This is a genomic window from Clostridioides sp. ZZV14-6154, assembly GCF_020657785.1.
Classification (GTDB): domain Bacteria; phylum Bacillota; class Clostridia; order Peptostreptococcales; family Peptostreptococcaceae; genus Clostridioides.
On sequence record NZ_JAGWCY010000001.1, the window covers coordinates 173,014 to 634,386 of the forward strand.

General features: G+C 27.4%; 484 protein-coding genes, 6 pseudogenes, 10 riboswitches and 5 other annotated features. Of the genes and pseudogenes, 187 read left to right on the top strand and 303 right to left on the bottom strand.

Annotation, left to right across the window (positions count from 1 at the left end; genetic code table 11):
* Positions 1-183 precede the first annotated feature (183 nt).
* Positions 184-1,296 carry a tyrosine-type recombinase/integrase gene (locus KGF45_RS00730; protein WP_227827922.1) on the bottom strand — a complete coding sequence of 371 codons (1,113 nt, stop codon included), beginning with the start codon at positions 1,294-1,296 and terminating at the stop codon, positions 184-186.
* Positions 1,297-1,557: 261 nt separating this feature from the next.
* Between KGF45_RS00730 and KGF45_RS00735 the strand changes: the two genes are divergently transcribed.
* Positions 1,558-1,935 (top strand): BlaI/MecI/CopY family transcriptional regulator, encoded by a 378-nt coding sequence (locus tag KGF45_RS00735; protein WP_227827923.1) that lies wholly within the window; start codon positions 1,558-1,560, stop codon positions 1,933-1,935.
* Between the two features lie 577 nt (positions 1,936-2,512).
* On the opposite strand, the gene KGF45_RS00740 is transcribed toward KGF45_RS00735, so the two are convergent.
* On the bottom strand, positions 2,513-2,776 hold the full coding sequence (locus KGF45_RS00740) for a hypothetical protein (protein ID WP_227827924.1): 264 nt from the start codon (positions 2,774-2,776) through the stop codon (positions 2,513-2,515).
* 321 nt (positions 2,777-3,097) lie between these two features.
* On the opposite strand from KGF45_RS00740, the gene KGF45_RS00745 reads away from it, so the two are divergent.
* From KGF45_RS00745 to KGF45_RS00760, 4 genes are all read left to right on the top strand, one after another.
* Entirely contained in the window at positions 3,098-3,670 is a 573-nt protein-coding gene (locus tag KGF45_RS00745; RefSeq protein WP_227840537.1) for a hypothetical protein, read from the top strand.
* 101 nt (positions 3,671-3,771) lie between these two features.
* Positions 3,772-4,770 carry a DUF4003 domain-containing protein gene (locus KGF45_RS00750; RefSeq protein ID WP_227827926.1) on the top strand — a complete coding sequence of 333 codons (999 nt, stop codon included), beginning with the start codon at positions 3,772-3,774 and terminating at the stop codon, positions 4,768-4,770.
* Positions 4,771-5,121: 351 nt separating this feature from the next.
* Positions 5,122-5,760 carry a lactate utilization protein gene (locus KGF45_RS00755; protein WP_227827927.1) on the top strand — a complete coding sequence of 213 codons (639 nt, stop codon included), beginning with the start codon at positions 5,122-5,124 and terminating at the stop codon, positions 5,758-5,760.
* Positions 5,761-5,786: 26 nt separating this feature from the next.
* Positions 5,787-6,686, top strand: coding sequence for a YegS/Rv2252/BmrU family lipid kinase (locus KGF45_RS00760; RefSeq protein ID WP_227827928.1), 900 nt, complete (start codon positions 5,787-5,789; stop codon positions 6,684-6,686).
* A 107-nt stretch (positions 6,687-6,793) separates the two neighbouring features.
* On the opposite strand, the gene KGF45_RS00765 is transcribed toward KGF45_RS00760, so the two are convergent.
* The gene (locus KGF45_RS00765; RefSeq protein ID WP_227827929.1) at positions 6,794-8,458 is read right to left on the bottom strand and encodes a glutamine--tRNA ligase/YqeY domain fusion protein; all 1,665 of its coding nucleotides are present in this window, start codon (positions 8,456-8,458) and stop codon (positions 6,794-6,796) included.
* Positions 8,459-8,752: 294 nt separating this feature from the next.
* Between KGF45_RS00765 and KGF45_RS00770 the strand changes: the two genes are divergently transcribed.
* The 7 genes from KGF45_RS00770 to KGF45_RS00800 all read left to right on the top strand — a co-directional run bounded on the left by KGF45_RS00770 (position 8,753) and on the right by KGF45_RS00800 (position 16,724).
* Positions 8,753-9,466: a DUF2140 domain-containing protein gene (locus KGF45_RS00770; protein WP_227841604.1), complete on the top strand. Its 714-nt coding sequence runs from the start codon at positions 8,753-8,755 to the stop codon at positions 9,464-9,466.
* A gap of 168 nt (positions 9,467-9,634) precedes the next feature.
* Entirely contained in the window at positions 9,635-10,198 is a 564-nt protein-coding gene (locus KGF45_RS00775) for a hypothetical protein (RefSeq protein ID WP_227827931.1), read from the top strand.
* Between the two features lie 305 nt (positions 10,199-10,503).
* Positions 10,504-12,204: a hypothetical protein gene (locus KGF45_RS00780; RefSeq protein ID WP_227841605.1), complete on the top strand. Its 1,701-nt coding sequence runs from the start codon at positions 10,504-10,506 to the stop codon at positions 12,202-12,204.
* Positions 12,205-12,372: 168 nt separating this feature from the next.
* Positions 12,373-12,990, top strand: coding sequence for a hypothetical protein (locus tag KGF45_RS00785; RefSeq protein WP_227827933.1), 618 nt, complete (start codon positions 12,373-12,375; stop codon positions 12,988-12,990).
* 110 nt (positions 12,991-13,100) lie between these two features.
* A riboswitch (Lysine riboswitch) is annotated at positions 13,101-13,269 on the top strand.
* 81 nt (positions 13,270-13,350) lie between these two features.
* Entirely contained in the window at positions 13,351-14,544 is a 1,194-nt protein-coding gene (locus KGF45_RS00790) for an aspartate kinase (protein ID WP_227840541.1), read from the top strand.
* 17 nt (positions 14,545-14,561) lie between these two features.
* The gene (gene lysA / locus KGF45_RS00795) at positions 14,562-15,854 is read left to right on the top strand and encodes a diaminopimelate decarboxylase (protein ID WP_227827935.1); all 1,293 of its coding nucleotides are present in this window, start codon (positions 14,562-14,564) and stop codon (positions 15,852-15,854) included.
* Between the two features lie 204 nt (positions 15,855-16,058).
* Positions 16,059-16,724, top strand: coding sequence for a hypothetical protein (locus tag KGF45_RS00800; protein WP_227840542.1), 666 nt, complete (start codon positions 16,059-16,061; stop codon positions 16,722-16,724).
* Between the two features lie 148 nt (positions 16,725-16,872).
* Here KGF45_RS00800 and KGF45_RS00805 read toward each other — a convergent pair whose 3' ends face one another.
* Positions 16,873-17,913: an AI-2E family transporter gene (locus tag KGF45_RS00805; RefSeq protein WP_227841606.1), complete on the bottom strand. Its 1,041-nt coding sequence runs from the start codon at positions 17,911-17,913 to the stop codon at positions 16,873-16,875.
* 236 nt (positions 17,914-18,149) lie between these two features.
* Between KGF45_RS00805 and KGF45_RS00810 the strand changes: the two genes are divergently transcribed.
* The 3 genes from KGF45_RS00810 (at position 18,150) to KGF45_RS00820 (ending at position 20,741) form a co-directional block, all read left to right on the top strand.
* Complete coding sequence (locus KGF45_RS00810) at positions 18,150-18,866, top strand: pseudouridine synthase (RefSeq protein WP_227841607.1); 717 nt, start codon at positions 18,150-18,152, stop codon at positions 18,864-18,866.
* A gap of 42 nt (positions 18,867-18,908) precedes the next feature.
* Positions 18,909-19,490 carry a class I SAM-dependent methyltransferase gene (locus tag KGF45_RS00815; protein WP_227841608.1) on the top strand — a complete coding sequence of 194 codons (582 nt, stop codon included), beginning with the start codon at positions 18,909-18,911 and terminating at the stop codon, positions 19,488-19,490.
* 378 nt (positions 19,491-19,868) lie between these two features.
* Positions 19,869-20,741: a MurR/RpiR family transcriptional regulator gene (locus tag KGF45_RS00820; RefSeq protein ID WP_227435034.1), complete on the top strand. Its 873-nt coding sequence runs from the start codon at positions 19,869-19,871 to the stop codon at positions 20,739-20,741.
* 186 nt (positions 20,742-20,927) lie between these two features.
* Here the strand turns inward: KGF45_RS00820 and KGF45_RS00825 are convergent, their stop codons facing one another.
* Positions 20,928-21,128, bottom strand: a complete 201-nt coding sequence (locus KGF45_RS00825) for a cold-shock protein (RefSeq protein ID WP_021384215.1) — start codon at positions 21,126-21,128, stop codon at positions 20,928-20,930.
* 217 nt (positions 21,129-21,345) lie between these two features.
* Positions 21,346-21,522 (bottom strand): hypothetical protein, encoded by a 177-nt coding sequence (locus tag KGF45_RS00830; protein WP_227827940.1) that lies wholly within the window; start codon positions 21,520-21,522, stop codon positions 21,346-21,348.
* A 171-nt stretch (positions 21,523-21,693) separates the two neighbouring features.
* Between KGF45_RS00830 and KGF45_RS20350 the strand changes: the two genes are divergently transcribed.
* Together KGF45_RS20350 and KGF45_RS20355 are read left to right on the top strand one after the other, a co-directional pair.
* Positions 21,694-22,230 (top strand): hypothetical protein, encoded by a 537-nt coding sequence (locus KGF45_RS20350; RefSeq protein WP_413840398.1) that lies wholly within the window; start codon positions 21,694-21,696, stop codon positions 22,228-22,230.
* On the top strand, positions 22,167-22,610 hold the full coding sequence (locus tag KGF45_RS20355; protein ID WP_413840396.1) for a hypothetical protein: 444 nt from the start codon (positions 22,167-22,169) through the stop codon (positions 22,608-22,610). The genes KGF45_RS20350 and KGF45_RS20355 overlap by 64 nt, the downstream gene beginning before the upstream one ends.
* Positions 22,611-22,658: 48 nt before the next feature.
* On the opposite strand, the gene KGF45_RS00840 is transcribed toward KGF45_RS20355, so the two are convergent.
* Positions 22,659-22,874: a helix-turn-helix domain-containing protein gene (locus KGF45_RS00840; RefSeq protein WP_227827941.1), complete on the bottom strand. Its 216-nt coding sequence runs from the start codon at positions 22,872-22,874 to the stop codon at positions 22,659-22,661.
* A 10-nt stretch (positions 22,875-22,884) separates the two neighbouring features.
* The gene (locus KGF45_RS00845; protein WP_227841609.1) at positions 22,885-23,352 is read right to left on the bottom strand and encodes a DUF2975 domain-containing protein; all 468 of its coding nucleotides are present in this window, start codon (positions 23,350-23,352) and stop codon (positions 22,885-22,887) included.
* Positions 23,353-23,491: 139 nt separating this feature from the next.
* On the opposite strand from KGF45_RS00845, the gene KGF45_RS00850 reads away from it, so the two are divergent.
* A complete protein-coding gene (locus KGF45_RS00850) occupies positions 23,492-23,980 on the top strand; it encodes a DUF2975 domain-containing protein (RefSeq protein ID WP_227840546.1) in 489 nt (162 codons plus the stop codon).
* 363 nt (positions 23,981-24,343) lie between these two features.
* Here the strand turns inward: KGF45_RS00850 and KGF45_RS00855 are convergent, their stop codons facing one another.
* Positions 24,344-25,042, bottom strand: coding sequence for an alpha/beta hydrolase (locus KGF45_RS00855; RefSeq protein ID WP_227827944.1), 699 nt, complete (start codon positions 25,040-25,042; stop codon positions 24,344-24,346).
* 264 nt (positions 25,043-25,306) lie between these two features.
* On the opposite strand from KGF45_RS00855, the gene KGF45_RS00860 reads away from it, so the two are divergent.
* A complete protein-coding gene (locus KGF45_RS00860) occupies positions 25,307-25,864 on the top strand; it encodes a TetR/AcrR family transcriptional regulator (RefSeq protein WP_227827945.1) in 558 nt (185 codons plus the stop codon).
* 158 nt (positions 25,865-26,022) lie between these two features.
* Here the strand turns inward: KGF45_RS00860 and KGF45_RS00865 are convergent, their stop codons facing one another.
* Complete coding sequence (locus tag KGF45_RS00865; protein ID WP_227841610.1) at positions 26,023-26,502, bottom strand: GNAT family N-acetyltransferase; 480 nt, start codon at positions 26,500-26,502, stop codon at positions 26,023-26,025.
* Between the two features lie 300 nt (positions 26,503-26,802).
* Here KGF45_RS00865 and KGF45_RS00870 point away from each other — a divergent pair, with 300 nt between their 5' ends.
* The 10 genes from KGF45_RS00870 (at position 26,803) to KGF45_RS00915 (ending at position 35,932) form a co-directional block, all read left to right on the top strand.
* Positions 26,803-27,561 carry an N-acetyltransferase gene (locus KGF45_RS00870; RefSeq protein WP_227827947.1) on the top strand — a complete coding sequence of 253 codons (759 nt, stop codon included), beginning with the start codon at positions 26,803-26,805 and terminating at the stop codon, positions 27,559-27,561.
* A 213-nt stretch (positions 27,562-27,774) separates the two neighbouring features.
* Positions 27,775-28,209 (top strand): hypothetical protein, encoded by a 435-nt coding sequence (locus tag KGF45_RS00875; protein WP_227841611.1) that lies wholly within the window; start codon positions 27,775-27,777, stop codon positions 28,207-28,209.
* Positions 28,210-28,240: 31 nt separating this feature from the next.
* Entirely contained in the window at positions 28,241-28,435 is a 195-nt protein-coding gene (locus tag KGF45_RS00880) for a hypothetical protein (RefSeq protein ID WP_227841097.1), read from the top strand.
* Between the two features lie 164 nt (positions 28,436-28,599).
* Positions 28,600-29,100, top strand: coding sequence for a GNAT family N-acetyltransferase (locus tag KGF45_RS00885; protein WP_227841096.1), 501 nt, complete (start codon positions 28,600-28,602; stop codon positions 29,098-29,100).
* 80 nt (positions 29,101-29,180) lie between these two features.
* Positions 29,181-29,394: a binding site (T-box leader), on the top strand.
* Between the two features lie 262 nt (positions 29,395-29,656).
* Positions 29,657-30,691, top strand: a complete 1,035-nt coding sequence (argC, locus tag KGF45_RS00890; RefSeq protein ID WP_227841612.1) for an N-acetyl-gamma-glutamyl-phosphate reductase — start codon at positions 29,657-29,659, stop codon at positions 30,689-30,691.
* Between the two features lie 41 nt (positions 30,692-30,732).
* Complete coding sequence (gene argJ, locus KGF45_RS00895) at positions 30,733-31,950, top strand: bifunctional glutamate N-acetyltransferase/amino-acid acetyltransferase ArgJ (protein WP_227827952.1); 1,218 nt, start codon at positions 30,733-30,735, stop codon at positions 31,948-31,950.
* 13 nt (positions 31,951-31,963) lie between these two features.
* On the top strand, positions 31,964-32,824 hold the full coding sequence (argB, locus tag KGF45_RS00900; protein WP_227841613.1) for an acetylglutamate kinase: 861 nt from the start codon (positions 31,964-31,966) through the stop codon (positions 32,822-32,824).
* 52 nt (positions 32,825-32,876) lie between these two features.
* On the top strand, positions 32,877-34,070 hold the full coding sequence (locus KGF45_RS00905) for an acetylornithine/succinylornithine family transaminase (RefSeq protein ID WP_255612759.1): 1,194 nt from the start codon (positions 32,877-32,879) through the stop codon (positions 34,068-34,070).
* Between the two features lie 106 nt (positions 34,071-34,176).
* Positions 34,177-35,199 carry an ornithine carbamoyltransferase gene (argF, locus tag KGF45_RS00910; protein ID WP_227841614.1) on the top strand — a complete coding sequence of 341 codons (1,023 nt, stop codon included), beginning with the start codon at positions 34,177-34,179 and terminating at the stop codon, positions 35,197-35,199.
* Between the two features lie 124 nt (positions 35,200-35,323).
* Positions 35,324-35,932: a DUF4878 domain-containing protein gene (locus tag KGF45_RS00915; protein WP_227841615.1), complete on the top strand. Its 609-nt coding sequence runs from the start codon at positions 35,324-35,326 to the stop codon at positions 35,930-35,932.
* A 383-nt stretch (positions 35,933-36,315) separates the two neighbouring features.
* Here the strand turns inward: KGF45_RS00915 and KGF45_RS00920 are convergent, their stop codons facing one another.
* From KGF45_RS00920 to KGF45_RS00935, 4 genes are all read right to left on the bottom strand, one after another.
* The gene (locus KGF45_RS00920) at positions 36,316-37,533 is read right to left on the bottom strand and encodes a M20 family metallo-hydrolase (RefSeq protein ID WP_227827956.1); all 1,218 of its coding nucleotides are present in this window, start codon (positions 37,531-37,533) and stop codon (positions 36,316-36,318) included.
* Between the two features lie 218 nt (positions 37,534-37,751).
* Positions 37,752-38,390 (bottom strand): ABC-2 transporter permease, encoded by a 639-nt coding sequence (locus KGF45_RS00925; protein ID WP_227827957.1) that lies wholly within the window; start codon positions 38,388-38,390, stop codon positions 37,752-37,754.
* Positions 38,390-39,253: an ABC transporter ATP-binding protein gene (locus KGF45_RS00930; protein ID WP_227827958.1), complete on the bottom strand. Its 864-nt coding sequence runs from the start codon at positions 39,251-39,253 to the stop codon at positions 38,390-38,392. Before KGF45_RS00930 ends, KGF45_RS00925 begins: the two co-directional genes overlap by 1 nt.
* Entirely contained in the window at positions 39,250-39,624 is a 375-nt protein-coding gene (locus KGF45_RS00935) for a GntR family transcriptional regulator (RefSeq protein ID WP_227827959.1), read from the bottom strand. Before KGF45_RS00935 ends, KGF45_RS00930 begins: the two co-directional genes overlap by 4 nt.
* A gap of 422 nt (positions 39,625-40,046) precedes the next feature.
* On the opposite strand from KGF45_RS00935, the gene KGF45_RS00940 reads away from it, so the two are divergent.
* The 5 genes from KGF45_RS00940 to KGF45_RS00960 all read left to right on the top strand — a co-directional run bounded on the left by KGF45_RS00940 (position 40,047) and on the right by KGF45_RS00960 (position 45,269).
* Positions 40,047-40,391, top strand: coding sequence for a replication/maintenance protein RepL (locus KGF45_RS00940; protein ID WP_227827960.1), 345 nt, complete (start codon positions 40,047-40,049; stop codon positions 40,389-40,391).
* 16 nt (positions 40,392-40,407) lie between these two features.
* Positions 40,408-41,004 carry a hypothetical protein gene (locus KGF45_RS00945; RefSeq protein WP_227827961.1) on the top strand — a complete coding sequence of 199 codons (597 nt, stop codon included), beginning with the start codon at positions 40,408-40,410 and terminating at the stop codon, positions 41,002-41,004.
* A gap of 36 nt (positions 41,005-41,040) precedes the next feature.
* Entirely contained in the window at positions 41,041-43,635 is a 2,595-nt protein-coding gene (gene clpB / locus KGF45_RS00950) for an ATP-dependent chaperone ClpB (RefSeq protein WP_227827962.1), read from the top strand.
* 283 nt (positions 43,636-43,918) lie between these two features.
* The gene (locus KGF45_RS00955; protein ID WP_227841616.1) at positions 43,919-44,389 is read left to right on the top strand and encodes a methylated-DNA--[protein]-cysteine S-methyltransferase; all 471 of its coding nucleotides are present in this window, start codon (positions 43,919-43,921) and stop codon (positions 44,387-44,389) included.
* A gap of 739 nt (positions 44,390-45,128) precedes the next feature.
* The gene (locus tag KGF45_RS00960) at positions 45,129-45,269 is read left to right on the top strand and encodes a hypothetical protein (protein WP_227435245.1); all 141 of its coding nucleotides are present in this window, start codon (positions 45,129-45,131) and stop codon (positions 45,267-45,269) included.
* Here the strand turns inward: KGF45_RS00960 and KGF45_RS00965 are convergent.
* Entirely contained in the window at positions 45,266-45,637 is a 372-nt protein-coding gene (locus tag KGF45_RS00965; protein WP_227841617.1) for a helix-turn-helix domain-containing protein, read from the bottom strand. The genes KGF45_RS00960 and KGF45_RS00965 overlap by 4 nt on opposite strands.
* 651 nt (positions 45,638-46,288) lie before the next feature.
* On the opposite strand from KGF45_RS00965, the gene KGF45_RS00970 reads away from it, so the two are divergent.
* Entirely contained in the window at positions 46,289-46,546 is a 258-nt protein-coding gene (locus KGF45_RS00970; protein WP_227827965.1) for a hypothetical protein, read from the top strand.
* 272 nt (positions 46,547-46,818) lie between these two features.
* Here the strand turns inward: KGF45_RS00970 and KGF45_RS00975 are convergent, their stop codons facing one another.
* Positions 46,819-47,496 carry a VanZ family protein gene (locus KGF45_RS00975; protein WP_227841618.1) on the bottom strand — a complete coding sequence of 226 codons (678 nt, stop codon included), beginning with the start codon at positions 47,494-47,496 and terminating at the stop codon, positions 46,819-46,821.
* A 231-nt stretch (positions 47,497-47,727) separates the two neighbouring features.
* On the opposite strand from KGF45_RS00975, the gene KGF45_RS00980 reads away from it, so the two are divergent.
* From KGF45_RS00980 to KGF45_RS01005, 6 genes are all read left to right on the top strand, one after another.
* A complete protein-coding gene (locus KGF45_RS00980) occupies positions 47,728-48,027 on the top strand; it encodes a hypothetical protein (protein ID WP_227841619.1) in 300 nt (99 codons plus the stop codon).
* Between the two features lie 322 nt (positions 48,028-48,349).
* Positions 48,350-48,595, top strand: a complete 246-nt coding sequence (locus KGF45_RS00985; RefSeq protein WP_227827968.1) for a DUF5071 domain-containing protein — start codon at positions 48,350-48,352, stop codon at positions 48,593-48,595.
* Positions 48,596-48,840: 245 nt separating this feature from the next.
* Positions 48,841-49,494, top strand: a complete 654-nt coding sequence (locus tag KGF45_RS00990; RefSeq protein WP_227841620.1) for a TVP38/TMEM64 family protein — start codon at positions 48,841-48,843, stop codon at positions 49,492-49,494.
* A gap of 156 nt (positions 49,495-49,650) precedes the next feature.
* Complete coding sequence (gene ilvD / locus KGF45_RS00995; RefSeq protein ID WP_227841621.1) at positions 49,651-51,306, top strand: dihydroxy-acid dehydratase; 1,656 nt, start codon at positions 49,651-49,653, stop codon at positions 51,304-51,306.
* A 358-nt stretch (positions 51,307-51,664) separates the two neighbouring features.
* On the top strand, positions 51,665-52,603 hold the full coding sequence (locus tag KGF45_RS01000; protein WP_227827971.1) for a S8 family peptidase: 939 nt from the start codon (positions 51,665-51,667) through the stop codon (positions 52,601-52,603).
* 224 nt (positions 52,604-52,827) lie between these two features.
* Positions 52,828-53,256, top strand: coding sequence for a flavodoxin (locus KGF45_RS01005; protein ID WP_227827972.1), 429 nt, complete (start codon positions 52,828-52,830; stop codon positions 53,254-53,256).
* 213 nt (positions 53,257-53,469) lie between these two features.
* Here KGF45_RS01005 and KGF45_RS01010 read toward each other — a convergent pair whose 3' ends face one another.
* On the bottom strand, positions 53,470-54,264 hold the full coding sequence (locus KGF45_RS01010; RefSeq protein ID WP_227840964.1) for an HpcH/HpaI aldolase family protein: 795 nt from the start codon (positions 54,262-54,264) through the stop codon (positions 53,470-53,472).
* Between the two features lie 145 nt (positions 54,265-54,409).
* Between KGF45_RS01010 and KGF45_RS01015 the strand changes: the two genes are divergently transcribed.
* The 8 genes from KGF45_RS01015 (at position 54,410) to KGF45_RS01045 (ending at position 60,246) form a co-directional block, all read left to right on the top strand.
* Complete coding sequence (locus KGF45_RS01015; RefSeq protein WP_227841622.1) at positions 54,410-54,793, top strand: MerR family transcriptional regulator; 384 nt, start codon at positions 54,410-54,412, stop codon at positions 54,791-54,793.
* 314 nt (positions 54,794-55,107) lie between these two features.
* Complete coding sequence (locus KGF45_RS01020; RefSeq protein WP_227841623.1) at positions 55,108-55,470, top strand: metal-dependent transcriptional regulator; 363 nt, start codon at positions 55,108-55,110, stop codon at positions 55,468-55,470.
* 11 nt (positions 55,471-55,481) lie between these two features.
* The gene (locus tag KGF45_RS01025) at positions 55,482-57,146 is read left to right on the top strand and encodes a helix-turn-helix domain-containing protein (protein ID WP_227841624.1); all 1,665 of its coding nucleotides are present in this window, start codon (positions 55,482-55,484) and stop codon (positions 57,144-57,146) included.
* A 62-nt stretch (positions 57,147-57,208) separates the two neighbouring features.
* On the top strand, positions 57,209-57,961 hold the full coding sequence (locus KGF45_RS01030) for a sulfite exporter TauE/SafE family protein (protein WP_227827977.1): 753 nt from the start codon (positions 57,209-57,211) through the stop codon (positions 57,959-57,961).
* Between the two features lie 368 nt (positions 57,962-58,329).
* Positions 58,330-58,464 (top strand): hypothetical protein, encoded by a 135-nt coding sequence (locus KGF45_RS19990; RefSeq protein WP_255287792.1) that lies wholly within the window; start codon positions 58,330-58,332, stop codon positions 58,462-58,464.
* 267 nt (positions 58,465-58,731) lie between these two features.
* Positions 58,732-59,025, top strand: a complete 294-nt coding sequence (locus KGF45_RS01035; RefSeq protein WP_227827978.1) for an autorepressor SdpR family transcription factor — start codon at positions 58,732-58,734, stop codon at positions 59,023-59,025.
* A complete protein-coding gene (locus KGF45_RS01040; RefSeq protein WP_227827979.1) occupies positions 59,006-59,647 on the top strand; it encodes an SdpI family protein in 642 nt (213 codons plus the stop codon). Before KGF45_RS01035 ends, KGF45_RS01040 begins: the two co-directional genes overlap by 20 nt.
* A 266-nt stretch (positions 59,648-59,913) precedes the next feature.
* Complete coding sequence (locus tag KGF45_RS01045; protein WP_227827980.1) at positions 59,914-60,246, top strand: carboxymuconolactone decarboxylase family protein; 333 nt, start codon at positions 59,914-59,916, stop codon at positions 60,244-60,246.
* Between the two features lie 386 nt (positions 60,247-60,632).
* Here the strand turns inward: KGF45_RS01045 and KGF45_RS01050 are convergent, their stop codons facing one another.
* A complete protein-coding gene (locus KGF45_RS01050) occupies positions 60,633-61,172 on the bottom strand; it encodes a GyrI-like domain-containing protein (protein ID WP_227842007.1) in 540 nt (179 codons plus the stop codon).
* A gap of 34 nt (positions 61,173-61,206) precedes the next feature.
* Between KGF45_RS01050 and KGF45_RS01055 the strand changes: the two genes are divergently transcribed.
* Positions 61,207-61,365 carry a hypothetical protein gene (locus KGF45_RS01055; protein WP_227842014.1) on the top strand — a complete coding sequence of 53 codons (159 nt, stop codon included), beginning with the start codon at positions 61,207-61,209 and terminating at the stop codon, positions 61,363-61,365.
* Between the two features lie 44 nt (positions 61,366-61,409).
* Here KGF45_RS01055 and KGF45_RS01060 read toward each other — a convergent pair.
* A pseudogene (locus KGF45_RS01060) lies at positions 61,410-61,613 on the bottom strand (MerR family transcriptional regulator); the annotation flags it as partial.
* 570 nt (positions 61,614-62,183) lie between these two features.
* On the opposite strand from KGF45_RS01060, the gene KGF45_RS01065 reads away from it, so the two are divergent.
* The 4 genes from KGF45_RS01065 to KGF45_RS01080 all read left to right on the top strand — a co-directional run bounded on the left by KGF45_RS01065 (position 62,184) and on the right by KGF45_RS01080 (position 65,331).
* Positions 62,184-62,348 (top strand): hypothetical protein, encoded by a 165-nt coding sequence (locus tag KGF45_RS01065; protein ID WP_227435106.1) that lies wholly within the window; start codon positions 62,184-62,186, stop codon positions 62,346-62,348.
* Positions 62,349-62,639: 291 nt separating this feature from the next.
* Positions 62,640-64,022, top strand: a complete 1,383-nt coding sequence (locus tag KGF45_RS01070; RefSeq protein WP_227841625.1) for a PLP-dependent aminotransferase family protein — start codon at positions 62,640-62,642, stop codon at positions 64,020-64,022.
* Positions 64,023-64,310: 288 nt separating this feature from the next.
* Positions 64,311-65,012 (top strand): AzlC family ABC transporter permease, encoded by a 702-nt coding sequence (locus tag KGF45_RS01075; protein WP_227827983.1) that lies wholly within the window; start codon positions 64,311-64,313, stop codon positions 65,010-65,012.
* Complete coding sequence (locus KGF45_RS01080) at positions 65,005-65,331, top strand: AzlD domain-containing protein (protein ID WP_227435111.1); 327 nt, start codon at positions 65,005-65,007, stop codon at positions 65,329-65,331. The genes KGF45_RS01075 and KGF45_RS01080 overlap by 8 nt, the downstream gene beginning before the upstream one ends.
* Before the next feature lie 325 nt (positions 65,332-65,656).
* Here the strand turns inward: KGF45_RS01080 and KGF45_RS01085 are convergent, their stop codons facing one another.
* The 3 genes from KGF45_RS01085 to KGF45_RS01095 form a co-directional block, all read right to left on the bottom strand.
* Positions 65,657-66,502, bottom strand: a complete 846-nt coding sequence (locus KGF45_RS01085) for a hypothetical protein (protein ID WP_227841626.1) — start codon at positions 66,500-66,502, stop codon at positions 65,657-65,659.
* 279 nt (positions 66,503-66,781) lie between these two features.
* Positions 66,782-67,549, bottom strand: a complete 768-nt coding sequence (locus KGF45_RS01090; protein WP_227841627.1) for an ABC transporter ATP-binding protein — start codon at positions 67,547-67,549, stop codon at positions 66,782-66,784.
* Positions 67,550-67,559: 10 nt separating this feature from the next.
* Positions 67,560-69,893 (bottom strand): FtsX-like permease family protein, encoded by a 2,334-nt coding sequence (locus KGF45_RS01095; RefSeq protein ID WP_227841628.1) that lies wholly within the window; start codon positions 69,891-69,893, stop codon positions 67,560-67,562.
* 496 nt (positions 69,894-70,389) lie between these two features.
* A riboswitch (cyclic di-GMP riboswitch) is annotated at positions 70,390-70,483 on the top strand.
* Positions 70,484-70,568: 85 nt separating this feature from the next.
* Here KGF45_RS01095 and KGF45_RS01100 point away from each other — a divergent pair.
* A complete protein-coding gene (locus KGF45_RS01100) occupies positions 70,569-71,051 on the top strand; it encodes an SH3 domain-containing protein (RefSeq protein ID WP_227827988.1) in 483 nt (160 codons plus the stop codon).
* A 245-nt stretch (positions 71,052-71,296) separates the two neighbouring features.
* On the opposite strand, the gene KGF45_RS01105 is transcribed toward KGF45_RS01100, so the two are convergent.
* Positions 71,297-71,827, bottom strand: a complete 531-nt coding sequence (locus tag KGF45_RS01105; protein ID WP_227841629.1) for a PadR family transcriptional regulator — start codon at positions 71,825-71,827, stop codon at positions 71,297-71,299.
* Positions 71,828-72,202: 375 nt separating this feature from the next.
* Between KGF45_RS01105 and KGF45_RS01110 the strand changes: the two genes are divergently transcribed.
* From KGF45_RS01110 to miaB, 4 genes are all read left to right on the top strand, one after another.
* Positions 72,203-72,697, top strand: a complete 495-nt coding sequence (locus tag KGF45_RS01110) for an AAA family ATPase (RefSeq protein ID WP_227827990.1) — start codon at positions 72,203-72,205, stop codon at positions 72,695-72,697.
* A gap of 320 nt (positions 72,698-73,017) precedes the next feature.
* On the top strand, positions 73,018-73,416 hold the full coding sequence (locus tag KGF45_RS01115) for a hypothetical protein (RefSeq protein ID WP_227827991.1): 399 nt from the start codon (positions 73,018-73,020) through the stop codon (positions 73,414-73,416).
* Positions 73,417-73,698: 282 nt separating this feature from the next.
* Positions 73,699-73,963: a binding site (T-box leader), on the top strand.
* Between the two features lie 150 nt (positions 73,964-74,113).
* A complete protein-coding gene (locus KGF45_RS01120; RefSeq protein ID WP_227827992.1) occupies positions 74,114-74,665 on the top strand; it encodes a tryptophan transporter in 552 nt (183 codons plus the stop codon).
* Positions 74,666-75,017: 352 nt separating this feature from the next.
* Positions 75,018-76,454 (top strand): tRNA (N6-isopentenyl adenosine(37)-C2)-methylthiotransferase MiaB, encoded by a 1,437-nt coding sequence (gene miaB, locus KGF45_RS01125; RefSeq protein ID WP_227841630.1) that lies wholly within the window; start codon positions 75,018-75,020, stop codon positions 76,452-76,454.
* A 386-nt stretch (positions 76,455-76,840) separates the two neighbouring features.
* Here the strand turns inward: miaB and KGF45_RS01130 are convergent, their stop codons facing one another.
* The 5 genes from KGF45_RS01130 to KGF45_RS01150 form a co-directional block, all read right to left on the bottom strand.
* Entirely contained in the window at positions 76,841-77,179 is a 339-nt protein-coding gene (locus KGF45_RS01130) for a DUF3784 domain-containing protein (protein WP_227827994.1), read from the bottom strand.
* A gap of 300 nt (positions 77,180-77,479) precedes the next feature.
* Entirely contained in the window at positions 77,480-78,091 is a 612-nt protein-coding gene (locus KGF45_RS01135; RefSeq protein ID WP_227841444.1) for an NUDIX hydrolase, read from the bottom strand.
* A gap of 421 nt (positions 78,092-78,512) precedes the next feature.
* Positions 78,513-78,755: a hypothetical protein gene (locus KGF45_RS01140; RefSeq protein WP_227841631.1), complete on the bottom strand. Its 243-nt coding sequence runs from the start codon at positions 78,753-78,755 to the stop codon at positions 78,513-78,515.
* Positions 78,740-79,210, bottom strand: a complete 471-nt coding sequence (locus KGF45_RS01145; RefSeq protein ID WP_227841632.1) for an aspartate/glutamate racemase family protein — start codon at positions 79,208-79,210, stop codon at positions 78,740-78,742. Before KGF45_RS01145 ends, KGF45_RS01140 begins: the two co-directional genes overlap by 16 nt.
* Positions 79,211-79,488: 278 nt before the next feature.
* Positions 79,489-80,409, bottom strand: a complete 921-nt coding sequence (locus tag KGF45_RS01150) for a PhzF family isomerase (protein WP_227841633.1) — start codon at positions 80,407-80,409, stop codon at positions 79,489-79,491.
* A 184-nt stretch (positions 80,410-80,593) separates the two neighbouring features.
* Here KGF45_RS01150 and KGF45_RS01155 point away from each other — a divergent pair, with 184 nt between their 5' ends.
* Positions 80,594-80,950, top strand: coding sequence for a winged helix-turn-helix transcriptional regulator (locus KGF45_RS01155; RefSeq protein WP_227841634.1), 357 nt, complete (start codon positions 80,594-80,596; stop codon positions 80,948-80,950).
* Between the two features lie 90 nt (positions 80,951-81,040).
* On the opposite strand, the gene KGF45_RS01160 is transcribed toward KGF45_RS01155, so the two are convergent.
* On the bottom strand, positions 81,041-81,217 hold the full coding sequence (locus tag KGF45_RS01160) for a hypothetical protein (RefSeq protein WP_227841635.1): 177 nt from the start codon (positions 81,215-81,217) through the stop codon (positions 81,041-81,043).
* A 53-nt stretch (positions 81,218-81,270) separates the two neighbouring features.
* Positions 81,271-81,360, bottom strand: a riboswitch (cyclic di-GMP riboswitch).
* 470 nt (positions 81,361-81,830) lie between these two features.
* Positions 81,831-81,930: riboswitch (TPP riboswitch) on the top strand.
* A 130-nt stretch (positions 81,931-82,060) separates the two neighbouring features.
* Here KGF45_RS01160 and KGF45_RS01165 point away from each other — a divergent pair.
* From KGF45_RS01165 to KGF45_RS01255, 19 genes are all read left to right on the top strand, one after another.
* Entirely contained in the window at positions 82,061-82,351 is a 291-nt protein-coding gene (locus tag KGF45_RS01165) for an MTH1187 family thiamine-binding protein (protein ID WP_227828002.1), read from the top strand.
* Positions 82,326-83,096 carry an ABC transporter permease gene (locus KGF45_RS01170; protein WP_227828003.1) on the top strand — a complete coding sequence of 257 codons (771 nt, stop codon included), beginning with the start codon at positions 82,326-82,328 and terminating at the stop codon, positions 83,094-83,096. The genes KGF45_RS01165 and KGF45_RS01170 overlap by 26 nt, the downstream gene beginning before the upstream one ends.
* A 21-nt stretch (positions 83,097-83,117) precedes the next feature.
* On the top strand, positions 83,118-84,137 hold the full coding sequence (locus KGF45_RS01175; protein WP_227828004.1) for an ABC transporter substrate-binding protein: 1,020 nt from the start codon (positions 83,118-83,120) through the stop codon (positions 84,135-84,137).
* Positions 84,106-84,840, top strand: coding sequence for an ABC transporter ATP-binding protein (locus KGF45_RS01180; RefSeq protein ID WP_227828005.1), 735 nt, complete (start codon positions 84,106-84,108; stop codon positions 84,838-84,840). The genes KGF45_RS01175 and KGF45_RS01180 overlap by 32 nt, the downstream gene beginning before the upstream one ends.
* A 162-nt stretch (positions 84,841-85,002) precedes the next feature.
* Positions 85,003-87,846, top strand: coding sequence for a DNA mismatch repair protein MutS (gene mutS / locus KGF45_RS01185; RefSeq protein ID WP_227841636.1), 2,844 nt, complete (start codon positions 85,003-85,005; stop codon positions 87,844-87,846).
* 10 nt (positions 87,847-87,856) lie between these two features.
* Complete coding sequence (mutL, locus tag KGF45_RS01190; protein WP_227841637.1) at positions 87,857-89,842, top strand: DNA mismatch repair endonuclease MutL; 1,986 nt, start codon at positions 87,857-87,859, stop codon at positions 89,840-89,842.
* Positions 89,843-89,880: 38 nt separating this feature from the next.
* Positions 89,881-90,816, top strand: coding sequence for a tRNA (adenosine(37)-N6)-dimethylallyltransferase MiaA (gene miaA, locus KGF45_RS01195; RefSeq protein WP_227828008.1), 936 nt, complete (start codon positions 89,881-89,883; stop codon positions 90,814-90,816).
* 115 nt (positions 90,817-90,931) lie between these two features.
* The gene (gene hfq / locus KGF45_RS01200; RefSeq protein WP_038811911.1) at positions 90,932-91,195 is read left to right on the top strand and encodes an RNA chaperone Hfq; all 264 of its coding nucleotides are present in this window, start codon (positions 90,932-90,934) and stop codon (positions 91,193-91,195) included.
* A gap of 123 nt (positions 91,196-91,318) precedes the next feature.
* Positions 91,319-92,599 carry a methionine gamma-lyase family protein gene (locus KGF45_RS01205; protein ID WP_227841638.1) on the top strand — a complete coding sequence of 427 codons (1,281 nt, stop codon included), beginning with the start codon at positions 91,319-91,321 and terminating at the stop codon, positions 92,597-92,599.
* 69 nt (positions 92,600-92,668) lie between these two features.
* A complete protein-coding gene (locus KGF45_RS01210; RefSeq protein WP_227828010.1) occupies positions 92,669-94,015 on the top strand; it encodes a M20 family metallopeptidase in 1,347 nt (448 codons plus the stop codon).
* A gap of 138 nt (positions 94,016-94,153) precedes the next feature.
* Positions 94,154-95,236, top strand: coding sequence for an SIR2 family protein (locus KGF45_RS01215; protein ID WP_227828011.1), 1,083 nt, complete (start codon positions 94,154-94,156; stop codon positions 95,234-95,236).
* An 82-nt stretch (positions 95,237-95,318) separates the two neighbouring features.
* Entirely contained in the window at positions 95,319-95,951 is a 633-nt protein-coding gene (locus KGF45_RS01220; RefSeq protein WP_227828012.1) for a cyclase family protein, read from the top strand.
* Positions 95,952-96,016: 65 nt separating this feature from the next.
* Positions 96,017-96,556 carry a prolyl-tRNA synthetase associated domain-containing protein gene (locus tag KGF45_RS01225; protein WP_227828091.1) on the top strand — a complete coding sequence of 180 codons (540 nt, stop codon included), beginning with the start codon at positions 96,017-96,019 and terminating at the stop codon, positions 96,554-96,556.
* A 49-nt stretch (positions 96,557-96,605) separates the two neighbouring features.
* On the top strand, positions 96,606-97,292 hold the full coding sequence (locus KGF45_RS01230) for a DUF554 domain-containing protein (protein WP_227828013.1): 687 nt from the start codon (positions 96,606-96,608) through the stop codon (positions 97,290-97,292).
* Positions 97,293-97,474: 182 nt separating this feature from the next.
* Positions 97,475-98,350 (top strand): kinase, encoded by an 876-nt coding sequence (locus KGF45_RS01235; RefSeq protein ID WP_227828014.1) that lies wholly within the window; start codon positions 97,475-97,477, stop codon positions 98,348-98,350.
* Between the two features lie 447 nt (positions 98,351-98,797).
* Positions 98,798-100,096 (top strand): acyl-CoA thioesterase/bile acid-CoA:amino acid N-acyltransferase family protein, encoded by a 1,299-nt coding sequence (locus tag KGF45_RS01240; protein WP_227828015.1) that lies wholly within the window; start codon positions 98,798-98,800, stop codon positions 100,094-100,096.
* Between the two features lie 150 nt (positions 100,097-100,246).
* Entirely contained in the window at positions 100,247-101,638 is a 1,392-nt protein-coding gene (locus KGF45_RS01245) for a hypothetical protein (RefSeq protein ID WP_227828016.1), read from the top strand.
* A 177-nt stretch (positions 101,639-101,815) separates the two neighbouring features.
* Positions 101,816-102,403: a TetR/AcrR family transcriptional regulator gene (locus tag KGF45_RS01250; RefSeq protein WP_227828017.1), complete on the top strand. Its 588-nt coding sequence runs from the start codon at positions 101,816-101,818 to the stop codon at positions 102,401-102,403.
* 32 nt (positions 102,404-102,435) lie between these two features.
* Positions 102,436-103,227: a class I SAM-dependent methyltransferase gene (locus KGF45_RS01255; RefSeq protein WP_227828018.1), complete on the top strand. Its 792-nt coding sequence runs from the start codon at positions 102,436-102,438 to the stop codon at positions 103,225-103,227.
* 115 nt (positions 103,228-103,342) lie between these two features.
* Here the strand turns inward: KGF45_RS01255 and KGF45_RS01260 are convergent, their stop codons facing one another.
* The 5 genes from KGF45_RS01260 to KGF45_RS01280 form a co-directional block, all read right to left on the bottom strand.
* Positions 103,343-105,760, bottom strand: a complete 2,418-nt coding sequence (locus KGF45_RS01260) for an ABC transporter permease (protein WP_227828019.1) — start codon at positions 105,758-105,760, stop codon at positions 103,343-103,345.
* A 12-nt stretch (positions 105,761-105,772) separates the two neighbouring features.
* A complete protein-coding gene (locus tag KGF45_RS01265; protein WP_227828020.1) occupies positions 105,773-106,438 on the bottom strand; it encodes an ABC transporter ATP-binding protein in 666 nt (221 codons plus the stop codon).
* An 82-nt stretch (positions 106,439-106,520) separates the two neighbouring features.
* Positions 106,521-107,552: a sensor histidine kinase gene (locus KGF45_RS01270; protein ID WP_227828021.1), complete on the bottom strand. Its 1,032-nt coding sequence runs from the start codon at positions 107,550-107,552 to the stop codon at positions 106,521-106,523.
* On the bottom strand, positions 107,542-108,228 hold the full coding sequence (locus KGF45_RS01275) for a response regulator transcription factor (RefSeq protein ID WP_227828022.1): 687 nt from the start codon (positions 108,226-108,228) through the stop codon (positions 107,542-107,544). The genes KGF45_RS01270 and KGF45_RS01275 overlap by 11 nt, the downstream gene beginning before the upstream one ends.
* A gap of 165 nt (positions 108,229-108,393) precedes the next feature.
* A complete protein-coding gene (locus KGF45_RS01280) occupies positions 108,394-109,458 on the bottom strand; it encodes a 4Fe-4S dicluster domain-containing protein (RefSeq protein ID WP_227828023.1) in 1,065 nt (354 codons plus the stop codon).
* Positions 109,459-109,756: 298 nt separating this feature from the next.
* Between KGF45_RS01280 and KGF45_RS01285 the strand changes: the two genes are divergently transcribed.
* From KGF45_RS01285 to KGF45_RS01305, 5 genes are all read left to right on the top strand, one after another.
* Positions 109,757-110,401 (top strand): TetR/AcrR family transcriptional regulator, encoded by a 645-nt coding sequence (locus KGF45_RS01285; RefSeq protein ID WP_227828024.1) that lies wholly within the window; start codon positions 109,757-109,759, stop codon positions 110,399-110,401.
* 174 nt (positions 110,402-110,575) lie between these two features.
* Positions 110,576-111,247, top strand: a complete 672-nt coding sequence (locus KGF45_RS01290) for a response regulator transcription factor (protein ID WP_227828025.1) — start codon at positions 110,576-110,578, stop codon at positions 111,245-111,247.
* A 1-nt stretch (position 111,248) separates the two neighbouring features.
* Positions 111,249-112,157 (top strand): sensor histidine kinase, encoded by a 909-nt coding sequence (locus tag KGF45_RS01295; RefSeq protein WP_227828026.1) that lies wholly within the window; start codon positions 111,249-111,251, stop codon positions 112,155-112,157.
* Positions 112,158-112,240: 83 nt separating this feature from the next.
* A complete protein-coding gene (locus KGF45_RS01300) occupies positions 112,241-112,927 on the top strand; it encodes an ABC transporter ATP-binding protein (protein WP_227841639.1) in 687 nt (228 codons plus the stop codon).
* Positions 112,924-115,479, top strand: a complete 2,556-nt coding sequence (locus tag KGF45_RS01305) for an ABC transporter permease (RefSeq protein WP_227841640.1) — start codon at positions 112,924-112,926, stop codon at positions 115,477-115,479. Before KGF45_RS01300 ends, KGF45_RS01305 begins: the two co-directional genes overlap by 4 nt.
* Before the next feature lie 139 nt (positions 115,480-115,618).
* Here KGF45_RS01305 and KGF45_RS01310 read toward each other — a convergent pair whose 3' ends face one another.
* The gene (locus tag KGF45_RS01310) at positions 115,619-116,818 is read right to left on the bottom strand and encodes a coenzyme F420-0:L-glutamate ligase (protein ID WP_227841641.1); all 1,200 of its coding nucleotides are present in this window, start codon (positions 116,816-116,818) and stop codon (positions 115,619-115,621) included.
* 118 nt (positions 116,819-116,936) lie between these two features.
* On the opposite strand from KGF45_RS01310, the gene KGF45_RS01315 reads away from it, so the two are divergent.
* Together KGF45_RS01315 and KGF45_RS01320 are read left to right on the top strand one after the other, a co-directional pair.
* The gene (locus tag KGF45_RS01315; protein ID WP_227828030.1) at positions 116,937-117,824 is read left to right on the top strand and encodes a LysR family transcriptional regulator; all 888 of its coding nucleotides are present in this window, start codon (positions 116,937-116,939) and stop codon (positions 117,822-117,824) included.
* A 260-nt stretch (positions 117,825-118,084) separates the two neighbouring features.
* Complete coding sequence (locus tag KGF45_RS01320; RefSeq protein ID WP_227828031.1) at positions 118,085-118,639, top strand: GNAT family N-acetyltransferase; 555 nt, start codon at positions 118,085-118,087, stop codon at positions 118,637-118,639.
* A 168-nt stretch (positions 118,640-118,807) separates the two neighbouring features.
* Here the strand turns inward: KGF45_RS01320 and KGF45_RS01325 are convergent, their stop codons facing one another.
* Positions 118,808-119,668, bottom strand: coding sequence for a YitT family protein (locus KGF45_RS01325; RefSeq protein ID WP_227828032.1), 861 nt, complete (start codon positions 119,666-119,668; stop codon positions 118,808-118,810).
* A gap of 497 nt (positions 119,669-120,165) precedes the next feature.
* Between KGF45_RS01325 and KGF45_RS20360 the strand changes: the two genes are divergently transcribed.
* The 10 genes from KGF45_RS20360 (at position 120,166) to KGF45_RS01355 (ending at position 126,365) form a co-directional block, all read left to right on the top strand.
* Entirely contained in the window at positions 120,166-120,519 is a 354-nt protein-coding gene (locus tag KGF45_RS20360; protein WP_413840359.1) for a hypothetical protein, read from the top strand.
* Positions 120,520-120,564: 45 nt separating this feature from the next.
* Entirely contained in the window at positions 120,565-120,972 is a 408-nt protein-coding gene (locus tag KGF45_RS20365; RefSeq protein ID WP_413840357.1) for a sensor histidine kinase, read from the top strand.
* Between the two features lie 195 nt (positions 120,973-121,167).
* Positions 121,168-121,572 carry a hypothetical protein gene (locus tag KGF45_RS20370; RefSeq protein WP_413926573.1) on the top strand — a complete coding sequence of 135 codons (405 nt, stop codon included), beginning with the start codon at positions 121,168-121,170 and terminating at the stop codon, positions 121,570-121,572.
* Positions 121,569-122,549 carry an ABC transporter permease gene (locus KGF45_RS20375; protein WP_413926574.1) on the top strand — a complete coding sequence of 327 codons (981 nt, stop codon included), beginning with the start codon at positions 121,569-121,571 and terminating at the stop codon, positions 122,547-122,549. Before KGF45_RS20370 ends, KGF45_RS20375 begins: the two co-directional genes overlap by 4 nt.
* A complete protein-coding gene (locus KGF45_RS20380; RefSeq protein WP_413926575.1) occupies positions 122,537-122,983 on the top strand; it encodes a hypothetical protein in 447 nt (148 codons plus the stop codon). The genes KGF45_RS20375 and KGF45_RS20380 overlap by 13 nt, the downstream gene beginning before the upstream one ends.
* 7 nt (positions 122,984-122,990) lie before the next feature.
* Positions 122,991-123,317: an FtsX-like permease family protein gene (locus KGF45_RS20385; RefSeq protein ID WP_413840351.1), complete on the top strand. Its 327-nt coding sequence runs from the start codon at positions 122,991-122,993 to the stop codon at positions 123,315-123,317.
* 26 nt (positions 123,318-123,343) lie between these two features.
* Positions 123,344-124,030, top strand: a complete 687-nt coding sequence (locus KGF45_RS01340; protein WP_227828033.1) for an ABC transporter ATP-binding protein — start codon at positions 123,344-123,346, stop codon at positions 124,028-124,030.
* A 350-nt stretch (positions 124,031-124,380) separates the two neighbouring features.
* Positions 124,381-124,701: a Fe-S cluster assembly protein HesB gene (locus KGF45_RS01345; RefSeq protein ID WP_227435162.1), complete on the top strand. Its 321-nt coding sequence runs from the start codon at positions 124,381-124,383 to the stop codon at positions 124,699-124,701.
* A gap of 139 nt (positions 124,702-124,840) precedes the next feature.
* On the top strand, positions 124,841-125,485 hold the full coding sequence (gene trmB / locus KGF45_RS01350; RefSeq protein ID WP_227828034.1) for a tRNA (guanosine(46)-N7)-methyltransferase TrmB: 645 nt from the start codon (positions 124,841-124,843) through the stop codon (positions 125,483-125,485).
* Positions 125,486-125,633: 148 nt separating this feature from the next.
* Positions 125,634-126,365, top strand: coding sequence for a hypothetical protein (locus KGF45_RS01355; protein WP_227828035.1), 732 nt, complete (start codon positions 125,634-125,636; stop codon positions 126,363-126,365).
* 146 nt (positions 126,366-126,511) lie between these two features.
* On the opposite strand, the gene KGF45_RS01360 is transcribed toward KGF45_RS01355, so the two are convergent.
* A complete protein-coding gene (locus KGF45_RS01360) occupies positions 126,512-126,790 on the bottom strand; it encodes a hypothetical protein (protein WP_227828036.1) in 279 nt (92 codons plus the stop codon).
* A 270-nt stretch (positions 126,791-127,060) separates the two neighbouring features.
* Here KGF45_RS01360 and KGF45_RS01365 point away from each other — a divergent pair, with 270 nt between their 5' ends.
* The 10 genes from KGF45_RS01365 to lexA all read left to right on the top strand — a co-directional run bounded on the left by KGF45_RS01365 (position 127,061) and on the right by lexA (position 135,528).
* A complete protein-coding gene (locus KGF45_RS01365) occupies positions 127,061-127,507 on the top strand; it encodes a hypothetical protein (RefSeq protein ID WP_227841642.1) in 447 nt (148 codons plus the stop codon).
* Positions 127,508-127,775: 268 nt separating this feature from the next.
* Positions 127,776-128,228 carry an acetyl-CoA carboxylase biotin carboxyl carrier protein gene (gene accB, locus KGF45_RS01370; RefSeq protein WP_227828038.1) on the top strand — a complete coding sequence of 151 codons (453 nt, stop codon included), beginning with the start codon at positions 127,776-127,778 and terminating at the stop codon, positions 128,226-128,228.
* Between the two features lie 15 nt (positions 128,229-128,243).
* Positions 128,244-129,605 (top strand): acetyl-CoA carboxylase biotin carboxylase subunit, encoded by a 1,362-nt coding sequence (accC, locus tag KGF45_RS01375; protein WP_227828039.1) that lies wholly within the window; start codon positions 128,244-128,246, stop codon positions 129,603-129,605.
* Positions 129,606-129,619: 14 nt separating this feature from the next.
* Positions 129,620-130,474 carry an acetyl-CoA carboxylase, carboxyltransferase subunit beta gene (accD, locus tag KGF45_RS01380; RefSeq protein WP_227828040.1) on the top strand — a complete coding sequence of 285 codons (855 nt, stop codon included), beginning with the start codon at positions 129,620-129,622 and terminating at the stop codon, positions 130,472-130,474.
* A 20-nt stretch (positions 130,475-130,494) separates the two neighbouring features.
* Positions 130,495-131,439 carry an acetyl-CoA carboxylase carboxyltransferase subunit alpha gene (locus KGF45_RS01385; protein WP_227839433.1) on the top strand — a complete coding sequence of 315 codons (945 nt, stop codon included), beginning with the start codon at positions 130,495-130,497 and terminating at the stop codon, positions 131,437-131,439.
* Positions 131,440-131,627: 188 nt separating this feature from the next.
* Positions 131,628-131,888 (top strand): stage V sporulation protein S, encoded by a 261-nt coding sequence (locus KGF45_RS01390; protein WP_003424039.1) that lies wholly within the window; start codon positions 131,628-131,630, stop codon positions 131,886-131,888.
* Between the two features lie 153 nt (positions 131,889-132,041).
* Positions 132,042-132,413: an ACT domain-containing protein gene (locus KGF45_RS01395; RefSeq protein WP_227841643.1), complete on the top strand. Its 372-nt coding sequence runs from the start codon at positions 132,042-132,044 to the stop codon at positions 132,411-132,413.
* A gap of 29 nt (positions 132,414-132,442) precedes the next feature.
* Positions 132,443-133,288 carry a hypothetical protein gene (locus tag KGF45_RS01400; protein ID WP_227841644.1) on the top strand — a complete coding sequence of 282 codons (846 nt, stop codon included), beginning with the start codon at positions 132,443-132,445 and terminating at the stop codon, positions 133,286-133,288.
* A gap of 374 nt (positions 133,289-133,662) precedes the next feature.
* Positions 133,663-134,790, top strand: coding sequence for a tyrosine-type recombinase/integrase (locus KGF45_RS01405; protein ID WP_227828044.1), 1,128 nt, complete (start codon positions 133,663-133,665; stop codon positions 134,788-134,790).
* A 102-nt stretch (positions 134,791-134,892) separates the two neighbouring features.
* A complete protein-coding gene (lexA, locus tag KGF45_RS01410; protein WP_227828092.1) occupies positions 134,893-135,528 on the top strand; it encodes a transcriptional repressor LexA in 636 nt (211 codons plus the stop codon).
* Between the two features lie 146 nt (positions 135,529-135,674).
* Here the strand turns inward: lexA and KGF45_RS01415 are convergent, their stop codons facing one another.
* From KGF45_RS01415 to KGF45_RS01425, 3 genes are all read right to left on the bottom strand, one after another.
* Positions 135,675-136,838 carry a ComEC/Rec2 family competence protein gene (locus KGF45_RS01415; RefSeq protein WP_227828045.1) on the bottom strand — a complete coding sequence of 388 codons (1,164 nt, stop codon included), beginning with the start codon at positions 136,836-136,838 and terminating at the stop codon, positions 135,675-135,677.
* A 331-nt stretch (positions 136,839-137,169) separates the two neighbouring features.
* A complete protein-coding gene (locus tag KGF45_RS01420; RefSeq protein ID WP_227841645.1) occupies positions 137,170-137,808 on the bottom strand; it encodes an OmpA family protein in 639 nt (212 codons plus the stop codon).
* On the bottom strand, positions 137,801-139,159 hold the full coding sequence (locus KGF45_RS01425) for a hypothetical protein (RefSeq protein WP_227841646.1): 1,359 nt from the start codon (positions 139,157-139,159) through the stop codon (positions 137,801-137,803). The genes KGF45_RS01420 and KGF45_RS01425 overlap by 8 nt, the downstream gene beginning before the upstream one ends.
* Before the next feature lie 169 nt (positions 139,160-139,328).
* Between KGF45_RS01425 and KGF45_RS01430 the strand changes: the two genes are divergently transcribed.
* Positions 139,329-139,928 carry an ABC transporter ATP-binding protein gene (locus tag KGF45_RS01430; RefSeq protein WP_227482658.1) on the top strand — a complete coding sequence of 200 codons (600 nt, stop codon included), beginning with the start codon at positions 139,329-139,331 and terminating at the stop codon, positions 139,926-139,928.
* Between the two features lie 403 nt (positions 139,929-140,331).
* Positions 140,332-141,930, top strand: coding sequence for a peptide chain release factor 3 (locus KGF45_RS01440; protein WP_227841647.1), 1,599 nt, complete (start codon positions 140,332-140,334; stop codon positions 141,928-141,930).
* An 88-nt stretch (positions 141,931-142,018) separates the two neighbouring features.
* On the opposite strand, the gene KGF45_RS01445 is transcribed toward KGF45_RS01440, so the two are convergent.
* From KGF45_RS01445 to KGF45_RS01535, 20 genes are all read right to left on the bottom strand, one after another.
* Entirely contained in the window at positions 142,019-142,492 is a 474-nt protein-coding gene (locus KGF45_RS01445; RefSeq protein WP_227841648.1) for a cupin domain-containing protein, read from the bottom strand.
* 1 nt (position 142,493) lies between these two features.
* Entirely contained in the window at positions 142,494-143,585 is a 1,092-nt protein-coding gene (gene eutH, locus KGF45_RS01450; RefSeq protein ID WP_227841649.1) for an ethanolamine utilization protein EutH, read from the bottom strand.
* 10 nt (positions 143,586-143,595) lie between these two features.
* Positions 143,596-143,721 carry a hypothetical protein gene (locus KGF45_RS19995; protein ID WP_255287800.1) on the bottom strand — a complete coding sequence of 42 codons (126 nt, stop codon included), beginning with the start codon at positions 143,719-143,721 and terminating at the stop codon, positions 143,596-143,598.
* Positions 143,714-143,986, bottom strand: coding sequence for a EutN/CcmL family microcompartment protein (locus KGF45_RS01455; RefSeq protein WP_227828051.1), 273 nt, complete (start codon positions 143,984-143,986; stop codon positions 143,714-143,716). Before KGF45_RS01455 ends, KGF45_RS19995 begins: the two co-directional genes overlap by 8 nt.
* Positions 143,987-143,998: 12 nt before the next feature.
* A complete protein-coding gene (locus tag KGF45_RS01460; protein WP_227841650.1) occupies positions 143,999-144,724 on the bottom strand; it encodes a TIGR02536 family ethanolamine utilization protein in 726 nt (241 codons plus the stop codon).
* Positions 144,725-144,831: 107 nt separating this feature from the next.
* Complete coding sequence (gene eutD, locus KGF45_RS01465; RefSeq protein WP_227841651.1) at positions 144,832-145,461, bottom strand: ethanolamine utilization phosphate acetyltransferase EutD; 630 nt, start codon at positions 145,459-145,461, stop codon at positions 144,832-144,834.
* 12 nt (positions 145,462-145,473) lie between these two features.
* Positions 145,474-146,235 (bottom strand): cobalamin adenosyltransferase, encoded by a 762-nt coding sequence (locus tag KGF45_RS01470; protein WP_227828054.1) that lies wholly within the window; start codon positions 146,233-146,235, stop codon positions 145,474-145,476.
* A 126-nt stretch (positions 146,236-146,361) separates the two neighbouring features.
* Positions 146,362-146,649 carry an ethanolamine utilization microcompartment protein EutM gene (gene eutM, locus KGF45_RS01475; protein ID WP_003428692.1) on the bottom strand — a complete coding sequence of 96 codons (288 nt, stop codon included), beginning with the start codon at positions 146,647-146,649 and terminating at the stop codon, positions 146,362-146,364.
* Between the two features lie 79 nt (positions 146,650-146,728).
* A complete protein-coding gene (locus tag KGF45_RS01480; protein WP_227841652.1) occupies positions 146,729-148,198 on the bottom strand; it encodes an acetaldehyde dehydrogenase (acetylating) in 1,470 nt (489 codons plus the stop codon).
* Between the two features lie 2 nt (positions 148,199-148,200).
* Positions 148,201-148,908 (bottom strand): BMC domain-containing protein, encoded by a 708-nt coding sequence (locus KGF45_RS01485; RefSeq protein ID WP_227841653.1) that lies wholly within the window; start codon positions 148,906-148,908, stop codon positions 148,201-148,203.
* Between the two features lie 9 nt (positions 148,909-148,917).
* Positions 148,918-149,571: an ethanolamine utilization microcompartment protein EutL gene (eutL, locus tag KGF45_RS01490; protein WP_003423987.1), complete on the bottom strand. Its 654-nt coding sequence runs from the start codon at positions 149,569-149,571 to the stop codon at positions 148,918-148,920.
* Positions 149,572-149,590: 19 nt separating this feature from the next.
* A complete protein-coding gene (gene eutC / locus KGF45_RS01495) occupies positions 149,591-150,472 on the bottom strand; it encodes an ethanolamine ammonia-lyase subunit EutC (protein ID WP_227828057.1) in 882 nt (293 codons plus the stop codon).
* Between the two features lie 12 nt (positions 150,473-150,484).
* A complete protein-coding gene (locus tag KGF45_RS01500; RefSeq protein WP_227841654.1) occupies positions 150,485-151,849 on the bottom strand; it encodes an ethanolamine ammonia-lyase subunit EutB in 1,365 nt (454 codons plus the stop codon).
* A 17-nt stretch (positions 151,850-151,866) separates the two neighbouring features.
* A complete protein-coding gene (gene eutA, locus KGF45_RS01505) occupies positions 151,867-153,300 on the bottom strand; it encodes an ethanolamine ammonia-lyase reactivating factor EutA (protein WP_227841655.1) in 1,434 nt (477 codons plus the stop codon).
* A gap of 192 nt (positions 153,301-153,492) precedes the next feature.
* Positions 153,493-154,890 (bottom strand): histidine kinase N-terminal domain-containing protein, encoded by a 1,398-nt coding sequence (locus KGF45_RS01510; RefSeq protein WP_227828060.1) that lies wholly within the window; start codon positions 154,888-154,890, stop codon positions 153,493-153,495.
* On the bottom strand, positions 154,883-155,458 hold the full coding sequence (locus tag KGF45_RS01515; RefSeq protein ID WP_227828061.1) for a response regulator: 576 nt from the start codon (positions 155,456-155,458) through the stop codon (positions 154,883-154,885). Before KGF45_RS01515 ends, KGF45_RS01510 begins: the two co-directional genes overlap by 8 nt.
* Positions 155,459-155,603: 145 nt before the next feature.
* Entirely contained in the window at positions 155,604-156,053 is a 450-nt protein-coding gene (locus tag KGF45_RS01520; protein WP_227828062.1) for a EutP/PduV family microcompartment system protein, read from the bottom strand.
* 7 nt (positions 156,054-156,060) lie between these two features.
* Positions 156,061-156,411 carry a BMC domain-containing protein gene (locus tag KGF45_RS01525; protein ID WP_169466896.1) on the bottom strand — a complete coding sequence of 117 codons (351 nt, stop codon included), beginning with the start codon at positions 156,409-156,411 and terminating at the stop codon, positions 156,061-156,063.
* 241 nt (positions 156,412-156,652) lie between these two features.
* Positions 156,653-157,783, bottom strand: coding sequence for a 1-propanol dehydrogenase PduQ (locus tag KGF45_RS01530; RefSeq protein ID WP_227828063.1), 1,131 nt, complete (start codon positions 157,781-157,783; stop codon positions 156,653-156,655).
* Between the two features lie 218 nt (positions 157,784-158,001).
* On the bottom strand, positions 158,002-158,178 hold the full coding sequence (locus KGF45_RS01535; RefSeq protein ID WP_227828064.1) for a hypothetical protein: 177 nt from the start codon (positions 158,176-158,178) through the stop codon (positions 158,002-158,004).
* 352 nt (positions 158,179-158,530) lie between these two features.
* On the opposite strand from KGF45_RS01535, the gene KGF45_RS01540 reads away from it, so the two are divergent.
* From KGF45_RS01540 to KGF45_RS01560, 6 genes are all read left to right on the top strand, one after another.
* A complete protein-coding gene (locus KGF45_RS01540; protein ID WP_227828065.1) occupies positions 158,531-160,126 on the top strand; it encodes a recombinase family protein in 1,596 nt (531 codons plus the stop codon).
* 17 nt (positions 160,127-160,143) lie between these two features.
* Positions 160,144-160,335, top strand: a complete 192-nt coding sequence (locus tag KGF45_RS01545; protein WP_255287799.1) for a hypothetical protein — start codon at positions 160,144-160,146, stop codon at positions 160,333-160,335.
* On the top strand, positions 160,325-161,125 hold the full coding sequence (locus tag KGF45_RS01550; protein ID WP_227828066.1) for an ABC transporter permease: 801 nt from the start codon (positions 160,325-160,327) through the stop codon (positions 161,123-161,125). Before KGF45_RS01545 ends, KGF45_RS01550 begins: the two co-directional genes overlap by 11 nt.
* A 550-nt stretch (positions 161,126-161,675) precedes the next feature.
* On the top strand, positions 161,676-161,810 hold the full coding sequence (locus KGF45_RS20000) for a hypothetical protein (protein WP_021384696.1): 135 nt from the start codon (positions 161,676-161,678) through the stop codon (positions 161,808-161,810).
* Positions 161,811-162,032: 222 nt separating this feature from the next.
* Positions 162,033-162,476: a deoxycytidylate deaminase gene (locus KGF45_RS01555; RefSeq protein WP_227828067.1), complete on the top strand. Its 444-nt coding sequence runs from the start codon at positions 162,033-162,035 to the stop codon at positions 162,474-162,476.
* 124 nt (positions 162,477-162,600) lie between these two features.
* Positions 162,601-163,392 (top strand): N-acetylmuramoyl-L-alanine amidase, encoded by a 792-nt coding sequence (locus tag KGF45_RS01560; protein ID WP_227828068.1) that lies wholly within the window; start codon positions 162,601-162,603, stop codon positions 163,390-163,392.
* A gap of 176 nt (positions 163,393-163,568) precedes the next feature.
* On the opposite strand, the gene KGF45_RS01565 is transcribed toward KGF45_RS01560, so the two are convergent.
* From KGF45_RS01565 to KGF45_RS01575, 3 genes are all read right to left on the bottom strand, one after another.
* Positions 163,569-163,922, bottom strand: a complete 354-nt coding sequence (locus tag KGF45_RS01565) for a hypothetical protein (protein ID WP_227841656.1) — start codon at positions 163,920-163,922, stop codon at positions 163,569-163,571.
* A gap of 2 nt (positions 163,923-163,924) precedes the next feature.
* Complete coding sequence (locus KGF45_RS01570; protein WP_227828070.1) at positions 163,925-164,308, bottom strand: YtxH domain-containing protein; 384 nt, start codon at positions 164,306-164,308, stop codon at positions 163,925-163,927.
* Between the two features lie 380 nt (positions 164,309-164,688).
* Positions 164,689-165,072, bottom strand: a complete 384-nt coding sequence (locus KGF45_RS01575) for a PBECR2 nuclease fold domain-containing protein (protein WP_227828071.1) — start codon at positions 165,070-165,072, stop codon at positions 164,689-164,691.
* Between the two features lie 388 nt (positions 165,073-165,460).
* Between KGF45_RS01575 and KGF45_RS01580 the strand changes: the two genes are divergently transcribed.
* Complete coding sequence (locus KGF45_RS01580) at positions 165,461-165,949, top strand: prolyl-tRNA synthetase associated domain-containing protein (protein ID WP_255611304.1); 489 nt, start codon at positions 165,461-165,463, stop codon at positions 165,947-165,949.
* 229 nt (positions 165,950-166,178) lie between these two features.
* On the opposite strand, the gene KGF45_RS01585 is transcribed toward KGF45_RS01580, so the two are convergent.
* From KGF45_RS01585 to KGF45_RS01605, 5 genes are all read right to left on the bottom strand, one after another.
* Positions 166,179-168,725, bottom strand: coding sequence for an ABC transporter permease (locus KGF45_RS01585; RefSeq protein ID WP_227841657.1), 2,547 nt, complete (start codon positions 168,723-168,725; stop codon positions 166,179-166,181).
* Between the two features lie 7 nt (positions 168,726-168,732).
* The gene (locus KGF45_RS01590) at positions 168,733-169,410 is read right to left on the bottom strand and encodes an ABC transporter ATP-binding protein (RefSeq protein ID WP_227841658.1); all 678 of its coding nucleotides are present in this window, start codon (positions 169,408-169,410) and stop codon (positions 168,733-168,735) included.
* 82 nt (positions 169,411-169,492) lie between these two features.
* Positions 169,493-170,482, bottom strand: coding sequence for a sensor histidine kinase (locus tag KGF45_RS01595; protein WP_227841659.1), 990 nt, complete (start codon positions 170,480-170,482; stop codon positions 169,493-169,495).
* Positions 170,469-171,155 carry a response regulator transcription factor gene (locus KGF45_RS01600; protein ID WP_227841660.1) on the bottom strand — a complete coding sequence of 229 codons (687 nt, stop codon included), beginning with the start codon at positions 171,153-171,155 and terminating at the stop codon, positions 170,469-170,471. The genes KGF45_RS01595 and KGF45_RS01600 overlap by 14 nt, the downstream gene beginning before the upstream one ends.
* Positions 171,156-171,329: 174 nt before the next feature.
* Entirely contained in the window at positions 171,330-172,064 is a 735-nt protein-coding gene (locus tag KGF45_RS01605; RefSeq protein WP_227841168.1) for a class I SAM-dependent methyltransferase, read from the bottom strand.
* A gap of 377 nt (positions 172,065-172,441) precedes the next feature.
* Here KGF45_RS01605 and KGF45_RS01610 point away from each other — a divergent pair, with 377 nt between their 5' ends.
* On the top strand, positions 172,442-173,020 hold the full coding sequence (locus tag KGF45_RS01610) for an ABC transporter substrate-binding protein (protein ID WP_227841661.1): 579 nt from the start codon (positions 172,442-172,444) through the stop codon (positions 173,018-173,020).
* Positions 173,021-173,154: 134 nt separating this feature from the next.
* On the opposite strand, the gene KGF45_RS01615 is transcribed toward KGF45_RS01610, so the two are convergent.
* From KGF45_RS01615 to KGF45_RS01640, 6 genes are all read right to left on the bottom strand, one after another.
* Positions 173,155-174,396 (bottom strand): ABC transporter permease subunit, encoded by a 1,242-nt coding sequence (locus tag KGF45_RS01615; protein ID WP_227841662.1) that lies wholly within the window; start codon positions 174,394-174,396, stop codon positions 173,155-173,157.
* A 20-nt stretch (positions 174,397-174,416) separates the two neighbouring features.
* Complete coding sequence (locus tag KGF45_RS01620; protein WP_227828078.1) at positions 174,417-175,283, bottom strand: ABC transporter ATP-binding protein; 867 nt, start codon at positions 175,281-175,283, stop codon at positions 174,417-174,419.
* Between the two features lie 37 nt (positions 175,284-175,320).
* Positions 175,321-176,082 (bottom strand): hypothetical protein, encoded by a 762-nt coding sequence (locus tag KGF45_RS01625; protein ID WP_227828079.1) that lies wholly within the window; start codon positions 176,080-176,082, stop codon positions 175,321-175,323.
* Positions 176,079-176,594: an RNA polymerase sigma factor gene (locus KGF45_RS01630; protein WP_227828080.1), complete on the bottom strand. Its 516-nt coding sequence runs from the start codon at positions 176,592-176,594 to the stop codon at positions 176,079-176,081. The genes KGF45_RS01625 and KGF45_RS01630 overlap by 4 nt, the downstream gene beginning before the upstream one ends.
* A 222-nt stretch (positions 176,595-176,816) precedes the next feature.
* On the bottom strand, positions 176,817-177,485 hold the full coding sequence (locus KGF45_RS01635; protein ID WP_227828081.1) for a VanZ family protein: 669 nt from the start codon (positions 177,483-177,485) through the stop codon (positions 176,817-176,819).
* A 544-nt stretch (positions 177,486-178,029) separates the two neighbouring features.
* A complete protein-coding gene (locus KGF45_RS01640; RefSeq protein ID WP_227828082.1) occupies positions 178,030-178,311 on the bottom strand; it encodes a hypothetical protein in 282 nt (93 codons plus the stop codon).
* A 362-nt stretch (positions 178,312-178,673) separates the two neighbouring features.
* Between KGF45_RS01640 and KGF45_RS01645 the strand changes: the two genes are divergently transcribed.
* The 3 genes from KGF45_RS01645 to KGF45_RS01655 all read left to right on the top strand — a co-directional run bounded on the left by KGF45_RS01645 (position 178,674) and on the right by KGF45_RS01655 (position 181,762).
* Positions 178,674-179,528, top strand: a complete 855-nt coding sequence (locus KGF45_RS01645; protein ID WP_227841663.1) for an AraC family transcriptional regulator — start codon at positions 178,674-178,676, stop codon at positions 179,526-179,528.
* A 196-nt stretch (positions 179,529-179,724) separates the two neighbouring features.
* Entirely contained in the window at positions 179,725-181,236 is a 1,512-nt protein-coding gene (locus KGF45_RS01650) for a recombinase family protein (protein WP_227828084.1), read from the top strand.
* A 46-nt stretch (positions 181,237-181,282) separates the two neighbouring features.
* A complete protein-coding gene (locus tag KGF45_RS01655) occupies positions 181,283-181,762 on the top strand; it encodes an ABC transporter substrate-binding protein (RefSeq protein ID WP_227828085.1) in 480 nt (159 codons plus the stop codon).
* A gap of 130 nt (positions 181,763-181,892) precedes the next feature.
* Here KGF45_RS01655 and KGF45_RS01660 read toward each other — a convergent pair whose 3' ends face one another.
* A complete protein-coding gene (locus KGF45_RS01660; RefSeq protein ID WP_227828086.1) occupies positions 181,893-182,240 on the bottom strand; it encodes a cupin domain-containing protein in 348 nt (115 codons plus the stop codon).
* 919 nt (positions 182,241-183,159) lie between these two features.
* Here KGF45_RS01660 and KGF45_RS20390 point away from each other — a divergent pair.
* Positions 183,160-183,279 carry a pyridoxamine 5'-phosphate oxidase family protein gene (locus KGF45_RS20390; RefSeq protein WP_413926576.1) on the top strand — a complete coding sequence of 40 codons (120 nt, stop codon included), beginning with the start codon at positions 183,160-183,162 and terminating at the stop codon, positions 183,277-183,279.
* 60 nt (positions 183,280-183,339) lie between these two features.
* Here the strand turns inward: KGF45_RS20390 and KGF45_RS01665 are convergent, their stop codons facing one another.
* The 32 genes and pseudogenes from KGF45_RS01665 to KGF45_RS01815 all read right to left on the bottom strand — a co-directional run bounded on the left by KGF45_RS01665 (position 183,340) and on the right by KGF45_RS01815 (position 222,299).
* Positions 183,340-184,077: a YdcF family protein gene (locus KGF45_RS01665; RefSeq protein WP_227841664.1), complete on the bottom strand. Its 738-nt coding sequence runs from the start codon at positions 184,075-184,077 to the stop codon at positions 183,340-183,342.
* Between the two features lie 16 nt (positions 184,078-184,093).
* A complete protein-coding gene (locus KGF45_RS01670) occupies positions 184,094-187,549 on the bottom strand; it encodes a PAS domain-containing protein (RefSeq protein WP_227829925.1) in 3,456 nt (1,151 codons plus the stop codon).
* Between the two features lie 33 nt (positions 187,550-187,582).
* A complete protein-coding gene (locus tag KGF45_RS20395; RefSeq protein WP_413840484.1) occupies positions 187,583-188,935 on the bottom strand; it encodes a putative bifunctional diguanylate cyclase/phosphodiesterase in 1,353 nt (450 codons plus the stop codon).
* A 54-nt stretch (positions 188,936-188,989) separates the two neighbouring features.
* A pseudogene (locus KGF45_RS20400) lies at positions 188,990-189,667 on the bottom strand (cache domain-containing protein); the annotation flags it as partial.
* A 372-nt stretch (positions 189,668-190,039) separates the two neighbouring features.
* Entirely contained in the window at positions 190,040-190,879 is an 840-nt protein-coding gene (locus KGF45_RS01680; protein WP_227841665.1) for a prephenate dehydrogenase, read from the bottom strand.
* Between the two features lie 15 nt (positions 190,880-190,894).
* Positions 190,895-191,428, bottom strand: coding sequence for a shikimate kinase (locus KGF45_RS01685; RefSeq protein WP_227829928.1), 534 nt, complete (start codon positions 191,426-191,428; stop codon positions 190,895-190,897).
* A gap of 11 nt (positions 191,429-191,439) precedes the next feature.
* The gene (aroE, locus tag KGF45_RS01690) at positions 191,440-192,249 is read right to left on the bottom strand and encodes a shikimate dehydrogenase (RefSeq protein WP_227829929.1); all 810 of its coding nucleotides are present in this window, start codon (positions 192,247-192,249) and stop codon (positions 191,440-191,442) included.
* Between the two features lie 46 nt (positions 192,250-192,295).
* Positions 192,296-193,492, bottom strand: a complete 1,197-nt coding sequence (pheA, locus tag KGF45_RS01695) for a prephenate dehydratase (protein WP_227841666.1) — start codon at positions 193,490-193,492, stop codon at positions 192,296-192,298.
* A 2-nt stretch (positions 193,493-193,494) separates the two neighbouring features.
* The gene (gene aroC, locus KGF45_RS01700; RefSeq protein WP_227829931.1) at positions 193,495-194,574 is read right to left on the bottom strand and encodes a chorismate synthase; all 1,080 of its coding nucleotides are present in this window, start codon (positions 194,572-194,574) and stop codon (positions 193,495-193,497) included.
* The gene (gene aroA, locus KGF45_RS01705) at positions 194,552-195,865 is read right to left on the bottom strand and encodes a 3-phosphoshikimate 1-carboxyvinyltransferase (protein WP_227829932.1); all 1,314 of its coding nucleotides are present in this window, start codon (positions 195,863-195,865) and stop codon (positions 194,552-194,554) included. Before aroA ends, aroC begins: the two co-directional genes overlap by 23 nt.
* Complete coding sequence (gene aroB / locus KGF45_RS01710; RefSeq protein WP_227829933.1) at positions 195,865-196,929, bottom strand: 3-dehydroquinate synthase; 1,065 nt, start codon at positions 196,927-196,929, stop codon at positions 195,865-195,867. The genes aroA and aroB overlap by 1 nt, the downstream gene beginning before the upstream one ends.
* A 21-nt stretch (positions 196,930-196,950) precedes the next feature.
* Complete coding sequence (gene aroF, locus KGF45_RS01715) at positions 196,951-197,964, bottom strand: 3-deoxy-7-phosphoheptulonate synthase (RefSeq protein WP_227829934.1); 1,014 nt, start codon at positions 197,962-197,964, stop codon at positions 196,951-196,953.
* Positions 197,965-198,432: 468 nt separating this feature from the next.
* Positions 198,433-199,389 carry a CorA family divalent cation transporter gene (locus KGF45_RS01720; RefSeq protein WP_227829935.1) on the bottom strand — a complete coding sequence of 319 codons (957 nt, stop codon included), beginning with the start codon at positions 199,387-199,389 and terminating at the stop codon, positions 198,433-198,435.
* 313 nt (positions 199,390-199,702) lie between these two features.
* Entirely contained in the window at positions 199,703-200,401 is a 699-nt protein-coding gene (locus KGF45_RS01725) for a response regulator (RefSeq protein ID WP_227829936.1), read from the bottom strand.
* Positions 200,402-200,435: 34 nt separating this feature from the next.
* Entirely contained in the window at positions 200,436-203,138 is a 2,703-nt protein-coding gene (locus KGF45_RS01730; protein ID WP_227829937.1) for a sensor histidine kinase, read from the bottom strand.
* A gap of 297 nt (positions 203,139-203,435) precedes the next feature.
* Positions 203,436-205,253 carry an ATP-dependent zinc metalloprotease FtsH gene (ftsH, locus tag KGF45_RS01735; RefSeq protein WP_227829938.1) on the bottom strand — a complete coding sequence of 606 codons (1,818 nt, stop codon included), beginning with the start codon at positions 205,251-205,253 and terminating at the stop codon, positions 203,436-203,438.
* Positions 205,254-205,283: 30 nt separating this feature from the next.
* Positions 205,284-205,727, bottom strand: a complete 444-nt coding sequence (locus tag KGF45_RS01740) for a MarR family winged helix-turn-helix transcriptional regulator (protein ID WP_227829939.1) — start codon at positions 205,725-205,727, stop codon at positions 205,284-205,286.
* A gap of 296 nt (positions 205,728-206,023) precedes the next feature.
* Complete coding sequence (locus KGF45_RS01745; RefSeq protein WP_227829940.1) at positions 206,024-206,656, bottom strand: TetR/AcrR family transcriptional regulator; 633 nt, start codon at positions 206,654-206,656, stop codon at positions 206,024-206,026.
* Positions 206,657-206,809: 153 nt separating this feature from the next.
* Positions 206,810-207,700 carry a homoserine O-succinyltransferase gene (locus tag KGF45_RS01750; RefSeq protein WP_227829941.1) on the bottom strand — a complete coding sequence of 297 codons (891 nt, stop codon included), beginning with the start codon at positions 207,698-207,700 and terminating at the stop codon, positions 206,810-206,812.
* Positions 207,701-207,729: 29 nt separating this feature from the next.
* Positions 207,730-208,995 (bottom strand): O-acetylhomoserine aminocarboxypropyltransferase/cysteine synthase family protein, encoded by a 1,266-nt coding sequence (locus KGF45_RS01755; RefSeq protein WP_227841667.1) that lies wholly within the window; start codon positions 208,993-208,995, stop codon positions 207,730-207,732.
* Between the two features lie 109 nt (positions 208,996-209,104).
* Positions 209,105-209,207, bottom strand: a riboswitch (SAM riboswitch).
* Positions 209,208-209,260: 53 nt separating this feature from the next.
* The gene (locus KGF45_RS01760) at positions 209,261-211,918 is read right to left on the bottom strand and encodes a cation-translocating P-type ATPase (RefSeq protein ID WP_227841668.1); all 2,658 of its coding nucleotides are present in this window, start codon (positions 211,916-211,918) and stop codon (positions 209,261-209,263) included.
* 129 nt (positions 211,919-212,047) lie between these two features.
* Positions 212,048-212,791: a peroxide stress protein YaaA gene (yaaA, locus tag KGF45_RS01765; protein WP_227829944.1), complete on the bottom strand. Its 744-nt coding sequence runs from the start codon at positions 212,789-212,791 to the stop codon at positions 212,048-212,050.
* A 9-nt stretch (positions 212,792-212,800) separates the two neighbouring features.
* Positions 212,801-213,265, bottom strand: coding sequence for a thioredoxin-dependent thiol peroxidase (bcp, locus tag KGF45_RS01770; RefSeq protein WP_227829945.1), 465 nt, complete (start codon positions 213,263-213,265; stop codon positions 212,801-212,803).
* A gap of 267 nt (positions 213,266-213,532) precedes the next feature.
* Positions 213,533-215,230, bottom strand: a complete 1,698-nt coding sequence (gene ade / locus KGF45_RS01775; RefSeq protein ID WP_227841669.1) for an adenine deaminase — start codon at positions 215,228-215,230, stop codon at positions 213,533-213,535.
* A gap of 317 nt (positions 215,231-215,547) precedes the next feature.
* Entirely contained in the window at positions 215,548-216,702 is a 1,155-nt protein-coding gene (locus tag KGF45_RS01780; protein WP_227841670.1) for a putative manganese transporter, read from the bottom strand.
* A 260-nt stretch (positions 216,703-216,962) separates the two neighbouring features.
* Positions 216,963-217,802, bottom strand: a complete 840-nt coding sequence (locus tag KGF45_RS01785; protein WP_227841671.1) for a 4-hydroxy-3-methylbut-2-enyl diphosphate reductase — start codon at positions 217,800-217,802, stop codon at positions 216,963-216,965.
* 12 nt (positions 217,803-217,814) lie between these two features.
* Positions 217,815-218,411: a lysophospholipid acyltransferase family protein gene (locus tag KGF45_RS01790; protein ID WP_227841672.1), complete on the bottom strand. Its 597-nt coding sequence runs from the start codon at positions 218,409-218,411 to the stop codon at positions 217,815-217,817.
* Positions 218,412-218,462: 51 nt separating this feature from the next.
* A complete protein-coding gene (cmk, locus tag KGF45_RS01795; protein ID WP_227841673.1) occupies positions 218,463-219,113 on the bottom strand; it encodes a (d)CMP kinase in 651 nt (216 codons plus the stop codon).
* A gap of 53 nt (positions 219,114-219,166) precedes the next feature.
* Positions 219,167-220,420 (bottom strand): NAD(P)/FAD-dependent oxidoreductase, encoded by a 1,254-nt coding sequence (locus KGF45_RS01800; protein WP_227829951.1) that lies wholly within the window; start codon positions 220,418-220,420, stop codon positions 219,167-219,169.
* A 24-nt stretch (positions 220,421-220,444) separates the two neighbouring features.
* Complete coding sequence (locus KGF45_RS01805; protein WP_227829952.1) at positions 220,445-221,086, bottom strand: histidine phosphatase family protein; 642 nt, start codon at positions 221,084-221,086, stop codon at positions 220,445-220,447.
* Between the two features lie 210 nt (positions 221,087-221,296).
* Complete coding sequence (locus tag KGF45_RS01810; RefSeq protein ID WP_227829953.1) at positions 221,297-221,716, bottom strand: DUF1653 domain-containing protein; 420 nt, start codon at positions 221,714-221,716, stop codon at positions 221,297-221,299.
* 241 nt (positions 221,717-221,957) lie between these two features.
* Positions 221,958-222,299: a LytTR family transcriptional regulator DNA-binding domain-containing protein gene (locus tag KGF45_RS01815; RefSeq protein WP_227829954.1), complete on the bottom strand. Its 342-nt coding sequence runs from the start codon at positions 222,297-222,299 to the stop codon at positions 221,958-221,960.
* A gap of 508 nt (positions 222,300-222,807) precedes the next feature.
* On the opposite strand from KGF45_RS01815, the gene KGF45_RS01820 reads away from it, so the two are divergent.
* Entirely contained in the window at positions 222,808-222,963 is a 156-nt protein-coding gene (locus KGF45_RS01820; RefSeq protein WP_304521581.1) for an LUD domain-containing protein, read from the top strand.
* A gap of 747 nt (positions 222,964-223,710) precedes the next feature.
* Here the strand turns inward: KGF45_RS01820 and KGF45_RS01825 are convergent.
* Both KGF45_RS01825 and KGF45_RS01830 read right to left on the bottom strand, forming a co-directional pair.
* Complete coding sequence (locus KGF45_RS01825; RefSeq protein ID WP_227840377.1) at positions 223,711-224,379, bottom strand: histidine kinase; 669 nt, start codon at positions 224,377-224,379, stop codon at positions 223,711-223,713.
* Positions 224,380-224,907: 528 nt separating this feature from the next.
* Positions 224,908-225,285 carry a BlaI/MecI/CopY family transcriptional regulator gene (locus KGF45_RS01830; RefSeq protein ID WP_227829955.1) on the bottom strand — a complete coding sequence of 126 codons (378 nt, stop codon included), beginning with the start codon at positions 225,283-225,285 and terminating at the stop codon, positions 224,908-224,910.
* 343 nt (positions 225,286-225,628) lie between these two features.
* Between KGF45_RS01830 and KGF45_RS20405 the strand changes: the two genes are divergently transcribed.
* Positions 225,629-225,958 carry an HXXEE domain-containing protein gene (locus KGF45_RS20405; RefSeq protein WP_227840389.1) on the top strand — a complete coding sequence of 110 codons (330 nt, stop codon included), beginning with the start codon at positions 225,629-225,631 and terminating at the stop codon, positions 225,956-225,958.
* Between the two features lie 191 nt (positions 225,959-226,149).
* Here KGF45_RS20405 and KGF45_RS20410 read toward each other — a convergent pair whose 3' ends face one another.
* The 3 genes from KGF45_RS20410 to KGF45_RS20415 are packed head-to-tail and all read right to left on the bottom strand — an operon-like array spanning position 226,150 to position 227,339.
* The gene (locus KGF45_RS20410; RefSeq protein WP_413926577.1) at positions 226,150-226,302 is read right to left on the bottom strand and encodes a hypothetical protein; all 153 of its coding nucleotides are present in this window, start codon (positions 226,300-226,302) and stop codon (positions 226,150-226,152) included.
* Positions 226,275-227,108 carry an MFS transporter gene (locus KGF45_RS01840; protein ID WP_413926578.1) on the bottom strand — a complete coding sequence of 278 codons (834 nt, stop codon included), beginning with the start codon at positions 227,106-227,108 and terminating at the stop codon, positions 226,275-226,277. The genes KGF45_RS20410 and KGF45_RS01840 overlap by 28 nt, the downstream gene beginning before the upstream one ends.
* A gap of 33 nt (positions 227,109-227,141) precedes the next feature.
* Positions 227,142-227,339, bottom strand: a complete 198-nt coding sequence (locus KGF45_RS20415; RefSeq protein WP_413840309.1) for a multidrug transporter — start codon at positions 227,337-227,339, stop codon at positions 227,142-227,144.
* Positions 227,340-227,582: 243 nt separating this feature from the next.
* On the opposite strand from KGF45_RS20415, the gene KGF45_RS01845 reads away from it, so the two are divergent.
* Positions 227,583-228,056: a DUF2798 domain-containing protein gene (locus KGF45_RS01845; protein ID WP_227829956.1), complete on the top strand. Its 474-nt coding sequence runs from the start codon at positions 227,583-227,585 to the stop codon at positions 228,054-228,056.
* 535 nt (positions 228,057-228,591) lie between these two features.
* Here KGF45_RS01845 and KGF45_RS01850 read toward each other — a convergent pair.
* A complete protein-coding gene (locus KGF45_RS01850) occupies positions 228,592-229,803 on the bottom strand; it encodes a diaminopimelate decarboxylase family protein (RefSeq protein ID WP_227829957.1) in 1,212 nt (403 codons plus the stop codon).
* A gap of 488 nt (positions 229,804-230,291) precedes the next feature.
* On the opposite strand from KGF45_RS01850, the gene KGF45_RS01855 reads away from it, so the two are divergent.
* Complete coding sequence (locus KGF45_RS01855; RefSeq protein WP_227841675.1) at positions 230,292-230,894, top strand: flavodoxin family protein; 603 nt, start codon at positions 230,292-230,294, stop codon at positions 230,892-230,894.
* Positions 230,895-231,035: 141 nt separating this feature from the next.
* Here KGF45_RS01855 and KGF45_RS01860 read toward each other — a convergent pair whose 3' ends face one another.
* From KGF45_RS01860 to KGF45_RS01870, 3 genes are all read right to left on the bottom strand, one after another.
* A complete protein-coding gene (locus KGF45_RS01860; RefSeq protein WP_227841676.1) occupies positions 231,036-232,784 on the bottom strand; it encodes a cell wall-binding repeat-containing protein in 1,749 nt (582 codons plus the stop codon).
* Between the two features lie 249 nt (positions 232,785-233,033).
* Positions 233,034-233,495 carry a methyltransferase family protein gene (locus KGF45_RS01865; RefSeq protein WP_227828541.1) on the bottom strand — a complete coding sequence of 154 codons (462 nt, stop codon included), beginning with the start codon at positions 233,493-233,495 and terminating at the stop codon, positions 233,034-233,036.
* A gap of 88 nt (positions 233,496-233,583) precedes the next feature.
* Positions 233,584-234,474, bottom strand: a complete 891-nt coding sequence (locus KGF45_RS01870; protein ID WP_227828540.1) for an MBL fold metallo-hydrolase — start codon at positions 234,472-234,474, stop codon at positions 233,584-233,586.
* A gap of 147 nt (positions 234,475-234,621) precedes the next feature.
* Here KGF45_RS01870 and KGF45_RS01875 point away from each other — a divergent pair, with 147 nt between their 5' ends.
* Positions 234,622-235,482, top strand: coding sequence for a YitT family protein (locus KGF45_RS01875; protein WP_227828539.1), 861 nt, complete (start codon positions 234,622-234,624; stop codon positions 235,480-235,482).
* A gap of 303 nt (positions 235,483-235,785) precedes the next feature.
* On the opposite strand, the gene KGF45_RS01880 is transcribed toward KGF45_RS01875, so the two are convergent.
* Complete coding sequence (locus tag KGF45_RS01880) at positions 235,786-236,130, bottom strand: SdpI family protein (protein WP_227841677.1); 345 nt, start codon at positions 236,128-236,130, stop codon at positions 235,786-235,788.
* Positions 236,131-236,458: 328 nt separating this feature from the next.
* On the opposite strand from KGF45_RS01880, the gene KGF45_RS01885 reads away from it, so the two are divergent.
* From KGF45_RS01885 to KGF45_RS01895, 3 genes are all read left to right on the top strand, one after another.
* On the top strand, positions 236,459-237,025 hold the full coding sequence (locus KGF45_RS01885) for a TerD family protein (RefSeq protein ID WP_227828538.1): 567 nt from the start codon (positions 236,459-236,461) through the stop codon (positions 237,023-237,025).
* Between the two features lie 41 nt (positions 237,026-237,066).
* Entirely contained in the window at positions 237,067-237,648 is a 582-nt protein-coding gene (locus KGF45_RS01890) for a TerD family protein (RefSeq protein ID WP_227840383.1), read from the top strand.
* Between the two features lie 794 nt (positions 237,649-238,442).
* Positions 238,443-238,760, top strand: a complete 318-nt coding sequence (locus KGF45_RS01895; RefSeq protein ID WP_227840384.1) for a hypothetical protein — start codon at positions 238,443-238,445, stop codon at positions 238,758-238,760.
* Between the two features lie 191 nt (positions 238,761-238,951).
* On the opposite strand, the gene KGF45_RS20420 is transcribed toward KGF45_RS01895, so the two are convergent.
* From KGF45_RS20420 to KGF45_RS01925, 7 genes and pseudogenes are all read right to left on the bottom strand, one after another.
* Entirely contained in the window at positions 238,952-239,185 is a 234-nt protein-coding gene (locus tag KGF45_RS20420) for a cell wall-binding repeat-containing protein (RefSeq protein ID WP_227841678.1), read from the bottom strand.
* 224 nt (positions 239,186-239,409) lie between these two features.
* Positions 239,410-239,976 carry a hypothetical protein gene (locus tag KGF45_RS01905; RefSeq protein ID WP_227828531.1) on the bottom strand — a complete coding sequence of 189 codons (567 nt, stop codon included), beginning with the start codon at positions 239,974-239,976 and terminating at the stop codon, positions 239,410-239,412.
* 441 nt (positions 239,977-240,417) lie between these two features.
* Positions 240,418-240,636: a hypothetical protein gene (locus KGF45_RS01910; protein WP_227840385.1), complete on the bottom strand. Its 219-nt coding sequence runs from the start codon at positions 240,634-240,636 to the stop codon at positions 240,418-240,420.
* An 18-nt stretch (positions 240,637-240,654) separates the two neighbouring features.
* Positions 240,655-241,410 carry a DUF1835 domain-containing protein gene (locus tag KGF45_RS01915; RefSeq protein ID WP_227841679.1) on the bottom strand — a complete coding sequence of 252 codons (756 nt, stop codon included), beginning with the start codon at positions 241,408-241,410 and terminating at the stop codon, positions 240,655-240,657.
* Between the two features lie 382 nt (positions 241,411-241,792).
* Positions 241,793-241,918 (bottom strand): annotated as a pseudogene (locus tag KGF45_RS20010) (ORF6C domain-containing protein); the annotation flags it as partial.
* 49 nt (positions 241,919-241,967) lie between these two features.
* Entirely contained in the window at positions 241,968-242,165 is a 198-nt protein-coding gene (locus KGF45_RS20015; protein ID WP_413894761.1) for an ORF6C domain-containing protein, read from the bottom strand.
* Between the two features lie 170 nt (positions 242,166-242,335).
* Positions 242,336-242,494: an ORF6N domain-containing protein gene (locus KGF45_RS01925; RefSeq protein WP_227841680.1), complete on the bottom strand. Its 159-nt coding sequence runs from the start codon at positions 242,492-242,494 to the stop codon at positions 242,336-242,338.
* An 892-nt stretch (positions 242,495-243,386) separates the two neighbouring features.
* On the opposite strand from KGF45_RS01925, the gene KGF45_RS20425 reads away from it, so the two are divergent.
* Together KGF45_RS20425 and KGF45_RS20430 are read left to right on the top strand one after the other, a co-directional pair.
* Positions 243,387-243,548, top strand: a complete 162-nt coding sequence (locus KGF45_RS20425; RefSeq protein WP_227840391.1) for an agmatine deiminase family protein — start codon at positions 243,387-243,389, stop codon at positions 243,546-243,548.
* A gap of 202 nt (positions 243,549-243,750) precedes the next feature.
* Entirely contained in the window at positions 243,751-243,915 is a 165-nt protein-coding gene (locus KGF45_RS20430; protein WP_227842009.1) for an agmatine deiminase family protein, read from the top strand.
* 529 nt (positions 243,916-244,444) lie between these two features.
* On the opposite strand, the gene KGF45_RS01940 is transcribed toward KGF45_RS20430, so the two are convergent.
* Positions 244,445-245,032: a LysE family transporter gene (locus tag KGF45_RS01940; protein ID WP_227828529.1), complete on the bottom strand. Its 588-nt coding sequence runs from the start codon at positions 245,030-245,032 to the stop codon at positions 244,445-244,447.
* A 107-nt stretch (positions 245,033-245,139) separates the two neighbouring features.
* Between KGF45_RS01940 and KGF45_RS01945 the strand changes: the two genes are divergently transcribed.
* A complete protein-coding gene (locus tag KGF45_RS01945; protein ID WP_227828528.1) occupies positions 245,140-246,027 on the top strand; it encodes a LysR family transcriptional regulator in 888 nt (295 codons plus the stop codon).
* Positions 246,028-246,152: 125 nt separating this feature from the next.
* On the opposite strand, the gene KGF45_RS01950 is transcribed toward KGF45_RS01945, so the two are convergent.
* Entirely contained in the window at positions 246,153-247,058 is a 906-nt protein-coding gene (locus KGF45_RS01950; protein WP_227841681.1) for a LysR family transcriptional regulator, read from the bottom strand.
* A gap of 127 nt (positions 247,059-247,185) precedes the next feature.
* On the opposite strand from KGF45_RS01950, the gene KGF45_RS01955 reads away from it, so the two are divergent.
* Both KGF45_RS01955 and KGF45_RS01960 read left to right on the top strand, forming a co-directional pair.
* Positions 247,186-248,817, top strand: coding sequence for an FAD-dependent oxidoreductase (locus tag KGF45_RS01955; protein WP_227841682.1), 1,632 nt, complete (start codon positions 247,186-247,188; stop codon positions 248,815-248,817).
* A 2-nt stretch (positions 248,818-248,819) separates the two neighbouring features.
* Entirely contained in the window at positions 248,820-249,767 is a 948-nt protein-coding gene (locus tag KGF45_RS01960; RefSeq protein WP_227841683.1) for a 4Fe-4S dicluster domain-containing protein, read from the top strand.
* A gap of 422 nt (positions 249,768-250,189) precedes the next feature.
* Here the strand turns inward: KGF45_RS01960 and KGF45_RS01965 are convergent, their stop codons facing one another.
* The 3 genes from KGF45_RS01965 to KGF45_RS01975 all read right to left on the bottom strand — a co-directional run bounded on the left by KGF45_RS01965 (position 250,190) and on the right by KGF45_RS01975 (position 251,591).
* A complete protein-coding gene (locus tag KGF45_RS01965) occupies positions 250,190-250,453 on the bottom strand; it encodes a DUF1883 domain-containing protein (RefSeq protein ID WP_227828524.1) in 264 nt (87 codons plus the stop codon).
* A 105-nt stretch (positions 250,454-250,558) separates the two neighbouring features.
* Positions 250,559-250,804: a hypothetical protein gene (locus KGF45_RS01970; RefSeq protein ID WP_227828523.1), complete on the bottom strand. Its 246-nt coding sequence runs from the start codon at positions 250,802-250,804 to the stop codon at positions 250,559-250,561.
* Positions 250,805-251,222: 418 nt separating this feature from the next.
* Complete coding sequence (locus KGF45_RS01975) at positions 251,223-251,591, bottom strand: C-GCAxxG-C-C family (seleno)protein (protein WP_227840564.1); 369 nt, start codon at positions 251,589-251,591, stop codon at positions 251,223-251,225.
* A gap of 499 nt (positions 251,592-252,090) precedes the next feature.
* Here KGF45_RS01975 and KGF45_RS01980 point away from each other — a divergent pair, with 499 nt between their 5' ends.
* The 5 genes from KGF45_RS01980 (at position 252,091) to KGF45_RS02000 (ending at position 255,846) form a co-directional block, all read left to right on the top strand.
* A complete protein-coding gene (locus KGF45_RS01980; protein ID WP_227841684.1) occupies positions 252,091-253,047 on the top strand; it encodes an L-threonine 3-dehydrogenase in 957 nt (318 codons plus the stop codon).
* A gap of 287 nt (positions 253,048-253,334) precedes the next feature.
* Positions 253,335-253,685, top strand: a complete 351-nt coding sequence (locus KGF45_RS01985) for a hypothetical protein (protein WP_227828520.1) — start codon at positions 253,335-253,337, stop codon at positions 253,683-253,685.
* 39 nt (positions 253,686-253,724) lie between these two features.
* Positions 253,725-254,696 carry a 3'-5' exonuclease gene (locus KGF45_RS01990; protein WP_227828519.1) on the top strand — a complete coding sequence of 324 codons (972 nt, stop codon included), beginning with the start codon at positions 253,725-253,727 and terminating at the stop codon, positions 254,694-254,696.
* Positions 254,697-254,803: 107 nt separating this feature from the next.
* The gene (locus tag KGF45_RS01995; RefSeq protein WP_227828518.1) at positions 254,804-255,463 is read left to right on the top strand and encodes a DUF421 domain-containing protein; all 660 of its coding nucleotides are present in this window, start codon (positions 254,804-254,806) and stop codon (positions 255,461-255,463) included.
* Positions 255,464-255,465: 2 nt separating this feature from the next.
* Positions 255,466-255,846 (top strand): DUF4363 family protein, encoded by a 381-nt coding sequence (locus KGF45_RS02000; RefSeq protein ID WP_227828517.1) that lies wholly within the window; start codon positions 255,466-255,468, stop codon positions 255,844-255,846.
* Between the two features lie 129 nt (positions 255,847-255,975).
* Here KGF45_RS02000 and KGF45_RS02005 read toward each other — a convergent pair whose 3' ends face one another.
* From KGF45_RS02005 to KGF45_RS02120, 24 genes are all read right to left on the bottom strand, one after another.
* A complete protein-coding gene (locus tag KGF45_RS02005; RefSeq protein ID WP_227828516.1) occupies positions 255,976-257,139 on the bottom strand; it encodes a MerR family transcriptional regulator in 1,164 nt (387 codons plus the stop codon).
* Positions 257,140-257,365: 226 nt separating this feature from the next.
* Positions 257,366-258,418: a BtrH N-terminal domain-containing protein gene (locus tag KGF45_RS02010; protein WP_227840566.1), complete on the bottom strand. Its 1,053-nt coding sequence runs from the start codon at positions 258,416-258,418 to the stop codon at positions 257,366-257,368.
* Between the two features lie 402 nt (positions 258,419-258,820).
* Positions 258,821-260,020 carry an argininosuccinate synthase gene (locus KGF45_RS02015; RefSeq protein WP_227841685.1) on the bottom strand — a complete coding sequence of 400 codons (1,200 nt, stop codon included), beginning with the start codon at positions 260,018-260,020 and terminating at the stop codon, positions 258,821-258,823.
* Between the two features lie 256 nt (positions 260,021-260,276).
* Positions 260,277-260,484 (bottom strand) — a binding site (T-box leader).
* 105 nt (positions 260,485-260,589) lie between these two features.
* On the bottom strand, positions 260,590-261,330 hold the full coding sequence (gene truA / locus KGF45_RS02020) for a tRNA pseudouridine(38-40) synthase TruA (protein ID WP_227841686.1): 741 nt from the start codon (positions 261,328-261,330) through the stop codon (positions 260,590-260,592).
* A gap of 21 nt (positions 261,331-261,351) precedes the next feature.
* Positions 261,352-262,785: a cell wall metabolism sensor histidine kinase WalK gene (walK, locus tag KGF45_RS02025; RefSeq protein ID WP_227828512.1), complete on the bottom strand. Its 1,434-nt coding sequence runs from the start codon at positions 262,783-262,785 to the stop codon at positions 261,352-261,354.
* A gap of 2 nt (positions 262,786-262,787) precedes the next feature.
* Complete coding sequence (gene walR / locus KGF45_RS02030) at positions 262,788-263,486, bottom strand: cell wall metabolism DNA-binding response regulator WalR (protein ID WP_021384573.1); 699 nt, start codon at positions 263,484-263,486, stop codon at positions 262,788-262,790.
* A 28-nt stretch (positions 263,487-263,514) separates the two neighbouring features.
* Positions 263,515-264,894 carry a hypothetical protein gene (locus tag KGF45_RS02035; protein ID WP_227841687.1) on the bottom strand — a complete coding sequence of 460 codons (1,380 nt, stop codon included), beginning with the start codon at positions 264,892-264,894 and terminating at the stop codon, positions 263,515-263,517.
* Between the two features lie 141 nt (positions 264,895-265,035).
* A complete protein-coding gene (locus tag KGF45_RS02040) occupies positions 265,036-266,184 on the bottom strand; it encodes a THUMP domain-containing class I SAM-dependent RNA methyltransferase (RefSeq protein WP_227828510.1) in 1,149 nt (382 codons plus the stop codon).
* Positions 266,185-266,245: 61 nt separating this feature from the next.
* Positions 266,246-267,049 (bottom strand): ATP-dependent sacrificial sulfur transferase LarE, encoded by an 804-nt coding sequence (gene larE, locus KGF45_RS02045; RefSeq protein ID WP_227841688.1) that lies wholly within the window; start codon positions 267,047-267,049, stop codon positions 266,246-266,248.
* 385 nt (positions 267,050-267,434) lie between these two features.
* On the bottom strand, positions 267,435-268,136 hold the full coding sequence (locus KGF45_RS02050; protein WP_227828508.1) for a DUF4253 domain-containing protein: 702 nt from the start codon (positions 268,134-268,136) through the stop codon (positions 267,435-267,437).
* Between the two features lie 673 nt (positions 268,137-268,809).
* Positions 268,810-269,172 carry an arsenate reductase family protein gene (locus KGF45_RS02055; RefSeq protein WP_227841689.1) on the bottom strand — a complete coding sequence of 121 codons (363 nt, stop codon included), beginning with the start codon at positions 269,170-269,172 and terminating at the stop codon, positions 268,810-268,812.
* Positions 269,173-269,405: 233 nt separating this feature from the next.
* Positions 269,406-269,783 carry a VOC family protein gene (locus KGF45_RS02060; protein WP_227841690.1) on the bottom strand — a complete coding sequence of 126 codons (378 nt, stop codon included), beginning with the start codon at positions 269,781-269,783 and terminating at the stop codon, positions 269,406-269,408.
* A 137-nt stretch (positions 269,784-269,920) separates the two neighbouring features.
* Positions 269,921-270,592, bottom strand: a complete 672-nt coding sequence (locus tag KGF45_RS02065; protein ID WP_227828505.1) for an amino acid ABC transporter ATP-binding protein — start codon at positions 270,590-270,592, stop codon at positions 269,921-269,923.
* A gap of 32 nt (positions 270,593-270,624) precedes the next feature.
* Positions 270,625-271,236, bottom strand: a complete 612-nt coding sequence (locus KGF45_RS02070) for an amino acid ABC transporter permease (protein WP_227435933.1) — start codon at positions 271,234-271,236, stop codon at positions 270,625-270,627.
* A 37-nt stretch (positions 271,237-271,273) separates the two neighbouring features.
* On the bottom strand, positions 271,274-272,077 hold the full coding sequence (locus KGF45_RS02075; protein WP_227841691.1) for an amino acid ABC transporter substrate-binding protein: 804 nt from the start codon (positions 272,075-272,077) through the stop codon (positions 271,274-271,276).
* A gap of 125 nt (positions 272,078-272,202) precedes the next feature.
* Positions 272,203-272,462, bottom strand: a binding site (T-box leader).
* 85 nt (positions 272,463-272,547) lie between these two features.
* Positions 272,548-273,855 (bottom strand): hypothetical protein, encoded by a 1,308-nt coding sequence (locus tag KGF45_RS02080; RefSeq protein WP_227841692.1) that lies wholly within the window; start codon positions 273,853-273,855, stop codon positions 272,548-272,550.
* Positions 273,856-274,593: 738 nt separating this feature from the next.
* Complete coding sequence (locus KGF45_RS02085; RefSeq protein WP_227841693.1) at positions 274,594-275,034, bottom strand: SufBD protein; 441 nt, start codon at positions 275,032-275,034, stop codon at positions 274,594-274,596.
* A gap of 344 nt (positions 275,035-275,378) precedes the next feature.
* Positions 275,379-275,756 (bottom strand): C-GCAxxG-C-C family (seleno)protein, encoded by a 378-nt coding sequence (locus KGF45_RS02090; protein WP_227828500.1) that lies wholly within the window; start codon positions 275,754-275,756, stop codon positions 275,379-275,381.
* An 86-nt stretch (positions 275,757-275,842) separates the two neighbouring features.
* On the bottom strand, positions 275,843-276,337 hold the full coding sequence (locus KGF45_RS02095) for a methylated-DNA--[protein]-cysteine S-methyltransferase (RefSeq protein ID WP_227841694.1): 495 nt from the start codon (positions 276,335-276,337) through the stop codon (positions 275,843-275,845).
* Positions 276,338-276,482: 145 nt separating this feature from the next.
* Complete coding sequence (locus tag KGF45_RS02100; RefSeq protein WP_227841695.1) at positions 276,483-280,739, bottom strand: 2-hydroxyacyl-CoA dehydratase; 4,257 nt, start codon at positions 280,737-280,739, stop codon at positions 276,483-276,485.
* A gap of 388 nt (positions 280,740-281,127) precedes the next feature.
* The gene (locus KGF45_RS02105; protein ID WP_227828497.1) at positions 281,128-282,297 is read right to left on the bottom strand and encodes a hypothetical protein; all 1,170 of its coding nucleotides are present in this window, start codon (positions 282,295-282,297) and stop codon (positions 281,128-281,130) included.
* Between the two features lie 380 nt (positions 282,298-282,677).
* Positions 282,678-283,694, bottom strand: coding sequence for a type I glyceraldehyde-3-phosphate dehydrogenase (gene gap, locus KGF45_RS02110; RefSeq protein ID WP_227828496.1), 1,017 nt, complete (start codon positions 283,692-283,694; stop codon positions 282,678-282,680).
* 466 nt (positions 283,695-284,160) lie between these two features.
* Positions 284,161-284,769, bottom strand: a complete 609-nt coding sequence (locus KGF45_RS02115) for an NUDIX hydrolase (RefSeq protein ID WP_227828495.1) — start codon at positions 284,767-284,769, stop codon at positions 284,161-284,163.
* Between the two features lie 82 nt (positions 284,770-284,851).
* Positions 284,852-285,553 (bottom strand): B3/4 domain-containing protein, encoded by a 702-nt coding sequence (locus tag KGF45_RS02120; protein WP_227828494.1) that lies wholly within the window; start codon positions 285,551-285,553, stop codon positions 284,852-284,854.
* 239 nt (positions 285,554-285,792) lie between these two features.
* Here KGF45_RS02120 and KGF45_RS02125 point away from each other — a divergent pair, with 239 nt between their 5' ends.
* Complete coding sequence (locus KGF45_RS02125) at positions 285,793-286,056, top strand: DUF1294 domain-containing protein (RefSeq protein WP_227828493.1); 264 nt, start codon at positions 285,793-285,795, stop codon at positions 286,054-286,056.
* A gap of 110 nt (positions 286,057-286,166) precedes the next feature.
* On the opposite strand, the gene KGF45_RS02130 is transcribed toward KGF45_RS02125, so the two are convergent.
* From KGF45_RS02130 to KGF45_RS02155, 6 genes are all read right to left on the bottom strand, one after another.
* On the bottom strand, positions 286,167-286,586 hold the full coding sequence (locus tag KGF45_RS02130) for a YjdF family protein (protein WP_227828492.1): 420 nt from the start codon (positions 286,584-286,586) through the stop codon (positions 286,167-286,169).
* Between the two features lie 209 nt (positions 286,587-286,795).
* A complete protein-coding gene (locus KGF45_RS02135) occupies positions 286,796-287,578 on the bottom strand; it encodes a PhzF family phenazine biosynthesis protein (protein ID WP_227841696.1) in 783 nt (260 codons plus the stop codon).
* Between the two features lie 203 nt (positions 287,579-287,781).
* Complete coding sequence (locus tag KGF45_RS02140; protein WP_227841697.1) at positions 287,782-289,125, bottom strand: MATE family efflux transporter; 1,344 nt, start codon at positions 289,123-289,125, stop codon at positions 287,782-287,784.
* A gap of 106 nt (positions 289,126-289,231) precedes the next feature.
* Positions 289,232-289,687, bottom strand: a complete 456-nt coding sequence (locus KGF45_RS02145; protein ID WP_227840972.1) for a MarR family transcriptional regulator — start codon at positions 289,685-289,687, stop codon at positions 289,232-289,234.
* A 307-nt stretch (positions 289,688-289,994) separates the two neighbouring features.
* Entirely contained in the window at positions 289,995-290,378 is a 384-nt protein-coding gene (locus KGF45_RS02150; protein ID WP_227841698.1) for a BlaI/MecI/CopY family transcriptional regulator, read from the bottom strand.
* A 30-nt stretch (positions 290,379-290,408) separates the two neighbouring features.
* The gene (locus KGF45_RS02155; RefSeq protein ID WP_227841699.1) at positions 290,409-290,579 is read right to left on the bottom strand and encodes a hypothetical protein; all 171 of its coding nucleotides are present in this window, start codon (positions 290,577-290,579) and stop codon (positions 290,409-290,411) included.
* 340 nt (positions 290,580-290,919) lie between these two features.
* Positions 290,920-291,015, top strand: a riboswitch (cyclic di-GMP riboswitch).
* Between the two features lie 52 nt (positions 291,016-291,067).
* On the opposite strand from KGF45_RS02155, the gene KGF45_RS02160 reads away from it, so the two are divergent.
* Together KGF45_RS02160 and KGF45_RS02165 are read left to right on the top strand one after the other, a co-directional pair.
* Positions 291,068-291,244, top strand: coding sequence for a hypothetical protein (locus KGF45_RS02160; RefSeq protein ID WP_227435413.1), 177 nt, complete (start codon positions 291,068-291,070; stop codon positions 291,242-291,244).
* A gap of 227 nt (positions 291,245-291,471) precedes the next feature.
* Entirely contained in the window at positions 291,472-291,672 is a 201-nt protein-coding gene (locus KGF45_RS02165) for a cold-shock protein (RefSeq protein ID WP_131044449.1), read from the top strand.
* Positions 291,673-291,860: 188 nt separating this feature from the next.
* Here KGF45_RS02165 and KGF45_RS02170 read toward each other — a convergent pair whose 3' ends face one another.
* From KGF45_RS02170 to KGF45_RS02425, 52 genes and pseudogenes are all read right to left on the bottom strand, one after another.
* Positions 291,861-293,087: an RtcB family protein gene (locus tag KGF45_RS02170; protein ID WP_227841700.1), complete on the bottom strand. Its 1,227-nt coding sequence runs from the start codon at positions 293,085-293,087 to the stop codon at positions 291,861-291,863.
* 243 nt (positions 293,088-293,330) lie between these two features.
* A complete protein-coding gene (locus KGF45_RS02175) occupies positions 293,331-294,161 on the bottom strand; it encodes a class I SAM-dependent methyltransferase (RefSeq protein WP_227828485.1) in 831 nt (276 codons plus the stop codon).
* Positions 294,162-294,512: 351 nt separating this feature from the next.
* Entirely contained in the window at positions 294,513-295,415 is a 903-nt protein-coding gene (locus tag KGF45_RS02180; protein ID WP_227841355.1) for an SPL family radical SAM protein, read from the bottom strand.
* Between the two features lie 49 nt (positions 295,416-295,464).
* Positions 295,465-295,926, bottom strand: a complete 462-nt coding sequence (locus KGF45_RS02185) for a pyrimidine dimer DNA glycosylase/endonuclease V (protein ID WP_227841356.1) — start codon at positions 295,924-295,926, stop codon at positions 295,465-295,467.
* Between the two features lie 51 nt (positions 295,927-295,977).
* Positions 295,978-296,433, bottom strand: a complete 456-nt coding sequence (def, locus tag KGF45_RS02190; RefSeq protein WP_227841701.1) for a peptide deformylase — start codon at positions 296,431-296,433, stop codon at positions 295,978-295,980.
* A complete protein-coding gene (locus KGF45_RS02195) occupies positions 296,414-296,683 on the bottom strand; it encodes a helix-turn-helix transcriptional regulator (RefSeq protein WP_413926579.1) in 270 nt (89 codons plus the stop codon). Before KGF45_RS02195 ends, def begins: the two co-directional genes overlap by 20 nt.
* An 81-nt stretch (positions 296,684-296,764) precedes the next feature.
* Positions 296,765-297,481 carry an ABC transporter permease gene (locus KGF45_RS02200; RefSeq protein ID WP_227828480.1) on the bottom strand — a complete coding sequence of 239 codons (717 nt, stop codon included), beginning with the start codon at positions 297,479-297,481 and terminating at the stop codon, positions 296,765-296,767.
* On the bottom strand, positions 297,478-298,161 hold the full coding sequence (locus KGF45_RS02205; protein ID WP_227841702.1) for an ABC transporter permease: 684 nt from the start codon (positions 298,159-298,161) through the stop codon (positions 297,478-297,480). The genes KGF45_RS02200 and KGF45_RS02205 overlap by 4 nt, the downstream gene beginning before the upstream one ends.
* Positions 298,158-298,901 (bottom strand): annotated as a pseudogene (locus KGF45_RS02210) (ABC transporter ATP-binding protein); the annotation flags it as partial. The gene KGF45_RS02205 and the pseudogene KGF45_RS02210, both read right to left, overlap by 4 nt.
* A gap of 172 nt (positions 298,902-299,073) precedes the next feature.
* On the bottom strand, positions 299,074-299,820 hold the full coding sequence (locus KGF45_RS02215; RefSeq protein ID WP_227841703.1) for a site-specific DNA-methyltransferase: 747 nt from the start codon (positions 299,818-299,820) through the stop codon (positions 299,074-299,076).
* A gap of 75 nt (positions 299,821-299,895) precedes the next feature.
* Positions 299,896-300,705, bottom strand: a complete 810-nt coding sequence (locus KGF45_RS02220) for an N-acetylmuramoyl-L-alanine amidase (protein WP_227841704.1) — start codon at positions 300,703-300,705, stop codon at positions 299,896-299,898.
* Between the two features lies 1 nt (position 300,706).
* A complete protein-coding gene (locus KGF45_RS02225; RefSeq protein ID WP_227832679.1) occupies positions 300,707-301,108 on the bottom strand; it encodes a phage holin family protein in 402 nt (133 codons plus the stop codon).
* 185 nt (positions 301,109-301,293) lie between these two features.
* Positions 301,294-302,520 (bottom strand): InlB B-repeat-containing protein, encoded by a 1,227-nt coding sequence (locus KGF45_RS02230; protein WP_227841705.1) that lies wholly within the window; start codon positions 302,518-302,520, stop codon positions 301,294-301,296.
* Positions 302,521-302,531: 11 nt separating this feature from the next.
* Positions 302,532-302,669 carry an XkdX family protein gene (locus tag KGF45_RS02235; RefSeq protein WP_227841706.1) on the bottom strand — a complete coding sequence of 46 codons (138 nt, stop codon included), beginning with the start codon at positions 302,667-302,669 and terminating at the stop codon, positions 302,532-302,534.
* Positions 302,669-303,001, bottom strand: coding sequence for a hypothetical protein (locus KGF45_RS02240; protein ID WP_227841707.1), 333 nt, complete (start codon positions 302,999-303,001; stop codon positions 302,669-302,671). Before KGF45_RS02240 ends, KGF45_RS02235 begins: the two co-directional genes overlap by 1 nt.
* Before the next feature lie 19 nt (positions 303,002-303,020).
* Entirely contained in the window at positions 303,021-306,650 is a 3,630-nt protein-coding gene (locus KGF45_RS02245) for a PQQ-binding-like beta-propeller repeat protein (protein WP_227841708.1), read from the bottom strand.
* Complete coding sequence (locus KGF45_RS02250) at positions 306,626-306,847, bottom strand: hypothetical protein (protein ID WP_227841709.1); 222 nt, start codon at positions 306,845-306,847, stop codon at positions 306,626-306,628. The genes KGF45_RS02245 and KGF45_RS02250 overlap by 25 nt, the downstream gene beginning before the upstream one ends.
* 2 nt (positions 306,848-306,849) lie before the next feature.
* Positions 306,850-308,778, bottom strand: a complete 1,929-nt coding sequence (locus KGF45_RS02255) for a tail fiber domain-containing protein (RefSeq protein ID WP_227841710.1) — start codon at positions 308,776-308,778, stop codon at positions 306,850-306,852.
* 16 nt (positions 308,779-308,794) lie between these two features.
* Complete coding sequence (locus KGF45_RS02260; protein ID WP_227841711.1) at positions 308,795-310,441, bottom strand: phage tail protein; 1,647 nt, start codon at positions 310,439-310,441, stop codon at positions 308,795-308,797.
* Between the two features lie 37 nt (positions 310,442-310,478).
* Complete coding sequence (locus KGF45_RS02265; RefSeq protein ID WP_227841712.1) at positions 310,479-311,264, bottom strand: phage tail family protein; 786 nt, start codon at positions 311,262-311,264, stop codon at positions 310,479-310,481.
* 12 nt (positions 311,265-311,276) lie between these two features.
* The gene (locus KGF45_RS02270; protein WP_227841713.1) at positions 311,277-318,029 is read right to left on the bottom strand and encodes a phage tail tape measure protein; all 6,753 of its coding nucleotides are present in this window, start codon (positions 318,027-318,029) and stop codon (positions 311,277-311,279) included.
* Positions 318,030-318,218: 189 nt separating this feature from the next.
* Positions 318,219-318,587: a hypothetical protein gene (locus tag KGF45_RS02275; protein WP_227832651.1), complete on the bottom strand. Its 369-nt coding sequence runs from the start codon at positions 318,585-318,587 to the stop codon at positions 318,219-318,221.
* A complete protein-coding gene (locus tag KGF45_RS02280; RefSeq protein ID WP_227841714.1) occupies positions 318,584-319,147 on the bottom strand; it encodes a major tail protein in 564 nt (187 codons plus the stop codon). The genes KGF45_RS02275 and KGF45_RS02280 overlap by 4 nt, the downstream gene beginning before the upstream one ends.
* A gap of 52 nt (positions 319,148-319,199) precedes the next feature.
* Positions 319,200-319,823: a major tail protein gene (locus KGF45_RS02285; protein ID WP_227841715.1), complete on the bottom strand. Its 624-nt coding sequence runs from the start codon at positions 319,821-319,823 to the stop codon at positions 319,200-319,202.
* Between the two features lie 72 nt (positions 319,824-319,895).
* The gene (locus KGF45_RS02290; protein ID WP_227841716.1) at positions 319,896-320,225 is read right to left on the bottom strand and encodes a hypothetical protein; all 330 of its coding nucleotides are present in this window, start codon (positions 320,223-320,225) and stop codon (positions 319,896-319,898) included.
* A 12-nt stretch (positions 320,226-320,237) separates the two neighbouring features.
* Positions 320,238-320,621, bottom strand: a complete 384-nt coding sequence (locus KGF45_RS02295) for an HK97-gp10 family putative phage morphogenesis protein (RefSeq protein WP_227841717.1) — start codon at positions 320,619-320,621, stop codon at positions 320,238-320,240.
* Positions 320,622-320,634: 13 nt separating this feature from the next.
* Positions 320,635-320,970, bottom strand: coding sequence for a phage head closure protein (locus KGF45_RS02300; RefSeq protein ID WP_227841718.1), 336 nt, complete (start codon positions 320,968-320,970; stop codon positions 320,635-320,637).
* Complete coding sequence (locus tag KGF45_RS02305; RefSeq protein ID WP_227841719.1) at positions 320,957-321,247, bottom strand: head-tail connector protein; 291 nt, start codon at positions 321,245-321,247, stop codon at positions 320,957-320,959. The genes KGF45_RS02300 and KGF45_RS02305 overlap by 14 nt, the downstream gene beginning before the upstream one ends.
* 91 nt (positions 321,248-321,338) lie before the next feature.
* A complete protein-coding gene (locus KGF45_RS02310) occupies positions 321,339-322,496 on the bottom strand; it encodes a phage major capsid protein (protein WP_227841720.1) in 1,158 nt (385 codons plus the stop codon).
* 16 nt (positions 322,497-322,512) lie between these two features.
* Positions 322,513-323,289: a head maturation protease, ClpP-related gene (locus KGF45_RS02315; protein ID WP_227841721.1), complete on the bottom strand. Its 777-nt coding sequence runs from the start codon at positions 323,287-323,289 to the stop codon at positions 322,513-322,515.
* Positions 323,290-324,471 (bottom strand): phage portal protein, encoded by a 1,182-nt coding sequence (locus tag KGF45_RS02320; RefSeq protein WP_227841722.1) that lies wholly within the window; start codon positions 324,469-324,471, stop codon positions 323,290-323,292.
* A 33-nt stretch (positions 324,472-324,504) separates the two neighbouring features.
* Positions 324,505-326,220, bottom strand: coding sequence for a terminase TerL endonuclease subunit (locus KGF45_RS02325; RefSeq protein WP_227841723.1), 1,716 nt, complete (start codon positions 326,218-326,220; stop codon positions 324,505-324,507).
* Positions 326,220-326,699, bottom strand: coding sequence for a phage terminase small subunit P27 family (locus KGF45_RS02330; protein ID WP_227841724.1), 480 nt, complete (start codon positions 326,697-326,699; stop codon positions 326,220-326,222). Before KGF45_RS02330 ends, KGF45_RS02325 begins: the two co-directional genes overlap by 1 nt.
* A 201-nt stretch (positions 326,700-326,900) precedes the next feature.
* Entirely contained in the window at positions 326,901-327,344 is a 444-nt protein-coding gene (locus KGF45_RS02335) for an HNH endonuclease (RefSeq protein WP_227841725.1), read from the bottom strand.
* Positions 327,334-327,720, bottom strand: coding sequence for a hypothetical protein (locus KGF45_RS02340; RefSeq protein WP_227841726.1), 387 nt, complete (start codon positions 327,718-327,720; stop codon positions 327,334-327,336). The genes KGF45_RS02335 and KGF45_RS02340 overlap by 11 nt, the downstream gene beginning before the upstream one ends.
* A gap of 4 nt (positions 327,721-327,724) precedes the next feature.
* On the bottom strand, positions 327,725-327,937 hold the full coding sequence (locus KGF45_RS02345) for a hypothetical protein (RefSeq protein ID WP_227841727.1): 213 nt from the start codon (positions 327,935-327,937) through the stop codon (positions 327,725-327,727).
* A gap of 295 nt (positions 327,938-328,232) precedes the next feature.
* Positions 328,233-328,805 carry a hypothetical protein gene (locus tag KGF45_RS02350; RefSeq protein ID WP_227841728.1) on the bottom strand — a complete coding sequence of 191 codons (573 nt, stop codon included), beginning with the start codon at positions 328,803-328,805 and terminating at the stop codon, positions 328,233-328,235.
* A gap of 70 nt (positions 328,806-328,875) precedes the next feature.
* Positions 328,876-329,106 (bottom strand): hypothetical protein, encoded by a 231-nt coding sequence (locus KGF45_RS02355; RefSeq protein WP_107612365.1) that lies wholly within the window; start codon positions 329,104-329,106, stop codon positions 328,876-328,878.
* Positions 329,064-330,080 carry a ParB/RepB/Spo0J family partition protein gene (locus KGF45_RS02360; protein WP_227841729.1) on the bottom strand — a complete coding sequence of 339 codons (1,017 nt, stop codon included), beginning with the start codon at positions 330,078-330,080 and terminating at the stop codon, positions 329,064-329,066. Before KGF45_RS02360 ends, KGF45_RS02355 begins: the two co-directional genes overlap by 43 nt.
* A gap of 40 nt (positions 330,081-330,120) precedes the next feature.
* On the bottom strand, positions 330,121-330,870 hold the full coding sequence (locus KGF45_RS02365) for a ParA family protein (RefSeq protein WP_227841730.1): 750 nt from the start codon (positions 330,868-330,870) through the stop codon (positions 330,121-330,123).
* A 30-nt stretch (positions 330,871-330,900) separates the two neighbouring features.
* On the bottom strand, positions 330,901-331,329 hold the full coding sequence (locus KGF45_RS02370; protein WP_227841731.1) for a hypothetical protein: 429 nt from the start codon (positions 331,327-331,329) through the stop codon (positions 330,901-330,903).
* A 6-nt stretch (positions 331,330-331,335) separates the two neighbouring features.
* Positions 331,336-331,524 carry a hypothetical protein gene (locus tag KGF45_RS02375; protein ID WP_227841732.1) on the bottom strand — a complete coding sequence of 63 codons (189 nt, stop codon included), beginning with the start codon at positions 331,522-331,524 and terminating at the stop codon, positions 331,336-331,338.
* Positions 331,525-331,541: 17 nt separating this feature from the next.
* Positions 331,542-331,994 (bottom strand): hypothetical protein, encoded by a 453-nt coding sequence (locus tag KGF45_RS02380; RefSeq protein WP_227841733.1) that lies wholly within the window; start codon positions 331,992-331,994, stop codon positions 331,542-331,544.
* Positions 331,995-332,009: 15 nt separating this feature from the next.
* On the bottom strand, positions 332,010-332,597 hold the full coding sequence (locus KGF45_RS02385; RefSeq protein WP_227841734.1) for a Holliday junction resolvase RecU: 588 nt from the start codon (positions 332,595-332,597) through the stop codon (positions 332,010-332,012).
* Between the two features lie 47 nt (positions 332,598-332,644).
* Positions 332,645-332,941 (bottom strand): hypothetical protein, encoded by a 297-nt coding sequence (locus KGF45_RS02390; RefSeq protein ID WP_227841735.1) that lies wholly within the window; start codon positions 332,939-332,941, stop codon positions 332,645-332,647.
* Between the two features lie 33 nt (positions 332,942-332,974).
* Complete coding sequence (locus KGF45_RS02395; RefSeq protein WP_227841736.1) at positions 332,975-333,424, bottom strand: hypothetical protein; 450 nt, start codon at positions 333,422-333,424, stop codon at positions 332,975-332,977.
* A 39-nt stretch (positions 333,425-333,463) separates the two neighbouring features.
* Positions 333,464-333,895, bottom strand: coding sequence for a hypothetical protein (locus tag KGF45_RS02400; RefSeq protein ID WP_227841737.1), 432 nt, complete (start codon positions 333,893-333,895; stop codon positions 333,464-333,466).
* Positions 333,888-334,298, bottom strand: a complete 411-nt coding sequence (locus tag KGF45_RS02405) for a hypothetical protein (protein ID WP_227841738.1) — start codon at positions 334,296-334,298, stop codon at positions 333,888-333,890. The genes KGF45_RS02400 and KGF45_RS02405 overlap by 8 nt, the downstream gene beginning before the upstream one ends.
* A gap of 51 nt (positions 334,299-334,349) precedes the next feature.
* Positions 334,350-335,129, bottom strand: coding sequence for a hypothetical protein (locus KGF45_RS02410; protein WP_227841739.1), 780 nt, complete (start codon positions 335,127-335,129; stop codon positions 334,350-334,352).
* Between the two features lie 272 nt (positions 335,130-335,401).
* Complete coding sequence (locus KGF45_RS02415) at positions 335,402-335,602, bottom strand: hypothetical protein (RefSeq protein ID WP_227841740.1); 201 nt, start codon at positions 335,600-335,602, stop codon at positions 335,402-335,404.
* A gap of 52 nt (positions 335,603-335,654) precedes the next feature.
* Positions 335,655-335,924, bottom strand: a complete 270-nt coding sequence (locus KGF45_RS02420) for a hypothetical protein (RefSeq protein ID WP_227841741.1) — start codon at positions 335,922-335,924, stop codon at positions 335,655-335,657.
* 14 nt (positions 335,925-335,938) lie between these two features.
* On the bottom strand, positions 335,939-336,088 hold the full coding sequence (locus KGF45_RS02425) for a hypothetical protein (RefSeq protein ID WP_227841742.1): 150 nt from the start codon (positions 336,086-336,088) through the stop codon (positions 335,939-335,941).
* 122 nt (positions 336,089-336,210) lie between these two features.
* On the opposite strand from KGF45_RS02425, the gene KGF45_RS02430 reads away from it, so the two are divergent.
* A complete protein-coding gene (locus tag KGF45_RS02430; protein ID WP_227841743.1) occupies positions 336,211-336,774 on the top strand; it encodes a hypothetical protein in 564 nt (187 codons plus the stop codon).
* On the opposite strand, the gene KGF45_RS02435 is transcribed toward KGF45_RS02430, so the two are convergent.
* Positions 336,760-337,173, bottom strand: a complete 414-nt coding sequence (locus KGF45_RS02435) for a hypothetical protein (protein ID WP_227841744.1) — start codon at positions 337,171-337,173, stop codon at positions 336,760-336,762. The two genes, KGF45_RS02430 and KGF45_RS02435, sit on opposite strands and share 15 nt — an antisense overlap.
* A 24-nt stretch (positions 337,174-337,197) precedes the next feature.
* The gene (locus KGF45_RS02440) at positions 337,198-337,401 is read right to left on the bottom strand and encodes a hypothetical protein (RefSeq protein ID WP_227841745.1); all 204 of its coding nucleotides are present in this window, start codon (positions 337,399-337,401) and stop codon (positions 337,198-337,200) included.
* A gap of 130 nt (positions 337,402-337,531) precedes the next feature.
* On the opposite strand from KGF45_RS02440, the gene KGF45_RS02445 reads away from it, so the two are divergent.
* The 6 genes from KGF45_RS02445 to KGF45_RS02470 all read left to right on the top strand — a co-directional run bounded on the left by KGF45_RS02445 (position 337,532) and on the right by KGF45_RS02470 (position 341,662).
* Positions 337,532-338,029, top strand: a complete 498-nt coding sequence (locus KGF45_RS02445; RefSeq protein WP_227841746.1) for a helix-turn-helix domain-containing protein — start codon at positions 337,532-337,534, stop codon at positions 338,027-338,029.
* A 113-nt stretch (positions 338,030-338,142) separates the two neighbouring features.
* Positions 338,143-338,637: an ImmA/IrrE family metallo-endopeptidase gene (locus KGF45_RS02450; protein WP_227841747.1), complete on the top strand. Its 495-nt coding sequence runs from the start codon at positions 338,143-338,145 to the stop codon at positions 338,635-338,637.
* A 116-nt stretch (positions 338,638-338,753) separates the two neighbouring features.
* A complete protein-coding gene (locus tag KGF45_RS02455) occupies positions 338,754-339,443 on the top strand; it encodes a YbjQ family protein (RefSeq protein ID WP_227841748.1) in 690 nt (229 codons plus the stop codon).
* A 106-nt stretch (positions 339,444-339,549) separates the two neighbouring features.
* Complete coding sequence (locus KGF45_RS02460) at positions 339,550-339,732, top strand: type II toxin-antitoxin system HicA family toxin (protein WP_227841749.1); 183 nt, start codon at positions 339,550-339,552, stop codon at positions 339,730-339,732.
* A 65-nt stretch (positions 339,733-339,797) separates the two neighbouring features.
* Entirely contained in the window at positions 339,798-340,202 is a 405-nt protein-coding gene (locus KGF45_RS02465; RefSeq protein WP_227841750.1) for a type II toxin-antitoxin system HicB family antitoxin, read from the top strand.
* A 77-nt stretch (positions 340,203-340,279) separates the two neighbouring features.
* Positions 340,280-341,662 carry a recombinase family protein gene (locus KGF45_RS02470; protein ID WP_227841751.1) on the top strand — a complete coding sequence of 461 codons (1,383 nt, stop codon included), beginning with the start codon at positions 340,280-340,282 and terminating at the stop codon, positions 341,660-341,662.
* A 30-nt stretch (positions 341,663-341,692) separates the two neighbouring features.
* Here KGF45_RS02470 and KGF45_RS02475 read toward each other — a convergent pair.
* Positions 341,693-341,809, bottom strand: a pseudogene (locus KGF45_RS02475) (ABC transporter ATP-binding protein); the annotation flags it as partial.
* 113 nt (positions 341,810-341,922) lie between these two features.
* The gene (locus tag KGF45_RS02480; protein WP_227828477.1) at positions 341,923-342,513 is read right to left on the bottom strand and encodes a TetR/AcrR family transcriptional regulator; all 591 of its coding nucleotides are present in this window, start codon (positions 342,511-342,513) and stop codon (positions 341,923-341,925) included.
* Between the two features lie 276 nt (positions 342,514-342,789).
* Here KGF45_RS02480 and KGF45_RS02485 point away from each other — a divergent pair, with 276 nt between their 5' ends.
* On the top strand, positions 342,790-343,023 hold the full coding sequence (locus KGF45_RS02485; protein ID WP_227433254.1) for an ATPase: 234 nt from the start codon (positions 342,790-342,792) through the stop codon (positions 343,021-343,023).
* 229 nt (positions 343,024-343,252) lie between these two features.
* Here KGF45_RS02485 and KGF45_RS02490 read toward each other — a convergent pair whose 3' ends face one another.
* The 5 genes from KGF45_RS02490 to add form a co-directional block, all read right to left on the bottom strand.
* On the bottom strand, positions 343,253-345,640 hold the full coding sequence (locus KGF45_RS02490; protein ID WP_227841752.1) for a cell wall-binding repeat-containing protein: 2,388 nt from the start codon (positions 345,638-345,640) through the stop codon (positions 343,253-343,255).
* Between the two features lie 193 nt (positions 345,641-345,833).
* Entirely contained in the window at positions 345,834-346,589 is a 756-nt protein-coding gene (locus KGF45_RS02495) for an acyl-CoA dehydratase activase (RefSeq protein ID WP_227841753.1), read from the bottom strand.
* Between the two features lie 22 nt (positions 346,590-346,611).
* The gene (locus KGF45_RS02500) at positions 346,612-347,763 is read right to left on the bottom strand and encodes a double-cubane-cluster-containing anaerobic reductase (protein WP_227841754.1); all 1,152 of its coding nucleotides are present in this window, start codon (positions 347,761-347,763) and stop codon (positions 346,612-346,614) included.
* 197 nt (positions 347,764-347,960) lie between these two features.
* The gene (locus KGF45_RS02505) at positions 347,961-348,698 is read right to left on the bottom strand and encodes an EcsC family protein (RefSeq protein WP_227828473.1); all 738 of its coding nucleotides are present in this window, start codon (positions 348,696-348,698) and stop codon (positions 347,961-347,963) included.
* 74 nt (positions 348,699-348,772) lie between these two features.
* The gene (gene add / locus KGF45_RS02510; RefSeq protein WP_227828472.1) at positions 348,773-349,762 is read right to left on the bottom strand and encodes an adenosine deaminase; all 990 of its coding nucleotides are present in this window, start codon (positions 349,760-349,762) and stop codon (positions 348,773-348,775) included.
* 261 nt (positions 349,763-350,023) lie between these two features.
* Between add and KGF45_RS02515 the strand changes: the two genes are divergently transcribed.
* Complete coding sequence (locus tag KGF45_RS02515) at positions 350,024-351,277, top strand: sodium/glutamate symporter (RefSeq protein ID WP_227828471.1); 1,254 nt, start codon at positions 350,024-350,026, stop codon at positions 351,275-351,277.
* A 96-nt stretch (positions 351,278-351,373) separates the two neighbouring features.
* Complete coding sequence (locus tag KGF45_RS02520; RefSeq protein ID WP_003423664.1) at positions 351,374-351,598, top strand: FeoA family protein; 225 nt, start codon at positions 351,374-351,376, stop codon at positions 351,596-351,598.
* A gap of 261 nt (positions 351,599-351,859) precedes the next feature.
* Here the strand turns inward: KGF45_RS02520 and KGF45_RS02525 are convergent, their stop codons facing one another.
* The 8 genes from KGF45_RS02525 to KGF45_RS02560 form a co-directional block, all read right to left on the bottom strand.
* Positions 351,860-352,303 carry a FlxA-like family protein gene (locus KGF45_RS02525; protein WP_227828470.1) on the bottom strand — a complete coding sequence of 148 codons (444 nt, stop codon included), beginning with the start codon at positions 352,301-352,303 and terminating at the stop codon, positions 351,860-351,862.
* A gap of 71 nt (positions 352,304-352,374) precedes the next feature.
* Positions 352,375-353,760: a sensor histidine kinase gene (locus KGF45_RS02530; RefSeq protein WP_227841755.1), complete on the bottom strand. Its 1,386-nt coding sequence runs from the start codon at positions 353,758-353,760 to the stop codon at positions 352,375-352,377.
* Position 353,761: 1 nt separating this feature from the next.
* Positions 353,762-354,469 (bottom strand): LytR/AlgR family response regulator transcription factor, encoded by a 708-nt coding sequence (locus tag KGF45_RS02535; protein ID WP_227828468.1) that lies wholly within the window; start codon positions 354,467-354,469, stop codon positions 353,762-353,764.
* Positions 354,470-354,773: 304 nt separating this feature from the next.
* Entirely contained in the window at positions 354,774-356,081 is a 1,308-nt protein-coding gene (gene grdF, locus KGF45_RS02540; protein ID WP_227840760.1) for a sarcosine reductase complex component B subunit beta, read from the bottom strand.
* A gap of 85 nt (positions 356,082-356,166) precedes the next feature.
* Entirely contained in the window at positions 356,167-357,453 is a 1,287-nt protein-coding gene (gene grdG / locus KGF45_RS02545) for a sarcosine reductase complex component B subunit alpha (RefSeq protein WP_227841756.1), read from the bottom strand.
* Between the two features lie 279 nt (positions 357,454-357,732).
* Positions 357,733-359,058 carry a sigma-54-dependent transcriptional regulator gene (locus KGF45_RS02550; RefSeq protein ID WP_227828465.1) on the bottom strand — a complete coding sequence of 442 codons (1,326 nt, stop codon included), beginning with the start codon at positions 359,056-359,058 and terminating at the stop codon, positions 357,733-357,735.
* Positions 359,055-361,049, bottom strand: a complete 1,995-nt coding sequence (locus tag KGF45_RS02555) for an ATP-binding protein (RefSeq protein ID WP_227841757.1) — start codon at positions 361,047-361,049, stop codon at positions 359,055-359,057. The genes KGF45_RS02550 and KGF45_RS02555 overlap by 4 nt, the downstream gene beginning before the upstream one ends.
* 83 nt (positions 361,050-361,132) lie before the next feature.
* Positions 361,133-362,380, bottom strand: a complete 1,248-nt coding sequence (locus KGF45_RS02560) for a GntP family permease (RefSeq protein ID WP_227841758.1) — start codon at positions 362,378-362,380, stop codon at positions 361,133-361,135.
* A 232-nt stretch (positions 362,381-362,612) separates the two neighbouring features.
* On the opposite strand from KGF45_RS02560, the gene KGF45_RS02565 reads away from it, so the two are divergent.
* Positions 362,613-363,158, top strand: coding sequence for a helix-turn-helix domain-containing protein (locus tag KGF45_RS02565; RefSeq protein WP_227840755.1), 546 nt, complete (start codon positions 362,613-362,615; stop codon positions 363,156-363,158).
* A 12-nt stretch (positions 363,159-363,170) separates the two neighbouring features.
* Complete coding sequence (locus KGF45_RS02570; protein WP_227828461.1) at positions 363,171-363,857, top strand: YjjG family noncanonical pyrimidine nucleotidase; 687 nt, start codon at positions 363,171-363,173, stop codon at positions 363,855-363,857.
* Positions 363,858-363,981: 124 nt separating this feature from the next.
* Here the strand turns inward: KGF45_RS02570 and KGF45_RS02575 are convergent, their stop codons facing one another.
* From KGF45_RS02575 to KGF45_RS02590, 4 genes are all read right to left on the bottom strand, one after another.
* A complete protein-coding gene (locus KGF45_RS02575; RefSeq protein WP_227828460.1) occupies positions 363,982-364,602 on the bottom strand; it encodes a hypothetical protein in 621 nt (206 codons plus the stop codon).
* Positions 364,589-365,614 carry a uroporphyrinogen decarboxylase family protein gene (locus tag KGF45_RS02580; protein ID WP_227828459.1) on the bottom strand — a complete coding sequence of 342 codons (1,026 nt, stop codon included), beginning with the start codon at positions 365,612-365,614 and terminating at the stop codon, positions 364,589-364,591. The genes KGF45_RS02575 and KGF45_RS02580 overlap by 14 nt, the downstream gene beginning before the upstream one ends.
* 1 nt (position 365,615) lies before the next feature.
* The gene (locus KGF45_RS02585) at positions 365,616-366,254 is read right to left on the bottom strand and encodes a cobalamin-dependent protein (protein ID WP_227841759.1); all 639 of its coding nucleotides are present in this window, start codon (positions 366,252-366,254) and stop codon (positions 365,616-365,618) included.
* Between the two features lie 114 nt (positions 366,255-366,368).
* The gene (locus KGF45_RS02590) at positions 366,369-367,520 is read right to left on the bottom strand and encodes a GNAT family N-acetyltransferase (protein WP_227841760.1); all 1,152 of its coding nucleotides are present in this window, start codon (positions 367,518-367,520) and stop codon (positions 366,369-366,371) included.
* Positions 367,521-367,960: 440 nt separating this feature from the next.
* Here KGF45_RS02590 and KGF45_RS02595 point away from each other — a divergent pair, with 440 nt between their 5' ends.
* Complete coding sequence (locus KGF45_RS02595; protein WP_227840239.1) at positions 367,961-368,773, top strand: Mrp/NBP35 family ATP-binding protein; 813 nt, start codon at positions 367,961-367,963, stop codon at positions 368,771-368,773.
* 99 nt (positions 368,774-368,872) lie between these two features.
* Here KGF45_RS02595 and KGF45_RS02600 read toward each other — a convergent pair whose 3' ends face one another.
* The 7 genes from KGF45_RS02600 to KGF45_RS02630 all read right to left on the bottom strand — a co-directional run bounded on the left by KGF45_RS02600 (position 368,873) and on the right by KGF45_RS02630 (position 375,322).
* The gene (locus KGF45_RS02600; protein WP_227828455.1) at positions 368,873-369,064 is read right to left on the bottom strand and encodes a hypothetical protein; all 192 of its coding nucleotides are present in this window, start codon (positions 369,062-369,064) and stop codon (positions 368,873-368,875) included.
* 159 nt (positions 369,065-369,223) lie between these two features.
* Positions 369,224-370,435, bottom strand: a complete 1,212-nt coding sequence (locus KGF45_RS02605) for a nitrogenase component 1 (protein WP_227841761.1) — start codon at positions 370,433-370,435, stop codon at positions 369,224-369,226.
* Between the two features lies 1 nt (position 370,436).
* Complete coding sequence (locus KGF45_RS02610) at positions 370,437-371,714, bottom strand: nitrogenase component 1 (protein WP_227841762.1); 1,278 nt, start codon at positions 371,712-371,714, stop codon at positions 370,437-370,439.
* 107 nt (positions 371,715-371,821) lie between these two features.
* Entirely contained in the window at positions 371,822-372,616 is a 795-nt protein-coding gene (locus KGF45_RS02615) for an ABC transporter ATP-binding protein (protein ID WP_227828452.1), read from the bottom strand.
* Positions 372,616-373,596 carry an iron ABC transporter permease gene (locus KGF45_RS02620; RefSeq protein WP_227841763.1) on the bottom strand — a complete coding sequence of 327 codons (981 nt, stop codon included), beginning with the start codon at positions 373,594-373,596 and terminating at the stop codon, positions 372,616-372,618. The genes KGF45_RS02615 and KGF45_RS02620 overlap by 1 nt, the downstream gene beginning before the upstream one ends.
* Before the next feature lie 16 nt (positions 373,597-373,612).
* The gene (locus KGF45_RS02625; protein ID WP_227841764.1) at positions 373,613-374,509 is read right to left on the bottom strand and encodes an ABC transporter substrate-binding protein; all 897 of its coding nucleotides are present in this window, start codon (positions 374,507-374,509) and stop codon (positions 373,613-373,615) included.
* Between the two features lie 63 nt (positions 374,510-374,572).
* Positions 374,573-375,322, bottom strand: a complete 750-nt coding sequence (locus tag KGF45_RS02630) for a nitrogenase iron protein NifH (RefSeq protein WP_227828449.1) — start codon at positions 375,320-375,322, stop codon at positions 374,573-374,575.
* Positions 375,323-375,470: 148 nt separating this feature from the next.
* Between KGF45_RS02630 and KGF45_RS02635 the strand changes: the two genes are divergently transcribed.
* Together KGF45_RS02635 and KGF45_RS02640 are read left to right on the top strand one after the other, a co-directional pair.
* Positions 375,471-376,211 (top strand): helix-turn-helix transcriptional regulator, encoded by a 741-nt coding sequence (locus tag KGF45_RS02635; RefSeq protein WP_227841765.1) that lies wholly within the window; start codon positions 375,471-375,473, stop codon positions 376,209-376,211.
* A 313-nt stretch (positions 376,212-376,524) separates the two neighbouring features.
* The gene (locus tag KGF45_RS02640) at positions 376,525-378,144 is read left to right on the top strand and encodes a Na/Pi cotransporter family protein (RefSeq protein WP_227841766.1); all 1,620 of its coding nucleotides are present in this window, start codon (positions 376,525-376,527) and stop codon (positions 378,142-378,144) included.
* Between the two features lie 149 nt (positions 378,145-378,293).
* Here KGF45_RS02640 and KGF45_RS02645 read toward each other — a convergent pair whose 3' ends face one another.
* On the bottom strand, positions 378,294-381,200 hold the full coding sequence (locus tag KGF45_RS02645; RefSeq protein WP_227841767.1) for an EAL domain-containing protein: 2,907 nt from the start codon (positions 381,198-381,200) through the stop codon (positions 378,294-378,296).
* A 301-nt stretch (positions 381,201-381,501) separates the two neighbouring features.
* Positions 381,502-381,783 carry a hypothetical protein gene (locus KGF45_RS02650; protein WP_003420428.1) on the bottom strand — a complete coding sequence of 94 codons (282 nt, stop codon included), beginning with the start codon at positions 381,781-381,783 and terminating at the stop codon, positions 381,502-381,504.
* 312 nt (positions 381,784-382,095) lie between these two features.
* Here KGF45_RS02650 and KGF45_RS02655 point away from each other — a divergent pair, with 312 nt between their 5' ends.
* The 3 genes from KGF45_RS02655 to KGF45_RS02665 all read left to right on the top strand — a co-directional run bounded on the left by KGF45_RS02655 (position 382,096) and on the right by KGF45_RS02665 (position 383,806).
* The gene (locus KGF45_RS02655) at positions 382,096-382,905 is read left to right on the top strand and encodes a helix-turn-helix transcriptional regulator (RefSeq protein ID WP_227828445.1); all 810 of its coding nucleotides are present in this window, start codon (positions 382,096-382,098) and stop codon (positions 382,903-382,905) included.
* Positions 382,906-382,946: 41 nt separating this feature from the next.
* Positions 382,947-383,213, top strand: a complete 267-nt coding sequence (locus tag KGF45_RS02660; protein WP_227483233.1) for a DUF3795 domain-containing protein — start codon at positions 382,947-382,949, stop codon at positions 383,211-383,213.
* A gap of 392 nt (positions 383,214-383,605) precedes the next feature.
* Positions 383,606-383,806, top strand: coding sequence for a cold-shock protein (locus tag KGF45_RS02665; RefSeq protein ID WP_227828444.1), 201 nt, complete (start codon positions 383,606-383,608; stop codon positions 383,804-383,806).
* 246 nt (positions 383,807-384,052) lie between these two features.
* On the opposite strand, the gene KGF45_RS02670 is transcribed toward KGF45_RS02665, so the two are convergent.
* Both KGF45_RS02670 and KGF45_RS02675 read right to left on the bottom strand, forming a co-directional pair.
* Positions 384,053-384,742 carry a radical SAM protein gene (locus tag KGF45_RS02670; RefSeq protein ID WP_227828443.1) on the bottom strand — a complete coding sequence of 230 codons (690 nt, stop codon included), beginning with the start codon at positions 384,740-384,742 and terminating at the stop codon, positions 384,053-384,055.
* 19 nt (positions 384,743-384,761) lie between these two features.
* A complete protein-coding gene (locus tag KGF45_RS02675; protein ID WP_227841768.1) occupies positions 384,762-385,469 on the bottom strand; it encodes a B3/4 domain-containing protein in 708 nt (235 codons plus the stop codon).
* A gap of 63 nt (positions 385,470-385,532) precedes the next feature.
* A riboswitch (guanidine-I (ykkC/yxkD leader) is annotated at positions 385,533-385,627 on the bottom strand.
* Between the two features lie 298 nt (positions 385,628-385,925).
* Here KGF45_RS02675 and KGF45_RS02680 point away from each other — a divergent pair.
* Both KGF45_RS02680 and KGF45_RS02685 read left to right on the top strand, forming a co-directional pair.
* Positions 385,926-386,681 carry a lysophospholipid acyltransferase family protein gene (locus KGF45_RS02680; RefSeq protein ID WP_227828441.1) on the top strand — a complete coding sequence of 252 codons (756 nt, stop codon included), beginning with the start codon at positions 385,926-385,928 and terminating at the stop codon, positions 386,679-386,681.
* A 39-nt stretch (positions 386,682-386,720) separates the two neighbouring features.
* Positions 386,721-387,005: a transcriptional regulator gene (locus KGF45_RS02685; protein WP_227828440.1), complete on the top strand. Its 285-nt coding sequence runs from the start codon at positions 386,721-386,723 to the stop codon at positions 387,003-387,005.
* An 82-nt stretch (positions 387,006-387,087) separates the two neighbouring features.
* Here the strand turns inward: KGF45_RS02685 and KGF45_RS02690 are convergent, their stop codons facing one another.
* From KGF45_RS02690 to KGF45_RS02750, 13 genes are all read right to left on the bottom strand, one after another.
* Positions 387,088-388,632: a hydantoinase/oxoprolinase family protein gene (locus tag KGF45_RS02690; RefSeq protein ID WP_227840252.1), complete on the bottom strand. Its 1,545-nt coding sequence runs from the start codon at positions 388,630-388,632 to the stop codon at positions 387,088-387,090.
* Between the two features lie 20 nt (positions 388,633-388,652).
* Positions 388,653-389,732, bottom strand: a complete 1,080-nt coding sequence (locus tag KGF45_RS02695; protein WP_227828438.1) for a DUF917 domain-containing protein — start codon at positions 389,730-389,732, stop codon at positions 388,653-388,655.
* A 53-nt stretch (positions 389,733-389,785) separates the two neighbouring features.
* Entirely contained in the window at positions 389,786-391,075 is a 1,290-nt protein-coding gene (locus tag KGF45_RS02700; protein ID WP_227828437.1) for a cytosine permease, read from the bottom strand.
* Positions 391,076-391,237: 162 nt separating this feature from the next.
* Positions 391,238-391,449 (bottom strand) — a binding site (T-box leader).
* A 231-nt stretch (positions 391,450-391,680) separates the two neighbouring features.
* Entirely contained in the window at positions 391,681-391,911 is a 231-nt protein-coding gene (locus tag KGF45_RS02705) for a hypothetical protein (protein WP_413840993.1), read from the bottom strand.
* 194 nt (positions 391,912-392,105) lie between these two features.
* Complete coding sequence (locus tag KGF45_RS02710) at positions 392,106-392,540, bottom strand: MOSC domain-containing protein (protein WP_227828436.1); 435 nt, start codon at positions 392,538-392,540, stop codon at positions 392,106-392,108.
* 34 nt (positions 392,541-392,574) lie between these two features.
* Complete coding sequence (moaC, locus tag KGF45_RS02715; RefSeq protein WP_227828435.1) at positions 392,575-393,045, bottom strand: cyclic pyranopterin monophosphate synthase MoaC; 471 nt, start codon at positions 393,043-393,045, stop codon at positions 392,575-392,577.
* A 3-nt stretch (positions 393,046-393,048) separates the two neighbouring features.
* Positions 393,049-394,008, bottom strand: coding sequence for a GTP 3',8-cyclase MoaA (moaA, locus tag KGF45_RS02720; protein ID WP_227828434.1), 960 nt, complete (start codon positions 394,006-394,008; stop codon positions 393,049-393,051).
* A gap of 46 nt (positions 394,009-394,054) precedes the next feature.
* A complete protein-coding gene (locus tag KGF45_RS02725) occupies positions 394,055-394,558 on the bottom strand; it encodes a molybdenum cofactor biosynthesis protein B (protein WP_227828433.1) in 504 nt (167 codons plus the stop codon).
* A gap of 62 nt (positions 394,559-394,620) precedes the next feature.
* On the bottom strand, positions 394,621-395,436 hold the full coding sequence (gene yqeB / locus KGF45_RS02730) for a selenium-dependent molybdenum cofactor biosynthesis protein YqeB (RefSeq protein ID WP_227841769.1): 816 nt from the start codon (positions 395,434-395,436) through the stop codon (positions 394,621-394,623).
* Between the two features lie 188 nt (positions 395,437-395,624).
* Complete coding sequence (locus tag KGF45_RS02735; protein ID WP_227828431.1) at positions 395,625-395,963, bottom strand: heavy metal-binding domain-containing protein; 339 nt, start codon at positions 395,961-395,963, stop codon at positions 395,625-395,627.
* Positions 395,964-396,124: 161 nt separating this feature from the next.
* Positions 396,125-396,496, bottom strand: coding sequence for a CoA-binding protein (locus KGF45_RS02740; protein ID WP_227828430.1), 372 nt, complete (start codon positions 396,494-396,496; stop codon positions 396,125-396,127).
* A gap of 47 nt (positions 396,497-396,543) precedes the next feature.
* Positions 396,544-397,047: a molybdenum cofactor guanylyltransferase gene (locus KGF45_RS02745; RefSeq protein WP_255287807.1), complete on the bottom strand. Its 504-nt coding sequence runs from the start codon at positions 397,045-397,047 to the stop codon at positions 396,544-396,546.
* Between the two features lie 124 nt (positions 397,048-397,171).
* Positions 397,172-398,539 (bottom strand): GTP pyrophosphokinase family protein, encoded by a 1,368-nt coding sequence (locus KGF45_RS02750; protein WP_227828428.1) that lies wholly within the window; start codon positions 398,537-398,539, stop codon positions 397,172-397,174.
* Between the two features lie 277 nt (positions 398,540-398,816).
* Between KGF45_RS02750 and KGF45_RS02755 the strand changes: the two genes are divergently transcribed.
* Complete coding sequence (locus tag KGF45_RS02755) at positions 398,817-399,077, top strand: autorepressor SdpR family transcription factor (protein ID WP_227828427.1); 261 nt, start codon at positions 398,817-398,819, stop codon at positions 399,075-399,077.
* A gap of 9 nt (positions 399,078-399,086) precedes the next feature.
* Complete coding sequence (locus tag KGF45_RS02760) at positions 399,087-399,596, top strand: SdpI family protein (protein ID WP_227828425.1); 510 nt, start codon at positions 399,087-399,089, stop codon at positions 399,594-399,596.
* A gap of 184 nt (positions 399,597-399,780) precedes the next feature.
* Here KGF45_RS02760 and KGF45_RS02765 read toward each other — a convergent pair whose 3' ends face one another.
* The 8 genes from KGF45_RS02765 to recQ form a co-directional block, all read right to left on the bottom strand.
* Positions 399,781-401,175, bottom strand: coding sequence for a YfcC family protein (locus KGF45_RS02765; RefSeq protein WP_227828424.1), 1,395 nt, complete (start codon positions 401,173-401,175; stop codon positions 399,781-399,783).
* A 179-nt stretch (positions 401,176-401,354) separates the two neighbouring features.
* The gene (locus tag KGF45_RS02770; RefSeq protein ID WP_227828423.1) at positions 401,355-402,053 is read right to left on the bottom strand and encodes a thiamine phosphate synthase; all 699 of its coding nucleotides are present in this window, start codon (positions 402,051-402,053) and stop codon (positions 401,355-401,357) included.
* The gene (gene thiH, locus KGF45_RS02775; protein WP_227841770.1) at positions 402,054-403,157 is read right to left on the bottom strand and encodes a 2-iminoacetate synthase ThiH; all 1,104 of its coding nucleotides are present in this window, start codon (positions 403,155-403,157) and stop codon (positions 402,054-402,056) included.
* A gap of 16 nt (positions 403,158-403,173) precedes the next feature.
* Positions 403,174-403,944 (bottom strand): thiazole synthase, encoded by a 771-nt coding sequence (locus KGF45_RS02780; RefSeq protein ID WP_227828421.1) that lies wholly within the window; start codon positions 403,942-403,944, stop codon positions 403,174-403,176.
* 62 nt (positions 403,945-404,006) lie between these two features.
* Positions 404,007-404,810 carry a sulfur carrier protein ThiS adenylyltransferase ThiF gene (gene thiF, locus KGF45_RS02785; protein ID WP_227841771.1) on the bottom strand — a complete coding sequence of 268 codons (804 nt, stop codon included), beginning with the start codon at positions 404,808-404,810 and terminating at the stop codon, positions 404,007-404,009.
* Positions 404,803-404,997 (bottom strand): sulfur carrier protein ThiS, encoded by a 195-nt coding sequence (gene thiS, locus KGF45_RS02790; RefSeq protein ID WP_227828419.1) that lies wholly within the window; start codon positions 404,995-404,997, stop codon positions 404,803-404,805. Before thiS ends, thiF begins: the two co-directional genes overlap by 8 nt.
* Positions 404,998-405,045: 48 nt before the next feature.
* A complete protein-coding gene (gene thiC / locus KGF45_RS02795) occupies positions 405,046-406,347 on the bottom strand; it encodes a phosphomethylpyrimidine synthase ThiC (protein ID WP_227433195.1) in 1,302 nt (433 codons plus the stop codon).
* 142 nt (positions 406,348-406,489) lie between these two features.
* A riboswitch (TPP riboswitch) is annotated at positions 406,490-406,601 on the bottom strand.
* An 88-nt stretch (positions 406,602-406,689) separates the two neighbouring features.
* The gene (recQ, locus tag KGF45_RS02800) at positions 406,690-409,173 is read right to left on the bottom strand and encodes a DNA helicase RecQ (protein WP_227841772.1); all 2,484 of its coding nucleotides are present in this window, start codon (positions 409,171-409,173) and stop codon (positions 406,690-406,692) included.
* Between the two features lie 187 nt (positions 409,174-409,360).
* Positions 409,361-409,482: riboswitch (FMN riboswitch) on the top strand.
* A gap of 137 nt (positions 409,483-409,619) precedes the next feature.
* Here recQ and ribD point away from each other — a divergent pair.
* The 4 genes from ribD to ribE all read left to right on the top strand — a co-directional run bounded on the left by ribD (position 409,620) and on the right by ribE (position 413,213).
* Complete coding sequence (gene ribD / locus KGF45_RS02805) at positions 409,620-410,732, top strand: bifunctional diaminohydroxyphosphoribosylaminopyrimidine deaminase/5-amino-6-(5-phosphoribosylamino)uracil reductase RibD (RefSeq protein WP_227841773.1); 1,113 nt, start codon at positions 409,620-409,622, stop codon at positions 410,730-410,732.
* Between the two features lie 31 nt (positions 410,733-410,763).
* Positions 410,764-411,429, top strand: a complete 666-nt coding sequence (locus KGF45_RS02810) for a riboflavin synthase (protein WP_227841774.1) — start codon at positions 410,764-410,766, stop codon at positions 411,427-411,429.
* 22 nt (positions 411,430-411,451) lie between these two features.
* A complete protein-coding gene (locus KGF45_RS02815) occupies positions 411,452-412,645 on the top strand; it encodes a bifunctional 3,4-dihydroxy-2-butanone-4-phosphate synthase/GTP cyclohydrolase II (protein WP_227841775.1) in 1,194 nt (397 codons plus the stop codon).
* 106 nt (positions 412,646-412,751) lie between these two features.
* Positions 412,752-413,213, top strand: a complete 462-nt coding sequence (gene ribE / locus KGF45_RS02820; RefSeq protein WP_227483246.1) for a 6,7-dimethyl-8-ribityllumazine synthase — start codon at positions 412,752-412,754, stop codon at positions 413,211-413,213.
* 52 nt (positions 413,214-413,265) lie between these two features.
* On the opposite strand, the gene KGF45_RS02825 is transcribed toward ribE, so the two are convergent.
* Positions 413,266-413,706 carry a hypothetical protein gene (locus tag KGF45_RS02825; protein ID WP_227841776.1) on the bottom strand — a complete coding sequence of 147 codons (441 nt, stop codon included), beginning with the start codon at positions 413,704-413,706 and terminating at the stop codon, positions 413,266-413,268.
* 280 nt (positions 413,707-413,986) lie between these two features.
* On the opposite strand from KGF45_RS02825, the gene KGF45_RS02830 reads away from it, so the two are divergent.
* Positions 413,987-414,415, top strand: coding sequence for a hypothetical protein (locus tag KGF45_RS02830; protein WP_227828413.1), 429 nt, complete (start codon positions 413,987-413,989; stop codon positions 414,413-414,415).
* A 211-nt stretch (positions 414,416-414,626) separates the two neighbouring features.
* On the opposite strand, the gene KGF45_RS02835 is transcribed toward KGF45_RS02830, so the two are convergent.
* A complete protein-coding gene (locus KGF45_RS02835; protein ID WP_227828412.1) occupies positions 414,627-416,078 on the bottom strand; it encodes an alanine/glycine:cation symporter family protein in 1,452 nt (483 codons plus the stop codon).
* Positions 416,079-416,544: 466 nt separating this feature from the next.
* Between KGF45_RS02835 and KGF45_RS02840 the strand changes: the two genes are divergently transcribed.
* Positions 416,545-417,810, top strand: coding sequence for an ArsB/NhaD family transporter (locus KGF45_RS02840; protein ID WP_227433187.1), 1,266 nt, complete (start codon positions 416,545-416,547; stop codon positions 417,808-417,810).
* A 38-nt stretch (positions 417,811-417,848) separates the two neighbouring features.
* Positions 417,849-418,304 (top strand): hypothetical protein, encoded by a 456-nt coding sequence (locus KGF45_RS02845; protein ID WP_227841777.1) that lies wholly within the window; start codon positions 417,849-417,851, stop codon positions 418,302-418,304.
* A 136-nt stretch (positions 418,305-418,440) separates the two neighbouring features.
* Here the strand turns inward: KGF45_RS02845 and KGF45_RS02850 are convergent, their stop codons facing one another.
* The 12 genes from KGF45_RS02850 to KGF45_RS02905 form a co-directional block, all read right to left on the bottom strand.
* Positions 418,441-418,812 carry a NifB/NifX family molybdenum-iron cluster-binding protein gene (locus KGF45_RS02850; RefSeq protein WP_227841778.1) on the bottom strand — a complete coding sequence of 124 codons (372 nt, stop codon included), beginning with the start codon at positions 418,810-418,812 and terminating at the stop codon, positions 418,441-418,443.
* Positions 418,813-418,814: 2 nt separating this feature from the next.
* Positions 418,815-419,183, bottom strand: coding sequence for an ArsR/SmtB family transcription factor (locus tag KGF45_RS02855; protein ID WP_227828410.1), 369 nt, complete (start codon positions 419,181-419,183; stop codon positions 418,815-418,817).
* A 287-nt stretch (positions 419,184-419,470) separates the two neighbouring features.
* The gene (locus tag KGF45_RS02860) at positions 419,471-420,349 is read right to left on the bottom strand and encodes an NAD(P)/FAD-dependent oxidoreductase (protein WP_227433183.1); all 879 of its coding nucleotides are present in this window, start codon (positions 420,347-420,349) and stop codon (positions 419,471-419,473) included.
* Positions 420,350-420,365: 16 nt separating this feature from the next.
* Entirely contained in the window at positions 420,366-420,683 is a 318-nt protein-coding gene (trxA, locus tag KGF45_RS02865) for a thioredoxin (RefSeq protein ID WP_227840685.1), read from the bottom strand.
* Between the two features lie 151 nt (positions 420,684-420,834).
* A complete protein-coding gene (locus tag KGF45_RS02870; RefSeq protein WP_227841779.1) occupies positions 420,835-422,067 on the bottom strand; it encodes a sensor histidine kinase in 1,233 nt (410 codons plus the stop codon).
* The gene (locus KGF45_RS02875) at positions 422,057-422,728 is read right to left on the bottom strand and encodes a response regulator transcription factor (RefSeq protein ID WP_227841780.1); all 672 of its coding nucleotides are present in this window, start codon (positions 422,726-422,728) and stop codon (positions 422,057-422,059) included. The genes KGF45_RS02870 and KGF45_RS02875 overlap by 11 nt, the downstream gene beginning before the upstream one ends.
* 15 nt (positions 422,729-422,743) lie before the next feature.
* Positions 422,744-423,583, bottom strand: coding sequence for a hypothetical protein (locus KGF45_RS02880; RefSeq protein ID WP_227841781.1), 840 nt, complete (start codon positions 423,581-423,583; stop codon positions 422,744-422,746).
* 25 nt (positions 423,584-423,608) lie between these two features.
* A complete protein-coding gene (locus tag KGF45_RS02885) occupies positions 423,609-424,247 on the bottom strand; it encodes a DNA-binding protein (RefSeq protein ID WP_227828404.1) in 639 nt (212 codons plus the stop codon).
* Positions 424,248-424,260: 13 nt separating this feature from the next.
* On the bottom strand, positions 424,261-424,989 hold the full coding sequence (locus KGF45_RS02890; protein ID WP_227828403.1) for a DNA alkylation repair protein: 729 nt from the start codon (positions 424,987-424,989) through the stop codon (positions 424,261-424,263).
* Positions 424,990-425,151: 162 nt separating this feature from the next.
* A complete protein-coding gene (locus KGF45_RS02895; protein WP_227841782.1) occupies positions 425,152-425,841 on the bottom strand; it encodes a radical SAM protein in 690 nt (229 codons plus the stop codon).
* 8 nt (positions 425,842-425,849) lie between these two features.
* Positions 425,850-426,413, bottom strand: a complete 564-nt coding sequence (locus tag KGF45_RS02900; protein ID WP_227828401.1) for an ECF transporter S component — start codon at positions 426,411-426,413, stop codon at positions 425,850-425,852.
* 1 nt (position 426,414) lies between these two features.
* Positions 426,415-427,383 carry a nucleoside hydrolase gene (locus KGF45_RS02905; protein ID WP_227828400.1) on the bottom strand — a complete coding sequence of 323 codons (969 nt, stop codon included), beginning with the start codon at positions 427,381-427,383 and terminating at the stop codon, positions 426,415-426,417.
* Positions 427,384-427,484: 101 nt separating this feature from the next.
* Positions 427,485-427,528: riboswitch (PreQ1 riboswitch) on the bottom strand.
* Positions 427,529-427,921: 393 nt separating this feature from the next.
* Here KGF45_RS02905 and KGF45_RS02910 point away from each other — a divergent pair.
* From KGF45_RS02910 to KGF45_RS02925, 4 genes and pseudogenes are all read left to right on the top strand, one after another.
* Positions 427,922-428,104, top strand: a pseudogene (locus tag KGF45_RS02910) (DUF3796 domain-containing protein); the annotation flags it as partial.
* 66 nt (positions 428,105-428,170) lie between these two features.
* Positions 428,171-428,371 carry a helix-turn-helix transcriptional regulator gene (locus KGF45_RS02915; protein ID WP_227828555.1) on the top strand — a complete coding sequence of 67 codons (201 nt, stop codon included), beginning with the start codon at positions 428,171-428,173 and terminating at the stop codon, positions 428,369-428,371.
* Between the two features lie 73 nt (positions 428,372-428,444).
* Positions 428,445-428,612 (top strand): succinate dehydrogenase, encoded by a 168-nt coding sequence (locus KGF45_RS02920; RefSeq protein WP_227828399.1) that lies wholly within the window; start codon positions 428,445-428,447, stop codon positions 428,610-428,612.
* A gap of 254 nt (positions 428,613-428,866) precedes the next feature.
* A complete protein-coding gene (locus KGF45_RS02925) occupies positions 428,867-429,049 on the top strand; it encodes a hypothetical protein (protein ID WP_227828398.1) in 183 nt (60 codons plus the stop codon).
* Between the two features lie 82 nt (positions 429,050-429,131).
* Here the strand turns inward: KGF45_RS02925 and KGF45_RS02930 are convergent, their stop codons facing one another.
* Positions 429,132-429,959 carry an N-acetylmuramoyl-L-alanine amidase gene (locus KGF45_RS02930; protein WP_227828397.1) on the bottom strand — a complete coding sequence of 276 codons (828 nt, stop codon included), beginning with the start codon at positions 429,957-429,959 and terminating at the stop codon, positions 429,132-429,134.
* Between the two features lie 1,083 nt (positions 429,960-431,042).
* On the opposite strand from KGF45_RS02930, the gene KGF45_RS02935 reads away from it, so the two are divergent.
* The 7 genes from KGF45_RS02935 to pcp all read left to right on the top strand — a co-directional run bounded on the left by KGF45_RS02935 (position 431,043) and on the right by pcp (position 435,839).
* Positions 431,043-431,672 (top strand): TetR/AcrR family transcriptional regulator, encoded by a 630-nt coding sequence (locus tag KGF45_RS02935; RefSeq protein ID WP_227841783.1) that lies wholly within the window; start codon positions 431,043-431,045, stop codon positions 431,670-431,672.
* A complete protein-coding gene (locus KGF45_RS02940; protein WP_227841784.1) occupies positions 431,647-432,060 on the top strand; it encodes an FMN-binding protein in 414 nt (137 codons plus the stop codon). Before KGF45_RS02935 ends, KGF45_RS02940 begins: the two co-directional genes overlap by 26 nt.
* 3 nt (positions 432,061-432,063) lie before the next feature.
* Positions 432,064-432,540: a flavodoxin domain-containing protein gene (locus KGF45_RS02945; RefSeq protein WP_227841785.1), complete on the top strand. Its 477-nt coding sequence runs from the start codon at positions 432,064-432,066 to the stop codon at positions 432,538-432,540.
* 226 nt (positions 432,541-432,766) lie between these two features.
* Positions 432,767-433,366 carry a GNAT family N-acetyltransferase gene (locus tag KGF45_RS02950; protein ID WP_227829693.1) on the top strand — a complete coding sequence of 200 codons (600 nt, stop codon included), beginning with the start codon at positions 432,767-432,769 and terminating at the stop codon, positions 433,364-433,366.
* Positions 433,367-433,557: 191 nt separating this feature from the next.
* Positions 433,558-434,223, top strand: a complete 666-nt coding sequence (locus KGF45_RS02955) for a DUF969 domain-containing protein (protein ID WP_227829694.1) — start codon at positions 433,558-433,560, stop codon at positions 434,221-434,223.
* Between the two features lie 21 nt (positions 434,224-434,244).
* A complete protein-coding gene (locus tag KGF45_RS02960) occupies positions 434,245-435,177 on the top strand; it encodes a DUF979 domain-containing protein (RefSeq protein WP_227829695.1) in 933 nt (310 codons plus the stop codon).
* A 20-nt stretch (positions 435,178-435,197) separates the two neighbouring features.
* On the top strand, positions 435,198-435,839 hold the full coding sequence (gene pcp / locus KGF45_RS02965; protein WP_227841786.1) for a pyroglutamyl-peptidase I: 642 nt from the start codon (positions 435,198-435,200) through the stop codon (positions 435,837-435,839).
* Between the two features lie 134 nt (positions 435,840-435,973).
* Here the strand turns inward: pcp and KGF45_RS02970 are convergent, their stop codons facing one another.
* Positions 435,974-436,306: a winged helix-turn-helix transcriptional regulator gene (locus KGF45_RS02970; protein ID WP_227829697.1), complete on the bottom strand. Its 333-nt coding sequence runs from the start codon at positions 436,304-436,306 to the stop codon at positions 435,974-435,976.
* Between the two features lie 254 nt (positions 436,307-436,560).
* Here KGF45_RS02970 and KGF45_RS02975 point away from each other — a divergent pair, with 254 nt between their 5' ends.
* Together KGF45_RS02975 and KGF45_RS02980 are read left to right on the top strand one after the other, a co-directional pair.
* The gene (locus KGF45_RS02975; protein WP_227829698.1) at positions 436,561-437,109 is read left to right on the top strand and encodes a flavodoxin family protein; all 549 of its coding nucleotides are present in this window, start codon (positions 436,561-436,563) and stop codon (positions 437,107-437,109) included.
* Between the two features lie 21 nt (positions 437,110-437,130).
* The gene (locus tag KGF45_RS02980; protein ID WP_227829699.1) at positions 437,131-437,751 is read left to right on the top strand and encodes a flavodoxin family protein; all 621 of its coding nucleotides are present in this window, start codon (positions 437,131-437,133) and stop codon (positions 437,749-437,751) included.
* Positions 437,752-437,940: 189 nt separating this feature from the next.
* Here the strand turns inward: KGF45_RS02980 and KGF45_RS02985 are convergent, their stop codons facing one another.
* Entirely contained in the window at positions 437,941-438,192 is a 252-nt protein-coding gene (locus tag KGF45_RS02985; protein WP_227841787.1) for a hypothetical protein, read from the bottom strand.
* A gap of 471 nt (positions 438,193-438,663) precedes the next feature.
* Here KGF45_RS02985 and KGF45_RS02990 point away from each other — a divergent pair, with 471 nt between their 5' ends.
* Together KGF45_RS02990 and KGF45_RS02995 are read left to right on the top strand one after the other, a co-directional pair.
* On the top strand, positions 438,664-438,912 hold the full coding sequence (locus KGF45_RS02990; protein ID WP_227829701.1) for a hypothetical protein: 249 nt from the start codon (positions 438,664-438,666) through the stop codon (positions 438,910-438,912).
* A 744-nt stretch (positions 438,913-439,656) separates the two neighbouring features.
* A complete protein-coding gene (locus KGF45_RS02995; RefSeq protein ID WP_227433148.1) occupies positions 439,657-439,833 on the top strand; it encodes a hypothetical protein in 177 nt (58 codons plus the stop codon).
* A 484-nt stretch (positions 439,834-440,317) separates the two neighbouring features.
* Here KGF45_RS02995 and KGF45_RS03000 read toward each other — a convergent pair whose 3' ends face one another.
* A complete protein-coding gene (locus KGF45_RS03000) occupies positions 440,318-440,479 on the bottom strand; it encodes a hypothetical protein (protein ID WP_227829702.1) in 162 nt (53 codons plus the stop codon).
* Between the two features lie 139 nt (positions 440,480-440,618).
* Between KGF45_RS03000 and KGF45_RS03005 the strand changes: the two genes are divergently transcribed.
* The gene (locus tag KGF45_RS03005; RefSeq protein WP_227841788.1) at positions 440,619-440,957 is read left to right on the top strand and encodes a TIGR04076 family protein; all 339 of its coding nucleotides are present in this window, start codon (positions 440,619-440,621) and stop codon (positions 440,955-440,957) included.
* A 575-nt stretch (positions 440,958-441,532) separates the two neighbouring features.
* On the opposite strand, the gene KGF45_RS03010 is transcribed toward KGF45_RS03005, so the two are convergent.
* The 3 genes from KGF45_RS03010 to KGF45_RS03020 all read right to left on the bottom strand — a co-directional run bounded on the left by KGF45_RS03010 (position 441,533) and on the right by KGF45_RS03020 (position 444,986).
* Positions 441,533-441,916 carry a BlaI/MecI/CopY family transcriptional regulator gene (locus KGF45_RS03010; RefSeq protein WP_227841789.1) on the bottom strand — a complete coding sequence of 128 codons (384 nt, stop codon included), beginning with the start codon at positions 441,914-441,916 and terminating at the stop codon, positions 441,533-441,535.
* A gap of 30 nt (positions 441,917-441,946) precedes the next feature.
* Positions 441,947-442,336, bottom strand: a complete 390-nt coding sequence (locus KGF45_RS03015) for a BlaI/MecI/CopY family transcriptional regulator (protein ID WP_227841790.1) — start codon at positions 442,334-442,336, stop codon at positions 441,947-441,949.
* 646 nt (positions 442,337-442,982) lie between these two features.
* On the bottom strand, positions 442,983-444,986 hold the full coding sequence (locus tag KGF45_RS03020; protein WP_227841791.1) for an ATP-binding protein: 2,004 nt from the start codon (positions 444,984-444,986) through the stop codon (positions 442,983-442,985).
* 431 nt (positions 444,987-445,417) lie between these two features.
* On the opposite strand from KGF45_RS03020, the gene KGF45_RS03025 reads away from it, so the two are divergent.
* Positions 445,418-445,735, top strand: coding sequence for a hypothetical protein (locus KGF45_RS03025; protein ID WP_077745271.1), 318 nt, complete (start codon positions 445,418-445,420; stop codon positions 445,733-445,735).
* Positions 445,736-445,795: 60 nt separating this feature from the next.
* Here the strand turns inward: KGF45_RS03025 and KGF45_RS03030 are convergent, their stop codons facing one another.
* The 18 genes from KGF45_RS03030 to KGF45_RS03115 form a co-directional block, all read right to left on the bottom strand.
* Complete coding sequence (locus KGF45_RS03030; RefSeq protein WP_077745270.1) at positions 445,796-446,083, bottom strand: hypothetical protein; 288 nt, start codon at positions 446,081-446,083, stop codon at positions 445,796-445,798.
* Between the two features lie 16 nt (positions 446,084-446,099).
* Positions 446,100-446,930 carry an N-acetylmuramoyl-L-alanine amidase gene (locus KGF45_RS03035; protein WP_077745269.1) on the bottom strand — a complete coding sequence of 277 codons (831 nt, stop codon included), beginning with the start codon at positions 446,928-446,930 and terminating at the stop codon, positions 446,100-446,102.
* Entirely contained in the window at positions 446,930-447,187 is a 258-nt protein-coding gene (locus KGF45_RS03040) for a phage holin family protein (RefSeq protein ID WP_227841792.1), read from the bottom strand. The genes KGF45_RS03035 and KGF45_RS03040 overlap by 1 nt, the downstream gene beginning before the upstream one ends.
* 15 nt (positions 447,188-447,202) lie before the next feature.
* Positions 447,203-447,433: a hemolysin XhlA family protein gene (locus tag KGF45_RS03045; RefSeq protein WP_227841793.1), complete on the bottom strand. Its 231-nt coding sequence runs from the start codon at positions 447,431-447,433 to the stop codon at positions 447,203-447,205.
* A 117-nt stretch (positions 447,434-447,550) separates the two neighbouring features.
* The gene (locus KGF45_RS03050) at positions 447,551-449,209 is read right to left on the bottom strand and encodes a glycine-rich protein (RefSeq protein ID WP_227841794.1); all 1,659 of its coding nucleotides are present in this window, start codon (positions 449,207-449,209) and stop codon (positions 447,551-447,553) included.
* Positions 449,210-449,342: 133 nt separating this feature from the next.
* Positions 449,343-449,525 (bottom strand): hypothetical protein, encoded by a 183-nt coding sequence (locus KGF45_RS03055; RefSeq protein WP_227841795.1) that lies wholly within the window; start codon positions 449,523-449,525, stop codon positions 449,343-449,345.
* Entirely contained in the window at positions 449,525-449,821 is a 297-nt protein-coding gene (locus KGF45_RS03060) for a hypothetical protein (RefSeq protein WP_227841796.1), read from the bottom strand. The genes KGF45_RS03055 and KGF45_RS03060 overlap by 1 nt, the downstream gene beginning before the upstream one ends.
* A gap of 13 nt (positions 449,822-449,834) precedes the next feature.
* Complete coding sequence (locus KGF45_RS03065; RefSeq protein ID WP_227841797.1) at positions 449,835-451,523, bottom strand: glycine rich domain-containing protein; 1,689 nt, start codon at positions 451,521-451,523, stop codon at positions 449,835-449,837.
* A 13-nt stretch (positions 451,524-451,536) separates the two neighbouring features.
* Complete coding sequence (locus KGF45_RS03070; RefSeq protein ID WP_227841798.1) at positions 451,537-452,337, bottom strand: phage tail protein; 801 nt, start codon at positions 452,335-452,337, stop codon at positions 451,537-451,539.
* Positions 452,330-452,977, bottom strand: a complete 648-nt coding sequence (locus tag KGF45_RS03075) for a YmfQ family protein (protein WP_227823434.1) — start codon at positions 452,975-452,977, stop codon at positions 452,330-452,332. The genes KGF45_RS03070 and KGF45_RS03075 overlap by 8 nt, the downstream gene beginning before the upstream one ends.
* Complete coding sequence (locus KGF45_RS03080; protein WP_227841799.1) at positions 452,974-454,107, bottom strand: baseplate J/gp47 family protein; 1,134 nt, start codon at positions 454,105-454,107, stop codon at positions 452,974-452,976. The genes KGF45_RS03075 and KGF45_RS03080 overlap by 4 nt, the downstream gene beginning before the upstream one ends.
* Before the next feature lie 8 nt (positions 454,108-454,115).
* Positions 454,116-454,574 (bottom strand): DUF2634 domain-containing protein, encoded by a 459-nt coding sequence (locus KGF45_RS03085; RefSeq protein ID WP_227841800.1) that lies wholly within the window; start codon positions 454,572-454,574, stop codon positions 454,116-454,118.
* Complete coding sequence (locus KGF45_RS03090) at positions 454,552-454,914, bottom strand: hypothetical protein (RefSeq protein WP_227841801.1); 363 nt, start codon at positions 454,912-454,914, stop codon at positions 454,552-454,554. The genes KGF45_RS03085 and KGF45_RS03090 overlap by 23 nt, the downstream gene beginning before the upstream one ends.
* Entirely contained in the window at positions 454,907-455,869 is a 963-nt protein-coding gene (locus tag KGF45_RS03095) for an XkdQ (protein ID WP_227841802.1), read from the bottom strand. Before KGF45_RS03095 ends, KGF45_RS03090 begins: the two co-directional genes overlap by 8 nt.
* Positions 455,866-456,537: a LysM peptidoglycan-binding domain-containing protein gene (locus KGF45_RS03100; RefSeq protein ID WP_227841803.1), complete on the bottom strand. Its 672-nt coding sequence runs from the start codon at positions 456,535-456,537 to the stop codon at positions 455,866-455,868. The genes KGF45_RS03095 and KGF45_RS03100 overlap by 4 nt, the downstream gene beginning before the upstream one ends.
* Before the next feature lie 58 nt (positions 456,538-456,595).
* Positions 456,596-456,991 (bottom strand): hypothetical protein, encoded by a 396-nt coding sequence (locus KGF45_RS03105; RefSeq protein WP_227841804.1) that lies wholly within the window; start codon positions 456,989-456,991, stop codon positions 456,596-456,598.
* Positions 456,992-457,020: 29 nt separating this feature from the next.
* Positions 457,021-457,797, bottom strand: coding sequence for a hypothetical protein (locus tag KGF45_RS03110; protein ID WP_227841805.1), 777 nt, complete (start codon positions 457,795-457,797; stop codon positions 457,021-457,023).
* Between the two features lie 81 nt (positions 457,798-457,878).
* Complete coding sequence (locus KGF45_RS03115; protein WP_227841806.1) at positions 457,879-460,947, bottom strand: phage tail tape measure protein; 3,069 nt, start codon at positions 460,945-460,947, stop codon at positions 457,879-457,881.
* Positions 460,948-461,373: the final 426 nt, after the last annotated feature.

A 461,373-nucleotide genomic window follows, 5' to 3' on the forward strand; every position in this document is an offset into this window, starting at 1 on the left:
CCTCCTAATTTACGAAGTAGAAGCTGTGTTTATAATACTAAAACTATTTTGTAATAAATATATTTTAACTATTCTATTATAAAATTAAATTTGAATATTAATTTAGCTTTAATTTTATTAGTAGTAAAAATTAATTTTATAGATGATAAAGGCTAGAGTAATTATAATTAAAAAAATGTAATATTAATTGGCATTAAATAAATTTTCAGAAATTTTGTCAGATGCTTCTTTATCCATTTCTTTTAGAACATGGGAATAAACATTTAAGGTTGTATTTATATTTGAATGACCAACTCTTTCTGAGATAACTTTTATAGGTACCTTAGAATTTATAAGTAAAGTAACATGTGAATGTCTTAAATCATGAAATCTAATGTGGGGCAAGTCATTCTTTTCTAAAAATCTTTTGAATTTTTTACTCATAACATCTTCAGCAATAGGTTCACATTTTTTATTGAAAAATAACAAGTCACGACTATTTCTAATAGAAGACTTTAATAAATTTTTATTTTGTTTTATCTTATATTCTTTTAGTAAAAAGATTAATTCCTTTGGAGCAGATATTTTTCTAATAGAGCTTTCCGTTTTGGGTTCTTTAAGAATTACAGAGCCATTAATTCGAGCTGTTATCTTATTTACAGTTATTGTATTTTCTTCAAAATCAATATTATCCCAAGTTAAACCTAAAACTTCTGAAATTCTAAGACCTAAACCAACTGCTAAATTAATAGGTAATTCCATATATGTATTTTTTGATAAGTTCAACAATTTTATCATTTGCTCTTTGTCATAAATTTCATTTTTAAATTTTTTATATCTTGGAGTTTCTATATTATCCATAATATTTTCTTTTACTAATTTGAGTCTGTATGCTCTTTTTATTGCAAGTTTCAATATATTTATATGAATCTTAATTGATTGAGGATTCAATTTATGAGATAGTTTATCAATGTAGTTCTGTATATGAATTGGATGTAAATCCTGTATTTTATATTTACCAATAGAGGGATTAATATAATTCTTACAAATACTAACATAATTATTGTATGTAGCTAATGATATATTTTCACTGTACTTTTTTAAAAAATCTAATAGAAATTCTGAGACAGTGATTTCGTTTGGAATTAAAAAGCCATCTTTATATAGACTTTCCTTTACTTCATTTAACCTTTTGCTCGCATCTCTTTTTTTATCAAAAATACCCATGTTCTTTTGTTTTCTCTTTCCAGTATCTTCATCTGTAAATTCGAGATAAACTACATAATTCTTGTTTCGTTTTCTAATAAATGCATTCATATATAACCCACCAATCAAAATTTTATACATTTATTATAACATATGGATAAACTCAAAAATAGTTTTTGAAATAAATTTATAGTTATTTCAAAGATTGATATTTATTGATTATAAAATGGGTATATTATCTTAAATATTAGAATTTTAACTTAATAATCTGTTATACTTAATATATATAAAAATAAAATTTATTTTTTACTTTGGGATTTTATATGTTTGGGTAGTACTGAAAATATAAGTTTGAGAGGAGTGTAAAATCATATGACTATTACTAAGATACCACCAGCAGAATTAAAGGTCATGAAATTTATTTGGGGGTCAGATTTTACAGTAACATCAAAAGATGTCATTGAAGCTATGGAAAAACTATATGATTGGAAGCAAACTACAACACTAACACTTTTATCAAGATTAGTAAATAAGCAATTCTTAGATGCGAAAAAGATAGATAGACATACACATTATACAGTTATTATTAGAGAAGATGAATATTTACATTTTGAAACAAAAACTTTTCTAGATAATATGCATGGAAGTTCTATTGAAAGCTTTATGAAGGCATTGTTCAAAAAGGGGGTAAATGAGGAAGAATTAAATTCTGTTGAAAAATGGGTAAAAGATATTAAAAAAGATGAATAGTTTGTTGAGATTAACAACAAGAATAACTTTAAATATATATTTTTTGTATTAATTGTACGTTTAAATGTATGAACATTTAGGCACTTAATAGTATATAAAAACTAAAACTTTTTAGTTATTTTTAAAATAAATTTAATTATCATAAAATAAATAGTTTTTACAATAATTATTCAAATGAATTAAAAGTAGAGTAAACTGTAAAATACATAGATTTCTTTATTAAGTATTCTTAGTTTTCTAACACATTTTAATACTCTAAGTCTAATATAAAATTAAATTTATTAAGATTTGATTTTATATTAGACTTAGAGTTAATCAGAATTTAACTAAATATTGGTTATTAAATAGAAAAATAAAATTTTTTTATTATTTATACAAATGAATTGTTTTTTAGGTATATTAAAAGTTGTAATTTTATTTTTATATTGATTGTTTTAGGTATATTAAATGACGATGTATTAGATTATATTCTTGTTTAAATAAGTATTTATAAATATGAAATAAATATTATTAAAATAGATATTAATAGCTATTAAACAAATAAAAAGTTCCTAATTTTTAGGAACTTTTTATTTGTTTAATATAACGTATGAGTTTTTGCTTCAGCAATAGCTCTTGCTGCACTTTTAGGTTTTTCTATATTCTCTTTTTTGTAGAAATCAATTACTTCTTCTAAGTCTTTATTTTCAATATTGTCTTTTCTATTTTCAAGAATATAATTTATGATTGATTCGTTTATCAAGTTTGATAAATCTTTATTTTCATTATTAGTCATTTTGTATACTTCTTGTAATAAAACTTCATTAACTTCAATTGTAATTTGTTTTGTATTTTTTATCATATTAATCACCTCTTAAAAAAATTATAGCATTTCAAAAAAATAAAATCAATGTGTTTTAAAATTATAGAATTTAAATTCTTAAATTCTTAAAAATAGAAAAATTAAATAGAAGTAGTTTTGAGCTATCAAAAAGATTAATAAAAAATATATTTAATCATAAAAGCTTTGTACTATATGATTCTAAGATGGAGGATTTATAAGGGTTTAGGGTGAATTAAGTATAAGACAACTTCTTAAAGCAAATGAGTGTGGCATTTAAATCTAAATGTAGACATATAATATTAAATATGCTAATATATCAAAATAATAAGGGGGGAATTTATGAAGCTTAAAGAAGCATTGATTACATGTGTTGTATGTAGTGTATGTTTAACTCCATTATTGGTAAATGGAGAAACAAAAATAGATGCGGAGCATTGTAAAGAATCTATAGTAAATATAGATACTATAGTAACTTCAGGTCAAAACTTTAATTCTAAATATAATCAAGGTATGAAAGACTATAAAAACAGTGATGAGTATAAATTAAAAGTGCAAAAAGAGAGGCTAGAAAACCAGCTAGGAATCAAAATAAAGGATTTAATTCCTATAACATTTGAAGTGAGTTATTACACCAGTCTTAACCAAGAAAATGGATATGGAGCTATAACTGCTACAGGAGATGATTTAGAAGATGGTTTTGTGGCAAATAATCACTTGAGTTTTGGAACTAAGATTATTGTAGATGGTAAAGTAAAAACCGTTATGGATAGGGGGTCTAGTAAGTATTTTAGCAATTCTAATGCGATAGATGTATTTATACCCAAATGGAGTAACGAAAGTGAATCAGAGTATTATGACAGGGTTAATAATATGGGAAGGCACTATAAAAAAGGATACATCATTATGGAATAATAGAACTTCTTCAAGTAATATGTATTGATTGCAATATTTATTACATATATAATAGATATTAAGTTAATTAATACAACAATGTATATTACTGGGAGGGCAATATGGAACAAACTTTTATAAATGGAAAAATAAACTTATTAATAGAAAATTATAAAGCATTAAATGAGATTAAAGGTTCTTGGCAAATGGGATTAATTCAACATAGTTGTGCACTTGCGTTTACGCTTAAGAACAAGAGGATAAGCCCTAGAGTAGTAGAAGAACGAATAGAGCTTATTAAAAAAAATACTGGATTATTCTCTAACTTTAGAGGATATAACATATTTTATATGGCAACACTACTTTCATTTGAATCAAATCCAGAAAGTAGTTTTAAGATGATTTTAGAGATATATAAAAATCTTAAAAATGAAAAGTTTTGGGGAGATACATATCTACCACTTACAGCATCAATAGTCTATGAAAATAGAGATAAAATGGATTATATTACATGTATATCAAAAATGAAAACAGTGTACGAATATATGAAGAAAAAACATCCATTTTTAACATCTAGTGATGACTATTGTAATATAGCACTTATTGCAATTCATTCAAAAAATTTAGAAGAAGATTTAGAATATATAGAAAAATGTTATGAATTTCTAAATAAAAATGGTTTTTATAAAGGAAATGACTTACAAGCACTATCTCAAATTCTTTTATTTAGTGAAGATAGAACTATGGGTAAATGCAAAAAAACTATTGAACTTAAAAAAGCATTTAAAGAGAATGATTGTAAGTTAAATTATTATGGGTATCCAATAATAGGAGCAATTTCGTTATTAGATTATAAAGAAAATGAAATAATAGAAAATATAAAAAATGTTTCAAATAGACTTAAAGAAGAAAAAGGTTTTGGGAATTGGTCTTTAGGAAAAAGCAATAGAGTAATGATTAGTTCTGCTATTGTGGCTTCTATTTATGCGGATTCAATACAAAAAGAGAATAATATAGATTCTATAGCTAATAATATATTTTTAAATATTGTTGTTGCTATTCAAGTTGCTTGTGTAATGGCAGCTACAAGTGCAGCTATAGCATCTTCTTCATCAAATTAGTGACATTATTTATTAAAATTGGATATAATAAACTTAATAATACAATTTATATGTTTAAAAAAGAATATGATATTACACTTAAATCAATTGTGATATTTAATAAAATAAAGCATATAATTAATATATAGATTTCAGAAAATATATAATACTACATACAATATAGGGAAAGTAGAAAAATACATCTACTTTCCTTTTTAATTATAAATTATGAGTTAGTCTTATAAAGAAATTTATGGAAAACTTATTTAAAGTTTTATATTGTATTTTTTTTTAGATGTACTAAAATAAAGTTATAAAGAAAATAAAATTTATAATAAACTAATACATATTGAAAATAAGGGGGAAGTTAAGATGGATCAAAATCTAAATTGGCTTAAAGAAAAAAGAATAGAAAAAACGATAAAATCTCTAGAAAATAATAACATGAAAGGGTATCTAGTAAATAATAAAGAAGAGCTTCTTAAAAAAATTGAAGAAATAGTAGAAGTAGGTTCTCTAGTAGGTTGTGGAGGCTCTATGACTTTATTTGAAACAGGAGTTATTGACTTTATAAGAGAAAAGTATGATTTTCTTGATAGATATGCAAAAGATATTAAACCAGAAGAAATGAAAGAAATATACAGAAAATCATTTTGTGCAGATGCTTATTTTACAAGTACTAATGCAATAACAGAAAATGGAGAACTTTACAATCTAGATGGAAATGGAAATAGAGTAGCTGCTATGATATATGGACCAGATAAAGTAATAGTTGTAGCAGGTGTAAATAAAATAGTTAAAGATGTAGATGAAGCTATAAAAAGAACTAAAACAATAGCTGCTCCAGCAAATTGCAAGAGACTGAATACAAATACTGGTTGTAAGACTACTGGTGTCTGTATAGATTGTTCAAGTCCAGGAAGAATCTGCTGTAGCTATACACTTATAAAAAGACAATTAGCACCAGAAAGAATACATGTAATTTTCTTAAACGAAGACTTTGGATATTAAAAGAATAAAATAAGTAAGGAGAAATAATGAAAAAAGTAAAACTTATATACAATCCTAATTCAGGTGAAAAAAAAATATTATCAAATTTAGATACTATTATAGAATTATATCAAGAAGAAAATTATTTATTGATACCCTACAGATTGAATATTAAAGAACCTGTAAATAATGCATTTAAAGAAGTAGATAGTTCCTATGACCATATACTAATAGCAGGTGGTGATGGGACTATAGATTTAGTTGTAAATTCAATGAAAGAGTTAGATATAAAGATTCCAATTGGAATTTTACCTACAGGAACTGCAAATGATTTTTCAAATGCTCTTCAAATTCCATTTGATATAAAAGAAGCTATAAAAGAAATCATAAATTCAAAGCCAAAGAAAATAGACATAGGGAAGGTAAATAATAAATACTTTATAAATGTCGCAAGTGCAGGTATGTTTACTGATGTATCACAAAGAATAAGCACAGACTTAAAGAATTCGTTTGGAAGAATTTCTTATTATATAAAGGGAATAGAAGAAGCATTGTATATGAGGAAGTTTAAGATAAAAGTATATTCCAAAGAGATGAATTATGATGGAGATATGTATCTTATGCTGATTTTTAATGGAAAAACAGCAGGAAATATAAATTTAGCATATAAAGCTGAAATAGATGATGGATATTTAGACGTAATTATTTTTAAAGGAATGCCAATTCCAAAATCAATACCAGTTTTGATAAGTGTGCTTAGGGGTGATTACTTAGACCAATATAATGGAAATGAAATATTATATTTTAAAACTAAAAAAGTAGATATAGAATGTAAAGATTCTCTTATAACAGATATTGATGGGGAAAAAGGTCCAGATTTTCCTCTCAATATAGAATGTATAAAAGATGGAATAGAGGTTATGGGAATCTGTAGTGGAAAAAGTTAATTATTTAAAATAAATGATGAAGACTAAAATAAAAAATTACTTCTAACTAAATTTATTTATAGTAGAAGTAATTTATATTTTAAGTCTTCATTTTTTAGTTATAAAAATTATTTAGCAGGTTTAAAAGAACTTTTTAAAGGAACTATTCTATTAAACACAAGTTTTTCCTTAGTTGTATACTTATTATCTATACTAAAGAACCCATTTCTAACAAATTGGAATTTATCAAAAGGTTTAGCATCTTTTACTTGTGTAGGCTCAACAAAACCTTGTAATATTTCTAATGAATTAGGATTTATTTGTTCTAAGAAATGCTTTCCTTCATTTTCAGGTAAATCATCAAGAATCAATGGCTCAAATAATCTAAATTCACATGGTATAGCTGATTTAGCATCAACCCAATGTATTGTAGATTTTACTTTACGACCTGTAAATCCAGAACCACTTTTAGTCTCAGGGTCATAGGTACCATGTATTTCAACTACATTTCCATTTTCATCTTTAATTACATCAGTACATTTTACGAAATAAGCTCCTTTTAAACGAACTTCATTTCCTGGGAAAAATCTGAAATATTTTTTAATAGGTTCTTCCATAAAATCATCTTGTTCTATATATAATTCTCTAGAAAAAGGAACTAATCTTTTACCTTGAGATTCATCCTTAGCATTGTTTTCTATTTCAAGCATTTCAACCTTATCTTCTGGGTAGTTAGTTATAACTAATTTTAAAGGTCTTAAAACTCCCATAGCAAGTGGAGCCTTTGGTTGTAAGTTTTCTCTTAGGAAATAATCAAGCATTTGACTGTCTACTGTAGAGTTAACTTTTGATACTCCTATTTCACTACAAAAATTACGTAAAGCTTCAGCAGTATATCCCTTACGTCTAATCCCAGATATAGTAGGAACACGAGGGTCATCCCAACCATCAACAATACCTTCATCTACAAGTTGTTTTAATTTTCTTTTACTCATAACAGTATTGTTTATGTTAAGTCTAGCAAATTCTATTTGTCTAGGTACATTTTCCATTTCACATTCTCTGACAAACCAGTCATAAAGAGGTCTTTGGTCTTCAAACTCCAAAGTACATATAGAGTGAGTTATTCCTTCAATTGCATCTTCAATTGGATGGGCAAAAGCATACATAGGATATATACACCATTTATCTCCTGTATTATGATGTGTTGAATGAGCTATTCTGTATATAATTGGGTCTCTAAGGTTTATATTTGGAGAAGACATATCTATTTTAGCTCTTAATGTTTTTTCTCCATCTTTAAATTCACCATTTTTCATTCTTTCAAATAAATCTAGGTTTTCTTCAATAGTTCTATTTCTATAAGGGCTTTCTTTACCAGGTTCAGTAAGAGTACCACGATACTCTCTCATTTCTTCTTGTGTTAATTCACATACATAAGCTTTACCTTTTTTTATTAGGATTAAAGCTCTTTTGTACATTTCATCAAAATAGTTAGATGCAAAATTTAATTCATTCCAATCAAATCCTAACCACTTAACATCTTCTTTTATGGATTCTACATATTCAACATCTTCTTTTAATGGATTTGTATCATCAAATCTTAAATTAGCCTTTCCATTAAATTCTTTAGCTAGTCCAAAGTTAAGACATATACTTTTTGCATGACCAATATGTAAATATCCGTTTGGTTCAGGTGGAAAACGAGTTATTATATTGTCATGTTTTCCTGTTTCTAGGTCATTTATAATAATATTTTTTATAAAGTTAGATGAGTTCGTTTCATTTGACATATTTTTATACCTCCTATTTAATTTGCTTATAATACAGAACACTACACTGTATTGCATAATATTAATTTTAATCCAAGATTAGAAAAAAATAAAGGTGTAATTAAGAGTATTATGCAAAATATTAACTTTTATACTAAAAACATGTTTTTTTACAGTTTATTTACAAAAAAGCAGATTAGTTGAATTAATCTTTAAAAGACTGTATTATAATATGTATATTGTTAAGAATATTATGTGAAGTTAGTTATCTAAATTTATTTTAAATCTGTTGACAGATTTGTAAAGGAGACTATGATGGGAAAGGTTGCAAAGATTATATTAAGTTTAATTGTTATTATTTTAGTGTTAACAGGTATTGTTGTATACACACTAACACCAAAAGAGAGATATGATGTTAGTTCACAAAATAATAAAATCATAGACGAAGAGTATTTATCAAAAGGTTCATATATAAACGCTATGGAAATAGTAAAAAATCCACTTAGAATGGTTGGAAAAGTATCTGTTTCAGAAGAAGAGTTTAGAAACCTAATATATACATTAATGAATAAACACGGAATTAAAGAATTTGAAAATAATTTTGTTGAGATGAAGGATGGAAAAATAAAAGTGGCAGGTCCATATAAGGTCTTTGGTCTAATCAATAGCCAATATGAGCTTGAACTAAAACCCACTTTAAAAAATGAAGATTTGGTTGTAAGTCTTGAAAATGTAATGATTGGAAAATTTAAAATAAGTGATAAAATGCTAGAAAAAATACTAAGTAATTACAATAAAAAGGTTCCATTTGAGGTTAATGGAAATAAAATTACTTTAGAGAAAAGTTATCTTTATCCAGTAACACTTAAAAATATATCTATAAAAAAAGGAAATGTTGATTTGGATATGGAAGTAGAAATAGATTTAAAATCACAAATAAATGGGGCATTAGGTTATCTGAAGGATTCTGGAAAAGCTCAGGATATACTAAATCATTTGATTAATTTAAAGAAAACATCTGTTGGTTAAAAATATAGAAAATTTATATTTATATTTTTATTATATTTTATATAATATTAAAGCACTTTAAAATCAAAATTTGTAAAATAGCCTTTATTATGTTAGAATATTTTATGACATTAAGTTGTAAGTGTATAATATTATTTAATTACTAGATTACTAGATTGGGGGGAAATGATGAATAAAATTTATATTGTAACAACATATACAGGAACTGTATTATCTTATTTAATAAGAAATATAAGTAAAAAACTGTATACACATGTGTCAATATCATTAAATGAAAATTTAAAGCCAATGTATTCTTTTGGGAGATTAAATCCAAGAAATCCATTTATTGGAGGTTTTGTTGAAGAAAATATAAATCAAGGCTTATATGCTATAAGAAAAAACACTGTATGTAGAGTATATTCATTAGAAGTAGATAATTTACAATATGAAAATCTATTTAAAAATATAAAATTGATTAGTGATTATAGAGAAGATTACTATTATGATATAATGGCATTGATATATTTGTCTATGAATATTCACAGAAAAGTTGAATATAAATATGTATGTTCAAACTTTGTTGCTGATATGTTAGAAAAAAGTGAAATAGATATTTTGAATAAAGAAGCCTTTGAAGTAACACCAAATGATTTTTATAATTTAAATGGTTTAACTTTAGAGTATGAAGGTCTATTGTCAGAATATAATTCTAGACAGCATTCTTATGTATCCAAAATGGCAAACATATAAAAAATTTATTTTAAAATTTATCATATAAAAATATTGCTAAATAATTAGGCTGAAGATGGTAGTTTAACTTCGAGAGGATTAAGAATTCGTAAATCTTAGTTAGAACACTTTCTTCAGTTTTTGATTTTCTGTCGTTATTTGCACGATTATAATATTTTACTGATATATATATCGAATAGAAATAAATAAACAGTGGAATAAAAGTATAAAGATATCTTAATACATAATAAATATGATAAATATTTATTTTTTGTAAATATATGGATATAATAGTAATAATAATATTTTATAGAGAGGAGTATTAAATGAAACGATATCTTAAAACATATGGAGTTTCACTCATAATTGTAGTAATTTATGCATTTATTAAATTACCTGTACTTAGACTAGATTTCACATCTTTATTTTCATTAGGAATAATATTTTTTGTTGTAGCAGGAATATTAGATATGATGCTAGATAGAAATGAAAGAACATCTAAACTTGCTAAATATAATTTTTCAATAGCAATAGCTTTACTTGTGTATGTCGTAGTTGTACCTTTTATAGCTTCTACACCTGTACTTCATGCAAAAGCCTATAAAGACTTATTAGGAAAGGTGACTGAGAGTAAATTTAGTGATGATATGAGTCCTGTCAGCGTAAATGACATTCGTCTTGTAGATGAAGACATGGCCATGAAATTAGGTGATAAAAAACTTGGAGAAGTTCCAGCTATAGGTAGTGTATCAAAATTAGGAAAGTTTCATATACAAAATGTGGATGGAGAGTTGTACTGGGTAGCACCTCTTGTGCATAGAGATATAATTAAATGGGTGACATCTTTAAGTGGTACAAGTGGATATGTGAAGGTGTCAGCAAGTAATCCTCAAGATGTTCAACTAGTTCAAGAAATAGATGGAAAACCAATAAAAATAATATATCAACCAGAAGCTTATTTACATCAAGATTTACAAAGACATTTATACATACATGGTATTGTAAATGTTGGTATGACAGATTTTACGCTTGAAATAAATGATGAAGGAAGACCTTATTGGGTTGTAAGTTTATATGAACATAAAATTGGTTATGGAGGAGCAAATGCCACAGGCATAGCTACTGTTGATGCAGAAACTGGAAAAATAAATGTCTATAATGTTAAAAATACACCTAAATGGGTAGATAGAATACAACCACAAAAATTTGTAACAGACCAAATTCAAGACTGGGGTGTTTATGTCAATGGATTTTTAAATTCTGTTATATCAGAAAAAGGAGTACTAGTGCCAACAGAAGGGACATCGCTAGTCTATGGAAATGATAATAGGTCATATTGGTATACAGGTATAACATCTTCTGGTGGAGATGAATCTACAATTGGATTTATGCTTGTTGACTCTAGAACTAAAGAAGCTAGACTGTATAAGCAGCCAGGAGCAACTGAGACAGCTGCGATGAAATCAGCTGAAGGTAATGTTCAAGAAAAGAATTATGAAGCTACATTCCCTGTAATGTACAATATATTAGGTCAACCAACATATGTATCATCTTTAAAAGATAAAGCTGGTCTTGTAAAGAGAGTAGCCTTTGTATCTGTTGAAGATTATAATGTACTTGGTATAGGAGAAGATAAAAATGAAGCTTTAAGAAATTATAAAGATTCATTAGAATCTAAAGGCAATGACTTAAAACTTGATAATGATATGAAAGATGAAGTTATAGAAGGTGTAGTAACTAGAATAAGTCCTGATGTGCGAGGAGGAAATACTAATTATTATGTGACTTTAGATTCTAATAAGGAGATAATATTTAAAGCTACCTCAAAAGTATCTAGCGAATTACCATTGACTCAAGTTGGAGACAAAGTCAAAATATCATATTCAAAAGAAGAATCTAGTGTAATTGAAATGTCAGAATTTGATAACTTAAACATTGCAAATTTTGATGATAAAAAAGCAAAACAAGAAACAGGAACTAATGAAGATACAAATTCACAAGATTCTGAAAGTCAAAGCAATATGTAACTTAGTAAAAAAATTGTAGATATTGTTTAGTGCATTAATAGCTAGTTTTTATAGAAATAAATTCTATAAAAACTAGCTATTTTATTTTAATTCTTTGTAAATTTAATGTCATAAATTTAATATAATATTAGTACAACTTTGCAAATAATACTTCAAGGAGAATGTACTATGACGAATATGGAAAAAGAGATATTGCTTTTAATTAGCAGGGTTAGATGTGTTACAGAAGCTCAATTTAGAAAGATTTATGGAGACCAAAAAAGATACAATAAAAAAAATTTCAAAAAAACATTGAGAAAAATGTGTAGTGAGTATACACTAAAAAAATATCCATGTGATGTAGATTATCGTAACTATAAGGACCTCTCATATGTTTACTATTTGAATGGTAGTAAGCTTTTTAAGGGAGATGATTTAATAAAGGCTCTAGTAGGGTCAGAACTAGTTGTTAGAATTAATACTGCAGGTTGTGATGTAAAAAGATTTTACCGAAATGTTAGTGTAGATGATGTGAAATATGATTTATTTATTGAATATACAGATCAATTTGGCAATATAAAGCAGGTCTTAGTAGATGTTGATCTAAATAATGAAATAGATGTTTCTAAATATGAGAATCTCTCTAGAAAGATAGATAAATCTACAATTCCATTTTTTAGAGTACCAAATATTTTGGTGGTTACACCAGATAATTTATCTGAATTAAATGACTTAGAGAGAGAAGATAATGAGTATAGTATAAATTTTATAGATTTAGGATTAAATAAACTATTTAATTGTATATAAGATATTTTTAGAAAATAAATTTTTTGATTTGCCACATTTTGTAAAAAAAATGTTGCAATATTATATAGAATATGATAAAACTATATTAATAAATTAATTAATAATAATGAGCCTAGGGTAGAGGTAGCTATATTCAAGAGTAATCAATAGTAGCTGGTAAGTGTTGATGATTGATGAAAGGGTCTATAGCCGAAGAAAAGTTGTTGACAAACAAGTTTTCTGGACTTATGCAGAATATGCATAAGGCTGTCACTTTTAAAGTGGTGAGCTACAAGGTTACTTGGTCTATGAAGTTCACACGTCCAAAGTATACCTTTGGGCGTTTTTATTTATCAAAATTTAGCTTGAGGGGGAAAAGGCATGAGTATAATTGTCCAAAAATATGGAGGAAGTTCAGTTGCAGATACTGACAAAATAAAGTCAATTGCAGAAAATATAATAGAAAGAAGAAAAGAAAATCCACAAATGGTAATAGTTGTATCTGCTATGGGAAAATCAACAGATGAATATATAAACTTGGCAAAAGAATTGAGTAATGAACCTAGTAAAAGAGAGTTAGATGCTCTAATGTCTACTGGAGAAATGATTTCAGCCTCTTTATTATCAATAGCATTAAATGCACTTGGTTGTAAAGCTATAAGCTATAATGCTTATCAATTAAATATAAAAACAAGTGGACTTCATGGAAAATCTCAAATTGACGATATAAATGTAAATAGAATAAAGAATAGTTTAGATGAAGGGAATGTTGTAATAGTAACTGGATTTCAAGGAATCAATGAAGATGGTGATGTAACTACTCTTGGAAGAGGTGGTTCAGACACATCTGCTGTAGCTCTTGCAGTTAAACTAAATGGTAAATGTGAGATATATACAGATGTTGATGGAATTTATTTTACAGACCCAAGAAAATATTCAAAGGCAAGTAAACTTGATGAGATTGAATATGAAGAGATGCTTGAATTAGCAAGTTTAGGAGCACAAGTAATGCATTCAAGAAGTATAGAGCTTGCACAAAAATATGGTGTTGAAATTTATGTTGGACGTACATGTGGTACAGTAAAAGGAACATATATAAGAGGGGGAAAAGACATGAAATTAGAGGATAAAGTAATAACAGGATTAGCTACCAGTGATGATGATAGCTCTATAACAATAAAAGACTTTAAGGTAGAAAATATATCTAGTTTATTTGAAGATATAGCAACTATGGGAATAAGTGTAGATATGATAAGTCAAACTGCACCTATTTTAGATAAAATAAGTGTGTCATTTACAGTTCCAAAAGAAGAATTAGGAGAGTGCAAAAAGATAGTATCTAAATATACAAATGAAGAACATGTAGTAATTGATAATAACATCACTAAATTCTCTTTAGTAGGTCTTGGTATGAAAAACACTTCTGGAGTTGCTGCTAAAGTATTTAAGATATTTAATGAAAATGGTATAATGGTAAAACTTATAACTACATCAGAAATTCGTATAACTTGTGCCATAAATTCTGATGATAAACAAGTAGCTATTGAGAAAATAGCAGAAGTATTTAATATATAAAACTTAGGGAGGATATTATGAAACTTCATGGAACTATGACTGTAAAAGACAACGAATTATATATTGGAGGGGTAAGCTGTCTAGAGCTTAGTAAAAAATATCAAACTCCATTATATGTATTTGACGAAGACTTAGTAAGACAAAATTGTAGAGAATATATAAAATATTTTAAAGCTAAAGATGGAAAAAATAAAGTTGCTTATGCAGGTAAGGCATTTTTACCTCTCTATATGTGTAATCTTATAAATGAAGAAGACATGTGTTTGGATGTAGTTTCAGGAGGGGAACTATATACAGCTTATAAATCAAATTTTCCTATGGAAAAAGTTTTCTTTCATGGAAACAATAAAACTGAAGAAGAAATAAATATGGGATTAGATTTGGGAGTAGGTAAGTTTGTAGTAGATAATTTCTATGAGTTAGATTTAATTGAAAAATTATGTGAAGAGAAGGGGAAAACTCAAGAAATATATTTTAGAATAACACCTGGCATAGAAGCTCATACACACGATTATATAAAAACAGGTCAAATAGATTCTAAATTCGGTTTTGCTTTAGTAAATGGAGATTTGTTTAGAGCAATAGAAAAATTGAATGATTATACAAATATTAAATTGGTAGGTCTTCATGCTCATATAGGTTCACAAATATTTGATGTAGAACCATACATAGATACAGTAGATATAATGATGAACTTGGTAAAAGAAATAAAAGAAAAATTTAATATACAGTTGACAGAAATTGACTTAGGCGGGGGTGTAGGTGTTTATTATAGTAAAGGTGATAAACCTAAAACTATAAGAGAATTCTGCGAAACTATAATCACTAAAGCAGAAAATTCCTGTAAAGAACTTGGAATAGAAGTACCTACATTGGTAATAGAACCAGGAAGATCAATAGTTGCAAATGCAGGAAGTACATTGTATACAGTAGGTTCAATAAAAGATATAAAAGATGTTAGAGTTTATGTAAGTGTAGATGGAGGTATGACAGACAATGTAAGACCTTCACTATATCAAGCTAATTATGAATGCAGTATTGTAAATAAGATTAACCATGAAACTATGAATCATGTAACAATAGCAGGCAAATGTTGTGAAAGCGGAGATATATTAATTGGAGATATAGATATAATGGATATAAAAAGTGGAGATGTACTTATAACAACATCAACAGGTGCATATGGATATTCAATGTCTTCAAATTATAATAAAATACCAAGAGCAGCAGTAGTGTCAGTATTTGATGGAGATGCCAAGATAATTTGTAAAAGACAAAGTTATGAAGACTTATTATCTTTAGAAATATAGAATAAGAATTAAATATTAAATTTTAAAATAAGTAGATTACATGATATATCTATAGATTTAAACTAATTTTTAGTTTGTTATAGTTATTCAAGTTATATCTACTTATTTTCTGTTTTATTAACAATTTTCTTGTAATAAATATAAAATATTTTAAAAACTTCCCGATTATGATAAAATTTAAAGTATATGACAAGGAGGGATTTAATGAGAGGAAGAGTAATTTTATTGATATCGATATTATCTATATTTCTTGTAGGATGTTCATTTAATAAAAAAGATGAAATAAGTTCAACTGAACAAGGAAAAATATATTTAGAGAAACATGATTATAAAAAAGCTATGGAAGCATTATCCTCTGCATTAGAAGAAGATAGCGCTAATGAAAATGCAAGAGCTATGTATATGCAATCTATGAGAATGTTAAATGTAGATGAATTTGAAAAAGATACAAATTATGAGGATGCAATTAAAGAACTTAAGCTTATAGAGAAAATCAAAAACGGGTCCTCTGTTATTAAAAATGAAGCATCTAAAAAGAAAGAGGAATTGACTAAATTAGAAAAAGAACAGAATGAAGCAGAGGAAGAAAGAAAGAAAAAGGCAAAAGATACAGCTGGAGAAGATAGGTATAGAGTGGAATCAGAAGCAAAGAAATCTTCCTATAGTGAAAAGAGTAAAAATAATAAATCTAATTCCAAAAACAAAAATACAACTTCAAATAATAACAAAGATGTAACTAACAATGATTCTTCTCAAAATCAAGAAAAACCAAATACAAGCAATCCAACACCGACACCAACTCCACCTTCATCAGAAAATAGCGGAGGGTCAGATAGTGGTGGAAATTCTCAGAACTCAAATAATCAGTAAATGTAAAGTATTACATATAAACAATTAAAACTTTGTATCAGTAAATGAAATTAACTCTTAGCATATATTCTTTGCCAAGAGTTAATTTCATTTTTTTATAGTAATGTAATAGATAATAATTAATTTTTAAAATTATAAAAGACAGAAATTATTGCAATCTCTTGTCAATATATTTATCAATAGAAGTTTTTACAACAGCAGCTACAGGTACTGAAAGAAAAACACCTATAAAACCAAAAAGAGACTGTCCTATTAAAATCGCAGAAATTATCCATATAGCTCCTATTCCAACTTGATTGCCCATAACCTTTGGTTCTATGAAATTTCCATCTAGTTGTTGTAATATAAATATAAATACGATAACCCATATGGTTTTTTGTGGACTGTATAAAATTGTCATAGCTACTGGAGGTATAGCTCCAATAAATGGGCCTAGATAAGGTATTATATTTGCTAAAAATATTATTGAAGCTAAAAATAAAGCATTTTCTATTCGAATGATAAATTGAAATCCTATAAATGCAATTATACCAATAATAAGAGAGTCTAAAATTCTACCAATTAAATAATCATAAAAAATATCATGGGTAGTTCTAAAAAATTCTATAATGTCATCAGCTTTGTTTCTAGTAGTAGAAGAATATAGTAATCTTTTAAATCCTAATGCAATTTTTTCCTTATCATATATAATATATATAGATAATATAAAGCCCATTACCATACTAAATAGCATAGATGATATGCTAAGTGTATAGATTAAAAAGTTTTTAGGAATTCTACTAATAAAATTACTAGCTTCTTTTAATGCATTATCTAAGCTATGTTGTATATGAGGAATTAGAGCTTTTAAAAAATCTATGTTTGACATATTTTTTTCTATAAAATTATTTATATAATCAGTGTAAATAGGCATTTCATTTATCAATCTATTTAATGTATTGGCTATTGAAGGAATTAGCAATCTAATACCAAAAGCTAAAATAATACCTATCAATATATAAGATAAAAAAATGGATAAAAGCCTATGTGTTTTAAATTTTATTTCAAAAAGCATTACAAGAGGATTTAAAAGCAAAGCAAGTAAAATCGCTAGTAAAAATGGACTAAAAAAGCTTAATAATCCTTCAATGCTAGATATAAAATCTGCTGGAGTATTAATAAATTTAAAAAATAAAATTCCAATAAACACGACTATTAAATAATATTTTACAGTTTCTTTTGAAATAATAATCACTTCCTTAAAATAGTGTTTAATCAGCTATTACATATTAATAGTATGTGAAAAGAAATTACAATTATTTAGGAAAATTAAATAATTTTTTGGCTTGTTTTTAATTAAGGTCTAGTATAGTATAATAATGTAACAAAATTAACATTGATAAAAATATTAAATAACATATAATTTAAGATAAGAAAGGATTATGTATGAGAATTAATAAATATATAGCTTCTTGTGGAATTGCATCTAGAAGAAAAGCAGAAGAAATCATTCTTGAAGGAAGAATAAAGGTAAATGGAAATATAGTAAAAGAACTATCTTTTAATATTGATGAAGAAAAAGATATAGTAGAATTTGATAATAAAGCAGTAAAGCCAAGCGAAAATTATGTCTATATAGTATTGAATAAGCCAGAAGGTTATATAACTACTGTAAAAGATCAGTTTAATAGACCAAGTGTAATAGATATATTAAAAGATGTAAAGGAAAGAGTATATCCAATAGGAAGGTTAGATTATGAAACAAGTGGGCTTTTGATACTTACTAATGATGGAGATTTAACATATAAACTTACTCATCCAAAACATGAAATTAATAAAACTTATGTGGCAAGTGTAAAAGGAATTATAAATAAGGATGAAATAAGAAGTTTTGAAAAAGGACTAAAAATAGAAGATTACACAACGGCACCTGCTAAAATTAGAGTAATTAAGGAAAATAAAGAAAAGAATTATTCAGTATGCGAAATAACAATACATGAAGGAAGAAATAGACAAGTAAGAAAAATGTGTAAAGCTATAAATCATCCAGTTTTAAACCTAAGAAGAATTTCTGTAGGGAAAATAGTATTAAAAGATATAAAAATTGGCGAATATAGATATTTAACGGAAGACGAAATAAAATATTTAAAATCAATAAAATAGCATGAAAATGAAATGAAGTTAATAGCAGGGAGAAATGATATTATGGCATATGCAAAACATTTAACTAAAATTACAGATATAAATAAATTTTATTTAGAAAATATTATTAATAAAGGTGATATAGCAATAGATGCTACCATGGGAAATGGTTATGATACAAAGTATTTGGCTGAAAAGGTTGGAGAAGAAGGCTTTGTATATGCATTTGATATACAAGAAGAAGCTATAGAATCTACAAGAAAAAAATTAGAAAAAGAAGGATATATAGATAGAGTAAAATTAATACTTGATGGTCATGAAAATATAAATAAATATGTAAAAGAAGAAGTTTCATGTGTTTTATTTAATTTAGGATATCTTCCAAGAGCAAAACATCTAATTATAACTAAACCAGATACAACTTTAAAAGCTATAAAGTCTAGCTTAGAAATATTAAAAGAAAATGGAATAATAAGTATTGCTATATATACAGGACATGATGGAGGTCAAGAAGAAAAAGATAGTATATATAATTTTGTAAATAATTTAAATCAAGATGAATTTAATGTTTTAGAATCTAAATTTTTAAATCAAGTCAATAACCCACCACAATTGATTTTAATTGAAAAGAAAAAATCACAATAAACACTAAAAAAAACTTGACAAGATTCTATTAAGAGTTAATATATATATTGTAACCTTTTAAAAATACTTTAAATAATAAGCATATGATAATTTGCTTTCGAAGTAAGAGATATTCTTAAATATGCAGAATAAAATATTTAACTTTTAAATGAGTAAAAATTGAAAATTTTAAAAGAAATATTGAACAAATCTTAAAAAATGCAAGGAAAAATGGTATAATAAATTTAATCGAAAATACTATGTGAAGTATAAGGTACAGAAAAGTTAGAATTTTATGAGTTTAAGAATCTGAGATAAAAACTAAAATAATAAAATTTTTAGAAAAAATAGTAGTAGTCATAAAAAGAAAATAGTTTAGATAACTAAAAGGAGAAAAAAATGGAAGAAACAAATGAAATGAAAGATAGTAAACATTTGATATCAAATATACAATCTCAATATACGAGGTTAAGTAAGGGTCAAAAACTTATAGCACAATATATTTTAAATAATTATGATAAGGTTGCATTCATGACTGCATGCAAATTAGGTGAAACTGTAGGAGTAAGTGAATCTACTGTTGTAAGATTTGCAAATGCTCTGGGCTATAGTGGGTATCCAAAATTACAAGCTGCACTTCAAGAACTCATAAAAAATAAATTAACTACAGTACAAAGAGTTGAAATGGCACATGATTATTCCGATGATTTTGCAATATTGAACAAAGTTTTAAAGAGTGATATAGATAATATAAGATCAACATTAGAAGAAATTGATGAAAAAGCATTTAAAGAAGCTTCGAATAAACTTTTAAAGGCAAGAAAAATATATATACTTGGTATGAGAAGCTCTTTTGTAGTAGCTCAATACCTAGGTTTTTACTTAGATATAATACTTGATAATGTCCATATAATTAGAATGGATATGGGAGATGCTTTTGAACAGATTGTAAGAATAAACGAAGAAGATGTTATAGTTGCAATTAGTTTCCCACGTTATTCAAAAAAATCTTATCAAATTGTCAATTATGCTAAGGAAAAAGGAGCACATGTAATTTCATTAACAGATAGTTTATTTGCACCAGTGGCAGCACTTGCAGACAATACTCTTTTGGTTAAGAGTAATATGGCTTCATTTGTAGATTCACTAGTTCCAGCACTTAGTATTTCAAATGCTCTTGCTATATCTGTTGGAATGAAAGAAAAAGAAGATATTAAACAGCACTTCGATGACTTAGAGCAAATCTGGAAGAGATATTCTGTATATGAGTAAAGCTTGTATATTAATAAGTAGGATTAATTATTAAAAGTCTCAAATCTAGCAGTGTTTGAGTAAAAATTCTATAAAAAAACTGACTGACATTTAACTGGCAGTCAGTTTTTTTATTTAAATAAGATTTTGCTTAAATTATCAATAAAAAAAGACCCTCAAAAGAGTCTTTCCCGAAAAATCTATATATTATAATATAGTTATATTTTCTGCTTGAGGACCTCTAGCGCCTTTAACTATATCAAAGCTTACTTGTTGACCTTCTTCTAATGATTTAAATCCTGAAGTTTGTATAGCTGAGAAATGAGCAAATACATCATCTCCACCTTCTATTGATATAAATCCAAATCCTTTTTCATTATTAAACCATTTCACTATTCCATTATTCATTTAAAAATACTCCTATTAACCTATATCAAGATATACTTGATTTAATTGTGTATTACTACAAATACTATTGTATCATAGATTAATAGAAATGTCTATTCAATTATATTTTTTAGTTAACATTTTTGGTTATTATTAATCTTAAAAATATATTTAAGAGCTTTGTATTAATATAAAAGTAGATAAAACTAAAAAGGGTTTTCTAGAAAATAAAGCCTATCTAATTATACTTACTTACCAATACCATAACTTGATGCAAGCAGGATTCTACCACATTTTCTCCATACTCTAGTATAAAATCATCTAACTGTGTATCTATAAAATCACAATAATCATATGAACTGCCAATATAAGCAGTTAACATATGTGTACATCTACCCATTTTATCTCTAAACATATATTATTATCCCCCTAAAAAACTTTCATAAAAACAAAAAGAAAATATCTTTTTGGCAACTGGCTGAATAATTTAGGAGTCCCCCTTAAATTTACTTACTTTCATTATAAAGAATACTTATAATAGTATATACATTTTGTAAATAATGAATATGCTAAAAGAGCTGGAATAATGTTTGATGAAAGTTTAAACCCTGATATACATTCACTAAGAATGACAATACTTTATGGATTAAAAGGAATAAGTGCTTATGGGCATCAGGCTAGAGAGCTTGTATATTATAATAATCAAGTAGATGAATTTTATTTTAGAGCACTATCAGCAATTACAGATGATGATATTTCTTTAGAGAACTTAATAACATTAACTCTTAAGACAGGTGATATGAGTGTTGCTGTAATGCAAAAATTAGATGAACCTAATACTACCATTTATAAAAACCCAGAACCTCATAAGGTAAATGTAAAGATAAAAAAAGGACCTTTTATAATAGTTTCAGGACATGATTTAAAAGATTTAGAAATGTTACTTAAACAAACAGAAGGAAAAGGGATAAATATATATACTCATGGAGAAATGATTCCTTGTCATGGATATCCAGAATTAAATAAATATACTCATTTAGTAGGTAACTTTGGAGGAGCATGGCAAGACCAGGAAGAAATTACTATACCGAGTTTGCTAAACAAGTTCCTAAAGATTGTATAATTTTAACACTTGCATGCGGAAAATATAGATTTAATAAGTTAAACTTTGGAGAAGTAGCTGGGTTTCCTAGGTTGCTAGATGTTGGTCAATGTAATGATGCTTATTCAGCAGTAAGAATAGCTTTAGCTTTAGCTAATGCATTTGATACAGATGTGAATAGTCTTCCTCTTTCAATAATATTATCATGGTATGAGCAAAAATCTGTAGCAGATTTATTAGCATCATTATCACTAGATATAAAAAATATTTATTTAGGGCCAAGTTTACTAGCATTTATAAGTCCAAATGTACTACAATATTTAGTTGATACATTTAATTTAATACCTATTAGTACACCTGAAAAAGATTTGGCAACATGTCTAAATGTTCCAGCAAAATAGTAAAGACTATAGGTGATAATCAAAAAGAGTGTTTTAGACACTCTTTTCTTAATCATCATCATCTTCTACATATTCAAGTATATCACCTGGTTGGCAATCTAAAGCTTTACAAATTTCATTTAGAGTGGTAAATCTAATAGCTTTTGCTTTACCAGTTTTTAAAATTGATAAATTAGCATTTGTAATATCTATTTTTTCAGCCAAATCTTTAAGTGATATTTTTCTTTTTGCCATCATTACATCTAGATTAACTATAATTGCCATAATATCACCTCTATATCGTTAAATCATTATCTTCTTTTATTTTTATAGCTTTATTAAATGTTTCAGCAATTACAAAACACATTAGTGCAAATATAAAAGAGATGACCATAAGTGGTGAAATTCCTCCACTATCAGCTCCAAAAACTCTTATATTACTGGTATTCAAACTATAACCATTGATACATTCAATTATAGTATTTATCAATAAGCAATATCCCATTATTTTAAATCTCTTTACATTTTCAAGCATGAAAGGTGAGTATTTAGTACTATTAATTATAAAAGTTAAGCATAAGATAACTATGAAATAGTTAGAAAAATACATTATTCTAACAACTAAAATAAATAATTTTTCAAAGTTAAAATCATATAAAAACATAGGTATCATACACATGAATAGTATACCAGATACACTTAAAATTACTAGTATAAAGTATAAAAATACTGATAGAATCTTGTTAAAAAGTCTTGTAATCATTAAATATCATCTCCTTAATATAATGTATATTATTGATTATAATATATAATTTATTGTTTTTCAATAATAAATTATTGACATAGAATATAAAAATATTATAAAATGTATATAAATAAGAATATTAAGGTGGTAAGTTTATATGAAAAAGAATATAAGTTCTAAAATATTGAATAATATTGTGCTAGTTGGAATAATTTTGACTTTATTATCACTTATTTTAACACCATTAGCACTGACAGCGTATTTTAAAAGTAGTTTGGAAATTACAAATACAAATATGCCAACTATAATGTCAATAGCTATATATATATGTGCTATTCCGTATGTTGTATCATTATTTATGTTAAAAAGATTATGTAAGCTAGTGGCAATAAATAATCCATTTTCAGAAGAGATACCTAAAAACTTAAAAAAAATATCCATCTGTGCATTTAGTGAAATTTTTATATTCAACTTTGTAGTGATAATATTATATTATTGTTATGATATATACTTATATGCAATTACTATAATACCTGTAGTTATAGTATCATTTGTTTCATTATCAATAGGATTTCTAGCTTTAGTTCTATCAATTTTATTCAATAAAGTTATTGAAATAAAAGATGAGAATGATAAAACAATATAATAAATTTATACACTAATATGTTTATTAAAAATATTTTAGGTTGATTTTATTAGATTTAATTTTAATTAATACTATAGCTGTAAAGTATATTAATAATACATAAGAGATTAGATTTTATTAGTAAAAATAAGTTAAAAGTATACAACACAGAAAGAAAAAATAGTGATAGAATGTTCTATCACTATTTTTTCTTTCTATGTTAATTTGAGTATACAATACTTTTTTCTAGATTAAGAGTTTTAAAAGTATCTTTTATAATAATTAATTTATTGCTTACCTGCTTATTTTAATAATACTAAGATAAAGTGAATTGATATAGTAATTGCTCTAATTTATATGAAAACAGTAATGATAAGATTATCTTTACTTAAACAAAGTATTTATCCATTCATTTAATACTTTTAATTGCTCTTGTGTATTAAACCAATGCTCGCCGTTTTCTATAACTGTTAAATTGCAATTAAAATGGTGTGTAAATTTCTCTACCACACTTAGTTCTGTAAGTTCATCGTGTTTACCATATAGTATTCTTGTTGTAGTATTCCATTTAGTAATAGGATGTTTTTTGACATATTGTAGATATTCCCATGAGAGTGTATGACCAAATGAAGTTGGAATAATTAGTTCATGTTTAAGTTGTTCTTCTGATACATTTGCCCAAAGCATCATATTAGAGATAAGCTGTTTCATATCAAGAATTGGAGATACAAAAACACACTCTTCCAGATTCTCATTTTCAAAACTCAACATACTAAACCATGCACCAATACTATTTGCATATAATGAAATTTGATTCCAGTTAGATTTTGCATATTTCATTATAGTTAATAGCTCTGGAACAACATTCCATGGGTCAAACGAAATGTTTTCTTCTTTACGTTCTCCATGTTTAGGTAAATCAATACTTAAAACCTGCCATCCATGATTAACAGCAATATTAGCAAAAGTTTCGGCTTCTTCTTTATAACCACATTGTCCGTGTATGTAAATATACAATTTGTTTGACGAATTTCCCCAAAGAATTGAAGGAATTCCATGAATTTGAAAATATTTCTTTTCCATAAAAATCTCCTCTCAGTTTAATATATAGTATCTATTTATGTATCTATTAAACTATAAAATTATACTGTAATATTCTAATTTAATTATCTATAATACTAAATTAATTAGTTATAATACTAATATAATTAGTATTATATTAAACTAAAATTAAATTGTCAACATTGCATTTAATATAAAGTGTTTTATAAGTCTTAATTGTTGACGAAGCTAATTAGATTAGTTAAACTAATAAAGTAATTAATTTTAGTTGAGAGAGGTATAATCATGCGTGTTAGTAGAGATATAGTAATACAGGTAGCATCTGATATAGCTGATAAAGATGGGCTTAACAAGCTTTCTTTAAAAGTTGTTGCAGAAAAACTAAGTATACGTACACCATCTTTGTATAATCATATAGAGAGCTTAGATGATTTATTGAGAGAGATTGCTCATAGTGGAATGAGGAAAATGAATAAACAGATGGAGAAAGTTGCTATTGGTGATTCTGGAGATACAGCTATAAAATCTGTAAGTATTGCATATTTTAACTTTATAATTGCTCATCCTGGGGTTTATGAAACAATTCAATGGGCTATTTGGCATGGAAACAGTGAAACATCAGAGATATTTGAAGACTATAAATCGCTATTAGAAAAACTTATTCTTTCTTGTAATTTAAGAACAAAGAATATAGATGAAGTATTAAATTTGTTGATGAGTGTGATTCATGGATACTCAACTTTGCAACTTGGAAAAGCTCTTTTAAATTCAGAAGAAGCTATAAAAGGTCTATCTGACACTATTGATACTGTACTATTAGGTGTTCATAAAAAGTATGACTAAGTATATCACTAAATATTAATGTCTTTGTTAGTAGATTCTTTTAAAGTATATTACTTAAAAATTTAAAGAGAAATAGTGTAATTTTAAAATTTAATTTAAAAGCAAATCAACTTTAAAAACTTTAAGTGGATTTGCTTTTAATATATTTTTTTATTAAATTAGTTTGCTATTGATAGCTTCATTGGAGTAAAACGTATGCCATTGACAATCTGTTCAACATTAGTATCTTTAAATCCTAATTTATGGTAAAATTCAATAGCATAAGGTGATGAATTTACAGTTATTTCAGTTAAATCATCTTTGTTTTCAGTAAAATACTTTACACCTACAGCCATTAATTTTTTTGCAACACCACGTTTGTGATAATTTTTATCTACAAATAACATACATATATGATTTAGGCCTCTGATAGCTAAAACCCCAATTAACTTTTCACAATCAAAACAGCCCCAAAAGAAAATAGATTTTTCTTTGACTTTTTCAATAATAGAGTTATATTCTATAAATTCATGGAATGACTCAATTCCCTCAGCACAATAATCTGGAGACTCAAATTCTTCAAATACATTCCAAATTAAATTTAATGCATTTCTAATATCATGCTCTTTTAATTCTCTTATTAGGTACTTTTCATACATTATAAACAACACCTCTATTATTAAAAATTTTCTTATAATTATATACCTTAAATATATTTATTTCAATATAAATTATTTTATTAATTTTTAATTTAAAGATGATTAATAAAATAATCTATATACAATATACTTAGAACATAAAAATTTATTTAATTTTACATACAATTTAATAATAAAAATAAATTTGAAATAATCTAAAATGAAAATATATATGACATATAAGTGTCATATATATAATAGTACAATAAAGATATACTATATACATGAAAACTATTTTGTAAAGAGAAAAGGAGAGACAATATGCAGATTATAGATATAAATTTAAACAATATTGACAATGAACATATATGTTGTGCAATTACTGAAAAAAAGGGAGAAAACTGTGTTTCTTCTAAAAAATCTTGGATGAAAAGCAATTTTGATAAAGGCCTTGTATTTAAAAGGTTAGATGAAAGAGGTAAAGTTTTTATAGAATATATTCCAGCAGAAAATGCATGGTGTCCTATTACTGCAAATAATTATATGTATATTAATTGTTTCTGGGTATCTGGAAAATTTAAAGGACAAGGATATTCTAATTTATTACTACAAAAATGTATTGATGATGCAAAGTCAAAAGGAAAATATGGGCTAGTTGTACTTTCATCTGAAAAAAAACTACCTTTTTTATCTGATTCTAAGTATCTAAAATATAAAGGATTTTATCTGGCAGATACATCAGAACCTAGTTATGAACTATTGTATTTTCCATTTACTAATAATGTACCTATTCCATGCTTTAAAGATTGTGTAAAACAAAGCAAACCAAAGGAGAATGGGATAGTTTTATATTATAGTAATCAGTGTCCACATACTGCAAAATATGCTCCTATTTTGAAAAAAATTGCGAATGCTAGAGGTATTGAAGTAAATCTTATAAAATTTGAAACAGCAAAAGAAGCACAAAATGCTCCTGCGCCATTTACTACATATAGTCTTTTTTTCAATGGGAAATTTATAACTAATGAGATATTTTCTGAGAAAAAAATCGAAAATTTTTTAGATAGTAAAGGTTTTTAAAACTCAATTAAAATAAGATATAAATATTGTAATTTTAAATTGTGATATTTTATAATTTAATGTATTTTAGATGTCTATTAAATTCTAATCTATATACTTAAGGTATCCCATGAATTTACTATTTATTATGATTATTGTGGTATAGTGTTGAGTAGATGAAATTTTGTTAAATATTGGAATGTAAATAAAATATATTAAGAGAGGGTAATTATTATGAATAAAAGTATTAACACAAAAATTATATCTGCTGGAATGGTTATATCTATGTTAATTACAGGAACTGCATATGCACAAGAAAATTCAGAAACTAGTAAAGATAATTACAGTATTGATAAAAGTAATATAAGAGTTGAAAATCCAATAGATATACATAATTTGTGTGGTGGATGGGCAAATATTAGGTTGCTAAACGAAGATGACTTGAAAGTGTTTAATGAAACTAAAGGAACATTGCTAGGTGTTGAATATGAGCCACTTATTGTTTCTACTCAAATTGTAGCTGGAACAAATTATAAATTTATTTGTAAGGCTGAGACAGTTTCAAGTACACCTAAAAAGTATTTAGCAGAGGTTAATATTTTTAAACCTCTTCCTTTTGAAAAAAATAATAAAGCAATAATAAAAAGTATTAATAAAATTAATGAATAAAAATATAATAAATTATAGTAGGGAATTCTCAATGGATATAGTATCTATTTTAACCAATATAGACATAAAGAAGTTGAATGACTTTTATAGTGGAAAAGTAACTCTACATTATGATGAGTTAATACTTATAAATAGTGTCATTATAATGTCATTTGCAGATACATTTAAAACTACTAAGTATAGTCATGATATGATAATTAAGACTCGCAAAAAAGATATTGAGTAGTAAAATTTATAGCCTGCTAGAAAATATAGAACTAATAAATGAAAATTCATGTAATAGACGAGGTTTTATCATATTAAAAAGAAAATCAATAGAAAGACTATTGTTGTGTCTGATTAAGAGTTCTTTGATAACAATTTTAGTCCTTCTCTTAAAAAGGAGAAAAAATGATATTAAAAACAAAAAGATTAACTTTAATTCCACTATCACTTCGTCAACTTGAACTTTGGACTTCCAATAATGCAGAATTAGAAAAGGAATTGGATTGCATTTATTGTGCAGAACCAATGATTGGGTTTTTTTATGATATTGTAAAAAGACAATTAGATATTGCTAAAAAAGATGAAAAAAATATATTGTTTTATACATTTTGGTTTATTATGCTAAATGAAAACCGTACAATTATAGGATTAGCTGATTTTAAAGATGTACCAAATTCTTATGGTGAAATTGAGATTGGTTATGGCCTAGGTGAAGATTATAAAAAACAAGGATATATGACAGAAGCTGTTAAAAAGATATGTAGTTGGGGATTAAGTCAACAAAATGTTTCTTCTGTGATAGCTGAAACTGATGCAGACAATACAGATTCACAAAATGTTTTATTAAGATGTGGTTTTAAGTTATATCGTAACTCAGATACAAAATGGTGGAAATTAACAATCTAGAAAAAATTTCCAAAAGTTTATAAATAATATTGACAAACTACTAAAAATAAATTATTATATAAAACAACAAGAAAAGAAATTGAAATCCTATGAAAAAGAAAGTAGCATAAAAGGATTTGATAGAGAGCTAGGGATGGTGGAAGCCTAGTAATGAATTTTATTGTGAATAGAGCTTTGGAGGAAGTTACCAGAACTAGGAGTATGGTAATTGGTGAGTCTCGCCTTAAGAGATTAGAGTGGGTAAGATTATCTTATCAATTAGAGTGGTAACGCGGGTGTATATTCGTCTCTTGGTCTTTGACCAAGAGGCTTTTTTAATTTTAAATATACATTTGCAAATACTTTTAATTTATAAGAATTATTATAATTATAATTTTACCAATAAGAGTGGTACCGCGGAAATTCGCCTCTTAGCATTATCAATGCTAAGGGGCTTTTTATTGTAAGTTAGATAGTTTTAAATTTATATATTATCAAATGATTATCAAATAATAATATCAATCTAGAAAAATAATTCAAAATATTCTTAAAATAATTGTAAAACGGAGGGAATAAAATGAGTAAAATAAAAGCTGGGATTATTGGAGCAACTGGATATGTTGGTGTAGAATTACTAAGATTATTAATAAATCATGAAGAAGTAGAAGTTACAGCTATAGGTTCAAATTCATACATTGGCAAAAATATAGTTGATGTATACCCAAGTATAGGCTATGAAAACAGTATGGCATGTATAGAAAACGAAAAAGTCATTGATATGTGTGATGTTGTATTTACTGCTCTTCCACATGGGGTAAGTGAAAAATTTGCAATAAAAGCAATCGAATCTAAAAAGAAAGTCATAGATTTAGGTGCTGATTTCAGAATAAAAGATGAAGAAATATATAGTAAATGGTATGGGGTATCTTTTATAGATAAAATTTTACACAAAAAAGCTGTATATGGATTAAGTGAGATATATAAAGAAGATATAAAAAATGCTGATATAGTTGCAAATCCAGGATGTTATCCTACTAGTATTTCTTTACCACTGATGCCATTATTAAGCTCTAAGTTAATAAAAAATAATAATATAATAATTGACTCTAAATCGGGTCTCACAGGAGCTGGTAGAGAGTTATCAACAAGTAGTCATTTTACAGAAGTTAATGAGAATATAACTGCATATAAAATAGGAAAACATAGACATACTCCAGAAATAGAGCAAAATCTAAGTGAAGCGTATAAAGAAAATGTAGATGTAGTTTTTACACCAAATCTAATTCCAGTAAATAGAGGGATACTATCAACTATATACTGCATAAAAGAAGATAATGTATCTATAGGTGATATACATAAAAAATTAACTGATTATTATGAATATAAAGATTTTGTAGAAATACTCCCATTAGATAAGATAACCTCTTTAAAAAATGTTATATATTCAAATAAATGTGTAATATCAGTACATGAAAATAAAGATACATTAATAATATGTTCAACTATAGACAATATGATTAAAGGAGCAGCAGGGCAAGCCATACAAAATATGAATATAATGTTTGGAATTGAGGAGACTACAGGATTAAAGCATATTGCGCCATCATTTTAGGAATAGAAAAATACTAAACTCATATAAGTAGGAGGATAAAAATGGAGATTATAAAGGGTGGAGTTACAGTTCCAGAAGGGTTTGTTGCTTCAGGAATTCACTGTGGCTTGAGAAAAAATAAAGAAAAGAGGGACTTAGCTTTAGTTTATTCAGATATTTTATGTGATGCAGCAGCAGTAGTTACTCAAAATAAAGTTAAAGGAAATCCAGTTTATGTAACACAGGAGCATATTAAAAATGGAAAAGCACAAGCGATTATAGTGAATAGTGCTAATGCTAACACATTTAATGGAAAAGAAGGTCTTATAAATGCATATAAAATGGCTAAATTTACTAGTGAAAAATTAAATATTAAAGAAGAGGATGTTTTGGTTGCATCTACTGGTGTTATAGGAAAACCATTAAATGTAGATTTAATAGAAAAAAATATGGATGAGTTGGTGAGTAATCTCAGCAAACAAGGTCATATTGGAGCAAGAGAAGCGATTATGACAACTGACATTATAAAGAAAGAAATAGCAGTAGCAATAATGTATGGAGATAAAAAAATAACTATTGGAGGTATGGCAAAAGGCTCAGGAATGATACATCCTAATATGGCAACAACATTGGGATTTATAACTACGGATGCAAATATCGATAGTGTTCTCTTAAAAGAAGCTCTAAAGAGTGCAGTTGATAAAAGCTTCAATAGAGTTAGTGTAGATGGAGATACAAGTACTAATGATATGGTAATGATTTTGGCAAATGGAAAAGCGAAAAATGAGAGAATGGATGAAAAAGATGAACATTATCAAGTCTTTTTAAGTGCACTTACATATGTTTGTATAGAACTTGCTAAACTTGTTGCTAAAGATGGAGAAGGATGTACAAAATTAATTGAATGCTATATAAATGGAGCACTAAGCGAAGAACATGCAGTAAAGTTAGCAAAAACAGTTATATCTTCTTCCTTGGTAAAGACAGCTGTATTTGGAGCTGATGCAAATTGGGGAAGAATATTGTGTGCTTTAGGTTATGCGGGTGAAGAAATAGATATGGAAAAAGTAGACATTATTTTTGAAAGCATGAAAGGATATATAGAAGTATGTAAACAGGGAAATGGGTTAGATTTTAACGAAGAAAAAGCGAAAAAAATTCTTGAAGATGATGAAATAAGTATATTAGTAGATTTGAACATGGGAAATGCTAGGGGAAATGCATGGGGATGTGATTTAAGTTATGATTATGTAAGAATAAATGGAAGTTATAGAAATTAGGAGGAAATGCTTAATGATTGATATAGAAAAAGCAAATACACTGATAGAAGCTTTACCATATATAGAAAAGCATCAAGGAAAAACTATTGTAGTTAAGTATGGTGGAAGTGCAATGAAAAAAGATGGTTTAAAAGAGTCTGTTATGGAAGACCTTGTACTTATGAGTTATGTTGGAATCAATATAGTTTTAGTACATGGTGGAGGAGCAGAAATAAATAAAATGCTTGCTAAAGTAGATATAGAAAGTAAATTTGTAAACGGGCTTAGATATACAGATGAAGAAACCATGGAAATTGTAAAAATGGTTTTAGCTGGAAAGGTAAATAAAGATTTGGTAAATAAGATACATACAAAAGGTGGAAGAGCAGTAGGGCTTTGTGGGATAGACAATAATATGATTTTATGTGACCCATATAAAAATTATGAACTAGGATTTGTTGGAGAAATAAAGAAAGTAAATGTTGAACTTATAGAATCTTGTTTAAAATCAGGATATATTTCAGTAATTGCAACTATTGGAGTTGGAGATGATGGAGAGACTTATAATATAAATGGAGATACAGCAGCATCAGCTATAGCTAAAGAATTAAATGCAGATAAGTTGATACTTCTTACTGATGTGCCAGGTCTTTTAAGAGATCCAGATGAAGAAAAGTCATTGATAACAGAAGTTATACTAGAGGATGTTGATAAGCTATTTAATGAAGGTATAATTACTGGTGGCATGATACCTAAAATACATGGATGTGTAGACGCTTTGAATAATGGGGTAAATAGAGTTCATATTTTAGATGGAAGAGTTCCCCATTCTATAATAACAGAGTTATTTACTGATAGTGGGATAGGTACATTAATAAGAAAAGAAAATGAATAAGAAGATAAGTTAAATATAAAGAAGATTATAAACTTAAGTGAGGATGATAAAAATGAATATAAATAACAATAGTATAGTTTCAAAATGGGAGGAATATTTCATAAATACATATAGCCAACCTGATTTTATTATAGACTATGGCGAAGGTAGTTGCTTTTTTGATACTAAAGGCAATAAATATATAGATTTTACAAGCGGATACGGAGTATCCTCTCTTGGATATAGTAATAATAATCTAAAAACTGCTTTAAAGAACCAAGTGGACAAATTATTACATACATCAAACTTATATTTCAATGGTCCAGTATTGTCTGTAGGAGAAAAAATAATTAATACAAGTAGATTGGATAAAGTATATTTTTGCAACTCTGGAACAGAAGCAAATGAAACTGCTTTTAAAATAGCAAGAAAGTATAGTAGTGATAAATATGGTGAGGGAAGAGGGACAATCATAAGTTTAAAGGATTCTTTTCATGGTAGAACAATGATGTCTTTGATGGCAACTGGTATGGATAAGTATCATAAATATTTTTATCCACTTCCCAAAGGCTTTAAATATGTAGAAAAAAACGATATTGAAGATTTTAAAAATAATATTGATTCAACCGTTTGTGCAGTAATTCTTGAAGCAGTTCAAGGCGAAGGTGGAGTTATTGTTCTTGAAAAAGATTATATTTTAGAACTTGTAAAAATATGTAAAGAAAAAGACATAGCAGTAATTTTTGATGAAGTTCAATGTGGTATAGCAAGAACAGGTAAACTGTTTGGATATGAATATTTTGATGTAAAACCAGATATTGTTACAATTGCAAAAGGTTTAGGAGCAGGAATACCAATAGGAGGAGTATTAGTAAATGAAAAATTTTCAAAAGTTTTAGGTAAAGGAGATCAAGGTACAACATTTGGAGGTAATTTATTAGCTATGGTGGCAGCTTCTGTTGTGTTAGATGAAATATCTAAAGAAGGATTTTATGAAGATGTATTAGAAAAAGGGGATTATATAAGAAAATCTATTGAAAATTTTAATAGTACAATCGTAGTAAAAACAAAAGGTATGGGCTTGATGATAGGAGTGGAAACTACTATTGAATCTAACATTATAGAAGAAAAAGCTAGAAAAAAAGGATTACTTGTTTTGACTGCTGGAAGGAATGTACTTAGATTTTTACCGCCTTTAACAATTAGCTATAAGGAGATAAATGAAGCTCTTGAAATTTTAAAAGATATACTACTAGAAGTTAATTAAGTTCTTAAAAGATATATTATTAGAATAAGAATGAAGGTATATAAAAATATATGAAACTAAAGATTGAGTAGCATTTAAATAAATTTACAAAAAGGGGAAAATCAATATGAATAATATAAGTTTAAAAGGAAAGAGTTTTTTAACATTAAAGGATTTCACTAAAGAGGAAATTAGATATTTATTAACTCTATCTAGTTATTTAAAAACTAAGAAGAAGGTTGGTATAAAAGGGGATTTATTGCAAGGCAAAAACATAGCATTATTGTTTGAGAAGACATCAACAAGAACTAGATGTTCGTTTGAGGTAGCTGCTCATGATGAAGGTGCTCATGTAACTTACCTAGGTCCCAATGACTGTCATATGGGTAAAAAAGAATCTGTATCTGATACAGCAAAAGTTTTAGGAAGATTTTATGATGGTATAGAATTTAGAGGATTTAAACAGGAAACTGTTGAAAGTTTAGCAAAATACTCTGAAGTACCTGTTTGGAATGGCCTTACAGATGAATATCATCCAACTCAAATACTTGCAGATTTTCTAACAGTAACTGAAAATGTAGATAAAGATTTAAATAAAGTTAAATTTGTGTATGTTGGGGATGCTAGAAATAATATGGGTAACTCGTTGATGATAGGATGTGCTAAATTGGGAATTCATTTTGTAGCACTTGCTCCTAAAGAGCTTTGGCCAAATGAAAAGTTAGTTGAAGATATGAGAGAGATATCTAAAAAGTCTAAAGGAGATATATTGTTAACTGAAAATATTGATGATGTAAAAGGTGCTGATGTTATATATACAGATGTATGGGTTTCTATGGGAGAAGAAGAACAATATGAAGCGAGAATAAATCAACTTAAAGATTATCAAGTGAATATGGATATGATAAAGAAAACTGAAAATGAAAATGTTATATTTTTACATTGTCTTCCAGCTTTTCATGATTTAGAAACTAAAGTTGGTCAAGAAATTTATGAAAAGTTTGGATTATCAGAATTAGAAGTTACTGACGAGGTATTTAATTCCAAGTATTCAAAAGTATTTGAAGAGGCAGAAAATAGAATGCATACTATAAAGGCTATTATGGTTTCTACTATGACTGATGTAAATATGAATAATAATTTAATATAAATATTTTTTAATCTAGGTTTATGTTTTGATAAAAGTGATAAATATTCTAAATATATTATTAAAAATCCTCATTATATGTTAAAATAACTTATGTATCAACAAATTAAGAGGGAGGATTTGAGATATGAAAAAAATCATATTACTTTTAACAACTTTTTTATTAGCAATATCTTTGACAGCATGTTCAAGTGCAAAACCAGAAGATACAATCAATAATTTTTTTAGTAGTGCAAAGAAATTTGACTTTGAAGGTATGAACAAAGTTATGGAAAATAATGATGAAAAATATAAGGATATACTAAAAGAATTAGAAACAGAAGACCCAAGTGCACAGTATGTTTTAGATTATCTAAAAAATAATGCATCTAAAATAACATACACAATAAAAGACAGTGAGATTAAAAATAATAATGCAAAAATTCAAGTAGAGTGTAAGTTTGTAGATTCAACACCATTACTTAAAGAAATAATAGCTGAAGCATTTACAAAGATGCTTGGCATGAGTTTTTCAGGTCAAGATTTAACAGATGAGAAAACAACTGAAATGTTAGTGTCAATCATGAAAGAAAAGCAAAAAAGTGTTGAAGAAACTTTTGTAACAAAAACTGTAGAGTTTGAATGTACTAAGAAAGATAATAAGTGGATAATAAGTTCAGCTAATGATGCTCTGGCTGATGTATTATTATCTAATCTTGTTACAGCAGGAGAAGAATTTTCTAACTCTATGAGTTAAGTTGAATATTAAATTAGAAATATAATAAAAAATGAATATATAATATTTATAAGGGATATCAGTTTTGGTATCCTTTATGTTTTTTAAGGTAAATAAATAAAAATCAATAGAAATATTAAAAATAATTTGAATGTTTATTTCCACTATTAGAAAGATATCCATTGTATAATATATATGATTTAAAATGAGCTAATTATGAATAGAATGTATAATTATAAGTAAGGTATATAGCTAATGGAAATGATAGATTTGATACTCTTGATGGGATATCAACTTTTATATATAAATAGAATTAGAAGGTAGCAATTATGGTTAGTTGCTACCTTCTTCATGTTTATTTTCATTTTTTTTAATACATCAGAATAGAGCGTATTATCATAAAATTATCTTAGATTAAGATTATCTAGTATTTTTAAAAATATTTTTACCGCAATATCTAAATCATTCACAGTAACATTTTCATTAGGATTATGACTTATACCTTCAGTACATCTTATAAATACCATACCTATATCAGTTATATTATCCATTTCTTGAGCATCATGACCAGCGCCACTATAAATATAAAATGGGTTGAGATTTAAATCTACAAAACTTTTTTCTATAACTTTTGTTATTTTATCAGAACATGGTACAGGAACATTTTCAAAAGAGAGTTCACTTGTATAGTTAAGTTTTCTATTTTGACATATACGAGTTATTTCATCAAATATTTTTATTACTGAAATATCAAGAATTTCTTGTGAACATGAGCGTACGTCAAGAGTAAAATCAACTCTTTCAGGAACTACATTTGATGATGATGGATAAAAATTCATCTTTCCAACTGTAGCAACTAAATCAGGAGTTATCTTAGCTATATTTTCAATTGCTAATACACATTCACAAGCACAACATCCAGCATCAAATCGCATATCCATTGGTAATGTTCCAGCATGACCAGATTTGCCATTTACTGATATTTTAAAACTCTTAAATCCTGTAATACTTGAAACAATCCCAGCAGGAAGAGAGTTGTTTTCTAAGACAGGACCTTGTTCGATATGGAATTCTAAATAAGCATCAATATCTTTTCTAGGGTGTAAATTTATTAAATTTTTAGTATCAAATCCAAATTTTGTCACAGCTTCTTCAAGTGTAATTCCATTTTCATCAACAGATTTGAGTAGCTCCTTTTTAAAAGTACCAGAAAAAACTTTACTTCCCATTAGAGATGTTTCAAATCTTGTCCCTTCTTCCTCAGCAAATGCAACTAATTTAACATTAAATGGGTAAGATTTATTATTATTTATAGCTTCCTCAAGTCCAATTAGAGGAACAATTATTCCTAGCATTCCATCAAATATACCTCCGCATTTTACACTATCTTGATGAGATGCAACTACTAATGTAGGTGCGTTTAAGAAAGTAGATTTATATGTACCTATAACATTTCCAATATCATCAATTTCAACATCAAGATTCAAACCTTTCATCCAAGAACTTATTAATTCAATCGATTTTTTATGCTCATCAGTTAATATAAGTCTTGTAAGACCTGTTGTTGTTGAACTTATTTTTCCTAATGTTTGTAAATAATCCATACATCTTTGTCCTAACATATGTACCCTCCTAAAAATATAATTGTCGACTAAATTTATCAGATAATTATATTATATCAGTATATTTGGAAAATAATAGGATGTTATTGAACAAATAAATAATAAAAAAATAAAAATCCTAGTAGAAATAAAAAATAAAAAATAAAAATACCATCAACTTTTACCTCGATAGTATTTTTATAAAATTATTTAAATATAAAAACTGGTGTTAATATATTTTATACTTCTTTTTTACAATAAATTTTTGTAGAAATAAAATATGAAATTACAAACAAAAAAATAGCAATAAATGGAAGAGAATAAACTAAAGTATTAAGTATAATCTCAATAGAGATACTTGAATTAAATCTTTCCAAAAGGCTTTTAAATCCTAATAGTACAGCAGTAGGAAGTAAAAAGCATGCAATCATTAATAAACGAGCTTTTTCTGTACCAAATTTATAAATAAGTGGTAAAATAAGGCTAGCAAAACATATTGAAATTGATAAAATTAATCCTGTAATAACTAAAGTCTCATCTAAAACAAGTGTATTTTTAAAATATCCAATAACGATGCTAATAATAAGTGAGAAAAATACACCTATAAAGCTAAATATTAACATAGTTAAATATTTACTTAATACAATAGCATTACGTTTGATAGGCATTGTAAGTACATAGCTATCCCATTTATTTAAATCATCATATGAAAATGTTGAGACAATCATTGTTGTACATAAAACTATAATAACACCCATAAAACTATTGTTATTTCCATCTCCCACAGAAGATATATATCCAAATACAATCATAAATAAAATCATAATTTTTATATTGCCTTTTAAATTAAGTAAGTCTTTTAAAATTAGTCCCTTCATTATTTATCACCTCTCACATAAAATAACATAATTTCTTCAATTGTTGTATTGTCAACTATAAGATTTGGATGTTTTGTAATAAATTTGTACTTGTCTTTAAGTAGTACTTCATATCCAAACTGGCTTTTACGATAATATGAATAATCTTCATTTGTAAGTTTAGCAAAATCATTAGAACTACATTTTAAGATACCCATAGTATCGATTAATTCATCTTTGCTTTCGCTAAATATAATTTTTCCCTTATGTATAAATGTAATATAATCTGCTATTTTATCCAAATCACTTGTAATATGTGAAGATAAAATAATAGAATGTTCTTCATCCTGTATAAAATCTAAAAATATATCCAATATTTCTTCTCTTACAATAGGGTCAAGTGAACTAGTTGCTTCATCTAATATTAATAACTTTGGTTTATGAGATAAAGCTACAGCAATACTAAGTTTCATTTTATTACCTTTTGAAAATTCTTTAATTAGTTTATTATTTGGAACTCTTAATTTTTTTAAATATTCTTTAAATAGTGTATCATCCCAGTTTTTATAGATATGGCTCATAATTTTTGAGATATTATTTGTATTTAAATTCTCATGAAAGTTGCTTCCTTCAAATACCACACCAATTTGTTCTTTGATTTCTTTTTCATTTTTTATGTTATCAAGACCAAAAATTTCGATATTTCCACTATCATAAGATATTAAATTTAAAATTGATTTTAATGTAGTAGTTTTTCCTGCACCATTTTCACCTACAAATCCCATTATAGAGCCTTTTGGTACTGAAAAAGATACATCTTGTAATGCAAAATTTTTGTAAGATTTGTTTAGGTTTTTTATAGTTATTGCGTCCATAATTATCATTCTCCCTTATATAATAAAAGTAAAATATCTTTTAACTCATCATATGTAATACCACTGCTTTGAGCTGTATCAACTGCTTTTTGTAGGTATTCTTCAATTAAACGAAGTTGTTCTTCTTTAACAAAATCCATATTTTTGCCAGATACGAAACTACCTTTACCAGTAACTGTTTCAATAAATCCATCATGTTCTAAATCGCTATATGCTCGCTTTGTAGTAATTACACTTATTCTAAGTTCTTTTGCTAATAATCTCATACTTGGAAGAGCAGTACCTTCTGGCAACTCTCCACTTATAATCATACTTTTAATTTGTGTAGTAATTTGTTCGTATATTGGCTTGCCACTTGAATTACTAATAACTATATTCAATTAGACACCTCCTTAAATTGTATATATAGTATATATACATTATATAAATATATATATACTATGTCAAGTAAAGCTATAAAAAAATAATTGGAAATATTATGCATTCAATAGTTTTACTTCATAGAAAGATTATTTTATTGAACATATTAAAATTTTTTTAAAAAATTTACAAATATTATTCGAAAATCTTACCAATAAATTGAAAATGCTAATTTTAAGAAATAATAAAGTTTAGCTTCTAGCTAAATAAAAGTTTACTTTACAGATAAACTTTTGCTGTTTTTGCTTTTGACATACATATTTTTTTGTAATATATTTATATTATCAATTAGAGATAAGGAGAGTGAGAAGAGATATTTAATTTAGAGAAGGCATTAAAAAAAGATTTAAATCAAGAATATACAGAGAGTAGAAATTTGATTATGAACAAAAGTAAATATATAAATGTTTGCTTTAAAAATTATATCAAAGTGGCAGAAGGAATGTATACTAAGAGAGATTTAATTCCAATAAAATTAATAAATTCTATGGATAAAAATAATAAGATTAGAAAAACATTACATGAATTATCTTGTGAATTTGAATATCCAAAGACTTCCTTGTCTTCATTGTTTACAGAACTAAAAAAATTAGATTTTTTACAGAGAGTAAAAAATGGTGAGTATATGATAAATCCACATATAGCATATAAAGGAAATCGAGCTGATAAAGAAAGTTTATTAGAAGAATATAATCAGATAAAAAGACCTAATAAGGTTAGTAAATAAGGAAGAAGGTTTTTATATGAGTTTAAAACTTGATAGAAATGTTCTACAGTGGTTTGATTATGTATTTGAAAATGAAGAAACTAGTTTGAGACATTATAATTTTGAATGTACATTAAAAGAGATTAGCCCCACTAGTTTAAACAAAGTAGCATTTATATTAGAAAAAAATAATTCTGAATACTGGAAGTTGTATTTTGAAATACCAGCCGAAGTTACTTTGAAACTTAGACAAAACATTCATCCTTTATTTAGAGAGTATATATACGAACAAATATCACTGTATAACGATAATCAAATTTACAATTTTGTAAATTCAAATTTATTAAAAGTGTTTAATAATATTGCAATTTACCAATATAATCTTTTAGAAAATCTATATACTATTGATTTTAGAAAGAGTTTTATAGAGAAATGCCAGTATTTGTTAATAGGTGAAAAAAGACTTATAGATGAAGACTTATATCTAAAAGCAAAATCAAAAGAAGTGTTTGATTTTTTTAACTCAGATGGAACCTTTAATCTGACATTAAGTTTTGACATACAAAAAAATGAAAGTTTGCTTGATAGTCTTTTGGAGCTTAGAAAATCAATAATCATAAATGAGAGAATTTAATTTATTTGGATATAATATTAAAATGGAGGGATTTATATGGACGTAGAAAAAATGACTTTAAGAGTTCAAAAAAGTTTAAATGAGGCTTATAATGAAGCAGTAAAAAATCATAACCAACAAGTAGATGTAATTCATCTTTTTTCAGCACTTATTAATCAAGAAGATGGGTTAATACCAAATATAATAGAAAAGATGAATATATCAATAGATTCTTTAAGAAATACTGTAAACCTTGAAATGGATAAACTTCCAAAAGTATATGGAGAAGGAGCAGATTCACAAGGAGTGTCAGCTACTAGAAAAATAAATGAAGTACTTATAAAAGCGGAAAGTATTTCTAAAGAATTTAAAGATTCATATATAAGTGTTGAGCATGTTATGCTTGCAATTATGGAAACAGAATCAAAATCAGTTGTTGGTAAAATATTGAAACAATATAATATAAATAAAAATGACTTTTTAAACGTTTTATCACAAGTTAGAGGTAGTCAAAGGGTAGAAACGCAAGACCCAGAAGGAACATATGATGCGCTTGCTAGATATGGAACAAATTTAGTAGATTTAGCTAAAAAAAATAAGTTAGACCCTGTAATTGGAAGAGATGAAGAAATAAGAAGAATTATAAGAATTTTATCAAGAAGAACAAAAAATAACCCTGTATTAATTGGTGAACCAGGTGTAGGTAAAACTGCGATAGTTGAAGGCTTAGCAGAAAGAATAGTAAGAGGAGATGTACCAGAAGGATTAAAAGATAAAATAGTATTCTCTCTTGATATGGGTGCATTGATTGCTGGTGCAAAATATAGAGGAGAATTTGAAGAAAGATTAAAGGCTGTCTTAAAAGAAGTTCAAAGTTCTGATGGAAAAATCATATTATTTATAGATGAGATTCATACTATAGTTGGAGCTGGTAAAACAGAAGGCTCAATGGATGCAGGTAACCTGATTAAGCCTATGCTTGCAAGAGGAGAGTTAAATTGTATTGGTGCAACTACTTTTGATGAATACAGAAAATATATAGAAAAAGATAAAGCACTTGAAAGACGTTTCCAACCTGTAATTGCAGAAGAACCTACTGTTGAAGATACAATATCTATACTTAGAGGACTTAAAGAACGATTTGAGATACATCATGGAGTAAGAATTCATGATAATGCTATTGTAGCAGCAGCAAAACTTTCTCATAGATATATACAAGATAGATTTTTACCAGATAAAGCAATAGATTTAATAGATGAAGCTGGAGCTATGATTCGTAGTGAAATAGATTCATTACCAACAGAATTAGATGTGGTTAGAAGAAAATTATTTACACTAGAAACTGAAAGAGAAGCTTTACTCAAAGAAAATGATGATAAGAGTAAGTCAAGACTAGAAGACATTCAAAAGGAAATAGCAGAGTTAAAATCTAAAAATGATGAAATGACTGCTAAATATGAAAAAGAGAAGAGTCAAATATTAGATATTAAAAATTTAAAATCTCAATTAGATGAAGCTAAAGGGAAAGCTGAAAAATATGAAAGAGAATATGATTTTAATAAAGCAGCGGAGGTTAAATATGGTGAAATACCTAAATTAGAAGAGCAAATAAAGAAATATGAGGAAAGTATGAATGATGGTTCTGAGAATTCACTTTTAAAAGAAGAAGTTACAGAAGAAGAAATATCTAATATTGTATCAAAGTGGACAGGTATACCAGTAACTAAATTAGTTGAAGGTGAAAGAGAAAAGCTACTTAAGCTAGAAGATGAACTTCATGAGAGAGTTATTGGACAGAATGAAGCAGTTACAGCAGTTTCAAATGCAGTAATACGTGCAAGAGCTGGTCTAAAAGATGAAAGAAAACCAATTGGTTCATTTATATTCTTAGGACCTACAGGAGTTGGAAAAACTGAACTTGCAAAAACTCTTGCTAGAAATTTATTTGATAGTGAAGATAATATAATTAGAATTGACATGTCTGAATATATGGAAAAACATGCTGTATCAAGATTAGTAGGACCTCCTCCAGGATATGTAGGATATGAAGAGGGGGGACAACTTACAGAAGCAGTTAGACGTGCACCTTATTCTGTAATATTATTTGATGAGATAGAAAAGGCACATGAAGATGTATTTAATATGTTTTTACAAATATTAGATGATGGTAGACTTACTGATAATAAAGGTAAGACTGTAGACTTCAAAAATACTCTTATAATAATGACCTCTAATATAGGAAGTAATTATTTATTAGAAGCAGGTGGAAACATAACAGATACTACTAACAGTCTTGTAATGAATGAGATGAAGCATCGATTTAAACCTGAATTTCTAAATAGAGTAGATGATATTATAATGTTTAAACCTTTAGACCAAGATAATATCAAGAAAATTATAGACATATTTATGGAAGATTTAAAAAATAGATTAAAAGAAAAAGATATTTCTATTGAAGTTACAGATTCAGCTAAAGATGTTATGGTGAGAGAAGGTTATGACCCTGTGTATGGTGCAAGACCTCTTAAGAGATATATAGGAAATACATTAGAAACTATAATTGCAAGAAAACTTATTGCTGGAGATATATATAATGGCTGTACTATAGTTATAGATGGGAAAAATGAAAATATTGAAGTTTTAGTTAAGTAATAAAAGTCAGTAGAGCAAAATGTGCGGTTTGATACATTATGCTCTACTGACTTTCTTGTTGATTAATTTTAATTAATTTATAGATTTATAGTTTTAAGAAGGAAAATATAATTATTTTTATTATTTATGTAATATAGGATTATTAATTGATTTTATATAAAATAACTATTTTTAAGAGTATTAAAGTTTTTTTTAATAAAAGTTGATAAAATATATGATATAAATAAGTAAAACTATTAATATAACTGAAGGTAAAAATAAATGTGGAAGGATATAGTATTTAATGAAAAATATATTTTACTATGAAACTAAAATTGGGAAGATAGGAATATCAGAAGAAAATAATTATATTACAGATTTATTCTTTGGTATGCAAGAATTATCTTGTGAAAAATACACAGTCAAAGAGACTGAAATTATAAAAGAAGCAAATAAACAGTTAAGTGAATATCTAAATGGTGATAGAAAAAAATTTGATTTGCCATTACATCCATCAGGAAGTGAGTTTAGTAAACAAGTGTGGAGTGAACTTTGTAAAATTCCATATGGAGAAACAAGAACTTATCTAGAATTAGCGAATACAATTAATAGATCTAAATCATATAGAGCAGTGGGATTAGCCAATAGTAAAAATCCTATCTCTATTTTTATACCTTGCCACAGGCTTATTGGTTCTAATGGAAGTTTGAGAGGTTATTTGGGCGGAATAAAAACAAAGGATTATTTATTAAAACTTGAAAGTGAAAATAAATAATAGAATTATATAGTAAGTACATATTGAAAAATAATACTTATAGTGAAAATTAACTTTATCTTCACTAATAATTAAGTTCCAATAATTAACTCATGAAAACTTAAACTCTCAATAATAAAAATGGTCTAAAGCTGAATAAATTTACTACACAAATATAAATAGAATAACATAAATTTATTTGTTGAAAAGAAAAAGCAGCAGAGAATAATAGTGAATTTGATACTATTTACTGATGATTTTTAAGGAACTAAATAAAAGAGAAATACTATTTTGTGAGAGAATTTTGAAGCACAGACAGATAAATCTATTCGCCCCTTAGAAAGTAGATTTTAATTATGTTTATAAATGGCAAAAAAATACTTAAAATGATAGTTAGTAAACTATCATTTTCAGTATTTTTTATAATTTATCAAGTACTAAAAAGTAGATTAAATAAACATAAAAATTTATATATTTATACAAAATTTTATAATAAGAATTATCTTAAAAAATATATAAAAACATAAAAATTATACAAAATTCTACAATAATAGATTTTTTTGTTATAATTACGAGTTTTTTATTGCATCTGTAGAATAAAAGTATTATTATATAGTTAAGATAATTATCCAAGAAAATTTTGGATAATAGAAAAATATTTTATGAAATGGAAAAATTATAATTACATAATTTTTATTAAAAATTTGTTGGGAATCTTTGAACAAAATTAAGAACATAGGTTCGCTGGGGGATGGTGCATGTGGAAAAATCAAATACTACTATTATAAGAAAGGAAAAAATTAAAGACACAGGAATTAAATTAGATTTTTTATTGAGTGTAGATATTGATTTTTATGAACTGTTATTAGAAATCTTGGAAAAAGTAAAAGAAGAGAATTAGTTCTCTTCTTTTAAAAATCTCTTTATATAAGCATTATCAATCATTTTTTCTATAGCTTCTCTATCTTCTTCCTCAAGTGAATATATCTTTTCTAAAAGTTGTTTTGTTTTTTCACTAACTGATAAACTTTCTATTATTAATTTGTTTTCTCTATTTATTTTTGTATTTTCATTTATACCTAATAAATAATCTGTAGATGTCTTCAGTGCTTTTGCTAATCTTACTATTATTTCACTTTTAGGTTCTCGCAGATTATTTTCATAACGTGATAAACTAGCTTCAGTTATACCAACTTTAGTAGCAAGTTCCTTTTGATTTATATCCAACTCTTTTCTTAACTTTGCTATTCTATCTCCTAAACTTTCCATATGTACATCACTCCTTACCGAAATTATAAGTTATTTTACTAAAAAGTAAAATAAAATTACCAAAAATATATAAAAAAAGATAAAAGAGAAGAAAAAAGATTGATAATTACCGTTTGTATATATATAATATAAATTATACAAGTGGTAATTTATGGAGAGGTGATATGTTGGATACAAAAAATCAAAATTAAAAATGATGCTATTAAAAATAAATCAAAAAAGTAATAAAAATATTAAAAATAAATCTTATAATACATTTATTTGAAGGAAATATAAAACTAAGTTTATAAGAAAAGAGATGTGCACTTTGTAAAAATATTGAGTTTTGATATAAATGATTTAAGATGCAAATGATTTGAATAAAAATTTTTATTAATACAATTACCAAATGTATAAATCAACATGAGAAGGGTGGTAAGGATAAGTTTTACTAAGTGAAATAGATTATATAATGGTGTTGGAATAATTAACAGATGATTTATCATGGAAATAAAAAAGAGAACTAATTTAGTAAATATTTTAGAATTAAAGAAATTCACAAAAGAGAAAGATGATATATAAGTATGTAATGGTAAAAGTTTTAATTATGTCAAAATAGTATATAACAAGGAAATGATTTTAAAATAAATTAAATATATTGGAGAGGTTGAAATGATAATAATTAGAAGCCAGGATAAAACTAATTTAATGAAAGTTAGTAAAATTGAAATAAATGATAATCAAATATATGTAACCTTTGAAGATATGTATAATACTAGGAAGATAGGAGATTATGAAAGTAAAGAGAGAGCAATACAAGTATTAGATAAGATACAAAATTTTATTGAGAATGGTACTGAGTATGATTATATAACTGCTAATAAAGTTAGATGTAATGTAAATCGAATATTTCAAATGCCAATTAAGTAAGGCGATTATATTAGGCTGTTAAGATTTGAAAAGTATTTTAATAATTTTGTTGAAGGTAATTATAATTAAAAGTTATAGATTATTTTAAATATTGTTTTTGCAACAATCAAATATAAAAGGGAAAATATGTATTATCAATAATATAAAAAGATTATTTTTAAATATATTATCTTTAAAGAATAAAATACCCCATTCTTAATGTAATAAGAAGGGGGATTTTATTTATACATAAATATTAAAATAAAATGTAAATTTAATATATATTAAACTATCTAATAAGGAATGATATAAAAATTATACAATAGAAATTCTCCTAAGACAGCTAACATTAAGTACATAATAGTTTCATTTTTAGGAAGATTAATAGCTTTTCTATTTGTATCATCATCAGCTTCGACAGCAATTTCATCTTTAATAGCTTGTTCATATCGATATGAAAATAGAGTCTTTTTACTTATATAATTAAATAAATTATTTATACATACCCATATGAAATATCCCAAAATAGCACCTAGAGTATTCATCATCAAATCATCAATATCTGTAGTTCTATGATTGAATAATTGACAAATCTCAATTGCTAATGAAAAAACTAATCCAGTCCATAATATACTAATAAAATTTCTAAATCTTTCCCAAATCAAAGGAAGTAAAAACCCTAAAGGCATAAACATAATGATGTTTAGAATATAAGTTAAAGCACCACTTGAACTAAATGGAATTAAATTTATTTCATCTAGCCTAATAATTTCATCATATCTACCTATATCCCATATACTTCCAATACCTGCTTTGCTAAGTGCTAAGTAAATATAAAATAAAAAAACATAGACCCATATTAGATGTGTTATTAAACTCCTCCTTTCTTTTAAATTTACTTTTCTTATAACAATTATTTGGTATATTAAACAAGGTAATATTGCACAAAATAACGGATAAAGTGTCCACATAATTGTAATTTATCTCCCTTCAAAATTTATATTTTTAACCTCATAAATACTATCTTTATTGTAATCTTTAAAAATAAATTTTTCTTTAATAAAATCTTAAAAATTTATTAACTTATAACATAGAATCTTCTACACATAATATGTAAATATTTAAAAATTTTATCATATGTATAAATATTATAAATATATGGAAATAATAATAGTATATATTGGTAAAATAGGAGGAATTGTATGAAATGGATTAAATGGTATAGTATTACATGTATATGTATTTTTGCTCTTATAACTTTTTTTATGTTAATATTTCCAAATAAAGTAAAAATGCTTGATGCTTCATCTGCATATAGTCTTATTGAAAAAAAAGTGCCAAATGGTGCTAGCTATCAAGGATACAAGAAGAATCAAATTGATGGTACTACTACAATTTATTATAATTATAATAATTCAACTCATGTAGTGAAATTATCACACCCTGAATATAATTCGAGAGAGATTAACTGGGATAAAGTTTCAAATATTATATTTGATTAACTTGAAATAACATTTATTATTTTGAAAATTTATTGTATATAAAAATAGGTCATTTTTATAATATAATAAAATGGATATGTTTAAGAAGATTTTAATTCTTTAAAATCTGGAAAGAACCATGGTCATACTACTAGAAACTGTATATCTAGCAAAAGGCAAAGTGGTGCTTAGATTAATATCAGTACTTATATACAAGTATATTAAGTTATAATTTGTTTGACATTTATACATGTAGATATTAGAATCTAAACATAAACGATTTTTGTCTATTTAATTAGGGGAGATAAGAAAACTATTGTGTGTTGGATTGGAGAAATAGATTATGAAAAATGTCGAAGAACTACTTCCAAAAGATAAGTTTGATAACTGTAATATTGAAAAATTAAAATTATTATCTGATGAAGAGATAAAACCTATTTGCCCTAGGCTTTTAGAATGGATACAAGATTACAATTGGTCTGTTGCAAAAGATATATTGTCTGTATTGGCATTACATCAAGAAATTATTACTCCACTGATAATAGATATTCCTAAAAACATTCTCTTAACGGAATGTTTTTTTATTTAGCTTAATTGTGCAATTTGTTGATATTTCTTAGATTTTTTGTAATTAGTTAATAAAAAAATGTATTATAATAATATTATCGAAACTTGAAAATCTGACAAAGAGATAATATTATAAGAAGTGGTGAAGAAGTTATTTAGATGGAATAAAAATAAAGGGTTATTTATTAAAACTTGAAAAAGAAAATAAATAATAGCGATATACAATAAATACATATAGAAAGGATGATACTTATTATAAAAAAGAATTTGAAAGGAATTGTTACAGCACTTATCATTGTTATTTTTATACTCATTTATTATACATTTTTTAGAGATATTACAGCAGAGCAGATACGTCAATATGTGCAATCATATGGAAACTATGCACCCTTTGTATATATATTGATTTTCTCAATCTTACCAATTACTTTTTTTCCAGTTCCAGTCTTAGCATTGGCTGGAGGATTAGCATTTGGATTGTGGAAAGGAACACTTTATACTATAATAGGTGCAGGTATTAATAGTGCAATTATGTTTATGATGGCAAAGGTATTAGCTAAAGATACCATAACTAAGTTTTTAAAAAATAAATTATCACCATCTTTATGGGAACTTTTTATGGAGGCAGATGAGAAGAGAGGATTTTTTATTATATTTGTATTAAGATTGATACCAATTACTCCATATAATCTTATAAACTATGGAGCAGGACTTACTAACATAAAGTTTAGTAGTTATATACTTGCAACATTTATTGGTATTTTACCAGGAACATTAGTGTTCTTAAATATAGGAGATAAAGCTATTGATGTTACTAATCCTTCTTTTATAATTTCTATAGTGTTGTTGCTTTTATTAATAATAGCATCTTTAATATTGGCAAAAAAGATTTCTCCAACTAGTATATCCAAGAGAGAATAAGCATTTAATTTATTTGTGTAAGATATTAATATAAAATCGTAATAATTTTATATTAATATCTTTTAATATTTTTTGGATTTTTTGTAATTAATTGATATAAAAATATATTATAATAATATTATGAAAATTTTAAAAATATAAGAAAGAGGTAATACCATGAGAAGTGATATAAAAAAAGGAATAGAAGGAGCTCCAAAGAGAGCATTAATGTATGGAATGGGTCTTACTAGAGAAGAAATTGAAAGACCACTAATAGGTATAGTAAATGCACAAAATGAAGTGATTCCTGGTCATCTTCATCTTGATGAAATAGCAGAAGCAGCAAAAAATGGAGTGAGAATGAGTGGTGGATTACCATTAGAATTTCCAGCTATAGGAGTTTGTGATGGTATAGCTATGGGGCATGTTGGAATGAATTATTCACTTGCTTCAAGAGAATTAATAGCCGATTCTATAGAGGCAATGGCGATGGCACATGGTTTTGACGCTTTAGTACTTATACCTAATTGTGATAAAATAGTGCCAGGAATGTTAATGGCTGCTGCAAGACTTAATATACCAAGTGTTGTTGTAAGTGGAGGTCCTATGCTTCCAGGAAAAGCAAATGGAAAAGTATATGACTTTAACTCTGCAATGGAAGGTGTTGGAGCTTGTAAGGATGGAACAATGAGTGAAGAGGAACTAGAAGTGTTGGCAATGAATTCTTGTCCTGGTTGTGGTTCATGTTCTGGACTTTTTACAGCTAATAGTATGAATTGTTTAACAGAGGCACTAGGTATGGGTATTCCATATAATGGCACTGCTGCTTCACATTCAGGAGAAAGAAAAAGAATAGCAAAATATGCAGGTATGTATGTCATGGAACTTCTTAAGAATGATATAAAGCCTAGAGATATTTTGACAATAGATGCTTTTAAAAATGCAATAACTGTAGATATGGCAATGGCTGGTTCTACAAATACAGTGCTTCATTTACCTGCAATAGCCTATGAAGCAGGAATAGAACTTAATTTAGATTTATTTGATGAAATAAGTGAAAAAACTCCTTGTTTAACAAAATTAAGTCCAAGTGGTAAGCATCATATCGAAGATTTACATATGGCAGGCGGAATACCAGCTATAATGAATGAACTTTCAAAGATAAAAGGAATAAATTTAGATTGTAAAACAGTAACAGGCAAGACTATAGGAGAAAACATAAAAAATTGTGAGATAAAGAACGAAGAAGTAATACATACATTAGAAAATCCGTATAGCAGTCAAGGAGGCCTAGCAATTTTAAGAGGTAATCTTGCTACAAATGGAGCAGTTGTAAAAAAATCAGCAGTAGCAGAGGAAATGTTGGTTCATGAAGGTCCAGCAAGAGTTTTTAATTCAGAAGAAGAAGCTGTTAGTGCTATATTTGGCAAAAAAATAAATAAAGGTGATGTTATAGTTATAAGGTATGAAGGTCCAAAAGGAGGGCCAGGAATGAAAGAAATGTTATCTCCTACCTCAGCAGTTGCGGGAATGGGACTTGATAAGCATGTAGCACTTCTTACTGATGGTCGTTTTTCAGGAGCTACCAGAGGGGCATCTATAGGACATATTTCTCCAGAAGCTATGGAAGGTGGTTTAATAGGAATAGTTGAAGAAGGTGATATAATTTCTATAAATATAGCAGATAAAAAATTAGAATTAAAAGTAAGTGATGTAGAAATGGAAAAGAGAAAATCAAAATTTAAGCCTTTGGAACCAAAAATAAAGCATGGATATTTAAGTAGATATGCTAAACTGGTTACATCAGCAAATACAGGGGCAGTTTTGAAATAGTAAATATATTAAAAAAGTAGAGAATATTAAATACTAACAGGATATCTTAAAAGGTTTTTACCATAAATAAGATATCCTATTTTATTGTTTCAAACGTATAAAATATTTTGTATCTTATAAAAAAGTAAATTCTCTATGAAAGTAAATCTGCATATGTAAGCAAATCTTTATTTTGATATAGCACATAAATTTTATTTTGTAGACAATAAAATATGACTCCTAAAAATAAAAAACACATCATAAATATAAATAGATGAGTATAATCATGTAACTATAAATTAAATTATTAATTTATAGTTTATCATTTTAACTTGTTTATAATTTTTTATATGCAATAAAATTTTTAGGGGGATACATTATGAATAAAAAAATGAAGTTAATTCCATATGAGATAAATGAAAATCTAAGAGGAACAAAGAATAAATTTCCATATGGTATAAAACAAATGAATGCTAAAGGAATGTGGGAAGAGGGCTACACTGGTAAAAATGTTGTAGTTGGTATAATAGATACAGGTTGTGATACATCTCATCCTCTATTAAAAGGGAAAGTCATTGGAGGGGCAAATTTCAGTGATGATAGTAATGGAAATAAAAATATATATGAGGATTTTAATGGACATGGAACACATGTAGCAGGTATTATAGCAGCATCTAATTATAATAATGAAGTTATGGGAGTAGCACCAGATTGTAAATTATTAATAGCCAAAGCATTAAATAAAGATGGTATTGGGACGTATCAGAGTATAATTAATGCTATCAACTTTGCTGTAAGTAGCAAGGTGGATATTATATCTATGTCTCTAGGAGGGAATAAAGATGATAAAAATCTAAAAAATGCTGTTTTACAAGCAGTAAAAAATAATATTCCTGTAGTGTGTGCAGCTGGTAATAATGGAGATGGGGATTCTAGTACAAGTGAATATAGTTACCCAGCAAGTTATCCTGAAGTAATAGAAGTAGGTGCAATAAATGAAAACTATTTAGTTGAGAAATTTAGCAATTCAAATAGTACAATAGATTTAGTTGCACCAGGAAGAAATATTTTATCAACTTATATGGATAATAAGCTTGCTATTATGAGTGGTACTAGTATGAGTGCACCCTATGTAACAGGTTCAATGGCATTGATTAAAGAGTGGGCAAGAGAAGAATTTGAACGAAATTTTGATGAAGCTGAGTTGTATGCACAGTTAATAAAGTGTACAAGGGCACTTGGTTTGCCTAGAACAGAACAAGGAAATGGTTACCTATATTTAAATCTTTATAAATACAAGGGTAATACTAAAAGATAGTATTTGTTTGCTAATGAAAAATAAAGACTATGTATTTAATAGATAAATGATAAAAATTATTTAATGAGAAATATTATCGATAAATATTGATTTTTAAAACTACTCATGATATTATATATTTAGAAAAAATAAAGAGATTTCAAATAAAGAAATCTTTTATTTTTTAAATATTAGTTAGCTATAGCTAACTAATATATTAATTAAAAATATCATAGGAGGTAAAAATGAGTAAAATATATATTGTTTATTGGAGTGGAACAGGAAATACTGAAAAAATGGCAAATTTTGTAGCAGAAGGTGTAAAGTCAAAAGGTAAAACACCAGAGGTTTTAGATGTAAGTTTATTGAAACCAAGCGATTTAAAAGGAGAAAATAAATTTGCACTAGGTTGCCCATCTATGGGAGCAGAGCAATTAGAAGAAGGTTATATGGAACCATTTGTATCAGAATTAGAATCAATGGTATCAGGTAAACAAATTGGATTATTTGGTTCATATGGTTGGGGAAATTGTGAATGGATGAGAGATTGGGAAGAACGTATGCAAAATGCTGGTGCTACGATTATAGGTGGTGAAGGAATCACAGCAATGGAAGATCCAGATGGAGAGGCAGAGGCTAATTGTATTGAATTAGGTAAAATGTTGGCTGAATAAATTTGTATGCTATAAAAAGCTAATTTTTAAAAACTAATGATAATATTAGTATACATAAAGCTAAAAAATATTAATAGTATGACATATGTGATGAATATTCTATAAAAGAGAAAATAGTTAATGTTTTGACTTCAAGATATATTCAGTACTGCCGGATAATAATTTTTTATTTGTTATCTGGCAGTATGTTTATTGTACAAGAAATACAATTATTTAATGATGTTTTTCAACTGGTACAACTTCATCATAAAAAGACCATAATTGATTGATAGCAGAAGTGATAAAGGTTGTATCTTGTGCAAAGCAAAGCATATTTGCACCAATATTGACCCATGTTTCAACGCTTGTCTTTTCTATTGTTGGAAAGACGATAAAAGGCATTTTATATTTTTTACATATCTCAGCAGCATGAGTAATCATATTTTTTATTTCTGGTCTATCCATATCTCCAGCAAAGCCAAGATCTAAAGATAGGTCGCCAGGACCTAGTGCTATAATATCAACACCATCAACCTGAACTATATCTTCAAGATTGTCATAGCCTGATTTTTGCTCAATTAACATCATTTTCAATGTTTCTTTATCTGCGTTTTTAATATAGTCTAAATAATTCATACGCCCATAATAAGAAGCACGTTGAGGATTACATCCTCTTATACCTTTTGGTGGGTAGGTACAAACTGATACTGCTTTTTGTGCGTCTTGTACTGTATTAATAAATGGAAATCCTATGATATCTGTTCCCATATCCATTATGGCTCTAACAAGAGCAGGGTCACTATTTCCTAATCTAACTAAAGAAGCAGCACCGCCAGCATGTGCCGCTATCATATGTTGCTGAATGTCTTTACGGTCTAAGGCTCCATGTTCTCCCTCAATCCAGACAAAATCATATCCAGATAGCCCTACTAATTCACTTACAGCTGAATCAGACAGTGAAACTGCAATTCCACAAAGTACTTTTCCTGCATTTAAATTTTCTTTAATCATAGTTGCATATTTTTCCATTTATATCATCCTTTCTTTTACCAGTTGATTTTTACACTTCAAACTATACAACTTCAACCTAACTTGAAGTCAATACTTTTTTATTGACTACTGATTGACTATTATGAAAGGAATTTTTATAATGTTATTATTCATTTAAAATTTTATGGAGGTAAAGAACATGCAATATTCCATGACTGAGGTATCAAAAATAACCGGAATTTCTCCATCAGCAATCCGTTTTTATGAAGAAAAAGGCTTGCTACTTCCTATCAATAGAAAACCAAGTGGTGTTCGTTATTTTTTAGAAGAGGATATAGAACGCCTAGTCTTTATTATAGAACTTAAAAAGGCAGGCTTATCTATAAAGGATATATATGAATGCTTTCATTTCTGTGATATGGGAGATGATACAATAGATAAAAGAATTTGTCTATTTGAACAACATAAACAGAATATTCAAAATAAAATACATGTGTTGGAACATTGTATGGAGCAAATAGATGAAAAAGTAGCCTATCTAAATGAAAAAAAGGTAGTTAAGAAATAATTTTTTGTGTTCTTTTTATAACTTTGTTGTCTGTTTATGTATGTAAAGTCTTGCTTTTAATGCTTTTCTTACACTATGTATCAAAGTCTAAACTGGTTTTTATTTTGTCTGAGGTTTCTCTATGTAATAAAAAAGAAAATTATGATAAGATATATTAATGTAAGTGGTAAAAATATTTATGAGTATAAAAGTGAGTATTTTTTATTATATATATGAACAATCTAGATTATGATGTTAAAACATACAGTTATACTTTTTTAATTGGTATGATAAAAATATTAGAATTGAATTGTTATTGCTTGGGGGAAGTAGAAATGTATGAATCAAGAGAAAATTATTTAGAGACAATATTTATTTTGGAGAAGAAAAATGGAATTGTAAAGTCTATTGATATAGCAAAAGAACTAAATTATAGTAAAGCAAGTGTAAGTAGAGCTGTAGGGATTTTAAAGGAAAGTGGTCTCATTGTAATGAAGTTTGATGGTGAAATTATTTTAACTGAAAATGGTAGAAAAAAAGCAGAAGAAATTTATGAAAAACATATTTTAATTACTAGATTTCTAATAAATACATTGGGAGTTTCATTCAATATAGCTGAAAAAGATGCATGTAGAATAGAGCATGTTATAAGCAATGAGACGTTTGAAAGAATAAAAAAATATTTAGACAAAAACTAAGAGGTGAGCTTATGGAGTATTTTAGTGAGTCGAGTAAATATGAAGTGCAAAAATTTAATTGGGGAGAAGTTACATGGATACATGAGCCATCAAAAACACAATCTAATAGACTTAGTGCTGGAGTTGTAAAATTTTTTCCAGGAAATTGTCAAGAAAAACATTTTCATTTAAGTGAAGAACAACTTTTATACGTGATTCAAGGAGAAGGAATACAAATAATTGATGGTAGAAAGATTAATATAAAGAAATCATCAATAATCTATTGCCCACCATATTCAGAACATGAAATTATAAATACTGGTAAAAATGATTTGATAATATTAATCGCCTATGTTCCCTATAAATTTTCAAGCTTAAAACAATTACCAATCATGTTTTCTGAGAATAATATACAAGAGTTAATTAATATAAATATAATTGAAAATATTGCAAATCAAATATCTAATATACTGAAGCTAAAAATATCTATTTATGATTCAAAACACGAAAAAATATTTGAAACTAATGGAGAAGTTAAGTTTTGCAATATTTGCAAAAACATAAGAACATGTAATAGAAAACTTAATAAAAATATAAATAACGATAATTTTACTAAAATATATAATTGTGATTATGATGTTTCTAGCCTAGAGATACCTATAGTATTAGAAGAAAATATAATTGGATATATAGAATGTGGAAATTTTATAATATATAAATCTATTGATATAGATAAAAAGTTATCGATATTATCAAATAACTCAAATATAGATATAAAATATATAAATAAAATTTACAGTGAAATCCCATTAAATCCTAAAAGTAGATTATATGTATTAAAAGAAAATTTACTAATGGTAACTGATTTTATTCAGGAAATAGCAAAAAGAAGATTCTTTGAAAACCAACTTAGTATAAAAGATGAGGAAATATTAAAGAGTAGAAAGGAAAATATAAAACTTGAAGATGCACTTAAAAGGGCTAATTATAAGCTATTAGAAGAAAAGTGCATTATAAGTCCTGTAGGAATTAGTATACTTAATACTAACTGTGTAGAGTATCCTTATGAATTAGAATTTTTTCTTGAGAAAGAAATTAAAAATATGAATTTAGAAGGCATTTGTAAATTAATAGAGATAAATAAGAAAATACATAATAATATTAAAAGTATTATTCAAGAGGTGATACTTGTATTATCTAGAACAGTACTTAGAGATTTAGAAGATTTAAATCTTATCTATTACGTAAAAAATAAATATACTAAAAAAATATCACTTGTAAGTAGTGATAAAGACTTATGGAATATATTACTTGAATTTTCTAAAGAATGTATTGATATAAATAGAGAATTTTGGAGAAAAGATAAAGTAAATTTAATTGAAAAGATAAACGAATATATACAAAAATATTATAAAGAAAATATAAATTTAAATAGTATATCTGAGATGTTTTTTATAAGTCCAAATTATTTAAGTTCTATTTTCAATGAAAAGAATAAAATTTCAATAACTGAGTATATAAATATTCTTAGAATAGAAGAATCTAAAAAATATTTAAAAAATGGGAATATGAGTATAGCTGATATTTGTAAGAAAGTAGGATTTAATAATAGCAGTTATTTTTCACAAATATTTAAAAAATTTAATAATAGCACTCCAAATGAATATAGAAAAAATATATTGGACAATAAAAATTAAGAAAGAATTGTATGAAGTATATATTGTAAAGGAGATTGAAATAGAATGTATGGAGGAATTTTATGTTTGTAATTATTTTTTTATGTATAGGGGGCTTTATAGCTGCTTTTGTAGATTCTATAGCAGGTGGAGGTGGACTTATCAGTATGCCTGTTCTTATGGCTATTGGAGTACCAATACATCTTGCTATTGGTACAAACAAATTTGCAGCATCAGCAGGTTGTATAAGTAGTGCTTATAGGTATGCAAAATCTGGCAAAACTAATAATGAACTCTTAAAAAAATTAGTTCCATTTACTATTATAGGCAGTATTTTAGGAGTAAAATGTGTATTATCAATAAATGAAAATATACTAAATGTTTTAGTTGTATTGATGATTTTAATAGTGGCAATTTATACTTTTGTTTCTAAAAATTTAGGTCAAGAAGACAGATTTGAAGGTATTAATAAGAAAAATTTGAGATTAGGAATGCTTATGGCATTTATAATGGGTTTCTATGATGGTTTTTTTGGGCCAGGAACAGGAACATTTTTAGCTTTTGGATTTATAAAAATATATGGATATGATTTCTTGCATGCTTCAGCAAATACAAAAATATTAAACTTGACAAGCAATGTAACTTCATTATTATTATTTATGATAAATGGTCAAGTATATTATAAAATTGCTGTGTTGTTTGCATTAGTAATGATAATAGGGGCTTATGTAGGTGCTAAAGTTGCAATAAAAAATGGTTCAAAAATGATAAAACCAATATTTTTAGTAATGGCATTATTTATGGTCACAAAGCTAATGTACCAAACATTGTTTTAATTGGATAGTTTTATCTTTTATAATTATTTGTATATTATATAAAAATCTACAACCACTGTAATTAGATTAGTTGTAGATTTTTTATATGATATTAACTATTAAAAACTTCAAGTATTTTGCAGTTTCTAAATGCTTATTAGAGTATATATCAGAATATATATTTCAAGTTATTTTAAGATTTTCATTAGGTCAATGTTGTATAAATATGAATATATACAAATTTTACAAAAATTCTAATTATCTTCTAATACAGTTCATATATAATACATATGGAAATTGTAATATTAGAATAGAAAAGTTATATAGTATAAAAATATAACTTTAATCTATGTATATGAAATATATAATAATTTGTAGGAGGAATATATATGAACATATCAAGAAGAGCTATGAAAATAATTGAACTGGCACAGAGAATTGCTAATAAAAGAGGTGTAACAGTACAAGAAGCTTGGAATGATGCCGTAAGAGAATACAGAGAAAAGTATGAATATGTTGCATAAATAGTGCACGTTATATTTTAAATATAAGAAAGTTTGTAAAATAAAAGGGCTTAGAGTTTTATTTCTAAGTCTTTTTATTTTTTTTGAAAGTAAAGTATTTAAATAAGAGTAATCTATGAGTGAGATTGCTTTATTTAAAACTAATTCTAAAAATTTATATAATAATTTCAATAACTATTTAGAAAAAAATCTAAATAGTTATTGAAATGAATAATTAATTATGTTATATTGTATTTAGATGAAATTCTAAATAGAGAGGTGATATTGTTGGGTTTTCCAGAAACGTTTAAGGCTCTTTCTGACCCTATAAGAAGAGAAATCTTACTTATGCTAAAGAGTAACAGGATGTCAGCAGGAGAAATTAGTGAAAAATTTAATATGACAAATGCCACAATCTCTTATCATCTATCACAATTAAAAAAGGCAGGGCTCATATTTGAAACCAAGTATAAAAACTTTATTTTCTACGAAATAAATACTTCAGTTTTTGAAGAAGTTATGCTTTGGTTTTCACAATTTATGGAGAAGGGAGAAAAAGATAATGAAAAAAATGATAAATAAACAATTTGTTTTATCAACTTTAGTATGTTTTATACCATTTATTGTATCAATTTATTTTTATAATAGATTACCAGATCAGGTTGCAATTCATTTTGACAACTATGGAAATCCAGATAATTATGCTCCAAAAGTTATAGCAGCTTTTGGTGTACCATTATTAATGCTATGTATTCATATATATACATGGTTTAGACTTGAAAATGAACCAAAGAAAATAGGATTTTCAAAAATACTTCAAAGTTTTTCAAAGTGGGGAGTTGCTATACTGTCAGTTATTTTACAAGTGATGATGATTATGTATTCAATAGGAATTACTTTAGAGACAAACTTTTATATAGGATTATTTTCAGGAATATTGATTTTCTTTATTGGAAACTATATTCCTAAATGTAAACAAAATTATACATTAGGAATAAAATTACCATGGACTCTTAATAATGAAGAAAATTGGAATAAAACACATCATTTAGCTGGGTGGATTTGGATTATTGGTGGAATATTGTTAATTATTAATGCATTTATTAATATTCCTTTTTATAATACTTTCATAATAATTATGATTGTAGTGATACCATTTATTTATTCTTATTTTATATATAAAAATTCAGCTAAAAATAATTAGGATAGTTATATATTTTTATAAAACTTAGTTAAATATTATATATTTCAGAGCTAAAACAGACAATTAAAAACTTATTAAGGTATTTATTTTAGCTCTGAAAATTAATTAATATTCAAAGTGAGAAATCATCATTGATTATATATTCTAAGGTCATTTGCAAATCAAGCTATGTGTTATAAATTGAAAATTCATATTTAATATTGAAAATACAAGTATGATGTGATAGTATAATCTATAAAAATTATTTATAAACACAGGAGGTAGATATGAATCTTGAAGAAATGAAAGAATATAGAAAATTATATAATAATAAACTAAGTGAAACAGATGAATTTTTTAAAGTATTTGGAAGTCTTAATGATAAGACTTATTCAGAGGGAGCCATAAGTAAAAAAAATAAAGAGTTGATGGGATTAGCAATTTCTATTTTAAGTCGTTGTGATGAATGCATTTGCTATCATATAGAGGGATGTGTCGACTCTGAAGCAAGTAAGGCTGAAATTATAGAAGCAATAAAAATAGGTGTAATTGGTGGTGGCTCTATTACATATCCAAATGCAAGATTTGCAATAAAAATCTTAGAAGAACTTAATATATAATTTTTGTACATAGTTATTTGTATTAATACGAATATATTAATTTAATAATACTATTGAGTATGTTTTAATATAGCATATACTATTACATAACAAATACTTATATTATTAATGTAACTTTAATATTTTACATATTGGAATTTTAGAAAGACTTTAGATAAATTTTATTAAATTTAAATATATTGATTCCTTAAAGTTGTAATAAAAAAATAGATAAACTATATAGTTTATCTATTTTTTATTATAATCTTGTCTAATTGTCAATAGTTAGAATGTTAAATAAAAGACATATTTCTTCTTTTCAAAAATAATCTTTCTCTATCATAATTGTTATCTCACAGTCATATAATCTTTTTGACAAACTAGTATTATTATGCTGATATTTTATCTTATTTTTCCTTAATAGGTATTAGTAAATCAAGTTGTATATCTTTTACCTCATGGTCTGTATTTTCTATATGGCTAAAATAGTTTAAATGTTCTTCTAAAAGACCACACATATGTTCTTGGTCTTGTAAATCACCTGCAAATTCATATTTCTCACTGTTATTCACCCATTCAAGAAGTGCATCCCATTCAGCAAAATTGCCAAAAGCAATCATATGTGCACCATATAACCCTCCTGCAAATTGCTTTCTTTTAAGTGGTGCCGAAATCTCCATATTATCTGGAATTGTCACCCATGCTTCATAACCATGATAGCCTGTTTCATCTATTGGATTAGGATGATTGAAACCATAACGTCTTAAATCTGGTTTAATTTTATTCAAATTGTTTTTACGCACGAATTCATCAAGCATTGTATTTGCATGAAGTTCTGGGTCATCACCAATATAATGAGCGGAAGCAATAGTAGTTGGTGGTAGGTATACTATACGTACATCATTGAGTTTTGATAATCTTTCATCTGCTTTATTTAACTTATTCATACCTTGTTCCTCCTTAAAATTAATACTAACAATATTGAGTGATTCAATAGCTGATAACAATGTGTCATTTTCAGAAATAATAGTTTTGAGTGGTAGTTCTGTAACTTTAATTAGTTCTTTGATAAAACAAAAGAGAATATCCTTGATTGTAGAAAGAGCCGTAATTTCTTCATCCAATTCATTTATGTTTTGACGAAAGATGTTAATAGCAGTAATTGCATTTTTATTTTCTAGAATTATTTGAATTTGACGTACAGGAATTCGCAATTTACGCAAAAGCATAATCTGCTCAATTCTAGAAATTGCTTCTTCATCATAAACTCTGTAAGAATAACCTTCACGACGAAAACTTTTAATTAATCCAATTTGTTCATAATAGCGTAGCATTCTAGTGGATATACCCATATTTTTAGATACTTGGCTTATAGTTATTGTCCTCATTATACTTCCTCCTTACAGTTTTAGTATAAACTACGACACGGTGTCAAAGTCAACAATTAAACATTAAAATTATTGATTGTCTTAATTTAATCAGTTTAAATATCTCCTATTATACTTAGCCATCTGTAAAATTAAATAAGTCTCTATGGTAACATCAAAAACTTTCGAGATAGCATATGTCAAAGACATACAGAGATTGTATCTATTAATATCATATCAGTTTGAAATTTTTCTGTTATTAACTATTTTATTTTTTACTTACTTTGAGAAACAAAATAGTTAGTGAATCTTATGTATATATCAAAGCTGCTACACAATAAATAATTTTTATTATTTTTACTGTAAAACTTTTGGAAAGAGAAGTATTGATTTTTTTATTTTATTACTGAGTTTCCTACAAATTAAATTGTATATTTTTATTCATAGGGTAGAATAAACTAGTTTTGTTAAGGATTTTGAAGGGAAAATAAAGTTAAAAAAATAAAGGCACTAATTTGTCTAACGTTTATTGGTGAAAAATAAACATATAGAAGTTATAATAAATATATAAAAATGTATGAGAGGTGTTGTATGTTTGGTAAACAAAAGGAAAGTGTTAGATTTCTAGAGTTTAATGATGTAGCAGAGAAGTTTGGAGAGAAAAAAGCTGTTGCAATTTTTGATGCAATAGCTGGAAAAAAATCTAAAGAACATATTATCAAGGACATAGAGAAATTAGTCAAAAACGAAGTGTAGATATTTATAAGGTATATTGAGCTTGAGGGTAGCTCTTTATGCCTTCTTTTTTATTGTACAAAAATAATTAAATATTCTAGTATTCATTTAATTATGGTTTGTACTACTTTTATATTGACAAGAAAGTTCTTTAAATATATGGTGTATATATTAAAATAAATTTAAAGGTAATTATGAAATACAGCTATTGATTAATTTGTTTAGGTTGGAGATTTGTATAATCACTTTCTTAATGAATTTATTGCCTTAGATAAACAAAACAGTCAAATTAGTAATGTGAGGTGAAACTTTATGCCAATTAATTCTTTTGAAAATTATCCTATGAATTGGAAGCCAAAACGACCATCAAGAGGGAAAATACTATATAAAGCTATTGCAGAACAATTAGAAGAAGATATTAATAATGGAACTTTGTTGCCTGGTACTAAATTACCACCACAACGTGAATTAGCAGACTTCCTAGATGTAAATGTAAGTACTATTTCTAGAGCCTTTAAAATTTGTGAAAAGAAAGGATTAATAAGCGGTGTGACAGGAAGTGGAACTTTTGTAGCTTATGATATACGGTCAAATTTATTTTTGATGTCAAGTAATAAAATTACATTCATTGAAATGGGTACAATGAATCCAGATTGTGCATTAGAAGAAATGAGTACTTTATTTAAACAAATAACTAAAGAATTGGATTTTAAAACTATATTTCAATATGGACAGAGAGATGGTGCTGATTGGCAAAAAGAAGCTATAGCTAAATTGATTTCCAAAACTGGATTTAAAACCTCTTCTGATAGCTTACTTCCTGCAAGTGGAGGACAAAATGCAATTGTAGCTATTTTGGCAGGTCTGTTTCAACATGGAGATAGAATAGGTGTAGACCCATTAACTTACCCTGGAATAAAGACGGCAGCCAAAATGCTTGGAATACAACTGATACCAATTAAACAAGAAAATGGAGAGATTAGTGAAGAAGGTTTATTATATGCCTGCAAGAATGAAAACATCAAGGGAATATATATAATACCAGATTATCAAAACCCAACTACACATATAATGTCAGAGGCTGGACGAAAAATGATTGCACATATTGCATCTAAATATAATCTAATTGTGATTGAGGATGCTATTCATGGTTTACTTAATGAAATACATTTGAACCCAGTTGCTAATTATATACCTAATCAGACAATTTATATTACAAGCTTATCAAAAATTCTTGCACCTAGCTTACGTCTTGCATACATTGCTACACCTAAAAAGTATAGAGAAGCGTTATCAAGTGCTTTATATAATATTAATCTGTCTCAATCATATTTTTTAACAGAAATAGCTTACCGTATGATTGCATCAGGAGAAGCAGATAAATTAATTGAGGCACGCCGTAAGTCTGCTAGGAGAAGAAATGAGATTGTCAATCAATATTTATCTGAGTATAATATTTTAGGAAATGATGAATGTATATTTAGATGGTTAATACTACCTGATGATATAATGGCAGAAAAACTTGAGTTACAGGCACTCAAAGAAGGTGTACAAGTTTATGCATCTGAGCGCTTTGCGGTTGGAAAAGAAAAACCTATTTCTGCAATAAGAATAGCTGTATGTGCTACAGAAAATATAGAAGAACTTAAATCTGGTTTAAGTGTATTAAAACGATTACTGAAAGAAAAAAGATAATTGTATTGCACACAATATTTTAATTGTGTGTAATTTTTTTTGCTGTTACAATAAAAACATAATAGATAATAGATAATAGATTTATAAGAATTGACATATATCATTGCCTTATAACAAAAAGTAATTATAGATTAATAGTATTTCAAAACTAATTTATTTTTATTTATTATAGTAAAGCTTATATAGTTAATTCAAATTTATTTTTAAGTATAATTGCAATTATATGATTAATCTATTTTATATTTTAATAATACTCAATATATTAAAAGTTAAAAGGAGTGATTTATCATGGAAAGAACTCAACAACTAAGAGAAAGTTTTATTGCCTCTATACCCATATTTTTGGGCTATATACCAATAGGTATAGTAGGAGGAATACTACTGCAGAAATCTGGTCTTTCACCTTTTCAAATAGCATTGATGGTAACTTTGGTATTTGGAGGAAGCTCTCAATTTATTGCAGCTTCAATGATTTCAGCTGGTGCAAGTATAACATCCATTGTATTAACCACATTTATTGTTAATTTGAGACATTTCTTAATGAGTTCCAATTTAAATATGTATATAAAAAATAAAAGTCCAAAGTTTATATTGCCATTTTGCCATACCATAACTGACGAAACTTTTGCAGTTAATTATGAAAAATTTACTACTGGAAATTGGACTGACAGAAATGCAATCTATCTCAATTTTTTTTGCCTAGTTTCATCAGTCTTAGCTAACTTTATTGGGGCATTTTTAGGAGAAACAATATCTGTAGATAGTTCTATTTCTGGATTTATACTGACTTCTATGTTTATAGCATTAATAGTTTCTCAAATAAAAAACAAAATTTATGTTTTAGTATTTATATCATCAATTATTATTTCAATTATTTTATATGTATTGTTTAAGAGTAATTTAGTAATTATAGTCGCATCAATTTTAGCATCTTTAATTGGGTTCTTTGCAGAAGAGGTGCATTATAAAAAGGAGGAATCTTATGAATAATAGTAATTACATATTTTTTATTATAATAGGAATGTACATTGTTACATATCTTCCAAGAGTTCTTCCAATGTTAATCTTTTCGAAAAAGGATATGCCTGAGTCTTTGAAAAAAATAATGAAATTTATACCTGTAGCAATACTTACTTCTTTAACAGCGAAAGATGTATTTTTTAATGGAGATAATTTATATTTATCTGTAGTAAATCCTAAAATTATATCTTTTCTAATTGTACTTCTTGTTGCATATAAATTTAAATCTATTGGGATTTCTATTGTTACGGGTGTTATATCTATATACTTATTTGGATTTATTATGTAATATTTAACCACTAATATATACAAATTTTAAAATTATAAATATTTATAAATACATATTGCTTTAGATTTTATTATCTAGCATAATTATATATTTTTAGTATTTCTTTGTTATGTATTTTAAATTTAATTAATTACTGTTTTGCGTACAAATATAGAGAACTTATTGCTTATATATTAACTTTTATATAGCAATAAGTTCTTTTTTATAATTTAAGTTTATAAGTATTTTAATTTAATATATAATATTATATAAATATAAATAAATTTATTTTATATTTATATAAACTCAGTTACTAAGTAATAGAATAAGATAATAAATTAAATATTTACTCTAATTGATTTTTTATTACATTTAAGTTAAACTTTGCATCAGTGTTATCCTTATTAGCATATAATGACTTATTTAAAAATTTTTTTGCCTCATCATATTTTTTATTACCAATACACATAACTGCCTTTAAATTATATGCATCACTTAAATCTTTTTTATAATTAGAATTTTTTTTATCTAAATATTTTAAGCAGTTATTAATTGAAATTAGACCATTATCATATTCGTCTAAATTCATATAGTGACATGTTTGTGCATAATAAGCATCCGAATTGGTAGGATCAATATCAATTGCTTTTTTCAGTAGTAGAGTAGTATCTTTAAGTGCTTTTTTAAGTGTTTTATTTGAAACTATCTCATGTTTTCTAAATTTTAGATGTACAACATCAAGGTATCTAGAACTAAGATTTCGTTTGAAATTTTCATGCCATAATAACTTATATTGATTATTTTCAACTATAAGGTATCTATTAATTTTTAAAGACTCACATTTTTTTAAGTAAATATTTTTTATATCATAAGTTTCTTCTAGTTTAACAAGATTCTTATATTCTTTTTTATCATATTTATACTTTTCTATATTTTCTTCTTTTATTAATTTATAACCAATTACTTTTTTTGTCTCAAGTAATACACTTTGATACTCTTTAAACCTTTCAAGACTAACTTTTTTCTTGGTGTCTTTGCTTAGTAAATCATATGCTGTTTCATAATCTCCAGAATTTACTCTATCAGTATACTTTTTTGCTACTTCACTAGCACTTTCTCTTGGAGAACATCCTGTTATTGATATTACAATTAATAATATTAATACTAAGGTTACTTTTTTAATAATGTTCATAATATAATCCTCTATAATTAAATATTTATTAATTTTATTTTATCATCAAACATTAGATAAGTCATCAGCTTTAATATATATGTGAAGTAGATAGTTTAATAAAATATTGCATATCTTAATTTAGATATATAAAAAATTTCTTATAAATAATTAAGGCTTTAAAAAGTTGTACTTATATTACTTTATAGATTCCCTAATAATAGATTTACTTATTTCTTTACTCATAATTTATTTTGATTTATACTACTAGTAATATCTGTTTTATTCGTACTAATATTTCTAAAAACCTAATTCTAATAACCAGTTTGTAAGTTTGTTTTCTCTTTCTTTTAAATTGTTATTATATTCATTAAACTTTCCTAATATAATTTCTCCAATGATTACACCATCAGACATAAATACTACTCGTTCTGTTTTTGCTGCAACTTTGGCATCATGAGTTACAAGCATAATGGTTGTACCAGAATTGTTGATATCTAAAAGAATGTCCATCACTTCATTTGTTACTTTAGAATTAAGTGCACCTGTTGGTTCATCTCCAAATAAGATTTCTGGAGTATTAATTAAAGCACGGCATATAGCTGCTCTTTGAAGTTGACCACCAGAAACCTGAGTAATATCTTTATCTTTGATTTCTGAGATATTTGTCTTCTCCATAAGTATTTTTGCTCGCTCATTAATTATTTGGCGGCTTTCTTCCTTTCTCAAGTAGGCAGAAAGGACTATATTGTCAAAGATATTTAAATTTTTTAGTAAATTGCTTTGTTGAAAGATAAATCCCATTTTTTTTAATCGTATCTTCGATAATTCTTCCTCAGACATATTAGAAATCATTTCTCCGCAGAATGTAATGTTTCCAGATGTGAGTTTATCCATACCACTTAAGTTATAAAGTAGAGTTGTTTTTCCTGAGCCAGAAGCTCCCATAACAGATACAAACTCTCCATGTTGAATGGTTAAATCAATTCCTTTTAAAACTTGATGTATATTCTCTTTGCTGATGACATATTCTTTACTAATTTTTTTAGCTTCTATAATATTATTCATAATATACCTCTTATTCTATGATAGACATAATTTTTATTTTTTTGATTGTCATACTGATTGCTGTGATAGCAATAGATACAGTTATAATTAAAGTTATTGGACAAATTATATATACAATTATTGGATTTGTTATAAATTGTAAATTGGATATACCAGAAAGAAGTAGCCCTGCTATTTTTTGACCAATTGTATTTGATGCAATAGTTCCTAAAATAATTCCAGTTGTAAGGACTAATAATGCTCTTGCAATATATTGAGTTCGTATATTTTTAGTAGAGAAGCCTAAACTAAGCATAATTGCAATTTGTGATGTATCTTTAGCAATCAACATTTTAAAAAACATTGCTGTAATAAATCCAGAAATCGAAATAGATAGAATAACAGCTAGCTTTATAACAAGTCTTAATTGGCTAATAACAGAGCCTAATGTCTGACTTACATAATCGTCCATATTTGTAACTTTTGCGGGATAACAATTCATTCTATACTGATTTAATTTATCTGTTAAATTAACTCCAGGTTTCATATTTAAATTTATGACATGCCATAAAATTGTATCTTCTTTGTAAGGTAGCATCGCTTTAGCAGTCTTACCACCATATGTAACATCTTGATAAATTCCACTAACAGTAAGGATTAGCTCATTATCTTTTTCTGAAAAAATAGATAAATTATCTCCAACACTTTTCCCTAATTCATCAGCATTTATAACAGATAGAGCAATCTCATTTTCATTTGTTGGTGCAGAACCCTTTACATATTCAAGTGGAAAAGTTGAAAAATCTCCATTTTCTATTTTCATATTTTCTATCGTCCCATCCTGGTTCATTACCTTATAAGAACTCGTTATAAAGGAAGCATACTTTTCAACATCATTGTCACTTTCAATAACCTTCAATATAGAATTAAGATGGTTTTGAGTTTCATTTGTATGTTGTAAATCAATGCGAATATCACTTTGACCAGCTCCCATATAAGTAATAAATTCTGGAGACTGAATAGTATTTAGAAAATTAAGTGGTACAATCATAAGGAAGATGCAGACAGCATAAACAAAGCAGAGTAAGCTATAAATGGTAAATCTTCCAGTTACTTCATTTAATCCTAAAAAGAAATTAACATTTGTTATTTTACTTTTGTATAGTTTTATATTATATCTGTTTCGTTTAGTGGTCATTGAAGTACCTGTTTTTAATGCTTCTACTGCTGATATTTTATTAAATCTTTTGAGTATTAGATTACAAAAGAATATAACTGCTATAAATACAATAACTGCACCAATTAATGGAATAAAAATAGCAAAAGCACTTTTTTCTACTTTGCCCATATAAAGATTGATATTTTCTGTAAAAAAAGTTCCAATAAATAATGAGGTTATATAACCAAAAAAACTTGCTGAAGATGCAATCAATATATATTTTACCAGATACAACTTTCGGATATTACCACTTTGGATACCAATTGCTTTCATAACACCAATTTCACGATAATCTTCCTCAATAGTTGCAATTAGTGTGAATCGTAAGCATAAAGTAGCAATTATAATAAGTAGAACACTAATTAAGATAATAATTGCAACTACAATTCCATCAGATAATGCATTTAGCACTTGATAAAGAGAATAAGTTATTGATGTTCCTGTTTGTGGAAGATTAGTTGATTGATATAACGTTTCAAATTCACTAATTTTATTTATATCATTTAATAGAAACTCAATCAGGTACTCACTTTCACCCAAGTTAGCATGTAAAGTATTCCAATCATCATTACTGATTAAGAAACGCTTTGAAGTAACAAGGGAAGGGTTCATTTGTACATCACGTACAAAGTCTTTTATTGTAAATTCCATGAAGAAATCACCATTGACTATTTGTATCTTATCTCCAACATTTAAATTATTTTGTTTCATGTAATAGACAGGAACCCCTATTTCTCCATTTTCTACTTGAAATATCTCATTATCCATGTCTAATAAAAAATCGAACTTACTATTTTGCCTCACAAAACTATTTTCTAAAACACTGTCAGACTGGCTTTTTTTCTCATTTCCTAGAAAAATATTCCTTCCATTGATATTTAAGAGTTCAACAGTTTGTTGTTCTTTTACAGACGGAGTTGAAGCTGTAAATTCATTGATTGATTTTTGGTTTAATTCTCCAGAATACATTTGAACATAGTGAGGTGCACGAGATTGTCTAAACAGGGAAGCCATAGAACTAGTAAGTTCCATAATAATATTTGTAGCACTAGATACTAACATAGCTGCCAGTAAAATAAATATGAATAATGTGGCTGTTACTACTTTATTTCTTGTTAAATCTTTTTGTAATATTCTTTTTAACATATTTCATCCTCGTTTCTTAAAAATTTCTAAAAATTAAAAATAGCATAAGTATAGCAATGTAAATAACTGAAGTAAGTAAACTGAGTTGAATATAAAAAAGCTCAAGTAAGTGTATAATAAGTTATTTTTTATTAATGCTGCATATTGATAAGAGATAACAATAGTTACCACTATTTTCATCAAAATTTCTATTAAGTAGTCTTTATATACTTTCATAATCATACAAATATATAGACATGTTATAATTATCTTTGGAAAATAGACTGACCGTCGGTTTATAATAATGATACAGTGTTATACTTCTTTTGTCAAGTAAGCTTTAAAAAAATTATATGTTAGGTAAATCACTATTTTATAGATGACTTATAGAGAATAATAATTTATTTAGTAATATAAAGATATTTTTTATTTATTATTAATTAAAAATTGAATTTATATTTAATTAATATAAAATTTGAGGGAATATTATTTTTTAAATATTTAATTTGTGTTATTATTCAGATATAGGCAATATTAGATAAATCTAATGACGCAAAGCTATAGGGACTAAAATCTTTATATAATAAAGGTCATGTCAGCCAGTTGCCAAAAAGATAATAATTATTTTTGTTAAATTTATTTTTTAAGAGTTAGGTATTTTTAATAACTTAAAATTTGGCAAGAGGAGGGCTTGAAATGATATCTGAATTAATGTTAAAAAACTTTGATGAATCTAACCTCAATTTTAAGACTAAGATTAAATTGAATTTAAGAGAGAAACCAGATATAAACAGTATGAAATTAAAAAGCATACCAGAAGGAAAAATGGTTAAGTTAAATTGTGTAGATGGAAAATGGGCAGAAGTTGAAAGTAATTATGACAAAGGTTGGTTACTCTATAAATATTTAGAGAAATTGAGCAACACTAAAAGTAATAATATTCTAGAAAGCAGAAAAAGAAATTACATAGGAAATATAAAAACTAATGGTTTAAATCTAGAATTAAGAAATGACAGAACAACAGATTCAAAAATAATAACTACAATTCCCGATGGTTTTAAAGTTGAAGTCTGTTATAGTGTTGGAAAATGGTCAAGAATTAATATCCACAAAAATGGGAAAAGATATTCCGGATATGTATATAGTCAGTATGTAGAAGAATATTCGACTTTGGCATAATCATATATAATAAGCTTTATAAAAAAAGAATACTATAAATGCAAGTTGTCATAAGGCTATATGAAAATATATTGAGAAATAGCTCTTATACAATAACTAAAGGCAATAAATAAAAATGAATATAATATAGATTGGCACTTCATATGAGGTGCCCTTTCTATATCTATGAAAGAAGAGTAAATGAAATAAATACAAAACAGTAGACTATGAATTATATGTGGAAAGACATTATTTACAGTTTTTGTTTAACCTTTATAAACAGCTAATAATCTTTTTGTCCCAGAAATCTCTGCTAATACTATATCAATCATACGTTTTACATTAGCAACATGAAATTCACTAACTTCCTTTTTCCAATCATCATCATCTTTTTGCTTAATTCCTGTTAGATATTGATTTAAAATTTCTAATCGTTTTTCTAAAAGATTTTTTCTTTCTTCTTTTCCTAGGCATTCAATAAAGAATGCTGTAATAGAAAAAATATTAGTGTCATAATCGAATTTCAAAATAGAATTTCTCAAAGTATCATGAAATTCTATACTTCCTTTTTCTGTGATTGTGTAAACTGTTTTGTCTGGCATATTACCATCCTTTTTAACAGTACCTAAAATCAATCCTCTTTTTTCTAAAGTCTTAATTGTAGTATATACGGTTGAGTCTGCGATATTAAACCAGTACTTTACATTCATGTATTCTAACACTTTTATAATTTCATAGGCATTAAGAGGTTTTTCATTTATTAGGCCTAAAAGCATTGTTGCTGGTTTTGATAACATTACAATTCACTCTCCTTTTTGATATTTATTATTATATAACTATATATATATATTAGTTCTATATTAAACTACTATTATCTAGCAGTATTATTGTATCATGGAATTTTGATAAAAGAAAGCATGAATATGGATTATGCTACAAATTAATAAATGTATAAAGTTTAATTTAATTATTTCAAGAATTTAAGTGATAAAAAATGATTTATAAGTTTAATTTTCTACTTAAGCCATTTAGGAATGAATATAAGATAACTAAAGACAACAAAGCAATTGTATATGGTGTGAATAATATGATAGATGTTAAAGTATGATTTTTATATGTTGATGTGATAAAATATGACTAACAAATAAATTGAACTTTGAAAGGTGAAATGAATGAAAAATATTTATATTATTGGTGGTACAATGGGAGTAGGCAAAACAACAGTATGCCAGTCTCTAAAATTAATCTTGAAAAATAGTGTTTTTCTTGATGGTGATTGGTGTTGGGATATGCATCCATTTCAAATTACTGGTGAAACGAAAAAAATGGTTCTTTCAAATATTTGTTCATTGTTGAATAACTTTATAAAATGTAGTGCTTTTGAGAATATTATTTTCTGTTGGGTAATGCATGAACAAAGTATTATTGATACTATTATATCTTGTCTAGATATATCGGATTATAGAATAATAAAGATTTCTTTAATTTGTGATGAAACTGTACTGAGAAAAAGGTTGAAGAGAGATGTAGATGAAGGTTTGCGTTTTACTGATGTAATAGAAAGAAGTGTCAACTATTTACCATTGTATGAAAGATTAGCAACAACTAAAATTAATGTTTCTAATAAGTCTGTCAAAGAGATTGTCGAAGAGATATCTGAATTGTAAAATTTTAGTTTTAACTCCAATGTTAATGATAGTATAGTATTGTTGAACATTCCTCTGTTGATTGAGAAGTGTAAAAAAGGAATTTATTACTTACTTTTATTTGTGCAAGTCCTACTGTTCTAGTTGGATGAAGAATAAGGGTGAAAAAACATATAAAAAATATAGTCAAATTTTAATATTTTTCTAATATTATTAGAAGTATTTTTAATAAAAAAATATATCTAATATAAAATAAATTAGAAATTTGAAAAAATTTGTAGTTTTTGAGTGAGTATATATTATAATAAAATAGATATAAATTTTTTATGAGGGGAAAAGAAATGAAAAAAAAGAAAAAATTGATTAGGGTAATCATATGTTTTTTACTGTTAATCAGTATTGTAAATCCACTTCAAGTAGAAGCTGAAATTATTAACGATTTTAGTACATCTGTTTACTCAACACAAACGAACTATACATCTAGTAATGCTAAGTTTAGGACTATTAAATCTAGAAAAAGACATAGAAGTAGTAGGTCAAATAAAAGTAAAATAAAACTAAAAAAACGAAGTACAAGTAATAGAAGGTATAGAAGTGGAATTAGAAATAAACATAGTAACAGAAATATAAAAAGACACAGTATAATATCAAAGTTGATATTGTTAGTAATAGTGATATTTATCATTATAGCTATAGTAATAGTAATATTCATTAAAAGAAATAAGAAAAGATTTTATTAAAATATAAAAATAGAATTAGTAGAGTTTTATTAAGAATAATTCAAAAATTACATAAAAGAGCTAGATAAATGATAGGAAAATGAATTAAATTATTGAAAATAAAATTTAAAAAGTTGGAATTAGGTATAAAATTTTAAGAAAGAAATTAGTATTGATTTTTATTAGTATTATTTTTTAGAAAATAGTTTTAGAAGAAGTATATTTAAAAAATTATAAAAATATATTGACATTTTTTAGGAAAAGTAATATCATTATTTTAATGGTAAAACAATATATAATAAATTAAATCCTATGACAAGGAAGAGTAGTTAAATTTAGGTTCAATATAGAGAGCTAAGGATGGTGGAATCTTGGCAAGAAAAAATTTGATGAATGGGCCTTAGAGGAGTAAATCAAAATCATATTTTTGAGAGTAGACTTTATCGTCAGTCGCACGTTATAGCGAATAGGGTATGTAAGTACCTGATAATGAGATATATAAAAATTGAGTTTTATATTAAATTTTTATATAATTTAGGTGGCAACGCGGATAATCTCCGTCCTATTAATTTAGGACGGAGTTTTTTTATTTTACGAAAAATTCGATATGTAGAAGGTGGTGAAATAGATGTTATGAATTTCTAAAGCTAAAGAGGATGATTTAGAAGACTGGCAAAAAAATAAATTAAAAATTAAAAAATTAGGAGGAAATACAGAAATGAAAACAAATACAAAAAAACTAACTTTAAATGCAATACTTTTAGCAATAGGATTACTAATACATCAAATTACACCTGCTATAGGATTACCAATGAAACCAGATATACCACTAACAATGTTATTTGTAATATTAGTTTTAAATAGAGATGACTATAAAACTTGCTTAATAGCAGGAATAGTAACAGGTATATTTACAGCGCTTACATCAAGTTTCCCAGGAGGTCAAGTTCCTAATATAATAGATAAAACCCTTACAGCAAATATAGTATTTTTATTAATATATGTTAGCTATAGAATGCCTTTTATAAAAAACTTATCCAAAAAAACACAGGATACTATAGTAGTTTCAATTATAATGCCAATAGGAACACTTGTGAGTGGAGCAATCTTTTTGTTAGCTGCTCAAGCTATAGTTGGTCTTCCAGGAGCTTCTTTTGCAGCTTTATTCTTAACAATAGTATTACCAACTGTTTTAATAAATTTAGTTGCAGGAATATTTTTATTCAAGATTGTTAATTTATCAATAAGAAGGGTTAGTTACCAAAGTTAAAATTTGATTAGATATATGATTTATAATATTTTATTTAAAATCTATTTGATATGATAAAAAGTTTATTTTATAAAGACATTATAATTATTTCATTTTCTTAAATAAGATTAATTTAATATACTTGTATAGTATAAACTGAGTACATTATTAGATATCAATAGAAATATATTTTGTAGAATTGTAAATGGATTGATTTAAAATCTATTTTTATATAAAAGTAAAGTATAATCAAGGACAGCATTGAGCTGTCTTTTATTATACTTAAAACTTTAATAATACCTTTAAAAGATTTTTCTTATTTGATATAATTAAGGTTATGTGTAATATAAGAAATTAACTAGGAGGAATAGACGTGAGTAAAAGAAAACAAGTAACAATACCTATAGAGAAAATACAAGAACAAGATAAATATATAGAACAAATACACAGACAAAATGAAGAGTACTTCAACAGAACAGGAAAGAGAAAACTCGTGTTTACTCAAACCTTTGGATGTCAAATGAATGAACATGATTCAGAAAAACTTTGTTCAATGTTAGAAGAAATGGGATACCAAATGTCAATGATAGTTGAAGAAAGTGATCTAATAATATATAACACATGTGCAGTAAGAGAAAATGCAGAGCTAAAAGTGTATGGAAATTTAGGTCAGTTAAAGCATCTAAAAGGAAAAAATCCAAACATGAAAATAGCTGTGTGTGGATGTATGATGCAACAACCACATGTTGTAGAAGAACTAAGAAAAAAATACAAACATGTAGACCTTGTATTTGGAACACATAATCTATATAAATTTCCACAATTACTTACAGAATCAATAAATTCTGACAAGATGTTAGTAGATGTATGGGATGTAGATGGAGAAGTAATAGAAGGTCTTAGAAGTAATAGAAAATTTGAATTAAAAGCATTTGTAAATATAATGTATGGATGCAATAATTTCTGTACCTATTGTATAGTTCCATATACAAGAGGAAGAGAAAGAAGTAGAATACCTGAAGATATAATTAACGAGATAAAAGAGCTTGTTTCAAATGGAACAAAAGAAATAACTTTGCTTGGACAAAATGTAGACTCGTATGGAAAAACACTTGAAAATCCAGTTGCATTCTCAGAACTTTTAAGAAAAGTTAATGATATAGAGGGAATTGAAAGAGTTAGATTTATGACATCTCATCCTAAAGACATATCTGATGAGGTGATATATGCAATTAGAGATTGTGACAAGGTGTGTGAATTTTTACATTTACCAATACAATGCGGAAGTAGTAGTCTTCTAAAAAAAATGAATAGACATTATACAAAGGAATATTATCTAGAAATAATAGAAAAGGCTAAAAAAGAAGTGCCAGATATTGCTTTTTCAACAGACTTAATGATAGGTTTTCCAGGAGAAACAGAAGAAGATTTAGAAGATACTCTAGATGTGGTTGAAAAAGTTAGATATGATTCAGCATTTACATTTATTTATTCTAAGAGACAGGGAACTCCTGCTGCTAAAATGGAAAATCAGATACCAGAAGAAATAAAACATCAAAGATTTAATAGAGTATTAGAAGCAGTAAATAGAATCTCAGCAGAGATAAATGATGAATATAAAAATAGAGTAGTTGAAGTTTTGGTCGAAGGAAGAAGCAAAAATAATGAAAATAAATTTGCTGGTAGAACTAGACAAAATAAACTTGTAAATTTTGAAGGTGGAAGTAATGATTTAATTGGAAAATTAGTTATGGTTAAAATCACTGAACCTAGAACATTTTCATTGAATGGTGTACTAGTAAATGATTAATACTGTATAAAATAATAAAATTATGTAAACCAATTGAAATAGATGTACTATAAAACAAAATATATTAAATTTTTTAATTTTAAGAACATATCATATATATTATGCTAATTTCAGTTTCTATTATAAATAAAAATAAATTTGATATAGGATGTAAATTAATTGTACATCTATTTTTTATTCTATTTTATCAAAGCTTACCTAACTATATTTAGTATTTCTTTATATATACTAAAATATTATATAATAGACTATGGGCATGCAGGAAAGGCAACTATACCATTATAAGTTTATATATGTTATTTTTATAGAGATTTTTAAATGCTAAAATATCTAATAGACATAAAAAAGCAGTCAATCTTTCACAATTAACTGCTACTTACTAATTTTTATTTTTTACATTTCTTATTAGAGTAATAGATGTTGAAAAGCACACTAGCAAGTATAACTATTATAAATATTACAGCAAATGGAAGCATTTTTTTTTCATCCATTTGTCCACTCTCTACTCTATATCCCAAAAATGACATGATAAATAACATTATAGATACAATAAAAGTAACAATACTAGAACTTCTACATAGTTTTTTTACATCATATCGAGCTTTTTCTTTATCACTCATAGTATTATAACCTGCTAATAACATACTTGCTTTTCCATTAAATAACAATATACTTAAAATGAAAGAGGCAATTGCAATTATAACTGTGAATCCTACTGCAAACATTATAAGCACCTCCATATACTCTGATTTATCAGTTTACTTGTTTATTAATATTTTACCATAAACATACATTAAAATCATTTATTTCATATCTTAATCTTATTAGATATATTATCATACTATAATTTATTTATAGTGTGATATTAATAAATAGTGCTTAGCTTGAAATTGTATCAAAAATTGTGTAATAATAATTGAACAATAATCAAGTATAAAATATAATTTCATATCTTTTTTAGAATTTTAAATTTAGAAAATTTTAAAAACTTCGTATATAAAAATTTGAGTATTTGAATACAAGTATTATTCTGATAAGAAATTTAAAAAATTTTCTAATATCTTTGCTGTTATTCCCCAAATTACATAATCTTTATATTTATAAAATAGAACAGGATAACTTCCACTTTCAAATTTATAATCTTTTTGATTTGGAATTGAACCATATGGAAGATTTTCATCAGGAAAAACTTTGACTGTATTATTATAGGTATTTGGAGGATTTTCTAAAAGATATTTTATAGGTACCAAAAAAGTATGGTCAACTTCACCCTTATTTATATTTAAATTATTGATGTTCTTTATATATCCTAAATAGGGATGTATTATAAATTTTACAGGCGTTATAAGTAAGTCAAGACTTGCTATAACTTCTATATTGTCATTAAAAGTTCCAAGTTCCTCACATGTCTCTCTAATAACGGCTTCATAAGGAGTTTCGTTAGACTCTATTTTTCCACCTGGAAAAGAAATTTCATTGGGTTGATGCTTTAAATTTTTTGAGCGAACTTCAAATAATATATGATGTATGTTATTTATTTCTACTATTGGAATTAATACAGATGCTCTTTTCATATTTTCATAACCGTTTATATATGGTTTGTAATCTTTAAATTTATTTTTAATATTGTTTATCATTTTTTCCTCCTAAAATAATATTATTAAAAAATATAGAATTAAATTCCGACAATAACAATATATATATAATTATATTTATCTAATTCAATATATAGTAATATCTATATTATTATATAATAAATCAATAAATATATATTAACAAGTATTAACAAATACTAAAGTATTTAATTTTAGCAATGTTTAAACTAAGTTATTATAAAATAGTTTTTTAACATTTAATTGAAAAATATATTTTTACTTTAACTGACATTCATTTTTTTATTTTTACAATCTCATTTAAGGTGAATTTTACTTTAGAATCATCATCAAAAATAAAAAAGTCAGTATTCATAAAAAAGTAAAGTGGTAAGATTATTTTATCACTTTACTTTTTCATGAATAATTTATCTAAAATATTTATGAATTAAAAATAGAGTGAATTCTATTTCTCTAATTCTAAATATTTCTTAATAACTGACTCTGCTAAACATTTTGACGAATCAATAATATTAATTGATGGTTGTATCTTTTCTAAGACAACATTTAAATCAGTGCAAGCAATTACTATATTTTCAATAGATTCAAATTTTACACTTTCTAGAAGTTCATTCAAAATATTGATATTTTGTGGATTATTCTTATCTGTTTTGATATTTTGGATAAGAGCATTTATCTTTTTTGCCATTCATCTTTAAATATAAATTTATGACCAGCATCTGTTATACCTTTTTGATAAATTTTAGATTCAAATGTTGAACTTGTTGAAAGTAGAGTTACTTTTTGTGGAGTATAAGGTAAATCTTTAACAGTTTCTTCTACAATATTTAATAATGGAATACTTATTGATTCTTTCAATTCTTTAAAATATATATGAGCTGAGTTGTATGGCATCGCAATAAAGTTTGCCCCAACGGATTCAAGTTTTTTTAGACCCTTAATGATAGTTTTTTTCATAAGTTCATGATTTATTGGGCGGTCAATATAAAATGGAGTAGGTAAGGAATATATCATAATTTCAGGAAACTCTTCATCGTACTTCGCTCCGTATTGAGACTGACATTCATCAATAATTAAATCAACAAATGGTGCTGTTGACCTTGGGCCCATACCAGCTAAAATTCCAATTAATTTTTTGTTCATTCAAATAATCTCCTTAAGTTTTGTATAGTCTATTTTTTATATCTTAAAGTAGAAAAACAGCTTATATGAACTTGTCTTGAAGACAACTCCTTTTAAGTAATGTACATTTGTCCACAATTCTTGATTTACGCATTACCTAAAAAAGGTGAAGAAATCATATGTACTTTTGTATTACTTAACGATTGTAGCATAATTATGAAAAAAATTGGGTATTTTTGATTTATTTTGAAAATTATCCTATAATTATGAAAAATTATAAATATGATATTAACATATATTTAGCACTCAATTTCTATTGTAGAAGAAAATGCGACAACTGCTTGGCCAACTATCTTCACTTCAATGGGTTTTCCTTCTAATATAATTACTTTTACAACCATTCTTCCTTTACGTCCTATTGCTTCACCTTGTACTGCTCCAAATACCAACTCTGAGTTATGTATAGGCACCAATTTATAGTGCACAAGATATGCTCCTAAAGGTCCATTAGCATTTCCTGTAACAGGATCCTCTGAAATACCAATTGCAGGAGCAAACATCCTCCCATTTACTTGTAATGTTTCTATATTTTGTTTTTCATTATGTAGTGTAAAAACATAATAGCCGTTACAGCCTATTTCCTGACTTATACTTGATAGTTCAGATAAGTTTGGAGATATATTATGTAATGTTGAGAGTTTTGTAATACCAATCATAGCTTTTGAATGGCCTGTAGATGCTATAGCAATAGGGCAATCTGTACGTATTTCTTCTTTTGAAATACCTAATGCATGAAATAATCTCTCCTGATACTCTTGATTCAATGGTTCTTCTACTTCAATTTTTCCTTGTGTCATAACTATATCATAATCATTGTCTTTTTGAATAATATCTACTGGTAATATTCCTGCGCCTGTTTTCTGTAAAATTCTAGTACTGTCTAGTTGATTTTCTAATGCTCGTGAGTAATGAGCAGCAATAGTAGCATGACCACATATTGGGACTTCATTAGATGGTGTAGAAAATCTGATATGTACATCATAATCCTCATTAAAGCTGTTGAATATGAAAGCTGTTTCTGAATTATTTAGTTCTCGTGCTATTTTTTGCATTTGTAATTCAGATAGGCCATCAGCATTTGTAATTACTCCAGCTGGATTACCTGTAAATTTTTCTTTTGTAAACGAATCAACTTGATAAAGACGAAATATCTTATTCATTAAATACATTCCTTTCTAAAAGTTATAGTAATTTTTCATGTAGGAGATATTGAATAGTTGTTAATTTAAATTATGGCATTGTGATATGTTCTATAGTATAATCAAAATTATATTGCAAAGTAGTATTTTAGACAAGAACGCACTTTTTTATTAGTTACTTACCATTTTGAAAGAGAGGATTAATATGAATATCAATAACAATATTGAAGAATTTCCAGACATTATAAATAGGCAGAAGGATTTTAACTGTTCAATAGGTTTTACTATGACTGTAATAGGAAGTAAATGGAGAGCAATTATTTTATGGCATGTTCTAAAGCAGGAACCAATACGTTATGGCCAGTTAAAACAAGAAATTACTCATATAAGTCATAAAATATTATCGCAGGAATTGAAACATCTTGAAAGAGATGGATTGATTAAGAGAATTTCTTATCCAACTATTCCACCTAAAGTTGAATATTCTGCTACTAAGCGTGGAAAGTCATTAGAGTTTATATTATTAGAGTTATGTAATTGGGGTAAACAGTATATAAAATAAACTTAGTTGTATGTTTAATCAATTTTATATCAATGATGCATTTAAAATGTAGATAAAACTAAAAAGGGTTTTCTAGAAAATAAAATCCATTTAATTATACTTACTTACCAATACCATCACTTGATGTAAACAAGATTCCACAACATTTTCACCATACTCTAGTATAAAATCGTTTAACTGCGTATCTATAAAATTACAGTAATCATATGAACTGCATATATAGGCAGTTAGTATATGCGTACATCTATCCATTTTATTTATAAACATATATTATTTATCCCCCTAAAAAACTTTCATAAAAAACAAAAAGAAAATATCTTTTTGGCAACTGGCTGACATAACTTATTTTATAAGTGTTAGTCCCTATAGCTTTGCGTCACTAAATTTCTCTAGTTTTGCCTATTTAGTTTTATTCTACGATTATAATATTACAGGAAAACGTTTTGTTTTTCAATATATAAACTAAAAAAATTAAATATAAAAGTTATTTTGTCCTTTAAAAATAAAACATACAAGTAAATTATGTAATAAAGCTTATTGTGTAAAAGGAACTGTAAATTTATATTATTAATTTATTTGAATTATATTGATGAAGTAACACAAACTTAATCAATAAGAAGTGGTCAATATATTAAAAAGAGTATAGATAATCAATATATGTGTATAAAAATCTATTATATCAAAAATAATAGTATCGACAGAATAAAGTTATAGTAAGTAAAAGAGGGTTACTGAAATTTTAAAAAAATTAGTGAGGATAAAGATAATAAATCATAAACTATTATATAGTTTTGTAAATTTTAATACAGATAAAATATATAATATAAATAAAAAATTTGTTAAAATATAATAAGTGTAGTATAATCAAGTAGAAAAGATATAATATATTTCGGGGAGCTAATACGCTGAGAGGAGATTTTATCTCGACCCTTTGAACCTGTTTGGATAATGCCAGTGTAGGGAGACCAGTAAAGATAAAAATAAGTCTTATCCTATTTTGGATAAGACTTTTATTTTATTTAAATATACTATGTTTTTATCTATTAAATATTTTAATAAAAAACAAAATATACCTAGTAGGTATTAATTATTTTAAAAGGAGTGATTTAAATGGTAATTGCAGACATAGCAGTAATGCCACTAAGACCTTACAAAGGTGAAGAAGAAATGTATAAAGTAGTAGATGCTTGTATAGCAGAAATTGAAAACAGCGGTCTTAAATGTGAAATAGGAGCAATGAGTACTACTGTTGAAGGTGATTTTGATGAAGTTTTTGAACTCCTAAAAAAAGTGCATAAAATCCCTTTTAATCTTGGATGTGAAAGAGTTATAACAGTAGCTAGAGTAGATGAAAAAGCTGGGGGTTTAACTATAGATGAGAAACTTAGAAATCATAGATAAAGTCAAAAATAGTATATATCCAATAGCAACATTTTTGTTTATACTTATTTTTTGGCAATCTGTGGTAGAAGTTTTAAAGGTTCCTCAATATATACTACCTACACCAATAGATATAATTAATGTATTTTTTAAAGATTATCAAAATTTATCCATGCATGCCATGGTTACTATAGGGGAAGCAATATTTGGATTTATAGTTGCAATAATAATATCTTTAATAATTGGAATATTAATGGATTTTGTATTGATAATAAAAAAATGTCTTTATCCTATTATGTTAGTGACTCAAATGATACCTACAATAATAATAGCTCCACTTTTTATGATTTGGTTTGGCTTTGGGACAATGCCAAAAATATTGATGGTAACGCTTACTTGTTTTTTTCCTATATTAATAAGTTTTGTAGATGGTATTGAGAATATTGATAAAGATTATTTAAATTTGTTTAAGACTATGAATTCAAATAAGATTAATACTTTTATTCATCTTAAATTTCCTATGTCAATGGATAAATTTTTTTCTGGACTTAAAATATCGGCTACTTATGCTGTAATGGCAGCAACTGTTGCAGAGTGGTTAGGTGGAACTAAAGGTCTTGGTGTTTATATGCTAAGGTCAAAAAGTGCATATGCACTTGATAAAGTATTTGCATCTACTATATTAGTAGTTATATTTAGTTTAATATTTGTAGGAATTGTACAAGCTATAAAAAAAGTTGTTATAAAACATAGATTAGAAGATTAAATGTATTTGAGGGAGGATATTATGAATTTCAAAAAATTAGGAATATTAGGTTTAGTAAGTGCTCTTATATTAGCAACAATAACTGGATGTTCTTCTGGAAATAATAGTGATAAAGACAAAAAAAATAGTAAAGATACTTCTTCTAAAAAAGTGACTTTTGTACTTGATTGGACACCAAATACGAATCATACTGGATTATTTGTGGCACTTGATAAAGGTTACTATAAAGAAGAAGGCTTGGATGTTGAAATAGTACAACCACCTGAAAGTGGAGCTGAGACTTTAGTAGCAACAGGAAAAGCTGACTTTGGTATAAGTTATCAAGAGCAAGTCACTTATGCAAAAACTAGTGAAGACCCACTTCCAATAAAAGCTGTGGCGACTGTTATACAACACAATACTTCTGGATTTGCATCTCCAAAAGAAAAAAATATAACTACAGCAAAAGATTTTGAAGGAAAAACTTATGGAGGCTGGGGTTCTCCATCAGAAGAAGCTGTTTTCAAAGCAGTTATGAATAAAAATGGAGCTGACTTTAATAAATTAAAAATAGTTAATACTGGTCAAGATGATTTCTTTGCAGCTATGAAAACTGTAGATTTTGCATGGATATTTGAAGGTTGGGATGTAGTTAAAGCTAATTTAATTGATTATGATTTAAACTTTATACCAGTAAAAGACTTAGATGAAAGATTAGACTATTATACACCACTTATAATTTCTAATGATACTGTGCTTAAAGACAACCCAGAACTTGCTAAGAAATTCTTAAAAGCTACAACAAAAGGTTATGAATATGCAATAAAAAACCCTGAAGATGCTGCAAAAATTTTAGTAAAGCATGCTCCTGAAGTAGATGAAAAATTAGCAATAAAGAGTCAAGAATACTTAGCAAGTAAATATAAAGATGATGCACCAAGATGGGGCGAAATGAAAGATAGTGTATGGAATAACTATACATCATTCTTAAAAGAATATAAATTAATAGATAAGGATATGAAGGCAAGTGATGCTTACACAAATGAATTCTTACCACAATAAAAAAGCAAAAATATCTATAGAAAATGTATCAAAGACATATAAAGATGTAGATGTTTTAAAAGATATAAGTATTGATGTTTATGAAGGCGAATTTGTTTCTATATTGGGGCCAAGCGGATGTGGAAAAAGTACTATCTTTAACATCATAACTCAATTGACAGACTATAATAGTGGTATGGTAAACATAAATGGTAATTATAGTTACATGTATCAAAAAGATTTACTTTTACCATATAAAACTATAATAGATAATGTATCTCTTCCACTGGTACTAAAAAAAGAAAAAAAGGGCAAAGCTAGGTCTATGGTAAAACACTATTTTGAGGTTTTTGGTTTGGAAGGATATGAGTATAAATATCCAGCAGAACTTTCCGGAGGTATGAGACAAAGAGCTAATTTTTTGAGGACTTTTATAAATTCTAATGACATAATGCTTTTAGATGAACCTTTTGGTGCACTCGATTCATTAACTAAAACATCTATGCAAAAATGGCTTTTAGATGTTAAGAAAAAAGTAAATTCAACGATACTTCTTATAACTCATGATATTGATGAAGCTATAATGTTATCAAATAGAATCTATGTTATCTCAAAAAAACCATCAATAGTAAAAAAAGAATTTATCATAGATAATAGAAATATAAATGAAGATAATCTTGAAAATGTTATTAAACTGAAAAAAGAGATAATATCTTTATTATAAAATTCTATACGTTTTTACTTAGTGATTATTAAACCTAACAATCCAAAGTGCAATTAGCATTTTGGATTGTTTTTTAGTTATACGTCAAAATTTTATATATTATGTTAATAATAATCATCTACTATGATATAATATTTAATTAGAAAAGAAGGAGGTTTAATAATGCAAATAGATATGAATAAATTAACTCCTATGATGAAACAGTATCTTGAAGTAAAAAATAGGTATAAAGATTGTATACTGTTTTTTAGATTGGGAGATTTTTATGAAATGTTTTTTGAAGATGCATTAGTAGCTTCAAAAGCTCTTGAAATAGCATTAACAGGGAAAGCCTGTGGTTTAGAAGAACGTGCTCCTATGTGTGGAGTGCCATTTCACTCAGCCAATTCATATATATCGAAGTTAGTAGAAAATGGATATAAAGTAGCAATAGGTGAGCAAATGGAAGACCCATCTACTGCAAAAGGAATTGTTAGGAGAGAGGTCATAAGGGTTATTACTCCTGGAACAGTTCTAGATGGAAATCTACTTGAAAATAAAAAAAATAATTATTTATTATCTTTATACAAAGATGATGCCAATATAGGTCTAACTTATGTAGATATAAGTACAGGAGAAACTAATGCAACTTATCTAAATGAAGATAAAGTAATAGAAGAAATTGCAAAAATTCATCCTACAGAAATAATTGTAAATGATTTGAATTTTATAGAAAAACTTAGAGATATAGCTACTGTAAGCAACATATACATAAATGAAAGTTTTAGTGACAACTATTTAGATATAAATATATTAAAAGAATATTTTCCAGATGCTTATCTACAAAAATTAAAGTTTGATGATAAGGGTCTTATAAAATCGAGTTTATCAATTCTTCTAAATTATATATATAACACTCAAAAGCAGATAACATCCAATATTAACAATATAAATATATACAATTCATCAGAGTACATGGTCTTAGATATGTTTACTAGAACTAATTTAGAACTTACTCAGACTATAAGAGGAAACAAAAAGAAAGGTTCACTATTACATGTTTTAGATAAAACATCTACTGCAATGGGAGGAAGGCTTCTAAGAAAATATGTAGAAGAGCCTCTGATAAATAAATCTAAAATTGAAAATAGATTAAATGTAATAGAAGAAATAAAAGATGATTTTATACTAAGAGAAGACTTAAACGATATACTTAAAAATATATATGATATAGAAAGAATATGTGGGAAAATAGCATTTGAAAGAGTAACACCAAAAGAATTAGTTCACTTAAAAAATTCAGTAGAAAAATTACCAAATCTAAAAGACACAATAGACTTATCAAATGCAAATAGATTAAAAGAGTATGTATCAAAAATGGACAAGTTGGATGATATATACAGTTTAATAGATGAAGCCATTTTGGAAGAACCTACAATAACTATAAAAGATGGGAATATAATTAAATCTGATTTTAGTGATGAACTTAAAGAATTGAGAGATATTTCTAAAAATGGTGCTTTTCTTGTAAAAGAAATAGAAAATAGAGAAAGAGAAAAAACAGGAGTTAAATCATTAAAAATAGGATTTAATAAAGTATTTGGATATTATATAGAAATAACAAAGGCCAACTTTAAACAAGCAAAACTAGATGAGACATATATAAGAAAGCAGACACTTAGTAATGCAGAGAGATATATAACTCCAGAGTTAAAAGAAATAGAAGAAAAGATACTACATGCTGAAGAGAAAATTAAATCTCTAGAATATGAGATATTTGTAAGTATAAGAGATACTATATATAAAAATATAGACAGAATACAAAAAGTAGCTAAGATTATAGCTAATATAGACGTTTTCGTATCTTTGGCAACCGTTGCTCACATGAACAACTATATAAAACCACAGATAAACGAAAATAATAAACTTGATATAAGAAATGGTAGACATCCAGTTGTTGAAAATATAGTAGGTGAAGAAAATTTCGTTCCAAATGATACATATTTAAATCGTGGAGAAAACATCATTAACATAATAACTGGTCCTAATATGTCTGGTAAATCAACATATATGAGACAAACTGCTATAATAGCACTTATGGCACATATAGGTTCTTTTGTTCCAGCAGAATATGCTAATGTACCAATATTAGATAGAATATTTACAAGAGTAGGGGCTAGTGATGATTTATCTCAAGGTCAGTCTACTTTTATGGTAGAGATGAATGAGGTCTCTCTTATATTAAAAAATGCTACCGAAAGAAGTTTAGTTATTTTAGATGAAATAGGACGTGGAACCAGTACTTATGATGGTATAAGTTTAGCATGGTCAATAGTAGAATATATTCAAAAGAATATTAGATGTAAGACACTATTTGCAACACATTATCATGAACTTACTGATTTAGAAGAAGAATTTAAAGAGGTTAAAAATTATTCAATAGCAGTTAAAGAAGATGGAGAGGGAATAATATTTTTAAGAAAAATAATTCCTCAAGGTGCAGATAAGAGTTATGGAATATATGTTGCTAAACTAGCTAAATTGCCAGATGAAGTTATAGATAGAGCAAAATATATACTTAAGGATTTGGAAAAAAATCATGTTTATAACAGTGTAGCAATAAATGGAGATAAAGAAAAAACTACTGTAATTAATAATGATTTAGATGAAGAACTGCTTAAGGTAAATCAGAGCAATTTTAAAAATAAATACGAATCTCTAAAAATAGAACATGAGCTTATAGTAAAAGACTATAAACACATGAAAAAGGATTATGATAAACTAAATTCTAAGTTTAAAACATTAAACGATGAAGTTAGTTCAATGAAGAAAAAGGATAGTAAAGAAGAAATTAATAAAGAAGATTCTGTAAAGGAAGTTGCACTAACTCAAATATCTTTTGATAGTGTAAAGAGAGATGTATTGTCAGAAGAAATTTTAAACTTAGATATTTTAAATATGACTCCATTAGATGCTATAAATTCTCTTTACAGTCTTCAAAAAAAAGCAAAAGAAATAAAATCTTAGAGGTGTAAAAATGAAAAATATAATTAACATCCTAGATGATTTGACTATAAATAAAATAGCAGCTGGAGAAGTAGTAGAAAGACCATCTTCTGCATTAAAAGAATTAATTGAAAATTCTATTGATGCAGGTGCAAATAAGATTTCTATAGATATCATTGATGGAGGAAAAACTTTAATTAAAATCACAGATAATGGAATAGGAATACCTTCAAGTGAAGTTGAGAAATCCTTTTTAAGACATGCTACTAGTAAGATAAAAAAAATTGATGATTTATATGATTTGTACTCTCTTGGATTTAGAGGAGAAGCATTAGCATCTATTTCAGCTATATCAAAATTAGAAATGATTACTAAAACCAAGGATGAAATGGTTGGAACGAAAATATTTGTAGAAGGTGGAAAAATAGTCTCAAAGGAGCCAATTGGTTCTACTAATGGTACAACAATCATTATAAAAGAGATTTTCTTTAATACACCAGCAAGACAGAAATTTTTAAAATCTACTCATGCAGAAACTATAAACATAAGTGATTTGATAAATAAGCTTGCAATAGGCAATCCTAATGTCCAATTTAAATATACAAATAATAATAAACAAATGTTAAATACTCCAGGTGATGGAAAGCTTATAAATACTATTAGGAGTATATATGGAAAAGAAATAACAGAAAACCTAATAAATATAGAATTTAAATGCAATCACTTTAAAATTGATGGATATATAGGAAATAATAACATCTATCGTTCCAATAAAAATTTGCAACATATCTATATAAATAAAAGGTTTGTAAAAAGTAAAATAATTATAGATGCAATAACTGAAAGTTATAAATCTATAATTCCAATAGGTAAGCATGCTGTTTGTTTCTTAAATATAGAAGTAGACCCAGCATGTATTGATGTAAATATACATCCTAATAAGCTTGAAGTTAAATTTGAAAAAGAACAAGAAGTGTATATAGAACTAAGAGATTTTTTAAAAGTTAAATTAATACACTCTAACCTTATTGGAAAGTATGCTACGTATAATGATAAGAAAACGCGGCCTCGAATTGCTATTAATAATAGAGAAAAAAGTATAGATTATGAATTTAAAAATAATAATTTTGTTGAAGCTAATTCAAAAAATAATAATACAACTAAAGAGAAAGATGAATTTATTGAAGTTGTAAGTTTATCAAGTGAAAAACCAATAGATGAATTTCCTTCTGTAAGTGAAGTTTTAAATGCAAATATAGAAAATGAATTAAAAAATACGGGCTATTTAGGAGAAGAGGTTGTAAATGACAATATACAAGAAGAATTTCAAGTTGATAGGCCTAAACAAATTGATAGTTCTAAAAATGAAGACAGTCATTACTTAGAAAAAAGTATTAAAGACAGCGAAGAGGAGTATTTAACTAATTCAAAACGTAAATTTTCCTTATATGGATATTCTGTAATTGGGGTTGTATTTAATACTTATATAATCCTAAGTAAAGATGATTCTATGTATTTGCTAGACCAACATGCTGCACATGAAAGAGTTTTGTATGAGAGATATATGGATAAGTTCTATAGACAAGATATCAATATGCAAATACTTTTAGACCCAGTAATTCTTGAAGTATCAAATGTAGACATGCTTCAAATTGAAAATAATTTAGAGTTATTTATGAAATTTGGTTTTGAATTAGAAGTTTTTGGCAACAATCATGTAATGATAAGATGTGTTCCAACTATATTTGGAATTCCAGAAACTGAAAAGTTTATACTTCAAATAATTGATAATATAGATGAGATTACAAGTAATTATGATTTAAAAGGTGAGAGATTTGCATCAATGGCATGTAGATCTGCAATAAAAGCAAACGATAAAATATATGATATTGAGATAAAAAGCTTATTGGAACAATTAGAAAATTGTGAGAATCCTTTTACGTGTCCTCATGGAAGACCAATAATGGTTGAAATTTCTAAGACCGAAATAGAAAAAATGTTTAAAAGAATTATGTAAAATATTTTGGATAGTTAAAATACATGGAAAGGAATGTTATGAAAAAAATACCACTTATAATACTTACAGGTCCAACTGCTGTTGGAAAGACTGATTTGTCAATAAAGTTAGCAAAAGATATGGATGCAGAGATAATCTCAGCAGATTCTATGCAAATATATAAATATATGGATATTGGAAGTGCAAAAGTTACTTCAGAGGAAATGCAAGGAGTAAAGCATTATCTTATAGATGAGGTTAAACCTGACTATCCATTTTCAGTTTCAGAATTTCAACAAAGAGCAAAAAAATATATATCTGAAATAAATCAAAAAGGAAAGTGTGTTTTAGTGACTGGAGGAACTGGTCTTTATCTGAATTCTTTAATATACAATATGGATTTTGCAAAATCTGATGCTAACAATGAATTAAGAGAAGAACTTCAAAAACAACTTCTTGAGAATGGAATAGATTACATGCATGATAAATTAAAATCACTTGATGAAGAAGCTGCTGATAGAATTCATAAAAACAATACAAAGAGAGTTATAAGAGCGCTTGAAGTTTGTCTAAGCGGTAAGAAAATGAATGACTTTTCAAGTGACTTAAAATTTAATGACGATTATCAACCTATAATAATAGTTTTGAATAGAGATAGAGAGCATTTGTATGAAAGAATAAATATGAGAGTTGATATTATGCTAGAGAGTGGTTTGGTTGAAGAAGTTAAAAAACTCTTAAGCATGGGATTTAAAAAAGACATGATATCAATGCAAGGTATAGGATACAAAGAGATATTGAAGTATTTAGATGGAGAATATACATATGAAGAAGCCATTGAAATAATAAAAAGGGATTCTAGAAGGTATGCAAAACGTCAGATAACTTGGTTTAAAAGATATGAAACGGCAAAATGGTTTGATTTGGATAAATATGAAGATATAGATTTATTAAAAAATGAAATAATTATATATATTAAAAATTCTATAAAATAATATATATAAATTTTTAAGTATACAACTTCATATTGAAAATTTACCATAACTTATATAGAATATAAGATAGGAATATTTTAGATGTTCAATTTAATCTTGGGAGGGTACAAATCTAATGAAAAATACAGTTTTAAATTTACAAGATTTGTTTTTAAATAATGCTAGGAAAGAAAGGATACCTGTTACTATATATTTAGTCAATGGAGTGCAAGTCAAAGGGCTTGTAAAAGGATTTGACAGTTATATAATATTGATAGAAGGGGACAATAGACAACAAAACATGATTTATAAACATGCTGTTTCGACTATACAACCTGGTAAATATATTAATTTAACTAATCAAAATCAAAATAATAATAACAACAATAACAATAGATAATTAATTTAATTTAAGATAATTAAAAGGAGACTTATGCTAACTTATAAACTATAATTTATTTGTTTTAGTAAAATAGTCTCCTTTGATATGTTTAAATAAAATAACAAAGAGACAGGTGATAAAATGCTTAATGAAACAAAAGAATTATTGAAAGATTACTATGGTGTAGATGATGATATTTTTAAACTATCACAAGAAATAATGGAAGATATAAAATATAAGTTTGAGGAAATAAAAGAAATAAGAGAATACAATCAATATAAAGTTTTAAAAGCTATGCAAGAATCTAAATTAAGTGACATGCATTTTAATTGGACCACAGGATATGGATATAATGATATTGGACGTGAAAAAATAGAGGAAATTTATTCAAAAGTTTTTAATACAGAAGATGCTCTTGTAAGACCAATAATTGTAAATGGAACACACGCACTCACTTTATGTATACAAGGAATAGTCAGACCAGGAGATGAAATTCTATCTGTTACTGGAAGACCATATGATACTTTAGAAGGTGTTATAGGTATAAGAGAAGAAAAAGGTTCTTTAAAAGAATATGGTGTTACATATGATGATGTAGATTTTTTAGAAGATGGAAATTTGGATTTAGAAGGAATTAAAAGAAAAATAAATGATAAAACTAAACTTGTTATGATACAAAGGTCAAAAGGTTATTCTTGGAGAAAATCACTTTCAATTAGTGATATAAAGGAAGCCATTGATGTAATAAAATCTGTTAAACCAGAAGTTATAGTAATGGTTGATAACTGTTATGGTGAGTTTCTAGATACTAAAGAACCAACTGATGTTGGAGCAGATGTTATGGCTGGTTCTCTAATAAAAAATCCTGGAGGTGGACTTGCATTAACAGGAGGGTATATAGCTGGTAGAAAAGATTTAATTGAACTTATATCATATAGAATGACTTCTCCTGGAATAGGTAAAGAATGTGGTCTTACCTTTGGAACTACTAGAAATGTTCTTCAAGGATTTTTTCTAGCACCATATGTAGTATCTCAAGCTGTAATGGGCGCTATATTTTGTTCAAGAGCTTTTGAAAAATTAGGATATGATGTATTGCCAAAATATGATGATTTAAGAAGTGATATTATTCAGTGTGTTAGACTTAATAGTGGTGATGAAGTCATAAGTTTTTGTCAAGGAATACAAGAAGCTGCTCCAGTTGATTCTTATGTTAAACCTGTGCCTTGGGATATGCCTGGATATGAAAGTGAAGTTATAATGGCAGCAGGAGCATTTATACAAGGTTCTTCCATAGAATTAAGTGCAGATGCTCCAATAAGACCTCCTTACAATGTTTATTTCCAAGGAGGGCTTACATTTGACCATTCTAAAATGGGTACTTTAAAAGCAATTGAATTTATAAAAAAACTAAAAAAGTAAGCATATTTTTCTTTTAAAAGGTCAAAATATTTACTAGTATATTATGATGAGAATTGAAGGGTGATAATTATGAAAGAACAAATTAAAGAAAAAGTAAGTTCCCTACAAGATGAAATGATTTCTTCAATACAAGAAAGTGTAAAAATACCTAGTGTTATATCTGAGCCAACTGAAAATTTCCCATTTGGGGAAAATATAGATAAGGCTTTAAGAGGTATTTTAGACTTATGTAAATCTTTAGGGTTTAAAACAGTATATAAAGATGGATATTATGGCTATGCAGAAATAGGACAAGGTGAAAAAATGATAGGTATACTTGGTCATGTTGATGTAGTTCCAGAAGGTGACTTAGAAAGCTGGAATTATCCTCCATTTGAAGGTGTTTTAGAAGATGGTAAATTATATGGAAGAGGAACACAAGATGATAAGGGACCTACAATATCAGCAATTTATGCAGTAAAAGCTCTTATGGATTTAAATATAGATTTAAATAAGAGAATAAGATTTATTTTTGGAGCTGATGAAGAAAATCTTTGGAGATGTATAAATAAATACAAAGAAAATAATGAAGACGTACCAGACTATGGATTTACTCCTGATTCTAGATTCCCAATAACAAATGCAGAAAAAGGTCTTTTACAAGTTCATTTAACATGTGATAGTAAAAGTGATATAGAATTATCAGTTGGGAAGGCTTTAAATGCAGTTCCAGGAAAAGCAGTTTATATTGGAAAATATTCTGATGAGTTAAAAAAAGAATTAGATAAATTAGGTTTTGAATACACTGTTGAAGGAAATAAAATATGTATAATAGGAAAAAGTGTTCATTCAGCAGCCAGTGATACTGGTATAAATGCAGTAGCTAGACTTTGTATAGCTCTTAATAATATAGGGATAGATTCTAATATAATTAAGTTTTTAGCAGAAGTTATTGGTGAAGATGCTAATGGAAACAATATAGTTCCTAATTGCAAGGATGATGTGTCAGGAAAATTAACAGTAAATATAGGTAAAGTAACTATCGATAGTAAAAAAGAATTTGCTGGAATTGATGTAAGAATTCCTGTAACATATAAAAAAGATGACTTTGTAAAAGAACTAAAGAAAATAACAGATAAATATAATTTAGATTATAAAGAATATGATTTCTTGGATTCAATTTATGTTCCAGAAGATACACTTCTTGTTAAAACATTGAGAAAAGTATATGAAGAGGAAACTGGTCTTGATGGAACACCTCTTTCATCTGGAGGAGCAACTTATGCAAGAGCTTTAGACAATTGTGTTGCCTTTGGAGCTATTTTCCCAGGGAAACCAGAAACAGAGCATCAAGCTAATGAACATTTGATAGTAGAAGATATTGTAAAAGCTGCTCAAATATATGCTCTTTCTATTTATGAATTATTAAAGATTTAAATATAAATATAAAGCTGTCTTGTAATAGGATTTTTTCTAGTAAAAGACAGCTTTATTATTGTATTATTAAATAGGTTAATAAGATAAATATTTAATAGATATAAAAAATAATAGTAATGTTTATATAGGAGGAATTATATGAAAATAGCTATATTTTTGGGAGCAGGAGCATCAGCTGCAGAAAATTTACCTATTCAAAATGAATTATTTAGTGAATACTTTAAGAAATTAAAACCTAAAAATTATGATACTGATATGAATAGAGAATTGTATGCTTTTTTTAAACAAATGTTTAATATTGATATAAGAAAAGATAATCTAGATAATGCAAATTTTCCAACATTTGAAGAAGTTTTAGGGCTTTTAGATTTAGCAGAACAAAGAAGAGAAGGATTTAGAAATTTTGGACTTGAAAATTTAAATAATAGGAGTGATAGTATACGTTTTTTAAGACAGTATTTAATACTGTTGATGGCTGAAGCAATCCATAACACACCTAGAACAGATAATAAATATCACAAACTTCTAGTTGAAAATCTTTTACAAGATGATTTACTCCTTGATACAACTTTTATTAGTGCAAATTATGATATACATATAGACAATACAGTTACTGGTTTAAGAGATAAAAATAATTTGCCTATTATGCTTGATTATGGTGTAGAATTTACTAATTTTAAGGAAGAATTAAACTGGAGAAAACCGAAAGAACCATTAATTAAACTCTATAAGATACATGGTTCATTGAACTGGCTTTACTGTCCCATTTGTAACAGTTTAACTCTTACACCACATGAAGGTGGTGTTATGAAACTAATTGAAAACAGTTCAGAGACAAAATGTCTAGAATGCAATGAATTGACAGAACCTATTATAGTTCCACCAACATATTTTAAGAATATGTCAAATATATTTTTAAGTAATGTCTGGAATGAAACAGAAAAAACTTTAAGAGATACTGACCTTTTAATATTTTGTGGATATTCATTTCCTGAAGCTGATATGCATATAAAATATATGTTAAAAAGAGTTCAGACAAATCGAAAAAAAGCCCCACTTAAAATAATGGTTTTTAACAATCATTCACAAAAACAAAGGATTACTTTAAAGAAAGAAGAAAGAAGATATAAACGTTTTTTGGGAGAAGATATTATATTTACTGATAATTCTTTTCAAGATTTTTCTATGAATCCATTAAATTTTATAAAAAGTATATATTAATTTGGCAATAATAGGATAAAATCCAATAGAAATAAAGTGAATTTAGGTATATAATAGAAAATAAAACATAGGGGGTATAAAAATGAAGGTTTTTGATTTAACTCATGTGACACATAATGATATGCCTGTATATGCAGAGCCTAATAGACCAGATATAAAAAAAATAGCTATTATTGAAGAAAATGGATATCAAGAAACATTAATCAGTGTATTTTCTCACAATGGAACTCATATGGATTCGCCAAAACATATGTATACTAAAGGGGAATCCTTAGATACATTGGATATAGAAAATTTTGTTGGTCAGGCTTATGTATTAGAACTTGAGCAAGGAAGCAAAAATATAGAATTGGAATATCTAAAAAAATATGAAGATGAGATAAAAAGTAGTGAGTTTATAATATTTAAATCAGGCTGGTCAAAGTTTTGGGATAAAAAACAATATTATGTAGGTTATCCTACTTTAACAGAAGAGGCTGCACACTATATAGCTGATAGTAATATAAAAGGAATAGGGATTGATATGTTGTCAGTAGATAGATATGATACGTTATCGTTTGAAGTGCATCATATTTTATTTGAAAAAGGTAAAATAATAATAGAGAATCTTACCAATTTAGAAGCTGTGCCAGAAAGATTTTTATTTATAGCAGCTCCATTTAAGTATAATGATGCTGATGGTGCTCCAGTAAGAGCAATAGCCATAGTAGAATAATATTTTACTATAAAATAAAGTGACATAGGTGTAATATACAAAGTATTAAAGGAGATTATAGTATGATGAGTGATTTAAAAGATAAAATGACAGAATTATCAGATGAAAATGAATTAAATTTAAATGAAACTAAAATATACAATGTATTAGATAAATTAAATATTAAATATGAGGTAGTAGAACATGAAGCTGTATATACAGCAGAACAGTTAGTAATTTTAAATGATATAACAAAAGGATGTCAGTGTAAAAATTTATTTTTAAGAAATGCTAAAGGAAATAAATACTATCTAATTGTAGTTAGAGGGGATAAACATGTTGATTTAAATTCAGTTAAAGAAAAAATAGGAAGTTCTAGGTTATCATTTGCTTCGCCTGAAAGATTATACAATGTACTTAAACTTCTTCCTGGAAGTGTAAATCCTTTTTCATTGGTAAATGATACAGAAAGAAAAGTAGAGCTTTACATAGATGAGGATGTAATTAAAGAAGAGTATTTAAATTTTCATCCGAATATAAATACTAAAACTGTAAACATATCTAGAAAGGGCTTTGAAGAATTTTTGGAATATTTAAAATATCCAATACAAAGTATTGATGTTTAAGTTTTGATAATGGGAGCAAATTTTAATTAGCTAATCGAGGGGAGAAAAAATGTTTGGAGTAATAGCAAATAGTCTAGCAATTGCAGGAGGATGTATAGTAGGTCTTATAATCAAAGGAGGATTACCTCAAAGAGTAAGTGATACTATAATGAATGGAATTGCATTATGTGTATTATATATAGGGATATCAGGAGCACTAGAAGGAAAAAATACACTAGTAACGATAATATCTATAGCTTTAGGGGCTTTAATAGGAGAATTAATAGATATTGATAAATGGGTAAATAAATTAGGGGCATTTTTACAGAGTAGATTTTCTAAAGGCAACAAAAAAGATTCTATTGCTGAAGGTTTTATATCATCTAGTTTGTTGTTTTGTATAGGGGCTATGGCAGTAGTTGGTTCATTAGAAAGTGGACTTACAGGAAGCCATGATACTCTATTTGTAAAATCAGTAATAGATGGGATAGCTTCTATTATATTTACAGCTTCTTTAGGTATAGGTGTAATGTTTTCTGCTGTATCTGTATTTTTATATGAAGGTATTATATGTTTAGGGGCATCATTCTTAAATGGATTTTTAAGTGACCCTGTAGTTACAGAAATGACAGCTGCAGGAAGTTTATTAATTATAGGTCTTGGTTTAAATGTACTTAAGCTAACAAATATAAAGGTAGCAAATCTTTTGCCAGCTATATTTATGCCAATATTATTTGGTGTGTTTGGATTAATCTAGAAATTAAAAACTTAAAGTTTGTCTAAATTTTTTAAAAACTTTAGACAAATTTTTTATTTAGAAGGAAAATGGCTTTTATCATCAAATTAATAATTATAGTAGAAATAAGTTTAATATTATGATTATAAAGTTTATATTAAATTTATTTTATTGATGAAACTAATGGGGGAGGTTAAAACTCAATGATTACATTTGATGTAAATGGAGCTATTATCAGGTTTGATGATACAAAAAATAATTATAATAAGATAAGAAAAATTTTTAAATTGTATGCTTTAGAAATTTCTAAAAACTTTGAGAGAGATTGTTTAAATAATTTTCAAAATCTAAAACAAATATCAGATAGAGGTCTAAATCTAGGAGAAAAATATATAGAAGAATCTTTTAAGAAAGGAATCGAGACTATAGTGAGTTTTGGAATTATAACTATAGATATTGATACCTTTAAAAGTGTTTATTGTGAAAAATATTTAGATTTTAAAAGGCTTTTTAATAACTTAAATAAAACTTTTATTATACCAAATAAGAATAAAAAAAATAATTATGCAAATTTTTTAGAAATCGAATCTACAGTAAAAAAAATGAGTAATTATTTGTATAATGATTGTTTCAAAATTCATTATGCTGTTATAGATGCTCTTATAGAAAATAGAGTCAGTGAAGTCCATTCTTATATTGATGAAGAATCTATAAAAAAATCTAATGCCTTATTTAATAATTATAAAGATGGTTTTATTGGAAAAGCAGATGAGTGTAAGGTTGTAAAACAAATAATAACATTAAATCCATATAGAGAAGACGTATACGAATTTTTGGTAAAAGAGGATGGTGATTTTAGTAAAGAGATTGAAAGATTAACTGAGTTTTTAGGATATGATATAAAAGAATATAAGGCTTCCTTAATGGATCTTTATATAAATGAACTAGTAGAGAGCGATGAAAGTGATGCTGAAAATGCAAGAGAGAAGATTGAAAAGTATGCTAAGTATATTGGATGTAGTGATGAAAATCTATATATAGCAAGAGTTAATGCCATATACACTTTTGCCAATGCATAAATTTTATATAATCTGTAAATAAAAAAATATATGATTGTACTAAAATTTTAAATAAAAAATACTTGTTAAGCTTACTAAAAAATAATTTATATTTTCTAGATAAAAATCATTCCTTTAAAGGGGTGGTTTTTTATTTTTTCAGCTATATTCTATCTAATTTCTTAAAGAAAATTTCTATGGTATTTTATTAATGATAAAGACTATATTTAAATTTCATTTTTTTTATCATCCAATATAAGAAGCAAAATTTAAGTTAAAAATGGTTCATATTGTTAAGAGAATTTGAATCAAATAAAAAAGACAATATATTGACTAAATTAATTTGAATTGATATAATAAAATAGTCAACATAATGTCGTATATTTGAATTATTAATAGTCTACTAAAGAAATTTATTTCAAATATATATAACTCATGAACACTAATTATTATATGGAGGAATCAATTATGAAAGTAAATGTGTACGATGTAGAATCACTTGTAGATGATAAAATTAAAGTTATAGTTTCAGACTTAATTCCAAATAGTAAATTAAGAGTATCTATGAAAATGGAATTTCCATGGTGTAAAGGAGAGGAATTTTCATCTTATGGAGTATTTTATTCAAATGAAAAAGGAGAAGTGAATTTAGATTCAGTGGAACCTTTAGAAGGGTCTTATAAAACGGCTGACTGCATGGGGTTAATTTATTCCTTGAAAAAATCGAAAACTGAAGGTAAAAATTTTGCAGAAAATATATCTATTGATAAACCAATAATCATGAATATGATATTTGAATCTGATATTGAAAGAAAAGAGGTTAGGTTGAAGAGATTGTTTAAAACAGAAGATATTATCACAAAAGACATATCAGATGAATTTATAGGAAAATTATTTTATAAACAAAATTCTAGTAATAAAACAATTTTAGTTTTAGGTGGTTCTGATGGAAATTTAGATGCTTTAGAACTTTTAGCAGCTCCACTTGCATCTAGAGGATTCAATGTACTAACAGTTGCTTATTTTGATTTAGAAGGATTGCCAAGTAAATTAGAAGAAGTACCATTAGAATACTTTGAAAACGTATTTAAATGGATTAGTGAAAATGAAATCACTAATACTAAAGAACTATTTGTACATGGAACATCAAAAGGTGGCGAATTAGCACTTTTACTTGCTTCAAGATATAAGCAAATTAAAAAAGTAGTAGTATCACAGCCTCATGCGTATTGTTTTCAAGCACTTGATGGACAGATGAATGGAAAAGATACTTCATCATGGTCATATAAAGGTAAGCCACTTCCATATATCAAAGTCGACAATAATATATTTTTTGAAGACCAGAAAAAAGATATAGAAAAAGGAATCCCATTTGGATTTGCCAGTACCTATAAGAAAAGCATTGTAAGGGCAGACAATAAAGAAGAAGCTAGAATAAAAGTAGAAAATTCTGAAGCTGATATTCTTATGATTTCTGGAAAAGAAGATAATATTTGGAATAGTTATGATGGTTGTGTAGAAATCATGGAAAAACTTAAAAAAAATAACTACCAATATAATGTGGAACTATTAACATATGATAAGATGGGACATCCTTTACCAATTCCATATATTGTGCCTCTAAAGGAAACTTTATTTGTGAATATGGATGGAGGAATATTTTCTTCAGGAGGAACTGTAGAAGGTAATGCAAAAGGACAGTTTGAATCATGGAAAAGAACTATTGAATTTTATAAAGAACCTTTATCAATTGATATAAAAAAATAAAAATGACTATATTTTTCTATATATGCACAAAATCTATCAATTTTACAACTTTAATTTATTGTTTATGTAATTTGTATGTTATATACTAGTTTTAACAAGATTGATAATTTATAAACAATTATAAGAGTTATTGAAAGGTGGAGTGAAATTATGGAAAGACTCACTAGAAGTGAACAGCCTCATATAAAATTTGGAATGTTTAAGATACGAATTCCATTTATACATTACAGATTTGAGAAACCAGAAGCTATTCAAGGCATAATATCAAGTATGACAAGCTTAGGAACTATTGGACTTAGCACGCAAATATTAGGATTACCATATGAAGTCGCATGGAGTATGGCTATCATTAACTCAATATTGTACTGCTTACATGTTTTTATGGGAGACCCAGTAGTTCCTGGCTGGATTACAGCTTCTATAACTCTTACAACTGCATATTTGTTAAAGTTCAATATTGGTATTGAAAGAATACAAGCATTAACAGCTTTACAAATAGATTTAGGAATTATATTTATTTTAATGGGAATAACAGGTATAGCTGGAAAACTAGTAAATAGAATCCCAAATTCCATCAAAGGTGGGATACTTATGGGAGTTGGTATATCAACTGTAATATCAGAATTTAGTCCTAAAGGCAGATTTGAATCTTATCCAATATCTATAACAGTAGGGATTTTAGTTGCTTGTTTTGTAATGTTTTCTGAAAAATTTGATGCTCTAAAAATAAAGAATAAGTTTTTGTTTCGATTAGGTCAATATGGCGTGGTTCCAGCTATTTTAGTGAGTTTAATTATAGGAATATTTAGTAAAGAAATAGGAATTCCTAGCTTTAATTTTGAAAATATTATTTATATAATGGATTTTCAAAAACTAATAGATACAGTATCTCCTTTTGGAATAGGTTTTCCAAGTGTAATATTATTTATACAAGGATTGCCAATGGCTTTCATGATATACATAATTGCGTTTGGTGATTTTATAACAGGTGAAAATTTAGTTCTTTCTGAAAGTAAAAACAGAACAGATGAGTATATTGATTTTAATTCCAATAGGTCTAATGTTATAAGTGGAATAAGAAATATTGCTATGGCAGTTATTTCTCCATATATAGCTATGTGTGGTCCATTGGCGGCAACTCTTACTGGAAGTGTTGCTCAAAGATATAAGGTCGGAAAGGAAGCAATGCAGTCTATTTTTAGTGGTATGGGTACGTTAGTATGGGTTTCAGCTATTTTTATTTGCTTTTATCCAATTGCACAAATAGCTACTCCTCTTATACCATTAGCATTATCAGTGACACTTCTAGTTCAAGGTTATTTATGTACTAAACTATCAATGGAACTATGTGATACTGGCGTAGAGAGAGGTTTAATTGGGCTGATGGGTGGTGTAATTGCTGCTAAAGGTGGAACATGGGGTCTTGTAGTAGGCTTTATACTTTATTTTGTGCTAATAGATTCTAAAAAGAGAAGAGAAAATGATAGTAATTCATCAGAAGATTATGTATATGAAATATCAGATAAAAAGAAAACTATTTAAAATAAAAAATGAGTTGCAATTGTCTGTTAATTGATTAATTGCAACTCATTTTTTATTTATTAACCCCAGGAATGACAAAAAAATGTAAAATTTTTTCTTGACATAATTTTTTTGATATATAATAATTGTTATACAACACATGTGTTTTATAAAATTTTAATGGAGAAGTGAACTTATATGCCACCTAAAGCAAAAATAACGAAAGAAATGATTTTGAATATTGTCTTGGATATTACAAGAGAAACAGGATTTGAAACTGTAAATGCAAGGAGTATTGCAAGTAAATTACAATGTTCTACTCGACCAATTTTTACTTGTTATGAAAACATGGATGAATTAAAATCTGAATTTCTTGCTTTTGCATACGAATACTATAATCAGTATGTTATTAATTATCATAACTCTGAAAATGTCAGTCACTATTTATTACTTCCACTTTCATACATTGAATTTGCTCAAGAAGAAACACATTTATTTAAGTTGCTATTTATAAACGATTTAGATTTGATGATGGAAGAGGCAAATGATTTTTATAAAGAAATTGATAATGAAAAAAAGGCAAGGCTTTTTTCGGAAAGCATTGGAATAGAGTTAGAATGTGCAAAAGTCATATTTTTAGATTTATTTCTTTATACTCATGGCATAGCTGTCTTAACAGCAACAAAAAAAATAACATTAGATAGAAATAGTGCTGAAAAAATGTTAAAAAATATATTATCAGCTTTTATAAGACAAGAAAAAACGGATTGGAATTTATCTATTTGATGTTTACTAACTAATACAGAAGGGGGTGCAATATGAAAACAAACCAATACTTAATTGATTTTTACAATAATTACGACGAAGATAGTCGGTTGGCATTAAAGTATGGAACAGTTGAATTCCTAACTACTATGCATTACATTGAGAAGTACATAAAACCTGGCGACCGTGTGCTTGAAATTGGTGCTGCAACTGGTCGCTATTCTCACACGCTGGCACGTCAGGGATATGACGTCGATGCAGTGGAATTGGTCGAACATAACATAGAAGTTTTCCGTAAAAATATTCAATCAAATGAAAATATAACTATTACTCAAGGTAATGCTATGGATTTATCTGTTTTCCCAGATAATGAATATGACATTACATTGTTGTTAGGTCCGTTGTATCATCTTTATAACAAAGAGGATAAGCAACAAGCTCTACATGAGGCTATTCGTGTAACAAAACATGGGGGTGTGATTTTTGCTGCATATGTTATATCTGATGGCTGTCTTATTGATGAAGGGTTCAACCGAGGAAATATCAATGTAGCTGAATATATTGAAAAGGGCTTGATTGACCCACAGACATTTGCTACCAAGTCAGAGCCAAATGATTTGTTTGAACTTGTCCGTAAAGAAAACATTGACGATTTGATGTCTGTCTTTCCTGTAACAAGACTGCATTACGTCGCATCAGACGGTTTAGCCCTATGTATGCATGAAGCAGTAGATGCTATGGATGATGACGCATTTGAGTTATATTTGAAGTATCACTTTGCTACTTGTGAACGCGAAGATTTAATAGGCGTTACGAGTCATTCGATTGATATATTCAGAAGATAAACAATAGAAGGTAAAAAAACAAACAGAGGGTCGTAAAATCAAAGTTTTCTGACCCTCCGAATTTTGAAAATCTATGTTGAGTGTAGTATAAAAGTAGCTATTTTTATATCTATTCTTATTGAGAGCGTAAACGTTCTGTAAGGGATTGTTTTTCTAGATTTCTTATAAGTAATTCAATTATTAATATTTGTATGCATATTAACACAAATGAAAAAATTAAAATAGAAAAGATAGAAAAATTGAAATTAATGAAGTCTAATCTAATAACATCTTTTATAAAAAAGCAGAGTAATTTTGAACCACAATAACCCAATATAATCGATACAAATATAGCTTTAATACTCAAATTCAAACCTTCTCGATAGAGCATTTTGTGCAACTGTTTTTTTGTCATTCCAACTGCCTGAAGCAAGGCAAACTCTTTTTTTCTAATTAATACACTATTTACAAGAATATTTGTCATATTAAGGATACCAAAACAGGAAATTAAGCCAACAAATACATATGCAGCTATAATCATATACTTAAAAGCTCTAGTTAGCATTTTATAATCATTATCATATGAATAAAGGATTAAATTTGAATTATTTTGAATAATATTTAATAGTTTTTCTTCAACTTCTTTTGAATACTTTTTATCAGATAAAATTGAAAAATGTAAATTTGTATTATATGGTGTTATTTTATCTAAAGCCTTATCTGAAGTAAAGAACATACATCCTGTATTGGAATTATCGATTATTCCAACTATTTTCATTTGTCTTTTGATGATGTCATTTCCACTAAATATGTTAAATGTAATTGTACTTCCAATTTTCAAATCAATTCCATAAGATTTTGTTTTATATTTATTTACAATTAAGCTGTTTGAATCCAATTGATTATAGTCAATTTTTCCATTTACAATATACTTTTGGAATGATTTTGCAAGCTCTGGTGTGATACCTTCAATCAATGTTGTAACTTTACTTCCATCTTCATCTTTAATTGAAGGGTCTATAACTTCACATTTAATTCCTTTAGATTCAATTACCTTTTGTACTCCATAAATTGAATTGATTTCATTTTTAAGAGTGTTTGTAAATGGATTATTTTGCTGAATTTGTGTAATGCGTTCATACAAATTGTCAATTTTATTTCCAATAATATAATTTTCATTATAAACGAATGTCTGAGACATCTGTTTATTAAAATCTATAGAATTAGCAAGACTAGCAATTGAAATAAATAATATTCCACTAATACTCAATGAAATTAATGCTATTAAATTTTTCTTTCTATTTACCTCAATATTTTTTAGTGCTAAATTTTTAATATTTATATGATTAAGTGTTTTAATTTTATTTCTAAATTTAATTTCTGCATATTGCATAGCTTCAATAGCAGAAGTTTTAGAAATAATTCTAGCTGGTTTATTTAAAGAAATTCTTACAGTCAAAAATATTACTATTGATAATACTACAATAATAAATAAGTCAGTAGTCATTTGCCATGCTAAAGGTTGAATTATATATGTAATTATGCAGGAAGATATAATGCCTATTGGAATAAAAATAATAGATAAAATATTTCCTTGTAGGTAAATAATCTTTCTTAATTGCAAAGAAGTCATACCAAGTGCTTTCAATTTTGCATACATTTGAACCGAATTAACAACTGAAATATAAAAAATACTATAAATAACAAATAAACTAGAAAAAAGAATAATTACTCCTACTATTAAAACTGTAATAACTTGTTCACTATCAATTAAATTTGATTCAATATAATTATCATTTAAATATATATTATGTTTTTTAATATTTAAAGAGGAACCAATTTCATTTAATTGAGTCTTAATTGAAGTAGGGGATTTTTCTAAATTTTCTTTTGATAATCTAACTAATACATCTACAGTATTTGGAGTTGCTTCATCAAAATTATTGCTTTTGATTTGTAAAGGTGTAGAAGCTACATTCTTTAGATAATCATTGGAAACAACTGTATAGTATTGCTTAGCATTATCTTGATAATAATTTTCTACAAATCCAACAATAATAAAATTACTTTGTATTTCTTTGTTAGTAATATTATCACGATATTTTAATGTAATACTATCTCCAAGGTCTTTATTTAAACCAAGTTCATGCAGATATTTTTCTGAAATAGCAATTTCATATTTATTTGTTGGGATAGTTCCTTTTAGTAGTTTAAAATTTAGAAGCTCAATTGCAGTCTTATCTGCATATATCATTGACATCCTATAATCTGATTTTATCTCATTACCAAGTAACTTATAAACTCCTACGCTACTAAAGTTTTTATTTTGCTGTAATATATTTTTTGATTTTTCATTTACAGATTGATATCTCGCATGATAGGGAGATGCATTAATTAAATCCATAGAACCATTATATGAAACTAAAGCAGTCGTTAATAATAAACATGTAGAAATCATTATAATAATACCTGAAAGAAAAAATTTAAGCTTATTAATTTTTAAATCATTCAATGCTATTTTTCTAATGAAAGCACCATTATTATTTTTAAACATATATTTCACCTCCTAGTTATCAATTTTTCCATCTTCAATACGAATAATTCTATCTGCTAATTGTGCAATTTCATTATTATGGGTAATCATTACAATTGTTTGGTTAAATTTCTCACTTGTCATTTTAAGTAAACCTAATACATCTGCACTTGTTTTACTGTCAAGATTACCTGTTGGTTCATCAGCAAGTATAATAGCAGGTTTCGTTACAAGTGCCCTTGCAATAGCAACACGTTGCTGTTGTCCTCCAGAAAGATTACCTGGAACATCATATAGTTTTTCATCTAGTGCTAGTAGACTTATAATTTCATTTATAAAGTCTTTGTCTAGTGTTTCACCATCCAATCCAATTGGCAAAATGATATTTTCATATACATTAAGTAAGGGAACAAGATTATAATTTTGGAATATAAAACCTATGTTTCTACGTCGAAAAATTGTAAGTTGTTCATCATTCATAGTTGATAATTCTTTTCCTCTTATAATTACATTTCCGGATGTAGGATTGTCTAAACCGCCCATCATATTTAATAATGTAGATTTACCACTACCAGATGTACCTACAATAGAAATAAATTCACCTTTTTCAACAGATAGGCTCACACCATCAAGAGCTTTTGTAATGTTTGAATTTCTACCATAATATTTCTTTAAGTCTATTACTTGTAAAATACTCATCATAAGGACCTCCTTCATATATTGTAAGTACAGTATATAATCAAAATGTTGCAGAATTATCACAAATAAAATATTTGAAAATTTATTTATTAGGCAAAAATATAGAAAAAGTAGAGCCTTTTCCAATTTTTGATGTAACTTTAATATATCCACCTTGAAGAGATATAATTTTTCTTGAGAGATATAGACCAATTCCAATACCATCTATATCATGTACATCTTCTTCACGATAGAATCTCTTAAAAATTTCTGCTTGGTGACTTTCCGATATGCCTTTTCCAGTATCAGTAATATCTATTTTAACATACATAACCCAGCATTCTGTAGATATATGTATTTTACCTTTAGGGCTTGTGTACTTCACTGCATTATCTAATATATTGAAAATAGCTTCAGAAGTCCATTTTTTATCATGACATATACATAAGTTTGAATCACAATCAACTGTAACTTCAATGTTCTTTTTTTCAGCATCAAATAAAATTCCACTAAGTGAAGTAGCAATTGTTTCATAAATCAAATTCTTCTTTTTAGATAATGTAATTATACCTGTTTCTAGTCTTGAAGTTTTTATCATAGACTGCATTAAAAATTCTAATTTATCTAATTGACCTTGCATATCCATCAAAAACTCATTTTGAATTTCCGTTTTAAGATTCTGATTTAATAGGGTAGTATTAATTATCTTTAAATTTGCAATAGGAGTTTTGATTTGATGAGATATATCAGAAACTAATTCTTGTAAATCAGCTTTTTCCATAGCAATATTATGACGACTTTCTTGAATGACTTCATACATTCTAATCATTCTATGATTAATACGCGACAAAAGAGTTTCTTCTTCAAAAGCAATTTCTAGATTATCTTCACTATTCATCATCTTATCTAAAGTTAAACATATCTCAGAGCAAAAGAGAGTTATTTTCTTATGAAGTAAGAGCATGATTAATAATATAAAACCACAGAATATTATTGTATATATTAATAATAGGGCAACTATTTTAAAATCATTAGTTATTATATAAATTCCTATATTGAATAGAATAGTTGTAAGAGCCATACTAACAGCAATTATTAAATAAATAGAATTAAAAGAAAATTTTTTAAAATTCATTTTTTTCACCTATCCACATGTATCCCATACCATATACTGTTTTAATATATTGAGAGTCATCTTTTTCAATTTTACTTCTAATTCTACTTATAACAGATGTCAAAGTATGTTCATCTACGAAATTAGCATCTATATCCCAAAGTTTTTCTAAAAGTATTTTTCTTGTTAGAATATTTTTGGGATTTTCAATAAATAGTTTTAAAGTACGATATTCTAGTGGCGTAAATACAATTTGATTGCCATTTATACATGCAGAGAGCTCAGAAAAGTTAATCTTGAGATGTCCATCATCATAGCAATCTTGTTTTGTTTTTGTTGTAATATGCTTTAAAAGTGCTCTTACTTTTTGTTTAAACACATTGATGTTAAATGGTTTTGTTATATAATCCAAAGCTCCAAGTTCATAACCTTTAATCATATCATAATCCATATCATTGGCAGTTAAAAAAATTATAGGGATATCATAATTTTCTTTAATTTTCTTGCATAAATCAAATCCGCTTTTATCTGGTAGATTAACATCTAAAATAATTAAATCAAATTTGTGTTTAGCAATAGATTCTAAAGCAGATATAGCTGTAAATTTTGAAATAACCATATATCTCTCTTCATTTAAGTTATATGATAGTGTTTTATTTAATATAGTATCATCTTCTACTACTAATATTTTTTCCATATATTCACTCCTTTTATTTTTAATATTCTATATAAAGTCAATTATAGACTCAAAATGTTGCTAAATTGTCATAAATAATATAAATTATTTATATAAATAAAATATTTAATAAATAATCTGCCCTAGAATTTATCATAGAACAGACTAATTATTAAATATATAAAATTATTTTAACCAAGATGGATTTCCAGGTACAAATATTCTTTTACCAAATTTTGAAGTATATTCATCCAAAGCCTTCTCAATAAGCTCATTATTGCCTTTAAAAGAAGTAGTGTTTTTTATAGTTTCAAGGTTTTGGCTAAATGGGCAAGCAGATATACACATACCACAGTCTGTGCCTAGATATCTCCATTTAATATAACATGTTTCATGTTCAATCACCCAATTATATTTTCCATCATCACCAATTTTAATATCATTAGAAAGTGAGTGAGAAGGGCAATTAAAAGAACATTTTTTACATACTTTGCAAAAGTCTTCAAGTCCAAAATCAACATATTCATCTTCTATAAGTGGAATGTCAGTAGTGACAACCCCTAGTCTAAGTCTAGAACCATAATCTTTATTTGTAAGTATTGCATTTCTCCCTATATCACCTAATCCAGCATCGCGAGCTATAAAAACAGGCATTACTAGATAATTAGCATCCATATGATTTCTAGCATCATATCCTAGGTTTCTTATGTAGTAACTTAAAATCATACCGACAATAGATGCATCTACATAACATTTTGAAGTTTCTATAACTTCACATATCATTGGGGCTCTGTTTATCATTTCTTTATCCATTTCACATCCAAATACAATTGCATATTTATGAGATAGATTAACTTCTTCACCGTAGTTTTCTTCATGTCTTCCTCTATTTGTATAAATATGGTAGTCTTTTAATCTAGTTATACCAACCACAGAAGCTCCATATTGCTTTGCAAACCCTTTTATCTTTTTAGTCATTGACTTTGCATCTACATCTACTTTATTGTCACAAATTTTTCCTTCACATAGTGATTTTATATCAGATAAAAAGTCAAATGCACTACTTGCCATTGGAGAATTTATCTCATTATAAGTCATAGTTCCTTCACTACATAAATTTGGTCTACTTCTTATACTATCATCAACTTCTTTTTTTTTAGGATTTTTCTCATAATAGTCATTATAAGCAAAACCATTTTTTTTATAATTTGCTCTTGCAAACATAGTATTTCTTTCATCAACCCTTTTCAATTCTATTCCCCCTAGTAAAAGTATAATTAAATAATATAACCTTATCCTTACATAACTTAATTATATAAGAATAAGGTTATATTTTCAATTTAAGCGTCGTTAAATTAAATAATTTGTATTTATACAAGTTTTATAATATTTTTACATATAAATTATATTAATAATAAATAATAAAAAATTTAAGAATAAATATGATTTATTGTCTTTAAATGGAGTGTATTGACATATTGTAAAAAATCTTATTATAATAAATATACTAAGAATTAATACAAATTGATAAAGAAAGAAGTGAATTTATATGTCAAGAAATAAGCATTCTGATAAGATAAGAAGTCAGATATTAGAAGTTGCATGGCAAATATTTGAAGAAAGTGACTATGATGATGTAACCATGCAACAAGTCGTAGATACTCTTGATATATCTAAAGAATCTGTATACTATCATTTTAAAGATAAAGAAGTCCTGTTCGAAGAGATTATATCAAATATTTTAAAAGTAGAGATAGAAAATTTAAAGTTAATATTACATAATTCTGACTTTACGATTAGAGAAAAAATATCTGCGTTTATCTTATGTATATCTAGCTCAGAAATAAGAAAGAAATTGATTGATTATATGTGCTCTCAAAAAAAACCTACCTTCTTTATAAAGAGTATACGAGCATCTACGCTTGAAATGACTCCTTTATTATCTTGCTTAATAAAACAAGGTATTGAAGAAGGCGTTTTTAAAACTGATTATCCAGATGAAATGTCTGAAGTATTTATAATATTAATAAATATTTGGTTAGACCCAGTATTATTTAGTGAAAGTACAGAAAAACATTTCAAACGTATTGAATGTCTAGCTAATTTATTAAGTGCAAGTGGTGTACCTATTATAGCTGATAACGACTTAAAATTAATTAAAGCATTTTATAGAGAATGTTCTAAAGAAAAATAACCTATAAATAAGAAAAATAATCTATAAATAAAAAACTGTAATTAAATTTGAGAAAAAATAAATTTAATTACAGTTTTTTTAGTAAAATAAGTGTATCTATATATTTTTTAATAAGATAGAGCAAGAAAATACTATTTTACAAGTTTAAAAATAAAAATATAAGGAGGAGAAAATTTGAATTTATTAATTATTGAAGATGATACAAATTTAAATGAGGGTCTTTTTTATGCTTTTGAAAGTGAAGGATTTAATGTTTTAAAAGCTTATACAAAACAAGAAGGCTTACATGTATTTAATAATAAAAATATAGATTTTATAATTTTAGATTGTAACTTGCCAGATGGAAATGGATTTGATGTATGTAAGCAAATACGTGAAAAATCAGACATTCCAATTATAATGCTTACTGCAAGAGATTCAGAAATCGATGAGGTAACAGGATTAGAGATAGGGCTAGATGATTATATCACAAAACCATTTTCTCTATCTGTATTAAAAGCGAGAGTTAAAGTAGCAATAAGAAAAAAATCAAATAATAAAGTGATATATTCTAATGGAATAAAACTAGACCAAAATTCACTAAAAGTATATAAAAATGAAGTGGATTTGGAGCTTAGTGCTGTAGAATATAAGCTTATTAATTATTTAATTGAGAATAAAGGTCAAATATTATTAAAAGAACAAATTTTAAATCATATATGGGATAGTGAAGAAAATTATGTTGATGAGAATATTGTATCTGTAAATATAAGAAGACTTAGAATGAAGGTAGAAGATAATCCATCTAATCCAAAGTATATAAAAACAGCTTATGGAATGGGATATCTATGGAATGAGGTAGAATAATATGTTGGTTCTATTTTTTGCGATATGTATGATAATTATATCTATAATAACTATTAAAAAAAGTCAAAATACATGTGATGAATTGAGTCTAATGTTAAATCAATTATTGGAAGGTAAAGAAGTTTCTTATCCAGATACAAAAGATACAAGAGTATCAAAAATTTCTTATCAAGTAAAAAAAGTTAAAGATATGATAGAAATAGAAGTAGAGCAGTCAAAATCAGAAAAAGAAGCAATTAAAAGTTTAATTTCAAATATGTCACATCAATTAAAAACACCACTTTCAAATATTACCATTTACTGTGAACTTTTAGAAAATATGAATCTTCCTACATCAAAAAAAGTGGAGTTCTTACAAAAAATGAAAAATCAAACTTTTAAAATTGACTGGTTGTTAGAATCTCTATTTAAGATGACCAAATTAGAAGATGGAGTTATTAGATTTGAAACAGAAGAATTGATGATTAAAGATACTATTGTTCAAAGTATCAGTACTGTTTTTAATAAAGCAGAATCTAAAAACATAAAAATAAATTTAGAAACATTTTCAGATATAAAGTTATTTCATAATAAGAAATGGACTATAGAGGCAATTGTAAATGTCTTAGAAAATGCAATAAAATATTCACCATCAGATAGTATAATTACTATTTCTGTAGAAAAAATGGAACTATATACTAAAATTATAATCAAAGATGAAGGAATAGGTATTGATAGTAAAGAATTGAACAATATTTTTAAACGATTTTATAGAAGTAAAAATGTTGAAAATCAAAATGGTACAGGAATTGGTCTATATCTTACAAGATTAATTTTAGAAAAGGAAAATGGAAATATTATAGTAGAATCTAAATTAGGAAGAGGAAGTTGTTTTAGTATCTTCTTACAAAATTGTAAGAGTTTAAATTAACTTTGTAGGATGGGTGTAATTATCGTCACTTACAATATCTTATAAGAACTTATACTTTAAGTTATGTTGAAAGGAGAAATAAAATGAGTATATTAGTGACGAATCATTTAGTAAAACATTATGGAGAAGATGAAAACAAGGTCAATGCTCTAAATGGAGTAAGCATAGAAATTGAACAGGCTACATTTACTGCTATAGTTGGAACTTCTGGGTCTGGTAAAAGTACATTATTAAACATTATAGGTGGGTTGGATAACCCTTCATCAGGAGATGTAATAATTAAAGGGAAAAACATATCTAAACTAAGAAAAAAGGATTTGACTGTATTTAGAAGAAGGAATATAGGTTTTATATTTCAAAATTACAGTTTAATACCAGTATTAAATGTCTATGATAATATTGCTCTTCCTGTTACATTAGATAAAGGAAGTTATGTGGACCATGATTATATTGAAATGTTAATGAATACATTAGGAATTTGGGATAAGCGTCTAAAATTTCCAAGTGAACTTTCTGGTGGACAACAACAGAGAGTAGCAATTGCTAGAGCCTTATCAAATAAACCTGCACTTATACTAGCTGATGAACCAACAGGAAACCTTGATAGTAAGACCACAATGGAAGTAGTATGTTTATTAAAAGAAAGTAGTGCAAAATTTCACCAAACAATACTTATGGTAACACATAATGAAAATATAGCACAAATATGCGATTCTATTATACATATTGAAGATGGAATTGTAGTAAATAATGGCGGTGAAATACTATGATATCTTTAATGAAGTTTGCAATTCAATATATTAAACATTATAAAAAACAATCTATATCTATAATTTTAAGTATCGTACTATCAGTAGCCTTATTAACAGGAATTGGTTCTCTAGTACATAGTGCAAATAAAAGTAGAATTGAGAAAATAAGAGAAGATAATGGAGATTATCATTTTTATTTTAAGGTAGATAATAAACAACTACAAAAAATTAAGAAAAACAAAAAATCAAATGAATACACTGTAAACAGACTTGGTATAACAAATACTAAAGGTTCTATAGATGAACCTTTCATTATGAAGTTTTTAAATGTGGATTCATCTTATTTAGATATGACAGGTAGAAAATTATTAAAAGGAAAGCTTCCTAGCAAAGAAGGAGAAATAGCGCTTGATACCTATTCATTAAATAATTTAAATCTAAAAGAGAAAATTGGAACGGAGATAAAATTAGACGGAAAAACTTATAAGTTATGTGGGATTTTATCTAATCTTTTAAATCCAGAAACTACTTTGGAGGGCTTTGTAGATAGTTCTACATTTTCTGAAGAAAATGGTAATTATATGGTTTATGTAAAATTTGATGAAAATAAAAATATAAAAAAACAAAGTTCTAGATTTATGAGAGAATTTAATATATCGAAAAAAAGTTCCCATGTAAACTGGAATTTATCAAGTGAATTTGGTGTAAAACCTCCAATAACTTTTGAAAGATATAGTATATTTCAATTCTTAAATTCTTTAAAGTTAAATACAAATGCAATTATTTTAATTATTGGAATATTTAGTGCAGCAGCAGTATATAGTATTTTCCATGTTTCTATACTTCAAAGAGTATCACAATATGGCGTTTTAGAAGTGTTAGGTGCTAATAATAACCAACTTTTACTACTATTGTTTTTAGAATTATTTTTACTTTTCATAGTAGGTTTTCCTATAGGGTGTATTTTAGGAATAGGAGTAGCTTCAACAATACATCAACAATTTCCTCATATATTCTTAGGTAGCGATATTATTTCAGGGTCATTTTTTATAAGTGATAAATCTATTTACTTAGGATTTTTATTCTTAGCATTATTGTTAATTTTAATCACTATACAAGTTGTATATAAACTAAACAAATATTCTAGTATTGAGTCAATGAAAAATTTTGAAGTTACTAATAAACAAAATAGAGATATAAAAAGCATAAAGTTTTCTAACATGACAGCAGTATTATCTCATAAATATATGACTCAAAAAAAAGGAATGTTTATAGGAATTTTGTGTTCATTAGCTCTTGGGGGAATTATTTTTCTATGTTCTAGCTATTCTATACAACTTACCAGAAATAATAATGAACTTACAATGAAAGCCGATGATGGTTTAAATTCTGACTATCAAATAGCTATGCAAACAACTGATTTTGATGTAGGAATACCAAAAGATAAAATTTCAAAACTAAACGAAGTAGAAGGAGTATCAAGTATTTACCCAGTAAGGTATTTTTTGGGAGGTATACACATTAGAGATGAGCAATTACTTTGGAAAAATTTCTTTAAACCTCTTGAAAAAGATTACAGAATAAAGAATTTTTTCAATGGAATTTGCACTAAACAAAGTGATGGGGGACATCTCTTAAAGACAAATATCTATGGATATAATGCTGATATGTTAAAAGGATTAAATCCTTATATTATTGATGGAAAAATTGATAATTCTGACATGGTTAAAAACAACAAAGTGATTGTTAGACTTCCTATGGATGGTACTGGTATATATGGTGCAGTTGACGTAAAGCCAGGAGATACTATCAAAGTTAAAGTACCAAAAACAATGAAACCTACAGATGAGATTATTAAGTTTAAAGAAGAAGATAAAAATAATTATACAGTAAAAGAATTTGTAGTTGCTGCTACTATAAAACGTGTAATGGCAAATAATATATACTTTATTGGCGATTATGGTATGGATATAGTTATGACAAATAAACAAATGGAAAGTAATTTTAATATCATAAATTACAATATGGCCAGTATAAAAAAGATGAAAGAAAGCAATAGCATGGAAGTAGCTAAAGAAATAAAAAATGTTATACATAATATAAAACGATGTATTGTGACAGATTATACCATTGCTATTGAAAAAAATAATATTTATTTAAACCAGAAATTATTGTTTATATATGGGATTGTATTTGTACTTCTAAGCATAAGTTTGTTTCATATTATCAATACAGTGAGTTATTTAGTTTTTTCAAGAAGACATGAATTTGGAATTTTAAGAGCTATGGGAATCACAGATAATAAGTTCTTGATTATGATGATGAGGGAAGGTTTTTTATATGGATTATATGCAAGTATTATAATGGTAATTGGAAGTATTATTGGGCAATCCATGATTTATTTTATAGTAAAACGCGTATATTTATATATAAATCCAGTCTTTAATATAAGTATGTCTCTATACATGGGTATGATTATTTTAAATATTACTATTAGCATTATTGCAGTTATCATTCCAGTAAAACAAATATTAAAGAGTGATATTATTTCAGAAATAAATAGAGATTAAAATTTTTAATAACGATTAATAAATTAAACTATGTAAATATTAAATAACCTCTTAATTGATATACAGTAAAGTTATATCAGTTAAGAGGTTTATATTAGTTTTTAATCTAAATAAATTATATAAAATGCCTTAAAATATATTATTTTGTATAGTTATCAAAATAACCTTGTATGTAAATAATAGGAGTACCTTTATCTCCACTTCCAGAAGTTAAATCTGCTAAAGAACCTATAAGGTCTGTAAGTCTTCTTGGAGTAGTACCTTGAGAAACCATATTTCCTGTTAAATCATCAGATTTATTATCTTTTTCAACTATGTATTTTGAAATTGCTTCTTTTAACTCATCTCCAGATAAGTCAGCAAAGTCATTATCAGCTAAATATTTTAATTTTACCTCATTTGGAGTACCTTCTAAGCCTTTTGTATAAGCAGGAGAAACTACTGGGTCAGCTAGCTCCCATATTTTTCCTACAGGGTCTTTGAAAGCTCCATCTCCATAAACCATTACTTCTACATTTTTACCTGTAATTTCTTTTATACTGCTTTGAATTTTATTTACAACTTCATCACAATTTATAGGGAATAATTTTACAGTTTCTTCTGTAGCTTTGTTTGAACCTAAAAGTCCATATTGGTCATTATATCCACTGCCATCTACACTTGATGTCATTATATCATCAAGAGAATATACTTTTTTAGCACCATTTTGATTTAAAATTCTCTTTGTTCTCTGTCTTGTATGTATATCACAAGTTAAAACACTTGTTGTGTAATTAAGTATAGTTTTTGGGTTATTAGCAAAAATTATTTCTACTTCTGCTCCACACTCTTTAATTAAATTTTTATAATAATCAACATAATCAACACCAGTAAATGTATGTTTATTATATCCAAATAGCTCTCTATATTTTTCTTCTGTTAACACATCTGACCAAGGGTTTATTCCTTTGTCATCAAGTTCATCAAGACTTATTAAGTGATTTCCAACCTCATCAGAAGGGTAGCTTAACATTAATACAACTTTTCTACATCCTTTTGCAATACCCTTTAGACATATTGCAAAACGATTTCTACTTAAAATTGGGAATATAACACCAACAGTATCATCCCCAAATTTATCTTTTACATCTTTTGCTATATTGTCAACATGAGCATAGTTTCCTTGTGCTCTAGCAACAACAGCTTCTGTAACAGCAATTACATCTTTGTCTCTAACTTCAAAGTTTTCATTCTTTGATGCATTTAAAACAGAATCAACAACTATTTTAACTAAGTCATCTCCTTGTCTTATAATAGGTGCTCTAACACCTCTTGAAACAGTTCCAACTAATCTATCCATTATTTAAAATCCTCCTAAAGAATTAATATTGTCATATTAGTACCATGTATATTATAATTCAAATATAATCATAAGTAAAATAAATAATACTAATATTTGATATAAGGAGTAGTTATGTATGAACGTAAAACTTGAATTATATAAAGTTTTCAATGCAGTTGTAAGTCATAAAAGCTTTTCTCTTGCTGCCAAAGAATTATTTATGTCACAGCCAGCTGTAAGCCAGTCAATTAAACAATTAGAAGAACAATTAGATACAATATTATTTTATAGAAATAATAAAGGTGTAAAGTTAACTCCAGAAGGGAAAATTTTAAGCGAACATGTTGCTACTGCATTAAACTTAATTGCATCAGGAGAAGATAGAATAAATAAATTTAAAAAATTGGAATATGGTTCATTAAAAATTGGAGTAGGAGATACAGCAGCACGTTTTTTTCTATTAAAGTATTTGGAAATTTTTCATAAGAAATACCCACATATCCATGTATCTACAATAAATAGAACTAGTAGAGAACTTATATCATTACTTAAAGATGGTAATATTGATATAGCAATCATAAATATGCCAATAGAAGATGAGACATTAAATATCGTCGAATGTATTGAGATACATGACATATTTGTATGTGCAAATGATTACATAGAATACAAAGGAAAACAAATATCTTTAGAAGAATTAAATTTGTTTCCTTTGATAATGTTAGAAAATAAAGCAAATTCAAGACTTTATGTAAATGAATATTTTTTATCAAAAGGTATAAAACTAAATCCAGATATAGAATTAGGTTCTCATGAATTACTTTTAGAATTTGCATATATAAATCTTGGAGTATCTTGTGTTATAGAAGAATTTAGCATAGATTACTTAAATAGTGGAAAATTATTTAAATTAGACATAAAAGAACCAATACCTAAGAGAAATATAGGTTATTGCCATTTAAAAAATATATCTCTATCACTAGCAACGAAAGAGTTTCTAAGTATGATATCTAATAATATGTAAATTTGTGTTTAGCAATTCTAAAATAAGTTTAATAAAAATAAATTAAAATGAGAAACACCTACATATACATGTATCTTACAATAAATAGAACTACTATAGAGCTTCTATTATTACTAACAATGTTTTAGATTTGAAAGATTTATAATAAGCTAATTATTATTAAAATTAGAAATAAGGTTAATTTGAGCACATTTATATAATTAATATCGTATTTTAAATATGAACAGTATATTAGATTAATGTATAAAGGAGGATTAGAAATGTCTGATTCTGAATATCCTCAAATGAAAACCTTAGAAACTAGAAGCTGTATACTAAGACCTGCATCATTAAATGATACTGAAGATTTTTTTGATTGTTATAAAAATAAAGTAGTAGTAAAACATTTACCATTTAGTGAGCATAAGTCTTTAGAAGATACAAGAAAATTTATAAAATCATTTTTTTTAAATCCATATAAAAAAGGAAAAATAGGTCACTTTGCAATAGTATACAAAAGAGATAATAAAGTTATTGGGAATATGGGATTTAATAATATAAATCCAAAAGCATTGGAAGCAGAAATAGGCATATGTATTAATCCAAATTATTGGGGGCATGATTTTGCTACTGAAATAACTAAAAGAGTAATACAATATGGATTTAGGGAGCTAAATCTAAATAAAATCATTGCGATAACCTATGAAGAAAATACAAATTCTACAAAATCATTAGATTTATTGGGCTTTAAATGTGTAGGAAAATATATCAAAAAAATTCATACTGGAAGCACAATAAAAAATGTCCCTTGTTATCAGTATGAATTAAAAAAATAATGAGTATTTAGTGTTCTAATAAGAGTTAGATAAAAACAATGCCAAAATCATATTATATCCACTAAAAAGGTTTAGTATATTAATATACTCACACTTTAATATAATATGATTTTGGCGTCTATAAGTTATTAAAAAATATATAAACAAAGTTATAAAATAACTTATTAATTAATTTTCTAAGTTTTTAAATCCTTCTCCAAGAACCTCATGTACATCCGTAACAATAACAAATGCAGTAGGGTCAGTCTTTTTAACTAATCTCTTAAGATAAAGTTCTTGTTTTTTAGAAACTACAACAAGTAGTACTTCTTTATTTTCTCTAGTATAACCACCTTTACCATCAAGAATAGTAAGACCTCTATCAAGTTCTTTTGTTATAGCTTGTCTTAAACTTTCAGGTTCTTCAGAAATAATAAAAAATGCTTTTGAATGATCAAATCCTTCCATTATCATGTCTGCTATTTTTATTAAGACACAAAGTGCTATCCCAGAGTAAAGGCCCGTTTCTATACTACGATTTACTATACCAGAAGATATAACGACCATTCCATCTAAACAAGACATAAATTTTGTAGCTTTTATCCCTGGAAACTTTTTACTAAGTATAAGTGCAATTAAATCTGTTCCTCCAGTAGAAGCATCTGATTTAAACATTATTCCTAAACCTATTCCAACCAAAATTCCTCCTGCAATAGCAGATAGTAGTAAGTCATCAGTTAATCTCAATTTTGACAGTGGGTCTGTCAATTGGACTATAGCAGAGAATACGACTGTCCCAAATAACGTTTTTAATGAATTTTTTGTACCCATAATTCTAAAGGCAAGTATTACTAATGGGACACCTATGATTAACATGATAGCTGATACTGGAAGTCCTGTAACTTTATTTAATACTAAAGATAGACCACTAAGCCCTCCAGGAGCAATTGTATGTGGTTTTAAAAACATATTTATACCAATACTCATTGATATACAACCAAAAAATAACCCAAGCATTTCAAGTAAAATTGGCGACTTTTGTTTTTTCATATAAACACCTCCATGAACTTGTCACAATTTAATATTATAACATATTTGACCAGTTTATATTATATAAAATTTCTTGACATAAGCAATTTCAAGTGTTTTATTATTCTTAATATTTGTAAAATATTTCTAAAATACATGATTTTCTGTCATTCTTCTAACACAATTATTTTTTAGTGGAAATTTTTTATATGTTATAATTTTTAATTCTTTTATTAAAGTATCCCCTATAAAAGTGGTTCTATGATATGCTTTTCTATTTTCATTAATATACACATATTATTTTGTATTCAGATTTAGATAGTTTGATAAGTAATTTTAAACTGTTTTATATATCGTCACTGTTTTGTATATTGTCATAGTGCTTTATTAAATAAAACAGATAACTTGATAATATGAAACTATACACATATAATTTAAGAAGTATCATATTTAAGAATATTTGCATTAAAAATAGTTAAAAAACACAAATATATAAGTTTAAGAAAAGAGTTGATTAAATGCGTAAGTCTGGATATAAGACAATATTTTACTCGTACATTATTTTTTTCTTAGTGCTTTTCTGTCTGGCTTTAACTGCAATAGGAATTTTATTATCACTTATTAATGTCCAACATCCAAATGGAAAAAGTATACGTAGTGACTGGCCTCAAAACTTTATGGAAAGTTTTACTGAGCAAATTATATTTATAAATAATAAACCACAAATAAAACAATCTGATATTCTTTCATATGAACAAGTACAGAAATATGCTTCTATCATGCTTAAGAATATAGAATATACAAATACACTTATTAACGATTTAAAGTTAACGTATCAATTAGAAAATGGTATGATTCCGTTGAATAAGTAAAATAGCAACTTGATAAGGTTTTTGAAAGAGTTAGCCATTGATATTTTGAATTATCCAGAATATGGAACTAATATAATTGAATTTGACAGTAACATTGACAATATTAAATTTACTTTTGATTCTACACTGCTAAAGCGTGCATTTAGTAATTTGATTATTAATGCTTTTGTGCATGGAAGTCAAGGTACCAAAGTTTCTTTGAATGTAATGGTAGATGATAAAATTAATATAACTGTTTTAGATAATGGAAATGGAAAAGGAATGACAGAGGAAGAAGTATCAAATTTATTTAATCGTTATTATCGTGGCACTAATACAGAACAAAAAATAGAAGGAACTGGTTTGGGGTTGGCAATAACAAAGCAAATTATTGAACTTCATGGAGGAACTATATCAGTTGAAAGTATTTTATCTTTAGGAACTACATTTCATATTTCCTTTCCTATCAATTAAGGTTAAGTAAAAGATATATTAAGGTTGATAAATTATCATATTTATATGGTAGTTATCAACCTTTTCTTATTTAGGAGGAGATTTAATGATTATCATTACATAAGTAAAAACTCTTTCAGCTGATTTTATTTATGGAATATTAATTAGCATTAATGAACTTTAGAGTTATATTAAATCAAGAAAGTAGGTGTAAATTTGAAAATTATATTAAAGTATATCTTAACAAATATTAAAGAACGAAAAATAAGAACAGCAGTTATGTTGCTATCCATAATTTTATCAACAGTTTTACTTTTCGTTTCCTTTTCAATTGGATTGTCTTATGAAAGTGCACAGCGAAAAATGGCAAGAGGTATGGCTGGGACTGCAACAATAGCTGTTCAAAGTACAGATTCAAATAAATTAACTAGTTTAGAAGATATACCAGATTTAAGTTCCATAAAATCAAAAGTTGGAATATTAGAAAGCTCTGCTGTTTATCATGAAGATGGATATTATGAATCATTCAATATTATAGCAGCAAACTTACCACAACTAAACAAAATTAATAAGCCACTATTGGTAAATGGAAATAATATGGCGGATATACAAAAATTTTGATAGAGCCAAAAGACGATATAACAACAGAAAATTTGGTAAATAAATTATCAGAAGAAATTTCAACTGAAGAATATAAAGTATCAAATACTGTAAATGAAGCTAAGATAATTGCAGATGCTAGACAGAAAACAATGCCATTTTTTCTAATAAGTTTTTTTGCATTAACTATGAGTATTTTTATTATATATAGTAGTTACAAGGTAATTATATTAGAACGTCTTCCAATCATTGGAACATTTCGAAGTATTGGTGCTAATAAAAAAACAGTAACTAATATTTTACTGTTTGAAAGTATATTGTATGGAAGTGTTGGAGGATTACTTGGGATTCCTATTGGTATAGTTGTTTTAAATTTTATGCTTCATGGTCTTGGTAATTCTCTTGAACAAGGTATATCAATTCCAACAGTAATATCTCCCATAGTAATTATTTCTTCTTTTGCAGTAGCGATAATTGTTTCTCTACTTAGTTCATATGTACCTATAAAAAAGACTAGCCAGTTGCTAATAAAAGATGTTGTTTTGGGAACAGTGGAAGAAAAGAATATTTCAAATCGTACTATATTTTGTATAGGTATCATAGTACTTTTTTTATCTATTCTACTTCCAAGAATAACAACTGAAAATACTTTGTATTTGGCTGGAGGATTTTCGTTATTAGGGTTGATTATATCTACTATTATTCTAATTCCTATTTTTACTGATACTATGTCTGTAGCCTTTGAATTTATTTATGAAAAGATTTTGGGAAATGAAGGTAAATTAGCTGCCAGAAATATGAAAAATAATAAAAATGTCACACAAAATATTACATTATTATTTATAAGTATTTCTGCTGTAATTGCAATAAGTGTTGTAGGAAGTTTTGTCAAGACATATATAGGCGATGTATTTCATGATGCCAAATTACAGGGGTTCGCAGATGGAGAGATGAATCAAGAATTTATTGAAGATGTTAAAGTTCTATGTTTGCAATAAATTATACTAATTCTTATATGGAGGAAGTAACAATTAAATCCTTTGAAAAAGAACGCTCTATTATTTTGAATGAAGATACACTTAAAAAAACAAGTTTCTCTGTAGGGGATAAAATAAATGTATCTAATGGTGGTAAAGAGTTTTTTTACACAATAGTTGGAAGTTTTAAATCTCGTGCAAATGATGTAGAAGCTGTTATACCATCTAGTTATGCGGTTAGTGATTTCGATAAAACTACATATGGATTTTTAGCTTATACAGCAGTTAATCCAGATGCTATTATGATTCAGATAAGAGATTTGTTTGGAGATACATCTAATTGGAGTCGTACTGTTGAGGAATTCAACAATGACTCTTTAAATACTATAAATAGCTTTTTATCTCCTATGAATAATATGACCTATTTTATTACTTGCTACAGTAGGTATAGTTAATAATCTATTGATAAACTATATTCAAAAGCGACGAACTATAGCTATGTATAAATCTGTAGGACAAAGTGATAAACAGAATATTAAAATGACTTTAATTGAAGGATTTACATCAGGTTTATTTGGTGCTGTTATAGGAGTATTAATATCTATATTAGAAATTAATACTATTTTCATAGTTGCAGGTTCAAAGATTTCAATGACACCAGATTTAGATTTTAAAATATTCATTTTTACTGGAATGTTAGGTATTACAGTAACATTGATAGGTTCAGTAGTACCAATTATAAAAGGAAAGAAAATGAAATTAGTAGAAGAAATTAGTAGAAGAAATTAAATTTGAATAAAAATGGAGGCTAACACATGAAAACAAGCTATAAGAGTATAGCCATAGAAGCAAAAAACATTATTAAAGAATTTAAAGTTGGTAATATAACTACTAAAGTTTTAAAAGATATATCTTTACAGGTAATGAAAGGCGAATTCGTTTCTATTATGGGACAGTCTGGTTCTGGGAAGAGTACACTTTTATATATTTTAGGTGGGCTAGATACTCCAACAAGCGGAAATGTATATATGAATGGAACAGATATATCACATTTTAATGATGATAAAATGAGTATAATACGTCGTAGAAATATAGGGTTTGTATTTCAATTCTATAATTTAATACCTAATTTAAATGTTGAAGAAAATATTATGCGACCTCTATTACTAGATGGGAAAAAAATGAATGATTATAAAAATCAATTAAACGAAATTTTGGAAATTGTTGGATTATCAGATAGACGTAAACATATTCCACGTGAGTTGTCAGGTGGTCAACAACAACGTGTTGCAATAGCACGTGCATTAATAGGAAGACCAGAGATTTTATTTGCTGATGAACCTACTGGAAACTTAGATAGTAAGACAGGAGCAGAAATAATTCAATTACTCAGTAAAATAAATCAAGAAAGTGGTCAGACAATAATTATGGTAACTCATTCATCTAAAGCAGCTGAAAGTAGTAATCGTATTATTACAGTTCTAGATGGTGTAATAGCATAATAATTGGTAGATGCATTATGCTAATTTTTACATAATAAATTTAAAGATTTTCTTAAACATTTTCCATACTTTTCAGATTGTATAAATTTTGTATATATGAATTAGACTATGTTAAATGTGTTATAATATTAAGGCAATGAATAAAAGATTATAGTATATATGAATTATTTTATTTGCTGTTTACTAAACATATTATCAGGGTATTTATTTAAGACAGTGAAATATTTAAAAGGTTTAAGTAATAATTGATAGAAGTTTTGGCAAAATATACAAAAACTAATTGATTATATACGTTATATGGGTATATAATAGATATTGTTTTAATAAAATACTTGAAAGGGAATGATTTGATGAAAATTACTTTACCAGAAACAGCTATTGATACTTTAAAAAGTATCCTAAAAGACAATCAAGATAAACCTAACAATGTAAGAGTATACTTTGCAGGTGTTGGTTGTGGAGGTCCTTCTTTTGGATTAGCTTTAGATGAGAAAAAAGAAGATGACTTAACTTATGAAGTTGGAGAATTACAATTTGTAATGAGCTCTGATGAATACAGTCAATATGGAGATATAATTATAGAAGATACAGGGTTTGGATTTAGAGTAATTCCTGAAAACATGAAAGATCAAGGTGGAGGAGGATGCTCTGGTTGTTCAGGGTGCCACTAGAATTGATTTTTTAGTATATTGAGAACTCTCTTTGATAGAAATACTTTTCTATTTTAAGAGAGTTCTTTTTATTTTTAAGTAAGATAATGTATAATAAAAAATGTATTTTACTAATTTTTATATGTAAGGAGAATTTATTGTGAGAAGAAGACGAAAAAAAGGTGCAGATGAAAAACTTTTAAGTTATACAGAATATGTCTTAAGGGAAGATATAGACAAATTAAAGGGAAAATGGAATATAAAGTTTGGAAATGATAATCCAATACATGTGGAATTTGGAACTGGAAAAGGTCAATTTATTACAACCTTGGCCAAACAAAATCCTGATATAAACTATATTGCTATGGAATTAAAGGAAGAAGTACTCTTAAAGGCTGTTGAAAAAGCTGATGATTCTAATTTAGATAATATATTATTTTTATGGGCGGATGTAAGCGATATTCTAAATTATTTTGAATCTAAAGAACTATCTAGGATTTATATAAATTTCTGTGACCCATGGCCAAAAAATAGATGGAGTAAAAGAAGACTTACTCATTCTGGATTTTTAGAAATGTATAATAATATTTTAGAAGATAATGGAGAAATTCATTTCAAAACAGATAATGAAAAATTATTCGAGTTTAGTTTAAATGAAATTGCTGCAAATAATTGGCTCTTAAAGAATATTTCTCTTGATTTAAGCAGTAGTGAGTATAAAAATAATGTTACAACAGAGTATGAGGATAAATTTATGTCACAAGGAATGCGAATATTTAGATGTGAAGCTAAAAAACGTAACTAGTAATATGTTTATAAGTTTAATAGTAGAAATTTATGCTAATTTATATTAATAAAGTGTACGAAAGTAGGCATATATAACAAGGAAACAGAGCCCTCTCATAGAAATTAATTTACTATGTAAAAAATTTTGTTTTATGTGGGAGGGTGCTATGAATTTAGCTAATTTAATACCATTTCTTATTTCTGCGACGGCTTTAAATCCAATAAATTCAAACGATAAGATTTTAAGTGAAAACCAACTTAAAGATATTTTTCCTGATGCTAACCTGAGAGCAGTTGTAAAACGATATGTAAATCCAGATGAAATGACTATAAGTAATATAAAGGCTTTGGATGGAGAATTTTATGCAACAGGGGAAAATATTTCAAATTTAAAAGGTATATCATATCTTGAAAACATAGACAATTTTATTTTTTGGAACAATAACATAAAGGAACTTCCTAGAGAAATACTAGGTTTAAAAGATATGGACTCAATTAATCTTGCAAATAATTATTTAATTAATGATAATACAGTCAATTCTCTTTCTAATAATGGTGTAGATGTAAATTGCGACTTGAATTTTATTGATACAAAAGACAATCAATATAAATTGGATTCTAAATACCATAATGTTGACATAGCAAAAGGTGAGAGTATTGATTTGAGAAAAATAGTTACAAAGAAAATTGATAGTTATTACAAATATTGGGAAGTAACTAATAGCCTTCCAAAAGATTTAAACTTTGTGGTATCTGTAAGTGATAAGAGTATACTTTCATGTAAAGATATGATTATTAAGGGTAATAATAAAGGGCAAGCAGTTGTGAAAGTTATACTAAATGACAAAGATGATTTAAATATATCGCAAGAAGTTTTAATCACTGTAAATGTAAAATAACATAAAATAAAGTGTATATTCATATAACTTATTTAATTATTATATTTTTAATTTCAATATTAAATCAAAGCAAAGGTTGCTAGTAACAAAGCACTAATATTAATGTTTTGTTACTAGCAACCTTTAGATATCTATAAATAGATTATCTAAAAAATCCCATTTCTTTTGTTAGTAGCCCATATCCCTATTAAAATTATCAATGAATATACTATATACAAAAATATTCTTATATACTGAACATCTAGTCCAAAAAACTCAATATTACTTTGTGAGGTATGCAACATCACAAGTACTGCAGATATACCAATAAGCAAAGGATTAATTACTATTTGCTTATCAGTTCTTAAAATCATTATTTTCCCCATCCAAATTATCGATAATATAAAAAATAAAATTTTAAGACCAAACTCTAATGTATCTACCAAAGCGAAAACATCCCTTCATTTATAATAAATTTTTCAGCTTAATCAAATATAAAACCCTAATATAACTTTTTAAACTTGTACTAAATCCATATAAGATAATTTAATTAAGTTCTATAAAACTTTATCTACATTAATATATACTACACTATACTTTGCATTTCTTAAATATAAATTAATAAATTTAATAAAATTTTGTTCATGAGCATATAAAGATATATTTCATTATTTAAATGCATATCATTATATATACAGTTTTAGGAGGCGAGGTATATGGATTCTAAATTTTTTAATTGGTACACTCAATCCTTAGGAGGAACTTTTGGTATTATATCATGTATATGTGCTTATTTAAATGGATATATGTTTGTTTATACAAATAGTGCTAGTAGTTACTTTGAAAGTATAGGATTTTTAGGAATAATTTCAAGCTATGTATTACTTCCACTTTGTATGCTAACTTTGGTTTTTGGAATTATACGTTCTTATACTCCAGATACATCCGATAAAAGTATTTTTGATATACCCTTTTTTACTTTAAATAAAAGATTAATACTTGTTACAGTAGTTTTTGGATTTATTGGTGCTAGATTTTATTTTATAATTCCTGCAATTTTAATGACTTTTAACTTATATAGTAGTATTTTAATCACTAAATTAAAAGATATACTATATAAGAACAAAGAAAATGATACTAATATGAAAGAAAGTGAAGTCTAAATTGCATAATTTTGGTATTTGTCTTAAAAATCCCCGAGGTATTAATTTGTATTTTATTATATTTTGCAAAATATATTGAATTTTATTCATTTTATACTTATAATTTATATTAATAATGGAAAATTAAAACAAAAGAATTTACTGGTTGTTAATTTAAAATTAAAATATATCTGAATGTGTTGATTCTATAGTCAGCACTTTTTCTTTTATAAATTTGCTTTTTGTGATATAATATTAGCACCAGGTAATAATACAAGGGGGTAACAACATGAACATCAATGAAATTAAGGAATTATTAAAGGTCATAGACTCAACTAACTTAGAATATGTAAAGCTTGAAAGTAGCGATTTTAAATTAGAAGCATCTAAAAAAACTGAAGTTACAAGCTCACCTGTTTTAAGTGTACAACAAGAATCGGTAGTAGATCTTTCTTTAGAAAAGCCATTTGTAAACGAGGCACCTGTAGTATCTAATGAGAATTTATCAATAGTAGTAGCTCCTTTGATGGGAACATTCTATGATTCTCCAAGTCCAGATGCAGAAAGCTTTGTCAAGGTTGGCGATGTAGTTGAAGAAGGTGACACTTTATGTATATTAGAAGCAATGAAACTTATGAATGAAATAACAAGTGAAATTAAAGGTGAAATAATTGAAGTATTAGTTGATAATGAAGAACTAGTAGAATATAATCAACCTTTATTTAAGATAAAACCATTGTAGTAGGAGGTATTTAAGTTGATAAAAAAAATACTAGTTGCAAATAGAGGCGATATAGCAGTTAGAATCATCAGAACGTGTAAAGAACTAGGCATAAAAACTGTTGCTATCTATTCTGAAATAGATAAAGATTGTTTTCATAGATATATAGCTGATGAATCTATTTGCATAGGGCCAAATAATATAAGCAAGAGTTATAATAACATAGAAAATATTATATACCTTGCTCTTAAATTAAAATGTGATGCTATTCATCCAGGTTTTGGCTTTTTATCAGAAAACCCTGAATTTGCAAAACAATGTGAAGAGAATAATATTATTTTTATAGGTCCAACAAGAGAACAAATGATTTTGATGGGAGATAAATCTAGAGCAAGAGAAACTATGATGGAATTAAATATCCCTGTTGTTCCTGGTTCAGAATCTGTTTTAAAAACTAAGGAAGAAGCTTTAGAAGTTGCAAGAGAAATTGGCTATCCTGTTATTATAAAAGCCTCAAGTGGAGGCGGTGGGAAAGGTATGAGAATCGTTAGAAAGGAAGAAGAGCTTTTTTCAAATTTTGATATGGCAAGTTCAGAAGCTCTAGCAGCATTTTCTAATAGCGATTTATATATGGAAAAATTTATAGAAAATCCTAGACATATAGAAGTACAAGTATTTGGTGATAAACATTCAAATGCAATACATTTAGGTGATAGAGATTGTTCTATGCAAAGAAGAAATCAAAAAGTAATAGAAGAGTCTTTAAGCCCATACCTTTCAGATGAAGAAAGAATAAATCTTCATAAAATTGCAGTGGATATAGTAAAAGGTGTAGGTTATATCGGTGCTGGTACTATTGAATTTATAGTTGATAAAGATAAAAACTTTTATTTTATAGAGATGAATACAAGAATACAAGTTGAACATCCAGTCACAGAGATGGTAACAAATCTTGACCTTATAAAACTTCAAATATCTATAGCTAATGGAGAAGAAATACCTTTTAAACAAGAAGATGTTATTTTTAGAGGCCATGCTATTGAGTGTAGAATAAATGCTGAAGATTCATCAAATAATTTTGCTCCATCACCAGGTAAGATAGAGTCATTAAATTTACCTGGAGGTTTTGGTGTTAGATTTGATACTTTTGTATATACAGGATATACTATACCACCTTTATATGATTCTATGATAGGTAAATTAATATGTTGGGCTGAGACTAGAGAAGAATGTATAAATAGAATTTATAGAGCTCTAGATGAAATTATTGTAGAAGGTATTAATACAAATGTAGAATTCCAAAAGGCACTTGTAACAAGTGAAGAGTTTAGAAAAGATACTCATCATACCAAATTTATAGAAGATGTCTTTATGAAGAAGGAATTTGCTACATTATAAGGAGTAAATAGATTATGATAAAAAAATTTTTATCATCAAAAGAATCTAAGTATGTTACGATTTCTTTAGATGACAACTTTAAAAAGAATAGTGTAGATGATAAATTTTGGACTTATTGCAAAGGATGCGATAGTCATGTATTTAGAAAAGACATAGAAGAAAATTCATTTGTATGTCCAAAATGTTCAAGACATTATGGTTTAAGAGTACGAAATAGAATAAATTTATTGATTGATAAAGGAACTTTTATGGAATTTAATTCTGATATAGAATTTCAAAATCCATTAAACTTTCCTAAATATAAAGAAAAAGTAGACTCTTATAAGGAAAAAACGAATGAGTCAGAAGCTGTTGTCACAGGTTATGGAAGATTAAATGGAATTAAAACAGTTATTTGTGTAATGAATCCTGATTTTATGATGGGAAGCATGGGTTCTATTGTTGGGGAAAAAATAACTTACTCAATAGAATATGCTGCCAAAAACAATTTACCTATAATTATTTGTTCTGCTTCAGGAGGAGCTAGAATGCAAGAAGGTATGGTATCTCTTATGCAAATGGCAAAGACTTCTCAGGCACTTGCTAAGCTTGAAGAAAAGTCATTACCATATATATCAGTTTTAACTGACCCTACCACTGGAGGAGTAACTGCTAGTTTTGCTATGCTCGGAGATATTATAATTTCTGAACCAAATACATTAATTGGTTTTGCAGGTCCAAGAGTGATAGAACAAACAATAAATCAAAAACTTCCTGAAGGATTTCAAACTTCTGAGTTTTTACTTGAAAAAGGTTTTATTGACATGATAGTAGATAGAAGAAAAATGAAGGAAGTATTGTATCAAATTCTTGCTATGCACAAGAAATAGGGCATAAAGGAGGAACTGTTTTGATTGAAAATAATAATGATAAAATAAAAGTCTTAGAAAATGATATTAAACAATTAGTAGCTATTTCTGAGGCAAATAATATAGATTTAAGTGATAAAATAAACTCTCTTAATGAAAAATTAGCAAAGCTTAAAGAAGATGCCTTTTCACATCTATCACCATATGAAAAGGTAGTGTTAAGTAGAGATATAAAAAGACCTACAACTTTGGAATACATAGAACATATTTGTTCTAATTTTTTAGAGCTTCATGGAGATAGGCTTTATAAAGATGACCCTTCTATAGTTGGAGGAATAGGGCAAATAGGAAAATTTAATGTTACTATAGTTGGTCACCAAAAGGGAAGAGATACTAAAGAAAACATAAAAAGAAACTTTGGTATGCCTCATCCAGAAGGATATAGAAAAGCGTTAAGACTTATGAAACAAGCTGAAAAATTTGACAGACCGATAGTGACATTTATTGATACATCAGGAGCTTTTTGTGGCTTAGAGGCAGAAGAAAGAGGACAAGGAGAAGCTATTGCAAGAAACTTACTTGAAATGAGTAAACTTTCTGTTCCAGTAATCACCTTTGTAATTGGTGAAGGTGGTAGTGGAGGAGCTTTAGGAATCGGAGTAGGTAATGATGTGTGTATGTTAGAACACTCAGTTTATTCTGTAATTTCACCTGAAGGTCTTTCTAGTATCTTATTTAAAGATTCATCTAAAGCAAAAGAAGCTTGTGATGTTATGAAACTTACAAGTAATGATTTATATGATTTAAAAATAATAGATAAGATTATAAAAGAACCTCTTGGCGGTGCACAAAAAGATGTAGAAGCTGTTTCAAAGGAAATGAAGTCTTATATTTTAGAAAGATTAAATCATTATAAAGATATGCCTAAAGAAGAAATAATGTCTCAAAGGTATAATAAATTTAGAAATATTGGAAAATGCTTATAGAATATAAAGAAATTTGTAGATTTTTCATTATAAAATGGTTTTAAAAAATAAAGGTTTTCTTAAATCTATTATAGAAGTATATTTTTATAAAAGTATACTTTAAATGATGATTGTAATTAGTAAATGGCAATTATGATTTAGTACTTTAGGTAATGGATACTTTAACAAATTAACAAGGAGATGTTGAAATGGAAGTACTAAAAGTTTCATCAAAATCTAATCCTAATTCTGTAGCTGGAGCTTTGGCTGGAGTACTGAGAGAACGAGGTATTGCAGAAATACAAGCTATAGGAGCTGGAGCTCTAAATCAAGCAATAAAATCAATTGCAATAGCAAGAGGCTTTGTTGCACCTAGTGGAATGGACTTAGTGTGTATTCCCGCATTTACTGATATAGAAATCGAAGGTGATAAGAAAACTGCCATCAAACTTATAATTGAACCTAGATAATATATCTTTTTGTTAGAATTTAATTAAGTTTTAAAGGTTGACTATGGAAATGATGCCCTGTAGTGAACCTTTTTTACTTTAATATATTTTATTTTATATAATTTTTAATGTATAATCTTAATTAAACAAATAAGTTTGAAGGAGATGTAGATTATGAAATTAAAACTATTTTTAAAAGAGTATGCAGTATGTAGATTAAATAATAACAGTGAAATACCAACATGGATAGATACAGAAAATTTTTACTCTATAACTAAAACTGATGATGAATTGAGCATTGTATGTTCAAACAACAATATCCCTTCTGATATTAAATCAGAAAAAGAATGGAGAATACTTAAAATCTTAGGTCCTTTAGATTTTTCACTTATAGGAATTTTATCTAAGATAAGTGGGTTATTAGCTGATAATAAAATAAGTATATTTGCAATTTCTACATATGATACAGATTATATTTTAATAAAAGAAAAAGATATAAAAAATGCTTGTAAAATTTTAAACTGTAATGGATATGAGATAGAGTAGTTGAAGACTTAAATGCGAGGTTCTAGTTTATGATTCATATAGTTGAGATTTTTAAAATAAGTATAATAAATATCTTTTGTTTTATAGAAATATTTATTGTATTTGGATTAATTTTTAGTATTATAGAAAATTTAAATAATAAATTTATCTTTTTATCTTTTGGAAAAACTGGTGTCATTGTAACTGGAGCTGTTGGAACTTTTATACATGAATTGAGTCATTTAATAATGTGTTTGATTTTTATGCATAAAATAAATTCAGTAAAATTCTTTAGACCAATTGAAAGTAAAAATGATGGAGTATTAGGATATGTAAATCATAGTTATAAAAAAGATAATATTTATCAGAGTATAGGAAATTTTTTTATAGGAATTGCTCCAATTATAGGTGGAACAATGATGATTATTGTACTTTTTAGAATACTATTACCAGATAGTTACATCAAAATAACACAAAACATAGATTTAAAGTTATATGTAAGTATGATTAATAATTTTAATATAGCGGGTTTTATACAGATTATTTTAGATGATGTTTCTAATTTTGTAAAAACAATATTGTTAACACCTGATATATATTCATTAAGATATTTTATATTTATGTTTTTAATGTATTCAATTTCCACTCATATGTCACTTAGTAGTGCTGATTTGAAAAGCAGTTTAAAGGGTTTGAGTTTTATAGTTATAGTTATATTTGCAATTAGTCTAATTACATACTTATTTGGGCTTAATAGCTTAAATATATCTAGTTTAATAGTAAAGTACAATATATTTGTAAGTTTTTTTATGACGATAGGGCTTATTTTTTCAATAGTAACTCTCATAATATCTTATATTTTAAGTTTGGTAAGTCCATTTAAAAATTTTAATTAAGATACTAAATTTTACTATTTTTAGTTTTCTTATTTTAGTTTCCTTGAAAAGATAGTAAAATTCAAGATTGAAAAAGATTTTATTAAAGCATAAAATTTCTCAATATATTTTAGTGAATATTTATTAAACATATATTGAGAAATTTAAAAAGAGTACTTGAATCGAACTAGTCTTTAAATGTGGATTTAGGGAATAGTTAGTGCGAAAACCAATTAGAGCGCTACTAATCTCTTAAAAAATACATTAATTGATTAAATTAAATATTTATGCTAACATAGCTACATTGTTATTAATAAAAATAACTTACAAATATTCATAGTTATTAATAAAAATAACTTACAAATATTCATATTTTAATTTTAGGAGGTTTAAATTTGAATAATGATAAGAAAATTATAAAAGTACATAATAAATCTGATAAACCTGATAATATTGTCATCAAAGAAAATGAACTTATAGAAAAATGTCTACTTTTGGAAAATAAACTTCCTGTATTTATGAAAGATTATTTTATATATCTAAAAGGTTCTGTTGCCGTCTCTACACGACTTGCTTATTTAGAAGATATAAAGTTTTTCTGCTTATACATGATTGAGACAAAGGAACTAACAAGTGCAGATTGTATAAAAGACATTACAGAAAGTGATTTTAACATGATAAAATCAAGAGATATAAACTTATTTTTAGGCGATTATTGCAGCAGATATTATAAAAATACAGAAAAAAACACATTAATTTTTGAAAATAATAATAGAGCTCTGGCAAGAAAAAAATCATCCATCTCTACTCTATTTAAATTTTTATATAGAAATTCTCAAATAGATAATAACATAACTGATGGATTTAATCCAATAAAGCTACCTAAACCACAACCAGATGCTATTAAACGTCTTGAAATAGATGAAGTTGCAAAAATGTTAGAATCAGTAGAAACTGGTGAAGGTCTTACTGAAAAAGAAAAAGTTTATTGGAAAAAAACTAGATTACGTGATAAGGCTATATTAGCTCTATTTGTTACATATGGGCTTAGATTAAATGAACTTAGAGAACTTAATATCTCCTCTTTTAATTTTTCAAGAGGTGAATTCAAAATATATAGAAAACGTGGAAAAGAAGTCTTAATGCCTATAAATCATACTTGTGAACATGTAATAAAAGATTATTTGCAAAATGAAAGAACAAGAGATGATTTACTAAATGATGAAGTTAAAGATGCATTATTTTTATCTCTTCAAAATAAAAGAATTACAGCAAAAGCTATAAGAACACTTGTAAAAAAATATACATCTATTCCACTAGATACAACTAGAGATAATGGATATAGCCCTCATAAATTAAGAGCAACTGCTGCTACCTCTCTGATTCAAACAGGATTTTCTATATACGATGTTCAAAATTTACTCGACCATGATAATGTCACGACTACTCAACTTTATGCTGCACATAAAAAAAATGTAAAACGTGATATAGTTAAGAATTTTGAATGGATTGAAGATGATTAAAAATCAGGAACAAATGTTTGCAGATATAAATGGATTATGTTATAATTAAAAATATAAATGTATGGAAATAAAAACAAAATATGTTTGGAAATGAGTGATGTTATGTATTTAGATCTAACTGAAAAGCAAGTTTTAATACTGGAATTTATAAAATCTCAAATCATATTAAAAGGCTATCCACCTGCTGTAAGAGAAATATGTACTGCTGTAGGGTTAAGATCTACTTCAACTGTGCACTCTCATCTAAATAAACTTGAAAAACTGGGATACATAAGAAAAGACCCTACTAAACCAAGAGCTATTGAAGTTTTGGAGCGTAGTAAAGTCAATGATGTTTCTGGAGCTAACCAGGAAATAATAGAACTTCCTTTAGTAGGTCAAATAACAGCTGGAGAACCCATTTTAGCGCAACAAAACATAGAGGAATATATTCCATTCCCTGCCAGTTTAGTAAAGGGCAGTAATAACTTTGTATTAAAAGTAAAAGGCGAAAGTATGATTAATGCAGGAATTTTAGATGAAGATTACGTTGTAGTAGACAAAAAAAATACAGCCTTAAATTCTCAGATAGTAGTTGCACTTATAAATGGTGAATCTGCTACGGTCAAGAGATTCTTTAAAGAAGGAAACTTGATAAGACTTCAACCAGAAAATGATTTTATGGAACCAATTATGCTTAAAGACTCAGAAGTTGAAATTGTAGGTATTGTAACTGGTGTATTTAGAGTTATAAAATAACTATTAAAGAATATCAAAAAAATAAGCTATTTAATAGATAAAATATATCTTAATTTCTTTATTTTATCTATTTGGAATAGCTTATTTTTATATGTATTTACTATTTTGTATTATTTGCTTTTTATTTATTATTTCCTATATTTTAACTATTGCTTTCCATAACATATATCACATGGGTCATTTTTCTTACTTTCTGCAATTGAACCTGATAATATTTTTTTACTTCTTGAAAGTCCACTACAATTTTTTGTTGAGTGATAACTCTTCCCTTTTGGAGTAAAATACACTATTTTTGACAAATTCGATGCATTTTGTTCCTTATTTAAGGATTCATTCTGGCCTGTATTGTTATTTGACTTTTCGGAGCTTCCATCTTCTCTAACACCTTTTTTGTAACTTCCATCTTTACAGCTTGTAAAAACTCCATCACCTGTAGATTCAAATACTATATCTGAACATTCGTCACTTCTATGTACTTTTACACCCATCTTTTTTAATTTGTTCATTGTTTCTTCATGTGGATGACCATATGAATTACCTTTTCCAACTAAAATTACTGCATATTCAGGGTTAACTTTATCTAAAAAAGCCTGAGATGAACTACTACGAGAACCATGATGAGCTACTTTTAAAAGGTCTACTTCTCCAAGTTTTGATAGTATTTCTTTTTCTGTACCTTCTTCAGCATCACCTGTAAATAAGGCTTTATCGTTACCATTAGTATATGCAAGTACTAGTGATTGTTCATTAGTAGTATCTCCTCCATTTGTATTTAGAACTTCAAAATAGGAATCTTCAAGATAAAACTTTTTATTTTCAAGAGGTACACTTGGAGATAAATCTTTATTTGCTAAAGCATTTATAAAATCTCTGTAACTCTTTGTTTCTGCTGAACCATTTGATACAAAAACATTTTCTATATTGAAATTTTTTACAACAGAATCAAGTCCCCCTAGATGGTCTGCATGAGAATGAGTAGCTATAAGATATTTAATATCTTTTACCCCTTGATTATTTAGGTAGTCTACCATTAAATTCTCATCATCGTTATCTCCCCCATCTATCAATATAAAAGTTTTGCCCTCTTGAATTAATATTGCATCACTATTTCCAGTGTCAATAAAATGAATTTTTACATTTTTATCACTTGATATACTACTAGATAAAGTTTCTTGGTTATTTGATTGATTATTTTCACTGTCTGTTGCACTGCTACAACCAGTTAAATAAATAGATACAGAGATTATTAGCAGAAATATTAAGGATTTAACTTTAGAATTTTTTTTGTTATTTATATTTTTTTCTATCACAAACTACGCCTCCATTTTCATAATACACTAGTAATTATAACATGATATGCGTTTTTATGATATTTTTTTACATAATATTTTAATTAGCATTTATAAAATAATAATAAAAAAAATTGACACTGTATAAGTTTTATATTATATAAAATGAATTATTTTACATCAGTAGTACCCAGTTATGCATTTTAAACGACCATTTATGTTTAAAATATTGCAAAATTCTTCCAAAACTTATAATATATTAAATATCAACAAAAATAAATAAACTTTTTCCTTAAAGAAGGCTTAAAGCTCACACCAACTGCCTTCTTTTTTTTTATAATTTTTTAACTATTTATTTTGATTTATTTTGATTAATATTTATTTCATATTTTAGCTCTACTCTTCTAGATGCATCTCTATTTACACTATTATCTCCATTTTTTACGAGTTCAGCTTTTGACCTACCTATTGCAATAATATGTTTAGTTACTTCATCTTTATATTTATAATTACCTATTTCATCTCCTACTATAAATTTAGCAACGCTATATGCCCTTCTTTGTGATAAATCTAAGTTATAGATATAGCTTCCTACATCGTCTGTATGACCTTCTATAACTATTTTAGATATATAGTCGCCATAATCTTTATAAATAGTTTCTATGTACTTTGGAACAAACATTTTTAACATCTCTTTAGCCTCTGGTTTCAAGACATCACTATCTACATCAAACATTGTCCTTTCACCAAAAGTTACTTGACCATTAGCCTTATCCACTTTCACAGGTATACCACTTTTTTTAAAGGTTTCTTCAACAGAAGCATTCACATTTTTAGCTAAATCTTGTTCAACTGAGCCTGAGATACTTTCTGAACTAAATAAGATAAGAATTACAACCATCAACACAGTGGATAATAAATCTGTAAATGTTGGCCAGAAACTACTCTTTTCAAATTCTCTGTTAACAGTTCTTCTATATTTATTATTCATTTAACTCATCCTCACCTATGGCCTTTATTTCTTTCTTTTCTATCTCATAAATTTCTTCACTCAAAGGATTAAATATGCTATCAATATTATTTTCAAATAAATCTTCACTATCAAGAGGAACTTCATCTTGCATGAAGGAGTTATTAAACATAACATCTAGCTTATCTTGAATGTCTAAAGAATTCTCAAACATTATATCTAGTTTGGTTTGTAAGTCATTAGAAAAGTTCTCAATAATACTTGAAAGATTCTTAATTGAATCGTCTAGAGTGTATTTTTCATCTAAAAGAATTTTTTGATTTTGAGATATTTTGTTTTCATGAGTCATTAATTTAGTTAACAAATCTTGAGCACTTCTTTCATATAAAGCAAATCCTGCATTTATATTTCTTATATAATCTTTAATTTTATGCTGGCTTTCAGTGGAATTATATATATTTTTTGATGATTCTTTTATATCAAATAGAATTTCCTTATTTATATTATCTTGATTATCATACTTATCAAACAGTTTCACAAATTTTACATTTAAAATATTAAACTGTTTATCTAATTTTCTTACACTTTGGTCAAATGTCTTAATAGAACTTTGAGAGCCTTCTAAAAGACTTTTTAAAGCTTCTATTCCACTGATAAATTCATCATTAAAATCATTTAAGTCTTTAGATATTTTATCAAATTTTTCAATAGCTTCTATAGACTTGCTTATTTGTTTTATTGTATTTTTTACTTCTTCTACTTTTAAGTCCATTCTTTCTGATTTAATATGAGTTACCTCAGATGTCAGTAGATTCTCAGATTTTAACATTATTTGTATCAAAACATGTTCACAGTCTTTTATCTTTGTAAAATATCCTATAATTAGAGAAAATACCACTCCAAATATACTAGTTGTAAATGCAGTTTGCATGCTACTAATAGTCGAAGGAAGTGAATTTATAATATCTTTAGTATCAACACATAAAAGCATTGTAGAAAGTCCAACAAAGGTACCTAAAACTCCAAGTAATATACTTATTGAAGATGAATTTTTTATGCTTCTAATTTTTTCTAATATCGGTAAGTTATTATATTTTAAATCTGATACAACTTCTTCTACAAATGAAGTTATATTTACATCAGCATAAGGATTTTCTTTACTATATGTATAGTAATCATTCCTTATTTTGCTATAAAACACACTCGTTTTATAGTCTCGGTTGATTTCTTCTAGTTTTGAACTTACAAACAAATACAACTTGTTGTTTTCTACAATTTTAAAAATAGAATACAAAGTTATTGCAAGTAAAAATAATATAGTTATTGGATTAGTAAATATTGACTCTATCAAATTAGTTATTATGTTACTCAATTTTATCCCCTACCTTATAATTTATTTATCTCTAATTTATACGTACAAGTTACTAAGAAAATACGTAAATAAACAAAATATTTATATTATATTTATGAAAAATGGTACAAATAGGTTGTAATGTTAATAACATAATATATACGAGCTAAAAGTTATAGGGGGTGGCATGATGAATGACAACATAGTAGAAGTTAAAAATATCAATATGAACTTCTACACTAAGGAAGGCGAGCTTGAAGTATTAAAGGATGTCAATTTTAATTTGAAAGAAGGCGAAATACTAACATTACTCGGACCTTCTGGAAGCGGAAAGTCTACAATTTTAAATATTCTTACTAATCTTTTAAAACCAACTAGTGGTGATGTAAAGATTACTGGAAATATTGGATATATGTTTCAAAAAGATAATCTGCTTGAATGGAGAAATATAATGGATAATATAACTATTGGTTTGGAAATTCAAGGAAAAAAAGATAAAAAATCTTTAGATAGAGTTGAAGAGCTTTTAAAGACTTATGGACTATGGGATTTCAGAAGTATGTATCCTAAAGAATTATCTGGTGGTATGAGACAAAGAGTTGCTCTTATTAGGACACTTTCTGTAAATCCAGATGTTTTACTTTTAGATGAACCTTTTTCAGCTCTTGACTATCAAACTAGATTGTTGGTTTGTGATGATGTTTATAGTATTATTAAAAATGAAAATAAGTCTACTATTTTAGTTACGCATGATATTGGTGATGCCCTTTCTATAAAAGTGCAACTTTAGAAATTAATCTATTTTTTTGTTTAAATACATCCATTTAGATTCTAACTCTTTTATCATATCATCCTCTATTCTTACTCCAAATGATTTAATGCTCTAATACTGGTTATTCCATGATTTAATAATGAATATAATGAAATATTATGTGCTTTAATATCCCAACAAATGAGTCTTCCAAATATGCGGGAGTTTCCTGGTGGTAAAGTTGAAAAAGATGAGTCTCTTGAGAGTGCAATTGAGTGTGAAATAAAGGTTTCTATATTGACAGTTTTGCAATAAAGTTATAATATTAATAGGATTGTAGTTTTTTATAGCATATGGAAAATTATGTTCATTTTAAAACTATTAATAAATATAATTTTTTATATTTGGATAATCGTAAAATTAAAATAAAGGATGATAAAAAATGACAGAACAAAATTTAAGCTTGATTGATGAAGTTAAAAGAAGAAGAACCTTTGCAATCATTTCCCATCCCGATGCAGGAAAAACTACATTAACTGAAAAGTTTCTATTATATGGTGGTGCCATTCGTGAAGCAGGATCGGTTAAATCAAGAAGATCTCAAAAACATGCAGTATCTGACTGGATGGAAATTGAAAAACAAAGAGGTATATCTGTTGCATCAAGTGTTCTTCAATTTGAATATAATAACTTTTGTATAAATATTCTTGACACTCCAGGGCATCAAGATTTCAGTGAGGACACTTATAGGACTCTTATGGCAGCAGACTGTGCAGTAATGGTTATTGACTCTGCTAAAGGTGTCGAGGATCAGACAAAGAAATTATTCCAAGTTTGTAAAATGAGAGGAATACCAATTTTTACTTTTATAAATAAAATGGACCGTCAAGGAAAGGATCCCTTTGAACTACTTGAAGATATTGAAAATGTTCTAGAAATTCGCTCTTGCCCAGTAAACTGGCCAATTGGTTCTGGTAAAGAGTTCAAAGGTGTGTTTAATCGTCATAAAAATCAAGTTGAACTATTTGATGATGGTAACCATGGACAATCTATTGCTAATTCTACAACTGGAGATATATCTGACGAAAGATTTAACACTTTATTAGGTGATGCTCTTCATGAAAAACTACTAGAAGATATTGAACTTTTAGATATTGCTGGAGATAATTTTAATTTAGATGGAGTATTAAATGGTGAATTGACACCTGTGTTCTTCGGAAGTGCCCTTACTAACTTTGGTGTAGAACCATTTTTAGAATCGTTTCTAGAAATAACACCTCCGCCAAATCCTCGTAGCAGTAATTTAGGTGATATTGACCCTAATTCTAATAGCTTCTCAGGATTTATATTTAAGATTCAAGCTAATATGGATAAATCTCATAGAGATAGAATTGCATTTTTAAGAATTTGCTCTGGTAAATTTGAAAAAGGTATGACAGTAACTCATGTACAAAGAAACAAAAAGGTTAAACTTTCACAACCTCAACAGTTTGTAGCACAAGACCGTGTTATAATAGATTCAGCTTATCCAGGTGACATTATAGGGATACATGATCCAGGAATATTTAATATTGGTGATACATTAAGTGAAAAAAAATCAAATTTACAGTACACTGGCATACCACAATTTGCTCCTGAACATTTTGTAAGAGTATCTACAAAGAATGCTCTTAAAAGAAAACAGTTCTTAAAAGGTCTTACACAATTATCAGAAGAAGGTACTATACAGATATACAAACAACCTAATTTTGGTATGGAAGAACTTATTGTAGGAGTAGTTGGAGTTCTTCAATTTGAAGTTTTAGAATATCGTCTAAAACAAGAATATGGTGTTGATATGATAATGAACACACTACCTTATCGTTATATACGTTGGATTGAACCTGATACTTTTAAATCGGATAAGCTTTCAATACCAATGGATACAATATTAGTTGAAGATAAAAATAGCAATCCAGTATTGTTATTTCAAAATGAATGGTCTATTAGACATCTAATTGAGAGAAATGAAAATGTAGTTTTAAGAGAAACTTCTCTATAAAAAATAAATGTTAATCCCCCTACGTCTATTTTTAAACGTAGGGGGATTAACATTTATTTGATTATTATTAACTTAATTCAGTTTCTTGTTAATTTTGAGATGCCCAATCTGCTGGATATGTTACATATATAAATCTAGCATAATCAGGTACAGAAAATTGTATCTTACTTCCTTTTGGTATAAATATTAACTCACCTGAAGAAGCAGAAACCTTTCTTCCATCTATTAATATATCTAAAGTTCCATCTATTACATAATCTATTTCATCATAGTTTAGAGTCCAGTCAAAAGTTGTTTCCTTCATTTCCATCATACCACAACCTAATCTTGGGCTTTCCTCTAATGTAAATAAATCTTTTGTGTAAACTACATCGCTTGGGTTTCCTGTATCTAATCTATCAGATTCACTAACCTTTACAGTTGGTAATTTTATAGAAGTTATTCCACTAACATCTTTATTTCTAACAAAATCTACAGTATCTTTAGTTCCATTTATTTTTTCTTCTATTATTTGTCTTACTAATGTTTCAATTAAGTTTTTATCTATATTTGCTATATCCATCTTATACATTCTCCTTCTTTAATGTCTTACTTGCTATAACCATAGCTAATAAGACTGCTGTTATACCACCAATTAATTTAGCAACTATCATTGGTGTTATCATATTAGCATTAAATCCTGCTGTAAATCCTAAGTGGTCTCCAAATACGAATGCTGCTGATACAGAAAATGCTATGTTTATTATCTTTCCTCTATTATCCATATCTTTCATCATACCAAACATTGGTATACAGTTAGCTAAACTTGCAACAAGCCCTGCAGCTGATACATCATTCATTCCAAGAACTTTTCCTAAAGCCATTAATGGTTTATTAAATACCTTTGTTATAACAAATACTAATGGGAATGCTCCTGCTAAAACTATTGCAATATCTCCAACTATTTCTATACCTTCACCTATTGGCTTCATTCCAGGTATTACAACTATACCTGTTAAGGCTTCAACTATTGCAGCAGCAAGTCCTAAAGTTATAACTATCACTACACCCTTTCCAAAATATGTAAATCCTTTTATCATAGCATTTTCAAATTTCAATAATCCAAGTGCTATAACGACTGCAAATATTATTATTGGTATCAAGTTCCTAAGAACCATCATTACTTCAAATTCTGCAACTAATCCACCAACAAATGCTCCAATAGGTATTGTTATTATCCCTGCAAGTATTCCTGTTGCTAAGAATTTTTGGTCTTCTTTTTCAATTATTCCAAGTGCAACTGGTATTATAAACACTATTGTAGGTCCCATCATAGCACCTACTATTAATCCTCCAAATAATCCAGCATTAGGGTCTTTTGCAAGCTCAAGTGCAAGTGGTGCACCACCCATATCATTAGCTAACAAACTTCCAGCAAACATAGCTGGGTCAGCTCCAAGCATATCAAACACTGGTACTACAATTGGTCTTAATACATCAGCAAGAACTGGTGCTAGACATATAACACCTACCATTGCAACTGCAAGTGAACCCATTGCCATTATACCTTCTTCAAATTGTTCTCCAAGACCAAATTTACTACCTATACATTTATCTATAGCCCCAAGTACCATGAAGACTACCATTACATAGATTATAATTTCATTTATACTCATAGTTCCCCCATTATTTTATTAGATTTTTTATTATTTGACTATCTACTGATGATATTACAGTCTTATATATTGTGAATTTAACTTCTATACCTTTATCTATACTTTTAAACTCTATAGTGCCTATACTTTTATTCATCAAACACTTCAAATGAATCGACTACTCCAACTATCGTTGCATCTACTGGAACATGAGCTTTTTCAATCGATTCTCTAGCTGAGGAACCTTTGGATATAAGAACTAAGTCTTCATTTCCTGCTCCTGCATTATCGGCTGCAACCATGAAGCCTTCCTTGTATGTGTCTTTAGTTTTTAAAATTTTTACAACTAAAAGTTTTTGACCACATAATTTTTCATCTTTTCTTGTGGCCCAAACATTACCTACAACTTTTCCTATATCCATAAAATTACCTCCTTACACTTTCTTTAGTTTGAGATGGTGTATTTTCATAAAATCTACAGCTAATGGAGTTATTATACTTTTTTTATTAACTAGTATATTTTTAACTCCATTTATAGTTGGTTTTCTTAAGTCAGCTTCTGATATAAGTTTTTTATTTCTTAAATCTAAACTAAATTCAGTATCTATCTTCATATTTTCTACATTGTTTAGACTTTCTATATCTTTATTTAAAGCTTTTGTATTTTCTTTTTTAGAAACTATAGCACTTGATACTTCACTTTTTATACTTAACTTATTTTTATTTATAGTATTTAAGTCTTTTATAATTTCTACACCAAATTTACATATTTCATCTTCAAAGGACATAAACTTCTTATATAATGCTTTTGGTGCAGTATCCTTATATTTTTTGTATTCAATTCCTTCATCTAAGAGATATACTTTTTTACGCTTCATAATCATTTTTAGTATAAATCTTTCTTCTTCACTTGTTGAATTCCCAAGTGCTATGTTTGATAATCCTCTCATACAAAGTTTCGAAACTATCACTATTTCACACTCTTTTGTACTTCTATCAAATTCAACTATTTCAAATTCATCTTTTAATAAGTTAAATTTACTACTATCCTGTTCAAATACAATTACAGCTTTAGGTTTACTAGATACTTTCAATTCATTATTATTTATTTTTTTATAAACTTCTTCTATTATTAGATTTACAAGGTCATCATAATTCATATTTAATCCTCCCTAGAGGTATTTTCTATATTCATCTTTCATACTTTTATGTATTTTTAATACTTCCAACATTGTATATAGTAAATGAAATTAGAAGTTAAATTAATTTATGCTTTCTTTATTATTTTAGCAACAGTCCCTTTTGAATAGCCACATGCATTGGCTTCATCATAATCTATGTGCATGTAAGTTTTAAAGCTGTCACTAACTCTTATTACTACATCATCAAATGTTAAAGGTCTCTGACCCATTACCTTAGCTTCAACTATTTCTTTATCACATACATTGAATTGTTCAGCATCCTTAGGAGTCATGTGTATATGTCTTTTAGCAACCATTAACCCCTTATCAAGTTCAACTTCACCATGTTGTGTTGATATTTTAATACTTAAAGTACCTTCTAAGTCTCCACTTTGTTTTATAGGAGCTTTTAATCCAAGAGTTGAACCATCTGTTAAAGATATTTCTACCTGAGTTTCATTTCTACATGGCCCAAGTACAACTACATTTTTTATACTTCCTTTAGGACCAGTTATTGTGACTCTTTCATTACAAGCATATTGACCTGGTTGAGATAAGTCTTTTAATTTTGTAAGAGTATATCCCTTACCAAATAATTTATCTACATCTTCTCTATTTAAGTGAACGTGTCTTCCTGATGCCTCAACTTCTATGAATGCTTCTTTTTTAACTCTATTTATTACTTCTTCTACTATTTCATTTAATAGACTCTCCATTGCGTCCTCCAACTACTTATATTTATTAGTTCTAACTTTATATATCATTATCCAAAATACTGACGATAATCTATTAAGTGCCTTTATTAAATCTTCTCTTTGAACATTTCCGTACTCACCTTTAAATGCTTCGTAAGCTGCAAGTTCAACCTCTCGTGTATTGCTTCTTATACTATTTATAGCTACTACTACTTCTCCCATTTCATAACTTGGGAACTCATGTCCTATACCAAAGTATTTTTTAGGATAGTGAGATTGTTCTCTAAGTTCTTGTGGAGTCAATCCTAAAAGTTTAAAATCTTCTAGTTTTTCCTCTAAAACCTCACATCTCATTATATTTCTTACAAAGTCTAATACCTCTTGTAATTCCTTAACAAGCTTTGGCATACCTAGTTTTTGGCAAAGAATCTGTGCTTTTAGTATTTCTGATTCAAGAGAATCTATTTTACCTCTTAGTATTATTCTTTTATGGTCTTTAAAAACCAAAAGATTTCCATTTAATTGAGTCATATGTTCTGGTTTTTCATCCAATTTAGCACCAAATACAGTAGTATATTTATATGTTTTCTCTTTAACTACTTCTTTTATAACTTCTTTGGGCTCATTATTTATATCTGAAAGCTTATCAATATATTTGAGTTCAATACTTCTCTCAGTTAAATAAGATTTTGCAGAAGGAGTTATTATTTGTCCTTTTTCTATATAGAATTCAGTTACATTGCCTTTGTTTTTTCCTATTTTTCTTTTTATTTCGTTTTCTGTTAAAACACCCATTTTATCACATCTCCTATTAGATGTATAAAAAAGGCTACCTCAAAATACATTGAGTTTATTAGTAAGACTCATTTTTGAGATAGCCTCTTTTTTAATCAAAATTTGAATTTTAAAATTGCTTTTATATTACTCAGCTGATACTTTTGGTAATATAGCATCTACTTCAAAATGTGGTCTTGGTATAACATGAACTGATATTAGTTCTCCAACTCTCTCAGCAGCTGCAGCTCCAGCATCTGTAGCAGCTTTAACAGCTCCAACATCTCCTCTTACCATTACAGTAACTAATCCTCCACCTACTTGTTCTTTTCCTACTAATTGTACATTTGCAGCTTTAACCATTGCATCTGCTGCCTCTATCGCTCCTACTAATCCTTTAGTTTCTATCATTCCTAATGCGTTTGTACTTGCCATAATCTTATCCTCCAAAAATTTAATTTTATAGTTTTTATTTTTAGAAATTTATAGCTATAAATTTCATTGTTTGTTTTAGTTATGCTAGTTCTTTGACTAATCTTTGAACTAGAAGATTTATTAATTCTTCTTTATCCATTGAGTCAAACATTGATTTTTCAACTTGAGATGTATCTCTTCCAAGTTCTTCTATTTCTTTGATTCCATAAGCTACTCTTTTAACATTTATTAAATCAAGTGGACCTACATTGTTTGAAGTTGAACTTCCACCTATTGCACCACAACCAAGTGTTAGTGCTGGCACAAGGTTTGTTGATGCACCTATTCCTCCAAGTGCTGAAGGAGTATTCACAAGTATTCTTGATACTGGCATGTTAAGAGCAAATCTCTTTACCAACTCTTCATCATTTGCATGCATTGAGAAGGTATGACCTGCACCTTCATTTATTAATATTTCTCTACATCTATTCATAATAGCCTCTACATTTTCTTCAACATAGAACGCTAGTATTGGCGTAAGTTTTTCTCTTGAATAGGCTACATTATGACCAACTTTATTTTCTCTTGCAACGAGAACTTTTGTATTTTTAGGTACATTTGTTAAATCTGCTAAATTTGATATTACCTCAACACTCTTACCAACTATTTGTGGATTCATAGTACCATTAGCTCTCAATATGAATTTTGCTAATCTCTCACTTTCTTTTTCATTTAAAATATACGCACCTTGATTTTTAAGTTCTTTTAAAACAGTTTCTTCCATAGATTTTTCTATTACTATAGATTGTTCTGATGCACATATAACACCATTATCAAAAGTTTTAGAATCTATTATTCTTTTGACTGCTAACTTAACATTTGCTGATTTATCTATAAATGCTGGTCCATTTCCAGGTCCAACTCCGATAGCTGGTGTTCCTGAAGAGTAAGCAGCTCTAACCATTGCTTCTCCTCCAGTTGCTAATATTAAGTTTGTATCTTTATGTTTCATTAATTCATTAGTTCCAACTATACTTGGATTAGTTATACATAATATTGAATCCTCTGGAGCTCCAGCTTTTATAGCTGCATCACTTATTATATTAACTGTTTCAAGTATGCATTTTTTTGCATTTGGATGTGGAGAGAAAACTATAGTATTTCCTGCCTTTAAAGATATTATAGTTTTGTATATTACTGTTGATGTTGGGTTTGTTGAAGGTATAAGACCTGCCACAACTCCAACTGGTATAGCTATATCTATCGTATTTGCTTCTTTATCTTCACCAATTATGCCAATAGTTTTTGTATCTTTTAGAGTTTCATAAACTCCCATAGATGCAAAAGTATTTTTAATTACTTTATCTTCCCATTTTCCAAATCCAGTTTCTTCATTTGCCATTTTAGCTAATTTAGTAGCATTATTAAATGCTGCATTTGCAACAGCTTTTACTATTTTATCTATTTGCTCTTGGCTCATTTTAGAAAGTTTCTCTTGAGCCACTTTAGCTCTTTTTACAAGAGTTCTGACTTCTTGTATAGATACCAAATCTTTATCTAAAAGTGTCATAACTATCTATCCCCTCTGCTAAGCTTTTTAACTAAGTTTATCAATTCTTCTTTTTTAAGAACATTTAAATCTTTATAAGTTATTGAAGAGTCTAATTTCTTAGCCATAGCTTTAAGTTTTTTCACGCTGTTCTTTGATAAATCATCTCTATCAAAATCAGAATTTTCTATTTTGACTTGTTCTAATATTTCTTTATTATCATTAGTATTTTCTATTTTTTCCTCATTAGTTTCTGTTAAACTATCATCAACTACTTCAATTTCTTTGTTAATTTTATTTATATCACTATATAGTTTTTCATTATTATTTTCACTATTTTCAGTGCCATCTAAAATTACATTATCTTTTTCCGATAAATTTTTCGATACATTATCAGTTATTTCTAATGTAATTTCAAAGTTTTCCTCTGTATCTTCTGAAACTTCACAGACTTTAGGTTCTTTATTTTTAAATAAAGCATCGGTTACTTCATTATGTATTCTTGGTATAATATGTGATGCTCTTAATGTACCAATTCTAGAAACTGCTATTTCACCTGCTTCTAGAGCTGATTTAACAGCACCAACATCTCCACATATTGTTAAAGTAACAATGCCTGCTCCAACCTTATCAATTTCTAAGATATTAACATTTGCAGATTTTAAACAAGCATCAGAAGCTTCGATTGCAGCAACATATCCTATTACTTCTATTAAGCCTACAGCATCCATTTAATTATCCTAGAATCCTGTTGGATTATCTGCAACTGATTTTACTGCTTCTGCAAATGCATCACATGCTGCTTTACAGGCCGATTGAGAGCCTGTAAGTAATGCTCCACCAAAGTTTGTTTCAGTTGGAGGTGCAAATAATTCGCACATCTTAACATCTGCTGCCTTCATTGCTGCATCCAGCGCATACATTGCTTCAAGTGGCGGTGCTACTAAATAAGCTAATGCCTCACCTTCTCTTATTCCTGCTACTTCTGAAAGGTATGTACCTGTTCTTGATACACAGTGAGCATAATATGCTATTGAATCATCATCATTTGCACTTATAAAAGTTGCTCCATATTCTAGAAAATCAACTACTGCATTTAGACCACTTCTTACTTCTGCTGGACTTGGTCCTGCTATTATCCCTAGTACTTCACCAGCAAGCTTTGTTGAAGCATTTGCAGCACCTGCATACATTGATTTTGCATACACAACATCAACTTCTGAAGCTTTAGTTGCTTCATCAAGAGCTGTGTATGTAACATCATCACAGTCTGCAGTTATTAAACCTAAACTTTTGTGATGTGATTTTAGTTCTAGTTTTTGTGCCATTTCTGGACTTATATTTGAAATTATCTTAATTCCTAATATATTAGGACGAATTACATCGTTTTTCATATTCTACACTCCCTCGACTTTATTTAAGGTCTATTCCTGAAGCTTTTTTATCTAACATAGTTTTTATAAGTTCAGCTATATGAGCACCTGCTTCAACTGCAGTTGTTCCACCTTTGTGAATGTTTGATATAACTGTTCTCTTTGCTTCTGCCATTCCTATATATGGCTTATATGCTATATATGCTGACATTGATTCAGCAGTAACTAATCCTGGTCTTTCTCCAACCAACATACATATAACTTCACAACCTAATTCTTCACCTAAGTGGTCCATAGCACCAACTCTACAATGTTTAACAAATAAAATTTCACTTGAATCTATTCCGTACATTTTTAGACCTTGTTTTATAGCTGGCACGCAGTCTTTTAAGTTTGCTTCTATAGCTGCTGAACTAAGCCCGTCTCCTACTAACATCAAAACCCTTTGATTTGTTCCAAGTTTAGATTTTATATTATTTATAGTTTCTGGAGAGAATTTTCTTCCTAAATCTGGTCTTGTTAAGTATTCATCTTTATCACTACATAAAGTTTCTACTGCAAACATATTGTTTTCTTTTATAAATTCTTCATCTACATAAGAGAAAACAGCATCTTGTGCAGCAGCATGGTCTGCTCTAAATCTTAAAACTGTTTCTGTTTTATATCTAGTACCAGCTCTTCCTATACCTATTCTTGCAGGCGTTTTAGACTTTATATCTAAATAAGCTTCTGCGTCCTTTGGATTTTTTACTAGTAATTGCTTTCTTATATCAACTTCTGTTATGTCATCTATACAAGCATCATTATCTATTACAACTTCAGTCACTTTTTTAACAGTTTCAGATACAACATTAGTATCTAATTCTCCAACCATTTGTCCAACTAACTGTTCTACTAATGCTTTTAAATCCTTCTCATTCATACTAAATACCTCCTATCCTAATAATAGAGATGCGTCTCCCGCTAAATCTGTTAATTTACCATCTTTAGAGAATCCCATCTTTTCCATCCAAGCATCAAATTCTTTTATTGCTGTTAGTCCAAACATTTCCCTAAGTGATGCTGTTTCATGGTATCCTGTTGTTTGATAGTTAAGCATAACATCATCTCCATGAGGTATTCCCATAAAGTATGTACATCCTGCTGTTGTTAGTAATATAGCTAAGTTTTCCATATCATTTTGGTCAGCTTTCATATGGTTAGTGTAGCAAACATCAACACCCATTGGTAATCCATGTAATTTACCCATAAAATGGTCTTCAAGTCCTGCTCTTACAACTTCTCTAGCATCATATAAATATTCTGGTCCTATAAATCCAACAACTGTATTTACTAAGAATGGTTCATACTTTTTAGCAAATCCATAGCATCTAGCTTCCATAGTAACCTGGTCTATTCCATGATGTGCTTCTGAAGATAATTCTGAACCTTGTCCAGTTTCAAAATACATGACATTAGGTCCTGTAGCTGTTCCGTGTTTTAAAGCTAATTGTCTAGCTTCTTCTATAGTATCGCCATTGAATCCAAATGCTTCATTTCCTTTTTCAGAACCTGCTATAGATTGGAATATTAAATCTGCAGGAGCACCATTTCTTATCGCTTCCATTTGTGTAGTAACATGGGCTAATACACATGTTTGAGTTGGTATTTGATATTTTTGCTTTACCTCTTCAAATCTTTTTAATACTTTAGTAACACTTTCAACCGAGTCATCAACTGGGTTTAATCCAAGCACTGCATCTCCTATACCAAAAGTTAGACCTTCAAGAAGCGATGCAAGTATTCCATCTGGGTCATCTGTTGGATGATTAGGTTGAAGTCTTGCTGATAATGTTCCATGTTCTCCTATAGTTGTATTACAGTGGGCTGTAACCTTTATCTTCTTAGCAGCATAAACTAAGTCCATATTTGACATTAGTTTTGCAACTGCTGCGATAATCTCAGAAGTTAACCCTCTTGATATTCTTCTTATATCAGCACTTGTAGTATTTGAATCTAATAACCATTCTCTAAGTTCAGATACTGTCCAGTCCTTTATTTCTGCATAAACTTTTTCATTTACAGCATCTTGTATTATTCTTGTTACTTCATCTTCTTCATATGCTACTGCAGGATTATTTCTTATATCCTCTAGTTTTATATGTGATAAAACAACTTTTGCTGCTATCCTTTCTTCAGCTGATTGTGCTGCAAGATCTGCTAATTTATCTCCTGATTTTTCTTCATTAGCTTTAGCCATTACATCATATAAGCCTTTAAACTGATAAGTACGTCCAAATAATTTTGTCTTTAAAATCATTTACTTACCCCCTTCTATTAATTAAAAACTAATGTTTTTATTACCACAGGTAAAACCTTACCTTCAACTATAGGTTTTCCAATGTCAATATAATCTCCATTTTCAACCTTTACACTATCAATACAAACAATATCTTTTTTATAGTTCAATAATGCATATATTGCTTGACCTAGCACCTTTGCCATATCATTTTCAACGATTACCACAAAAGGCAAATTATTTTCTATAATTTGTTTCATTCCATCTACAAATCCTTTAGCATACTCTTGTATATCTAAAAAAGTAGGATTTTTCTTGCCTATCATAGCTATAGCAACTTTCTGTAAATCATTTTCCAATTTAAACCAGTTAAGTTTATTTTCTATGGATTCACTAATTTGTTTTGAAGTACCAATCTCTTCATCAACTGATAATTTTAAAACTGGTAAATTTTTAATTGGGAATGACTCACTAGTGTAGGTTATTGTACTTCCACTTACTTCAGTAGTGTGAGAACCTGCACCAACCACTGTTGCTCTTATTGTTTCTATTGATTTGACTACATTTACTTTTTTAAGGTATTCGCAATTTTTTACTGCTTGCCCAAGTAAAATTCCCAAATCACCATATTCAAAATAATCCTTTACTTCTCCATTGTAGTAAATATAATCTGCTACTCCACCTGAGAATGAAACATTTTTAATTTTTTCATCTATACTTATCGACTTATTAGTTATTATAAAATCAAATAAAGGCGTTTGAGATTTTAATCCTATACTTTCCATTAATAAATTAACCATTATATTAACTATTGGTTTTGTATTTTCTATTGTAGCTACAGTTCCTACTTGAAGATTTAAGTTATTATCTTTTATGATTTTATCTATTTTAGGCGAAATATAAGTTATCTTCTTACTTGCTTTATCTACCTTTATAAGCCTTCCACCTATATCCAAACACCCAGTATCAGTTACTTCTCCCCTTTTAAATGAAGCTATGTTACTAGTTCCCCCACCTATGTCTATATTTACAATTGTAGTTGAATGTTCTTTTGAATAAATATGAGCCCCTGCTCCTTTTCCTGATATTATACTTTCTAAATCAGGTCCTGCTGTTGCAACGACAAAGTCTCCAGCAAATCCACTTAAAGTATGAAGTACATCATTTGCATTTTCTTTTCTAGCTGTTTCACCAGTTATTATTACTGCTCCTGTATGTATATCTACTTTAGATATATTTGCTTTTTTATATTCATTTTCAACTATTTCTTTTATTTGTTGTCCATTTATTTCTTTGTTTGAAATAAGAGGAGTAAAATAAACTTTACTTTTATAAATAATTTCCTTGTCTACTATACTTATCCTAGGTACCGAAAAATTTGATTCAGTATTTTCTACTATTAATTTAGAAAAAATCAATTGAGTAGTACTTGTCCCAATGTCAATACCAACACTTAATAATTCTTCTCTCATTTTCTCACCTCCTAAAATTTAAGTATGTCTTAAACAAGCAAAGAGGCTTAAAGCTATAATAAATATTTGTTAAATCAAATATATTTATAAGTTTTATAAATATATTTAATTAACTTAATCTATTAATAACTTTAAGCCTCTTTGCTCAATTAAAACTACTACTTTGTAGATGAGTTATTATCTAATATTAATTTATGTAGGTATAGTAATTAACACTTCGGTTCCATTTTTACTGCTCTTTCTTTTTATACTTCCTTTTAGCATTTGAGTTATATAACTATCTATTATATATGTTCCTAAACTATTTTTATTTATATTATCACTATCAAATCCAATTCCATCATCTATAATAGCGATATTTCTCAAACCATTATCTTTATTTACTAATATCTGTATATTACCACGTTCTCTATTCTTGAAAGCATGGTCATAACAGTTTTGTAGTACTTCATTTATAACTAAAAGTATGGCTGTTGCTTTTTCTCCACTAATTTTAAAGTCTTCACCTGTTATACATATATCGATATCTTTATTAAACAGATATCCACCTTGAATATTTGATACTAATAAATTTATACCTTCTAATATAGATATATTATTATCGATTTCCTTAGATAATAAGTAATGAGTTGAAAGAATTGCAAACACTCTATTTGTTATATTATCTAGACATTGTTTAACTTCCTCGTTTTGAGACAATCTACTTTGTTTTTTTATTATAGATATTACTGTATGAAGATTGTTTTTTACTCTATGATGAGTTTCTCTTATAGCTACTGTTTTTAAAATTAGTTCTTCTTCTTTTCGTTTTAAATCACTTATATCTTGTACTATTTTACAAACCTTAAATTCATCATCTTTGATGTATATGGTTTTTATTTTAAAAAACATATTACCTATTGAAACTTCATTTGTTTCATCATAATTCTCATCTATCAATATATCTTCAAACACTGTATGCTCTATGTATAAATCGTTGTAATGCATATCTTGTATATCACATTCAAACCCAATACTTTTATACATGTCAGTTGCAATACGATTTTTAATTTTCAGCTTTCCATTTTTATCAAATATAAGTATAGCAGAATTTAAATTATCAACTAAAAAGTCATTATTTTCTATCAATTTTATAAACTGATGTGAATTTTTATTTTCTTCATCTTCGTTAGTGTCAAACTCATTTTTAACTTCACTACTTATATCTTTTTCAACTATTAATACTGCTAGAATTTTGTCATCCAATGTTATTGGTTGAATATTCTGTTTAACCAGTTTATATTCTTGTGTTAAAGCCTTAATATCTCGTGCTCTTTCTCCAGTCTTTAAGCACTTTATAACTCCTGGTTCATTTTCAATTAGAGCTTTTTTTCCTATAACATTTTCACAGTATAATGACTTTTCTTTAGGTCTACCATGTGCCACCACAATTGCTTCATCATCACATTTACTTAATACATCTATAAAAACATCAGCCTCATAAAAGTTAGCCATTAAATCTAAGGATTTTGATACTTCTATAATTTTTTCAATTTCATTTTTATTTAAGTATGTTTGTGTAATTGCTATTTTTTTTATCGTATTAATCATCGTACCCTATTATAATCATTTTAGCAATTTCCATCATTGAAGTTCTTTTATCCATACTTAATTTTCTTATTATATTGTATGCTTCATCCTCAGAAACTTTAAACTCTCTTATAAGTATACCTTTTGCTCTTTCTATTAACTTTCTTTCATTTAATTTAGAATTTACTTTCTCTAAATCTTTTTTCATTCTTTCAAATTCATTTACTTTATTTAAACACATTTCTATAGTTGGTATAAGTGATTTTTCACTTGCTGTCTTTACTAAATATCCATAAGCACCTATACTTTTAGCTTTTTCTATGTATTCTTTATCTTCAAATGAAGTTAATAAAAGTACTCCACCTGCTAGATTTTCCTTACATATTATTTTACCTGCCTTTATACCATCAAGAATTGGCATTTCTATATCCATTATAACTAAATCAGGCTTATGTTTTTTACACATTTCAACAGCTTCAAACCCATCGCATGCTTCTCCTATTATTTCATAACCATTATTTTCTAGGACATCTTTTATATCCATCCTTAACAGTGGTTCATCATCAACCAATAGTATTTTTTTCCCCATGTTCCTACCTCACTTAAAGATTAAATCTTCTTAAAATAGTTTTATATATATTTTTATGTTTTTATAAAATGCTAAATTTATATTTTATTTAACTCTCTGTTTAATTTAATTCTATCATATTTTTGAGTTAAAAAAATATTTTCCCCTAAATTTCGTCTATTTTTTTAGATTTTTCTAGATATTCAAACAATTTTTCAAGTCCTATACCATCAATTGTATCTATTTTAAATATTTGACTTGCTCCTGCTAGTGATAATCGTTCATAAGCTATATTAATTTCATCTTCAGTAGACATATTTATTTTGGTTATAATTCCTATTACATCTTTACAAAACATACTTGCAAATCCTGGTGCTATATAATTTTCTTCTTGTGTAGCATCATATACTATTGCTATAATTTTTGCATCTACAGATGTTGTTATCAATGCATTGTACAAGCTTCTATTTTCCATATATTCACCTGGAGTGTCTATTGCATCATTGTAAAGTTCTACTGATTGGGTTTTCTTGTATTTCAATTCCAATTGGTCTAGTTTTTGGCACAAAGTGGTTTTACCACTTCCTGTTTTTCCCATAAAAATTATATTTTTCATTGTATTATTATGTCCTTGTTATTTTAGTAGATGAGAAGTTCAACATATTTCCTAAAACTTCTAAAACATCATTTAATGCTGATTCTACAGAACTTACATCACCTGATATTACTACAGAACCACTAAATCTATCTATAAACCCCAAAGATACATTTGAAGATTTTGTAGCAACATCTGCTGCTATTATTGATGCTTCACTTGGTGTTATTGTGAGTATTCCTATCGCATCTTTTTTATCAAGCACTAATCCTAATTTCTTATATATATCTTCATTAGGATTGGCTATTATATGTGCCAATGTAACCTGTTTTCCAGGAACATATTCTTGAATAACTCTTTGCTTAGATTCTTCAGCCAAATTTATTCCCTGCTTTCTTTAAGTATAGTTTATTAAAAAATTACTTGCTAAAAATAAAAGGAGCTCCATAAGAATAATATTAATATTCCTAAGAAGCTCCATTGCTTTTTTACTAAAATATCACACCTTTGTGATACCTTTATTATAGTTTTCTGCTTTATATTTGTCAATATATAATTTATATTTTTAAAAACATTTTCCCTATTTGTATAATATTATGTTTACATGTAATAAAATGTAGTTATTTAATATTATTTAATATGTTTATTATATCCTCTTCAGTTGGTACCTTAGGGTTGGTTAATGTACAAGTATCTTTTATGGCAAGCCTTGCTATTTCTCTCTCTTCATTAATTATATCTTCTAGACTTAATTTACACTGTGTCAATTTAGTTGGCATATTCATTTCTTTTTGCAGTTTCTTTATTTCATTTACTAAGTTTTTAACAGCTATTCTTATATTACCATTACCAAACCCTACTAATTCTGCTATTTGTGCATATTTTATAGCTGTATCTGAGTAAGCTATGTTGGTATATCCTATTATTGATGAATTATATTCTATAACATGTGGAAGTAATATTGAGTTTGTTCTTCCATGTGGTATATGAAATTTTCCGCCTAATACATGCGCTATAGAATGATTTATACCAAGTGATGTTTGGTTAAATGCCATACCTGCTAAACAAGATGCATTGTGCATTTTTTCTCTAGCTTCTATATCATTTCCATCTTTGTATGCTTTTAATAAATACTTAAATACTAATTTTATAGCTTTTTCAGCAAGTGCATCAGAAAAATCATTAGCATTTGTGGATACATAAGCCTCTATTGCATGTGTTAATACATCTATACCTGTATCTGCTGTTATAAAATTTGGTACAGTTTTTACAAGTTCTGGGTCTAGTATTGCCATATTTGGAAGTAAATCATCACTTACTAATGGATATTTACACCCTTTTTGATTATCTGTTATTACAGAAAATGATGTTACTTCTGAACCTGTTCCACTTGTTGTTGGTATTGCTATAAATTCTATATCATTAGCATTTAATATTTTTTTAGAAAAATCCATTATAGATTTTGCAGCATCTATAGCAGAACCTCCTCCTAATGCTATTATTATATCTGGATTCATAGATTTAAATTTTTCTACTCCTGCTACTATTGTTTCTATTGGTGGGTCTGGTACTATTTCTTCAAAAACTTGATATGTTGAATTTATTAAGTTAAATGTTATTTTATCTATTGTTTTTGATTTAACCATAAATGGGTCTGTTATTATTAATACATGTTTATCTTTTAATTCTTGTAGTGCTTTTAATGCTCCTTCTCCAAATTTTATTTTGGTTTTAATTTCAAAGTTATTCAAATTTATCTCCTCCTTAAATTCAATGCACAAAAAAGCTCCATAGATAAAATCTATGGAGCTCCTTTGCTCTTTTAACACTTCATTGTGTTATATTAAAATATACTATTTGATTAATCTAATGTCAAGTTAATAGTATATAAAATACATCTAGATATTTTCTCATTTGTATATCTCTTTTTTATATTTAATCTTTAATTTTCTAAATCAATAATCGAAATTTATGCATCAGTTTTACTTACTTTTAAGTCTTCTTCTAAAGTATTAAAAGCTTTATCCAAAACTTCTTTAGAATATTTTTTGCTTACTATATTTACAAACCATCTAGCTTTAGCCATTTCTATTTCATTAAGTTTAGCCTCATCTTTAGGAAAAATCTCTATAACTTTGATTTCCATACACAAACCTCCTACAAAGTTTTTGCTATAAGGCTTAATTTTAAAAATTCTTCCTTATAAAATCATTTAGATTATAACTTTTTATATTAGTTTATGAAGTTATAGATTTGTCCTGATACAACTAAGTACTAAATTTAATGTATCTGCTGATTATTTACTAGATTTTTCGTGATATAGAAGTAAAATCTAAGAGACTGATAAAACTGATTTAGAATTTAAAAAGCAAAGAAATAAAAGAAATAAATAGTCATATATTATAAAGAATAGATTTATGATATTGTTAAAAGTTATGGTATTTTTTTAGCATTGAATACAATATAAATAACTACCTAACTTATAGGAGGTTTTAATTTTGAAAGCTGCAATTTATTCAAGAAAATCAAAGTTTACTGGTAAAGGTGAATCTATAGAAAATCAAATACAACTATGTATGGACTATGCTAAGTCTGTTGGTATAAAAGATTTTTTAATATATGAAGATGAAGGCTTTAGCGGTGGTAATATAGATAGACCTCAATTTAAGAAAATGATGCAAGATGCGAAAGCAAAAAAGTTTGATTATCTTGTGTGCTATAGATTAGATAGAATATCAAGAAATGTATCTGACTTCTCTACTTTAATAGAAAAACTAAATAAACTAGATATATCTTTTATATCTATCAAAGAGCAATTTGACACTTCTACCCCAATGGGAAGAGCTATGATGTTTATATCTAGTGTATTTGCACAGCTTGAAAGAGAAACAATAGCTGAACGTATAAAAGATAATATGTATGAACTTGCTCGTACTGGAAGATGGCTAGGTGGCAAAACTCCTCATGGATTTAGCAGTAAAAAGATTAAATACTTAGATGAAAACCTAAAAGAAAGAAGCATGTATCAGTTAGAAGTTAGTGATGGTGAAATGGAAGTTGTTAAAATAGTTTATGCTAAGTATCTAGAACTTAGGTCTCTATCTCAATTATACAAATATGTTTATCACAATGGAATAAAGGGTCCTCGTGGTGGTAAATTTGACCCTAGTTCATTATCTGGTATACTTAGAAGTCCTGCTTATGTGAAAGCTAATGATGTTGTTGTAGAATATCTTAGAAATAACAATATGGAAGTTATCGGTACTCCTGATAATGAATGTGGAATACTTACTTATGCTAAAAATACATCTACACCTATAGCAGCTATTGCTAAACATAAAGGAATTATAGATTCTACTACTTGGCTTGAAGTTCAAGGTTTACTTGATGCTAATCGTGATAAGAGTCCAAGAACTGCTACTGGTAAAGTTGCTTTATTATCAGGACTTTTAAAATGTTCTAAGTGTGGTTCTAATATGAGAATTACTTATAAAGGTAAACGAACTGATGAAGAATTAAAGTATTATTATGTATGTGGTACTAAAAAGAATCTCGGTGTTGATGCCTGTAATTGTAAAAATCTTAATGGGCCTTTAGTTGAAGATATTATTATTGAAAGAATTAAAAATTGTAATGTTGAATCTATTATAGATGCTTTTCATGAAAATAAGATTAAAGTTGATGATGTATCAAATAGCGTTAAAAATGAGATTGATTTATTTAGGAATTCTATTGAGGATAAGGAAAAGAGCATTGGGAATTTGGTTATGGAGCTTGCTAAAAATACTGGTAGTGTTGCTTCTGATTATATTATCTCTCAGATTGAAAGTTTAAATAATGAAATTGAAGAATTAAGGATTAGGTTTAGAAACTTAGAAGATAAAAGTGTTGATATTAAAAATGCCAGTGTTAATTTAGATATTGTTGTTAGTAATTTAGAAAAGTTTAATGATATGGTTGATAATGCTAATCTGGATAATAAGAAGTTATTGCTTTCTACTCTTGTTGATTCTATAGTTTGGGATAGTTCTAGTGGTACTCTTAGTATTGTTTATATGGGTGCTGACATGGATGACTTAGTTTCTGTTGTCTGATAGGTCGCACTTCTGTAGTGATGGCAGAAGCAATAAGCATATCAGATAAAGTTGCAATACTATCTAAAAGACCAGCTACTATAAAAAATATTTATGACATTGAACTTAATATGGATGGAACAAAAACGCCTCTCAAAACACGTAAAGTTCCCGATTTTCAAAAGTATTTCGACATATTATGGAAGGAGCTAGATACACATGAGGCTTAATAAAAGATCTGAAGGATATATAAACTATATTAAAGGTGTAAAAAGAGAAAAAAGAAATGTATTATTTTATCAACTATTAATTTTAATTGGTTTTATTATAATTTGGGAGATTTTAGCTGATTTAAATGTTATAAATACTTTTCTATTCAGTAAACCAAGTGATATTTACAATTTGTTTATTCAATATGCATCTAGTGGCCAACTATTTAAACATATTGGAGTATCTGTATATGAAACAGTTCTTGGTCTTGTTATAGGAACTGTTTTAGGTATTCTAGTAGCAATTGCTCTTTGGTGGTCAGAAAAATTATCAAAAATATTAGACCCATTTTTGGTAGTTTTAAATGCTCTTCCTAAGACTGCTTTAGCTCCTATAATTATAGTTTGGGTTGGTGCTGGAATAGAAGGAATTGTAGTAACAGCTGTAACTATTTCTGTTGTTGTTACCATACTTTCAGCCTATAATTACTTTATTAATATAGATGAAGAAAAAATTAAGATGTTAAAGAGCTTTGGAGCTAGCAAATCACAAATCCTATTTAAACTTATATTACCTGCAAATACAGGAAATTTAATAAACTTAACTAAGATTAATATTGGTATGGCTTGGGTAGGTGTTATAGTAGGAGAATTTTTGGTATCAAGATATGGAATAGGATACTTGATAGTTTATGGTAGTCAAGTATTTAAGCTAGATTTGGTAATGATGGGTGTATTTGTATTAGCTATTTGTGCATGGGCAATGTATGCTGTAGTCAACATTATCGAAAAAATATACAATTCTAGATAAATAAAAAATCTTATTTAGTAAATTTAATCATCCTAGTATTTATACTATAGGATAGTTTTTTAGAAGCACTTTAATTGTACAATCAAAAAATTATAACTGTATAACTTTAATATTTGAAACTGTAGGAATATTTGTGAGAAATATAAAACAAATTTACCTACAGTTTTTAGTGTATAAAATAAGTAAAACAAGTTAGATTTTCACTGATTTTATACACTAAATCCAATAGTACAATTCATCTTTCTATAATATCTGGAAATGTGTCATACAATCTTATTTTTTATTGAGTATATTGTAAAGTAATAGAACAATTAAAATACCAATTACCCTATTTTGAAACTTACACAATTGTGTATGAAAGACAAAAAATAATTACTATCAAATTCATAATTTTAAGTATTAATGCATATAATTATATGTCGGTTAAAGGCGTATGAAAATAAAAGGAATTCATAAGTTATATGTTGTATAGATATTGTAGATGTAATATGTAAGAAATTTCAGCACTATTTATATTCTATACAAAAAGATATTTGAAGGGAGATTAAAAATGGGAATATTAGAAGGAGCTGCAATGATAAGAAAAATTGCAATTAAAATAGCTAAAGAAAAAGGTATCACAGAACAAAAGGCATGGCCTGAAGCTGTAAAAGAGTTTAAAGAAAAATATGAACTTGTATTATAAATTTTGATTATAAAAAACTGTCTTGATTTTATTGAGACAGTTTTCATACTTTATGATGAAATTTTTATAAAAAAGTTTAATGTAATAGAATTTAATTATTAAAAAAATAATTTGAAGTTTATTTTATCTTTTATACTTTTAGCTATAAAATAAATTTGTTTTTAATACTATTTTTAAGGTATAAATCTTATATATTAAATATAAGATTTGGAGGTATTTAGTTTGGAAAATAAACTTGAAAATAGATGTTCATGGCAAGAGTATTTTATGAGATTATGTGAGACAGTAGCTGAAAGAGGTACTTGTGATAGAGCTTATGTGGGTGCAATAATCGTCAATTCAGAAAATAGAATCGTATCTACTGGATATAATGGTAGTATATCTGGAGATAATCACTGTAGTGAAGTTGGCCACGAGATGAGAGATGGACATTGCATCAGAACCATTCACGCTGAACAAAATGCACTTTATTATTGTGCAAAAGAAGGTATACCAGTTAAAGATTGTTCTATTTATGTAACTCATTTTCCTTGTTTAAATTGTACTAAGGCTATAATTCAATCTGGAATTAAACATATCTACTATAAAACTGGATATAGGATGGATGAATATGCCTTGAGATTATTACAATCAAGCAATGTGTTATATACAAAACTGCAATTTTAATACTTACTACCTATTATTCTATAATTTTACAAAATACTTTATATTAGATAATTAAAGTATAAAAAGAAACAAAATTTTAAATAGCGCATATATTAAATAGAAGTTAAATTTAATCATAAAGGAGATGTATAATTTGAAGGTAGTAGTAATACCAGGGCACACTTTAACTGGAAAAGGCACAGGAGCTGTTGGATATATAAACGAAGGTAAAGAGACAAGAATAATAAGTGACTTAGTAGTTAAATGGCTTAAATTAGGCGGGGCTACTGTTTATACAGGAAGGGTTGATAAGTCAGATAATCATTTAGCTGACCAATGTGCTATAGCAAATAAGCAAGAAACTGATTTAGCTGTTCAAATTCATTTTAATGCAAATGTCATAACTTCAGTTCCAGAAGGTACAGAAACAATATATAAAAGCAATAATGGAAAGACATATGCAGAAAAAGTAAATTCTAAATTAGCTACGGTATTTAAAAATAGGGGTGCAAAGGCTGATGTTAGAGGTCTTTATTGGCTTAATCACACTAACTCAACAGCAATATTAATAGAAGTATGCTTTGTAGATAGTAAAGTAGATACAGATTACTATGTTAATAATAAAGATAAAGTTGCTAAATTAATAGCAGAAGGAATATTAAATAAATCTATATCAAATTCTCAAGGGGGAGATAAAGTGTATGAAAATGTAATAGTTTATAAGGGTGACGCTGATAAAGTTGCTGCTCAAATTTTATACTGGCAATTGAAAGATGCTTTAGTAGTAGAAGCATCTAGCTATAAACAAGGCTTAGGCAAAAAAGTTTATGTTGTAGGTGGAGAAGCTAATAATCTTGTAAAAGGTGATGTAATAATAAATGGTGCTGATAGATATGAAACTGTAAAATTAGCATTAAGACAAATAGGTAAATTATAAAATAAATAATATTTAAATATTGTTTATTTTACAAAAAATATAATAAAAAGATGTATCTACTTATTATGTTTATTCATCAATAGATACATCTTTATTTATTCATACTTTATAAAATATTTTCTAAAAAATTAGTTTAGTAAGGTTTTAAATTTACAGAAATACTAAAGCTTATAGTATTAATATTTTTTATCTGAAAAAACATTTTTAATTATAGTTAATATATCAACTATGACATCCATGTTTGATTTGACACTATCTTTAGTAACAAGAAAGTCTGCTGTAACTTCAGTAACAGCTTCTGTTACATCTTTCATATTCTCGCCTACTTCTCCAAAACTATCTACAACACTAGGAAGATTATTTAAAGTTGTATTTATATTTTGAGTATTTTCATTTAATACCTTTCCAACATTGTTTAAAATCTTATGTAATTTAGCAAGTACAATAATTAAATAAATTAAAGCGATACACCCAAGTATAGCTAATAATACATATATTATACTAATATTAATTGTTATTGTGTTATTCATTATTATTCCTCAGTGGCACTTACTGGCTCAATAATGTCTATTACTCTATCTTCCTCGCTAGAATCTTCAACTCGTTTTTTATTATCTATATAATTTCTTATTTTTTGCTTTGATTCAATGAAATTTCCTTTTCTGTCTTCTAATTTTTCAGATATTTTACCTTTTGCATCCACTGTTTTCATGTTTATTTTATCAGCAATTTGTTGAGATGCATCCTTTATATCCTCTCTTGTTTCTTTTCCTGATTTAGGTGCTAGTAATACTCCTCCAACTGCACCAGTAACAGCTCCTAATACGACACCAGCTGTTGCAATTTTAGCTTGTTTGGCTTTTTCAGCTCTTTGTTTAGCTTTTCTTTTATCTTCTATTTTTTTTGATAAACTCATATCCAATCGCTCCTTATTATAATATTTCTACATATTATAATACATTTTTTTCCATAATGATATAGTTTCTAACTAAATTTTTAAAAACTAATAAAAAATTCTTTCTAGTATTTCTTTTGTGCTAAATATCTCCATATTTTTTCACCCTTTTAAATAAATTAATTTTAAAAAACAAAAAGAGAGGAATTAATCCTCTCTTTTAAATTTAATTAGACTTGGCAGGGCGGCGTATCCTGCATCTCTATTAACTACTCTATAAGTAGCGTATTGGGTGCCTTTTCCAACCTCAAATCTAATTAATAAATATTTACATATATATTTATATTATAAGCTATTTGACAATATTTTTCAATGCTTTAGGAAAAATTAATAATATTATGTTAACCATCATATTGTAATACTCTTCCACTACTAATTCTACTTTCTAATTTTGCTTCTTTTATGGCATATAATGAAGAGACATATAGATATCCTTTTTTTGTATCTAGTTCTGTAGCAACTAATATATAATTATCAAGTTTTTTTACAAATTCTACACTTTTACCAGGTTTTTTAGGATGACTTCCTATATACTCAGGAGATTTGAGCACTGTTTTTATAGTTTCTAGTATATCGTTAAAAATGTCTTTACTTAATTGACCTCTATGTTTTTTCTTTATATGTTTTATAACACCAGAAGAAGCATAAATTTTACCAGTATATTTAATTCCAGCGAGTTCAGCTAATTCTTCATCTATGATTCCAACAACTTTGTCTGTAGACATATAAAGCACATTCCTTTCTAAGATAATTTACTGCTAAAATTATTAAATTTAAATATCTATATTTAAAGTATAGTTTATTCCAAAAAGAAAAGATAGTATAATATAGTTTTTTCATATCTGACTTTATATAACCTCTTTTTATATGATTTATAAATGGTAACTAAGTCTCTATTTTCAAATTATTTTTGGAAAATTTTTAATTTTTAAAGCTTATATTATATATATATAATTTTTTACTTGAAAATATATATATTCTGAATTATTATAATAGTAAGAATTAAAATGAAATTAGGCAAAACTAGGGAAATCTAGTAACGCAAAGCTATAGGGGCTAAAATTTGATAATATTATTTTTATATATCAAATAAATTACCAATAGGAGGAAATTATGAACGCTCAACAAGAAGTATATAAAAAATTGGATGAATTAAATATATCTTATGAAATTGTAAATCATCCTGCAGTCTATACAATTGATGAAATGGAACAATTAAAAACACTACAAATGGAGTTTGTTGTAAAAAATTTATTCCTTCGCGATTCTAAGGGTAAAGAGCACTTTTTAGTTGTCTTAGGTAAGGATAAAAAAGCAGATTTAAAGGATATACGCCAAAAAATTGATAGTAAACCTCTTAGTTTTGCTTCTGAAGAAAGACTTGAAAAATATCTAAAACTTACTAAGGGAGCTGTAACACCTTTTGGTATATTAAATGATACCGATGCTATTGTAAAAATTGTATTTGATAAAGATTTATTAAAAATGGATAAAATAGGTATACATCCAAATGACAATACTGCTACTGTATTTTTAAAGTTTGAAGATTTAAAAAAGCTTATAGAAGAAAATGGAAATGAAATATACTATGTAGAAGTATAAGTTTATTATTTTACATATAATAAAAAATAGATAAAGGGGATGTCTCAAAATAAAAATTTGAATTATCTCCTTTTTTATACAAAAAATAGAAAGGGGGTTCATAAGAACCCCTAATCTAATTCACATTACTTCTATATTATGAATTCTGTATTTTCAATGTCTAAATCGCCTTTCGGAACGATTGTGAATCATTTGAACTCAATCACACAGATGTTTCTTTAATTTTCTATTAAGTCATATCATCCCTAAGTGCATCAATAATATTTTCTCTTTTTATCTTACTAATGGCATACAACATTGTAATGAACACTATAAAGAGAACGACAAATACGCTGATTCCGATGCTGGCCCATGGAAGTACAAAATCTATATCATCCGTGACCATTCCTTTATGAATTAGCCAGGAAGAAATTACCGCTATAGGAAGTCCAAAGAGCAGAGCCCTCATTCCATAAAAGGCACACTCAAAATTCATCATCTTCTGGAAATCGCGTTCAGACATTCCCACAGAGCGAAGCATGGCAAGCTCACGACGGCGCAGCTTAATATTTGTGGAAATTGTGTTGAACACATTGGCGACTGCAATCAGTGAGATCATAATGATAAAAGTATAGGCGAACACGTTGGCAATGAAGATGTAATTGCGGTTTTCGTCCATCATTCCATACATATTGTACAGGTTGTACTCGGCTGTAATCCCCTCACTCTCGATGATTTTCTCTATTTCTGCAACTGACTGAGTGGGATTCTTTGATTGAAAGCTCAGACTTTTAATTCCTGTAGAAGCATTTGGAGTCTCAAACGCATCTTTGACAGAATAAGGTGCCAGCACTCTGAAGGAGGCTTTTCTCATCTTGGAGTTTCTGATGCCTGGGGGAGAATCTGGTGGCACGGTTTTGACAAACGTAATGTTTACGTTTTGTCTCTTGGACACCTTTGAATCGTCATTGGTTTCAGGAGTAAGGTCAACATTCGTAGAAGAATTTGTGAAGATATCAATAGTATGGTCATCCTCCACCATCATGGAAACGGCAATCATTTTTGCATTTTGCCCAGTATATTCTTCTTTTGGCAACCCCAAATCTTTGATAATATTGAGATAAGTACTGTCATCAAGAAACTGTATATCTACTGGCATATCAACCGTTTCATGTGGCGAATGTGAACCCTCATAGTTCAAGTAATCATCTGTAAGTTCACTTACTTTAACAACGCATGAATAGGTCATAAGTTCTTGATACAAGCCTTCGTAAACACCATTGGCAGTCTTCAGTTTATCGTAAAGCTGTAGCATTTTGCTGTCATTCATATCCTGTGTGGAAAAAATGATGTCCTGGTCAGTAACCTCTGACGCCTGATTTGAAACCCGTTTCAGATCTGCTACCAAAGCACTAGTTGATATGAACAGCACTATGCTTAAAACAAGCGACAACACAATGCTACGATAGCGTTTCTTGTTTCTTTTAAAATTTTTCAGTGCAAGAGTTCCCTCCAGACCGTAAATACGCTGTGCGAGCTTTGATATCTTCACGGCTTTGGATTCGATTTTTACCTCGTTCGTCTGGCGAATACACTCCATCACTGGTTTGCTAGCGGCCTTTCTGGCCGGAATATAAGCCGAGATTAAGATGGTAACCATGCTGACCACTGCCGCAACGACGATTGCGGGGATGGACAACGTCAAGGTCAAAGAGACGTTGGTGTAGAGAACATTTGCAAAATTTTTTGCGATAACAGAAATCACAAGCCCAATACTGACTATACCAACCGCAACACCAATCGGTATTCCAACAGCACCAATGCAAAGACCCTCAAACAGCACCGAATTACGTAGCTGCTTTGCTGTTGCTCCAACAGATGAAAGGATTCCGAACTGCTGTGTGCGTTCGTTCAACGACATGTTAAACGAATTATAGATTAGAAAAATCGAGCCGAGCATGATGATGGCGACCACAATACCCCCAACTGAGTACAAAAGCATATTGAACAAGTTGTTGTCGGAAATGCCCATAAAACGTAACACATTATCATTTAAAACGTAAGCATGGTCTCCAGTGTTTCTTGTATAGGAATGAACCTTATGTGGATTTTTCAACGTGACAAACAGGCTGAGGCTATCCGCTTTGACTTGTGCATCCGCTTTGGTTATCAATGTGTATCCTGGTGCGGAAGATTCCTCAAATACAGGCTTTCGGTAGGTACCAACAACTGTATAGCTTCTCTCGCCTTGTGACACAAGAGTTTCATCCCCAGCAGTATATGGATCACTCTGACTAAGCTTCTTATTTCCATTCATACGGTTTCCCACGGGCAAGGAAATAGTATCACCCACCGCGAATTTGACGCCACCGTCTGTTGCAACTTTCCCAGAAACAAGAATCTCACCACTGTTTTCAGGTAATCTTCCAGAAATCAAAGTTATAGGCAAAGTATCAAAGGCTTCTTTGCTGAATCCGGCTATAAAAAGATATGGCTTGCTCGGATTTCTGTTGCCATCAAGCGTTGTATAGCCAATATTTTCAAATGTTGCGGTATTTGCAACTTCATCGTTTCCTGTCTGTTCCTGTACGAAAGAGGGATTAACGTCCAAAAACTCGACGTGCCAATCGCCATACTTCTCAATCGAGCCATTTACCATATAGTTTTGCAGGGAAATGGCAAGTGTAGCAACTGCTGTAATCATGGCAGCAGACAGAACAACTCCGATAACCGTTACAATCGTTCGTGTGCGCCTCTTTTTCATGTTTTGCAGAGCAACTTTGTTGAAAATGTTCATGACCTATCTACCTCCTCTCATCTCGTGTCACTTTGCCATCTGATATGCAGATAATGCGGTCTGCTTGCAGGGCTATATTTTCGTCATGTGTGACGATGATAAGGGTTTGACGATATTTTTTATTACTTAATTTCAGTAGATTGATAATTTCATGACCATTTCGGCTATCCAAACTGCCTGTGGGTTCATCAGCAAGCATGACCGCTGGAGCGTTCATCAAAGCACGTCCTATGGAAACTCGCTGTTGCTGACCTCCAGAAAGCTGATTGGGTAAATGTGTTTTACGGTCTTTTAGCCCAAGCAGATTCATCAAGTCATTCAAGCGTTCCTCGTTGACCTTTCGCTTGTCCATCAGTATAGGTAAAGTGATGTTTTCCACAACATTCAGAGTGGGAATGAGGTTGTGAAACTGGTAAATCAGACCGACTTGTCGTCTGCGGAAAATGGCTAGCTTTTCATTGCTTTGGGCGTATACATCCTGCCCGTCCAAATACACCTTTCCGCTTGTTGGTACGTCCACTCCACCGATGATGTGAAGCAATGTAGATTTTCCAGAGCCAGATGAACCTATGATTGCGGTAAACTCCCCCTTTTCTATTGTAAGTGAAACATTGTCAAGTGCAGTAACTTGGTTCTCGCCCTTGCCGTAGACCTTGCATAGATTTTCAATTTTTAAGAACTCCATTATGTAAGTCTCCTTTCTTATGGTTTACCCATATAATATAACTTTCAACTTACATCTCTGTGACTTTCAGGTGAGAGATTAGTCACTTTGGGAAACGAATGACAAATATCGCGCCACCTTGTTGGTGATTTTTTGCGGTAATCGTCCCACCCTGACGTGTTATAATTATCTTACAGAGAGCCAATCCAATTCCATATCCTGTGGCTTCTGAGTTTTTCCCACGATAAAACCTGTCAAACAAGTAGGGTAAATCTTCTTTTTCAAAGCCTGCTCCACTGTCATGGATAGCAATTTCAGTAAACAGTGGGTTGTCCTCACAAACAATCTCAATCTTCCCACTATCACCTGCACTTTCTATGCAATTTTTGAGAATATTTTGAATTGCTTCCGAAAGCCAACCTGAATCGCCCTGAATAATCATTCCTTTAGACACGTCTATTTGCAAAGCAGTGTTATGCAGTTCAATTGGGATTAGAAATGGTCGAAGTGAGTTGCATATCAAGTTGTTCACATCTATCTGCTCGCTTTGGAAAACTACAATACCTGCGTCCAAGCGAGATAATTTCAATAGGGAAGTAATCAGCCAATCCATCTGTACAAATAATTCCTCTGTTTCCCGCACTAATGCTTTTCGTTGATTTTCATCAGGGTTATTTGATAGCAATGACAGAATAATGTTCGCGGATGTGAGAGGTGTGCGGAGTTGGTGGGCTATGTCAGCTAACGAATCGGCAAGATGTTCTTTTTCTTTTTTTAGCGCATCATTTTGTTCCCGAATACACAGCGTCATTTTTGTTATCTCGCTGTGCAGAATGGAAAGTTCGCCTTCATCCGATTCACCAATATACAGATGGTCATCATTATGAAGCACAAGATCGATTTGATTTGAAATCTGTGCAATGCTTTCATATCGAGCTTTGGTAAAAGCGAAAAACGCTACACCAAAAGCAGTAACAGAAGCAATGGCAAGGATTCCCGCCGCCATATTTATTGCAAATCCAAGTGTTACAGTGGTGACAGCCATTAAAGAGAATAAAATGGAAAACTTCTTAAACTCACTATTCCGAAGCATAACCGCCCCCCAATCTATATCCTGTACCACGAACGGTCAGAATTATTTGTGGGTTTGCTGGGTCACTCTCTATCTTCTCCCTCAAGCGCTTTATGTACACAGTCAATGTATTATCATTGACAAACTCACCCGCCGCGTCCCATAATTCGTCAAGTAGCCTGCTTCTTGTAATAATACTTTTTGAGTTACTGATAAAAACCAACAACAAGCGGTACTCTAAAGCTGAAAGAAAAACCTCATTGCCATTTTTTTTCACGACACCACTTGCCATATCTACATGAAGCCCACAGATTTCAAAAGCCGATTCTGAACGTCCACTTTTTCGTAGGGCAGTTGCAATTCGCGCAATCAATTCACGCGGACGAAAAGGCTTGGTTATATAGTCATCTGCCCCTATATTCAGTCCAGTAACAACACTCGCCTCATCGCCTGAAGCTGTCAGAAAGATAACGGGAATATCTTGAATTTCTTTAATTTCCGTGCAAACTGTAAAGCCATTTCCATCAGGCAAGGAAATATCAATCAATGCCAAGTCAAATTTATTACTGGCAAGTGTGGCAATAGCTTCATCTCGCGTAGGAGCGTGGGTGACTGTAAATCCCTCCGATTGCAGCAAAAGCATAAGATTTTTAGCAATTGCCTTATCATCCTCAACCAAAAATATCCGTTTCATTTATTTTCACCATCCTTTAGTTTATACTACTATGTAGTCTGTTAGCTGAAACAAACCACATATTCCTCATTTTTTTGCCCACTTAATCCGCATAGCAGAGCAATGGCAGATTACCATCCAGGTTTGCTCCAATTTGCCCATAATCACTTGCAACCAAAATTCCACTATTTTTTATTACTTTTTCCTTGCAGAAACAAGTAACATCATAGGTCTACGTAATTCATCTTTCATTTCAGAAATTGTATTTAATAATTTCTCTTCTGGTTGAGGTTCAATGATTTCTAATATCTCAAATCCAGCTTTAACTAAAGTATTTAGATAAGTAGTTAATGTTTTATGATATTTTATAACTTCTTCACCTAAAAAATTTGATTTTCGAAGTCCCTCTGTAAAATAGTTATCTACCGGCCAGTGTAAATTGTTTCCATCTTTATCACAGTACCATTCTTGAGTTCCATATGCAGTGAATATAGGATGTTCAACCGAAAATACAAAATCTCCTCCGCTTGAAAGACAATTGCTTATATTTTTACATATCTCTTCAAATGATTGAATATAATGAAAAGCCAAAGAACTAATTACTACATCAAAACAATCTTTTGGGAAATCTATATCTTCAATGGGCATACATATGTATTTTATATTATCAGATTTTGTTTTATTTCTTGCTTCTTTTAGCATCTTTTCTGAAATATCAATTCCAATAGCAGACTCTGCACCATTTTCAACTGCATATTGACAGTGCCATCCAAAACCGCATCCTAAATCTAATACTCGTTTTCCCTCGAAGTCAGGTAACATTTTTTTTAGAGTGTGCCATTCTCCAGCACCTTCAAGCCCTTTTTTAGAGCGGTCCATATTACTGTATTTGCCAAAAAATTCATCATTGTCATATTTATTTTGTTTCATTTAATTTCCTCCATTTTAACTGTACTTGTTTAACTATATTCGTTAGATTATAAAATGTAAACTTTCACTACCTTACATAAAAATATTTTTAAATTTATAGAATTAAATTATTGTTTATATGGATTAATTTAATATCTATTATTAATAAACTTTATGCCTATATAATTTATATAAAAATATTACTGTTTTAATTTTATATCTTAATTTACAAATAATCAATACAATCTATTTAATATAGTTGATTACTTGAAAGTCAAACATAAAAATTATTTTTAACTTCTTGTAGAAATAAATTCTCTATATATATATTTTTGTAACAACTACAATAAATATTTAATATTATATATTATTCGGATGTCTTATAGGAGGTATTTATTATGTTTAAAAAAATAATCGCAATTGCAAGTTCTATTGTTATGAGTACAATATGCTTAACTGGATGTGATTTTAACTCTAACGATAAAAATGATAACTCTGCTTCAGCTAAAGATTTAGATAAAGTAACTATTGCAGAAGTTACTCATTCTGTTTTTTATGCTCCACAATATGCTGCTATTACAAAAGGATTCTTTGAGGATGAAGGAATAAATGTTGACCTTATAAATACTCAAGGTGCGGATAAAACTATGGCAGCTTTAATTTCAGGTGAAGCAAATGTAGGCTTAATGGGTCCTGAAGCTTCCATATATGTATATAATCAAAACAAAAACGATTATGCTGTAAACTTTGCTCAATTAACTAAAAGAGATGGTAGTTTCTTAGTTGCTAGAGAAAAAATGCCTAATTTCTCCTACGATGATTTGAAAGGTAAAGAAATATTAGGTGGTAGAAAAGGTGGAGTTCCACTAATGACTTTTGAATATGTTTTAAAAGACAAAGGGCTTACTATTGGAGAAAATTTAAAAGCAGGCAATGTTAATGTAAGAACTGATGTACAAAAATCAGTCTATTTATAACTGTGATTTATAGCATCTAAAATACATATTATATAATTATTACTAAGTTTAATTTCAATATAATCTAAAAAAGATATAAATGAAGAATTCTTCGTTTATATCTTTTTTATGTTATTATTTTTATATTATGTATTTTAACTAACTTGATGTTTTCTAAAGTTATTCTTAATAAAAGGTAAAATAATAATTGATAATATTAAACCTGTAAAAATAATCATTGTAGGTAAATCTATTATTAAGCTTCCAAATCTGTAGTTTATATACTCAGAAAATGAGAATGAAATAGCATTTGATGGCAAAATTCGAAGAATCTGATTATATAGCCAATTTGTCTCACTATATTTTAAGAACAGTGGTATAAATAGTAACGCTATATCTGTAATTAAAACAGGAAAAGGCGATTTCATGCAAGAGGATAATAAAAGTGTAAATCCAATTAATGCTATTAATATCATATAGATAACCAAAATACTCAATAAAGTTGCCTGTAAAAATGTAACTGGGTATGGTGTTGAGCTTACAGTAAGTTGTAATGGTAAATTCCATCCATCTACTCCAAAAGACAATAGAAGAATTCCAATAGATATAATTGTATTTATTGTAAAAACAATTGTACCAAATAGAAAGGAACTTATTATTTTAGCTGTTATAACTTTTGTTTTTCCATATTTAGAAGACAATATCACTGAATCAGTGCCTGATTGATATTCTCCTGAAAATACAGAAGCTATACTTATACATATAGCTAATATAGTAAAAATTAGTAGGTCTCTACCCAGTAAAAAATAATTCCATCCTTCATAATATCCATTTAAATAGGGTTCATTTATTTTCTTATTCTTAGATAACCAAAACTCTTTTTCTTTTTGTGTATAATTTCCATCTGAATATTCACTATTTAATATTGTATTTACCTTTTCATTTCTAAACTTATAAAGATTAGTTCTATTTTTTAATGATATTGATTGAAGTATTATAGAATTAATATCATTTGGTTCACTATATGATTCTGTTATAAAGTTATAAAAAGTTTTATTTGGGTAAAAGAATCTCAAATAAACATCTTGTTTAAAATTTGAAAAACCATTTTCATCTTTTACAATATTATTTGGATTATTAAATATCTTTTGATATTTTCTGATTGAGTTTTCTACTTTTTTATCTGTTATGTATCCCTCGTTTAATTTAGATTGTTGTTTTCCAAGTTCAATAGCTTGTAGACCTCTATACTCTTTTCCATTATCATCATAAGATTTTTCTTTAAGTGGCATTAAGGCAAAAAGAAATATACTTAAAACCAAACTTCCTAAAATAACTGCTATTGTAGATTTTCTTCTTATTATCTTTTTTAATTCAAATTTAATTAATGTAGACATATTTATCACCTCACACACATTTATAGTACTTCATTAAAACAATATAAATATAAATCTTCTAATGTTGGCCTTATATTACATGCATTATCATGTGGCTTTGTATTACTTATAATTCTAAGAGTGGCAACACCTCCAGAGTGATGAATATTTGCTAAACAATATTTACCAGTCATATAATCTACTTCATTTTTATTAACCACACATTTCCATACTTTATCTTCTATTTTCGATGTTACTGCTTCTACTGAGCCCTCCAAAATGAGATTTCCTTTTTTCAGTATTAAAATTTTATCTGCAATATGTTCTACATCAGATACAATATGAGTAGATAAAATTACAATCTTTTCCTTAGAAAATTCTGAAATCAAATTACGAAAACGGACTCTTTCTTTTGGGTCCAAACCTGCTGTTGGTTCATCTAGTATTAAAATTTTAGGGTCATTAAGTAACGTTTGAGCAAATCCAAGTCTTTGTTTCATACCACCAGAAAATGTTCTTATTTTTTTATTAACTACACCTGATAATCCAACCATCTCTAATAATTCTTGTGATTTTTCTTTTGCGTAGCTAGGAATTAACCCTTTTAATGAAGCTATATATAACATAAACTCTTTTGCAGTAAAGTCTGGATAATATCCAAAGTCTTGAGGAAGATATCCAATCATATCTCTAAAATCTTCTCCCATATCTAAATTATTTTTACCATCTACCTTCACTTCTCCAGAAGTTGGGATTAATACCCCACAAATCATTCTTATAAGAGTTGTTTTTCCTGCTCCATTTTCTCCCAATAATCCATATATACCTTCATTTAGCTTGAATTCTATCCTATCTACTATAATTTTGTTATCATATTGTTTTGTTAGACGTTCTAAACTCAGTTCCATACAATTCCTCCTAATACTGTATATTGTTATTTATTATTTAAATGATAATGTTTTCAAATGAACAAAGATGTTTCCATGTTTTTTTTATTTCATATATTAATATTACTGATGTTACTAAAAAAATAATTAACCATTGGTCTATTGCTTCAAATTGATATATACTATTTTTGAAAGTACCAAGCATAAATATTAACAAGACAAGAGATATACCATAAATCATACAATAGTAATTTGTATACTTACCTTTATTTCTATTTATAATTTCTAAGCATCCAATACACATTAAGTTAAAAGGTACTAATATATAAATTATTATATACAAGATATTGATATCAATTATTTGTTTTGCTAGTAATAAGATAACGCACATAAATAATAAATCGCTTACTCCAAAAACAATCATTCTAGTAGCAATAATTTTATGTAATGTATTTTTTGTTGAAAATTCTATTTCCAATACACTATTATTATATACTTTTGCTATCTCCTCTATATTGGTCAATATAAAAAGTGGAGCTGCTACAGAAACCAAGGCTAACATCTCATAAAATGAGTTATTATCTCTTGATGTATTGAATAGCAATACACATATTGTACATAACACTAGAAATTGCATAATCCAAGTTCTTTTTCGTATAAAACCAATTTGAGACATAAAAAAATCTATACTATTCATTCTTTTATCAGTATTACTAAATGTTATTTTATGTATGGTTTCAATAGTCTTTTTAAAAGCTGAAGCTTCATATTTAGGAACTGTATACTCCATTAAGCTTTTTTTAATTTTTTTCTTGTTCATAGTTTACCTCCTTCCATATATGTTTCTAATTTTTTTAAGGCCATATTTATCCTATACTTTGTAACAGATACACTTGAATTCATAATCTTAGCAATATCCTTAAATTTTAAATCATGATAATACCGCAAAATTACTACTTCAAATTCTACTTCTGGCAATTTAGTCAAAGCTTCTTTTACAAATATTTTGTTTTCTATATCTACTAATTCTTGCTTAGACTCCTCTTTGTCTAGTGACTCTAAATAGATGGGTTGTTTTTTCTTCCAAAAATCCTTACACTTATTTCTAGCAATAACATATAAATAATTTTCAAATTTACCATAATGTTTATAATTACTTATATTTTTTATAACTGTTACAAATACATCTTGAGTCAAGTCCTGTGCAGTCATTTGATTATCTACATGGCGATAACAATAACAATAGACGCTATTATAATGTTTTTCAATTAAAGTATCAAACAATTCTTTTTTACCTGCTTTTATCTGTGCTATAATCCTAGCATCACTCACTATTATCACCTCCGTCACTATATATAACGATTTAAATTAAAGAAAAGTCAGTATTAAAAAATTTAATTTATTATTTTACATTTAAAAACAAAGGTAATCTTTAAGTAACTTTGCACCTTTAGATAATACCTTATTTATTCTTTATTTTATTTATCATCAAATTTTTATAGATAACTATTTTAAATTTAAATATAATATATAAAACTAAGCATTGACTATAATTTAATTATCCTCTCTTAAAGTATCGTGTTTATAACTTTTAATATCATCCTCAAGAACCTCTTTTGAGTTACTATTTAATTCCTTATTTATGTATATCTTGTCTATAAAATATTTAAGCTTTCCTCGATAAGACAATTTAAATATAATGTATGCAATAAAACCACCTAAAGTATTCATTATCAAATCATCTATATCTACAGCCCTTAACTGTGAAACTATAGATAAGCAGTTCATGATTAATTGAATAATTTCTATTGATAATGATATTAAAAAGGTAACTGCAATTGCCTTTTTAATATTTCTTACACTTGATTTTATTAAACATAGATATAATGTAAATGGGAACAACAACAAGGTGTTTCCAACTAAATTATTTTTTAGAAGATTTATATTTTTATATTCACCCTCTAAAAAATCTTTAAATGGTAATAGATTTATATTCATTTTTTCATAAATAGTAAATCCCGAAAAATAGCTTTCATTTGTATCTATTGGCAAGATAACTAAACTTATTAATATAAATAAATAAAGAACAAATAGATTAACAATTATTTCTTTCAAAAAAATATACTTTTCCTTATTCTTATACTTATTTATAAGTGAAATTACTCTAACTATTACCCATATTGGTAATCCATACACAAATAACTCCATTATATCAAATTTCATAATCTTCCTCCTTAGTATTTTGTAAATTGAAAACTTCAAGTAATTTTATCCTTATAAATTTGATTTATATAGTATAAATTACTTTTACTATCTTATATAACGATTTAAAGCTTCAAAAAGTCAGTATTAAAAAAATACTTTCTAATATTTATCAACAATGATTTGAAATTTATATACTGTCCAAAAAAATAAAAGCTATCTCCAAACATTTCACAAACTTAGAGAAAGCTTTTATTTTTAATAAATATATTTGATTTTCAATATTAAATATTGTAATGAAGGTATGTTATTATGATAAAAATAATTTAAGGTACAGTTTATATAAAGTCTATATTTTATTTAAAAGTATGAATGTATCGTACATCATTAATTTTTTTATCCATAATCTCAATAGTATGTACATCATTATTATAATAAAATTATCATATATAATCAAAGTCTCAATAAGTATATTATTAATTAAAGATTTATTATAAATTAAATTTTGTAGTTTTAATATTAAGTTTTTAAAGATATTTGTCCTACTTTATTTCATAAAGAAGTGCTAATTACTAGCAACTTCTTTATTTGAGTTTTGTACTTTTAATTGTCTATCTATCATTATTTTTTCTATTGCTTCATATATTATATCATCTTTATCCCGTTTTTCCTCTACTGTAAACTTTCTTCCTAGGATTGTTTCAGGAGATACTACATGGCATACAGTATTTCCATGTAGTACTGTCATGGATATTTTATAACCATTATCGTCTGTTGGAACATCTACATCATCAACAAGGTATGTTATAGTAGTTGTACCATCCAAATCTTTTTCTATCTTTGGCATGCAAATCCCCTCCCTTTTTACATTTTATGTATATTAAAAATTGTCCTATTCTCAATTAATATTTATAAATACTTGATTAGTATAAATTGTGAAAAATATCAATATATAACCAAAATCATCTATACAATTAAGTATTTAATTAGAGGTGATATATATCAAATTAAAACTATTATGTTCTAATAAAATTAAGTGTTAAACTATGATATACTAAATATAAAAAAGTTATATAATTAATAACTTTAATACTTAAGTTAATTTTTAATATTAAATTTATACTTTATTATGCTAGTTAATTTGTGCATAAAAAGAGAGGAAGAATTATTTAAAAATACGTATTATAAAAAGTATAAGGAGCTGATTTTATGGAATGGATTGAAAGATTAAACAAAGCAATTAACTATATTGAAGAAAATATAACAAAAGAAATTGAATATGAACAACTGGCAAAAATAGCTTGTTGTTCTACATATCATTTTCAAAGAATGTTTGCTTATATGGCAGATGTACCTCTTTCTGAGTATATTCGACGCAGACGAATGTCTTTGGCTGCTGTAGAATTACAAAATGATAATAAAAAAATAATTGATATAGCTTTAAAATATGGATACTCTTCTCCAACAGCGTTCAATCGTGCCTTTAAAAGTATTCACGGTATTGCACCATCGATTATAAAAAAAGAAGAAACAATAAACTTGAAGGCCTTTCCTCCAATTAGCTTTAAAATTACTATAAAAGGAGCTGAAGAAATGAATTATAGAATTGAAAAGAAAGAAGCATTTCGTATTGTGGGTGTATCTCAACGCCTTCACACTGAGTTAGAAAAAAACTTTGAGATTGTTCCAAAAATGTGGCAACAATCTGCATTAGATGGAACCATTCAAAAACTACTACCTATGATGAATAGCCAACTAAAAGGTGTGTTAGGTGTAAGTGTGTGTAATGATTCAGAAGAGTGGAAATACTTTATCTCTGTTGCAAGCACAGCGTCCATAGATGATACATTAGATGAATACACTATTCCACCTTTTACTTGGGCAATATTTTCTGGAGAAGGACAATGCCCACAAGCGATACAAGAACTAGAAAAACGTATTGTAACAGAATGGTTACCTACTTCTGGATATGAGTATGAAAATGGTCCTGATATTGAACTTTACTTAAATCCAGACCCACAAAATGCTAAGTTTGAAGTATGGATACCTGTTATAAAAAAGTAGTTTTAAATTTAAGTTATATAAAAATATAAGATTGAAATTTATAAAAATGTAAACTTCTGTTTCAAAAATAAAAATTCTGATATCTGTCAAAATAAACATGTTAAAAGATAAAATCTATTTTTTACATGCTTATTTTTTATGTTTTAAATATAATCAGTTTACTGCTGAATATAATATATTCAAGGAGTGTGATTTAATGAATGTTTCTATTTATTTACGAAAAAGCAGGGCTGATGAAGAAGCAGAACACAGAGGCGAGTTTGAAACCTTAAGTAGACATAAAACAACTCTACTAAAACTAGCAAAAGAACAAAACTTAAATGTAATTGATATTAAGGAAGAGCTTATTTCTGGAGAAAGTATAGAATATAGACCTAAGATGTTGGAATTACTAGATGAAGTTAAAAATAATAATTATGATGCTGTTTTAGTAATGGATATTGACCGCTTAGGACGTGGGAATATGCAAGATCAAGGGTTGATATTAGATACATTTAAAAAATCCAAAACAAAAATTATTACTCCTAGAAAAATCTATGATTTAAATGATGAATTTGATGAAGAATATTCCGAATTTGAAGCTTTTATGGCTCGCAAGGAATTAAAGTTAATATCTAGGCGTATGCAAAGAGGAAAAATTAAAAGCATTGAAGAAGGTAAGTTTATTGCTCAGTCTCCTCCTTATGGATATGATATTAAATACTTAAGCAACAAAGAAAGAATACTTGTAGTAAATAAAGATAAAGCAAATGTTATTAAAATAGTATTCGATATGTATCTAAAAGGAGTTGGAGCCTGTAAAATATCAAAGTATCTAAATGAACTTGGTTATAAAACCACAACAGGTAGAACTTGGTATGAAAAAGGTGTAAGGGATATTATAAAAAATAAAGTATATTGCGGATACATAGTATGGAATAAAGTTGAGAGGAAAAGAAATTCTAGTAGAACTAGATGTATTGATGAACAAATGGAAGCAAAAGGAAAACATGAACCAATAATAAGCGAAGAAATATGGAATAAAGCACAATATATAAGAAAAAAACGCAGTAACTCACCTACTCCAAACAGTAAAATAACCAATCCTCTAGCTGGAATTATAAAATGTGGATATTGTGGCTATACTTTAGTTGCAAAATCTAATACAACATCAAGTGGATATGAGAAATATATAGTCTGCACTAATTGTAAAAATAAATCTACTAAATTATACATATTAGAAAATAAAGTTTTAGATGTTTTAAGTAAATGGCTAACAGATTATAAGCTATCTTTAAAACAGGAAGAAGTTACTTTTAAAGATACATTTGAAGATAATTTAAAATGTACTTTAACAGGTTTAAAAAAAGAGCTTGAGAACCTAGAAAAGCAAAAGGGAGGATTACATGATTTTTTAGAACAAGGAATATATAGTTCAGATGTATTTATAGAACGTTCAAATATACTTACATCACGCATAGAAGATGTTAAAAGTTCTATAAATAAAGTAAATATAGATATTGAGATAGCAAAGAAAAAAAGTACTGTTAGAATGCAAATCATTCCTCAACTTGAAAAAGTCTTAAGAGAATACACAGAAGAGAAAGAACCTTATCTAAAAAATATATTACTTAAAACTATGATTGACCATGCTATATATAAAAAAGAACCTAATCAAAAATGCGATGACTTTTCTTTAATACTATACCCTACCATACCAAAGAGCTAAGTGTATATTTCAATGTTATAAACAAACTGATTACCAATTTGGAGTAATGGCTGGAGCTTTTGCAGGTGGTGAAGGTGACTTTACAACAGCATTTGAACCTACAGCAACTGCTATGGAAAAAGAAGGTAGTGGATATATAGTAACATCTATAGGAAAAGATTCTGGAGAAATACCATTTACAGCTTACTCTACTACTAGATCTTACATGAAAAATAATAAAGATTTAATTCAAAGATTTACAAATGCTGTTTATAGAGGTCAATTATGGGTTCAAAAAGCTCCTAGTAAAGAAATCGCAGAAGCTATGCAACCTTTCTTTGAAGATATCTCTCTAGAAGATTTAATAACAGTTGTAGATAGATATAAGTCAATAGATGCATGGTCTCAAAACCCTGTATTAAAAGAAGAAGGCTTAAATAAACTAATGGATGTTATGAAAGAAGCTAAGGAATTAGATAAAGAAGCACCTTATAAAGACATCGTAAACACTGAGTTTGCAAATAATGCAATAAAAAATATAAAATAAATATGTATCAATTTTAACTAAAAGCTTACAAAACTTATAAAAAGAGTCTTTTAAAAGACTCTTTTTATAAGTGAGATTAAAGTTTATATTAAAAAATAGAAATCAAAGTATTGTAAGAATACCTATATATCTATCCTCTGTATTCTGCTCCAGCATTGATTTTTGTGATTTGAACAGCAACCATTTCCTCATTGCTTCCATTAGTAATTTCATGCCATTCTCCTGTTGGCACAAAAACAGTGTCACCTTTTTTTACATCACATTCATGTTCCCCAAGTTTCATTTTCCCTGCTCCTTTTAAGAAAACAAATATTTGTTCACCATTAGGATGTCTATGGGCATTAAGAACTTGATTAGGTTTAAAATAATAAACTTCTGAAGTTATATCATTACCAGCAAATACTGGTATTTTTGGTACTGCTGCATCATTATATTGAGCTAAGCTTCCATCTAATAGATTCTTTTTATTTTCATGCATACTATAAATACCTCTTTTCTATATTATAGATTTACTATTATTATTCCAATATAAAAAAATAGTATTCTCCTCATATACAATAGGAATAAAATTCTTTTCTAAATATAATGAATATGTGTTACTATATTTTAAATAGTATATATCCATATATTTATAAAAAAAAGGCATAAAATATACTATTTTATGCCTTTTTTTATAAATGCAGCTTTTTCAATACTTACATAAATATAATTTGTTTATTTGTCAGTGAAATGTCAGTAATTTTTTTGGATTTTTTTATTGATTTTTCCTCTTTTTATGATTCTCATAAACATTATCTTTGTATTTATATTTTTAAAATTTATAGAAATCAAACATATTAATTTATTACTCTAAATAGTTTTTGCATTGAATTATTTATACTTTATAATTTTTTTGTTTTAGCTATACCATATTTCTATCATAAAGAGTTCATCTAATTTTATTTCCATTCAAATTCTTTTTAAATTAAAAATTAGTTATACTACATAAATTTCCATCGAAAATATTTGCGTTTCTGTTTTTTTATTTTAACAAACTTCGCTTTTAATTTTTTAATTAAATTCATAAATTTTATTTTTTATAAATTTCATCTAAAATTTACCTCTTTGTATTTTAGATTTTAAATACACTCCATAGAATTATGCGGTGTTTTATACCTATCGCATATAAAATTCCTTAAAATCCATTTAAATGCATAATTAGATGCTTGAGTTATAAATGCACCTAAAAAGTTAACTATATTTATATTATGTAAACTTAAATGGATTTTGAAAGCTTCATTTATATTTTTAAATAATCAAGATAAACTTGCAATTATTTTCGTAGTAATTTATATTAATATTATGAATATTTATTTTATATTCATAATATTAATATAAAATATAAAGGGGGTTCAGTCATGGAAAAAATAATGAATTTTTTAAAAGAAAATCCAACCTTCTATTTTACTACAGTTGAAGATAATAAACCAAGAGTCAGACCATTTGGATTCCTTTATAATTATTGGGTTTTTACATAAAAAATACTAGATATAAATTTATGATTTATATCTAGTATTTTTATTTGTCGCCTATCACTTTCATCTATCAAAAACAATTGTTTTCCATATTGCAAAAAATTCTCTTGTATAATATGTCGGAACAAATGAAAGCTTTGACTTACTAGCGTAAAAAGCAATATTTTTATATTCATTTCTAGATGCTAGTATTTTACTTCTAAGAACATGAAAATCAGTTGTTACAATTTTTACTTTTATATCTTTTATTCTTTTTCTACTATGCTCTTCTATCTTTAGCTTTGAATATTTAAAGTTTTCATAAGTATTTGTAGATTTATCTTCTTCTATTATTCTATTATTATCTATACCATTTTTAACAAGATAATCCTTCATAGCTTTTGCCTCAGTTATATTTTCTCCATTACCCTTACCACCTGATACTACTACATAGCACTCATTATTAACTTTTAAATATTTTAAAGCAGTGTTTAATCTTCCCTTTAATGTAGTACTTGGCGTAGTCTTTTTTACAGAAGCTCCTAAAATCAAAAGATAATCACTTTTTGTCTCAAAACTATTTTTAGGATAAAAGATTATTAAGCTTTCAGTAATTATGAATACTATTAAGAAAACAATAATTAGTATTTTTAGCACTTTATAAAAAACCTTCTTTTCTTTAATTTTCTTTTTTAAGATTTGATAAACAATTAATAGCGTTCCTATAACTAAGAAAAATCCACTAAATGAAATACCACCAAAAACTATTTTAAGATAGAAATAGTAAATTATAAATATTAAACCCAATATTAAATTAATCATATTTCCATAATCCTTTTTATTTGTTTTTATTTTTATATAAAGAAATATCTATGCACTCTATAAGACAGTTATATTCTCCATCTATCCAATTAATCCAACTTGCCATCGATACATTTTCTCCAAATATATTTGTCTCCGTTTTAAATTTTGAATCTTTATTTTCTTTTAATCCATTAATCGGACAGTTATTACAAGGAATATTAGATTTTAATAACGACTTATAACATTTATCTCCTATTTTTATTTCTAAACCTAAACTTGAGACCTTGTTATTAACAAAAAGAAGTTCATAAGTATTCGTATTTACTATATATATATAATTATCAATAGAATCAAGAACTTCTTTTAGTGATAGATTAGAATCTTCATATTCAATTTCCTCTTTAAGATTTTCTTCTTTCACGCTATCATTACTTATATTAGTTTCGAGTTTATTTTCACATATGCAATCATTATAAAGTGCATACTTATCTTTCCCTTTACTCTTTGCATAGTAAAGTGCCATGTCTGCTTTTTGATAAAGCTCTTCAAATACAGTTCCATGTTCTGGTACAAATGAAATTCCAACTGTACCAGATATCTTATACGTTTTTTTATTTTCAGTATAAGAATTTCTAAATATATTACATATTTTATCTGCTTTACTTTTAGCATTTTCAAAAGATTGTATATTCTTTAAGAATACTATAAACTCATCACCACCAATACGCCCCACTATATCATCTCTTCTAAATATAGGCTTTAATTGTTTAGAAACTTCATACAGAACTTTATCTCCAAAAACATGTCCTAAATTATCATTTATTGATTTAAAATTATCTATATCAATAATAAAGAAAGCATGAATCCCCGAATTTGATTCTTCTGAATTTAGAAAATCTTTAATAAGATTTTCTGTAGTACCTTTATTATATAATCCCGTCAAAGTATCTCTTTCAGCTTTTAATTTTAATTTGATTTCTTCATTTTTCTGTTCGTCGATGTCTTTAATATAAGCAAGTGCTTTTATATCATTCGTAATAGAATCTTTTATTAAATGCATTGTACAAAGCACCCAAATCATTTTATCATCTTGATTCATTCTTCTATATTCTAACTTTATTTCACTTATATTATTTTTATAGGCTTCTAATAAATGTTTACATAAAAATGTATTTAAAAATACTTCTTTATCATCTTTATGAATAACAGTCTCTGATATAGACTTCACAATTTCAGAGTAGTCATTACTTGGTTTAATTCCAAATTGTTGATACCAATTTTCATTTCCCATTATAAAAATATCCTTTGATACATTTATTTCATAGGTTATTATCGCTTCTGATAATATAGCAGAATGATATTTGTCTGCTTGATTATATCTTATTTCTGCTTCTTTTTGTTCACTTATATCTTCTTGTATCCCAATAGCTCTTATAGGTTTACCATCTTCATCAAAAATAGTAGTTAGTGTAATTTTGTTCCATATGTAGCCTTCATCTGGAACTCTTATTTTGACAACACAACTTGCAGTTTTTTCTCCATTTATTATCTTCTCATACATTTTTATAAAATCTTCACTAAAATCTTTATAAATAATTCCCGCTTCAACTAAAGAGTAAGGAACATTTTCATTTATTTTATCAATATTATAATTTCCCATGCTCTTATTAGTATTTACAAGCGATTTTGTATTTATATCATACTCAAATATAATATTTGATGTTTGATTTAATGCAATTCTAAATCTTTCTTCATTAATTTTGAGTTTTTGTTCTGCATTTTTTAAATCAGTTATATCAGTTAAAATCCAAATTCCTTTTTTACTACCATCGCTATCAGTAATGAGCCTTCCTTTGAGAGAAACCCATATAATATTACCATTGCGTTTTTTTATTCTATGTTCACCTACAGCAATATTTCCAATAATCAACTGATGCCTTATATTTTCAAGAATCTTTTTTCTATCATCATAAAAAACAAGATTACATGATTTATATTGAAGTTCCTCTTCTAACTGTTTACGTGTATATCCAATCATTGATAGATAACCAGAGTTAGCATATTGTATAGTAAAATCCTCATCAAATTCTGTTATAAGTATTCCACCTAATATATTTTCTGATACCATTTCAAGTTCTAAATTCTTTTGTTCCATCTCTTTTTCTAATTGTTTTGTTTTAGTAATGTCTACTGTAACACAACAAAGATATTTTTTACCATTAGGTTCTACTATAAGTTCCCCCTTATCAGCTATCCATACTGTATCACCACTTTTAGTTATAACTCTGTATTCCAATTCAATGGTTTTATTTTTATAGAGTTGTTCAGAAATTTCTTTTTTTACTCTTTCAACATCATCTTTGTGTATTATTTTATAAAAACTATTATTAAATAGTGTTTTTATTTCTTCTCTTGTATAACCAAATAAATCAACAAATCCATCACTTAAAAATTCAAACTCACATTTTTCATCAACAGTACATTTTTGAACTCCTCCAGGAATGCTATTTGTAATAGATGATATTTCCTTATTAGCTTTTAGAATATGCTTTTGCGATTTATTATTTTTATAAAAGATATATATTATTAGTACAATAAATAATAAGAACACTTTACAAATTAAAGAAAATGCTAATTGATTTATTTTATCAATATTTTTTCTTACAGTGTATTGTGGTATTACTGAAAGGACATACCAGTCATTTACACCTATTGGTGTATATGTTGCATAACGTTCTTTACCTTTATATTTATATGAAATAAAGCCACTCTTTTTATGTTTTGTATCTTCATATACTTTTTTATAGCTATAACCAATATCAAAAGAAGCTTCCTTGAATATATCATATATATTACTACTTGCTCCAACTATAGCATTTGTATGTGAAGATTTCAAAACAAATTGTCCACTAGATTCAAATATATCTATATATCCTTCACTATTGAAACTTGTTATATCAATAAATTCAGCTAACTTGTCATTATAGTATGAACCATATAAAACACCAATAACTTTATTGTTTTTATATACAGGTGTAGCTATAACAAAAGTATCCTTCCCATCAATAGGAGATTTTACTACTTCAGATATATTACTATCTCCACTAATTGCTTTCTTAAAATATTTATAATTTGATATATCAACAACTTTTCCATCGCTAGTATGACTTCTTCCATCAGGAGAAGCAATAGAAATTCTTTGAAAATCAGATTCCTTTGATATTTTAGCCAACAATGGAATTATCTCAGGATTATCTATAGTATCAAAATATGAAACCATATTCGCTACACTCTTAACAAATGATAATGAACTGTCTAGTTTTATTTTTATGGCATTAGAGCTCTGTAAAGATATTTCTTTTAAATTAACTCTATTGTTTTCTTCTTCTTGAACATTAGTTTTAAATGCAAAATCAGAAAAAGAAATTATTGTGAATAAAAATATTAAAATAATACTCATTGCGCTTTTTAACGATTTTGCTCTTATCACTTACTTACCACCTCCAAATTAAAATTCATTGACCTATATTTTATAGACTAATTTTTCAAATTCTTTAACTGGTAATGGTTTTGAAAAATAATAACCCTGAATAATATCACAATTTGCTTTTCTTAACATTTCTACCTGACTTTTAGTTTCAATTCCTTCAGCAACTACTCTTATTCCCAATTGCTTAATAAGCGAAACTATACTTTTTATGACAATTTGACTTTTATCAATATTCTTATCATCAATAAAAAATCCTCTATCTAGTTTAATTACGTTTAAAGGTATATTTTTAAGCATATTCACAGAAGAATATCCTGACCCAAAATCATCCATCGAAAGTATAAATCCAATATCTTGTAGACTTCTACTTACCTCAAACAGAGTATCCGTATCTCCAAACATACTAGATTCAGTAATTTCAATTTCTATTAAACTATATGGTATTTTATATTTATCACATATATTAACTATTTTTGTAATAAAATCTTTTTTAAAAAAATCAACTCTTGAAAAGTTTACAGATATAGGTAAAGGTGAAATACCTTTATCAAATAAAGTTCTAATTTCTTTACAAGCTTGTTCTAATATGTACATATCAATTTTTGTAATAAACCCATTCTTTTCAAATATAGGAATAAAATCACTTGGATATATAAATTCTTTTTCTGTATATTGCCATCTAACTAGTGCCTCACTTCCACAGAATTTCTCTGATTTAATATTGTATTTTGGTTGTAAATACATTATGAATTGATTATTTTCAAGTGCATATTCCATCTTTTTTTCTATTTTATCTTCAAGTAATAACTTATCTCTTAGCTCGTCATTAAAAAAAGCAAAATTTATATCTCTATTATTTTTTATTGATAATTTAGCAAGTGAAGCTCTATCACTATATGCACTTATAGATAAGCTCTTATCCTTAATTTCATATATTCCAAAAGATAAGTTTACAACATCATTATTGATAATGATTTTTTTAATAACATTTATTATATCTTCTCTTGTGTCATACGATAACAACATATTAAAATTATCAGAACTCACACGAGCAAAAGTTTCATTATTATGAGTTATACTATCTAATGTATCCGCAATATCTTTTAAAATTGAGTTTCCTTTTTTATGACCATATATATCATTAATTGCTTTGAATTTATCAATATCAAATATAACCATTGCATGTTTATCATTTTGTGATGCTTTCTTTAGCAGATTTCTAACATCTAACTCAAATTTTCGCCAGTTTGAATAACCAGTTACAAAATCTGTATATGCCATTTTTTCTATAGTTTTTTGACTCTTTGCTTTTGAATATAATATGTACAGTATAACACCTAAAAACAAAAATGAAAGTATAATCCATCCAATAATTGTAATTATCATTAAATTATTTAGTTTTTTAGATACGACCATCTTTGGAACGACTGATATTATAAACCAATCATTTATTCCTAAAGAAGTATATGCCATATAAAATTCTTTTCCTGATTCTTTAGCCTCTACTACGCCTTTATCTGATATTTTCATATTTTTAAAAGTAAATATTTTTTTAAAATTAACTTGTGAAAGATTTGTAATATTTGAATTTGAATTTTTATGATAAGATGGAATGATTATTTCACCATTGCTATCACATATAAGCGAAAAACCTTCACCATTAAAGGTTGAAATAGACAAAAATTCAGATACAAACTCAACATCATAATCAGCTGCAATAACAGCAACAATTTTACCATTATTGTATAATGGGACTGCATATGTTTTAGTCAATTTTCCAGTATCTTTATCTATTAGGGGCTTTGATATATTAGCTGTACCTTTAATGGCCAACTTAAAATAATCCCTATCTGAAAAATCTGTTCCAAAAATACCTTTAGCATAACCTTTACCATTCGGTAAAATCATACCAATGTTATTATAGTTGCTATTTTTATTATATGATTCCAAAATTTTCAAAGTTTCTTCTAAATCAAATTTATCTTCTATTTCTAAAAGCTTAGAAATATTTTCCAATTCGTTTAAATTACTTTTTAATTTACTATTAATTGCAATTTTACTCTCTTCACTAATTTCTGACAAGTAATTTTTTGTTTCATATTCAAGTACATCATCCATATTACTTATATAAAAAAACGCAAATACACTAAAAAAGAATACTACTATAAATGATATTAATATACTTTTTAATATTTGCCTACTGTATTTCAAGTGGCTACACCTCACCCTCTCAATTAGTTATATTTAGTTGATTCACTTTATTTTACTATTAAAAACTCTTTTTTACAATTGAGTTTCATAAATTGTTAATAAAGAACAAGTTAAATAAATATATTACTTATGGAATAATAAATTTAAAGGGTATAAATACAACAATAACATATTTAATCATATTAGTCTTATAGTTACTAATGTAATTAAATATGCTATTTTTTATATTTATACCCATTGACATGTACTTTTAAATTTATATAGCTTATATGAAGGTTTCTATTTTTCTAAATGTTCTCTTCTTATTGAAGATGTTTTAAAATATTCAACTAGTTTATTTTTATCGTTATTAAAGATAGCCTCTTTTATTAAATTTACTTCTATCTCAAAATTTTCTATACATTTTAATAAATTATCTCTGTTTCCTAAAAAAAGTTCACTCCATAGGTCTTCATTCATATTTGCAATACGAGTTAAATCTCTATAACTATCTCCAATAAATTTACCTGTATCTCTATCTTCTTCGTCACTATTTATAAGAGCAACTGCCATTACATGAGGTAACTGAGATGTAAAAGCTATCATTTCATCATGTTTTTGTGCAGTCAATTTTTTTACTCTTTTAAAACCTATTTCTAAAATTAAATTCTCAACAAACTCTAAGTTTTTTATATTATTTCTGCCAGTTGGAGTAATTATATAATTTGCTTTTTTAAATACCTCATCGCTAGCAAAATCAATTCCCTTTTTTTCTCTACCTGCCATTGGATGACCAAATATAAAATCTACATCATCTGGAATAATTTTCAAGACATCATTTATAAGAACTTCTTTTATTCCTGTGGTATCAGTAATTATAGTTCCTTTTTTGAAAAATTCTTTGTTATTTTCTAAAAAATTTACAATTAATCTAGGATATATAGACAATATAATCAAATCAGCTTGTTTAAAAAACTCCTTACCTGTAGTACATCCTTTTTTGATAATTTTTAACTCTTCTGCTTTTTTCAGAGTTTCAGAATCTATATCTACTCCAAACACATCTTCATATCCAGCTTTTTTTAATGCCTTAGCAAAAGAACCTCCTATAACTCCTAATCCTACAACAACAATATTCATTATTCTTATTTCCCCCTAGATTATTTTTTCGTTAAATTCAAATTTAAGATTTTTATTAATTGCATTTTTGATATTATATACAGCATCATTTAATGATTTAGCATTTAAAATTTCTATATCTGCAGCATTTTTATAAAGATTTATCCTTTCATTATAAAGATTATATAATTTCTCTTTTCCATCTTGTAATAAAGGTCTTGAATTAATATTTATATCCTCTAAAATTTTTTCTATAGGTCTATTAATAAAAAGTATTATTCCTACTTCTTTGAGTATCTCTATATTAATATCTTTTTTTATTACACCACCACCAGTAGAAACTACTGTTTTATCACTAGCAGAAAGTTCTCTACATGCTTGTGTTTCATAATTTCTAAAAACATCTTCTCCTTCCAAAAATAGCTCTGCTATACTTTTTTGAGATATTTTATTTATATAATCATCCATATCACAAAAACTACAATTATATTCCTGTGATAAAAGTTTTCCAATTGTAGTTTTTCCACTACCCGGCATACCTATTAATATTACCTTTTCTTTGTTTATCATAATCAATCCCCCTATAAAAAGTTTAATTTTATTTCTTCATATATAATATTTAAAGCACCACTATCTATTTTAATATTTTGCCATATTTCTTGAGACTTTACTGCTTGCCCAACCAACATATATAATCCATCACACGTTTTTTTACCTAGACTCTGACCAATTTCTAAAAAATAAGTTTTTTTAGGATTGTAAATCAAATCTACTAACATATCAAAATTCTGTATAATAGATTTTGGGACAGGTGATACTCCTACATTAGGATACATTCCTACTGGAGTTGCATTTAATATTATATCTCCTTTTATATTCTTAAGCTCTTCATAATCTATTAATATAGCTGAATTATTTGATAGCTTTTTATTATCTTTTTTTCTAGTTGAAACATAAACTTTACCTATTCCAGAATCAAGAAGGTATGTAATGGCTGCTTTAGATGCACCGCCAGTACCTAATATAACAGCTGTCTTTCCTTGAATATCAATATTAGCTACTTTGAACATAATATCAAGTCCAAAATAATCTGTATTATAGCCATATAATTTGTTCTCTTTAAGTAAAATTGTGTTAATTGCCCCTATACGCTTTGCTTCTGGAGATATAAAATCTAAAAACTCCATGACTCTTTCTTTATATGGGACAGTAATATTTACACCTTTGATTCCCAATAATTTTATAGCATCATCCAACATTGGTATATTTTCTTTTGAAATCTCAAAGTTCTTATAAGCACCTTCAATATTCAATATTTCAAATAACCTCTTATGAATTTGAGGGGAAACACTATGAGATAGCTTTTCACCTATTAGACCAAAAAAATTCATCTTTACACCTCCTAATCATTCTGTTTAAATAAAAAATTATATTTATCTATTCAATTTTATTTCTATATACACCGATAAATTTAAAGTATGCTGTATTACGTTCTATCATGTCTAACAAACTACATACTTTTGAATCATATATAGAACATTCGAAATCTATATAAAAGAAATATCTCCAAGAAGCATTTTTCATTGGTCTTGATTCTATTTTTGTCATATTTATATTGTTTTCAGCAAAGTATCCAAGTATTTTATAAAGCTTTCCAGCTTCATGCTCAACAGAAAATACGATACTCATCTTGTTTGACTCTTCTTCAATGTGTATCTCATTACTAATTACCACGAATCTAGTATAATTGTCTGTCATATCATTTATACATGGACTTATTATTTCTAATCCATAAATCTTTGCAGCTTTTTTACTAGCAATTGCTGCCTTTGTTTTATCCTGAAGTCTCTTAACAAGTTCAGCACTAGTTGCTGTGTTATTAAAAGGTATCAATTTCCATTGACTATTTTGTTTTAAAAATTCACTACTTTGACCTATTCCTTGTGGATGTGAATATATTTCTTTAATATCTTCAAGCTTTGTACCCTTTATCCCAATTAAATTTTGATTTATTTTTATACATTCTTCTCCAACTATATAAAATCCATATTTTCCTAAAAGGTCATAAGTCTCAGAAATCGCTCCTGTAGACGAATTTTCTATAGGTATTATTCCATAATTTATTTCTTTATTTTGAAGTGCTATAAAGACATCTTCAAATTCTTTAAATTGTTTTTTTATGATTTTAGTATTAAAAAATTTTGTTAGTGCTTCTTCTGTAAATGAACCTGATATACCAGGAAATCCTACTAGGAGATTTTTTTTATTAAGTTCGCTTTTTACTGATTTATATTTATATATATTTAACAAATCAAAATTTTCATTTAATGAATTTGAACTATTTTCATTTTTTTCCTCTACATTATTATCTATTAATCTTTTTTGCAAATTCTTACTAACTTCCATTATTGAATTAAAAAATTGCACAGTCTCTTGTGAATATTTTTTATCTTCTAGATTATTTACTGCTTTACTCAATACTTTTTCTTCTCTATCTTTTTGAAGTATAGTAGTATTATTTCTCATTTTATGCCTAGCAATTTCGAGAACTATATTCATCCTTTTTTCAAATAATTTGACAAGTTCCTTATCTATATCATCAATTTTATTTCTATATCTCGTTAAATCCTCCATTATTATCGTCCTTTCATCAAATCAAAAATTCCAATAGCTGTTACTGCTTCTATTACAGGTATAGCTCTTTGAACTATACAAGGGTCATGTCTACCTTTAATAGCTAAAACATCATCTTTTTTATCTTCTATATTAACAGTGTTTTGTTGTTTACTAATTGATGGAGTTGGCTTAATTGCTACTTTAAAAATTATTGGCATTCCATTTGTAATCCCTCCAATAACCCCTCCATTATTATTAGTTTTACTTTTTACTGTATCTCCAACGTAGTACATTTCATCATTGCTTTGAGAACCATACATATCTGTAATATCAAATCCCAATCCAAATTCTACACCTTTTATGGATGGAACAGAAAATAGTAAATGTGATAGAGTAGATTCAACAGAATCAAAAAACGGATTTCCAACACCTACATTGACACCTATCACTGCACATTCAATTATACCTCCAACTGAATCTCCCTGATTTTTTGCATCTAGAATAGTATTTTTTATGGCTTCTTCCTTTGATAAATCAAGTAAAGGTAATTCTAAATTTTGTAAATTTAATAATTCTTGTTTTGAAATGTCTACATAATTAAAACCCTTATCCTCTATATTCTTGATTTTTTTAATATGAGCTCCTATCTCTATACCTTCTTGTGATAAAATTTGTTTACATATAGCACCACAAAATACTAATGGAGCAGTTATTCTTCCTGAAAAATGTCCTCCTCCTCTATAGTCATTAAACCCAGAATATTTTATATGACCTGTATAATCTGCATGACCTGGTCTCATCAAGTTTTTAACTTTTCCATAATCTTTTGAACGAGTATCACTATTTCTTATAATCGCACATAATGGAGTTCCTGTAGTTTTTCCATCAAAATATCCACTTAAAATTTCTGGTATATCACTTTCATTTCTTGAAGTTGATATAGAATTTTTTCCTGGTGCTCTTCTTTTCATTTCTTTGTCAATCTTATCAAGGTCTAACTCGATACCTGCAGGAAGTCCATCTATATTTATACCTATAGCATTTCCATGAGATTCTCCAAAGATGGATATTTTCAAATTATTTCCCCATATTCCACTCATCAATTCTTCCTCCTAACATCTCAAAATCTTTAAAAAAATGTGGATAAGACTTTGATACACACTCAAAATCTTTCAATATGATTGGCTTATCACATCTACAAGAAGCAATTGCAAGTGTCATTGCAATCCTGTGGTCTTTGTGACTCCATACTTCTACACCTCCATTTAATTTGCTTACTCCTTCAATTATCAAACTATCCTCTTTTTCTTCTATATTCGCCCCTAGCTTACTCAACTCAATATTTATTGCATGAAGTCTATCACATTCCTTAATTCTAAGTCTTCCAGCATTTATTATGGTCGTCTTCCCTATACTTAAAGCTGCTACCACAGATAAAACTGGTATTATATCTGGACATTGAGATGCATCTATCAAAGTACTATTTAAACAGTTTGCTATTCCTTTGATTTTGTTGTCTTCTCTTAAAATTTCCATACCCATTCTTGATAAAATCTCGATAACTTCACTATCTCCTTGAAGAGAATTTTCTTTAAGGTCAAGTATGTTAATATCTTCTCCAATAGCATCTGCTGATAAATAAAATGCACCTTGAGAATAATCTCCTTCAACTTTATAATCTCTAGCTTTATAAGTTTGATTTCCTTTTATGATAAATTCTTTATAATTATTATTTACAATTTCTACTCCAAAATCTTTCATAGTTGAAATAGTTAAATCTAAATACCCTTTAGATTCTAGTTCAGTGGTAATTATTATCTTTGAATCACTATCTAATGTAGGCAATATAAATAATAATCCTGTTATAAATTGAGAACTTATATTTCCTTTTACTCTAAATTCATCTGGTTTAAGTTTTCCTGATACAATTAAATCCAGTTTATTTTCTTTGTAGCTATATTCTATCCCCTGTCTGTCAAATATCTCATAATAAGTATCAAGTGGTCTTTTTCCAAGATTACCTCTTCCTATAAATCTTTTTACTCCATCAAAAGCTAAAGATATAGGTACCAGAAATCTTAAAGTAGAACCTGACTCATTACAATCTATAGTCAGTTTAGGTTGATTCAATTGATTCTCTTTATTTAAGATTGCTTCTTTAGAATAGATTCCTGTGATTTCTAAAATATCTTCTTTTTTTTCTATAGTTGCTCCTAATGATATCATTGCTCTTATAGTAGCTATAATATCATCAGAAAAATCTATATTAGAAATTCTACTTTTTCCATCACTTAAAGCTGCACAAATAACTGCTCTATGTGCCATACTTTTTGATGGAGGAATTTTTACATTGCCTGATAATTTGCTTGGATATATTTTTAAGCTTCCCATCATTTTACCTCCTGAAAAAATTTAGAAGTAGTATCATATATAATACTTTCTCCAATATCCTTTAAAAGTATTATTTTTAGTGTATCACCTAGATTTTTTTTATCGAGAGATATAGTATCTATTATAGATTTATTATCTCCTAATTCAACTTCATAAGGTAAATCATAATTTATTAAAATTGATTTTATAAGTTCTGATGTACCTTGTTTTGTAATCCCTCTTTTTTCACTCTCTAATGTTATCTTATACATACCTACACCAACAGCTTCTCCATGAGTATAACCTGTAAAGTTATAGTGTTTCTCAATAGCATGACCTAGTGTGTGCCCAAAATTTAAAAGCATCCTATCTCCTAAATCTTTCTCATCAGCTTCAACTACAGTTTTTTTGAGAAGGCAACATTTGTGTATAATGTATTCTATATGGTGCATCACTTCTTCCCTGTTTTTTAAGTTTACAAGCTTATTAAAAAAAGTTTTATCTTTTATACATCCATACTTTATAACCTCTGCCATTCCATCTCTATAAAATTTTTCTGGAAGAGATGATAATACATCTGGGTCAATAAATACTGCTTTAGGCTGATAAAAACTTCCCACTAAGTTTTTTCCTCTTTCAAGGTCAACTCCAACTTTTCCACCTACAGAACTGTCCACTTGAGCTAATAAAGATGTTGGAATTTGAATAAAATTTACACCTCTTAAAAAAGTTGCTGCTGTAAATCCTCCTAAATCTCCAATTACCCCTCCTCCTAGTGTAATAATCAAATCTTTTCTAGTTAACTTAAAGTCAAGTAAACTATCATATATTTTAGGTAGAGTGTTAAATGACTTTGTCTCTTCACCAGCTTCTAATATTATAGCTCTAGTTTCAAATCCAGATTCAATCAAATTATTTTTAACTTCATCTAAATATAATTTTGCTATATTTTCATCTGTAACAATAAAAATCTTATTCCCAGAATATATTTTTTTAATTTCTTTACCTATATTTTTTAATATACTTTTTTTTATAAATATATTGTAACTATTCTCTTTTAGATTAACTAATAATTTTTCTTCCACGTTTAACCATCCTTCTATAGATTATATTTCTCTTCCAACTGCTGATGCGATAGTTTTTAGTTCATTTATTAATCCATCATACTCATCTGGTTTAATTGATTGTTTACCATCACAAAGTGCATGAGCTGGGTCATTATGAACTTCTATTATTAAACCATCTGCTCCAACCGCAATTGCTGCTTTAGATAGAGAGTCAACCATCCATGATTTTCCTGCTGCATGACTTGGGTCAACTATGACTGGTAAATGGCTAAGTTTTTTTACAGCTAAGATTGCACTTAAATCCAAAGTATTTCTAGTGTATGTTTCAAAAGTTCTTATACCTCTTTCACAAAGAACTACATTTTCATTTCCTCCAGCCATTATATATTCAGCTGACATTAGCCACTCTTCAATTGTAGCAGATAATCCTCTTTTTAAAAGTATTGTTTTATTTGTTTTTCCTAATTCTTTTAATAAATCAAAGTTTTGCATGTTTCTTGCTCCAACTTGAATTACATCTACATTTTCTTCAAATATATCTATATCTTGTGTTGACATTATTTCTGTAACTATAGGAAGACCTGTTTTTTCTTTTGCTTTTTTTAATAAATCTAATCCATCATATCTTAATCCTTGGAAAGCGTATGGAGATGTTCTTGGCTTGAATGCTCCTCCTCTTAAAAATCCTGCTCCTGATTTTTTTACATCTTCAGCTATAGAAACTATTTGTTCTTCTGTTTCAACAGAACAAGGACCAGCTATCATAGTAAGTTTTTTTGACCCAATTTCCATACCATCGACATTTATAATTGAAGGTTCTGGATGAAATTTTCTATTTGCTTTTTTAAAAGGTTCTACTACATGCATAACTTTTTCAACTACCTTATTTGCTTCTATTCTTTTAGCATCTATCTTACTAGTATCTCCAACTAACCCTAAAACAGTTAATTCTTTTCCATCTATAGGATTCACTTCTACACCCTCTCTACAAATAGCTTCTATTAATTTCTTAACTTCTCTCTTATCTGCTCCTACTTTTAATACTACTATCATCTTTACTACCCCCTAATATTGTAATTCTATATTTGAGTTTAAAATAAAAAAGAGAACTCATTAATGAGTTCTCTAAAATAATCTATTAAGCATCAAATCTTACATGACCGTATAAAATAATCATTTTTATAAAATTTACCTATGCCCAAGGTTATTAAAATCAAGGCCTCACCAGAAAGGAATTACATGTATTTTTGTAAAAGAAATAGCCAGCGCTAAAATAAAAGCCCCAGAACATAAAATAAAAAAAGCTATAAAGTTTTGCCACTAGTTCTTTTAAAATCCCTTTCATAGTATTATCCTCCATTTTTATAATTTATTACTCTTCTTGTTTAATAATTATAGCAAAGAAAATATAATTGTCAATATTTTCTATAAATATTTTCAATTTAAAATATTTCTTTATTTTCTTAATTCACTTTTTCTTTTAATACCTTTTTCTAAAATCGTTTAAAAAGCATCTTATTTTTACAATAATTTTTTTATTTTAAATATTATAATTCCAACAAAAACTATGCCTAACATCAAAAGTAATGTTGCTGGATATCCATAAAGCCAATTTAGTTCTGGCATATACCTAAAGTTCATTCCATATATTCCCGTTATAATTGTAAGTGGTGCAGAGATAGCCGTAAGTAAAGTCAATTTTGTAATCAAGTGATTCGTTTTTTCACCTACTCTAGAAGAATAAATATCTAGGAGTTTATCTGCCAGCTCACGTGTTGATAATGCAAAATTATATAATTTATCAATACCAAAATCTATCCCTTGAAAATTTTCAAGATTATATTTTTTTACATTGGAGTATTTTAAATATCGTATATTTTCTTTAATTATTCTATCTCCAATATATAAAAGTGGTCTGGTGTTTTTAACTATAGTTCTAGTCAATCCTCTTACATCACTTATTCTAGAAACATGATTTTTATGAATATTGTCCATCATCTCATCTTCTATTTCAAGAATTAACTCTTCAACTTTTTCTAAAGATTCGAAGCCATTTTTTATAACTTCTCTAAAAATTAAATAATTTATCTTAAAAAGGTTGATGACAGGATTTTTTTCAAGTTGAGAATTTTTTAAAATAAGATTCTTTACAAATTCAAATAAAAAATGCTCTTCATTTACAACAACTAATATAAAATTATCTGATAAATACATATTTACTTCTTCTATAACAGCTTCTCCATTTCTCAATTCAAAGGTATTTAGGCTCAAAAAATCATAATTATCAAATAAATCAAGCTTTGTTATTTCATCAAATTTAAGACAATCATTAAATGTTATTTCATCTATATCCAAAGTTTCCTTGAGTAATTTTAAATTTTTTGGAGCACTTAATATAAGATATGAATTTTCTGGTATATAAAATTTCACTCTAAAATCTTCCACAATCTCTCTTGTATTCAAATTCAATATATACATAAATCTACTCCTAAACTTCAGTTTACATTTTAAAAATTACATATATTTATTACTGTAATTATTTTTCACTATTTCAGTAATTATTATTTAATATTTATTTATATTAAATTTATTAGAAAATAAATATTAAATCTTTTATCTTTTAACTTAGACTTTTCTTACAAATTATACCATACTTTTATTTTAAAATGTGTTTAATATTATCAATGCTAAAAAAGTACTAAAAAATGAAATGCATATACTTAAATTAATAATAGCATACACACTTCATTTTAACTTAATCTAAATTATACAATTGTAGTATCCATTTTGTCTATTCATCATTTAGTCTATATCCAACACCAACTTCTGTAATTATATACCTAGGGTCAGCGGGTTGCTTCTCTATTTTTCGTCTTAATGTTGCCATAAAAACTCTTAAGGACTTAGTTTCATTTCCTATAATACTACCCCATATTTCTTTTATTATAAAATTATGAGTAAGTACTTTTCCATGATGCTTTGCAAGTAATGAAAGAATATTATATTCAATTGGTGTCAAATGTACTTCGTTATTGTCAACAATGACTTTTCTTTTATCAAAATCAATAAATAACTCATCTACTTCAAACGTAGACCTAATCTCTTCTTTTTGCTGTAATTCTACTTGTGAGTGTCTAAACGCAACCCTTACCCTAGCTAATAACTCTACTATAGAAAATGGTTTTGTTAAGTAATCATCTGCACCTGCATCAAACACTTCTACCTTTTCTCTGTCTTGTTCTCTAGCTGAAACTACAATTATTGGTATATTTGAAAACTGCCTAATAGCTTTTATTACCTCTATTCCATCCATATCTTCTAGCCCTAAATCCAAGAGAACGACATCTGGAGAATATGAGACAGCAATTGATATTCCTTCTTTACCAGTTATAGCCTCTTTAACATCATAATCTTGTGTTGCAAGTGCAGTAGATATAAATTTTCTTATTGTTTTATCATCCTCTACTAATAATATAAGTTTTTTACTCATTTCTTCCTCCAAAACTAGATTTCAAAATTTCATACTATTCATTTTCTTTGGGCAAACTAAATTTAAAAGTTGAACCTTTATCTTTATTATTTACTACTAAAATTTCACCTTTATGAGCTTGAATTATAGATTTACAAATTGATAATCCAAGTCCAACACCTTTTCTAGAATCCTTAGTACCTTCTTCTCCAGTAAAGAATCTATCAAATATATGCTCCTTCAGTTCTTTGGATATTCCAGGACCATTATCAGACACTTCAAACCAAACATAATCTTCTTTTTCATATACAATTATATTTATTTTACAATCCTCTTTTGAATATTTTAAAGCATTATCTATTAGATTAATTAAAACCTGTTCTATTAATTTGGCATCCATAGGAACAAATAATATTTGCTCTGGTATATTAATATCTATAATTGCATTTTCAATTCTTTTTTTAATATTTTGTAATGCCTCTGATATAATTTCCTCAACAAGTTCAGAACGTTTTTTGACTTCTAACTTTCCTTCATCTATCTTAGTCATGCTAAGTAAATTTTCAACAAGTCTTATTAACCACTGAGTATCTTCATATACACCACTAAGTAGCTCGTCTATTATATCCTGACCTATAGTATCTTTATTTTTTATAATTGTACTAACTGCTCCAGATATTCCTGCTAATGGTGTTCTGAGGTCATGTGAAACTGCTCTTAAAAGATTACTTCTAAGCCTCTCTCTTTCTATCTCAAGATTAGTATTTTCTTTTGCTTCTGATAGAATTTCTCTATCAAGAGCTATTGCCATTTGAGCAGTTATTGTTTCAATTAAACTTATATCTTCTGTATCTAATTTTGAATCAACACACGATATACCAATAACCCCCAAAGTTGAATTCATACCTATAATTGGTATATAATATCCTTTTGAACCAGGAAGTGTATCTGTATCACTACCTGCTACTGTTGAATTAGACAAGACCCAACTTGCAACAGCTTTTTCATCTTCTATATTTAAATCGTTTTTATCCTTATTAGCAGTATTTTTTTTATAGAACTTTGATTTCTTATCCTTATCCATATTTAAATAGCAAACTATATCTCTACTTAGACTAAGACATAAAAGTTCTATACCCTTATTTACTATATCATCTTTATTTGACAATCTTAAAAATCCCTTAATTATTTGATATATCATTTTTGTATTTTCTTCTCTTTTAGCAGCTGTATCTGCCTCATGTTGTATCTTAGATGTAAGAGTACTAGTTATTATACCAACTATTGAGAATACAACTAATGTTACTATATAATTTGAATCAGCTATTGACAATGTATATAAAGGTGCTGTAAAAAAATAATTTAACAGTACTATATTAAATACAGAGCTTATTATCCCTGTACTATATCCTTTAGTCCACATAGAAACCAAAACTACACCTAACATATATATTAGTAATATATTTTCTCTTATAAATCCCATACTTTGTACTATATATGCCAAAATGCTTATCACTAAAGTAATAATTATAAGTTTTATAAAATCAATTTTACTGATTTTAAATTTTGATTTTATTGATGAGTTATCCTTTTTAGGTCTATATTTAACTTCTGAAGCAAATTTGTAAGGGATTATATGTATATCTATATAATCAACTTCATCTATCAATTTGTCAACTATATCTTTTTTCAGTTTTTTACTCAATTTTTTAGTATTTGAATGATTTCTACCTATTACAATTTTTGTTACGTTTCTTATCTTGGCAATTCTAAGTATCTGTTCTATTACATTTTCACCATGTAAAACAATTATCTCACCACCTAACTTCTTAGCTAGTTTTAAATTGTTTTGTAATTGTTTTTGTTCCTCAAAAGGCAATTTTGCTGTATTTGGAGTTTCAACATATAAAGCTATCCACTTAGCAAATGTACTATCTGCTATCCTAGACGCGGTTCTAATAACCTTTGCTGAAGATGGAGATGGGCTTATACATGCAAGAAGTGTATCTGATGTAGGTATTACTGTTACATCACCCTTTGATAATCTAGTCATTTGAACTTCTTTATTTACTCTTTCAGCTGTTTTTCTAAGTGCAATTTCTCTAAGTGCAACTAAATTGTCTTTTATAAAAAAATTATCTTTCGCTCTAATTGCCTGTTCCTTTTTATATATTTTACCTTCATTAAATCTTTCAAGAAGTACATCAGGTTCAACATCTATAAGCTCTAATTGTGTACTTGTATCTAAAAATTTATCTGGTATAGTTTCTTTGACTGATACATTTGTAATTATCTCCACGATATCATTTAAACTTTCTAGATGTTGTACATTTACAGTAGTATATACATTTATACCTGCTAGTAATAATTCCTCTATATCCTGCCATCTTTTGGTATGCCTTAACCCAGTGACATTGGAATGAGCAAACTCATCAACTAATATAACTTCTGGCTTTCTTGCTAATGCCGCATCTAAATCAAACTCTTTTAATTTTATAGACTTATATTCTATTTCTTTTACAGGAAGAGTCTCTAATCCATCAAGTAATGCTAATGTTTCTGGTCTAGTATGTGGTTCAATATATCCAACTACTACATCAATCCCTACTTTTTTTAAATTTTGTGCAGACTCCAACATAGAATAAGTTTTACCTACACCTGCTGCATACCCAAAAAATATTTTTAACTGACCTCTATTTAGTTTTTTCTCTTCATTCTTTATTTTTTTTAATAGAATATCAGGATTTGGTCTGTCCATCAAACAACCTCCTTGTACATTTCATTACTATTATAATATCAATTCTAGTATAAAAATGTAGTTAAGATGTATTTTTAATGATTAAGATTATGTAAAGATACAAGTATGTACTTTAATTGTAAAATAAAAATGCCTAAATAATAGGCATTTTTATTTTTTATACATTCCTTTTTGTCAATTCTCTTGTTTTGATTTATATATTTTTGATTTATATTTTATTGAAAATGCATTAACAGTTTTAAATATGCAAATACATATTTAAATAAAACTATTACTACAATCTTTATTTCAACATATTTACTTTAAATTCAGTATTTCCATGAATTCATCACCTGTAATTGTCTCTTTTTCCAATAAATATTCAGCAAGTTCATGTAGCTTATCTATATTATTCTCTAAAATCTCAATTGCATTTTTATGACAAGTCTTTACTATTCTAAATACTTCTTCATCAATTTTAGCTGCAGTATCTGAAGAACAAGCAAGAGAAGAGTCTCCTCCTAGGTACTGATTACTTACTGTTTCAAGAGCAACCATATCAAATTCCTCACTCATACCAAGACGAGTAACCATAGCTCTTGCAATCTTAGTAGCTTGCTCTATATCATTTGATGCACCTGATGTACAAGTATTAAAAATAACTTCTTCAGCAGCACGACCACCTGTAAAAGTAGTTATTTTATCAATTGCTTCTTCTTTAGACATAAGTACACTTTCATCTTCTGCAACTTGCATAGTATAACCCAATGCACCTGAAGTCCTAGGTATTATTGTAATTTTATGGACAGGTGCAGAATGTTTCTGCATTGCAGCAACAAGTGCGTGACCTATTTCATGATAAGCTATGATTTTCTTTTCTTTATCAGAAATCACAGCTCCTTTACGTTGATATCCTGCAATTACGGTCTCAACAGATTCCTCAAAATCTTGTTGCTCTACTACATCTCTGCCAGATTTAACTGCTAAAAGTGCTGCTTCGTTTACAATATTTGCAAGTTCTGCTCCAGATGCACCTGATGTAGACCTAGCGATTGCATTATAATCTATATTTGAGTCTACATTTACATTTTTAGCATGTACCTTTAATATAGCTTCACGTCCTCCAAGGTCTGGAAGTTCAACTGGTATACGTCTATCAAATCGTCCTGGACGAAGTAATGCTTTATCAAGACTATCAGGTCTATTCGTTGCAGCTAGTATTACTACACCTATTCCACCATCAAATCCATCCATCTCACTTAATAACTGATTTAAAGTTTGTTCACGTTCATCATTTCCACCTAGTCCACTTCCATTATCACGCTTTTTACCTATAGTATCAATTTCATCTATAAACACTATACATGGAGCTTTCTCTTTAGCTTGTTTAAATAAATCACGTATTCTAGATGCTCCCATACCTACAAACATCTCAACAAATTCAGAACCAGATATTGAGAAAAATGGTACATCTGCTTCGCCTGCTACAGCTTTTGCAAGTAATGTTTTTCCTGTTCCTGGAGGTCCTACTAAAAGTGCACCTTTTGGCATTTGTGCTCCTATTTTTTTATATTTTTCTGGATTGTGTAAGAAATCTACTATCTCACTTAGAGCTTCTTTTGCCTCATCTTGACCAGCTACATCATTAAATCTTTTTCCACTTTGGGCAGATACATACATTTTGGCATTGCTCTTTCCAAATTGCATACTATTACCACCCATTCGTTTTTGCATTGATTTCATCATTAAATTACCAAATAGCATAAGAATACCTATAGGTACTATCCATGTAAGTAAAATACTTAAAAGAGGTGAATTTTCTTTAGGAATAATCTTAGTAAATTCTACTTTTGCATCTTTTAATCTATCAACTAGTTCTGGATCATCCATTCTACCAGTTATGTATATATTTTTATCCTTACTACTAGATGGGCTTATTGCAATTTTATTACTTTCTATCTCAACAGATTTAACCTTTCCTGTATCTAACATTGTAAGAAATTTTCCATAATCAATCTCAACCATTTTTTTATCCATTAGACTTGGAAATATTAAAGCATTTAAAAACATTACTACTATTATTATTATTGTATAGTAATAGAGTATTGACCTCTTTTGTGGTTTGTGTTCATCCATAATTTTGTTCTCCTTTAAATTAATTTTATGTTATTTGCAATCAATATGAGTTAAAAGCTTATTTAATTTTTTTAAGCCCTCTATTATATCTTCCATATCTTGCAATTTTTCACTAGTCATATTTTCAAAATAGTCATCAAAAATACTACTTGAAATATTTTCTTGTATATCTAACGATTTTTCTGTTACTTTAACTTTTACAATTCGTTGGTCTTCTTTATCTCTTATACGATTTAAAAATCCATTTTTTTCTAGTCTTTGGCATATTACTGATACATTGCTATTTGTCATATTCAAATTTTTACCTAAATCACTTATTTTTTTCTCTCCATGTTCACATAGTTCTGATAAAATCAAAGCTTGTACTGCTGTAATCCCAAGCGGTTGATAAAACTGACTTAATGAAGTTGTAAATTTAATATTTATATCTCTAGTTAATTCTAGCAGTGCTTTTTTAAAACTTATCTCATCCATATAAATTCTCCCTGTAAAAATACTTTATTTTACTAATATTTTTAACTTTAAATTCAAAAATATTTTATAAATAATACTTAACACTATAAATATTTAATGTATTAAATATTATAGTATTAAGTATTTATTGTCAATAACAATATTGTAACTTCAGTCATAAATAGTTTATCTTATTATTGAAATTTTTGTATAAGATATTTTTAATAAAAAATCGATGTATTTATTTTACACCGATTCCTCTCATTTTAATCTTATTTAAAAATTAAAATCTAAAGTTATTTACTATTACAATAAATTTAATCTTCTGTTAACATATTATATACAAAATCAAAACTTCCTTTATGTGCACCCAAAGTCGTTTCCATAATACAAACAAATGCCTTTGCTTTTTGTAGTATTTCATCATTATCCCAATCAAACATACCTTTATCAAATATACATTCAGAAGAAACAAGTAAAAACTCTATTGTCTCTTTTGGATATTTTGTATTGAATATTCCTTCTCTTATACCTTGTTCTACTACCTCTGTTAAAATAGGTGTAAAATTTAAAATAGTTTTAACTATTGTCTTTTGATGCATCTCAGCATTGTTGGGTTGGTGAAATTGATTAATCACTTTTTCTTTACTTCCTCCAACTTTAGGTCTTTGAGATATTAATATTTGAAAAAACTTTTCAACAACTGGAATGTCTGGATTTGAAGCAATTTCTTTTAACATATTTATATCATTATCTATAATTCTAGTTATAATTGCATCCATTACCTCTTCTTTAGATTTAAAGTAGTAATAAAATGTTCCTTTTGCAATTCCAATCTCATTTAAAATATCATTTATAGTAGTTTTTGTGTATCCTTTAGTACAAAAAAGCACTTCAGCTGTGTTGAGGATTTCACTTTTACGTTCTTCAGGGTCTTTTATAATTCTCATATAGTTTCTCCTTTCAATAGACCATCAGTCGGTTTAGTCTTATTATATAAAACTACTTTTATAATGTCAATTTTATAAAATAAAAATAAGGTATAAAGAAGTATTATAATTACTTTTATACCTTATAGATTCTCATATTTTTTTGGTTGTATTTTATATTATTAAATAGTTTTTTATCCAATTTCTAAACAAAAGTTCTGAATGTTTTTTCCATTTAACAGTTGGTTCTTTTGAAGGATCGTCATTTATATAGTAATTTTGAGGTATTGAGATTTTATCACCTCTATCTACATCTCTTTTATATTCTCTATCTAAAGTATATTTATCATATTCACTGTGACCCATTACAAATACATCTCTTGAATTTGTAATTATATAAGGACCAGCTTCTTTAGAATGACTTACAATGCTTAATTCATCATTATTTTTTAAAGTTTCAATATTTACAGTAGTGTGTCTTGAATGTGGAGCAAAAAACTCTTTTTCAAATCCATCTACTATCTTACTATTTTTATCTACTTCATGCTTAAATACTCCAAAACATTTTTGACTTAATGGAAGTTTTTTTACATTGTAGTATTTGTAAAGACCTGCTTGAGCTGCCCAACATATATATAATGTAGATTTAGCCTTACTTTTAGAATAATCCATAATATCTTTTAGTTCATCCCAATAATCAACTTCTTCAAACTCCATTTGTTCAACTGGAGCTCCTGTTATTATAAAACCATCAAAAGATTCTTTTTTTGCTTCATCAAATGTTTTATAAAAATTCTTAACATATTCATTACAACTTCTTTTACTCTCTCTTGTTGAGATTTTAATAAATTCTACAGATACATTAAAACCTGTCTTATCTATTCTTCTAAGTAAATCTAACTCTGTATCTATTTTTATGGGCATTAGATTTAATATAGCTATTTTAGTATCTATATTTTCTTTGTATTCTAAATGTTTATTAAAGTCTTCTTTACAAATCACATCTATTCCTTCATCTAATAATTTATTAATAACAGGTAGCCCCTTTGGTAGTATTAAAGCCATATCTTTTCACTTCTCTTTCTCTTATACTATTAGAAATTTAAAGCTTGATCTAAATCAGCTATTAAATCCTCTACATTTTCTATTCCAACAGATAATCTTATTAGTGAAGGTAATACTCCAGATGCAATTAATTGTTCTTCTGTTAATTGTCTATGAGTAGTTGAAGCTGGATGTATAACACAAGTTCTTACATCTGATACATGAGTGACTAATGCTGCTATTTGTAGTTTTTCCACAAATTTTTTAGCATTTTCAAGTCCCCCTTTTACTCCAAATGATAAAACTCCACTGCATCCTTTTGATAGATATTTCTTGGCATTTTCATAATACTTATTATTTTCAAGTCCTGGATAGTTAATCCAATCTACATTTTTATGTTTTTCTAAAAACTTAGCTATCTTAAGTGCATTTTCACTATGTCTCTCCATTCTAAGATGTAGTGTTTCAATATTTAAATTAGTAAGATATGCGTTAAATGGACTCAAACAATTTCCATAGTCTCTAAGTAATTGAACTCTTGTTTTAGTAGCATATGCAGCATTGCCAAACTTCTCAGTATAACTTATTCCATGATATGTTGGGTCTGGCTCAACTAATTCTGGAAATTTTCCATTGTCCCAGTTAAAATTTCCACCATCTACTATAATTCCACCAACACTTGAAGCATGGCCATCTAAATATTTTGTAGTAGAATGAGTGACTATATTTGCTCCATATTTTAGTGGATTACAAAATACTGGTGATGCTAACGAGTTATCAACTATAAATGGAACATTAATTCTTTTAGCTACATTTGCTATTTTTTCAAAATCTATAACTTCAAGAGTTGGATTTGCAAGTGTCTCTGCAAATACAACTTTAGTATTTTCATTTGCAAGTTCTACTATTTCATCCTCGCTTGCATCTAAATCAAATGATATTAAATCTATTCCAAATTTTTTAAGACTAGGTCCTAATAAATTAAATGTTCCTCCATATACTTTTGAAGAACAAAGTATACTATCTCCAGATTTACATATATTTAAAACTGCCAACATATTTGCAGATTGACCTGATGATACGGCAACAGATGATACTCCTCCCTCTAACAAACTTATCTTTTCTTCAAAAGCTTGAACAGTAGGATTACTTATTCTGGAATACATATGACCATCAGCTTTTAAATCAAATAAGTCAGCAAGTTGGTCTATACTACTATATTTAAAAGTTGTACTTTGATATAAAGGTAAAACTCTTGGTTCTCCATTTCCTGGCTTATAATTTCCTTGCACGCATATTGTTTCTTTGTTATACATTTTTGTATCCCCCTTAGATTTTAATTAAGAAAATTAAACTATTTGTCAGATGAGATTTAAAATAAATAAAGCCTGAGTATATAACTCAGGCTCTGTATAAGCTTAATTATACTCATCTCTCAGCTTTCGCCGCAGGATTTAGCACCAATGTATATAAATATACTGGTTGCCGGGTTTCATAGGGCCAGTCCCTCCACCTCTCTGGATAAGATTTATTTAATTTTTCTATGTTTTATATCTTATATTTTTTTCCTAATTTTGTCAACTATTTTTTATATAATTTTCTTTTAATAAATTTTCCAACCTCTACTTGCACTACAGACATTATAGCTAAAATCACTGTTACAAGCCACTGTGAGCTATTTAAAACAGTTAAATTAAATGCATCTCTAAAATTAGGGACAAATAATATAACTGCCATAAGCAAAGCAGAAGTTAAAAATGAGATTAAAAGAAATGGGTTTTTACCACTATTTTTAGTAAACATAGAGTCTGTATTTGAACGTTGGCTAAATGCACGCAACATTTGTGAAAATGCTAATACACAGAATGCCATTGTTTGACCTACAGTATGGTTTCCTATATTAAGACCAATTTTATATGCTAAAATGGTCATTATTGCTACAAATATCCCCTGAGTAATAACTCTTTGTACAAGATTTTTTTCAAACAAACTTTCTGATTTAACAGGTTGATGCTTCATTATGTTTATACTTGGTGGGTCAACTCCAAGAGCAAGCGCTGGAAGAGTTGCTGTTGCAAGGTTTACCCATAGAATATGCACAGCAAGAAGTGGAGTATCCCAGTTTAACAATATTGCAACAAATAGTGTAAGTATCTCTGCTATATTTCCAACAAGCAAGAATTGTATAACCTTTTGTATATTTCTATATACACGCCTACCCTCTTTTATTGCATAAGCAATTGTGGTAAAACTATCATCCATTAAAATCATATCTGAAGAATCTTTTGCCACATCTGTACCACTTATACCCATAGCTATACCAATATCAGCAGACTTTAATGCAGGGGAGTCATTTACCCCATCTCCAGTCATCGCTGGTACTTCTCCTATTCTTTTTAGAGACTGTATAATTCTGAGTTTATCAAATGGTGATACACGAGCAAATACTGTAGTATTTTTAACAGCTTTATCCAGTTCCTCATCACTTAAATTATCAAGTTCATCACCAGATATAACAGTATTTCCTTCATTCCAAATTCCCAATTCATGAGCTATTGTTGTGGCAGTGACTTTATGGTCACCTGTTATCATTATGGTTCTTATGCCTGCTTCTTTACAAGTTTTTACTGCATCAATTACCTCAGTTCTTGGTGGGTCAATCATACCAACCATACCAATAAATGTCAAATCATATTCTATGTTTTCACTATCTTCCTTTGGTATCGATAAAATTTCACGCTTAGCAAAACCAAGTACACGTAATGCATCTTTAGACATAGCGAGACATAATTCGTGTATATTTTTTTTATCCAACTCTGTAATGTTTCTTTCACCTTTTGATGTTAATATTTTGGTACATAAATGGAGAAGTTCATCCACTGCACCTTTAGTATATACTGTGATTTTTCCATCTATATCATGAACAGTTGTCATACATTTTCTGTCGGAATCAAAAGGTTGCTCAAATACACGTGGATATTTCTCTTCAAGAGCTTCTTGATCTATTCCAAATTTATTAGCCATAAAAATCAATGAACCTTCTGTTGGATCACCTAATATTTCATCTGTTTTATCTGGATTTATACATGCATCATTACAAAGTGCACCAGCATAAACAATCTCTTTGTATACTAGTGGATGTTTCTCAGACGCAGTATCTATTGATGTTACTTTTCCAGATTCAAAATCGCCATTTACAGCAATATGTGTAACAGTCATTTTATTTAAGGTTAATGTACCAGTTTTATCACAACATATTACTGTAGCTCCTCCTAATGTTTCAACTGCTGGCAACTTTCTAATCAAAGCATTTCTTTTAGCCATACGTTGCACACCTAGAGCCATTACAATGGTTGCTGTTGCAGGTAATCCCTCTGGAATGATTGATATAGCAAGGGAAATTGCAATCATAAACATTGGTAAGAGAGGTCTCTGGTAAAATGCACCTATTGCAAATATAATAACGCATACAATAATACCTATAACACTTAATGTCTTTCCAACAGTATTAAGTTTACGTTTTATAGGAGTATCAAAATCATTTTGTGAATCTAAAAGATGTGCTATATTACCTACTTCTGTGTCCATACCAGTTGCAACTACAACGCCTACACCTCTACCATATGTGACAATTGAAGACGTATAAGCCATATTACTACGGTCTCCTAATACACTTTCTTCAGGTAAAAGGTCATCTGAATCTTTTTCTGATGGTACAGACTCTCCTGTTAAAGAAGCTTCTTGAATTTTTAAACTAGATGTATCTATTAAACGAATGTCTGCTGGAATCATTGCTCCATCTTCTAAAAAAACAATATCTCCTATTACAAGATTACTTGCTTGGATAACATTTTCTTCACCATCACGCATAACACGTGCTGTAGGTGAATTCATATTTTTTAGTGCTTCTAATGATGATTCTGCTTTTTTTTCTTGAACAATACCAATAACTGCATTTACTGTTACAATTATTAGAATTACAAAAGCTTCTGTAAATTCTCCAAATGCTAAAGATAATACTGATGCACCTATTAGTATCAATACCATAGCATCTGTAACTTGGGTCCAAAGCATTTGTAAAACTGTTCTAGGTGGTCTTTTTCTCAGTTCATTTAAACCATGCTCTTTAATCCTGTTTTCCGCCTCGGTATCGGTGAGCCCCTCCTCTGATGAGTCTAAACTCTCTAATACTTCATGTGTTGCCATCGAATGCCAAGGCATCTGTTTGTGATTTTCCATTTTGGAAGATCACTCCTTTCTTTTTTTGATTTAAGAATAATTATATTTTAAAATCCAATTCAATTCAATACTCAACAATTATATTTTACCTAAATTTAACAATTTAGTTTAAAATCTATATAAAAATATCTACTCTTTTACAAACACATACTCATTATTGTTAGATAAGTTTTCTTGATATTTATACCCTTCTAAATTAAATTTTTTTAAGTCGTTAATATCTTCTATTTTATTTTTAATAATATATTTTACCATCATTCCTCTAGCTTTCTTTGCTTGTGTTGATTCAACTTTTAATATATTATTTTTATTTATTTTAAAATTACATGTTACATATGTATGATTATCATCGATAAATTTTCCCACAGTTTTACTGTATTCACTTGATGCAAGATTGACAATAGCTGTATTTTCTTTACTTAATTCTTTATATATACTGTCTCCCCAATATTCATATAAATTTTTAAATTCTCTTATCTGTAGCTTTGTCTGCATTTCTAGTCTGTATTCATATATACTATCATAAGGTTTTACAACCCCATACAATCCACTTATGATTCGAATACAATTATTTGCAAATTCCTCATCTTGCTTTGTAAAACGCTCTGCTTCTATATTTTTATATTGTATTCCATCATAAGTTAAGATTGCAGGACTTCCTAGACTGTCAAATTTAAAATTATCAAATCTACTCTTGTTCAATATGGCTAACTTCTCGTTGATTTTCATTTTATTTTTAAAATCTTCTAAACTAAAATTTTTTATATTCTTTGATATTTCTTTTGCATTATCTATAAAACAAGGTAAGCTTAAATCTCTATCAACTGCTTGTGCATGTTTCATATTTTTAGCTGGTGATAACATTATAATCATAAATTCTTATTACTCCTGTTTTTCCAAATATTCAAGAATCTCTTGTGCATTTGTATCTGGTTTTGCTTTTTCAAAAACTTTTTCAATAATTCCACTTTCATCTACAATATAAGTTGCACGAACGACTCCTAGAGCAGTTTTCCCATACATTTTTTTCTCTTTCCACACATCAAAAGCCTTAATAGCAATTAAATCTGGGTCAGAAAGTAAAATAAAAGGAAGCTCATGTTTTTCTGCAAATTTTTGATGTGATTTAATACTATCTTTACTTATTCCAATAACTGGTATATCATTATTTTTAAATCCTTCATATGCGTTTCTAAATGCACATGCCTGACGTGTACATCCTGGTGTATTATCTTTAGGATAAAAATATATTACCACTTTTTTCCCCTTAAAATCTGACATACTGACTTTATTTCCATCCTTATCTTCTAATGTAAATTCTGGTGCTTTTGTACCTATACTTAACATAAATATCTCTCCTTTTGTTTTTTAATCAATAATTTATACTATATTTATATTAATACCCTATATTTCTATATATAAATAAAATATTTTACTTTTTTATATGGAAAATTTCATGGATATGTAAATTTTATATACTAAAAATTTCAACTTTATTTGATTAGAGCATTTAAACTGGAATTTATGTTAAATAACTATAGTAATTAAAATAAACAGGATTTAATTTATGTATTAAATCCTGCTTATTTATTTTTAATCTTCTAATACTCTAATCTATATAAATTTAAATTCTTCTACATCAAATAGACCTAAATCAGTAAGTCTTATTTTTGGAATAACAGGAAGAGCCATAAATGAAAGTGTAATAAAAGGGTCTACATACTTTGGAACTCCCATTTTTCTTGCTATTTTTAACATATTATCAGTTGTTTCTTGCACTTTATCTGCTGGAAGAGTACTAATTAATCCAGCTACTTGAAGACTTAAGTGAGCAAGTACTTTTCCATTTGATACAATTACATAGCCACCCTGTATATCTCTCAAGTAATTTACTGCAACTATAATATCTTCATCATTATCTCCTGCAACTATGATATTATGTGAATCATGAGCTACAGTAGTTGCTATTGCTCCATTTTTTATACCAAAACCTTTTAATGGTGCAACTGATATGTTTCCAGTCATTCTGTGTCTCTCAACAACACAAAGCTTTGAATATTCTTCATTTGGATTGAAATATCCATTTTTGTTTGGTATAGATTCAAATAATTTATTTGTTAGAATCTGATATGGTACAATTTCCATTACATAATTTTTCTCATTTGACTTTAATTGTATTTTTTCTCTATCAATATCTTTAAATTTAACTGTATTAAGCAGCTCTTTATCCTTAATTTCATAATTATAATCAGAAAAAATTCCCTCATCTATCAATTTACCATCTTTATAAACACTACCTACCTCCATATTTTCTAAATTGTTTAGAACAACAATATCTGCTTTATACCCAGCACCTATTGCTCCAATTCTATTTAGACCATATGCTCTTGCTGAATTATAAGTTGCAATTTTAATAGCTTTAATTGGCTCCATACCCAAATCGATTGCACATTTTATATTCCATCTTATATGCCCTTGTTTTTCTATATCATCCAAATGTTTGTCGTCTGTACAAAACATAAATTCTTCAATTGGTAAGCTATATTTCAATAATCCCTTTATTATAGCTTCTAAGTTTTTTGCTGCACTTCCTTCTCTTATAAAAATTTTTAGACCTGCTCTTAATTTTTCATACACTTCATTAAAAGTTATACATTCATGGTCATTTTTTATTCCTGCACATACATATGCTTGAAGTGACTTTCCAGTTATATTTGGTGCATGTCCATCTGCCATTTTATCTTTAAAAGCCTCTAATTTATCTAAAATTTCTTTTTCAGCAGATATAACATCATTAAAACACATTACCTCTCCTAATCCTAAGATTCTAGGATTATTTATGTAGGCATCCATATCTTTTGCACTAAAATTTCCTATTCCATTAGTTTCGAATCTTGTTGCAGGTACAGATGATGGTAGCATAATATATACATTTAAAGGTATCTCTTCTGTTGATTCTAGTAAAAAGTCTATTGCACTTGCTCCTTTTACATTGACTAGTTCATGAGGGTCAGCTATAACAGTTGTTGTACCTGACTTTAGTAATTTTTTTGATAATTCAATTGGCATTACCATTGTAGACTCAATATGCATATGTGCATCAATAAAACCAGGTGATAAGTATTTACCACTACAATCAATCTCTACTTTTCCACTATATTCGCCGATTCCAACAATTGTATCCTCTACTATTGCTATATCTCCTACTATTAATTCTTCTGTGAATACATTTATAATTGTTCCATTTTTAAGTACAATATCAGCTTTATCTCTTCCACTTGCTACATCACACTTTTTTTTCAAATTACTCATTTTTACAACTCCTCTTAAATTTTTTATATCAATATACTTGTTGTATCATATTAATTTATATTAGCATATTTTATGCTTACATCTCTACCCTACTTACGTTGAGTATGGAGTATTTGGCCTATCTTCGATAAAAAGCATTTATTCCATAATTTATTAAATTAAATACAAAAACATGAGAAACAATAATATTATTTCTCATGTTCTTTATAAATATTTTAATTATATTAAGTTTTATTTTTTATATTTTTAATATTTGTTACTATATCCATAGTATAGATTTATGTATTTTTATCATTTATACTAATAACTACTTTTAATTAACCTAAAAATGCATAAACTATCATTCCTACGATTATAGCTGGTATAGTAGTAATAATCATAGCCCATAAGGAAGATTTTTTGTCCATTGCTAAAAGTGGAAAAAGAGCATCTCCATCTTGAGATATGGAATTAGCTATTACTGCACCAAGTGGTATAGTTCCTTTCAAGTAAAATGACATAAGTACAATTTGTATACCACACCCTGGAATAAGCCCGAGACCTGCACCTATAAATACACTAATTACACCTGTTGATAAAACTAAATTAACTAAGTATTCATCTCCACCTAAAACCAATATTATCAAATCGTAAATAAGATATGCAATAAAAATCCATGTAATAACAAATGAAATTTCACCTACAGAATGTATAAGCATTTCTCTTAAGGAAATCTTCTTATTTTCTTCCTCTTTTTGATTAGAATTTTTAAATACTTTTTTAAAACACCACATATAAACTATTGAGAATAGTATTCCTATAACTGCTATTGCTTCTTCTAGTGAATGTAATTTTTCAATAATAGGAAGATTTATTCCAGAATGAGCAAGAGACATAAATATAAAACCTATTAATACAATTCCTATATAAATTTTGTACCCTTTACCATGTGTTATTATAAATGCAAGTCTATTCGTATTTCCATGAGATTTAGCTAAATTATCCAAAATGATACCATCATGATTATGCGACTCTTCATTCTCTTTATGGTCACTTTTATCTATATTATGTTTGTCTGATTTTCTATATTTATTTAATTTCAATTTTTTTTCTAATTTAAAATAATCTACTAGTTGTCCCGTTATTATTCCTGTAATTGTACTAACTATAGTCACAAAAAAATACATTTTAATATTTGATGAAATAAGTATAAATGCAGCATCCCCCATACTTGCTATTAAACTTGCAATGATTGCTCCAAAGCTTAATTTTCCACTTATATATAATGGCATGATTGCCAAACTCCCACCACAACCTGGTATAGCTCCTATCAAAGCTCCTATTAAAGGTTGATATTTTCTATTTTTTGATATAATATTAGTAAAATTACCACTAGTTTTATAGTTTATATATCCAAATAGCAAAATAAAAAATCCAATCATAGAACCCACATGTAAAAATGCTTCTTCAGAAGCAGATATTAACATTTCCATTAATTTACCTCCTATATTAATTTCGCAATAATTATATTATTTTTCATTTGTTATTGATAATCAATATCATTATACCTTTTAAATTTCTAATATTAAAAAGTGCATATCTTATATTGTTAATTTCTTGCATATTAAGATACACACTTTCTGATATTAGGTTATCTAGTTATGACATGTAATAGTATAAAATTACATATAGATATTACAATAAATTTTATATATTATACCAATAGTACACATGTTTTTATTGTTTACTATATTTATAAATTCTCAATAAATGTTATTACTTCCTCTATTATCCAATCTGGTGTAGATGCTCCTGCTGTAACTCCTACATTTTTATACTTCTTAAGCATATTTACATCCAATTCGTCTTTAGTTTCTATTGCAAAGGTTGGAACTAAATCTTCACAAACTTTTACTAACTTTTGAGTATTAGAACTGTGTTTTCCACCTATAACTATCATACAATCAACTTCTCTTGCTAATTCTTTAGCTGCTTCTTGTCTAGTTTTTGTAGCTGAACAGATTGTATCATTAAACACTATATGTTCTAGTTTATCAGCTAATTTGTCAACTATATTTGAATATAAATCTGGATTTATCGTTGTCTGTGCAACAACACAATATTTTTTTGAATTGTCAAATTCCATATTCTCCATTTGCTCTACAGCTTTTATTATTATTGCTGAGTTTTCGCACCATCCATTTATACCTATCACCTCTGGATGTTTCATATCTCCAATAACTATTATTTCATAACCCTTATTATGATACTCACTCACTACTGTATGTATTTTCTTTACAAATGGACATGTAGTATCTACAATTTTGAGCTTTTTATTTTTAGCTTCTTTGTATACTTTCTCAGGAACTCCATGAGATCTTATTATCATATTTTCATAATCTGGTATTATATCAATTTCATCTACAGTTTTAAGACCTTTCTGTTCATATCTTGCTACTGCTTGTTTGTTATGAATAAGAGGTCCTAAAGCATATATTCCAGAATCATTTTTCTCTACTTCATCCCATGCCATTTTCATTGCTCTCTTTACTCCAAAGCAAAATCCTGCATTTTTTGCTATTTTAACATTCACAAAATTCCCCCCTTATTTTGAATATTTAAAGTAATTCTGTTTTATTATTTCTAAAACTTCTTGTGACATTCTTTCGTGGTCATCATTACTTAACTTTTCTTTAAAATGTTCTTCAAATGATATTGGCTCTCCAAAATACACAATTACCTTACTAAAAGGTTTATACTTAGATATTATCGACACTGGTACAACCTTAGATTTACTCTTTATTGTAAATAGAGAAAGACCTGCCTTAGCTTTGCCAAAGTTATCTCCTTTAATTCTTGTTCCTTCTGGAAATATTCCCAACACATAACCATCTCTAATTGACCTTAAAATAGTTTTTATAGTAGATACATCTGGCTTTTCTCTATTTATAGGCATAACATGCAATTTTTTTAATATAAAACCTAATGGTTTCACTTTAAATAATTCTTGTTTTGCAATAGCTGCTATTTCCCTATTCTCTATAGCTGCTGCTAAAAATACAGGATCAAGATTTGACTTATGATTTGAAGCCACCACTATATTTCCTCTATCTGGTATGTTTTCGGCACCTATAACTTCATATTTAAAAAACACTTTAGAAAAACATCTAAAAATATTTATTGCAAATCTATAAAAATTCACGTTTATCTCCCTTCAATACTACATTATATTCTCATTTTAGATACATTGAGCTTAAAAACTTATCTTAGATACAACTTCTTGTACAACCTGCTCTATAGTCTTTCCTGTAGTATCTATTTCTAGTGCATCATCAGCTTTTACTAGTGGTGCAAATTCTCTATTTGAATCAATTTCATCTCTCTTTACTATATCTTCAATTACTTCTTTTAAAGTAGTATTATATCCTTTATTACAAAGTTCTTTATAGCGTCTACTTCCTCTTTCTTCTGGTGTAGCTACTAAAAAGAATTTATAATCTGCATTTGGAAAAACATATGAACCTATATCTCTACCATCTAATATTACTGAACTTTTTGTTCCAATTTTTCGTTGAACTTCAACCATCAACTTTCTTACTTCTTTTATCTTAGCTACATTGGAAACATTATTGCTTACTTCTATTGTTCTGATTTCCTCATTTATAATTTTTTGGTCTAAATATATGATATTATTTTTAAAATCTATATCCGAATTTTCAGCTATTTTAATAACTTCTTTTTCATTATTGACATCAATATTATTTTTTAAACACTTATAAGTAACAGCTCTATACATAGCACCTGTATCTATATAATTTATATTTAGTTTTTCTGCTACTATCTTAGCTATTGTACTTTTACCAGCCCCTGCTGGTCCATCCACAGCTATAATCAAATTACTCATATCTACACCTCTATTTTATTTATATTTAATAATCGACTTATTAAAAACTATACTTATACACTAGTCCCTGCAAGATATCCAGTTGAAAATGCTATTTGTAAATTATATCCACCAGTTTCTGCATCTACATCTATTACCTCACCTGTAAAAAATAAATCCTTTATTAACTTAGACTCCATTGTAGAAGAATTAATTTCTTTAACTGAAATACCACCAGAAGTAACCATTCCAGTGTTTATGCCTGTAGTTCCATTACAAGTTAGTTTCATATTTTTTATATACTCAATAATTTTAATTTCATCAGCCTTAGACAACTCATTTGCTTTTTTATCACTTAAAGATAATATAGAAAGAATTTCTCTTAAGAAGTTTTGAGGTAATATCTGTTTAAGATTATTTAAGATATTTTTATTTGGAATTTCTCTAATTATATTAGAAATTTCATTGACATCTAAATTTGGTAAAAAATCTATATTTAATTCTACCTTATCTTTTTCAATAATCTTATTGATATAAGAAGACATTATAAGTACACAAGGACCTGTTATCCCAAAATGTGCAAATAGCATGTCTCCTGATTTTGATATTTTCTTTTTCTTAATCTTACAAGATATTTCTACATTTCTCATAGATATTCCTTGTAAAGCTTTAATCCATTTTTCTTCTATTGTAAGTGGAGCTAAAGCAGGATATAGTTTATTTAATGTATGTCCATGATTTTGAAGAACCTTATACATTAAACCATCTGAACCTGTTTTTGAATAACTAACTCCTCCAGTTGATATAATAACTTTATCACCTAATATATTATCTCCATTATCTAAAATGACACCCTTTATTGAATAATTTGCTTTATTATTGTTATGGTCATCTTGTTCAGTGATTTTTTCAATTATAATATCCACAACTTTTTTATTATACATTATCTTTACATTATGATTAATTAAGTCCTTATTTAATACTTCTATTACTTCTATCGATTTATCATTCTTAGTATAAACCTTATGGTCATTTTCTTCTTCAATCTTATACTCTAAATTTTTACTTTCAAAATACGATATAAGATTTTTATTTGTAAATGCATAAAAGCTACTATATAGAAATTTTTTATTGTTTACAACCTTATCAAAAAAAGCTTCTATCTCTCTATTGTTGGTAAAGTTACATCTACCTCCACCAGTTGCTCTTAACTTTCTCCCTAACTCTCCATTTCTTTCAATCAATATTACTTCATTATTGTTTTTTGAAGCTGACAAGGCTGCCATCATGCCAGATGGACCTCCACCAACCACTATAACTTTACTCATAAACTTCTCCTTATAATTTGATACTTACTCAAGTGCAGAATTATTTATTTTTACATGATTTTTTATATGACTTGTATCATTCATCTTTATTACTACTGGACCGTAATCTTTAAATTCTACTATATTTAAAGCAGTGTTATCTTGCTTAATTCTGTATATATTTTCCATACCTGACTCTAGGAATGATAGTAACATAACCCTCAATGTAATTGAATGTGTAACAAGAACTATATTTTTATCATTGTATTTTTCATTTAATTCCTTTATAAAAGTATCTACTCTTTCTTTTATAATTTTAAGAGTTTCTCCTTCTGGTATATTTACTAAATGTGGCTCATTTCTCCATGTTGAATATATATCTGAATAGTCTTTTTGAATTTCTTTTATTAAAAGACCTTCCCAAACTCCAAATCCCATTTCTCTAAGTGCTTCAGTTTTTTGGACTTCAATATTGAGCTTATCACCTAAAATTTGAGCTGTTTGCATTGCTCTTCCTAAATCACTACTAAAAATATAATCAATTGAATACTTACCAATGTCTTCAGAAAGTTCTCTTGCTTGTTCTATCCCTTGTGCTGTAAGGTCAGAATTACCATGACCTTGTGTTTTTCCTAATAAGTTCCAATCTGTTTGTCCATGTCTTACTATATAAAAAGTATTTCCCATATTTCCTCCTAATATATCTGTCTATTTTTTATTAAATATAAATTGTCACTTCTCAAAATTTAATTATATCATATAACAGTTTACTATGTTTCTATTTTATAACTTAATCTAAGATATTCTTCTCTTCTCAGCTCATCCTATTTATATTTACCACAATTTATTATATAATAACAGTTTTTTTCTTAAATTATAAAATGTAATCATCATATTTTATTTATAAAATTCTTCAAATCTATATTCTTGAATCGGATTAAAATATTTATCTCTATCTACTTTTGATAAAAACATGTCTAGTGGCCTTACAAATACTCCTGTATCATCATATAAAGTTTTATATAAGACCAAATTATTATTATCTTCTTCTTTTTTATGATAAAAGTTTCCATTCAAGTCTCTATATATAAAAATATTTTCATCTAGCTCAGTATGCTTAACATCTAGCTTATACCTAACTGTGTTTTTAGTTAACCCTTTTTCATTATATGTTTCACAGATTTTTTCTATATCATTACTATCAATGGCTTTGCTCAATCCCATTGTAGCATAATATTTTCCTTTAAAATGTTTATAAATACAAGGATATTTTAATTTTCTTTCATCAATGTTTAGACTATTTTTTGGTTTATCCATTTTACTATCCTCTCCTACATGTATTGTTTGAAAAAGTTGTTTATGAGTTTAATTTTTATTTATATAAATATATTCTACTTTTCTTATTATGCAGTTATATAAAATCATGTAGCTATATAAAACTTATCCTATATTTTATTTATTAAAAGCAATGCTTGTCTTATATTTTATCATAATTTAAAGTTTATTAATAATATAATAAAATAAATAAAGAGGCTGTATAAAATACAGCCTCTCAAAGTTAATATTTATAATCATATAATTTTTCTAACTTCTTTTCTAATTTCTTTTTTCTATCTAAACCTAAAACTCTTATAAAGTTATTTCCTACAAAAATACAATTATTGCTGAGATAAAATTCACACTTATCTAAATTTACAATATAACTGTTACTACATTTGAAAAAATTTTCTTCTTTCAGTAGTTTTTTTATACTAGAAGAATTTTCTCCAATATAATAAGTTTCATTTTCTGTATAAATTTTTGATTCATACTCTTGCTTTTCTATGTACAAAATCTCTTTAATGTTAATTGAAAAACGTTTATCTTCGTGTTCAATATTAATAAAACATTCCTCTTTCATTACCATCCCTCCAAGTATTCTTATTAATTTAATTTTAGTGTTTTTTATCAATTTAATCTATCGGAAATATATGTAAGATTAGTCTATTTGAAATATTTATAAAGTTATTTTTGATATTGACTTACAAACTCATTTTTTGGCATTAATTTTTAAAGTTAAAATAGCCTATTATAAATAATATCAGTAATTATAGATACATATTTCTTTAATAAAATAACTCTTCAATAAAGTTGTGTAAAATTATACATATAAAAGTAAATATTGACTTTTATATGTATAATTTAAAGAATTAAGATTTAATTACAGATTTGTTAAAATAATTTTATACTTCTTAATTATCAATTGAAAGTTCATAGATATATCACAAATATATAGCTAAAATCAATCTTGTGGTAACAACTAACAAACACAGATTATCTATAAAGTCTAAAGTAAAAAATAGGGAATTATATAACTTGCAAAAGATTTCAGATTTGCACAAAGGATACTACAAAGTGTCTCTTATCTTATTCACAGTCCAAAGACAATTATTATAATAGCTGGAATGAGCAAAGTAGTTGATGATGTTCAGTCTGCCATTGGAAGAATTCGAACATTTACTTGTTCTGCACTAGCATTAAATGGAAAACGTAAGGCTCCTTTAGAAAAAACTACTCATTACTAAGGTAAGCATTTCTTGAAATTATTAAAAAGTTGATAAGTAATATTACATGGTATAGTTATGGACATAAAAAAAACAGTCTATATGTTAAAATAAACTGCTCTATAAACTAAAACTTGATAATTTTTAAAATTGAACCTGTATAATTATATCTATAGGTTCACAATAACAATCAATCCTAAAAATCCTATCATAAGAATTGTTCTAATCAAAGCTAATGCATTGATAATTATTTTTGTCTTATGTTTTTATATATACTATCAATAATCCTTTTGTAATATTGTACTGTCTAGACTTCATACTTTATATCCGTTCTAATTGCTATTTTCCATCTGTTTATGTGCTTCTATTTTTTCATATCCAAGAATCTTGTATTCACAAAAGATATGTGAAAATACTCTTTTTTATTCTGAATAACTTGCTTCAATTTATTTACAAATCTGTATAATATGTTGCCACTATCAGTTCTTCATAGTATTCTAACTTTAATACCATCTAATAATAGGAGGAATTTATGAACTACTTAATAGTTTTCTTAATAATGTTATTTATATATTTTTTACTCCTACCATACAACTTAGGAATATCTGATGTAATCTTACTTATTTCACTAATACGCTCATTTTAAAGAGTCTTAGCACAATCAACTTTATCTACTTCACCAGATAATTCAAGTTTCAATATTTTAAAACAAATAAGCTATAATATATCAATTAGAAATATTCACTAAGCTATTTTTATATGTATTAATTAATTTATTATATTGTCTTTTTTAGCTTTAATTTTAAGTATTATACGTATTAATACAAATATTGAGATATTGGACAATATCAATAGTAAAACTATTACTAGAAAAACAACTCTCTTTTCAGGAGAAATTTTTAAAAGATTAATAATATAATCGTAAAGTATAAAAAAAGATAATAAATTTGCTATCATTGGAACACATATATACAATTCTTTTTTACTAATTTTAAAATTAGTAAAAGAAATTTTATATATGTACAATAATATAATTAAAATCAATTTTCCAAAAAAGATAGCTTCATATCTGTATAAATTTCCATTAAGTAAAATATTCATATTATCTAAATTGTTCATTGAAACTACTAATAGCATACTCAATGCATTTATACCTATTAACACCATCCAATAAAAAAACAAAATCACTAAACATTTATATATATTGACCTTATAATTTGACTTATAAAAAATAAAGGTTATAAGAATACATATCCATATTCTATCATTAGCTCCTACATTTATATAAAAAGAACAAATAATGAGAAAAACAGAAAATAAGAAAGATATATTTAACTTTATTAAATTAGTTTTTACTTTACTTGTATAATCAAATACTTTCTTGCATGCCCATATCTCTATAATAGAAGAAACAATTGTTATAAACGTGTCTAGCATAATAACTCCCCAAAAATAATTAATTTATATCTTCACAATAAAATATACCATTAAAAATACATACTCATTATAACATAAAAAGACACTTAAATTTGATATTATTACTTAATGATTTTAATAATAGTATAAAATCAACTATGAAATATTGACAATTAAGTTGTTAACAATACAATCAGAAAATATAAAAATTATTTCTTCATTTTATTTTAATTATGCTTAAAAATATAAGTCGACTCTAAGAACAATTAGAAACAATTAAGGCAGTTTGATATGATTAAATAAAATAATTGCTTGAATTAAGAAAAAATAGTGAATTAAAAGATTATTTTTAAAACTAAAAACATAGAGCACTAAAATAGGTGGTATCATTTAATTTGATACCATCTACTTTAATCATTATAGGTATTTTACTGAATTTACGCCTATTAATCATCAATTTATAAATAGTTGATAACTTATTAAATAATACCAGCATAGATTCTTGTATATATCTATCTATTAAAAATTTAAGCATGCAAACACATATACTTATTCATCCTTTAAATTTTTAAAATGATTTTCAAATAAATCTAATGCATTTTTGTCAATAACTTCATCTTCATGTAATGCTGAAAGTAAACTTTGCAAAGAATTATCATGTATATTACTTAAAAAATCTTTTGTCTCAACATTTAAATATTCTTTGTGTCCAACAACTATCGTATAATGAGTATATCTATCTATTTTTTCTGCATCCAAGAAATGCTTTTTAACAAGTCTTGATAAAAGTGTCAATGTTGTTGTTTGTTTCCATCCATATTTTTGTTCCATAGCTTCAATAGTTTCTTTTGATGTCACTGTATCATTTTTTTCCCAAATAAACTTCATAACTTTTAACTCTGCTTGTGGTATTTTTGAAATTGTCATAACCTTACGCCCCTCTCAAACTTTTATTAAATTAATACTATCGCAATATAGTTTTTAAGTCAAAGATTTTGTCGATAATAATATTTTCCAATTTTTTCCATAATTTATTTCTTGATATAATTCTATAACAAATTACATAAGAAATGTTTATTCTACATTATGAAATTAAATATATACACTATTAAAAAACTAAAAATTTAAACTTTTCTTTAATTGATATATAAAAATTGGATATATAGCATTTATATTTGACATTTTCTTTGAAAGAATCGTACAAAAATTAAAAAATAATTTGTGTTCGATTTTCTTATAATATCACTTTTTTATTATTACGCATTCAATTATAACTTTGCTATCTTGTATCTTTGACAACTATTTCATTTGGTATGGATGTTTATTTGCTTTTACATTTCATTTTATATTTCCTCACTTTAACTTATATATCCGATTTAAACACCATGTTCCTGGCGTATTCACATCCATAATCTTTTTACCAATCTGTATCTGGCTACTTTATATTACATCGAATATGCTTAATTATAGTCTGTTTAAACTTTCACTTTCCTGTTTTATTGGTACAATTTTATTAGTAATAATATTTGTTTCACTTCATAAAGCTATGAAATTTTTTGAGTATTTACTAATAATGTATCAGGGTGAAAATAATCATTAGTTTTAGATATTATTATAATTTCTACCATTATACAACAGGCAAACAAATGGTACAAGGAGGTTGTAAAAACACAATTTTAAGGTTAATAAAAATAAAAGAATTCATAAAAATGAATTCTTTTATCTATAATTTTGATTAGTTTTTTAAATATAGTACTAAAGCTACTCTTCTTTTTTATCAAAGTTTAAAGATTATTTTACATTATCTTTAGTAAATAATCCAGTAAATTTATACATCCAAAGTGCATTCAAAAATAATAATATACTTGTTGAGAAAAATACTGTTCTAATACCTAAATGGGCCGATATTTGTCCCCCTAAAAAAGCTCCTGATGAACATCCCATATACTGAGCAGATGCATTATATCCAAATATTCTTCTGGTGCAATTTTTTTTAATAAACTATTTACAGAAGGATTAAGCCCTGCCACTGATAATCCTAATAAAAATCTCATCAACATCAGTTGCCATGCAGTTCTTACAAAAGCTTGTGGTATAAATATAATTCCTGCCCATAAAAGTGAAATTAGTAATACCTTTTGAGGTCCTATTTTATCTGACATTTTTCCAAGTTTTTGAGCTGCCAATAGGTTTGCTAATCCTGATGCAGAAAATGTCAATCCTGCTATTAAAGCTACATTTGATGCAAAATTTGTAAGCTGTGATATATATATTGTTACAATTGGTTCTATAGAATATAATGCCAGCTGAGTAATAAATGTAGTCACAAAAATGGATGCAATTAAAAACTTATTTGGCAATAGATTTAATTGTTCTTTAGGTATAGAAATTAACTCTTTTATTTCTTTAGGTCTAAAATTATCTACTACAAACAGAATAGATATGATAAATGATACAAATAATAATCCTCCGGTTATAATAAATACACTTTTAAGTCCTAAAATTGATTCTATATACCCTCCTACTGTTGGCCCAATTAATGAACCAGTAGTTGATGCAGTTGCAAGTGTACCTAAGGCCCAACCAGAATGATTTTTATCTGTCTGAGTTGCAATCAGTGTAGTACATGCAGTTACATAACCTGTAAAAACACCTTGAAGAATCCTTAGCCCTAATAGCTGATAAACATTTTGTACAAATGTCATTGTAAATATCACTATTCCCATGCCAATACTTGCACGTAAAAGCATTGATTTTCTTCCATATTTATCAGCAGCTTTCCCTCAAATTGGCGAAAAAAATGCTGCTACTACAAAAGTACATCCAAAAATCATACCTGAATACTGTTGTATTAAGCCTACATCAGTTACACCCAACTGCTTAATATATAATGGAAGTATAGGTGCTATTTGGCTCATACCTATAGAACTAAAGAACATCCCTATCCAACATACAAATAAATTTCTTTTCCACAATTCCATATAGAACTACACCCCCTAAATTTTAAATTTCTTTGACAGCACTATAATTTTATTACCTTATACTATTAATTATAAAGTTTAAAAAACTTAATTTCCATGTATATCCATAAAAATAAAAATATTTTATGGATATTTCTATCTATTTCAAAAATAAATTTCAAATTTTTAAAAATTTACTTACGACAAAATTTTTCTTCATGTATAATCCTAATAGAAATAAATTACACTTGGAGGTAAATGAATATGCCACAAAATAGAAAAGAAAGTTTAATATTTACAGTGATTATGTGTGCCTTTATGGTATTTTTTATGAGTGTCTATAATGTCTCTTTGCATGAAGGCCTTTCGCTAGAAACTGTAAAAAATGCTTGGATGAGTTTTCCACTAGCATATGTAGTAGGTATGATTTTTGATTGGTTTGTTGTTTCTAAAATTGCTAAAAAAATCGCATTTCGCATTGTAAATCCAGAAAGTAGACAAATTGCAAAGGCCATTGTTATATCAAGTTGTATGGTATGTGGAATGGTTATATGTATGTCTTTATTTGGAGCCATTGAATCAGTTGGTTTTTCTAGTACAATCTTATTTGTATGGGTTGTTAATATATTCAACAACTTTATTATTGCATTGCCATTACAACTACTAATTGCAGGCCCTTTAGTGAGATTTGTTTTTAGGAGGTTATTTCCTGAAGGAACAATTGTAGATTGTTTATAACTATACAAAACTACATAAGACTTTATACTATAAGTATACTTATCCCAAATCAAGCTACTACACTATACAATAATTTTTAATTAGTGGCAAATAAATTTGTTACCAAATTTATTTGCCATCAAATTCATCGTTAATTATATTTTAGATTTATGAAATTCCATTCAAATTTATTAAATTTAATTTTCACATTATGTTCAAATTCACTCTTGGCAATGTATTTTTCATTTTGTAGAATCAAGTAAAAATTTTATTATATAGTAGACTCCCACTATTTTCATACTTACTCCCCTCTAAAAATAAAGTATGCTTATCATAATCAGTCATTACCAGTTAATCTATGATATAGGTGACAAATTAAATTCTTTTATGAATATTTTAATAGGTACTTTCGATAATTCTGAACAACACGAGGAATTACAAAATAGAAGAATCAAATTGACTTCTTATGAGATTCCAAATGGTTATGATAAAATAGCCTTTACTTATTAAAAATTAGGAAATATAGAATATTCCAGTTTGAAGATTTCAGAAAAATTCACTCAATCCACCCATCTTTTTTTTTATAATATTGTCTAGGAAATTCATAGTTTGAAAACATTAATGGAGATAGAGAATACGAGTAACTACCAGCATTATTAATTGAAACCACATCTCCTATAACTGCCTTTTTTAATTTAACATTATTGGCTAATACATCTAATGATGTACAAAGATTTCCAACTATTGTTACATACTCTTCTTCTTCTGAACTACTTAATACTGAAAAAGAAAATGCATGATTTGATGTATATAATGGTTCTTGCCCTTCTAATTCTACACCACAAGTTACTTTCTCAATTAAATTAGAAATAATAGGTCTCATAAATCCATTAAGACCATTTCTTACAACAAGATACTTTGTCCCTCTTGATACCTTAATATCGACAATTTTAGTATAGTAATTGCCTGATGTGCAAACTACAAAACGACCTGATTCAATAAAGAGTCTAGCCTTTAATGTATTTGCATTAGTAGAAACAATCTTTTCAGTTAATATCGAAAGCTTTTTAAAATTAACTGGACTTTCTTTAAGATTGTCATATGCTACTCCAATACCACTACCAAAATTTATAAACTCAATGTTTATATGTTCACTTTTATTTAAATTTAATGCTATGAGAAAACATTTTTCATAATAACATCCTAACTTTTCAAAATCTAACACTTGAGATTTAATATGTATATGTATCCCAACTACAGATATATAGTTACAAAGATTTAATATTTTAAAAACATTATCTATATCTTCTATATCAATACCAAACTTGCTTGATATAGAGCTATCATCATCCATAGTAAAATCAGGATTTATTCTAAGACCTATTTTAATTTTTTTATTATGTTTTTTTGATATTTTATTTATAAGTTCTATTTCTGTTATACTATCCGCAATAATTATACACTTATCTAAAACAGCTTCTATATCTTCCTCTGTCTTTCCTGGTGCAGAATAGTAAATATTATCTCTAACCACTCCACATTCTTTTGAAATCAATACTTCTTTCATTGATGCCGCATCTGTTCCAAACCCTTGTTTAGCAATACTTTTCACAATTTTATTATATGGATTTGTTTTTATGGAATATAAAAAGTCAAAACCTAAAATATTATTTTTTAACTCCATACATCTTTCGATTATATTAACCTCATCATATATATAACATGGTGCATGTTCTTTTATAAAGTTATATTCTTGATTTAAATACATATTTTATACCTCCATGGTTATAGATGATTTTATTAATTAAGTTCCTATACTAATTATAATATATTTTACTATAGAAATAATTTATTTCAACTTTGTTACAGATTAAAAAAGTATATTGTTGTTAATGTATTCTCGTAGTATCCTAAGTTTATATTAAACTTTAAAATTGTGAGGTTATATATGAAATTTTTAATAGTCTTTTTAGCATATTTTTTAATGTATATTTTACTGGTACGTATTGGAAAAAGAATTAATAAAGTATATCCATACAAAAATCATATTTTTACATGGATGATTTTAATTTTACTAGCATTCTACATAGTTACTAATATTGCTAGTTTTCTAAAAGTACTTCTTTAGACTATTGGTTTTAAACTACCAAATAAAATAAAAATCATTCTATGTAATATATATTTAAAAAGTTTTTATAAAATCTAAATATTACTATATGATTAAAAATTATTTTAAAATAATATGGAGGTGTTAATATGAAAGTATGTATTCTTATGGGAAGCCCTAAGAAGAATGGCAATACAGCTTCTATTTTAGAGCCATTTATAGAAGAACTAGAAAACTATAATGCAAATCTTGAAATGTTATGGTTATATGATTATCAAATAGAACCTTGTATTGCCTGTAAAAAATGTCAGAAAAATTTATCTTCTTTTGGATGTTGTCATGATGATGATGTTCATAAAATTTTCAAAAAAGTTCTTATGTGTGATTTGATTATTCTTGCAACTCCAATTTATTCTTGGTATTGCACTGCTCCAATGAAAGCTTTGCTCGATAGATTGGTATATGGTATGAATAAATACTATGGTGATGAAAAAGGACCAGCACTATGGTCAGGAAAATCACTAGCACTTATTACAACTTGTGGATATAGACCTGAAAAAGGAGCTGATATCTGGGAAGATGGTATAAAGCGTTATTGCAAACATTCACAGTTGAAATATATAGGAATGCTTGTTGAACGTGATTTAGGTAAACCTAATTTTATGGATACTGAAAAAGAAGAACACTCTCGTCAATTTGCAAAATATATTTGTAACATTGTACATAATTCATCTAAAGCAGATAACTATTAACTATACTACAATAAAATACTATTTTTTTGAGACACAATTTTTTATTTACAGTTATCTAAATTTTATAACTTAATAATACAAATAAAACAAATAAAGCTTATATAATTTAAAAATTATATAAGCTTTATTTCCACCTGTATTTTAGTTTTGAAATGATATATCATTTATACCACTATTTTTCACCTCTATAATTGGATGTCCATTACCTAAAGTATAATCATTAGACCAACCTTCTGGTAACTTGTTTAATCCTCTATCACCCAATTTTAAGTGTAAATTTGATGGTTCTTTTTTTAATTTTAATTTAAATACACCACTAAATATATCTGTGTCATCTTCCCCAAACACGCTTATATTTCCATTTATATTTGTAGCAGTTACCTCAACAACACCATTATTAGCTCTAAACTTTATTTCAGACAATATAGATTCAGCAACTACATTTGAAACTCCATTATTAATATTTATATTAAAAGGATATGTTATATCACTACCTTCAACTTTTACAGTTCCATTATTAACATTAATTGTAGCTCCTCCTTTGATATTATAAACTCTTACTGACCCATTTCCAGTATCTATCTTAAAATTAGAATAAACTCTATCAGGAATTCCTATCTTTAATATATTTACCATCTTATCTTTACTTGCATTTATAATATTATCACCATTCATATCTTCTACAGTATTATCTGTATTTTTTTCTATTTTTTTCTTAGCACTTACAACCATCTTACCATCTTTTACATTATTAGAAGATTCTTCTTTATTTAAAGAAAAAGTACAATTTTTTTCATTGCTAACACTAACATAATCAAATTCAAATTTATTAGTATCTGTCTTTTCAATAATTACACCTAAATTATCCATCTCTATAGACATTTCAGATACTTCATTTCCATCAATTGTAGTTAAATGTTTTATTATATTTGGTGTTATGTCCATGTCACTATACTCTGCTATATCTAAACATTGTTTATATGTATTTGAATCGATTCCTCCAACTTTAATTATACTTTTAGCTCCTTTTAATATGCTTTTATTACTTCCATCAGCAACTAAAACGATTGGTTTTTCTTTTGCTAGAGGAGATAATGTCAATGCATCTATTAATTGATATCCTTTTGTTATGTAAAAACCATTTGCCCCATTATAAAACTTTTCTATTACTTTTTTATTAGTTTCAAATCTATCATTTCCCCCAACTCTAGTTGCATTGGTCTCTTTTATTAACTTTTCATCTATTGCAGAACTACCTCCTATAGCATAAACACTTAACTCTTTAGTACTAAACGGAATTTTTTTACCATCTGTAAGTATTATTGGCACCTTATTTTTTGCTGCTACAGGTGCTATACTCATAGCATCAGCCTCACCGACAAATCCATTTGTCATCATAACTTCTTTTACTTTACTAACTTCATTTATTTTTTTTGCTACATTGTAACTAGTTTCAATTCTACTATTTCCACTTATTCTTTCTACTTCAATATTTTTTCTTTTTATATCTTTTTCTACTGAATTATCAATTGTATTATAACCACCAATTATATATACTTTTTTTACGACATTCAAATTCTTATTATTTAATCTATTTAATGTCGCATTTGGCAGTTCATTTTTTTTAGTTAAAAGTATTGGAGCATTGATAGTACCTGATAGTCCACTTGATGAAAGCCCATCAGATAAATTTTCATCTCCATTAACTAATATTACAGTGTCATAAGTCTGCTTATCTGCTATAAGTCCTGCTGTTTCATATCTATCAGTTCCTATTATAGAATCCTCTTTAATTTGTGCACTTGCAGTTAAACTATTAAAAAGAAATAGAGTCAAAGCCAAAGTTGATATACCTATTTTTTTACTGAATTTTTTGAACTTTTTATTCATAATCCCTACTATTTCCCCCTTCTTATAATTAATTATTTTTTTAATTTTTATAAATTTACCTCTTTATTTACAAATTATAGCATAATTTTATAATTAAATAGCTATTCTCTTAAAATTATTTAATATAAAAAAGCTGTATTTCTATTTATTAATTAATAGTCAAGTAAGTAATAAATAGAAATACAGCTTAAAATATTCGACTTTTTACCAAGGTTATTTCATCTGATTAATAAACTAGAAATTTACACTTTACCAAATATAAGGTATAATACGATATTTCGTTTTTTGACAATATTCCTTATATCCATCAAGTTCAGCACTAAGTAACTTCTCTTCATCTAATATCCGAAACACAATTATTATGCATAAAGTAATTGCAGCAATCATTCCCCACCATGAATTCAGTGCTAGAGGTGTAAAAAGTATAATTAATATAGCACCTAGATACATAGGATGTCGCACAACTGAATATGGTCCATCAGTAATCACTTTTTGATTACTCATAACAGTTATAACTTTTGATGTAAAGGAATTGTATCGAAAAACAAAGAATACAATTATAAATCCAATTAAAATAAGTACATCTGATATTATTGTCAAAATAAGTGGAATACTAGACCAAGCAAAGCGGTTATCTAGAGCTGGTACTCCTAGCAATCCAAATAAGAAAAGAAATCCAGCAATACTTTGACCAAGTATTTGTTGTGGCAATTTGATGGCAAATTTTATTTTTATCTCTTTTTTTCGAAGATACTTGTATTAAAATATTTTTATTGCATAGTTTGATATTTTTCAGTATTTATACAGCTTTTATCATCATCTTGCCACCATCAAATACATATTCAACCATATTGTGTTCATATAAATATGTTATATAAGAACGTATTGTACTACCAACTAGAACGTATTGATTAGCATCTAATTTAACGTTGTACACATCACACATTTTTTCAATGACTTCATCAATCATAATTGGTTCACAACAAACCTTTTTAATATTAGATATTATCTCTTCCATCTTTTCTTTATTGACATCAATTAAATCTTGTATACTTGTAGTCTTGACAGAGTGACTTGGAACAAAAAAATCTGCATCAAGAGTTTTCATTTTTTCTAACGTTTTAAATTGTAAATCTATATCCAATAAAAAAAAGAAATGATATTTACTAATTATATTTTCTGGTGTAAGGCTATCTGCAACAAACAAAACATTATCTGGAGTTCTAACACCAATCATTTCAAAATAATGACCAGGAAGAGAAATCGCTTCAAGTTCTGTATCTAAAATTTTCCCATTTGAAGGTATAATATAATCAACTTCACTCTCTTTTGCTAATAAAAATTTATTTTTTAATGCTTTACTTGGATACCCTCCATACAAAAATGCTGATTCTAATATTGGATTTTCTGTAAAGTATCCTTCTATTTTAGTTGTAGCAATCTTGCATTTTGTTTGATTTTTCAAATATGCATTCCCTCCTATGTGGTCTGCATTTGAATGAGTGTTTATTATTAGTTTAGGATTTAAATTATGCTCCTCTAATAGTCTAAGAACTTGTCTGGCTGTATCTTTGTTATTTCCACTGTCAATTAAAATTGCATTATTTCCATCTACATATACACCTACTATTGTAGGAAGTGGGATATAATATGTATTTCCTTCTATATGTTCTAAAGTCAGTTTAGCCATTTTATAACCTCCCTTAAATTTATTTTTAATTATAGCATTAATTTTCAGAAAATTCCAATCAAATTATTTTTATAATATGTTTTTATTTTTTTTATTAAAAATTGGAAAAACTATATGATATATATTATAATCTATATATAAGGAGTGATGTTATTGAAAAAAGATAGAATAACTTTTTCAGAAATTTTAATATTAATTGTAGGCTGTATATTAATGGCAATTTCTCTTAACATGTTTTTTAATCCACATGCAATTGCTGCTGGTGGTATAACAGGTCTTGGAGTTGTTTTAAATTCATTATTTGGTGTACAACTTTGGATTGTCAATTTACTTTTAAATATACCTCTATTCATATTTGCTTACAGAATACTTTCAAAGAAAGATTGCTTTAAAACAGTCTTAGGTATAATTTTTCTTACTATAGCACTTAAAGTTACTGCAAATATGACTACACTAGATATTACAAATGATATGTATCTTGCAATTATATCTGGTTCTATTTTAATGGGAGTTGGTCAAGGCCTTATTTTTAGAATAAATGGCTCTACAGGTGGAACCGATTTGATGGCACTCCTATTAAATAAATATTTTCCTACACTTAGTATCCCTGTTTTGATGGGTATTGTCGACTGTGTTGTAGTAGTACTATCGGGAATAGTAAATAGACAAGTTGAGATTGCACTTTATTCAACTGTAGCACTATACATTTTAGTAAAAATTAGTGACTTACTTATTGAAGGATTTAATTATTCAAAATCATTTACTATTATATCTGACCTTTCATCAGACATAAGTAAAAGAATAATGGAAGATTTAGATAGAGGCGCAACTATTCTAAAAGGCGAAGGTGCTTATACTGGAGAAAATAAAAATGTACTTTTGGTTGTAGTTGAGAAAAAAGAAGTTGTTGAACTAAAAAAATTAGTGAAAAGTGTCGATCCTAATGCATTTATAATAATTACAGATATACATGAAGCTTTAGGAAATGGATTTAAAAAAATAGAATAATCACAAAAACAAATAGCAAGCATAAATTTCAGATATAAAAAACTTATATTTTTATATTTGAAAATTGTGCTTGCTGTTTTTCATACAATAAACAATCAAAAAATACACCACTTAGATTTAATTTTAAATTTATCTCATTGTGCTAAATTTACATTATTTATTAGTTTAATATCTATATTTTATATACTTTCCTATCAATATAAATTTAAAATAGATTAATTACATTGACACAAATCTGTATAAAATATATGTTAAATTATCTACTACTATAATAAGTAATTGTAATTTACATATAAATTACGATTACTTATCTATAAATTTCTTTTTTATCTTACTATCAATGACAGGTATAGGAATTATCATCCCAATTATACTGATTAAAAGATTAATCAAACTTAAGTATTCAGGTCTAATTTTTATGAAAATTTTATTCAAACATACAACAATTACTAAAAATAATCCTATAATAATCCATATATTTGCTCCACAATTATGGGCATAGTCCCAAGCTTCTTGAGATTTCATTGATTGATTAGTTCTGTATCCATGAAATTTATTTATATCTTTTGGAGCCCTATACTTATATAAAAAACCTATTAAGATGATAATTGCAGGTATTATCATATCAATAATCCAAAATATATCCATTATAATTATCCCCCAACTTTATATAGACTTCTATACATATAATCTTATCTACAAACTACAAGTTTTTATAATTATTATTCTCCATTATATCATTTATTGAATTTTTTAACAATTAAACGAAATATAAACTTAAACACCTATGCAATTACTAATTATAAAGTATTTTAAAATTACACAAGACCTATATTTATGGATTATAAGATATTTATATAATAAATGATTCATAAATATAGCCAAATTGGTCTAAATATGTATATAATAAAAATAATATGATGATTATATTTAACACTGTCAATAAAACTAAAAATATTAAAAAGGAGAACTTAAAATGAGTGTTAATTTACAAAAAGGACAAAGAGTAAGTTTAGTAAAAGATGCTAATCCTGTAAAAAATTTAGTTGTAGGATTAGGGTGGGATATGAACAAACTAGGTAAGAAAAACTATGATTTAGATGCATTTGCAATAGCATTAACTAATGAAGATAAAATGAAATCATCAAAAGACTTAGTTTATTTTGGACATCTTAAACATCCTTCTAAATCTATCATACATACTGGTGATAACTTAACTGGAAGAGGCGAAGGAGACGATGAACAAATAAATGTTAATTTAGGTGAGATACCTGAATATGTACACAAAATAGTTTTTGGAGTTTCTATATACAGAGCTAAAAAAAGAAATCAAGATTTTGGCCAGATGAATAATTCTTTTATAAGGCTAGTTGATTCAAATTCTAGACAAGAATTATTTAAATATAACCTTCAAGAAGACTTTTCTGGTAAAGTAACAGTTTTGGCAGGCGAAATTTATCGCAGAAATGAAGAATGGAAATTTAATGCCCTAGGAATTGGTCAAAATGAAGAGCTTCATGAATTAACTGATATATATCGTTAATACTAACTATAATAAAAAATTTATAAAAGGAGTTGTTTTAAATGGGTATAACTTTAGCAAAGGGACAAAAAGTAAGTTTAACAAAAACTAACCCAGGTCTTAAAAAAGTAATGGTAGGATTAGGATGGGATACTAATAAATATGATGGTGGTTTTGATTTTGATTTAGATGCTTCTGCATTTTTAACTGGAGCTGATGGTAAGGTAACAAATGATGGAGATTTCATATTCTATAATAATTTAAAACATGCTTCTGGAGCAGTTGAATACATGGGAGATAATAGAACAGGAGTTGGAGATGGTGATGATGAGCAAATAAGTGTTGACCTATCTAAAATACCACAAAACATTGCAAAGATATCATTCACTGTTACTATAAATGAAGCTACTACAAGAAGACAAAACTTTGGACAAGTTGAAAATTCATATATAAGAATTTATAATGAAGAAACTAATGAAGAGCTTATCAAATATGAATTAGGTGAAGATTTTAGTATAGAAACAGCAATAGTGGTTGCAGAGTTATATAAACATAACGAAGAATGGAAATTCAATGCCTTAGGTTCTGGTTTTGAAGATGGTCTTGCAGGATTATGTGGAAATTTTGGTGTTAATATAGGCTAACAAGTAATTTAAAATAAAAAGGATATTTTTAAATTATATTAAATTGATTTGTTAATTTTAAAAAAATACAAGTATTTAAAAAGTTTTCAAAACATTCTTTGACCATATAATACTTAGTAAAAAAATAGAAATATGCTATTAGCACAACTCTAATAAGTATGTTTTCTGTTTTTAAGATTTGTCGTAGGATATTTACGTATTCTACGGCTTTCTTATGCGTAAATCTTATCAACAAAATTAAAGTACAAATATCCAATTTAACACAAATACAGTATTCTCATTCAGAATAATCAACTTAGAGTTGTCTTGGTCTTTTTTGTAGCTGTAGTAATATTAAAATAACTCTTTACTTTTGTTTTCGTATTCATGTTTTATTGTGTCAAAATTTTTATCATATTCCTATTTTAAAATATAGTCACTAATCTACCTCATCAATCACGATTTTAGAAAGTGGTGAAAAAAATGAGAAGATAAATTATACATAAGTTACTTTGATGAAAATAAGGAGAACAAAAACCAAGTGGCATTCCTTTGACAGAATCCTATCAGGATGAACAATATATCACTACTTTTCTTCCAAAGCCTAAATTGAAATTTTCTAATACAGCTATAACATGTCTTATGTTTTAGTATGATAATTTTCGTTCGTTTTATTATTACAACTTATACTATAGTTTTATGTGCTTTGTTAATATTTGTAATATTTTAGACACTCTTTATACTTATGTCACTGATATACTTTGATTAAGAAAAGTAAATATAAATAGAATATATTATAAAGGAGATAATGTTATATGGATTTTTGGAACAATACACTTTTAAGTATGGGCGTAATATTTACAATAGGAACTACAATAAGATATTTAATTAAAGGTAAAGATAATTATTGTAAGAAAAAATATTTAGATAAGTTAGAGTTGAAGTATGGAAATATAGATAGAGAAAAAGCTATTAAACTAGAACTATTTTTTAACTATTTAATAAGTTTAGAATACATAATAATGGGTTTATTAATAAGAAAATTTGATACTGCAATAATATCAGTGATATTGGTATCTATTATAACACTAGTATCTTATTATTTAGTTAGAAAGAAATATATAACTCTGTAAGAACTAATAAGATTGATTAAATTAAGAAAAGAAGGTAACAACTAACTCTAGTTGCTACTTTCTAGTCTATTTAACTAAGTTTTCTATTTCACTAAAAGCTTTTTCATTTCCATTTCCTCTAATTTGAGTTATATATCTAAATTCTTTCTTATTTATTAAACTATTCTAGATATCTCTTATATCATCTCCAACTAATATACAGGTGATTCTGTCTTACCTGTAAGAGCTCCTACTGATAAAGCATCAACTAAATCATTTTCCCTATTTTCTCCATTTTTTACAATATATAAATTATCTAAAACGTCATTATCATAAAAATAATCTATTACTTTTGAATTAGTTTCTGTTCTATCTTCTCCAGCTATTTTAATTACAAACGGAAGTTTATCTTCAATATCTTTATTAAATAAACTATCTCTACTCACTACATATGATTTTGATATATCTTAATTGTCAATTAATTCTTCTATTGCTTTCATATCATCATTTTGATTAAGTTGCTCTGGTATAAAACTTATTAAATTATCCATTTTTATTCCCTCTAAAGTATAAAACTCAACTTAAACAGTCAATATCCTTCAAAAATTATTCCACAGTTACAAAATAATACAAACTTTCACTAAAAAAAGAACTCTTGTTATTGAGTTCTTTAATACGCTTTTATGGGTATCCTAAATTCTTTTGTTTCCATATTATCAGCTGATAATACTACTTCTATATACGCTTCTTTTTTAAGCATAACACAATTTTTAAAATTAAATTGTTCTATTCTAAAATTTATTCCTTTATGAATTGTAGTATTATCTTTTGGGTGCCATCTAAGTTCTTTATTTATTTGTTCAAAATTATTATTTTCTCCAATATCTACTTCCATATTAATAAATTTCAAACTTAATATAGGGCTTTTTGCAACAATAGTACTTTTATTTTCTATTACAAAATCAACTAAGTTGTTACTATGAATTTCGGCATAAACATTAGATTTATCATCTATCTTATTTGAATTAAGTCTAATATATCCATTACCATTTTCATAATAATCACCAGCCATATTATTCTCATTATTTCTTCTATATTTTAATATCAATTTGGCTTGTTTATTAGATTCCATAAAAGCCATAATTGATATAATTAAGGCTGCTATTGCTGCAAATGATGCAATTACAGAAATTATATTTACATAGTTACCAAGAAATTCATTAAACTGATTGAGCATATCTTTTTCTCCTTAAAAACATTCCTTTATCTTATTATAGTTGTATAATATTTTTTACATTTATTTTTAATTTATTACACAAACTTCTTGTATAAAAAAAGACCACCTATAAAGATGATTCTCTAGACTAAGTATCTATGTTTTTGTTTATACTCTGTAACAGCATCATTTCATGCATCTTGCTCTCTTATTCCCTTTTCTCTAGCAATTCTTTGTGCTATCTTTCTAACTAATTCAGCACTTTTTAATATTCCTATACTAACCACTTCCTTATCTCTATTCTACATTATACCATATAATAAAGAATAAAGCTAATTCCTATTAAGTTCTGTTACTCTGTTTCATAAATTCAAAAACTTAATCTCATAACATATTTACCATTCTCATTTTAATTTATTGTATAAAAAAAGGCCACCTACTAAGATGACCTTTTAACTTAATCTATTTTTTATCTTTACACCACTTCTTATTGGTATCATCTTTTATGTAAGTTCTAACTATTTCGCCACAGTCTAAACATAAGTCAGAATATGTTTTTGAGACCTTAGATGAAAATCTTGTATTATATTCTAAGCCAGTTCTATATATAACAAATCCTGATTCACTGACTGTAGAAATACCTTGCTCTATATTCTCACTACCACAATTAGGGAATTTCATATTTATACCTCCAAATAATTAAATTTTTCTTATCTCATTATCAGAATAAAAATCATATTTACTTCCTTTTATTTCTATTATTTTTAACTTTGATAACTCCACTATCCTCCAAAGTATAAACCAATCTTTTACACGCATTCCATCTTCAAACATACATTCTGCAACAACTCCAATTAAAGGTTGACATTTATCACTGATATTTTTTAGTATATATTTATCAAAATAAGTTTCTTCAACACTTTTAATTTCTTCCCCTACTAAGGCTCTAAGAGCAGCATTTTCTTTAACTAATATATCCCATTTATTTTTAATTTCTAACTTTTCATTAAAGCTAATTTCTAGTGCTTTATCTAAAAAGAATGGAAAATCTTCTGGAGCCATTTCACTAGTAAATGAATATTTAGTCAGACCGTCTTCTGTCTTTTTTTCATCTATTAATACAATTTTTATATTTTTATCTTGAAGCTTACTCACTACATAATATAACCCACACAAATCTTTTGGATTATTTGCACACCATATTATTGTATCTCTATGTTTTACTAATTTTCTATCTTCTAGTAAATTTGCTTTAAATAATAATTTAGGATTGTTTTCAAAATCCTTTCTAATTTTAAAAATATTTTCTCTTAATTCATGATTATTTACATCTGAAATATCACCTATTGATAAATCATCTTCAAATGATACAATTTTATTATGTGGTATTAACTTTAACTTCATTGCTTCTTTTAATAAATAACAACAAACATCATTAAAACATATATGCGCCATACAATTCACCTCTTTGTACAATTAATAATTTATTATTTATTTTATTATAATATATAGACTGTACTTATTAAACAATTCTAAACTTTTATAATCTTTCATTTTTCATATAAAAAAGACTAAATTTTAAATAACTTAGTCTTTTTTAACAGTGGATATATATTATTAATGGATCAAGTTCTAGGAATTGGACCTAGATTAAACACCAGTCCTTACATGGTTAGTGGGGTTACCAAACCCCATGCCTTTAGACTCTGAATTAAGATACAAAACTGTATGAGATTTTAATCTCATCAAGTATTAATACCTTTTGAACATAATTAGAATTGAACTAACAGTGTCCTCACGCCATGCCTGTTCTGTTCACATAAGCTGTAGTAATACCTTAACTCTCTATTGATAACTGACTATTTAATAATCTTACTTCTTCTTCAAGAACTGTAGGCAATTTATAATTGTCTACTATTTCCAGTACTTTATCTAATTGACAACGCTTTATAGCTTTGTAACTATCTACTTTAAATTATCGCTTAATCTGATGATATATATCACTGTAAACTTTACCTTTTAGAGATTTTATCTTTATAAGACTTACTGCCATGACCATCAAGAGATTTTGTTGCTATTCTCTTAACATTTTTTACAATACTCTCACATTCAACATTAAATAGTGGTGCATCATCCATAAAGTTCTCTAATTTCTCATTAACACTCTCTATTTTAGTTTCTAAGTCAAATAATTCTGTAACTCTTTTGATGCACTTAAAAGAGGATTATTTAATTTTTTTCTCATAGAAAAATATCCATCAACTATCTTTTCATATTGCTCCTAAGCTTTATCAGCTTATAATATTTTTAATAGCTTTGAATAACCTCTTTCAGACAACAAATATATGTTATTTGCATTTGTATAAGATTGATTAGAGTATCACATTTCCAAACTCAGTGATTTTAAATAACTTAGTCGCTCAGAACTACTCACTAAAATATCTATACCATCTTTAAATCTTTTTATATTATTATTTATAAGTTCATTTACATGCTTAAGCTCTCTATTATGTATTTCAGCCATATCTTCTACTGACATTGCTTTCTTACCTTTTCATTTATAATCTATCTCTCCTTTTTCTTTTGAATAATTTATTTCAATTTATTTACAGTTCTCCAAAATCGGTTGCTATTATTAACAGCTCATATTACTCTAAGATTATACTAATTTATGAGGTGATTGTTTATGGACTATTATCCTATGCCAAAGTATTTAATAACTTTTTTAATTGCGATTTTTGTTTTTATTCCGATAAGTTCTATTTGTCAAAAGATATAAAAAAGTTTCAAATTAAAGAGATTTAAAAAGTTTCTTTTTTATTTATTTACATATTGTATTGGTTATTCAATTATTAGTTATTTATATTATTTTTTTACAATTTATGGTTAATATTAGGAGAATAAATTTATGACTGTATTTTCTTATTTGCAAGCATCAAATACATTTATCATTCTGTCTATAGTTTTAGGAATACTTATGACAATCAATGATAATAAAAAACAACTATTAAAATTTAAATTACTGAATTATTGTTTTTTTATATGTATGAGTATCTCTTATATTTTTTCTTTTTTAGTCTTTTTTCAAGATTTTAATTCAAATATATTAGAAATTATTGCTCATATTTTATCTATAATACTATTAATCGCTTGTAATAGAGTTTCGACTAAAAATGCTTTGAATACTAGTCTTTACACTTTACTAGCATTTTGGTTTAGCCCTCTATTTGCAATAATATTATTATTTTGGATACACAAACCTCACAAATATCTTAATAGTTAAACTTTTTATTTTTAGAAGGTAAAAAATATAATTGGTTAAATATACTTTGTACCTTCTAATTATTTTGTTTTAATTGATATGTCTATTGAATATAATATCAAAATGAGTTAGAGGGTATTTGGATTAAAATGACACAAACATTCCAGTCATCGATATCTCTGATTTCGTGCTTGAAGGTGGTTCCATTGAAATGGATGGTAATGGGACATTAATAGCAAGTCTTAGTTCTGTTGTCAGCAGAAACCAGAACCTTACTGTGAAGCAGGTCGAAAAATATCTTTTCCAGTATCTTAGTGTAACAAGTCACTGACAAGTACATCATCGATACACACATTGATGGAATTGCTCGCTTTCTTAATACTCACACTATTTTAACAGTGTCAAATGATGATTTTTTAGAGCTTTATGAAAACATCAACATGGATGATTATAGTACTATATAAAAGACCAAAAATACAAGTGGTGAAGCTTATGAAATTGTGTAACTCCCTCTAACTAAAAACATAAAAGAACTGGAGTACAAAGATTCTTACTTGAATTACTATATTAGAAATAAGGCGACACTTGTACCTGTATATGATGATGAAAATGATGGTGTTGCACTGGAAATCATATCAGAGCTTTACCCTAAAAGGAAAATTGCTCCAATCAAGGTGAACTCCCTTTTTCAATATTGAGGAATAATTCATTGTATAACACAGCAACAACCAGTGAGTAAATAGTAAAAGACTTGCTGTAATTTTGATATTGAAAAAATTGCAAAAAGTCTTGGCTTTGCAGTTAAAAGTTTTACCCGCGATTATGAGCAATTTACTGGAGTCTCGCCTTTTATCTGAATTTGAAAATTAACCAGATAATCTGCATAATCAAAAACCATGCTGCTGATTTTTAGGTCAGTAATATAGATTTTTGTCAGTCATAATACTGAACTTTCTTCCTTTGCTACTTAAAGACTCCTAAAGTCTTTCCTAGTAACACTCCTCTTAACTAATTTTTTTCTATATTTAAATTTAACACTTACTTAAGCTTATACTTTAGCTAAAATTAAACATCATAAAATAGCTATAAATATAATTAAAAAAAGAACCTTCTAAATCTACTTAAAGGCTCTAAAATAATTAGCTAATAGTATAAATCTAAAATTATGATTATAAAATTTAGAACGGTTAAACTTTCTAAATTTACTTACAATTTTTATGTAAAAAGTTATGCCAAAATTAACTTTAATGCACTCCAAACAAGTATCAGTGCCATAGTAATGTTAAACACCCTATAATATCTGTTGATATATTTTTTCAAAAATCCTCCTGCTAGAGCCCATGTTATGGTTCCAGAAATGCCTACAATAGAACTACAAATAGCAGTTACCAATAAAAATACAATCGACTTTGACACAGGAATTACATATCCCATATAAACAGTGATACCATACAAAATAATTTTGACATTGACAAATTGTAGAATAAATCCTGACCAAAAAGATTTTGTTTGTGTTTTATTTTCATCATTTGGTCTACTCTTCGCAACATGAATTGCCAAATAGATAATATATACAGCTCCTATGTATTTCATGGTATCAATTAATGTTGGAATAAACTTTGACAATCCAAAACATCCTAAAGCACATATAATCATAACACACACAAATCCAGCACTAATACCTATAATCATTGATTTTCCTTTTTGCCATCCATTATTACTTATTGTATTTAATGCAAGAATGTTATTTGGCCCTGGTGTAAAACCTGTTACAAAAGCATAAGGTAAAAAAGATAATAAAATTTCACTCAACACTTGTAATCACACTCCTTTTATATTATAATACTTTAAATTAAATATTTAAACAAATCGAAATATTTAAAGTTATACTTTAAAATTATTGAACTATACAGGAGGAAAACATGTATATTAAATACCTGCAAACTTTTAAGACTATTGTTGAAGAAGGTAGCTTTTCAAAAGCAGCAGACAAACTGAATTACACACAATCAACAATAACTTTCCAAGTACAACAGTTAGAACAGGAATTATCTGTACATCTTTTCGAAAAAATTGGAAGAAGGATGGTGTTGACTAAGATAGGAGAAAATCTAATCCCATATGTTAATGAAGTGCTCTCTTCATTTGATAAAATGAAAAACTTTGGTACAGACCTTTCTGAACTACGAGGGGATTTACATATTGCAATCGCCGAAACATTACTTTGTTATAAAATACCTACAATACTAAAACAGTTCCATGACCTTGCACCAAATGCTCGCTTGTTTCTTCGCTCAATGAATTGTTATGATATAAGAGATTCATTACTATCAGGAAGTATTGATTTGGGACTATTTTATCAAGACATTGGTGGAATTGGAAATTCTATTTATACCTATCCAGTTGGAGAATACTCACTTACATTAGTGTCTTCACCAAAGATAAAAAATCAGTTTCCAGATTTTATTACTCCAAATCAACAATTAAAAATACCATTTATAATAGATGAGAATAACTGCATTTTTAGACAGATATTTGAGACATATTTACGAGAAAAGGATATTACTTTAGACCATACAATTGAACTTTGGAGTATCCCAACAATTAAAAATTTAGTGAAAAATGATATGGGTATATCTTATCTCCCCACATTTACGATAGAAAGTGAAATTAAATCAGGAGATTTATGTGAAATTAAAACAGATTTAAGTAGTAAAACTATCACAGCTGTATGTGCACATCATAAGAATAGATGGATTAGCCCTCTTATGCAGTTATTTATTGATTTAGTTACTGCAAATGAAAAATAGTAAAACAATAAATATATAAAAAAAATAAATATGACATAATTAACCACTCAACTTCTCAATTTAAAACTTTGTAGTTATGAATATGCTTTAGATATGAAAAAGAAGGTAACAACTATACTTAGTTGCTACCTCCTAATCTTCTTTCTCATTTCTTTTTTCCCAAACTCTACTGAAATATCAAAAAATGATGATATATTCTCAGTAAAAAACTTATTTTTATGATATGCAATATCAAATGTTCTGCATAAGTTAATGCCTTCAATATCACAAGACCATAAAAGATTTTTCTTTAAGTAATCTTCAACAAGAAGTTCAGATATAACAGCAATACCAAAATTATCTGTAACTGCTCTCAGGATAGCTTCAGAATTATAACATGACCATCTAATATTCATTGGTATTTTTAATTCTTTCAATTGATTTTCTAGTTGCGCTCTTGTTCCACTTCCCAGTTCACGCATAATTAATGGCTGGTTTGAAAGCTCTGAGACTTTTACTGAATCTCGATTGTAAAATTTATGCTTATTGGAACATACAAGTACAAGATGGTCCTTAATAATGCTTTTTACCACAATATCTGGATGATTAATCTTACCTTCTACAATTGCAATATCTAATTCACTATTAAGTAATTTTTTTACAATTAAGCTTGTATCTTCAACAAACACTTCAGGTTCTACTAAAGGGTTTCTTTTATATAACTCTAATATTATTGGACTTATTACACAAGTACCAACAGTTACTGTTGCTCCAACTCTTATTCGAATATTTTTAGCACAATGTTTCATACAATCAATCATCTCTTCATTTATAGATAAAAGATGCTTTCCATATCCTAGAAGCTTTTTTCCTGCTTCAGTTAAGTATAGTTTTTTTGAAATTCTATCAAATAATTTAACTCCATACTCTTTTTCTATTTCCGAAATAACTTGACTAACCGACGACTGCGTAATATACATATTTCTTGCAACTTCACTCATTTTACCACATTCAGCAACCCTTACAAATATCTCCAAGCTACGAATAGTCATATTATCACGACCTTACCAAATATTAGTAAATACTTATGATTTTATTAACATTTTAGTATTTTACAAATACATTGTCAAGAACTATAATTTTAGCATAGAGTTATAAAAAGGATTGGAGTGTGATATTGTGAAAGTATTAATTATAGGTGGAGTTGCTGCTGGAACAAAAACTGCTGCAAAAATAAAACGTGAAATGGGTGACAATTGTTCTGTTACAATCCTAAATAAAGGCGAACATATTTCTTATGCAGGCTGTGGCTTACCATATTATGTTGGTAAGGTTATTGAAGATAAATCTTCTCTAATTGTAAATACACCTGAAAGCTTTTCTAAACTAACAGGAGCAGAAGTTCGCTGTGGAGTTGAAGTTACATCTATTGATAGAAAATCAAAACAAGTAATTTTGAAAAAGATTTCAACAGGAGAAGAAGAAACTATCAGTTATGATAAACTTGTAATTGCCACAGGAGCAGACCCAATAAAACCACCAATACCTGGAATCGACTTATCTGGAGTATTCTTCATGCGTACTCCAAATGATGCGATAGCATTAAGAGATACTGTGGAAGATGGAGTCAAGAGAGCTGTTGTTATTGGTGGAGGCTTTATTGGTCTTGAAATTGCTGAAAATCTTTCTGCTATGGGCATACGTGTAAGTGTTATTGATATGGCTGAACATGTTATGCCTGGATTTGATACCGACTTTGCTGAATATGTTGAAAATCATATGGCTGATAAAGGTATCATGATTTTCACAGGCGACCAAGTTATAGGTATTGAAGGTGAAAATAAAGTAGAAAAACTTCGTACCAAAAATAGAGTTATTAAAACAGATTTAGTGGTTATGTCAGTTGGAATTCATCCTAATACAGCCTTTTTAAAGAATACGGATTTAGAATTTGCTCCAAATAAAACACTTATAGCAGATGAATTTATGCTTACAGCAGATGAAAATATATATGTAGTTGGAGATTGTGCTTATGTAAAAAATGCTTTGACAAATAAATCTACATGGTCACCTATGGGTTCATCTGCAAATCATGAAGGTAGAATTTGTGCTCAAAATATAGCCGGAAAATCTAAAACTTATAAAGGTGTTCTTGGAACAACTGTAGTCAAATTACCAGAGCTTAATGTAGGAAAAACAGGCTTAAGCAAAGAATCAGCTAAAAAAGAAGGTTATGATGTTTGCTCTGTTACTATAGCTACTGATGATAAGGCTCATTATTATCCTGGTGCATCTAATTTTATAATAAGAATGGTTGCTGAAAAACATACTAGAAAGTTATTAGGTGTTCAAGTTATGGGCCCTGGTGCAACTGATAAGATAGTAGATATAGCTGCTACTGCAATAACTTTAGGATCAGATCTTTATTCATTAGAAAGTATGGACCTTGCATATGCACCACCTTTCTCAACAGCTATTCATCCTTTTGTAGTAGCAGTAAACGTGTTACAAAATAAACTCGATGGAGATCTTGATAGTGTTTTACTTGATGAAATTGAAGATTTTGATAGCTGGACTAAACTTGATGTTTCAAAAGTTCCTTCTATTCCTAACCTACGTTATTTACCGGTTGGTGAAATTAATGGAGAAATTGAAGGTCTTTCTAAAGATGAAAAGATTCTTCTTATATGTGCAAAAGGTAAAAATAGCTACATGGCTCAAAATCGTTTGAGACGTTTTGGTTATACAAATACAAAAGTCCTTGAAGGTGGAATACTATTTTATCCAAATCTTAAAGTAATGGAGGATTAATTATGAATAATATTACAGCAGAACAAAAAAAGGAATTAAAAGGTAGAGGTTTTTTACCAAGTAGGGATGGAGAACATTTTGCTGCACGTATAATAACTGTAAATGGTGTAATTAACACATCACAAACAAAAAAGATTGCTGAGGCTGCCGAAAAATTTGGAAATGGTCAAGTAGCATTTACTACTAGATTAACAGTAGAGTTACCTGGTGTAAAGTTTGAAGATATTGAAGCTTTAAGTGAATTCATTGCCAGTGAAAATTTAATCACAGGTGGAACAGGTTCAAGAGTTCGTCCTGTTGTAGCATGTAAAGGAACTGTTTGTGTTCATGGGTTAATTGACACACAAGCACTAGCTACTGAAATTCATCAAGAATTTTATAAAGGTTGGTATGATGTAAAATTACCTCATAAATTTAAAATTGGTGTTGGTGGATGCCCTAATAATTGTATTAAACCTGACTTAAATGACCTCGGAATTGTCGGTCAACGTGTACCTGATTATGACCCTGAAATATGTGTTGGATGCAAAAAATGTTCTGTTATGGAAGTCTGTCCTGTCAAAGCAGCTAAATTAACAGATAAAGGAAAGCTTGAAATAGATAATAATTTATGTAATAACTGTGGTAAATGCATAGAAAGTTGTAATTTTGACAGTATTGAAGAAAAAGAATCTGGCTACAAAATATACATAGGAGGAAAATGGGGCAAATCTGTTCGCCCTGGAACACAAATTGATAAACTATTTTCAAAAGAGGAACTTATGACTTTAATTGAAAAAGCTCTTCTTTTATTTAGAGAACAAGGTAAAACAGGTGAACGTTTTGGAATTACTATTGACCGAATTGGTGTTGATAAATTTATAGAAATGCTTTTATCAGATTCTGTATTGGAAAGAAAACAAGCTATACTTGATGCTCCTTTACATCTTAAAGGTGGAGCTCAGTGTTAATAATACGTATTTTAAATTTAATTTTTAAAAGCATATTTAGTGTATATAAACAACCTATATAAAAATAATAGATTAGTTATATGCCAGATAGATATAGATACAAAGGATTTGTAAATATACATTCTTAATGCATCTTTATAAATCCTTTCTTTATCAAAACTGTATACTTATTTTATTCTAATTATATAAAAATATATAAGAACTAAAAAGAGTTAATAAAAGTAATAACCATTTTATATTCATATTTTTATTAACTTTATATACTTTATTAATGAATATATCTATATCAAATTCGTAATTATTGATTTAATTTATATTTATATATATTAACACTCTTTTCAATATTTGTTTATATAACTTTATATATAAACCATGACACAATAAAAAGACCTAGATATTAATCCAAGCTCTTTAGTATTAAATTAATTTTGAATTGTATTAATTGAAAAGTTTACTATACCACTATTTCCGTTTTCATTTACAACCAGATACCAAGTTCCTGTATTAGGAACTTTCATTCTGCATGGAGTTTTCTTGGCAAATCCACCGTAGTAATCATAGTTTCTTTGATTTTTAAATTTAACATAATTTATATGATCTAATAATATCACATTAGCTTGTTTCTCCAAATTTACTTCTACAATATCTCCTTTTTTCAGATGCATCTTACTATAACTATATTCCATTTAATTAACCCTCCACAATTGAATAACTTTTCTCATTTATTACATATTAGTCCTCTATATCTGAAAATTTATTTAAAATATTATAAATACTATATAATTACATTCTTAACCAGCTCTAACCTTATCTACTACAATCCAAAGTTTATTTAAAATATTATTAGCAACAATTTTTCCATCCCATATTGCTTTTTCATCCTTATTTTCTAATAGAGCATAATATCCAGAGTCAGAACTTTCATCTTTATAGATTGTAACACAAAATTCTTCATCACTATATCCAGGTCTATCTTTAAAGTCTTCAGATATTTTACATTTTATTATATATCCTTCTAATTCTTCCTCTATAAACAAATTAATTCCTCCAATCTCTATATTTTTACTAATTATACCATATTATGTCATAATCTATGTATTTTATAGTAAATTTCTATTTTTTCTTTATTTTATAAGAGCATTATATAATTTTATACTTTTTTACTTTATATTACATTCATTAATTCTTTTATTTTCTTATATATTTCTTTATAATTAATATATTTTTTTATTAGTTTGTGCAATCTTATAGACATAAATATATCGACTCTATATATATTAAATAATTTATTTTTATTTAGCATAGTATATTTTTTCTTGTCAATTAATATTTTCTATATTAAATTATATTGACTAAAATATAATCAAATTGATTTAAAAATTATATTAAAAGAAGATACTATTTATATAATAAAAAATAGCACTCCCCTAAATAGGAAATGCTCATTTCTTAAGATTATTTTTGATTTTCTAGTATATCATTTAAGGCATCATATGTGAAATTTATTATTTCACCACAGCTTACTTTATTTTTTTTCAATGAAGCACATATTTCTGTACTGTATTTGTCCCTTACTTTATTCATTAATTCTCTTGAATACTTTCTTGCTATATTTTCATCTAAATTATTATTTCGTCCATTTAGATACCCTATTATAACAACTGCTGCATTTACAGCTCCACAAACACTCCCTACAGTAATTCCAACCCCCATACCACTTCCTATTGAAATTGGTATATCTGTTTCATGTTCTTCATTATAAGATTTTATTAATGCTTCTGCACAAGTGTATCCTTGGTTATGATATATTGATGGTCTTGTCATTTTTATACTTCCTTTCAATTTTTATTTTAACTTATAATACTTTTTCATTTGTAGAATCATCTTTGTTATATCTTAATATTATATATTTTTATTATATCCTAAATTTACTTTTATTTCTGTGACTTAGTCACATACTCTATCTTTATACCTCATTAAGACTTAATTTAATAAAAAATAAATTTAGAACTTAAATAAAAGCAATCTTATAAGTATTACTTTTTAAATTTAATCCACTGTACATTTTGCCTATCTTTGTACTTTATCTATCTTTAAAAACAATCTCTATAAATAATACATATAAACATTTATATTACTATATCTTACCTATATACTATATACTTAATTTTGATATTTATTACATTAAATTCTGAAACATTTATTATGCTTTATTAAATTAAGTAATGCATTAATGGGTTTAATTCTTTGTATTTAAACAAAAGATTTGCTAAAATAAAAATAAGCAATAATACATAAATTAAACTCTAAGGAGGTTAGCAAATTGAAAAAAATACTTATAACAGGTGCATTAGGACAAATAGGCTCAGAATTAACAATCAAGCTAAGAAATGAATATGGAGAACAAAATGTAATTGCTAGCTCAAGAAGAATAAAAGAAGGAAATCCTGTATGTGAATCTGGTATATTTGAAATATTAGATGTCACAGATAAAAATCGATTCTTTGAAATCGCAAAAAAGTATGATGTAGATACTATAATTCATCTAGCTTCTCTGCTTTCTGCAGTTGCAGAAAGTAAACATTTAGAAGCTTGGAATTTAAATATGAATGGATTGATAAATGGTCTTGAAGTAGCTAGAGAATTGAATTGTAAGTTTTTTACACCTAGTTCAATAGCTGCATTTGGTGAAAATTCGCCAAAAAACATGACTCCTCAAGATACACTACAAAGACCTAATACTATGTATGGTGTCACTAAAGTTTCTGGTGAATTACTATGTGATTATTATCATTCAAAATTTGGAGTGGATACTAGAGGAGTTAGATTTCCTGGCCTTATTTCTTACGTTACTCCTCCTGGTGGTGGAACTACAGATTATGCAGTTGATATATATTATGAAGCATTAAAAAATAAAAAATATAAGTCTTACATAGCAAAAGGTACAAAAGTGGATATGATGTACATGCCTGATGCCATTCAATCTATAGTAGATTTAATAGAAGCTCCAGCCGAAAAACTTATTCATAGAAATGCTTTTAATATCACCGCTATGAGTTTTGCTCCTGAAGAAATAGCTGATTCTATAAAAAAATATATACCTGATTTTACAATAGAGTATGATGTAGACCCTGTAAGACAAGGTATAGCTGATTCTTGGCCTAATTCATTAGATAGTAGCAGTGCTGTAAATGAATGGAATTTTAAAGCTAATTATGATTTAGATAAAATGACTAAGGATATGCTAGAAAAATTATCAGAAAAAGGAATTGGCAAATAACAAATTAAGAATTTAGTACCAAAAAATTCAGAGAATAAAACATCTTATCTTTATGATTCTATTTTATAAATCTTCACTTTTATATAGTTTTTATTCTCTGAAAATATAAAAGTTTTTACTTTTAACATACAACAAACTATTATTTATAAGCATATTAATAGTTTTCTAATATGGATTAGTCATATAAAAATAAACAGAAAGGAAAAAGCTACTATTGCAAGTATAATAAAAAAACTTAATCAAATTTTACTATACTTTGCATATTATAATACAAGTAGCAGGTGTTAATGTTGCTAAATTTAAGAGAAATTAGAGAAGAAATAATTAAAGAATATATAGGGAATAATTTAATCTCTGAACTTACAGAAGAGTTAAAGAATATTCTTATAGCTGATTTAAAATCTAACCCATTTAAAAGTAATATTGAACTCAGTATAATACCCGCAAATATAGAAATATTTAAAAAAATAGAAACTAAATTGATAGAAGCTAAAGTTAATCTAAAAATAGGTTGGGAAAGAATACTTATAAATTCTATCTTAAAAGATTCCTTTGATTTAAATTACGAAATAAATAAAAGTTGTAATGAGCCTTTGATGTTCAGAATCATTATATCGATTGATTCTTATGACGCTTAATCTCATTAAATAATATCTATGAGGATGTGCTTTTAATTTATGAAATACAAGTTATTTATAGACTTTGAATTTAATATATTAGATGATAATAAATACAAGCTAGAATATAGTGGAGCTGAGTTGATTTCCATAGGTTGTGTTTTGGTAGATAATGACTTTAATATAGTTGATGATTATTATTCTTTAGTTAAACCAAAATACAATGAATTACTTTCATCTAAATGTAAAAAACTCACTAAATTAAACCAGTTAGAAATTGATAATGCTCATAATCTTTTATATGTTATGGATGATTTTTGCAAATGGTTTAAAAAATTTAGTGATGTTACAATATATAATTGGGGTAATTTTGATATTGCTGGTCTTCTAAATTCCTTTAGAGTATATAAATATACGGGTATCTGCTTAGAGTTATTCAATATGATGATTGATATTCAACCTTTTATATCTCAGCATATTACATACAAAAATAGAATCTTATCTAAGCAACTATCTTTACTAAATATGAAAAAGATTTTTTCTGTAGAGGGAGAAATTAAACATAATTCACTTTCAGATGCTATGGATTTAATGAATGTATGTAAATGTTTTTACCTTAACTATCCTAAAGATACTAATATACTTGAAGAATTATACAATAAACTGCCTCCTATTAAAAATCCTTTATATTGTATTCCCTACTTTGAGGATGAAAATTTTGAACTTAAATTTGACAAGACTCCAGAGGATATAATAATGCATCTTAAACAAATATTCAATATATTAAATATAAGTAAAAAAGACATTTATTTTAAAAAAAGAAGTGTATTAGTAAATAATTCTAAAATTATCAGCTTTAAAAACTTATCTTCTTCTTTTAAATTAATAAAGCTCAATGAATTTGAAGAATACCCTGATTTTGTATTGAAATTAGGGGATAAAAAGAATTTTGTTGAATCTGTAGTTAAGATAAATAAAAGTAATAGAAAATCTATAAAAAATTTAATATTGAGACTATCAAGAGTACCTTAAATAATTGAATTCAATTGTTTAAGGTATTTTTTATAATCTGAATTAATTTTTTTATATAGGATATACTAACTTAGTGTAAATATTTTTTAAAGGAGTAATTGATAGATATGACAGTTGTATTAATAAGAAGTATTATATTATACATAACAGTGTTGATTGCACTTAGAGTCATGGGAAAAGGTGAAATCGCTGAGATGAACTGTTTTGACTTGGTCATAACACTTTTAATTGCAGAAGTTGCATCCGTCCCAATGGAAAATAATAATATACCAATTATAAATGGCGTTGCAGCAATAACTGGCCTTGTAATTATGCAGACTCTAATTTCATTTTTATCCTTAAAAAGTAGAAAATTAAGTTCATTTTTATCAGGTAAACCTTCTGTCTTAATTGACAAAGGAAAGATTGTATATAATGAACTTAAAAAAGAAAGAGTTAGTATAGATGAGTTGTTAGAGCAATTGAGAATTCAAGGCTACTTCAACCTAAAAGATGTACAATATGCTATTTTAGAGACTGATGGTAATTTAAGTGTAGTTCCAGCATCAAGTTACAATAGTACTCCTCCAAGAGCTTTTAATCATTTGCCAATTCCACTTATATTGGATGGTAAAATAATAAATAAAAATCTTGATATGGCTGAAAAAGATACTAACTGGTTAATGGGTATCTTAAAGTCTAACCACATAGAAACTTTTAAAGATGTTCTTATTTGTGTTTTAGATGAAAATGACAAAATATTTATTCAAAATAAGAAGGGTGATTAATATTGAAATCTGCAACATTTGTTATACTATGGGCTGTTTTATTTATGCTATTTGGATTTTATGTTAATAATAAATTATATGATTTTACAGAGGACTATAAAAGTAATATGTCTATCTTAGAAAAATCTATAGTAGATGAAGATTGGGAAAAAGCTCAAAAAGAAGCTGATTCTATATCTACTAGATGGTCTAAAGAAAGAAATCATTGGTATAAAGTTTTAAATCATGAATACTTTGATGAAATAGGTCTAAAATTTAATATTCTTGATAAGGCAATTTATACTGAAAATAAATTAAAATCTTTAGAAGAAGTTGAAAGTATAAAAACATATTTAGGAAATATTGTTGAAAGTGTTAAGTTCGATATAAATTATATATTTTAACAATCACAAGTAAGGATATAGATAAAGTAATAATTCTATATCCTTTTTCTACATTCAAAATATAATCAACTTTGCAATAATTTAGTTGCTATTTTTTATCCTATTTTACAATTTTCCATATTTGTTTACTTATATTTTACTATTATCAGAATAAATTTTTAGAGCTTCTCCAATGAATTTAGATGCCCCTTTACCATATTTCTTATCATTTACTTGTATATAAATAGAATTTTGTAAATAAAGTTCTGCTAAATAATCTAAATTATTCTCTCCTTCATCTATCTTGTAAAATTCATTACTTCTGTTAGTTTCATACACTATATCTTCAACAATATCTTGAATTTCCTTTGAAGATGGATTTTTACTTAAGTCTGCTACAAGTTTTTCATATAACATATTTATTTTGGGCTGTTTATTACCTAAATAATGCTTCAAAACTTCGCCAATAAATTTACATGCTCCATTACCATACTTTTTATCAACTTCTTTTATCCATATGGGATTTAGTAAATAATTTTGTACCATGCCATACCAATTATCATCTCCATACTCCATATTAAAAAGTTCATAATCTTTCTTAGATGTATCTGTTATCTCTTTAGCAATTTCTTGAAGTTCTTTTGATAAAGGATTTTTACTTAAATCTGCTACAAGTCTTTTATACAGTTCTTTTAATTTTGGATGATTGTCCTCCAAACAATCTTTTTTAAATTCATCAAATTGTTCTGCTAAAGTTAATATATCACTATTAAAATTCTTCTTTATAGCCTCAGCATATTTCTCAATACTTCCATATTTTTTTATAGCCATTTTAGCAATTTCATCTTCTTTAGATTTAAACGTCTCAATATGCTCATTATATTTCTCTACACTACCATAAGTTTTGATTATTTTATCTTCATGCTCTATTTTAAATTCCTCTAATACTTTAAAATATTCACTCATGTCAAATCCTTTGAAGTTCACTATATTTTCCCCTTTTAAAGTTTTGTCTATAATTTCTATTAGACTATCCAATCTTTTACGTTTTATAATAAGTAGCTTTTTTTGACTTTCTAGAGCATGCATTTTATCAAAGTATGGGCTTAACATTATATCTTTAACCTCTTTTAAAGGTATCTCAAGTTCTTTAAAAAATAAAATTTGTTGAAGCGTTTCAATAGCTTCATCATCATAAAGCCTATACCCTACTTCTGTAATTTCACTTGGCTTTAATAAGCCTATTTCGTCATAGTAATGTAATGTGCGCACACTTATTCCTGTCAAATCTGAAACTTGTTTTACTGTTCTCATTGCCTCACCTCAAAATTTTATTTTATAGCTACAAATATTAATAAATACTTATATACCTATCAGTATTTATTAATATTTTCAAACTATGTTTTCATATTACAATATGACGTGGTGTTAGGGTCAACACTTTATAAATATATAATTTGATTTTTTGAACTCATTTCATATTTAAATTTTGATTATCTAGCTAATACACTTTTATTAAAAAAGAAATCTTATTCTATATTCATATACCTAACATTAAGTATCCAGCTTTCATTTGTTTCAAAATTTCAGAAAATAGCAAAGAAAGTTTTTCAGTCTCATCAACCTTATTCGATAAATAATCTATTATTATATTAGATATTTTTTCAATTATGATTGAACTTTCTTCAAAAATCTCTGCTACTTGTACCCAACAGTCATTTTTGTATTCAGTTCCAATACACTTAAGCATCTTGCTCATTTTATCAAAACCACCTTTAAATTCAACACTATCTGGTTCTTCAATTCCTTTGATTGCATTTGGAATAGTTGGTACCGTTCCAAAAAGCATAACCATATTAGCTAAAATCCTATCATAGTCATCTTTTTCCAATTCGTGTTTCCATTGTGGCAATTCTTTAATAAACTTTTCAAAACCTTTGTATCCTAAAAAACCTGTAGATGGATTTAAAAACATATCCCGCTTTATAGCAAGTGCTTCTTGGGCAATCTGATATTTATTCTTTGAACTATTCATTCTAACTGTACAAATTGTATTTGCTTTGCTTAACCCAGGATAACTACAATTCATACATTCACATAGTTCATCATAAGAAAGAGAAAGTAACTCAGTTCTCCCACAATCATATAAATATATTCTCTCTGCCATATCATCATACCCTACCATAAGCACATAATGAAAAGGAATATGCTCCTTATGATATAATTTTTCATAATATGGCAGATAATACATATCTAAAGCTCCTAAAACAACTGGATAACCAGAATCAATTTCTGATTTTGCTTTTTTTAAAGCTTGTTCATACTTTTTAAACTCATAGTGTTTATATTCAAAACCAACAATAGGTGCTAAAAATTCATACATTTTTTTGGTTCTTCCATCTCCCAAAGCAACCATTCTCTTTAATTCTTTTTTGTTTGTCCTCAGATAACAAAATGAACCAAAACCTGCTAATAAAAAGAAAAAATCATTTGGCAGAGATTCATCCATTTTATTCATATATATATCTTCTATACCATTCCACATACATTCATAATCATGCGAATGGTGTTTTATTTCAATTATTTTCCTCATTTAATCTACCTCCGTTTATAAATAATTTCATTATGGAATTAATAGTATTTTCATAAATTATATCTTTATAATTTCAAATGATATGGTTACTACCTTCTACTATGCGCAGCTTTTGCATGTAGATTTTTAATTAAACTTAGTATAAACCCTCTTATAATGTGAGAGTCAATAGCAAAATTCAAAAATAAGTATTCATATTGTGTAACTTATAAGAAAACCATACTTTTAATGCTTACAAATAATTAGGAAGTCTTGAAGAAAAATAAGTTTTAAAATTTCTTATATTGTAATAACTAAACTGTTACAAATTGCATAATGTAATAATTTTATATAAAAAAGAGTATATAAAAAACTAAAAAACATTTCTTATATACTCTAATAATTTTAATTTACTATATTCTATTATTTACAAGCCTTCATAGCTCTAATTTTCAATGGTAAAGTAAATAAATTAATAAATCCTTCTGCATCTTTATGGTCATAAAGTTCACTATCTCCAAAAGAAGATATTCCTTCATCATAAAGTGCATTTTCAGTAAATATTCCAGCAGGTTTTATGTTACCTTTGTAAAGTTTAACTTTTACTGTACCTGTAACATTATCTTGAGTTTGTTCCATAAATGCATCTATAGATTCTCTTAATTTACAGTACCATAATCCATTATAAATAAGTTCTCCATATTTGTAAGATACCATTTGCTTAAAGTGTAGTGTATCTTTATCCAAAGTAGCACTTTCTAAAATATTGTGTGCTTCATAAAGGATTGTTCCTCCTGGAGTTTCATATATCCCTCTTGATTTCATGCCAACAAGTCTATTCTCAACTATATCTATAACTCCAACTCCATGCTTACAACCTAACTCATTTAATTTATGAATTAGTGCCACTGGAGATAATTCTTCCCCATTTATCTTTTTAGGCACACCTTTTTCAAAATAAACTTCTACATATTCAGCTACATCACATGCATCCTCAGGATCTACACATTGTTTATATACATCCTTTTTGTGTTCATTTTGTAGATGTTCTATGTCTCCACCTTCTGTTGATACATGCCAAAGGTTAGCATCTACTGAATATATTTTAGCTTTAGTTGCTGTTACTTTTATATTGTGTTTCTCAGCATAATCTATAGCATCTTCTCTTGATTTTATATCCCATATTCTCCAAGGAGCTATAACTTTTATAGTTGGATCAAGAGCTGCAATTGTAGCTTCAAATCTAACTTGGTCATTACCTTTTCCTGTACATCCATGGCATATATATTTTGCGCCTTCTTTATGAGCAACTTCAACTAATTTTTTAGCTATTATAGGTCTTGCTAAAGAAGTTCCTAATAAGTATTTTCCTTCATATTTTGCTTCTGCTTTTACAGCTTTAAATATAGTTTCAGTCACAAACTCTTCACTTATATCATCTACATAAGCTTTTGATGCTCCACTTTGTAGAGCTTTCTCATAAACATCTTCCATTTTGTCTTCTTGACCTACATTTCCACAAACAGCTATAACTTCTATATCTTCATAATTTTCCTTTAACCAAGGTATTATAATTGATGTATCAAGTCCTCCTGAATATGCTAATACTACTTTTTCCTTCATTGTTAATTCCTCCCAATTTTAAATTATGATTTTTATATTTTTTAATAGAAACTCTTAATATTGAATGACTTTAAAAATGTAGATTCTTATAAAATCATTTTAATACTAAAAAAACCCCTCAGTATTTTTAAATACTAAGAGGCGAAATATCCGCGGTACCACTCTTATTGATAAACTTAGCTAATCAATCAGTAAATGTACAACTACTAAATACACATTAGTAAATAAATATATTAAAAAACGCCTCTTGGAAAAACCAAGAGACGAAATATATCCGCGTTACCACTCTAATTGATAAGATAAACTTATCCACTCTTTCTCTTAAGGCGAGATTACCTACTAACATACTAAATTCAATTAGTATCCTCCAAAGTTCTTTTCACTAATACTTATTTGCTAAGCTTCCACCATCCTCAGCTCTCTATAAAATACATAAAAGTTACTCTCTTTTTCATCGGATTTAAATATCAAATTTTTTAGATATCTCTTATAGAATATATAATAGTTTATTTTTCCATTTATGTCAACTATATAATTTATTTTCTTTTTAAAATGTTTTCTCTTTAAGCTTACTCATATTTTACTTTCCAAAGGCATAGTCCTTTAGCTGGTGCGGTGTCTGATGACTTACTTCTATCTTTCAACTCAAGCATATACTTAATATCTTGTGGTGCTTTTCTTTTAAGACCAACATCTATTAATGCTCCTACTATTATTCTTATCATATTATACAAAAATCCATTTCCCTCTATATATATTTCTACAATATCATCATTTTCTTTTATATTTATTGAGTAAATTTCTCTTACATTAGATTTTTTCTTAGACTTAGAAGAAGCAAAACTAGTAAAATCATGTTCTCCTACTAAGTACTCACTTGCTTTTCTCATTCTATCTAAATCTAATTTTTTACTTATATGCGCAGCATACTTTCTCATAAAAGGACTGTGATATTTATTATTATCAATCTTATATAAATACGTTTTTGATTTTACATTGTATCTTGAGTGAAATCTTTCATCAACTTCCTCAACAGTTTTTACAACTATATCTTCTGGCAGATATTCATATAGATATTTTTGAATTTTATCTACTGAATCCATACAATTTGTTTTAAAGTTTATAACTTGACCTCTTGCATGTGCTCCCATATCAGTTCTCCCAGAACCAGTTATCTCAATGGTTTCATTGGCCATTTTGCTTAAGACAGACTCAAGCTTTTCTTGTATAGTCATGTCATTATCACCTAATTTTTGATAACCTTTATATCTTGAACCATCATATGCTACTATCATTTTTATATTTCTCATCTTAATCCTCTTTCTAAGAATTTATGCCTGTTTAGCAAATTTATTTTTTATATTAAAAATTATTTTTGTTCCAACGTTCTTTTCACTTTCTATTTTCATTACTCCACCATGAAGTTTTACAATTTCATTGCTAATTGCAAGACCTAATCCACTCCCAGCCTTATTGTAATCTTCTTGGAAAAATTTATCTAAAACTTTATTTAAATTTTGCTTTTCTATACCTGAACCATTATCTTCAACTGATATAGTCGTTGTATCTTCATCCTGAGAAGCTACAACTTTTATGTAACCACCCTGACTAGTGAATTTAAATGAATTTTGTATTAAATTTATAAGAACTTGTCTTAGTCTATTTTTATCTCCTTGGATATTTTCTATGAATTCATTTTCAAATTCAAATAAAAGTGATATATCTTTTTCAGCTGCTTTAACTTTCAACTGATTTACAACCCCAACAACTAATCCTTCAACATCAACTATATCAACATGAAGCTTTATCCTATCAGAAGAAAGCCTTGAAAAATCCAATAATTCTTCTACCAACTTTATAAGTCTTTCTGTCTCATCTTGTATAATACCTAGACCTAAATCTAACTCTTCTCTAGTTATACTTTCATATCCTAAGGTTTCACTCCATCCCTTTATAGATGTAAGAGGAGTTCTCAGCTCATGAGATACAGAAGATATAAATTCTTCTTTCAATTTTTCACTCTTATCAATTTCATGTGCCATATGTTCAAATGTCTGTGCTAAATCCCCAATTTCATCATCTACAATCTTCATATTTTCCAATTTTATATTGTAGTTTCCTACAGCTAATTCGTTTGCAAACTTCTTTAGCTCTCTCAATGGTTTTATAAGAGTCTCAGCAAATTTGAGACTTATTAATATAGCTATAATAAGTATAAATATTCCTGCCAATATAAGCCATGTAGCTTGCTTTAATATGGCGTTATCAATTCCATCTAATGAAACAGTATATCTAACAACACCTTCTATAATATTATTTACTTTGAGTGGTAAGGAGATACTCATGACATGTTCTCCTGTATCTGGTATTTTATAAGTATATGGTGTTAAATTCTTAGTCTTTACATCTCTTAATGCATTATCTACATCTTCATAATTTGCTTTTTCTTTACTTTTAAATCCATATTGGTCCAATATAACATTTTTATTCTTATCTATTATTGAAATCCCAAATTCTGAATTCTTTGTTAATGGTTGTTTATCAAAAATGTTTTTGACTTTTTTCTCAAAGCTTGTAGTTTCCATTGTAATAGCATTATATTCATCAGCATATTTTATTTCAGATTCAAGTAGCTGTTTAACAGAATCATAGTAATAGTTTTGTATATAAAACATGAATAGCCCTTCAAACAGAGTTACCATTATAATAATTATTATAAAATAGTTTTTTATTACTTTTTTTCTCAGACCTTCAAAGTGTAACACTATTATTCTTCCTTTCTAAAACAGTATCCATAACCCCAAATAGTTTGTATATATTTTGGTTTTGATGGGTCATCTTCTATTTTATTTCTTATCCTTCTTATATTTACATCTACTATTTTAAAATCATACAAATAATTAGTTCCCCATACCTCATCTAATATCTGATCTCTACTTAATGATTGTTTAGCATTTGATATCAGATATTTTACTATTGAAAATTCTGTTGGAGTAAGTTCAATCTCTTTACCATTCTTAAATAATTTTCTTTTATCTATATCAAGTATAAATGGTGGTGAGACTATCTCACTTGACTTAACATTTGAATCATCTTTTGCAACTCTTCTAAGAAGAGCAGAAACCCTGACTAAAAGCTCCTTTATACTAAATGGTTTTATGATGTAATCATCTGCTCCTGAAATAAATCCTTCTATTTTATCATCTTCTTGAGCTTTTGCAGTAAGCATTATTATACCAACTTGATCAAAATTTTCCCTTATAAATTTACAAACCTCTATTCCACTTATATCTGGAAGCATTACATCTAAAAGAGCTATTGTAATGTCACTTTCTGTTGTCATTTTTTCTATAGCTTCTCTACCTGTACCCGCTTCAACTATTTCATAGCCTTCTCTTTTTAAGTTTATACTGACAAAACTTCTAATTCCAATTTCATCTTCTAGTATAAGTATTTTTTCCTTCATAAAATAAAACCTCCAATTGAGTATAATATTAACCATATATTAATGAGAAATACTCTTTTAATGCGTCTATAGTAATCTCTAGCTTATCCATTTCATTTGCATCATTTATAACTAGTAAAAAAGTATATTCATCACTTTCTTGAAGTACAATAGAATTTTGTGTATTTGCACTTTTTCTATCTTCAAGTTTATTTTTACTCTCTACTACTATATTAAATAAATTCTTACGTTCTGAATAATCAAAATAGTAAAATTTAAATACTGCTTTTTCACCAACAAACTCTTGTTCAACAATTATTTTATCCACTAAATTATTTTGCATAAATAACCTAAAATTGTATTTATAATTATAGTATATCTGGCTTATAAATATTAATTTTGAATTAGAACCTTCTTTCCCATTCCATCTATACCAACTTATATTAGCAGATGCTTTAGAGGTATAGGTATTTCTATTTCCACCAGCAACTATAGGTATCTCTATAATTTTATCTTTATCAACATCATCAACAGGTATGTAGTAAGGTTTAGTAATAGTTTTATCATAATCACTAAACGCTTTTTGAATTTTATCATTTTTCATATATAATATCTGTGTGATATAATTATTTTCCTTTAACATGGGAATATCAAGTACAACACCTTTGATGGATGCCGATGAGTTTCCAACAGATGAAGCAACATTACCTAGAGTTATATATAACTCATTTAGATTTTTTACATTTTCAAATTTGACATAATCCTTAACCTTCATAGTTCCATCAAAATTTGCAACAGTTGCAAACATCTCATTAGTTTTATTATTCAAATGAAGCATTAATATATCTATCTTGTCATCTCCATCTATATAACCAATCTTTACTTTTATATCGTTAAAATCTTCTTTATTTTGAATCCAAGAAGCATCTAAATCGTATACTTTTGTTATTTCATTATCCCTTACTTTGTATATATGCATATTAGTTTTATCTTTGGATTTAACAAGTAAAATAACTTCCTTATATCCATCTGAATCCAAATCATAGAAATTAGCATATTCTATTGATTCTCCATTTTCTAAATAATGGTCTCCTAGTACATATTTTTCACCATTGTAACTTAAGGTTACAAAACCTACTTTATTAACATTATTACTTAAATCTTCTTTTTGCTCAAATACTACTAATTCATCAACTCCATCACTATTTAAATCTACCTTATTTATTTTTCCTACCTCTTTTGTATTAGAAGGCAATATCATAGATGAGTCTGGTTTTAGTAGCTGATCTATACCATCGTACAATACTTTTTTTGTATCATCATAGTCAGGTATCTTTGCCAATTGCTCTGGAGATTCAGTTTTAACATTACATCCAGTAACAAATAACATCATTAAGCCTGATACAATAATAAGTTTTAATAACTTCATTTAACTCCTCCTAATCCTACAATCTTAAATTTTTCTCGCAAAAATCTCCTCACAATAGTTAGACGTTTCAAATCCTCATAAGGTTTTACTTATTTTAACAAAACTTTATTATTTTGATAAAACTTATGATAAATATAAAATCTAATTATTATTTCTAGGAGGTTTAGGCCCTGGATATTGGAAAAAGTTAGTTTTTAGCATACCATTATATAGTTTTCTCTTTTTAGCTGCTTTTTGTCCAAATTCATATTCAAATTCTTCATAAGAAGTTATCAGATAATATGACCAATTTTTTAACTTTCTAAATGCATAACCAAGCTCTTTATATAATTGTTTAACACTATCCTTATCTTCTAATCGTTCTCCATAAGGTGGATTGGTAACTATAAATCCAAATTCTTCTTCACTTTTAAACTCAGTTGCATCTCCTACATTAAATTCTATATATTCATCTACACCTGCTATTTCTGCATTTTCTTGAGCTATATCTATACATTCTGCATCTATATCATATCCATAAATTTTAAATTTAGATTCATTGTCTATTTTATTAAAAGCATCTTTTCTTACATCCCACCAAATCTTTTTATCAAGTGTTCTCCATTTTTCTGATATAAATTCTCTATTTAAGCCAGGCGCCATATTTATACCTATCATGGCTGCTTCAATTAATATAGTACCAGAACCACACATAGGGTCTACTAAAGTCCTACCTGCTTTCCAAGGAGTTAAGTAGATAAGTCCAGAAGCTAAAGTTTCTCTTATTGGAGCTTTATTTGCTTTTTCTCTATATCCTCTTTTATGTAGAGCATCTCCAGTTGTGTCTATTGAAAGAGTTACTTTATCTTTGTGTATAAATACAAATATAGGGTATTTTTCTTTATCTTCTTTAAGCAAACCATCCTCTAAATAACTTTTCTTTAAGCTTTCTACAATAGCTTTTTTTACTATAGCTTGTACATCTGGTGTACTGTATAATTTTGATTTTATAGAAGAAGCCTTTGAAATAGGAAATTGCGCTCCATAAGGTATATATTTAGACCAGTTTATCCTTTTTGTATTTTCAAATAATTCATCAAAGCTTTTTGCTTCAAATTCAGCAATCTTAAGATGTACTCTTTCTGCACATCTCAACCACATATTTGATTTTGCTATTCCAAATTCATCAGTCTTATATGTTATTCTTCCATCTTCTGTTTTTATTATTTCATATCCCAAATTAGTAATTTCTCTAGCCAACATTTTTTCCATTCCAAAAAAACATGGCGATATTAGTGTATAGTTTTTCATAAAACCTCCTGTTTCTTATATTAATTATAACGATTATTTATTTTTTAACCTATTTACATATTTACATATTTAAATTCATACTTCCCATTTGATATCCTGACATATCTAGTGTAACATATTTAAAGCCAAATTCTTTTAATTTAGTGTCAACTTTACTAAAATTGTTATTTTCAAAAAATTTACCTAATTCTTCCTGGTTAACTTCTATTCTAGCTATATTTCCATGCATTCTTACTCTAAATTGAGAAAATCCCAAGTCGGATAAATATTCTTCACTTTTTTCTATTATCCTAAGCTTTTCATCTGTAATTTCAACACCATAAGGAATTCTGCTTGCCAGACATGCAAATGATGGTTTATTAAAAGTTTCTAACTTCATATCTCTTGAAAGTAACCTAATTTCATCTTTCTTTAATCCACTTTCTTTTAATGGACTAATTACTTCTAATTCATTTAGTGCTTTAAGACCTGGTCTATAGTCTCCTAAATCATCTACATTGGTTCCATCTACTATGTACTTTATATTATGTTCCTTTGCGACCTCTTTTATTTTAGTAAATATATATTTTTTACAATGATAACATCTTTCAGCACCATTTTCTTTGAATTCCTTTAAATCAAAATCTTCTATTTTTAATATAATATGTTTAACTCCAAAATCCTTAGTATATTGTTTTGCTTCTTCTATTTCTCTATTTGAGTGCATCATTGCATGAACAGTTACAGCTATAACATTATCTCCTAATGTATCTCTTGCTACTTTAAGTAAGAAATTACTGTCAACTCCACCTGAATAAGCAACTGCCACACTTTCTAACCCAATCAAATTTTCTCTTAATTTTTCTAGCTTTTCTCTTTCCTTCATTAAATCTACCTCCATATCAAGAAAATATGAACTCTAAAACTATTCTTATTTTTTACATACTTAATGATTATAACATATAAAGTATATATTTAAAAAATTAGAATGTCTTTTAAGTATATTAATTATAATATTAAAGTACTTTTATTTATATCTTTATAATTTAAGCATATTACTGTACTACACTATATAAAAACAAAACAGTGTAATACAGCAATATACTTAAAAGCCATGAAGTGTAAGTAGCCTATCTTCATGGCTAAGTTCACGATTTTATTATCATATAATTACTCTTCTTAGTAATATAATTGTAAATTACAAAAAGATACTATCATTAGAAATGTTCTAAAAACTTAAACTTAATACTTATAGTTTACACAGTTCTATATCAATCCCACCAAAAAAGCCATATAGTAGAACCTTGTATTACCTCTTTTAGAGCTCTTAATGTCTCATATCCTTGTACAATAATATCTTCACAGTACAAGATTAATTCTATGCATAAGTTATTAAACATTTTATTATCGCTAGTTATATTTTTTGAAAAATATTGAACTGTGTCACATCCAATTGCTATCGGGTATGCTCCATAGTTTTCGTACCAATATTTTGCAACTGCTATATGCTCTTCATCACTAGGACAATCGTTAAATCCACCAATTGGTATATATGCAAACACTTCGTAAGGTTTAGTTGTTGGGACTTTAGCTATGTAAACTTTGTTATTTTCTTGAAATATATCTATATTTGTAATTGGGTTAAAACTTTTATAGTCACAAAAAGTATCTTCTGAATCTATGAGTTCTTTTATCATCTCTGAAATTTCACTCTTCCTATACTTGAAAAATTCATTTACATCAATTTCATTATATTTTTTCAGACAATACTCTTTGTAGTTCTCAAGAGATCCATACTCTTTATTAATAATATCGATGTTTTCTTTTAGCAATCCTACCTTTTCATCGATAATTATAATTGGTGTATACCCTTTTTCTTTTCCATCTTCTATCATCGTCTCTAATAAATTGTCAATATCAATATCATTGTTCACAGGAACACATTCAAAACCATATAAATCTTCAATACCCATATTTATCTCCTATTCTTTTTAGATTTAATTCTTTTGAAAGTTTTCTTTTTTTGTTGTCAAATTTTTAAATACTATTATTATTTGTAAAACTATAAGTAGAGGTATAATTTGTAAAAAACATTCATATCAAATAAATTTTTCATTTAATTTTTTGTATAAATATAATGTTTTTTATGACAATATCCTCATATAAATATAATATCACAAAACAAATGTTCATGGTTAATAATAAGTAATTTTGTAATAATTCGTTGTAATATTATGTTATTTTAAATAAAATAAATGATATAATTTGTATAAGAAAGGTCATGTTTATTCACATTAAATTTATTTGAGACAAATTTAATGTGGATATTTTTTTAATAGTAACAAATATCCACAAAATAATAAATAATATTATATTTTATTAGACTTTATGTATAGTATAAATTCTAAAAAATCACATGCCAGTTTGCAAGAATTAACAGATTAAAATCAAGATTTAGATTTAATAGTACTTTTATTTAAAAAGATATGTATTTATTTAATATATTAAACTCAGAAAGTACAAGATTCTTCTATCTAATAGTTAATAATTCTATTGATGTGGTTTTAATCTCAATGCTAAATACTAAAAATACTTAAATTTATAGGTGTATCAATTAAAAATTTTAACTAATACACCCATTGATTTCTATTCTTCCTTTAATAAAATATCTTTCCATACATCTTCTTTAAACCCTAACAGTACATTTTTACCATCAAATAGTAGTGGTCTTTTAATAAGCATACCATCGCTTACTAATATTTCTAGAAGTTTATCATCTTGCTCAGTCTTTACTACATCTTTAAGACCTAATTCTCTATATTTCATTCCACTTGTATTAAAAAAATTTTTTATATCATACCCACTAATATTATAAATTGACTCTAATTCATCCTTAGTTGGTGGATTTTGAACCATGTCTATATCCTCAAATTTTAAATTATTTTCTTTAAGCCAATTTTTTGCTTTTTTAACTGTAGAACATTTTGTATATCCATATAATTTAATCATTGTAGTAAAACTTCCTTTCTAGTTTTTTATCTTAATATTTATATGCTTATACCCATAATTTGTATATTTTAATCAATTTGTATCATAATTACTCTAAGCTTTCAATAAAATTCTTGAATTTTTATACAATTAAAAGCCATGACAATTTAAAGTCACGACTTTTTTACTACGTTGTTAAATTGAAATTTAGCTACTCTATATTATGCTTATTAGTTGTAGGTTTTTTGTTTTAACTATGTACTCAAATACCAAGTATACCCATACCTATCAAGCACTTCAGCACCACCATCACTTTGATCTGGTGGTGGGTGTGGTAAAAATCCTTGCACAAGCGTACCGCCCTCGGCAAGTTTTACAGATATTTCTTCTATTACTTCTTGAGACGGTAGCACAACACAAATCGCCATTCCAGAAATTACAACAGGCTGGTTTGTATCGGCCCCCATTATACAACCTTCATATTTTGTGAAAGTAACACTTGCGTGCATAACAGGATTGCTTGGGTTGTTATCTAATCGTGCAAACAGAGTTTTTCCACCTCCGAAAGCCTCAGCATAAAAGTTAAATGCTTTTTCACAAGTCCCATTAAATGTTAAATATGGAGTTAGCATGGTCAATATCTCCTCCTTGATACAAAATATAAATTTTATATAATTATACATTAAAATTTATATTTTTCATTGTAAAAATCAGACAAACAATCCTTATTTTTTTATAAAATTTTAATACAAATTTCATTTATAAAAATTTAAACAATTTTTTCTTTTATTTGAATATCCTCAACTATACCATCTTTTATACTTATAATCTTATCTGCAACACTATTTGAAAATACAACATCATGTGTAATTATCAGTATAGTCATTCCCTTATCTTTAAGCCTATTCATTATATTTACTACTTTTTGAATAGTATCAATATCAAGTGCAGAAGTAGGCTCATCAAAACAGAGAACTTTTGGCATTAATGCACAAGACCTAGCTATTGCAACTCTTTGTTGCTGTCCTCCTGACAACTCAAATGGATAGGAATTCAATTTATCTTCCAAATCAACTAGTCTCAAAAGTTCTTTAGCTCTATTTTCAGCTTCCTCTCTAGGAACCTTAAAAACATTAACTGGAGATTCAATTATATTTTCAAGTACTGTCATATGAGGAAATAGATTGAAGTTTTGAAAAACCATACCTATTTTACCACGTATTTTTGCCATGTCTTTCTTATTTTTTATTATTTCATTATCTATTATAATTTCTCCACTATCAAATTCTTCAAGACCATTTATACATCTTAATATTGTAGTCTTTCCTGCACCAGATTTGCCAAGTAAGACACCAATCTGACCTTCTTCTAGTTCAAAAGAAATATCTTTAAGTACTTTATTTTTTTTAAATGATTTATTTAAATTACTGATTTTCAACATATGAAAAACCTCCTCCTATAATTATTGTAGCTTTATCTGTAATAAGAATATTTTTTTTCAAGTAATTCAAATCCCTTAGTGAGTATAGCTACAAATATAAGATATATTGCTCCTGCCTCAAATAGTGGTAACAAACTTGCTTCTCTATTCATTGCTATTTGAGATATTCTTAAAATATCATTTAATCCTAATATATATACTAAAGATGTATCTTTTACCAATGTAATTACTTCATTTGAAATAGGTGCTAGTATTCTTTTAAAAACTTGTGGAAATATGATTCTCTTGTACATCGTAAATTTATCAAACCCTAGTACTTTTGAAGCTTCATATTGACCTCTATCTATTGATTGTATTCCACCTCTAAATATTTCTGCAAAGTATGCTGCATAATTTAAGAAGAAAGCTACTATTCCAGCTGTAAATCTGTCAAACACAATTCCTATAAGAGGTAAACCATAGAATATTACTATCATTTGTAAAAGTAAAGGTGTTCCTCTCATTATTAATATATAACATTGTGTAATACCACTTATTAATTTATTTTTTGATAATCTTAAAAATGCAACTCCAATCCCCAATGGAATTGATACTATCAATGTTATACAAAACATTGCTATAACTATTTCTAAACCTTGTAACATGCCTTTAGTGCCCCCTTCTTAACAGCTAACTTATCTTTTATTTAAACCACTTATCATAAATTTTGTCAAAAGCTCCATCTTTTTTCATTTCTTGTAATGTTTCATTTATTTTCTTACAAAGTTCTGGATTTTCTTTAGATGTTGCTACAACATAATCTTCTAATCCAAAATCTTCTTTTAATACTTTATATTTATCTTCACCTTTTTGTCCCATATAGTATCTAATTAAAACTTCATCACCAACAACTGCACTAGTTCTACCTATTTCTAAGTCTCTAAGTGCTTTATCGTAAGTATCATAAAGAACTGGCGCTCCACCCTTTAAGCTATTCATAAAATCTTTATCTTTTTCTACTGCATCAAGAGCTGTTGAACCTTGTTGAGTTCCAACTTCTTTATCTTTTAAATCAGCTTTTGTATTTACTTTTGAATCACTTAAAGTAACTATTATTTGTTTATTTTGTAAATAAGGTTCTGTATATGATACTATTTTCTTTCTCTCATCTGTTATAGAATATCCATTCCATAATACATCTACAGTTTTTGAATCGTTTAACTCTGTTTCTTTCATTGACCAATCTATTGGTTGAAATTTAACTTCCATTCCAAGTCTCTTAAATGTCTCTTTTGCTAAATCAACATCAAATCCCACTGTTTCTCCTTTTTCATCTAAAAATCCCATTGGTACAAATGTATTATCAAATCCTACAATTACCTCTTTTTTTGATGTATTTGAAGCATCTTTATCCTTTTCATTATCTGATTTTGAACAACCTGCCATTCCACTTACTAAACCTAACATAATTGTAAATAATCCTAATTTTTTTAATATATTTTTCATAATATTCTCCCTCATCTTTTAAATTTTTAAATATTTTGATTATTTTAGAAAAAATGTATCTGTTGCAATATAATTTTCTGCGCGCTTAAAAAATTATATTAAAAAACTCCCGTCTCTAGCTATTGCTAGAGGACGGGAGTTAAATCTCGTGGTTCCACCTCTGTTCATTAATGCCTCACGACACTAACCTCTTTAAGTACAATAAAATTATACTCTAGCACTATAACGGGTGCAAGGATACCGGAAAGCTCCTAGTAAAGTATTTTTACTCTTTCAGAGTCCTGCTCAAAGATGTGTTCAAAGTAAAATCTATTGCTCCTCTCACCAATCGGAAACTCTCTGTTTAAGATTACTTACTTTTACTATTTCTTTTCGTAGCATTTAATGTTGTTTTGAATTCTTATTATGATATTGATTTTATATCATAAGGCAATATCTGTCAATATATATTTTAAAATAAATATAAAAATCTAATTCCAAGGCACAACTTCCACCTCACCATAACATCGTTCTACCAATCTATTAGAATACTCTCCTTTATATCCCAAAATAAAAAGCAAAACAAGCTCAATATATCTTGTTCCAATTGAAATTATATTCCAAATGTCTTCAACTTCTAATGTAGCTCTATGGGCTTTTCTACTTGGATGAACTATACTATTTCTTAAATAAATAATTAAATCTATTCCATCATCAAACTTCTTTTTTATCATATTATCAAATATATCTAACTCATATTTACCATATGGTATCTTACATATATCAAGTAGAAGTCTGATATTTTTAGATGCCAAATTATGGTCAAAAGTTTCATCTGTAAGCACCTTATTCTGCTCTACTAGCATTACATATGACAAAGTCTCAAGTGCAATCTGTACAGATATTATATTATTTTCCATAGTCACACTTCCAAGAGACTCTATATACCAATCAACAACACTCTTTATCGCAGAACCATAATAAAAATCTTCTAATTTTTTACACATGAGACTTATATATTTTTCCATATTATGATAATTTGACAACGTATCTGACCATGTTGGTACATATCTAAAAGGTGTTATTTGATTCTCATTCCAAATTCTATAAACTTCATTACCATTTCTATATCCTTTTGCCAAACAAAATCCAACATATCTGCCACACATAAAACTCAAGGCTGTTGCTATTCTATCTAAAAGATTTATTGTATTATTAGTTCTAAAAATTCTACCATCTTTTCTTCTAATCCTACCTATATGAGTTATTATTGCTCCAGATTTAGACTTCAAATCTGACTTTAATTCTTTTCTATAATCATACCGTTTATCTATAGTAACAACATAATCATTTATATCAAATTCAATCCTACCTGCATATACTTTATCATTGTATTTTATAAGTTTTCCAGGTATTTTATCTAAGTTTATTATATTAAAATCTACATGTTCAACATAAGAGTTTTTAGATTTTATACAATCATCATTGATATATCCTTCTATGCCAAAATCACTTAGAGTATTTATTGTTATAGAAATAATCTTATAACCATAGACCTCAAGAATAGCATTATCATAATCCAAAACTAAGTTATCATCTTCATTTTCTATATCTTCAATGCAACCTATATCTGCTTTAAAATTTATGGATATTGGAGGTGTCATTTTATAATAAATTTTTCCATTACATCTATATTTCTTATCTAAATATATGCAAAATCTACCTTCATAGATACTAATATCTTCATTGATATCATAGCTTAAATATGGTGATGTTATAGCATCATCAATTGCTTTCATTTTTGTTCCCACCTTTGCTTTTGTATAATAACATGGGGATTTCAGTTCTTTTTTATTTAGTAAAACCCAATCTATTATATAATTCAATATATTATTTTTATTAATTATGTATTTTATAATTTCTTATAAAAACAGTATCATTCTAGTATCATCGTTTGTTAGACACATTATGTATTTTTAAATTTTTTATTTATTAATAATACCTAAAGTGGATTGTAAGAAATCATTTTACTACCAAAGCTTTTATTCATTTAGATATTATCATTCATATATATACATTGTCAAAGAAAACATTTAATTTATCAAATATTTTCTTTAACAATATATTATCTATAATTTTATAAATAATACATTTAACAAACTGAATCTATTTCATTGAATGATTTTTCAAAATAAAAATGGTAGCTTTAATTTGTTATTTCAAAACTACTATTAAATTATGTATATTCTCTTTTAACATATAAAGCTTTTACTCATTACAACAATTTTTACTACTTTTATTTAGTCTATATATTCAAGCATATTATAATACGCATAAAATTGGAACCCAATATTCAATCAAACTTTTACCATCCTTATCAACTACATCCTGTATTGTTTCTAAATTAGTTTTCATAATGCCTCCTTCTAGTATGATTGTACATAATTCTGTCTTAGCTGTTTTCACATTTCTTGCTACTGTCAAAAAAATTAATCCCTAATGATGATATCAACTGGTAAAATTTAGATAATATATCTTTACTCAAGATTAGATAAAGTATTACTTATATCCTTTTCTACTAATGGTTTCATATTATCATTATAAATACTTATATCTGCATTACTTAATTCCCTTCTTATACGATGAATAAATTGTTTCTTATATTTTGTAATATTAGGTAATGACTGAATAAAATTTCTCGCCACAGAAGGCTTTTTATCCACTATGTGACTTAGTATACTATCTATATTCATTTCAATTTTATTATCAGTATCCCACTTAGCATTTGCAACTATTAATGACAGTCCTCTTGTACGAATATATGAACTTTCATTATTAATCATCTCTAGAAAATAATCAAAGAAACAGTATGTAATGTTTGATTTTTTGCTTTCATTTTCTAGAAATAAAAAAGTTTTATATGCTTCAGTGTGATTTTTTGAACATAAGTCATTAATAAGCAAATCAATATTTTCCAATACTTTCATCTCCTTTGTAACAAATATTTATTTAAGCTGAGTATAACATAACAAAAAATAAATAGAAATAATTGAGATACCTATATAAATATTATCTGTTAATTAAGCTGATTTACATCAATGAATGCTAATACTCAACTGTCATTTAAATTCTGTTAATAAATAATATAACTTTTTTCTAAATTATACTAGCAAAAAGACGCTCCTTTCTGAGCGTCTTTATAATATAAAATCTAATATTCTTTTAAAGTTCATTGCGTTTTATTTGCAACTAATAAGTTATAATATAATAGACTTATTAAATATATTATATCAAATAGCTTATATTCTATAGCTTATATTTATTATAGTTCCTTTTTTAAAGTTTCTTTTAAACTATCATATGCAAAATCCATTATCTCTCTACATGCAACTAAATCTTTTTTTAAGTCTATACATAACTCTGAACCGTACTCATTTCTTACTGTTGTTGTCAAATCTTTAGCATATGCTTTAGCTTTAGTGCTTTCACCTTCATGGTTTCTACCTCTTACATATCCAATTATTATATTTGAGGCGTTTACTGCACCACATAAACTAGCAACTCCACAGCCTGAACCTAATCCACTACCTAAACAAACTGGTATATCTGTATTAAACTCTTCATTATATGCTTTTATAACTGACTCTGCACAATTGAACCCCTTTTCATGATATTTTGATGCTATAACTTTATTGCACATTAAAACTCCCCCTTATCATCGTAAATTAAAAATTTCTTCTAACATAATTATATCAAATATTAACAAAAAAATCACTTTTAACCAATTTAACTATTTTTTTCTAAATCTAATAATATTTTTTTTAAGTCAGAATGATTTCCCATATATCCACCAACATTGTTTTTACCAACAACTCTGTGACAAGGTATTATTATTGGGATTTTATTGCTTTTACTTGCTTGTCCAATTGCTCTAACAGACTTTGGATTATTTATATTTTGTGCTATTTCTGAGTATGATAATGTTTTTCCATAAGGTATTTTTAACATTTCTTCATAGACAGATTTTTGGAATTCAGTACCATCAACACGTATTTTTAAATCAAATTTTTTTCTTTTTCCATTAAAATAATCGTCTATCTGATTTATTGCTTCTTTTAAATCTTCTTTACTTCTTTTTATATCTATTCCTTTTTTAATATATTCTTCTTTTAAATTATTAAATTTTTCATCTCCTATATCTAAGCTAACTACAAAACCATCTTCACTCAATATGTACAAATTTCCTATTTTAGACTCATAAACATCATATACTAAATTCATATAACTTCCCCCCTTTTATATTAGTATACATATAATTTTTCAAGTAATAAAGAGTTACCCTAAAAAATATAGAGTAACTCTTTTTATAATTATTAATATAATAGTAGCTTATTTAGAAAGCTATAAATTTTCAACATGTGAAACCTTAATCTTCTATATTTTTAAAAGCTTTAGAAAGCATAAGTTTTATCCTGTTAAGCTGATTCACCTCACTTGCAGAAGGGTCATAATCAATAGGAATTATATTTGCATTCTTATATAACCTTTTTAATTCTTTTATGGAACCTTTACCAATTATATGATTAGGTAAACATCCAAAAGGTTGCATACAAATGATATTTTCCACACCTTCATTTAATAATTCAACCATCTCACCTGTTAAAAGCCATCCTTCTCCAGTTTGATTTCCTAATGATACTACTGGTTCTGTATTTTTCGCAACTGTTTTTATATTTCCTGGAGCATAAAATCTTTTACTTTTATCAAGTGCTTTTTTATATACCCTTTGGTATATACTTGTTATGTATATAAAGGCTTCCCCTATCATTCTACTTTTTCTACTTCCTTCTAAATGAGTGTGCTTATAAATAGTATTAAACGCACAACTTAAAAAGAAATTTGTAAGGTCTGGTACAACTGCTTCGGCTCCTTCTCGCTCTAATATATTCACTAGATTATTGTTTGCAATTGGATGAAATTTCACTAATATTTCTCCAACTAAACCTACTTTAGGTTTTTTAATATCTAATATCTCTAGGTTGTCAAACTCATTTACTATCTCTTTTATATTTTTAGTAAATACAGAAATTTTAGCTTTGACAAGAGATTTTTTACATATATCAACCCATTTTTCATATAGAGCATTTGTACTTCCAATAACTTTCTCATATGGTCTCACTCTATAGAGTACTTTCATCAATAAATCTCCATATACAACAGCCATAAAAAGTCTATTGATTAATTTTAGAGATACATTATCCATTATTCCACTATCTTCTATTCCATTTACACTAAGTGCAATAACTGGGACATCTTTAAATCCTGCATCATACATAGCTTTTCTTAAAAATCCAATATAATTTGTAGCTCTACAACCGCCACCAGTTTGAGTTATTGCAACAGATGTATTATTTAAATCATATTTTCCAGACTTTAATGCTGTTATTAATTGACCTACTACTATTATAGCTGGATAACAAGCATCATTATTTACATATCTCAAACCTTCCTCAATAACACTACTATCTGTATCTTTTAAAATTTCTATCTTATATCCACTCAAATTTACAGCTTCTTCAAGAAATTGAAAATGTATAGGTGACATTTGTGGTGCTAATATAGTATGTTTGTTCGTTATTTGATTATTCTTTGCATACTGTATTCTATCTACTTTCATATTTTTTACATCTATATTTTTACTTTCTCTTTCAAACATAGCTGCTTTTAAAGACCTCATTCTTATCTTTGCAGCTCCTAAATTATTACCTTCATCAATTTTTATAATAGTATATATTTTAGATTTTTCATTAAGTATTTCTTGAACTTGGTCTGTAGTTACTGCATCTAAGCCACACCCAAATGAATTAAGTTGAACCAATTCTAAATAATTTTTATCTCTTACAAAACTAGCTGCTTTGTATAATCTTGAATGATAGACCCATTGGTCTACAACTCTAAGTGGTCTTTGCATATTTGCTAAGTGACATATAGAATCTTCAGTAAGCACTGCCATGTCTAAAGAATTTATAAGCTCTGGCATTCCATGATTTATTTCTGGATCTATATGATATGGTCTACCACATAATACAATTCCCTTTAAGTTTCTCTCTTTTATCTCCTTAAGTGCTCTTTCGCCTGCTGCTTGCATCTCCATTTTAAATGAATTTTGTTCATCAGTAGCTTTATCAACTGCATGATTAATTTCTTCCTTAGTTATATTTATACCAGTAAAACGTCTTGACAATTCCTCATGAAGTCTCTTTTTCAACTTTGCCTTATCATTTAAACTTATAAATGGATTTATGTAATTTATATTTTTGTTTCTTATATTTTCCACATTATTTTTTATTACTTCAGAATAGGATATTACAACAGGACAATTATAATAATTATCTGCACTTAAATCCTCTTTATTTTCATTGGTCACACTTGGATAAAATATATTTTTTATTCCTTTTGAAATTAAATTTTCTATATGCCCATGAACTAATTTCCCAGGATAACACACTGTTTCAGAAGCAATGCTAGTTATACCAGTTTCATATAATTGTTTTGATGACCTATCTGAAAGTACAACTCTAAATCCCATATCATTGAAAAATGTAAACCAAAATGGATAATCTTCATACATATTTAATACTCTTGGTATTCCTATCTCTCCTTTTTTTGCCTTATCTTTTTCTAATGGTTTGTATTTAAAAATCCTGTCATATTTATACTTAAATAGATTTATGGGGTTTTTCTTTTCTAAACCTATCTTTTTATCGCCATAAATGGCTTCTCCCTTCTCACATCTATTTCCTGAAATAAAAATTTCATTATCAGAAAATTTGTTTATTGTAAGAAGACAATGATTTGAGCATCCTTTACATCTAATTACACTTGATTCTAATTTTATACTATTCAATTCTTCTTTAGATAATAAAGATGTTTGATATCCACTTTCATACTTCTCTCTGGCTATAAGAGCTGAACCAAAAGCACCCATAATTCCAGAAATATTAGGTCTAATTACATTTTTGCCAATTAACCTTTCAAAACTTCTAAGTACTAAATCATTGTAAAATGTTCCACCTTGTACAACAATATTATTTCCAATCTCATTTAAATCTCTGATTTTTATTACTTTAAATAAAGCATTCTTTATTACAGAATAAGATAAGCCTGCTGATATATCTCCAACACTTGCTCCTTCTTTTTGAGATTGTTTTACTCTCGAATTCATAAACACAGTACATCTTGAACCTAAATCTACAGGACTTTGAGAATAGACACCTTCATGTGCAAATTCCTCTATTGTCATAGATAAAGAACTTGCAAAGGTCTCTAAAAATGAACCACAACCTGATGAACAAGCCTCATTTAATATTATATTATCAATTACACCATCTTTTATTTTTAAGCACTTCATATCTTGACCACCAATATCAAGTATAAAGTCTACATCTTTATTAAAAAATTTAGCAGCTTTATAATGTGCTATAGTCTCTATTTCCCCATTATCTATTTTTAATGCTTTTTTAATAAGCCCCTCTCCATATCCAGTTACAGTTGAACTCAAGATTTTAACGTCTTTTGGTAATATATCATATATTTCATTTATGACCTTGATTGTTGTTTTTAGTGGATTTCCTTCATTACTATTATAATAAGAATATACTAGATTCCCATCTTCATCAATAAGCGCGGCCTTAGTAGTAGTAGAACCTGCATCAATTCCTAGATAACAATTTTTATTAATTGAATTTATATCTACATAATCTATTTTTTCTTTTTCATGTCTTTTTAAAAATTCTTCATACTCATTTCTATCTTTAAATAAAGGTTCTAATAAATTTACCTCTCCATCTTCAATGTTTTTTATATTGTCTAGTTTTTCTATTAGAGATTTAAGTTTTATACTATCTTCATCTACTGATAATAATCCTGCTCCAATAGCAATATAAAGCTGTGCATCTTCTGGGAAAATTACATTTTCATCTTTTAAATCTAGTACTCTTTTAAAAGCTTCTCTAAGTTCAGATAAAAAATACAATGGCCCACCTAAAAATGCAACATTGCCTTCTATTTTTCTTCCACAAGAAAGAACACTTACTGTTTGTACGACAACTGCATTAAAAATACTCATTGCTATATCAGTCTGCTTAGCTCCATCATTTATAAGAGGTTGAATATCTGTTTTAGCAAAAACACCACATCTTGAGGCTATTGGGTAAATAACATTGTAGCCTTTAGCTAATTCATTTAAACCACTAGCATCTGTCTTTAAAAGCGAAGCCATTTGGTCTATGAATGCTCCAGTACCACCTGCACATATACCGTTCATTCTTTGATCTATTCCTCCACTTAAATAGGTTATTTTTGCATCTTCTCCTCCAAGTTCTATAACAACATCAGTTTCCGGATGGAAATATTCTATTGATTTTGTACTAGATATAACTTCTTGGACAAATTTCACCCCAAGTTTTTTTGAGATTCCAATTCCTCCTGAACCAGTTATTATAATGGTTGCATTTATATCTCCCAATTTTTCGTATATTCCATTTAGTACTTCTTTAACTGATTTCTTCACATCAGAATAATGTCTTTTATACTCTTTATGAACTATATTGTTATTATTAAGTACCACAACCTTTACTGTTGTAGAACCTACATCAATTCCTATATGAAATAATTCATCCATTGTACCCCTCCATACTTATATGCTTTTTTAATTTTTGTAAGTTCTATGGTTTTATTTTAAGTAAGTTATTTTATAATTTTTATGATTAATATTTTTGTTTTATGATTCTTTTATTAATCAATCTTACTCTACTAGGTAATTTCTAATCATACCTTTAAATTTTAAATAAGAACATATAGTTAGTGTACTAAATTTTGTCATAAATTTCTACAGATTTTTGTTACTTTTTACATAAATATAACTTAACTCTAATACCAATTTAATGTTCATATATTATAAAATATCTTCATTCAAAAAAAATAGTTGTCAGTACACAATTTCTTATTGCATATAGACAACCATTTTTTTGTATATTATTTTTTATTTTAATTATTTCTATTCATCATATTTATGATACGAGCATAAATATAAAGTGAGCTGCTGCTCCTGCACATAAACCACCTATTGTATGAGAAAGAATTGCTTTCCCAGCTAATTGTCTAGCGTTTAATGCATCCATCATACCAATATGTGTACTTAAATATCCACTCCAACACATACCCATTGCTGTAAATACTGCTATATCATTAGGAGTTATAGCTCCTGATTTTATAAATTCTGGAACTAAAGACATTGCTGCTCCAACAGCTCCTAATGAAGTTATAGGAAATGCTATTGCCTCTGGTGATGTAAATCCAAATAATGGCTCTAATATAAATCCAAGCTTATCTCCAAGAACTGGAAGTAATTTTATTCCTTCATATGCAGCTCCTGTATAAACCTCTTGACCTGTAACAGGGTCTGTAGATGGTCCAAAAGTTAGTAGCATAACTAATGTACACACTACTAGGACACCAGGGATTATAGCCATTCCCATGTCTACGCCCATCTTACCACCTTCAAGAATAGCATCTAAGCCTCTTTGGAATACATTTCCTTCTCTTATTTCTCTAAATTCAGCTTTTTTCTCTAATGTTCCTGCTGCTTTATCTTCTTCTGGATTATAGTTATAAAACTTCTTAGTAAATGTCAACATTATTCTAACACTTACAACACTACCTATTACTGCACCTAAGTTACCAATCAATGCTGGCAATACATATTCTGTACCTTGAGATATCATAAATGTTGTTAAGATAAGTCCCATACCAAAAGCTGTTCCTAAATTACATAGTGCTGGAACTTGATATTGTTTAAAATACTGTGTGAATGTTTTATCTTTAGCAAAAGGTATAATAGCTGGATTATCTGATAAATAAGTTGTTATAGCTCCTGCTATACTAGCACCAGGTAATCCATATAAAGGCTTCATAAATATAGCGAAAATTTTATTAATTAATGCTATTACTCCAAACTCTGAAAGTAGTGCGCTTAATGCGCCTGCAAGAACTGCCATAGCCATAATTAAGAAAACTGTCTCTAATAGTAAAGCATGTGCTGTACTCATTATTACTTTAAACATCATTCCTGCTCCCATAATGCTACCAACATAGCCAAATCCAACTATTAGTAATATTATGAAAACGAATGTCTCCATGCTTACTGCCTTAACCTGTCTCCTGTCTGTTAACTTCTCCATTTTGAATCATCCCTTCTTTTCTTTTGTTGTAAAGCTTAACAAAACCTTTTCTCTTTTTTAATTATACTTATAAATATTACTCTTTGCAACTTTATTTGTCATTTTTTTATCATATTTAAAATGAAAACCAGTATTCCAATAATAAAAATTTTTCAGATTTCTGCAAGTTTTCGACATATTATCTTTCATATATAAAATAATACAATTTCTTACTAAATAGACATATCCCACTCTAACGACCTAATATCCACTAACAAGTTGTAACTTGTATCTTTTACATGAACCAAAAAAGATTATGAAAAAATTTTTCCTTCAATATTTTTCATAATCTTTCTTTTATTTTTATAAAATTTTTTCAAAACTTTTTTTCAAGTTATGTACTATTTTAATTTTTCAGCTATATATTTTACCAAGTCAACAGTTCTTGAAGAATATCCCCATTCATTATCATACCATGAAACTACTTTGACCATATTGTCCTCTATAACCATTGTGGACAGAGCATCTATGATAGATGATCTTGAATCGCCTCTGTAATCTATAGAAACAAGTGGTTTGTCACAGTATCCTAAAACACCCTTTAATTCTCCTTCAGCAGCTTCTTTTAATACAGAATTCACTTGCTCAGCTGTAACGTTTTCTTTAAGTTCACATACTAAATCAACAAGTGAAACTGTTGGTGTTGGCACTCTAAGTGAAAAACCATTTAATTTTCCTTCTAATTGTGGTAATACTCTTGACACAGCTTTTGCTGCTCCTGTAGTGGTAGGTATTATAGATTCAGCCGCTGCTCTCGCTCTTCTCAAGTCTTTGTGGCTCTTATCTAATATTCTTTGATCGTTAGTATATGAATGTACAGTAGTCATTAAACCTTTTACTATACCAAATTTTTCATCCAATACTTTAGCAAATGGTGCTAGACAATTTGTAGTACAAGATGCATTTGAGATTATATTATGCTTTTCATTATCATATTGTTCTTCATTAACTCCAACAACTATAGTTATATCTTCATTTTTTCCTGGAGCTGTTATTATTACTTTTTTTGCGCCTGCTTTAATGTGTTTTTCTGACTTTTCTCTTTGTGTAAATAATCCTGTTGATTCTATAACTATATCAACCCCCAATTCTTTCCATGGTAATTCTTCTGGGTCATTGTATCTCAGTATTTTTATTTCTTTAGAGTTTACTATTAGTGTATCTTCATCCTTTGCTTCTACCTCACCTCTAAAAGTTCCGTAACATGAATCATATGTAAATAAATGTGCCAAAGACTCTGTTGTTGCTCTTGCATTTATGGCTACAATTTCTATATTATCTCCTAATTCTTCTTGAGCTATTCTCAACACAGCTCTTCCTATTCTTCCAAATCCGTTCATTCCTACCTTAATTTTCATTATGAAATGTCTCCCTCCATTACTATGTTTTTACATGATTATTGTACACTAAACAATTCATTTGTTCAATACTTTTTCTAGATTAAATAATTAAATTCTGTGTTTTTTTATTATCAAAAGACAATTAGTGTATCATTTTTATCTCTTTTAACCCTTATTTAGTATATACTTTTTAATATAAAGAGGCTAGAGGGACGTATTTTGCCCAATGTCCCTTGGGACATATTTCACCACCATTTTTTTGAATTTTTAAACTATATTTATATTTGAAAATACAATATGTATTAAAAGATTATCTCTCAACACAAAACATATAAGGATTACCTAAAAATAATCCTTGTATGTTTTTGTATTGATTACTTTACAGCTTAAAAAAATAAAACAAAAAAGAGATTATATCATTATATGAATAAAATAAATTTTTATACTTTACTCACTCACATAATACAATCTCTTTTCTGTATAATTATTCAAATAATTTAGTTCCTAAACTTACAAACATTTGTAAAATTAAAAATGCTTTTGTATCTATCTTATGATTACTCTGTAAAATTTCTTTTGCTTCATCTTGTGAAACTAAAATAGCTTCAATATCTTCATCTGGTTCTAAAAATTCATCAGTTATATTACCATCACATATACAGTAAACAAATGCAATCGATTCATCACTCATACCAGGAGATAGATAGACTTTCTCATTACTCTTATTTTTTTGAATTTCTAAAAGAGTAAGCCCAGTTTCCTCTCTAAGTTCTCTTTCAACAGAAATATCTATAGATTCACCCTTATCAATAAGACCTGCTGGCAATTCGTATATATATCCATTAATAGGTACTCTAAATTGTTTTATTAAAATTAATTTTTTGCTACTTTTATGAAGACCTACTATTGCGACTGCATCTGCACTATCTGCCTTATTTTCAAGATAAATACTTTTTAATTGCTCACTGCTTTTTCTTGATGCTACCATCCATACCTTATCTTCATCTAGCTTATTTTTATACTCAATTTCAAAAAGTCCCATAAACTTACTTTCAACCAATGGATTTATATTCTTTATTATAGTTTTTTTCAAATTTACTACGACCTCTCTTTATTTAAATACCTTTAAGTAATTATATACATAATAATTTAAAATAAGTATTGGATACAGTTTCTTATATTTCCATTTCTAAGTTATCTTTATCTATGAACCCTACTTTAATTTCACAATCAAATATTTCTTTTAATAATTTTGCTAATTCTTCCCTTGCACTCATTACTTTATCTAAATTTGCATCAGTAAAACCATCTATAGGGAAAAATATATTTTTTGAACTACTTGTAATTTTTCCTTCTTCACCTTGTCTCCATATCCATCTTCTAGTTTTTACCATATCTCCAACAGAATAAATTAATTCTCCTTCTTCCATCAACTCAACTTCAGTTTCTCCAAATGGAATAAATTTATCCCCTTTTTTTGAAAATCTAACAAATACATCATCATCTCTAAAATCCATATCATGTGCACCCATTGGAAGTAGATATTTTAATGAAATAGAATTTCCTAAGTCTACAATAGGATTTATATGTGGAAGTTTTTTATTTTTAGCAACTCTTGTTGTCATTGCTTCTATCGAACTCATAAATTTATTTGGATTCATTCCTAGGCTTCTAAATGCTTCTCTATATGGTATAATTTCTTCTGCTTCTTTTACCTTTTTATCTTTAAAGTACTCTTCTACTCTGTCTATACTTATATCTAAAAGATTATTTATTCTTTCAATTTCTTTAGTATTGTCTATTCCTTTTGCAACTACTACACCAAAACATACATTTTCTAATTTATCAAATACTTCTTTTTCTACTATGAATTTCATTTTGCCTTGTCCTCCTGTTATTTTACATTATTTTCTAAGTAAATTTTATCACTTTATGTCTTATAAATATACCCCCTATTTTAGCAATTGTTTAATTTTTTAAAATTTTCCAATTAATATAATATTACTTCTTATGAAATATTTTATATATAGTAATTGTAGATTAGGCTTTTAAAAAAAATATTCTTGATTTATAATGTATAATATATTTTTATTATACGTCTTACGGAGGTAATATTGTGAAAAATTTGATTTCTATATATTTTATAATTATTAATATTATTGGTTTCTCTTCAATGTATATTGATAAGAAAAAAGCAATAAAAAATAAATGGAGAATAAAAGAAGCTACCCTTATTACCATAGCAATAATTGGGGGTAGCATAGGTTCTATCATTGGAATGTATTCTTTTAGACATAAGACTAAGCATATTAAATTTACACTTGGGATACCATTTATAATATTACTACAACTGTTATTATTATATTTTTATATGCTTTAAAGTGATTTTTTAATATAATAATTCTATCTTTATTAATAATTTAAGGTGTATAAAATTTTTAATTTTATACACCTTTTATCTAGCAATTCATAAAAATCCAACCAATTAGATTAATGACCTTTATGTTTGGCTTTTCTTTTCTCTTGTTTCAAATTAAAAAGTCTTTCTTTTTCTTCTTCTTTTCTAGATTTAGATAGGATTTTTTTATCTTGTTTTCTTTCTTCATATTGAAGCTTAAGAGCATTTTGTGCTTTAGTTCCTATAGTTTCTTTAGCCTGTTCTTTTTTTACTTTTCTCTGCATCCTTTTGTATCCAATGTTATCTTTAGATACATTTTTCTCCAATTTAATGCTTCCAAAATTTAATGAAAAGAACTTTTCAAGTATGAATTCATATACTTCTACATCCTTTGGTTCTGCTCCAAAAACTACCCTACATACCTCATATTTTTTACTATCTTGTCTTTCGAATACACCTATCCAAAACGGTTCTTCAAATAAGACTGTTAATTTTCCACTAACATTATCCATTGCTAGTTCCTCCTATTTATTTACTTTATTTCTAAAGAATGGACAACCAAGGAGGCAGGTTACTGACAGCAATTGCTGCGTCTGGACTACCAACCAGACTGTGTTTTTATCTTCGTCAATTAAATACTAACTTTTTTATTTTAATTTGTCAATGTTGACATAAATTTATCTTCTTTATTATTGCTATTAACAACTTTAACTATTTTTCTTTAAATATTATACATTATTTCTCCATGCATAAATAAAGCTGCTTCTCCAGAAATTTTTACAACATTATCCCTTAATAATTCACACTGAATAATACCACCACGATTAGAAAGTTGCGATGCTATCATTTTATCTTTTCCCAACTTTTCAGCCCAATATGGTATGAGACTACAATGAGATGAACCTGTAACAGGGTCTTCTGAGTCTAATTCTGGACAAAAATATCGAGAGACAAAATCTGTATCAGTCCCTTGTGATGTAACTATAACACCTAACCAATCTGTTAATTTACTTAAATCTTGATAATTAGGTGTATAGTCTATAACTTCTTGTTCATTATTTAGTAACAATATTAAATCTCTTGAAGAGTAGATAGCCACTGGTGTACAACCTAGTAAACTACGTTGTTGTAATGATAATTCAATTTCAACAGGTTCTCTGTTTGGAAATATCATTTCATATAGATTTCCATTTCGTGTAACTTCAAGATTTCCGCTTTGAGTAAAAAAACAAATTTTCTGAATATCTATATCAATAAAATTGGATATAACATAAGCTGCGGCTAAAGTTGCATGACCACATAAATCAATTTCTGCTTTAGGTGTAAACCATCGTAAATCATAATTTCCATCATTTTCAACTACAAAAGCTGTTTCTGGAAGATTATTCTCTGTTGCTATTTTCTGCATTAATTCTAATGATAATCTCTTTTCAAGAACGCAGACACCAGCAGGATTTCCTTTAAATAATCTATTTGTAAATGCATCAACTACATAATATTTCATTATTCATACCTTCTTTCTAATTTAAAGTTAGGAATACATTCATATTATATTATCTCATATTTAAATAATCAAAACAAATTACTATTTCTTATGAATCTATATAATATATTTATCTACTTTTGATAATGATTTATTGACATATAAAAATAAAATGCCTACTTATCAATATTTCAACATTATTTTCTTTTGTGACAAAATCTCTTCTATACTAATTGCAGTGACTTTTCTTTAAACCACATTATGACAGTAATAATTGTTGCACATACATCTGCTACCAATTGAGTTGCAATAAGACCTGTCATACCCCATAAGTTTGTGAAAATCAGCAGAAATGGAATGAACAGTAAACCTTGACGACATATACTTAACATACCACCTTGTTTTGCCTTTCCAATTGCTAAAAAGTAATTTCCTATGACAATTTGAACCCCTAATGTCATAAATGAAATAGCATCAACAATTAAAGCAGTTCTTCCAATTTCCAATACTTTAACTGATTCTTGATTAAATACATAAATAAATTGCTTTGAAAATAAAATGCACAAAATTCCAAACAATACATTTATAGCAGTACTCCAATATATTGCTGTCTTAGTAGCTCTTTCAACTCTATCTATTTTTCCTGCACCATAGTTATATCCAACCAGAGGAGAATAACCTTTTAAAAAACCATACAAAGCATTGGATTCCAAAGACATAAGGCGATTAACAATTCCCATAGCAGCAATGGCAGCTTCTCCAAATGGTTTGGCAACAATATTAGTTAAACTCACAGCGCCACCAGTCAAAAATTGAAAGAAACAAACTGGTAGACCTATCTTGAAAATCTCTGTGTAAATAGTACGCTTAATTTTAAAATAACTAAAAGAAATTTTCAAAAATGTATGCCCTTTTAAAATATAAAACCCATAAAATGAAGTAGAGACAAGTTGTGAAATTAATGTTGCAATAGCAGCACCAGAAACTCCCATATGACATACAAAGATTAAAACTGGGTCTAATATGAAGTTTGTCAATCCACCAAACAACATAGCAGTCATACTAAATGAAGAACTCCCTTCTGCAACTATCATATTATTCATCATTATATTGAAAACATTGAATATAAGCCCCAAAATATATATCAAACCATATTCTCTTACATAATAAAGTGTGTTATCTGTTGCCCCTAAAGAATTCATAAGAGGATTAAAAAATAATAGCATAATTGTAACCAAAACAGCGATTAAAAATATACCTGAAAAGAAAGCTATACTACTACAAATCTTTACTTCCTCATATTCTTTTTTACCAAGAAGCCTTGAAATATAAGAACCCGCACCACTTCCAAAAAGCAGCCCTATTCCAGTACCAACCATAGTTAATGGATATACTAAGGATACTGCAGCAGTTTGCAGTGTACCCAAACGACCTACAAAGAAAGCATCAACAATATTATATAATGCTGATACTATCATCCCTATCATAGTAGGCATTCCTAATTTTAACAGTGATTTCCTTACATCTTCTTTTTCTAAAAGATAGATTCTTTTTTGATTTCCATCCATACCAATCATCCTTTCAATTGTTTTGTTTCAATACAGTATAGTTACTAAACATATTTTTAAAAATAATTGCTACCCTCTACGATAGCAATTTTTTCACATATATCACTTAATTTTCTTCTAGTTTTTTATCAATACTTTCTTCAAAAGCAGAAAAATAACTCAGCATATATTCATAAAAAGGTTCTGGCATATCATCTAACAGTTTAAGTGATTCATCATTAGTTTGCTTATGATACTCTTGATGAGCTTTATAATTTTTCATTCCATCATCTGTAAGGCTCAAAACTACTTCTGTATCAGAATCAGGAGATACTTTTTTTACCACCGTCCCTTTATCTACTAGTTTATAAATCATCTGAGAAGCTGCACCTTTTGTAATACCTAAAGTATCTGCAAGAGATGTAATATTTATCCCAGGATTATTACCAACAGCTACTATTGTATGAATTTCTGATTTTGATAATAAAAGCTCTGTTCCATAAGTTCGTTTTTTATCCTCCCACTGATTGTATTTGTGAATAATACGTTCCATCAGTGTAATTAGTTTAGAATAATCTCTCATACTTTCACCTCTATATGTTTAGTTTCATTACTGTTTATCTACTATACATATTATATCTTTGCTTCTCAATTGTCAAGTTTCTATTTAAGAAATATCTAAAGATTTATTTTATAATTGAATAGTTCTTATAGGCTTTTAAGTGTTTGTAAGTATTGTTTTTTCAACATTTTTATTTTTCATTTTAATACTTTTGTCAGTAAAATATTTTATCCACAAATTTTACATAAGTTTTCCATAGTTTATCCACAATTTTATCCACAACAATAAAAAGGTAGCAATTATATTAGTAGCTACCTTTTAATATATATTAATCTTCTTCTTGCCAACTTTTTATCCAATCTCCTATTTCTATTATTTTTTCTTCAGTTATTTCCTCTTTATTATGTAGTTTTGAAATTAACTCTGACAGGGGATTGTTATGCAAACCTCCAAAAATTCTTTTACCTTCTAGTTTTAGATATTCTTTTTCTTTTACTAATACTGTATAGTGTACATGTTTTCCAATTCTCTGGGATATTAAAAAACCTTTTTTACTTAGCCTCGCTAAAAGTGTAATTGTAGTTGTATGTTTCCAACCATATTTTTCCTCCATTTCATCTGCAACATCTTTCGATATTACAGTTTTGTATCCCGAATTCCAAATATTTTTCATCAATTTTAATTCCGCATCTGGTAATTTTTTATTAAACATAATATATTCCTTCTTTCTATATAAACAGAGTTATCTTTTTACTATATTTTGCATATTTTTTATAAATTTTTTTAATTTTTCTTCTATTGTATTATTTCTTTTATGTATAGTTGTAAATATTCGTATGAAAAGGTTATTATCTTTACTTATACACCTTTCTTCTTTTCTAGCACTTAAATATTCTTTTTTAATTACTAGCACATCATAGTTTGATTTAAAACTTACTATTTTCTTTTTTAGATAGAATAGATTTTTTACTCCACATATATTCCATCAACATCAATTCCCTCTGTGCAGTTTCTCTACTACCTCTTGTTGCTCCATCTTATGTCACTTCCTCAAATTCAATCTAGCTTAAATTAATAATAGGAGCTTTTTTATACAAAAACTACAGGTAAATTTTTCTATATACTCTACATTTTTAGATTATTTTTTCTAAAATAAAACGACATTCATATTTATAAATTTATTCAATTTTCAAATTTTCAAACAATGATGTTGAATAATAACTGATTTCGTTGTATTATTAAATTGTAGAATAAAACTAAATCGGCAAAACTAGAGAAATTTAGTGACGCAAAGCTATAGGGACTAAGATTTATAAAATTCTTATAAATTATGTCAGCCAGTTGCCAAAAAGATATTTTTCTTTTTGTTTTTATGAAAGTTTTTTAGGGGGATAATAATATATGTTTAGAGATAAAATGGATAGATGTACACATATGTTAACTGCTTATATTGGTAGTTCATATGATTATTGTGATTTTATAGATACACAGTTAGATGATTTTATACTAGAGTACGGAGAAAATGTAGTAGAAAATTGCTTACATCAAGTGATGGTATTGGTAAGTAAGTATAATTAAATAAAATTTGTTTTCTAGAAGAACCCTTTTTAGTTTTATCTACATTTATATTAATATATAGTAATACAAAACTCTTAAATATATTTTTAATATTAAGAATAACCAAAAATGTTAACTAAAAAATACAATTACATAGACATTTCTATTAATCTATGATACAATAGTATTTGTGGTAATACACAATTAAATCAAGTATATCTTGATACAGGTTAATAGGAGTATTTTTAATGAATAATGGAATAGTGAAATGGTTTAATAATGAAAAAGGATTTGGTTTTATATCAATGGAAGGTGGAGATGATGTATTTGCTCATTTCTCAGCTATACAAACTTCAGGATTTAAATCATTAGAAGAAGGTCAACAAGTAAGCTTTGATATAGTTAAAGGTGCTAGAGGTCCTCAAGCAGAAAATATAACTATATTATAATATATAGATTTTTCGGGAAAGACTCTTTTGAGGGTCTTTTTTTATTGCTAGTATATATAAGATAATTATTAATCCTTATTTCTGAACCTATATATAAAAAAGGAGTACTATTTTTTGTACTCCTTTTTTATAAATTTTATTTTTTTATATAGATTAAGATTACTGTATTTTCTTAATCTTCCAAATTGTTAATTTGACTTAAAATTATAAATTGGTTTCAATATATTAATTATGTCAACTGTTTCTCTTATATTTTCTACAATCTCATCAATTGGCTTATACGCTTGAGGTGCTTCATCAATGGTTTTAATATTTACACTCGTTGTAAATATATTTTTCATAGATTCTTCATAATCTTTCATATTTATACTTCTTTTGGCTTCTCCTCTTGAAAGTATACGTCCTGCTCCATGAGGTGCAGAATTAATCCAATCTAAATTTCCTTTCCCTACTCCCAAGATAACACCATCTCTCATATTTATAGGAATCAATAACTTTCTTCCTTCATATGATGCTATGGCTCCTTTTCTTAGTATTCTGTTTTCAATTTCTATATAATTATGTATGGTTTGAAAATGGTCTAAATCATTGAATTTAAGACCTATACATTCTTCAATTATTCTTTTAGCCATTGTATTTCTGTTTAATTCAGCATATTTTTGTATAATATCCATATCATGAAGATAATCTTCCATCAATTTGCCTTCTAAATAACATAAATCTTTTGGTATTTTAGGAGTAAAGTTATGTTCTTTTTTAAGCGATATTAATGCATCCTGAATTTCTTCTTCTCTATTTTCCTTTTTGTACTGCTCAACAAGTCTTTTACTATCTTCCTCAAAATTATTACTAATTCTAATATAGTAATCATAAGCTTTTTTTTGGTAGTATTTTGCTACCCTATTACCAAGATTTCTACTACCAGAGTGTATTATTAAATATTTATTTTTTTCACTATCTTCATTTAACTCAATAAAATGATTTCCCCCTCCAAGGCTTCCAATAGCTCGATTATATTCCTCTGTAGCTTTTCCTATGCCTTTTATACAATATAGTGATTCTATCTCTTTTTTATAGTTTGCTTTACTATATTTGTTTATATTAAATCCATGAGGTATTTTTTTTCTTATAAAATCATCTATCTGCTTTAAATCCAAATCAACTTTACCCAGATTTACACATATAACCCCACACCCTATATCTACTCCAACAAGATTTGGAACGATTTTATCTTGTATTGTCATTACAGTACCTATTACACAGCCAGAACCTGCATGACAATCTGGCATTATTCTTATCTTAGATTTTGTTGTAAATTCCTGATTACATAATTCTATTATTTGACTTATTGTTGTACTGTCTACATTATCTGTAAATATTTTTGCTTTATTGTATTTCCCTTGAATCTCTAACACTAATACCACATCCTTCTAAACTATATATTAAATTTTATATCATATGCCGTTAAAAAATATATTCAAATAAATTTTATATAAAAAATAATAACAAAAATATTACTTTTATTTTTATATAATCAAATTTATAATGTATTAAAAATAACATAAAAATGTCCATCTTTCAATATATATACTTTTCTTATGTGATATTATTATAGATTTCAAGCTTTTATTCATTTAAACATATTCATCATTTTTTTACTATTTTTGTAAAACTAATCCCATAGTCATACTATCATCAGAATATACTTCACCTTTGACATTATTAAAAAATTCAATAGATTTAAAACCAATATCTTTAATTTCTGCTAAAAAACTCTCTTTTGAAAAGTATTTATTCCAAATATAAAATACATTTTCATTTCCTTCTGTTATAACAAGAGTTTGTTCTAATGTATTGTAATCACTATATTTGCAATTATCTTGTATACACACATATCTTTCACTACTCCAAAATCCTCCTTTTTCATTTATTTCCCATGTTTTAACTTCTTTAAAATCATTGTATTTATTTACTGTAAATACATCTAATATCAACTTTCCTCCAGGTTTTAAACTTTTGTAAATATTCTCCATTAATAGACGTCTGCTTTTAGTTGATAAAGCTCCATAATCACAATAAATTAAAGTAGCTATATCAAATTCTTCACTGTAATTCATATTTAAATAACTTTGAAATAAATATGTTACATTTAGATTTTTCTCTTCATTTCTACTTTGTGCATAATTAATAGAGCGCTTTGAAAAATCAATCCCAGTTACTTTATAACCTTTCTGTGCAAATCTTTCTGCATATAGTCCTGGTCCACATCCTAAATCAATTAAATTTGGATACTTATCTGGAGATGCAACTTTAACTATCCAATCTACAGAATCATTAATAAAGTCTAGACTTCTACTTGCTCCTTCAAAATCAACATCTAAATGCGCTTTTAATAACTGTTTTGAGATATATTCATCATCCCAAAAATTAACTTTACTTTCCTTATAAAGTTCTGGTCTTTCTAAATACATACATAATTTGTTTAACAAAACATACCACTCCTTAAAGTTTATTTATAAAACAAAAAAACCACAGATTTTACTCTGTGGTTTAACTTCAAAAAGATGAGTTTAAATAAGAGTAAAATAGAACCAAATATTTTTAAGCACAACAATAAAACTATCGCTTTATTTTGTTTACTTATTAAATTTGATTTTATCTACTCTTTTCCAGCAATACTTACATCAACGATTTTATGATATCAAGTACGCCGAACAACATCATCCTTTCATATTTTTATTTTATGGATACATTATATATTTATTATATTTATTTGTCAATGAATTTTGGTTTAGATAATTTATAATAGTCAATTTAGAAGTAGCTTATTATATCTAAAATTAATCAAAAAAAGATAACTGAATATCACCTGAATGTTTTAATTTTTCTTTCATTATTTTGGCATAACTACTTGATAAAGAGTACTTATTTCTAAGTTGATTGACCATTTTATAAAGTTGGTTTTTATATTCTTTATTTGCTGAACCTGTACTATATAGTATTGATAATTTATCAAATAAATCAGGAAATTCTTTTTTAATGAAGTCAAAAAAAACACCTCTAGTTACACCTCTTAAATACAAAGTTCCAGGTAACACATAGTGTACATTACTTTCTTTTGCGTATCTAAACAATGAATTTATATTATCAAAATTATCTGTAATATAAGGTATAATTGGCATAATATGAAGACCAACTGAAGCGTTAGTTTTTCTAAATTCCTTTAACATTTTAAATCTTCTCATTGAATCTACTCCATTCGGTTCAATGAGCTTTTGTGTCTTTTCATCTACTGTTGTAATTGTAGAAGCTATGTTAATATATGTAATTCTAGATAATTTATCAATCAAATCATAATCTCTTAAAATTAAATCTGATTTTGTAGAAATAATCGCTGGGGTTTTATATTTAATTAATAGATTCAATATTTCTGGCATAATCTTATACTCAGCTTCTATAGGCTGATAGCTATCTGTCACTCCCCCTATATTAATTACTTCTCTATTCCATTTACTACTACTCAATTGTTTTTCAAGTTTTTCTATTATATTTGTTTTTACATAAATTTCTTCAAAGTAATTACCAGAATTCATATACTTATGTGAATAGATAGCATAACAATATTTACATGCATGTTCGCAACCACGATAAATATTTAAATCCCATTTATACGGCATACTTCTTTTTAGTTTATTACAAGCAGTTTCACAATTTATTGGAGTATATTTTACTTTATTATACAAACAATCACCTCTTTACATCTAATCATACCATAATATTAAATTATAGTAATTAAAGTAAGCTATTACCATACCATAAGTCATAGTCAGCACCGTATTTACAAAGTAATATATTCCATTCATTCATGGATATTCCTCCACACATTGCTTTTTCTTCTAAATTATATAGACATTGTTTTAAATATACTTCATTATGCCAATCTCTATATAAAGTTTCTAAATTTAGATTATGTAATACAGATACATCCATTGAAAAATTGTTATTATTCCATTTTAGCATTTCTATAAACTTAGTTTCATTAGGTCTATAAGCCCTTTTCACCATTTCATCATGTATAACTTTTGCATAAAATTTAAATTCATCTATACTATAATTTAATACTTTATTTACTAATAGATGATTTGGAGTACCTTTTTTCTCTATAGAACCTTTTATAGCGAATAGTTCTCTCCATTGACTTACTAATTGATTTTTAGGTAATACATCAATTAAATCCTTATGCCATAATCTCATAATTTAACTCCTCACTATAAAATATTCTCTAAATTTAGTACTTAAATTACATTATAGTTTCACACGTTCAATAAGTTTATCTGTAAAAACTATGCCATTCAAATGGTCTATCTCGTGACAAAGACATTTTGCCATGGGTCCTGAGCCTTTAATTGTTATTTTCTCACCATTCTCATTTAAAGCTTGAACTGTGACTTTTTTAGGTCTTTTTAATTTTCCCCATACATCAGGAAAACTTAAACAACCTTCAACAACAATTTGCTCTCCTTCTTCTTTAATAATTTCAGGATTAACAAGTTTAATAAGTCCCTCTCCTAAATCTATAACAACTAAGCGTTTTAGTATTCCTACTTGGCATCCAGCTAAACCCCCACCATTTGGCGTGTTGTACATCGTTTCTGCCATATCATTTAATAGGTCTCTTATCTTATTATCTACTTTTTCTACATTCTTACTCTTTTTTCTTAAAATTTCATCGTCAAAAGTTCTAATCTCTCTTAGAGCCATAATATTCACCCCTACTTATCTGAGCTCTTGATTTTCTCTCACTCTCTTCAAATAAAAATATATTTTCAATTGGTTCATTAAAAACTCTTGAAATATCATATGCTAACCATATTGAAGGTTCATTTTTACCAGTCTCTATAGCATTTATAGCCTGCCTAGATGTTCCTACTAATTCTCCTAGTTGTTCTTGCGTTAACCCCAATTTTTCTCTTAATACCTTGATTTTATTTTTCATATATACTCCATTCATGTAATGTTAACCTTACATTTAAACTGTAACATTTTCCAATTTTTATGTCAAGTCAACCTTACATTTATTTTAATAATCTATTTAACTAGATATTTTTTTATTGAATTTTTTAAGTAATAAAACAATCCAAATTAATGATACAATAAATGAGATAAAAATATATATGTAGTTACTATCCTTAAATGCCTTTGCTAACCAAAATGATGGTAAGAAAAATAAAATATACTGTATTTTATTTAAAATAAAAAATGGTGCTGGAATACCTAACATAAAAAGACCTGATAACTTTGTAAGTGCCATACCTTCTAATTTATTTGATGATAAAGAAGTTATTAATATTGATATAATAATTCCTTGCATCAAAGCTACTAAAGAAATTGCTAAATTTAATAAAAAAGAAATTTTAGTTAGCGAAAAAGTTAATAATAAAATTACTGTAATGACAAATGCTAAGATAGCTGGTATTCCAAGTCTTGAAATAAGATAACCACTTTTTCCAATAGGAGTGATTATCAAGTGCTTTGAAATATTATCATCAATTTCTCCTAACATAACCATAGTAGAAGCAAAAAAGAACATAAAAGGTGTTATGAAAGCTAAAAGCAAGTCAAATACTAAAAAATATGGTTCTAAAGTTAATTGATAATAAGAGCTATCAATTAATATATTCTGAATTAATGGTATTCCAAATTTTATAAGACCTCCACATAATATTGGAGAAATGCATACTACAAAAAGCATAGCATCACATTTTATTTGCTCAAATTCTTGTCTAAAAGCATTAATAATTTTTATCATAACTTTATGCCACCTACCTTTTTCCAAATACTACAAACAAAATAATATGTTATGAAATAAACTATTATAGTCATCAATATTAAAATTAATATATTAGTTACTAAAAAATTTTTATCTCCACTAATAAGAGAAATACATATATTGAAAGGATACAAATTAGTAAATACATTTAAATCCATCAATACATTAATTATTGGTGGCACAAAGCAGACAATCTCAGCAGGAATAGTTAAAACAATAAATTGATTTAAACTTGATGCTCTACTTGCAAATATAAGCCCAAGTAATGAAAATATTATCGATGCAAAGAAGGTTCCTATAATTACTATCAAAATATTATTTAAATTTGCTGTAATTGCAATTACCATAGCTACAATACTAGATATCATTGACAATGAAATCACCTTTGATAAAATATATTCTGATATTTTTATTGGAGATACCGCTAGAGAATTTAAAACTCTTTGACTCTTCTCAAGAAGTACAATTGCTCCCATAAAAAATAATCCCATTGCTGCTGGGTCAGAATAAATCATAATTATAGCTACCTTTTCTCTCAATAATGGTGGAAATGCATTAAGCAAACAAATATATACAATACTTAAAACAACATATAAAAAATAAAATCCATATTTAAATTGAAACTTTATATCTCCTAAGATAAGATTTTTTAATCTCATTGTAAATTCCTCCCTGTTATCTCAATAAAAATATCATTTAATGTTGGTTCACTACTATGTATTGATAAGAGCTTATTTTCCTTAATAAGCATATTTAATTTTTTGTCGTTACTAGTATCACTTAAAAAACATTCAGAAATTTTTTCTCCATTATCAAAATATGTATATCTAATTTTAACAGCACCTTTTGACATAATAAGATTATGTGGTGTGCCTAATGCAGATATTTTCCCATTTACAATGAATGCTACCCTATCACAAAGTTCTGTTGCATCCAACATATTATGAGTTGTTAAAATAATAGTTTTACCTTTAGATTTTTCTGATAGAATCATATTTTTCATAATCTTACTATTTGATGGGTCAAGACCACTTGTTGGCTCATCTAAAAATAATATATCTGGATTATGTAATAAAGCTTTTATAAAATTTAATCTCGATTTCATCCCCTTTGAATACTCCGATATTTTTTTATTTGCTTCATTTTCTAATCCTACTGATTTTAGTAGTTCTCCAATTGGTAGTAATTTTTTAGAATATAAAGAACCAAAGTATTTTAAATTTTCTATTGCAGTTAATTTTTCATATAAACTAGGAAATTCAAAATCAACTCCTATATTCTCATAAAATTTATTTGAATGTTTTTTGCTTTCTATTCCATTTACAAGTACACTTCCTTCATAATTTGTTATCATACCAATTAGAATTTTTTGTAATGTTGATTTACCTGCTCCAGATGGTAATAGTATATTAGTACAAAAATATTATTATAAAAAGACCTTTTAAAATCGTTTTTAAGACACTTAGAAAACTTTCTTTAATACTTTATATAGCTAACTTCTAGCATCTTAATTGTGAAATTTAAGCATAAAAAAGAAGGTAACAGCTTTTGACTGTTACCTTCTTTTTTATTTATAAATTATCTTTGTATGCTCTTTCTATTCTATTTTTACCTTGTTGAAAATAATTTTTATCTAGTTCTATGCCAATAAATTTTCTTTTTGTATTGGCACATGCAACACCAGTCGAACCACTTCCAAAACAATTATCCAGTATAACATCATTTTCTCTAGTATATGTTTTTATTAAATACTCTAATAGACTAGTTGGTTTTTGCGTTGGATGAATACATTTAGTTTCTTTATTAAAATATAATGTATTACTAGGATAATTTGTGTATTCTTGTATATATTCTTTTCCTTTTAAACCACCATGATATATATTCTCTCGTTCTCCATCTTTTCTTATTTTTTTAATTGGTTTATCTAATTTTTTCAGACCTTGAGGAGTGTATAATGGTGCATTTTTATAAAAAACATTTATATCCTCTACACATCGCAAAGGCTGATATTTACAAAATGCAAATCCTGTTTTTGTATTTTTAATCCAGTACCAACTATATTTATAATTTTTTAAATTAGATGCAATTAATTTAGTTGTAAATGGTTGAGCTGAAAATAAAACCATAGCTCCATTATTTTTTATTATTCTATTATATTGTTTCCACATCTCTTCTAAGTTTATAATACTATCCCATTTGCAATTAGTCATTCCGTAAGGAAGGTCGCATAAAATTAAGTCTATTGATTTGTCTTTTATAGTTTCCATTACCTCAATACATTCCCCATTGAAAAGCTGATATTTTTGTATGTCTAACATATTGTAACCCTCCTAATATTATGTATTATATTCGAGTTGAATCTGGATATAGTATTTATTGTTATGCTTAATATCTTACTTTTTTATAAATAGCAATGCTTTTTTAATTGTTTCCCAAACATCACTATCGTATATTTGTGTAAACTTTTCACCTGTATTTTTAGCTATTTCCACCATTTTTTTACTAGCTCCACCACCCACAACATATAAATTTTGTGTTCTATGTGGTTTATAATTTTCTATGTCTGTAACTAAATAACTTTCTTTTTCTCTCTTGTAATATAATCCTAATAAATCTGCTACTACTTTATCATCACCGCTGTACACTATTGTATGTTTGTATCTATTATAATTATTTTCTTCTGCTGAACTAACATGTTTTGTTATTGCATCCACTATCGCAGCTGCTAATTTATCAGCTCCTAAACTTAAATATTTATTCGCATCTTCAGTATCTACGAAGCATACTTCTATTAGCATGCTTTTTGCTTTAGTTTTATTTACTACATATAATCCACTTCCATCTTTTACCCCTCGATTTGTAAATCCTAAATCAGAGATTTTTTTACAAACATCTATAGCGTCTTGATACTGTTTACCTTTATATGTGTAAACTTCGCACCCTTTGCCACCACCAGCGTTAAAATGTATTGATATGAACCAGTCCAAATCCTGTCTATTAGCTTGTGCAGTTATTTTAGATAAACATTCAGATTGTGTAGATGCTTTATCTATAGTACAATCAACTACATTGTTACCTAGTTTTTTTAGTTTGTCTATTACTTTATATCCTACATTTCTAGTTTCTATTGATTCATTTATTTTTCCTATAGCTCCAGAACCTGCTCCCACCTTTGTATGTCCACAATTTACACCTATCTTCATTTTATTTATTCTCCTTTCCAAGTTGTTCTAATGCTTCTTTAATTTTATTTGGTATTGGTAAACCTATTGCTGCACAATTTTCTGTTATACTTAATGCTTCATTTGCTATATAAAAATAGCAAACTAATGTCTTAAATATCCAATCTCCATTATTTATTAGTCTGTCTAATAATGCTGCTACTGCCACAATTACCAGTATTCCACTTTTTTTTGCAATACCTTTAAATCCTACATTACTAGAAAGTTTTTTAAGTACAAACCCTTTAATTACTCCAAATAGATAGTCTATCAACATAAGTGTTAACAGAATAGCTAATACCTCCTCCCAAGTTCCAAATAGCCACGTAAAATACGTTCCTATCAGTGCTGTGATAGTGTTCAATCTTCCATCATAAATATTCATTTTTTTCTCTCCTTATTAAAATTTAAATAACCAATTAATAACTATATACATAAAAAAGGAGCCTTTTTATTGGCTCTTATCATGTAACAATTCAATTAAAATTATGATTCTTATACATTATATTTGGAAACATAAATATGCTGTAAATTGAATTCTCATTTTCTTTTTTAGATTTAAAAGTTATTTTAAAGTTTTCTCCAAAATGCCTGTAAGATAATATTACTCTTATCAATCATTATTCTATCTCCAAAATTTAGCATAGTTGACTCATCATTTTTTACAGTTGACCATCCTATGAGTTCATAACTACCTGCATTTAAATTTCCTGTATTAGATAACGTAACTGTACTTGCACCTGTTAAATATGAATATTGGTCAATTGGTGGGTGACCACTTACACCTGTTCCAGCTGGAAAATTTGAACCATATGCAATCCTATATTTTCCCCACATACCATATAATGTTATATCTTCTTTACCTATAACAATATTTTCTTCTACATCAGATTTTAATATAGGAATTTGAGCTTTTTCTATATTAGAAGTCCAACCTAAAAATTTGTCTTTATCTTCCTCTCCACCTAGTGGATTATTTTCACTATTTTTTAATACAGTAACTATATCACCTTCAACATATCTATTTGCATCAACAGGCACTTCACCCGTTCTATTTAAAGGATATTCTTCTGGTGGGAAATTGGCATTATAAGTAACATATCTATATTTTTTCCAAACTGCATATAAATGTAAGCCATCTGATTGTACATGCTCGTTTTCTATAGTAGCATTTTCAATTACATCTCCATTTTCAGTTAATGACCAACCACAAAACTTATAATTATATTCTTTGTTATTTTCATCATAATTGTTTAATGGTAAAAGAGTAATTATATCCCCTAAAATATATTTATTACTATCAATAGGTATGGTTGGAATAGGAATGCCTTGAAAATCACTAGGAATATTCAGCTCATATATAACATTTATACATTTATACCAGATAGCATACAAAGTGATGTCATCTGTAGCTATGCATCTTTCAATCACATCTCCATTTTCAGCTAATGACCAACCTTTAAATCGATATTCATTTAAATCTGTATTACTTGGTAAATCTAATCTTGCTTCTGTATTAGCTAATACTGTCATGTCATCTGGTACTGTAACATCTTCGTTTGAATATCCTTCTGGCAAATTAATATTATAATTTATTGTGTATCTCTTACTATTTTCTAATAATTGTATTAATATGTTTAAATCTTCCTTACTCGCTTTCTTACTAAGTTCTAAGTTAATGTTATCCTGCTCATTATTTAATTTATTAATATTTTTTATCACATCTTCATTTAACAAGCTATCACCTACTTTTTTATTTGGAGGACTACATTTATATGTAGTCCTTAGTTTTTTCAATAAAAAAAGAACTATGCTATATAGTCCTCTCCCACAATTTCTTTATATTCTGTTGCTGTTATCTTATTCTTATCTACTGAATTTTTAACCATTTCCTTAGTCCACATTTTATTATCATAATAATATTTTATTTTTTCATATCCTAACATTATATTAATCCTCCCATCATTAAACTATAGTTTATATTTGCATTTTCCTGTTCTAATTCTTTAATCTTTTTTAATGCTTCCTGCTCTGGTGTCAATGGTATTTCGACATACTCATATGTAATCTCTTTTGTTGTCTTATCTACATACATAATAGATGCAAAACCTTCTCTTTGCTCTGCTTCTACTACTTCATCAACTAATACTCCATTTAATTCTAATTCTTGAACTGATTTATTTAATCCATATGTTTGGTCAAAAGGCATGTTATGAATTAAATTCACCTTATATATACTTCCTTCTTTATGTTCTAATCCTGTTAAATATTTTTGCACTTTATTTCCTCCTATTTTTTTAATTATAATAAGCTATTTTTTGTACTGTATATGTATTTTGTAGTTTTTTTACTAAGCTACTTCTATCTCCAGTAATTATATTATTTTCTAAATCAATACATACACTCAATACCCAATCCTTGTAGTTTGAATATTTCCAAATTTCTGCTCCATCAGAAGATATTTTTCTAATGGTATTATCATTTCCACCGCTATATATATTATTTTGAGAATCCACACATACTGAATTTATCTCCTCTGCATGTCCTTTATAACTCCAAATTTCATTTCCGTCTGTTGCTATTTTTCTCACTGTATTGTCACTACTACCACTATAAATATTATCTTGTGAATCTACACATACTGAGTTTACATAACCAGTATGTCCAGTAAATTTCCAAATTTCATTTCCATCTGTCGTTATTTTTCTTACAGTTTTATCACCACTACCACTTATTATGTTATTCTGAGTATCTACACATACTGAACATACAGTACTTGTATGCCCAGTAAATCTCCAAATTTCAGTACCATTTGATGATATTTTTCTTACTTTAACATCAGCACAACCACTTACTATATTATTTTGTGAATCTACACATACTGAACGTACAGTACCTGTATGCCCAGTAAATCTCCAAATTTCAGTACCATTTGTTGACAATTTTCTCAAAGTAATATCAGCACTACAACTAATAGTATTATTCTGTAAATCTACACATACTGAATATACACCCTCTCCATGTCCTTTGTAACTCCAAATTTCATTTCCACTTGGAGATATTTTTCTTACTGTTCTATCAGCACTACCACTAATAATATTATTATTTAGGTCTATACATATTGAATACACATAACCATCTCGCACTTTATCCCATATTTCAATGGGATTAGGTAAGACTTCTTTCATGATAGTATCCAATTTAGTTATTTTATGTATTTCACTTTGATTATCTTTCGTAATTAAAATACCTAAATTCTGCTGCAATTTTCTTAAAATTTTATCATTACTTCCACTAATAATATTATTCTGTAAGTCTACACATACTGAATACACAGTACCTGTATGCCCAGTAAACTTCCATACTTCTGCTCCATTTGATGATATTTTTCTTACAGTTTTATCTGCACTACCACTATAAATATTATCTTGTGAGTCTACACATACTGAATACACAGTACCTGTATGCCCAGTAAACTTCCATATTTCTGCTCCATTTGATGATATCTTTCTCACTGTATTGTCACTACTACCACTATAAATATTATCTTGTGAGTCTACACATACTGAATGCGAACTATTTGTATGTCCTGTAAATTTCCATATTTCTGCTCCATTTGATGATATCTTTCTCACTGTATTGTCACTACTACCACTATAAATATTATCTTGTGAATCTACACATACTGAATACACAATATCTGTATGTCCTGTAAAACTCCATATTTCAGTACTTGATGATATTTTTCTTACAGTTTTATCGTAACCACCACTAATAATATTATTTTGTGAGTCTGCATGTACACATCTGACACTACTTGAATTACCAGTAAACTTCCATATTTCATTTCCATCTGTTGATATTTTTCTTACAGTTTTATCTGCACCACCACTATAAATATTATCTTGTGGGTCTACACATACTGAATACACACTACTTGAATTACCAGTAAACTTCCATATTTCATTTCCATCTGTTGATATTTTTCTCACTGTATTATCACTACTGCCACTTATTATGTTATTTTGTGAATCTATTGTTACTGAAAGTACATAGAGAGTATGACCTGTAAACTGCCATATTTCTTCAACATCATCATGCATATCAGGTATTTGTTTTATATTACTAATATTACTTGCCATAACTTGAAATGTATCACTACTGTTAGTTGGAACTTTTTTGTCAGTAATAGCAGTAGCGATTAATTCCTTCCCACTACTGACAGATTGAAAAAGTTCATTAACTGCACCCGTTAGATTTTTAGCATTTGTGCTTAATTCGTTTACGCCTATCTTTGCATCTATTTTAACACTAGAGTAAGTACTATCTAGTGTTGTTATATTATCATTTATTGTAGCTTGTATAACTTCTTTATTTGTATTACCATTTACAACAGTTACTTTTACATCTATAGCTAATTCATTAAAAATATCTATTGTATTAGAATCTACTACAGTATAAGAATTAGTCATACTCTTTTTAGTTGCTTCATCGAGTATCGCAACGAATATATTTTCTGTAACAAGATTATGATTAACTGTAAGTTTAAAATATTCTCCATCAGCAATCCAGTCGGATTCAACATAAGATTTACTGAAAGCTACATTGGTTGCAGCAGAAGTCATTTCTGCTATTTTCTCATATACCTTATCAAAATCATATGTAAATCTTTCTTTTAATGTATTTTTTTGAGTTCCATCGTAAGCTTCTCTTGTTTGTATTATTTCTCCTGTTGTATTTGTACTTTCCAACTCTTCAAATCTTTGTTCAAATTCAGTTAATTTATTAGATACAGTTGTTGTCATATCCGTTTTAGCAATATTCACTTCAACAATCTTATTGTCAACTTCAACTATTTTAGTATCTACTTCATTTATCTTATTATTAGTTTCAACTATTTTATCATCAATTTGCTTTTGTTGTTCTTTTAATTTATTATCTAGTGTTGTATCTACCTCATTAAATTTTTCATCAGTTTTATCAATTAATTCTTTTTCCATTCTTTTTATAGAATTTTGTCTATCTATTTCTTGTGTTTCTCTTACTTCTTCACTTTCTTTTCTTACTAACTCATTAGCTTCTCTTGCTTCTTCACTGGTTTTTCTTACCTCTTCACTTTCTTTTCTTACTAACTCATTAGCTTCTCTTGCTTCTTCACTGGTTTTTCTTACCTCTTCACTTTCTTTTCTTACTAACTCATTAGTTTCTCTTGTTTCTTCACTGGTTTTTCTTACTTCTTCACTTTCTTTTCTTACTAACTCATTAGCTTCTCTTGTTTCTTCACTACTATTTCTTGTTTCTTCATTACTATTTCTTACTAATTCACTTGATTTTCTTACCTCTTCATTTTCTTTTCTTTTTAATTCATTAGCTTCTCTTGTTTCTTCATTATTATTTCTTGTTTCTTCATTTTCTTCTATTAAATTTTCCAATTTTTCAACTCTGGTAACTAAAATATCATTATCTTTTAAAACTTCTTTGACTTGACTTATTAATAATACTAAAACGCCAAATTCATCCGCATTTTCAATATCATCATCATTTACAAGCCCTTCTTCTACTCTATAATAAAATCTTGGAGATTCTAAAGACCCCTCACTATTTATAGCCATAAGTGTAAATGGGTTTATACCTGCACCTTTCAAAGCTTCCCTAGTAATTGGAATCTCTACTTCTCCATTTTCTGCATCTAATATGACACATGGAGAGTTCACCTTATTACCTACATTCTTCCATATGTTAACTATTACATCATAGTTACTTAAATCAATTATCTTTCCATCATTTTTTAGTTGTGCTTTAATAAAAGCTGTATTAATATCATTTTCACTATATATTATCTTTTTTACTATATTTTTCCTATTTTCATATTCTGAAAAATCTATTTCTAAAAAATATTGTTTTACTTCATAATCTCTGTTTCGCATTGTTCAACACCCTCTACATTTTCAGATAGTTTTTTAAGCGATATAATATTTTCTTCTAATTCTTTTATTTTTTTATTATTATCTTTTAATTCTACATCTTTTTGCATTGCTATACTCTTATAGAGCAACATATTCGACATACTCTTATTTAGTTCTTCTTTTACATTCTCATATAAAATTTTAAAATCTACATCCATTTTTATTCTCCTTTACGCAAGCCTTGTATATTTTCTTCCAATTTTTTTATTTTATTTTCCAATTCTTCTCTTTTTAATACTTCTTCTTTTAATGCTGCTGCCACAACAGTTGTATAACCAGATACACTAAATTTTAATCCTTCATCGCCATAATCATAAATAAACATTTCTCCAACTTTTGTATCTTTTATATCATTTGCTATAAATCCAACCTGTTTGTTATTCTCTTCTTCACTAAAATTTTTATAATTAAATGTAGCTATTTTTAAATCATTTTTTAAAAAGTCTAGAAAAGGAGTTTCTGTATTCATCAAAAAAGACCTTTTTCTTGATAAACCTATATAGCTAATATTTTCTTTAAATTTACTGTCTGATGTACTTCTAACATCATCACATCTTAAAGTATCGCAATAAACATTTCTCCATGTGTTATAGTTTTGACCTAAATCAGTTCTGCTTTGGTCTGGAAAAAAAGAATATGGGTCATTAGTAAAACAAAATCTTGCATTTCCACACTGAACAAAAGCATCATCTTGTTTCACTTGTAATCTTACCTCACCATCAACAAATATGTTTGCTCCATATCTATTTATAAACAAATAATTTTCATTATATTTTAATCTTACTGCACTTCCTTTTACAGAACCGTCACTTTCTTGTGCATCTAAACATATAGTTGCACTACTATCTTCAAACAGCCGAATAATAGGGTCGTGACCTTTCGGAGTTGTTAAACAATCACATGCAATAGAACCATTCAAAACTGTTAACCCTCTATAATCTATAGTAACAGAAGCTGAACTTATTTTATTAAAAGCTATCCTTACACTATCATATTTTTGTTCTATTAAAGAACTAAATTCTCCTTTACTAACTTTTAGTGCTATTTCATCAGACAATATTTTGATTTCAGATTTTATATTTTTTTCTGTTTCTTGTACACTCATAGTCATCTGATTAGATTTCATATTAAAATTTGCTAACTCTTCTGATATACTTCCACCTGCTCCAAGCAGAATTATATTATCCAGAACATTTTTTAATTCATTTATTTTTATATTATATTTAGAAAAAGTATTTATAACTAAAATTTTGTCACTAGGAGTTGCAACACTATCTGCTATAACTGAATTTATTGCAGTTTTTAAATTTTCATGAGCTTCATTTAAAGCATTTTTAGCATTATTTATATTTAATTTTCCAGTTGTATCAAAATTTTTATCACATATTGAAACAACTTTTTCAATTTGTATATATAATAATTTTTTCTTATCATCAATAATAGTATTTTGGATATTTATTTCTGTTTTTTCTTCATTGGTTATTTTATCATCTTTGAAGTATTCTGTTATCTTAGAACTATATAAACCAATCGCTGCATTTAATTCTATTATAGTTTTATTTACATTTTCTCTTAGTTCATTTATTTCTTTATTATCTGTAAAGTCTTTCCTAACACTCTTAACACTAGCGTCTATTTCATCAGATTTTAATTCTAATTTTGTTATATTTTCTTTTATCTTTGTATCTTCTTCTTTTAAATCTCCTATAGTCGTTTTTACTCCTGTTATATCTGTTTCTATAGAAACAAATCTTTTGTCATTTTCCTCATCTTTTTCATATAATCCATATATGTGCTTTTCAATAGATTTTATAGAATCCCCATCAAAAGATATACTGAAATTCGTATCCTCACTTTGTGGAACTATATTATGCATACCCATATTATTAGTTATTACAAGAAATTTTTCATCTGAATTATCAAATAAAATTTCTGAATCTTCTAATTGATATGGATTTTTTCTATTCCAATAAATATATTTCATGCAGGAATATTTTTCTGCAACATTGTAAACTTCATCGTAGTAATGTACTATTATACCAGTTGCACGAATATATGAAAAAACAGGGCTATTATCTAATATAGCCAATAACTTTCACCCCTTTTTAGATATTTCTATTTTTTCTTATTTTATTGTATTTCTGTTGCATCAATAAGTATTTTTTAGATTCTAAAACTTGAAGTGACTCTTTTGCCATTTTCAAATAATCTGCAATAGTTTTTATATCATCATTTTTTAATTTTTTATTTGATAATTCTATTGTCAAACTATTAGGATTAAATTTTTGCGAATACCCTACAAAGTATATAAGCTTTCTTACATGTTCTTTATAACTATAAAGTTCTATCACATCACCAAGACCTAATTTTCCATCCCAATGTTGCCTGCCATTATCTAAAATTCTATCTAAAAAATTTATTATATCTATCGACCATTCATTCGTTGTTTTACATTTTAATTCTAAAATTCTTTCACCAGCTTTTATTAAATCTTCAACTTTAATAAAAGCTGAATTAGTATATGTATCATAATACACAAACTCTTTCAGCTCTTCTAATAATTCATCATTAAATATTAATTTTCCACTTTCATCTGTTGCAGTTTCACGTTTACAAAGTAAATTTATATTATCTATACTTTTTCTTAGATTTTCAATTTCTTCTTCTAAATTTCTTACAGCAACTTCTAATATTACTTTTTCATCATTTTTTTTAGTTATCTCTGCTATAATCCTAGCTAAATTAATATCATCTTTTGACGCTTCATATGCTCTCTTTTCTCCTTGTAAGCCTGTTATAAACGCATAAACAAGTTGTAATTCATTTTTTTTATCTGTCAATTCATTGCCTTTATTACTTTTCAAATCTGCTAATTCTCTCCACTGTACTTTTCTTTTTTTTACCATTTCTTCATATACATTTATTGCTTTTATCAGTTCTGGACTCATTTCTCCATTTTCTATAAAATAAGAATAATTTTCAACATAGGGATACCCTGTTTCTGTCGCATCTATTATGTCCATTTCTTCGTTTCCTTCAAGTTTCAGCCTTGTTACTATATCATTTGTATTTAAAGTTTTTTCAATAGATTTTATATAATTATCTTCTGTTAATGTTATTTTTATTTCATCTCCAAAACTATCTATATTATATAGATTAACTAGTTTATTAAATGTATCAAACTCAATTACACAATTAAATTCCTCTTTTATATTTTTTGTAATAAAGTCATACCAGTTGGTGTTTATGCTCTCTTGCCATCTAATTTTTTCTTGCTTGCTTCCATTTTCTAATACATCATATGCTATATCTTCATCTACATAACCTAGTTGCCACCCTGTTTCAGTTTTCATATATTCAGACATAGAAATTATTTTATTTTCTATGTCTGATGTAAATAGTTGTATATTTATATTTTCTATATTTATATCTATCTTAGATAATTTAATTTCTCTTGAATATGCTTTGACTACTTTACTTTTATAATTATCTTCCTTTATTTCTTTTATAACAAAATATTCTTTATTATTAATACATATAAATCTTTCGTTTTTAGTCATATCATACATAGTATTTATTTTTCTTTGCAATGTATCTCTATCAAAAACATATTTTGGTATTGTAAATTCTAACTCGTCAATACCATCAATTTTCCTAGTCATAGAATTTAAACAATATTCTGGTATTTGCCCAATCATATTTTTATTAACTTTATGTAATGTTATATCATAATCTTTTTTTATTTCTTTCAAATTAATTTTCTCTCTTAAAATAAATACCACCTCATTATTAAGTTAAAATAGGATATTTTGACTTTATTGTAAGTTTACAGTTACCCACAATTTTTAATTCATTTTCTCCTTTTTTTAATCTCAACCAATTCCTATTACATTTTTTAAATCTATTTTCATTTTTAGAATTAATTACTGTGCAATATAAATTATCTATTATAACTTTCTCATTTTTTTCTATTCCAGTAATCTCAAATTGTTCATTTTCTATACTAGTATTTTTTATTATATTTACAGTAGATTCATCCCCTAAATTAATTAATTCAATTATAGGCATATAATCATCTTGTACATTACTTTTATTATTTATAATTATTTTTCTTTCAATATTTTCTTTTATTATAATTGTTTTAACATCTGATTTATAAGCAAAATTTGTAAATGGTTGGAATGTAACTTCAAGATAACCTTCTAAATTATCCGTAAACTTTTTAGCTATTTTAGTTGCTTTTACATAATAAATCAGTTCAACATTATCTTCGCTGATAAACTCTACAAAATCATCTGTTTTAATCCATGCACAAATTTCTTCTATATCATAATCAGACCATTTTCTAGGAACATAGTTCCCATCTACCAAACATATTTTTAATACTATTTCACTAGTATCTTTTTCCCCTTTAAAAAAAGTTGGATTATCATTATAACTTTTTACCTTTTCTATTGTTTCAGAATATATAAATCCATAGTCATTAAATATATCATTGTTTGATTCTGTAATTAAAATTACACCCATTGAGTCGCTAGTTCTTTTATTTAAAATAAATTTTTCTGAAATAAACAATTTTTATCTCCTTTATTTAACAATTTCTTTTGCAAAATCATTTATTGCTTCTTTTATAGACTTATCAATAATTCTTTGTAAGTCTGGTATGGAATCTTTTGTAGCATTTTCTACTACAACTAGTGGTTTACTAGGATTAAAAATAAACTGGTTATTATTAGTAGTATTATTGTTTAACATACGACTAGTCGGTTGACTGTATCTTTGTGAATTATAGTCTAAAGATTTTAAATTTGTATTAAATTCTTTTACTCCTAATTTTTCATTTATTTCTGCTAAATCTTCCATTTTGTCAAGAGCTTCATCCAGCTTGTCTAGCCATTCAGTTTTTATTTTATCTCCTGCAATAGTCAACCCATCTTGATATTTATTTATAAATTCAATCATGGTATCCTGTAAATCTTTTACATTACCATCTATATCTGTAAAAATTCCACTATCCAATACCTCTTTTACTATTTCTGCAAGCTTTGTATCAGAAAACTTTTCTTCAAGATTTTTAACAGTCTCTTCCGCTTCTTTTTCTAGTCTTTCACTTTCTTTGTCAAACTTATTATTTACTTGTTTGTCGATGTTATCTTGTACTAATTTTTCTAGTTTTTTCTGTTCTTCTTGCAATTTTTTTTCTAAGTCTTGTACTCTTTTTTGACCAGACAGACTTGTATTTTTTCTAGCTATTTCTAATTCTTTTTCTATTTCAGCAATAGCATCTTTTTGCTCTTTTTCATCATTCTTATAATTCATCTCTTCTCTTGCATCATTATAAGCTTTTTTCTCTTTATCAAGAGCATCTGTTCTTTTCTTTAATTCTTCATCAATTAATTTTTTTCTTTCTTCAACTTGCTTTTTATATATATCTGTTATTTCTTTTTCTACATCTGTAATAGTGTTTAATTGTTCTTCATATAGCTTTTTTTGTTCCTCTTTTAAATCTGCTATTGCTCCAGTTATTCCTTCAAGCTCTCGTTGTGCAGATGGTATTTTTTCTAATAATAAATCTAAATACCCTTTTGCGAGTTCTTCTGCTTCTTCAAAATCTTTGTTTTCTTCTTTTAACTTTTGTATCTGTTGTATATAATTAGAAATATCTCCATTGTCTCTAAATTCAAATCCTAATTTTTGCAGCTTGCCTTTAAGCTGGTTTTGAACTTGTTTCATGTACTCAGTTGTTTCAGTTAATTCTTTATTATACTTTTTTTGTAACTCTATTTTTTTCTTAATTATTTCTTCTTTTTCTTCTGTAGATGCATTTTTTAATTTTACATCTAACATGTCTAATTCATTTTTTACTTGCTGAACATCTTTGTACATAGATGTCCATGTGGACTCCATGAATAATTTTTCTTGTTCTCTTTTTATGTTTTTTATACTTTGTTCATTTTCTTTGATTTTCTGATTAAGTTCATTCCACTGACCTATACATTCTGGTAAACTAGTTAAAGTAACTTTTATGTATTCATCATAAAGTTTTTGGATTTCTTCCAGACTATTCTTTTCTTTTTCAGCTTTTTTTTGCAATGAATCACTATTCTTATCTTTTGCTTTTTCAGCCTTTTCTTCTAAGTCTGCAACTATTTTCTTTTTCTTTAATATTTCCTCTTCATAATTTGTTGAATTTCCATCACTATTAAATTTTAGTCCTTTTTGTTCAAGTGCAGATTTATAATAATTTTTTTGTCTTATTAATTTATCTTCTAAATCTTTTTGTACTTCTGCCTGTTCTTTGTACAATTCATTTTGTTTTTGTAGATATTTTATTTTATCTGCATCAGTTGCATTTTCTGCTAACTTATCTAGTCTAGTTAATTCATTATTTATTTTTTGTAATCTATTCTCTAATTCTTGCAATAAATTAACATCATATTTTAATGCATCTGCTATATCTTTTCCAGTTATTGCAATTGGTGTTGAACTAGTAAATCCTCTAGCTCTAGGGATTATATTTTCTCTCGTAGCTGGTGTTGGTGAATCATTTAATAATTTAGGTGCAGGTATCGCCCTTTCTATTGGTAATGATGCAGGTTTTCCAGCCTCATTTTTTTCTGTTTTTTCTGTTGTTGTAACATTCTTATTAACTTGCACATTTGCTGTCATTGATGTTGTAAATGACCTTGCATAACTAGCCTTATATGAATCTATCTTACGCATCAAGCCCGATATATTTTTAGCTGCTTGTGCTGTTTCTGCTTTAAATGTTGTTGTTATAGTTTTTCCACCATATTTGCTTTTGTAACTAGCTACTTTTTTATCTAAACCAGTAACATTTTTAGCTGCTTGTGCTGTCTCTGTTTTAAATACTAATTGTTTTACTTTTACTTTACTAAATTGATTTATCTTTGTTATTAATCCAGATACGTTTTTAGCTGCTTGTGCTGTTTTAGCTGTTATACTTATTTCATATTTGCCTTTTCCTATTTCTTTTGCTTTAGTTGCTAATTGATTCAGTTGTTCGGCTGTACCTTCAACCCCTTTAGCTTCTACCGTCTGTACATGCTTCTCTCCATCATTCTTTGATGCTTCTTCATTTGCCTTTTTAGCATCCTTTTCACTTTTTGCAGCACCTTCAACTTCCATTTTTTGCGTAGAGGTTTGACCTTTATTTTTATCTACTTCTTTATTAGTACCCTCAGCTTTTTTCTTGCTTTCCTCAGCACCTTCAACTTCCATTTTTTGTGTAGAGGTCTGACCTTTGTTTTTATCAGTTTCCTTGTTGGTTTCTTTTGCTTTTTCTAAACCTTCTACTTTAATATTATATTTTTGTGCAATTTCTGGATTATCTTTTAAATATTTAATTATATCATCATAATTTTTTGCTTTATTAATCGCTTCTGTATTATCTAATATAAATTTTGTTCTATATTCAGTTGGTATTTTATCAAATATTTCTCCAACTAATTTAATTTTATCAGAATTTATATCTCCATTTTCAATTGCAACATTAATTTTAGCTGATACTTTATCTTGTGCAAATTTATCTTTTATTTTTTGTTCAACATCATCTGTTTTTACATTAGATGTGTCAATTTCTCCTTCTGTAATTTCCAAATCTTCCGTTACTTTTACTTTATTATTTCCAAACAGTTTATCAGCTTCTGCTTGCAAATTATCAAAATTAGGATTTTCTTGTTGTAGTTCAAACAATAAATCTGCTGTAAATTTTATAACTTCTTCCGAATTAGTTATATTTCCATTTGCATCTTTTTTTATTAAGCTATTTACAAAATTTCTAACATCTTCTGGTATATTTTGGTCATTAGTAAAATCAATAACAGTCTGTATGTCTACCTCTTCTTTTCCTGTTATCTGCAAACCTTCAAGAGCAGTATTTAACGCTTCATATTGTTGTTGTACTGCAACAGCTAAACTGTCACCAGCTTCTAATTGTTGTCTAGTTCTATTAAACTTTTTAAGAAAGACATCTGTTGAATCACTAGTTTTTAAAAATTCTTTATCTAAAGTAGTTAATAAGCTTACCCAATCACTAGCCTGCGTTCCTGTTTTACTAGCAATAGTTTTAGCTAAATCTTGCATTTTTTTATTATAAGAATTTAAATTTCCATCTTTAGCTAATGCATCATTAGCCCCTTCGATTTCTTTTTTAACATCAGATAAGTTTATTTTCCCAGCTGATGCTGACTTAAACAATTTATTCATAGCATTTTCTGCATTAGATAATTGTTCTTTAGTCTTTATCTCACTAAAATCTAAAAATCCTTTTAATTCATCAAACTGTTTTTTAGCATCATTGTTTTTGCTAGATTTAAAACTACTACTAGACTTTACTGTAGCAAATACACCTTCTTCGACTTCTTGTGCTACTTTCTTAGCTTCTTCTAAACTTCTTTCATTTTCTTTTTGTGCATCTTGTGTTAATTTTTCTCTTTTTCTTAAATGTTCATTATATTTCTGTATATATTTTTCTCTGTCTTTGCCTTCTGAATTTCTTATTTTACCTCTTAAAATAGTTCCTTCTTTTTCTATTTTTGCTATATCATCGTTATACTTTTTTTGTATTGTTAAAATTTTCTCGCCTTCTGTTTGGTATGAATCAGCCGCTTTTCCTGTAAGTTTATTGCCATCTTTATCTCTTTTACCAGCTTGCTTATCAACAGCGATTTCAGCATTATCCATTTTGTCAAAATTTATAAGACGTTCTTTCTTCTCTATTGCTCTATCTAGTTCAGAACACAATTCTGTAGCTGAACCTTTCATTTTTAATATTGGATTGCCTTCTTCATCATATCCAGAAACTAGTTCGGGCATTATTTCAGCGATTTCTTTAGTTAATGTTTTTAGTCTTTCAGCTTCTTCTGAACTTAGTTTAGATTTACCTTTTAACTTGTCATATTCTTGAGCTATATATCCAATTTTTTGTCGTGACTCTTCATAGCCTTTCTTTTCTCTCTCTAATGATTCAATATTCTTTTTTCTTTGTTCATACGCTTTACCATCTGCAACACTATAGTCATGCAAAGCTTTTGTAGCTAATACAATCCCACCTGCTGCTAACAGTGCAAAAGCTCCTTGCAAAGAAAATAGTTTAGGTATTAAAGCACCAACCTTTGCTGCTAATCCTCCAAAACCACTAGCTCCTACTGCGGTTGTAGCTCTCTTAATTTTTCCCATTAAATTAGTTAAATGACTACTGACAATTATAAGTTGACCAAAAACCATTAAAACAGGTGCAAGTGCTACGGCTATTGCTGCCATTTTAACTATGTTTTGTTGTGATGATTCACTTAAATTAGTAAACCAGTTAGATAATTCAGTGATTTTTTGTATAAGATTTGCAAGGACTGGCTCCATCGCTTTGAACGCTTTTATTCCAGCACCCTCTAAAGCCGATTTCATATTTATAATTGCTCCACCCAAGTTATCTTTCATAGTTGTAGCAACTTCCATCAATGAACCTTTAGAATTTTTTAAAGAATCTTCTAACTCATCGTATTCATCATTCACACCTGCTAACAATTTCATCAATGTGTCATATTGTGTCTTACCGCCAATCATTGTTGCAAACCTTGCTCGCTCTTCTTGCGTCAATTTAGTTGTTTCATCAGACGTTACACCTAGTGCATTACTCATTTCTTTCAAAACTGCAACTGTATCCTTCTGCTTCCCTTGCGAATCAAACAGAGATATATTTAATGCATCTAACGCTTTTCCTGCTCTTCCATTTTCACCAATTATATTACTAAAAACACTTATTAATGCATTTGCAGCTTCACTTGCCTTTGTTCCTCTATTAGCTAATATTCCAATAAGTGCGGCAGACTGTTCGAGTGGCATATTTAAGTTTTTAAACATTCCTCCTGCTGTTACATATGCTTCTAGCATTTGTTGCATATTAGTATTAGATTTTCTTTGTGCTTGTGCTGTTATATCTAAATATTTAGTAAAATCTTGACTTGCAATTCCAGCACTTGCCATACTATCTGTAACCAAATCGGAACACAATGCTAAATCCATACCACCTGCCTCGGCAGCTCTCAATACTGGTTCTATCCTTGACAAAGATGTCTCTACATCCCAACCAGCAAGGCTTAAATATGTTAAACCATCTGCTGCTTGTGCTGCTGAAAATGAAGTTCTAGCTCCTAAATCTTGAGCTTTTTCTTGTAACTTTTGAAATGATACACTGCTTTTGTCTGCAATTCCTGCTGTTGCTTGTAGTTTAGACATGCTTGTATCAAAGTTAACACCTGCTTTTGCTGCTGCTATACCTAACATCCCGAGTGGCATTGATACATACATACCTAAACTCATACCAACGCTTTTCAAGTTTTGTCCAGCTGTTAGCAGCGAACGACTTAATGTTGTAAAAGGCATTTGTCTAAGTTGTGCCGATAATCTTGTTATATTTGCACTAGTCTGATTGAGTTCTGCTTGATAGCCATTTAGTGCTGTTTCTGCTTGTTTTATTTCTATTTCTTGTTTATTATAAGCATCTTTTAACCTGTATAATTCTTGTGTAAGTTGTTGTGCTTCATGTGAATTTTTACCATAATATGCTGCTACTTGGCTTAAAATGCTTTCAGTTTTCCTAATCTCAGCACCAAGCTGTGCATGTTTTTGTTTATTTTGATTTAATTCATTATTTAATTTGTTAAATTCAGCTTGATATATTGCTAATCTAGCTTTATTTGATTGTATTTTACTTCCCAGCTGATTCATTTCATTCCCAAGCCTTTGGAAATACGACCCGTTTCGTGCAAGTTCTGCTCCAAGTCGATTAAATTCAGATTCTGTTAATCTCGCTTGGCTATTCAATCTGCTTAGTTTTTGGTCAATAGTTAATGTTTTATTTCCAAGTTCTTGAAATTTTTGACCTGTTTGTGTTAGCTCTGTTCTAAGTCTACTAATTGTACTTTTAGTTTGATTTATATTACTTCCTAATCTACTTAACTTTTCAGCGTTTTTTTGTACAAGTTGAGCTTGTTTTTTCCATTCATTAGAATTTTTACCTAGTGTACTTTCTAAACTATCTAATTTGGCTTTTTGCGTGGTTAAAGTAGATTGCAAACTTTTATACTGGTTTTTTTGACTCTCTAACTTTTTATTATACAAATCAATCTGTTTTGTAAGCTTTTGCATCTTAGCACCAAGACCAGTAAAACTATTTTCAAATTGTTTATTACCTTGTGCTGCTGTTTTAAATTCTCTATCTAAATTACCTATTTCTTTATTTATTGCACTGATTTGTTTAGTAAAGTTATTTGCTTCTAATGCTAACGTGACCGATAGCTTCTCTATCTCCTCTGACATTTAACCACCACCTTTTTACATAAATTCTGTAGAATTAACAATCTCAACATTCTTTTTTTCTTTATCTACACCTTTAAATTTTCCATGTGCATCAATTTGTGCGAATAATTTTTTTGGTGTAGTTTTTAAAAAATCTCTAACTGGTCTTTTTAATACTGTAGTCCATAAATATTCTAAGTACTCAAAGTCTCAATCATCTTGTTTTTCTTCTATGTCCTCAATTTCATCTTCACTGTTATTTTTTTCTTTTGCTGGCATAGCTTTCTCAAGTAACAAATTTAAATATTCATGTATTTTGGGCATTTCTCTAAACTTCAAATTTGTTATTATATCTTCTCTATTTAATTGTTTGTGACATCTTAATATTGACTGGATAATTAATTCATTTACCACCATAAAATCGCCTTTACCAACCCATTTCAGAACCTCTGGTACTGTCATAAAATCATTTCTTAACTTAAAAAAATGCTGTGTTTCTGCTATTGCTCCCATATCCAATCTAGCATCATACACAACACTTTCTTCATTTAACTTAATTGTTATCTTATCATCTATCATAATTCATAATTTTCCTTTTCTGGAATTTGTATTTCTTTAAACCAATTCTCTAATATTTCTTTTTCACCACTTTTTGTATCCATAGAAAAGAATGTTAGTTTTATTTTTTTATCAGCAAATACATTAAAACTTAACTCTCTTTTACTACTACTTCTTTTCGCTGCATCTGTTTCAGCTAAAATACCATCTATATCAAAGATTACATTATATATACAATAATAAATTATTGCTCCATCACGTCTTTTTCTTGTAAATAACAACCTTAGATTATTTGGTTTTATACTATCTTCAACAATTATTCCGTTTTTGTATCTTTTAAAATTCCAAATTAACTCTTCTTCATCTGCTGTTAACCCTAATAAATTCAATTTGCCTGTTCCACTTACTTTTCCGTAAAAAATTATATTTTCATTTCCACCAGATTTCATAATTTTATAGGGTTGCTTTAATTCTATGCTTACAGATATGCCACCTAATATTTTTACAGGAACAGAATTTTCGTCTATTTTGCATAAATGTATATTATCAAAACCATGTATAATTTTTTCTTTATAACTCATTTTTTTCACCTTTAATTAAATATAGAGGGCTTATAAGCCCTCTATATTATTTTTATGATTCTGGAATATTTGGAGTGTTCTCTACTGTTTTTTTCGGAACTTGAACTGTTTTATACCAGTTTTCAATCATTTCTTGACTTACATTTTTATCTTTTGTGTCTACTGTGTAATAAAAATAGTTTTTATCATCAACACTTGTTACAGCTGGCAATGAAGTAAATTCTAACTCAACAGTTTCTTTTTCTTTTTTTTCTTCTACTGTAGTTGCATTGATTCCGGCTGGTTTAAATTGTGCATTATATATTACACTTAATATTTTCCCACCATCTCTTTTTTGCTGTTCAAATAAAATCGCTAGATTAGGCACTTGCATATTAGTAGACAGCCCCCAACCTCCAGACATATTATCTCCACCATAAATTAGTGCTTTTTCATCCATCAGCAATCCCAAAACTGTCATTTTTCCAGAACCATTCGAAACAGTCATATCGTTATCAACTGCCATGTCATCTGCATAAGTTATATCTTCGCTTACCTCATAAGATGATTCAACTTTTTTTCCACCTAAGATAGGCACTGGAACAGCAAAAGTTCCATCATCATTCACTTTTGCAACATGTATGTTTTTAAGACCAGATATTATTTTACTTTTATAATTTTTTTCTGCATTTGGCATATTATATTACCCTCTTTCTTTTTTATTTTTTGCATAAAAAATGTGTCCAATTTGGACACCTCAACAATTTTATTATTCATCTTTTTCATATAAGAAGTCGAATGTTTTACCATAAAACTCGCCTTCTTTTCTATCTGCTACTGATTTAAGATAAAAACCATTTTTTTTCATTTCATTTTTTATATCTTCATACAAAGTAATATCACTAGGTCTTTTATACCAAAACGACATTTGTATGTTATATGTAGTAGATATATAATCATCATCATACAAGTTTTGGTCAAGTCTATTTTCATTGTAAATAGTAAAAATAACATACTTATCTTTCTTGCAATTAGCTTCTAAATAATAACAATCTATATTTAGGCCTTTCATTATTTTACAAATCAATTCATTTATCATTTTTATACTCCATTAGCGTTTTAATGATTCTTTTAGCACTTCTTTTATTTTTGAACTAGCTTCTCCTATTTTCATATTCCAAGCTCTTCGCATCCAGCTAGTTCCTGCCATCTTAGTAGTTCCATTTTCTTGATAATATCCATAAGTGGCAGCTCTATCTTGATTATGTGCTATACCTATATCTACTTTTTTATTAGCACCAGAACCTTTTTTATCAAAAGTACCCAAACTTTGTAACAGGTTCCCTGTTAAAACAGATACAGTCTCTTTTTGACCATTTAAAAGTACTTCTGAGCCTTCATTTAATGCCTTGTCAACTATTTCATTACTTACCTTTTTCTCCAAGTTTTCTAATTTTTGTTGTAATGTTGAAAAACCATTCCATTCCATACTCATTTTATTCACATCCCTAAGACACAAGTTTACATTTAAAATCAACAAATCTATGTTTATTTTCAAAATCAGAAATATAAATTATGTCATAGATTTTATTTCTATATCTAATTCTATATATTTTAGTACTTTCTATATCTTCTATTATTAATCTTACCTTTTGGGAGTATCTAATAGTAAAAGTTACTATATTTTCACTTGATACAGCTTTTGCAGATATATATTCTTTACCGCTTACAGCTTTAAAATCTGACCAACAAGTATAATATGCTTGCCAATCATCAAGAGGAAAGCCCATTTCGTTTGTATTATTCTCAGAAAGTTTTTCTATGGTTATTCTATAGTCTAACACTTTTTCCTATTGACCTCCCTAATTGTAGTTGGTTTATTATAGGAGTTATTCCGTATAATATTTCCGTATTCTTGCCCACAATACCTTTATTATCATAAAAATGTAAAATAAGTTTTTTTATAGCTAAAAAATACAACTTATTTTCATAATCTTTTTCAACACCTGCATTTTTTAAATATTCCTCGCAAGCTTCTTTTAATTCTTTTATTTCTTCTTCTGGACAATCATCTAACCTACAATACAATTTTATAGAGTCTAGTATTTCACTCTCTTCCAAGATATTCACCTACTTTGTTTCTGTTTTTTTAATGCTTTTAGTTTTTAATATATTAGCTTTGGGTTGACCTTCTTCTTCTGGAAGGTCTGGTTTAGGGTGTATTACTTTTTACTGTTGCTAATCTAAAAGCAGATTTCATTTTAATTTTGTGGTCTAAATATGCGGTTAGAACAAAGCTTTCTATACCAGTTTTAACATTTTTGTCTCTATCATAGAACATTTCTAAATCATAATTAAAATGTGAATATCTAAAATCCCCTACAACTGGTATTGTAGCTAAATCACAATAAATAACGGGTACTCCTAACACTTGTTCTGGTTGAGCTGTATATAAACTTGCGTTTCCATTAGCTAAAGTCTTTATTATTTTAAAATAATCAACTTTTCTCATAACAACACTGGCATTTTCTGAATAATCATCCTCTAGGTCTGCAAGACAATTTATTATTGCTTCAAACAATGTATCTCCCTCTATTGATTTTATTAAAAATGGATTTCCACTTTCTGTTGATTTTTTATAAAAAGACATTTCTGTTGGATTATTCGATTCAAACGCTACCTTTTTTTCTTTTTTAGCTAAACCACTTTGTAGACCTGCGTCTACAACTTGTACTAAATTTGTTTCTGTACCTTTCAGAACAGTTTCTGTTATATCACAAAAAACTTTAAATTTATTTCTATCAAAAGATACATTAGCTCCATCTGCGTTTAATTCTTTCGCTGATGCTGAATCTGAATCTAAAAAATCATCATCATCTAAAGAGAATATAATTTTTGGTATTTCTAAATTAGTTATATTTGTCATTGTTGAAATCCCTCGCAACGGATTTTTTGACATTGGTTCATATAACAATTCATTTGTCATTGTAGTAGGTAGTATTTTATTACCACCTCCAAGAGCATCACCATCTCCAAGTACATTTTTTATCTCTTTTGTTACTTCTTTACCAGACATTACATTTCTTATTAATTCAGCTTTCGCATTTATTTTAATATCTTTTTCACTGTTTCCTAAATTTTTATTTTTATTCTTAAAAGCTATTTGTTGAGCTTCTCTATCATCATTTTCCTTTATTTTATTTTTTATACCTTCAAATCTTTCATCTAAATCTTTAACTATTTTTTGTTGTTCTTGTCTTGCTTCCATAGTAGTTTTAGAATCAAGATACATTTTAGATAGATTTTCATTTTCTATCTTTAATTGTTCTTTTACTCCATCTTTCATTTGTTCCAACTGGTATCTATTCATTATAAATTCACTCCTTTTATTTTGTTTTATTTTTTATTCTTTCTATTAATATTTTTACTTCTTCTTCCATAGCTGGTAACTCTAAATTATTCTTAGTATTTTTTAATTTACCAATCTTATCCTTTGGTGTATTTTTATATCTGTCAAAATAATTAGAATAACAAGCGACTGTATTTACATTTCCCTCTAACTCTATTTCAAAGTATTTACTTGCTTCTTCTCCAGTTAACCAAGTTTCAGCATTTATCAAATCATTTATTTCTTCTTCCTTAATATTTGGTTTTGCTTTTGTCATATATACATTTAAAATTGACTTTTGACATGTATCTAGTATTTCAATTTCTTTTTTAAAATCATCTGCATTACCTCCGCACCAACTCAAAGGTTTATGTATCATCAACAAGGCATTAGATGGCATAACAATACGATTACCAGCCATAGCGATTACGCTCGCTATACTTGCTGCTAATCCATCTATATATGTAGTTATATTCGCATCATATCTTTTCAACTGATTATATATAGCAAGTCCAGAAAATGCAGACCCTCCACCAGAATTCACATGTACATTTATATTTTTTACTCCTTCTAATTCCTCTAAAAACTTACTAATATCACTAGGACATTTATCATCTTCATACCATTCACTTAACCAGCTTTCAGAAACAATATCACCATAAAAAAATAATTCTGCACTATTTTCATCTTGATTTTTTATTTCTATACTACCAACATTCTTTAAATTTTTAGAATTTGAATCTTTATTTTTTAACTCTAGTATTTTATTTTTCATTTAATCACCCCCCTTCAAATTATTTTTATTAGACAATAGTAAATGTAAATCTTTAATTTTTATTAAATCTCTACTCACCATCAAATCATCACCATCTTGTTTTGGGGGTCTATCTTCTAATTCTCGTATTTCGTTAGGTGTCAAACCTCCACACCTAACCATTTTTTGGTAAAATTCTCCACGAGTTTTCATATCTGCTCTAGCAAATCCACTTAAATTAAATTTAATTTCATATTTATTTCTATCAATAGTAGTTAAGCATTTTTTATTAAATTCTTGTTCATACATTCGTATAATTGGCAATATTGTATCAACCAAGTACTCTAAGTCTGCCTGTTCAGAACTTGAATATGATTGTTTCCCAGCATACAGTTTATGTGCTGGCATAGTAAAGACTCTTGCCACTCTACTTACAGTTATTTCTTCAACTTCAAAAATTTTAGGGTCGATAAAAGATTTATTTTTTAACTCTTCAAGTGATTTTCCATTGTCTAAATATATAATTCCTTTGTCCATATAACTTTTTATCATTTCATGATATTCAGTCAATTTTTCTTTACTTAAATTCCCAGAAATTTTAAAAGCATACTTAGCATCTATATTATTAGAAAGTTGTGCTAAACTTAATTCTTTTACTTCTCTGTCATAATTTAAAGTATTTTTTAAGACACTAATTGGACTTATCCCACGTTCTGAACCTTCTTTTATATGATTAACAGCTATTATATGGCTATTGTGAAAATAACTATCTCCATCTTTTGTTGATATTCTATACCACATTTCTTTTGTGTCTGTATCGATAACAGGTGTTACAAAATCAGAATCTAACACCCATATATCACTTATATTATCGTAATAATCATATTCTTTGATTGCATAAGCACTGCCTTTTGTATTTCTTATCACTTCCATTAATCTTATAAATTCAAACATGGTATCATTTTTGTTAAATCCATCTCTAAGCATAGTAGCAATATAATGTTCGCTTGGTTTAACTTTTTCATAACCATTTCTAAGACTAATCGGAACACTAGCAATTGAATTAGCTAACATTGTAATTGCTGCAAAGATAGTTTCATTGCTCGCTAATGTATCATTACAAAATGAAAATGGACTACTTTTATTTCTTTGACCTACTCTTATACTTGGTGTTCCAAAACTAAGATTTCTTAGCCAGTTCATTATTCCCACTTTTTTCTTATTCTCCTTTTTTAATTAATCTGGTACATATGCAATATCTCCATTTTGTTTTACATCTTCAAAATAAATCTTCCAACCATCAAGAATTGAATCTATCGGGTCTATTCTATTTTCTTGTTCTAACTTATCAACTTTTATTTCTCCAAAACTATTCTTAGTTATAGTTGCATTTATAGCACTCCATTTAAACAGTTTGTTTTTTCTATTATATAAAACTTGACCAGCTTTCATTGATAATTTAAAATCTACAGTTGCATCATTTAGTGACCTAGCACTTTGTGGTACATCTATCAAATCGCAACCTAAGAAGTCTAAATCTGATATAAAAGCACTTGCATTGTGATTGTCATAAGCACATTTTATTACATTTATTTCATATTCTGTTAATATATCTTCTAAATGTTTTATTATAAATTTATAGTCTGTTTTAATAGCAAAGGCTCCTGTAGTTAGTGTTAGAAGTTTTTCATTTACCCACATTCTATATGGTGCATCATCCGTTTGTTCATGTTCAAGAATTCTTAACTCTGGCATAAATGAATGGCTATAAATATAAACTTTTTCATCTTCAAGTGGGAATATTAATGCTATAGAAGTTAAATCTCCACCAGATGATAAGTCAATGCCTAGATAACATTCTCTACCTCTCATATCCTCAAGAGTTAAGTCACATGCACAGATTTCAAGCCAATTGGCATCAAGATATTTTCCATCTTTATAAGTAACCCATATATTTAACCATTTTGTCATGAAGTCCATGAGTTCGCTTCCACCTTTTTCTTTAGCATCTATTGCTACCTCACTCGTTTTTGCAACTTCATACATATTTATGCTGTCATCTTCATTTAAAAGTAACAGTGGATTTGCTTTTACCCAATTATGATAATCCCAAATATCATCCTCTTTGTCCATTTCAGCAATATATATGAATAAACTTTCTTTAGTTATGGCTCCAGATAGTATTTTTTTACAAAAAGTATAATGTTCATAACAATAGCTATTCAAATCAAAACCTGCTGTAGTTATGGCTAATATCAGAGCATTATTAACTCTTCTTTGACCACCTAGAAGTAATTTATATACTTGATTTGTTTTATGTGCATGCAGTTCGTCTGGTATTGCTAATATCGAACGGAATCCATCCAAACTTTTTGTATCTCTTCCAATCGGTTTTATTGTTGTACCTGTCATTCCTGCAATTATTTCATAATCAGAACGTTTTATTTTATACATTTCTTTTAAATCTTCGTCTGCCAATATAAATTTTTCTATTTCTTCCCAAACAATTCTAGCTTGCTCTTTTTTCGTAGCTGCACAAATAATTTTTCCTTTTATATATGTAGAAAAATTGCTTGTTTTTATACTTTTAGCTCCAGATAAAAAAGACTTTCCATTTTGTCTGGCGAGCTGGATATATGCTTCTCTAAATCTTACATATCCAGTTCTTTTTTCAATCCAGCCTTCTAAGCTACCTAAAATAAAATCTTGAAATCCTCGTGTTTTTAGAGTTTGTACTTCATCACCTTCTAAAATAGTAAGTTCATTGTAAAGGTCAAGTGCTTCCTCTGATGCTTCAACATCCCATTTGTATTTAAATTCTTTTGTTTTACTTCTTTTTAAATCATTTAAATGTCTTTTACACGCTAGAATAACACTTTCACCAGCTATTATTTTTTTAGCAACTACTTTTTTGGCGTATTCTGTTACTCTATCTTTTTTTCTTTTAGCCATTATGTTCCTACTTTTATAAATTTAGCAAATTTATTTTCCTTCGGGTTTTCATTTCCTGGAACAACTAACTTTAATCTATCTGTAGTTGCTAATCCTAACTTAGTAGAACATTTTAGTATCAATTCAGCGTATTTAAATTTTGCAGTTACATGAGGACTTATTTTTTCAGTATCTTTTCCAGAGACAACATGACCTGTTTTTTCTATATATTCTTTTAACTTAATATAATTACTATATGCATCACTGTACATCAGCACTATTGGTAGGTCTAGATTATCCCACAAGTCAATTTTACCAGCTTCCTCTACTACCCTTGAAAATTCTTTATATGCTAAAATATCACTATTTAAAAACTCTGGAACTGTTACTAAATCATCCCTATCAAGTTTTATTTGTTTCTCTACATTTTGCCGAGTCTGTTTTTCTTTTTTAGTTAAATGTTTTTTAGTTGTAGATGTCATTTGTTTTTTTCTTCCCATTTTTACACCTCCAATCCACTTTAAATTTGTACAAAAAAATAATAGCTATCAGCTATTTTTTAAAAACAGTTTATTTTCTTGCAAGACATCCTGCATATTTTTTTACAAAAAAATCTTAAAAAGGGAAAATCTCCGTATATATATACCCCTGCTCGCTGTTCGAATCCCCTTTTCTTTTTTTCATAGGTAGGGGGGATAGTCTTAATCGTTATATATTTTATGAAGTCTCAATATTTCTTTTAATTTTACTTGGGTTTCTTTCTTTGTTCTCTCATTTTTCTCATATAATGTATGTATTTTTTTATGTGTTCTGGATGATAAAGGTACAAGATTATCTTCTTCTAATGCAAGTTCTTCATCTTCTGACAACTCAATTATATGATGTACTGTATTTGCTGTAGTTATTTTTTTATTAATATAATAATCCCATAAATCCAAATATACATTTTTTTCTAATACATATTCTCTAGTTTCTCTCCATTCTTTTCCGTTATAAAATTTATCTCTTTCTTTATTTCTATTTTTAGAATTATATACCTTGTTGCTCTGCTTTCTACTTTTAACATATTTTTTAACGCACTCACTACATGCCTTTTCACTATAGTCTATCATTTTGCCACACTTACATATTTTTTTAAGCTTCATATACTCCACTCGGTTCTTCTCTTAATAGTTCTTCCATGTGCTTCTCTATATCTTTTATTTCATATTCTGTTTTATTAAGATATTTATTACATACTTCTTTTAATGTATTTACATATGCAATCATTTCAGCAAAAACTTTTTCTCTTTCAGGCTTCGTTGTTCTATCTGTAAATCCACCTTGTTCTTCATAAATAAGTTCTTTGTATAATTCTTTCAGTTCTCTTAATGTTTCATCTTCATAATATATAATATATTTTTCTTTGCACTTTCTGCATATAAAATATTTTATTTTTATATCTCCAATAGTTTCTGTTCTTACATCTTTATAAGCTACTTTAAATTTATTATTACACTTATCACATACTATTCTTCTCATTTGTTTACTCCTCTTCTAGTGCTGATAGATAGTCCAGCTTCTCACAAATAGTTTCAACTACTTTTTCATATTTTTTTACTAACCTTTCTTGTTTCTTAGCTTCTTCTTCTGTTAAACTTTCTATTTCATCTTCTAGCTTCATACTTTTATCAAATAATTTTGCTAAGTCTCTAAATGTATCTCTCATTTTAATTCTTGATTCTCTATTATCATTCATAGATTTCCACCTCACAAAATAAAAAAGGACTATCTCAACTATTTAAAGAGATAATCCTTTTTTATAATATTATATATATTTCTGGTTCACAATAAATCTAATCTTACACTTTATATATTATCATTTTGAAATTGTTTTGTATATGAACACTTATTGACACATCATTCTTATTGTATAGCGTTCCATATTAATTAAACCATATCACTGTATATATTGAAATAGCTATACTATATTCCTTTAGCTAATTAACAGTTTATTTTATTAATCTATAGAAACATGACATTTAACTATTATATTAGAATTTATTTACTCCATCTATACCAAATATAAATACTGACAATTTTTCGCAAGCTAGGTTTATATCTCTATATACAGTTCTATTGTCTATATTTTCGGAGATAGCTATTTCTTTTATACTCCATCTTTTTTCATCTATAAATCTTTTATATATTATTCTATATTTTCTTACTTCTAATTCTCCACATTGTTTACTATAAGCTTCATAAATATTTATCATAGTATTTATATGAGAGATGATTATATTTGTACGTGATACACTATTGCTTATACTTTCTACAAATAAATTCTCTGTTATTTTAGAGTTTATTAATTCCTCCAATATTTCAATAGCATTTTCATTTACATTGGATACCTTAAAAATAGAATTATTAACATGTCTTTTAAAATCTTTATAATGTTTCAGTAACAGTTTTGTATTTCTAAGCTTTCTATCATATAAATACTTAATTTCCTCTTTTCTTCTATTCTCATATGTAGTTATAGCTTTCTCTGCTGCTATATTTGTTATCTTTTCAATTAACATATCAATATTTATATTTTCAGTCCCTTCTTCTATTCCTTTTAGCATGCAATAACTTCCTTTCTACTCTTGTTCTCTGATTAATGTAATCATGGTTATCAATCTCTTTAAATTTATATTACTTATATAAAACACCTGTTTTTTTATTTCTAAGCTCTATTCTCCCTATTACTTCAAAACCTGCTACCTTAGCCATTTTTTTAATTAAATCAATCAATATATTCGCTTCTTGTTTCTCTTTGTCAATTTTTCTTATAGCTTCATATGCTGTACTATCTAAGTATCCACTTTTATTATGTCTTATATCTACTCCATTTCTTGTGCTTCCATCTTTAGCCACTTTATGCATATATCAACACTTCCTTTTCCGTTTTTATCATTACATTCCATTGCATAGTCGCAAAATGTACCAGTTACATTACATTGAGAACAAATAAACTCTGCAAACTTTCTGATTTTCATATCTTTTAATATTTCAAAAACTGTTTTAATAACTTTTTCTTCTATTTCTATAGTCGGAAAGCTAATTATATTTTCAATCTCTTCTGTTTCTTCAACTTCAATTTCACCTTCTTCAAATTCATAATCTGTCGTCATATTTATTTCACTTTTTTTCTCTTCGGATTTCTCTGTAACATCCTTAATGCTTAAGTTTCCTTTTTCTCGATACTCTTCAAATAAGCTTTGTTGTTCAGCTTCTTCTAATCTTGATAATTCGTATGCTGTAGATACATTTATATTTTCTTTTTCAAACTCATTTTTAAAATCTGGCATTAGCTTCTTGGATATATTCTCTAGTCTTGCTATTTGACCAGCTGATGTATTTAACATTTTAGCAACTAAATCCCTAGTTTTACCTTTTATATCTTCTTCTGCTCTTAGTTCTTCTAATAACTTCTTCATTTCTACTGCCTGCTTCATTTTTTCAAAATCTGTTAATTCTCTTGCAGTTGAATTAGTTGTTATTAATAAAATCTTCTCCCTTATTCCAGTTACCTTTTCTATCATACAAGGCATCATTTTAAATTTTTCATTCTCTTCGTTTTCTTCTAATAGCTTCAATACTGCTAATCTTCTTCTATGACCTGCTATTATTGTATATTTATTATCCTTACTTTCTTTTACCAATAGATTCTGTTTTACTCCAAACATTTCTATAGAAGATTTTAAATCTTCTATATCTTCAACTGAATAAAAATTATCTTCTGATGGTACTAAATCATAAACACTTATACTTTTTATTTCTGTTTTTTCATTTTTAATATTTTGATTGTCATTTTCTAGTTTACTATTATTAATTGCTTCAAACATATTAAAAGCCATTTTACTTTTCCTTTCTATGTGTCCAATTCGGACACATTTTTTATTCTATATTTAGATACTCATTAACTAACTTTTTGTAATCTATCGTTGCACCACATCTTTTGTTGTATTTCATTATTGTTTTTTGATAAAATGTACTCTCAGATACATTTTTATTTAATCTTATTACAGTTTTAAATACTTTACATATATTCTGTAGTAAAGTTAAAAATTGATTATTTACATCATTATTTTGATAATGAGTTACTATGCACCCTTTAAATTTTAATTTTTCATTTACATGTTTAGCATTTTCTATTTGCTCTAGTAATTCTTTTATCCCCTTAAGAGAAAAGCTATCTGCTCTTACTGTTATAATTACTTCATCTGATGCTACTAAAGAATTTACTGTTACTATATCTGCGCTTGGTGCATTATCAATTATACAAAAGTCATATTCATTTTTAACTTTTTCCAGCAATCTCTTTAATATACTAAATTTATCTTTTTCACTATCGAATAGCATCCTGTCAGCTTGGTACAAGTGCATATTACTAGTTATAATATCTATATTTTTATTTTCAGTCCTACATATGTATTCATGTATATCTGCATCTTCAAGCAACATTTCTGCTGTTCCTTTTCTTTTTTCATCAAATTTTGAGAAGTACTGTGATAAGTTACCTTGTTTATCTGCATCTATCAGTAATACTTTCTTCTTATGTACTACAGATAAAATATCTGCCATGTTTGCACTTGTTATTGTTTTACCTGTTCCTCCTTTAAAACTTAAAATCGATATGATTTTCATAGCTTTACCTTCTTTCTTTTATTTTAATATTTAAAAATTTTCTGATGTCCTTATTGGTAATAAGTAGCCTATTATATGCCCTTTTATAGATATGCGAACAAGAGAGTTACTGTCTATTCCTTCTACCTTATCAAATTTTCCAAAAATTTTTATATAGTTTTCATCAAGATAAATTACAAAATCTTCACATATATATTTATGATAAGTAAGCTCTCTTACTGGTATATAATATTTTAATAACAGTTCTCTATATCCATCTTTTTTTATGTTATCCATTATTATCTGAGATTTCTTATTGTTAGCTTCAAATAGTTTAGGATTTAATACCATTTCATTTTTATCTACTATAAAAACACATGCACCATCTGATATATAGTATTTATTGTCTTTTTCTATCAATATCCTAGTTTTATTTTTCTTTATACAATCCACAAAATAATTTATTACTTTCTTTTCCATAAACTTTCAGCTCCTTATATTTTTTTCAATCAATTTTAGAAGCCTGTTATATTCATCTTCTCCTATAATTCCATTTAACTCTATTTTTTCTAAGTACTGTATAGCTTTTATTGTTGCTTCTAACTCTCCAGTATTGCATATTTCTACTATTTTACTTGCAAGATATATTATTTTATCTTTGTTAGCTAATAACATAATAATCAACCTTTTTTTTATTCTAAGAAACTTTTTAATTCTAGTTCTTCAATAATCTTTTCTATTTTTTTCTTTATTCTAAACCTTTTTGTTCTCGCTTTTATAGCTTCAAGCCTAGTTATTTTATCATTTAGCATCTTTTTAAATTTTAATTCTATTTCTTTAATTTTATTGTTAAAAGTTTCTATTGTTTTTTTCAAAATCTCATTTTCTTCTTTTAATTTTTCTATTTCTTCTCTTAAAATTCCAGCTCCAGCTTCCATTCCTTTTTTCACGTTTTGGTCATTTTCATATCTAATTTTTAAAGACATTTTTTCTGTATGTAGTGCAGCGTTTTTATTTTCTAAGTCTGAAATTATTTTTTCTTTCTTTGAACATTTATCTTTTAGTTCTTCTATTCTTCTAAGAGATATTTCATATTCTGCTTTTATTTCATCAAAATCTTTTTTAGTATATAAGTTTAAAAACATTTTATCCCCACCTTTTTAAATACTATCATCTATTTCATTTTCAAATTCTTTTCTTAATAAGCTATAATTCTCATTTAATATTTTCTCGTCTTTAGTTATATAGTCTAAAAATAATACAGCTCCATTGAAAAATTTTATTTCAAATCTTTTTATATCTTCTTGTTTTACATATTGTCTACCAAAACAATTCTTCATATTTTTCCATACTAGAAAAGGTATGAAGTAAAACTTATCTTGTATCCCTACACAAACCCCTGCTATTGCTCCCATGCGATAATATCTATCTAATGTTTCTAATTGTGTATTGGTTAAAACACTTCTTTTTATATTATCTTTAAGTGTATATTTAGCTTCAAAGCATATACATACTCCATGTTTTAGAGTACCTTTGAAGTCTGGTTGTGCATTAGCTATAAATCTTCCCGTAAATTTCCCTGTTTTATCCTTGTTTAACACTCTAAATGGTTCTGGTGTTTTTTCTATTTCTGCTCTATTATCATTTCTATAGATTATACAAGCTGAGTTTATATAGTTTTCAAAATGCTGTCCTTGCGCATTAGCAACTTTATTTTTATATCTTTGTTGTAGTTTTTTATCATCCATGTTTTACACTCCAATCTTTTCTACGAGGAATTTATACTTAAAATTTATTACTCATTATATATAAAATTTATTTCTTCTGTCTTACATAGTTCAGTTAACCAATGATATTCTTTATCTTTCAAGCCACAATGTTCTAATATAATTTTATTAATTTTATTTATATCTAAATTTATACTAGCTTTAGCATTACAAATTTCACATCTTTCAGTTTTGCAATTACTACAGTTTACTTTAATATCCATTAAATCCGTTATTTGTATTTCTAATAACCTTAACTCATTACTTCTTCTTCTCAGTTCATCTAATTCTTTTAGTTTTATATTCACCCTTGCAGACTCTAACATTTTTTACTTACCTCCAAGTTTGTTTTTTCCAGATTATATTTCATCCTCAAAGATTACAAAACTTTCTCCACAACTTGTTGTAACTACTCTATAAGTTTTTTCATTCATGTGACAATGATAATCTAAAATTTTTTCATCTATTCCTGCTCTTTGAATATCTTTTAATCTTATTACCATTTTTTCTTGTATAATTTCATGTATATTTGATGTTGTTATCTCTCCTGTGTATAATTTTGTCTTGAAATTTTTCTCTTTTTGTATTTCTTTTTCTATTTTTCTTCTATCTAATACAACATCTTTTACAAATTCTCCAAATCTTTCATTGAAATTATATAATTCTATGTGATACTTTCCATCTTCTTCTGCAAAGTAAAAATTAAGTTGTCCTTTTTCTGCTAATTCTTTGTAAGCTTCTAATTCTTTTTCTAACATTTTTATTTTCTTTTCTTTACTTGAAATTATTTTTAATAATCTTGTTAACAAAATTTTATCTTTATAAACCATTTCTACCACTCCTTCACATTACCAGATAACATTTTCATTTAACCAATTTTTATATGCTTTTTCACAATCAAAACTTTCACAATCAATCTCAGTATTATTACATGAATTACATATATCTTCTGAGTATTTTTTACATGCTTTATTTTCTCTCATCGAAGTGAAAGTTACTAATTCTTCATTAGTCATATTTTTAAGAGCTTTTTTAAAACTTACAATTCTAAAACAGTTACGAATACATTTTTTATTTAATACATTAAGTTCTCTCTTAGCTTCTTTTTTAGTTTTATATACTTTAGCTTTATTTATATCCTTCATTAACACAGGGTATAAGTCGTAGTTAAAAGTATGATTTTTCCCTGCATAGTAAGTGTCTTTTTCTCTTCTTTTACTAGATTCATCTTGGCATAAATCAGCTAGCACAAAGCCTTTTATTTTATCCTTATTAGTCATTAGTTTTTATACTCTCCTTATCTGTAAATATTATTATTTGTCCTTTTCCCCATCCGCTTATTTCTATTTTTTTATTATTTTCTTCACAGTAAGATGCAACTTCTTTCATACTTATATTCTTTAATTGAAAATCTATAGCGGTTATAAAATTACCTTTTTCCAATATTTTTTCTATCTTGCTCTTTACTTCAAAGCGACCACACATGCACCCATTTTTATTTTCAGCTCTACAAATATTATTAAATTTACATATTTTACAAATACGTTCTCCCGCTTTGTCACATATCGCTTCTATTTCTTTATCCATTCTTATTACCTTCTTTCTTTTCTTTTTTTCTCTCATTCTTGAACTTGTTTTTACAAACATAAGAACAATATGTCTTTGAATACAAATTTGTTTCAAATTCCTTCTTGCAGCACTTACACACTCTTAAATACATACAATCACCTCATTTCAATTTAATCTTCGCATCTTTATGTATAAGCTAACTCCTGTTATATCGTTATATGTAGCCTTACATTCTGTAAATATATAACCCTTGTATTGTTTTTCCCAGAACACGCTATTATCTAGGTCATTCCTTACTAGTTCCATAACTTTCTTTCTGCTATATCTACTATCATTGCAACGCTGATAAGGTTTTTCTAAATTCTGTGATGAACTCCATCTTTTTCTACCTTGAGGGTCTTTCATGAGATAATTGCATAAACTTTGTAAGCCAAATTCGTTTGGTTGCAATCTATGCGTGTTTATCCATCCAAGTTTTTCACCCTCTTTTTTTCCTCTTGATTTTCTAACCCATAAACTTTCAATTATATCTCTATCAAGTTCTCCATTGAGTATCATGTGATGGTGTACTCTCTTAGTTCCATTTTTCTTTTCACCAAACTCAGTTATTAGCAAATACTTAATCGCTCCTAATCCCTCTTTTTTTCTTTTATGGTTTATTCTTCTTATATAATTTCTAGCTTCTTTTTCAGCTTCTTCAACTGTACTAGGTAAAAATTTTGGTGCATATGTAAAATGTACAACTAGGTCTTTATTATTAAAATTTGTATTAGCTAGTTGCATAAAGTATCTTTTAGCGTTTTTATCATTTAGATTCTTTTGCTTTGGTTTAGATACATATTCTCTTTTACCTCTTTTACCTTTTGTTCCATCTACTCTTGGTATTATGTCTATCTCTAAATAGTCATTACAATATATCTTTTTCTCTCTTATAAAACTCTTCATATAGCAGTACCTCTTTAGTCTTTTATTAGCATCTATATATTAGTATCTAGTGTTATATATTTGTATAGATACTTTATATCGTTATAATGTTAATACCTATTACAAGCTCGTTAATCGCTCTATTTAGCGTATTTATTGAACTCTATTGTCTTATCTGCTATAATAAAAAATAGATATGTTTTTATAGCTTTGACAACAAAGTTATTTTGTGAAGTGTCTTATAACTGCGAATTATAAGACACTTTTTGTTTGCATAATTTTTAGACTTCAATTTAAATTACTTCCTTTTCTAACTTTTTTTCTTTTTCAATTTTCATTTCTTCTTCTGTTTTCTTTCTATATGTACACTTTATTTCTAAATCTACGTCAAAAAGTCTTTTTGCCATCATTTCTTTTGCTCTTGCTAATCCCTTACAAAAGTAATCCATGTTCATTTCGCCTTTAAATTCAACTTTTTCGTATGGTTTTGACATATGTATTCCCCCCATTTTTTATTTTAATTATGTATTAAATAGTGTTATTAACTTATTTTACAAAGTGATTTTTAGTACTTTCTAGTATTTCAATAACACTATTCTTTTCTATAAATTCTCTTGAATAAAAATAAATATTTCCTTCACACTTTATCGCAATTAAAAATTCTTTTTTAAAATTTCCGTTTAAGTGTTCTTCAATATGCTTTCTATATAAAGCACTTTTTTTATTTACATTTTGCAATATGTAATCTTTATCTACTCTAAAGTAACCATACTTTTCTAATCCATTTATTTTTATTTCTATATCTAAATCATTCATGTTTCTATCACTCCTTATCTAACTTTTATCAAATCAGAAAATGAGTTCAATTCATTTTTGAGTTCTTCATACAATCCTTTAATTTTACTTATTTTCTGATTCAAAAGTTCCTCGTCTATTTCTACACTCACTTTTAAAGTTATTACTTCTTTTTCCTCTTTCATTTTTATCTCCCATTCTTACCTATTTTTATTTATTGAATAAGACACTATCTTATTTTTTGATTTTTTTTATAAATTTTATGTTATAATTTTCTTATTAAAATATAATGAAAGGACTATAAAAAATGGACTACTTAGCAGTAAATTGGATTGCCATTTTAGCACTAATAATATCATTTTCAAGTCTTTATATTTCTGTAAAAGTATATAGAAAAGCTAGTGTTAAACTTAAAATCTCTTATGATATAGAGAAAAGTTATTGTTTTGGTTTTAATTGGTTCGAAAAATACGAACTTTTAATATGTTATTTGACTATAGAAAATCTTTCTACTAGCAATGTATCTATTACTAAAATTAAATTACTGGATAATCTTCTATCTTCAAACGCTACTAAACTTGATATACATGATTATTATAATAATAATGGAATTTCATTGATTAATTTTGAAGGTAATAATAATTCATACATACCTATCAATACAAATAGTGAAAATATTTTAAAATATACAAGAATTCCATCACTTGGTACTATACATGGATACGCTGTATTTGAAGGAATACATCCAATAAGCGAATCGAAAGATTTTAAAATAATTGTAGATACTCCAGATGGCTCATTTGATACTAAAGTAACTATTAATCCACTACCAAAAGATTTTAAACCTATACATCCATTAGATGAAGATTAAAGATATTAGGCTTAATACAATACCTAATATTGACATCAATATAGCAATTTTTATTTCATATTCATCTTTTTTCTTCATGATATTTCTAAATTCTTTATGTAAAATAATATTTTGCGATATGAATAATATATCCCCTTCTGATAAGTTCTTATCTTTACAAAAGATTAAGAACTTATCACTCTTTTTCAAAGTAATACTTTTAACTCTTATGATATATTCTTTTTTTAAAATTGATTTTTTTATATACTTTTTTATGTAAATATTCTCTAAAATGAATTTTATATCTTTATTAGACAACTCTTTAGATTTACAAAAGTTCAAAAAACTATTTTTATCTTTATTCGCAAGTATTTTTAATTCTAAATCTCTTGTAATTTTTTCACTAATATCTTGTTCCATTTTTACCACCTCAAATACTTATTTTTATTTCATTATTGATACATCTGAATCATTTGTAATATTTGCACCTTTTAGTATGTAAAACATCTTTACTCTTTCTTCATATGGCATTTTTACAATTTCTTTCATTAAATCGTCGCTATCAATTTTTTTACTAAGAAATTCATTTGCTGAACTTCCTTTAGTTCCGATTAGTTTTTGTGTTTTATTTTCAATTATTTTATTCATATTTCCAACCCCTTTCACTCGCTCTGTAAGTACATATTACCACTAAGCAAGTAACAAGTCAACACTTTAGTCTATTTTCACTTGCTTTGTGAGTATCATTATGTTAATATCCTTAATAGGAGGCGATTTTATGAATGAAAGATTGAAGCAAATTAGAAGTCACTTCGGTATGAGTCAAGCCGAATTTAGCAAACATATACTTGTAGGTTCTTCAACATTAGCTATGTGGGAAATTGGTACAAGAACTCCAAAAGATATTCATATATCCAAAATTTGTTCTGAATTTGGTATAAGAGAAGAGTGGTTTCGCAATGGAATTGGGGAAATGTTTATAGAAAATGATAATACAATAATTTCAGAACTATCTAATAAATATAGCCTTGATAGTTTAGATGTAAAAATACTTGAAAGTTATCTAAAGCTTTCTGGAGAACAAAGAAAAGCAATAAAAAAATATGTATACTCACTTGTTGATACAATATTGGAAGATGATGAATTATATCAAGATTACAGAGGCGAGTATATAGAAGAAAACTCACAACTATCAGCTGCTAGGAATGGCAATACTGAAAATATAGAAGAAGCAATAAATTTATACGACAATTTAGATGACACTTTAGAAAGGTAAATAAAAACAAATAATGCATAAATTTTTACGACAAATAGCTTACGAATTCATTTTAAGAGAAAAAATTACGACATTACCCTATTTGTCCTTTTCAAGTTATTAAAAATAATAACTTGAAAGTTTATTCCTATGACGAATTTTCAAAATTAATAAGAAGAGATACCAATTTTATTATTGAAAAATATGACAAGCAAGGTTTTGTGTTCTGGAGCAAAAGAGATAATACTTTTGTAATTTGTTACAATACGTGTTATCCCTTTCATTCCATTCGTTGGACACTTATGCATGAACTATCACACATTTTTCTAGGACATGCAACAAAAACTAATGTTTTAAAACTTCATTCCAAAAGTAACAAATTATTTGAAGTAGAAGCAGAGGCTTTTACAAAATATATATTATGTCCTCATACAGTCTTATCATATTGTAAAATTTTGGAAATTTCTGAAATTATGTATTTCTGTGGAGTTGATAAGAATATTGCTCTTAAAAAAAGTCTTTCTTTGAAAAAAGAGAAAAATACTACTACTGGTTTAGATAATTTAGTTATAAAACAGTTTAATGTTTTTATTAAAAATTACATAAAATATAGAAAAAAAGGTACTTAGTTGACTAAGTACCTTTTTTTCTATATTTTCTTTCCATACTTATACAAATCTTCCATTTATATACTATATTATGATACTATAATTTTATTAACATGTTTTTAGGGAGGTTTTATATTATGACTGAATATATTGTAGTTCTAAATAATTTAAATAATTGGGATTTGAAAGAATTTATAGATGAAAATAATACATATTCAATTTATAGCTCTACAGATAAAGAAATGGTTATTGACTATGCAAAAAGTTTAGCTTCTTCTATGAAACCAAGTCATTTAATTATCAAGGATGAAAATAATATTGTAGAGAAAGATGAACTTTTTTTAAACAATAAATGTAGAAAATGTGGCAAACAGCTTCCAGAGAACTCAGAAGATGATTTATGCTTGATATGTAAAGATGTGCTTAAGGTTCAAGCTAAAGAAATCTCTAAATTAGAAGAGAAGAAAAAAGAACTTAAGAGGCTGAAAGTTAATCCAAGTATGGTAATAATCTCAACAACACCTTTTCTTGATGGTTATTCAATAGAAGAATACATTTCTATTGAAGCAGCTGAGGTAGTTATTGGTTCTGGATTCTATGCAGATTTAACAGCAGGTTTAACAGATTTTTTAGGCGATAGGTCTTTGCCTTATGAAAAAAAATTAACTCAAGCACGAAAACAAGCATTCAATATATTAAAAGAGAAGGCAGTTGCATGTGGAGGAAATGCAGTTGTCGGCATAGATATAGATTATATGGAAATAGGAAGATTATTTTCTGTAATAGTGAACGGAACAGTTGTAAAGGTAAAATCAAACGATAAGTAAAAATATATAAAATATATTATAATAAAAAAACGAATGCGTATTGATACGCATTCATTTTTATGTTATAATATATATATAGAAAGTTAGAGAGAGGAGGGAAATAATATTGAGAGTAAGAGAAATTTTAAAAATCGCTTTTGAAAATGGTTGGAAAGTAAAAAGCCAAAGAGGTTCACATATTAAGCTAATACATAAAGATACAAATAAGACAGCCATTATACCAAACCATACTGGCGATATACCAAAAGGTACTCTTAAATCAATTTATAAAATGTTAGGGCTTAAATAGCCCTAGCAGTTTATAAATATATACTCTCTCTAACTTATTTAAAAACCTCATAAGGTGGTGATTAGATGTATAAAAACGATTATATATTTCCTGCTACTATTACAAAGCATGATGATAATGACTACGAAGTAAACTTTTTTGATTTCGATAATATTGTCACTTATGGAGAAACATTAGAAAATGCGTATTTAATGGCAGAGGATGCTTTAAAACTAGAATTATTTGATTTATATTCAGATACTAAGGAAATACCAACAGCTACTAATTTAAACAATTTAAGTATTGAACAAAATCAAACTGTAATCTTAGTAAAAGTTAGTTTGAAAGAAACAATAAAACAATATGATGGAAAATATATAAAAAAATCTGTATCAATCCCTTCTTGGTTGGAGAAAGAAGCAAAGAAAAATAACATTAATTTTTCTCAAACATTACAAGAAGCATTGAAAAATAAGCTTGATATTAATTAATAATAACCTTATTCAATATTAAATAGTGCCTAGTGATTTTTTTACTAGGCACAAGACATAAACAGGAGGATTTTATAATGGATAATATAAAACGTGTAGCTCTTTATATACGTGTCAGCACGGAAGAGCAAGTATTACATGGTGATAGTATTAGAACTCAAACAGAAGCTTTAGAACAGTATGCAAAAGATAATGGTTTTATTGTAGTTGATAAATATATTGATGAAGGTTATAGTGCAACAAACTTAAAAAGACCTAGCTTACAACGTATGCTCGAAGATATAAAAGAAAATAAAATTGATTTAATTCTCTTAACTAAAATTGATAGGTTTAGTAGAGGTGTTAAAAACTTCTATAAAATCATGGAAACACTAGAAAAGCATAAATGTGATTGGAAAACTATTTTGGAAAATTATGATTCTTCAACTGCTGCTGGTAGATTGCACATAAATATTATGCTTTCTGTAGCTGAAAATGAAGCAGCACAAACATCTGAAAGAATTAAGTTCGTTTTCCAAGATAAATTAAGACGCAAAGAAATTGTAAGTGGCAGTAATCCATTTGGATACAAAATAGTTGATAAACACTTAGTAATTGATGACGAAAAAGCTGAAATAGTAAGAGAATGTTTTAATTCTTATGAGAAATTTACTTCAATGATAAGAGCTTTACAACATATAAACAGTTCTTTCAATACTAACTTTTCTTATAATTTTGTTTACAGAATATTAAAAAATAATATATATGTAGGAACATACATTCACAATGATTTAGTTGTAGAAAATTTTTGCGATGCAATTATAAGTTCTGAACAGTTTAATATTGTTCAAAAACTGTTATCAAAAAATACTAAAGTTTATAATAATAAATATCTTAATTCACTAGGAATGCAGTATATTTTTTCTGGTATGGTAATATGTCAGTGTGGTCGTAAAATGAGTGGTACATATTCTTTAAGCACTGATAAAAGAATATATAAGTATTATAGATGTCATGTATCGCAAACAAGTAAAAAGTGTGATAATACAAAACGATTGTCAGAAAAAAAGATTGAAGCTTTTTTATTGAAAAATGTAAGAAAACAATTAGAAGAAACTATTCTTAAACATGAATCTAATAATAAAAAAGTAAAAAGTAAAAATAATAATAACCAGATTAAAAGCAAGATAAAAAAACAAATAAATAAACTACAAGATTTATATTTTGATGATTTAATAGATAAAGAAGATTACAAGCTTAAATACCAAAAACTCAATGCACAACTAATTGAATTAGAGAAAAATAACATGGAAGGAAAAAGTTCTATAATAAATTTACAAGATATTAGAAGTTTTTTAGAAATTAACTTTGAAGAAATATATGCTGATTTAAATGACCAAGAAAAGAGAACATTATGGACTAGCATAATAGACACTATCTCTATTGATAAGAATAAGAATTTTACTATAAATTTTTTATAGTAGTTTATTTTGATTTATTTGTACTAATACACCATTACCTGATGGTCCTAAAAATCCTAGTATTTCTCCTTTTCCCACTTCAAAATTAATATTTTGTAAAAATTTTTTATCTGTATAACTAAATGATAAACTATCAACTTTAATCATTTTTATCCCACCTTTTTATATATTTGACTAATTTAATTATATAGTCAATAAAAACCAATTTTTTTGTTTGTTAATACTTTTTAGTAAAAATACTAGCAAACAAGTTTAAAAATTTATTCCATAAGTTGTATAACTAGACCTCTTATCATCAATCTTAAAGCATCATCAAAACAATTCTCACCAACTTCATGTTTGTATAACATAGTAAGAAATACTGCTCTAAATGCCCCACTAAAGTTTTCTACATGTTTATTTTTTGCATTTGGTATATAAGATATCATCTTACTAATTTCAAAATCATCATGCTTAAAATGTTCTTCAATTATATAATCTGGTAATTTTCGCATTAGTATTTCAAACTCTCCATTAATTAACAGATTTAAAATTGAAGTATCATCAACTAGCTTATAAAATTTCATAAATATATCTGTCAACTTATCATATGTAACACTTTCATCAAGTTTTTTTAATTCGTATAACATTTGGTTTTGTATTGAATCATGTATATCTTTCAATACTTCAAAAAAAAGTAATTCTTTCGATTGAAAAAACAGATAAAAAGTTCCCTTTGGAATCTTTACTCGCCTTACAAGTTCATCAACAGTAGTTTTTCTAATACCATATTGCTCAATACACAAACTAGCCTCTTCTTTAAGTCTTTTAACTATGTACTCTCTTTCTTTATCAGAATATGATTTAGGCATCCTCTCATCTCCTATTTGACTAAATTAATCTTTATAGTCAATATAATTCTTTTACTCTTTAATGTCAATAAATTTATTAATTCTATTAAAAATCTTCGAAAATTCTGAATTTTATATAGCTTTTTTTATTCTATAATGTTATAATTAAAATATAAATAATATATTATTCTATTTTCATATCTATTTGCTTATTTTTTAACTTAGTTTCTAATAGCAGTAATCATATTTATCTTTTTAAATGTTCCATTTTTAATAAAAAATGAAGGAGTTGATTTTATGACTACTACTACAAAAAATCGTTTTTATGATTTTGTTCAAGAAAACTTAAATAAATATGTTGAAGTAAATTCTTATTTTAGCAGTTGCCCTCTATATGGGGAAATTATAGAAGCAGACAGCTTATCAATTACACTTTGTTCAAGATATATAGACGAATCTAATCCATCTTTAAACGAGACTTACACACTATATTTACCACTTAGCTCTATAATAGCTATTAGAACTATATAAAAAGGTTAATTAAATACAGGTTATTTTTATATAGTATGTAAGACTTTCTATATAAAAATAACCCTTTTCTATTTATACATTTTATACATTGAAAATATTAATACGTATATTTAAAGCTGTAAATAGAATCTTATAATTATTGATTGTTTCAGTTATCAATAATTCAAAATGGCTATTTACAGCTTCAATTTGTCATTATCTACTAGAAATATATTAATCTACTAGTATCTTATTTAACACTTTTTAATTTTACTAACTCCTTAAAGGCGTTTTGATTTGCACCTCCACCAACTTGAGTTACTTTTTCTAAAGTTTTATTTTTAAGAATATCTTTTTGACTATCAGCTAATTTATCACCAACCAAAATTACTGGTGACCCATTTTTTGCTCCTAGAGGACCAACTGCTAGACCGTCTATTAAATCATTTTGACTCTTTATTCCATTTTTAACTACATATGCATTTTTCAAAGTATCTTTTTTATAAAAATTATCTATTATCTTTGAATTTGTTTCGTCTCTACTACTACCAGATAATCTAGTTGGGTTTTTAAGTTTACTTTCCAAACTAGTTGATAAAGATACTGTACCTCCAATAATATAAGACTTCTCTATATTTAGTGAGTTTAAAAATTCATCTGCTCCTTGCAATTCGCTTTTTTCATTTGCAAGTATAATTGGAATATTATTTTCTGCTGCGGCTGCACCTACACTAATTGCATCAGCTAAACCTTTTACACCATTTACAACAGCTATTTGAGAGACATTTTTTATACTATTCAACTTTTGAGCTAATAGCAAGCTTGTCTTATATCTGTCACTTCCTGATATTCTTTCAGTTGATATATTTAAGTTTTTTAATTGTTGTTCAGTTTCTTTACTTATGGAATTTTCTCCACCTATTAAGTATACTTTTTTTGCACCTAATCTCTGTATTTCAGCTTTAGTTTTTGAATTCAAAGCTTCTTTTTGTGTTAATAGTATCGGTGAATTGATGGCAGATGTAAAAGGAGTTGCTGCCAATGCATCTACTATTGAACCTCCATTTACTAAAACTACATTTTCTGAAGAACTAAATCCATTTTGGCTAACTTTAATGGCAGTTTCATATCTATCACTACCAATTAAAGATTCATTTGGAATACTTTCATCAGAAGATTTTTCTGTAACAGCTTTTATAGTAAAGTTACATGGATAAAACTTGCTATCTCTATTTATATCATAGAATTTTCCAGTACTATCTATAATGTAACTTTCTCCTAAGTTTGCTTTTGCTTTAAACGTATCATAACCTGGCACATTTGATTCAGAACCTATAGTTGATTCTCCATTTTTATCTTCTATGCTAACTACTATAGCACCTTTTCCTTCTGGTATATCAAAAGAATCGATTGGAACGGTTATGTATCCTGAATATTGCGTAGTACCCTCTTTTAATTTTTTCATATTATTTTCTTGAGGTATGCTATTTACTACTGGAGCATAATATATTTCATACTTAGCTCCTATACTCTCAGTTAAAAACATTACAGATTTTAGAGTCTCATCTCCCCTATTAAAGTCAAATACATTTGCAGCTGTTATTTTATTTGAAATTAAAGGAACAATACTTGCGTAGTCATGTTGATACATTTTTTCATCATCATTAGGTTTTTGACCTCCTCTGATTGAGAAATTATCTATATCAGACATAAGTGTCTTATCTTCATAAGATATCCAGAAGTATCCACGTTCAGAATTATAATCTCCCCAACTATTTTTTATTAGCCATGCACCATTTTTTGATGGTCTATTACTTGAATTAAAGTTATCTTTAGAATAATTATCATCCCAACCTACAACTGAAATAGCATGGTTAGTATTGAAACTTTTTGTTGGACAATAATATGAATTGGTGTCTTCACTTTGATACTTAATATCTTCATAATAACCTGATGTTACTGCTCCATACTGTAATATAGCATTTTTTGTAGAGTTCATATCATTACTTACACATACAGCATCTGTTACATTAAAAACAGTTGGTGCTGTATTCATATTAGCTGGTTTTGTTGCTCCTTGTGCTTTAGATATTTTACCGTTATATGGAATATCTTTTTCCAATTTAGGACCTGACCAAGATGTTAAGTATCCCATAGCTTCATAATTTAAAGCACCATCCATATCATTTACAGTCCATCCATATTCACCTTCTGAAGCCCACCATCTTAAATGTTCTTCTGATAAATCATAGTCTCCATAATTCTTTAATTTTAGAAAACTTTCTAAAGTTGCCATGGCTGCAAAATCCCAGCATATTCCAAGATTTTCTTGATTTTTTATTGAGGTCATTAATCCCAACTTTCTTGGGTCATAAGATGCTGGAGCTGTTCTTCCTTTACTTCGAACTTTAGTACCTTCCAATTGATATGGATTTGGTATAATCCCATTATATTTTTCTGTACGTCCATTTTTAGCATCTTCTAGATATTGTTTATAAGTCTCACTGTATTCAGCTTTTTTTATCTGATTCAATGTATTTCCATTTTCAGCTGATACAGGAATCGTTGACATTACTAAAATAGATATTAAAAATAATGCAATAAACCTTGATGCTTTTCTTGAAGCAAACTTTTTCATACTTTCTCCCCCTAACTTCGAGCTAATTTTTTAAAATTTAATACTATATATGACTAAATATTAATTATTTCTAAATATATAATCATTTAAATCAATTATACCAAAGTTTTCCTTTAAAAATAAATAGAATAAAATAAAAAGCTGAAATTATCTTGGATAAATTCAGCTTTTTATTTTATTATTTAAGATATTTTTATTTAAATCCAATTACTGCAGCCCCTAATGCTCCTATTATCTGAGTATGTTCTGCAATAAATATTTTTTTATCTAATATTTCTTCTATCATTTTTACTAATACTTTACTCTTCGCAAGACCTCCAGTAAATGCAACTTCATCTACTATTTCTCCTCTTGCCAACATCGATGTTGACTTATTTGCAATAGATTTAAGTATTCCTGCTGCTACATCTCCAGTAGAAATATTTTGAGCTAAGAGACTTACTATTTCGGACTCTGCAAAAACTGTACACATGCTAGATATATTAACTGGTTCATTTCCTTGAGCTAGCGTATCAATACTTTCTATATCACTTCCCAAAAGATTAGAGGTAATTTCTAAAAACCTACCAGTACCAGCAGCACACTTATCATTCATTATAAAATTAAATACATTTCCATCTCTATCTAAATTTATAACTTTACTATCTTGACCACCTACATCTAAAATAGTCCTTACATTCTCATTTAAAAAGTAAACGCCTCTAGTGTGACACGTTATTTCTGTTACTTTCTTATCGGCAAAGTCCATTACCCCTCTGCCATAGCCTGTACCTACTACTTTTTTTATATCTTTTTTATCAATTCCATCGCTTAACAACTCATAAACTTGTTTAGATGTACTTTTAGGGCTCCATCCAGTTGGTATAATTATTTTTTTGACAATTTTTTCACCATCAAATAACACACCTTTTGTTGCTACTGACCCTGAGTCCACTCCTATACTAAACATAACCCCTCCTATTATTACTCTCCTATAACATCTCTACAAACGCTTCAAATCTAGTTCTTAATTGTTCAGTATCTGATTTTGAATAATCAGTTTCAAGAGACATAAATGGCTTATTTTTTTCTTTTGTAACAAATTCTCTTACTCTGTAACTTTCTATATTAAATGTATGACAGGCTTGTAAAACTACATCTATTACACCATCTACATTATATTCATCTATTATTCTATCTAGTAGTTCAATCCTATGGTCATTGTTCATCATACAAGAACAACCTATATTTATGTATTTTTGTGTTAAAGCATCATACACATCTTCTGTTTCTTCATCAACTAATAAATCATTTGATCTTATAGCTCCACAAAGTTCATATGCCACAACTGATGCTCCAGCATCTTCTAAAGTTTTAACTATCTTTTCACTTATTCCACCAATTGGAGAACCTGTTATAAGAATTCTTGGTTTATCTTTTGTAACTGGACATTCTCCTTTTTCATATCTTTCTTTCATATCATCTATAACTTTTCTTAAAGATTGCTTAAGTTCAGTACGGTCAAATTTAAAACCTGCTTGATATAGTACATTATGAAGTTCAAGACCTGTAAGTGCAGATGGTTGTAATTTACCAAGTGCATAAAACTCTTTTAAAAGTTCTCTCTCTTCATTCTTATCTTTTATGGCCGCTCTTATATCATCTTCTGTTATAGTCACGCCTAAAGATTTTTCAACCTCATCTTTTAATTTTACCATTTCATCTTTCCAAAGCTTATAAGCAAACTCACCTTTTGCAGTATTTGGTAAATGCATTACATATGTTGGTTTAACCTTTGCAAGCTCTTCATACATTTTTTTCTTGCCATCACAAGTAGTTTCTCCTATTAATAAATCAGAAAAATAGAAATATGGACATGTATCTGTTATTGCATGCCCATAACTTGATTTTATTAAAGGACAAAGATTTCTTGGTAACACTTTTTCTGCATCTGGAATTGGTTCTTCACTAACTCCACAAACACCTACTACTGTTGCTCCTGCTGCCATTGGAATCTCAACTGGAGTAAATGTGCAGAACACTCCAACCATTTTTTTCCCATTTTCTTTAAGTTCCTTTGCATTTATAAATCCTTTTTGTCTAGCTTCATTAAAACTATCAAATTGTTTTGGTAAATTTGCCATGAAAATATTCCTCCCAATTACTTCTCTTTATAATTCATTTTGTATTTTAAACAATAAAACGTAAATATTTCCATTAAAATACAAACCTCTACATTAGATTTTATCATGCTTTACCTTTCATCCATCATTGTTTTTATCAATGCAAATCAATATATATATAGATATATTTTATATCTATTTAAAAATTTTACCATTTATCAATTAAGCTCTCTAATCCTCAATCTATAAGCAAATACTGCTGTTTCATGTAATTTATCAATTAATTTTCCATTTACATAAAATCCTACAAATGCCCCTATTCCAGGCATTAGTTGCAAAAGTTTAGCTAAATCTAAATAATCCCTGTATTCTTGCTGAAATGTTCTCCAATCAAAATCATTGATATCATTTGGTAAATTTTTTATATACTCATCCCAATTACTCATCAATTTAAATGTTGTATTTATATTCGATTGACTAGAAAAAGCCAACTGCAATATACTTAGTATATAAATTCTTTCTCTATAATCTTTAACATCATATCCATATATTGAAGCAACATCATATAAAAATTTTATCTTAATACCTAAAAGTAGAGGAAAATCAGAAAGCCCCAAAAAAATACCTCCAGCTCCTGTACCTGCTCCTTCAATCATTGCTGTAGTTTTATAATTTTTAGCCTTTTCTTCAACTAACTTTTCCCTTTCTTCTAAGGATATATTTCTAATTGGTGACTTTGTAGCATATTTATATCCAAAAAATACAGTTTTTGTCATTCCTTTTATTGAAGAAGTCATTATTTCATGGTATTTATCTGGCAACACTCCATTGAATTTATTTTGTATACCTTTTGAAGCTTTATCAAATATAGACGGTTTTTTCAATATATCTTTCTTCCATTGTTCTAATTCTTTTTTTGCTAATTCATTATAAGAAATCTCTTTATAATTTTTCAAATTTATCTCCTACTCTAAAATATATGTTTAATTAACTTACTTAATTAATTTAAATTTTTAATCTATTTAACCTACTAAATTAGACTATATAAATATTTTTTAGTTTCTTTATCTGCAAAACTTGCTTCTACTGTGTTTTTATAAATTATTTTATAGTCTTCTAAACTTAGATTAAATATATCAAATATTAGATTTAGTTCTGAATTTAAACTTATATCTGATACAGTTCTATTATCAGTATTTATACTTACAGGTAAATTATCTTTATAAAAATCGTAAAATGGATGTGTTTTATAAGAATCTACTGTCTTAGTTTGTACATTACTGGTTGGACATATTTCCAGTAATACTTTTTTATTTTTAACTAAATCGTATGCTTCTTTTTCTCCATTAATTTTTATACCATGACCAATTCTATCTGCCTTTAAAATACTTATAGCATCTAATACATTTTTTCCACTTGCTGCTTCTCCTGCATGCACTGTAATTTTATATCCATAATCTCTTGCTAGTTTAAAAGCTTCTTCATATTCATTACAAAAGCCTTCTTTCTCTGGACCACATAAATCTACCGCTACAACACCTCTATTTATAAAGGATTTACCTGCTTCAATTACCAATAATGCCTCTTTTGGGGTCATTGTTCTCATACAACCTAATATTAAATTCCCTTTTATATCATAAAGACTTTCAGCATCTCTAATTCCTTCAACTACACTTTCAATTATGCTCTTAATACTCAACCCTCTTTGAATATGAAGTAATGGAGCAAATCTAATTTCTATATATTTAATATTTTCTTTACTTGCATCCTCCAAAAGTTCAAAAGTAATTCTTTTTAAACTTTCTTTAGACTGCATAACTTTTAGAGGTAAATCAAATCTTTTTAAATATTCATCAAGTGAAGTACAATCATGTGGAACCTTCGATAATTTTTTTATTTCATTAATATTATCTGAAGGCAAATCTATTTTCTCTTTAAGCGCTATATCAAATATAGTTTCCACTCTAACACTTCCATCTAAATGGCAATGCAATTCTACCTTAGGTAAATTTTCAAACATTTTATCCTCCTTTTACACTTATAAATAACATATCTTATTGATAAATTTTTAAGTCTTATTTCTATTATAACAATATACTAAAATTTTTCATGTTAAAAGCTGTATATTAGTAAAATATTCTTATTTAATTTATGATTATCTAATTATATCCATTGATTTTTTTTAATATACATTTATTAATATACATTTGATAGTAAAAATTCCATTACATAATAATTTAAATTATACAAAGACGATTTTAAATTACAAGGAGGATTTATTTTGATTACTTTAACTTTTAATACTGTACAAACTTTAACCTTATCTATGCTATTCTTTTTAATTGGTAATCTGTTAAAAAATAAGATTAAATTTTTAAATAACTTCTGTATACCTGCACCAGTAATAGGAGGTCTATTATTTTGTTTTTTAAATTTATTTCTTAAATATTTTCATATAGCAGACATATCTGTAAGTGGAAACTTAATGCCAAATTTCATAACTTTCTTTTTTACAACTATTGGGCTTGAAATAAGCATAAACCTTATAAAAAAAGGTGGTAGTGTATTATTTAGATATTGGATTTTATGCGGAATACTAGCTTTTTGTCAAAACATTATAGCTATATCAATATCAAAAATTATAAAATTTGAACCACTTTTAGGGCTTATGTGTGGTAATGTATCTATGGAAGGTGGTCACGGTTATTCAGCTGCATTTGGACTTACAATAGAAAGTCTTGGTGTAGATGGTGCAGTTGGTGTTGGTTTATCTGCTGCAACAATAGGTCTTATTATAGGTGGGATATTAGGATGTCCTGTTGCTAGATTTCTGATAGAAAAATATAAATTGCAACCTTCAACAAAAATAGATTTATCAGGTTTTAGATATAAAAAAGATTCAATGAGATTAAAAAATAAATTTTTTAGAAGCAAAAATAGAGCAATCAAAAACGAATTTTCTCAAACTATAAATCCTACTATATTTTTAGAGCAAGTTCTTCTTATATTTATTTGTATAAATACAGGCGAAATTATAAGTAGAATATTTTATATGACATGTAACATTCTTTTACCTTCTGTTGTGACTTGTATGTTTTCAGCAGTTATTTTTAGAAATTTAAATGACAAGATAAATATACTAGAGTTAAACTTTAAACTTATAGAGTTTCTAAAAGAACTTTCATTAGGAATTTTTCTAACATTATCGCTTATGAATATAGATTTATTTGAATTATCAACACTATTGCCTCCAATTCTCTTAATAGTAACTTTCCAAGTAATCTTTATAATTTTATTTTCAGTATTTATTTGTTTTAGGATACTTGGAAAAGATTTTGATTCTGCCATCATAATAAGTGGTTTAATTGGACATGGAATAGGTGCTACTCCAAATGCTTTAGCCAATATGAGCTCTTTAACACAAAAATATGGAGATTCTCCAAAAGCATTTTTGGTTGTTCCCTTAGTAAGTGGTTTTTTACTAGATGCCATTAGTATCCCTTGTATACTACTTTTTATAAACATACTGAGTTAGTATGTTTATTTTTTGTTATATATTGACAATTTAGCTTTTTTATTATATATTATAAATATAGAACTTGATAATGATTTTCATTAGGAGGTGTTAATAATGACTGTTTACAACTTAAAACTTGGGCAAAAGGGAATTATAGATAATATAGCTGGGAATGAAAAACTTATGAAGAGACTTCTTGCTTTAGGATTAATAGATGGCACTGAAGTTGAAGTAAAAAAAATAGCCCCTCTTAATGATCCGATAGTGATTAGATTTAGAGGATTTGATTTAGCTATTAGAAAATCTGATGCAAAAAATATAAATTTAAAAAATAATTAATATAGAATAAAAATAAAAAAAGAGATTTTAAAATCTCTTTTTTTATTTGCATTAGAACCATAAGTAAACTTAAGAGGATATTCACTAATATTTATATTCGGTATAAAACTTAAAATAGAAATTTATAAATAATAGTTGTAAAGCTATATGTAAATTTGAATAAATATAGTATATTTATTTACAATTAATATATTTATGTAATTATTACTTAAGAGTATAAAATACTAATTACCATTTCAATAAGTTAATTTTCTAGATAAACTATATAGGTCTATTAAATTTTACTTTTAAATTTTTATCATCTTGAACAAGGCTATAAGTATTGTCCCATTGTTCTTCTTCATTGCCTTTTTCAAAAACATCACACGGTGTTTTTGCATTTTTATTATTAGAATTTTCTTCTTTTCTATCTAATGTACTATTTTTCACTTCAGAAACAGTATTTTGTCCTCCATCTGACTCTTGTGTTTTTTCTCCTTTTAGTTCTTGAATTTTACTTTCTATATCTTTTATTTCTTTTTTTAAATCTTCTATTTTTGACTTAGCCATTTCACTATCAATGCTTTTATTGCTCTTAACTTTCTCCAGTTCTTCTTGTAATACTTTTTTTTGTTGTTCTAAACTTTGTATTTCGCTTTGGTTATTATTTGAACCATCTATATTAGATGTTCTTGGTGTTTGACCATTTATACTTCCAATTTTCATTTTAGTAACCTCCTATTTCTATATGTTAAACTTTTTATTTACATATATAATATTGGTTACAAATTCTATTTTCAAGCTAATTGTTCTGAAATGTCAGTACAGTGTAATGAAATAATTAGTAATATATTTATTTGAAAATACTCTTGTGTATTCTCTATACTTATAGCCCCTTGATATTTCTTAGCAATCTCTCTTATATTTGAAATTCCGATACCTGAGCCACTTGTGTAATTATTTACTGCATTATAACTATTTTTTATTTCTATCATAAAAAAGCCACCCTCTAGTTTAGTTGAGAGTTTTAAATATCTATTTTGTTTATCTACAAGTTTACAGGCTTTAATTGCATTGTCAATAGCATTGGCAAATACTATACAGAGGTCAACATCATTTATACTAGTATCACTTGGTATAATTACATCACAATCCACCTGTATTCCTAATTGTTTTGCTATGCTTAATTTATTGTTGAAAAGGGCATCAATTACAACATTTCCTGTATTACAAGAAAATGATAGGTCACTGGTTATTTTTTCGAGTTTATTTAAATACTCTTGTGCTTTTAAAATTTCGCCTTTTTTTAGCAGTCCATTTACAATAGCTAGATGATTGTTAAAGTCATGCCTAAAAGACATTGTTTGTGACAATCGAGATTTTGCTTCTTCAATGTAATTTTTTTGAGAATGAATTTGTTGATTTAAAATCGCTTTATTTTTCTCTTCTTTTAAATATTGCATCAATTTCTTAAACTCAAATAAAGAGAAAAACACACATATAATTCCAATTGAAGAAAAAAGGAAAGCTTGAATTTCTTTAGTAAGAGACGTATTCATTAATAATTTTACAGTTTGAAGTTTCGTATCGATATTTATGGTTGAACTTGAATAACCAGTATTCTCAAATGATTGCCAAAATAATATTATGAGTAACAATGGAGTTATTAAAATTATTGAATATCTATCAAATTTTACAGTTTTAATATTAAATTTTTTAGCACTATACCAATATATAAATCCAACTATTATAATCGTAATAAAAAATGAAATCTCCGTATTTACAACAAATTTATAAATATTTATATCTGTATTATTTATAAATAGTAAATAATTAAATGGAGCCATAAATCCATATGCTAACTGCTCAATTACATATACTAATAGAGATAATACTATAGATAAAACTGTAGATTTTTTTATTACATACTTTACAAACAAAAAAGTCAGTAGAAAAAATATAAGCTGTGAATAAAATAAATTATATAAATTAAAATATGTATTTATACTAATTGACAAAACTGATACTAACAAGTATAAAATACAGTACCAAAATTTTGACTTAGTATTTGTAAAACTAATTAGAAAATAATATTGCAATATGGCTATTAGACTTCTATCTATTGCAAAGACGAATAAAATACTATATTCTAATAATGAATTAGAATAAGGTAAATTAGCCATGTTATCTCCTCCTATTTTTCATATTCTTAAGCATAGCTTCAGAAAATTCTTGTTGGCGTAACCTGGAAACAGGTATCATATCTCCATTTTCCATAACTACATTACCATTTTCATAGCTATATACAGATTGTAAATTAATTATATAACTACGATGACATCTAAAAAAATTTATTGGCAAGCTTCTTTCTAGACTATCAATAGTTTCATAATAATCAATAATTTCTTTTTTTAAATGGATATAAATCTTTCTTTTTATAACTTCACAATATAAAATATCTGCTATTTTCAATCTCCAATATGAGTGCCCTTTTTGTATTGTTATATAATTCTTTTCATTACTCTCCAGCTTTATAATTATCCTATCCATTGTCTTAGCTAGTTTTTCGTTAGACAATGGTTTTATCAAATAATTTATAGCATCTACTTCAAAAGCATCATATACAAATTCCTTTAAAACTGTCACAAAAATTATAAAGCAATCATTATCACATGACCTTAATTTTTTAGCTGCTTGCATTCCATTAATACCTTCCATCTGTATATCTAAAAAGATAATATCAAATACTTCATGATTATATAATAGAGTCTCAGCTTTATCAAAAAGTTCTATATTATACAATAAATTATTTCTATTCATATATAGCTCTATATTTTCTTTTAAATCATTTAACATATACGATTCATCATCACAAATAGCAATTGAAATCAATATGTAACACCTTCTTTCTCATATTATTTTATTATATAAAGTTAACTTCTTTATTTCAATTAATCTGTTCTAATATGCTGAATATATGTTCCAAAGTGAATAACTTTACTTTTCATAGTATATCTAATTTAAATTTATGTATCAATACTCTAAATTTAATTTTTCATTCTAGTAAATTTAATTTAAAAATATAAAAATATATTCAATGTTTTTAAATTACTTAATAAAAAAAGATATCATAAAATAATTTTCAGAAACTATTTTATGATATCTATTTTAATTTTAGTGTTGTGTTATATTTTTATTATTCAAATACGGTTTGATCTTCTACATCTTCTTTTAATGCATTTAAGGCCTTTAAAACTATGTTCTTTCTAATTTTTTTACTTTCTTCTTCCCCTAGCTTTGGATTTCCAAGTGGATATGGTATACCTACTGCTGGAACAATTCTATTTGCTCCTATTGTAAGTGATATTGGTACTACAGTACAAACATGGACAACTGCTATACCTGCTCTTTCAATCTCTTTTACCATCGTTGCTCCACAACGAGTACAAGTGCCTCATGTAGATGTTAAAATTACAGCCTCTACTTTATCTTCTACCAATTTTTTAGAAAATTCTTCTCCAAATCTCTTAGAATTACCTACACTTGTTCCAGTCCCTGTAGTAGTTATAAAGTAATTTGCCAATTCTCCAATTACACCATCTTTTTCAAATTCTCTAACCACATCTAATGGCACAACTAAGTTTGGATTTTCAAGTACATATGCTCTATCATAACCTCCATGTATAGTTGTAAAATCTTTATTTGACATAGAATTCATGCCTGTTATATCATAAATACCATACTTAGTAGCACTTGAAGATTCGATTTTATCTGGATTATCAGTTGGAACTATACCTCCAGAAGTTACTAATGCAAGTTTTATTTTAGATAAGTCTTTGATAGCCTCTACAGGTGTAACTCTATCAAATTCAGGCATTGGATACTCAGTCTCAAATTTTTCTCCATTCATTTTCTTAACCAACATTTCAATCGCTCTTTCAGAACCTCTAAGTTCATGGAAGAAATTTTTTCTTATTCCCCTCATTATATATCCTTCTACCTCAGGAGACCCTACTTCTTCACCATTAACTAATTTAAGCCCTAGTCTTGACATTATTGGAACTACCTTTCTAAGACTAGCTGCTGAATTTCCTGTAGCTATTATGTGTAAATCTAGTTTAAACATATCTACACCTGGATTTTCTTTATACATTCCTGTGACTACAGGAATATTTAGTTCTTCTTCAACTGCTTTACAAATAGTTCCACAGGCTACTCCATATCTACCTGCATTAAATGCTGGCCCTGCAATAAATAAATCAGGTTTTTCTTCTTTTATCATTTTTAAAAGTTCTCTAGTAGCATCTTCAATATTTTCTCCAAAATATGTGTCTCCACAAATTACAGTTGAAACTATCTCCGCTTCGTCTTTAAATTGACTTTGAAATGCCATTCCAGGCCCTACTACTCCCATTCTTTTTTCTGGTGGAATATCTGCTTTTTCTTCTCCTCCTATACCAGCAAAGAAATTATTTATATAGTGAACAACTCTGATTTTACTCATATCTTAATCCTCCAAATCAATTTATAGTTATTACATCAATTAAATTAATAATGGTATTAACAATAATCTATACTCAAATATTTATTTAATAATATCTTGCTGTCAAATGATTGTAACCATTTGCTATAGTTGATGCTATTATAATCTGTAATTCCGCATCCATACTTCCATCGTCATTTAAGCATCCTTTATATCCACCAATCATCATTTCTACATAATCCAAAGTTCCTATAACTTTTTCCATAGCAGGAAAATGGACTACTAAGTTTCCTTGACCACAAGAAACAAGTGCATCTGCCTCTTTCGTAGCATCTGCTATAGATTGACTCTTTCCATCTTTTCCAGGAAACTCATCAGTGATTAAAACTACACTTGCTCCAACTTCACTACATTTTCTACAATTCATCATAAGGTCAGTATCTGGATTCCCATATCCTTCTTCTGTTACTAATACTCCATCAACACCTAAAAATTCTACTAACTTTGCAACCATATCAGAACTTCTTTCTTTGTCAACTAAAAATACGTTTTCATTAGTTAAAATTACTCCTATAAAATTTAGGTCTTTTCCATGTCTTTTATACAAGTCATGTATAACTGGATTATTTAAATGGTGGAAAGTAGTCACTTTATCACATGGTGCAACACAATTACCAGATATTATGGCTCCATCCATTATTTCAGTTGGATACATAAATGTTGGGACTATTTGCTTAGCATCAACTCCATAATAATAAGTATCATGTAAAAGTCCCTGTGATTGTAACATATGGACATATGCTACTGTTGGTAGGTCTGGATATTCTTTCACTTGTTTTAATAGTGGTTTTGTTTCATATACTATTATTTCATCTGGTTCAATTTCCTTGCCTGCTTCTCCTATATATGCACCTATCTTTAATCCAGCTATTCTAGCTGCTTCTTCATAATCATGAGTTTCTATACCCTCTTTTGCTTTTATCACAATACATACATTATTTGTTTTTGAAAAAGGTGTATATTTAGCAGTAGAACCACTCATATCAATTACACCTTCCTGAAATCCAACTATATTTCCACAAGTTATAACACAAGCTCCTGAAAGTACATGAGTTCTTCCACTTCCTACAGTCTTTACTTTGTTAATAATTCCAGGAAATATTTTGCTTTCATCTCCAATTTTAACCCTAGGTTCTATGACATCTTTAACTGGTGCTATTCTTATTGATTCGCCAGGTCTTGCAAGTTCAACATTTACACTTACAATTCTTTCATCTTCTAAAGCTATCTGTTCTATTTCTTTACTATTCACATATAATATGCCATCTTTTACTTCTGTTTTCTCTCCAAATTCAATATTTTTTATAAATATATTCCCTAGCTCTAGCTTCATATGAAAATCCCCCTTAATACATTTAATCGCAATTAAAAATATTTATTATTACGTTTATTTATATACAAAGCATTTTATATGCCAATTATTTAAAATATAGCTTTTTTATGTTGATTCTATAGATATTTTCATTTTTTACTTATATAAACATTGAATCTACCTATAATTATTGTAAGTCTTAAATTTAAAAATTATAATAAAAAAGATAAGTAGAATTTTTCTACTTATCTTTTAATAATTGTGAGAAATTTTTTGCTCAGTACATGAGAAGTTTTTTTCTCACTTAATATTGTACTCTGATATTTTATTAGTTAATTGTCTTCTGCTAATCTCCAATTTTTTTGCTGTATTTGAAATATTATTTCCACATAGAGATAGAACCTTTTCAATATATTCACACTCAAATTCTTTTCTTATTTCTCTTAGAGGTCTAATACTTATTTTATCATCTATGTTTATATTGTTTGATATTAAGTTCAAATTGTCTTTTGATAACTTACTTTCTTCACTTAAAACTACTAATCTATTGATTATATTTTTTAATTCTCTTATATTCCCTGGATAATCGTAATTTATCAAAAAATCCACTACTTCTTTATCAATTGAGGATATTTTTTTATCATGTTCAATCTGGTATTTATTTAAGAAAAAGTCTATAAGTGTATTTAAATCCTCTCTTCTATTTCTTAAAGGTGGTATAGTTATTGTTATTGTACTTATTCTATAAAAAAAATCTTCTCTTATATTACCATTTAATATTTCTATTTTAGGTTCTTTATTCATTGCACAAATTAATCTAAAGTCAACTTTAATAGACTTATTACTTCCTATTCTCTCTATAGATTTCTCTTCAAGTGTCCTTAACAATTTTACTTGCACATTTAAAGGTATATCTCCTATTTCATCTAAAAATAAAGTACCCCTATTTGAAAGTTCAAATCTACCTTTTCTGCTATCTATTGCTCCAGTAAAAGAACCTTTCTCATGTCCAAATAACTCAGACTCTAATAAATTTTCGGAAAAAGAACAACAGTTTACAGGTACAAATATTTCATCTCTTCTTGGGCTTAGACTATGTATATATCTAGCTAAAACATCTTTTCCTACTCCAGATTCTCCAAGAATTAGTATATTTACATCTTTACAGGCAGCTTTTTCTGCGATTTTTATTATATTATTAAAATCCTTATTTTTAGATTCTAAAGTAAAGCCCAAATTATTTTTTTGTGTGCAAACTACTTCTTTTTCTCTTTTTACTTTTTCAATTTCTTCTAATAAAGTTTCAATAGGATTACTTTTTATAAAATAAGATAAAGCTCCTCTTTTCATAGCTTCAACTGCATTTTCAATACTTCCATATCCAGTAACTAATATAACTTCTATATTTTTATTAATAGATTTAATTCTATCTAAAAGTTGTACTCCATCCATATTTTTCATCATAACATCAGATAAAATCAAATCGTAATTTTTATCTTTCTTAATAATACTCACAGCTTCTTCTCCACTTAGTGCTATATCTACCACATATCCATTCTTTTGCAAAATTTTTTTCATTATTGTTCCATACTCTAATTCATCATCAACTACTAGTATCTTTATCATATAGTCACCTCTTTATTTAGTGGAATTTTTATATAAAAACAAGTACCAACTCCCAATTGACTTTTGACACTTATATCTCCATTATTCTTTTTAATCTCGTTATATGTAATGTACAAACCTAATCCAGTTCCTTCACCAATTGGCTTTGTGGTATAAAAAGGATTAAATATATCCTTTAAAACGTTTTCTTTTATACCATCACCATTGTCCTTAAAATCTATAAATAAACAGCACTCTTTCACATAGCAATTTATAATAATTTTACCGCCTTCATGTATTGCATCTACTGAGTTAGATATTAAATTTATAAATACGTGTTTCAAAGATTCTCCATTTATGTAGCACACTAAATCCTTATTGCAGTTTATCTTTATTTCAACATCTTTTAACTGTAAAACTTTATACTGAAGTTTGACTATATTTTCAATAAAATTTCTTATATTTATATTTTCTAAACTATCATCTGATATTCTTGCAAAATTTAATAAATTCGTTATTATATTACTTGCTCTATCTACATTACTTTCTATTGATTTTACACAATCATTTACCTCTTCTATAGTAACATTATCTTTTAAAAGATAACAATTATTTCTTATTATTCCTAGAGGATTTCTTATCTCATGCGCTACTCCAGAAGCTAATTGCCCTATAGATATCATTTTATTATCTCTCAGCAATTTTGCTTCTATTATTTTATCATTAGTTATATCTTTAATCACGGCTACTATATATTCAATATTATTTTTTTTATATTCTACAGGGAAAGTACTTATTTTCAAAATCTTATTAATCAGTTCTATTTCACTTGTTTTATGTGTATTTTCAGAAAATGTATTCTCAATAATATTTTTTATTATGTCAATTAATTCTTCTTTTTTATATTGTATCTCATTGATAAAATCATAGAATACTTTATTTGATTCAACTATATTGTAATTGTCATCTATAAGCATTATTATGTCTGTGATACTATTAAATGTGGCCTCTAAAGCCTTTTTATTTTCTATTACTTCTTCTGTTTTCCTTTTTATTTCTATTTTTAATAAATATGTATAACTATAAAAAATATAAATAGATATCAAAATTATGCCTATAAAAATATAAATGATTGGCATGACTCCTATATCATATAATACATCATCGACTTCATTATATATAGAATACCATTTTTTATTTAAATCTTTATATACACCATTTTTCTGAAGTTTAAAAATTCCCTTATTTAAAATACCAACTAATTCTTTATATTGTTTAGGAACAGCGAGAACTGCCTTTTTGGTATAAATAGGAGTATTTAAAATACTGTATTTCTTTGAGAGTTCATAGTTTATCACATAATATCGTAATACTGGTTCATCACCAACAACTGCATCTACTTTGCCTGACATTAAATAATTTACTCCAGTCTTTATATCTGGAGTCAACACAATATCTATATTGTCAACTCTTTTTTTTAAAAAGTTTATAGAATAGTCACCCTCTGGTATTGCTATTGTTTTTCCCTTTAAATCTCTATAACTATTTATATTCTGTGCTTTTTTATCTTTTAATATATTTGCACTTAATGTATAAACGGGGTCAGTAAATATAAACTTATTTGCTCTTTCTTTTGATGGAATTAAGTCAAAAAATCTTATACTATCATCCACTGGATTTATAAAGGATTCTTTCCACCATGTATTTGGTTTAAAATAGAAATCTCTACCTATTTGGATTGATAGGGAATTAATTAAATCAACAACAATTCCTTTGTATTGACCATCTTCTTGACCTTTATATCTAAGAGGAGGAGAGCTCTGGTCAGAACTATAAATTAAATTTTTATGTTTTTTTAGCCATTGTTTTTCCTCTTCTGTAAATGGAAGTGATTTCTTAACATATTCAAATATATTCAAATTATACTCCATGCCTACATACATATTTGTGAGTGAAACTACAACTAAAAATGAATAAATAATCCCTATAATTACTATCTTTTTTTTATTCACCTTAAAACTCCAATCTTTCTTTTTTATATAAATTCAATATTTAATAACAAAATCCTACTTTTTTCATTAAATATCTATATTTATTATAAGATTAATTGTATAGATGTTGAAACTATAGTCATTACTATCCCTATTAGTGCTTCATACGGAATCAATTTAAATCTTTCACCTATATCCATATTTATACTGCCTGCGCTAGTATGAAATAATGAACCATGTGGTAATTGTTCAAATACACTGGAACCTGCATTAACAATTGATGCTCCTGAAATTGGTGATAATCCACCACTTAATATAGCATCAGAAAAAGTTGATGATGCTATAGTGGCTCCAGCTGTTGATGATGCTGTTGCCAGTGACATAAGTATACCTGAAATCGGTGCTAATAAAAATTGTGGCATATTTAAATATTGTAGTATACCTATTGTACTCTGTTGTAATTCAGACATTTGTATAATCCCCGCAATAGTCCCTGTTCCAAGTAATAATATGCATACACCTTGCATCTTAGATAATCCAAAAGACAAATACTCTCTTGTATTTTTCAAATTTCCTGTCGCGATTAAGGTTACTACTCCTCCTACAGGAAGTGCAACCATAGGGTCTATTACTATAGGTGATATATTTCCTAGAAACAATAAAAATATAGCTACAATTGGACCACATAATGACTTAAACAAATTTGGTAAATCCTCTCTTTGTTCCAAAAGTTCATATGATTCTACATTGTTTCCTTTATTTATTAATGCACTTGCCAAAACAACAGTAAACACAATACCAACAATTGCTGGAATTACGTTTGCTATCATAACACTAGATAGATTTACAGAAAAATTTCCTGCTACTGCAATAGTATTTGGATTTGGTGATATTATATTACCTGCTTTGCCTCCACCTAACATAGCTAAAAGTATTGCTAATTTAGAATAGTTTAATTTTCTTCCTATGTATAAACCTATTGGTGCTACAGTTATTACAGATACATCCAAATTTACTCCTACTCCTGCAAGTACCATAGTTGAAGCAGCTATAGAAAGTAAGGCTCTCTTTTCTCCTAATATCCTTACGATTTGTTCTGATATTTTATCAACTGCTCCTGTTTTTATTAAACTTCCAGCCAATACACCTGATGCTAAAGCTCTAAGAATTGATGGTGAGATATTCATAGCTCCAGTTGCCATAAAATCTACAGTTTCTGTTATACTTGCGCCTCCAATTATTCCCCCAACAAATGCCCCTAACATTAAACTATATACAGCTTGAAATTTCTTTATAATTAAAATAATTGCTACTAATAAGCCAAATATAGCTCCAAAAGTTGTTATTTGCACAATATCCCCTCCTATCTTAAAGTAAGTTAATTATTTTTTATTTAATTTTATTTAAATATATTTTAAGTATTCTGTATCCACTTGTCAATTATATTTTAATTTATTCAATTAGATTTAACATTATTTATTCAAAATTATATCTTATATGTTATAATGATTTCATACTATATAATCTTTTTATTTAGATTATTTTAAAGTAATATTTTTAAAACGAAAAAGAGAGGATATTTATATGAATGATTTAAATTTAGGAGAAAAAATAGCTGAAGTTCGAAAAAAACAAAATCTAAGTATTCGAGATTTAGCAAAACTAGCAGATGTTACACCATCATTATTGAGCCAAATAGAACGAGGTCTTGCTAATCCATCTGTAAATTCATTAAAATCTATAGCCTCTTCTCTAAATGTTCCTCTATTTACATTTTTTGTATCTGAAGTAGACAAAAAAAGTTTAATAGTGAGACACGATAGTAGAAAGAAAGTTATTTTACCTGGAAGTAATGATGTTGTATATGAAGTTTTAGTTCCAGATTCTAGTGGTAATTTAGAATTTGCTATTATGGATTTGGCTCCAAATACATCTTCTTGTGTAGATAGAATTACTCATAATGGAGATGAAATTGCATACATTTTAGAGGGAGAAGTCAAACTCTTTATGGATGATGATGAATTTACTTTATTTAAGGGTGATAGCGTTAAGGTTCCTTTAGGAACAAAGCATAAATGGCAAAATGATTCTGATAGTGAAAGCAAAGTAGTTTTTGCAGTTATACTATAAAGGGTAGACCTTATGAAGAGATATAAATTTATATTTTTTGATGCAGATGATACTTTATTTGATTTTAAAAAGAGTGAATCTTATGCTTTTAAGAAACTTTTATCTAAATTTAGATTAGATTTTGACTTTGAAAAATTTATAAAAATATATAGAAATATAAGTGATAAACTTTGGCTTGACCTTGAAAAAAACACTATAACTTTAGATGAGCTTAAACTACTTAGATTTGAACTTTTTGCAAAGGAAATGAACTTAAATGTTGACCCTATAATTCTTAGTAAAATGTACTTAAATCTTTTGGCAGAATGTACTTTTTTAATGCCAGGTGCACTTGATGTATTATCATATCTTAAAAGTAAATACAAAATTATCATAATAACAAATGGAATTTCTAAAGTCCAAAATAATAGACTTAAAAACTCAGAAATAAAAGAATATATTGATGGAATGATTGTATCAGAAGAAGTAAAAGTATCAAAACCAAATCCTGAAATATTTAAATATGCATTTAAGAAGTTTAACTGTTATGATAAAACTTCTGCTTTGATGATTGGTGATAGTTTAACTTCAGACATATTAGGAGGAATAAATTCAGGAATAGATACTTGTTGGCTAAACTCCAATAACAGTATAAATTATACTAGTTCTATACCCACTTATGAAATAAATACTCTCATTGAATTAAAAAATTTATTATAATCTGTAAGTATGAGTATATCAAGTAGAATCTTATTATTTTGCAATAATTTTTTTAGCTAGCATATCTTTAAGCTAAAAAAATTATTGCAACTTACCAATATCAACTTTAATCTTGTAAAAATTTCTAAAAACACTTTCTAATACATTTACTACATCTTGATTCAGTGTTTTCTTTATCTCCCATTAAAATAAGCATCGCAACACTTTTTATAGGAGATAATTGATGATAATCATTGATTTCTATTTCTAGATTATCGTATTTATTTTTTACATATTCATAAATATCTTTTTGGTTTTCAACTTTAAAATCTTTATCTCCTGGATATATCTCATATGATATATTGAGATTACTATAGGTTTCCTTTAAATACATTTTTATTTTCTCGTTGATGTAGTCTAAGCACACTATACCTATTTTATCTAGTGCCAAACCTGCCATCATATTACAATTTTTCATGTAATCTTTCATTTTAATGTCAATTTTATCTCCTACGGTATATAAAATGGCAAATGCCTTTTTACACTCTTTAGGCATTTTATCAATATCAATTTCACTTACATAAACCTTAATATTCAATATACTTTTTATACTTTTTATTTCTTCTTCAACTATTCCATTAATCATTTCTGGAACTTTTCTATTCGAATATCCCAAAAACTTTAGCACTGTATCTTTATTTATATAAATATCTTCTAAATCTATATATTCTAAATAAGGCATATTTTCATTGTTATTCCAACTCATTCATATCAATCCTATCTAATTCTTTATAACTAATTCTCCCTGCCTTTATGGCTGCTTGTAAATTTTCTACTGGTGTTGTATTTAAACAGTTGCAACCAAAATCGCATAAGAAATTGTCATACTTTCTCATCTTTTTTAACAACTTTAGTGTTTCTTTTGTTATTTTATCAGGTGTGGAACGTCCAAGAAGTTTTATTGGGTCTAAATTTCCAATTAAAACTATATCTTTTGGAATTCTTGGTGCAATCTCTTCATAGTCTAGAATTTGGTCTAAACTTACTGCATCTATATTGCAACTCAACATATTATCTAACAACTCTCTTGTATCTCCACATATATGCATACCTTTCCAACAATCAAGTTCATCATATACTTTATTTAAATTTTTTACTATATATTCATCAAATCTAGTTTTGTTTAAAGTTACTGATGTTGGCTCTGCTATTGAAATATATTTTGCACCTGCTTTATTTGCAGCAACAGCATATCTCCTTACTAACTCAGTAGTGAATTCTAATAACTCCTCCACAAATTTTTTATCAGTTATTATACACCTCAAAAGTTGTGTAGCCCCAGCTAATTGACCCGCAAGAGTAAATGGACCTTGTATTGATTCATATAATGGTTTTTTTATAGTTTTTGATATTAGTGATAAGCTTTCTAGATTAAGTGGCATACGTCCACTTGTATATGGGTCTGGCACATCTAATTTTCTTAACTTTTCACTATTTGTTATTGTATGTGTCAATACACTTGGAAAATCATAATCTGGTCTTAGTGTCTCTAATCCCAGAGTCTCGCAAAATGTAATCCCATCACAAAATGAATATATAAAATCTGATTCAAAATATTTATCCATAGTTCTTGCTAATTCCAATTGTATATCTACACTATCATATACTTCATATGCTTTTTTATTTATCAAAAATAAACCATTTGTACCCATATCGGGCAGGAAAAATCCTCTATCTTCACTATTTATATATTGCAATAAAGTCATATCTGAAAACATTCTAAATTTCTCCTCCTATAAGTTTGTCTATTAATTTAACTGCTTTTGGAGCATTTGGACTATATCCATCTGCACCTATTTCTTCTGCAAAATCCATACTTACAGGACCTCCACCAATTATTACCTTTGGCCTTTTACTTAGATTAAGTCTGTTAAGCCTATTTATTACTGATTTCATGTTTTCCATCGTCGTTGTCATCATTGAAGATAAACCTATTATATCTACATTGTTTTTTATAGCCTCTTCTATTATATCTTCGCTTTTTCTATTTACACCTAAATCAATTACTTTGTATCCAGTGGCTTCAACCATTACTTTTACAATATTTTTTCCTATCTCATGAGTATCACCTTCTACTACAGACATTAAAATTACTCCCTTTGATTTTTCTTTTATTTTGTCAGTTCCCTTCAAGAGATTAATACCTTTATTTAATGCATCTGTACATACTATCACTTCTGAAAGATAGTATTCTTTATTCTCAAATTTGTCTAAAGTACCTATCATACCCTTGTTTAACCCATATTCATATATATCTTCTACATTAATATTTTCCTCTATAGCAGTTTTTACCAAGCCTTCTATATTATTTACATCCATATTTAATATACATTCTGCTATCTTTTCAAGTATATCCATATAATACTCATCCTTTCCAATTCCTTCATAAAAGTACTTTACTAACATTCAATAAAAAATTAGTTCATACTTTAAGAACATTTCTTATCAAATCTTAGGTTAAAAGTATAATAATTATTGATAATTTAAATTTGCAGTCCATGGAAAATCTATAGGAAATACTTTTGTAGTAAATTCATATAGATTTTTCAAATGTTTAAATTCATTGTGTTGTTCTTCATTTCTTTCAAAAAATAGCTTATTAAGTTTATCTAAGCTTTCTATTATAAGCTCCTCTTCCTTATATTTGATGATATATTTATTTTCAACTTGTTTAAATTCAATATGCTCTAATAGTTCAGAATCTACATATTGATTAAAATAACCTTTTAAATTATTGCATAATTTACTATAATTTATTATTTTAATTGTTCCTTGTTGATAATCTAAAGACTTTAATTCATTACATTCTAATTGGTCTTTTAGATTTCTTACATGTACCTTATAGTCTAAATACTCTAAACCAAATTTATTCGTAGTATATTTTAATACATTTTCAACATTTATATTATTCAATCCTAGTTCAACTACTTCTCCTACAATAGAGTACTCTTTTTTTATTGTTCTTATTATTAAATATCCTATCATGTTATTATTATCTTTTATAAATACTTTCTTATAATTAATTGGTCCCCAAGCAAGAGTAGCTGCATGTAATAATTTTTTAAATTCATCTCTTGTTCTTATAAATCTAGTACTATTTTGATTATATAATTCAATCATTTTATTTAAATCAGTATCTTTTTCAAAATTAGTTTCATCAAATTCAACTATTTCATATGGTATTTCAATATTTTCTGGCTTTATTGTATATTTATAGAAACTCTTCACCACACTGCAATTTCTTCTACTATATAAACTTCTTGTCCCTGAAATAATTAAAACATCTACACCATCAGAAAACATTTTTTCTTCTGCTTTATCTAGTATTTTAGATGAATATCCCTTCTTCTCATAATCTGGATGTGTGCATACTCCACCTATAGCTGCAACCTTTAGTTTATTTCCTTGAATAGATACATCTTGTACCAAATAGTTTACATCTGAAACTACTTTTTCATTTTCTGATATTATAATCATATTTTCTATGTTATCTTTATTCAATAAAAGTGGAAACTCTTCCACCATAGTTGGCTTATAATTTCTTGATATTCTAAACACATAGTTTATTAATCCTGTTACTTTATTAAACTCTTCTACTTTTGCACTTCTTGGTTTTATTTCCATCTATATTCCTCCTGATATTATTTAAAATATTTCAATGTTATCATTCTTAGTAAAATATTTATTACCACGTTTTTAAATTTATCACTACATTTCTAATTATATCTTTTTTCTTCATGATTTTTAATTGTTTTTCAACAAACTTCTATAAAAAATATATATACTTTCCAGTTATACTTATAAAATGACCATTTATGTATAATATATTGAAATATTTCCTATATATTTATATGATTAAACTCTATAGGTCAATTGAAACAACCATTTTATTGAGAAGGTTATATTTTTTTATTACCTTCTTTTTTTTATAATAAATTACTATTTGCTTAATAGAAAATATTCTAAGTTGCTTTTAAATAATGACTTTATTGTTTAATTGTACTAAAATAGTATATGTAGGTTACAAATAATCTAATAAATACTAAAAATTGGAGGTAATAGATATGGCAGATTGTAATTCATGTCCATCAAAGGGAAATTGTAATAGTCAATCAAATTGTTCTATTGAAAATAACCCTAACAATAAATTTGGAAAAATAATTGGTGTTATGAGTGGGAAAGGTGGAGTTGGGAAATCGACTGTAACTGCTTTACTTGCTAATAAACTAAATAAAATGGGATACAAAGTTGGTATATTAGACTCTGATATAACAGGACCAAGTATTCCTAGACTTATGGGTCTAAAAAATGTAAAAGCTTATTCTGATGGCTCTTATATTTATCCTGTAGAAAATTCAAATAACATAAAAGTAATGTCTATAAATCTTATGATAGATGACGAAAATGAGCCTGTTGTTTGGAGAGGACCTCTAGTTGGAGGAGTTGTAAAACAATTTTATACTGATGTACTTTGGGAAGAACTAGATTATTTACTTATAGACATGCCCCCTGGAACTGGAGATGTTGCATTAACAGTTATGCAATCTATACCTATAAGTGGAATAGTTATGGTTTCAGTTCCTCAAGATTTGGTATCTATGATTGTATCAAAAGCTGTTAATATGGCTAAAAAAATGAACATAAACGTTCTTGGAGTTATTGAGAATATGAGTTATATTCAATGTCCTGATTGTTCTAAAAAAATCAAATTATTTGATGGTGACTCTACTGAAAAGTTTTTAAATGACTTAGATTTAAAACTTCTAGGTGAACTTCCTATGACTAAAGAAATCATAGATATTACTCATAATGGTGTTACAGAAATTAGTAATGATTTAGACTCAGTATTAACTGATATTGTTGAAAATATTAAATAGATATAAATTAAAATTTTATAGTTTTACACTTTAACACTAAAAAAAGAGGTGTGTATTTATTTTGTAATATTACAAATAAAATACACACCTCTTTTACATCTATCTATGTTTTAAATACACAAAATATTCTTCTATCATATCTCCATTTTTCACTTTTACTAGATATTCATTATAGTGAGCATTGTATGGCTGTGTCATTTTACACTCTACTACATTTTCTATATCTTCCAATTCTAAGAGTTCTACATCTTTTAAAAATTTTCTTTCTAAAAGCTCCATTAGTCTTTCCATAACCTATTCCCCCACTTCTCCAACATAATTAAAATAAAGCAAATAAATTCTCTACTTACAAAATTTACTTATTTATATTATATCCCATATCCTACAAATCCTAACAGAATTCATAAATTATTGTGAAAAAATATGCATTAACGTTTTAATAAATCTATCTTATAGTGATATATTAAGTATTCTTTCAATTATGTAAAGCACTCCTCTTAATCCAACAAATGGTGTATATGGATATATATTTACACTTTTTAAGTTTGGATTACTTATCTGTATATCTAACTTTGAATTATGATTCATATCAATACTAGTACCATCTCCAAATAAAACCAACAACTCATTTTCTTTTAAATATTTGTTTCTATCTAACTCATTATTTCCAATATATACGGATTCGTCCTTACAATCTGTATTATGTAATATGTTAACTCTATCAACTTCAAGACCTAATTCATTTAATAAATCTTTAAACCCTAAAGCAGTGTCATAATCTCCAAATACAGCACATTTTTTGCTTCCCTCATAAAAATAAAACTTCCTTTTTATATTAAATACTTGTCTTTTTATGCTAGATACTTCAGCTTCATAAGCACTTTTATTCAAATCCCACATAGTTACTTTTTGTATGTCTTTAATAAACTCTTCAGTATTTTTTATTCCATAAGGCTTTTTATATACATAAGGTATATTATACTTATCCTTCATAAAAGTTGCTGCTTTGATACCTTCTTTCCTAAGTACTATATTTAGACTAGACTTAGATGCATTTTCTATTTCCTCAATTGATGTGTATGATGTAAAGGTTACATTTACTTCTTTTTTGAAAAAAGCCTTTATCATCCTTTTAATTTCTTCACAATCTGATAAAAAATTATATTGGTCTATATTACATCCAATTATATTAAAGCTATCAATTTTTTCATTGCTCTCTTTTACTACATCCTTTGCTAATATATAAAGAAAATCTTCAACTCCTTGATTATAATCTTCTCTTAATCCACCTGTTGTGATTGGGATTAGCTTACAGTTTACGGAATCACTTATAATATTGCAGATTCCTACTATATCCACACCTATAATAGAAGATACAGATGAAGCCATTACAAATATATACTTGGGTTTAATATTATTATCTATTTCAATTATAGCCTTTTCTAATCTATCATAATTTCCAAACGTAACATCGCTTTCACTCATATGAGTTGAATAAATCTTTGCTTTGTCTTCTCCATTTAAACTTCCAATTGCTTCTATAGCATAGTGAGTTGTTCCTGATGGACCAAATTCTATGACACAGGCTTCGCTTATTGATGATACTGTAAATATTATTCCCATTCTATCAGAAGGATTTGGAAAATATTTATATACTTCCATATTAAATCACTTCCTTTCTTGTAACTTTCTCCACATCAAATAATTTAATTAAAGTTTCCATTATGCCTATTGGAAGCTCAAATCCTATTTTTTGTGCATGTTCGTCTAACGTTATTTGTATAAGTCCCTTTTCTTTTAATAACATTGGACTTTCATGACCTATATAAATATCTGCATTTATAGTATCATACAAACTTCTAAGTGGTGCTATATTTGCAATTCTGCTTACATATGGATTGTGTCCTTTTTTTATTATGTTGTCTTTAAATAAACTATCTTGTTCATAAAGTTCACGCACTTGTATAAATTCTGGCACTAACCCTAATTCTGTTAAGAAATCCACTGTTTCAAATGCCATCATTGGTGTATTCCCATAAATTAGCTTTTTACCTTCCATTAGAAGTCTACATTTATTCAATAACAAATTATATCTTTGTCTTTGCTCTAATAATTCATCTTGTACATCTATGTCTAAAATGTTACAAAGTTTATTATAGTTTTCCATTATAATTGACTCTTTCATGTTTTTATCAAAATATATGTATTCTATTCCAAATTTATTTTTCATATCTTCTGCTAAATCCAATGCTATCATATCTGTTACTATATTTAATTTAGCACTAGATGCACTTTTTATATCTCTTATAGTACATTTAGATGGTATTACACAATTTATTTTTACACCTTCTTTAGAAAGTAACTTTACAAGCTCTGTATCTTCTACATTCTCTTGTCTATGCCCTAAAATATTAACACCTTTTTTATTTGTATAATTCTCCATAACTGATGATAAACTCTTTAAAGCTCTGGTCATTCCAATTATATGAGAATTACAAGTATAATGTTCGGTATTAACTGCTAAAACAGGTACACCAATCAGTTCTTCCAATTCCTCAGATAAAGCATTATAATCCTCACCTATTAATTCTGGTACACATGTAGTTACTATCATTATTGCATCAAATTTTTCAACTTCTGAAATATACTTTACAGCTTCTATTACTTTTTTTTCTGCACCAAAAACTATATTTTTATCTTTTAAGACTACTGAATAAACACTATCTTGACCAGACTGTCTATGATATGCAAAATTTTTACTATAATAAGTACATTCATTTGTTCCTACTATCACAAGAGCCATGTTTTTTATATATGATGCAGTTAATACAACTCCAAACAATGGACAATGAGTCCCTGGAAACACAGCATATGATAAAGATTTTATATCTTTATCATACGCTATATCTTTTAATCTATTTAATACATTTAAAGTATACATATTTTTTCCTTTCCAATCCTATTACTTATACAACTTTATAAATTTAAAGTTACACTTATATTACTTTTTATATTTTTTCAACTATAGTCATCTTAAATATTAAAATTTTATATACTACTAGTTCTTCTACATAACATTATTGGATGAATTCTAGGCTTTTTGCTAATTGGGTCTATATCTATATCACATTTTACCTTGTAAACATCTTTTATTATCTCTTCACTTATTACATTATTAGGATGTCCATCCGCTACTATAGCACCATTATTCATAATAATAAGTCTATCACTGTATTTGCTCGCTTGATTTATATCATGCAAAACCATAATTATAGTCATTCCAAATTTTTTATTTATATCTTTTACAAGCTCCATTAGTTCTAATTGATGAGATATATCCAAATATGTTGTAGGTTCATCTAATAAAAGTATATCTGGCTTTTGACAAAGTGCCATTGCTAACCATACTCTTTGTCTTTCTCCTCCAGATAAATTGCTTACCAATTTATCTTTATATGTTTCAAGACCTGTATTTCTCATTGCCCAATTTACTATTTCTTCATCATTTTTATTTTTACTTTCAAAAAAACCTTTATGTGGTATTCTTCCATAATATATTAAATCCTTTACTTTTATATCCTTTAGGGAGGCATTATGTTGAGCTAATAATGCCACTTTTCTCGAAATTTCTTTATTACTCATGACTTTCATATTTCTCTTACCGATATATATGTCACCCTGTTTAATTTTCAAAATTCTAGATAAGGACTTAAGTAATGTAGATTTTCCTGAACCATTTGGACCTAATATAGAAACCACTTCTTTTTCTTTAATGCTCACACTCAGATTGTCTATGATAATCTTATCTTCATAACCTATTTTGACATTTTTTACATTGAACATTAATAACTGCCTCTCTTTCTTAATAAATATAAGAAGAATGGACCCCCTATTATAGACATAATAACGCCTACTGGAATCTCTATAGAGCCTCCTATTGTTCTTGCTAATGTATCTGCAATTAATAATACAATACTCCCTAGTACTATACTAAATGGTATCGTATATTTATGGTCACTGCCAAGCAACATACGCGTTATATGTGGTACTATAAGACCTACAAAACTGATGACACCAACTATTGAAGTAGAAACACCTGCTAAAAATATAGCTACTAATGAGATTAAAAACCTACTTTTATTTACATTGAAGCCAAGATTTGTAGCTGCATCATCTCCTAATTGTAGTACATTTGCACTTCTGATGAGGAAAATAGCTCCTATCAATCCTATAACAGAATACCATATTAGCATATTTACATCTAACCAAGTCTTTGTGGCTAAACTTCCATTTAACCACAACATTGCACTTTGAATTCTTTCACTATACATAGTTGATAAATATGATATCACACCACCTAATATAGTGTTTACAGCTACTCCAGCTAGTATAATTCGCTCTGGTCTAAGCCCATTTTTATACGCCATCAAATATACTACTCCACAAGATATGAGCCCTCCTATAAAAGCAACTATTGGCAACATACTTGTATATTGTGGAAATAAAAGCAATATTATAATAGCAGCTACACTTGCTCCTGTAGATATACCTGTTATACCAGGGTCTGCTAATGGATTTTTCATAACAGCTTGTAACAATAGTCCTGAAACTGCTAGATTTGCACCAACTAACGCTGCTAAAATATTTCTAGGTAACCTCATCTTATAAACTATGGTAGTAACCATTGCATTATTTTCATTTATCAATGCACCAAATATTTCCCCAATACTTAAATTTACACTCCCTACAGTAGAAAAAACAATTAATAAAATAATTACAGTTATCAACCCTGTAAATATCAATAATACTTTTTTATTATCCATATTCTTCACCTAAAATTTATTTATCTCCATATAAGATATCTCCCAATTTATTTATTGAATCTTTGACATGTATATTTGCTGATACATTAAATATACTTGAGTCTAAATCTATAACTTTTCCATTTTTTACTGCACTTAATGTATCCCATGCAGGATTTTTATCAAAAGAATCATCAAATGCTTTTTTAGTCTCTTCTATATTCCCATGTGCAAATCTAAGTATGTAATCTGGATTTTCTTTTATAATTTGTTCTAAGCTAAATTGTATATAATCTGAATCCACACTATCTGTTAAGTTATCAGCTATATTTTCAGCACCTACTGTTTTAACCAAGTCACCAAGATATGAGCTCTTTGTAGCTAACATAAAATTATTTCCACCACCAAATAAAATAGCTACCCTTGGTTTTTTATCCTGTTTTTTTGACTTTTCTACTACAGATTCTTCTACTCCTTTTAGCTCTTTTATAAGTTTTTCTGCTTCATCTTGTTTATTTATTTTATTACCTAAATTCTCTATGCTTTTAAGAAACTTTGTGTATGTTCCAGTTTCAAAATAGAATGTATCTAGGTTATATTCTTTCATACTCTTTTCAACATTTTCTTTAAATATACTATCAACTATAAATACATCTGGCTCAAGAGATGCTACAATTTCTAAATCAGGATTCATAGCTTGTCCTACTTCTGGTAGATTTTTATATTTTTCTGGTAGTTCAGATTTAGTCGTTGGAATGCCTACTAAAGTAGCATCTAATTTATCCAATACTTGTGTTGCTGCTACTGTGGCTGAGACAACTTTTACGTTGTTATTTGACTCCTTATTTGCAGACTCATCATTTGACGGCTTTGAGCATCCTGTTAATATTAATGCGCTAAGTAAAAATACTGAGCATATTTTTTTAAATTTCATAAAAATTTCCTCCATAATAAACTTTATTTTAAAACTGTATTTTCTATTTAAACCTATATCTATCTAGTTACTTTGTATAATCTTATTTGCAAGTTCTATATATACTTGTGACATTTCATTATCTTTATCTTCTTCTATAACGGTTCTTCCATTATTCTCAGACTGTTGCATGATTTTATTTCTTGGTATATAGTGAAAAACTTTACTTTTTATTTCATCAGCCAATTTTTCAACTAATTCTAATTCATTTTCAACATTTTTAGCATTTAATATGAGTCCTTTTAAAGAGGCATATCCTCTATTTTTAAATTGCTCTACAGCTAAAGATATATTACTAGCAGCATACATTGACATCATTTCTCCAGAAGTTACTATATACACTTCATTTGCAAATCCATTTCTTATTGGCATTGAAAATCCTCCACAAACAACGTCTCCAAGTACATCGTAAATTACTACATCTGGATTATATATTTCAAAGGCCTTTAATTCTTCTAATTTTTCAAAAGCCGCTATTATACCTCTTCCAGCGCACCCTACTCCTGGAGTTGGTCCTCCAGCTTCAATACATAATACTCCACCATATCCTTCAAATACTATGTCTTCAAGTTTCAAATCATCTTTCTTCTCTTTCATGACATCGAGAACTGTTGGTATAAATTTTCCTTTCATTAAATTTTTAGTAGAATCTGATTTAGGGTCACATCCTATTTGCATAACCTTATATCCTAAATGAGAAAGTGATGCAGATAAATTGGAAGTTGTTGTTGATTTTCCAATTCCTCCCTTCCCATAAATAGCTATTTTTTTCATTGACTTTTTACCTCTCTTACATCATAATATTATTTAACGAAATTAATTATCATTCGCAATAACTATTTTACGCGATATGTTTTTTAAATTCTTAACTATATTTGTTTTTTTATAAAAATATTTGTATAAATTTAAATGAGGTGATTTTTTGAAATGTTTTAAAGATGATATAGAACTTATCATTAATGATTTTTTTGACTGTTGTAATATCCCAACAAAAGTGATTAATAAGGATTTAAAAGAACTTTGTAGCGTTGGCTACAATGATAAACTAGAAAAGTACTTTTCTAGTTTAAACATATTCAATAATATAAAAAGTACAGATTTTATATCTAATAAAAACTTGTCCTATATAATGTTAAGTTTTTGCGATGACATACAATTTTTAATTATGCCGATACATAAATTTGATATTTCTAGTGGCTATTTTGTTATAGGACCTTTTAAATCATGCATTAATAATGATATTGAGTTTTCTGACATACCATTTAAGCCTCTATCATGTATAGATTATATATCAAATCTTTTATCAGAAATATGTAATGATAAAACGAAACACAAACCAGCTCTTAGTTTTTATGTAAAAAAAACTATTGATTATATTCATAAAAACTACTCAGAAGATATAACAGTAAGTGATATATGTAATAATTTACAACTTAATAAAAGTTATTTTTGTTCCCTATTTAAAAAAGAAAGTGGATATACATTTACTAATTTTCTCAATAAAGTTCGAGTCGAAAAAAGTAAAAAATATTTACTTCGAGAAGATATGTCTATTTTAGATGTTGCTGTATTTGTTGGGTTCAATAGCCAAAATTATTATAGTATGGTTTTTAAAAAGTTTAACAACCTTACACCAATTGAATATAAAAATATTTATAACTAAAAAATATCATTCTGCAAAGAATGATATTTTTTAGTTATAAATATTTTGACGAAAAAAGTTAATTCTTTGTTAAGTTGATTTTATCCAAAATATGCTAAATATCACCTCAAGTATTTAAATTACTATATGATATAAGTTTTCTCAAATTAACAACAACTTAAAGATTTAACATTCTCTTAACCTATACTTAACAAAACGTTAATATTTAAATTGACAAAATTTGTTATTCTATATTATGGAAACGATAAATTTTAGTTAATAAAGTTTATAATTCATATAAAAAATTTATTAATTTCTTAAGGGAGGAAATGTCGTGAATATAGCAATTAGTCTTATCGGTGGTCTTGGACTTTTTCTTTATGGAATGAGTTTAATGGGAGAAGGTTTACAAAAATCGGCAGGAGACAAATTAAAGAAAATCATCGAACTCTTAACAAGTAATGTTGTTATGGGTGTATTGGTAGGTACAGTTGTTACAGGTATCATACAAAGTTCAAGTGCTACTACTGTAATGGTTGTAGGATTTGTAAATGCAGGAATAATGAATCTAAGTCAAGCCATTGGTGTAATAATGGGTGCAAATATAGGTACTACTGTTACTGCCCAACTAGTTTCATTTAATCTTGAAGGAATAGCCCCAATTGCATTAGGTATAGGTATAGTATTTTATTTATTTACATCAAATCAAAAAACAAAACACTTAGCTGAAATACTTATTGGTTTTGGTATATTGTTTACAGGTATGGAATTTATGAAAAATGCAGTAGCTCCACTTGCTGAATATAAGGGATTTACTGATACACTTTTATATTTTAGTAAAAATCCTATACTTGGCATATTGGCAGGATTTGCAATCACTGGTATCATACAAAGTTCAAGTGCTTCTATGGGTATGCTAATCGCTTTAGCTTCTCAAGGAATACTTCCTCTATCAGCTGCTTTACCTATACTTTATGGAGATAATATTGGTACTTGTGTTACTTCACTTTTATCAAGTGTTGGTGCAAATAGAAATGCTAGACGTGCAGCTGTAATGCATTTAAGTTTTAATGTCATTGGTACAATAATATTTATGCTTGTTTTAAATAAACCTATATCAGCTATAGTTACTCATTTTGACCCAACTGACACAGCTAGACAAATAGCAAATGCACATACTTTATTTAATCTTACAAATGTTATAATATTATTGCCATTTTCTAAATACATAGTTAAATTAGCAAACAAACTTATACCTATTAAAGAAACTGAGTCAGAAATTGTAAACAATACTAAGTACTTAGATGAAAGAATGTTTAGTACTCCATCTATAGCACTTGGTAATACTGTACAAGAAGTTGTTAGAATGGGACATAAGGCCACAAACTCTTTAGAACATTCAATTGCAGGTTTTTTAAATAAAAGTAGTGAAGATATTAAGAAAACTTTTGAGTCTGAAAAAGTTGTTAATAAATTGCAGAAAGATATATTAAATTATTTGTTAAAACTTTCTAAAGAACCACTTAGAGATGATGAACGATTTAGAACAGATTTACTTTTCAATACAGTAAATGATATCGAAAGAGTATCTGACCATGCTGAAAATATAGCTGAGTTGGCTATGACTGTTAAAGAAATGAATGTTAACTTCTCTGATAGTGCAATAAAAGAAATCTATGAAATATACAATAAAACTATGACTAACTTTAAGGATGCTTTAGTAGTTTTAGATGTAAAAGATTTTGAATTAGCAAACAAAGTTTTAGAAGTTGAAAATGAAGTAAATTACTTAGAAAAAACTTTTAGAAATGCTCATATGATTAGATTAAATAATGGTAGTTGTACAATTGATGCTGGTGTACTTTACCTTGACTTACTTACTAACTTAGAAAGAATTTCTGACCACTCAACAAACATAGTAACACAAGTTTTAAAACTTAAACAAAAAATATAGTTATTACAATTTATATTTAATTTTAATTAACTATTTAATATAATAAAAAGCTATAAATAATAATTCTATTATTTATAGCTTTTTTAATTTAATTAATATAAATTTGGAATATGTATTTTACTTTTTCTCTTATATAATAAACAAGTACCCTAAACATTTGATTTAATTTTCAGTGCAGGATTTTTTAATAATTGCTCAAAATCATCTTGTGGCATTGGCTTTGCATAAAAATATCCTTGTGCCAAATAACATCCAATTTCTTTTAGTCTTATCACTTGTTCTATACTTTCTACTCCTTCACATATAACTTTCATATTTAATTCTTTTGCCATATTTACCACTCCACGCACAACAGCTTGTTCACGACTACCATGCATTCCTTTTTGTATAAATGTACGGTCCAACTTAATTATATCAACAGAAAATTGTTGTAATAAACCAAGAGATGAATATCCAGAACCAAAATCATCTATAGAAATAGGAAATCCTGATTCTTTTAGTTGATTAAAATGACTCAAAATCTGATTGAGATTTTCAACAAAAATGCTTTCTGTGACTTCTATTTCAAGGTATTTGTGAGGTATTTTATAGTAATCTGCTATTTCTATCAATGTTTCTGAGAAGCTTTCATTATTAAAATGAATTCTGGAAAAATTACAAGATACTGGACTAATATTTAATCCCAAATCTATCCATCTCTTTAACAGTTTGCAGACTTCTTCATAGATATAAAAGTCAATTTCTACCACAAATCCGTTTTTTTCAAAATAAGGAATGAATTTTCCAGGACTTATTATACCTTTATCTGGATAATTCCATCTTACCAGTGCTTCACTTCCTACCAATTTATTTGTATTCATATCTACCTTTGGTTGAAAGTATGGAACAAACTCTCCATGTTCTAAGGCTATTTGCATCCTATCTGTTAGGTTTCTTTGATGTAACCCTTCCTCTCTCATAGTCATATCATAAAGTACAACACAACTTTTGTGAGTTATTTCCGTATTTCTTCTCGCATAATTTGCTAGGTCAAGCATAAGAGATATATCATGTTTTTCAACTTCATTTACTATGTATATGCCAAATACAAGAATAAGTTGGTAAGTTTTTCTCATTTTTTCTACCCAATCATTTAATTGAGTATCAATCTTAAAGAGACGTTCTTCTAAGCAATCCCAGCTATTGTATTTTAATAACATAACAAATTGGTCTGCAGAAACGCGAGCACAAGATTCTTCAAAAGAGACAGTATTTTGTAAAGCTTTAGCTAATACACAAAGTATTTCATCTCCTTCTGAAAATCCTAAAGTGTCATTAATCATTCGAAATTGTTTTATATCTAAATAAACAATCACATATGAACCACTTTCTGCATTTCTTAAACTCTTAATAGCTTCTTTACAAAATTTATTTAAATTCCAAATTCCTGTAAGACTATCTCGGTATAACAAACTCTCAATACGTTTATTATTTTTTGACTTTAATAAAAGTAGAAAACTCAAAAGTATAATAATAATAGCTGCTATTATAATAACTCCTCCAATAATTGCCATTGGATGCTGATGAATAATATCTTGCCAAGTTATATCATATTGAATTATTGTATTTTTTAAAATTATTCTGTCCATTTGTTCTGTTGACATGTATTGAATACATTTATCTAGTATAGAAAATAACCTTGAATCTGCAGAATCAGAAATGCCAATACTTATTTCTTCTGCATAGTTTGTCAAAGTCGAAACAGAAAATTTTTCATAACGAGGATTGGACAATAGATAATCTGCAATATATGTATTTACATAAACAGCATCCACTTTATCCTTTAATACAGCTTCAAAACATTCTTTTGGAGAATTATAATATTCTATAGTTCTATCTAGTTTCCCATCTTCAGTAATATTTTGTCCAATTAAAGAACCATTTACAGCTGCTACTTTTTTAATTTTATTTTCTTTTTCTCCACTAACTAAAACTACTGGAGCACGTAAATAATACTGAGTTGTTCTTATATTGTTTTTTTGGTTATTAATATAATCGTTTTCCATACCACAAACTATAGATGTGCTAGAATCTTTTGATACTTGAAGTGCTTCATTATAACTTTTTGCAGAAATAAATCTAAATTTTAACCCAGTGTTATTTGTAATTTCCTTAAATAAATCAGCAACCACACCAGAAAACTCGCCTGTTTTGGAATCACCATATTCTAGTGGTGCCTTTGTAGAATCATACACAGCTGAAATTTCACCAGATTGTTGTATATATTCTTGCTCATCTTTTGTAAATACTGGCTTCTGAGCAGTACTTATAGAAAAATATTTATTGTATAATTTTGTTTCATAACTTGAATTCCTAAGTGTCAATGTATTCAAAGCAGAATTCAGTTGAGATAATAAATCCAGCTTCTTATTTGAAACCACAGTATAAAGTGGCTCTGGAGAAAACTGTGCTACACTTTTAAATGTACTAGTCCGACCAAGATGTGTTATAGCAACACCGTCAAGATTTCCATTTTTTAAATTTCTTAACAAATCATCTGTTTCTTTATAAGATATAATTTGAACTTCAAAATCATTTGTTTTACAATATTCTTTAAAGTTTTCAGCATCCTTACTATTACTAATAATACCTACTTTCATATCCTGAAAAGAATCAAAATCCTCATAATCATAACGAGTATCGTCCACTCTTACATTTAAAGTTGTATAGATATTACACATTGGTAGGGTTGGAAAAAGCATTTCTTTTGTGCGTTCTTTTGTATAATAGACACTAGGAAGAACATCTATCTCACCTGATTTTAACATTTCAAAAGCATTTTCCCAACTTTTACAATCTACTATTTCATATTTCCAGTTAGTGTACTTAGTAATTTCTTGTAAGTATTCAAAATTAAATCCTATATACTCTCCATTTTCATTTCGACTCATATAATCGCCATCATCATAATACCCGACTTTAACTGGAACCCTATCTGAAGCAGAGTTAATTTCTATTGGAAAAGAAAGAAAAATCATACAAACAATCAGAATCAATTGAAAGGATTTTAACTTCAAAATTTTGTCCTCCTCCCTCTTAGTAGATATATTATATCATTTTCAATAGAAAAATAGAATATACTGCCAGTTTTTTAACTTTCAAAATACTTCTAAAATATATATTACAAGTGACAATACAGAAAACTTAACTTATATAAATATACCACTTTTTATACCTACCACACATAATAAGAATACTTAAAAAAGCTATATAAATTTGCAAAATAACAAATTTATATAGCTTTTAGTATTATAAAATAATTAATTTTTTATATAGTTTTTTATAATTACATCAAATTGAAATTTCTATAAATTAATTTTATTGCACAATTGATACTTTAATAATATCCCCATTTTTTCTTTCTAGATGAACCACTTCTCCAGTCAAATCATAATCAAATGCCTTAACTAATATTTCAGTAACTTTTTTACCATCAACTACATCATCTTTTCCATTAAACAAATCTAAAGCATTGTTTTCAATCATTCTCTTTGCAAAATTTACAGGTAATTTTATATGTATTTTGTCGCCTGTATGTGACAGTACCCTTATTCTTAAAAACTTTTCTAAATTATTTCTTGGTGTTTGTTTTGATGCCATTCTATTAAATCACTCTCCCCTTATTTTTTATTTAATAATAAATTTTATTCTTAAAAATATCTTTATATGTATCTATTATAAAAGTAACACTATTATTTTCTGTGTTTAATTTATACTTAACTCTATCTAATATGCCAATTTCATGAGCGCATATAATTTTTTTAATAATTGTACATTTTTAGACTTTATTTTATAATTATTCTATATGCTTTATACTCTCAATGAAACTTTTTTATCAAAATGTTTTATTATATAAAATATTAAAATTAAACTAATCTATTTATCACTAAATAGTATCAGGGGGACATATTTATGATAGAAAAAATTAAAAACATGTTAAAAAATTGCAATCATGATATATATATTTCACCACACAAATTATTAAGACCATACATAGCCCATTATACAATAACTGTTCAAGATAAAAATTCTATAGAAAACCTGACATTGATACCTGATGCAAGTGGATGTATGGTATTTGAATTTAGTAAAAAAGGTATAAATAGCAAATTTTGGGGTGCTACAACAAAAACTACTATTGTAAAAAACGATATAGAAAATATACTCTTTAGGGTATTTGTTGAATTTCTTCCATGTGGAGTATACTATTTGACAGGTTTTCCTCAAATAGAATCAGCCGATTTAATAATTCCTGTTAAAGATTTTAACACTCAACTTGATTTGGAAACTAATTCTATCTTTGAAAAGTCCAGTACTCTTGAAGAACTCATTGAACAATTTGATAGGTTATTTTTATCGTACTTATTTAAATCTAATATAAAAGATTTAACAATACCAATTCTTATAGATGCTAGAAAACAAAACTCTATCATGTCTGTTAAAAATATTGCTCAAATTAGTTGTTATAGTGAACGCCATTTAAATAGGATTTTTAATAATTCTCTTGGTATGAGTGTTAAGACATACCTTAGATTATTACGTATAAACATGGTACTACAAGAAATACAAAGTAATAAGATGTCATTTACAACTTTAGCTCAAAATATAGGTTATTATGACCAATCTCACTTTATAAATGATTTTAAATCTATTTGTGGTGTTAATCCAACAACCTATATAAAAAATTTGTCTGATTTTTACAATGAGAAATATAAATTTTAACATATAATTATATAAAGTTTATATTTGAGGAGTGATTTAAAATGATAGAATCAAGATGTGGAATTTTGTGTTGTGAATGTAAGTATAAGGAAGATGTAAATTGCGCTGGATGTACAAATATTGATAAACCTTTTTGGTCTGAAGAATGTCCTGTAAAATCATGTTGTGAGAATAAAAATCTTACACATTGTGGCCTATGTGACACATTTCCATGTGAAATATTAACTCAATTTGCATACGATAAAGAGCAAGGTGATGATGGAAAAAGAATTTCTCAATGTGAAAAATGGGCTTCTCTAGCTTTATAATAGTATAATATTTATATATTTTATCTTATATATAAATATTATACTATTACTTTAATACATAATTATATATTCTCTAAGATAGATAGCTATTATTCAATATAAAATAATAGCTATCTATCTTTTTCGCAAATAAACATTGATTTTTAAATCTCTTAATTTTAGATTTTAATATTTATGTCAGTTAAATGTCAGTAAAGTATTTTATCTACATTTTCACTAATATATAGCAATACAAAGCTTTTTAATTTTTTTATGGTTAAGGATAAACAAAAAATGTTAACTAAAAATTACAATTAAGTAGACATTTTTATTAATCTGTGATACAATAGTATTTGTGGTAATACACAATTAAATCAAGTATATCTTGATATAGGTTAATAGGAGTATTTTTAATGAATAATGGAATAGTGAAATGGTTTAACAACGAAAAAGGATTTGGTTTTATAACAGTAGACGGTGGAGATGACGTATTTGCTCATTTCTCAGCTATACAAACTTCAGGATTTAAATCATTAGAAGAAGGTCAAAAAGTAAGCTTTGATATAGTTAAAGGTGCTAGAGGTCAGCAAGCAGAAAACATAACTATATTATAATTATATAGATTTTTTCGGAAAGACTCTTTTAAGAGTCTTTTTTTATTGATAATATATATGATAATTATTAATTAAGTAAATAATATTGTTTGGACAAATGAAAAAAGCCCTCTTCTAAATATAAAATAATCTTCATAAATAAAAGTTAATTCAGTAAGGATATATAGTATGTTGTATATAAAAAAATCCAATAGATTAACTCTATTAGATTTTTATTTCATATATAAACATTTTTCATTAATGTTTTCAAAAGTTTAATAATGTTTTTGAAATTTTATCAAACCTTTCATTAGATATACCAAATTTTTGCTTAAATTTTTCATCGTTCATTCTTTCAATAATCACTTTATTTGGAGATAATTCATCAATAATACTTTTTATCTTATTAATAGATTCCTCATTATCATTATATCCCTTGATAATTGTTACTTCTAAAATAAATTTTCCTTTATACTGTTTATTAAATAAAATCATATTTGAAATATATTCTTCTAGAGTATATCCTACAATTGGTCTCTGAATTTTTTGAAAATCTTTTTCCGATATTGTTTTTATCTCTCCAATAATTTCATCACACATATTGGCTACTTTTATATATTCATCTTTACCTAATAAATATCCATTAGAAAGTAATCGTACAGGCACTCTTTTACGTTTTACTAACTCAATTACATCACAAACTTTATCATTCAATAGGGCTTCTCCTTTTGAATTAATGAAAACTAGTTCTGCTTTATACTTTTCTATCATACGTTCTAATTCTCTAAGTGAGTCATCAATCTTGTCAAATGATTGAGGTGTATCTACTTTATTATATGACCTTCCAATAGGACAGAATATACAATCAAAATTACAATACTTTTCAGGAAGTATGTTTACTTCTAATACTCTTTTGCCATCCTCAATATAAATATCTTTATAACTAAAACTACTCATTACTCTACACTCCCTCAAATTAATTTATTGATACTTCTTTATTGTTAATATCTAAAATTGAAATTTTACATGTTCCACCTAAATTTTCTTGAACTGTTTTCACTAAATCATTCAAAGCATTCTCAAATTCTTCAAATCTGCTTTCATCTACTAATTCAATGCATAAAAAGGCATTGTTTGTATTTTCAGTAAGCATTGTTCTCACTGCTTCACGCCAATTCCAACACCTACAAATTGCTCCACCATTATCTTTATAAACTATTTCTCCTTCATATGGAGATGAGTTTTCACCTGCTCCTAATGGTATAAATTCTTCATTTCCAACTGCTCTAGTCAACCTAATATCTCCTATAAATTTGTCTATGTCTTCTCCACCACAAGGCAATGCATATTTTAATGAAATAGAATTGTAAATATCCACTAAGGGGTTAATCGTTGCTATATGATTTCCATTATGAACTCTTTTTAACAATGCCTCAATAGATGACCTTGCTCCTTTTTTCGTTTTAAATTTTTTGAATGCTTCTCTCCATACTTTAATTACTTGGTTATTGCTAAATTCTACATCCTTCAAATGTTTTAATGCATATTCTTCTCCCTGCAAAATCATTTCCTTATATTCTTCTTTATCCTTTATAGAATTGTCTATGTCCTGACAAATAACAACTCCAATCTTTGAACTAGGAAATAGGTTCCAAAACTCATTCTCAACAACAAATTTTTTCATTAGAATACCTCCTCAACTTTAAAATATCTAAAAATAAAAAAGCCTACAGAAATATTATTAAATATCTCCCAGGCTTTTATCCTTCCGTGTACACAATAACCGTGCGTTTTCTCTTGGACCTGCCCATTATAAAATGCGGAACCCTAGAAAACTAAACTATATATTTTTGTAATTTATAAAATACAAATAAATTTTAGCATAATATAAGATTTAAAACAATACTATATTGGATTCTTCTATTTATATTATACAAAATAATATTTAAAGGTTATTTAGCTAATCTAATAGAATACTACATTATTAATATAGTTTTATTAATAAAATTATAAGTATAAAAATTTCAAAATAAGTCTATTTTAAATGTAAGTTATAAATCTCAATTAAAATAGACTTAAATTTCATTTTATGTTAAAATCTTTACAGTAATAAACAATTTTATTTTAAGGAGATAATTTTATGAATAATTACTTAAAATTTGCTACATATCAACTCATAGGCTTTACATCTTCTATACCTAAACTTATAAAAATCAAAAAAAATCCAGATAAATTTAGCTTAAAAGAAAAATTTGAATTTATGCAAAAACAAGCTAAAAAATCTTTAGATATAGTAAATATAGACCTTAATATACTTGGCAAAGAAACATTACCAAAAGAACCAATCTTATTTGTTGTAAATCACTCAAGTATGCTTGATAGTTTTATCCTAGCAGCAAGTGTAGAGAGACCAATTGGATGTGTAATTGCAGATGAACCAGTTTGGAGAAATATACCTATATTTAAAGAATGGGCAAAGTTGTTAAGATGTGTATATGTAAACAGAAAAAATAATCGAGAAGGGATTAAAAGTATTGCTGAAGCTTCACAAAATATACTTACAGGCCAGAGTATGGCAGTGTTTCCAGAAGGGGATTTAACATGGATTAAAGAACCAAATTCACTAGTATCAGATTTTAGAAGTGGAGCCTTAAAAATAGCATATAAAGCAAAGTGTCCTATTGTTCCATTAGTCATAAAAAATTCAAAAGATACTTATGAAGGATATCAACCTATTGGTAAAATTAATTCTGTTCCTGTTGAAGTTGAATTTCTAGAACCAATTTATGACCATATTGAAAATCCTAGACTAAAATCTTCTGTATTAGGCGAAAATATAAAAAAAAATATGATAAGCAAAATAGAAAGTTTTAGAAAAACAAACAAAAACTTTTAAAGAATTTTAATGTTAAAATTTTTTTAAGAGGTGATTAAGGTGGCAAAAAATACAAAACAAACAACGGTTCACATTGATGAAACATTACTTAAAGAAGTTAAAAGAATAGGAATTAATGAAAATAAAAGTATATCTCAAATAATAAATGAATCAATAATAGATTATGTATTAGTTTACAGAGAAAACGAAGACAAAGAAAAAAATGAACACGATAAAAATTTAAATGATACAATAAATGCTTTTAAAAGAGAAGAAGAAAAAAGAATCGAGGAAAAAAGTGCTGCTAGAGCTATAGCAGAAGCGAAAAAACGAGTTCTCTACTAATAAAGATAAAAAATCGGTACAAACTATGCACCGATTTTTTTATATCTAAAACATATTTAAAAGCACTTAAATTTTCTTTAATTTATATCAAATCTCCAACAACTTTTACTTTTATAAGGAGTGCATTCCCTGGAAGATATGCAAGTGGAACATCTTCTATATTTAATACTTCTATAGTATCCTTTTTAGCACCTGCTTTTAAAGCTTTATTTATGGCTTCTTGTTTTGCATCTTCTATAGCATCTTCTCTAGACATTTTATCTAAGCTGTACACTTTTTCTACATCTCCACTTATTTGCCCTAAAGCCGCACCAATAGCATTTGCTGCGGTATAATGAGGAGGTCTTATAACATCACTTATGCCTTTTAGTTTTTCTGGGACAATTATACTTCCTCCACCAGTTAAAACTAATTCAACATCATTTTGGCTAGTCTTCATTTGGTCTACAGCATCTTCTAGTTTTAAAATTACTTTTTTATATACATCATCACAATAATCTTTATCTAAATTTTCAACATTACTTTTTCTATCCTCAAATGCCATGCCTAACTTTGTAACAACATCTGATAAAGTTAAAGTGTCACCACCAAATATTATTGCATCTTCAGTTATTCTATACCCTACACTCTCAGGGCCTATTTTTATATTGTCTTTTTCACCTTTTACACAAGTTCCCCCAGCAAGTCCAATGGTTAAAACATCTGGCATTCTAAAGTTTGTATGTACTCCTCCAATTGTAACAGGAATTGAAGATTCTCTAGGAAATCCATTGTATAATACACCTAAATCACTCGTAGTTCCTCCAACATCTAGTACTATTGCATTTTTTACTTTTGATAAAAAGGATGCTCCCCTTATAGAATTTGTTATTCCACATCCAATTGTGAAAATAGGATACTTCATTGTGTACTCTAAATTCATTAATGTTCCATCATTTTGACTAAAATATATTTCTGCATCTATTCCTAAATCTTTCAATGCTTTCTCAAATCCTAAAGAAACAGCCTTCCCTACTCTAGACAATGCAGAGTTTAAAATTGCTCCGTTTTCTCTTTCCAGGATACCTATATTACCTATTTCATTTGATAAGGATATTGGAATATCACCAAGAATCTCTCTAACCCATTTTGCAACTTCTTCTTCTTGTTGCTTATTTACAGGAGCAAATACTCCACTTATTGCAACACTTTCTACCTTACCTTTTATCTTATTGCAAAAATCTACTACTTCATCTTTACAAAGTTCATTTATCTTTCTTCCATCAAACTCATAACCACCAGATATCAATATTGAATCTAATTCTATTTTTTCTCTTAAATCTTCTGGCCAATCTATAAATGGTAAAATGGCAGTGGTTGCTGGTTTTCCTATTCTTATCATTGCTACATTATTAAGCCTTTTTCTTTCTACTATTGCATTTGTACAGTGAGTTGTACCAAGCATAGCATATTTTATTAATGAATGGTCAATTTTACTTTCATCTATAACTTTTTTTAAGGCATTATAAACACCAGTTTCAACATCTTTTGTAGTTGCTACTTTAACTGAATGGATTACTTTTAATTCTTTATCCAGTATACAAGCATCTGTATTTGTTCCTCCAACGTCAATTCCTACACGATACATCAAAATTTCCCCCTAAATTTTTATTTTCCTTGTAATTCTTCTACTGTTTTATACTCTACATCATACCCAAAGTATCCAGGTCCAACTGTCTCAATTCCTTTTTTAGTTCTCCATTTTTCATTACAAGGAAAAGCTACTACCATCACACGAGAACCATATTTTATTCTTTCTGTAGTTATTGGGAATCCAGTTTCTAAATCTAATATTGCTATTAAATCTGGTGTAATACAAAGTGGTGTACTACCTTTTTTTGCAATTAGATTTTCATTTTGGAATAGTACAGAGTATTCTCCATCATATCCATTAATTCCAGCAAAGAATGCATGCCCTCTAGTAAACCCACCTTTTAATTCTCTTTTAATATCAACTACTTTTCCTTCAAATAATTTGTATCCTTTTAATTCTTTCAATATATTTTCAATAGCACCTTTTGAGTCTGACTTATTCTCAAGTAAAAATCCTCCTATAGTTTCAGCTATAGTCAAGGTATTTCCTATAGCAGCTTTTTTAACTTGAGCTCCGCTTAAATTATAGTCACTAATAGAAGAACTTCCTCCCATTTCTACTGTTAAAGTTCTAGCCAATCTTTCTGACCAAATTCCATCAACAGGATAAAGGATAGCTGAATTACCCTTTTCATCAGCCATTACAGCAGGTGATGCTTCATATCCTTCAAGATAAAAAGTTACCATTTGAGCTTCCGGAAACGCTCTACCCATAGAGTCTGCATCCAAAATAGGAAGCCCTTTTTTTGCAGCAACTGCTATTGGCATAAGTGAATTTATTCCCCCTATTTCTATAGGAATTATAACATCAACTTTTCTATTCAATAATTTTTCCATTATCTCTAAAGGAGTAGTTAATTCCACTTCAGAAAGTAATTTTTCTATTGTAATTACAGGAGAACCCATACCAGATACTGGTACTACTAAAGCATCATCCTCTAGTTCATCTAAACTAATCACTTTTACAGGTCCATACTTTTTAATTGCTTGTTTTGCAACTAATTTACCTATGTATGGGTCTCCTCCTCCTCCAGTTCCAAGCACTGCTGCGCCAACTGCTATTTTATCCACGCTTTCTTCTGTTAAAAATCTCATGTTACTTTCTCCTCATATCCCAAATTTATTTTATACTTTACAAGCATATTTCATTAAACTGCTTTTTTTACTTCTTGTTTGTTTTTTGATGAACAAATCGCTTTTCCAATAATTGATTGTATTATAAATCCTGCTATAAATCCATCTAAAGGTGCTATAGTAGTAAGAGTTATAAATCCATATGTAGAAAGGTATGTTATTAATATACCAATTATCCAAGATATTATTGAATGTTTAACTATTGGTTTGTATGCTATCCCCTTATCAAATCCTTTAAGTTCTTGTTTTACTATATAATATTCTGCTGTATACACACCACCAACAGGTGCAATAACAATTCCAAGTAAATTTAAAAATCCTATAAATCCTTCATATATTCCAAATACAGCTAATAAAGTTGCTACAACACCAAGAACTATAGTTAATACTTTTTCAGGAGCTTTTTTTAGTACAAGAGCTATACTTAGTGATGCAGAATATACATTGCTTGTATTTGTAGTCCATTGAGCTAATGTAAGTACAATTATACCTGGTATAGCAATTCCTAATGTAATAAAAATTCTCATAATATCTGAAGTACCCATACATTTTACTAATATTATTGATACTACTATCATAAAGGCATTTCCAAATTGTATCCCTAGAAAACTTGAAAGTGCACAATCTCTTCTACTTTTAGCCCAGCGACTTATATCAGGAGATACTATTGCTCCAACTATTATTATACTCATTGATAGAGAAACTCCACCTGCAAATGTCATAGTCGATTTCATATTATCATCAACTGGAATTCCATTTGCTTTAAAAGACAAGAATATAGTTAACATCATAAGAATTAATAAGAATGGTACTGAATACACACTTAATTTTTCCATTGCTTTATATCCATAAATAGCTGTACTCATCATCAAAAGACCACCTATGAGGCTTAAAACTTGCATGCTCACATCTAGATTAAATATATCTTTTATTATTATTTGAGCATTTTGAGCAAAGAAGCCTACTTGAACTCCAAACCATCCTAATAGAGAAACCCCTATAACTAGAGAAAATATTTTTGCTCCAGCTTCTCCAAATACATATTTTGTTATCATAGATGTAGATAAACTTGTAGATGAGCCAACTAAAGAGCATATAGTATACAAAATAGCAGAAAAAAATGAACCTACAATTACTGATAATATTGCTTGTTTCATTGGCATACTTTGAGCTAACTCAGCTCCTAAAATAACAGATGATAAATCCACGCCTATCGCTACTAGCACTGAAAACATAGCTACCCAACCACGTTTTTGATTCTCTGGAACCTGTTCCAAGGCATAATTAATTTTTTCTTCTTCCATTTTCATCCCTCCATTAAAATTGTAAAACCATTTAGTTAGTTTATTTTACAATTTTCTAATTTATAAATTTATTAACAACTATATATTTATAATTTTCATTTAATATATAGTTTTAAATTTTCTGAAATAATTTTATAATAAAAAACGCCTCTTGGAAAAAATCCAAGAGACGAATACAAATCCGTGTTACCACTCTTATTAGTAAAAATTTATTTTACTCACTCATTTTCTTAAGGCGAATTAAACCACTACTACAATAGAGCTGTAATAGTATTCTCCAAAGTTCTTTTCACACAAATTTCAATATTAGTTCTCAGCTAAATCTAACTCTCTGTAAAATTCCTTTATGCTACTTTCTTCTTCTGCGAATCTACGTTATTTATTTATGATTTATATCATAATATATATGCAATATTTTGTCAACTTAAAAAGTAAATTACTTGTATTTTTTAGTTTTATATGTAACTTTTTATATTATTACTGTATTTATATTTTGTATTTTTTAAATTTAATAAAATTTTATATTATTTTTATATACAATTGAATATAATTTTACAAATTATTTTCATTTTATATGATGGATACTACTTGTTACTGAGGTAAAATTATACATTCAATTCAAAATCTAACTTATCTTGTTCTATGCCATTAATGATGAGTACAATCGAATGAGTTCCTGAGTAATATTTCCTTACACTTACATCTGCAAAAGAATGTTTTTTCGTGTAAAGCTTCTTCTCATTTTCTTTTAATAAAACCTCTGATATTTTAAAAATCTTCCTCTTTCTTTTTCCGCATATGAGTATCTCTCCTCCCATATTTAATTTATTAATCATATCTCATATTATACAACAGTATGTTATATTGTTAAATCTATCTATTTAAAATACTTTACACTACACATTCTGAAATATTGTGAAGTATCTCCTGACAGTAAAAATGTCCGAACAGCCTATAAAACAAGGCTATACGAACATTTAAGAAAATTTTTAAATATAATCAGAAATTTATTTTAAGTTTAATCAAATTTTTATTGAATTATATCTATTGAATCTCCAATATTTATAACTCCTTCCTTTAAAACCTTAACAAAAATTCCTTCGCGTGGCATTACACAGTCCCCTGTTAATTTTTTAATCTCACATCCATTATGACACTTTTTCCCTATTTGAGTTACTTCAACTTCACATTTGCCTATCTTTAATTTTGTACCAACAGGTAATGAAAATACTTCTATTCCTTCTGTAGTTATATTTTCAGCAAAGTCTCCAAATTTTAATTGGTCAAAGCCTCTCATTTTCATTTTATCTATACTTTCTTTTCCAAGTAAACTTATTTGACGATGCCAGTTTCCTGCATGTGCATCTCCAACTATTCCATAATTTATTTTTAGTTCTGCACATTGCACAGGAACCTTAATGACACCCTTTCTGTCACTTATATTTATTGACACTACTTTAGCCATATTTCCTCCAAATTTTCACCCATATATTCTTAAATTATTCAAACTTAAAATCACCTGATTTTCCACCAGTTTTCTCCACAAGATGTATATTGCTTATGACCATCTTTTTATCAACTGCTTTACACATATCATAAATTGTAAGCGCTGCTAAAGAACAAGCATTTAATGCTTCCATTTCTACACCAGTTTTGCCAAGCGATTTACAGGTTGCATATATTTTAATAGCAGACATAGAATCATCTATCTCAAATTCTAAATCACATCCAACCAATTTAATTTGATGGCACATTGGTATATTTGAAGATGTATTTTTAGCTCCCATTATCCCTGCAACTTGAGCTACGGATAATACATCTCCCTTTTTTATTTGTCCATTTTTTACCTTTTCTAAAGCTTCTTTGCCAAGAGTAATCGTAGCTGTTGCTATAGCAGTTCTCTTAGTATCATCTTTTTCACTTATATCTACCATTTTAGCATACCCTTTTTCATTTATGTGCGTTAACATTACCTATCCTCCAATTTCATACATACGTCTATTTGTATCACTACATTTATTTTCTATTAAATGATGTTTTTCTGGCTTTTCTTTTATTATATCTTTCATAGTTTCTCTAAATAACAATGGTTTATGTAAAAGTGGTTTTATATCTATTTCTTCTTTTGAATGTAGACACAGTTTTATTGCACCACTAGAGGTAAGTCTAATACGATTACAAGTGTTGCAAAATGAACAGCTTAATGGAGTTATAATTCCTATTCTTCCTTTTGCTCCTTTAAACTTATAATATTCTGCTGTACTTTTTTCATCATTTTTAACTTTATATAAACCATATATTTTTTCAACCATTTCTTTTACATTAAAATATCCTTTTTTGTAGACTCTATTAGCTTCACCTAATGGCATAAGTTCAATAAATCTTACATCAATTGGTGATTTAACTGTTAAAAACATAAAGTCTTTAAGCTCATCATCATTAAATCCATTTATGGCAACACAATTTACTTTTACTTTTATACCTAAATTTAAACATGACTCAATCGATTTTAATACTTCTTTTAAATTGCCGCCTCTTGTCACAGATTTATATTTATATTCCTTTAAAGAATCTAAGCTTATATTTACTTTATTCAGACCACATTCTTTAAGCTCAAATATTCTATCAGAAAGTCCAAGAGCATTAGTTGTCATTCCTATATTTTCTATTCCACATTCTTCTCTTGTAAACCTTATAAGTTCATTTAAATTGGGATATAAAAGAGGCTCTCCTCCAGTAAATCTAACCTTTGTTATCCCTTGTTCTGACATAGCCTTTATAATAAATTTATAGTCTTCAAAACTTAGATTATCGTTTATATAATTTTTTTCAAATTTAACATCTGGTGGCATACAATAAACACACCTTAAATTACACTTATCTGTAAGTGAAATACGAAGGTAGTCTATTTTTCTTCCATACTTATCAATCATACTTTATCTACCTCTTTGTCTATTTTTTATCTATCTGAATTATATACTATTTTTTGTTATTAGTGGCACATTCTGTGGCTTCTCCTCTTAAAATTTCTATGCCATGGTCTAAGACATCAATAATGAAGCTTAGATTTTCAACTGCACCTTTGGGACTTCCAGGTAAATTTATTATTATAGAATTATTCCTTATTCCACTTACACCCCTACTTAGTATAGCTTTTTTAGTAATTTCTGTAGATTTCATTCTCATGTATTCACTAAGACCTGGTATCTCTCTTTCTAAAACATCTTTAGTAGCCTCTGGAGTTATATCTCTCTTTGAAAATCCAGTACCTCCATTGGTAAGAATTAAATCTACTTTATTACTGTCACAAATTTTTATAATATTTTCCTTTAACATTTCCTTATCATCTTTTATCAACACATATTCAATAACTTTATAATTCCCTGTATTTTCAACAAATTCAGTTAATTTTTTGCCTGTTATGTCTTCTCTTTTCCCTTCATAGCCCTTATCACTAAGTGTTATAATTGCTACATTAAACATATGGTTTCACCCCTTTACATATTAATTAAACTTTTATAAATAAAAAATCTATTTAATAGAACCTATTCTGGTAATATTCCTTCTGATAATAATGCTTCTAAAACTGCTCCTGCTATACAACGTCCTTTATCTGATATCGTAAATGAATTTTTTACTTCTTTCATTCGAGGGTCTATATCCAATATCTTTAATCCTTTTTCTATTTGTGAACCATTTCTCAATATGCCTCTCAAAACACCATCTAAAGAAGTTTTCACTTCTATTTTATTTCCATTTTTTTCAGTGATATAACATATTATATCTCCTTTTTTAACTACATCTCCTATATTACATATAGTTTCTATTATTCCAACGTTCTCAGAATAAAAAACTCGGTCTTTAGTTATACCCAATATAGCACCTGGTATTCCTGTATTTTTTAAAGCATATCCTTCTCTTATCACTTTTCCTAAATTATGTCCTCTCATAGTTTCAATAACTATATCTGCATCTTTACCTGCACAAAACCCTGGACCCAAAGCTATTGTAAGTGGTGCCATCGCTTTATTTGTTCCAATATTTTTTTTTGCAAGTATACAATCTATAACTGCTACAGGACGTATTTCATCTATATATTTACCTTTTGGGTCTATTATTAGCGCCACTTTTCTTTTATTTAAAGCTTTTTTTATTTCTGTTTTATCTTTGCAATACACACAATAGACACCTTCCACAGAAACTTCCTTTTCATAAATAGCCTCACTAAAAGAAACTTTCCTTCTTATTGCAAGAGGAGTTTCAACTTCTAAAGCAATTATTTTAAAACCACAGTTATGTAACTTGTGTATAACTGCTGTTGCTAAATCTCCAGCTCCTCTAACTATTATAACATTGTTCATATTTTCTCCTACTAATAAAAATTTTAAAGTCTATACTTTATATTATATAATATAATTTTACTTATTTATATAATATCATCTTATTTTATTATCATAATGGTTAAAAATTACTTTTACCTGATATTTTTCAAACAAAAAGAGACATCCATAAAATTTATAAAAGATGTCTCTTTCTAATTACTTATACTTTATTTTTCAGCTATATCATTGTTATCTTCTAAAATAACTGCTGTTCCATAAGCAAGCATTTCTGCTGCTCCTTGCATAACTGAAGCTGAAGACAATCTAAATGCTATTATTGCATTTGCACCTTTAGATTCTGCATCTTCAACCATTCTGCCTATTGCAATTTGTCTTGCTTCTGTAAGCATTTCATTATATCCTGTAAGTTCTCCACCAACAAGATTCTTAAAGCTTGCTCCTATATCTTTTCCAACATGTTTTGCTCTTATTGTACTTCCTCTAACTAATCCTAACACTTCTGCTATTTTTTTTCCTTCTACTTTTTCTGTAGTTACTATTAACATAATATATCAACTCCTTAATATTCCTGTTTAATATATTATATCATGTAAATAGGAATTTTCTTAATAAATCTTTTAATTTGATACTTTATCTAGGAAATCTATATTATAAAATAAGATATTTCGTTAACCAATTATGTTCTTAATCATTTCTATATATAATTTTACTTAGTTAACTCATCATATAAACTTAAATTGTATTCTACATTCAATTTTAAATCCTTAATTTTTTTAATAATCATTTCACTAAAGCTTCCTTTTTCAAACCAGATATTTTGTATGTCTAAAAGTTCTATCTCTTCTAAAATGGCATCCATCTTAGACTGCTTATCTATAATAGCTACAACATCAATATTGTGTGGTACGTCTTTTAGACACTCATATACATCTATACCTTCAATATTCTTTTTCTCTTCATCTATAGCAACAACTTTGTACATATTCTTTTTAAGTTCATCTAATATTTTATATGCTTTGCTTCCTTCGTCACTATTATTTAATATCACTGCCCAAGAATCACATTTAAGTAAATTCATAAATTCTCCTCCATATAAATCCTACTCTATTTTACAACCGTAGCTAATTAAACTTCAGTCAATTTTTTATACTCATCAATAGTATTTACATTTAAAAATAAATCTTCGTTATCAAAGTATATATAGCTTTTATCTATTTTTTCTATAAGAGTTCTAAGCTTCAAATCATTTTTCCCTATACATAAAGATACTTTATTTATTATACTCTTTTTGTATCCAGAACACAATGGTTGTAACTTTCCATTTGTTACTGAAATTACACTTTTATCATCCATTTCATCAGCTATTTTTTCGACTATTTCATTATTTAGATACGGCATATCACATGCAACTGTAACTATATCATACTTTGCATGTTCAAGAGCAGTATATATTCCTCCTATTGGACCAACATTTTTTATTATATCATTATAAACTTTAATGTTATATTTTGAATATAATTCTTCATTATTAGATACTATTATTACTTCATCAAAATTTTTAAAAACTTCTATTGCAATTTCAATAAAAGGCTTTTCATGTAATTCTAAAAAAGCTTTATCTTTCCCCATTCTAGAGCTTTTCCCTCCTGCTAAAATTACACCTGTTCTCTCTATACAAATCGCCTCCTCTAAAATACTTTTATTTATATATATTTGAAAAATGGCGCTATTGCGCCATTTCAATATTGATTGACTACTCAAAAACCTGAATAATTTTTTCTTTAAATGCATTCATAAGTTTTTCTTTTTCTTCTAAATATTCACTATAACACTCATACTCTCTACAGATACAATTTATAATTTCACTTGATGTAAAATTGATTTTTTCAAGATTATAGTTATATAAAATTTCAACACTATCAACTTCACTTATACTATTAAAAATACAATTATATATATCTTCAATTATAAATTTACTATCTTCTTCAAATTGACATAAGAGTTGTTCTCTATTTTCTTCAAGCAATACATTTTCCTTTATAAACTCTACAAAGTTTTCAAAGTCTTCAGTGTTATTACATGGTTCTATTTCAAACAATATCCTAAAAAATAAGTTCCATGGAAACTCCGTATTTAGTCTACTTCTAAAATGATTTCCTAAATCATTACAGAATTTATCATCAAATGTAGGTTCTCTTTCAAACTCTATTTGGTCATTAAAATCTATATCTTTATTTACAATTTCATTTAATCTTGCAAACTCATCGAGCATAAAATTACCTAAAACTTCATCGCTTATATCTTGTTTATTAAAAGAATAACTTAATATAGTTTCACATGGCTTTTTAAAATCCACAACAAAACCTATACTTTTATTCATCTTTTCTGAAAAAGCATCGTACACTAATTTTGCAAAGAGCTTTTCAATTTCTTTTTTACTTCCTTTCATGTTAAAAGACTTTCCTGAGTGAAAGTTTTTATAAATACTCAAAAGCTGATTATCTATCATAGTAAGATTATTCTTTATAGAGTCCATCATATCCTTTATAAATTTATCAGCAAGTAAATATGTGTTATTTTTATAAATTATTTTATGTTCAATCTCACTCCAAAACACATTTACAAGAGATTTAATTTGAAGTTCAAATTTTACCTCTCTATCTAAATATGCAAAAACTCCATCTATCTTATATATTTCAAATCCATTTTTTTGCTTATTAGGTTGTCTTTCAGACAATTTTAATTTAATATTTTTATTTTCTTTATTATAGTAGTTTATTTTATCATCTGTTTTATTAAAGTATCTTCTTAAAAGCCTATATATCTTATTTTCATCCTCAATAAATCTACACTCAATTCTTAGTCCTATTAAATCAGATACATTATGAATAAGATTACTTGCCTCCCCATATTTTTTTAAATATCTATTTCTAATTATCTTTTCCCGTAAACTTGATTCTGATTTTATTCTAGAGGTTACATTTATATACTCTTGATTTTTTTCATCCAAGATATTTTCAAAGTACTCTTCTATTTCATCTGATATAGTTTCTAATGTTGGAGACATTGTCCTCAACATTTCTATAGACTCTTCAATAAAATCAAATTCTTTTAATCCCATAAATTTTTACACTCCTATGTTTAATAACTGTTAGCTATTTCAGTTCTTTATATTTAACTACATTCTTATTTTAACATTTTTTCCTATTATAAGTAAGTATTCTCCAAAAACCTTCATATATATTTCAAATTAGAATTAAAATATCAGATAAAATTAAAAGATTTCGTAATAATGAAGTTATAAAAATAGTGGATTTTTTTTCCTAATACGAGTATACTATAGATATAAACATTTAACTAATTAGTTAAATATTTATATCTATAGCAAGGAGGATATTATGGTAAAAGTATTTAAAGCATTAAGTGATGAAACTAGAAGAGAAATTTTAAAATTACTTAATGAAAGAGATATGAATGCAGGAGAAATAGCAAGTCATTTTAATATGTCTAAACCAGCAATATCTAAACATTTAGATATTTTAAAAGATGCAGAACTTATTAGCTCAGAAAAAATGGGACAATTTTTGATTTATTCTATTAATTTATCAGTCCTTCAAGAAGTACTTGGAAACTTCTTGGATATTTTTAAAAAGATATAGGAGGTTATTATGGAAAATATAGGTTTAATATTACTTGTAGCATTATTAATTATAAACTATGTAAATGCACCAGAAATTTTAGGTTTTTCAAAAGATAACCCAAAAGTTAAAACTGCAAGAAGGTTACAAATGTTATTTTTAATAGTCGCAGTTGGAAGATTTATCATTCCTTTACTAGGTATAGATGAGATATTTTCTTATGAAATTAACGACAAAGTATCAGTTATAATAAATGCCATTATAATTATGTATTTTGGTAATTTATTACCTAAGCTACAAATTTATAAGAACATAGATACTAAATATGCTTGGGCCATTGGAGATGAAAAAATATGGAAAAAGGCAAGTAAGATTTTTGCGTATTTATCATTTGTTATAGCTATTGGAATGATTATATTGAGTTTTTACTTTGATTCAGCTACAGTCACAACAGCATGCCAGTTCATATGGTTTGCAATACCTTTATTATATTTATTGCTTCATTATAGAAATAAATTTAGAGCTCATACTCCTAAATAAATAATTATAAATATAATAAAATAAAGCAACTTCTTCTTAAAGGAAGCTATAATTTGTTTTAATATTGAAATGAAACATTTATAAAATAAATTGCCACCAAAAAATTTATGGTGGCAATTTATTAATAATCATATTTTTAGTATTTTATATAATTTCTAAATATATTAAATTAAACTCTCTTAAATTAAAAACCTATATAAATACCTATTGTTAAAAAAACTAAAGATACAGCTGTTAAAATCAACAATATAGGCATTATAAATTTTACCCATTTTGAAAAAGGAACATGAGCTACCGCAAGTGCTCCCATTAGTACTCCAGATGTTGGAGTTATAAAGTTTGTAAGACCTACCCCAAATTGATAAGCAGTTACTATAACTTGAGCTGATATATTAACTAAATCACCAAGAGGAGCAAGAACAGGCACTGTAAGTGAAGCAAGTCCTGAAGATGATGGAATCAAAAATGCCAACGCAGCTTCCAAGAAAAATGATAGATATACAAATATAACCTTTGGAAGTCCACCTAAAAAGCTTGCTGCAGAATTTAATATAGTATCTATTATGAATCCATTTTGAGCAATTATTACAATTCCACGAGCTAAAGCTATTGCAAGAGCAGCTGATGCTAAATCTTTTGCTCCATCTATGAAACTATCAGAAATTTCACTTTGTGACAATCTACCAACTAATCCAGAAAGTACACCTATCGCAGCAAAACACATTGATATTTCTGGGATATACCATCCTTGGCTTAAAACACCCCAAATCATTATCGCCATTCCTATTCCAAATATAGCAAGAACAGATACTTCTTTAAAAGTAAACTCTTTTATTTCAGTTGAAGTATGATTAAGTATTGATTTATTATTTTTATCTATCTCATACACTATTGAGCTTTCAGGGTTTTCTTTAACTTTTTTAGCATAATACATTACAAACGCTATACTGATTAATATATATGCTATAAAAATCACTACTCTATATGCTACTCCTGAACCAGGAGCAAGTTGAGCTAGTGCTTGTGCAATACCAACTGAGAATGGATTTATTGTCGATGCAGCCGCTCCTGCCGCTGCTCCTATAAATACAATCGCAATGGCGGTTAGAGAATCATATCCTAAGGATGTCATAAGTGGAACAAATATCATATAAAATGGTAATGTTTCTTCTGCCATCCCAAATGTAGTACCTCCAAGACCAAATAAAATCATTGATATCGGAATTATAAGTAGTTCTTTTCCTTTAAACTTCGATATAACTGATGCTATTCCTGCTTCTATAGCTCCAGTTCTATTTACAATACCAAAAGCACCTCCAACTATTAAAACAAATCCTACAACTTCTGCTGAATCAATAAAACCTTCTATAGGCGCTTTAAAAACATCTGTAAATCCTTGAGGATTACTTTCTACACTTTGATAAGTCCCTGGTACAACAACCATCCTACCTTCTACATCTTCTCTACTAAATTCACCACTTGGTACTATCCAAGTTAATATTGCCATTAAGACTATTAGCAAGAATATAATTGTAAAAGTGTGTGGTATAATAAATCGTTTCTTCTTACTGTCAATCATTATAATGTCCTCCATACTTTACTAAATTTTGAATCTATATAGGATATTTTTTAATCTCTCTGACTAAAGTTTTCCCTTTTTACAATTTTTTATTAGCAAAGATACAAAATAAAAAAGCTCTCTTTTAGATTTTAAAAGATAGCTTTTTTTATTTTTATTCAATTTAAATACTTTACTTCCTATTTTGCTAATTGAATTTTTTCATTATAATTTGATATTGTTTCTTCAATATTTTTAGATTTCATTATAGTTGACATTACAGCAAAATCATCACAGTATTTTAATGTTTCTTTGACATTAGATGGTAGAATTCCTCCAAGTGCAACTATCTTAATATCAGTAATTTTCTTAGCTTCCTTTAAAAGTTCAATTCCTTTTGGCAATAAATTTTCTTTACACTTAGTTTCATATATATGTGATAATGTTATGTAATCTATTTTTATATTTTGTTTTCTTATTATTCCTTCTAGATACTTTACTTCTTCTACTTTATGTAATGATAATCCCAATATTTTATTTTTATTGAAATTATACCTATTTCCCAGTAAATTCAAAAACAATTTAAATGGAAGATGAATACCTTGACAATCTATCTTTTCAAAAAATTCTATATTACTATTTATTATGAAGTTTACGTTAAAGGCATCATTATTTTCTTTCTTTTTTATACTGTTCTTCAAGCTTTCATCCAATATTTTTTCTTGAAAATTAATGCACTTGATTTTCTTTTTTATCTTTATATATAAATCTTTTAATGCTTCATATTCTAAATCTTTTTCTCTTATTATAATATTTTCTACGCCATTCAATATAGATTCTTTAATAACCTCTAAGTATCGTTCCTCACTACATAAATTTCTATTTGTTATCAAATACATCTAAAATCTTTCCCAATCTTTAAATACATGTTGATAACCAATTGAATTTAGCATTTTCTCTATATCTTCAACAGTACTTTCATCATTTATTTTGAATTGAGCAGTATCATGTTCATCTTGAGAATGACCTCCTACATCTGTAGATACACCTGCACTTAATTTAGTTACCCCTAAAGGTATTATATGACTTCTCATTTCTAAATTTTCTCTAGTAGATATATTTAAAGCTGCATGAGGGTCAAACAGTCTCATACAAACCATAGCTTGAACTAAATCAGTATCACTTATATCTACTAATTCTTCAAAACAACCTTTGAATGGTCTCATTCTTGGTGTTGAATATGAAAGCTCAATATGAGGATATTTTGTTTTTAGATATTTCCCATGCAATATCGTAAAGAAGGTCTCTTTTCTAAAATCATTTAATCCTAAAAGCGCTCCTATTGATAGAGTTCTCATACCTGCCTTTGCTCCTCTTTCAGGAGCATCTAATCTAAATTTATAATTTGATTTTGGCCCTTTTAAATGTACTCTTTTATATATTTCCTCATCATAAGTCTCTTGGTATACAGTTAGACCTTCAACACCTTTGTCTACAATATACTTATATTCATCTACTTCCATCGGATATACTTCAATTCCTATAGATGGAAATTTATCTCTTAATATTTCTATAGCTTCACCTATATATTCTACACTTGAATGAAAACTACTTTCACCAGTTAAAACAAGTAGGTGTTTGAAACCTTCTTTTGAAATTTCATTTCCTTCCTCTCTAATTTCATCCATAGTTAGTTTTTTTCTTTTTATTCCACTTTTTATATTGTAACTACAATAAACACATTGATTTACACAGTAATTTGCTATATACATTGGGGTATATAGACAGACTGTCTTTCCAAAATATTGAACACTTAATTTATGTGCTTTTTGTGCCATAGCTTCTAAATATTTTACAGCAGTTTCAGAAAGTAAATTTAATATATCAAAATCCTCAAGTTTGTCTTTTGATAAACTTCTTAAAACATCATTGTCTGTAACATTATTTAAATATCCATCAAAATCAAAATCCCTATATTTTTCTATTACCTCATAAAAACTCATCATCAATCACCACTTTCTATAAATTGCCTAAAAAACCTGTTAAAGGAGAAGATGCGTTTGCAAATTCTGATACACTTCCTGCTTTTGCTATATAAGCTTCTCGTCCACCTTCTACAGCTAACTTAAATGCTCTAGCCATTTGCACCGGGTCACCTGCTGAAGCTATAGCAGTATTAACAAGTACTGCATCAGCTCCCATTTCCATAGCTTCCATAGCTTGAGATGGTTTACCAATACCTGCATCAACTATTATTGGTATATCTAATTCATCTATCATTATTTTTATCATTTCTTTCATTTGAAGACCTCTATTTGAACCAATTGGAGCACCAAGAGGCATAACCGCTGCTGCTTTAGCTTCTATAAGTCTTCTTCCAGCATAAAGGTCTGGTGTCATATATGGAAGTACTATAAATCCCTCATCAGCAAGTATTTTTGTAGCTTTTATAGTTTCTTCATTATCAGGAAGTAAGTATCTAGTATCTGATATTACTTCTATTTTTATAAAGTCTCCACAACCCATTTTTCTAGATATTCTAGCTATTCTTACAGCTTCTTCTGCATTAGTAGCTCCTGATGTATTTGGAAGTATAGTCATTTCTTTTGGAATATATGTTAAGATATTTTCTTGTTTATTATCTAAATCTACTCTTCTAAGTGCCATTGTTATTATTTCGCTTCCACTTTCTTTGATTACTTTAGGCAATATATCATTTGAGCCATATTTACCTGTTCCAACCAATAATCTACTATTAAATTCATGTCCTCCAAGTACTAATTTATCCATTTTCTTTCCTCCCAGTCTTAACTTTTTCAATTTTCAATCTTTTTATTTTGTGACTCACGCATTTACATATCTATAAGTATTTGTGTTGCCAAATTTGCCATATGATTTGCGCAAATAGCTACTCTTGGTGCCATAAGTCCTTCTCCAAATTTAGCTTCATTTACAAAATCTCCACATATATAAAATCTATCTCTTATTTTCTTAGTAGTTATTATATTTGAATCATAATAACCTGCCATACCTGATGATGCTATCAAATATTTATCTTTCAAGTTTAGTAAGGTATAATTACAAACTTGTGCTTTACATGAAGCATCATCGAAAGCTTCAATTATCAAATCTGCCTCTTTAAGTACATCCATATTGTATTTATTTAAAAAAACATTTTGCGTTTTTAATTTTACAAATGGATTAATTTTTGTTATATTTTCAACCATAGCATCTGTTTTTAGTTTTCCTATATCGTCTATAAAGTATTGCTGTCTATTTAAGTTAGATGGCTCTACAACATCATAATCTATAAGTAGAAGTTCTCCAACTCCAATTCGAGCTAAAGAGATAGCTATATTGGATCCAAGTCCACCTAGTCCCAATATAGCAACTCTTCCTTTTTTTAATTTATTATGCACATTTGGAGTATGCCTAGCTATCAACAAGCTTTCTAGCTCATCAAAAGAAGGCTTAACCCCTTTTTGTATAAGTGTTAATTTATCATTTTCAGAAAGTGGAATGTCAGCTTTAATTGAATATCCATTCAACACCAATACATCACATTTGTGATTATAATTATCTCTAACTTTATAGGCAGTTGTATTTTCTTCAACATCTGTTAATATTTCATTTACAAAGATTTTTATTTTAACCACCTCCAATAAAGCCAATAAGTTCTACAACATCTTCATCTTTTAATATATATGTATTGTAATTAGATTCTTCAACTATTTCTAGATTTATCTCAACTACAACTCTATCACTCTTTAAGTTATATTTATTCAACAAATCTATAACAGTTAAATTTTCTTTGAATTCAATATTCTTGCCATTAACCTTCACTAACTCACCTCCTCCTTTTGACTTTATTCAACCAATCTTCAGTACAAATTATATTAAATTAAGTTCCTCATTGTTTAATATTTTCTTAACTGTTCTCATTGAACACATTTTTCCACACATAGTACAACTATCTTCATGAGTAGGAGTTGACTCATCTCTATATCTTTTAGCCTTTTCAGGGTCTATTGCAAGTCTAAACATTTCACACCAGTCTAAATCTGCTCTAGCTTTACTCATTTTGTTATCCCACTCACGAGCTCCTTTAACATTCTTAGCTATATCTCCTGCATGAGCAGCTATTTTAGCAGCTATTATCCCTTCTTTCATATCATCTAAATTAGGTAATCTTAAGTGTTCTGCTGGAGTTACGTAGCATAAAAAATCTACTCCTTTAGCACATGCTAATGCTCCTCCTATTGCACTAGTTATATGGTCATAACCTGGTGCTATATCCGTAACCAATGGTCCAAGAACATAAAAAGGCGCTCCATGACATAGTCTTTTTTCTAACACTACATTTGCTTCTATTTCATCAATAGCCATATGACCAGGGCCTTCTATCATGACTTGTACATTTCTTTCCCATGCTCTTTTAGTAAGCTCTCCTAATACAACAAGTTCTTGAATCTGAACACCATCTGTAGAATCTTTTATACAACCAGGTCTGCAAGCATCTCCTAAACTTAATGTGACATCATATTCTTCACATATATCTAAAATCTTATCAAAATTAGTATAAATAGGATTTTCTTTATTATTTAACTCCATCCAAGCAAATAATAATGAACCTCCTCGAGATACTATATGAGTCAATCTTTCATGATTTTTTATCTTTTGGCAAACACTTCTAGTAAGACCAGCATGTATAGTAATAAAATCAACTCCGTCAATAGCATGTTGTCTTATTACATTTAAAAATTCTTCTTCTGTTATATCCTTTAGTTCTTTTTCTAAATACCCTACTGCATCATACATAGGAACCGAACCTATCATTGCAGGTGACATTTCAACAACTTTTTCTCTAAATTCTCTAGTTTTTCCATAGTTACTTAAATCCATTATTGCTTCAGCTTTCATGTCTATTGCCACTTTAACTTTTTCAAGTTCATTTTCTATATTCTTACAATCTCTTGAAATTCCTAGGTTTACATTTATCTTTGTTCTTAAATTTTTACCTACACCTTCTGCACTTAAGGATTTATGATTTTTGTTAGCAGGTATAACAACTTGTCCCTTTGCTATTAATTCTCTTAATTCATTTACATCTACTTGTTCCTTTTGAGAAACGATTTCCATTTCTTTAGTTATTATGCCTTTTCTAGCAGCATCCATTTGCGTTGTATAATTCATATTACATTCCTCCAAGATTAAAGTTATAGTTTTTAACAATAAAAAAAGTGCTTTTCCTTGTTTTGGAAAGCACTCTTATAATCATATATACACTTAGACAAATTTCTCACTATACAGAATAATTTATCTATTTATATAACAAAATTATATTACAAAGCTTCCCTTCGCAAGCATTATCTTGATCAGGTTATTAGGGTTTGTAAGTTACGGCTTTATCTCTCAGCTAGCCAATTCTAGCGCCCCTAGCTCTAAATTTTTATCATTTTTACAAATTCAGTATAACACAGCAAAAATATTAGTTCAACACAATAATACAAATTTTATATTTTAATCCACCTAACTTTACTCTAATGATACACCTTTTTTCGAATTTTCAAGATAAGTTTTAAGTATTACAGCCCTTATATTTTCATACTTTATTGAATCTGGAAGTTTTCTTTTTATGTTATTTAAATTTTCATAACCTATTTTTTCACACACTTCTAAAATCATTTTCTTTTCATCTTCAGTATAAAAACTTTCTAAATCCAATGTAAATGACATACTCTGCCCATCTTTCACATAATCATATACATATCCAATAACTGTAGATAAGGATACTTCTATTTCTTGGCTAACACTTTGTATGTCCTTCCCTTGATTTAGTAAATCTAATGCTATTTCATTATTTTTTCTGCTTTCTCCATCTAGTATCAATTTTCTTTTTTTCTTTTTCTCCCAATTAACATCAATACTATTTTCTTTTACATAATGTTTAACTTCATCTAAAATACTAGCCCCATACTTTTCAATTTTTACTTCACCTATACCTGAAATATCCTTTAATTGTTCTTTATCAATGGGATATCTTCCACTTATTTCTTTCAAAGCTTTATTAGTTAAAATCATGTATGGAAGTAATTTTTCTTTTTTAGCATATTCTTCTCGAATATTTATTAGCCTTTCATATAAAGCTTTATCTGTATTAACTTCAAGAAATTCACTATTATCATTCGTTAAATCGATATTTTTTTCTTTATCTTTTTTATTTATATTATTTTTTTCGACATATTCCTTGATTAGTGTTTCAAAATCTTCACCATATTTTTGATATTTAATTTCTCCTACTCCGGATATATTTAGCATTTCTTCTTTATTGACTGGATAACTACTAGACATAGCTCTAAGTGTTCCATCTCCAAAAACCATATATGGAGCTATTTTTTCTTCACTTGCAATTAAGTGTCTTAACTCTCTTAAAGCATTATATAATTCATCTTCTACTTCTAGGGATTTTGTCATTACAATTTCCTTAAATTCTACCTTTGCCTCACCCTTCAAAACTTTCATAGACATATCATTTAATCTTATAGTTGGGTAACTTCCTCTGTTTCCGCTACCTAAAGTTTCGACTAAATCTAAAAACCCATGAGAAACTAATGTATTTATAAAATTCTTCAAGTCTTCACTTGAATAATCTCTCATAATATTATATGTAGACAAAGTATCTAAACCAAGTTGTAAAATTTTTTTGTTTTTAGACCCTCTAAGTACATCTACAATAGTAGTAACACCATAGCTTCTTTTCATTCTAGCTACACATGAAATAACTTTTTGAGCTTCTATGGTTTTATCTACTATTTCCCCCTCCACTAGACAATTACTACAGTTATTACAATTTTCTACATGATTTTCCCCAAAATAATTTAATATTGTCTTTCTATAACAAGAATTACTATAGACTAAATCAATCATATTCTGAAGTTTTTTATGTTGAAATAATTTTCTTTCAGGATTTTCAACACCAATATCTATTAAATATTTTTGTATATGTACATCTCCTGGAGAAAATAAAAGTATACATTCACTTTTTTCTCCATCCCTACCAGCTCTCCCTATTTCTTGGTAGTAATTTTCTACACTTTGAGGCATATTATAGTGTATAACCCATCTTATATTGGGCTTATCAATACCCATTCCAAATGCATTTGTTGCTATCATTATATCTATATTATCATTTATAAAATCTTCTTGATTCTTATTTCTTTCATTTTTAGATAAACCTGCATGGTATTTTGATACAGATATATTTCTCTTTGCTAAGCCATTATAAATATTTTCAACTTCTTTTCTAGTAGCTGTATATATAATTCCAGACTCATTTTTATGATTTTGAATATAATCTAAAATATATTTATTTTTACTAGATGATTTTACTATATTTATTGCTAGGTTTTCTCTATCAAACCCTGTTATGTAACAATCTGGACTCTCTAAACACAATAAATTTATTATATCAGCTCTTACCTCTTCTGATGCAGTAGCTGTAAAAGCTGTGACTATGGGTCTTTTAGACAAACTATTGATAAACGTAGAAATCCTTCTATAGCTCAGTCTAAAATCATGTCCCCATTGAGATACACAATGTGCTTCATCTATTGCAATTTGGCTTATGTCATTATCATTTATTAGTTCAAGAAATTCTTGAGTATCTAATCTTTCTGGAGCAATATAAAGTATTTTATAAGTATTTTTTCTAATATTACTTAATATTTCATTAAATTCTTTGTTTCCCAATGAACTATTTATAAAAGCAGCATCGATTCCCATGGCTTTTAAAGCGTCTACTTGGTCTTTCATAAGAGATATAAGTGGTGAAATCACTACTGTCATTCCATCTAATATCAATGCTGGAAGTTGATAACATATAGATTTTCCTCCTCCAGTTGGCATTATAGCTAATACATCTTTTTTATTCAAAATAGAATTTATTATGGACTCTTGGCCTTTTCTAAAACTTGTATATCCATAGTATTTTGATAATATTTCTAAAGGTTTTTTGTTCATATATTTCTCTCCCAATTCAAATTAATTAAACTTCTTTTCTGATTATGTTCAAATTTTTATTTTTATATTCACAATCGCATTATTCCAAAGTTTCTAGATGTTATATATTATATATTAACATATATTTTTTAAAAAATAGTTTGCAAAGTAAAATAATTTATGATACATTCTAAATATAAATTTAATACTTAATCTTCGGGGTAGGGTGAAATTCCCAATCGGCGGTATAGCCCGCGAGCTGAGTTAGAACTTGGTTGATTTGGTTAAATTCCAAAGCCGACAGTAAAGTCTGGATGGAAGAAGATATATGCTAAATAAGTGTTTTTGTAGAGCAGTTTTGCTATACATTTATGCAATATTTATTGTAGATTATTCTAGACCCTGAGTTAATTCTCAGGGTTTTTTGTTTGAAAATTATCTAAGTTTAAATAGGAGGTGTAAATATTGTGAAATTTATAAGTCAAAAAGAAAAAGATATTTATTATATGAAAAAAGCTATTGAATTGGCCAAAAATGGAGAAGGTTTTGTAAATCCAAATCCATTAGTGGGATGTGTAATTGTTAAGGATAACGACATAATAGGTAAAGGATATCATGAGAAATTTGGCTCTAATCACGCTGAAATAAATGCTATAAATAGTGCTAATCAAAGTTTAAAAGACACTACTCTTTATGTAAATTTAGAACCATGTTCTCATTATGGCAAAACACCTCCTTGTGTAGATAAAATTATTCAAAATAAGATTAAGAGAGTCGTAATATCTACATTAGACCCAAATCCAATCGTTTGTGGTAATGGAGTAAAAAAACTAAGGGACAATAACATTGATGTTACTGTAGGTGTATTAGAAAAAGAAGCAAAACAATTAAATGAAATATTTTTTTACTACATAAAAACAAAAAAACCTCTTTGTATTGTAAAATCAGCAATAAGTTTAGATGGCAAGATTGCCACAAAATCGCTAGAATCAAAATGGATATCTAATGAATCATCAAGATATCTAAGTCATAAGTATAGAAATAAATATCAAGGTATAATGGTTGGGATAAATACAGTTTTAAATGATAATCCGCTGCTAACTTGCAGACTTAACCAGGAAAATGTATCTCACCCTGTAAGAATAATAATAGACACAAATTTAAAATTGCCAGTTGATAGCAAATTAGTTAAAGATAAAAACAGTAAAACTATAGTTTTTACATGTTGTGAAGATAGTGAAAAATCATCAGTTCTAATAAAAAATAATATTGACGTAGTACTTTCTCCTAAAAAAAATAATATGGTAGATTTAGAATTTGTAATGTATAAATTAGGCGAATTAAAAATTGATTCTGTTTTAGTTGAAGGTGGTGCTACACTTAATGACAGTCTATTTAGAAACAATTTAGTTGATAAAGTCAAATTATTTTTATCACCTAAAATTATAGGTGGAAAAGATGCTCCTACTTTCGTTTCTGGAGAGGGAATAAATTACTTATCAGATGCTATACAATTAGAAATTAAGAATGTAACTTTAATAGATGGAGATATTTTGGTGGAGTCTGATGTTTTAAATTAAATTTATAAATATACATGTCTAGGAGGTCAAAATGTTTACTGGCATAGTAGAAGAAGTTGGAATACTTAGAAAAATCACAGCTAATGGCAAAAGTGGAAAAGTCACCATACAATCAAATAAAATACTAGATGGCACAAATCTTGGAGATAGTATTGCTGTAAATGGAGTTTGCTTAACTGTTTCAAGTTTAGGTAAAAATGAATTTACTGCTGATGTCATGATGGAAACAGTTCGTTCCACAAATTTAAGTTCATTAAATCCAAATGATAAAGTAAATCTCGAAAGAGCTATGAGTCTTTCTTCTAGATTTAGTGGACACATAGTAACAGGTCATGTTGATAGTAAAGGTACTATTTGTAAATTTGAAAAAGATGAAAATGCAGTTTTAATAAGCATACAATCATCCAAAGAACTTTTATCAACAATAATACACAAAGGCTCTGTGGCTATTGATGGTGTAAGCCTAACTATAGCTTATCTAGATGATGAAATATTTAAGGTTTCTGTTATACCTCATACTAAATTTAACACTACTCTCTTAACTAAGAATGTTGGAGATTTTGTCAATTTAGAAAGTGATGTAATTGGAAAGTATGTTAATAATTTTCTTGTAAAAAACTACAAGGAATTAAATTCTAATAGTAATAACTATAAATCAAATATAGATAAAGAATTTTTATTTAAAAATGGTTTTTAAAAATAATAAAGGAGTGAATTACATGTTTAATACTATTGAAGAAGCTATTAATGATATCAAAAATGGAAAAATGGTAATCGTAGTTGATGATGAAAGTAGAGAAAATGAAGGAGATTTATTGATGGCAGCTGAAATGGCTACAGCTGAGACAATAAACTTTATGGCTACATATGGTAGAGGACTTATTTGTCTACCTGCTACTGAAGAAAAATTTAAAAGTTTAAATATACCTCTTATGGTTAAAGAAAATACAGACACATTTCAAACGGCATTTACTGTCACTATAGATGGCATAGACACTTTAACAGGTATATCTGCATATGAGAGAGCTGAGACTGTCAAACTATTCTGTAATGAAAGTTCCACAAGTAAAGATTTTAAAACGCCTGGACATGTATTCCCATTAATCGCAAAAACTGGAGGTGTCCTAGTTAGAGATGGTCATACAGAAGCTTCTGTAGACCTTGCTAGACTTGCAGGATTTAAAGAAATTGGTCTTATCTGCGAAATAATGAAAGATGATGGTACAATGGCAAGAGTTGATGATTTAATGATATTTAAAGAAAAACATAATTTAAAAATAATTACTATAAAAGACTTGATAGAATATCGTAAAAGAAATGAAACCACTATAGAAAAAATTTCTAGTGCTTTTCTTCCAACAAAATATGGAAATTTTGAAATCATAGGATATAAAGATATTTATTCAAATGAAGAACACATTGCACTTACTTACGGAAATGTAAATGAAGAAAATACACTAGTTAGACTTCATTCTGAATGTTTAACAGGTGATGTATTTCATTCTTTAAAATGTGATTGTGGCCTACAATTAGAAACTTCTATGAAAAAAATTGTAGAAAATGGGAGTGGTGTTTTAATTTATATGAAACAGGAAGGTAGAGGTATTGGCCTTTTAAATAAAATTAAAGCTTATAAGCTTCAAGAAGAAGGTTATGATACTGTTGAAGCAAATTTAATGCTTGGATTTGAAGAAGATATGAGGGATTTTTATATAGCTGCTCAGATATTAAAAAACTTACATATAAAAAGTATAAATCTTTTAAGTAATAACCCTAACAAAATAAACCAGTTAGAAAAATATGGAATAAAGATTGAACATAGAGTTCCTATTAATGAAGAAATCAATGATTTTAATAAATTATATCTAAAAACTAAGAAGGATAAAATGGGACATCTATTAGATATTATATAGCTAATGGTATTTAATTTTTATTCTACTAAGTAATTTTTATTACAATAATATGTATACATACTAAAAATATAAATTTATAACCTAAATAAAATTGGAGGAAATAAAAATGATATATGAAGGAAAACTTATTGGAAAAGACTTAAAAATAGGTATAATAAACTCTCGTTTTAATGAATTTATAACATCAAAACTTTTATCTGGTGCTCAAGATTGCCTTTTAAGACATGATGTTACTCAGGAAAATATAGAAGTAGTTTGGGTACCTGGAGCTTTTGAGATTCCTCTTGTTGCTCAAAAAATGTCTAAGAATGGTAAGTATGATGCTATAATATGTTTAGGATGTGTTATAAGAGGTGCTACTTCTCATTATGATTATGTATGTAGTGAAGTATCTAAAGGCATTGCAAAAGTATCTTTGGATAATGAATTACCTGTTATATTTGGAATAGTAACAACAGAAAATATTGAACAAGCTATTGAAAGAGCTGGCACAAAAGCCGGAAACAAAGGATATGATTGTGCTATGAATGCACTAGAAATGGCAAACCTATTTAAGGTTCTAGATTAAATACTATTATTGATTAAATAGTGGAAATTAAAATAGAGACTATAAAATACTATTAAGTACCAAGATGGCAAAGCATATTTGTCTTTTGGTACTTAATAATTTTAAACATGATTATATATGAAACTGCAATAACTCTATTAGTAAAGGATATTGAAACATAGTTTTCTACATAGTTACTTAAAAGAATATTTTGTTTAGAAAAAATTAGTTTTCTACATCCTAATTGAGTGAAAAACTCTTGTAATATTCTTATGTCTATACTTAATGCGTCATCTGAGATTAATACATACAAAGTTGCTTTCTTAATAGAAACTTTGGTTTGTACATTTCTAATATAGTTTTCAACATCACCTTCAAATAGATAGTGATAAAATGGTACATTTGGTATAGGCTGTATTGAAAAGGATATTCTATCCTTTAAATCATTATCTTTATGATAAAACATAAAACAGTCACGGCATACTACAACAATATACTCATTCTTACTGAACAATTTATCTCCCTCTCCCCTAAAATATAAGTTAATAATTAGAAATACTTTTAAAAGCCTAAAATAACTACAAATATAACTCTAAATATAAAATACCATAAATTCGCATATATTACTATCAAAGCTATCGTTTTTATTTATAGCATATATTAATGTTATATTAATTATCTATTTTATTATTTTCTCGATTAATTATACAATATAATTAAGTAAGCAATAATAAACTATAAATGAACACCATAATTTAATGGTTGTTTATTGAATATTTATGGGGGACTGAATTATGAAAACAAGTTCAATACAAAATTTAACACTAGAAAAACGTAACCTTATAAAAAAATATTCTCTTACTTTGAATGAAGATTTAATTTGGGAATTTAAACACGATAAATACCACACTATAAAATACTTCACACACAAGTTTGCAGTTAAAGAATCTGTGCTTGCTCTTTTATTCAACATACATAGATTATGTTATGCTAAAATAAAATACTTTGAATCAAATTTTTCAAAATATGAACCTTATAAATACAGTTATCAAGAAGGATTTGTTAAATGTGAAATATATGATATGAGTTTTATGTTGCATAAATATAGCAATATGATGATAGACTTAAGAAATTTACAAGAAATCAAAAATATAGAAGAGTTTAGATTATTTTGTGATTACTTAGAAAGCTTTGAAGATAACTTACAAGATTTGATTGTGTAGTATTTAAAAATATAAGTTTTAATATAGGATTTATAATAATTAAATTGTATTTAAATACTAAAAACTTTTAATAAAATATAAAGTACTTGAGATAAAAAAATATTACTGGAATTAAAAATTCCAGTAATATAAGTTAACTAAAATACTATATTCATATAAATTAAATACACTCTAATATATCAAAATTACTTTATAATTTTTATAATACTTTTTATCCTAAACGTTCATCAGATAATTCATTGTGCCACTCTGATACATTTTCTAATCCTTCTATTTCATCTGCAATAAATACAGGATCTTTTATTCCAGATTTTTTTTGACTTGTATAATCTTTTAAAGCAATAAATGCGTACTTACCTAAAAGAGTTATTGCTATTAAGTTTATTATAGCCATCAGTGCCATAAATAAATCTGCTAAATTCCAAACTACCTCTACTTGAGTAAGAGAACCAAATAAAACCATACCTACAACAAAAACTCTAAATACATTAAGTTTAGTTTTACTTCCACTCATAAACTCCATATTTGATTCTCCATAGTAATAATTTCCTACTATAGAACTAAATGCAAATAAGAATATACAAACTGCTATAAAAATATTTCCTATTGGTCCTATATGGTGAGTTAAAGCTTCTTGAGCTAATTCAATTCCTGTTGCTCCACTACTAGCATAATCTGAATATAATAATACCATGAATGCTGTACAACTACATATAATTATAGTATCTGTAAAAACACCTAGAGATTGGATTAAACCTTGTTTTACAGGATGAGTTACATGTGCTGTTGCAGCAGCATTAGGCGCACTACCCATACCTGCTTCATTAGAAAATAAGCCTCTTTTTACTCCAGTCATTACAACTCCCATAAACGTACCAATTGCCATTCCTCTAAAATCAAATGCGCTTTCTACTATTAATGATATAATTCCTGGTATTTCTGTTATATTCATTACAACTATAGCTAAAGCAACTAATATGTATAATCCTGCAAATACAGGAACTATTATTTCTGAAACTTTTGCTATTCTATGAACACCACCAAAAATAACTATTGCTGTTAAAATTCCAAGACCTATTCCCATAGCCATTTTACTTATACCAAATGCATTATTAAATGCCAATGAAACAGTATTTGCTTGAACTGCATTAAATACAAATCCATAACAGATAGTTATAAGTATTGAAAATAAAACACCCATCCATCTTTTATTTAAACCTTGTTCCATATAATAAGCTGGTCCACCTCTAAAAGCTGGTCCATTCTTAACTTTATAAATTTGAGCTAATGTACTCTCCACAAAACTTGAAGCAGAACCAATTAATGCTATAAGCCACATCCAAAATACAGCACCAGGACCTCCTGCTACTACTGCAATTGCTATTCCTGCTATATTTCCAGTACCAACTCTTGAAGATGTACTTATACAAAAGGCTTGAAATGAAGATATTTTTCCTTCTTTTTTTGCATTTTTATTTGCTGCACCATCACCTAAAAGCCTAAACATTTCTATAAAATATCTGAATTGTACAAAATTTGTTTTAATAGTAAAGTAAATACCAATTACAACTAACATTATAATTAGAATATAAGACCATAAGTAATTGTTTACAAATACTACCGCATTGTTAATGCCCGTTAAAATACCATTTAAAAAATCCATTTTATTAATTACCCCCTGTTAATATTGTTTTCTCAATAAATCTTAAAATCAAAAAAATGCATAATTCCTTGTGAAAAATTCATTAATTTAATTATAATATTTATAAATTTAAATTACAAGGTTTAAAATGAATAATTTGTTTGATAAATTGCAGTTTTATCTTTAAATTCAACTTTATTCTATTAATTTTATAATTTAGATATAATTAATATTTTATATTGCTTATCAAATACAATAAATTATAATTTTGGAGTATATTTTTTCGTTTGTCGTTTAATATTATAAGTAATGATATAATTTTAAAATTTATTTAAATAACAAAAATTTTCTTTAAATTCTGTTAATTTTTCGAAAACTTTGTTAAATAATATACTTTTATACATCCATTGAAAAAACTAGAAAAAAGTAATACTATATATAGTACTAGCATTAGACACAAAAGAATACAAATGGAGGTACTTATATTATGGAATTTCAACAAATAATAGCTATATGTATATTTTTAATAGTTATGGCAGCTATTATTACAGAAAAGGTAAACAGATCTGTAGCAGCTGTTGGTGGTGCACTATTAATGATAATCTTCAATATACTTACACTTGATGAAGGATTAAGCCATATAGACTTCAATACTATTGGAGTATTAGTTGGTATGATGCTATTTGTTGCTGTTGTTAAAAACTCAGGGCTATTTGAATATATAGCTATTTGGACTGCAAAAAAAGCTAAAGGTGATCCATGGAGAATAATGATTTGTTTTGCTATTATAACAGCCATTTTATCTGCTGTATTAGATAATGTTACTACTGTTTTACTTATAGGGCCAATGACTATAGTTATTACACAAATTTTGGGACTTAATCCAGTTCCATTTTTAATAACACAAATTTTAGCTTCAAATATCGGAGGTACATCTACTCTTATAGGTGACCCTCCAAATATTATGATTGGTAGTGCTGCCAATCTTAGTTTCATGGATTTTGTGATAAATTTAGGACCTGCTGTTATAGTAATACTTATTATAACAATAATATGTTTTAAATTTATTTATGGAAAAGAACTTGTTGTGGATGATAAAGCCAAAGAAGTAATATTAAAACTTGATGAAAAAAAATCTATTAAAGATAAACCCTTACTTATAAAAAGTCTTCTTTTAATAGCATTTATACTCTTTGGTTTTATGTTTCATAGCACAATCCATATAGATTCTTCTGTTGTAGCATTAACTGGTGCATCTATAATGCTTCTTATAGGAAAGCAAGATGTAGATGAAATTATGGCAGGTATTGAATGGTCTACAATCTTATTCTTTATGGGATTATTTGTAGTAGTTGGTGGATTAGTAGAAGTGGGTATAATAAATAAATTAGCTCAAGCATTGATTGGACTTACAGAGGGCCATATTGTATTTACGATGTTATTAATATTATGGTTATCAGCAATAGTTTCTTCATTCTTAGATAATATTCCTTTTGTTGCAACATTAATTCCACTTATTTTGACTATGCAGGCTGAAGGAATTGATGTAATGCCACTATGGTGGGCAACATCTCTTGGAGCTTGTCTTGGAGGTAATGGGACACTTATTGGAGCCTCTGCCAATGTTGTACTAGCAGGTATAGGTAATAAACATGGTCATCCTATATCTTTTAAAGAGTATTTTAAGATAGGTTTTCCACTTATGATTATATCTATTATTATATCTACGGTTTATTTAATTATAAAATTTTAGAAAATATAGTATAATAGTATTAAAGGGGATGTGTATATATGAATATTAATACTGTTCAAGGAGATTCAATTGAAGTTCTTTTAAGACAACTTGGAGCTACAAAAATATCAAAAGTAAGTAGTACATTATATTTTATCAAGTTTGATTTAGGAGACAACTGGAAAATATCTTATACTTATAATATTAATGCTAAAGATCAATATTTTTTACAAAGAATTGAACCATATCCTATTGGTAGAGGTCTGTTTAATGATGAATATGAAATAATATCATTTATATCAAAGGATTTAAACAAATTTCTAAATGCTAAAAATAGTAGTAACTTTAAAACGTTTGTTGAAGTTACTAGAAAAGTCAATTCTATTATTGATAATGTAGAAGAATTATTTTTAAACTATAATGTAGATGGAGATGATTTAAAAACACTCAATAAAGAACTTAACGATATATTAAATGATATTAACTATATAGAAAAGCATACAAAGAAAATCTAAAGTAAGATACTTATAAATTTAAGATTATATAAAAAACTTTGTACAACTTCAAAATTTAATACTAAAGATAAAAAATCTTATTTGTTAAAATGATAAAATAGCTGATGAAGCATATGCTTCATCAGCTATCTTGTTTTTAATGATGTCCACATCCATCATGTGAACAAGTATGATTTGATGGAAATTCTACTAATTTCCCATCTTTAAGTAAGTCCAAATTACCACTGATAGTATCAGCTTCAGCTCTATAAACTTTTATTCCCATACTATTTAATTTAACTATGGCACCTTGCCCTATTCCTCCAACTACTACTGCATCTACAATTGTACCTGATAATGCTTTTATTGGTTGACACTTTCCATGTTCATGACCTAAATCTCCATTGTCTAAAGATTTAACTTCTCCACTTTCTAAATCACACACAACAAAGATTGGTGCAGAACCAAAATGACCATATGGTTTACTATCTAATCCTTTATTTTCTTCTACTGGTATACATACTTTCATTATTATTTCTCCCTTCTCTTACAACATTTTTTCATAGATTTACATTCTTTACTGCATCCTAGATGTATTGTATTTACATCAAATACATCTATAAAGCTTTCACTAGAATTACTTAACATAGAATTTATAAAATCCATACATATGTTAAACACTTCTTTGTTAATATGATATAAGACATAGTATCCTTCTTTATATCCTGTTATTATGCCAACTTCTTTTAATATTTTTATATGTTGTGAAACAGCAGAATCCGAAATTCCTAAATATTTAGAAATTCCTTTTTGGCAGATATTTCTTTTAGATACTAATATAAGTATGTTAAGTCTAGTTTCATCACTCAATGCTTTAAATATTTTAACCAAATTTTCCATAAATACCTCTTTTTGATTAAGTAATTACTTAATTAAATTATAGTACTCTTAATTAGATTTTTCAACTATTATTTTGAAATTTTGGAACTTATTATAAATAATTCTAATTATTTCTATATATATTTCAATTGTTAGTTTAAATCTATCAAAATAAACACACCTAGAGATACATTTCTAAGATATCTCGAAAGGAAATAATAATATACAAATAAAAAACTATCTAAAATAATATAATTATTTTAGACAGTTTTTTATTTGTATATTTAAAAATTTACTTACTAGTTATATTAAGCTCTTTTTAATTTATCCAGATAATAAACAGCATTTAATGCTGCTATTTGTCCTTGCCCAGCTGCTTTGATATAAGAATATGGTTTACCTACACAGTCTCCTGCAGCAAAACACCCTTCTATATTAGTTTTCATATTATTATCAACCTTGATATGGATACCATCAATTTCTATTCCAGGAATCAATGTACTTGGAGCTGTACTATCTTTTATAACGAATACTCCATCAACTTCAATATGATTTTCTTTAAAAGATATCTTATTTACAAGTTTATCTCCATCTATTTGCACTGGTCTATCGTGTATAATCTCAATAGAATCATCTAAATTATCTGAACTTCTCATAAGGTTTTCCTTTTTATACATAGGTATAAAATAAGTTTTTGAAGTAAGTTCACTTAAAAAATTTGCCTCTTCTTTAGATTCTTCATTATATCCTATGACTGCTACTTTTTTATTTCTATAAAGTGGTGCATCGCATGTAGCACAATACCCTACTCCTCTTCCTAGAAATTCTTCTTCACCTTTTATTGGTCTAGTATATTCTACACCAGTCGCAAGGATTACAGTAGTAGCTTCATACATATCATTTCCAGACATTATTGCAAAGTATTCTCCCATAGCATAAATATTATTTATTCTTTTATTTTCAATTGAAATATCCATGTTATCTATATGCGATTTAAATTTGTCTTTTAATTCATCTCCACTTATATCATAAAAACCTAAATAATTATCTATTGAAGGAGCTTTAACAAGCTTATTACTTAAATTATCATTACCAAACATAATCATTGTTTTATTTCTTATTTTTGCATTTATAGCAGCAGATAATCCTGCTGGACCACTACCTATTATAGCTATGTCATATCTCATAATATTCACCCATTTTTTATAAATATGATTTTACTTTCATTTCAATTTTGTTCTTAGGCATAAATCCAATTAGAGTTTCAACTGGCTCTCCATCTTTAAATATAATCATAGTTGGTACTGTAGATACACTAAATTGTTGAGCTATTTCTAAGCTTTCATCTATATCAACTTTTACAAATCTAGCTTTGTCTTTCATCTCTTCGCCTAATTCTGCAAATACAGGTCCTAACATATTACAAGGTCCACACCAAGTTGCAAAGAAATCTACTACAACTACTCCTTTACTACCTTCAACACTACTTCTAAATTCAGATGTATTTATAACTTTTGCCATTTTTTTAATCCTCCTAAAAATTTATTATCCTTATAATTATACTATGAAATTTATAAATATAATTTTACTTTTATAAATTCTTTTATATTTTATTTTATACTAATTAGTATACCCATTCTTTATTTGTAAAAACAGATTTTTTATATTTTTATTATTTTAGTTTTTTTGGTATTGATATTTCAAATGTAGTTCCAATTCCTATATCAGAAGTTACATCTATTTCAATAGACAAATTCAAGCTAATCATATGCGCTATTGAAAGACCTATTCCAGAACCTTCTAAATCTTTGTTTCTCACATTTTCACTTCTAAAAAATCTGTCAAATATAAAAGGTATTTCTTCTTTTTTTATACCTATACCAGTATCTCTTATAATTAGTGTTACTTCATCTTCCACATCTTCTTTTAATTCTAATACTATCTCATCACCTAGTTTAGTATATTTAAAAGCATTATCAATAAAAATTAATATAAGTTGTCTCAATTTATTTTTATCTGTTATTATAACTTTATTCTTTAATTCAGAGTGAAATGTAAATTTTTTTTCTTGAAACTCAGCAATATCCACATAATCCTCTGATATTTCTTCTAGTAATTTTTCTAAATCAATTTCCTCCAAATTAACTTTAACAATAGAATCTTCCTTAGTAAGAGATAGTAAATCTGTTATCATCTTTTTAAGTCTTCTAGTTTCTTTCATTGCAGTAGCTATTGTTTCAACTTCCTCATTTACTGTATTTTCTGGAGATTTTAACATACTTTCTAATTTTGATGAAACTATTGTTATTGGAGTCCTTAACTCATGTGAAGCATCTTGTATAAATTTAGCTTGGTTCCTCCAAGCAGTCTCTATTGGAATTAATGCTTTGCGAGTAAGATATACAGCTACAAAGTACGTGATTATAACAGAAATTAGTATTCCAATTATAAGTACAGATGTCAACTGTTTTAAAGAATTCATCTCTGAATCAATGTTTCTGATTATTTGTATCTGATATCTGCCCATATCCACATTTAATTCTCTAAATGTATAACCATTTTCTGTATATTTAAAAAATGTATTTTTCTTATCTAGTCTTCTGTCTGGAAGTAATTCATCAAAATATTCATTTTGAGTATAGTAACTTATTCTGTCATCTTCATAAACATATACCATATCTTTAGGATCTTTAAGTCTTATTGGGTTTAAAAATGAGGTTCTCTTAAATTGAGAAACTATATACTCCAGTTCATCATTGATTTCACTATCAATTCCACTATATGTAAGACCTCTAAAATATGAATATATAAATATAGAAAATATTATTAAAAAACTACCCACTACAACAATGTACATTTTTATTAAATGGTTTTTAGTGCTGGTAAATACATTCTTATTTATCATCGAATATGTATCCTACCTTACGCTTAGTTTTAATATATTTATCATATCCATATTTACTTAGTTTTTTTCTCAGATTACTTACATATACCTCTACTATTTCAATAGTTGCATCTGAATCAATTCCCCATATTCTATCATAAATCTGTTCTTTTAATAGAATCGAACCTCTATTTAAAACAAAATATTCCAATAAGTTAAACTGTTTATTTTGAAGTTTTATTTCTTCTTTTTCAATATACACTCTTTTTTCTAATGTATCCAGATATAAAGATTTAAATTCTAATCCATTTCTTTCTTTTATTTTTCCATTAGTCCTCAATATGGCATATACTCTTGCTACTAGTTCCTCCATATAAAAAGGTTTTGTCAAATAATCATTGGCTCCTATAGTAAATGCTTCTACTTTATCGTCTAATGCTTCTTTGGCAGTCAATATAAGTACAGGTGTATCTATATTATTGATTCTCATTTTCTTCAAAATATCAATTCCATTTATATTAGGAAGCATTAAATCTAAGATAACTAAATCATATATATTTTGATTTATTAAATATAATGCTTCTTCTCCATCTTCACATTTTTCAGTTTCAAAATGAGTACTAAGTTCTTCTACTACACTTTCTAAAAGCACCCTATTATCTTCAACTATCAAAACCTTCATAAATATCCCCTACCTTTATTTGTCTATCTTGACTTTATGAGATTTCAAATCAATATCTACATTTGCCTTTTCTTTTATATCATCATAAGTATATCCTACTATTTCAACATTCTTTGCTTTTGTTGAACATATTATATCTATATCTGTTTCTTCTGAAGCCTTTAAAACTTTGTATGATGGTACACGACTTACTGTTAAGTATTCTCCATTATCATTAACTTCCGCTGTCTTAAGGATAATATTCCCCAAATCTTTTGATGATGAATTCTTTACTTTTATTTGATATGTGATTCCCTCTTTTGACTCATTTACTTTTTTAAGTTCTGAAGTAGATAATACTTCATACTGACTACTATTTTCTAGCTTAATCTTATTATTTCTTATATCAATAGTATTTTCTTTTAAATTAACATATACAATTTTACCCTCTGCTTCATATTCATATGCATAGACTTCTACACTTTTGGCAAAAGTTTTATGTCCACATTCTACATAAGCTACTTTTCCAGGCATTAAAGTCATATCTAACAGAGATTTACTATCAGATGAAGTAATTTTTTTATTTGCATCGTATTCATTATATATTAGTTCAACATTTGATATATTAAATGTTGAATTATTTTCTATCTTTGTGGATGTATCTATTTTTCCATCTTCAGCTACATTTATAATCTCTGTTGCTCCTATATTCAATACTTTTGCATTGTCCTTATCTATTGTTACTTCATTGTTGTCTTCTGCTTGAATCTCAACTGAACCAGAATGTTCTTTTTCCCTTTTACATGCAGTCAGTGTAAAAATAAATATTGTTAATATAATCATTAAAAAAATTAATTTTTTTACTATTTTATTCATATTAAGCACCTCATATAGTAGTATTTTATAGTAGATTTTTATATTTTTTCATGAATTCCTTCAATGCTTGTGTAAGTATTTGGTGTTTTTCAAAATTTGAGTTGCTACATAATCTTTCAAAGTCACTCCAAGTTTCTTTATCTATACGTATTCTTGTTGTTTTTAATTCACTTAAAGATTCATTATCTATATGTACATCTTTTTTATTAGATATTTTTTTAGGTTTTATATTATAATCCTTCACTTCTAAATACCAATCATACACTTCACAAAGCTTATCTAAATCTTCTTGAGTTATATTTATTTTTCTGTCTTTTTTAGGTTTAATATTTTTTCTTACCTTTGTATTTTTTAAATCTGTGTCGTTAAACTCAATTTGTTCAATACTCTTATCTAAAACCTTTTCATTAGATTTCTTCTTTTTGGTGCTTACCTTTTTTATATTATTAATGTTATCTTCCTTAGTTTTTTCTTTATCTAAATCTTCTTTATACTTTAATTCGTCTTTTAATATGTATTTACCTTTTTCTGACTTATATCCTTTTTTATTTAAAAAAGTTCTTAAAGTACTTTGACTAATTTTTAAATTTTGAGCTATCTCTGTAAATTTTATTCCTTTATTTTGAAGCTCTAAAAATTTATCAATTCTTTCTTCATTATTCATTAATACTCCTCCGTCAATATCTTCTTGTCTTTCTTTTCATATTTCTTATTATATTCTTCTTTTCTAAATCTACTCTGTTTGATTCAATTATCTTTTGTAACATTTTATTATAAGTAAAATCATCTAAATTGTTGTTTTTTATATAAAGAAGTGTTTCTTCTTCATACTTAACAAAACAAATTGATAATAGCCATGCCATACCCATTTTAACATAATATTCTTCACTTTGTATATTGTTACAGTATTCAAAGATATCTTTAATATATTCATCATCAACATAATATATTAAAAACATAACTAATGCAAATCTAATCTCCCACAGATTTTCTGAACAAACATATTTTTTTAGTATATCATACATGTATTCTTTATAATTATTTGTACTCTTTAGTCCAGAACAAAATCCATCACAAATTGCCCAATTACTTATTTTAGGTACAAACTTTTTTATATAATATGAAATTTCTTCAAAATTACTATTTATATTACCAATCACCATACCTTGTAACATAACTTCTTCATAATAAGTATCTTCTGCTACTTCTAAAAATTCTTTCCAGTTACCTTTACTTATTTCTTTTGACAACTTTCTTAAATTGGGAATTCTAATACCTATTATATTTTCTGTCCCTGGTATAAGTTTCTTATTAAAATCTCTATACTTAATATCTTGCATAGATTTCATATACTCTAAAAATTCGGTATATTCCAATTTATCCCATTTTTCCCTACTAAGCATCATTTATTTACTCCTTAGTTCCTTTTTTCTTATTGTAACATAAAATTATATAAAAAAAAGCTTCTAACTATCAGAAGCTTTTTCAAAAATATACTAAATTTTTCAATTTAAAATTAAAATTAAATTAAAATTTTCTACAACATAATATCTCTTTAGAAAACCTTACTAATCTCCTACACCGAAGTCTGTATTATTATATAAAACTTCTATATTTGGATTTTCATTTAGGAATTCATACTTATTAATAAACCATTTAACCAGCTCTTCATCTCTTTTTATTTTAGAAGAATTGTTTATAAAAACATTCACAGTTGCTTTTTCAAAAGTATTTAAAATAATATCTATATCATTATCTATCATTTCTTTAGTCTGTCCTTTAATTCCAACCATAATACAAGGTGAATCAAAATATTCTTTTACCTCTTCTGGAGTTCTAAATCTTGCATTTTTATTTAAAAAATTATTTCTAAAATCATAATCAAATGTTTCAACCCCAATTTTAAATATTATAGGTATTTCAAAATAATCTCTCATTTCCTTTAGTCTATTTTTGTAGGACCAATGACTTTCTAAGAATAGTTTTTTTATATTTTTTTCTTTTATAATCTTCTTTATTCTCTCTAAAGTATCTTTAGGTATTTCAAAACAGCTACCAGAATTTATGACTTCAAGAACTCCATATTTTCCAGTTATATTTTTTAAAACTTCAAAATTTAATTTGTTCATTTCTTCTTCCAAATTAGAATTATCATCTATATAATCACAAAAAGAACATCTTCTCCATATACATGGAAAGCTTTTAAGTAAAACTATTTCTCTTTGATTTTTATTTATTATCTCACTATATCTATCCATATTCTCTCCTATCTTTCTCCAGTTAATGATACTTTTAAAGTCTTTGGAACTGCATTTAGTCCTAAATTTACCAAAACAACCGCAATTAATTTATCTGTATAATCTGTGAACACTTGAGTTATAAACACACTAAATACATCTCCAAACCCTAGTACTTTTAAAATTTGAACTATATAAGAAGAACCAGATGATGTAACACCTCCAAACAAAAAAGCTGAAATTACTGAACTTACTATAGATGTTGGTATGGCAAATAACAATACTCCTAATGGAGTTTTTAGACCAGTTAAGAATTTCTTTTTAAAAGCAATACCAGCAAGTAATCCTGTTGATATCTGGACTGGTGCAAAATAAAGAGAATATACATCAAATGTAACCCCACTTATTAAACTTCCAAACACGCCTGTAATAACAGCATATTTAGGTCCCAAAAGTGAAGCTATCATTATAGTTCCTATTGAATCTAAATATATAGGTAATCTTAGTCCCATAGCTATAAATGCACCTACTATATTTATAGAAATACCAAAGGCTATAAGTGTAATAGTTTTGACACATATTTTTCTTTTCACACTATATCACTCCTTCCACAGAGTCTATAATGTTTTCATATCCTTTAAAAAGTCTTTTTAAAAACATGTACATAAATTTCTTTTCATCAACCTCATTTAGAATAATCGCATTAGCATGTTTTTTGTAGAAATCAAATGAATCTACTATAGATTGCCCCATAGCTATTCCATCTTCCACAATTTCTACATATGATTCAAATCCCTTACATATACTTCTATCTATAAAATATGCTACTGCTAGAGGGTCATTTATTACACAACCTATTATTCCTTCTTGTTCCCAATGAAAATCAATATAAAATCTAGTGATTTCAGTTATATACTTAGCCATTTTTTCATCAAGTCTATTTATAAACTCAATAATATTAGGAGTAAGTACAATTTTTCTAGTTACATCCAAACATACCATGTGAATTTTTTTAGATAAATTCTTGTAAACATAATCCGCTCCATGTGGGTCTACCCAATAGTTAAACTCTGCTACTGGAGAACAGTTTCCATGAATTTTAAATGCTCCTCCCATAGATACAAATTCATCAAGATTTTCAAAGGCTTTTTTATCTTTCATAAGTGCTTTAGCTATGTTTGTAAGTGGTGCAAGTGCTATTATAGATACTTTTTCATGATTATGTAAAGTATTTATTATAAAATCTACTGCTCCATTTCTTGCTTTAACCTCTGTCACTTTTTGATAAAAATTTTCTCCTATACCATCTTCTCCATGTGTATCTTGAGCTGTTACAAGTGTTCTTTTTAGTGGTGCTTCTTCTCCTATATATACTGGAATATTTAGTGAAGAACACATTTGAAGTGTTTTTAGTGCATTTTCTGCACCTACATTTGCTGGTACGTTACCACAGCATGTGGTAATTCCAAGTACTTCTAGCTCTGGTGAGTTTAAAGCCAGAAGGATTGCCAAAGAATCATCAATTCCTGGGTCACAATCAATTATTACTTTTCTTTTTTCCATATTACTATCCTCCTTGATTTGTGGTCGAGGAGAACTACACATCTTTTTTCCACTTTCAAAAAGGTGTGTCTAAGGGTATTAATTATATACTGCCACTATATAATTCCTTAGTTTTTTATACTTGGAGTTCTCGAACAAGTACAGATGTTAAGTTTAGTTATGATTTTAAGTTATTTATTATAACATGTCAATCAACTAGAACCTTTCAAACACCTGATTTACTAACTACAAAAACTCTGTTTGTAGTTTAAAAGAATTTATTATATTTTTATGTGTCTCATTAAAGCATGCTCAAATAATAAACAAACTTTAATAAAATGTGGCACGTTTAAACCGATTATTATTATACAACAATATCATAAATATTACAATTAATACCTTTAATTAACTTTACATATAAAACTATCAAAACATTGAAATACTCAAATAGTATTATACCTAACATATAGCCTATTTTTAAGGGTTTATATTTTTATTCTATATAAATCTTTATTTAAGTTTTTGCGTTTTTTATTTATTTCTATAAAAATCATATCTCATTGTTTTTTTTAGATATTTTAATATTATGCCAGATGAATTATTTAGAGAAAACTTAAGAAAAGTAGCTGTGTCAGCATTTTTCTTTACACTTTCATCACTATCAATAGCTATAGTTTTATCCATCATTTCAGATAATATTTCTACTATTGAAAATGGTCTAGGAATAAGTTTTTCTATAGCAATGATTAGCTTTGTTGCAATTTTTGCATATTTACAATACAAAAGAAGGAAAAGGACTAGAATAATGATGTTTCGTTCAAGAACTAAAGAATATAGAGCAAAACATAATATGAAACAGGATGAACTGGCATCATTAGTAGGAGTAAGAAGAGAAACTATAGGAAATCTTGAAAACGGAAAATATAACCCTTCATTAAAATTAGCATTTGACATTGCTAACGTATTCAATGTAAGTATAGAGGAAATTTTTGAATATATAAAAAATTAGCAACTATTCTCTTCTTAAAATTTTTGCTATACTTTTATTAAGTAGATTAAAACTAATATAAGTTGGTGATTATATGAAAAGAAAACTTTCAACACACTTTTGGGGATATATATTTGGTTTATTCATAGTATTTTTAGTAGCTTTTATATTAAAAAAATTAGCGATAGATACTATGATAGGAATAATAATTGGAACTGGAATTGGATTTTTATTAATTTATCTATTTAATAAAAAAAGATGATGATAAGATTTGCAATACTTCAATATTGATGTTTACGAAAACCAATAATTATTTAGTATGACATCCAAGTGCTTACTGATAATTGTAAATAAAAAATGAATTGGATAATAATTCAACCAGTTTTACAATTGTAATATCCAGTTTTACATATACACTTGTAAAATATATTAAAGCGAAGTATTATACATATATATTTTCAAATAAAATAATTTATTTTATTTACTGAATATTTTTATTTTTTAGGGGGATGTATTGTGTTTAAAGACAAAGTTGATGAATGTGTTCATATAATGACTGCATACATTGTTAGTTTGAAAGAATACTATTCATTTATAGAAACTCAGATTGATGATTTTATTAAAAAATATGGAGAAGATATTGTGGAGTCTTGTCTTCATAGAATTATGATTTTATTATGTGAATGTGGTTTGGCATAAAATTTAAATTATCAAAAATAATAAGAAGAATTTTATATAAAATTCTTCTTATCTAAATATTTAATTTAATAAAAATTTTAAATTACGCTTTTTCTTTTATAAATGCTCTTGCTTTATCCATTGTTGACCACACATCACTATCATATATTTGTGTAAATTTTTCTCCTGTGGTCTTACTCATTTCTTTCATCTTGCTACAGGCACCTCCGCCAATAACATACAGATTCTCTGTTTTATATGGCTTATAATCTTTTATATCTATTACTAAATAACTTTCGTCTTTTCTTTTATAATATAATCCTATTATTTCTGCTGAAACTCTATCATCTCCACTATAAACTATTGTATGTTTAATCTTCTTGATATCTTCACTTTTTATATTATTATTTAATATACCTTCTACGATTAGCTTAGCCAAGCCCTCATATCCAAGTTTTTCTGCTTTCTCATAATCCTCTTTATTATCACAAAAAAAACTTTCTATTAATATAGCTGTAGGTTTTGAACTATTTAAAATATACAATCCTTTATCTAATTTAGCTCCCCTATTTTTGAATACCATACCTAATTTATTACATATTCTAGTTGCATATTCTAAGCCTTTATTGCTATAATATAACACTTCTGAGCCTTTTCCTTGACCATCACTTGCATTTAAATGTAACTCTATAAGTAAATCATATTCTCCATCATTAACTCTAGGTATTTTATAAGACTTTTCTTCATTTTTAGAACTAAACTGTTTTTCAGGGCATATTATTACACTTACTGTATGCCCTTTTTTTCTAAATATATCTGCTACTATTGGCGCCAATAACTTGTTATACTGATATTCGTTAACTAATCCATCAGCAGAAGTACATGCCCCATTTTTTAGAATACTATGTCCTACTGTAATACATATTTTCATAACATTTCACTCCCTTAATTAGATTTTATCTCGTGTATATGTCCCATAATAATGAAAATCTAAATGCATATAAATCATTCATCTTCATAAAAAAAAAATAATCATTATTTTATTTTTTTTATAAAAATATCACAAATATTCTTAATATTCAATGTATAATACATAACTGGCAATCTAAAATGCACAACTAGACAAAAACATATTTATTTTTATGTGATTCTACCATATAATCTTTATTGTCTATTTTTATTTAAAAATTCGTAAAATTATTAATTGATAATACTTTTTTTAACTATAACACTTTTCTCATTTATATAATTTATAAATACTCTGTCTTAATTTTTTTATATTAATATCTCTTCATTACATTTTTTAATATAATTTTAGTTATATCAAAAATATCTTTTTAATCTTAAATATATTCACACATTCTCATAAATTATGTTATAATAAGAACATTGCGATGACAGTTTTAGATTTTTGACAACCGGAGTGTAAAATCACTCCTTTTTCTTTTTTACTAATTATAATAAATATTCAGTTAATATTAATATACTATTATATAAAGTAAATATAAAAAATAAACTTTGTTATATGTACATTTTGCATTAACGCAAAAATGAATTTCATATATATTTCTCACAATAGGAGTGCTATAGCACTCTTTTTTGTTTTTTATAATTATGTAAAACATTCAGATACCATGTAATAAATCTTCATTTTTCAATCCTATATAAGAATCAATTATTAGATAAATAATATCTTTTTTATCTTAATATTATCTAAATCAACACAAGATAAATCCAATATATCTTTTTAACATAAAAATCTTTTTCTTTAATATCATTTATCAAAATAGTAAGTATTCGCCTAAAAAGATTCTAATCAATTTTAATATCCTAAATTATTTTACAAGACCAAATTAAACTGATTTAAGAATAACTTAATTAAATTTGTAAACATTGTACCAATATAGAAAGTATAGAAATCTATATTATTACTAGATTGTTGACAGACTTAAAAAAAAAAGATACAATAACATTATAAATTAAATTAACACTGTTAAGTTAAAGAGGTGATTATATGGGTATCAAAGAAAGACGTAAAAATGAAAAAATAGAAATGAAAAAAAAAATTATGGATGCTGCCATTGAAATTATCAACCAGGAGGGATATGAAAGTTTATCAATTAGAAAGATTGCTACAAAAATAGAATATTCTCCAACCACTATTTATCTTTATTACAAAGATAAGGCACAGATTATTAGTGATATGGCTAATGAACTTTATAATAAAATAGAAAATAATTCTATTGCTATTATTGATAAATACTCATCATTTTCAGTAGATAAACAAATCAGAGAAATTATGCTTACTTTTATCAAAATTCTTTCTAGCAATCCAGAAATGACAAAAGCCATAATGTATAGTGGAATGAATATTATATTTGCATCTCAAAGTACTGCTAGTACCCCTACTAATAATGGTATAGAGGTGTTTGATGAACTTATTGCTACTGGAATTAAGCAAAAAATATTTAAACCAAATATAGATAATGCTTCTTGGATGCTTATAAGTGCATTATTAGGCTTTGTTTTATGTGCTGTTGAAAATCAATTGTATTCTTTACATAACTTCCCACAATTTATAGACAATTTCATGGATATTTTACTTGGAGGAATTTACAATGAGCATTCACAGCAAAAATCTTAATAAGAAAAATAAATTTTTAAGAATTCTAAAAGTATTAACAGTTTTATTTTTTATATTTATATGTATTATTATTGTAGCTGTAGTTAATTTGAAACCAGAAAAATTAGTAGTACAAAATATAAATCCTACTAAAATAAAAAATGGTACTTATCTTGGAAGTGCTGATAATGGTTTAGTAAAAGCTACTGTATCTGTCGAAGTTAACAATGGAGTAATAAAAGATATTGATATATTGAAACATGACACTCTTTTAGGCAAGCCAGCTGAAAAGATTGTAAATAATATTATTAAGCAACAGTCTTTAGAAGTAGATGCTATAACTTCTGCAACTTACAGCAGTGATACTATACGAAAAGCTATAGAAAATGCGTTACAAAAAGGAGAGTAAAATATGAATACTATTATTATATATTCAAGTAAATATGGTTGTACCGCAGACTGTGCAAATATATTAAAAAGTAGACTATCAAATAATGTTACTATTGTTGATATTAAGGATAAAAACAGTAAAATTGAATTATCAAAATTTGATACCATTATTATTGGAAGTTCAATATATGTGGGTTCAGTTTCAAAAGAAATTCGTACATTCTGTAATGATAATATAGAGTTGTTAAACCAAAAGAAAGTTGGAATCTTTCTTTGTTGCGCATTCTCTGAGCAAACGGATAAATATCTGTCAAGCAATTTCCCATCATCATTATTAAAGAGTGCAAAATCAATAAGTGTATTTGGTGGTGAAGCTAGATTAGAGAAAATGAAATTTTTTGACAAATTGATTATGAAATCAGTTACAAAAAATGATTACAATAGTTTGAAAATATCACAGGATAATATAGATAATTTTTTAAGAAATTTTAATGACTAAAATAAGCTATACTCTTCGTTGATAAATCCATCTACCCCTGCTTTGTTTCAAAGAGTTCAAAAGTCATAGAACGTTTTGCCATATATTTTTGTACATTTCGTTACATAACTTTCCCTTATATAACTTTTGATATAAAATATAATAAAGTACATAATATGTTTTCACATTTAAACTTGAACATTATAAAATAAAAACTATTATATTTACTACATTGGAGATGATATTTATGGGAAAAGTTAAAATCAGATTGGCAAAGGAAACAGATGCTGAAGAAATATTAGCAATATATACACCATATATCACTAATACAGCAATTACTTTTGAATACGATGTACCAAATATTAGTGATTTTAAAAATAGAATAAAAACAATTTGTTCAAAATATCCATATCTAGTATGTTTAATTGACGAAAAAATTGTTGGATATGCTTATGCTCATGAACATAATGAAAGAACTGCTTATCAATGGAATGCTGGATTATCAATTTATGTTGACGAAAAGTTTGTCAGTTGTAAAATAGGCATAGCTCTTTATAATTCAATAATAGATATATTAAAATTACAAAATATTCAAAACTTATATGTTAGCATTACATCACCTAATATTAAAAGCGAAAGACTTCATCAACACTTTGGTTTCAAACTATGTGGTATTTATCATAATACAGGATACAAGTTTGGTAGTTGGCATGATGTTATGTTATTTGAAAAATACATAGGTACTCATCCTATAAAACCAAACTACATAAAAACAATTAAACAAATTGATACAAAAGAAATCGCTACTATTTTAGAAAAAAGCAGTCTTCTTGTTAAATTACTTTAAAACACAAACTTTAAATAAACTAAAATAAAAATAAGAAAGTAACTTTAAAATAAGTATTTTAAAGTTACTTTCTTATTTTTTATTAAATTTTATAATAATAGTCATATTAACGTAAATACTATAAAAAGAGTTTAACTTTATTTATTTAGTAAAATCAAATCAAAATAGAAAAAATGGAAGGAGAATAATTGATGATAAAACTAATTGGTATATTAATAGTTGTGATTGGATTTATACTTAAAATTGATACATTATTTACTGTATTATTAGCAGGAATAGCAACAGGACTTGTAGCAGGATTAGATTTTAATCAAATCTTTACAATACTAGGAGATTCTTTTGTCTCAAATAGAGGTGTGTCATTGTTTATACTAACACTACCCGTAATTGGTGTTTTGGAAAGATATGGATTAAAACAAAGAGCAGTTTCTCTAATAGAAAAATTACAAAGACTCACAACAGGAAAAGTACTGAGTATATATATGTTTGCTAGACAAATAGCTGGAGCATTATCAATAAGAATGAGTGGACATCCTCAATTTGTAAGACCACTTGTTAATCCTATGGCACAAGCTGCTGGATTAAGCAACAGTGATGAATTAAAAGAATCAGACGAAGAAGCCATAAAAGCATTATCTGCTGCATCAGAAAACTATGGTAACTTCTATGGTCAAAACTTGTTTGCAGGTAGTAGTGGAGTTTTACTTATAGCATCTACTCTTACTCAATTTGGATATAATGTAACTGGAATTGAGATTGTAAAAGCTAATATCATTATGGCCGTAATAGCATTTATAGCTGCCACAATCCAATTTACTCTATATGATAAAAAATTAAATAAAAGTCATAAGAGATAGATTTATTTAGGAGGTATAAAAATGCAAAATTTTATAAACATATCGTTGGAAATTTTTTATGCATTAATGGGGCTTTTAATGATTGTCATAGCATACAGGTCTTTTACTACAATAGACAATAATAAAAAATATGGTACATCATTATTTTGGATACTAATATCACTACCATTTATATTTGGAAGATTAATTCCAGCTAATATAATAGGAATCATACTAATATTGTCTAGTTTATTAACACTTACTAAACAAGTCGTATTTGCAAGATACGAAGAACCAAATGAAAATTTTGGGAAAGAACAGGCAGACAAACTTAAAAATAAAATATTCATACCATCATTAATATTAGCTTTTGCAGCAGTAATTGTAGCTATGAGTCTTTCTAATTTTGATAACTCTTCACAGTTTGCAATAGGTGTAGGTTCAATAATCGCATTAATATCTGCTCTTATAATAACCAAATCAAAATCATCTACCTCAGTTCACGATGGTTCAAGATTACTTCAACAAATGGGACCAGCTAGTATGCTACCACAACTTTTAGTTGCATTAGGTGCTTTGTTTACTCAAGCTGGAGTTGGCGAAGTTATCTCAGGTATGATATCAGGAGTAGTTCCTACTGACAATAGATTATTTGGTGTTATAGCTTATGTATTAGGTATGGTTATATTTACTATGATAATGGGAAACGCATTTGCTGCATTTTCAGTCATAACAGCAGGAATTGGAATTCCTTTTGTATTGTCTCAAGGTGGAAATCCTGCTATAATTGGAGCATTAGCATTAACAGCAGGGTATTGTGGAACTCTACTTACTCCAATGGCTGCTAATTTTAATATAGTTCCAGCAGCTTTACTTGAATGTAAAAATGATTATGTTGTTATAAAGTATCAAGCACCAGTTGCTTTAATATTAATTGTAGCACACATATTAGTAATGTATTTTTTAGGATTTTAATATGAATAGGAGGTAAAATAATGAAAGTTTTATTAACAGGATTTGACCCATTTGGTGGAGAACCAATAAATCCAGCTCAAGAAGCTGTTGAAATGGTCAAAGATAATATAAAGGGCTCAGAAATTATAAAAATAACTATACCAACAGTTATGACAAAATCTGTTGAAGCAATAGATAAAGCTATTCAAAAACACAACCCTGATATAGTAATATCAGTCGGACAAGCAGGAGGTAGATTTGATATTACACCTGAGAGAGTTGCTATAAATGTAGATGATTTTAGAATAAAAGATAATGAAGGAAATCAGGTTATAGACACTGTTATAAAGGAAGATGGTCAACCTGCATATTTTTCAAAATTACCTGTAAAAGCCATGGTAAAACATATGAATGAAAATAAAATTCCAGCTAGTGTCTCAAATACTGCAGGTACATTTGTTTGTAATCATGTAATGTATGGAATTCTCTACATGATAGATAAAAAATATCCTAATATAAGAGGAGGCTTCATACACATACCATATGTGACTTCACAAATAATAGATAAAAAGAATACACCATTTATGTCTTTAGAAGAAATAGTTAAAGGTTTGGAATTAGCCATAGAAGCTTGTATAATCCACAAAGATGATATAAAAGAAATTGGTGGTGAAATTTCATAATAAATATCTAAAATAAACTTTTTAAATTATAAATGAAAATATATATTTTTTTAAATATAGACTGTAAGTATATTTGTTTAAATTCAAACTTACCTACAGTCTTTTTATAATATGTACAATCTTCAAATATAAAATTAAATTCTATTCTGTTCTCCCCACTCACACATTGCATCTAAAATCTTAATCAGAGACTTCCCTCTCTTTGATAAACTGTATTCTACTTTAGGTGGTATTTGAGGATATTCAGTACGAATAATCAAATCATCTGCTTCCAATTCCTTTAATGATAAGCTCAGAGTCTTATAAGAAATAGTCTTTATATAACGTTTTAGTTCATTATATCTAACAACTTTAAATTCAGCAAGGCAATAAAGAATTACCATCTTGTATTTTCCATTAATCAGTGAAAGTGTATAACTAAACCCTGTTTCACTTAAATCTGCCTGTGAGATACAATCCATACCCATGTGCTACACTCTCCTTTAGGTTAGTATTGAACAAAAATGTGCGTACTTGTCTTTTAACTAATTTATAATAAAATTATAGTGTAAGAACAATTAAAAGTCAATTTGCTATAATACATATAAATCTTGCTTAAATGCTAGTACTTTAGCATATTGTCAAATTTTTAATTCAATTACTCTTCAATTCAAGTTATAAAAAACTTATAACAAATGTACTTTCATATCACTGATAAATTTAATAATAGGAGGTGTTTTAAATGGGCAAAAAAATTATTGTTTTAAATGGAAGTCCAAGAACAAATGGAAATACATCTGTACTTATAGATTCATTTGTGTCAGGTGCTGAAGAATCTGAAAATACAGTTAAAAGTTTTAATCTTCAACAAATGAATATACACCCTTGTATGGGCTGTTTCGGTGGTGGCAAAGATACTGAAAGTCCATGCGTTCAAAAAGATGATATGGATAAAATCTATCCATACTATAAAGAAGCAGACATCGTTGTACTTGCGTCTCCACTCTATTACTGGAGTATCAGTGGACAACTTAAGTGCGCATTTGACCGTTTATTTGCTGTAGCAGAAATTGACCCCAACTACAACAATCCCAAAAAAGACTGTATTTTGCTAATGGTAGCAGAAGGACATGATTTTGATGAAACTATACAGTATTATAACGGATTAATCAAACATTTAGGATGGGAAAATTTAGGCGAGGTCTTAGCTGGTGGTGTCATGCAAATTGGAGATATTCATGGAAAACCTATTTTAGAAAAAGCAAAGACCCTTGGAATGTCTATTAAATAAAGTTTACTGGAGGAATTTCTAATGAAAGTTTTATTAATAAATGGTAGCCCAAACCAATACGGATGTACTTATACAGCATTAAATGAAGTTGCTAAAACATTAAATAAGCATGATATTGAAACCGAAATATTGTATTTAGATAAAAAGCCAATACCAGGTTGTATCGCTTGCTCATCCTGCTTTCAAACTGGCAAATGTACTTGGAATGATAAGGTCAATGAGTTAGCGAAAGAACTAGATAATATTGATGGCATTATTGTTGGTTCTCCTGTATATTTTTCTGGTGCAAGTGGACAACTAACTTCATTTCTTGACCGCTTATTTTTTTCAGCTGGAAGTAAAATGGCAAAGAAACTTGGTGCATCAGTTGTATCATGTCGACGTGGTGGAGCAACTGCAACATTTGACCAACTAAATAAATATTTCTCAATTAGTAATATGCCTATTGTATCATCACAATACTGGAATCAGGTGCATGGTTTTACACCAGAGGAAGTTATGAAAGATAAAGAGGGATTACAAACTATGAGAACTTTAGGTGAAAACATGGCATGGCTCCTTAAGTGTATTTCAGCTGGGCAAAAAACAGGAGTCAAAGACCCTCAATATGAAGAAAAAGTTATGACTAACTTTATACAATAAATAATTGAGTTTTATTAATTGTTAATTTAAGATTAAAGTCATGCTTACTAAATAGAATAGCTCATATAAAACAGTGTAATAGCTAGCTAGTGGTTTTGATTTTATTTATATCAAAACCACTAGTTTATTATTTCATCTGTTTAAAACGATTAATTTCTGACATGCTCAGCTATACCTTTCCATTTTCTTTTATAAAAATAGACTACCCCAATAATCGCTGGAAATATGTGCTTGTTTAGTCTCTCCAAGTCCCCTAAGAATAGAACAAATTGAATTGTATCCAAATACAAACACAGTACTTCCTACTACTTGACCAACAACAATCATGTCTACAATATTATAAAATGATTGCAATAAATTTATGAAAAATAATGGTATACTAAGTTTTACTAACTTTGTAAACACATTACCAGTAGTTAAATCTTCTTCTATTCTTTTCATGATATAAATTTTCCTCTCTTTTTATAATTAAAATAAAAAAAGCAGTAAGTATTGTACTTTAATACAACCCCCCTGCTCTTACGCTTTAAATAATTTATATTGTTTTAATACTTAATAATAAATGACAATATAAAAAGGGCTATATACAAACATCGTATATAACCCTCAAAATAAACACTCTTATTCAATATTAGACAGCTTAAATAAGTATAGATGACTATACTAAAAATTTGATTTTGATTGTGTGCAAATAGAGATAATATTTTTAATTGCTTTTTATCTATATACATAATAAAACTTAAATCTTATATCAATATAATTCTAACCTTAAATAAAACTTAAATTATTTAAATTATGTGTTTAGTTTTATTCGCTACTTATTTTTATTGTAATTTTTTAGTTTACATTTTTTATAATAAACTTGCTATACTTTTATTAATAAGATTAAATCTAAAATAAGTTGGTGATTGTATGAAAAGTATAAATATTTATACCAAATTAAAAATAATCTTCTTAACATCTATGGCTATGTTTGTTATTGGAGCAGCATTTATCTTTTTTATAGAAAATTATATAATATCAATTATTTTTGTACTTGTTGGTATTTTTATTGATTGGAAATTTTATCGTTGCCCAAATTGTAATCATTATTTAAATTCAAGAATGGAACTTGTAAAGGATATCACTTATTGCCCATATTGTGGAAAAATTATCAAATAGTGATTTAAATTGCATTTTATATTTAATAAAGAAATTTTATTATTGATAATCAGGATATTACATATAAATAATTAAGGTTTAACCGAATTTAATTGCATTTGTTTTATTTATTTTTATAAAAGAATATATATATGCTATAGGTATAGTCTTATCTTTTTTGTTGTATCTTAAAATTTTTTAGCATAATAAAAAAGATATAAAGAACTATCTACAAGTTCTTTATATCTTTTAAATATCTATAAGTAAATCAATTAATTTTTACATCCTCTTTAAAATATCTCTTTTAAAGTTCTTACTAACAGTAACAGTAAATTTTATTTTTTATCTTATTGTTGATTTTAATATTCCAACATCTCACTTTATTTATTCTTACATTCATTTTAATAATATATCACTGAATACTTTTTTATGTTTATTCTCTACTTTAAATTTAATTAATTCGAATATATAAGCCTTTAAGTCAATGCACCCATGTAAACCTTATCAGTTTATTGTTGTAGTTTATTCTTCAAAAAATAAATATAATTTTATAATATTTTTTAATCTAAAACAAGCATGTTGAATAATAAATCATATTCTAGTATTATTAACTTGTAGAATAAAAACTAAATTGGTAAAACTAGAAAAATTTAGTAATAAAAGTTATAGTGATAAGTACTAAAAAATTCTTTGTAAGTTATGTTAGCAAGTTAGCACATATATAATTTTTTTATTTTTACTAAAGTTTTTAGGGGGATGGATAATATGTTTATTGGAGAAATAGACAGATGTACACATATATTAACTGCTTATATCAGTAGTTCATATGATTATTGTAATTTTATAGATACACAATTAGATGATTTTATATCAGAATATGGAGAAACTGTAGTTGAATCTTGTTTATATCAAGTTTTATTGTTAGTAAGTAGATATAATTAAAATTAAGTTTCATTTTCTAGAAAAACCTTTTTAGATTTTCTACCTTAAATAACTATATAATTTTTTATACTTTGTAAGTAACTATAACTTCTTTTAAAGTAAAGATGTATTGGGAGTACATCTTTACTTTTTCATTATACAATTTAAAAGTGTATACTATAAAACAAAACAACTAATACAAATTACACCTTTTATATTCTCTTGAAACACATGAATCATTCTATACACAGATTCTACAATCTCATCAAATATGAATCTAAGTTTTTACTACTTCAAATTTTATCTATCTATAACGCAAATCATATTTATAAAATATCCCCCTATTACACTTAAATCATATATAAAGTAACATCAATATTTAGAATATTCAATATCAATTGCGTAACTGGTCAATAAAAACGTATAACTAGACAAATTTCCATATTTATATAAAAAATTCAAGAAAAACAATCATTTTATTTATATATTTTTTATTTTTTTATTTTCATCCCATTTGCAACATTTCCTCTAAAATAGGAATTAATGACAATCCCTTTTTTGAAAGTGAATATATAATAATTTTCCACTTCCCTCCAATAATTGAAAGAGTATATCCAAATGGTGTAGAAGTTATATTAGTTAAATCAGATATATTGTAGTTTTTCATACTCATTTAATCACCATTATGTAATAAAACTACTATCCTAAACGTTAGTACCTTACTTAAAAGTAAGTACTTGTTTAAATATAAAATAGTACATATACTTATATAAATAAAAGTTAAAAAATATGAGGAGATGACTTTCATGAAAAAATGTAAAATAGAAGTGATAAAAACAACATTCCACAAAAACTTAGCAGATGAGTATGGATGTAAAGGTATTGGGAAATGTCCTATGCATGAAGTAGGGGAAGTATTTTTTGGAGATTTTGCTAAACCTGAAAAATTATGTGATGAAGCATGGAAAGCAATGTATCAATATGTATTTGCTTTATCTCATGGTAGTGAAAAATTTTACTATGGAGATTGGATAGATAAAGAAGGAGTGGCTATATGCTCTTGTAATGATGGAATTCGTCCTGTCATTTTTAAAATTGAGAGAACTGATGAAGAATCTAAAATGAAATATAAACCTATAAGATAGATAATATTTACAATATTGTATGTTTTAATGCATTACATAGAACACTCACAATTATTTACTTAATCAATAAATTCCTTATAACCTTAATGCTACAATAAATGAAGAACAAATATTTCAGCAGACAGTAGAATGGTTCTCTGTAAAATTTACTACTGCTTCTATTGTTATTATAGAACCCTATCCAAGCAGACCATAATACATTGTTACTATTTTGGGTTGAATATATAATCAATACTCTCTTTAGATAACAGCTCAGTTTTATGTTAATTGATGACATTTTTTCTTTAATGTCAATTATATGTCTGGTCTTAAATACTACTAAATAACTGTATTTCACTACTATTTACTATTATTTAATAGTATTTATAACTCAGATTTGATATAATACATGTATCAAATATATTTCTATAAATGTTTATTTTTCAACGTTTTAAACTTATCTTTTTTTGTTTTGTCAGTTAAATGTCAGTAAAATATTTTATCCACAAATTTTGAATAAGTTTTCCACAACTTATCCCCAATTTTATCCACAAGAAAAAAGGTAGCACTTATGTTAGTAGCTACCTTTTACTCTATTAATCTTCATCATTCCAAGTTTTTATCCAATCCCCTATTTCCATTATTTTTTCTTCAGTTATTTCCTCTTTGTCATGTAGTTTTGAAATTAACTCTGACAGGGGATTGTTATGTAAACCTCCAAAGATTCTTTTTCCTTCTAGTTTTAGATATTCTTTTTCTTTTACTAATACTGTGTAGTGTACATGTTTTCCAATTCTCTGAGATATTAAAAAACCTTTTTTAGTTAATCTTGCTAAAAGTGTAATTGTAGTTGTATGTTTCCAACCATATTTTTCCTCCATTTCATCTGCAACGTCTTTAGATATTACAGTTTTGTATCCCGAATTCCAAATATTTTTCATCAATTTTAATTCCGTATCTGGTAATTTTTTATTCAACATAATATATTCCTTCTTTCTATATAAACAGAGTTATCTTTTTACTGTATTTTGCATATTTTTTATAAATCTTTTTAGTTTTTCTTCTATCACATTATTTCTTTTATGTATTGTTGTAAATATTTTTATAAAAAAGTTATCGTATTTACTTGTATCTCTTTCTTCTTTTCTAGCATTTAAATACTCTTTTTTAGTTACTAACACTTCATAGTTCGATTGAAAACTTACTACTTTCTTTTTTAATGTTTTCATTCTTACTAATCTTTTTAGAAGAATTTCTGTAGTACTTTTCCTCCAGTTATATCTTTGCTTCATCGCTTCTATTATTTCTTTTTTAGATAGAATAGACTTTTTCCTCCACATATATTCCATCAACATCAATTCCCCTCTGCGCAGTTTGTCTGTTGCCTCTTGTTGCTCCATTTTTATGTCACTTCCTCAAATTCAATCTAGCTTAAATTAATAATAGGAGCTTTTTTATACAAAAACTACAGGGAAAATTTACCATATATTCTACTTGTTTAGTTTGTTTTTATATATAAAAAAGATTATTCATATCCATAAATTTATTCAATTTTCAAACAATCTTGTTTAATAATAACTAATTCTATTGTATTATTTTAGTTGTAGAATAAAACTAAATCGGCAAAACTAGAGAAATTTAGTGGCATAAATATATATGAACTAAGACTTGTAAAATGAGTTATAAGTTATATCATCCAGTTCACAAAAACACATACTCTTTTTGTTTTTGTGAAAGTTTTTTAGGTAGGTAATAATATGTATACTTAGAGATAAAATATATCTCTAATATTCATAGTTTTATTTTTTCTTAAAATGCGATATAATAAAGATGTAAATTCGTATCAAAAACAAAAAAGAAACTACAATCTATTGCTCTAGAGCGAAGTTTCAAATTCAAAATAATTTAAGTAATGATTTATTCATTGAAATCGTCTTGATTGCCGTCAGGACGATTTCTTAGTTTCTGCAATATATATCTTGCCATCTAATTATAGCATAATTTAAAAATTATCAGATATTTTTATTTCATAATATCGTAATAAATTTAATGATTACATTTTTTTATGAACTCATATATCTTTTCACACAATAGAACTGCATCTTCTGTTAAACAATCATAATCCTCTATATATTTCACAGCTTTTTTACAAAAATTAAGTTTATCTGATACTGTCCCAGATTGCGCAGAATAAGTACCTGCTCTTTTTTTATTTTTTAAATTATCTTGTATAAATCTTCCTAAATAGACATTTTTATAGTCTTCCTCATTAAATTCTTGTGTGAATTCTAAATTATTTACTTCTTTATCTTTATCTTCATATTCAGATATTACTTTCAATAAAATTTTCTTACTTAATAAATTTTCTACTTCTCTACAGTTTAAACAATAATAATTATCTTTTAATTGATTTTTTAATTCTTCTTTTCTACTTTGTTTCTTTCCTCCATCATCATCTAGAATTAAAAATATCTTATTAAACATTTTACTAGCATTAATTTTATCTGCAGAACGAAGGTTATTATTTATATCTTCTACAAAATTCCAATGTGTTATATTTCCTCCACTATATTCTACAAACGAATAATGAATATCCTCATCAAATACTTTAAAAAACTCATCTTCTTTCTTCTTATAATTTTGATATAATTGCAAATATTTTTTAATATACAATCTGTCTGTTATACCCTCAACCCAAATCGTACAGTTTGACAGTAGCATTGATGAATTACTTGCGCCTAAATCAGATAATATAGAATTTTCTTTATTCAGTGAATTTTCTATATTAAATAATGGTCTTATTTCTCCAAAGTTATTTTTTTCTCCCATAACTTTATTAAAACGATATACTGAAATTTTATCTGTATCCAATGTTATATCTAAAAAATGATTTGAATGAGTTGTAAAAAATACTTGACAGGTATTGAACATTTCATCATTAAATATATTTATTAATTTCCTTTGAAACCCTGGGTGTAAAAACAGCTCAGGCTCTTCTATAAACAATAATATATTTTTATCCCTATATTTAAATAAAGTAAATGTTAATATTATTATAGATTGTATTCCATCACCCAATGAATAGATTGGTTGTTCTTCTTCATCTCCAATTTTAACCCATAAATCTTTTTCATTATACTTTGGTATAAGCGTTACCTCTTTATTTTCAAAGAAACTATTACCTAAAAATTGTTCAAACTCTCTTATGTGTTTTCTATTACTTAAACTTCCCAATAATAGTTTTTGAACTTCATTATACAGATTTATGCCTGTGAATATCTCACAATCATCACATAAAGATTCCTTAAAATAATTACTTTTTGTTACTTCATAATAAATATCAGTACATTTATCATTGCTGTTATTAGTAAATAAATTTCTTAGACCTCTTAAAGATGGAATATAAATCCTTTTATAATTACAATCTTCTTTTATGCTTTTTTCTATATGTAAACTACTTTCATTAAAGATTGAAATTACTTCTTTTAATTCATATAATTTTTTAGCATAATAGTCTTCATCTCTGATTTCATTTTTATTTATATTATAACCTAATGTTTTATACAATTCGTTAAAAGTCTCCCTAGGTAGTTTTTCAATTTTAGCTAACATTTCAATTTCTTTATCAAGTTTTTCTCTTAATATTTGTATTTTATCAAATAAAGTTTTAATCTGTTGAAAGTTATCCTCATTAAGTAATAAACTTTTTTTTACCTCTAAGCTATTTATTAATCTATACGTTTCAGCTAAAATTGAACCATCTGGGTAATTAAAAGTATACTGTTTATCATTTAAATCAGTTTCTGAATCAACACCAGTTAAACTCTTCATTACTTTTTTTTTCATATCCATAATCACATTATTGATATAACTTAGATTAACAATATCACTAGTATAATTAAAGCTATTTAAATTAAATATTGTTCTCAAAAATCTACTTTTCCCAGAGTTATTTGCTCCAACAAAAATATTTACTTTTGATAAATTATCAATTCTATCGAGTGTATATTCGTTAAAATTGTCAAAATCCAAAAAAATACTTGTTATCATTAAAATCAATCCTCCTTTAAATAAGTCTTTCAGAAATAATTATAACATAGTATTTTAGCATGAAAAAATAACGATAAAATTATTTAACTTTTTTATTTTTATATTATTTAATTTAATAGAAAATATATAAAAACTACCCTATTTTTGCGCCAATAAATTTCAAAAAAATAAGCACTTCTATAAAAGAGTGCTTTAGTGTATATTCATGAAGCATGCAATATAATTATAACATGTCTTATGTTTTAGTATGATAATTTTCGTTCGTTTTATTATTACAGATTATACTATATAGTTTTATGTGTATTGTTAATATTTGTAATATTTTAGACACTCTTTATACTTGTTATACTGCTATACTTTTATTAGGAAAATTAAATCTAATATATGAATTGGTGATTATGTAAAATCATATTATAAAGGAGATATGTGATATGAATTTTTGGAATGGACTATTTTTACTTTTTGGAATAATATTTATAATAGGGAATGCAATAAAAGGCTTAACTAAACATAAATTTAACTATTTTAGAGAGAGCTATTTTAACAAATTAGAATTAAAATATGGAAGCATAGACAGAGAAAAAACTATTAAACTAGAGATGTTTTATCAATATTTGATGGGCTTGGAATATATAATAATGGGTTTATTAATAAGAAAGTTTGATGCTGCAATAATATCAGTAATATTAGTATCAATTGTAACAATAATATCCTATTATTTAATTAGAAGGAAATATATAACTCTGTAAAAATTAATACTTAAATAAAAAAGAAGGTAACAACTCTCTCCAGTTGCTACCTTCTAATCATCAATTTTTAAATTTTGATACACTAAAATTTTTAACTTGAGACTTAAATAACTGTTCAATCTCATCAACTACATTCTGTATCTTATTCTCATATCTCGAATCATAATATATATTTATCTCACCTATACTATTTATACTTATAGAATAGTCTTTTCTTTCTATTATACATATGCTTCCACAGTCTGATAAATTATTCTTGTATATTGATTTTAACTGCTCTTTTATTTTGAGAAAATTTATTTTGGGGTAAATATTATTTGGACAAAAACTTTTCTCTTGTATTAACATATTATCACCTTTAACTCTACAATTTTTCTTTTACAAATTCTCTAGCCTTATCCATTGTTGACCATACATCATTGCCATATATTTGAGTAAATTTTTCTCCTGTAGTCTTACTCATTTCTTTCATTTTATTGCAAGTTCCACCACCAATTACATACAAATTTTGTGTTTGATGTGGATTATAGTCTTTTATATCTGTAACTAAATAACTTTCTTTTGCTCTATTGTAATATAGTCCTAAAATGTCTGCTGATACTTTATCATCACCACTGTACACTATTGTGTGTTTATACATTTGCTTCACCTCATTATTTGTAATACTCTTATTCAATACACCCTCAGCAATTAACTTAGCTATACCTTCATATCCAAGTTTCTTAGCTTTCTCATAATCATCTTTATTGTCACAAAAGAAACTTTCAATTAATACTGCTGTAGGTTTGGAACTGTTTAAAATATATAATCCTTTATCTAATTTAGCACCTCTATTTCTAAATACTGTGCCTAGTTTCTTACATATTCTAGTTGCATATTCTAGACCTTTATTACTATAATACATAACTTCCGAACCTTTACCTTGACCATTACTTGCATTTAGATGTAGTTCTATAAGTAAGTCATATCCTCCACTATTAATCTTTGGTATTTTATACGACTTTTCTTCTGTTTTAGTTTTAAACTGCTTTTCGGGGCATATTATTACATCTACCTTATGTCCTTCTTTTCTAAACATATCTGCTAATACTGGTGCAAGTGACTTATTGTATTGATACTCGTTAACTACTCCATCAGCAGAAGTACATGCGCCACTTTTTAAAATACTGTGTCCTACTGTAATACATATTTTCATTATTTATTTTCCTCCTTTAACTGCTTATAAGTTTGATTTATACCTATTGATATACCCCAACAAATTACACCTTGTAAGACTGCGTCAGCATTTAATCCTAACATCCATACTGAGAAACATATCCCAAGTGCTAATAATACTATTGGAATATACTTGTTATCTAACTGTTTATACTTCTTACAACCTGCTCCTATAACATAAAGAGCAGCAACTAAAATTAGTAACTGCTCTGGTATAAAACTTATTAAATTATCCATTTATTTTCCTCCTAATTAAAATATTCCTCTCTGTATTGCAAATATAAAAAATCCTACAAGTGTTGTAATCATTGTTCCAATCAACCACTTTAACATGCTTGTAAGTGCGTTTAAATTCTCACATAGTGCTTTTAATTCTGCTTTAGATTCTATATTTGCTATCTTTAATTCGTCTATTTCTTCTCCATGTTTATTTATTCTTGTTTCATGTCTTTTTAAATCTGCTTCGAAAAGTTCTTCATTCATGAAAACCTCCTTATTTGTATTAAAATAAGACTTAGAAATTATCTAAGTCTTATAAAAAATTCTTAATGCTATTATTCTATATTTGGTTTATCTGTTTAATCTTTTTATTTCTGCTTTTTACTCATATGCTCTCCAAGTAAACACTCCACCGCTTCTAACTTCAACATCATCACACCTAGGTCCGTCATCTGAATTAGATAATACAAGTTTAAATGAATTAGATGTTATGTTACTTATCTTAATAATTCCTTTTGCATAATAAGCAGCTCCTTCAATTTTTTCTGCTCCTAAATTAATATCATTTAGATTAGAAATATTACTAAATAAAATACTGTCTCCTTTTGAAGTCCAAGCTGGTAAGGTATTAATTATAATTATACTTGGTACAAAATCTAAATTCATTAATATATCTAAAGTAGCAGATTCCTTTTGCCCTTTTATATAAAAATTATAGTTGTCATATGCTGTGAAAGTGTAACTACCAGTTGCCAATCTCTTTCTTTGTTTTATCTTATTATTTAACTGTGTTATATTATTATTCTTTTCAGTTAATTGATTTTTTAAATCCTGTACACTAGCATCTGAACTATCAAAAGATTGCTTTATCTTCTCTGACAATTCCACTAAAGAATTATTTAAACTTGATTCAATATTTTTTAATGCTAATACATTTATGATAGAAGTTTTACCATTTATTAAGCCATGTTTCATTTCTTTAACTTTACTTGCTATATCTTGTAGACTGGCATCATCACCTAATGGCATTATATTCTTACTTATACTTACAACTTTTTCTGCTGTAGCATTAGCACTGTCTGTAACAACTATTTTAAGCGTGTGTAGTGCATTATCTTCTAATGTGTAGTTAATTGTTTTCTCTGTTGTTAAATCGGTTGTAATAGTTTCTTTTAAGACATCATCTATAAATACTTCTATTTTAGTTAATAATGTGGGGTCTGTGTGGTCTGCCTTAAATGTTACTTGTGTGGAATTATATGAGGATATATTCAAAAATGGTAATGCTTGTAGTAATGTTATTTTAGCATAACCATCAGTATTTAAATCACTCCCACCATTAATCAAATTAGTGTTTTCAAGATAATACTCAGATGTCGGTGTATAGTTTTTAGGTTTGTGACTGTTTTTAGTTAAAACATAACCACTTCCTCCTCCTCCTCCACATATTAAAGGACTGCCAGCACCACCATACCAACCACCTCCGCCTCCATATTTACAAGAATGCATATAGCCAGCAGTATAAGTTCCACCTACACCAAAATAAGAGTCATTATAAAAATTTTGACCTCTACATCCATCGTATTGACCAGCACCAGGCGAATAATAATCCTTATAACTGTTACCATTACTACCTAATTGACCACCACCATTTCCACCTTCACCATTATTAAGAGTAGAAGAACCTCCACCTCCTGCAACAATTATACGTGAATGTAGGCCTTTAGTACTATTCCACACACCATCAACAAGTCTTATATCAGTAGCTCCACCTCCTGAAACACTACTACCAAGACCACCACCGTTAAATTCAGGTTCTGAAGTAGGACTAGATTTACCACATCCACCAACATAAACAAACAAAACAGTTTGTTTTTTTAGTGTAAGTTCACCAACAGAATAGCCACCTTTGGCACCACCCCCAAAATCTAATCCTTCTTTACCACCACTGGCACCCCAACACTCTAACTTATATTTACCAGGTTTTAATGTAACACTTTGTTCACTTCCTGTATAATTAAATTCATAAACTGTTGCCATTTAATCCACCTCTTTCTTAATTTATGGTTTTATTGTACCTAATTTTAAAACTACAAACGTCTGCAAAGTGTAGATGAAGTGTAGGCAAAATGTAAATGAATTTATATATTTTTATTATAAAAAAGGACATTACCTATTTTGTAGGTTCTGTTCCTTCCACTACTCCACTTTCTCTAATTATATAATCCTCTACTGCTTTTCTGTACTCTGTGTTAGTAACATCATCTAATTCAAATTCTCGATTTTTTAAAGGATTCAATCCTTTGTTTAAAATTCTCTCTGCCAATATTCTTACTACAACATTATTTATATTCATTATAAAATTCCTCCTCCGATTTCTTGATTTGTTAATAAAAGTAATTGATTTTCTAACTCTTGTTTTTCTTTTTCTGCTTCACTTACATATACTGGTATTTCTTCTAAAATTGGTTGCTTATTTTCTATGTCTATACTTGTAATTCTATTTCTTGTATAGTCTATACTTCCATATGGAATATCAATGCAATGTAATTCTGTTATTGTATCATGTTGTAATATATCTCCTGTTGCTTCTCCTGTTTGCAAGAGTATTTTGCCTGTTTGGTCACATATAATTCTATTTGCTCTATTCACTTTATCACCCCATTTATATAAATTTTATAGCGTGCCATCTATAATGAAGATTAAAATAATTATTAGATGCAGGAATACATACTCCATTTTGATTAATATATACATCACGTTCATTGTTGGTACATACTATACCAGCAGCTCTAAAATCTACATTATCTAGTTTTTCTTTAGAAAAACTAGTATCAATAGTAAAATCTTTCTCATTTGAAAAAGCAGGTATATTACAAATAGCAAAAACTACACATTTATAGAATACGCTATTGACAGTAACATTTTCATGTTCAGCATAAAAAATATTGGGAATAAAACCTAAATTATCAATTTTAATCCAATCATTAATATTTCTATCAAATGTATTTCCATATATACCACCATACATATTTGCTTTTCCTGAGAATTTTTGAACTTCAGTTGTCCCTGTTGCATATTTATACTTAGAATTTAATTGTGTTATAGTATTGTTAGCTTGAATTAACTGGTTCATCAAATCTTCAATACTAGCATCTCCACTATCAAATGATGCCTTTATTTTCTCTGATAATTCTACTAGTGTATTGTTTAAAGATGAATCTATATTCTTTAATGCTAGAATATTTATAATACTGGTTTTACCATTCTTAAACCCTTCTCCAATCTCTGTTAACTTAGTTGATATATCTTGTAAATTAGCATTAGTTGGCAGTGGCATTATACTCTTACTTATAGTAACAACTTTCTCATAAGTCATGTTATTAATATCTGTAACAACTATTTTAAGTGTATGAAGTGCATTATCTTCAAGTGTATAGTTAATAGTTTTTTCTAAGTATAAATCTGTAGTAAAAGCTTCTTTTAATACATCATCTATAAACCATTCAATTTTAGATAGTTTATTTTCTTCTGTATGTCCTGCTGTAAAAACAGCCTGTTCTGATGTATAAGAACTAATAACGAGAAAAGGTAATCCTTGCAATAATGTTATTTTAGCTTTTCCATTTTCTTCTGCAATGCCTCCACCAACAGTCATAGAAGTATTTTCTAGCCAATATTCTTTGGTTGGTATATATCCAGCTGGTTTATAACTATTTTCTGTTAAAACATAGCCACTTCCACCACCTGCATTATAACCGCTCCCACCTCCATACCATCCGCCACCTCCACCGCCATAATTTTCTCTTGAACTAGCTGATACAGCACTTCCACCTTTTCCAAAAGAGCCATCTAATCCTACTTGGCCTTTACCACCATTAGTTTGAGTTCCTTTGCTATCTGCTTTAGAACCATCACCTCCAGCGTCTCCACCACCATCTCCACCTTTTGTTTCAAAATTATTTCTACCACCTCCACCTGCGACAATAATACGAGAAAGTAAACCTTGTTCATTATCCCAAGAACCACCAATAAGTCTTATATCTGTTGCTCCGCCACCATTGCAATACAGTGTTTCTCCATTAGAAAGTCCTTCATGCATCATTGCTTTTCCTCCACCATTAAATGTAGGAGCATAATTGGAACCTTTCTCACCAGTGTAAATGTACAATGCTGTCTCTTTTTTTAATGTAAGTTCTCCTTTTGAATATCCTCCTTTAGAGCGCAAGTTAGTATCAGTTATTTTGCAACCTCCACCACCAGCTGCTCCCCAACATTCAAGTAAATACTTTCCTGGTGGCAAAACAACTTTTTGTTCTCCATATTTATAGTTAAAGTCATAAATCTTAGCCATTTTATTCTCCTTTCTAGATAGGTAACATATTATTTATTGTATTTATGTTAACCCCATTAAATCCTTCTATCTTTGCAACCACTTCATCTATTGCCCCTTGGACATTGGTAGAATTTAGTTTACTTACTGTATTATCATAACTTGTTTTCTCTGCTGTTGTTTCTATACTATCTACACTAGTTTTTACCTCATTCAATGCACCAACAAGACTAGTTTTATCTGTTGTAGTAAGTTGTGTTGTATCCCCTATTTTGTTGTTTAACTCTGTTTTAGCAGTTTCTAAGTTGCTTGTTAATTCTGTTTTAGTTGTATCAATTTTAGTGTCTAGTTTATTAATATTTGTTAATATTTTTTCTTCATCTTTTTTAGTTAGAAAAATAGCTGTAGGGTCAACAACTAATGTCACTTTCTCTACATTAGATACCTCTATGATAAATTTCAAATACAAATCTTTCATAGCTCCATTATCAACTTTTGGCTTGTAAGTTTCGGGGCTTTTGCAAATTGCAATCATATCTCCTTCATTATCTATAAGACCCATTTCTCTAACTGTAAATCCGCCTATCGAACCAGGAATACATGCTGTTGCAATAATCCAGTTAGGATTATTCTCATCATTATCAAAAGCGTTTATATTACCTTCCCAAACTTTATTTTTTAATGTTGTTTGGTCTTCTGTTGGATTATAATAATTTCCTCCACCATCACCTGCTTGAATCTTTTCTAATACTACTGGCTTACCTAACATTCCTGCATTGGCAATCTTAGCTTTACCTATATTTGTTAGTATTGTGTAAAATTGTTCATCAGCCATTTATACCACCTCCTTTTGGATATACTGTTAATGTTTCTGAACTCATGTTATGAGCTAGTGCAAACTTGGCTTTAACACTTGCTTTTACTTCTTTACTTGTATAAGGATATACTGTTATTTCTTCACTCATAATTGTTGTTTGTGCAAAATAAGTTCTACTTTTTAATAGAGATACTAACTTATAGCTTACAGATAAATGAGAAGGTTTTATAACATTTACTCTTTTATATAAATCTTCTAAGCTTCTAGGAAAACCTTGAGTACTGGTTAATTCAACACCAAAAGTGTATGGAGCTATGTTTTCATTTATTTTTATATCTGCACCTGTATAAGATTGAAGTATCATAGACATCCTTTTAGGTGTCATGATATATTTACTTTGAAGTTTAGCAATGACTTTTCTTCTTCTAGTTTCCATATCTTCATCTAAATTAGTAATCAATCCTACTCTATTTTCCCAAAAGTTTAAACCCCATGTTGCAGTTTGAGGAAATAATTGTAACTCTATTTCTTTATTTAATAATTCTAGATTATCAAATTCGCTTCCTATAGCTTCATATATAGAGTTCATAACTAAAGATTGTTCATAGATAGGAGATAATGTTAGAAGCATTTCTCTACCTTTTTTAGAAGTTATCATACTATCACCTCATTGACTATTTCCCCCACTCCAACAACTTGGTCTTGTAATTTTATATTTTCTTTTGCATCATTTATAGTAAGATTAGAAAAGTCCTGTATTCCTTCGTCTGTCAACATCATAGAACCCACTATCGCCTGTATAGCATTGTATGAAACTGTCCCTCCTAAATCAATCTTATCTAAATATTTATCTATCTTAGTTTTTAGATTGCTTAGTACAGTTTCCTCATTAAAGTTACTATTAAATATAAAACTAGCTTTTACATTAATAAGTAGCGTTTCGGGTGTTACAACTGTAACTAATGCACCAATAGGAGCTTTTCCATCTCGATTTTGACCTTCTTCTATATTCAATGGATATATATATTCTTGGACCTTATTTATCAATTCTTGCGTTGCTGCTTTTCTATTTTTATCTAGTATTAATACTTTTACTGTCCCTGCTCCATTCCATTCGGGAACTACATAAGCGTATCCAACTCCATCGACTTCTTTAGCCCACCTTATATAATCTGAACTGGCTCCACTAAGTTTGTCTTCTTGCTCTGCTACAAGGACTCTTTCTCTAAAATGTTCTTCATCTTCTATATCTGTTCCACCTTTGAAATCTTTATTAGTAACTGATTTAACACCATTAATAGAACCTAGTAAAACGGATACACTACCTTTAGACACATTCCCTATAATTCCTGCAACTCTACATTCTGCTTTAATATCTACTGTTCCATTTTCTCCTATAGTTTTAGTTTCAAGAATCTCAAATTCTATGCTCTGTTTTTCATCTGTAGCTATAGTTGTAACAATAGTTCCTTTTGTAATTATAGTTCCTTGAATACCTGTAAATGTAATAACTCCAGTAGCCTTAGTTGGTTGATTTTTAAACACTCCCTTGCATTCTCCTAACCATTCTAAATAAGTTCCATAAGAGGTCTGAGGAAATGCAATCTTTAAATTATTTTGTAGCCCTAGTTGTTTTAATTCGGCTATCTGCTCTGCTGTAGGTCTTGTTGCATCATATATAAAATCTCCCTCTAAAGTACTCACATCTTGAAAGTTACTTAGCATCCTTTCATGTACAGAGTCTTCATCTTCTATCAAAAAATTTGGTATAGGTAGCTCTCTTTCCATGTAATCACCTACCTTTTTATATTGCCATCAATTACTATATTTTCATCATCTATTGTCAATACATTAAATTCATACTCTACTAACCTGCTATTCTCCAACCAATTAAAACTAAACTCTCCTACTTCTTTTGTGTAAGGATGCACTAAAATAGTTTCTTTTATTAATCTAGTTATTTCAAGCTCTTTTGCACTTTGAGATAAGTTACTGGCAATTAAGTCTTTTATTTCACTTCCATAAATGTTTGTATAAGCTGCTTTTTTGTATCTAGGTGTTAATATAGCCTTTTGACACCATTGTTTATATGCTTGAACTTTATCACATCTTTTTAATGTTCCATCTGCATTTTTAACAAATTCACCTTTTATAAAGTCAAATAAAAAAGAACCCTTTAGGTCCAGTTCATTCTCATCATTATTTTTTAATTCTACAGTTTCAAAGTTTTCATTAACTGGAAATAGGTTTGGCATTTACAACCCTCCCAATTACTACAAATTCAGCTCCCATAATAGTTACTAACACCTTATCACCTATACTTAGTGGCTTTAATTCTTTTGGAGTTTCTATTTTATGTTTATGCTTATATTCTCCGCCTAAAGCTTCATCTGAAAAAGTAAAATAATCTTCTTTTAACATAAGATTCTCTAATACTAGATAATCCTGTATTTCATCTTTATAGCCACTAACTTTAAGCCCATTTGATGTTATTTCTCCAAGCTCACAACCCATTCCAAAGACTCCATCATTAACACTTTTATTCATTTTTTCCTTTAATATTCTAGCAACTCCATTAAATCTAGTATCAGTCATTTGTATAAAACTTCCTCCTTATATATTCTAAAGTCCCTATATTGAGCTTCATTTTCGGTTTAGAATCTAGTGTATGAGTAACATCTATAACATAATACTCCTTACCTTTTAGAGATACCTTATCACCTGCACGTATCCTATTTATATCCACTACACAATCAACGCTTATTGTTTCTTCACCCGAATTAAACATTGCTTCTGCTGCTTTCTTGGCTTCTTTAGCATTTTTTATCTTTTCATCTTGCTTAATCTTTTGTAGAGTTCCAAACTTATCAGCATCTTTTTTATATGTCCCAATTATAGGTGCTTTTGTATTTTCATCTTTACTCTTTCCTAAAACTTTTACACTTGTTACTGCATCATTAAAACTACTTGTAAAGTTTGCATCTTCTAATATACTATCTAATTTATATACATTTACATTACTACCAAGCTTAAATAATTTCAATTTATTATCCATTCTTATTCTAAATAAGTCTCCACCCTTACTTGCTGTTTCTTTTAAGTCCTTTTTTATCATATCTAAGATATTAGTCTTATGTATTACTTTAGCAAGTTTCTTCCCTGTGTTAGCTAAGTTGTAATATGGTATATTCCATTGTTTACAGTAGTACTCAATCCTCTGTGTCGCTGTATTTTCTTTAAACGAGTATTGTTCTTCACTTTCTTCCATGTAAACTGTTCTTTCTCTGCAAGACAATGTCAGATTCTTGCTCTTTTCACTTCTTCTAGTTTCCCATACTACTCCCTCAAAGATAGTTTCCTCTTTTTTACTCTCATATGCTATATCAATAAGAACTATCTTATCACCTTTTTTTATATTTATATCTTGTAATTGCTTAGGCTCTACTAAAGATACATCCATTTTATATGCAACCCCGTCTATAGCTTCACTTAACGTTATTCCCTCGTTAAAATTTGCAATATCATATTTTCCATTTAGTATTATTTTCATTTGCTAGGTATCACCAACTTTTGTCCTTTTTTAATCACATTAGGATTTTTACCAATGACTTTTTTATTTTCGGGTATATTGTAAATCTCTGGCCACCTTGAACCCTTACCTAAAAGATTTTTAGCTATCTTATATAATGTATCACTTGCTTTAACAGTATATATTTTTGGAGTGGTTTTATTGTTAGGTCTATTGTCCTTTAAATTTGTTTTAGTATTGCTCTTAGTTTCTTTTTTTAATGTCTCTATCTTCAGTTCTCTGTAAGTTCTAAATGTTATTTCAATGTCTCTATCTTCTTCTCTTCCTGCTGTTTGAGTATTGCTAAAGCTAGATATTGTAACTAACCCATTGTAGCCAAAACCAGTTATAATAAGTCTTAAAGGTTCGGCTTGGTCTACCCATTTTTCAAGCATTGACACTACTTCGATTGGATTTTTTAACTCACTGTATCTGCAATAAGAAGCATCATATTGAAAAGGTAAAAATGTTTTAAATGATATTTCTCTTATCTTCTCTCCTTCTTTTTTAATGTCAAATTCACCTAGGTTTACTATATCTACAGTTTCAAATCTTTTTTCTTTTTTAATAGATAAACTATCAAGTGGAGTTACTGGAAAATGAAAATCTATTTTTTCTTTTTCATTTTTTAGATAAATATCTATTACCAAGTTATCACCTCTTTTTACAATAAAAAGCACTTACTCTTAATAAGTAAATGCTTTTCTCCTATTCATATTCTTTTTCTAAAGCTTCATCAATGAGTTGCTGCACAAAAATGTTATCTATTTCTTCGTCTTCACTATTTGTTTCCCACTCCCAGCCACTTATACACCTAATTATATAGTCATCATACACTCCCAAATCATATACTCTAGATAGATTATTTATATTTATTTCTCCTAATCCTTCTACAAAATCAGTAAACCTCTTCAATTCATAAATTTTCTCATTTAGCATAACTAAGTAATCTTGATGCAATTCTTCGTTATATGTCTTGCATGTCAGCCATTCTGTATCAATGCTAAAAAGAGTTGGTTCAACTAAAGTTTCTTTTATACACTTTTTTATATGACTAGTTTTTATATTATCATCTAATATATATAATACCTCTTGTTTTTTCATATCTGCACTCCTTAAAAATGTCTATATTATTAGTTATTAAATGCTGGATGTAACCATACATTTTCTGCCATGTTCATAAATTCATCAGTTGTTGTAGCAATCCAATTTATACCCTGTAGCGTACTTCTACTATACTCAAACGACAAAACTTTTTGTTCATCTTTATTACCTGAACTGTCAATTAAATTTGCTACAAACCAAAATTGATATTGCGTGATACTACTTGAATATTTTTCATCTGTAGCTTTTATTATATTTTTTGCAGATAAAAAACCACTTTTTAACATATCCTTAGGACTAAAGTTATCCAATAGTTGCATTTTTATAACTACAATTTTATTGTTTTCGTCTAATTGTGTGTATTGAACATCTAATACACTACCTTTCTCCATAGTCTTTATTTCATTTTTTATATTAGTCCCTACATCATTATTATTATTATCTACATTATTTTCTTGACCCTTTTTAGCTTCTTCTTTTTTCTTGACTTCCTCTTGTGTTTTCTCTTCTTTTTCTTCATTTGTTTTATTTTTAGACTCATTATTGTCTGTATATGAAACTTGTTTAACTGGTGCAGAATCTTTGTTATCTAGACCTCTATTTGTAAAATAAATTGACCTAGTACAACTCATCGTTATCAGTGCTAAAAAACACCCTAATACGATTTTACCTTTATTTTTATTCCTTATAGCTTTCACTAGAAATTCAATCGAAAAAATAACTAGAGTAATTGGTAAAAAACATATTGCCATACAAGCTATAATAATCCTCATTAAAAGATTTAGGCTTTTAAATTTCTGCCACATAAAATTTCCCCCTCATAACTTTACATATTTTAACAATATTATATCATCTATGAAGGGGATTTTTTTAACAATAATTCGACATTATCCAATGTCTTGTAATGCTTCTCTTAATTCATTTTCTACTTGAGACATTATTTCTTGTATCATTTCTTCCTTGTTATTACTATTTTGAACATTGATAGATATTCCACCTAAATTTACAGTGTTATTAGAAGAATTAACACTGTTTGGTGTAGCTTCTTTATATTCTTTATTATCTGTATCTAAAACATTTGTGAGAGGAAATTGTCTAACATTATTTACAATATTAGAATAACTTCCTCCAATTTTTTGTGATGGAGTTGAGCTTAAACCTAACATTTTTCCTGTCTGTTCATACAAACTTAACGCTCGATTTCTTCTAGCATTTGATAAGGGAATAACCATTTCAGCTCCATCCTCTCCGCATATGGATGGTTTACTTGCAACTCCTCCTTCTGCAAAGTGACCAAATATATTACTTAGTATTCCACCACCTTCATTTACTGTCCTTTTAACTGTTGTTTGTGTAGTCTTAACATTAAAAGATGCACTTATTGGTGCTGAAACTGTTGCTCTTACACTATTCCAATAACTAACAACTTGGCTTGACATAGCACTAACTTGACTTACTACAGAGCTACACATAGTAGAAATAACACTTATTGCTGAACTACTTAAACTTGCGAAGGATGTTCTAGCTCCATTGTACATATTACTGCATGCTACTCTAACATTTGTTGATAACATATTAAAAGAAGTTGTAGCACCATTATAAAGACTCGAACCTGCTTCTCTTCCAACTTGAGCTAATTGACTAAAGCTTTGTTTAGCTCCATTATACATATTCGTCGCTCCTTGCTGAACTGTTGCAGTAGCTTGGTTAAATGCTGTGTCTATACCAGTTGTAAGGTTAGAACTATTGACTTGAGGAGTTGCATTATTTAAAGCATCTGTAACACCTTGTTGAGTTGCTACTCCTAATTCATTCCCTTTTTGCTGAACAGCTGGCACCCCTGCTTGAACTCCATTTACTACACCATTTGTCAAATCTGTACCTAATTGTTGTCCTGCTTGTTGTACAGCTGGGTTTTCTTGTGTTAGAGCATTTGCAACCTGTTGATTTGCTTGTTGAGCAGTTTGAGAAACTGAACCTTGTATTTGACTTGAAGCTTGAGCAAATATACTTCTTACAGTTTCTAAAGCTTTTGGTCCTTCTATTCCTAGATTATTTAGATTTTCTAAAACTTTAGATGTTTGACTTTCAATTGGGGAGCTGAAATCTACATTAGCAAATATTTGCCCCATTTCCCCATCCATTTTGCCTAATGCTTGTTGCATTTGTGGACCTATTTGGTTTATAGTTCCAAGCATACTATTTATTGCTCCATTCATACCATCCTTATTGAATCCACTTTTAAATGAATTAAATGTATCGCTTAAGCCTTGTTTTAGATTTGTTGTATCCAAAGCAGATGATGCTTGTGAGAAAATAGTTCTTAATGTGTCTATAGCCTGTGTTCCTTCTAATCCTAAACTATTTAAATTTTGCAATACTTTAGTTTTCTGCGCATCTATAGAAGAATTAAAATCCACTCCCTTAAAAATTTCGCTTGCTTTACCTCCTAGACCTTTTAAGGTTTCTAATGCTTGTGGTCCTGTTGTTTTCAATGAATTTAGCATTCCAGTCACTCCATCTTTTAGACCAGATACATTTGTTCCTTCTTTAAATGCATTAAAAGCATTACTTAAACCATTTTTAACATTATCAGAAGAACCAGCACCATATTTATTTATAAAATTCATTGTTTCTTGTATGCTATTTCTGTAATCTTCTGCATTTAATTTTCCTGCCTTAAAGGCGTCATCTAAGTTTTTAGTAATCTTTCCAACCTTTTCGTTAGGTTTCATATTAGCACTTACACCCGACAAAATCATAGCCATATTGTCATTCAAGCCTCTCATCATAGTAAGAGAACTTTCTCCCATACCATCTAAACTACCACTTAACGCCTTTGCTATTTCTCTTGACTTTCTTTCAGTTACATTTTTAGATTGTTCGAAAGCCACAGAAAAAGCTTTAGTCACTCCTTGTAATTGCTTTTGACTAGCAGTTTTCAACATAGATGTTGCATTTGAAGTTTCTCCTGCTATATCACTTAGTGCTTCTTTTGTATTTGTTTTAACCTCTGCCATAGTCTTACCAAATACATTTTTTATTCCAGACATCTTTTCATCCCAACTTTTATCTGATAGAGCTATTCCAATAGCTTCAACAACACCACCTAGGGTAGTTATTAAATTTCCAAAAACTAATTTTATTGTTCCTCCAACTCTTTCCATGAGTCCTGTTACAAAATCGCCAAAAACACCAAATCTCTCTTGCAAAGACATTATTGCTGTTTTATTATTAGAAATAGCAACAGACATTCCTGCAAAAGCTATAACTATAGCTCCTATAGCAACTGGTAGCAACATAGCACTTATACTTGTAGCTCCTATAACTGCTTTAAGTAATCTTAGTGACCTTATTGCACTACCAAAAGCAAAAGCTGTTTTAAGTACTAATATTGCTCCAACTACAGCCATTATACCGGGCAATAATACTTGAAATCCTGCTTTTATTTTATCGAAATTATTAACAAACTTTTGTACTACTCCAACTATAGCATCACCGATTTGTGGCATTTTCTTAATTAAATCTTCTACAAATTGGCGAGTCATAGGACCTAATTTACTTCCTACTGATATTCTTACATCATCAACAGCAGATTTTAAAAGTTCAAATTGTCCTGACAGGGTATCTAGCTTCATGTCAGCAATTCTCTTAGCTTCTCCTTCACTTTCTGCAATAGCTGTAGTTAACTTATTAAAATCACTTTCGCTAGCATTTACTACAGCCGCCCAACCTGCCATGGCTGTACGACCAAAAATAGAAGATATTGCAACGCCTTTTTCAACATCTTCTAATCCGCCTAATTTTTCTCTAAGACTTCCTATTGTTCCTGCTAAATCTAAACTTCCATCTTTATTTTTCTTTAATTCTATTCCATATTTTTTGATTGCAGATGCGGCTTCTGCTGGTGGCTTTATTAATCTAACTAGACCTCCTCTTAACGAAGTACCTGCCATACTCAAATTTGTTATCCTAGAAGCTTTTTATCTTCTAGCTCTTATAGTTTCCTATAAGTTCGGCATACATTTTCTACTTTGAATAAGTAGTCGGATACTCTTGGAGATATTATATTCTATTTCTAGTTTCAATCTCTATGCTCTACAATACTATAAAGATTTTAAAATTATAGTTATCTCGGTATTAACATATTCAATTAAATTAAACTTAGCCTTCACCGATTTTACCCAATTATAATTCTAAACATCACTATTTAGAACGGCAGTCTTATCTACCTTTAACAGATGCACTCGCCATTAGCCCTGTAGCTAATGAAAGGTCTTTCATAGATACGCCCAAAGCTCCACCCATAGAGCCAACATATTTGAATGTCTCCAATTTTGTTATCGCAAAGGTTCTTTATCCTTTACTTCTATATATTTCTA

What these genes read in the sequence shown, in the direction of transcription:
- KGF45_RS00730 (WP_227827922.1), bottom strand. Translation starts at nt 1,296, where the DNA reads ATGAATGCATTTATTAGAAAACGAAACAAGAATTATGTAGTTTATCTC.
- KGF45_RS00735 (WP_227827923.1), top strand. Translation starts at nt 1,558, where the DNA reads ATGACTATTACTAAGATACCACCAGCAGAATTAAAGGTCATGAAATTT.
- KGF45_RS00740 (WP_227827924.1), bottom strand. Translation starts at nt 2,776, where the DNA reads ATGATAAAAAATACAAAACAAATTACAATTGAAGTTAATGAAGTTTTA.
- KGF45_RS00745 (WP_227840537.1), top strand. Translation starts at nt 3,098, where the DNA reads ATGAAGCTTAAAGAAGCATTGATTACATGTGTTGTATGTAGTGTATGT.
- KGF45_RS00750 (WP_227827926.1), top strand. Translation starts at nt 3,772, where the DNA reads ATGGAACAAACTTTTATAAATGGAAAAATAAACTTATTAATAGAAAAT.
- KGF45_RS00755 (WP_227827927.1), top strand. Translation starts at nt 5,122, where the DNA reads ATGGATCAAAATCTAAATTGGCTTAAAGAAAAAAGAATAGAAAAAACG.
- KGF45_RS00760 (WP_227827928.1), top strand. Translation starts at nt 5,787, where the DNA reads ATGAAAAAAGTAAAACTTATATACAATCCTAATTCAGGTGAAAAAAAA.
- KGF45_RS00765 (WP_227827929.1), bottom strand. Translation starts at nt 8,458, where the DNA reads ATGTCAAATGAAACGAACTCATCTAACTTTATAAAAAATATTATTATA.
- KGF45_RS00770 (WP_227841604.1), top strand. Translation starts at nt 8,753, where the DNA reads ATGGGAAAGGTTGCAAAGATTATATTAAGTTTAATTGTTATTATTTTA.
- KGF45_RS00775 (WP_227827931.1), top strand. Translation starts at nt 9,635, where the DNA reads ATGAATAAAATTTATATTGTAACAACATATACAGGAACTGTATTATCT.
- KGF45_RS00780 (WP_227841605.1), top strand. Translation starts at nt 10,504, where the DNA reads ATGAAACGATATCTTAAAACATATGGAGTTTCACTCATAATTGTAGTA.
- KGF45_RS00785 (WP_227827933.1), top strand. Translation starts at nt 12,373, where the DNA reads ATGACGAATATGGAAAAAGAGATATTGCTTTTAATTAGCAGGGTTAGA.
- KGF45_RS00790 (WP_227840541.1), top strand. Translation starts at nt 13,351, where the DNA reads ATGAGTATAATTGTCCAAAAATATGGAGGAAGTTCAGTTGCAGATACT.
- lysA (WP_227827935.1), top strand. Translation starts at nt 14,562, where the DNA reads ATGAAACTTCATGGAACTATGACTGTAAAAGACAACGAATTATATATT.
- KGF45_RS00800 (WP_227840542.1), top strand. Translation starts at nt 16,059, where the DNA reads ATGAGAGGAAGAGTAATTTTATTGATATCGATATTATCTATATTTCTT.
- KGF45_RS00810 (WP_227841607.1), top strand. Translation starts at nt 18,150, where the DNA reads ATGAGAATTAATAAATATATAGCTTCTTGTGGAATTGCATCTAGAAGA.
- KGF45_RS00815 (WP_227841608.1), top strand. Translation starts at nt 18,909, where the DNA reads ATGGCATATGCAAAACATTTAACTAAAATTACAGATATAAATAAATTT.
- KGF45_RS00820 (WP_227435034.1), top strand. Translation starts at nt 19,869, where the DNA reads ATGGAAGAAACAAATGAAATGAAAGATAGTAAACATTTGATATCAAAT.
- KGF45_RS00825 (WP_021384215.1), bottom strand. Translation starts at nt 21,128, where the DNA reads ATGAATAATGGAATAGTGAAATGGTTTAATAATGAAAAAGGATTTGGA.
- KGF45_RS00830 (WP_227827940.1), bottom strand. Translation starts at nt 21,522, where the DNA reads ATGTTTAGAGATAAAATGGGTAGATGTACACATATGTTAACTGCTTAT.
- KGF45_RS20350 (WP_413840398.1), top strand. Translation starts at nt 21,694, where the DNA reads ATGTTTGATGAAAGTTTAAACCCTGATATACATTCACTAAGAATGACA.
- KGF45_RS20355 (WP_413840396.1), top strand. Translation starts at nt 22,167, where the DNA reads ATGGCAAGACCAGGAAGAAATTACTATACCGAGTTTGCTAAACAAGTT.
- KGF45_RS00840 (WP_227827941.1), bottom strand. Translation starts at nt 22,874, where the DNA reads ATGGCAATTATAGTTAATCTAGATGTAATGATGGCAAAAAGAAAAATA.
- KGF45_RS00845 (WP_227841609.1), bottom strand. Translation starts at nt 23,352, where the DNA reads ATGATTACAAGACTTTTTAACAAGATTCTATCAGTATTTTTATACTTT.
- KGF45_RS00850 (WP_227840546.1), top strand. Translation starts at nt 23,492, where the DNA reads ATGAAAAAGAATATAAGTTCTAAAATATTGAATAATATTGTGCTAGTT.
- KGF45_RS00855 (WP_227827944.1), bottom strand. Translation starts at nt 25,042, where the DNA reads ATGGAAAAGAAATATTTTCAAATTCATGGAATTCCTTCAATTCTTTGG.
- KGF45_RS00860 (WP_227827945.1), top strand. Translation starts at nt 25,307, where the DNA reads ATGCGTGTTAGTAGAGATATAGTAATACAGGTAGCATCTGATATAGCT.
- KGF45_RS00865 (WP_227841610.1), bottom strand. Translation starts at nt 26,502, where the DNA reads ATGTATGAAAAGTACCTAATAAGAGAATTAAAAGAGCATGATATTAGA.
- KGF45_RS00870 (WP_227827947.1), top strand. Translation starts at nt 26,803, where the DNA reads ATGCAGATTATAGATATAAATTTAAACAATATTGACAATGAACATATA.
- KGF45_RS00875 (WP_227841611.1), top strand. Translation starts at nt 27,775, where the DNA reads ATGAATAAAAGTATTAACACAAAAATTATATCTGCTGGAATGGTTATA.
- KGF45_RS00880 (WP_227841097.1), top strand. Translation starts at nt 28,241, where the DNA reads ATGGATATAGTATCTATTTTAACCAATATAGACATAAAGAAGTTGAAT.
- KGF45_RS00885 (WP_227841096.1), top strand. Translation starts at nt 28,600, where the DNA reads ATGATATTAAAAACAAAAAGATTAACTTTAATTCCACTATCACTTCGT.
- argC (WP_227841612.1), top strand. Translation starts at nt 29,657, where the DNA reads ATGAGTAAAATAAAAGCTGGGATTATTGGAGCAACTGGATATGTTGGT.
- argJ (WP_227827952.1), top strand. Translation starts at nt 30,733, where the DNA reads ATGGAGATTATAAAGGGTGGAGTTACAGTTCCAGAAGGGTTTGTTGCT.
- argB (WP_227841613.1), top strand. Translation starts at nt 31,964, where the DNA reads ATGATTGATATAGAAAAAGCAAATACACTGATAGAAGCTTTACCATAT.
- KGF45_RS00905 (WP_255612759.1), top strand. Translation starts at nt 32,877, where the DNA reads ATGAATATAAATAACAATAGTATAGTTTCAAAATGGGAGGAATATTTC.
- argF (WP_227841614.1), top strand. Translation starts at nt 34,177, where the DNA reads ATGAATAATATAAGTTTAAAAGGAAAGAGTTTTTTAACATTAAAGGAT.
- KGF45_RS00915 (WP_227841615.1), top strand. Translation starts at nt 35,324, where the DNA reads ATGAAAAAAATCATATTACTTTTAACAACTTTTTTATTAGCAATATCT.
- KGF45_RS00920 (WP_227827956.1), bottom strand. Translation starts at nt 37,533, where the DNA reads ATGTTAGGACAAAGATGTATGGATTATTTACAAACATTAGGAAAAATA.
- KGF45_RS00925 (WP_227827957.1), bottom strand. Translation starts at nt 38,390, where the DNA reads ATGAAGGGACTAATTTTAAAAGACTTACTTAATTTAAAAGGCAATATA.
- KGF45_RS00930 (WP_227827958.1), bottom strand. Translation starts at nt 39,253, where the DNA reads ATGATAATTATGGACGCAATAACTATAAAAAACCTAAACAAATCTTAC.
- KGF45_RS00940 (WP_227827960.1), top strand. Translation starts at nt 40,047, where the DNA reads ATGAACAAAAGTAAATATATAAATGTTTGCTTTAAAAATTATATCAAA.
- KGF45_RS00945 (WP_227827961.1), top strand. Translation starts at nt 40,408, where the DNA reads ATGAGTTTAAAACTTGATAGAAATGTTCTACAGTGGTTTGATTATGTA.
- clpB (WP_227827962.1), top strand. Translation starts at nt 41,041, where the DNA reads ATGGACGTAGAAAAAATGACTTTAAGAGTTCAAAAAAGTTTAAATGAG.
- KGF45_RS00955 (WP_227841616.1), top strand. Translation starts at nt 43,919, where the DNA reads ATGAAAAATATATTTTACTATGAAACTAAAATTGGGAAGATAGGAATA.
- KGF45_RS00965 (WP_227841617.1), bottom strand. Translation starts at nt 45,637, where the DNA reads ATGGAAAGTTTAGGAGATAGAATAGCAAAGTTAAGAAAAGAGTTGGAT.
- KGF45_RS00970 (WP_227827965.1), top strand. Translation starts at nt 46,289, where the DNA reads ATGATAATAATTAGAAGCCAGGATAAAACTAATTTAATGAAAGTTAGT.
- KGF45_RS00975 (WP_227841618.1), bottom strand. Translation starts at nt 47,496, where the DNA reads ATGTGGACACTTTATCCGTTATTTTGTGCAATATTACCTTGTTTAATA.
- KGF45_RS00980 (WP_227841619.1), top strand. Translation starts at nt 47,728, where the DNA reads ATGAAATGGATTAAATGGTATAGTATTACATGTATATGTATTTTTGCT.
- KGF45_RS00985 (WP_227827968.1), top strand. Translation starts at nt 48,350, where the DNA reads ATGAAAAATGTCGAAGAACTACTTCCAAAAGATAAGTTTGATAACTGT.
- ilvD (WP_227841621.1), top strand. Translation starts at nt 49,651, where the DNA reads ATGAGAAGTGATATAAAAAAAGGAATAGAAGGAGCTCCAAAGAGAGCA.
- KGF45_RS01000 (WP_227827971.1), top strand. Translation starts at nt 51,665, where the DNA reads ATGAATAAAAAAATGAAGTTAATTCCATATGAGATAAATGAAAATCTA.
- KGF45_RS01005 (WP_227827972.1), top strand. Translation starts at nt 52,828, where the DNA reads ATGAGTAAAATATATATTGTTTATTGGAGTGGAACAGGAAATACTGAA.
- KGF45_RS01010 (WP_227840964.1), bottom strand. Translation starts at nt 54,264, where the DNA reads ATGGAAAAATATGCAACTATGATTAAAGAAAATTTAAATGCAGGAAAA.
- KGF45_RS01015 (WP_227841622.1), top strand. Translation starts at nt 54,410, where the DNA reads ATGGAGGTAAAGAACATGCAATATTCCATGACTGAGGTATCAAAAATA.
- KGF45_RS01020 (WP_227841623.1), top strand. Translation starts at nt 55,108, where the DNA reads ATGTATGAATCAAGAGAAAATTATTTAGAGACAATATTTATTTTGGAG.
- KGF45_RS01025 (WP_227841624.1), top strand. Translation starts at nt 55,482, where the DNA reads ATGGAGTATTTTAGTGAGTCGAGTAAATATGAAGTGCAAAAATTTAAT.
- KGF45_RS01030 (WP_227827977.1), top strand. Translation starts at nt 57,209, where the DNA reads ATGTTTGTAATTATTTTTTTATGTATAGGGGGCTTTATAGCTGCTTTT.
- KGF45_RS19990 (WP_255287792.1), top strand. Translation starts at nt 58,330, where the DNA reads ATGAACATATCAAGAAGAGCTATGAAAATAATTGAACTGGCACAGAGA.
- KGF45_RS01040 (WP_227827979.1), top strand. Translation starts at nt 59,006, where the DNA reads ATGAAAAAAATGATAAATAAACAATTTGTTTTATCAACTTTAGTATGT.
- KGF45_RS01045 (WP_227827980.1), top strand. Translation starts at nt 59,914, where the DNA reads ATGAATCTTGAAGAAATGAAAGAATATAGAAAATTATATAATAATAAA.
- KGF45_RS01050 (WP_227842007.1), bottom strand. Translation starts at nt 61,172, where the DNA reads ATGAATAAGTTAAATAAAGCAGATGAAAGATTATCAAAACTCAATGAT.
- KGF45_RS01065 (WP_227435106.1), top strand. Translation starts at nt 62,184, where the DNA reads ATGTTTGGTAAACAAAAGGAAAGTGTTAGATTTCTAGAGTTTAATGAT.
- KGF45_RS01070 (WP_227841625.1), top strand. Translation starts at nt 62,640, where the DNA reads ATGCCAATTAATTCTTTTGAAAATTATCCTATGAATTGGAAGCCAAAA.
- KGF45_RS01075 (WP_227827983.1), top strand. Translation starts at nt 64,311, where the DNA reads ATGGAAAGAACTCAACAACTAAGAGAAAGTTTTATTGCCTCTATACCC.
- KGF45_RS01080 (WP_227435111.1), top strand. Translation starts at nt 65,005, where the DNA reads ATGAATAATAGTAATTACATATTTTTTATTATAATAGGAATGTACATT.
- KGF45_RS01085 (WP_227841626.1), bottom strand. Translation starts at nt 66,502, where the DNA reads ATGAACATTATTAAAAAAGTAACCTTAGTATTAATATTATTAATTGTA.
- KGF45_RS01090 (WP_227841627.1), bottom strand. Translation starts at nt 67,549, where the DNA reads ATGAATAATATTATAGAAGCTAAAAAAATTAGTAAAGAATATGTCATC.
- KGF45_RS01095 (WP_227841628.1), bottom strand. Translation starts at nt 69,893, where the DNA reads ATGTTAAAAAGAATATTACAAAAAGATTTAACAAGAAATAAAGTAGTA.
- KGF45_RS01100 (WP_227827988.1), top strand. Translation starts at nt 70,569, where the DNA reads ATGATATCTGAATTAATGTTAAAAAACTTTGATGAATCTAACCTCAAT.
- KGF45_RS01105 (WP_227841629.1), bottom strand. Translation starts at nt 71,827, where the DNA reads ATGTTATCAAAACCAGCAACAATGCTTTTAGGCCTAATAAATGAAAAA.
- KGF45_RS01110 (WP_227827990.1), top strand. Translation starts at nt 72,203, where the DNA reads ATGAAAAATATTTATATTATTGGTGGTACAATGGGAGTAGGCAAAACA.
- KGF45_RS01115 (WP_227827991.1), top strand. Translation starts at nt 73,018, where the DNA reads ATGAAAAAAAAGAAAAAATTGATTAGGGTAATCATATGTTTTTTACTG.
- KGF45_RS01120 (WP_227827992.1), top strand. Translation starts at nt 74,114, where the DNA reads ATGAAAACAAATACAAAAAAACTAACTTTAAATGCAATACTTTTAGCA.
- KGF45_RS01130 (WP_227827994.1), bottom strand. Translation starts at nt 77,179, where the DNA reads ATGTTTGCAGTAGGATTCACAGTTATAATTGCAATTGCCTCTTTCATT.
- KGF45_RS01135 (WP_227841444.1), bottom strand. Translation starts at nt 78,091, where the DNA reads ATGATAAACAATATTAAAAATAAATTTAAAGATTACAAACCATATATA.
- KGF45_RS01140 (WP_227841631.1), bottom strand. Translation starts at nt 78,755, where the DNA reads ATGGCAAAAAAGATAAATGCTCTTATCCAAAATATCAAAACAGATAAG.
- KGF45_RS01145 (WP_227841632.1), bottom strand. Translation starts at nt 79,210, where the DNA reads ATGAACAAAAAATTAATTGGAATTTTAGCTGGTATGGGCCCAAGGTCA.
- KGF45_RS01150 (WP_227841633.1), bottom strand. Translation starts at nt 80,409, where the DNA reads ATGAATAAGATATTTCGTCTTTATCAAGTTGATTCGTTTACAAAAGAA.
- KGF45_RS01155 (WP_227841634.1), top strand. Translation starts at nt 80,594, where the DNA reads ATGAATATCAATAACAATATTGAAGAATTTCCAGACATTATAAATAGG.
- KGF45_RS01160 (WP_227841635.1), bottom strand. Translation starts at nt 81,217, where the DNA reads ATGTTTATAAATAAAATGGATAGATGTACGCATATACTAACTGCCTAT.
- KGF45_RS01165 (WP_227828002.1), top strand. Translation starts at nt 82,061, where the DNA reads ATGGTAATTGCAGACATAGCAGTAATGCCACTAAGACCTTACAAAGGT.
- KGF45_RS01170 (WP_227828003.1), top strand. Translation starts at nt 82,326, where the DNA reads ATGAGAAACTTAGAAATCATAGATAAAGTCAAAAATAGTATATATCCA.
- KGF45_RS01175 (WP_227828004.1), top strand. Translation starts at nt 83,118, where the DNA reads ATGAATTTCAAAAAATTAGGAATATTAGGTTTAGTAAGTGCTCTTATA.
- KGF45_RS01180 (WP_227828005.1), top strand. Translation starts at nt 84,106, where the DNA reads ATGCTTACACAAATGAATTCTTACCACAATAAAAAAGCAAAAATATCT.
- mutS (WP_227841636.1), top strand. Translation starts at nt 85,003, where the DNA reads ATGCAAATAGATATGAATAAATTAACTCCTATGATGAAACAGTATCTT.
- mutL (WP_227841637.1), top strand. Translation starts at nt 87,857, where the DNA reads ATGAAAAATATAATTAACATCCTAGATGATTTGACTATAAATAAAATA.
- miaA (WP_227828008.1), top strand. Translation starts at nt 89,881, where the DNA reads ATGAAAAAAATACCACTTATAATACTTACAGGTCCAACTGCTGTTGGA.
- hfq (WP_038811911.1), top strand. Translation starts at nt 90,932, where the DNA reads ATGAAAAATACAGTTTTAAATTTACAAGATTTGTTTTTAAATAATGCT.
- KGF45_RS01205 (WP_227841638.1), top strand. Translation starts at nt 91,319, where the DNA reads ATGCTTAATGAAACAAAAGAATTATTGAAAGATTACTATGGTGTAGAT.
- KGF45_RS01210 (WP_227828010.1), top strand. Translation starts at nt 92,669, where the DNA reads ATGAAAGAACAAATTAAAGAAAAAGTAAGTTCCCTACAAGATGAAATG.
- KGF45_RS01215 (WP_227828011.1), top strand. Translation starts at nt 94,154, where the DNA reads ATGAAAATAGCTATATTTTTGGGAGCAGGAGCATCAGCTGCAGAAAAT.
- KGF45_RS01220 (WP_227828012.1), top strand. Translation starts at nt 95,319, where the DNA reads ATGAAGGTTTTTGATTTAACTCATGTGACACATAATGATATGCCTGTA.
- KGF45_RS01225 (WP_227828091.1), top strand. Translation starts at nt 96,017, where the DNA reads ATGAGTGATTTAAAAGATAAAATGACAGAATTATCAGATGAAAATGAA.
- KGF45_RS01230 (WP_227828013.1), top strand. Translation starts at nt 96,606, where the DNA reads ATGTTTGGAGTAATAGCAAATAGTCTAGCAATTGCAGGAGGATGTATA.
- KGF45_RS01235 (WP_227828014.1), top strand. Translation starts at nt 97,475, where the DNA reads ATGATTACATTTGATGTAAATGGAGCTATTATCAGGTTTGATGATACA.
- KGF45_RS01240 (WP_227828015.1), top strand. Translation starts at nt 98,798, where the DNA reads ATGAAAGTAAATGTGTACGATGTAGAATCACTTGTAGATGATAAAATT.
- KGF45_RS01245 (WP_227828016.1), top strand. Translation starts at nt 100,247, where the DNA reads ATGGAAAGACTCACTAGAAGTGAACAGCCTCATATAAAATTTGGAATG.
- KGF45_RS01250 (WP_227828017.1), top strand. Translation starts at nt 101,816, where the DNA reads ATGCCACCTAAAGCAAAAATAACGAAAGAAATGATTTTGAATATTGTC.
- KGF45_RS01255 (WP_227828018.1), top strand. Translation starts at nt 102,436, where the DNA reads ATGAAAACAAACCAATACTTAATTGATTTTTACAATAATTACGACGAA.
- KGF45_RS01260 (WP_227828019.1), bottom strand. Translation starts at nt 105,760, where the DNA reads ATGTTTAAAAATAATAATGGTGCTTTCATTAGAAAAATAGCATTGAAT.
- KGF45_RS01265 (WP_227828020.1), bottom strand. Translation starts at nt 106,438, where the DNA reads ATGAGTATTTTACAAGTAATAGACTTAAAGAAATATTATGGTAGAAAT.
- KGF45_RS01270 (WP_227828021.1), bottom strand. Translation starts at nt 107,552, where the DNA reads ATGAATTTTAAAAAATTTTCTTTTAATTCTATTTATTTAATAATTGCT.
- KGF45_RS01275 (WP_227828022.1), bottom strand. Translation starts at nt 108,228, where the DNA reads ATGGAAAAAATATTAGTAGTAGAAGATGATACTATATTAAATAAAACA.
- KGF45_RS01285 (WP_227828024.1), top strand. Translation starts at nt 109,757, where the DNA reads ATGTCAAGAAATAAGCATTCTGATAAGATAAGAAGTCAGATATTAGAA.
- KGF45_RS01295 (WP_227828026.1), top strand. Translation starts at nt 111,249, where the DNA reads ATGTTGGTTCTATTTTTTGCGATATGTATGATAATTATATCTATAATA.
- KGF45_RS01300 (WP_227841639.1), top strand. Translation starts at nt 112,241, where the DNA reads ATGAGTATATTAGTGACGAATCATTTAGTAAAACATTATGGAGAAGAT.
- KGF45_RS01305 (WP_227841640.1), top strand. Translation starts at nt 112,924, where the DNA reads ATGATATCTTTAATGAAGTTTGCAATTCAATATATTAAACATTATAAA.
- KGF45_RS01310 (WP_227841641.1), bottom strand. Translation starts at nt 116,818, where the DNA reads ATGGATAGATTAGTTGGAACTGTTTCAAGAGGTGTTAGAGCACCTATT.
- KGF45_RS01315 (WP_227828030.1), top strand. Translation starts at nt 116,937, where the DNA reads ATGAACGTAAAACTTGAATTATATAAAGTTTTCAATGCAGTTGTAAGT.
- KGF45_RS01320 (WP_227828031.1), top strand. Translation starts at nt 118,085, where the DNA reads ATGTCTGATTCTGAATATCCTCAAATGAAAACCTTAGAAACTAGAAGC.
- KGF45_RS01325 (WP_227828032.1), bottom strand. Translation starts at nt 119,668, where the DNA reads ATGAAAAAACAAAAGTCGCCAATTTTACTTGAAATGCTTGGGTTATTT.
- KGF45_RS20360 (WP_413840359.1), top strand. Translation starts at nt 120,166, where the DNA reads ATGCGTAAGTCTGGATATAAGACAATATTTTACTCGTACATTATTTTT.
- KGF45_RS20380 (WP_413926575.1), top strand. Translation starts at nt 122,537, where the DNA reads ATGTTTGCAATAAATTATACTAATTCTTATATGGAGGAAGTAACAATT.
- KGF45_RS01340 (WP_227828033.1), top strand. Translation starts at nt 123,344, where the DNA reads ATGAAAACAAGCTATAAGAGTATAGCCATAGAAGCAAAAAACATTATT.
- KGF45_RS01345 (WP_227435162.1), top strand. Translation starts at nt 124,381, where the DNA reads ATGAAAATTACTTTACCAGAAACAGCTATTGATACTTTAAAAAGTATC.
- KGF45_RS01355 (WP_227828035.1), top strand. Translation starts at nt 125,634, where the DNA reads ATGAATTTAGCTAATTTAATACCATTTCTTATTTCTGCGACGGCTTTA.
- KGF45_RS01365 (WP_227841642.1), top strand. Translation starts at nt 127,061, where the DNA reads ATGGATTCTAAATTTTTTAATTGGTACACTCAATCCTTAGGAGGAACT.
- accB (WP_227828038.1), top strand. Translation starts at nt 127,776, where the DNA reads ATGAACATCAATGAAATTAAGGAATTATTAAAGGTCATAGACTCAACT.
- accD (WP_227828040.1), top strand. Translation starts at nt 129,620, where the DNA reads ATGATAAAAAAATTTTTATCATCAAAAGAATCTAAGTATGTTACGATT.
- KGF45_RS01390 (WP_003424039.1), top strand. Translation starts at nt 131,628, where the DNA reads ATGGAAGTACTAAAAGTTTCATCAAAATCTAATCCTAATTCTGTAGCT.
- KGF45_RS01395 (WP_227841643.1), top strand. Translation starts at nt 132,042, where the DNA reads ATGAAATTAAAACTATTTTTAAAAGAGTATGCAGTATGTAGATTAAAT.
- KGF45_RS01400 (WP_227841644.1), top strand. Translation starts at nt 132,443, where the DNA reads ATGATTCATATAGTTGAGATTTTTAAAATAAGTATAATAAATATCTTT.
- lexA (WP_227828092.1), top strand. Translation starts at nt 134,893, where the DNA reads ATGTATTTAGATCTAACTGAAAAGCAAGTTTTAATACTGGAATTTATA.
- KGF45_RS01420 (WP_227841645.1), bottom strand. Translation starts at nt 137,808, where the DNA reads ATGAATAATAAATATAGAAGAACTGTTAACAGAGAATTTGAAAAGAGT.
- KGF45_RS01430 (WP_227482658.1), top strand. Translation starts at nt 139,329, where the DNA reads ATGAATGACAACATAGTAGAAGTTAAAAATATCAATATGAACTTCTAC.
- KGF45_RS01440 (WP_227841647.1), top strand. Translation starts at nt 140,332, where the DNA reads ATGACAGAACAAAATTTAAGCTTGATTGATGAAGTTAAAAGAAGAAGA.
- KGF45_RS01445 (WP_227841648.1), bottom strand. Translation starts at nt 142,492, where the DNA reads ATGGATATAGCAAATATAGATAAAAACTTAATTGAAACATTAGTAAGA.
- eutH (WP_227841649.1), bottom strand. Translation starts at nt 143,585, where the DNA reads ATGAGTATAAATGAAATTATAATCTATGTAATGGTAGTCTTCATGGTA.
- KGF45_RS19995 (WP_255287800.1), bottom strand. Translation starts at nt 143,721, where the DNA reads ATGAATAAAAGTATAGGCACTATAGAGTTTAAAAGTATAGATAAAGGT.
- KGF45_RS01455 (WP_227828051.1), bottom strand. Translation starts at nt 143,986, where the DNA reads ATGGATATAGGAAAAGTTGTAGGTAATGTTTGGGCCACAAGAAAAGAT.
- KGF45_RS01460 (WP_227841650.1), bottom strand. Translation starts at nt 144,724, where the DNA reads ATGAATTATGATGACCTTGTAAATCTAATAATAGAAGAAGTTTATAAA.
- eutD (WP_227841651.1), bottom strand. Translation starts at nt 145,461, where the DNA reads ATGGAGAGTCTATTAAATGAAATAGTAGAAGAAGTAATAAATAGAGTT.
- KGF45_RS01470 (WP_227828054.1), bottom strand. Translation starts at nt 146,235, where the DNA reads ATGGGTGTTTTAACAGAAAACGAAATAAAAAGAAAAATAGGAAAAAAC.
- eutM (WP_003428692.1), bottom strand. Translation starts at nt 146,649, where the DNA reads ATGGCAAGTACAAACGCATTAGGAATGATAGAAACTAAAGGATTAGTA.
- KGF45_RS01480 (WP_227841652.1), bottom strand. Translation starts at nt 148,198, where the DNA reads ATGACACTTTTAGATAAAGATTTGGTATCTATACAAGAAGTCAGAACT.
- KGF45_RS01485 (WP_227841653.1), bottom strand. Translation starts at nt 148,908, where the DNA reads ATGGATGCTGTAGGCTTAATAGAAGTAATAGGATATGTTGCTGCAATC.
- eutL (WP_003423987.1), bottom strand. Translation starts at nt 149,571, where the DNA reads ATGAAAAACGATGTAATTCGTCCTAATATATTAGGAATTAAGATAATT.
- eutC (WP_227828057.1), bottom strand. Translation starts at nt 150,472, where the DNA reads ATGAATGAGAAGGATTTAAAAGCATTAGTAGAACAGTTAGTTGGACAA.
- KGF45_RS01500 (WP_227841654.1), bottom strand. Translation starts at nt 151,849, where the DNA reads ATGATTTTAAAGACAAAATTATTTGGACGTACTTATCAGTTTAAAGGC.
- eutA (WP_227841655.1), bottom strand. Translation starts at nt 153,300, where the DNA reads ATGAGAGAAGAATTATTAAGTGTTGGTATTGACATTGGGACAAGTACT.
- KGF45_RS01510 (WP_227828060.1), bottom strand. Translation starts at nt 154,890, where the DNA reads ATGATTAATACGATAAAAAAAATAGCAATTACACAAACATACTTAAAT.
- KGF45_RS01515 (WP_227828061.1), bottom strand. Translation starts at nt 155,458, where the DNA reads ATGGGGAAAAAAATACTATTGGTTGATGATGAACCACTGTTAAGGATG.
- KGF45_RS01520 (WP_227828062.1), bottom strand. Translation starts at nt 156,053, where the DNA reads ATGAAAAATATAATTTTTATGGGAAAAACAGGAAGTGGTAAAACCACT.
- KGF45_RS01535 (WP_227828064.1), bottom strand. Translation starts at nt 158,178, where the DNA reads ATGGAAATCAAAGTTATAGAGATTTTTCCTAAAGATGAGGCTAAACTT.
- KGF45_RS01550 (WP_227828066.1), top strand. Translation starts at nt 160,325, where the DNA reads ATGAGGCTTAATAAAAGATCTGAAGGATATATAAACTATATTAAAGGT.
- KGF45_RS20000 (WP_021384696.1), top strand. Translation starts at nt 161,676, where the DNA reads ATGGGAATATTAGAAGGAGCTGCAATGATAAGAAAAATTGCAATTAAA.
- KGF45_RS01560 (WP_227828068.1), top strand. Translation starts at nt 162,601, where the DNA reads ATGTATAATTTGAAGGTAGTAGTAATACCAGGGCACACTTTAACTGGA.
- KGF45_RS01565 (WP_227841656.1), bottom strand. Translation starts at nt 163,922, where the DNA reads ATGAATAACACAATAACAATTAATATTAGTATAATATATGTATTATTA.
- KGF45_RS01570 (WP_227828070.1), bottom strand. Translation starts at nt 164,308, where the DNA reads ATGAGTTTATCAAAAAAAATAGAAGATAAAAGAAAAGCTAAACAAAGA.
- KGF45_RS01575 (WP_227828071.1), bottom strand. Translation starts at nt 165,072, where the DNA reads ATGTCTACAGACAAAGTTGTTGGAATCATAGATGAAGAATTAGCTGAA.
- KGF45_RS01580 (WP_255611304.1), top strand. Translation starts at nt 165,461, where the DNA reads ATGAACGCTCAACAAGAAGTATATAAAAAATTGGATGAATTAAATATA.
- KGF45_RS01585 (WP_227841657.1), bottom strand. Translation starts at nt 168,725, where the DNA reads ATGAACATTTTCAACAAAGTTGCTCTGCAAAACATGAAAAAGAGGCGC.
- KGF45_RS01590 (WP_227841658.1), bottom strand. Translation starts at nt 169,410, where the DNA reads ATGGAGTTCTTAAAAATTGAAAATCTATGCAAGGTCTACGGCAAGGGC.
- KGF45_RS01595 (WP_227841659.1), bottom strand. Translation starts at nt 170,482, where the DNA reads ATGCTTCGGAATAGTGAGTTTAAGAAGTTTTCCATTTTATTCTCTTTA.
- KGF45_RS01600 (WP_227841660.1), bottom strand. Translation starts at nt 171,155, where the DNA reads ATGAAACGGATATTTTTGGTTGAGGATGATAAGGCAATTGCTAAAAAT.
- KGF45_RS01605 (WP_227841168.1), bottom strand. Translation starts at nt 172,064, where the DNA reads ATGAAACAAAATAAATATGACAATGATGAATTTTTTGGCAAATACAGT.
- KGF45_RS01610 (WP_227841661.1), top strand. Translation starts at nt 172,442, where the DNA reads ATGTTTAAAAAAATAATCGCAATTGCAAGTTCTATTGTTATGAGTACA.
- KGF45_RS01615 (WP_227841662.1), bottom strand. Translation starts at nt 174,396, where the DNA reads ATGTCTACATTAATTAAATTTGAATTAAAAAAGATAATAAGAAGAAAA.
- KGF45_RS01620 (WP_227828078.1), bottom strand. Translation starts at nt 175,283, where the DNA reads ATGGAACTGAGTTTAGAACGTCTAACAAAACAATATGATAACAAAATT.
- KGF45_RS01625 (WP_227828079.1), bottom strand. Translation starts at nt 176,082, where the DNA reads ATGAACAAGAAAAAAATTAAAAAAAGCTTAATGGAGTATACAGTTCCT.
- KGF45_RS01635 (WP_227828081.1), bottom strand. Translation starts at nt 177,485, where the DNA reads ATGAAATTTGATATAATGGAGTTATTTGTGTATGGATTACCAATATGG.
- KGF45_RS01640 (WP_227828082.1), bottom strand. Translation starts at nt 178,311, where the DNA reads ATGCCAAAGATAGAAAAAGATTTGGATGGTACAACTACTATAACATAC.
- KGF45_RS01645 (WP_227841663.1), top strand. Translation starts at nt 178,674, where the DNA reads ATGGAATGGATTGAAAGATTAAACAAAGCAATTAACTATATTGAAGAA.
- KGF45_RS01650 (WP_227828084.1), top strand. Translation starts at nt 179,725, where the DNA reads ATGAATGTTTCTATTTATTTACGAAAAAGCAGGGCTGATGAAGAAGCA.
- KGF45_RS01655 (WP_227828085.1), top strand. Translation starts at nt 181,283, where the DNA reads ATGGCTGGAGCTTTTGCAGGTGGTGAAGGTGACTTTACAACAGCATTT.
- KGF45_RS01660 (WP_227828086.1), bottom strand. Translation starts at nt 182,240, where the DNA reads ATGCATGAAAATAAAAAGAATCTATTAGATGGAAGCTTAGCTCAATAT.
- KGF45_RS20390 (WP_413926576.1), top strand. Translation starts at nt 183,160, where the DNA reads ATGGAAAAAATAATGAATTTTTTAAAAGAAAATCCAACCTTCTATTTT.
- KGF45_RS01665 (WP_227841664.1), bottom strand. Translation starts at nt 184,077, where the DNA reads ATGATTAATTTAATATTGGGTTTAATATTTATAATTTACTATTTCTAT.
- KGF45_RS20395 (WP_413840484.1), bottom strand. Translation starts at nt 188,935, where the DNA reads ATGATAATTACAATTATTGGATGGATTATACTTTCATTTTTGTTTTTA.
- KGF45_RS01680 (WP_227841665.1), bottom strand. Translation starts at nt 190,879, where the DNA reads ATGAATATTGTTGTTGTAGGATTAGGAGTTATAGGAGGTTCTTTTGCT.
- KGF45_RS01685 (WP_227829928.1), bottom strand. Translation starts at nt 191,428, where the DNA reads ATGATAAACAAAGAAAAGGTAATATTAATAGGTATGCCGGGTAGTGGA.
- aroE (WP_227829929.1), bottom strand. Translation starts at nt 192,249, where the DNA reads ATGAATTTTTTTGGTCTAATAGGTGAAAAGCTATCTCATAGTGTTTCC.
- pheA (WP_227841666.1), bottom strand. Translation starts at nt 193,492, where the DNA reads ATGGAGGATTTAACGAGATATAGAAATAAAATTGATGATATAGATAAG.
- aroC (WP_227829931.1), bottom strand. Translation starts at nt 194,574, where the DNA reads ATGAGTGGAATATGGGGAAATAATTTGAAAATATCCATCTTTGGAGAA.
- aroA (WP_227829932.1), bottom strand. Translation starts at nt 195,865, where the DNA reads ATGGGAAGCTTAAAAATATATCCAAGCAAATTATCAGGCAATGTAAAA.
- aroF (WP_227829934.1), bottom strand. Translation starts at nt 197,964, where the DNA reads ATGATAGTAGTATTAAAAGTAGGAGCAGATAAGAGAGAAGTTAAGAAA.
- KGF45_RS01720 (WP_227829935.1), bottom strand. Translation starts at nt 199,389, where the DNA reads ATGTATATATTGAATTTGAATACAAGAGAGATTGTGGAAGATTTTAGA.
- KGF45_RS01725 (WP_227829936.1), bottom strand. Translation starts at nt 200,401, where the DNA reads ATGAGTAAAAAACTTATATTATTAGTAGAGGATGATAAAACAATAAGA.
- KGF45_RS01730 (WP_227829937.1), bottom strand. Translation starts at nt 203,138, where the DNA reads ATGGACAGACCAAATCCTGATATTCTATTAAAAAAAATAAAGAATGAA.
- ftsH (WP_227829938.1), bottom strand. Translation starts at nt 205,253, where the DNA reads ATGGATGAACACAAACCACAAAAGAGGTCAATACTCTATTACTATACA.
- KGF45_RS01740 (WP_227829939.1), bottom strand. Translation starts at nt 205,727, where the DNA reads ATGGATGAGATAAGTTTTAAAAAAGCACTGCTAGAATTAACTAGAGAT.
- KGF45_RS01745 (WP_227829940.1), bottom strand. Translation starts at nt 206,656, where the DNA reads ATGAGAATTATAAAAGACCCTGAAGAACGTAAAAGTGAAATCCTCAAC.
- KGF45_RS01750 (WP_227829941.1), bottom strand. Translation starts at nt 207,700, where the DNA reads ATGGCTTTAATACTACCAAAGGGGCTACCTGTTATTAATAAATTATTA.
- KGF45_RS01755 (WP_227841667.1), bottom strand. Translation starts at nt 208,995, where the DNA reads ATGTATAACAAAGAAACAATATGCGTGCAAGGAAATTATAAGCCAGGA.
- KGF45_RS01760 (WP_227841668.1), bottom strand. Translation starts at nt 211,918, where the DNA reads ATGGAAAATCACAAACAGATGCCTTGGCATTCGATGGCAACACATGAA.
- yaaA (WP_227829944.1), bottom strand. Translation starts at nt 212,791, where the DNA reads ATGATTATAATGTTATCACCAGCTAAAAATATGAAACATGCACAAGCA.
- bcp (WP_227829945.1), bottom strand. Translation starts at nt 213,265, where the DNA reads ATGTTAAGTATAGGTACAAAAGCACCAGAATTTACATTAGAAGATAAG.
- ade (WP_227841669.1), bottom strand. Translation starts at nt 215,230, where the DNA reads ATGAGTAATTTGAAAAAAAAGTGTGATGTAGCAAGTGGAAGAGATAAA.
- KGF45_RS01780 (WP_227841670.1), bottom strand. Translation starts at nt 216,702, where the DNA reads ATGGAAATGTTAATATCTGCTTCTGAAGAAGCATTTTTACATGTGGGT.
- cmk (WP_227841673.1), bottom strand. Translation starts at nt 219,113, where the DNA reads ATGAGTAATTTGATTATAGCTGTGGATGGACCAGCAGGGGCTGGTAAA.
- KGF45_RS01800 (WP_227829951.1), bottom strand. Translation starts at nt 220,420, where the DNA reads ATGAGTAAAGTTATAGTGGTTGGTGGAGGTCCATCTGGCATGATGGCA.
- KGF45_RS01805 (WP_227829952.1), bottom strand. Translation starts at nt 221,086, where the DNA reads ATGGGAAATACTTTTTATATAGTAAGACATGGACAAACAGATTGGAAC.
- KGF45_RS01810 (WP_227829953.1), bottom strand. Translation starts at nt 221,716, where the DNA reads ATGGATAAACCAAAAAATAGTCTAAACATTGATGAAAGAAAATTAAAA.
- KGF45_RS01815 (WP_227829954.1), bottom strand. Translation starts at nt 222,299, where the DNA reads ATGAAAGAGGAATGTTTTATTAATATTGAACACGAAGATAAACGTTTT.
- KGF45_RS01825 (WP_227840377.1), bottom strand. Translation starts at nt 224,379, where the DNA reads ATGCTAGACACGTTTATAACAATTGTTTCTTCTATTATAGAGATATGG.
- KGF45_RS01830 (WP_227829955.1), bottom strand. Translation starts at nt 225,285, where the DNA reads ATGACAATTTCAAAAATACCACAAGCAGAGTTAAAAGTTATGAAGTTT.
- KGF45_RS20410 (WP_413926577.1), bottom strand. Translation starts at nt 226,302, where the DNA reads ATGGGATGTTCATCAGGAGCTTTTTTAGGGGGACAAATATCGGCCCAT.
- KGF45_RS01840 (WP_413926578.1), bottom strand. Translation starts at nt 227,108, where the DNA reads ATGCTTTTACGTGCAAGTATTGGCATGGGAATAGTGATATTTACAATG.
- KGF45_RS20415 (WP_413840309.1), bottom strand. Translation starts at nt 227,339, where the DNA reads ATGGAATTGTGGAAAAGAAATTTATTTGTATGTTGGATAGGGATGTTC.
- KGF45_RS01845 (WP_227829956.1), top strand. Translation starts at nt 227,583, where the DNA reads ATGCCACAAAATAGAAAAGAAAGTTTAATATTTACAGTGATTATGTGT.
- KGF45_RS01850 (WP_227829957.1), bottom strand. Translation starts at nt 229,803, where the DNA reads ATGTATTTAAATCAAGAATATAACTTTATAAAAGAACATGCACCATGT.
- KGF45_RS01855 (WP_227841675.1), top strand. Translation starts at nt 230,292, where the DNA reads ATGAAAGTATGTATTCTTATGGGAAGCCCTAAGAAGAATGGCAATACA.
- KGF45_RS01860 (WP_227841676.1), bottom strand. Translation starts at nt 232,784, where the DNA reads ATGAATAAAAAGTTCAAAAAATTCAGTAAAAAAATAGGTATATCAACT.
- KGF45_RS01870 (WP_227828540.1), bottom strand. Translation starts at nt 234,474, where the DNA reads ATGGCTAAACTGACTTTAGAACATATAGAAGGAAATACATATTATATC.
- KGF45_RS01875 (WP_227828539.1), top strand. Translation starts at nt 234,622, where the DNA reads ATGTTATTGAAAAAAGATAGAATAACTTTTTCAGAAATTTTAATATTA.
- KGF45_RS01880 (WP_227841677.1), bottom strand. Translation starts at nt 236,130, where the DNA reads ATGGATATATTTTGGATTATTGATATGATAATACCTGCAATTATCATC.
- KGF45_RS01885 (WP_227828538.1), top strand. Translation starts at nt 236,459, where the DNA reads ATGAGTGTTAATTTACAAAAAGGACAAAGAGTAAGTTTAGTAAAAGAT.
- KGF45_RS01890 (WP_227840383.1), top strand. Translation starts at nt 237,067, where the DNA reads ATGGGTATAACTTTAGCAAAGGGACAAAAAGTAAGTTTAACAAAAACT.
- KGF45_RS01895 (WP_227840384.1), top strand. Translation starts at nt 238,443, where the DNA reads ATGGATTTTTGGAACAATACACTTTTAAGTATGGGCGTAATATTTACA.
- KGF45_RS01905 (WP_227828531.1), bottom strand. Translation starts at nt 239,976, where the DNA reads ATGCTCAATCAGTTTAATGAATTTCTTGGTAACTATGTAAATATAATT.
- KGF45_RS01910 (WP_227840385.1), bottom strand. Translation starts at nt 240,636, where the DNA reads ATGAAATTCCCTAATTGTGGTAGTGAGAATATAGAGCAAGGTATTTCT.
- KGF45_RS01915 (WP_227841679.1), bottom strand. Translation starts at nt 241,410, where the DNA reads ATGGCGCATATATGTTTTAATGATGTTTGTTGTTATTTATTAAAAGAA.
- KGF45_RS01925 (WP_227841680.1), bottom strand. Translation starts at nt 242,494, where the DNA reads ATGTCAGTAGAAGATATGGCTGAAATACATAATAGAGAGCTTAAGCAT.
- KGF45_RS01945 (WP_227828528.1), top strand. Translation starts at nt 245,140, where the DNA reads ATGTATATTAAATACCTGCAAACTTTTAAGACTATTGTTGAAGAAGGT.
- KGF45_RS01950 (WP_227841681.1), bottom strand. Translation starts at nt 247,058, where the DNA reads ATGACTATTCGTAGCTTGGAGATATTTGTAAGGGTTGCTGAATGTGGT.
- KGF45_RS01960 (WP_227841683.1), top strand. Translation starts at nt 248,820, where the DNA reads ATGAATAATATTACAGCAGAACAAAAAAAGGAATTAAAAGGTAGAGGT.
- KGF45_RS01965 (WP_227828524.1), bottom strand. Translation starts at nt 250,453, where the DNA reads ATGGAATATAGTTATAGTAAGATGCATCTGAAAAAAGGAGATATTGTA.
- KGF45_RS01975 (WP_227840564.1), bottom strand. Translation starts at nt 251,591, where the DNA reads ATGACAAGACCATCAATATATCATAACCAAGGATACACTTGTGCAGAA.
- KGF45_RS01985 (WP_227828520.1), top strand. Translation starts at nt 253,335, where the DNA reads ATGTTGCTAAATTTAAGAGAAATTAGAGAAGAAATAATTAAAGAATAT.
- KGF45_RS01990 (WP_227828519.1), top strand. Translation starts at nt 253,725, where the DNA reads ATGAAATACAAGTTATTTATAGACTTTGAATTTAATATATTAGATGAT.
- KGF45_RS01995 (WP_227828518.1), top strand. Translation starts at nt 254,804, where the DNA reads ATGACAGTTGTATTAATAAGAAGTATTATATTATACATAACAGTGTTG.
- KGF45_RS02005 (WP_227828516.1), bottom strand. Translation starts at nt 257,139, where the DNA reads ATGAGAACAGTAAAACAAGTTTCAGATTTGACAGGAATAAGTGTGCGC.
- KGF45_RS02010 (WP_227840566.1), bottom strand. Translation starts at nt 258,418, where the DNA reads ATGAGGAAAATAATTGAAATAAAACACCATTCGCATGATTATGAATGT.
- KGF45_RS02015 (WP_227841685.1), bottom strand. Translation starts at nt 260,020, where the DNA reads ATGAAGGAAAAAGTAGTATTAGCATATTCAGGAGGACTTGATACATCA.
- truA (WP_227841686.1), bottom strand. Translation starts at nt 261,330, where the DNA reads ATGAGAAATATAAAAATGATAGTAGCATATGATGGTTCAAGATATAAA.
- walR (WP_021384573.1), bottom strand. Translation starts at nt 263,486, where the DNA reads ATGAAGGAAAAAATACTTATACTAGAAGATGAAATTGGAATTAGAAGT.
- KGF45_RS02035 (WP_227841687.1), bottom strand. Translation starts at nt 264,894, where the DNA reads ATGAAGTTATTAAAACTTATTATTGTATCAGGCTTAATGATGTTATTT.
- KGF45_RS02040 (WP_227828510.1), bottom strand. Translation starts at nt 266,184, where the DNA reads ATGAAAAACTATACACTAATATCGCCATGTTTTTTTGGAATGGAAAAA.
- larE (WP_227841688.1), bottom strand. Translation starts at nt 267,049, where the DNA reads ATGAAGGAAAGAGAAAAGCTAGAAAAATTAAGAGAAAATTTGATTGGG.
- KGF45_RS02050 (WP_227828508.1), bottom strand. Translation starts at nt 268,136, where the DNA reads ATGGGTATTGAAGATTTATATGGTTTTGAATGTGTTCCTGTGAACAAT.
- KGF45_RS02055 (WP_227841689.1), bottom strand. Translation starts at nt 269,172, where the DNA reads ATGATTAAATTATATGGATATACAAAATGTTCTACAGTTAAAAAAGCA.
- KGF45_RS02060 (WP_227841690.1), bottom strand. Translation starts at nt 269,783, where the DNA reads ATGCTAACTCCATATTTAACATTTAATGGGACTTGTGAAAAAGCATTT.
- KGF45_RS02065 (WP_227828505.1), bottom strand. Translation starts at nt 270,592, where the DNA reads ATGTTGAAAATCAGTAATTTAAATAAATCATTTAAAAAAAATAAAGTA.
- KGF45_RS02070 (WP_227435933.1), bottom strand. Translation starts at nt 271,236, where the DNA reads ATGTTACAAGGTTTAGAAATAGTTATAGCAATGTTTTGTATAACATTG.
- KGF45_RS02075 (WP_227841691.1), bottom strand. Translation starts at nt 272,077, where the DNA reads ATGAAAAATATATTAAAAAAATTAGGATTATTTACAATTATGTTAGGT.
- KGF45_RS02080 (WP_227841692.1), bottom strand. Translation starts at nt 273,855, where the DNA reads ATGAAAGCAATTGATGATGCTATAACATCACCATATTTAAGCTATGAT.
- KGF45_RS02090 (WP_227828500.1), bottom strand. Translation starts at nt 275,756, where the DNA reads ATGTGCAATAAAGTTATAGCATCAAAATATCATGAAAAGGGGTTCAAT.
- KGF45_RS02095 (WP_227841694.1), bottom strand. Translation starts at nt 276,337, where the DNA reads ATGAATTTAGTATATGATGTTTATGAGTCTAAAATAGGAAATTTGTAC.
- KGF45_RS02100 (WP_227841695.1), bottom strand. Translation starts at nt 280,739, where the DNA reads ATGGATGAATTATTTCATATAGGAATTGATGTAGGTTCTACAACAGTA.
- KGF45_RS02105 (WP_227828497.1), bottom strand. Translation starts at nt 282,297, where the DNA reads ATGGAGAAGTTAACAGACAGGAGACAGGTTAAGGCAGTAAGCATGGAG.
- gap (WP_227828496.1), bottom strand. Translation starts at nt 283,694, where the DNA reads ATGAAAATTAAGGTAGGAATGAACGGATTTGGAAGAATAGGAAGAGCT.
- KGF45_RS02120 (WP_227828494.1), bottom strand. Translation starts at nt 285,553, where the DNA reads ATGAAATTCATAGTAGAAAAAGAAGTATTTGATAAATTAGAAAATGTA.
- KGF45_RS02130 (WP_227828492.1), bottom strand. Translation starts at nt 286,586, where the DNA reads ATGGATAATGTTAGTGGAAAATTAACAGTCTTATTTGAAGAACCGTTT.
- KGF45_RS02135 (WP_227841696.1), bottom strand. Translation starts at nt 287,578, where the DNA reads ATGAAATATTATGTAGTTGATGCATTTACAAATAGATTATTTAAAGGA.
- KGF45_RS02140 (WP_227841697.1), bottom strand. Translation starts at nt 289,125, where the DNA reads ATGGATGGAAATCAAAAAAGAATCTATCTTTTAGAAAAAGAAGATGTA.
- KGF45_RS02145 (WP_227840972.1), bottom strand. Translation starts at nt 289,687, where the DNA reads ATGAGAGATTATTCTAAACTAATTACACTGATGGAACGTATTATTCAC.
- KGF45_RS02150 (WP_227841698.1), bottom strand. Translation starts at nt 290,378, where the DNA reads ATGTTTAATAAAAAATTACCAGATGCGGAATTAAAATTGATGAAAAAT.
- KGF45_RS02160 (WP_227435413.1), top strand. Translation starts at nt 291,068, where the DNA reads ATGTTTAGAGATAAAATGGATAGATGTACACATATGTTAACTGCTTAT.
- KGF45_RS02165 (WP_131044449.1), top strand. Translation starts at nt 291,472, where the DNA reads ATGAATAATGGAATAGTGAAATGGTTTAATAATGAAAAAGGATTTGGT.
- KGF45_RS02185 (WP_227841356.1), bottom strand. Translation starts at nt 295,926, where the DNA reads ATGAGATTATGGCATAAGGATTTAATTGATGTATTACCTAAAAATCAA.
- def (WP_227841701.1), bottom strand. Translation starts at nt 296,433, where the DNA reads ATGGCTCTAAGAGAGATTAGAACTTTTGACGATGAAATTTTAAGAAAA.
- KGF45_RS02195 (WP_413926579.1), bottom strand. Translation starts at nt 296,683, where the DNA reads ATGAATGGAGTATATATGAAAAATAAAATCAAGGTATTAAGAGAAAAA.
- KGF45_RS02200 (WP_227828480.1), bottom strand. Translation starts at nt 297,481, where the DNA reads ATGATAAAAATTATTAATGCTTTTAGACAAGAATTTGAGCAAATAAAA.
- KGF45_RS02205 (WP_227841702.1), bottom strand. Translation starts at nt 298,161, where the DNA reads ATGAGATTAAAAAATCTTATCTTAGGAGATATAAAGTTTCAATTTAAA.
- KGF45_RS02215 (WP_227841703.1), bottom strand. Translation starts at nt 299,820, where the DNA reads ATGTTAGACATACAAAAATATCAGCTTTTCAATGGGGAATGTATTGAG.
- KGF45_RS02220 (WP_227841704.1), bottom strand. Translation starts at nt 300,705, where the DNA reads ATGAAGATAGGTGTAAATTGTGGACATACAAAGGTGGGAGCAGGTTCT.
- KGF45_RS02225 (WP_227832679.1), bottom strand. Translation starts at nt 301,108, where the DNA reads ATGAATATTTATGATGGAAGATTGAACACTATCACAGCACTGATAGGA.
- KGF45_RS02235 (WP_227841706.1), bottom strand. Translation starts at nt 302,669, where the DNA reads ATGTTAGGATATGAAAAAATAAAATATTATTATGATAATAAAATGTGG.
- KGF45_RS02245 (WP_227841708.1), bottom strand. Translation starts at nt 306,650, where the DNA reads ATGCGAAACAGAGATTATGAAGTAAAACAATATTTTTTAGAAATAGAT.
- KGF45_RS02250 (WP_227841709.1), bottom strand. Translation starts at nt 306,847, where the DNA reads ATGGATGTAGATTTTAAAATTTTATATGAGAATGTAAAAGAAGAACTA.
- KGF45_RS02270 (WP_227841713.1), bottom strand. Translation starts at nt 318,029, where the DNA reads ATGTCAGAGGAGATAGAGAAGCTATCGGTCACGTTAGCATTAGAAGCA.
- KGF45_RS02275 (WP_227832651.1), bottom strand. Translation starts at nt 318,587, where the DNA reads ATGATAGATGATAAGATAACAATTAAGTTAAATGAAGAAAGTGTTGTG.
- KGF45_RS02280 (WP_227841714.1), bottom strand. Translation starts at nt 319,147, where the DNA reads ATGAGTTATAAAGAAAAAATTATACATGGTTTTGATAATATACATTTA.
- KGF45_RS02285 (WP_227841715.1), bottom strand. Translation starts at nt 319,823, where the DNA reads ATGCCAAATGCAGAAAAAAATTATAAAAGTAAAATAATATCTGGTCTT.
- KGF45_RS02290 (WP_227841716.1), bottom strand. Translation starts at nt 320,225, where the DNA reads ATGATAAATGAATTGATTTGTAAAATAATGAAAGGCCTAAATATAGAT.
- KGF45_RS02295 (WP_227841717.1), bottom strand. Translation starts at nt 320,621, where the DNA reads ATGAGTATGGAATGGAATGGTTTTTCAACATTACAACAAAAATTAGAA.
- KGF45_RS02310 (WP_227841720.1), bottom strand. Translation starts at nt 322,496, where the DNA reads ATGAATAGATACCAGTTGGAACAAATGAAAGATGGAGTAAAAGAACAA.
- KGF45_RS02315 (WP_227841721.1), bottom strand. Translation starts at nt 323,289, where the DNA reads ATGAAAAATAAAATACTAGAGTTAAAAAATAAAGATTCAAATTCTAAA.
- KGF45_RS02320 (WP_227841722.1), bottom strand. Translation starts at nt 324,471, where the DNA reads ATGAACTGGCTAAGAAATCTTAGTTTTGGAACACCAAGTATAAGAGTA.
- KGF45_RS02325 (WP_227841723.1), bottom strand. Translation starts at nt 326,220, where the DNA reads ATGGCTAAAAGAAAAAAAGATAGAGTAACAGAATACGCCAAAAAAGTA.
- KGF45_RS02330 (WP_227841724.1), bottom strand. Translation starts at nt 326,699, where the DNA reads ATGGGAAGAAAAAAACAAATGACATCTACAACTAAAAAACATTTAACT.
- KGF45_RS02335 (WP_227841725.1), bottom strand. Translation starts at nt 327,344, where the DNA reads ATGAAGCTTAAAAAAATATGTAAGTGTGGCAAAATGATAGACTATAGT.
- KGF45_RS02340 (WP_227841726.1), bottom strand. Translation starts at nt 327,720, where the DNA reads ATGAGAAGAATAGTATGTGATAAGTGTAATAATAAATTTAAAGTAGCT.
- KGF45_RS02345 (WP_227841727.1), bottom strand. Translation starts at nt 327,937, where the DNA reads ATGAATGATAATAGAGAATCAAGAATTAAAATGAGAGATACATTTAGA.
- KGF45_RS02350 (WP_227841728.1), bottom strand. Translation starts at nt 328,805, where the DNA reads ATGCTAAAAGGAATAGAAGAAGGGACTGAAAATATAAATATTGATATG.
- KGF45_RS02355 (WP_107612365.1), bottom strand. Translation starts at nt 329,106, where the DNA reads ATGCATAAAGTGGCTAAAGATGGAAGCACAAGAAATGGAGTAGATATA.
- KGF45_RS02360 (WP_227841729.1), bottom strand. Translation starts at nt 330,080, where the DNA reads ATGGCTTTTAATATGTTTGAAGCAATTAATAATAGTAAACTAGAAAAT.
- KGF45_RS02365 (WP_227841730.1), bottom strand. Translation starts at nt 330,870, where the DNA reads ATGAAAATCATATCGATTTTAAGTTTTAAAGGAGGAACAGGTAAAACA.
- KGF45_RS02370 (WP_227841731.1), bottom strand. Translation starts at nt 331,329, where the DNA reads ATGGAAAAGAAAGTAATAAATTATTTTGTGGATTGTATAAAGAAAAAT.
- KGF45_RS02375 (WP_227841732.1), bottom strand. Translation starts at nt 331,524, where the DNA reads ATGTTATTAGCTAACAAAGATAAAATAATATATCTTGCAAGTAAAATA.
- KGF45_RS02380 (WP_227841733.1), bottom strand. Translation starts at nt 331,994, where the DNA reads ATGTTTTTAAACTTATATACTAAAAAAGATTTTGATGAAATAAAAGCA.
- KGF45_RS02385 (WP_227841734.1), bottom strand. Translation starts at nt 332,597, where the DNA reads ATGGATGATAAAAAACTACAACAAAGATATAAAAATAAAGTTGCTAAT.
- KGF45_RS02390 (WP_227841735.1), bottom strand. Translation starts at nt 332,941, where the DNA reads ATGTTAGAGTCTGCAAGGGTGAATATAAAACTAAAAGAATTAGATGAA.
- KGF45_RS02400 (WP_227841737.1), bottom strand. Translation starts at nt 333,895, where the DNA reads ATGACTAATAAGGATAAAATAAAAGGCTTTGTGCTAGCTGATTTATGC.
- KGF45_RS02410 (WP_227841739.1), bottom strand. Translation starts at nt 335,129, where the DNA reads ATGAAGAGTTTTATAAGAGAGAAAAAGATATATTGTAATGACTATTTA.
- KGF45_RS02415 (WP_227841740.1), bottom strand. Translation starts at nt 335,602, where the DNA reads ATGTCAAAACCATACGAAAAAGTTGAATTTAAAGGCGAAATGAACATG.
- KGF45_RS02420 (WP_227841741.1), bottom strand. Translation starts at nt 335,924, where the DNA reads ATGAATGATTTAGATATAGAAATAAAAATAAATGGATTAGAAAAGTAT.
- KGF45_RS02425 (WP_227841742.1), bottom strand. Translation starts at nt 336,088, where the DNA reads ATGAAAGAGGAAAAAGAAGTAATAACTTTAAAAGTGAGTGTAGAAATA.
- KGF45_RS02430 (WP_227841743.1), top strand. Translation starts at nt 336,211, where the DNA reads ATGGACTACTTAGCAGTAAATTGGATTGCCATTTTAGCACTAATAATA.
- KGF45_RS02435 (WP_227841744.1), bottom strand. Translation starts at nt 337,173, where the DNA reads ATGGAACAAGATATTAGTGAAAAAATTACAAGAGATTTAGAATTAAAA.
- KGF45_RS02440 (WP_227841745.1), bottom strand. Translation starts at nt 337,401, where the DNA reads ATGAATAAAATAATTGAAAATAAAACACAAAAACTAATCGGAACTAAA.
- KGF45_RS02445 (WP_227841746.1), top strand. Translation starts at nt 337,532, where the DNA reads ATGAATGAAAGATTGAAGCAAATTAGAAGTCACTTCGGTATGAGTCAA.
- KGF45_RS02455 (WP_227841748.1), top strand. Translation starts at nt 338,754, where the DNA reads ATGACTGAATATATTGTAGTTCTAAATAATTTAAATAATTGGGATTTG.
- KGF45_RS02465 (WP_227841750.1), top strand. Translation starts at nt 339,798, where the DNA reads ATGTATAAAAACGATTATATATTTCCTGCTACTATTACAAAGCATGAT.
- KGF45_RS02470 (WP_227841751.1), top strand. Translation starts at nt 340,280, where the DNA reads ATGGATAATATAAAACGTGTAGCTCTTTATATACGTGTCAGCACGGAA.
- KGF45_RS02480 (WP_227828477.1), bottom strand. Translation starts at nt 342,513, where the DNA reads ATGCCTAAATCATATTCTGATAAAGAAAGAGAGTACATAGTTAAAAGA.
- KGF45_RS02485 (WP_227433254.1), top strand. Translation starts at nt 342,790, where the DNA reads ATGACTACTACTACAAAAAATCGTTTTTATGATTTTGTTCAAGAAAAC.
- KGF45_RS02490 (WP_227841752.1), bottom strand. Translation starts at nt 345,640, where the DNA reads ATGAAAAAGTTTGCTTCAAGAAAAGCATCAAGGTTTATTGCATTATTT.
- KGF45_RS02495 (WP_227841753.1), bottom strand. Translation starts at nt 346,589, where the DNA reads ATGTTTAGTATAGGAGTGGACTCAGGGTCAGTAGCAACAAAAGGTGTG.
- KGF45_RS02500 (WP_227841754.1), bottom strand. Translation starts at nt 347,763, where the DNA reads ATGGCAAATTTACCAAAACAATTTGATAGTTTTAATGAAGCTAGACAA.
- add (WP_227828472.1), bottom strand. Translation starts at nt 349,762, where the DNA reads ATGTTTGAAAATTTACCTAAGGTAGAATTGCATTGCCATTTAGATGGA.
- KGF45_RS02520 (WP_003423664.1), top strand. Translation starts at nt 351,374, where the DNA reads ATGACTGTTTACAACTTAAAACTTGGGCAAAAGGGAATTATAGATAAT.
- KGF45_RS02525 (WP_227828470.1), bottom strand. Translation starts at nt 352,303, where the DNA reads ATGAAAATTGGAAGTATAAATGGTCAAACACCAAGAACATCTAATATA.
- KGF45_RS02530 (WP_227841755.1), bottom strand. Translation starts at nt 353,760, where the DNA reads ATGGCTAATTTACCTTATTCTAATTCATTATTAGAATATAGTATTTTA.
- grdG (WP_227841756.1), bottom strand. Translation starts at nt 357,453, where the DNA reads ATGAAGCTAGAGCTAGGGAATATATTTATAAAAAATATTGAATTTGGA.
- KGF45_RS02550 (WP_227828465.1), bottom strand. Translation starts at nt 359,058, where the DNA reads ATGATAAAGATACTAGTAGTTGATGATGAATTAGAGTATGGAACAATA.
- KGF45_RS02565 (WP_227840755.1), top strand. Translation starts at nt 362,613, where the DNA reads ATGAATGATTTAAATTTAGGAGAAAAAATAGCTGAAGTTCGAAAAAAA.
- KGF45_RS02570 (WP_227828461.1), top strand. Translation starts at nt 363,171, where the DNA reads ATGAAGAGATATAAATTTATATTTTTTGATGCAGATGATACTTTATTT.
- KGF45_RS02575 (WP_227828460.1), bottom strand. Translation starts at nt 364,602, where the DNA reads ATGAGTTGGAATAACAATGAAAATATGCCTTATTTAGAATATATAGAT.
- KGF45_RS02580 (WP_227828459.1), bottom strand. Translation starts at nt 365,614, where the DNA reads ATGTTTTCAGATATGACTTTATTGCAATATATAAATAGTGAAGATAGA.
- KGF45_RS02585 (WP_227841759.1), bottom strand. Translation starts at nt 366,254, where the DNA reads ATGGATATACTTGAAAAGATAGCAGAATGTATATTAAATATGGATGTA.
- KGF45_RS02590 (WP_227841760.1), bottom strand. Translation starts at nt 367,520, where the DNA reads ATGGAAATAAAACCAAGAAGTGCAAAAGTAGAAGAGTTTAATAAAGTA.
- KGF45_RS02595 (WP_227840239.1), top strand. Translation starts at nt 367,961, where the DNA reads ATGGCAGATTGTAATTCATGTCCATCAAAGGGAAATTGTAATAGTCAA.
- KGF45_RS02600 (WP_227828455.1), bottom strand. Translation starts at nt 369,064, where the DNA reads ATGGAAAGACTAATGGAGCTTTTAGAAAGAAAATTTTTAAAAGATGTA.
- KGF45_RS02605 (WP_227841761.1), bottom strand. Translation starts at nt 370,435, where the DNA reads ATGGAAGTATATAAATATTTTCCAAATCCTTCTGATAGAATGGGAATA.
- KGF45_RS02610 (WP_227841762.1), bottom strand. Translation starts at nt 371,714, where the DNA reads ATGTATACTTTAAATGTATTAAATAGATTAAAAGATATAGCGTATGAT.
- KGF45_RS02615 (WP_227828452.1), bottom strand. Translation starts at nt 372,616, where the DNA reads ATGTTCAATGTAAAAAATGTCAAAATAGGTTATGAAGATAAGATTATC.
- KGF45_RS02620 (WP_227841763.1), bottom strand. Translation starts at nt 373,596, where the DNA reads ATGGATAATAAAAAAGTATTATTGATATTTACAGGGTTGATAACTGTA.
- KGF45_RS02625 (WP_227841764.1), bottom strand. Translation starts at nt 374,509, where the DNA reads ATGAAATTTAAAAAAATATGCTCAGTATTTTTACTTAGCGCATTAATA.
- KGF45_RS02630 (WP_227828449.1), bottom strand. Translation starts at nt 375,322, where the DNA reads ATGAAAAAAATAGCTATTTATGGGAAGGGAGGAATTGGAAAATCAACA.
- KGF45_RS02650 (WP_003420428.1), bottom strand. Translation starts at nt 381,783, where the DNA reads ATGGCATCAAAACAAACACCAAGAAATAATTTAGAAAAGTTTTTAAGA.
- KGF45_RS02655 (WP_227828445.1), top strand. Translation starts at nt 382,096, where the DNA reads ATGATAGAAAAAATTAAAAACATGTTAAAAAATTGCAATCATGATATA.
- KGF45_RS02660 (WP_227483233.1), top strand. Translation starts at nt 382,947, where the DNA reads ATGATAGAATCAAGATGTGGAATTTTGTGTTGTGAATGTAAGTATAAG.
- KGF45_RS02665 (WP_227828444.1), top strand. Translation starts at nt 383,606, where the DNA reads ATGAATAATGGAATAGTGAAATGGTTTAACAACGAAAAAGGATTTGGT.
- KGF45_RS02670 (WP_227828443.1), bottom strand. Translation starts at nt 384,742, where the DNA reads ATGAGTAGTTTTAGTTATAAAGATATTTATATTGAGGATGGCAAAAGA.
- KGF45_RS02675 (WP_227841768.1), bottom strand. Translation starts at nt 385,469, where the DNA reads ATGAAAAAATTTGTTGTTGAGAATGAGTTTTGGAACCTATTTCCTAGT.
- KGF45_RS02680 (WP_227828441.1), top strand. Translation starts at nt 385,926, where the DNA reads ATGAATAATTACTTAAAATTTGCTACATATCAACTCATAGGCTTTACA.
- KGF45_RS02690 (WP_227840252.1), bottom strand. Translation starts at nt 388,632, where the DNA reads ATGTATCGTGTAGGAATTGACGTTGGAGGAACAAATACAGATGCTTGT.
- KGF45_RS02695 (WP_227828438.1), bottom strand. Translation starts at nt 389,732, where the DNA reads ATGAGATTTTTAACAGAAGAAAGCGTGGATAAAATAGCAGTTGGCGCA.
- KGF45_RS02700 (WP_227828437.1), bottom strand. Translation starts at nt 391,075, where the DNA reads ATGGAAGAAGAAAAAATTAATTATGCCTTGGAACAGGTTCCAGAGAAT.
- KGF45_RS02705 (WP_413840993.1), bottom strand. Translation starts at nt 391,911, where the DNA reads ATGATTAATAAATTAAATATGGGAGGAGAGATACTCATATGCGGAAAA.
- KGF45_RS02710 (WP_227828436.1), bottom strand. Translation starts at nt 392,540, where the DNA reads ATGGCTAAAGTAGTGTCAATAAATATAAGTGACAGAAAGGGTGTCATT.
- moaC (WP_227828435.1), bottom strand. Translation starts at nt 393,045, where the DNA reads ATGTTAACGCACATAAATGAAAAAGGGTATGCTAAAATGGTAGATATA.
- moaA (WP_227828434.1), bottom strand. Translation starts at nt 394,008, where the DNA reads ATGATTGATAAGTATGGAAGAAAAATAGACTACCTTCGTATTTCACTT.
- KGF45_RS02725 (WP_227828433.1), bottom strand. Translation starts at nt 394,558, where the DNA reads ATGTTTAATGTAGCAATTATAACACTTAGTGATAAGGGCTATGAAGGG.
- yqeB (WP_227841769.1), bottom strand. Translation starts at nt 395,436, where the DNA reads ATGAACAATGTTATAATAGTTAGAGGAGCTGGAGATTTAGCAACAGCA.
- KGF45_RS02735 (WP_227828431.1), bottom strand. Translation starts at nt 395,963, where the DNA reads ATGTTAATAGTAACTACAGAAAAAGTAGAAGGAAAAAAAATAGCAGAA.
- KGF45_RS02740 (WP_227828430.1), bottom strand. Translation starts at nt 396,496, where the DNA reads ATGAATTTACTTAAATGTGATTCTTGGGCAGTGATATTAAATAATAGT.
- KGF45_RS02745 (WP_255287807.1), bottom strand. Translation starts at nt 397,047, where the DNA reads ATGGGGAAAGATAAAGCTTTTTTAGAATTACATGAAAAGCCTTTTATT.
- KGF45_RS02750 (WP_227828428.1), bottom strand. Translation starts at nt 398,539, where the DNA reads ATGGGATTAAAAGAATTTGATTTTATTGAAGAGTCTATAGAAATGTTG.
- KGF45_RS02755 (WP_227828427.1), top strand. Translation starts at nt 398,817, where the DNA reads ATGGTAAAAGTATTTAAAGCATTAAGTGATGAAACTAGAAGAGAAATT.
- KGF45_RS02760 (WP_227828425.1), top strand. Translation starts at nt 399,087, where the DNA reads ATGGAAAATATAGGTTTAATATTACTTGTAGCATTATTAATTATAAAC.
- KGF45_RS02765 (WP_227828424.1), bottom strand. Translation starts at nt 401,175, where the DNA reads ATGATTGACAGTAAGAAGAAACGATTTATTATACCACACACTTTTACA.
- KGF45_RS02770 (WP_227828423.1), bottom strand. Translation starts at nt 402,053, where the DNA reads ATGTATTTGATAACAAATAGAAATTTATGTAGTGAGGAACGATACTTA.
- thiH (WP_227841770.1), bottom strand. Translation starts at nt 403,157, where the DNA reads ATGAGTTTTTATGAGGTAATAGAAAAATATAGGGATTTTGATTTTGAT.
- KGF45_RS02780 (WP_227828421.1), bottom strand. Translation starts at nt 403,944, where the DNA reads ATGGATAAATTAGTACTTGGAGGACATGAATTTAATAGTAGATTATTG.
- thiC (WP_227433195.1), bottom strand. Translation starts at nt 406,347, where the DNA reads ATGAATTATACAACGCAAATGGATGCTGCTAGAAAAGGCATAATAACT.
- recQ (WP_227841772.1), bottom strand. Translation starts at nt 409,173, where the DNA reads ATGAACAAAAAACCTTTAGAAATATTATCAAAATACTATGGATATACA.
- KGF45_RS02810 (WP_227841774.1), top strand. Translation starts at nt 410,764, where the DNA reads ATGTTTACTGGCATAGTAGAAGAAGTTGGAATACTTAGAAAAATCACA.
- KGF45_RS02815 (WP_227841775.1), top strand. Translation starts at nt 411,452, where the DNA reads ATGTTTAATACTATTGAAGAAGCTATTAATGATATCAAAAATGGAAAA.
- ribE (WP_227483246.1), top strand. Translation starts at nt 412,752, where the DNA reads ATGATATATGAAGGAAAACTTATTGGAAAAGACTTAAAAATAGGTATA.
- KGF45_RS02830 (WP_227828413.1), top strand. Translation starts at nt 413,987, where the DNA reads ATGAAAACAAGTTCAATACAAAATTTAACACTAGAAAAACGTAACCTT.
- KGF45_RS02835 (WP_227828412.1), bottom strand. Translation starts at nt 416,078, where the DNA reads ATGGATTTTTTAAATGGTATTTTAACGGGCATTAACAATGCGGTAGTA.
- KGF45_RS02840 (WP_227433187.1), top strand. Translation starts at nt 416,545, where the DNA reads ATGGAATTTCAACAAATAATAGCTATATGTATATTTTTAATAGTTATG.
- KGF45_RS02845 (WP_227841777.1), top strand. Translation starts at nt 417,849, where the DNA reads ATGAATATTAATACTGTTCAAGGAGATTCAATTGAAGTTCTTTTAAGA.
- KGF45_RS02850 (WP_227841778.1), bottom strand. Translation starts at nt 418,812, where the DNA reads ATGAAAGTATGTATACCAGTAGAAGAAAATAAAGGATTAGATAGTAAA.
- KGF45_RS02855 (WP_227828410.1), bottom strand. Translation starts at nt 419,183, where the DNA reads ATGGAAAATTTGGTTAAAATATTTAAAGCATTGAGTGATGAAACTAGA.
- KGF45_RS02860 (WP_227433183.1), bottom strand. Translation starts at nt 420,349, where the DNA reads ATGAGATATGACATAGCTATAATAGGTAGTGGTCCAGCAGGATTATCT.
- trxA (WP_227840685.1), bottom strand. Translation starts at nt 420,683, where the DNA reads ATGGCAAAAGTTATAAATACATCTGAATTTAGAAGTAGTGTTGAAGGT.
- KGF45_RS02870 (WP_227841779.1), bottom strand. Translation starts at nt 422,067, where the DNA reads ATGATAAATAAGAATGTATTTACCAGCACTAAAAACCATTTAATAAAA.
- KGF45_RS02875 (WP_227841780.1), bottom strand. Translation starts at nt 422,728, where the DNA reads ATGAAGGTTTTGATAGTTGAAGATAATAGGGTGCTTTTAGAAAGTGTA.
- KGF45_RS02880 (WP_227841781.1), bottom strand. Translation starts at nt 423,583, where the DNA reads ATGAATAAAATAGTAAAAAAATTAATTTTTTTAATGATTATATTAACA.
- KGF45_RS02885 (WP_227828404.1), bottom strand. Translation starts at nt 424,247, where the DNA reads ATGAATAATGAAGAAAGAATTGATAAATTTTTAGAGCTTCAAAATAAA.
- KGF45_RS02890 (WP_227828403.1), bottom strand. Translation starts at nt 424,989, where the DNA reads ATGATGCTTAGTAGGGAAAAATGGGATAAATTGGAATATACCGAATTT.
- KGF45_RS02895 (WP_227841782.1), bottom strand. Translation starts at nt 425,841, where the DNA reads ATGGATAGATATAGTGAGATAATAAATAAAAATCAAAGAGAAATAGTT.
- KGF45_RS02905 (WP_227828400.1), bottom strand. Translation starts at nt 427,383, where the DNA reads ATGGAAAAAAGAAAAGTAATAATTGATTGTGACCCAGGAATTGATGAT.
- KGF45_RS02915 (WP_227828555.1), top strand. Translation starts at nt 428,171, where the DNA reads ATGTTTCGTTCAAGAACTAAAGAATATAGAGCAAAACATAATATGAAA.
- KGF45_RS02920 (WP_227828399.1), top strand. Translation starts at nt 428,445, where the DNA reads ATGAAAAGAAAACTTTCAACACACTTTTGGGGATATATATTTGGTTTA.
- KGF45_RS02930 (WP_227828397.1), bottom strand. Translation starts at nt 429,959, where the DNA reads ATGAAAATATGTATTACAGTAGGACATAGTATTCTAAAAAATGGGGCA.
- KGF45_RS02935 (WP_227841783.1), top strand. Translation starts at nt 431,043, where the DNA reads ATGGGTATCAAAGAAAGACGTAAAAATGAAAAAATAGAAATGAAAAAA.
- KGF45_RS02940 (WP_227841784.1), top strand. Translation starts at nt 431,647, where the DNA reads ATGAGCATTCACAGCAAAAATCTTAATAAGAAAAATAAATTTTTAAGA.
- KGF45_RS02945 (WP_227841785.1), top strand. Translation starts at nt 432,064, where the DNA reads ATGAATACTATTATTATATATTCAAGTAAATATGGTTGTACCGCAGAC.
- KGF45_RS02950 (WP_227829693.1), top strand. Translation starts at nt 432,767, where the DNA reads ATGGGAAAAGTTAAAATCAGATTGGCAAAGGAAACAGATGCTGAAGAA.
- KGF45_RS02955 (WP_227829694.1), top strand. Translation starts at nt 433,558, where the DNA reads ATGATAAAACTAATTGGTATATTAATAGTTGTGATTGGATTTATACTT.
- KGF45_RS02960 (WP_227829695.1), top strand. Translation starts at nt 434,245, where the DNA reads ATGCAAAATTTTATAAACATATCGTTGGAAATTTTTTATGCATTAATG.
- pcp (WP_227841786.1), top strand. Translation starts at nt 435,198, where the DNA reads ATGAAAGTTTTATTAACAGGATTTGACCCATTTGGTGGAGAACCAATA.
- KGF45_RS02970 (WP_227829697.1), bottom strand. Translation starts at nt 436,306, where the DNA reads ATGGGTATGGATTGTATCTCACAGGCAGATTTAAGTGAAACAGGGTTT.
- KGF45_RS02975 (WP_227829698.1), top strand. Translation starts at nt 436,561, where the DNA reads ATGGGCAAAAAAATTATTGTTTTAAATGGAAGTCCAAGAACAAATGGA.
- KGF45_RS02980 (WP_227829699.1), top strand. Translation starts at nt 437,131, where the DNA reads ATGAAAGTTTTATTAATAAATGGTAGCCCAAACCAATACGGATGTACT.
- KGF45_RS02985 (WP_227841787.1), bottom strand. Translation starts at nt 438,192, where the DNA reads ATGAAAAGAATAGAAGAAGATTTAACTACTGGTAATGTGTTTACAAAG.
- KGF45_RS02990 (WP_227829701.1), top strand. Translation starts at nt 438,664, where the DNA reads ATGAAAAGTATAAATATTTATACCAAATTAAAAATAATCTTCTTAACA.
- KGF45_RS02995 (WP_227433148.1), top strand. Translation starts at nt 439,657, where the DNA reads ATGTTTATTGGAGAAATAGACAGATGTACACATATATTAACTGCTTAT.
- KGF45_RS03000 (WP_227829702.1), bottom strand. Translation starts at nt 440,479, where the DNA reads ATGAAAAACTACAATATATCTGATTTAACTAATATAACTTCTACACCA.
- KGF45_RS03005 (WP_227841788.1), top strand. Translation starts at nt 440,619, where the DNA reads ATGAAAAAATGTAAAATAGAAGTGATAAAAACAACATTCCACAAAAAC.
- KGF45_RS03010 (WP_227841789.1), bottom strand. Translation starts at nt 441,916, where the DNA reads ATGTTGAATAAAAAATTACCAGATACGGAATTAAAATTGATGAAAAAT.
- KGF45_RS03015 (WP_227841790.1), bottom strand. Translation starts at nt 442,336, where the DNA reads ATGGAGCAACAAGAGGCAACAGACAAACTGCGCAGAGGGGAATTGATG.
- KGF45_RS03020 (WP_227841791.1), bottom strand. Translation starts at nt 444,986, where the DNA reads ATGATAACAAGTATTTTTTTGGATTTTGACAATTTTAACGAATATACA.
- KGF45_RS03025 (WP_077745271.1), top strand. Translation starts at nt 445,418, where the DNA reads ATGAATTTTTGGAATGGACTATTTTTACTTTTTGGAATAATATTTATA.
- KGF45_RS03030 (WP_077745270.1), bottom strand. Translation starts at nt 446,083, where the DNA reads ATGTTAATACAAGAGAAAAGTTTTTGTCCAAATAATATTTACCCCAAA.
- KGF45_RS03035 (WP_077745269.1), bottom strand. Translation starts at nt 446,930, where the DNA reads ATGAAAATATGTATTACAGTAGGACACAGTATTTTAAAAAGTGGCGCA.
- KGF45_RS03040 (WP_227841792.1), bottom strand. Translation starts at nt 447,187, where the DNA reads ATGGATAATTTAATAAGTTTTATACCAGAGCAGTTACTAATTTTAGTT.
- KGF45_RS03045 (WP_227841793.1), bottom strand. Translation starts at nt 447,433, where the DNA reads ATGAATGAAGAACTTTTCGAAGCAGATTTAAAAAGACATGAAACAAGA.
- KGF45_RS03050 (WP_227841794.1), bottom strand. Translation starts at nt 449,209, where the DNA reads ATGGCAACAGTTTATGAATTTAATTATACAGGAAGTGAACAAAGTGTT.
- KGF45_RS03055 (WP_227841795.1), bottom strand. Translation starts at nt 449,525, where the DNA reads ATGAATATAAATAATGTTGTAGTAAGAATATTGGCAGAGAGAATTTTA.
- KGF45_RS03065 (WP_227841797.1), bottom strand. Translation starts at nt 451,523, where the DNA reads ATGGCTAAGATTTATGACTTTAACTATAAATATGGAGAACAAAAAGTT.
- KGF45_RS03070 (WP_227841798.1), bottom strand. Translation starts at nt 452,337, where the DNA reads ATGGCTGATGAACAATTTTACACAATACTAACAAATATAGGTAAAGCT.
- KGF45_RS03075 (WP_227823434.1), bottom strand. Translation starts at nt 452,977, where the DNA reads ATGATAACTTCTAAAAAAGGTAGAGAAATGCTTCTAACATTATCTCCT.
- KGF45_RS03080 (WP_227841799.1), bottom strand. Translation starts at nt 454,107, where the DNA reads ATGGAAAGAGAGCTACCTATACCAAATTTTTTGATAGAAGATGAAGAC.
- KGF45_RS03085 (WP_227841800.1), bottom strand. Translation starts at nt 454,574, where the DNA reads ATGCCAAACCTATTTCCAGTTAATGAAAACTTTGAAACTGTAGAATTA.
- KGF45_RS03090 (WP_227841801.1), bottom strand. Translation starts at nt 454,914, where the DNA reads ATGACTGATACTAGATTTAATGGAGTTGCTAGAATATTAAAGGAAAAA.
- KGF45_RS03095 (WP_227841802.1), bottom strand. Translation starts at nt 455,869, where the DNA reads ATGAAAATAATACTAAATGGAAAATATGATATTGCAAATTTTAACGAG.
- KGF45_RS03105 (WP_227841804.1), bottom strand. Translation starts at nt 456,991, where the DNA reads ATGAAAAAACAAGAGGTATTATATATATTAGATGATAATATAAAAACT.
- KGF45_RS03110 (WP_227841805.1), bottom strand. Translation starts at nt 457,797, where the DNA reads ATGTGGCAGAAATTTAAAAGCCTAAATCTTTTAATGAGGATTATTATA.
- KGF45_RS03115 (WP_227841806.1), bottom strand. Translation starts at nt 460,947, where the DNA reads ATGGCAGGTACTTCGTTAAGAGGAGGTCTAGTTAGATTAATAAAGCCA.